The organism is Azospirillum brasilense, from assembly GCF_022023855.1.
Lineage (GTDB): Bacteria > Pseudomonadota > Alphaproteobacteria > Azospirillales > Azospirillaceae > Azospirillum > Azospirillum brasilense_F.
The window spans coordinates 2,450,503-2,810,413 of record NZ_CP059449.1 but is presented as its reverse complement, the minus strand read 5'-3'; the positions used below and the strand labels follow the sequence as shown (position 1 = coordinate 2,810,413).

The window sequence follows — 359,911 nt, the reverse complement described above, 5'->3', positions numbered from 1 at the left end:
GCTTCGTGACGACTTTCCGGTTGGGGCGACGGTCCGGCGCGGGCCGGGGGCGGCGGAAGGAACCACGGGAAGCGCGACTCTCCGGTGTCTGTTGCGTTGCGAAATTGTGAAAAGGCGCCGGGCCGCCGCTTGACAGCCGCGCGCCGGGCTCACACTGTGCACACGAACGGCTGGGGTGCCTGCCGCAAGGCGGGCTGAGACCACACCCATCGAACCTGATCTGGGTCATGCCAGCGAAGGGAGCCAAGCGTTCGAGGCTGTGCCGCCGCTACCCCCCTGGCCTCCTCGTCCTCGCGCGGTTCTTCGCCGGGCAGGAGGAGACACATCCATGCGGCGCTTCCTTTCCATCCTCTCGGCAACGGTCTTTTCTGCGTCCCTCCTGTCCGGTGCGGCGCGGGCGGGTGAGGCCTCGGTCCCCGTGTTGGTGCCGCTGACCGGCTTCCTGTCGCTGGAAGGCACGAGCCAGCGCAACGGCGCCGTCCTGGCGCTGAAGGACGCGCCCGCGGGTGTCGCGGTGCGGTCGGAGGTGATCGACACCGGCACCTCGCCGGAGGCCGCGGTCACGGCGCTGGAGCGCGCGGCGGGCGGCAAGGTCACGGCGGTGGCGGCCAGCATGCTGGGCACGCAGATGCTGGCGATGCTGCCGCTGGCCCAGGATTACGGCATTCCGCTGGTCACCGTGTCGGGCACGGCGAGCATCACCGACCAGGGCAACCCCTGGGTCTTCCGCTTCTTCCCCGGCGACGCCGTGACCAAGGAGGCCCACGCCCGCTATGTGACGGAGGAGTTGGGCAGGAAGCGCCCGGCGGTGATCTATCAGACGACCGCCTACGGACAGAGCGGCAAGGCCCATCTGGAGCAGGCTTTCAAGAAGCTCGGCGTCGAGCCGGTGTTCGAGGAGGGGGTGGACCCCGCCGCCAAGGATCTGCTGCCGGTCCTGACCAAGGCGCTGGCCGCCAAGCCCGACGTGCTGGTGCTGCACCTGCATTCCGGCCCGACCGCCCTGTTCATCCGGCAGGCGGCGGCCAACGGGGTGGCGGTGCCGATCGTCGCCGGCTCCGCCATGCACCAGCCGAGCACCGCAGCGCTTCTGGAACCGGCCGAGTTGAAAGGCGTTTGCGCCGAGACGGCGGCCTCGCCGATCTCCGGCGGCAGCCCGGAGGTGGAGGCCTTCACCGCCGCCTACCGCGCCGCCTTCAACGCGGAACCCGACGCCTTCGCGCTCGGCCAGTATGACGGGATCCGCATGGTGCTGGCGGCGGTGCAGGGCGGTGCGGACAGCCCGGAGGCGGTGCGCAAGGCCCTGTCCACCGGAACCCACCAGGGGCTCGCCATGACCTACAAGTCGGACGGCAAGGGCAACATGGCGCATTCCGCGGTGATCGTCTGCTACGACGGCGTCTCGCGTGTGCCGGCGATCGCCAAGCGGTACGACAACCTGACCGGCGTGGTGACCGGCATGGTGAAGTGAGCGGGCCTTGATCACCCTGCAGCTTCTTGTCAACGGCCTCGCCCTGGGTGCGGCCTACGCGCTGGTCGCGCTGGGCTTCGTGCTGGTGCTGAACGCCACCGCGGCGGTGAATTTCGCGCAGGGCGATCTCGTGATGGCCGGCGGGCTGCTCGGCGTGGCGCTGGCGCCGCATCTGCCGGGTTATCTGCCGCTGCCCGGACTGCTTCTGCTGCCGGTGGTGCTGGTCCTGATGGCCGGGCTGGGGCTGCTGCTGGCGGCTGCGGCCTACCTGCCGCTGCGCCGCCGCCCGCCGGTGGCGGTCTTCATCAGCACCATCGCGGCGGGCATCATCCTGCAGAACGGCGCCTCCGTTCTGTTCGGGCCGGAACCACGGGCGGCACCGCCGCTGCTGAGCGGGGGAACGCTCGACCTAGGCGGGCTGGTGGTGGCGGAGCAGTCGCTGGCGATCATCGCCGTCGCCGCTCTGCTGATCGCCGGGCAGCAGTGGCTGTTCGGGCGGACCCAACTTGGCCGCCGCCTGCGCGCCACGGCGCAGGACCCGGAGATGGCGCGGGCCTGCGGCGTGCCGGTGACGGCGATGATCCTGATCACCTTCGCGCTGGGCACCGCCTTCGCCGGGGCGGCGGGGTTGCTGCTCGCCAACCGCTACTTCGTCACCCCCACGGCGGGCGGCGACCTGATCCTGAAAGCCTACATCGCCGTGACCATCGGCGGCTGGGGCTCCGTTCCCGGCGCGGTGGCCGGCGCGCTGCTGATCGCGCTGTTCGAGGTGGGGGTGTCGTCGGTTCTGTCCTATCCGGTGGCGCTGGGGCTGCTCTACGCGACGCTGCTGGTCATCCTGGTCGCCCGTCCGCAGGGGCTGTTCGGTGAGGCGGCGCGGCGCCGTGCGTAGGATCGTGCATAAGGTGTGGGCGCTTGCCCCCACCCTGACCCTCCCCCGCTGGGCGGGGGAGGTGATTGGGGGCGCGGTGCTGGTGGCGTACGCGCTGCTGTACGCGTCGCCGTACGGGTTGCGCGTGCTGACGGTGGCGGGGGTGTACGCGCTGGCCGCCATCGGGTTCCAGATCGTCTTTGGACTTGGCGGGGCGCTGTCGCTGGCCCACGGCGCCTTTTTTGGGATCGGGGCCTACGCCACCGGCATTCTGGGCAGCCAGTGGGGGTGGGGCTTCGCCGCGACCTTCCCGGTGTCTCTTCTGGTGCCGCTGCTGCTGGCCCTGCTGGTCGGGCTGCCGGTGCTGCGGCTGGAATCCCATTACTTCGCGCTGGCGACGCTGGGCATCGCGCAGGTCGTCCATCTGCTGGCGGTCAACAGCCCCGCCCTGACCGGCGGCGCCAACGGGCTGCCGGGCGTGCCGGGCATCGTCCTGTTCGGCTGGGCGGTGCCGCGCGGGCTGCCGCTGGCGGCGGTGGTCTGGGGCTTCGTGGCGCTGGGCGGGCTGCTCGCCTGGAGGCTGGCGCGCGGGCGCTGGGGACGGGCGCTGACTCTGGTTCGCGACGACCCGCTGGCGGCGGGAACGCTGGGTCTGGACGTCGGCGGGCTGCGGTTGGCCGCCTTTGCGCTGAGCGCCGTCTATGCCGGGGCGGCAGGCGCCCTGGCGGTGCACACCCAGCGCGTCGTCTCGCCGGAGGTGCTCGAGTTCCCCGTCATGGTCTCCGTCCTCACCATCGCCGTGGTCGGCGGGCGCGGGCGGGTGGCCGGGGCGATCCTGGGGGCGGTGCTGCTGCTTCACCTGCCGGAGTGGTTCCGCTTCCTGGAGCGCAGCTATCTGATCGTCTACGGCGTGGCGCTGCTCGCCACCACCGTGCTGGCGCCGCATGGGCTGACCGGCCTGCTCGACCGGCTGCTGCCGGCCCACCCGGCACCCTTGCCGAAGCCCGTTGCGCCGCCGGAGGCGGCTGTCGCGCGGGGGCCGTTGCTGCGGGTGGAGGGGCTGACCAAGGGTTTCGGCGGGGTACGGGCGGTGGACGGCGTGTCGCTGACGCTGGAGGCCGGGACCATCACCGGGCTGATCGGCCCCAACGGCTCCGGCAAGACGACGCTGGTCAACCTGATCTCCGGCCTGGAGACGCCGGACGGCGGGCGGGTGATGATGGGCAATTCGGATATGGCGGGACAGCGGCCCGACCGCATCGCCCGCGCCGGGATCGCCCGGACCTTCCAGGCGGTCAGCCTGCCGGAGGGCGCCAGCGTCCTGGCCGCCGTGGCCGCGGCGCGGCTGGAGCGCGACGGCTCGATCGCCTTGGCCGAGGCGCACGCCCTGTGGGCGCTGGAGCGGCTGGGCGCTGCGGACCTCGCCGCCAAACCCTGCGCCGGCCTGCCCGCGGCGCTGCGCCGCCGGGTGGAACTGGCCCGTGCGCTGGCCCGCCAGCCCGCCGTTCTGCTGCTTGACGAGCCGGCGGCGGGGCTGACCGACGGGGAGAAGGCGGAACTGGCCGGTCACCTGCGCGCCATCGCCGCCACCGGCACCGCGCTGCTGGTTGTGGAGCACGACATGGGCTTCCTGCTGCCGCTCGCCGGCCATGTGCTGTGCCTCGACCAGGGCCGCCCGCTCTACGCCGGCCCGCCGGAGGGGGTGCGCAGCGATCCGGCCGTGGTCGCCGCCTATCTGGGAGAGGGTGCATGATGAGCGAGCCCCTGTTGCAGGTCGAGGGGCTGACCGCCGGCTATGGCGGGGCGGTCACCGTGGACCGCCTGTCGCTGTCCGTCGCGACGGGGGAGGCGGTGGCCCTGCTGGGCGCCAACGGAGCGGGTAAGTCGACACTGCTCAAGGCCATCCTCGGCCTCGTCCCGGCGATGGGTGGGCGGGTCCGGATGGCGGGGGAAGATATCGGCGCCCTCGCCCCGGAACGGCGGGTGCGCCGCGGCCTGGGTTATGTGCCGGAGGGACGGCGCGTCTTCCCCGGCATGACCGTGCGCGACAATCTGGAGGTGGCGAGCCGGCTGGGCCGGGCCGAGCGCGCCCGCGACCTGGAGCGCGCCTTCGCCCTGTTCCCAGCGCTGGAGGGCAAGGCGGAGGAACGGGCGTGGCGTCTGTCCGGCGGGCAGCAGCAGATGCTGGCGGTGGGCCGCGCGCTGATGGGCCGCCCGCGGGTCCTGCTGCTCGACGAGCCGTCGCTCGGCCTGTCGCCCAAGCTGGCGGGGGAGGTCTTCGCCGCCGTCCGCGCCATTGCCGCGACCGGAACGGCGGTTCTGGTCGCCGAGCAGAGCGCCGCCCGCGCCCTGTCCGCCGCCGGGCGCGTTGTCCTGCTACGGCTCGGCCGGGCGGTGCACGACGGGCCGGTGGAAGCCCTTCCGGCCGACGCGCTGCGGGACGCCTTTCTGGGCGGCTGATTTCAGTGCGGAGGGTGGCGCCGGACGCAATTCGGCATTGCGGCAACAGGGCGGGATCTTTGTCGTGACTTTCTCGTCTTGCGCTTGCCGATCCCAAACGGCGGGGCTAGCTTCCGGCGTCGCCCTGCCCGTAAGGATTACCTCTGCCATGCTGGACAAAGCCGTCGCTGCTGCACTCTCCTCCCTTCTTCTGCTGGGCGCCGCCGCCGCCCACGCCGATGGGGCGCAGGTGGCGGAGCTGGTCCCCGTGAACCCGCCGACCATGTATTACCCGGCACCGTCCTCCGGACCCGCGCCGGCGCCCCGCACCGTCGCTCCTTCGGCGCCGTCGGCTCCGGCCGCTGCCGACCCGAATGAAAAGACCGGGCCGGCCGAGCTTGAGGACGGCTGGGAAGGTGGCCCGTCGCGCGACCGGGATGGCAAGTTCGCCTATTGCGCCATCGAGGGCCGCTTCGACACCGGCCATGTCCTGATGATCGCGCGCAACGTCAAGGGCGAGGTCAACCTGGGCATGGGCATCCCGGGCGCCGAGTTGCCGAACGGCGAGCAGTGGAAGGTCAAGGTCGTGGTGGACGGCAAGCTGACGCGCGAACGGCGCGCGCTGGCGCCCAAGCCGGACATGCTGGTCATCCCCAACGGCAAGGACGAGGAGCTTTACACCGCCCTGATGAACGGCAAGGAGGTGGTCTTCGCCTCCGACGCCGACCGCATGGCCTTCGCGCTGAAGGGCACCAAGAAGGTGCTCACCGACCTGAAGACCTGCGTGGACAAGGCCGGCGCCGTTCCGCCCATCGACACCCGCACCAAGAAGGTTGCGACCCGCCCCGACGAGCTGCCGGAAGGGCTGGCCGACCTGCTGAAGGCGGCCGGCGTGCGCGACGTCAAGCGCGTGTCGCTGGAAAACGTGCCGAAGGGCGAGCGTCCCGCCGACATGGCTTGGCGCATCGGCCCGATCGTCGGCGGCATCCGCGAGCGGATGGTGGAAGAAGGGTCCAAGCTGGAGGATCTGTCCGCCGGCTACGTCGACGCGATGAAGAAGCGCTGCGAGGGCGGCACGCCGACCGCGTCGCTGAGCGCCGTCGAGGACCTGCCTGGCCTGACGCTGCGCACCGGCTCGGTCGATTGCGCGCTGAAGGAGGGCAAGATGCACGTCTCGCTGACCTTCTTCCTGTCGCCCGGCCGCCTGTTCACCATCCTGTTCCACGAGGCGCAGGAGGCCGACATCGGGCTGGCCGACAAGGTGCGCGACAATCTGGCGGAGGTGCTGCGGCGCCTCGCCGTGAACCCACCCTCCGCCCAGCCGTCCGGTGCCTCTCCGGCGCCGGCCCAGACGGGCAAGCCCTAAGGGGGTAGGTCCGCGCCGCGCGGTTGACGGCGCGGATGCAGGGCACACATTGACCGGCATGCCGGACGACATGACGGGAATCCGGGGCGCCGCGGGGGATGCGGCCGGCGCCCTGACCAGAGCACAAAACCCCGGCCGGCGGTTCCTCAGGGTGCTGACACGGCGGAGCCTGCGCGACAGCGTGCTGGGTGTGCTGATGCTCGCCGGGGCCATCGGCGCCGGGGTCGGGCTGGCCGTGGCCCTGCTGCACGAGACCGTGGTCTGGACGCAATCCTTCGTCTTTTCGGTCGCCCACGGGCAGGGCTTGGGCGCGGCCGCGCTGGCCGACCCCTGGCGGACCCTGCTGGTCCCCGCCGTCGGCGGCCTGCTGCTCGGCGTGATGGTGAAGCTGGTGCGGCGCTGGCGCTCCAACGACATCGTCGACCCCGTCGAGGCGAACGCGCTCTACGGCGGCAAGATGTCCCTGATCGACAGCCTGCGCCTGACGCTCGCGACCCTGCTGTCCAACGGCTCCGGCGCGTCGGTGGGGATGGAGGCGGCCTACACCCAGGCGGGGGCGGGCATCGCCTCGACGCTCGGGCAGAAGCTCCATCTGCGGCGGGCGGACCTGCGCACGCTGGTCGGCTGCGGGGCGGCGGCGGCCATCTCCGCCGCCTACGGCGCGCCGTTGGCCGGCGCCTTCTACGCCTTCGAGCTGGTCATGGGCGGCTACACCATCGCCACGCTGGCCCCGATCGGGGCAGCCTCGGTCGCCGCGGTGGCAGTGGCCCATTGGCTGGCCGACCCGTCCCCGGCCCTGTTCTTCGGCCGCCCGGTGGCGGTGGAGGGCTGGGACTATGTCGCCTGCGGGGTCCTCGGCTTCCTGGCGGGCTGGCTCAGCATCCTCGCCATGCAGGCGGTGACGGTGGCGGAGCGCGGCTTCCGCGCCTTGCCCATCCCCGTCTGGGGGCGCCCGGCGCTTGGCGGCCTCGCCCTGGGCGCGCTGGCTCTGGCGGTGCCGCAGGTGCTGGGCGCCGGACCCGGCGCCGACCCGTCGCAATTGGCCCGCGGGCTGGAGGCCATGGCGGTCCTGCTGGTTGCCAAGATCGTCGCGTCGGCCCTGTCACTCGGTTCCGGGTTCCGCGGCGGTCTGTTCAGCGCCTCGCTGCTTCTTGGCGGGTTGTTCGGCGGGCTGGCCTATGGTGTGGTCGAGCTGCTGGTGCCGGGGCTGGGGCTCGACCGGATGCTGCTGGTGCTGGCCGGCATGGGTGCGGTGGCGGCGGGCATCATCGGCGCGCCGGTCACCATGGTGCTTCTGGTGCTGGAGGCGACGCAGGACTTCTGGGCGGCGTCCGGCGTGCTGATCGGCGTGGTGGTGTCGACCACCGTGGTCCGCCAGGCCTTCGGCTACTCCTTCGCGACGTGGCGCTTCCACCTGCGCGGCGTGCCGATCCGCGGCGCCTACGACGTCGGCTGGGTGTCGGAGCTGACGGCGATGCGGCTGATGCGCGGCGACGTGAAGACGATCCTGACCACGCAGACCCTGGACACGCTGCGCCGCCTGCACCCATTGGGCGCCGCCAAGACCGTCTTCGCGGTGGAGCCGGACGGCTCCTACGCCGGCATCATCGACATGGGCGCCGTGCACGACCCGTCGCTCGGCGACGAGGACGCGAAGACGCCGGTGGGCGAGCTGGCCAAGCACGCCGACGACTTCCTGCGGCCGGGCGACGACGTGCGCAGCGTGCTCCAGCGCTTCTGCAGCGCCGAGGTGGAGGCCCTGCCGGTCGTGACGTCGCCCACCGACCGCCGGATCGTCGGCTACGTCACCGAGGCCTACGCCCTGCGTCGCTACAGCCAGGAGCTGGAGCGGCAGCGCGGCGAGGAGCTGGGCGAACGCAGCCTCTACGGGCGGGACTGACCGCTGTGCCTTGGGGTGGCGGTCAGTACATCTCCGGCACCCAGTTCTGCTTCGACTTCTTCGGCCGCTTGTAGCCGTCGTCGCTCTGCCGCGGCGGCAGATCCAGCTCCACCGGGGCGATATCCTGGTAGGGGATCCGCTGCAACAGGTGGTGGATGCAGTTCAGCCGCGCCTTCTTCTTGTCGTCGGCGTCGACGATGTACCAGGGCGTCAGCTTCTTGTCGGTGTGCTCCAGCATGGCGTCCTTGGCCTTGGAGTACTCGACCCAGTGCTTGCGCGATTCGAGGTCCATCGGGCTGAGCTTCCAGCGCTTGATCGGGTTGCGCATCCGTTCGGTGAAGCGCTTCTCCTGCTCCTCGTCGCTGACCGAGAACCAGTATTTGATCAGGATGATGCCGGACTGGACCAGCATCTCCTCGAACAGCGGGCAAGCGCGCAGGAACTCCTGGTACTCCGCGTCGGTGCAGAAGCCCATGACATGCTCGACGCCGGCGCGGTTGTACCAGCTCCGGTCGAACAGGACGATCTCACCCTTGGCGGGAAGCTGCGCCACGTAGCGCTGGAAATACCATTGCCCGCGCTCCTTCTCCGTCGGCGTGCCGAGCGCCACGATCCGGCAGACGCGGGGGTTGAGGCTTTCGGTAATGCGCTTGATGACGCCGCCCTTGCCGGCGGCGTCGCGCCCCTCGAACAGCACGCAGACCTTCAGGCCGTTGACCCGCACCCATTCCTGCAGCTTGATCAACTCGAACTGCAGCCGGGCCAGCTCGTCGATGTATTTGACCTTCTTGCCGCCCTTCGACGGCTTGCCGCCGCCCAACTCGCGCCAGTGGGCTTCGATGGCCGCGGCCTCCTTGGCGTCGCGCAGCACCTCGCCGCCGGTGGCCGGCACACCGAGCCCGAGGTCCTTCAGCTTTAGCGCCTTGCGCTTCTTCCGCGGCTTCTCCTCCACCCCGGCACCCGTCTTGACCTCGTCCATCGAACGCACCCTGCTTATTGTTTTACCCGCCAACCAACGCTAGGAGATGCCGGCGCGTCAGGCAACCGCCCGTGCGGGCACCGCGACGAAGTGACCAAGGCCAAGGGCGCCAGGGGGGACGGTCAGTCCTTCTCTTTGGTGTCGAATGTCAGGTGGACGCCCAGAACCTCTGCGGCGATCCGGGCGACGGTCAGGTCGATGGGCGGCGGCGCGACGTTGACGCCGCGGCTCAGCGCCTCCGTCACGATCTCCATCACCTTCAGGCGGGCGTGCCATTTGGAATTGGCGGGGACTGCCTGCCAGGGCGCCGTCTCGGTCGAGGTCTTGTCGAACATCGCCTCGATGGCCTTGCTGTAGTCGTCCCAGCGGGCGCGGTTGCGCAGATCCTCCTCGGTCAGCTTCCAGCGCTTGTAGGGGTTGCTCAGCCGCTCGCGAAAGCGGTTGAGCTGCTCGTCGGGCGTGATGTGCATGAAGATCTTGATGATGCGGACCCCGTCGTCGGTCAGCATCTTCTCGAACTGGTTGATCTCGTCGTAGGCGCGCTTCCACTGCTCCTTGTCGGCGAAGCCCTCCACCCGCTCCACCAGCACGCGGCCGTACCAGGAGCGGTCGAAGATGGCGAAGGTGCCGGGGGCGGGCAGCTTGGTCCAGAAGCGGTAGAGGTAGTGCTTGCCCTGCTCGTCCGCCGCCGGGGCGCCGATCGGCCAGACGTGGAAGCCGCGGGGGTCGAGCGGTTCGGTCAGGCGGCGGATGCAGCCGCCCTTGCCGGCGGCGTCCCAGCCCTCGAACACCAGGATGGCGCGGCGCTTCTCGTGCCAGTAGGTCTGCTGGATGTGCAGCAGGTCCTTCTGGAGTTTGGCGAGGCGGCGTTCGTAGTCGTCCTTGCTGCCGATGCCCTCCGCCGTCATATCGAGCTTGTCGAGACGGATCTTGCCGTTTCCGTTGCCCATGCACGCACCTTTCGAAATGTCTGGCCCAAGTTTCAGATTTCGGAACCTTCGCGCTTCGCAGGGGTTGAGCGCGTGCGCCCCGCAGGGCGCGCGTTGCAACCTCGCGATGGTCCTTCCGGTGATGGTCCTTCGGCCGGTGACGGTCTTCTGGACGATCCACGGGTGGCGCCACGCTTGTCAACCAGCGGCGACCGGCTGGCGTGCCGCTGCCGACCAGGAGGATTTCCCCGATGGCCACCGCCGGACCGCGCATCTACAACCTGTTTCCCACGCTCGTCGGCCCGATGCGCGACTGGGCCGGGCATCTGCCCCGCATCCAGGGCATGGGCTTCGACTGGCTGTTCCTGAACCCGATCCATTATCCCGGCTTCTCGGGCAGCCTCTACGCCGTGAAGGACTATTACCGGCTGCACGACCGCATCCAGGGCGGCGCGCCGGAGCATCCGGACGAGCTGCTGCGCGGCTTCATCGCCGAGGCCGGGCGGCATGGCCAGTCGGTGATGCTCGACCTCGTCATCAACCACACCGCCAAGGACGCGATCCTGGTCGGCGAGCATCCGGACTGGTACCGGCGCGATTCCAGCGGCGACCTCTACAGTCCGCGCGCCGTCGATCCGGTGGACCCATCGCGGGTGACCATCTGGGGCGACCTCGCCATGCTCGACTACGAGCGGGCGGATGTCCGGGCGGGCCTGACCGACTATTGGACCCGCTATTTGCGCCATTACATCGGCCTCGGGGTAAAGGGCTTCCGCTGCGACGCCGCCTACCAGATCCCGGCGGAGGTGTGGAAGACGCTGATCGACCGCTCCCGCGAGGCCGATCCGGAGGTGAAGTTCTTCGCCGAGACGCTGGGTTGCACGGTGGAGCAGGTGCGCGACCTGTGCGGGGCGGGTTTCGACTTCCTGTTCAACAGCGCCAAATGGTGGGACTTCAAGTCCGACTGGCTGCTCGACCAGTATGACGAGTTCCGCTGGATCGCCCCCTCCATCGCCTTCCCGGAAAGCCACGACACCGACCGTCTGGCGGCCGAGGTCGGCAGCCAGGACACCGAGCGGCTGGCCGCCCAGCTGAAGATGCACTACCTGTTCGCCGCCTCCTTCTCGACCGGCGTGATGATGCCGGTGGGGTACGAGTACGGCTTCACCCGCAAGCTGGACGTGGTGAGCACCACGCCGGACGATTGGGAGGACCCGAAGCTCGACCTGACCGGCTTCATCGGGGCGGTCAACGCGATGAAGGCGGACAGCCCGGCGCTGAATGTCGAAGGGCCGCAGCGGCGTGTCACCTCTCCCCACAATCCGGTGATCGGGCTGATCCGCGGCACCGGCGGCTGGGCCAACGGAAGCGGGGAGAGTTGCTCCGTCCTGCTCATCAACCCGGACGAGAACCAGCCCCATGCCATCGATCCCGGCCCGCTGCTGGCCAGCACCGGTGGCGGTTTCGCCGATTTCGAGGACGTGACCCCGGAGGCCGAACCGCTGCCCTTCGAGCCGGGCCGCGACCTGCGCCTGCGCCCGCTGGAGATGCGCGTCTTCCGCGCCCGCCCGGCGCAGAGCCGCCCCATCGAACTGAACCATCTGGGCGAACGCGGGGCGGAGCACGACGCCGGCACCCGCGCCTGGATGGACGAACTGGCCTCCCGCCGCGTCACCATCGAGAACGTCTATCCGGAGTTGGACGGCGGTCGTTTCCCGGTGAAGCGGGTGGTCGGCGACGTGATGGAGGTGTGGGCGGACATCTACACCGACGGCACCTTCGTCCTGGGCGCCGCCGTCACCTACCGCCCGGTCGACGAGGAGGAATGGCGCGAGGTGCCCATGACCTTCGTCGACAACGACCGCTGGGTGGGCAAGCTTCCGCTGACCCGCAACACGCGCTACCAATACAGCATCCTGGCGTGGCGCGACGTCTGGGAGAGCTGGCGCGCCGACTTCAAGAAGAAGCACGACGTCGGGATGGACGTGAGCCTGGAACTGATCGAAGGCCGCCGCTTCGTCGAGCACGCGGTCGGGCAGAATGAAGGCGAGGGCCGTGCCGCGCTGGAGCGGGTGGTGGAGCGGATGACCAGCCTCCATGGGCCGGAGCTGATCGCCTACGCCCTGTCGGACGAACCGCGCCACGCCATGGCGAAGTATGGCGAGCGGCAATATCTGTCCCGCTACGGCTGCGACCTGGAGGTCTATGTGGACCGCACCGCGGCCCGCTACTCCGCGTGGTTCGAGATCTTCCCGCGCTCGGCCTCGCCGGACCCGTCGCGGCCCGGCACCTTTGACGACGTGTCGACCATGCTGCCCTTCATCCGGGGCATGGGCTTCGACGTGCTGTACTTCCCGCCGATCCACCCGATCGGGCGCAGCTTCCGCAAGGGACGCAACAACACGCTGAACCCCGGCCCGAACGATCCCGGTGTACCCTACGCCATCGGCGCGACGGAGGGCGGGCACGCCGACATCGACCCGATGATCGGCGACTTCGACGGCTTCCGCCGGCTGGTCAAGGAGGCGCGGCGGCACGGCATCGAGATCGCGCTGGACTTCGCCGTCCAGTGCTCCCCCGACCATCCCTGGATCAAGTCGCACCCGCAATGGTTCTACTGGCGCCCCGACGGCACGATCCGTTACGCCGAGAACCCGCCGAAGAAGTACCAGGACATCGTCAACGTCAGCTTCTACCGCGAGGCCTATCCGGACCTGTGGTACGCGCTGCGCGACGTCGTGCTGTTCTGGTGCGACGAGGGGGTGCGCATCTTCCGCGTCGACAACCCGCACACCAAGCCCTTCCCCTTCTGGGAATGGATGATCCGCGAGGTGCAGGACCGCTTCCCCGACGCGCTGTTCCTGGCCGAGGCCTTCACCCGGCCCAAGCTGATGCGGCGGCTTGCGAAGATCGGCTTCACCCAGTCCTACAGCTACTTCACGTGGCGCAACACCAAGGCGGAACTGACCGAGTATCTGACGGAGCTGACCCAGGGCGAGTCCAAGGACTACATGCAGCCCAACTTCTTCGCCAACACGCCGGACATCCTGCCGCCGATCCTGGTCCATGGCGGCCGGCCGGCGCATATGATGCGCGCCGTGCTGGCCGGCACCTTGTCGGGCGTCTACGGTCTCTACGCCCCGTATTTCGTCTGCGAGGCCGACCCCTATCCAGGCAAGGAGGAGTACAACCACTCCGAAAAATACGAGATCCGGCACTGGGACTGGAACAAGCCCGGCAACATCGTCGACTACGTGACGCGGCTGAACAAGATCCGCGCGGAGAACCCGGCGCTCCACAAATTCACGAACCTGAAGTTCTACAACGCCTATGACGACAACATCCTGCTCTACGGCAAGATGACGGAGAGCAAGGACAACGTCATACTGATCGCGGTGAACCTCGACCCGCACAACGGCCATGGCGGCACCATCGAAGTTCCGCTGTGGGAGTTGGGGTTGGACGACGGCGCCCATGTCCAGGTGGAGGATCTGTTCACCGGCCAGCGCTTCACCTGGATCGGCAAGTTCCAGCATGTCTGGCTGGACCCGCAGCAGAACCCGGCGGCGATCTGGCGCATCCGTCCGCCGGGGCGGTAAGGGAAAGGGGGCGCGTAGGGCCCCCACCCAAACCCTCCCCCGCTTTGCAGGGGAGGGCTTAACTCCTCCCCCTGCGCAGCGGGGGGAGGTCGGGAGGGGGGCTCGTAGCAACCACTCCCCCATCACCACCTCACCGAAACGCTGGCATTCCCGCCCAGCCCAAGCTAGAACCGCGCCGGTCCGTGACGGTTCTTCCTGGCAGGGGACGGGTGCAGTACCGACTCGACGACGAGGCGTCCCTGTGTTCGATCGACATCCTGGCTCAGGCGGTCGAGCGCATCTGCGTCAAAGGCGTGCTGGAGTTGCGCATGCTGCGCAACGCGCTCCACGAGGCGGCCACAAGCCCGACCCCCGACGCGGTGAAGTTCGCCTTTGCCATGTTCTCGCGGGTGGACCGCGACTATCGCCGCCTGATCGCGCACGAGGCGCTGACCCTCGCGACCGAGCAACGGGGGCGTTACGCCGCCCCCCGGCCGCGGGCGGTGCGCCGCCCGCGGATGCTGTGATAGGCCACTGTTCTCAGGCCACCGCCGGTTCGAAATCCATGGCGGGCGACACCAGCCGTTCCACCGCCGGGCGGGCGAACAGATAGCCCTGCATCAGCGTGATCCCCAGATCGCGCAGCGCCTTTGCCTCGCCGGGCGTTTCGATGCCCTCGGCCACCGGGGTGATGCCGAGATCGCGGCACACGGTGAGGATCGCGCCGACGATGCTGCGGCGGGTGCGGTCGGTGTCGATCGAGCGTGTCAGTTCCATGTCCAGCTTGATGATGTCCGGCTGGAATTCGGCGAGCAGGTTCAGGCCGGAATAGCCCGAGCCGAAATCATCGATGGCGGTGTGGAAGCCCTGGCGCTTGTATTCGGTGAAGATGGCCTTCAGATGGGCGCCGTCGACGACCCGCTCGTTCTCCGTCACCTCGAAGATGATGCGCTCCGGCGGGAAACCGGTGCGCTTGGCGGCGGCCAGCGTGGCGCGGATACAGGCTTCGGGCTGGTAGACGGCGTTGGGAAGGAAATTGATCGACAGCCGGGTGTCGGGCTGCTGGCCCATGCCGAGGCTGGCGGCCAGCTCGATGGCCTTGACCCGACAGGCCTGATCGAAGGCGTAGCGGTTCGCCTCGGTCACCTGACCCAGCACCCAGCCCGCCCCCTGGCCGTCGAGGCCGCGCACGAGCGCCTCGTGCGCCCACGGCCGCCCCCCGCCGAGCCCATCACCGACATCGACGATCGGCTGGAAGGCCATGGTGAAGTCGAACCCCAATCCCTCGGCGCACTGCCCGCCGCACTTTCCGCCCCTGATCTGCTCCGCCGTCATGCCCGTTTCTTTCGTGGGGTTATGCTAAATCTAACTCTTTATAGTACGTATATTGTCTCAAATTTATTCAAAGCAAGGTGTGACATCGGGTTTGGAAATAGGGCCTATGACGTCATTACTCCGTTCTTCATTGTTCGGGTTTTGGTTATTCAGCGGCGGCTTTGCTTCGGGCCTGGATCGCCGTCCACACGGAGAGCGGGGTCGCCGGCATGTCGATGTGGTGGATGCCGTAGTCCGACAGCGCGTCCACCAGGGCGTTGATGACCGCAGGCGGCGCGCCGATGGCCCCGGCCTCGCCGGCGCCCTTCATGCCCAGCGCGTTGGTGGTGCTGGGCACGCAGTTCAGCTTGATGCGGATGTCCGGCACGTCCACCGCGCGCGGCATCTGGTAGTCCATGAAGGAGCCACTGAGCAGCTGGCCGCTGTCCGGGTCGAAGACCACCCGCTCCTGAAGCGCCTGCCCGATGCCCTGGGCGACGCCCCCATGGACCTGACCCATGACCAGCAGCGGGTTCACCACCGTCCCGAAATCGTCCACGACGGTGTAGCCGACGACCTCGACCTCCCCGGTGTCGGGATCGACCTCGACCTCCGCCACGTGGCAACCGTTGGGGAAGGTGTTGGCCGGCGGAGTCCAGCGGGCCACCTCGGTGAAGGCGATGGGGCCTTGGGCGGCGGCTTTGGCGGCCACCTCCTTGAAGGAGACGCTGCGGTCGGTGCCGACGACGCTGAAGCGGCCCTCGACGAACTCAACGTCCACCGCGGCGGTCTCCAGCAGGTCGGCAGCGACCTCGGTCGCCTTGGTCACAACCCGCGCCGCGCCCTCGGCCAGCGCCGCCCCGCCCACCGGGACGGAGCGGGAGCCGCCGGTGCCGGCCCCCCAGGACACGCGGTCGGTGTCGCCCTGGATCACCTCCACATCCTCCGGCGGGACGCCCAGCCGGTCGGCGATGATCTGTTTATAGGCGGTCTCGTGGCCTTGGCCGTTGGTCTGGGTGCCGATCATCAGGACGATGCGCCCGTCGCCGTTGACCTGCACCGTCGCCTGCTCCGCTCCACCGCCCGCGCAGGCCTCGATGTAGGTGGCGATCCCGGCCCCGCGCAGCCTCCCGCGGGCTTTCGCCGCCGCCTTGCGGGCGGGCAGGCCGGCGTGATCGGACAGCTCCAGCCCGTCGCGCAGATTCTGCTCGAATTCGCCGGTGTCGTAGGTCTGGCCCATCGGGGTGGCGTAGGGCATGGCGGTGGGCGGGATGAAGTTGCGCCGCCGGATCTCCGCCGGGCCGAGGCCGGTGACGCGCCCGGCATGGTCGATCAGCCGCTCCAGCAGATAGGCCGCCTCCGGACGACCGGCGCCGCGGTAGGCATCCACCGGCTGGGTGTTGGTGAAGACGCCCTTCACCCGCACATAGACCGCCGGCGTGGTGTAGGAGCCGACGAGCATCGCCGACCCCGCGTCGGTCGGGATGAAGGGGCCATAGTTCGACAGGTAGGCCCCCAGGTTGGCGACGGTGTCCACCCGCAGCCCGAGGAAGCGCCCGTCGCCGTCCAGCGCCAGCCGGGCGCGGCTGACATGGTCGCGCCCGTGATCGTCGCTGAGGAAGCCCTCGGTCCGCTCCGCCGCCCATTTCACCGGCCGGTTCAGGCGGCGCGCGGCGAACAGGCAGACCATGTATTCCGGGTAGTTGAACAGCTTCATGCCGAAGCCGCCGCCGACGTCGGTGGTGACGACGCGGAATTTCGCTTCCGGCAGGCCGAAGAGCTGGGCGAACTGCTTGCGCAGCCCGTGCACGCCCTGGCTGGTGACGTAGATGACCAGCCGCCCGGTCTCCGCCTCCACCGCGGCGAGGCAGGCGCGGCCCTCCATCGGGTTGGCGACGACGCGGTTGTTGACGATCTCCAGCTCCACCACACGGGCGGCCTTGGCAATCGCCGACTCCACCGCCTCCTCCTCGCCCTGCTCCCAGTCGAAGCAGAGGTTGCCCGGCGCCTCGTCCCACACCTGCGGGCGGCCCGCCTCCAGCGCCTCCGCCGTCCCGGTGATGGCGGGCCGGTCGTCGTAATCGACCATCACCAGCTCCGCCGCGTCGCGGGCGGCGTCCAGTGTTTCGGCCACCACCACGGCGACCGGATCGCCGACATGGCGCACCCGTCCCTTGGCCAGCGCCGGGCGGGGCGGGGCGACGTAGGGGGAGCCGTCGCGCTGGGTCAGCGCCGCGGCGCAGGGAATCGGCTGGATGCCGTCCGCCTCCAGGTCCGCGACGGTGAAGACGCCGAGCACCCCCGGCTGCGCCGCCGCCTCCGCCGCGTCGATCCCGCGGATGTCGGCGTGGGCGTGGGGGGAGCGCACGAAGACCGCGTAGGTCTGGCCGGGAAGCGACACGTCGTCGGTGTAGCGCCCGCCGCCGGTCAGCAGGCGCGCGTCTTCGGTGCGGGGGACCGGCTGGCCGATACCGAACTTCATCATGGGGCGGGGTCTTTCCTGTTGCGCGGGCCTGTCGCGTGGAGAAACACCCGGAGAAGATAGGCGGAGCCTTGGCCGGCGAAAACCCTCGGTTGGGCATAAGCCGGCGGTGGCGTGGGGGCGTGGAGCCACCTATTCTTAGGCCATGTGCGGACGCATGATACTCGCCACGCCGGCCGCGGAGGTTCAGCGGCTGTTCGGCTTCCCCGAACTGCCGAACCTCCAGCCCCGCTGGAACGTGGCTCCCACCCAGCCGGTGCCCGCCGTGCGGCGGGAGGAGGATGGGCGCCATCTGGTCACCTTGCGCTGGGGCCTCGTCCCCTTCTGGGCGGACGACCCGTCTATCGGCGCGCGGCTGATCAACGCGCGCGGGGAGACGCTGGCCGAGAAGCCGTCCTTTCGGGAGGCCTTCCGCAAGCGGCGCTGCCTGGTTCCCGTGGACGGTTTCTATGAGTGGAAGGCCGAGGGCAAGCGCAAGCAGGGCTACGCCATCCGCCGCCGCGACCGCGCGCCCTTCGCCTTCGCCGGCTTGTGGGAGCGCTGGAACGGCCCGAAGGGCGGCCCGGCCCCTGCGGAGCCCCTGGAGACTCTGACCATCGTCACCACCACGGCGAACGCGGTGCTGAAGCCGCTGCACGAGCGCATGCCGGTGATCCTGGACGAGACGGACTGGGACCTGTGGCTGGACCCCTCCGCCCCGCTGCCGGTGCTGGAGGGGCTTCTGAAGCCGGTGCCCGACGCGCTGCTGGAGGCCCATCCGGTGGGACCGCGCGTCAACAACGTGCGCAACGACGACGAGGCGTGCGCGGCTCCCTTGGACGATGCACCGCCCGATGATGCGCCGACCTTGCTCTGACTGGCGCAGCCTTTTAGTGGCGATTCTCCTCGTCGGCTCAACCGGAACGGTGTATGCCCAGGGAGGGACGACCAAAGGCAAGGTCGCCAACACCCCCAATGAAACGCTAAAAGGACAGGGTGTCGCCATGGAGGGCGATACACTTTCCATCAAGGGTGCACCGGTTCGCCTTATGGGGATCGACGCCCCCGACGTCGGGCAGAAATGCCGGAACCGTTACGGGCACGAACTCGATTGCTTCCGCATCGCCACCGCGGTGCTGGCCAGCCTGATCAAGGACCAGGAGGTGACCTGCACCATCGCCGAACGCGACCGCAACGGCCAGCAATTGGGTGAATGCCGGGTTCTCGGCGTCGATCTGGGGGCGGCCATGGTGGCGCGCGGCTGGGCCTTCGCCTACCGCAGCCTGTCGCCGGCGTATGCGTCCAGCGAGGCCTTCGCGCAGAGCCGCCGGTTGGGTCTGTGGGCGGGTCAGGTGGAGAAGCCCTGGCAGTGGCGGTCGCGCCAGCAGCGGGAGCAGGCGCGGTAGATCCTGCGGTCCGGTTCGGCCATCTGGCCTCTGCCAACGGGGGAAGGGGGACTCGGCCTTTTTTTCGGTTCGCCCTCCTTGGGGGGCGTGATAGTGTTTCAGAGTGTTAACAAGTTATTAATCAAGCCGACCGGCCAGCGCCCCTCGGTGCCGAAGGCCGGAAGGACCCACCCACCGGCGCGGAAGAACGGGTCATGCGAGTCTACGCACGCCAGCTTTACGATCATCTCCCCTACCTGCGCCGCTATGCGCGCGCGCTGACCGGAGCGACCGAACGCGGTGACGATCTCGTGACGCGCTGCGTCGAGGTCGCCGTGATGGCCCCGTCCCGCTTCGGACTGGAAGCCGGGGCGCGGGTGCCGCTCTATGCCCTGCTGAATCTGCTGTTCGACGAGGACGGGGACGGGCTACCGACCCCGTCGCCGCACCCCATCGAACGGGCGCTGGCGTCCCTGCCGGAAGGCGAGCGGCGCATGTATCTGCTGATCACGCTGGAAGGGCTGACGGTTCCCGAAGCCGCCCAGGTGCTCCAGATCCCCGCGCCGGAGGGCCAGGACCGGCTGACCGTCGCCCGCGACAAGGTGCGCAACGCCCTGACCCAGCGGGTGCTGGTGGTCGAGGACAACCCGATCCTGGCGATGGAGATCGGCTCGCTGGTCACCGACATGGGCCACGTCGTCTGCGGCACCGCCAACAACGAGCAGGAGGCCCTGGAACTGCTGGAGGCCGAGAAGCCGACGCTGGCCCTGCTCGACGTCCGGCTGGCCGATGGCGGCAGCGGGGTCGAGGTCGCCCGCCGGCTGCGCCAGAAGCGCGCCATGCGGACCATTTTTGTCACGGCCTTCGACGGCGACCTGGAGGAGGCGGACGCCCGCCATCTCGGCCAGATCGTCCGCAAGCCCTTCACCAACGAGGCGATCCAGGCGGCGATCTCGCGCGCGGTCTTCATGCCGAGCCCGGTGGCCCTGGCGTAACAACTGCGGTCCGGTGATCTGCGGTCCGGATGGAAAAGCGAAAGGGCGGCCCCGTCGGGCCGCCCTTTGCGTGTGCGGTGTGGTGTGCCGCAGTCTCAGACGGTGGTCCGGCGTCCGGCGATCATGCGGTAGATGGCCAGGATGATGATGGCGCCGACGATGGCGCCGATGAAGCCGGCCCCTTCGCCCGCCCGGTACCAGCCCACGGCCTCGCCCAGATAGGTGGCGACGAAGGCACCCGCGATGCCGAGCAGCGTGGTGATGATGAAGCCGCCCGGATCACGGCCCGGCATCAGGAACTTGGCGACGATGCCGGCCAGGAAGCCGATGATGATCGTCCACAGAATACCCATAACCTCTCTCCCTCCAGTATCGATGTCCTCGATCCCACGCAGCCATAACGCCCAGAACGGCGTTTGGTTCTGCCCGAAGGAGGACCCTCTTGCGGATAAACCCACCTGGAGCATGGCCGGGAGGGAGAGGGCAGGGCCGGAGATCAGCTCCGCAGGGCGCGGATGTTGGCGGCGTAGCGGTCCGGCCCGCCGGTAAAGGTGGCGGTTCCGGCGACCAGAACGTCGGCGCCCGCCTCGATGGCGATGCGGGCGGTCTCGCCGTTGATCCCGCCGTCGACCTGGAGGTCGATGGGCTTGCCCAGCGCGTCGATGCGGCGGCGCAGCTCATGGATCTTGGGAAGCTGGTTGGCGATGAAGCTCTGCCCGCCGAAGCCCGGGTTGACCGTCATGACCAGAACGAGATCGAGGTCTTCCAGCAGATAGTCGACGGCCTCCAGCGGGGTGGCCGGGTTCAGCGACAGGCCGGCCTTCTTGCCCAGCGACTTGATGAGCTGGATGGTGCGGTGGACGTGCGCGCCGGCCTCCGGATGGACGGTGATGATGTCGGCGCCGGCGTCCGCGAAGGCGGCGATGTAGGGGTCCACCGGGGAGATCATCAGATGCACGTCGAAGGGCTTCGCCGTGTGCGGGCGCAGCGCCTTCACCACCGCCGGGCCGATGGTGATGTTGGGGACGAAATGACCGTCCATCACGTCGATATGGATGTAGTCGGCGCCCGCCGCATCGATGGCGCGCACTTCCTCGCCCAGCCGGGCGAAATCGGCGGAGAGGATGGACGGGGCGATCTTGACCGGGCGCATGGCGGACATCCTTGGCGTGAACGGTGCAGGGAAGGGTGGTGGAAAATCCGCCTTCCCATACCACGGCTCCCCCGTCGCCCCAACCCCTCTCGCCGTTTGTAAGAACCGTCAGGCCGGCTTGCAGCCGGGCTTCAGCCCCGGATCGCCGGAAAAGCTGCCGTCGTCCGCCGGGTCGCTTCCCGCACCGTACCCGGCGTTGAGCATCCCCTCCAACGCCTCCAGCCGGGGGGTGGCGGCGGCGAAGGCATCGCGCTCGACCGCGCGGTAATGCTCGATCACCCGTTCGCCGAAAGCGGTCAGCGCGGTCCCGCCGCCATGCTTGCCGCCTACCGCCGCGGAGACCACCGGCTCGGCGAAGATGCGGTTCAGGTCGTCGACCAGCAGCCAGGCGCGGCGGTAGGACATGTCCAGCGTCCGCGCCGCGGCGGAGATGGAGCCGGTTTCCCGGATCCGCTCCAGCAGCATGATCTTGCCCGGCCCGACCGAGCCGCCGGTGTCGAAGTCGATGCGGATGCGCAGGCGGGTCATGGCGCCGCCCAAGACCCACCGGTCTCGCCGACCCGCTTCCGGCATCCGAGCCACTTGACCCCGGCCATTCCCGCTTCTCCGCTCCGCTCCCTTGGGACGGGAGACTGACCGTCCCCCGCCCAAAAGGCAAGGAGCGGATCAGAAGCCGGCCAGCACGATCTTGCCCTTGGCCCGCCCGCTTTCGAGCAGGGCGTGGGCGCGCGTCAGGTTGGCGGCGTTGATGGTGCCGAACGTCTCGGCCAGCGTCGTGCGGACGGTGCCGGCGTCGACGAGGCGCGACACCTCGCTGAGCAGCGTGTGCTGGGCATCAATGTCGGCGGTGCCGAACACCGGCCGGGTGAACATGAACTCCCAGTGCAGCGACACGCTCTTGCGCTTCAGCACCATGACGTCCAGCCCCGCCGGATCGTCGATCAGGGCGACGCGGCCCTGCGGGGCGATCAGGGCGGCGATCTCGGGCAGATGGGCGCCGGTGTCGTTGGTCGAGAAGACGAAAGCCGGGGCGCCGATGCCCAGAGCCTCCACCTGCGCGGCCAGCGGCTTGCGGTGGTCGACGACGTGATGGGCGCCGAGGTCCCGGCACCAGGCCTGCGTCTCCTCGCGGGAGGCGGTGGCGATGACCGTCAGGTCGGTCAGTTGCCGGGCGAGCTGGATGGCGATGGAGCCGACGCCGCCGGCCCCGCCGACGATCAGGATGGCGTTGGCCGCCCCCGGCACCGGGCGCCGCACGTCCAGCCGGTCGAACATGGCTTCCCACGCGGTGATGCTGGTCAGCGGCAGGGCGGCGGCCTGGGCGAAGTCGAGGCTGGCCGGCTTCGGCCCGACGATGCGCTCGTCCACCAGATGGAACTCGGCGTTGGTGCCGTCGCGGTCGATGGCCCCGGCGTAGAAGACGGCGTCGCCCGGCTTGAACAGCGAGGCCTGCGGCCCGGCGGCGACCACGACACCGGCGGCGTCCCAGCCCAGCACCTTCATGGCGCCCGGCGCGGGCGGCATGTTGCGGCGGACCTTGGTGTCCACGGGGTTGACCGAGACGGCCTCGATCGCGACCAGCAGGTCGCGGCCCTGGGGCTCGGGGCGGGGGCGCTCGACGTCGATCAGGGCATCGGGGGCGTCGATGGGCAGGGATTGGGTGAAGGCGACGGCGCGCATGGCCTGAAGTCCTTGTGCATGTTGCGGCGTGTTGTGCTCTGCCGACAGACTTGCGCCTTGCAGCACCGGGGCGCAAGAATGCACATGAAACGCACATAGTATCGAAAAGGATACCGTCATGGCCCGCGTTCCCCACGCCAACCTGGACTGCTCGCCGGGCTGCCCGGTGGAGGGCGTCCTCGCCATCATCGGCGGGAAGTGGAAGGGGCTTATCCTCTACCATCTGCTGGACGGCACGCTGCGCTTCAACGAGATCCGCCGCCGCGTGCCGAACGTCACCCAGCGCATGCTGACCACCCAGCTCCGCGAGCTGGAAGCGGACGGGCTGCTGGTCCGCACCGTCTATGCGGAAGTGCCGCCGCGCGTCGAATACAGCCTGTCGCCGCGCGGGCGGAGCCTGGAGCCGATCATCCTGGCGTTGAAGGCCTGGGGCGAGGAGCATCTGCGGCCCGCCGCCGCGGTTTCTGACGCCGCTTCTGCTGTCATCGCCGCATGAGCGCCTTCGTTCCGCCGCCCCCGCAGCGTCCGTGGGGGCACCGCCTGTTCTTCCCCGCTGCTGCACTCTATGGGGCGCTCAGCGTGCCGCTGTGGGTGGCCGGCTATTTCGGCTGGCTCGGTATCGGCTGGACCCCGGCGTTGCACGCGCACGAGATGCTGATGGGCTACGCGCTGGCGGTGGTCGGCGGCTTCCTGCTGACGCGGCCGTCCGGGATGGCGCTGACCGTCGCCTTCGCCGCGTGGCTGGCCGGGCGGCTGGCGGTGCTGGGCGGCTTGCCGCCGGAGGTCGCGGCGCCGGTGGCGCTGGCCTATCCGGTGGCGCTGTTCGTGGTGGCCGGCGTGCCCTTCCTGCGCGCCGCCAAGAGCGGCCACAACAGGCTGTTCGGCCCGGTGATCGGCGCCTTCGCGCTGGCCGAGGCGCTGGTCTGGTGGGGCGGCGACGGCGGGCGGACGGGCGCCCTGTTCGCGCTTCATCTCGTCGGCATCCTGATGCTGGTGATGGGCGGGCGCATCATCCCGTCGGCCACGGCGGGGGAGGTGCGCAAGCAGGGCGGGACGCTGGTGGAGCGGGTGCAGCCGCGCCTGGAATGGGCCGGTGTCGCCGGGGCGGTGCTGGCCGCCCTGACCGTGGCCGCCGGAGTGACGACCGGCCCGCTGGCCTGGATCGGGGCGGCGGGCGCCGCGCTGGCCGGGGTGACGGCCTGGGCGCGTCTGGCGCGTTGGCGGACGGGCGCCGTGCTGAAGCGTCCGGACCTGTGGAGCCTGCATCTGGGGTACGGCTGGCTCGGGCTCGGCTGGCTGTTCCTGGGGGTGGAGCGGCTGGCTCCGCTGACCGGAGGGGCGGGCTGGCACGTGATCGGGGCGGGCGCGCTGGGCACGCTGGCCGCCTCCATGATGGTGCGCGCGACCCTGCAGCGGGAGGCGCTGCCGCCGGACTTCTCCCGGCCCGCCACCGCCGCCATCGCTCTGGTCGGCCTGTCCGCCGCGCTGCGCGTCGCCGCGGCGAGCACGGCGCCGGACCTGCTGATGCCTGCGGCGGCGCTGGCCTGGATGGGCGCGCATCTTCTGGTGTTGTGGGTGCTGTTGCGCGTACCGAAGCGGATCAGGGCGTGAATTCGGTGTCCTGATTTTTGGCGTTCCGGTTCTGGTCTTCGCGCAGCGCCATCGCTATGGTGCGCCGGGTGCAACTGACGTCGGCGCGTTCCATGGAAACCTTGCCGTTCGAGGCCGAAACCGCTGTCGTGGTCTGCGCCGATCATGGCGTGTTCGAGCTTCTGGTCGGGCTTCTGCTGTCGCTGCGCCCGCTGGACCGCCGGCGCTACCGGGTCTGCCTGATCGATGTCGGGCTGACCGCCGCGCAGCGCGATCATGTGGCGCCACTCTGCGACCGCATCGCGCCGGTGCGGGACGATCTGGTGGTCTGGCCGCACCCGCAGCTCGTGGCGCAGCTGGACCGGCAGATTCCCTTCTGGAAGGCGATGCTCTGCCGCCCGTTTTTGCGCGACTATTTCCCCGGTTTCCAGTGCTACCTGCATTTGGACGCCGACGTCTGGGTTCAGAATTCCGCCGCGCTGGACGCCGCCGTCGAGGGCGTGCGCGGCGGGCGCGCCGTGATCGTCCCCGAGGCCGACGCGGCTTATCCTTTCCTGGCGTCGCACACCGCCAACGCCCATGCCGTGGCGGAGCGCACCAAGCTCATCACCCGCTTCTTCGGGGAGGAGGTCGCCGCGCTGGCCGGTTCGCTGCCCTATTACAATCTGGGCTTCTACGGGCTTCACCATGACGCGCCCCATTGGGACCTGTTCCGCGACAGCCTGCGCGACGCGACGCGGACCACCTTCCACTTCCTGTGCGAGCAGATCGTCCTGAACATCGTGATGTTCCAGGTGCGGACCACGCTGCTGCTGCCGGCGACGGCCAACTGGATGTGCAGCATGGCCGCGCCTGTGCGTGGAGGGGATGGGCTGTGGCGCTCGCCCGTCTACCCCCACACGCCGATCGATCTGCTGCACCTGACCGGCACGGACAAGCTGGAGCGCTACCAGCCGCTGGGGCTGCTCTACGACGGGGGGCGCTATCTGGAGGGCATCGCGCACCTGGCAGCTCCGCATGCCCAGGTCGGCTGATCGCCGGACCTTGCGCAACGGCTTGACGGTCCCCGTCCCAACCCCCGACACTCATTGGCAACGGCCTCCACCGAGGGCCATGAGAGGCGGGCAAACCCGCAAGGGGGGATCATGAGCGACGCGTTGGAACCGGTCCGCAGCGCGGGCGTCGTCGGGCTCGGCTCCATGGGCATGGGGGTGGCGCTGTCGCTGCTCCGCGCCGGCTTCCGGGTCGTCGGCTGCGACCTCGACGCCGCCAAATGCATGAGCCTCGTCACCCATGGCGGGGAGGCCGCGGGATCGCCCGCCGACGTCGGGCGCCGGGTGGACCGCGTCATCGTCCTGGTCGCCACGGCGGAGCAGGCGGAGGAGGTGCTGTTTCGGCGCCGAGGGCGTGGCCGGCACCCTGCCGAAGGGCGGCGTGGTCGTCCTGTCCACCAGCGTCCCGCCGGACATGGCCGCCGCCGTCGGGCGCCGCCTTGCCGAGCGGGACCTTCTGATGCTCGACGCGCCGGTCGGCGGCGGCCCGGTGCGAGCGGCGGAGGGCCGCATGGTGGTGATGGCCTCCGGCCCCGAGGACGCCTTCGCGCGGGCCGAAGACCTGATCGCCGCCGCGTCGGGCACGCTGCACCGCGTCGGCACCGAGCACGGGCAGGGCTCCGCCGTGAAGGCCGTGGAGCAGATGCTGACCGGCATCCACGCCGCCGCGGTGGCGGAAGCCACGGCCTTCGGCGTCCGCGCCGGGGTCGATCCGCAGCGGCTGGCCGAGATCCTCGCCGCCGGTCCCTTCCACATCCCGTCGCAACGGCCGCTGGGCATCGTCGGGGCGGACCTGGGCCATGTGATGGACGCCGCGCGGAGGCTGGCCGTGCCGACGCCGTTGGCCGCCTCTGCTTTGCAACTCTTCACCATGGCCGCCGCGGTCGGGCTGGGGCGCGAGGGCGACGGCGCGCTCGCCCGGATTTTCGACCGGCTGGCCGGCAACCCGCAGGAGGGCTGAGAAACCATGTCCACCACGCTCACGTCGCTGGTCGTCACCGGGGGCAGCCGGGGCATCGGGGCGGCGATCGCCCGCATGGCCGCACAGCGCGGCTACGCCGTCACCTTCTCCTACATCGGCAACGCCGCGGCGGCGGAGGCCACGCTGGCGGCGATCCGCGAGGCCGGCGGGCACGCCCAGGCGGTGCGGGGCGATGCCGCCCGCGAAGACGATATCCGCGCCCTGTTCGACGCCGCGGAGGACCGCTTCGGCCCCACCGCCGGGCTGGTCAACAACGCCGGCATCATCGGCCCCTACGGGAGGCTCGACGAGGCCGCCCCGGACGACCTGCGCCGCATGCTGGACATCAACGTGACCGGCGCGGTCCTCTGCGCGCGGGAGGCGGTGCGCCGCATGTCCACCCGCCACGGCGGGAAGGGGGGAAGCATTGTCAACGTCGGCTCCATCGCCGCCGTGCTGGGCTCGCCCAGCGAGTATGTGGGCTACGCGGCCAGCAAGGGCGCGGTGGACAGCCTCACCGTCGGCCTCGCCCGCGAGGTGGCGAAGGAGGGCATCCGCGTGAATTGCGTGCGGCCGGGCCTGATCGACACTGACATCCAGATCATCCCCGGCATCGGCAACCGGCTTGACAACCCCGCTTTGATCCCGCCCGCCGGGCGCGCCGGGACGGTGGACGAGGTCGCCGAAACCGTGCTGTGGCTGCTGTCCGACGCCGCGTCCTACGTGACCGGCGCTCTTCTCAACGTCTCCGGAGGCCGCTGAGCCATGCCTGCGTCGAATTCCTTTGTCATCGGCCACCAGGACATCGTGGAGGCCGCGGCGCGGCTGGACGGCTTCGCCGTGCGCACGCCGCTGCTGGAGAACGCCCTGCTGAACGAGCGGGTCGGCGGGCGCGTCCTGCTGAAGCCGGAGGTTCTTCAGCGCAGCGGCTCCTTCAAGTTCCGCGGCGCCTTCAACCGCCTGTCCCAACTGACGCCGGAGGAGCGCCGGGGCGGGGTGGTCGCCTGGTCGTCGGGCAACCACGCCCAGGGCGTCGCGGCGGCGGCGGCGTTGCTCGGCATGCCGGCGGTCATCGTCATGCCCAGCGACGCCCCGGCCCTGAAGATCGCCAACACGCGCGGCTACGGCGCCGAGGTGGTTCTCTACGACCGCTGGACCGAAAGCCGCGAAGCCATCGCCACAGCCATCGCGGAGGAGCGGGGTGCGGCCACCGTGCCGCCCTACGACCACCCGCAGATCATGGCCGGGCAGGGCACGGTGGGACTGGAGATCGCCGCCCAGGCGCAGGCCATCGGCGCGGTTCCCGATGACGTGATCGCGCCGTGCAGCGGCGGCGGGCTGATGTCCGGGGTCGCCACGGCGGTCCGCCACAGCTTTCCCGACGCCCGCCTGTGGGCGGCGGAGCCGGCGGGCTTCGACGACGTGGCGCGCTCGCTGGCCGCCGGGGAGCGGGTGGAGAACGCCGCCGGGCAACGTTCCATCTGCGACGCGCTGCTGACCCCGACGCCCGGCGCCCTGACCTTCCCGGTGATGAAGACCCTGCTGTCCGGCAGTCTCGCCGTCACCGACGCCGAGGTGAAGGCCGCCATGGCCTACGCCTTCACCGTGCTGAAGCTGGTGGTCGAACCGGGCGGCGCGGTCGGGCTGGCCGCCGTGCTGACGGGCAAGCTGCCGGCGGCGGGGCGCACCGTCGCGGTGGTGCTGAGCGGCGGCAACGTCGATGCGGCGACCTTCACGGACGCGCTGGCGTCGTCTTAGCGCGCTCTAGCACGTAATAGACGGCGCCGGGGGCGAACTTCTTGCGGATCGAGTCGCGGTGGTAGGCGATGTTCCACCGCGTCAGCGCGCAGGCCGCCTCGTCTAGCCGCACCAGCAGCGGGTTGCCGTAGGGCAGAGAGACGCCCAACAGCGGCCCCAGCCGCTCGGTCAGCGGGAAGGAGCAGAAGCGGCGCTGCCGCACCGTGAAGCCCAGCCGGGCGAAGCGCTCTTCCAGCCATTGGACGGGGAAGCCGCGCTCGTTCGCGGTCAGGCCGCGGCGGGGCCGCCGCCAGTCGCCCATGGTGCTGATCGGCTCGCGCAGGATGAACAGACCGCCGGGGGCGGTGACGCGGGCGAACTCGGCCAGCAGGGCGCCGGCGTTCGGGATGTGGTGCAGCGTGTGCAGGCAGACGGTCAGGTCGTTCGCCCCGTCCGCGCAGTCGATGCGCCCGCCCAGCGTGGGGCGGCGGTACTCGGCGGGGGTACCGGCGATGTCGGTCCGCCAGAAGCGCTCGATGGGTTCCACGGCCAGGAAGCGCTCCACCTGTTTGGCGATCGGCGCCACATCGTCCCCCGCGGCGCAGCCGAAGGCCAGCGCCTGCCGGAAGCGCCGCCCGGCCAGGAAGCGGAAGGCGTGGCGGTGATTCAGCGCGTGGTATTCGTAGCGGTAGCCGGGCCGGTCGGGCGCCGTGTGCGCAAACTCCTCCGCCGGGTCCCGCGTCTCGACACCGTACCAGCCGGCGATCCGGGCTGCGTCGAAGTCGTCGCCGTAGAGGGCAGCGCCGGAGAAATACTGTTCCTCGAAACTGGCGGACTCGAAACTTGCGGTCATGGGGGCTGAGGCTCCGCTGGATGGACCGCGCGACGATAGCGCGACGGCTCTGGCGGAAACATTCAGCTTGCCCGCCTAGGACGGAGGGGCAGTCCTATGGCGGAGCGGGACCGCGGGGCGCGAAGGGAGCGCCTCCGGTTGGTGGGGCCTATCCTTAAGAGGGGGCTACAGCCGGATGTCGCTCTGGAACAGGCCGAGGTCGAGATGCTCCATCGGCACGCGGCGGGCGCGGCGGCGGCTGAAACGCTTTACGGCGTAGCGGGCGCGACCGAAGAGGGCGGCGTAGCTCTTCAACGTCTTGGGCATGTCCGTTCTTCCCAATCTGTGTAGGGGGTGAACGGATCACAGCTATGACGGGTCCATGTGACAAATTCTATCGCACCGCACACCAGCCTGAGGAACGCCGGGCGCCGCCGCCTGTTCGAGAAGGAATACCCCCAAAAACACGTGGACAGCATGGTGAGGAGGCGGCGATGAGCGGCGTTCTGAAAGCCGTCATTTTCGACGTGGACGGCACCCTGGTCGACTCGGTGGACCTGCACGCCCATGCCTGGGTGGAGGCGATCCGGCATTTCGGCTACCATGCGGAGTTCGACGCGGTGCGCTCCCAGATCGGCAAGGGCGGCGACCAGCTTATGCCTGTCTTCGTGCCGGAGAAGGATCTGGACCGCATCGAGGACGAGCTGGACCATTTCCGGCACGAGCTGTTCGCCCGCAAATACATGCCGAAGGTTCGCGGCTTCCGCCGGGTGCGCGGCCTGTTCCAGCATCTCCACGCCGAGGGTCTGCGCATCGCGCTCGCCTCCTCCGCCAAGGGGGACGAGCTGGAGCGCTACAAGCGCGCGGCGGAGATCGAGGACTTGGTGGACGTGGAAACCTCGTCCGACGACGCGGAGCGGTCGAAGCCGCATCCGGACATCTTCGAAGCGGCTTTGGAAAGGCTGGGCCTACCGGCGGCGGAGGCCGTGGTGGTCGGCGACAGCCCCTGGGACGCCAAGGCCGCGGGCCGGGCCGGGCTGACCGTGGTGGGCGTTCTGTGCGGCGGCTTCGCGGAGCAGGATCTGCGCAAGGCCGGCTGCGCGGAGATCTTCCGTGATCCGGAAGACCTCCAGCGCCGCTTCGCCACCAGCCTCATCGGGAAACGCAGCCCACGCGCCATGGGCCTTCTTCAGCCCGGCGGACCTCAGCCGGGGCGGCCGTCGGCCCGCGGGGCGAGCAGGATGGGGGCGTAGACGTAAAGGTAGCAGGCGAAGGCCGCGATCCAGGCCGCACCGGCGCCCTCCAGGGCGGTCCAGTAGAGGCCGCCCGGCAGCTCGGGTGCCAGCACCCGCAGCAGCGCTGCGGCGGTCAGCAGGATGTAGCCGGCCACGGTCGGGCGGGTCACCACCAGCATCCGCCCGGTGTGGCCGAGCGTGGCCCGCGTCATCACCGCCAGGATCATCGTGGCGAAGGCCCCCGCGGTCAGGGCATGGACCCAGGCGGAGCTTTCGACGCCCGCCCCCAGCAGATGCGCGGCCTTCAGCGCCAGCGCCGCCGGTACCCAGGCGTAGCCGAGATGCAGCACCCACAGGATCGGCTGATCGAGCGTCTTCGCCGGCTGCCAACCGGCCAGCCGCAGGGCGTGGGCGAGCGCCGCGACGAGCGCCAGCAGACCGGCGACGGCGGTGCCCGGCAGAGCGAGGTCGGCGGGTATCATCAGCAGGGTCGAGACGAGCGTCACCTTCTCCACCCAGGGGCGGGAGACGACGGTACCGTCCAGCCCGCGCAGCCGCAGGGCGTTGCGGGTGAAGGCCGGGACGATGCGCCCGCCGATCACCGCGATCATCATCAGCACAATGCCGATGGCCAGCGTCTCACCCAGCGCGGTGCCGCCGGACAGCACGCCCAGCCAGTCCAGATGGAACAGCAGGTTGGCAACGGTCAGCAGGCCCAGCAGCGCGAGGAAGGCGGTGTTGCGGATCTTGCCCGCCGCCACCAGCGGCCCGGCCAGCGCGATGCCAAGCGCCGGCAGGAAGGCGAGGTCGAGGATGGCCGCAACCGGCAGCGGCACGCCGATGAAGGGCAGCAGCGCCACCCGCCCGGCCAGCCACAGCGCCGTCAGGCCGGCGAGCGGCAGGCCGGACAGCGCCTTGGTCCCCGTCCAACTCGGCACCGCGGTCAGCAGGAAGCCGGCCACCGCGGCGACCACGAAGGCGAACAGCATCTCGTGCGCGTGCCAGGAGGCCGCCGGGACGGCGCCGTCCGGCCAGGATCCGGTCGCCAGCACGGCGATCCAGGCGGCCAGCAGGACGGGTGCGGCAAGGCCGGAGAGCAGAAAGAAGGGCCGGAACCCATAAGCGAAGATCAGGGGGACCGGAGGGCGGTCCGGCTGGTCGGCAACGGAACTGGTCATGGCGTTCCCCGCGCGTTGGAGGCATCGGTCATGCCGTCACACTGCGCCGGGGGCGGTCACCCTTCTTTGACCGCCGTCAAATAGAAACCCTCCAAACAAGAATCCGGCACGTTGGAGAAAAGCCGGGGTCAGACCGCGATGCCGTTTTCGGCCATCAGGCGTTTCAGCGCGTCGCGGGCGGGCGCGTCCAGCACGGGAAGGCCGTCGCGGGCGGTCAGTACGAAAGCGCCGGGATCGGCCAGGGTGCGCAGGGCGAAACCGCCCACGCGCGGCGGGCCGCTGCTCAGCGGCGCGTCCTCGTAGATCGGCGAGAAGGTGCAGCCCAGAAGCATGGCGCGGGCGATCAGCGCCTCGTCCGACGATCCGCCCGACGCCGGGCTGTTGATGCCGAAGAGAAGCCGCTCGGCCTCCCCGCTGGTGACGAGCCCGCGTTCCTGAAGGATGTCCACCATGGCCGAGGTGGTCATCACCGGGGCGGCGCGGCCCTTCCAGCAGAAGCGCCCGTCATCCCATCCGATGTCCAGGCAGCGGTAGATCATGTGCGGATCGGCGCCGCCGGGCGACCCGGCAACGATGTAGTTGACCCGAAGCAACCCGTTCCACGCCCCGGCCGGAGCGACGATGCAGGAAACACCGCGCCGGGTCAGACGCAGATAGGTGTCGTTGATGCCCGAAGGCTCGAAATCAAACAGCATGGCTGGCTCACCTTGATCGGGGACCCCGCTCCCCTCGAACGAAAAAGGTGAGCACGGGTTCCCGCAAGGCAACATGGCCATGCGTATGGTATCCCCCTCCGCACGCGCAAAAAGGGTATAGGCAAAAGCTCAGGACTTCGGGCGGAATGCCTTGCAGACCAATGGATCAGTGTCGATGCGCGCCGCACCGATCAGATCGAGGCAGTACGGAATTGCCGGGAAGACCGCCATCAAGCAATCGTGAATGGCCGAAGGCTTGCCCGGAAGGTTCACGATCAGGCTGCTGCCGCGGATTCCCGCGGTTTGGCGCGACAGGATGGCGGTCGGCACCACGGTCAGGCTGACCGACCGCATCAGCTCCCCGAAGCCGGGCATCATCTTTTCGCAGACCTGCTCCGTCGCCTCCGGCGTCACGTCGCGCGGGGCAGGGCCGGTGCCGCCGGTGGTGACGATCAGGTCGCAACGCTCCCGGTCGGCCAGTTCGATCAGGGTGGCGGCGATGCCCTCGCGGTCGTCGGGGATGACGCGGGCCACCGGCTCCCAGGGGGAGGCGACGATGCGCGTCAGCTCCTCCCGGATGGCCGGGCCGCCCTTGTCCTCGTAGATGCCCTGGCTGGCCCGGTCGGACACGGTGACGATGCCGATGCGGGCGGGCTTTGCGGAGGTCATGGGCGGCGGTCCTTATGGAATGTCCGGCAGGCTTACTTGCTGCCCGGCGCCAGGAACACGCTGTTGTAGCTGTCCCGGTCGCCGTTGTTGGTGTCGGTCAGCTGGAAGGTGACCGGGGTGGAGGCGTCCGGCACGGACTCGCGCGGCACCGTGACGTAGACGCGGTAGGTCGCCACGCTGTCCGGGGAGGCGGAGATGTGGCTGATCGCGCTGCCGCTGTCCTCGTCGCGCTCGCCCACCACCTTCACCTCGGCACCGGCGATGCCGGCGGCTGCCAGCGTGTAGGAGCGGTCCTGGCGGGTCTTGTTCGAGACCTTGAAGGTGTAGGCGTTGCGGATGGTGCCGTCCTGGAGCGTGACGAACAGCGGCGCGCGGTCGCGCTGCACGGCGATGTCCAGCCGGGGGCGCAGCGCGTAGCTCCAGGCCATGGCGCCGGTGATCACCAGCATCAGCAGGCCATAGACGATAGTGCGCGGGCGGATCAGCCGCCACTGGTAGGTCTTGCCCTGGGCGCGGGTGTCCTGGGCGGCCAGGCTGTCGAAGCGGATCAGGCCCTTCGGCAGCTCTTGCGACACCATGATGTTGTCGCAGGCGTCGGCGCACAGGCCGCAATTGATGCAGTCAGCCTGCTCGCCGGTGCGGATGTCGACGCCGACCGGGCAGACCTGCACGCACTGGCCGCAATCGATGCAGTCGCCGAAACCCTTGGTCCGGCGCTCGTCCCAGCTCTGCGATTTGCGCTTCGGGCCGCGGGTGTCGCCGCGCAGCGTGTCGTAGGTGACGACGAGGCTGTGCTCGTCCAGCATCGCGGTCTGGATGCGCGGCCACGGGCACATGTAGTAGCACATCTGCTCGCGCGTCCAGCCGGCCATGACGTAGGTCATGCCCGCGAACAGAGCGAAGAAGCCCGCGGCCTCGTAGGTCGCGTTGAAGGTCAGAAGATCGACGGCAAGGCGCGGGGCGTCGGTGAAGAAGGCGACGAAGCCGAAGCCGGTGATGACGGACAGCGCCAGCCAGCCGGCGTGCTTCCCGGCCTTGCGCAGGACCTTCTTCGCGGTCCAGGGCGCCTTGTCCAGGCGGATGCGCTCCGCCCGGTCGCCTTCGAAGGCGCGCTCGATCCAGACGAACAGGTCGGTCCAGACCGTCTGCGGGCAGGTGAAGCCGCACCACACGCGCCCGGCCAGCGCCGTCGCCAGGAACAGCCCCAGCGCGGCCACGATCAGCACGCCGGTGAGGTAGTAGATCTCCTGCGGCCAGATCTCGATCCAGAAGATGAAGAAGCGCGGCGTCGTCAGGTCGAACAGCACCGCCTGGGCCGGCGCGTCGGGGCCGCGTTCCCAGCGAATCCAGGGGGCGATGAAGAAGACCGCCAGAAGCACCCAGGTCAGGATGGTCTTCCAGCGCCGGTAGCGTCCGGAGACGGCCTTCGGGTGGATCTTCTTCTGGCTTTCGAAGAACTGGATTTTCGCCGGCGTGACAGCGCTTCCGTCTGGCATATCGTCTGCCTTGGCTCCGGATAGGGACGCAAGACCGGACAATAGCGGACAGGACCCGAGCGCCTCTTGATCGGGATCAAGACGAGAACGGATTTGAAAAATCCCTATGGATAATAAGAATTTTTCAGCGGCGCTGGTGACCGGCCGGGATTGCCGGCTGTAATACGTCCATCGGCCGATTGGCTCAAGCTTCGTTTCGCAATGCGGAAACGTTTCCGCCATCCTCCGCCACCGCACCGTCGAGTGCCGCATCCTCCGCTGCCGGAGTGGATGGGGAGGGGCGGGTGACGATGTAGATGGCCACCGCCGCCATGCAGGTGCCGGCCAGGATGGGAACCAGCGGGCGGCTGGCGGTCAGCACCACGATCGCCCAGCTCACGCTCATGCCGATCAGCGCCGCCGCCTTCGCCTTGCGGGGGATCGCCCCCTCTGACTGCCAGTCGCGCAGCAGCGGGCCGAAGCGCGGGTCGCGGTACAGCCGGTCGCGCAGGGCGGGGCTGCTCTTGGCGAAGGCCCCCGCGGCCAGCAGAAGGAACGGGGTGGTCGGCAGGAGCGGCAGCACGGTGCCCGCGATGCCCAGCCCGACCGCGGCGTAGCCCAGCGCCAGCCACAGCCGGCGCCGCAGGGGGGAGGCGCAGACGGGTGCGTCCTCCACAAGGGCGGTCTGGTCGTCCATGGGGTGAATGTAGGACGCTCACACGGCCAGGACCAGCACCGCGTAGCGGGCCGCCTTGCCCGCGGTGACCAGCAGCAGGAAAACCCGGATGTCCACCCGCAGGATGCCGGCCACCAGAGTCAGCGGATCGCCGATGAAGGGCATCCAGGCCAGCAGCAGCGACCAGACCCCGAAGCGTTGGTACCAGCGGGTGGCCCGCGCCACCATGGAGGCGGGAACCGGGAACCAGCGGCGGTCCTGGAAATGCATCAGGTGGCGCCCGAGCGCCCAGTTGACCACGGACCCCAGCACGTTTCCCGTCGTGGCGAACAGCAGAAGTGCCAGATGGTCGTAGTTGCCGGTGGCGTGCATGCCGACCAGCAGGATTTCCGACTGGGCCGGAAAGATCGTCGCGGCCAGGAACGCGGTCAGGAACAGCCCGCCGTAGGCGGCAAACTCGGACATGCGGCGGTCGGTCCTTCCGGGCCGGGGGGTGGCGGAGGCTAGAACATGGGTGCGCATACAGGAATGCGGGAGGAGCCATGGTGCAGCCGCGATAAACTGGTGTAGATTCATTTTGTATGAATTCGCAGCGGATGGACTCGGAGCGCCCGACCGGTCTCATCCGGCGGGTGTCATCTTTGGGAATGAAGGGGAGTGTTCGCGGATGGCCGCTGCCGGCCTTGCCCGCTTCGATGCCGACGGGCGCCTGATCTGGGCCAACGCCGTGTTCCGGGCGTCGCTGGGCGGTTGTCCGGGGGACAGGCTCGAATCCCTTCTGGCTGCGGTTTCATTGCGTGAGGATGCGGCCGGTGCGGCTGACCGGCTGCGCGCCGGGCGGCCGGTGGCGCTTGCCGTTCCGCAGGGCCGCCGGGGGCTGTTGATCCCTGCGGAAGGCGAGGACGGCGAACTGGTGCTGACTCTTGCCGACGGTGGCGGCGCCCCGGCAGGACCGCCGGACGAGACCGGTTTCATCGGCCTGGAGGATCTGCTGGGCGACCGGGCCGGCGAGGCGGAGCGGGCGATCATGCAGGCCATCGCCGTTCCCCTGGTGGTGACCCGGCTCTCCGACGGTCTGGTGATGGCGGTCAACCAGCCCGCCGGCCTGCTGTTCGAGGTTCCGCTCGACGACGTGGTCGGGCGCAGCTTCGCCAAGGCCTACTACACCGACCCGGCGGAGCGGGACCGGCTCCTCGCCGCCCTGCGCGACGGTGCGGGCGGAGTGGACGGCTTCGAGACCCGGCTGTGCCGGCCCGACGGCAGCGACCTCTGGGCGATGGTCTCCGCCCGGCGGTTCCGTTTCCGGGGCGAGGAGGCCATGCTCGCCTGCATCAGCGACATCTCCGCCCGCAAGCGCACCGAACAGGCGCTTGAGGCTCAATGGGACCAGGCCAGGGCGGTCCTGAACGGGTTGGGCCAAGGGGTGATGGCCTTCGATCGGGGGCTCCGCCTCGTCGCCTGGAACGGCCGGGCCGGGGAGCTTCTGGGGCTGGAGCCGGAATTCCTGACCTATCACACGTCCTACGCCGCTATCGCCGGGCGGGTCGGGCAGGGGCTGGCCTTCGGGCCGGGGGGCGTGCGCCCCGATACCGTGCCGGACAGTGGCCCGCCCGCGGCCCTGGGTGCGCCGCTTCCCATCCGGCCTGCTCCGGACGAGCGGTCGTGGGAATGCATCCGCTCCGACGGGCAGGTGTTGGAGTGCCTGATCCGGCCCCTGCCGGACGGCGGTTTCGTCGTCACCTACACCGACGTGACCGGGCGGCGGAACGCCGAGCGGGAGATCATCGCCAGCCGGGAGCTGTTCGAATTGGCCATCCGCGCCGCGCGGGAGGGGATCTGGCAATGGGACCTGCGCACGGGAGAGTTGTGGCTGTCGCCCTACTGGTGGGGGATGCTCGGCTACGGCGAGGACGAGATGGTCAACACCGCCGCCCGCTGGACCGAGCTGATCCTGCCCGAGGATCGCGAGCTGTCGGCCCGGATGGCCCGCGACCTGATCAACGGCGCGATGGGCGAATGCCAATTCATCCTGCGCTTCCGCCATAAGCGCGGCACCGTGGTCCATATGCTGAGCCGCGCCATCCGCGTTCTTGGTCCGGACGGCGAGCTGTTCCGCATCGTCGGTTCGCACACCGACGTGTCGGACCGCGTCCATGCGGAGGAGCGCGCCCACGCCGCGCGGGAGGAGGCCGAACGCGCGCTCCGCGACCTGAAGGAGGCGCAGGCCCACCTGATCCAGTCCGAGAAGATGGCGGCGCTCGGCTCCCTGGTGGCGGGGGTAGCGCATGAGATCAACACCCCCATCGGCATCGCCCTGACCGGCGCCTCGCTGATGGCGGAACGGACCCGGGTCATCCGGCGCGATTTCGAGGCGGGAACGCTGCGCCGATCCGACTTCGCCGACTTCCTCGACATGGCGGGGGAGGCGGCGCACCTGATGCTGCTGAACATCGATCGCGCCGCCCAGCTCATCCAGAGCTTCAAACAGATCGCCGTCGATCAGGCGAGCGAGGAGCGCCGCGTCTTCGACCTGCGCGACTACATCGACGAGGTTCTGCGCAGCCTGGGCGTCCGCATCAAGCGGGCCGCCCACGGCGTGGAGGTGGATTGCCCGACGGATCTGCTGATCGACGGCTATCCGGGTGCGCTCAGCCAAGTGCTGACCAACCTCGTCATGAACTCGATCATTCACGGCTACGCGCCGGGGCAGCACGGGACGCTGCGCGTCGCCGTGCGCTCGGTGGGTGCCGACGAGGTTGAGCTGGTCTACGCCGACGACGGGCGCGGCATTCCGCCCGCACTCCACGGGAAGGTGTTCGAGCCCTTCTTCACCACCAGCCGTGGAACGGGCGGCAGCGGGTTGGGGCTGAACATCGTCTACAACATCGCCACCCGCAAGCTGAAGGGCCGCATCGCGCTCGACAGCGCGCCGGGCCGCGGCACGGCCTTCACCTTGCGCTTTCCCCGTGTCGCGCCGGCGGAGCGTGCGCCGGCCTGAGGTCCGCTCGATTCCTCACTGCGCGTCCACCCAGGCGATGCGCAGGATGTTGGTGTTGCCGGGGGTGCCGAAGGGAACGCCGGCGGTGATCACCAACCGCTGCCCCTCCACCGCCAGCCCGTCCTCGTAGGCGCAGCGGGCGGCCTTCTGGACCATCTCGTTGAAGTCGGCGACGTCGGCGGAGTGCACGCTGTGCACCCCGTAGGCGAGCTGGAGCCGCCGCGCCGTTTCCAGGCTGGAGGTCAGGCACATGATCGGCACCTCCGGCCGCTCGCGGGCGGCGCGCAGCGTGGTCGAGCCGCTGGTGGTGTAGGTGACGATGGCGGCGGCCTGGATGGTGTGGGCGACCTGCCGCGCCGCCGCGGTGACGGCGTCGGTCGAGGTCTGCTGCGGGTCGGGATGCTGGGCGTCGGTGATGGTGCGGTAGAGCGGGTCCTGCTCGACCCGGCGGGCGATGCGGTCCATCATCGATACCGCCTCGATGGGGTAGGTGCCGGCCGCGGTTTCCGCCGACAGCATCACCGCGTCCGCCCCATCATAGACCGCGGTCGCCACGTCCGACGCCTCGGCGCGCGTGGGGGCGGGGGCGCCGATCATCGACTCGAGCATCTGGGTGGCGACGATCACCGGTTTGCCGGCCTTGCGCGACTCGCGGATGATCCGCTTCTGGATGCTCGGCACATCCTCCGCCGGCATTTCCACGCCGAGGTCGCCACGGGCGACCATGACGCCGTCCGACAGCTCGACGATGCGCTCCAGATGCTGGATGGCCTGCGGCTTCTCCATCTTCGACAGCAGGGCGGCCCGCCCGGCGACCAGTTTGCGCGCCTCCGCCACGTCCTCCGGCCGCTGCACAAAGGACAAGGCCACCCAGTCCACACCCTGGTCGAGCGCGAAGGCCAGATCCTCGTGATCCTTCGCGGTCAGCGGCGAGAGCGGCAGGACGACGCCTGGAACGTTCACGCCCTTGCGGTCGGACAGGCGGCTGCCGGACAGCACGACGCAGTCGGCGTGGTCGGGGCTGCAACCGAGAACGCGCAGGCGGACCTTGCCGTCATCCACCAGCAGCTCCGCCTCCGGCTCAAGAGCGGCGAAGATTTCCGGGTGGGGCAGGCCGACGCGGGTCGCGTCCCCCGGCTCGGTGGAGAGGTCGAGGCGGATGCGGTGCCCCGGCTCGACGGTGACCGGGCCGTCGGCGAAGGTGCCCAGCCGCAGCTTCGGCCCCTGGAGGTCGGCCATCACCGCGATGGGATGGTCGAGTTCCGCCTCGAGCGCCCGCAACGTGGCGAGGCGCTGGCCATGGTCCTCGTGCGTACCGTGGCTGAAGTTCAGGCGGAAGACGTCCACGCCCGCCTCGAACAGCGCGCGGATCATCTCCGGCGTCGCGGTGGCCGGCCCCAGCGTGGCGACGATCTTGGTCAGGCGGAAGCGCCGGAAGGGGATGCCTTTGCGGGTCATGGGTCTGCCTTCTGATATGTGCCGTTCGGGGTGTTCCGTTCGGGGCGGGCCGTTCATCTCAAGTTCTGCCATCCGGCTTGTCAACCGCGGTCCGCCTCCCCACAATGGTCGGGCACCGGGAAAAGCACGGTAATGCCGCAGAACGGCCTTGACAGATTTCCGGCTTTTTCTATAGTCGCACCCTCCCGCGGCCCAACCGGCCCGGCGGGAGACATTGTGCGTCCCGTATCCGTGTTTTGCCTTCCGGCCTTCGGGCCTCGGCGTCCGGATCGGGGATCAATCGGTGTGTAGGCGGCCCATGAGGGCTGCCGTTGAGATATCGAGGAGAGCAGGCGTGGCGCGTATCGCTGGCGTCAACATCCCCGCGCAGAAGCGCGTGGAGATTGCGTTGACCTACATTCATGGCATCGGCCCCTTCAAGGCCAAGGAAATCTGCACGAAGCTGGAGATCCCGGCGGAGCGCCGTGTGAACCAGCTCACGGACGACGAGATCCTCAAGATCCGCGAGACCATCGACGCCGACTACCGCGTCGAGGGCGACCTGCGCCGTTCGGTCGCCATGAACATCAAGCGTCTGATGGACATGGCCTGCTACCGTGGCCTGCGTCACCGCAAGGGCCTGCCGGTCCGCGGGCAGCGCACCCACACGAACGCCCGCACCCGCAAGGGTCCGGCCAAGCCGATCGCCGGCAAGAAGAAGTAAGAGGACGCACGGACCATGGCCAAGCCCTCAGCCGCTTCGCAGCGTCTTCGTCGTCGCGAGCGCAAGAACATCACCGCCGGCGTCGCTCACGTGAACGCCTCCTTCAACAACACGATGATCACCATCACCGACGCGCAGGGCAACACCATTGCCTGGTCGTCGTCGGGCACGATGGGCTTCAAGGGCTCGCGCAAGTCGACCCCCTACGCCGCTCAGGTCGCCGCCGAGGACGCGGGCCGCAAGGCCCAGGAGCACGGCATGAAGACCCTCGAGGTCGAGGTGAAGGGTCCGGGTTCGGGCCGTGAGTCGGCGCTGCGCGCTCTGCAGTCGATCGGCTTCCAGATCACCTCGATCCGCGACGTCACGCCGATTCCGCACAACGGCGTCCGTCCGCCGAAGAAGCGTCGCGTCTAAAAAGCATCGCTACTCCGCACCCGCGGGGATCCGCCGTTCCGGGACAGGCGCCGCAGCCATCGCGGCGCCATCGGATGGGAACGGCCGGTCCCCGCGGACGTGTGTCCATCCCGATGGCATGAGGTAATACCGTGGCTCTTCAGAAGAACTGGCAGGAACTGATCAAGCCGAACAAGCTGGACATCCAGCCCGGTGACGACGCCGACCGCGTGGCGACCGTCGTGGCCGAGCCGCTGGAGCGTGGCTTCGGTCTGACGCTCGGCAACGCGCTGCGCCGCGTGCTGCTCTCCTCGCTGCAGGGTGCGGCCGTCACGGCGATCCACATCGACGGCGTGCTGCACGAGTTCTCGTCGATCCCCGGCGTGCGCGAGGACGTGACCGACATCGTCCTCAACATCAAGTCGATGGGTCTGCGCATGGGCGGTGACGGCCCGAAGCGCATGCGCCTGCGCGCCGAAGGCCCCGGCGAGGTGAAGGCCGGCATGATCGAGACCGGCGCGGACATCCAGGTGATGGACCCGGACCTCGTGATCTGCACGCTGGACAATGGCGCCCGCCTGAACATGGAACTGACGGTCGAGACCGGCAAGGGCTACGTCCCGGCCAGCCAGAACCGTCCGGAAGACGCCCCGATCGGTCTGATCCCGGTCGACGCGCTGTTCTCGCCGGTCCGCAAGATCTCCTACAAGGTCGACAACGCCCGCGTCGGGCAGGTCACCGATTATGACCGCCTGTCGATGGTCGTCGAGACCAACGGTGCCGTGAAGCCGGACGACGCGGTGGCGCTCGCCGCCCGCATCCTCCAGGACCAGCTGCAGCTGTTCATCAACTTCGAGGAGCCGACCCACGCGGTCGCCGAGGAGAAGCACGAGGAGGTTCCGTTCAACAAGAACCTGCTCCGCAAGGTGGACGAGCTGGAACTGTCGGTCCGTTCGGCCAACTGCCTCAAGAACGACAACATCGTCTACATCGGCGATTTGGTGCAGAAGACCGAGGCGGAGATGCTCCGCACGCCGAACTTCGGGCGCAAGTCGCTGAACGAGATCAAGGAAGTGCTGGCCCAGATGGGTCTGCACCTCGGTATGGAAATCCCGAACTGGCCGCCCGAGAACATCGAAGAGCTGGCCAAGCGTCTGGAAGAGCCGTACTAAGTCTCGCACGTTTTACCCCCCAACCTTTCCCCGCCCAGCGCGGGAGGGCAAGGGTGGGGGAGTTCCCAGGGCCACCAACCGGCCCGCCCCGCGCCGTACCAGCCGAAAACTGGGCGGTCGGGTTCACCACCGGCTCCCCGAGGGGGGCCACGCCATGAAGGAGGACCGTCATGCGTCACGGCGTTTCCGGACGTAAGTTCAGCAAGACCACCAGCCACCGCAAGGCCATGTTCTCGAACATGGCGAACGCCCTGATCAAGCACGAGCAGATCAAGACGACCCTGCCGAAGGCCAAGGATCTGCGCCCGATCGTCGAGCGTCTGATCACGCTCGGCAAGAAGGGTGGCCTCGCCAACCGCCGTCTCGCCTTCGCGCAGCTGCGCGACGACGCGATGGTGACCAAGCTGTTCACCGTCCTGGCCGACCGTTACAAGGACCGCCAGGGTGGCTACAGCCGCGTCCTGAAGGCCGGCTTCCGCTACGGCGATGCCGCCGCCATGGGCGTGATCGAGCTGGTCGACCGCGATGTCGCCGCCAAGGGCCAGGACTCGGGCCCGGTGGAGATCAAGGAAGAGGTCGAGGCCGAGGGCTGAGCCCCCCGGTTGAGCGTTCGTGAAATCTTGTCGCCGCCGTTGCCCGCTGGGTTTCGAACGACGATATAGGTGACCGACCGGCCCTCCCTTCGGGTTCATCCCCGGAGGGAGGGTTTCCGGTTTCCGGGTTCCGTCACTTCGGGAGGGCGCCGCGCGCGCGGTATGCTGAAACCTCTCTACAACCGGATTCTCAAGCTCTCCGCCCGCAAGGACGCCGTCTGGTGGATGTCCGCCGTCTCCTTCGCGGAAAGCTCCTTCTTCCCCCTTCCGCCCGACGTCATGCTGGTGCCGATGTGTCTGGCGGAGCCCAAGAAGCTCTGGCGCTACACCAACATCTGCGCACTGGCCTCGCTGATCGGCGGGCTGTTCGGCTACGCGGTCGGGTTCTACCTGTTCGAGAGCGTCGGACGGTTGATCATCGACTTCTACAACGCGCAGGACTCGTTCCAGCGCTTCCAGGACATGTTCGCCGAATTCGGCCCCTGGTTCCTGATCCTCAAGGGCATCACGCCCATACCTTACAAATTGCTGACGATCACCGCGGGATTCGCGCACCTCGACCTGACGGTGTTCATCCTGTGCTCGATCGTCGCACGATTCTCGCGATTCTACATGATCGCGATCCTGCTGCATTTCTATGGGCCGCAGGTGCGCGACATCATCGAAAAGCGGCTGATGCTGGTGACGACCGTTCTGCTGGTCATCATCATCGGCGGATTGCTCAGCTTCAAATTCGTGTGAGCGGCGCGGGGCTCGGCCCCGCGCGTCACCCTCTATTCTCCGGCGAACATCAATCCGGCCAAAATCAATCGGGCATCCCGCGATCCTGGCGGTTGCGCTCCGACGGGGGCAGGGCGTTGCGCTCGCGGCGGTCGCGCATGACCATCACGCCGATGGCCAGCGCCATGCCGATGCCGGCCAGCAGGGGCAGCACGACCTCGCCGGTGCTGACGGTGGGCATGGCGAGCATGCGCACGACGAGCAGCAGCAGGCCGCCGATCAGCAGCGCCACGAAGATGGTGGTCGATGTCCGGCGGCGCGGCGACGGGCCGGGATTGTTGGGACTCATTTGAGGCATTCCCTTATCGCTTGCGTTCCCGGCATAGTGGGCGCCGAGCCCGCGGCATGGTCCATGCGGGGGACCATCCGCCAACGTCCGGGGTCACGCAAGAACAATGGGAGTCAAAGCCGAGATGTTCCGTCCGAAACTCATTCTGGGGCCGGTGCTGGCCCTCGCCCTGGTTGCGCTCGCCGCCTGCGCGGACGCGCCGGGGCGTTCGTCCGGCGCCGCCGTGGGCGGTGCTCCGGCGGCCTCCACCACGGCCCCGACAACGGCCCCCGCCGGGTCGCCGGCAGCCTCGCGCCCGGCCCGCGGGGTCGAAGACCCGTCGCTCCGCCTGGACGGCGGTGTCGGCAGCGACGATTCCTGCCGCGCCCAGTGCGAGCGCAGCAACAACTCCTGCATGGACTCGGTGGCCGCGCGCACGCAGAGCGGGCTCGACCGTCCGGACCGTGGCGGCATCTTCTCGCCGACCGACAACTGCCAGCATTCGCTGCGCATGTGCTACCAGCGCTGCGGCGCGCCCACCAACCAGTGACCGGTCCAGTGCGATCGGTGGATCGGCGATGAGCAAACGCGGCGACTCCGGAGCCACCGGCGGCCTGTTCGAGGCGGGCGCCCCCCGCCCGCTGGCCGACCGGCTGCGTCCGCGCAGCCTGGGCGAGGTGGTCGGGCAGGAGCATCTGCTGAAGCCTGACGGCCCGCTGGGCCGCATGGTCGCCGCGCGCCGGCTGGCCTCCATGATCCTGTGGGGGCCGCCCGGCTGCGGCAAGACGACCATCGCGCGGCTGCTGGCCCTGTCCACCGACCTGCATTTCGAGCCGCTGTCGGCGGTGTTCTCCGGCGTGGCCGACCTGCGCAAGGTCTTCGACGCCGCCCGGGCGCGGCGCGCGGCCGGGCAGGGCACGCTGCTGTTCATCGACGAGATCCACCGCTTCAACCGCTCCCAGCAGGACGGCTTCCTGCCCTATGTGGAGGACGGCACCGTCACGCTGGTCGGCGCCACCACCGAAAATCCGTCCTTCGAGCTGAACGCGGCGCTTCTGTCGCGCGCCCAGGTCTTCGTGCTGAACCGGCTGGACGACGCGGCGCTGGAGAAGCTGCTGTCGCGGGCCGAGGCGGAGATGGGCCGCCCACTGCCGCTGACGCCGGACGCCCGATCCGCGCTGAAGGCGATGGCCGATGGCGACGGGCGCTTTTGCCTGAACCTCTGCGAGGAGCTGTTCGCCTTGCCGGTGCCGGAGGACGGGGCGCTTCTCGACAACAACGCGCTCGCCACCGCCATCCAGCGCCGCGCCCCGCTCTACGACAAGGCGCAGGAGGGGCATTACAACCTCATCAGCGCGCTCCACAAGTCGCTGCGCGGGTCGGACACCGACGCGGCGCTCTACTGGTACGCCCGCATGCTGGAAGGTGGCGAGGACCCGCGCTACATCGCCCGCCGGCTGACGCGCTTCGCGGTGGAGGACATCGGCATGGCCGATCCCAACGCGCTGGCGCAGGCCACCGCCGCCTGGGAGGCCTACGAGCGGCTGGGCAGCCCGGAGGGCGAACTCGCCATCGCCCAGCTGGTGATCTATCTGGGGACGGCGCCCAAGTCGAATGCCGGCTACACCGCCTACAAGAGCGCGGTGCGCGCCGCCAAGGAAACCGGCAGCCTGATGCCGCCCAAGCACATCCTGAACGCTCCGACCAAGCTGATGAAGCAGATCGGCTACGGCAAGGGCTACGAATACGACCACGACACGGCGGACGGCTTCTCCGGTCAGAATTATTTCCCGGAGGGCATGGCGCGGCGTGCCTTCTACCAGCCGGTCGAAAGGGGCTTCGAGCGCGAGATCAAGAAGCGCCAGGACTATTGGGCGCGGCTGCGCGAGCGCAAAGCCGCGGAAGGGGACGAGTAGGCGCGTTTCACGGTTTCGGATAGGCGGTTCCCAAAATCCAGGCCGGCGCCTCCGGCGGACCGGAGACCTCGAACACATAGGTCACGGTTTCGCTGGTGAAGGGCCACGCGCGAACGCAGCGCCCCGCGCCGTCGGTTTCTTCGCACCGCATCGAGGGGACCTGAACGCTCAGGGTCTTGCCATATTGGGCGCTGCCGAGTTCGTTGTCGCACAGCAGTTGTCCCGGATGGCTGGTCAAGGCCTGCCATGCGGCGTCCCAGGCCCGGCGGTCGGCAAACATCGGCGTGCCGACGCTCTGCCCGGCCTTGGGCGGTGGCACCGCGCCCAGAATGTGTCGCGCGAGACGTCCGCCCTCCGCCATGTTGCGGTCGGGATCGGCCGAAAGCCGGACGCTTGGGATTTCCAGGCAGGGAGCGCTCCGTGCCGGTGCGGCGAACAAGAGCAAACCGGCGATGAGCAGTCCGGCGATCTTGAGGATGGGCATGGGGACACTCCAGTGCAATGATCCTGCGCTGACAGTCGGACGTTCCGTTTTCAGCATCGTGAAATTGGATTGGGGCGATCAGGAATGACGACGGACGCCGCGGTGCCGGACTTGGGGCGCTTCATCGCCATCGACTGGTCGGGCGCCGCGGGTAAGCGCTACGCCGGCGTCGCCGTCGCCGAATGCAGCGCCGAAGGGCCACCCCGGATCGTCGCGCCCGCCGACCGGCTGTGGTCGCGCTCCGCCGTGTTTGACTGGCTGCTCGACGGGCTGGAGCGCGGACCGGCGTTGGTCGGCATCGACTGCGCCTTCTCACTGCCTTTCGACGTGGCCCGGCGCTATTTCCCCAACCCCGAGGCGGCGACGGCCTTCGACCTGTGGGACCGGGTGGAGGCGGTGGCCGGGGCAGAGCCGGACTTCGCCGGGGGCAGCTTCGCGGCGCACCCGGACTACGGCGCCGATTTCTGGCGCACCGGGACGCAGCCGGACTGGTACCGCGACCCGCACCGCCTGACCGAGCGGGTGTGCCGCGCCGACGGCTATGGCAGCCCGCAGAGCCCCTACAAGCTGATCGGCGCCAAGCAGGTGGGGAAGGGCGGTCTGGCCGGGATACGGATGCTGCGCGCCCTGAAGCGGGCGGCGCCGGACCGGGTGGCGGTCTGGCCCTTCGATCCGCCGGGTCCGGGGCGCACCGTCTTCTGCGAGATCTACCCGCGCCTGTTCCTCATCCGCGCCGGTTTCGGCCTCCGCAAGATCCGCGACGGGGCGGCGGTCGACGCCGCGCTGGCCGTCCTCGGTGCGCCGCCCGCCGGCTTGTCCGGAGCGGTGACCGACCATGACGCGGACGCGCTGGTCTCCGCGGCGGGGCTGCGCTGGCTGGCCGGACGGGAGGAGGTGTGGACCCCGCCGGCCATGGACGCGCGGGCGCGGCGGCAGGAGGGCTGGATCTTCGGCGTGGGCGACCGGAATACGGGGATCCCTGCGCCCGGCGCGTGACAAGCCGCCGCAATTCTGGCTCTAATCCGCGCGGGATGCCCGTCGTCCCGCCCGTTCCGGAGGTCCCGTGATCGCATCACCGTCCACGCTCGCCGCGGTCGCCGTCGGTGGCGCCGTCGGTTCCATGGCGCGCTATCTTCTGATGACGGCGGTCGGCCATTGGTTGGGCACGCAGTTTCCCTATGGGACGCTGATCGTGAACGCCATCGGCTGTTTCACCATGGGAGCCCTGGCGGAGCTGGCCGCGCTGGTGTGGTCACCCTCGCCGGAGTTGCGTGCGCTGCTGATGGTCGGGGTGTTGGGGGGATTCACGACCTTCTCCTCCTTCACGCTCGACGTCGGGCTGCTGGTGGAGCGGAATGCCCTGCCGGCGGCGGCGGGTTACATCCTGGCCTCGATGGTGCTGACCATCGCGGGTTTCTTTGCCGGCCTTGCGGTCGTGCGTTCTCTTGTTTCGGTGCCCGTTTGATGAGTGAGAACAAAACCCCCAGCGTGGAAACCCGGACCGTGACGTCCGACGAGGCCGACGTTCGCCTCGACCGCTGGTTCAAGCGCCATTTCCCCGACGTGGGGCACGGCTATCTGCAGAAGCTGCTGCGCACCGGACAGATCCGCGTGGACGGCAAGCGGGCGGAGACCTCGACCCGGCTCGCCGCCGGCCAGTCCATCCGCATCCCGCCGCTGGCCGACTGGGCCAAGCCGGAGGGCGCCGCCGCGGCCCCCGCGCCGAAGAAGCCGGCCATGTCGGACAAGGACATCGCGGCGCTCCAGGCGCTGGTCCTCTTCAAGGACGGCGACGTCATCGCCCTGAACAAGCCGGCCGGGCTCGCCGTTCAGGGCGGCACCAACACCACCAAGCATCTCGACGCCATGCTGGACGCCCTGCGCTTCGACGCGAAGGAGCGGCCGAAGCTGGTGCACCGGCTGGACAAGGACACCTCGGGCGTCCTGCTGCTGGCGCGCAACACCTTCGCGGCGTCCAAGCTGACGGAGCAGTTCCGCGGCCGCGACGTGCGCAAGATCTACTGGGCCGCCACGGTCGGCGTGCCGAAGCCCTACCAGGGCAAGATCGACCTCGCGCTGGCCAAGGAGGGCGGGCCGCAGGGTGAGCGGGTGGCCGGCGACGAGGACGACGGCAAGCGCGCCGTCACCTACTACTCGGTGCTGGAGAATCTGGGCAAGCAGGCGGCCTTTGTCGCCATGTGGCCGCGCACCGGCCGCACCCACCAGCTCCGCGTCCACATGAACGCCATCGGCACGCCGATCCTGGGCGACGGCAAGTACGCCGGGCAGGGGGCCTATCTGCCGGGCGCCGAGGTCCAGAAGAAGCTGCACCTGCACGCCCGCCGCCTGATCCTGCCGCACCCGCGTGGCGGCAACCGGATGATCGACGTGACGGCCCCGCTGCCGGATCACATGCTGACCACCTGGAAGTATCTGGGCTTCAGCGCCAGCCTGAAGGGCGACCCGTTCGAGGGGGTCGAGTAGGGGCGGGGGTTTACCCCGCTTCGCGCCCCTCCAGAAACGCCGTAAGCTGCTCCGCCGCCTGCCCGACATGCTCGGTGACCAGCCGGCAGGCCGCATCCGCGTCCCCCGCCCGGCACGCCGCCAGCAGCGCGCGGTGCTCATCCTGCGACCGTGGCCGATAGCCCAGCGCCGCGAACTGGAAGCGCAGGTAGCGGTCGGCGGCCAGCAGATGCTGCTCCGTCAGCGCCAGCAGCCGGGGCCGTCCGGCCCGCGCGTAAAGCGTCATGTGGAAGCGCCGGTTCAGCTCGCCCATGCGGCCCGGATCGGCCTCCCCGTCCATCTCCGCAATCAGCTCTTCCGCCTGATCGAGGTCCGCCGCCGTCAGGCCGGGCAGCGACAGGCGCAGCGCCATCGGCTCCAGAGCCATGCGGATCGCTCCGATGTCGGCGCCGTCCGCCGCCGAGATTTCCGCGACGACCGCCCCGCGGTGCGGGTGGAACTCGGCCAGCGCCCGTGCCTCCAATTGACGCAGCGCCTCGCGCACCGGCATGCGGCTGACCCCGAAGGTTTCCGCCAGCTCCTCCTGTCGCAGGGGCGTGCCCGGCGCGATGACCCCGGTCAGGATCGCCTCGCGCAGCGTCGCCTCCACGAACTCCGTGGTGGTGCGGTGGCGCGGCTGCGCCCGCGCCACGAGGCGCGACAGCCCGTCGTTGACCGCCATGCGTGATCTCCCCTTGTCAGGATATTGGATCCAATCTATCACTTTCTCCCTCGTTCCGCACCCCTGACGGAGGGTTTCGCGTCATGTCCTCTTCCGACACCGTCCCGGCGACGGGCCTTTCAACGGGGCTTTCCCTGCGCGCGCTCGGCGCCGGCCTGCTGGCAGCCCTGGTCGGCTACGCCAGTTCGGTGGCGGTGGTCATCCATGGCCTGACCGCCGTGGGTGCCAGCACGGAGCAGGTAGTGTCGGGCCTCGTCCTGGTCGGATTCGCCATGGGGCTGACGGCGATGGGTCTCAGCCTGCACCGGCGCAAGCCGATCAGCATCGCCTGGACGACGCCGGGCATGGCGCTGCTGGCCGCCACCGGCGCGGTGGAGGGTGGGTTCCCCGCCGCGGTGGGGGCCTTCGTGGTGACCGGCGTGCTGATCGTCCTGGCCGGGCTGTGGTCGCCGCTGGGCCGCTGGATCGCGGCGATTCCGAAGCCACTGGCCAACGGCATGCTGGCGGGCATCCTGCTGAAGCTGTGCCTCGCCCCCTTCCTGGCGGTGTCGCAAGCGCCCGGCGTGGCGCTGCTGGTGCTGGCGACCTGGGCGGTGGTGGGGCGGGTGGCGCGGCTCTACGCCGTGCCCGCCGCGGTGGCGGTGGCACTGGGGGCGATGGCGCTGGACTCTTCCGGCGGTTTGGCCGGCGGTTTGGCCGGCGGGGCGGCGCTGCCCGGCGCGCTGTGGCCGAGCGTGACCTTCGTCCAGCCGGTCTTCACCTGGGAGGCGATGGTCGGCATCGCCCTGCCGCTGTTCGTCGTCACCATGGCGTCGCAGAACATCCCCGGCCTCGCCGTGCTGGCGACCTACAACTACGCGCCGCCGACCCGTCCGATCTTCCTCGCGACGGGGGCGGCCTCCGCCCTGACGGCGCTGGGCGGCGCTCCGACCGTCAACCTTGCGGCGATCACCGCGGCGCTCTGCGCCAGCCCGGACGCCGACCCGAACCCGGCGCGGCGCTGGCAGGCCGCCTTCGTCGGCGGCATCGGCTACATCCTGTTCGCCGGGCTGGCCGGGGTAACGGCGGTGATGGTCACCCGCTCCCCGCCGATCCTGATCGAGGGGGTGGCCGGGCTGGCCCTGGTCGGCGCCTTCGGCTCCGCCCTGATGGGCGCCGTGCAGGTGGAGGCGAACCGCACCGCCGCCCTGGTCACCATGCTGGTCACCGCCTCCGGCCTGTCCTTCGCCGGGGTGGGCTCGGCCTTCTGGGGCCTGCTGCTGGGCGCGGCGGTCCACCTGCTCCATTGGCGCTCCCCGGTGTCGCAGCCGGCAAAGTGAGTTGCGCTTTCCCGACGCGGCCCGCATAAGTCCGGTACGACCCGCGTCCCGGAGGCGATGCCCGTGAGCAGCTCAGAGAATGCCCGTCCCCTGCGGCTGGCCCTGTTCGATTGCGACGGCACGCTGGTGGACAGCCAGTTCGCCATCATCGACGCCATGACCACCGCCTGGGCGGCCCACGGGTTGGGCGAGCCGGACCCGCTGGAGGTGCGCCGCATGGTCGGGCTGCCGCTGGTGCAGGCGGTGTCGCAACTGCTGCCGAACCTCGATACCGACCGCCATGTGGCCGTCGCGGAAAGCTACAAGGACGCCTTCGCGGCGCTGCGCCATCGCGGCGACCTGCACGAGCCGCTGTTCCCCGGCCTGCGCGACACGCTGGACGCGCTGGAGGCCGAGGGCGTGCTGCTGGGTGTGGCGACCGGCAAGTCGCGGCGCGGGCTGGACGCCGTGCTGGCCCATCACGGGTTGACCGAGCGTTTCGTCACGCTCCAGACCAGCGACATCGGCCCCGGCAAGCCGCACCCCGACATGGTCTACCGCGCGCTGGCCGAAACCGGGGTGGAGGCGGCGCGGACGGTTGTGATCGGCGACACCACCTACGACATTCAGATGGCCCGCAACGCGCGGGCCGCGTCGGTCGGCGTCTCCTGGGGCTATCACGCGGTGGCCGAGCTGGAGGGCGCCGGGGCCGACCGCATCGTCCATCGCGGGCGTGAGGTGGCCGGCGCCGTGCTGGACCTGTTGCACCGTTAAGAGAGCATTCGAAGGACCCTGATGAAGCGCTTCTACAAGACCGCCTCCGTCGACGAGGCCGCCGGTGGCGGCTTCGAGGTGCGCCTGGACAACCGCCCGATCCGCAGCCCGGCCAAGGCGCCGCTGGTCTTCGTGAGCTGGCCGCTGGCCCAGGCCGTCGCCGCCGAATGGGACGCGCAGCCCGAGGACATCGCCCCGGACAGCATGCCGCTGATGCAGCTCGCCAGCACGGCGGTCGACCTGATCGGCAAGGGCCGCGCGGCCATCGTTGACGGCGTGGCCGCCTATGCGGAGACGGACCTTCTCTGCTACCGCGCGGAGCATCCCCGGAACCTGGTGGAGCGGCAGGCGCAGCGCTGGCAGCCGCTGCTTGACTGGGCGACGCTGCGCTACGACGCGCCGCTGCACGTCAACGCGGGGCTGATGCCCAAGCCGCAGCCGCCCGAGGCGCTGCGCGCCCTGCGCAACGCGGTGGAGGTCTACGACGACTGGATGCTGTCGGCGCTCCAGACCGCCACCGGCTCCTGCGGCTCGCTGATCGTCGCGCTGGCGCTGGTCGAGGGGCGCATCGACGCCGAGGAGGCGTTCGAGGTGTCGCAGCTCGACGAGACCTTCCAGATCGAAGCCTGGGGCGAGGACCCGGAAGCGACCAAGCGCCGTGCCGCCCTGCGCGTGGACATCGCGGCCTGCCGCCGTTTCGTCGATCTGCTGCGGGCCTGATCATCCTTCGGGTGGGGACGGAATAAAGCGCCGCGACGGGCGTCCTGTCAGTGAGGGCCGGGTCCAATCACCCGCCCCGTCACGACAGGGAGGTTCCGTCCATGCACCGCTTCACCCGTTTCACCGCCGCCGCGACGATCACGCTGGCGCTCGGCCTCGCGGCACCGTCCGTTTTCGCGCCGTCCGCCTTCGCGCAGGGCGCCATGCCCGCCAAGACCGGCCAGTCGTCCGGCGGCCCCGTGTTGACCGACAGCAAGGGCATGACGCTGTACGTCTTCGACCGCGATTCGGGGGGTAAGTCTGCCTGCAATGGGCAGTGCGCCACCAACTGGCCGCCGCTGATGGCTCCGGCGGGCGCCAAGCCGATGGGCGACTATTCCGTCGTCACCCGCGACGATGGCTCCATGCAGTGGGCCTACAAGGGCAAGCCGCTCTACGGCTGGGCGAAGGACGGCAAGCCGGGCGACACCACCGGCGATGGCGTCAACAACGTCTGGCACGTCGCGCGTCCGTAAGCACGACTCCGAACAGGGAAAAGCCCCCGCGGCGCTTGGCCGCGGGGGCTTTTCATGACGGTAACGTCGGCGATTGGCCGGCGATTACTGGCCGGTGCCCGACGGGGCGGCCGGCGGCGTGCCGGTGGCTCCGCTCGGGGCGGTCATGGTGCCGGAGGTGCCAGTGGAGGAGCGGCTCGCCGCGCCGTTCACCGTGTCGCCGGCCTTGTCCTTGTTGCGGTTCAGCGAGGTGGTGGTGTCGGAGTACTCGAACTCCGGCATCTCCTTCACCTGGTCGCGGGTCATGCCCGAGAGCTGGACGCGCTCCTGCTGGGCATCCCAGTTGGCCTTGCCGATGTCCACGGCGATCTGCTTCTCCCCGATGCCGAGGAAGCCGCCCGAGGAGATCACGAGCTGTTGGGCTTGGCCGTTGCTGTCGAGGATGATGTCCTCGACCTCGCCGACCTTCTCGTTGTCGGTGCCGTAGACGTTCTTGCCCATCATGTTCTCGGCGCTGGCGAGCGTGCCGCCGGTCAGGCCGGAAGCGCTGCCGGTCGCGGCGCTGCCGGTCGTGGCGTTACCCGGGGCGCTGCCGCTTTTGTTCATCTCGGTCGCGGTCGGGGCGCCGGTGGTGGGGCTGCCGGTGGTCGGTGACGTGGTCTGCGCCATCGCCGTGCCGGTCATCAGCGCCAGGACGGACGCAGCCGCGATGATTTCCCTACGCATAACTCACTCCTCTCCGTGTTTCGGCGTTTCTGTCGAGTGCCTTGGTTTGTCTCGGTAAGGCAATTCGACAACAGGGTCTCGGCGGGAATGGTCACGCGGAAAATCGAAAAAATCTTTCGGCTAGTCCGTGCAAGGTTCGGGAATAAAAATGACGAAGAACTCAAAAGCTTGCCCAGACTGGCTTTGCCGGCGTGACTGTGGCCTCTCCGGCTGTCAAGACCAATCCGTCTTGCTCCGCACGGGTGAGGTCTTCCAGCCGCAACAAGGCAAGCGCCGTGGAGCCATGGCCGCTGCGGATCTCACCGATCTCCTTGCCCTCCAGGGTCACCGGCGTGCCGGGGGCGGGCAGGGGGCCCTCCAGCGTCACCGGGAACAGCTTCTTCTTGATCAGGGCGCGGTACTTGGTGCGGGCGGTCAATTCCTGCCCCATGTAGCAGCCCTTGTCCCAGGAGATGGCGTTGAGGTCGTCCAGATCGTTCTCCAGCGGCAGCGCCTTGTCGGGCGTGAGGTCACGGCTGCCCTCCGGAACGCCGAGCGACAGGCGCAGCCGGTCGTAGTCCTCCGCGCTGCGCGGAACGAAGCCCGCCGCCTCCAGCGCCGCCGCGGCGCCCTCGCGCGGCAGGAAGGCGCGGGCGCCCAGCGCCGGCAGGCGCGGGTCGGTGAAAGCGACGCCCCCCGCGAAGGGCACGGCCGCACCGGCCTCATCCGGCAGGCCCAGACGGGCGAGGGTATCGCCGCCGAACAGGACGACGGCCAGCAGGGAACCGGCGCGGTCCTCCAGCGTGATCTTGGAGCGCAGCTTGTACATCTTCAGGCGGCGCAGGAATTCCTCGCGCCGGTCTGTCTCGGGATCGAGCAGCAGGGCGCCGTCCGATTCGGCGATGCGGAAATCGTGCAGGAACTTGCCCTGCGGGGTGAGGAACAGCGCGTAGACGGCGCGGTCCGGTGCGACACGGCGCACGTCGTTGGACACCAGCCCTTGCAGGAAGGCCGCCCGGTCCTCGCCAGTGACCGCGATGACGCCCCGATCCTCCAGGATCGTGTAGCCCGCCTGTTCCGCCGTCATGCCCTTGCTCCGATTGTCCCGTTCAAGTCCCCGATAGTTGGGCGAAGGGGGCAGGGGAGGCAAGGGTGGCGAGGGGTGTTCCCTTGCATGGCGCGTCCGCCTTTTCCGCGGACGCGCCACGGTGCAAGCCGTGGTCGATGGACCGTCAGGCGGGCTGTCAGGCCGCCGGAGGTTCGATCCGCAGGACCTGCACCGACTTGGTGCGGCCGTCGAGCGTGCCGTAGGCGATGGATTGCCCCTCGGACAGGCCGAGCAGGGCGGCGCCCACCGGGGTCAGGATCGAGATGCCGTCCTGGCGCCGGGCCGCTTCATCCGGTGTGATGAGTGTGGCGGTGTGCCGCGTGCCCCGGTCGTCCGCGAAGGTGACCCGGCTGCCGAGCCGGACGAAGGGCGTGCCGCCGCCGTCGCCGTCGGGAGGGTCCGCGACATCGGCGCGGTCGACCTCACGCTGGAGGAAGTCGATGACGCCGGCGGGCTGGCTGAGATGGGCGAGAAGGACGTCGAGACGCCCAAGGTCATGGGGGGTGATTCGGATCGGCGGCGGATCGCCGAGCATCGACTTGCGGTTCATTCCAAAAGCTCCATAAGCAAAGGCCGCCGGAAATGGCGGCCCTTTCCATAGCTGATGACGACGGCGGCCTCTTGTCAACCGTGCGGCGGCATGGCATCTGTCCGTGTGCGAAGCAACTGCTGATTTGTTGGATCATCTGCCGCTTTGTTGGGCTGCCCGGGCGCCTGGAGCGGGGCACCTGAAACGGGGCGAATGACCGCAGGCTGGGCAACCGCTTCCCCTGTTGACGGCGAACAGCCTTGACGGGCAAGACTCTCCGAAAGTGGCATGGCTTTGGCAATGCCCTGCCGACTTCACCCCTACCCGGTCCGCCTCCTTGGATTCCCCATCCGTGTCATCCCCTCCGCACCGGCTCGAACTGCGCGGCATCACCAAGCGCTTTCCGGGCTGTCTGGCGAACGATCAGGTCGATCTCGTCCTCCGGCCGGGGGAGATCCACGCGCTGCTGGGCGAGAACGGCGCCGGCAAGTCGACGCTGGTGAAGATCATCTACGGCGTGCTCCACGCCGACGCCGGCCAGATCCTGTGGAACGGGCATGACACCCACATCCCCGATCCGGCGGGCGCGCGCCGGCTGGGCATCGGGATGGTGTTCCAGCATTTCTCCCTGTTCGACACGCTGACGGTCGCCGAGAACATCTCGCTCGGCCTCGACCAGCCCGGCCCGATGGACGCGCTGTCGGCGCGCATCGCCGAGGTGTCGGAACGCTACGGCCTGTCGTTGGACCCGCGCCGCCACGTCCACAACCTGTCGGTCGGCGAGCGGCAGCGGGTGGAGATCGTGCGCTGCCTGCTCCAGGACCCCAAGCTGCTGATCATGGACGAGCCGACCTCGGTCCTGACGCCGCAGGAGGCGACCCGCCTGTTCGAGACGCTGCGCCGTCTGGCGGCGGAGGGCTGCACGATCCTCTACATCAGCCACAAGCTGGAGGAAATCCGCGCACTCTGCGACACCGCCACGGTGCTGCGCGGCGGGCGCGTCGTGGGGAGCTGCGACCCGCGCAGGGAGACGGCGCGCAGCCTTGCCGAGATGATGATCGGCACCGAGCTGTCGACCCCGGAGCGGTTGCCGCAGGGCGAGGCCGGGGCGCCGAAGCTGCAGGTCCGACATCTTTCCACCACCTCCGACAACCCCTTCGCCACCAACCTGAAGGACGTGTCGTTCGAGGTGCGGGCCGGCGAGATCCTGGGCATCGCCGGTGTCGCCGGCAACGGGCAGGCGGAGCTGATGGCCGCGCTGAGCGGCGAGGCGCTGGTGCCGGACCCGGCGTCGGTCGCCATCGAGGGGCGGCCCTCCGGCCATCTCGGCCCGCGGGAGCGGCGCCTGCTCGGTCTTGCCTTCGTGCCGGAGGAACGGCTGGGCCGCGGCGCCGTGCCGGAGCTGAGCCTGTCGGAAAACGCGCTGCTCTCCGGCTACGCCCGCGAGCCGCTGGTGCGCAGCGGGCTGGTGCATTTCGGGCGCGCCCGCTCCTACGCCGAGCGGATCATCGGCGCCTTCAACGTGGTCACCCACGGCCACCGGGCGGAAGCGCGGTCGCTGTCGGGCGGCAACCTCCAGAAATTCATCATCGGCCGCGAGATCCTGCAGAAGCCGCGCTTGCTGGTGGTCGGCCAGCCGACCTGGGGCGTGGACGCGGGTGCTGCGGCGGCGATCCACCGGGCGCTGATCGACCTCGCGCGGGCGGGTGCGGCTGTCCTGGTGATCAGCCAGGACCTGGACGAGCTGTTCGTGCTGAGCGACCGCATCGCCGTGCTGTTCCACGGCCATTTGTCGGAAAGCCGCCCGACCCACCACACCAGCGTGGAGGAGATCGGCCTGCTGATGGGCGGCCTGTTCAACCACCCGCCCGACGAGGATGAGGAGTGATGGGACCGACGCTTTATCCCTTCTCCCCTCTGGGGAGAGGGAAGGGTGAGGGGGATGCCCTTTTGCCGAACGCCGCGCCCTGCGCAACCCCCTCACCCCAACCCTCTCCCCAGAGGGGAGAAGGGGATGTTTTCGGCGGAGCCTTTGCATGACCCTCCTCCGTCTCGAACCCCGCGGCGAGGCGTCGCGCGCGATGGTCTACGCCACGCCGCTGCTGGCGGTCGCGCTCACGCTCGTCAGCGGCTTCCTGCTGTTCTGGGCCATGGGCTTCGACCCGGTGAAGGCGCTGCACGCCTTCTTCATCGCGCCGCTGCTGTCGCTGCGCGGTCTGGGTGAACTGGCGGTCAAGGCGACCCCGCTGGTGCTCTGCGCGATCGGCCTCGCCATCGGTTTCCGCGCCAACGTGTGGAACATCGGGGCCGAGGGGCAGCTGACGCTCGGCGCCATCACCGGCGGCGGGCTGGCGCTGGCCTTCTACGCTGAGGGCGGCTGGTGGCTGCTGCCGCTGATGATCGTCGCGGGCATGGCCGGCGGCGCCCTGTGGGCGGCGATCCCCGCCTTCCTGCGGGTGCGCTTCAACGCCAGCGAGATCCTGACCAGCCTGATGCTGAACTACGTGGCGCTGCATCTGCTGAACTATCTGATGCACGGCCCCTACCGCGACCCGGACGGCTTCGCCTTCCCAGAATCCCGCCTGTTCGAGGCCGACGCGGTGCTGCCGCTGCTGGTCGCCGGGACGCGCGTGCATCTGGGATCTCTGTTCGCCCTGCTGGCGGTGGCGGCGGGCTGGTTCCTGATGGCGCGGACCTTCATCGGCTTCCAGATCAAGGTCATCGGTCTGACCCCGACGGCGGCGGGCTACGCCGGCTTCAACCAGAAGAAAATCATCTGGCTGACGCTGCTGCTGTCCGGCGCGCTGGCCGGTCTGGCCGGTCTGGGCGAGGTCGCCGGGCCGATCGGCCAGATGAACCCGACCATTTCCCCCGGCTACGGCTACACCGCCATCATCGTCGCCTTCCTGGGGCGCCTGCACCCGGTGGGCATCCTGCTGGCCGGCTTCCTGATGGCCCTGTCCTTCATCGGCGGCGAGGCGGCGCAGATCGCGCTCGGCCTTCCCAAGGCCATCACCGGCGTGTTCCAGGGCATGCTGCTGTTCTTCCTGCTGGCGACCGACGTGCTGATCCGCTACCGCGTGCGCTTCGGCGCGAAACGGGCCGCAGGGACTGTGGTGGGGAGGGCCGCGGCATGAGCGCCGAACTGGCCCTTCTCGGCCCGATCCTTGCGGCCATGCTGGCCGCCGCCACGCCGCTGCTGTTCGCCGCACTCGGCGAGCTGGTGGTGGAGAAGTCCGGCGTCCTGAACCTCGGTGTCGAAGGCATGATGCTGGTCGGCGCGGTCTGCGGCTTCGCCGTTGCGGTCCAGACCGGCAGCTCCACCGCTGGATTCGTCGCGGGGGCCGCGGCGGGGGCGGGCATGGCGGCGCTGTTCGGCGTGCTGACCCTGCTCCTGCTCGCCAACCAGGTGGCGACCGGTCTCGCGCTGACGCTGTTCGGCGTCGGTCTGTCGGCGCTGATCGGGCAGGGCTTTGTCGGCATCCCCATCGCCGACGTGCCGGAACTCTACATCCCCGGCCTGACCGACCTGCCGGTGATCGGCAAGGCGCTGTTCGGGCAGGACGCTCTGGTCTATCTGGCGCTGGCGGCAGTGCCGGCGGTGCACTGGTTCCTCTACGCCACGCGCAAGGGGCTGATCCTGCGCGCGGTCGGCGAGAACCACGCGGCAGCCCACGCGCTCGGCTACAAGGTCATCCGCATCCGCTTCCTCGCCGTGCTGTTCGGCGGTGCGATGAGCGGCATGGGCGGGGCCTTTCTGTCGCTCGACTACACGCCGATGTGGGCGGAGGGAATCTCCTCCGGGCGCGGCTGGATCGCGCTGGCGCTGGTGGTCTTCGCCACCTGGAAGCCGGGCCGCGTGCTGCTCGGTGCCTGGCTGTTCGGCGGGGTGACCATCGCGCAGCTCCACGTCCAGGGGCTGGGAATCGACATTCCGTCACAACTCTTGTCGATGCTGCCTTATCTGGCTACCGTCATCGTACTGGTGGTGATTTCACGCGATGTCGCCCGAATCCGGCTGAACGCGCCGGCCAGCCTCGGGAAGGTTTTCCATCCCGATGCCTGATGGGGCGACGCCTGACGGGCTCCGGGATGTTTGCAAGTCTTACGTTCGTGCTCAATCAATTGGATCAGGGAGCAAACACGTGAACAGAAGGACCATGGGCAAGGCCCTGATGGGTCTGGCCACCGGCGCCGCCATGCTGGCGCTGGGCGTCGGCGCGGCCGACGCGCAGGAGAAGATGAAGGTCGGCTTCGTCTATGTCGGTCCGATCAGCGACCACGGCTACAGCTACCAGCACGATCAGGGCCGTCTGGCCGTGGAGAAGGAGCTGGGCGACAAGGTCACCACCACCTTCGTCGAGAACGTGCCCGAGGGCGCCGACGCCGAGCGCGTGATCGAGCAGCTCGCCTCCTCCGGCCACAAGCTGATCTTCACGACCTCCTTCGGCTTCATGAACCCGACGCTGAAGGTCGCGCAGCGCCATCCCGATGTGAAGTTCGAGCACGCCACCGGCTACAAGCGCTCGGCCAACGTCGCCACCTATTCCGCGCGCTTCTACGAGGCCCGCACGGTCATCGGCCAGATCGCCGGCAAGATGACCAAGTCGAACATCATCGGCTACATCGGCTCCTTCCCGATCCCCGAGGTGGTCAGCGGCATCAACGCCTTCACCATCGCCATGCGCGAGGTGAACCCGAAGGCCGAGGTGCGCGTCGTCTGGGTGAACAGCTGGTACGACCCCGGCAAGGAAGCCGAGGCCGCCAAGGCGCTGATCGACCAGGGCGCCGACGTGATTTCCCTGCACACCGACAGCCCGGCGGCCATCCAGGTCGCGCAGGAGCGTGGCCTGTGGGTGTTCGGCCAGTCGTCGGACATGACCCGTTTCGGCCCGAAGGCGCACCTGACCGCCATCGTCGACGACTGGCGCGAGTATTATGTGAACCGCGTCAAGGCGGCTCTGGACGGTTCCTGGAAGTCGCAGGACACCTGGGGCGGATTCAAGGACCACATGCTGTTCCTGGCCCCCTACAACCCGGCGCTCCCGGCGGATGTCGTCGCGGCGGCCGAGAAGACCCGCACCGACATCATGGAAGGCAAGCGCCACTCCTTCCAGGGCCCGGTGAAGGACCAGTCCGGCAAGGTCGTGATCGCCGAGGGCAAGCAGGCCACCGACGAGCAGATCCTGAAGATGGACTGGTACGTCGAGGGTGTGCAGGGCAAGGTTCCGAAGTAAGCGGAACCGGTCGCCAAGAAAGAAAAAGGGAGGCTTCGGCCTCCCTTTTTTGTTGCCCGCTTTCTATGGGCCGCCGCTCAGCCCGGCTGGCGGCCCAGCGCCGCCCAACCGGCGGGGGCGAGGCGCATCACCTCCGGCCCGCTGCCGGCGGGGTTGGGCTCCATCGTCACCAGCTCCCGGTTCTCGAACCAGACCCAGCGGGGAACCTCCGCCGCGGTGGGGACCCAGCCCCCAGCCATCCGCTCCAGCACCGCCAGATCGGCGGCGGCGATCGGGAATTTCGGCTTCGCCGGGGCACGGTTGGGCGCGGAAGGAGCGGGCTGGGGCGCCGTCGGGGCGTCCTGCCCGGCGCGGGCGTGTATCCAGGCCGTCTGGAAGGCGGTCAAAGCCTCGTTCACTTCGCCGCGCAGCGGCTCGGACGGGCAGCGCAGGTAGCGGTCCAGCAGGGCGTGCAGGGCTTCGGCGGAGGGGGGTGGGGTCTCGGGCATGGGGCGGTTCCGTGGTCGGCGTGGTCCGGCACCGCAGCCATAAACGCAAGGGGCAGGAGAAGACAAGGGGCAGGAAAAGAAAGGCTCCGCCGCTTCAGGGAGCGCGGCGGAGCCTGTCGAGGAGGCACAATCCCCTGTGCTGCCTAACTCCAAACACGCTCGCCGGGCCGCCGGTTCCATCTTCCCTTCCGGGGTGACCCGCAAGGAAGCGGTCCGAAAGCCGGGACGATGTGTTGACAGCCGCAGGACGGGCTCTCGCGTCGGAAAGGGAAACGCATCGTGGGGAACGGATTCCGGAAGGCGTCGCAGGTCATTTATTTCCTGGCGACCGGCGTGTTGATGCTGTTCGCCATGGTGTTCATCGGCGTGGCCGCCTATGCGGTGTTTCACAGCCTTCTGCTGCTCGACATCGAGGCGACGACTCACGGGCTGCTGGACGGCGTGGGTATGATCGTGCTGGCCATCGCCGTCTTCGAGATCGCCAAGTATCTCTATGAAGAGGAGTTGGAGCACGACCGTGAGTTGCGGCACGCCGACGAGGCCCGCCGCACTCTGACCAAGTTCCTGACCACCATCATCATCGCCGCCAGCCTGGAAGGGCTGGTGCTGGTGTTCGAGGCGCGGACCTCGGACATGAGCGACATGGTGTATCCGGCCATCCTCCTGATGGTCATCGTCTTCATGGTGCTCGGGCTTGGGCTCTACCAGCTGATCAGCCGACGGGCGGAGACCATCGACCCGAAGGAGGGGGATTCCTGACTGCCCCTCGCGTTCCAACATTGCTGGGAGGAGTTGTTGATCCCTCCCAGCCAGAGCGGAGCGCCCCCATGTTCGACCCCGCCCAGATCGGCCGCATCTCTCCCGTGGAGCAGGCCGACGCCCTGCGCACCCTGATCGCCGTCTTCGCCACCGCGGTGGTGCGGCCCGGCGAGAAGGCGCCGCGCAACGCCGTCAGCGCCGAGATCGTCGACATCCTCGACGAGGTGCCGGCGGAAAGGGTGGAGGCGGTGGCCCAGCTCTTCACCATGATGGCGCTGCGGCTGCGGCGGAAGGGGCGGCCGCGCCGCACCGCCTTCCGCCTGACGCTGGAGACGGCGTTGCTCGCCCGCTCCTACGTCGGGGAGCCGGCGCCGCAGAACGAGACCAGCTACCTGTCGTCCGACCGGCCCGGCCTGGGGACGATCGACCATGCCTGCAACGAGATGCTGGAGCGCATGGCCGGCGTGCCGGATGAGGAGCAGCGGGCGTGGCTGACCGCGCAGGTGATCGCCACCGGCCTGATCGACGCCGATCGCCGCCACCGGCTGGGCGGCCCGGACCGCGACCTGGGCGACATGGCGGTGGCGGAGTTCCTGCTGCGCACGGCGGCCCAGTATCTCGCGGCCACCGCCGTCCGCACCCCGCCGGGCGATAGCAAGGGCTGAGGCCAGCAGGGCGGGCTCATTGCAGGGCGATGATCGCGGCCATGGTTGCGTAGCGCTCGATCGACTGGGAGGAGGGCGAGCGCATCGCTTGCCGGGTGATGGCGAGCTGGTTCTCGTGCGAGACTGGCTGGCGCACCCCCAGATGGGCGACAACCTTGGCGAGCGGCACGACGTGGGCCGAGGACAATTCCCAGTTCACGATGGCGCCGCCTGCCGGGCGCCCGGGCGTGACGGCGGACTGCGCGACCCGCAGGGTGATGGAGGACGCCAGCGACTCCAGCCCGGTCACCGGAACGAAATACAGCGTGAAGCTCCGCGAGGTGGGGCGCCAGGGCTCCGCCGCCCGGCAATCGGGGAAGGAGAGGCCGGTCTGTTCGTGGAACAGGCGCTGGAGCGCCGCGAGCGGGCTGGTGACGCTCTCGTAGCCGCCGCCGGGAACCGCCCATTGGCCTGCGGCGTCGACGATCCGCGGTTCCGCCGGGCCACGGCCCCACCAAGTGCTGACCTCGCGCCGCCGGACGATCAGGACCTTCGTCCCCTCCAGAAACGCCACATGGACATGGCGCATCGCCTGTTCCCCCGCATCCCGTTGGCTTCGCTGCCGGAGACGGGCGGGAAGGGCGGGGCGTGAACGGCTTAAGGAGAGGGAACCACGCGGTTCCGCCCTTCGGCCTTCGCCCGATAGAGCGCGGCGTCGGCCACCCGGAGCGCGTCGTCGATGCCGCCGGGAGCGCCCGGCGTCACAGGGGCGACGCCGAAGCTGGCGGTCATGCGGAACGAATCGCCGTCCGCTCCCATCTCCTGCGCGGCGATGCGCTGGCGCAAGCGCTCCGCCACCACCGACGCATCCGGCAGCGCGGTGTTGGGAAGCAGAACCACGAACTCCTCCCCGCCGTAGCGGCCGATCAGGTCGCCGGGGCGCAGAGCGCCGTCCAGCGTCTGGACGAATCGCTGCAAGGCCGCGTCGCCGGCGGCGTGGCCGCGGCTGTCGTTGATGCGCTTGAAATGGTCGATGTCGGCGATCAGCAGGGACAGGGGCTGCCGGGACCGCAGCGCGCGCCGGATCTCCTCATCCGCACGCTCCAGAAGGGCGCGTCGGTTGGCGACGCCGGTCAACGGGTCGGTCTGCGCCTGGGCAACCAGCAGCCGATGCATTTCGGTGATGCGGCCGCCCGCCTTCAGCCGCGCCTTCAGGTGGGCGCGGTTGACCGGCTTGTGTATGAAGTCGTCCGCCCCGGCATCCAATGCCTTCATCTCGTAGAAGGGTTCGTCATGGGACGTCATCAGGATCAGGTAGCTGTAGGCGGTGCGTGGATCGGCCTTCAGAAGCCAGCACACCTCCAGCCCCGACAGCCGCGGCATCTCCCAATCGATGATGGCGATGTCGAAGGATTCGGCCTGGGCAAGGTTCAGCGCTTCCCGGCCGTCCCTGGCGAGGATCACGTCATGGCCATAGGACGCCACCTGCTCCGAGAGCATGGTGCGCATCAGGACCGTATCGTCGGCGATGAGCACGCGCATGGCGGGAAACTGCCTCATACCTTCGTCTGCGGTCAATGAGTGGAAGACCGCCGCGGCGTCATTTTCAGGCGTCCGTCCCTGCCGTCCTATCGCCTTCACGGTAACGTTGCGCCTAAGGTCGTGGTCGCTCCGCTGCGGCCCTTGCGGCATAGTACGGGCCGAACGGGGCGCCCATGTCCGGGCGCGCAACGCAAGAGGGGACAGCATGGCCCGCTATACGGGCGTCTACGGATTTCCGGAATCGGCCGACGGCGCGCGGCGTCTGGCCGAGGCTCTGAACGTTCCCTGCCACATCGCCGAGCTGCACCGCTTTCCAGATGGGGAAAGTCTTGTCCGCCTGCCTGAATCGGTGGAGCGGGCGGTGGTCTACCGCTCGCTCGACCGTCCGAACGACAAGCTGGTGGAACTGACGCTGGCCGCCTCCGTCCTGCGCCGCCATGGCGCCACGGAGCTGTGCCTCGTCGCCCCCTACATGGCCTACATGCGCCAGGACGCGGTGTTCCGCCCCGGCGAGCCGGTGAGCCAGACGGTGGTGGGGGACTGGCTGGGCCGGCTGTTCGACCGCTTCGTCTGCGTGGAGCCGCACCTCCACCGCACCCACACGCTGGACGAGGTGTTCGTCGGGCGCCCTTCTGTCTGCCTCAGCGGTGCCGGGGCCATCGCCGAGCGGCTGCGCCGTGACGGGACCGCGCCCGACGCCGTGATCGTCGGCCCGGACGAGGAGGCCGCCCCGCTGGTCGAGGCGGTGGCCGGACCGCTCGGCCTCACCGCCCTGGTCGGACGGAAGGAGCGGCGCGGCGACCGCGACGTGACGGTGACTCTGCCCGCCGACGCGCCGCTGGCCGGACGGCCCGTGGTGATCGTCGACGACGTCATCAGCTCCGGCGAGACGATCTTCTCCTGCGCGCGGGCCGCGCGGGCCGCCGGGGCGGCTTCGGTCCGGGTGTTCGGAGTCCACGCCCTGTTCGACGCCGCGGTGGCTGCCCGCTTCGAGGCGGAAGGGCTCGGCACGCCGCTGTCCTGCGACGGGGTTCCGCACCCCAGCAACGACCTGCCGCTCGCCCGGCTGATCGCCGACGCGCTAGTGGCACCCTGTTGATGGCACCTTGTTGACGGCCCGGTAACCCTTCTTCAGGCAGGATGGAGGGATAGGGCACAAGAAGGCGGAGTTTCGCCATGGCACTGTCCCTCACCTTCCACGGCGCCGTCGGCACGGTCACCGGCTCCTGCTTCCGCATCCAGACCGGCGACGGCGACCTGCTGATCGACTGCGGCCTGTTCCAGGGCACCAAGACGGTCAAGGAGCTGAACTACCGGCCCTTCCCCTTCAAGCCGTCCGCCGTGAAAGCGGTCCTGCTGACCCACGCGCACATCGACCATTCCGGCCTGCTGCCGAAGCTGGTCCGCCAGGGCTTCAAGGGGCGGGTGCACACCACCGCCGGTACCGCCGACCTGCTGGCCTACATGCTGCCCGACAGCGGCTACATCCAGGAGACGGAGGTCGACCGTCTGAACCGCCGCAACCGCCAGCGCGGGCGCCCGACGGTCGAGCCGATCTACACCCAGGCCGACGCCCAGGCGGCCATCCGCCACCTGCACGCGGTCGATTACGGGGAGTGGGTGAAGGTGCTGCCCGGCATCCGCGCCCGCTTCTGGCAGGCCGGGCACATCCTCGGCTCGGCGTCGGTGGAGCTGGAGGTGACGCGCGGCGGAACGGCGGAGACGATTCTGTTCTCCGGCGACCTCGGGCCGGGCGGCAAGTCCTTCCACGCCGACGCGGAGGGGCCGCCGCGGCCCGACTGGATGGTCCTGGAGACCACCTACGGCAACCGCGAGCGGGTCGAGGTGGGCGAGGCCGAGCGGCAGGCCCTGCTGCGCGACGAGGTGCGGGCGGCGCTCGCCGCGGGCGGCACCCTGCTCATCCCGGCCTTCGCGGTCGAGCGCACGCAGGAGCTTCTCTACGACCTCCACCGGCTGTTCGATCGCGGCGAGATCCCCTTGGTCGACGTGTTCCTCGACTCGCCGTTGGCCGACGCGGTCACCGGGGTGTTCCGCCGCCATCTGGCCGATCTCGGCACCGACGGCGATCCCTTCGCCCGGCCCAACCTGCACCGCGTGCGCTCCGTCGCGGAAAGCCAGAAACTCAACGCGATCAAGGGTGGCGCCATCATCATGGCGGCCAGCGGCATGTGCGACGCCGGGCGCATCCGCCATCACCTGAAGAACCATCTGTGGCGCCCGGAGGCCACCGTCCTGCTGGTCGGCTACCAAGCGCCGGGCACGCTGGGCCACCTGTTGCAGCAGGGGGCGGCGAACGTCCGCATCCATGGCGAGGAGATCGCCGTGCGTGCCCGCATCCGGTCGCTGGACGTCTATTCCGGCCACGCCGACCGCAGCAGCCTGCTGGCCTGGGTGGCGGCGCGGCAGGGGGTGGGCCGCGGCTTGTTCCTGGTGCATGGCGAGGAGGAGGCGCGCGCCGGCCTGCGCGACGCCCTGGTCCGCCGCGGCTGGGACCCGGCGCTGATCCGCCTGCCCGAGCTGGACGAGGTGGCCGATCTGACCGCCGCCGTCCCGGTACTGGCGCCTGCCATGGCCCAGGGCGGTCCGCCGCGGCTGGAGCCGGAGGCTGTGGCCGCCGGGCGGGATTGGCACAACCGCTACGCCGCCTTCCTGCTGGACCTGCACCGGGCGCTGGACGCGGCGCCCGACGACGCGGCGCGGGAGGCGCTGCTCCGCGGGGTGGGCGACCGCCTGCCGCAGGCGGCGGGGGCACCGGCAGGCTGATCGGCCTGCCCACGGTCGGGCGGCGCATGCTATAGATCGGTGATGGCAGATCGGTGACGGCAGACTGGTGACGGCCGCGAAATAAAGGGATGGCGGGGCGATGGGGAAGGTGGCGAACATCGTGGTCCAGATGGCGCGGAAGCTGACCGACGACAACGCCCGGCTGGGCCGTGTTCGCAACGCCGGCAAGCCCAAGACCTTTCCCCATTTCCGGGAGATCCGGAACGCGTACCTGGACATCCAGGGGTTGGTCTTCTCCATCCAGGAGCGGTTGCAGGAGGCGGGGGACGAACTGCCATCCAACTTTCCGCAATGGGTGATCCGGCAGAAGCTGACCGCCATCGCCCATTTCACCGACATCAGTTACGCCTTCGTCAGCGACCCGCCCTTGGCGCTGACCAGCTCGCTCGGCGCCTTCGACGTGCTTCAGGCGGAGCAGAAGGCCTTTTCGGAAACGCTGAACGCCTTCGACATGATGCTGATGGAAGCGGGCATCGACGACAAGACCGCCGACGAGCTGGACGCCACCCGCACGAAGATTGAGCAGATCCTGGGCATGATCGCGACGCTTCTGGAGAACAGTCCCAAGGTGCTGCAGGAGTTTTGAGCGTACCCGCACGCGAAGGGCGATTGCGGAAATATTTATACGCTTTTCGCACGGCCGCATTCTAGTTAAGGTCTACCGGCGCGCGTCGTTTCCTCCGGCGGGTTCCGGGTGGGCGGCGGGCAGCATGGGCGCCCCCGAAGGGCGCCGCAGCGGCGTGACAGGCAGCTTCGGTACGGCCATGCAGAGGTCTTCAAGCCCCGATCCGATCGACCTGGCGCCCAGCGGGTCCGCCACGGATTCGGTGGCTGTTCCGAAGCGTCTTCCCCTGCTGGCCCTGCTGGCCGCGCTTCTCCTGACCGCCCTCGCTTGGCACGACACCCGCCAGCGCGTCGCCGCGGACGCTGAAAGCCGCTTCGCCCTGCGGGTGGAGGAACTGCACCGCCGGTTCGAGAACCAGATCCAGGTCTATGTTCAGGTGACGCGCTCCGCCGCCGCCCTGTTCACCGCCTATCCGGAGGTGAAGCGCGCGGAATGGAACCGCTTCGTGGACGGGCTGCACCTCGCGGAGCGCTTCCCCGGCATCACCGCCGTCGCCTTCGCACGGGTTGCCGACCAATGGACGAGCCCGGAACTGGTGACGGAAGCCCGGATGGACGGGCTGCGAAACTTCCGCATCTGGCCGGAAGCGACCGGTCCGGTCCGGCTCGTCACCCTCTACGCCGCTCCGGTCAACGAAAGCACCCTGCGCACGCTCGGCTACGACCTGCTGTCGGAACCGGTCCGTCGCGCCGCCACGGAGCAGGCGCGGGACAGCGGCGAGCCGGCGGTCACCCGCGCCGTCGCCCTGCGGCTCGACGAGGGGGAAGCCTCGCCGCCCGCCTTCATCGTGTTCCAGGCCGTTTACCGCGACGGGCTGAGCCCCGCCACGCAGGAGCAGCGGCGGGCCACCCTCGCCGGGCTGGTGATGACCCCGATCCACGTCGCTCCGCTGGCCGAGTCCGTGTTCGGACGGATGAACGACGTCGCCGCGACGGTGTTCGAAGGACGGCGGGAGTTTCCGCTCTACCGCAGCCGCCCGGAGCCGTCGGAGCAGCCGTTGCTGACGGCGAGCCGGGACGTCACACTGGGCAGCCGCGTCTGGTCGGTCCAGTACGAGAGCCGTTCAAGCTTCGAGGACGCTGTGGACAGCTGGAAGCCGACGCTGGTCCTGGCGACGGGGCTGTCGCTCAGCGTTCTCCTGTCCACCCTGCTGTGGGCGCTGGCCGCGACGCGCGACCGGGCGCTGGTGATCGCCCGGCGCATCACCGCCTCGCTGCGCCGTCGCGAGACGGAACTGGATCTGCTGTTCAATCAGGCGCCGCTGGGCATCGCCCTCATCGGTCCGGACGCCAAGATCACTGACTGCAACCCGGCCTTCGCCCGCGCGGTCGGGGTGGGGCGTGACGGGCTGATCGGAATCGACACGAAGCTGCGCGCCCAGGACCCGGCGGTGATCGCCGCCATCGACTCCGCCATCGCCGGGGAGAGCGTGCGGCTGGAGGTCGACCGGCTGCTTCTGGCCGGTGGTCGGCACAGCCATTTCTCCCTTCACCTCCAGCCGGTGTCCACCCCCGGCGACCCGCCCTTCGTCATGGCCTTCGTGGAGGACATCGGCGACAAGCGGCGGGCCGAGCAGCACATTCACTATCTGGCCCATTACGATCCGCTGACCGGCCTGCCCAACCGGGTCCTGCTGTTCGACCGCATCGCCCAGGCAGCCCGGCAGGCGCGACGCGACGGTGGCAAGGTCGCCGTCCTGTTCATCGATCTGGACCATTTCAAGGTGATCAACGACAGCCTGGGCCACTCCTTCGGCGACGAGGTGCTGCGGTCGGTGGCGCGGCGGCTGCACGGTGGGATGCAGCCGACCGATACGGTGGGTCGGCTGGGCGGCGACGAGTTCCTGATCGTCGTGCCGACCATCCAGAAGGCCGCTGAGGCCGCTGCGGTGGCGGAAAAGGTGCTGGCTCAGCTCGCCGCGCCCTTCGCCATCGGCGGGCGGAACTTCGTGGTGTCGCCCAGCATCGGCATCAGCCTGTTCCCCGACGACGCGGAGGACGCCGAGGGACTGATCCGCTGCGCCGACATCGCGATGTACAACGCCAAGGACGCCGGGCGGAACGCCTACCGTTTCGTCACGCGCGAGATGGGCGCGCGGTCCCGCGAGCGTCTGGATCTGGAGGCGGCGCTGCGCCGTGCCCTGCAGAATCGGGAGCTGTTCCTCGTTTACCAGCCGCAGCTGCGCATTTCCGACGACCTCGTGGTCGGGGTGGAGGCTCTGTTGCGCTGGCGCCACCCGGAAGCCGGCCTCATCATGCCCAACCGTTTCCTGCCGGTGGCCGAGGAGACCGGCCTGATCCAGGCCATCGGCGATTGGGTGCTGGACGAGGTGTGCGCCCAGATCGGCCGCTGGCGCGACCAGATCGGTCTGGCGGTGCCGGTCGCCGTGAACGTCTCTGCACAGCAGTTCCGCGACGGCCAGCTTCCCGCCAAGGTGGCCGCCGCGCTCGACCGCAACGGCCTCCAAGGGTGGGAACTGGAGATAGAGGTCACCGAGGGCACCCTGATCGACGACATTCCGTCGGCTATCGCGACGCTGCGCGCGCTGAAGCAGCGTGGGTGCCTGATCGCGCTGGACGATTTCGGCACTGGCTACTCCTCGCTCAACTACCTGCACCGCTTTCCGATCGACAAGCTGAAGATCGACCGCTCCTTCATCCACGATCTCGAGCAGGACGGGGCCGGCGATTCCATTCCGCGGGCCATCGTTGGGCTGGGCCGCAGCCTGGGCCTGTCGGTGGTCGCCGAGGGTGTGGAGACGGAGGCGCAGCTCCAGCTTCTGCGCAGTCTCAAATGCGAGAGTTTCCAGGGCTATCTGTTCAGCCGCCCGGTCCTGGCGGAGGAACTGGAACCGATCCTGGCGCGGCGTGCTGCCCGCGGCCATCCCGCGTCGAAGGTGGAGCCGATGGCCAGGGTGCCGGTGTAGCGGCGGTCAGCGGGGAAAGGTCACCACACCTTCCTCCGCGGCTTGCCAAGCGGGCTTCGCGTTGTGGCCGATGGTGCTCCGCTCCTCGTCCATCCGGTCGCGATGGCGCTGCATCGATCGGCGGTGGCGGTTCAGCCCGGCCGCATCGCCGTCGCCCGACCCGTCATTGTCCCGCACCCAACCGCGCGCCACCGCCGTTCCGGCCAGGATCCCGAAGCCGGCGACCACCGCGGCGGTGATCCAGGGGTGCATCCTGGCCTCGGTGTAGAGGCTGGTTTCGCGCACGAGGCGATGCCGGCCGGCGCGCTCCCGCCCATCGTCGCCGTGGCTGTGCAGGGCGTCGTTGCGCGGGCGGAGCGGCCCGCCGGAGCGGATGACGCGCGGCAGGGTCCGCTCCATGATCCGGTCGGTGAGCCGCGGCGCGAAGGTCTCCGCCAGCGCGAACAGCTTGGCACCGCCGCCGACATAAAGGTCACGCATCGGCCGGCGGGCGCAATGCAGGATGGCCTTCGCCACGACCTCCGGCGCGTAGACCGGGGGCGGGTTGTTCGGCTCCACCTCCATCAGGTTCAGGGCATGGTCCTCGTACAGGCTGTCGACGGCCGCCGGCTTGATCAGGCTGACCGAGATGGGCAAGCCTTCCGCCTCCAGCTCCATGCGCAACGCGTCGGTGAAGCCCTTCACGGCGTGCTTTGTGGCGACATAGGCGCCCTGAAGCGGGATGGCGCGGTCGGACAGCACGCTGCCGATGTTGATCAGCGCCCCGCCGTTCCGCCGCAGGTGAGGGATGGCGGCCAGCGAGCCGTTGACCACGCCCCAGTAGTTCGTCTCGAACAGGCGGCGGTGGTCGTCCGGGGCGGTGTCCAGGAGCTTGCCGATGATCGCCACGCCGGCGTTGTTCACCCAGGTGTCGATCCGGCCATAGCTGCGGACCGCCGCGTCGGCCACCCGCCGCAGGGCATCGGGGTCGGCCACGTCGGCGACGCAGTGGATCGCGTCCCCGCCCGCGGCGCGAATCTCCTCGGCCGCCTGGGCGAGCGCGTCGCGGTCGCGGGCGACCAGGACGACCTTCGCGCCCTGCCGGGCGGCCATGCGGGCGGTGACCAGACCGATGCCGCTCGACGCGCCGGTGATGACGATCACCTGTTCGTCTATGGGTTTGAGCCGCGGTTGCATGGGTCTCCTTCCTCCATCGTTCGATTATCGGAATCGAGGCGTCATCCGCTGTGAACAGGCGGTGCGGCGGAGCGTTGCCGCCGGACGGTGCGTCCGGGCCACTCCGAAAGGAGGGTTGGCGGGTCAGCGAAGCGGCACAGCTTTACCGGAACCTGTCAGGCGGGGGAGGACACAGCGCCCATGCTCAAAACAGCCGCCAAAGCCGGCGGACTCGCCGACCGATTCCGCCGGGTGCGCGCCACCTCGGCGGAACTGGCCGTCGGGCTGTCGCCGGAGGATCAGGTGGTGCAGTCCATGCCGGACGCCAGCCCGGTCAAATGGCATCTGGCCCACACGACGTGGTTCTTCGAAACCTTTCTGCTGATCCCGAATCTGCCGGGCTACCGACCTTTCGATCCGGCCTTCGGCTATCTCTTCAACTCCTATTACGAAACCGTGGGGGCCCGCCATCCGCGGCCCCGGCGCGGTCTGGTGACGCGGCCCGGCGTGGCCGAGGTGGCGGCCTACCGCGACCATGTCGACGCCGCCATGCTGACCCTGCTGGAGCGTGGCGACGCCGAGCGGCTGGCCCCGCTGGTGACGCTCGGTCTTGCGCACGAGGAGCAGCATCAGGAACTGATCCTGATGGACCTGCTGCACCTCTTCTCCTGCAACCCGGTCGCGCCGGCCTATCGGCCCTTCCGCCCGGCCTTGCGCGGCCCCGCCCATGAGGGGCGCTGGATCGCGGTGGACGGCGGGATCGTCGCGGTCGGCCACGGCGGCGAGGGCTTCGCCTTCGACAACGAGGGGCCGCGGCACGAGGTGCTGCTGCGCCCCTTCCGCCTGTTCTCCCGCGCGGTGACCAACGGGGAGTGGCTGGCCTTCGTCGAGGACGGCGGCTATCGCAATCCGGCGCTCTGGCTGTCCGACGGCTGGGCCACGGTCAACACCGAGGGGTGGGAGGCGCCGGCCTACTGGCGGCGCGGTGAGGACGGCGGCTGGCGGGAGTTCACCCTGCTGGGCGAGCATCCGCTGGACGAGGGCGCGCCGGTCTGCCACGTCGGCTTCTACGAGGCCGACGCCTTCGCCCGCTGGGCCGGCAAGCGCCTGCCGACGGAGGCCGAGTGGGAAACCGCCGCCGCCGGCATTCCCGCCACCGGCAACACGCTGGGCAGCGGGCTGCTGCGCCCGGTGGCCGCCGCAGCGGACGAAGGGTTTGCCCAAATGTTCGGCGACGTCTGGGAATGGACGTCCGGCGCCTACAGCGGCTACCCGGGCTTCCGTCCCGCCGCCGGGGCGGTCGGCGAATACAACGGCAAGTTCATGGCCAACCAGTATGTGCTGCGCGGCGGATGCTGCGCCACGCCGGACGGCCATGCCCGCGCCACCTACCGGAATTTCTTCTATCCGCACCAACGCTGGATGTTCAGCGGCGTGCGCCTCGCGGAGGACGCCTGATGACCGCAATTTCCGCCGCCCGCGCCCATCCGGCGCCGGACGACGTGTTCCTGTCCGATGTGCTGGAGGGCCTGTCCCGCCCGGACAAGAGCCTGCCCTGCAAGTACTTCTACGACGCCGAGGGCTCGGCCCTGTTCGACGTGATCTGCACGCTTGACGAATACTACCCGACGCGGACCGAGACCGCGCTGCTGCACGACCGCGCGGATGAGATCGCCGCTCTTGCCGGGCGGGGCGCCACCTTGGTGGAACTGGGCAGCGGGTCGAGCGTCAAGGTGCGCATCCTGCTCGATGCGCTGGACGCGCCGGCCATGTATGTGCCGGTGGACATCAGCCGCGACCATCTGATCGCCGCCGCCGCCCGGCTGGCCGGCGACTACCCAGCGTTGACGGTGGTGCCGGTGGCCGCCGATTATGTGCGGGGCTTCGCCCTGCCGCGGGGCGTCGTGCCGGAACGGACGATGGCTTTCTTCCCCGGCAGCACCATCGGCAATTTCCGGCCTGCGGAGGCGATGACCTTCCTGAACACTCTCGGGCGGCGTCTCGGTTACGGGGCGCGGCTGCTGATCGGGGTTGACCTGCGCAAGGACCCGGCGGTGCTGGAGGCCGCCTACGACGACGCGCGCGGTGTGACCGCCGCCTTCAACATGAACCTGCTCGCCCGCATCAACCGCGAGCTGGACGGCACCTTCGATCTGGAGCGCTTCGCCCATGTCGCCCGCTACGACACGGCGCGTGGGCGGATCGAGATGCATCTGTGCAGCCTGGACGACCAGACCGTCCGCATCGCCGGCCATCCCATCCGCTTTGCCCGCGGCGAGACGATCCACACCGAGAACTCCTACAAATACTCCGTCCCCGGCTTCCGCCGCCTCGCCGCCCGCGCCGGCTGGCACACGGAGCGGAGCTGGACCGACGAGCAGAGCCTGTTCAGCCTGCACTGGATGGTTCGGCATGGCTGACCCCGTTTGGCACCGGGAACACCATATCCGGACCAGGGTTGAGTCCCGTCGAGACACCGCAACAACGGGACAGGCCCCATGACCAGCATCTTCGACCGGATCAAGCAGGACCACGACACCATCCGCCGCCTGCTCGACGCGGCCGAGAAAGCGGACGGCGACGGGCGCGCCGCCTACGAGGACTTGCAGCGCGAGCTGTGGGCCCATGGCAAGATCGAGGAGGCCGTCTTCTACCAGTCGCTGTCCAAGGCGAAGAACACCAAGCAGGAAACCACCGAAGGACTGAACGAGCACCACATCATCAACGGCTTCCTCGACGAGCTGAACGCCATGCCCGCCGACAGCACGGCCTGGAAGGCGAAGCTCCAGGTGCTCGGCGAAGTCACCCGTCACCACCTCGACGAGGAGGAGGAGGAGCTGTTCGAGGAGGCCAAGAAGGCGCTCGACGACAAGCGCGCCGAGGAACTCGGCAGCATCTACGGGGAGCGCAAGAAGCAGATGCTGGCCGCCCTGGCCCCGTTGCCCAAGAGCGCATAACCAGCGCGTAACGCCAAGCGCGACGGCGTTCGAGTGAAAGAGTGGACCGCAGTCTCTTGCGTCGGGGCTTCCCGCCGTGACAGGCTGCGGTCATCCGTTCCGCTGCACGAACCGTCGCCATGCCCCCGATCGCCAAGCCCGCCCCGAAATCCGCCGCCGGCTCGCTCGCCTCCTTCGCGCCCTGGGCGGGGGAAAGCGGGGTCCGCGTCTATCTGAGGCCGGTCGGGCTGCTGCCCATCGCCGCCTGGAGCGCCGGGGCGGCGGTGCCGTTGGCCGGCGGGCGCTTTTCCTTCACCACCGCCCAGTTGATCGTCCGACAGGGGGCGCGGATCGAGCGGGCCTTCGCGCCGCTGACCGAAATCATGGCCTGGGGGTGGGAGCGCGGCACCACCGTGGCGCAGAGCCTCGACAAGCGGCTGGGCGCGCTGACCCGCGGAAGGGCGCCGTTCGGCGGGCTGGACCTCGGGCGCCCGCGCATCATGGCGATTGTCAACGTGACGCCGGACAGCTTTTCCGACGGTGGCGACTTCTTCGACGCCGGGACCGCCATCGCCCACGGCGAAGCGATGCTGGAGGCCGGCGCCGACCTGCTGGACGTCGGCGGCGAATCCACCCGTCCCGGCTCCGCCCCCGTGTCGCCCGAGGAGGAGGAGGCCCGAGTCCTGCCGGTGGTCCGCCACTTCGCGGCCAAGGGCGCCGTGGTGTCGGTGGACACGCGGCATACGCGGGTTATGCGCGCGGCGCTCGACGCCGGTGCGGTGCTGATCAACGACGTGGCCGGTCTGCGCGATCCCGGCGCGCTGCCACTGGTGGTGGAGAAGGCGGCACCGGTGGTCGTCATGCACATGCGGGGCGAACCCGGCACCATGCAGCAGAATCCGGTCTATGACGACGCGGCGCTTGACGTGTTCGACTGGCTGGAGGAGCGGGTGGAGGCCTGCCTCGCCGCCGGGGTGGCGCTGGAGCGCATCGCCATCGATCCCGGGATCGGCTTCGGCAAGACGGTGGAGCACAATCTCGACATCCTGCGCCACACCGCCCTTTATCACGGGCTGGGCTGCGCCCTGCTGATCGGGCTGTCGCGCAAGACCCTGATCGGCAAGCTGTCGCGCAGCGAGCCGCCGAAGGAACGTCTGGCCGGCTCGCTGGCCGGGGGGCTGGAAACGCTGAACCAGGGCGCGCAGATCCTGCGTGTGCATGACGTTCCCCAAACGATCCAGGCGCGCGCCGTCTGGGAGGGGCTGCATCCTGCAAGGGTGCCGTGATCGAAGCGCGCACGTAATCCTTTGGCGTCTGCGCGGAAGGGTTCTTGACCCTGCCCCCGCGGCAAGCGATGACCTTCTCACCACATCCGCGATTGCGGTACAGTGACTGGCCTATTCCTGAGGGATTTCATGACGCGACACCTGTTCGGCACCGACGGCATCCGTGGCACCGCCAACATCGACCCGATGACGGCGGAAACCGCCCTGCGCGTCGCGATGGCGTCCGCTTTGCAGTTCCGCCGGGGTGACCACCGGCACCGTGTGGTGATCGGCAAGGACACCCGTCTGTCGGGTTATCTTCTGGAGCCGGCGCTGACCGCGGGCTTCATCTCCATGGGCATGGACGTGGTGCTGCTCGGCCCGCTGCCGACGCCCGCCGTCGCCATGCTGACGCGCTCGCTTCGCGCCGACCTCGGCGTGATGATCTCCGCCTCGCACAACCCGTATCAGGACAACGGCATCAAGCTGTTCGGGCCGGACGGCTACAAGCTGTCGGACGCGGTGGAGATCGCCATCGAGACGCGCATGGGTCAGCCCTTCGCGCCGGACCTCGCCGGCTCCGCCGATCTCGGCCGCGCCTCGCGCCTTGAGGATTCGACGGGCCGCTACATCGAGTATGTGAAGAACACCTTCCCGCGCGGCCTGCGGCTGGACGGGCTGAAGATCGTCGTGGACTGCGCCAATGGCGCCGCCTACCGCGTCGCCCCGAAGGTTCTGTACGAGCTGGGGGCCGACGTCATCCCTGTCGGGGTCAACCCGGACGGCCTGAACATCAACAAGGACTGCGGCGCCACCGCCACCCGGACCCTGCAGGAGCAGGTGGTGGCCCATGGCGCCCATCTGGGCATTGCGCTAGACGGCGACGCCGACCGCCTGATCATGGTCGACGAGGCCGGGCGCGTCGTCGACGGCGATCAGGTGATGGCGCTGATCGCCTCCTCCTGGGCGCAGGCGCAGACGCTGAAGGGCGGCGGCGTGGTCGCCACGGTGATGTCCAACCTGGGCATGGAACGGCACCTTCAGGGGCTGGGCATCGCGCTGGTCCGTACCCCGGTCGGCGACCGCTATGTGGTGGAACATATGCGCGAGCACGGCTACAACGTCGGTGGGGAGCAGTCGGGGCACGTCGTGCTGTCCGACTACTCCACGACCGGCGACGGGCTGATCGCCGCACTCCAGGTCCTGGCGGTGCTGATCCAGTCCGGCGGGCGGGCGGCCAGCGAGGTCTGCCAGGTCTTCGCCCCGGTGCCGCAGAAGCTGACCAACGTCCGCTTCGCCGCCGGTTCGAAGCCGCTGGAGATCGCCTCCGTCCAGGCGGCGATCCGCGACGGCGAGGCGCGGCTGAACGGATCGGGACGCATCCTGATCCGCAAGTCGGGGACCGAGCCGGTGATCCGCGTCATGGCGGAAGGCGACGACGAAGGGCTGGTGCACGCGGTGGTGGCCGACATTGCCGGCGCCATCACGGACGCTGCCCGGCTGGAGACCGCCTCCTAAGGCCAACCCTCCAACCAGACGACCAGACGGAAGCAATCCCGATGCAGGCCCACCCGATCAACGGCCGTGTTCTCATCGTCGCCGGGTCCGATTCCGGCGGCGGTGCCGGCATCCAGGCGGACATCAAGGCGGTCAGCGCGCTGAACGCCTTCGCCATGACCGCCATCGCGGCGCTGACCGCGCAGAACACGACGGGGGTCTATGGCGTGCTGCCCGTTGACCCGGCCTTCGTCGCCCTGCAGATGAAGGTGGTGCTGGAGGATCTCGGGGCCGACAGCATCAAGATCGGCATGCTCGCCAACGCCGCCGTCATCGAGGCGGTGGCCGGCGAGTATGAGGCGCGGGCGATCAATGTCCCCCTGGTCGTCGATCCGGTGATGGTGTCGAAGAGCGGCCATTTCCTTCTGGAGCCGGACGCCGTGCAGACCCTGCGCAAGCGCCTGCTGCCCCATGCGGAGCTGGTCACCCCGAACCTGCCGGAGGCCGAGGCGCTGACCAACATCCCGGTGCGCAACCTGGACGATATGCGCCGCGCCGCCGAGATGATCCGCACCTTCGGGCCGAAGGCCGTCCTGCTGAAGGGCGGTCATCTGGAGGACGAGCGGCTGTGCGACCTGCTGCTCACCGAGGATGGCGAGGAGGTGTTCGAGGGGCGGCGCATCCACACCCCGCACACCCACGGCACCGGCTGCACCCTGGCCTCGGCCATCGCCGCCGGCATTGCCCAGGGGTTGGGCGTGCGCGATTCGGTGGCCCGCGCCCGCGCCTATGTGGACGAGGCCATCCGCTCCGCCCCCGGTTTCGGGCACGGCCACGGCCCGTTGAACCACCTGCACACGGTCCGGCCGTTCCCGTAAGGGCGCGGCCGTTCCGTCTCCTCACACGATCGACAGCATCGCTGTCTGCGGATTCTCGAGCAGGTCGGCCAGCGTGCGCAGGCCGCGCGCCAGCTCGTCCCGGCTGTGCGGGTGGCAGAGGCCCAGCCGCACGGCGTGGGGCGCGCTGGCCCGGCCCACGGCGAACACGTCGCCGCCGGTCACCTTAACGCCGCGGCGCATCGCCTCGGCGATGAAGTCGTCGCGCCGCCAGGGTTCGGGCAGGACCAGCCAGAGATGCTGCGCCGACGCGTGTCCGCAGACGGCGCTGGCAGGCAGGATGGAGCGGGCGATCTGCTGGCGCGCGATGGCTTCCCCGCGCTGGGCTTCGGCGATGCGGTCGGCGCTGCCGTCGGTGATCCAGCGTGTCGCGACCTCCGGCGGCAGGGGCGGGGAGGAGTATTGCAGGGCGCGGATGACCGCCTCGACCCGCGGCACCAGGGCCGGCGGAGCGACGACGTAGCCGACGCGCAGGCCGGCGGACACGCTCTTGGACAGGCTGTTCACGTAGACGGTGACGTCCGGGGCGATGGCCTGGATGGGCTTCACGTCATGCACCAGGAAGCCGAACACGTCGTCCTCCACCAGCATCACCCCGTAGCGGCGGGCGATGGTCGCGATCTCCATGCGTCGGGCCTGCGGCATGACGGAGGCGGTGGGGTTGTGCAGGGTCGGCACCAGATACAGCGCCCTGGGCGCCAGACGGCGGCAGGCGCTGTCGAAACTGTCCGGGACCACACCATGGTCGTCGATGGCGATGCCCTCCAGATGGTAGCCCTCGACCGCGCTCAGCGTCTTCATGCCGTAATTGGTCAGCCGCTCCGTCAGCACGACGTCGCCGGGACGAGCCACCGCGGCCAGCGCCACCGCCATGGCGTTCTGCGCGCCGGTGGTCAGCAGGACGGTGTCGGGTGAAGCCGCCGCCCGGTGCTGACGGCTGAGCCATTGCGCCCCGGCTGCGCGGTGGGCGGGCAGGCCGGCGTGCGGCGCGTATTCCAGCAGCGCCCCAAGATTCGGCGACGCGCCGATGGCGGCCAGGGTGGCGCCCATCATCGGCACCGACATCGGGTGCTCCGGAGTCACGACCGTCATGTTGATAACCGAGGGTTCGGGTCGCGGCGTCCAGCTGAAGGGGTCTGAGGGGGGCATGTGCCGCTGCCCCTGCACGAAGGTACCGCGCCCGACCTCGCCGCCGATCAACCCGCGCTTTTCCGCCTCCGTGTAGGCGCGGGTGATGGTGCCGACGGTGACGCCGAGGCGGTAGGCGAGGTCGCGGTGGGTGGGGAGCCGTGTGCCCGGAGCGAGCCGGCCGCCGGCGATGTCATCGGACAGGGCATCGGCGATGGCGCGGTAACGGGGGCCTTGCCGGCCCTCCAGATCAGGAACCCAATTTGTCATAGGGACAATGATGACATTGTACCAATCCTTCGGCAAGTGTCACCGCATTGTCGCCATTGTGCGTGTCCGGTTGCGTTGCGCGTCCGGGAACCCGGATGGCTGGGCGGGCGTTGCAGTCAGGACCGCCCGGCGCCGCTTCGGCATCCCTTTCGCGCCGGGCACAGCCGGGAGACTTCAGGCATGAGCGCCGAAAACGCCATCCGACACACCTACGACCGCTTCTTTGGAGGCGCGCGGAACCTCGGGCCGCTGGAACGCGCCGTGTCCACCGGCCTCGGCCTCGTCATGGCGGCGGGCGGCGTGCGCCGCGGCGCCGACGTGCGGGGCGCCATCATGGGGCTGGCCGGCGCCGCCCTGGTGGCCCGCGGCATGAGCGGCCATTGCCCGCTGAAGGCGATGGTGGCGGACGAGGACCACGACCGTCTGTCCGGTCCGCGCTCGGAGCGCTACAGCCCCGGCGAAGGGCCCCTGGAGCGCACGCCGGCCCGCACCGGGTCCTATTCCTGACGCAGCGGGACGGTCGGGAGGACGATGGTCACGAGGACGAGGAAGCGGCGCGGCGCCGCCGCTTCCACTCCTTCCAGCGCCGCTCGCCGCGCACCAGCGCGCGGTTGATCGGCGGGCGAAGGAACGGAACGTCGTAGGCGAGCAGAACGAGGCCGAGGGGCAGCATCCAGATGCCCAGAACGGGCAGGAAGCTGAACAGCCCGCCGAGAATCAGCAGCAGCCCGGCGGGGACGCGCACCCAGGTCGCCCGCGGCTCGCGGAGCCAAGCCAGCACCCGCGCCATGGAGTCGGGAAGCTTCTCCTGGATGCGATCCACCCGCCGTTCGAGGCGTCTGTGGTGCTGGTCGCTCAACGCGGCACTCTCCATCTTGTTGATCCGGCTCTGAAGGTTGTTGACGGAAAACGCGGCGCCCCGGCCTGTCGGAACTGTGCGCTCCAGCCGCCATATGGGAACAGGCGCGCGTGTTCCAAGCTCCCGTTCGTGTGGAACCTGTGACCGGGCGGGCATCTTGAAAGGCGCCGGCCACACGGCCAACTATTAGGGCAATCAGGGTCCGGGCCCCTCTGGCAGCTGAGTCGTCGGCCGCGATGTCGGACCTCTTCATCTGCTTTTGCGCCGACGGGCGTGACCGCATCTGGAGGGTTTCTTCGATGGACAGCGCAGCCACACCGTCCCGCCGCCGCTTTGCCGCGGCCGATCCGCTGCCATGTGCCCGCCGCCGGTCCGAGGCTTGCCGGTCAAAGGCCCGCCGGTCAAAGGCTTGAACGAGGGAGTTTTCGCAATGTTCGACCAGTATCCCAACCAGAGTCGTTGGGGCGCCGGCGCCGCGGGCGTGGACCGTGCGGCGTTCGACGAGGGCCTGCGCAAGCACATGCTGCGGGTTTACAACTTCATGATGCTCGGCCTTGGCGTGACCGGTCTGGTGGCGCTGTTCGTGGCGAGCACGCCGGCGCTGTATGTGCCGATCTTCACGACCCCGCTGAAGTGGGTGGTGATGCTGGCGCCGCTGGCCTTCATCATGGTGCTGTCCTTCCGTTTCCACGCGATGTCGGCGAGCGCGCTGCAGGGGCTGTTCTGGGCCTTCTGCGCGGTGATGGGCGTGTCGATGGCGTCGATCTTCCTGGTCTTCACCGGGGCCAGCGTGGCGCGGGTGTTCTTCATCACCGCGGCGATGTTCGCGGCGATGAGCCTGTGGGGCTACACCACCAAGGCCGACCTGTCGAAGATGGGCTCGTTCCTGATGATGGGCCTGATCGGCATCGTCATCGCCAGCCTGGTCAACATCTTCATCGGCTCCAGCGCCCTGCAGTTCGCCGTCTCGGTGCTCGGCGTGGTCATCTTCACCGGCCTGACCGCCTACGACACCCAGCGCATCAAGGAGGAGTACGCCGAGGGCTACGGCCATGAGGCCAACACCAAGCTCGCCGTCATGGGCGCCCTCTCGCTCTACCTGAACTTCATCAACCTCTTCCAGATGCTCCTCCAGCTCATGGGCAACCGCGAGTAACGGGACCGCATCCGGCGCCATACACGGTGCTTTGCCGGGCCGGCCGCTTTCCGCGGTCGGCCTTTTTCATGTCTGGCCAACCTCCGGGATTCGTCCGTCCGGACTGCCGCGCTCGGGCCGGGTGGCCATATGGCTGCGCCGCACGTTGTTAAAGCCGTTTCGAACAGCACGTCTCTGGGAGCGGCCATGAGGGACCGGATTCGCCATTACTGGGCATTTCTCCGCGCCAGCCTGTGGTGCGTTCCCTTCGTGATGGGCGGGGTGGCGGCGGCGCTGGCGATCGCGCTGCTGACCTGGGGGCGTGGCGCCGTGGAGAACGCCACGGATTACTGGCTCCTCTACGCCGGGGACGCCGACAACGCGCGCCAGCTTCTGTCGTCGCTGCTGACCGGCATGATCACCATGACGTCGCTGGTCGTGTCGATCACCATGGTCGTCCTGACCCTGGCGGCCGGCCAGATCGGCCCGCGCCTGATCCGCAACTTCATCCAGGATTGGACGACCCAGGCGGTGCTGGGCCTCTTCCTGGCCGACATCGTCTATCTGCTGGTCGTCTTCCGGACCATCGACGGCAACCAGGCCGATCGGGTGCCCCATCTGGCGGTCAGCGTCGGAACCGGGCTGACGGCCCTGTGCCTGTTCGTTCTGCTGGTCTACGTCCACAAGCTCGCCCGCTCGATCATCTACGACAATGTGGTGCAGCGGGTGGCGGCGGATCTGCGCGAGGTGACCGCGGCCCTGCTTCCCGAGCGCGGCGACAGCCCCCCGGAGACGCCCCCCGACCTGCGCGGCGATTTCGCCTGGGTCGACCTCGGCCAGGATGGGTACGTCCAGGCGATCGACCTGGACGGCCTGGTCGCCACCGCCCAAAACGCCGATTCGGTGATTCGCCTTGATATCCGACCCGGCCATTACGTCATCGGCGGCGGCGAGCATGTGGCCGTGTTTCCGGCCGGCGCCTGCACGGCGGACCTGTCGAAGGCGATCCGCGGCGCCTTCATCGTCGGTTCCGAGCGCACCCCGACCCAGGATGTGGAGTTCGGCATCCGCCAGCTGGTGGAGATGGCCACCCGCGCCCTGTCGCCAGGCATCAACGACGTGTTCACCGCCCTGGCGGTGATCGACAACCTATCGGCCTCGATGGCCCGTATCTTCGACCGCGCGATCGAGCCGGCGGTTCTGCGCGACTCCGCCGGAACGGTCCGGGTCTTGCGGGACGTGACCGGATACGACGGCTTCGTCGGTGCCGGCTTCGATCAGATCCGGCAGGCGGGAAGCGGAAACGCCGCGGTGCTCATCCGGCTCGTCGACGCCATTCTGCGGCTGGCCCCGCGCGTCCACTCGGACGCCCAGCGGGACCCGCTGCGGGAGCAGCTGGACATGATCCTTGAAGCGGGCGAGCGGAACATCGCGATTCCCCGCGACCTGGCCATTCTCCGGGACCGCTGGAGGCAGGCGACCGAGCGGCTGGCGCGCTGACGCCCGCCGGACCGCGCGTCGCATCCGGCGCGAGGCGGCGGGTGTGGCCGCTGGGATACATCCGATATCGGAAATGTAATGGTGACAATAACGACATTGACCGGCGCGATTGTGTCGACATAATCGCCATTGTCTCGATTGTTCGGGGCTGAATGTTTTGACGAAGGAGGTTCATCATGCGCACCATGGAAGCGGCCCGCCCGTCCGGATCGTCCTCGTTCACGACCGTCCTCAAGGTCATCGCGCGCGCCCTCACCGTCGGCATCCGCCCCGTCTGGTTCGTGATGGAGGCCGGCCTGAACGGCTACGAGCGGTGGCGGCAGCGGCAGGCGCTGATGCGGCTGGACGACCATCTGCTGAAGGACATCGGCGTGTCCCGCGCCGACGTGGACAGCGAGGTCAGCAAGCCCTTCTGGCGGGGTTGAGCCGATGAGCGCCGATGCGATCCTCTACGCCGTCGAGCCCGACCTGACCGCCGACGCCTTCATCGACGTGCTCCACCGCTCCGGGCTGGCCGAACGCCGGCCCGTGGCGGACCGCCCGCGGGTGGAGGCGATGCTGCGCAACACCGGCCTGATCGTCACCGCCCGCGACGCGGACGGAGCGTTGGTTGGCGTCGCCCGGTCGGTAACCGATTTCGCCTTCTGCTGCTACCTGTCCGACCTCGCCGTCGACCGCGCCTTCCAGGGGCGCGGCATCGGTAAGGAGCTGATGCGCCGCACCCGCGCCGCGGTGGGAGAGGGCGTGACCTGCCTTCTCCTGTCGGCGCCCAAGGCGGTCACCTTCTACGAGGCGGCGGGGATGGAGCGGCACGCCCAGGCGTTCCTGTTCACCGAGAAACCCTAAGGAGGCACCGTGCGCCTTCCCCTGTACCAGGTCGATGCCTTCGCGGACGCGGTGTTCGCGGGCAACCCGGCGGCGGTCGTGCCGCTGGAGGACTGGCTTCCCGACGCGACGCTCCAGGCCATCGCCGCGGAAAACAACCTGTCGGAAACCGCCTTCCTCGTCCGCCGCGGCGACGGCTACGAGATCCGTTGGTTCACCCCGGCGGTCGAGGTGGATTTGTGCGGCCACGCCACGCTGGCCTCGGCCTTCGTCATCGCGACGATGCTGGAGTGGGGCTGCCCGCGCATCGACTTCACCACCCGCAAGGCCGGCACCCTCGGCGTCACCCGCAACGGCGACCTCTACACGCTGGATTTCCCCAGCCGCCCGCCGGAAGCGCTCGCCGAACCTCCGGCCGGCCTGCTCGACGCGCTGGGCGGGCCACCGCCGACGGCGCTGCTGAAGGCGCGCGACCTCGTGGTCGTGTATGACGACGAGGCGACGGTGCGCGGCCTGACCCCCGACATGAGCGCCCTGGCCCGGCTGGAGGATTTCTACGCGGTCATCGTGACGGCGCCGGGCAGCGGCGGCGTGGACTTCGTCTCCCGCTTCTTCGCGCCGGCCCAGGGGATTCCCGAAGACCCGGTGACCGGCTCCGCCCATTGCACGCTGATCCCCTATTGGGCGCAGCGGCTGGGCAAGGAGCGGCTGAAGGCCTGGCAGGTTTCGGCCCGCGGCGGTTCCCTGTCCTGTGAACTGGTGGGCGACCGTGTGAAGATCGCCGGGAAAGCGGTTCTCTATATGGATGGCGCCATCTACATTTAGCGCCGTCCATACGAGGACCAATGGAACGGGAGGGCAGCGGGCATGGCGGGGCGTTACTTCGAGGATTTCCGCGTCGGTGACGTGATCGACACCGAAGGGGCGACGGTCACCGACAGCCAGATCATGGATTTCGCCCAGCGCTTCGACCCGCAACCCTTCCACATGGACGCGGTGGCCGCCGCGGAGGGGCCGTTCGGCGGGCTGATCGCCAGCGGCTTCCACACCCTGTCCCTGACCTTCCGGCTGTTCCGCGACACCGGGGCCATCACCGGCACCAGCCTGGGCGGCTCGGGCGGCGACGAACTGCGCTGGCTGCGCCCGGTGCGGCCCGGCGACACGCTGCGGGTCCGGGTCGAGGTGGTGGAGGCCATCCCGTCCCGCCGCGGTGACCGTGGCACCGTCCGGCTGGCCTACACCACGCTGAACCAGCATGGCGAGGCGGTGATGACCATCACCTTGAACCACATCGTGGCCACCCGCAGCGTTCCGGCCGAATAAGAAGGACAAGCGCGGCCTGTTCCGTCGCGCGTCTTGATCCGCAGGCCCGGCCCCTGTATAGCCTCGCCCCTTCCATCACGGCGGGGGTTCCCATGACGGCTTGCGGCCTCGATTTCGGCACGTCCAACACCACGCTCGGCGTGCGGACGGCGTCCGCGGCTGCCGGCACGGGAGGGGGCGGCTACGGCCTGCTTGCCCTCGACGGCGCGCGGACGACCCTGCCCAGCGCTGTCTTCTTCGATTTCGAAGCCGACGCGGTGACGGTCGGGCAGGCGGCCATCGACGCCTATGCATCGGGCGTCGAGGGGCGTTTGATGCGCTCCATCAAGTCGATGTTGGGCACCGACCTGATCGACGCCGACACCGCGCTACGCAAGGGCCGGATCACTTTCCGCGCGGTCATCGCCACCTTCCTGGCGGCGGTCAAGGACCGGGCGGAGACGACGCTCGGCGGCGAACTGACCGACGTGGTGCTCGGGCGCCCGGTGCATTTCGTGGACGGCGACCCAGCGGGTGACGCCGCAGCGGAGGAGGCGCTGGGCGAGATCGCCCGCTCCGTCGGTTTCCGCGGCATCTCCTTTCAATACGAGCCCATTGCCGCCGCGCTCGACTACGAGCAGCAGGTCGAGCGGGAGGAACTGGCCCTGATCGCCGACATCGGCGGCGGCACATCGGACTTCTCCATCGTCCGCATCGGGCCGGAGCGGCGCGGGCGGGCCGACCGCAGTGCCGACATCCTGGCCAACGACGGCATCCGCGTCGGCGGCACCGACTTCGACCGCGACCTGTCGCTGGCGACGGCCATGCCGCTGCTGGGCCACGGCAGCGCCATGAAGCGCCCCGGTCTGCTGGCCCCCAAGCATCTGTTCTTCGATCTGGCGACCTGGTCGAAGATCAACTTCCTCTACACCGCCAAGGCGATGGCCGACCTGGAGCGCCTGCAGCGCGATTCCGCCACCCCTGACCGCATCGAGCGGCTGATTGGCGTGGTCGAGCATCGGCTGGGCCACGCCCTGGCCATGGCGGTGGAGCGCACCAAGATCGCCCTGTCGGACGGGCCGGAGGCCGGCCTGCTGCTGGATTGGGGCGGCGGCGGCATGACGCGCCCGGTGTCGGTGGACGAGTTGAACGAGGCGACGGCGATCCTGGCCGGCCGCATCGGCGGGCGGGTGCGCGCCTGTCTGGCAGAGGCCGGCACGCTGCCGGCGGACATCGACGCTGTGTTCCTGACCGGCGGCTCCACGCTGCTGCCGCAGGTGCGGGCGGCCATCCTGGCCGAACTGCCAGGCGCCCGTGTGGTGGAGGGCAACATCTTCGGCTCGGTCGGGACCGGCCTGACCATCGAGGCGGCGCGGCGTTTCGGCGCCGCCGCCTGAGGACGTCCCTCAAGTCCCGGACATGAAAAAGCCCACCGACGGTGTCGTCGGTGGGCTTTTTCGTGCTCTGCTCCGTGGCTCAGCCCTCCGGTGGTGCCCGCCGCGCCGCGAGGGCAGGGCGGACACCGGAAACCGGCGGACCGAAGTCCGATGGATCAGACCGAGTAGTACATCTTGTACTCGATCGGGTGCGGCATGGTCTCGAAGGCCAGCAGCTCCTCGGTGCGCAGGTCGATGTAGGACTCGATCATGTCCTTGGTGAACACGTCGCCCTTCTGCAGGAAGGCGCTGTCGGCCTTCAGGCTGTCCAGGGCCTCGCGCAGCGAGCCGCAAACCGTCGGAACCTTGGCCAGCTCTTCGGCCGGCAGGTCGTACAGGTTCTTGTCCATCGCCTCGCCCGGATGGATCTTGTTCTGGATGCCGTCCAGACCGGCCATCAGCAGGGCGGCGAAGGCCAGGTACGGGTTGGCCGACGGATCCGGGAAGCGGACCTCGACGCGCTTGCCCTTCGGCGAGGCGACGTACGGGATGCGGCAGGAGGCCGAACGGTTGCGGGCCGAGTAGGCCAGCAGAACCGGAGCCTCGTAGCCCGGGACCAGACGCTTGTAGGAGTTGGTCGTCGGGTTGGTGAAGGCATTCAGCGCCTTGGCGTGCTTGATGATGCCGCCGATGTAGTACAGCGCCAGTTCCGACAGGTCGGCGTACTGGTTGCCGGCGAACAGCGGCTGGCCTTCCTTCCAGATCGACTGGTGCATGTGCATGCCCGAGCCGTTGTCGCCGAAGACGGGCTTCGGCATGAAGGTCGCGGTCTTGCCGTAGGCGTGGGCGACGTTGTGCACGACGTACTTGTAGTACTGCATGTTGTCGCCGGTGCGGACCAGCGTGTCGAACTTGATGCCCAGCTCATGCTGCGAAGCGGCCACCTCGTGGTGGTGCTTCTCGACCGGCACGCCCATTTCGGCGAGCACGCTCAGCATCTCGGCGCGCAGGTCCGAGCCGCTGTCGACCGGAGCGACCGGGAAGTAGCCGCCCTTGACGCCCGGGCGGTGGCCCAGGTTGCCGTCCTCATAGTCCTTGTCGGAGGTGTACGGGCCTTCCTCCGAGTCGAACTCGTAGGACACCTTGTTCATCTCGACCTTGAACTTCACGTCGTCGAAGACGAAGAACTCGGCTTCCGGGCCGAAGTAGGCGGTGTCGCCGATGCCGGCCGACGCCATGTACTTCTCGGCGGCCTTCGCGATGCCGCGCGGGCAACGGGCGTAGGGCTGGCCGGTCGACGGCTCGTACACGTCGCAGAGGATGTTCAGCGTCGGCTGGGCCGAGAACGGGTCCATGACGGCGGTGGTCGGGTCGAGCTGGAGGATCATGTCCGACTCGTTGATCGCCTTCCAGCCGGCGATCGAGGAGCCGTCGAACATGATGCCGTCCTCGAACACGTCCTCGTCGATGGTCGAGACGTGCTGAGCGGTGTGGTGCAGCTTGCCGCGCGGGTCGGTGAAGCGGAGGTCCACGTACTTGACGTCGTGTTCCTTGATCAGGTCGAAGACCTTGCTGATGTCGGACATATCTCTTTTTCCACGCTTAAGAGGTTTGGGTCCCGCTGCGTCAAACCGACCGAGGGGCGGGTGACGGCGCTCGCGGCGGACGTTATGTCATGCCTTTCCCAAGCACACAACGTGACAGCACAAAAAGTCGCGCCCGGATGGGCATCCGCGCACGGATCGTTCCGCTCGCGGTTGCGACGGTCTGCGTCGGCCAGATCTGCGTCGGCCGGCTTTGCGTCGGTTGTGGGCGGGGCTGGTTCATGGTGGCCGGTGGTCGGGTTCTCGGGACGCGATCAGATCGCGTCGCCTCCCTTCTCGCCGGTCCGGATGCGGACAACTTCTTCCACGGGGGTGACGAAGATCTTGCCGTCGCCGATGCGGCCGGTGTGGGCGGCCTGCTGGATCGCCTCGATCGCCCGCTCCACCAGGGAGTCCTCCATCACCACCTCGATCTTCACCTTCGGCAGGAAGTCGACCACATACTCCGCGCCGCGGTACAGCTCGGTGTGCCCCTTCTGACGGCCGAAGCCCTTGGCCTCGGTGACGGTGATGCCCTTGATGCCGACTTCGTGAAGGGCTTCCTTCACTTCGTCGAGTTTGAACGGCTTAATGATGGCTTCGATCTTCTTCATGGGTCTCTCGTGTACGAGGTGCCAACGTCGGCAGGCACCGTCCACGGCTCTGCCGACAGTCCGATGTAAAGCACGTTGCGTGCCAATCGGAGCGGTTGCGATCCGGCTGCGTGGGATGCCGGGCCGCAGCGGGCCGATGCCACCGTGGGCGGCACGCGACTGCCAACGGATAGGGCGAAGTGAACAATATTTGTGCACAAGCTGCAAGCAATCCGCGCAGCCACACCCTTTCGGAGGGGCTAGTGCCGGCTTTTCAGATTGATCAATGCGGTGGAAAATAGAGCTTGACCCGACCCGTCCCTTGGGGCAAATAGGCGGCCCCGGTGGCGGTGGTAGCTCAGTTGGTAGAGCTCTCGGTTGTGGTCCGAGCGGTCGTGGGTTCGAGTCCCATCCATCGCCCCAGTCCCCCTTGACGGTGGATGCGCTTGCCTCGTGAGGAGTTCACGTCGGCGTTGCATCGATCGGAGCGGCGGGTGGGGTGTTTGCGGACGGTTCATTCCGTCCCCCGGTGGCGGTGGTAGCTCAGTTGGTAGAGCTCTCGGTTGTGGTCCGAGCGGTCGTGGGTTCGAGTCCCATCCATCGCCCCAGTTCTTCCTTCCAATTTTCGTGCCAGGCAGGCCACTCCTTTCATTCCTCCTGTGCCCGGCTATGCTGCGGCCGTCGCGGTGCTTATTGTGCCGGGTGACGGTGATGCGGGATTGCGGCGGGTGGAGGCTATGGACGAACTGCTTTCCGTGGCGGAGATGTACCGCGCCGACGCGCTGACCATGGCGGGCGGCGTGCCGGGGCCTGTTCTGATGGAAGCGGCGGGAGCCGCTGTGGTGCGCGCGGTCTGCGAGCGCTGGGCGCCGCACCCGACCGTTGTCCTGTGCGGGCCGGGCAACAACGGTGGCGACGGGTTCGTCATCGCGCGTCTTCTTCTCGAAGCGGGCTGGCCGGTGCGGCTGGCCCTGCTGGGGTCGCGCTCCGCCCTGCGCGGCGACGCTGCGGTGGCGGCCGGGCGCTGGACCGGGCCGGTGGAAGCCGCCGACCCCTGGCTGCTGGAGGGCAATCCTCTGGTGATCGATGCGCTGTTCGGGGCCGGGCTCGCCCGCCCGCTCGACGGCATGGCCAAGGAGGTCGTCGAGGCGATGGCGGGGCGCACCGTCGTCGCCGTGGACGTGCCGAGCGGCCTGCACGGCGACAGCGGCCAGGTGATGGGGGCGGCCCCGCAGGCGGCGCTGACCGTCACCTTCTTCCGCCGCAAGCCCGGCCATCTGCTCCTGCCGGGCCGGGTCCTCTGCGGGGAGGTGGTGGTCGCCGACATGGGCATTCCCGACACCGTGCTGGACGCCATCGCGCCGCAAACCCTGCTGAACGGCCCTGACCTGTGGCGGCAGCGCTACCCCTGGCCGCGGCTCGACGCGCACAAATACGCGCGGGGGCACGTCGTGGTGCTGGGCGGGGCGCGGATGACCGGCGCGGCGCGCCTGTCGGCACGGGGCGCCCTGCGCGCCGGGGCGGGGCTGGTCACGGTGGCCTGTCCGCCCGACTCGATGCCGATCTACGCCGCCGGCTCGCCCAGCCTGATCGTGACCGACGTGGCGGACCGCGCCGCCTTCGAGGCCCTGCTGGCGGACCCGCGCAAGAACGCGGTGCTGCTGGGGCCGGGGGCCGGAGTCGGAGCGGACACGCGGGGCTATGCGCTCGCCGCGCTGGGCGCTGGCAAGGCCTGCGTGCTGGACGCCGACGCGCTGACCAGCTTCGCCGAGTCGCCCGCCGACCTGCTCGACCGGCTGAACAAGCGCTGCCTGCTGACCCCGCACGAAGGGGAATTCGCACGGGTCTTCCCGGATCTCGCGGCGTCCGAAGGTGGCAAACTGACGCGCGCCCGCGCCGCTGCGGCGCGCTGCGGCGCGGTCGTCCTTTTGAAGGGTGCCGACACGGTGGTCGCGGCGCCGGATGGACGGGCCGTCATCAACGCCAACGCTCCGGCCGATCTGGCGACCGCCGGGTCGGGGGACGTGCTGGCGGGCATCGCGCTCGGGCTGATCGCCCAAGGGATGGACACGTTCGACGCCGCCTGTGCCGCGGTCTGGCTGCACGGCGAGGCGGCCAACGCCTTCGGACCGGGTCTGATCGCCGAGGATCTGCCGGACGCGCTGCCGGGGGTGTTGAGGCGGCTCAAGGCGGGGGTGCGCTGACCCGGCTTCCTCAGGGCATACATACGCCTGGACAGGGGGCTTACCCTTAAGGCCGGGCTCAAGCTATGGCTTGCCGAGAGCGCGCCCGCACGCCAGACTCTGGGTATGAGCGAGACGCCCGAGATCAAATCCGCTGAGACCCGGTCCAGCCCGTCCGTCCCGGCCCAGCCCCCCGCCATCGGGGTGGGAACACCGCCGGGCCTGCTCGACCGCACCCTGGACACGCTGCGCGCGGGCTGGCGCGAGATCGCCGCCTCCGCCCGCGGGGTGGTCGGCGCCGCGCCGCGCGCCAATCTGCCCAAGGAGGACGCGGAGCGGCTGAAGGAACAGATCGAAGCCTGCCTGGAGGGCCGAGGCGGCGAGGTGTCGGCGCGGGCGCGGGCGGCGCAGCTCGGCCGCACCTATCTGGCGCTGGACGGGCAGGGGCGGCGCAATTTCCTGATGATGCTGGCGCGCGATTTCGACGTGGACCGCGCCGCCGTCGACCGGGCGATGGCGACCTTCCAGACGGCGGGCGATCCGGTGTCGCGCGGCCATGCCGAGCGCGCCCTGCGCCGCGCGCTGGAGCCGCCCCGGCTGCGGCTGCTCACCCAGTTCAACGGTCTGCCGGAAGGGGTGAAGTTCCTGGTGGACCTGCGCGCCGAGCTGATGGAGATGGCGCGCGGCGAGCCGCTGCTCCAGGCGCTGGAGGACGATCTCAAGAGTCTGCTGCGCAACTGGTTCGACGTCGGCTTCCTGGAAATGCGTCGGATCACCTGGGACAGCCCGGCCTCGCTCCTGGAAAAGCTCATCAAGTACGAGGCGGTGCACGAGATCAGCGGTTGGCGGGACCTGAAGGACCGCCTCGACTCCGACCGCCGCTGCTTCGCCTTCTTCCACCCGCGCATGCCGAACGAGCCGCTGATCTTCGTCGAGGTGGCGCTGGTCCAGGGCATGTCGGACAACGTCCAGGCGCTGCTCGACCCCTCCGCCCCGGTTTGCGACCCGAAGAGCGCCGACAGCGCCATCTTCTATTCCATCTCCAACGCCCAGGTGGGGCTGGCGGGAATCAGCTTCGGCAACTTCCTCATCAAGCGGGTGGTGGACGGGCTGACCGGCGAGTTCCCCAACATCAAATGCTTCGCCACCCTGTCGCCGATTCCCGGCTTCCGCCGCTGGCTGGACCGGGAACTGGCCGAGCGCGGCGATTCGCTGCTCAGCCCGCCCGAGGCGGAACGCATCGCCGAGGCCATGACCAGTCATCCGGGAAACGGCGAATCGGAGACGGACAGCGACGCGGACGAGCGCCCGGTGCTGGCCGGAGCCCTGGCTCTGCCCTCCTGGCACGCCGACGAGGAGCTTCAAAAACAGCTTCGCGGCCCGTTGATGCGGCTGTGCGCGCACTACTTGACGACGGCGCGCGCGTCGGACCGCCGCAGCGAAAGGCCGGGCGCGGCGCCGGCGCGGGCGCTCGATCCGGTCGCGCACTTCCACCTCAGCAACGGGGCCCGCATGGAGCGGCTGAACTGGCTGGGCGACCGTTCGGCCAAGGGGCTGCGGCAGTCCTGCGGGATGATGATCAACTACCGTTACAAGCTGGGCGAGATCGACGCCAACCACGAGGCGTACCGGGGGGAGGGCAAGGTCAACGCTTCCTCCTCCATCCGGTCGTTGGGGAAGGGGGGCGGATGAGGCGGCTTGCCGTTCGCCGGGGCGCTTCCCTCGGGGCTTTCCGGGCCACCCACCAATGGCGTGCGGAACGGCGCCCATTTTGCCTGTTTGCGGCGCGAACCCTGTGCTATAGAGCGGACTTCGCCGGCAGTCCGTCGGGTGTTCCGCACCCGTCGCGGGCTGTCTATGCCATTGCGGGCGTGGCGGAACTGGTAGACGCGCCGGATTTAGGTTCCGGTGACTTCGGTCGTGGGGGTTCGAGTCCCTTCGCCCGCACCATGGCAACAGCTTGGACCGCATGGGAACACACGGTTTCGGGCCGCCCGGACGGGCGCCGCCGGGCCGGACAACGAGATAGGCTTTCGTTCCGATGAACATCACCGAGACCAGCGCCGACGGCCTGAAGCGCGAGTACAAGGTCGTCATTTCCGCCCAGGATATCGAACAGAAGGTGCAGGGCCGGCTCGAAGAGCTGCGCCGGACGGTGCAGCTCCCCGGCTTCCGTCCGGGCAAGGTGCCGGTTGCCGTGATCAAGCAGCGCTACGGCGGCAGCGTGCTGGCCGAGGCTCTGGAGGATGCGATCGCCGACAGCTCGCGCCAGGCGCTGAACGAGCGCGGCCTGCGCATCGCCATGCAGCCGAAGATCAACGTCGAGAAGTACGAGGACGGCGGCGACCTATCCTACACCATGGGCGTCGAGCTTCTGCCGGACATCGAGCCGGGCGATCTCAGCGGCCTGGAGCTTGAGAAGCCGGTCGCCACGGTCGAGGATTCGGCCGTCGACGAGGCGCTGACCCGTCTGGCCTCCGCCCATTCGGTGCAGGCCCCGGTCACCGAGGACCGCGCGGCCGAGACGGGCGACATCGCCGTGATCGACTTCGCCGGTTCGGTCGATGGCGAGGCACTGCCGGGCATGGACGGCAAGGACTACCCGCTGGAACTGGGCGCCAACCAGTTCGTTCCGGGCTTCGAGGAGCAGCTGGTCGGCGCCAAGGCCGGCGAGCACCGCACGGTGAAGGTCACCTTCCCGGCCGACTACCCGCACGACCGCCTGAAGGGTGCGGACACCGTGTTCGAGGTGGACGTCAAGGAGCTCCGCAAGAACGTCCCGGCCGAGGTCAACGACGACCTCGCCAAGGAGTTCGGCATGGAGAGCCTGGAGAAGCTGCGCGAGGCCGTCGGCGACCGCATCAAGGGCGAGTACGCCAACGTGTCGCGCCTGCGCGTCAAGCGCCAGCTCCTCGACAAGCTGGCCGAGGCGCACTCCTTCGAAGTCCCGCCGGGCATGGTGGACGTCGAGTTCGAGGGCATCTGGCAGCGCCTTCAGCAGGAGCTGAAGAACGGCACCGCCGGTGAGGACGCCGGCAAGCCGGAAGAAGAGCTGAAGACCGAGTACCGCGGCATCGCCGAGCGCCGCGTGCGCCTGGGCCTGCTGCTGTCGGAAATCGGCCGCCGCAACGACATCCAGGTGACCCAGGACGAGATCAACCGCGCCCTGATCGCGGAAGCCCGCCGCTTCCCCGGCCAGGAGCGTCAGGTGTTCGAGTTCTTCAAGCAGAACCGGGAAGCGCTGGAAAACCTCCGCGCCCCGATCTTCGAGGACAAGGTCGTTGACTACATCCTGGACCAGGCCAAGGTGAGCGAGAAGCCGGTGTCCGCCGAAGAGCTGATGAAGGACCCCGACGAGGAGGCCGAGGCGGCCTGATCGTCAGAAAGGTTGAGGGGCGGCCTACCGGTCGCCCCTTTCCATTCCTATATGTAGACTGCTCAGACGACTAACCGAGCTGCGGGAGCAGGGAAGACCACCATGTACGACTTCGAACCGAAGATGAATGCTCTGGTCCCGATGGTCATCGAGCAGACCAACCGGGGCGAACGAGCGTACGATATTTACTCGCGCCTGCTGAAGGAACGGATCATCTTCTTGATCGGTGGCGTGAACGACGCCGTCGCCAGCCTGATCTGCTCGCAGCTGCTGTTCCTGGAATCGGAGAACCCGAGCAAGGACATCGCGCTCTACATCAATTCGCCGGGCGGCTACGTCTCGGCCGGTCTCGCCATCTACGACACCATGCAGTACATCCGTCCGCAGGTGTCGACGGTGTGCATGGGGCAGGCGGCCTCGATGGGTTCGCTTCTGCTCGCCGCCGGCGCGCCGGGCAAGCGCTTCTCGCTGCCGAACAGCCGGATCATGATCCACCAGCCGTCGGGCGGCGCCCAGGGCCAGGCCTCGGACATCGAGATCCAGGCCCAGGAGATCCTGAAGCTGCGCTCGCGCCTCAACGACATCTACGTCAAGCACACCGGCCAGTCGCTCGACACCATCGAGGCGGCCATGGAGCGCGACAAGTTCATGTCTCCTGAGGAAGCCAAGGCGTTCGGCCTGATCGACGAGGTCGTGGAAAAGCGTCCCGGCTCGGTCGGCGACGGCAGCGCCGCCTGAGGGCACGCACGAACTAATGATTGATTGCGCCGGTTCCCTGTTGTTGAATGATGGGGAACCGGTCCGATGGATCGGGTTCGAAGGATGAGTGAGCGGATGCGTTAACCTTGTCGCGGGCCTTCCCCGTGACAACCTTTGAAAGGACCGGCGTCGGGGGACGCCGCAGGCGGTTGACAGGTTATACGGATCAGTCCCCCGCGAGATGACGGAGTACCGATGAGCAAGTCCAGCAGCGGCGATTCGAAGAACACGCTCTACTGCTCCTTTTGCGGCAAGAGCCAGCACGAGGTCCGCAAGCTGATTGCCGGTCCGACGGTGTTCATCTGCGATGAATGCGTCGAGCTGTGCATGGACATCATTCGCGAGGAGAACAAGACGACCCTCGTGAAGTCCCGCGACGGCGTGCCGACCCCGCGCGACATCCATGCGGTACTGGACGATTACGTGATCGGCCAGCATCACGCGAAACGGGTCCTTTCTGTTGCGGTGCACAACCACTACAAGCGGTTGGCGCACGGCACGAAGCACAACGACGTCGAACTGGCGAAGTCCAACATCCTGCTGGTCGGCCCCACGGGCTGCGGCAAGACGCTGCTCGCCCAGACGCTTGCCCGGATCATCGACGTTCCCTTCACGATGGCCGACGCCACGACCCTGACCGAGGCGGGCTATGTCGGTGAGGACGTCGAGAACATCATCCTCAAGCTGCTCCAGGCCGCCGACTACAACGTCGAGCGGGCGCAGCGCGGCATCGTCTACATCGACGAGGTCGACAAGATCAGCCGCAAGTCCGACAACCCCTCGATCACGCGCGACGTGTCGGGCGAGGGCGTGCAGCAGGCCCTGCTGAAGATCATGGAAGGCACCGTCGCCTCCGTGCCTCCGCAGGGCGGCCGCAAGCACCCGCAGCAGGAATTCCTGCAGGTCGACACCAGCAACATCCTGTTCATCTGCGGCGGTGCCTTCGCCGGGCTGGACAAGATCATCGCGCAGCGCGGCAAGGGCACCTCGATCGGCTTCGGCGCCGACGTCCGTGGTCCGGACGAGCGTTCGACCGGCGATATCCTGCGTGAGGTCGAGCCCGAGGATTTGCTGAAATTCGGCCTGATCCCCGAGTTCATTGGCCGTCTGCCGGTGGTCGCAACCCTGTCCGACCTGGACGAGGCGGCTCTGGTCGAGATCCTCACCAAGCCGAAGAACGCCCTGGTCAAGCAGTACCAGCGCCTGTTCGAGATGGAGGATGTCCGTCTGGAATTCTCCGACGACGCCCTGCGCACCATCTCCCATAAGGCGATCCAGCGGAAGACCGGCGCCCGTGGCCTGCGTTCGATCATGGAGTCGATCCTGCTCGACCCAATGTTCGATCTGCCGGGTCTGTCGGGGGTGGAAAGCATCCTGGTCAACAAGGAAGTGGTCGAAGGGCGCGCCAAGCCGCTTTACGTCCACGCCGAGCGCCGCGGGGAGCAGCAGGCACCGGGTGCCTGAGTTCGTCACGGCCGATCAGTATCGGATACGGGGAAGGGCGCCTTTGGGCGCCCTTTGTCGTTTCCGGCTTATGCAGACATCGAGGGAGCCACTCGGGCCGCGGAGCGGTCGGACCGGCATGTCGCACCGCCATACGGAATTGGGGTTCTGGCCCTTGAAGGGGGGCTATGGCTGTGCCACGTTAGAAAAAGTGCCGGTTTTCGATCCCTGTGCTCATCCCTCGAGGCGGGGCTCTTCCCAGGCCCATCCCGGGCTGACGGCGTCCCAATGAAAGAGGCCCAATCAATGTTCGAAATCCCTCGTGGTGCCCTCTATCCGGTCCTGCCGCTCCGCGACATCGTGGTTTTCCCCCACATGATCGTGCCTCTTTTCGTCGGCCGTGAGAAATCCGTGCGCGCCCTGGAAGACGTGATGAAGGACGACAAACAGATCCTTCTCGTCACCCAGAAGAATGCCGCGCAGGACGATCCGACGCCGGCCGATATCTACAGCGTCGGCACCGTTGGGACCGTGTTGCAGCTGCTGAAGCTGCCCGACGGAACGGTGAAGGTGCTCGTGGAGGGCGGCCAGCGCGCGTCCATCACCAAGTTCGCCGAGAACGAGGATTTCTTCCAGGCCCACGCCGACCTCGTCGAGGAGAAGGTCGGGGAAAGTCAGGAGCTTGAGGCGCTGGGACGCGCGGTCGTCTCGCAATTCGAGCAGTACATCAAGCTGAACAAGAAGATCCCGCCGGAGGTTCTGGTTTCGATCAACCAGATCGAGGAGCCGGGGAAGCTGGCGGACACCGTCGCCTCCCATCTCGCGCTGAAGATTCCGGAGAAGCAGCAGCTTTTGGAATGCGCCACGGTGTCTGAGCGGCTGGAGCGGGTCTACGCCTTCATGGAAGGTGAGATTGGCGTCCTGCAGGTCGAAAAGCGCATCCGCAACCGCGTCAAGCGGCAGATGGAGAAGACTCAGCGCGAGTACTATCTCAACGAACAGCTCAAGGCGATCCAGAAGGAACTCGGCGAGACCGAGGACGGCCGCGACGAGTCGGCCGAGCTCGAAGAGAAGATCAACAAGACCCGCTTCTCCAAGGAAGCCCGCGACAAGGCCCTGGCCGAGCTGAAGAAGCTGCGCTCCATGAGCCCGATGTCGGCCGAGGCGACGGTGGTGCGCAACTACCTGGACTGGATGCTCTCCATTCCCTGGAAGAAGCGCACCAAGGTGAAGAAGGACCTGAAGCTCGCGCAGAAGATCCTCGACGCCGACCATTACGGCCTGGAGAAGGTCAAGGAACGCATTCTCGAATATCTCGCGGTCCAGAACCGCATGAACAAGGTGAAGGGGCCGATCCTTTGCCTCGTCGGCCCCCCCGGCGTCGGCAAGACCTCGCTCGGCAAGTCGATCGCCAAGTCCACGGGGCGCAACTTCGTGCGTATGTCGCTCGGCGGCGTGCGGGACGAGGCCGAGGTCCGCGGTCACAGGCGCACCTACATCGGCTCGATGCCCGGCAAGGTCATCCAGGGCATGAAGAAGGCAAAGTCGTCAAACCCGCTGTTCCTGCTGGACGAGATCGACAAGCTCGGTGCCGATTGGCGCGGCGATCCGTCGTCGGCCCTGCTGGAGGTCCTCGATCCCGAGCAGAACGGCACCTTCAACGACCATTACCTTGAGGTCGACTACGACCTCTCGGACGTGATGTTCGTCTGCACGGCCAACACGATGCGCATGCCGCAGCCGCTGCTGGACCGTATGGAGATCATCCGCGTTGCCGGCTACACTGAGGACGAAAAGGTCGAGATTTCTAAGCGCCACCTGATCGAGAAGCAGGTGGAGGCCAACGGTCTGAAGAAGGGCGAGTTTGCCATCTCCGACGACGCGCTGCGCGACCTGATCCGCTATTACACGCGGGAGGCCGGTGTCCGCAGCCTGGAGCGCGAGATCGCCAACCTCTGCCGCAAGGCCGTGAAGGAGATCCTGATGAAGGGCTCCGCCGGCGCCAAGGTCTCGGTCACCCGCCGGAACCTGGACAAGTACGCCGGCGTTCGCCGCTTCCACTTCGGTGAGGCGGAGCTTGAGGATCTGGTGGGCGTCACCACCGGCCTGGCCTGGACGGAAGTCGGCGGCGAGCTGCTGTCGATCGAGGCGGTCAGCCTTCCCGGCAAGGGGCGGGTGACCACCACCGGTAAGCTCGGCGACGTCATGAAGGAGTCGGTCCAAGCGGCGGAGAGCTACGTCAAGTCGCGGGCCACCGCCTTCGGCATCAAGCCGACGCTCTTCGAGAAGCGGGACATCCATGTCCACGTGCCCGAAGGCGCCACCCCGAAGGACGGTCCGTCGGCGGGTGTGGCGATGATCACCTCAATCGTCTCGGTCCTGACCGGCATCGCGGTCCGCAAGGACGTGGCGATGACCGGCGAGATCACCCTGCGCGGCCGGGTGCTGCCCATCGGCGGCCTGAAGGAAAAGCTGCTGGCCGCTCTGCGCGGCGGCCTCAAGCATGTGCTGATCCCGAAGGACAACGAGAAGGATCTCGCCGAAATTCCGGACAACGTGAAGCGCGGCCTGGAAATCATCCCGGTCAGCACGGTCGACGATGTCCTGAAGAACGCCCTGGTTCGGGAACTCGAGCCCATCGAGTGGAAGGAACCGGAGGCGGTCGAACCGGCGGTCGCCAAGCCGCAGCCCGACGGCGGCGGCGAGGTGCTGCGTCATTGATCATGCCCCGCGTTTAAAGCGCCTTTAAAGGCCTACCAAGCTTCGCATCGCCCGCCCGTCTGCAATTGACGGGCGGGCGATGTCGCGTTTATCGTTTGAATGCGTGAAGTCATTGGGTGGCTTTGCTTCCACTTTCTTTGCCGGACTGAAATGGGGGGAAGTAAGTGAACAAGAATGATCTGGTGGCGCACGTCGCCGATGCCGTGGGTTTGTCCAAAACCGACGCGACCAAGGCGGTCGACGCTGTTTTCGACGGCATCGCCGACTCGCTCAAGAATGGGGAGGAGGTTCGACTGGTCGGTTTCGGCACCTTCGCGGTTTCCGAACGCGCGGCCGGCGAGGGCCGCAATCCGCGCACAGGCGAGAAGATTGCCATTCCCGCGTCGAAACAGCCGAAGTTCAAGCCTGGTAAGACCTTGAAGGACGGGTTGAAGTGATGACGTCTTGAACGGATAGGGCATTCCGGGCATAGTGCGCGCCGGTCAGCACAGGCTGGCCGGCTTTGCGTTGTCTGGAACGCCAATCCGGTCAACGACGCGGCGCGGGCGATTAGCTCAGCGGTAGAGCATCTCGTTTACACCGAGAGGGTCGGGGGTTCGAAACCCTCATCGCCCACCATCGCGCCCGATCCTTCCGGCACGTCCTTTTCAAATTCGTGATTGACAGGTCATGCGTCAGGCGGCTAGAAACCGCCCATCGGCGACGGGGCGTGGCCCCGGAAACTGCGCTGCGATCCTATGACATGGACGCCTGTTTTTGCGCATTTCACATCGCCGCGTTGCGCGGGTGTAGCTCAGTTGGTTAGAGCGCCGGCCTGTCACGCCGGAGGCCGCGGGTTCAAGTCCCGTCACTCGCGCCATTCCCTCCCTTTCCATTCTCTTTTTTGCAAAGAAAACGAAGCCTTCACGGCTTTACCGGCAGGCTCGCGGTCCCCATATCCGATTAGCTCGACCCGCATATCCGATAAGCCGGATAGAGAGAAGGGTCATTTAAAAAGTTTGGTAATACCAAGGACATCCGCTCATTTCCGCAGAGTGGATTCGTTGGCCGAAAGCGATTCAAAGCGCTTTCCTTGATCACGCTCTCGTCATATATTCCGCCCCGTCTGATGGGCTAATCCAAGGCATTCCAGCCACGACACCGCGCGTCGGCCGATTACCGGCCGTACCGGCGATCGTGGCGTGGGCTTATGGGAGGACCGCGGTGACCAACCCGCTGATCATTGAGTACCTTCCGATCCTGGTGTTCCTGCTGATCGGTATCGCGCTGGCCGTGGTGATGGTTGGCGCGTCTTACGTCATCAGCCCGAAGAATCCGGATTCGGAGAAGCTCTCCCCCTACGAGTGCGGCTTCGAGCCGTTCGAGGATGCCCGCACGAAGTTCGACGTGCGGTTTTACCTGGTCTCCATCCTGTTCATCATCTTCGACCTCGAGGTCGCCTTCCTGTTCCCGTGGGCCGTCGCTCTCGGGGACATCGGGCTCTTCGGTTTCTGGTCGATGATCGTGTTCCTTGGGATTCTGACCATCGGCTTCATCTATGAGTGGAAGAAAGGAGCTCTGGAATGGGAGTAGAGGCTGCCAAGCTGGCGCCGATTCCGCCCGGACCGGAACAGGACGCCTATCTCCGCGCGGTCACCGAGGAGATCCAGGAAAAGGGCTTCATCACGGCGAAGTACGAGGACGTGCTCGCCTGGGCCCGCACCGGTTCCCTGTGGCCGATGACCTTCGGTCTGGCCTGCTGCGCGGTGGAGATGATCCACGCCTACATGAGCCGGTACGACCTGGACCGTTTCGGCGTCATTCCGCGCCCCAGCCCGCGCCAGTCCGACTGCATGATTGTGGCCGGCACGCTGACCAACAAGATGGCCCCCGCGCTGCGCAAGGTCTATGACCAGATGCCGGAACCGCGCTGGGTGATCTCGATGGGCTCCTGCGCCAACGGCGGCGGCTACTATCACTACTCCTACTCGGTGGTGCGCGGCTGCGACCGGATCGTTCCGGTCGATATTTACGTGCCGGGCTGTCCTCCGACCGCGGAAGCGCTGGTCTACGGCATTCTGCAACTCCAGAAGAAGATCCGGCGCGGCAACCGCATCGCTCGCTGAATAAGAAAAAGGCAGGTCCTGGCCATGTCCGAACAGGCGTTGAAGGAACTTGGGGACCATATCGCCGCGACGCTCGGCGATGACGTCCTGAAGGTCGAGCTGAAGCTTGGCGAGCTGATGGTGACCGTCCGCCGGCCCTCGCTCATCAAGTCGCTCACCTTCCTGCGTGACGATCCGACCTGCTCGTTCGAGCAGCTGCTCGACGTCACCGCTGTGGATTGGCCGGAGCGGGAGGAACGCTTCGAAGTCGTCTACATCCTTTTGAGCTACAAGCACAATCGGCGCCTCCGCGTGAAGGTCACCACCGACGAGGACACCCCGGTGGCCTCCGCCGTGCCGGTGTACAACGCGGCCGGCTGGTTCGAGCGTGAAACCTGGGACATGTTCGGGATCTTCTTCGCCGACCATCCGGACCTGCGCCGCATCCTGACCGATTACGGTTTCGAAGGTCACCCGTTGCGCAAAGACTTCCCGATGACGGGCTATGTCGAGTGCCGCTACGACGAGGACCAGAAACGCGTCGTCTACGAACCCGTCCGCCTGACGCAGGATTTCCGCAGCTTCGACTTCCTGTCGCCCTGGGAAGGCATGACGAACGTGATGCTGCCCGGCGACGAGAAGGCCCAGGCCCCTGACACCGGGAGCAAGCCGTGACCATCGCCACGTCCGCACACCCCTCCGCCGGCCAGTCCGGCGGCAAGACCCAGATCAAGCCCTACACCATGAACTTCGGGCCGCAGCACCCTGCGGCCCACGGCGTGTTGCGTCTGGTGATGGAGCTGAACGGCGAGGTCGTCGAACGTTGCGACCCGCACATCGGCCTGCTGCACCGCGGCACCGAGAAGCTGATCGAGTACAAGACCTACCTGCAGGCCGTTCCGTATTTCGATCGCCTCGATTACGTCAGCCCGATGTGCATGGAGCACGCCTATGTGCTCGGCATCGAGAACCTTCTGCAGATCAAGGCGCCGCTGCGCGCCCAGTACATCCGCGTTCTCTTCTCCGAGATCACGCGCATCCTGAACCACATCCTGTCGATCACCACCGGCGCGCTCGACGTCGGCGCGATCACTCCGGCGCTGTGGGGCTTCGAGGAACGCGAGATCCTCATGGAGTTCTACGAGCGTGTGTGCGGTGCGCGCCTGCATGCCAACTACTTCCGCCCCGGCGGCGTCGCCTGGGATCTGCCGGCCGGCCTGACCGACGACATCTGGGAGTTCACGGAGCGGTTCCCGAAGTTTGTTGACGACATTGACAATCTGCTGACGAACAATCGCATTTTCAAGCAGCGGACCGTCGACATCGGCGTCGTCACCAAGGAAGAAGCGTTCAACTGGGGCTTCACCGGCCCGATGCTGCGCGGTTCGGGCGTGGCCTGGGACCTGCGCAAGTCGCAGCCCTACGAAGTCTACGACCGCATGGACTTCGACGTGCCGGTCGGCCTGACCGGCGACTGCTGGGCGCGTTACCTCGTCCGCATGGAGGAGATGCGCCAATCCAACCGCATGATCCGCCAGTGCCTGAAGGAGCTTCCCGAAGGCCCGGTGCGCGCGGAGGAGCGCAAGGTCTCCCCGCCGCCGCGCGGCGAGATGAAGCGGTCGATGGAAGCGCTGATCCATCACTTCAAGCTCTTCACCGAGGGCTTCCACGTCCCGGCGGGCGAAACCTACACCGCCATCGAGGCGCCGAAGGGCGAGTTCGGCGTGTATCTGGTCTCGGACGGCACGAACAAGCCGTACCGCTGCAAGATCCGCGCGCCGGGCTTCGCCCACCTGCAGGGCCTCGACTTCATGTCGAAGGGCCACATGCTGGCCGACGCGGTGGCCAACATCGCGTCCATGGACATCGTGTTCGGAGAAATTGACCGATGAGCGCCCCGGCTCACGACCCGGCCAAGGAGCCGGCCTCCTTCGCCTTCACTCCGGAAAATCTGGAACGGGCGAAGGCCATCATCGCGAAGTACCCGGCAGGCAAGCAGGCCAGCGCCTGCATGCCGCTGCTCGATCTGGCCCAGCGCCAGAGCGACGGCTGGCTGCCGCGCGTCGCCATGGATGCCGTCGCCGACCTGCTCGGCATGCCGCGCATCCGCGTGTACGAGGTCGCGACCTTCTACACGATGTACAACAAGACCCCGGTCGGTAAGCACGTCATCCAGGTCTGCACGACCACGCCGTGCTGGCTGCGCGGGTCGGACGACATCGTGCACACCTGCGAGCGCAAGCTGGGTATCGGTGTCGGCGAGACCACGGCGGACGGCCAGTTCACGCTGCGCGAGGTCGAGTGCTCGGGCGCCTGCGTCAACGCGCCGGTGGTCCAGATCGGCGACGACTACTATGAAGACGTCAGCCCGGAACACATGGAAAAGATCATCGACGCTCTCAAGGGCGGCGAGATCCCCAAGCACGGCTCGCAGATCGGCCGGCAGTCCTCCGAACCGGTGGGCGGCCCGACGACTCTGAAGGCCTTCACCACCACGGCCGATTGAGGGGGATGCGATGCTTCGCGACGAGGACCGCATTTTCACCAACCTGTACGGCTACCAGAGCTTCGGCCTGGACGCCGCCCGGAAGCGTGGTGATTGGGACAACACCAAGGCCCTGATCGCCCAGGGCAAGGAATGGATCATCGAGCAGGTCAAGGAGTCCGGCCTGCGCGGGCGGGGCGGCGCCGGTTTCTCGACGGGCATGAAGTGGTCCTTCATGCCGAAGAACGTCACGGACAAGCCGGTCTACCTCGTCATCAACGCCGACGAAGGCGAGCCGGGAACCTGCAAGGACCGCGACATCCTGCGCCACGATCCGCACAAGCTGATCGAGGGCTGCCTGATCGCCGGTTTCGCCATCGGCGCGTCGGCCTGCTACATCTACATCCGCGGCGAGTTCTACAACGAGGGCTCCAACGTCCAGCGCGCCATCGACGAGGCGTACGAGGCGGGGCTCATCGGCAAGAACGCCTGCGGCACCGGCTACGATTACGACATCTACATCCACCGCGGTGCGGGCGCGTACATCTGCGGCGAGGAAACCGCGCTCATCGAGTCCATCGAGGGCAAGAAAGGCCAGCCGCGCAACAAGCCGCCGTTCCCCGCCCAGGCCGGTCTCTATTCCTGCCCGACCACGGTGAACAACGTCGAATCCATCGCGGTGGTTCCGACCATCCTGCGCCGCGGCGCCGCGTGGTTCGCCGGTCTCGGCCGTCCGAAGAACACCGGCACCAAGCTCTTCTGCATCTCCGGGCACGTCAACAAGCCGTGCAACGTGGAAGAGGAGATGGGCATCCCGCTGAAGGAGCTGATCGAGAAGCACGCCGGCGGCGTGCGCGGCGGGTGGGACAACCTGCTGGCGATCATCCCCGGCGGGTCGTCGGTGCCGCTGCTGCCGAAGTCGATCTGCGACACGGTCCTGATGGACTTCGACAGCTTGCGCGACGTGCGGTCCGGCCTGGGCACCGCGGCGGTGATCGTGATGGACAAGTCCACCGACGTGGTGAAGGCCATCGCCCGCCTGTCCCAGTTCTACGCCCATGAGAGCTGCGGCCAGTGCACGCCGTGCCGCGAGGGCACCGGCTGGATGAACCGCATCATGCAGCGCATGGTGACCGGCAACGCGCGCGTCGAGGAAATCGACATGCTGCTGGAGGTCACCAAGCAGATCGAGGGGCACACCATCTGCGCGCTCGGCGATGCCGCGGCCTGGCCGATCCAGGGCCTGTTCCGGCATTTCCGGCCGGAGGTCGAGCGCCGCATCCTCGACTACCGCAACGCCGCCAAGTCCTTGGCGGCCGAGTAAGGAGCCCGGTTTCCAATGCCGAAACTCACCATCGACGGGATCGAGATCGAAGTCGAGCCGGGCACCTCGATCCTGCAGGCCTGCGAACAGCTGGGCATCGAGATCCCGCGCTTCTGCTACCACGAGCGTCTGAGCGTGCCGGCGAACTGCCGCATGTGCCTCGTGGAGATGGAGCGTGCGCCGAAGCCGGTGGCCGCCTGCGCCATGCCCTGCGGCGACGGGATGGTCGTCAAGACCAATACCGACCTCGTGCACAAGGCCCGCAAGGGCGTCATGGAATTCCTGCTGATCAACCACCCGCTGGACTGTCCGATCTGCGACCAGGGCGGCGAGTGCGATCTCCAGGACCAGGCGATGGCCTATGGCTTCGACCGTGGCCGCTACGGCGAGAACAAGCGCGCCGTCCAGGACAAGTACATGGGGCCGCTGATCCGGACCGAGATGACGCGCTGCATCCACTGCACGCGCTGCATCCGGTTCGTGAACGAGATCGCCGGCGTGCCGGACCTCGGCGCGGTGAACCGCGGCGAGCACATGGAGATCACCACCTTCGTCGAGAAGGCCATCGGGTCGGAGTTGTCGGGCAACCTCGCCGACGTCTGTCCGGTGGGCGCCCTGCTGTCCAAGCCCTACGCCTTCACGGCCCGTCCGTGGGAGCTGCGCAAGACCGAGACGGTCGATGTGCTGGACGCGGTCGGCTCGAACATCCGCGTCGACACCCGCGGCCCCGAGGTGATGCGCGTCCTGCCGCGCGTCAACGAGGACGTCAACGAGGAGTGGATCGCCGACAAGACCCGCTTCGCCTATGACGGGCTGAAGCGCCAGCGTCTCGACCGCCCCTACGTCCGCAAGGACGGCAAGCTCCAGCCGGCGACCTGGGCGGAGGCTTTCCAGGCCATCGCCGCCAAGGTCAAGGGTGTTCCGGGCAACCGCATCGCCGCCATCGCGGGCGATCTGGCCGACACGGAGTCCATGCTGGCGCTCAAGGAGCTGATGGCCGGCCTCGGCTCTGCCAACATCGATTGCCGCCAGGACGGCGCCCTGTTCGACACGTCGGCCCGCGCGGGCTACCTGTTCAACAGCGGCATCGCCGGGATCGAGCGGGCGGATGTCATCCTGCTCGTCGGCACCAATCCGCGTTGGGAAGCCACCATCGTCAACGCCCGCATCCGCAAGCGCTACCTGATGGGTGGCCTGAAGGTCGCGGTGATCGGCGAGGCCCGCGAGCTGACCTACCCGTACAGCCATCTCGGCACGGGCACCGATGCCCTGCAGCAGCTCGTCGACGGTACGCACGCCTTCGCCGACGTGCTGCGCGGCGCCAAGAACCCGATGGTCATCCTCGGCGCCGGCGCCTTCCGCCGCAAGGACGGCGCCGCCGTCCAGGCCGCGGTGCGCAAGCTGGCCGAGACCTTCAACGTGGTTCAGGACGGCTGGAACGGCTTCAACGTGCTGCACACGGCGGCGTCGCGCGTCGGCGGCCTCGACATCGGCTTCCTGCCGGGCGAGGGCGGTCGCGGCACCGCCGGCATCGTCGAGGGGGCAGGGAAGGGCGAGATCGACGTGGTGTACCTGCTGGGCGCCGACGAGATCGACACCGCCGCTCTCGGCAAGGCCTTCGTGGTCTACCAGGGTCACCACGGCGACAAGGGCGCCCACCGCGCCGACGTCATCCTGCCGGGTGCCGCCTACACCGAGAAGAACGCCATCTACGTCAACACCGAAGGCCGTCCGCAGCAGGCGCGTCTCGCCACCTTCCCGCCCGGCGAGGCGCGGGAGGACTGGAAGATCCTGCGTGCCCTGTCGGAACAGCTCGGCCACAAGCTGCCCTACGACAGCCTGACGCAGATCCGTCGCCGTCTGGCAGAGGTCAACCCGGTCTTCGCGGCGGTCGGCACCGTCACGCCAGCCGCCTGGGCGCCGTTCGGCGCGGAGGGCGCGCTCGACGCGGCCCCGCTCCAGTCGCCGGTCGCGAACTACTACATGACCGACCCGATCAGCCGCGCCTCGGTGACCATGGCTCGTTGCGCCGAGACGTTCGTGAAGCCCGCCGAGAGCGCTCAGGAGAGGACCGGTACCCATGGCTGAGTTCTGGAGCGGCTTCCTTCTGCCGCTGATCATCATCGTCCTCAAGATCCTGGCGATCGTCGTGCCGCTCCTGGTGGCCGTGGCCTTCATGACCTACGCCGAACGTAAGATCATGGGCGCCATGCAGCTCCGCCAGGGTCCGAACATCGTCGGCCCGTTCGGGCTTCTGCAGCCTTTCGCGGACGGCCTGAAGCTGTTCGCGAAGGAGCAGATCCTGCCGGTCGGCGCGAACCGCTTCGTGTTCTACCTGGCGCCGATGCTGACCTTCTTCCTGGCGCTGGTCGCCTGGGCGGTCATTCCCTTCGACTACGGCATGGTGCTGGCCGACATCAACGTCGGCATCCTGTACCTGTTCGCGATCTCGTCGCTGGGCGTGTACGGCATCGTGATGGCCGGATGGGCGTCGAACTCGCGCTACGCCTTCCTCGGCGCGCTGCGCTCGGCGGCGCAGATGGTGTCCTACGAGGTCTCGATGGGCCTCGTCATCATCTCCGTCCTGCTCTGCGTCGGGTCGCTGAACCTGACGAAGATCGTGGAGGCGCAGGAGACGATCTGGTTCGCCATCCCGCTGCTGCCGATGTTCGTCATCTTCTTCATCTCGGCGCTGGCGGAAACCAACCGGTCCCCCTTCGACCTGCCGGAAGGCGAGTCGGAGCTGGTCGCCGGCTTCATGGTGGAATACAGCTCAGCTCCCTTCGCGCTCTTCTTCCTTGGCGAATACGCCAACATGATCCTGATGAGCGCGATGACCAGCATCCTGTTCCTGGGAGGCTGGCTGCCGCCGCTGCCGTTCGCGCCCTTCACCTGGATCCCCGGCCCGATCTGGTTCGCCCTGAAGATCGCCTTCTGCCTGTTCGTCTATGTGTGGGTCCGCGCGACCATGCCGCGCTACCGCTACGACCAGCTGATGCGTCTGGGGTGGAAGGTGTTCCTGCCGTTCTCGCTGCTGTGGGTCGTGCTGACGGCCGGCGTGCTGGTGACGTTCGGCTGGCTGCCGAAGTGACCGGCGCCTGAACGGACCATCGGATCGAGTTTCAAAGAGAAAGCGCGGGCGTCACCCGGAACGGGGCGCCCGCTAGGAAGGAGACGAAGAGGCCATGGCGTTCCTCGATCGTGCGGCGCGCAGCCTGTTCCTGACCGAACTGTTGGGCGGCCTCGGGCTCACCCTGCGCTACATGTTCAAGCCCAAGGTGACCCTGAACTACCCGTTCGAAAAGGGCCCCATCAGCCCCCGCTTCCGCGGCGAGCACGTCCTGCGCCGGTATCCCGGCGGCGAGGAGCGCTGCATCGCCTGCAAGCTGTGCGAGGCGGTGTGTCCGGCCCTGGCCATCACCATCGAGGCCGAACCGCGTGAGGACGGCAGCCGCCGTACCACGCGCTATGACATCGACATGACGAAGTGTATCTACTGCGGCTATTGCCAGGAGGCTTGCCCGGTGGACGCCATCGTGATGGGCCCGAACTTCGAGTTCTCCACCGAGAACCGTGAAGAGCTTTTCTACAACAAGCAGAAGCTGCTGGCGAACGGCGACCGCTGGGAAGCGGAAATCGCCCAAAACCTCGCGGCCGAGGCGCCGTACCGGTAAGTCGTTGCAGTGCGGTAAGCGGAAACGGGGATAACGATGATTGTTCAAGGCATCGCCTTCTACGTCTTTGCCGCGCTGCTGGTGGCCTCCGGTGTGATGGTCATCTCGGCGCGGAATCCGGTTCATTCGGTCCTTTATCTGGTCCTGGCCTTTTTCCAGGCCGCCGGCCTGTGCGTGCTGCTCGGGGCCGAGTTCATCGCGATGATCCTGGTGATCGTCTATGTGGGCGCGGTCGCGGTGCTGTTCCTGTTCGTGGTGATGATGCTCGACATCAACTTCCGCGAGCTGCGGGCGGGCGCGCTCCAATACCTGCCGATCGGCGGGCTGATCGGTCTCATCCTGTTGGCCGAACTGGCCGCCGTGCTCGGCGGCTGGATCATCGCGCCGGCGGCGGAGAAGGCCGCATCGGCTCCGGTCGCGGCAATGGCTGGAGCGACCAACACCGAGCAGCTCGGCCAGCTGATCTACACCCACTACGTCTATCTGTTCCAGGCGTCGGGCATCGTGCTGCTGATCGCCATGATCGGCGCCATCGTCCTGACCCTGCGTCAGCGCGAGGGTGTCCGGAAGCAGAACATCGGCTCCCAGCTCGCCCGTCGGCGCGAGGACGTGGTCGCCATCCGCAAGGTGCCGACCGGGGAGGGCGTGTGATCATGGAAATCGGTCTCGGGCATTATCTGACGGTCTCGGCCATCATCTTCACGCTCGGCGTCCTCGGCATCTTCCTCAACCGGAAGAACGTCATCATCATCCTGATGTCGATCGAGATGATGCTGCTCGCCGTGAACCTGAATCTGGTGTCGTTCTCGGTCTTCCTGAACGATCTCGTCGGGCAGGTCTTCTCCATGATCATCCTGACCGTCGCCGCCGCCGAGGCGGCCATCGGTCTCGCCATCCTGGTGGTGTATTTCCGCAACCGCGGCTCCATCCGGGTCGAAGACATCAATCTGATGAGGGGCTAAGGCAGCGCCATGGAAGTCCTTGTCGTATTCCTCCCGCTCCTGGCGTTCCTCGTCGCGGGTTCCATCGCCCTGTTCGGCGGGCCGAAGGCGGAGCCGGCGCACGCCGGCGGCCACGATCATCACGGGCATGACCACGGTCATGGCCACGATGCCCATGCGCACGACACGCACGCTCACGACGAGCATCACGATGACGGCCACGACGACCATCATGTCGTCGCCGGGCCGCCCACCGTGGGCGACCGCGCCGCGCAGTTCGTCACCACCGGTGCCGTCCTGCTCTCCGCGATCCTGTCCTGGGTGCTGTTCTTCGACGTCGCCGTCGGCGGGCATCCCCGCACGATCGAGCTGATGAGCTGGATGCGCAGCGGTGGCCTGGACGTGTCGTGGGCGCTGCGCGTCGACCAGCTCACCGCGGTCATGCTGGTGGTGGTCAACACCGTGTCGTCGATGGTCCACCTCTACTCCATCGGCTACATGGCCGAGGACCCGCAGAAGCCGCGCTTCATGGGCTATCTGTCGCTGTTCACCTTCGCCATGCTGATGCTGGTGACGGCCGACAACCTCGTGCAGCTCTTCTTCGGCTGGGAAGGCGTGGGTCTCGCCTCCTACCTGCTCATCAATTTCTGGTACGAGAAGCCCTCGGCCAACAACGCGGCGATCAAGGCCTTCCTGGTCAACCGTGTCGGCGACTTCGGCTTCGTGCTCGGCATCTTCGCGATCTTCGTGCTGACGGGTTCCGTCCAGTTCGACGCGATCTTCGCCAAGGCGCCGGAGCTGGCCGGCCAGACGCTGCATTTCCTCAGCTGGAACTTCGACGCGCTGACCGTCACCTGCCTGCTGCTCTTCATCGGCGCCATGGGCAAGTCGGCCCAGCTCGGCCTGCACACCTGGCTGCCGGATGCCATGGAAGGCCCGACCCCGGTGTCGGCGCTCATCCACGCGGCCACCATGGTGACCGCCGGTGTCTTCATGGTCTGCCGCCTGTCCCCGGTCTTCGAATACGCCCCGACGGCGCTCGAGATCGTGGCCGTGGTCGGCGCCCTGACGGCCTTTGTCGCGGCGACCATCGGTTTCACCCAGTTCGACATCAAGCGCGTCATCGCCTATTCGACCATGAGCCAGCTCGGCTACATGTTCTTCGCCGCAGGCGTCTCCGCCTACGGTGCGGCGATGTTCCACCTGTTCACGCACGCCTTCTTCAAGGCGCTGCTGTTCCTCGGCGCCGGTTCGGTGATCCACGCCCTGCACCACGAGCAGGACATGCGCAACATGGGCGGCGTCTGGCGGAAGATCCCCTTCACCTATGCGGTGATGTGGATCGGCAACCTCGCTCTGGCCGGTCTGCCCTTCTTCGCCGGCTACTACTCCAAGGACATGATCCTGGAGGCGGCCTTCGCCTCGGCCAGCCCGGTCGGCAAGTTCGCCTTCGCGCTCGGCATCGCCGCGGCCCTGTTGACCGCCTTCTACTCCTGGCGCCTGCTGTTCATGACCTTCCACGGCAAGCCGCGGATGGAGAAGTCGGTCTTCGACCACGCTCATGAGTCGCCGATCGTCATGCTGATCCCGCTGGCCGTCCTGGCGCTGGGCGCCCTGTTCGCCGGCTTCGGCTTCCACGAGCTGTTCATCGGCCACAGCATGGAGCATTTCTGGGGCAAGACCATCCTGGTGCTGGCAGACAACAACAGCATCGAGGCGGCCCATCATCATACCCCGGGCTGGGTCAAGCTGGCTCCGCTGGTCGTCGGCCTGATCGGCATCGCGCTCGCATACATCATGTACATGGCGATGCCGGGCCTCCCGGAGAAGGTCGCCGGTACGTTCCGTGGCGTGCACCAGTTCCTGTACAACAAGTGGTACTTCGATGAGCTGTACGACCGTCTGTTCGTGCGCTCGGCCAAGTATCTGGGCTACGGCCTGTGGAAATCCGGCGACGGCGCTGTGATCGACGGTGTCGGTCCGGACGGTATCGCCGCCGCCACCCGCGACGTCGCGGCGCGCGCCAGCCGCCTCCAGTCAGGCTACGTCTATCACTACGCCTTCGCGATGGTGATCGGTGTGGTGCTGCTGGTCGCCTGGCTCTCGGTGTTCGGTTGAGCGGTTTGAAGGGGAACAAGAACAATGGCTAGCTGGCCGCTCCTGTCGTTCACGACCTTCCTGCCGCTGGCCGGTGTGGCGCTGATCCTGCTCTTCTGCAGGGGCAACACACCGGATGTGGTTCGGAACGTCCGTTACGTCGCGCTCTGGACGACGGTCATCACCTTCGTCCTGTCGCTGTTCATCTGGTTCAACTTCGACCCGCGCAACCCGGGCTATCAGCTCGTGGAGAAGGCGGCGTGGATTCCCGAGTTCGGGATCTCCTACCACATGGGCGTGGACGGCATTTCAATGCTGTTCGTCATCCTCTCCACCTTCCTGATGCCGCTCTGCATCCTCTCCTCCTGGGAGGCGGTGCAGACCCGGGTGAAGGAATACATGATCGCCTTCCTCGTGCTGGAAACCCTCATGGTGGGGATGTTCTGCGCGCTGGATTTCGTCCTCTTCTACATGTTCTTCGAGGGCGTGCTGATCCCGATGTTCCTGATCATCGGTGTCTGGGGCGGTGCGCGGCGCGTCTACGCGGCGTTCAAGTTCTTCCTCTACACGCTGCTCGGCTCGGTCCTGATGCTGCTGGCCATCCTGGCCATGTACTTCGCGGCCGGCACGACGGACATCCCGACGATCACGGCGACCCATTTCCCGCGCAACATGCAGCTCTGGCTGTGGCTGGCCTTCTTCGCGTCCTTCGCGGTGAAGGTGCCGATGTGGCCGGTGCACACCTGGCTCCCCGACGCCCACGTCGAGGCGCCGACCGCCGGGTCGGTCATCCTGGCCGGTGTTCTGCTGAAGATGGGCGGCTACGGCTTCCTGCGCTTCAACATCCCGATGCTGCCCGAGGCGACCGAGTATTTCGCCCCGATGGTCTACGCCCTGTCGATCGTCGCGGTGATCTACACCTCCCTCGTCGCCCTGGCGCAGGAGGACATGAAGAAGCTGATCGCCTACTCGTCCGTCGCCCACATGGGCTTCGTCACCATCGGCATGTTCGCGCTGAACCAGCAGGGCATCGAGGGCTCGATCTTCACGATGCTGTCGCACGGCATCGTCTCGGGCGCGCTCTTCCTCTGCGTCGGGGTGGTCTATGATCGGCTGCACACCCGCGAGATCGCCCGCTACGGCGGTCTGGTGAAGAACATGCCGAAGTACGCGGTGGTCTTCCTGTTCATGACCATGGCCTCGGTCGGCCTGCCGGGCACCTCCGGTTTCGTCGGCGAGTTCCTGGTCCTGCTCGGCGCCTTCCGCGACAACACCTGGGTCGCCTTCCTGGCCGCCACCGGCCTGATCCTGGGCCCGGCCTACGCGCTGTGGCTGTTCCGCCGCGTCGTGTACGGCAAGCTGGTCAAGGCGGACGTCCGCGCGATGTTCGACCTGAACACCCGCGAGGTTGCCATCTTCCTGCCGCTGATCGTCGTGGTGCTGTGGATGGGCGTCTACCCGAACAGCTTCCTGAACGTCACTTCGGCGTCGGTCGGGCAGCTGATCCAGACCTACCAGACCAAGCTGGCCGCCGCTCAGGGCGGGGCCGACGTCTCCGTCGCCGCGCGCTAGAGGTTCCGACATGACCGCTGTGTTTCCCGACATCTGGCCGGCCCTGCCGGAAATCTTCCTCGCCTGCGCCGGCATGGCCCTGCTGCTGATCGGCGTGTTCCGCGGCGACGGCTTCACGCGCCCCATCGGCTACATGACGATGGTGGCGCTGCTGCTGGCCGCCATATTGACTATGGGCTACGGCACCGGCCGGGTCGTCACCTTCAACGGCCTCTTCGTGATGGACGCCTTCGGCGTCTTCATGAAGGTGTTGATCCTCGTCGCCGCCTCGCTGTCCGTTCTCCTCGCGCTCGGCTTCAACGAGCGCGAGAAGATGGCCCGGTTCGAGTTTCCGGTGCTGATGCTCTTCGCCACGCTCGGCATGTTGATGATGGTGTCGGCCAACGACCTCATCTCGCTCTATGTCGGGCTGGAGACGCAGAGCCTTGCGCTCTACGTCATCGCCGCCTTCCGCCGCGACAGCGCCAAGTCCTCCGAAGCGGGTCTGAAGTACTTCGTGCTCGGCTCGCTCTCCTCGGGCATGCTGCTGTACGGCGCCTCGATGGTCTACGGCTTCGCCGGCACGACCTCCTTCGACAAGATCGCCGCCCTGTTCGCCGGTGGCGCGCATCCGTCGGTGGGCGTCATCATCGGTCTGGTCTTCGTCGCCGCCGGCCTGGCCTTCAAGATTTCCGCCGTTCCGTTCCACATGTGGACGCCGGACGTCTACGAGGGCGCGCCGACTCCGGTCACGGCCTTCTTCGCCGCCGCCCCGAAGGTCGCCGCCATCGCGCTGTTCACCCGCCTGCTGATCGAGCCGTTCGGTCATCTGGCCCACCAGTGGCAGCAGATCATCATCGTCAGCTCGATCCTCTCGATGTCGCTCGGCGCCTTCGCGGCCATCACCCAGAGCAACATCAAGCGGCTCATGGCCTACAGCTCCATCGGCCACGTCGGCTACGCCCTGGTCGGACTCGCGTCCGGCACCCAGGAGGGCGTGCGCGGCGTTCTGATCTACATGGCGGTCTACGTCGTCATGAACATCGGCACCTTCGCTGTCATCCTGTGCATGAAGCAGCAGGGCCGCATGGTCGAGGAGATCAAGGACCTCGCCGGCCTGTCGCGCACCAACCCGCTGCTGGCGGGTGCGATGGCGGTGTTCATGTTCTCCATGGCGGGCATCCCGCCGATGGCCGGCTTCTTCAGCAAGCTCTACGTCTTCCTCGCCGCCATCGAGGCGCAGCTCTACACGCTGGCGGTGATCGGCGTTCTGACCAGCGTCGTGGGCGCCTACTACTACCTGCGCATCATCAAGATCATGTACTTCGATGAGCCGGTGGAGGCGTTCGACAAGATCGGCGACGACGGGATGACCGGCATCCTGATCGCCACGGGCTTGTTCACGCTGCTGTTCTTCGTGGTTCCGGCCCCGATCCTGAACTACGCGGCGGCGGCGGCGGCCTCGCTGTTCGCCGGATGACGGCAGGAAACGAAGCGGAGGCGGCGCGCTTGCGCTTGCCTCCGGGCTTCCGGGTGATGGCCTTCGACTCCGTCGGCAGCACGAACGACGAGGCGAAGGCCTTCGCGCGTTCGGGGGCTGCCGAAGGCACCATCGTCTGGGCGAAGCGGCAGGACTCCGGTCGCGGCCGTCGCGGCCGGGCCTGGACGTCGCCGGAAGGCAATCTGTACAGTTCGACCATTCTGCGTCCCTCGCGCCCGCCGGCCGAGGCGGCGCAGATTTCGTTCGTGGCGGCGCTCGCCATCGCCGACACAGCCGCCGCCGTCCTCCCCGATCCCGACGGCGTGCGCTGCAAATGGCCGAACGACGTGCTGGTGCATGGCCGCAAGCTGTCCGGCATCCTGCTCGAGTCGGAGGCTGCTGCCGGGGGAGGGGTGTCCTGGCTGGTGCTCGGCGTCGGCATCAACCTGCGGCATTTTCCCGACGGAACGGACTACGCGGCCACTTCGCTGGCGGCGGAGGGCGCTCCGGCGCTGCAGCCCGCGGCGCTGCTGGAAATCTACGCGGAGCAATTGGCGCGCTGGTACGGCGTCTGGGCGGAGCATGGCTTCGGCCCGGTGCGCGCCGCTTGGCTGAAGCGGGCGCGGGGTCTGGGCGAGCCCATCGTCGTCCGTCTGCCGGACCGCACGCTGACCGGTACCTTCGCCGATCTGGACAGCGACGGCGTTCTGTTGCTTGATCGGGATGACGGGGCGGGGCGCCAGCGCATCGCCGCCGGAGACGTGTTTTTCCCACCCGCGGTGGAGACCTGAGAGATGCTGCTCGCCATCGACGCCGGAAACACCAACGTGGTGTTCGCGATTTATGAGGGCGACCAACAGCGCGGCCTGTGGCGCACGGCGACCGACAAGAAGCGCACCGCCGACGAATACATGGTGTGGGTGACCCACCTGATGGCGCTGAAGGGGCTGCGCCCGGCGGACATCGACAGCGCCATCATCGCCAGCGTGGTGCCCGGCGCCACCTTCAACCTCAAGCGCCTGTGCAAGGATCATTTCGGCTGCGAGCCCCTGGTGGTCGGCCAGCCGGGGGTCGATCTCGGCACCCGCGCGCTGGTGGACCGGCCGGACGAAGTCGGCGCCGACCGGCTGGTCAACACGGTGGCGGCGGCGGCCACCTACCAGACGCCGCTGATCGTCATCGACTTCGGAACCGCAACGACCTTCGACGTGGTCGACCGCGACGGCAATTACCGCGGCGGCGTCATCGCTCCCGGTCTGAACCTGTCGCTGGAGGCGCTCCAGATGGCGGCGAGCAAGCTGCCCCGCGTCGAGATCCAGCAGCCGGGTCACGTCATCGGAACCAACACAGTCGAGTGCATGCAGTCCGGCATCTTCTGGGGTTACGTCGGCCTGATCGAAGGGCTGGTCAACCGCATCCGGGCGGAGTACGGCGAGCCGATGACGGTCGTCGCGACCGGAGGGCTGGGTGTGCTTTTCGCCAAGGCAACCCATGTAATCGAACACACCGACGGCGAACTCACGCTGCGCGGTCTCCTCCTGATCCACAAGCGCAACACGGCCCAATGACCCAACCCGACTCCGCTCCCTCCGTCCACCCGGTCGAGGGAGACGGCGACCTGTTCGCTCCCGAGGACGACGCGCTCTACTTCCTGCCGCTGGGCGGTTCGGGCGAGATCGGCATGAACCTCAACCTCTACGGCCATCGCGGCAAGTGGTTGATGGTGGATCTCGGCATCTCCTTTGCGGACGACACGATGCCGGGGCTGGACGTCATCATGCCGGACCCCGCCTTCATCGCGGAGCGCCGGCACGACCTCGTGGGCATTGTGGTGACGCACGCGCACGAGGATCATCTGGGGGCCATCCAGTATCTGTGGCCGCAGCTCCGCGTGCCCGTCTACTGCACGCCCTTCACCGCCGCCGTGCTGCGCGCCAAGCTGCACGAGCGCGGGCTGGCCGGGGTGGTGCCGGTTCACGAGGTGGCGCTGGGCAGCACCATTGAGGTCGGTCCCTTCTCCGTCGAGTATGTGACGCTCACCCATTCCATTCCCGAGCCGAACGCCCTGGCGATCCGCACCGCCGCCGGCACCGTGCTGCACACCGGCGATTGGAAGCTCGACCCCGAGCCGCTGGTGGGAGAGGCGGCCGACGAGGAGCGGCTGCGCGCCATCGGCGACGAGGGCGTGCTGGCGCTGGTCGGCGACAGCACCAACGCTCTGGTGCCCGGCAGTTCCGGGTCGGAAGGAAGCGTGCGCAAGACGCTGACCGCGCTGATCGGGCAGTTTCCCGATGTGCGCGTCGCGGTGAGCTGCTTCGCCACCAACGTCGCGCGGCTCGAGAGCATCGCCCACGCGGCGGCGGCGCACGGGCGCCACGTCGCGCTGGTCGGGCGGTCCATGTGGCGGATCAACGAGGCCGCGCGCTCCAACGGCTACCTTGCCGACGTGCCGGCCTTTCTGACCGAGCATGACGCCAACTACGTGCCGCGCGACAAGCTGGTGCTGGTCTGCACCGGCAGCCAGGGGGAGCCGCGCTCCGCGCTCGCGCGCATCGCATCGGACGACCATCCGCAGGTGTCACTCCAGCGCGGCGACGTGGTGATCTTCTCCTCCCGCGAGATTCCGGGCAACGAGCGGGCTATCGGCCGCATGCAGAATTTGCTGGTCGGGCAGGGCATCCGCATCGTCACCGCCGACGAGGCGCCGGTCCATGTGTCCGGCCACCCGGCGCAGGATGAGCTGGTCCGCATGTACCAGTGGGTGCGCCCGCGCATCGCCATGCCGGTCCACGGCGAGCAGCGCCACCAGCTGGAGCATGCCAAGTTGGCCCGCGCCTGTCAGGTGCCGGAGGCGCTGGTCCCCGGCAACGGCGACCTGATCCGGCTGACGCCCGACGCGCCGCCGCGGGTGGTGGCGCAGGTCCGCTCCGGCCGCATGGCGCTGGACGGCAAGCGGCTGATTCCGCTCGACACCGGTCTGATGCGGGCGCGCCACCGGATGGTCCACAACGGCGCCGCCGTGGTCACGCTGGTGATGAACGGCAAGGGCGAGCTGGTGACCGCGCCACAGATCGCGGTGATGGGGTTGCTGGACGACTCGGCGGACCGCGACATGCTGCTTGACGTGGTGGACGCGGTGCGCGAGGCCGTCGCCGAGATGCCGAAATCGGCCCGTTCGGACGACGAGCAGGTGCGCGCCGCCGCCCGGATCGCCGTTCGCCGCTGCTTCAACGCGACGCACGGCAAGAAGCCGGTGACGGACGTGCATCTCGTCCGTGTATAAGCGTTTCCGACTTTACGCCTTTCGGGAGGACCCATGATTGGGAAGCTGAACCACGTCGCCATCGTCGTGCCGGATCTGACGGCGGCGACCGCGCTCTACCGCGACACGCTGGGCGCCGCGGTGTCCCAACCGGTGGACCTGCCGCCGCACGGCGTCACCGTCGTCTTCGTCACTCTGCCCAACACGAAGATCGAGCTGCTCCATCCCTTCGGTGAGAAATCGCCGATCGCCGGCTTCCTGGAAAAGAACCCGTCCGGCGGCATCCACCACATCTGCTACGAGGTGGACGACATCCTGGCCGCCCGCGACCGGATGAAGGCGCAGGGTGCCCGCGTTCTGGGCGACGGTGAGCCGAAGATCGGCGCCCACGACAAGCCGGTGCTGTTCCTGCACCCCAAGGACTTCTGCGGGACCTTGGTCGAGCTTGAGCAGGCCTGAGACGAAGGGAGGCTGCGGTGGGCTGGGTGACGGGCATCAGCGTCTATGTGGTCGTCTGGTGGGTGGTGCTGTTCGCGGTGCTGCCCTGGGGCGTGCGCACCCCGGCGCAGCCCGAGCCGGGCATGGCGAGCAGCGCGCCGGAGCGCCCGCGCATCCTCCTGAAATTCGCCGCCACGACGCTGGTCGCGGCGGTGGTGTGGCTGGTCATCTTCGGCATCGTGCAGTCGGACCTGATTTCCTTCCGCGAGATGGCCAAGCCGCACTGATCCCACTCCCGGATGGAGCCTTCGCGTGAGCCTGACCTATTGCGACGCGGCGCCCGGCCACGCGCATCACGGCCCCTACCACGACACTGAGTACGGGTTTCCCAGCGCCGACGACCAGGTGCTGTTCGAGCGGCTGATTCTGGAAATCAATCAGGCGGGCCTGTCCTGGCTGACCATCCTGAAGAAGCGCGAGGCCTTTCGCGCCGCCTTCGACGGCTTCGACATCGACCGCGTCGCCGCCTATGGCGAGGCGGAGCGGGAACGGCTTCTCGCCGATCCCGGGATCATCCGCAACAGATTGAAGATCGACGCCGCCGTCGAGAACGCGCGGCGGATCGTGGCCCTGCGCGGGACGCACGGGTCGTTCGACGGCTGGCTGCGCGCCCATCACCCCTTGAGCAAGGCGGACTGGGTCCGGCTGTTCAAGCGTACGTTCCGCTTCACCGGTGGCGAGATCACCGGCGAATTCCTGATGAGCCTGGGCTATCTGCCGGGCGCGCATCAGCCCCGCTGCCCGGTCTGGTCGGAGGTCGCCACGCTCGACCCTCCCTGGATGGCCGCCGTTCGGCAGGGGTTCGCAGGATACGACGCCCATAAAGCGGGCATAGCAGCGCCTATGACGTAATCAACCGCCTATGTCTTGGGCGAAATCTGCGAATTCTTTGCTGACGACTTGGTTTAGTCCAAATTCCGTCTTGTCATCGGGTGGGGTCGGGTTCAATGTACTTTGTGTGACGAGAGGGGTTCTTCCCTCTTTTCCGACGCCTGGTGGCGATTCCTCCCTAAACCTCGGGCCGCGCCGCGATCGCCGCGCGGTCCTTTTTTCGTCCCGGTCGGCTCACGATGTCCGCGCCGACGTTCGTTCGTAGGTGGACGGAGCGTTGTGCTTCGGTACAGAATGAATTAACCCTTTATCGGCTATAGCTGATCCACTGTGCAGGAAGCGGGCAAGCGTCCGTTCCGACTTTCGATTCAAGCGCGTCGGCATTCGCAGCCGGGCTTGCGACCGTCAGCGGGGAGAACGATGTCGAGGCGCCGATGACCGCGGGTGACAATGAGAAGTTCGAGCAGTTCGCGGCCATTCTGACCACCGAGCTGCTCGACCGCACCCGCAAAAGTCTTGAACTGCTGACCCCCGAAGAGCAGCCGGCGGCCAAGCTCCCCTTTGCGCTGACCCCATCCTTTCAGGAAATCTACGCCGAACTGGTGCGCGTCGGGATATTCCCGGTGCTGCTCAGCCGCCGTCCGGTGCGGGCCATCGTCGGCGATGTGGATTGGCCGCGGGACGGGCGCGACTATCTGCTGACCGTGCTCGACGACCGCTCCAACGCCGTCTTCACCGCCTGGGATTACGCCTGGGACGCGCTGTGGGACGAGCGGAAAGTGGGGGCGGACAGCGGCTCCTCGGCGCCGGCCAAGAAGAAGGGCTTCTTCGCCTCGCTGTTCGGGCGCAAGGCGGACAAGCCGGAAAGGAAGACCAGCGAGCAGGGCGCGGAAGGCGATGTCATGGCCGGCCTCTACACCATGCTGAACGAGCAGGCGGAGCGTCGCGGCTACCTGCCGCTGTTCCATGACGACATCAAGGTGTTGAAGGGGCTGATCCGCGTCAAGCCGGCGCGCATCTTCCAGGCCTGGAAGGAAATCAACCAGTACCACCACCAGGAGTTCTACCTGTCGGGCCAGGATCAGGCCAAGCCGGGGGTGACTTCCGACTGCCTGCAGAAATGGCACTACAACCTGCCGGACCGGATCGGCGAGTTCCTGGTGCTGAAGGCGGCCGTCGACATGGAGTTCGTGAACAAGCCCTTCCTCGGCAAGTACATCCGGCAGTCGGCCCGCACCCAGGAGGAGGCCGAGAAGGGCATGCCCTATCTCGCTACCTACTGGAAGTCCATGAAGCAATCCGCCGCCGCTCAAGGCTGAGGTCCGCCATGATCCGCCGCTCCGTTCCCCTTCTCGTCGCGTTTCTGACGCTTTCCACTGGGGCGGCGGCGCAGCCGGTCGACCTGTCCGCGTGTCAATTCCTGACGGCTCACCGCCCGGCGCCGGGGGTGGAATACACGCCGGGCGTGGATGTAAACGGCAAGGCGGTGGCTCCCGCCGACCTGCCGGGCTCGGCGGGGGCTGCGCCGCCGCTGGAACGGTTCGACATCCCGGTGACCATCGACTTTGCCCGCCGCATGGGCTTCACGGTGCCGCAGGGCACGGCCGCGCCGGGCGTCGAGGTCGGCTATCTGACTTGGTACGCCAACCGGCTCTTCTTCAACGGCCAGCCCATCGGCGCACCGAGCGAGGCGGAGGTCTACGCCTATTGCCGCACCGTCCGATAGGCCGGTCCGCCCCCGGATGCGCGCCGTGACGATGGACAAGCGCGCGGCGGCTTCCTAAAGTCCCTGTCCCTGTTGCGGCCCGGCGCACCGCCGGACGAATCCCCTCGAAACCGAGAGCAGAGCCATGCGGCTGTCCACCTTCTTCCTGCCGACCCTCAAGGAGACCCCGACCGAGGCGCAGATCGTCTCGCACCGCCTGATGCTGCGGGCCGGGATGATCCGCCAGACCAGCGCCGGCATCTACGCCTGGCTGCCGCTGGGCCACCGGGTCCTGAAGAAGATCGAGCAGATCGTCCGCGAGGAGCAGGACGCCGCCGGCGCCCAGGAACTGCTGATGCCGACCATCCAGTCGGCGGAGCTGTGGAAGGAAAGCGGCCGCTACGACGATTACGGCAAGGAGATGCTGCGCATCACCGACCGTCACGACCGCGAGATGCTGTTCGGTCCCACGAACGAGGAGATGATCACCGACATCTTCCGCGCCTTCGTGAAGAGCTACCGCCAGCTACCGCTGAACCTCTACCACATCCAGTGGAAGTTCCGGGACGAGATCCGTCCCCGTTTCGGCGTGATGCGCGGGCGCGAGTTCCTGATGAAGGACGCCTACAGCTTCGACATCGACGCGGCCAGCGCCCGGCGCTCGTACCAGAAGATGTTCCTGGCCTATCTGCGCACCTTCGCCCGCATGGGGCTGAAGGCCATCCCGATGCGCGCCGACACCGGCCCCATCGGCGGCGACCTCAGCCACGAGTTCATCATCCTAGCCGAGACCGGCGAGAGTGGCGTCTTCTGCCACAAGGATTGGCTGACCCTGGACGTGCTGCAGAACGCGCCGGGCTTCGACGAGGACCTGCAGCCCTTCTTCGACACCTACACCTCGATCTACGCGGCGACCGACGAGAAGCACGAGCCGGGCAACTGCCCGGTAGCGGAGTCGGATCTGGTGTCGGCGCGCGGCATCGAGGTCGGCCACATCTTCAACTTCGGCACAAAGTACTCGAAGCCGATGAACGCCGTCGTCGCCGGTCCGGGCGGCGAGCCGGTTCCGGTGGAGATGGGCTCCTATGGCATCGGCGTGTCGCGCCTGATGGGCGCCATCATCGAGGCCAGCCACGACGACAACGGCATCATCTGGCCGGACGCCGTGGCGCCTTTCAACGTCGGGCTCGTCAACCTGAAGGTCGGCGACGCCGAGACCGACCGCGTCTGCCAGGAGCTGTACTACAAGCTTCGCGCCAACGGGATGGACGTGCTCTACGACGACCGCGATGAGCGTCCGGGCGTGAAGTTCGCCGACATGGACCTGATCGGCCTGCCGTGGCAGCTCGTCGTCGGGCCGCGCGGCCTGAAGAACGGCGTGGTCGAGCTGAAGCGCCGCGCCACCGGCGAGAAGCAGGAGCTGTCGGTGGAGAGCGCGCTGGAGAAGCTCTCGGCGTAACACCGTGGGGCCAGGGGAGCGGGCGTCTGGAAGGTCGCCCTTTTCCTGCCACGGTTAAGCACTTATGTTGCGGGGCGGCGGACTGGTTGCGGTCCGCCGCCTTTGCTTTTGCCGGGCCTCCGTCGCCCGTCCTTCGCTCATCGGGAGCCGCATGATCTTCTCCGCCTTCGAACGCATGGTCGCGATGCGCTATCTGCGGGCGCGCCGCCAGGAAGGGTTCATCTCGGTCATCGCGGGATTCTCGCTGCTGGGCATCGCGCTCGGCGTGGCGACGCTGATCATCGTGATGTCGGTGATGAACGGCTTCCGGGCGGAGCTTCTGGGCCGCGTCCTCGGCCTGAACGGCCACCTGAACGTCTACAGCGTCCGCGGCGGCCCACTGCCCGATTACGACCCGCTGGTGCAGCGCCTCCAGGGCGTGCCCGGCGTGGTCGGGGTGACGCCGACGGTGGAGGGCCAGGCGCTGGTCTCGGTGCGCGGGGTCGCCTCCGGCGCCGTGGTGCGCGGCGTGCGGCCGGAGGATTTCCGGGTGCGTCCGACGCTGTCCCGCAACATCGTGCGCGGAACGGCGGAAGCCTTCGGCGAAGACAACATCGCCATCGGCATCCGCATGGCGCAGCGGTTGGGGTTGGTGGTCGGCGACCAGCTCACCCTGATCGCGCCGCAGGGCAACGTGACGGCCTTCGGCACGGTGCCGCGGATGCGCAGCTTCACCATCGGCGCCGTGTTCGACGTGGGCATGTTCGAATACGACAACAGCTTCATCTTCCTGCCTCTGCCGGAGGCCCAGGCCTTCTTCCGCACGGGCGAGGCGGTGACCTCGCTGGAGGTCTTCGTCAGCGATCCGACCCAGATCCGCGCGGCGCGCGACGCCATCCAGTCGGCGGTGGCCGGGGTGGGGCGGGTGGTCGACTGGCAGCAGTCAAACGCCAGCTTCTTCACGGCGCTCCAGGTCGAGCGCAACGTGATGTTCCTGATCCTGTCGCTGATCATCACGGTGGCCGCCTTCAACATCATCTCCAGCCTGATCATGCTGGTGAAGGACAAGGGACGCGACATCGCCATCCTGCGCACCATGGGCGCCACCCGCGGGATGATCATGCGCATCTTCTTCCTGTCCGGCGCCTCGGTGGGGGTGGCGGGGACGCTGGTGGGGGTGGCCCTGGGCGTGTCCTTCGCGCTGAACATCGAGACGATCCGCCAGGGCATCCAGGCCCTGACCGGCACCAACCTGTTCAACGCCGAGATCTATTTCCTGTCGCAATTGCCGGCGAAGATCGACTGGTCGGAGGTGATCCAGGTCACCTTAATGGCGCTGGGCCTGTCCTTCGCCGCCACCGTCTACCCGTCCTGGCGGGCGGCACGCCTCGATCCGGTGGAGGCCCTGCGCTATGAGTGAGCCGATGCTGGAACTGTCGGGGATCGTCCGCACCTTTGAGCAGGCGGGGACGGAGCTTCATGTGCTGCGCGGGGCGGAGCTGACCGTCCATGCGGGCGAGCTGGTCGCGCTGGTTGGCCCGTCGGGCGCCGGCAAATCGACCCTGCTGCACATCGCCGGCCTGCTGGAGCGGCCTACGGCGGGCACCGTGCGGATCGCCGGGACCGACGTGTCCGCCCTGGACGACGGGAAGCGGACGGAGGTGCGCCGCCGCTCGGTCGGCTTCGTCTACCAGTTCCATCACCTGCTCCCGGAATTCTCCGCGCTGGAGAACATCGTGCTGCCGCAGATGATCAACGGCGTCGCCAAGCGCACCGCCCGCGAGCGCGCCCTGGAGCTGCTGCGGATGGTCGGGCTGGAGCCGCGCGCCGGCCATCGTCCAGCTCGCCTGTCGGGTGGCGAGCAGCAGCGGGTCGCCATCGCCCGCGCGCTGGCCAACGGGCCGGGCCTGCTGATCGCCGACGAACCCACTGGCAACCTCGACCCGCACACGGCGGAGGGGGTGTTCGCCATGCTGACCGCCATCGTGCGGCAGGCGCGGGTCGGCGCGCTGATCGCCACCCACAACCTGGAGCTTGCGAACCGCATGGACCGGGTGCTGGAAATGAGCGACGGGCTTTTGGTTGAGCATCGGTCCAACCCGGCCTGATCACTAAAAACTGATCCACGGGGAGTTGTCAGTCCCGGTTCCGCACCCCACACTCCGGCACAGGCTTGGCCAGCTCAGGCTTAAGGTCAAAACCGATCGGAAGGGTGAGGGATGGACCAGAAAATCATCGACCTGTACGACGAGTACACCCACAGGCCGCTGCCGCGCCGCGTCTTCCTGGAGCGGCTGGCGGTGCTGGCGGGCAGCGCGGCGGCCATTCCGGCGATCCTCTCTCAGATCGAGCCGAACTACGCCCTGGCCGCCGAGGTTCCGGAGGACGACAGCCGAATCGCCACGGACCGCGTCACCTTCCAGGGGGCGACCGGCGACGTTCAGGCCTACCGGGCCCGCCCGAAGCTGGCCGAGCAGGCGCCGTCGGTGGTGGTGATCCACGAGAACCGTGGCCTGAACCCTTACATCGAGGATGTGACGCGGCGGCTGGCGGTGGCCGGCTTCGTCGCCATGGCCCCGGATCTGCTGTCCCCGCTGGGCGGCACCCCGCAGGATCCCGACCGTGCCCGCGAGATGATCGGCCAGCTTGACCCCGACAAGACGGTGAACAACCTGATCGCGTCGATGAGCGACCTGATGGCCTACCGCTACTCCAACGCCAAGGTGGGGGCCATCGGCTTCTGCTGGGGCGGCGGCATGACAAACCGGCTGGCCATCAAGGCGCCGGACCTCAAGGCGGGCGTCGTCTTCTACGGCCCGGCGCCCGACCCGGCGCTGGTCACCACGATCAAGGCGCCGCTCCAGCTCCACTACGCTGGGCTGGACAACAATGTGAACGCCAAGGTGCCGGCTTATGAGGAGGCCCTGAAAAAGGGCGGCAAGTCCTACGAACTCTTCATGTACGACAACGTGAATCACGCCTTCCACAACGACACGTCGGCGGAGCGCTACAACAAGGAGGCGGCGGACCTCGCCTGGGGCCGGTCCGTGGAGTTCCTCAAGAAGAACCTGACCTGAGCGATCAGGCCCTTGTCAGGGCCGATGGGTGGCGGGCCGTGCGGAGGGCAGCTTCAGCACGGCCACCGCCAGCCCGGCAAGCACCAGAAGCGCGCCGGCCATCTTCAGCGGGGTGAAGCTCTCCCCCAGGACCAGCGCGCTGGAACTCATGCCGAAGACCGGCACCAGCAGCGAGAAGGGCGCCACCAGGCTCGCCGGGTAATGGCGCAGCAGGAAGCCCCAGGCGGCGAAGCCGAACAGCGTCGCTCCGAAGGCGATGTAGGCCACCGCTCCGACGCCCAGCGGAGTCAGATGCGTCAGGGCCTGCCACGCCCGGTCCGGCCCCTCCAACCCCAGCGACAGCAGCAGCAGCGGGATCGGCGGCACCACGCTGACCCACAGCATCATGCGGAACAGGTCCGGCGCCCTGGCCTGCTTCATCAGCAGGTTCGCCACGCCCCAGGTGGCCGCGGCGGCCATCACCAGCCCGAGCCCGAGCAGGGAATCGCCCGCCGGCATCTCCAGCGCGATCAGCCCGATCCCGGCGAAGGCCACCGCCATTCCCAGCACCTGCTTCGGTCCGGGCCGCTCCCCTAGAACCAGGGCGGCGAACAGGGCGGTGAAGAAGGCCTGCGACTGCAGCACCAGCGACGACAGCCCCGCCGGCATGCCGATGTCCATCCCGATGAACAGCAGCGAGAACTTCACCACCCCCAGCACCATCCCGATGCCCAGAATGAAGCGCCAGGGCACCGGCGGACCGCCGCCAACGCCCAGCACGAGAAGCGGCAGCGCCGCCAGAGCGAAGCGTAGGGCGCAGAACAGGATCGGCGGGAAATCCGCCAGCCCGACCTTGATCGCGACGAAGTTGAAGCCCCAGATCGCCGCGACGGCGACGGCAAGGCCGATGTGAGCGGTGCGCATGGGAGTGGAGGCTAGAGACGCACTGACTGTCGGTCAATGGGGGGCGGATGCACCCATTGCGGGTCAGACCTCCGAATCTGTTCACTTGTCGGTATGCAGGATGCGGCACTCGTCCAGGGCGGCCAGCGCCCAGGAGGAGCCGCCCAGATTGACGTCGCCGATCTCCGTGCCGCCGCCGTCCCGCTGCAGCGTCACCGCGCGCGACCGCATGAAGGGTTCGAACAGGTCCTCGTACTTTGGCAGTTCGACCGGAACCACCACGCCGCCGTCGGGCAGGGGGCTAGCCTCCAGCGCCATGGTCTCGCCATCGGGGAAGATGGCGGTCAGGCGGCTTTCCGTGTCCTTGTCGGCCTGGGCGTGCTGGTCGGCGTTGACCAGCATGGCCGCCCCCTTCGCCGTCGCCCGGAAGGAAAGGGGGGAGGAGTCGTCCGCCCGCGTGGCGTAGCAATAGGCCGATCCGGTCTTGGTCGCCGGATGCGCCCGCACGACCCAGCCCTTGTTCTGCGCGACGACGCGCCCCGGTGCGTCGGACAGGGGGGAGGCGGGCGCAACGGTCGGCGGCGGCCGGTGGGTCTGCTCCGCGGACGGTGCGGGGGCGCCGGTGGTCTGGCAAGCCGTGAGGAGCGTGGCCGCCAGCACCGCCAGGACGGCGCTGGAGCGGATGCGACGCATGGAACGGGTCATTCTCGGATCGTGGCTCTGCCTCTTTCGATAGCACGAACACGCATGATCGGGGAATCTTCCCTTACTTTCGACGGGGTTGGCGCATCGCCGCATGGCCGGGCCCGCGCTTGGTCCCTTGCAGTGCGGGACGGGATGCGCGACGACTAAGGGAGACGTCCCCCTTCGCTGGAACCGGTGCCCATCTCCGCCATGCCCCACACCGACTTCATCCACCTGCGCGTCCACTCCGCCTATTCCCTGTCCGAGGGCGCCATCAAGGTGAAGGAGCTGGTCAAGCTCTGCCAGAAGAAGGGGATGCCGGCGGTCGCCGTGACCGACACCGGCAACCTGTTCGGCGCGCTGGAGTTCGCGCTGGCCGCCGCAGATTCGGGCGTGCAGCCGATCATCGGCACGGTCCTGGGCATCACCCGAGTCGGTCCCGCCAACGGCAAGCCGGGCCTGCCGGGCAAGGCGGCGTCGGTCCCCGACCAGCTCGTCCTGCTCTGCCAGACCGACGAGGGCTACCGCAACCTGATGAAGCTGGTGTCCAAGGCCTTCCTGGAATCGGACCCGATGGCCGGGCCGCAGATCCCGCTGGACGCGCTGGAGGGCCATTCCGCCGGGCTGATCGCGCTGACCGGCGGTCCCGCCGGCTCGGTCGGGCGGCTGCTGGGCGAGGGGCAGAAGGATCTGGCGCTCGACGTGCTGGAGCGGCTGAAGCGGCTGTTCCCAGGCCGGCTCTATGTCGAGCTTCAGCGCCACCGCGACCATTTCGCGGTGATCGAGGACGCCATCGAGCCGGCGCTGATCGACCTCGCCTACGCTCATGACCTGCCGCTGGTCGCCACCAACGACTGCTATTTTGCGACCGAGGACATGTACGAGGCGCACGACGCGCTGCTCTGCATCGCCGAGGGCGCCTACATCAGCCAGACCGAGCGCCGCCGCCTGACCCCCGACCACCGCTTCAAGTCGGCCGAGGAGATGCGGGACCTGTTCAAGGACCTGCCGGAGGCGGTGGACAACACGGTCGCCATCGCCAAGCGCTGCTCCTTCCTGCTGAAGCCGATCAAGCCCATCCTGCCGCCCTTCCCCTGCGAGGGCGGCCGCGACGAGGGGGAGGAACTGCGCGCCCAGTCCCGCGAGGGCCTGGAGATGCGGCTGAACAGCGTCGTCTACACCCCGGACATGACGCCGGAGCAGCGGGCGGAGACCCGCAAGACCTATTTCGAACGGCTGGAGTTCGAGCTGGACGTCATCGTGTCGATGAAGTTCCCCGGCTACTTCCTGATCGTGTCGGACTTCATCAAATGGGCCAAGGCGCACGACATCCCGGTGGGGCCGGGCCGTGGTTCGGGCGCCGGCTCGGTCGTCGCCTGGGCGCTGACCATCACCGATCTGGACCCGCTGCGCTTCGGCCTGCTGTTCGAGCGATTCCTGAATCCCGAACGCGTGTCGATGCCCGACTTCGACGTGGACTTCTGCCAGGACCGCCGCGAAGAGGTGATCCGCTACGTCCAGGACAAGTACGGCTACGACCGCGTCGCCCAGATCATCACCTTCGGTAAGCTGCAGGCCCGCGCCGTGCTGCGCGACGTCGGGCGCGTGCTGCAGATGCCCTACGGGCAGGTGGACAAGATCTGCAAGCTGGTGCCGAACAACCCGGCCAACCCGGTGACGCTCCAGCAGGCGCTGGACAGCGAGGAGATGCTGCGCCAAGCCCGCGACGGCGACGAGACGGTGGCGCGCCTCGTCAACATCGCGCTGAAGCTGGAAGGGCTGTACCGCCACGCCTCGACCCACGCGGCGGGCGTGGTGATCGCCGACCGCCCGCTGCACGATCTGGTGCCGCTGTACCGGGACCCGCGATCCGACATGCCGGTCACCCAGTTCAACATGAAGTTCGTCGAGCAGGCCGGTCTGGTGAAGTTCGACTTCCTCGGCCTGAAGACGCTGACCGTGCTGAAGACGGCGGTGGACCTGATCGAGGACAAGCCGGACCTGACCACGGTCACGCTCGACGACCCCAGAAGCTACGAGATCCTCGGCCGCGCCGAATCGACCGGCGTGTTCCAGTTGGAAAGCTCGGGCATGCGCGACGTGCTGCGCCGGCTGAAGCCGAACCGGCTGGAGGACATCATCGCGCTGGTGTCGCTCTACCGCCCCGGCCCGATGGACAACATCCCCAAATACATCAAGGTGAAGAACGGGGAGGAGCTGCCCGACTACATGAACCCGGCCTTGGAGCCGATCCTGAAGGAGACCTTCGGGATCATGATCTACCAGGAGCAGGTCATGCAGATCGCCCAGGTGCTGTCCGGCTATTCGCTGGGCGGCGCCGATCTTCTGCGCCGCGCCATGGGCAAGAAGATCAAGGAGGAGATGGATAAGGAGCGCGACAAGTTCGTCGTCGGCGCCAAGGACAAGGGCGTGGACCCCGATCAGGCCAGCATGATCTTCGATCAGGTGGCCAAGTTCGCCGGCTACGGCTTCAACAAGAGCCACGCCGCCGCCTACGCCCTGGTCGCCTACCACACCGCCTATCTGAAGGCGAACCACCCGGTGGAGTTCATGGCGGCGTCGATGACGCTCGACCTCGGCAACACCGACAAGCTGAACGTCTTCCGGCAGGAGCTGGTGCGGCTGAAGATCAAGCTGCTGACTCCGGACATCAACAAGTCCGACAGCATCTTCGGGGTCGAGGCGCTGGCCGACGGCGCAAAGGCGGTGCGCTACGCGCTGGCCGCGGTGAAGGGCGTCGGCCTGCCCGCCATGAAGGCGGTGGTTGAGGAGCGGCGCAAGAACGGCCCCTACAGGAGCCTGTTCGATTTCGCCCGCCGCCTCGACCTGAAGACCATCAACAAGCGCCAGCTGGAGAACCTGACCTGCGCCGGCGCTTTCGACGGGATCAACCCCAACCGCGCCCAGGTGCATGCGGCGCTGGAGACGCTGATCCGTTACGCCCAGGCCGAGGCGGCCGAGCGCGACAGCGGCATCGGCAACCTGTTCGGCGGCGCTGGCGGAGGCCTGAAGGAGCCGGACCTGCCCAAGGTCAAGGAGTGGGAGCCGCTGGAGAAGCTGAAGCACGAGTTCGGCGCCATCGGCTTCTACCTGTCCGCTCACCCGCTGGACGCCTTCGCCGGTCCGCTGGCCCGCATGCGTGTGGTGCGCTCGGCGGACCTCGCCACGGCGGTGACCGGCGGCGGCTCGACCCGGCGCAGCGTCGCCGGCATCGTGGTCAGCCGCAAGGAGAAGACGGCGAAGTCGGGCAACCGTTTCGCCTTCGTGGAACTGTCCGACGGCAGCGGCGGCTATGAGGTGACGGTCTTCTCCGAGGTGCTGGCGACCAACCGCGACCTGTTGGAGGCCGGACGCCCGGTCCTGATGACCGTGGACGTCCAGACGAACGGCGAGGACATCCGTCTGACCTGCCAGGAGGTGAAGCCGCTGGAGGACGCCGTCGCCCAGGTTTCCGACGGTTTGAAGGTGGTGGTGCGCGACGGCGGTCCGGTGGAGAGCATCCGCGGCATGCTGGAGCGGCTGGCGCGCGGCAAGGGAAAGATCCACCTGCTGGTCGAGATCGACCCGTTGAAGGAGGTGGAGATCCAGCTTCCCGGTTCCTTCAACATCACCAACCAGAGCCGCGCCGCGCTGAAGGCGGTGCCGGGCGTGGTGGAGGTGGTGGAGCTGTAAGGAACGGCTCCTCCGTTGCGAAGCGGTACGCGCCGCAGCGCATTCCGGCCGAACCAATTGCCAAACCGGTGTTGCCAAAGCGGTTGCGGCGGGCTATGTAAGCGCCGTCGTCAAAACCTCACGCGGGCTGGCGGTCCCTCGGCTTTACCCCGATGGCCCGATCCGGTGTCCTGTCAAACGGACAGTGCCCGCGGCGGAGCAACCGGAAAAGGACTTTTCCAAATGGCTATTCCGTCTTTCACCATGCGCCAGCTGCTCGAAGCCGGCGTCCACTTCGGCCACCACACCCGCCGCTGGAACCCGAAGATGGGCACGTACATCTTCGGCGTGCGCAATGGTGTGCACATCATCGACCTGGAGCAGACCGTCCCGGCGCTGCACCGCGCCCTGCAGGCCGTCCGTGACGTCGTCGCCGGCGGCGGCCGCGTCCTGTTCGTCGGCACCAAGCGCCAGGCCCAGGAGAAGGTGGCCGAGGCCGCGTCGAAGTGCGGCCAGTACTACGTCAACCACCGCTGGCTCGGCGGCATGCTGACCAACTGGAAGACCATCTCCCAGTCGATCAAGCGCCTGCGCGAGATGGAAGAGCGCCTGGGCGGCGACACCTCGGGCCTGACCAAGCGCGAAATCCTCGAGCTGACCCGTGAGCGCGACAAGCTGGAGCGCGCGCTGGGCGGCATCAAGGAAATGGGCGGCCTGCCGGACGTCCTCTTCATCATCGACACCAACAAGGAGTCGATCGCCGTCAAGGAAGCCAACAAGCTCGGCATTCCGGTCATCGCGGTGATCGACAGCAACTCCGATCCGGACGGCGTGGCCTTCCCGATCCCGGGCAACGACGACGCCCTGCGCGCGATCGACCTGTACTGCGAGCTGGTGAACGGCGCCGTGCTCGACGGTCTGCAGGCCGAGATGAGCGCCGCCGGCATCGACGTCGGCTCCAGCGAGGAGGCTCCGGCCGAGCAGCTGCCGGAAGCCGAAGCGGAAGAGGCCGCGCCGGCTGAGCAAGCCCAGGCCTGATCCCGGTGATACGGGGCAGCCGGGCCTTATGACCTATGGCCCGGCTGCCTTTTTTATGAGTTGTTTGGATCAACCCGATCCGCTTGGATCTGTTCGGAAGGAAGAGGGCGAAACCATGGCCGAGATTACCGCCGCGCTCGTCAAGGAACTGCGCGAGAAGACCGGCGCGGGCATGATGGACTGCAAGAAGGCGCTGGCCGAGACCCAGGGCGACCTCGAGGGCGCCGTTGACTGGCTGCGCAAGAAGGGCCTCGCCGCCGCCGCCAAGAAGTCCGGCCGCGTCGCCGCCGAGGGTCTGGTCGCCGTCGCCACCGCCGGCACCGCGGGTGCCGTCGTCGAGGTGAACGCCGAGACCGACTTCGTCGCGCGCAACGACAAGTTCCAGGCCTTCTCCCTGAAGGCCGCCGAGCTGGTCCTGTCCGGTTCGGGCGACGTCGAGGGTCTGAAGGGCACCGCCTATCCGGACGCCGGCCGCACGGTCCAGGAAGAGCTGACCAACCTGATCGCCACCATCGGCGAGAACATGAACATCCGCCGCTCGGCCAAGCTGTCGGTTCCGGCGGGCGTCGTCGTGTCCTACGTCCACTCGGCCATCGCGCCGGGCCTCGGCAAGATCGGCGTTCTGGTCGCCCTGGAGTCGACCGGCGACACCGCCAAGCTGAACGAGCTGGGCAAGCAGGTCGCGATGCACATCGCCGCCGCCCGTCCGGACGCCCTGGACATCGCCGACGTCGACACTTCCGCGCTGGAGCGTGAGCGCAACGTGCTCGCCGAGCAGGCCCGCGCCTCCGGCAAGCCAGAGAATATCGTCGAGAAGATGCTCGAAGGCCGCATCCGCAAGTACTACGAGGAAGTGGTGCTGCTGGAGCAGACCTACGTGATCGACGGCGAGACCAAGGTCCGCAAGGTCGTGGAGAACGCCGCCAAGGACGTCGGCGCCCCGGTCAAGGTGACGGGCTTCGTCCGCTTCGCGCTGGGCGAGGGCATCGAGAAGGCGGAGAGCGATTTCGCCGCCGAAGTCGCCGCCGCCGCCGGCCAGAAGTAAGGACCCGGCGACCCGCCGCACGCACTCTTCACACCAACCGGGAGAAAGCCCCCCATGGCCCAGACCACCGGGACCACCGAGCCGGCTGACGGCGTCCGCTTCAAACGAGTCCTGCTGAAGGTGTCGGGCGAGGCGTTGATGGGTCAGCGCGACTACGGCCTCGACCCGGAGGTGGTCAACCGCGTCGCCAACGAGGTGAAGGCGGTGATCCAGCTGGGCGTCCAGGTCAGCCTGGTCATCGGCGGGGGCAACATCTTCCGCGGCGTGAAGGGTGCGGCGAGCGGCATGGAGCGCGCCTCAGCCGACTATATCGGGATGCTCGCCACCGTCATGAACGCCCTGTCGATGCAGAGCGCTCTGGAGCGGATGGGTGTCGCGACCCGCGTGCAGTCGGCCATTCCCATGTCGTCGGTGTGCGAGCCGTACATCCGGCGCCGCGCCATCCGGCACATGGAGAAGGGGCGCGTGGTGATCTTCGCCGCCGGAACCGGCAACCCCTTCTTCACAACCGACACCGCCGCCGCTCTGCGTGCGTCGGAGATGGGCTGCGATGCCCTGCTGAAGGGCACGCAGGTGGACGGCGTCTACACCGCCGACCCGAAGAAGGTGAAGGACGCCGAGCGTTACGAGCGCCTGAACTATCTCGAAGTCCTGGCGAACGATCTGCAGGTGATGGACGCTTCCGCGATCTCCCTGGCGCGTGAAAGCCACATCCCCATACTCGTGTTCTCGATCCACACACCCGGTGCTTTCGCCGAAGTGATGCAGGGCCGGGGCAAGTTTACGATCATCAACGAAGAAACGGAGTGAGCCCGTGGCTGCGCCCGATGCATCGGATCTCAAGCGCCGCATGGAAGGAGCGCTTGAGGCGTTTCGCAAGGAGTTGAGCGGTCTGCGCACCGGCCGCGCCTCCGCCAGCCTGCTTGAGCCCGTCACCATTGAGGCTTACGGCGCCAGGATGCACCTCAAGGAGGTCGGCACCGTCAGCGTGCCGGAGCCGCGCCTGATCGTCGTGCAGGTGTGGGACCGCGGCATGGTCAAGGCCGTGGAGAAGGGCATCCGAGATTCGGGTCTCGGCCTGAACCCGCAGACGGAAGGCCAGTCGATCCGCGTGCCGTTGCCCGACCTGACGCAGGAGCGCCGCAAGGAGCTGGCCAAGGTCGCCCACAAATACGCCGAGCAGGCTCGCGTCGCCGTGCGCAACGTGCGCCGCGACGGCATGGACAGCCTGAAGAAGGCGGAGAAGGCCGGCGACATCTCGCAGGACGAGCACAAGGGGCTCGGCGAGAAGGTCCAGGCGCTGACCGACCAGTACATCAAGCTGGTCGACGATGCGCTTGCGGCGAAAGAAAAGGACATTATGCAGGTCTGACGGCATGCGCGACGCGGAAGACAGCCGCCCCCTGCGCCCGCCCGCGCACGTGGCCGTGATCATGGACGGCAACGGGCGTTGGGCGAAGTCCAGAGGGCTGCCCCGCACCGCCGGCCATAAAAAGGGCGTGGACGCCGTCCGCCGGACGGTCGAAGCCGCGGGCGACCTGGGGATCGGCTATCTGACGATCTTCAGCTTCTCGTCCGAGAACTGGCGTCGGCCGGAGGAGGAGGTGTCCGACCTCATGCAGCTCCTGCGCTTCTACCTGCGCAGCGAGATTGCCGACCTCCACCGGAACGGCGTGCGCCTGCGCGTCATCGGCGACCGGGCCCGCTTGTCCAAGGACATCGTCGGCCTGATCGAGAACGCCGAGAATCTGACCCGCGACAACCGCAAGCTGACCCTCGTGGTGGCGTTGAGCTATGGCTCCCGCCAGGAGATCACGCTGGCGGCTCGGCGCTTGGCCGAAGAGGTGAAGGCGGGGACGCTCGATCCCGCGGACATCACCGAGGACCGGCTGTCCGAACGCCTGTTCACCGCCGACATCCCGGACCCCGACCTGATCGTCCGCACCAGCGGCGAGAAGCGCATCAGCAACTTCCTGCTCTGGCAGGCGGCGTATGCCGAGCTGGTCTTTGTGGACACGCTCTGGCCTGACTTTTCCAAGCGTGACCTGGAGGCGGCGATTGAAGAGTTCCACCGACGGGAACGTCGCTTCGGCGCAACCACCGGCACCCGCTAAATCCGGCGACCTGAAGACGCGCGCCATCTCGGCGCTCGTCCTGGCTCCGCTTGTCCTGGCCGCGGTCTGGGCCGGCGGCTGGATTTTCCACGCCCTGATCGCGCTCGGCGCCGTGGCCTCCGCCGTGGAGTGGGGCAACCTCGTTCCCTGCCGCCGCAAGGCTGCCGCCATCGCGTTATCGGTGGCCGGCGTCCTGCTGGCCCTTACCGCGCAGATCGCCGCCGGGCCGTGGGCGGCCGTGGTCGTCGCCATCCTGGCCACGGCCGGTGTCGCGCTGGCCTCGGGCGGGCCTGACCGCGGTCTGTCCGGAGGCGGCGTCCTCTACGTCGTGGCCGGTCTGGCCGGTCTGATGTGGCTGCGCGACGATCCGGAGTCCGGCCTCGCGCTGTTCCTCTTCACCATGCTCGGCGTCTGGGCGACCGACATCGGCGCCTACGCCGCCGGACGCACCATCGGCGGGCCGAAGCTGGCCCCGCGCATCAGTCCGAAGAAGACATGGGCCGGTCTGATCGGCGGCATGGCCTCCTCCGCCCTGGTGGGGTGGGGGGTGGCTCTGGCGGCCGGCGCGCAACGGCCGTTGCTGGCTCTTGCGGTGGGTGCCGTTCTGGCTGTGGTGGCGCAAGCGGGCGACCTCTTCGAATCCGCGGTCAAGCGCCGTTACAACGTGAAGGACAGCGGCCATCTCATTCCTGGTCACGGGGGAATCCTGGACCGCATCGACGGGCTGCTCGCCGCGGCCCCGGTGCTGGCCCTGTTCCACGCGACCATCGGCATGGCAATCGCATGGTGGTGACGGGGTCATGGTTGTGAAGGCTGAAGAGGCGGGGAATGCGCCGCGCCGCGTGACGATCTTCGGTTCGACCGGATCGGTCGGCACGCAGACGGTGGACCTCGTCGCCCGCGATCCGGAGCGCTTCCCGGTGGAGGCGCTGACCGCCAACCGCAACGTTGCCCTCCTCGCCGAGCAGGCGCGGCAACTCCGCCCGAAGCTGGCCGTGGTCGCCGACCCCGCCGCCTACGCCGACCTCAAGGAGGCGCTGGCCGGTACCGGCGTGGAGGCCGCCGCCGGCCCCCAGGCGGTGGCCGAGGCCGCGGAGCGTCCCGCCGAATGGGTGATGGCCGCCATCGTCGGCGCCGCCGGGCTGGAGCCCACGCTGGCCGCCGTGCGCCGCGGCGCCTGCGTCGCCTTCGCCAACAAGGAGGTGCTGGTCTGCGCCGGCGCCCTGATGATGGAGGAGGTGCGCCGCCACGGCGCCAACCTGCTGCCGGTCGACAGCGAGCATTCGGCGATCTACCAAGTCTTCGACTTCGACCGGCTGGACAGCGTCCAGCGCCTGATCCTGACGGCTTCCGGCGGCCCCTTCCGGACGAAGGACCGCGCCTTCATGGCCACGGCGACGCGCGAGCAGGCGGTCGCCCACCCGACCTGGGAGATGGGCGCCAAGATCTCCATCGACAGCGCCACCATGATGAACAAGGGGCTGGAGATCATTGAGGCGCATTTCCTCTTCGGTGTTCCCGAGGAGAAGATCGACGTGCTGGTCCACCCCCAATCGGTCGTGCATTCGCTCGTCGAGTATGTGGACGGCTCGGTCCTGGCGCAGCTCGGCACGCCGGACATGCGCACGCCGATCGCCTACGCGCTCGGCTGGCCGGCGCGCATCCCGACGCCCGCCGAACGGTTGGACCTCGTCAAGGCCGCAACCTTGACCTTCGAGGCGCCGGACCCCGACCGATTCCCGGCCCTGAGGCTCGCCCGGGCCGCCTTGCAAAGCGGTGGGGGCGCTCCTACTATTCTCAGTGCCGCCAACGAGGTGGCCGTGCAGGCGTTTCTCGACCGCCGGATCGGCTTTCTCGACATCGAACGGATCGTCGAGGGGGTGTTGGGCACGCTGCCGCACCGGCCGCTCCGCGACCTTGGCGCGGTGCGCGACACCGACGCCGAGGCGCGCCGCGTGGCGGCCGACCGGGTCGCGGCCCTGGCACGCTGAGTCTTTTTCCGGGCGCGGACCGCGAAGGAACCGCTCCGGGATGCAAAAGGATGTGATGGACGTCATGGGCGGCTTCGGGACCACGCTTCTGTCTTTTCTGCTGGTCCTCACCGTGCTCGTGTTTGTGCACGAACTCGGTCACTACCTCGTGGCGCGCCGCAACGGCGTGCGGATCGAGGTCTTCTCCATCGGTTTCGGGCCTGAGCTGTTCGGCTGGACCGACCGCTCGGGAACGCGCTGGAAGTTCAGCGCGATCCCTCTCGGCGGCTATGTGAAGATGTTCGGCGACGCCGACCCGGCGAGCACGCCCGGCGCCCACACGCAGAGCATGAGCGCCGAGGAGCAGGCGGTCTCCTTCCACCACAAGCGGCTCGGACAGCGAGCGGCCATCGTGGCGGCGGGACCCATCGCGAATTTCCTGTTCGCCATCGTCGCCCTGACCATCCTCTTCGCCACCGCCGGCCAGTCCTTCACCCCGCCGGACGTCGGCGGCGTGCAGCCGGGCAGCGCCGCGGAGCGCGCCGGGCTGCAGCCCGGCGACCTGATCGTCTCGATCAACGGCAGCGGCATTCAGCGATTCGAGGAAATCCGGCAGATCGTCTCCATGCAGCCGGGGGCGCCGCTGGAGATGGTGGTGCAGCGCGACGGGCGCTCGGTCAACCTGACGGCGACTCCGGACGTGCGCGAGGTCACCGACCGACTCGGCAACACCCACCGCATCGGCCAGCTCGGCATCATGCGCGGCGGGGCGGAGACGAAGCGCCACGACCCGCTGACCGCGCTGTGGCAGGCGGGACGGGAGGTCGTCGGCATGGTCTCCGGCACCTTCGTGGCGCTGGGACAGATGATCGAGGGTTCGCGCGGCACCGAGGAGCTGGGCGGACCGCTGCGCATCGCCCAGATGTCCGGCGAGGTCGCGCAATCCGGCTGGTATCCGCTGATCTGGTTCATGACCTTCCTGTCCGTGAACCTCGGCATGATCAATTTGTTTCCGGTTCCGCTGCTTGACGGCGGCCATCTGATGTTTTACGCCCTTGAAGGACTCCGTGGGCGTCCTCTCGGACCTAAAGCGCAAGAATACGGTTTCCGCATCGGGCTTGCTTTGGTATTAACGCTCATGGTTTTCGCCACGTGGAACGATCTTGTTCAGCTTCGCGTGGTGGATTTCTTTAGGGGGCTCATTTCCTGAGGGATGCCCCCAAAGCCAGGGAGCGAGCTTTGCGGGTGTCGAGCAGGGTTCTGGCGTTCGGCCTGATGGCCGGTTGCGCCATGACGACGGTTTCTCTTGCCCTTTCCCACGCAGCCTGGGCCCAGGCGGGCGCGCCCAAACCGGGCGCGGCGAAATCCGCCGCGTTCGGCGATGGGACGCTGGTGGCGCAGATGTTCTCGGGCGGCACCATCCGGGACATCCGGGTGGAAGGCGTTCAGCGCATCGAGCCGACGACGGTCCGCTCCTACCTCGCGGTGGCGCCCGGCGATCCCTTCGATCCCGACCGCATCGACCAGTCGCTGAAGGCCCTGTTCAACACGGGCCTGTTCGCCGACGTCGTGCTGAAGCGCGACGGCGACGCGCTGGTGGTGCAGGTGGCGGAAAACCCCATCATCAACCGCATCGCCTTCGAGGGGAACCGGCGCATCGAGAAGGAGAACCTGGAGAAGGAAATCCAGCTCCGTCCCCGCGTCGTCTACACCCGCACGCGTGTCCAGAGCGACGTGCAGCGCATCCTGGACATCTACCGCCGCCAGGGCCGCTTCGCCGCGACGGTCGAGCCGAAGATCATCCAGCTCGACCAGAACCGCGTCGATCTGGTGTTCGAGATCAACGAGGGTGTGCGCACCGGCGTGCGCAGCATCACCTTCATCGGCAACGAGAAATTCTCCGACGGGACGCTGCGCGAGGCGATCCAGACGCGGGAAAGCGCCTGGTGGCGCTTCATGACGTCGGACGACAACTACGATCCGGACCGCCTGAACTACGACCGCGACCTGCTGCGCCGCTACTACCTCAAGGAAGGCTACGCCGACTTCCGCGTCGTCTCCGCCGTGGCGGAGCTGACGCCGGACCGCGAGGACTTCGTCATCACCTTCACGGTGGACGAGGGCGAGCGCTACAAGTTCGGCAAGATGGACATCAGCACCTCCCTGAAGGCGTTGGACCCGGAGCAGCTGCGCAGCGTGCTGAGCACGCGCGAGGGCGACTGGTACAACGCTCAGGAGGTGGAGAACACCATCACCAAGCTGTCCAACGCCGTCGGTGACCTGCAATACGCCTTCGTGGACGTCCGCCCGCGCATCTCGCGCAACCGCGACAACCAGACCATCGACATCGTCTACGACATCGTCGAAGGCCCGCGCGTCTTCGTGGAGCGCATCGACGTGACCGGCAACGTCCGCACGCTGGACAAGGTGGTCCGGCGCGAGATGCTGCTGTCCGAAGGCGACCCGTTCAGCACGACCAAGCTGCGCCGTTCCGAGCAGCGCATCAAGGACCTGGGCTATTTCGAGCGCGTCAACATCACCACCGCGGAAGGCTCGGCGCCCGACCGCACCGTGATGAACGTCGAGGTGACCGAGCAGTCCACCGGTGAAATCTCCATCGGCGCCGGCTACTCGACCTCGGACGGTCCGCTGGCCGACTTCTCGATCCGCGAGCGCAACCTGCTGGGCCGCGGCCAGGATCTGCGCTTCGGCGCCACCGTGTCGGGCAGCCGCCAGGAATACGACGTCTCCTTCACGGAGCCTTATTTCCTGGACCGCGACCTGTCCGCCGGTTTCGACCTGTTCCGCATCACCCGCGACTATCAGGACGAAAGCTCCTTCGACGAGAAGAGCACCGGCATGGCCCTGCGCATGGGCTATCCGCTGACGGAGAACCTGCGCCAGCGCGTCTACTACCAGCTCCAGAACACCGACATCACCAGCGTTCCCAGCTCGGCCTCCCGGTACATTCAGGACCAGAAGGGCTCGCGCCTGACCTCGCTGATCGGGCAGGAGTTGACGTACGACCGCCGCAACAGCCGCCTGAACCCGACCGAAGGTTATTACATCCGGTTGACGAACGATCTCGCAGGTCTGGGTGGCGACGCCCGCTTCCTGCGCAATCGTCTCGGCGCCGGCTATTACCTGCCGCTGTTCGACGAGAGCTGGGTCGTCAGCGCCACCGGCGAGGTCGGCTACATCGTCGGCATCGGTGACGACGGCATCGCCCTGTCCGATCGCTTCTTTATCGGCGGTGACACGCTGCGTGGTTTCAACACCGCCGGCATCGGCCCGCGCGACCTGCGCACCGGCGACGCCCTGGGCGGCACCCGCTATTACCGCGGGTCGGTCGAGATGACCTTCCCGGTCGGCCTGCCCGAGGAATTCGGGCTGAAGGGCCATGCCTTCACCGACGTCGGCACGCTGGGCAAGGTCGACATCAACGATCCGCTCGTCCCCGACGACGAATCGGTCCGCCTGTCGGTCGGCACCGGCTTGTCCTGGCGCTCGCCCTTCGGGCCGATCCGCCTTGACTTTGCGGTCCCGATTCTCAAGGAAGATTACGACAAGAAAGAGATCTTCCGCTTCAGCTTTGGAACCAGGTTCTAACATGCAGTTCAGCAAGCTCAGGGCGCTGGTCGCCGCCGGTGCGGTGTTGGCGGGCGTCGCGATGGCGACGCCGTCCTTCGCCCAGGACAAGCCGACCGACAACCTCAAGGCGCCGGTCATCGCCGTGGTCGACGTGCAGAAGATCATGCAGGAGTCGAACGCCTCCAAGGGCGTCTCGAAGTCCTTCGAAACGCTGCGCGAGACCTACCAGAAGGAAATCGCCTCGCTGGAGGACAAGCTGCGCAAGTCCGAGGAGGAACTGCGCAAGCAGCAGACCGTGCTGGCTCCGGACGCGCTGGCCAACAAGCGCCGCGACTTCGAGAAGCAGGTCGGCGAGGTCCAAAAGACGGTGCAGAGCCGCAAGCGCGCCCTGGAAAACGCGCTGAACGAGGCGATGGCCGTCGTCCACAAGAACATGGTGGAGATCGTGGCAGACGTCGCGCGCGAGCGCGGCGCCAATCTGGTTCTCGCCCGCCAGCAGTTCGTCCTGGTCGACACCCAGCTCGACGTCACCGACGTCGTGCTGGAGCGGGTGAACAAGAAGCTGCCCCAGGTCGCGCTGACCGTTCCCAAGCAATAAGGCGCGTCGGAACAAGCCGCCACGCTTCCGCAGGGAGGCGTGGCGGCTTTTTGTTTGCGCAAAGGGGGGACCGGAATGCCGTCGGCGTCGGGATTGCCAAATCCCCGGAAATGGGGCACAAGGGGCTTCGTCCCGGGCCGCCGCAGGCGCGGCGCGGGACGTTCTCGTGGATTTTGAAAGGCGGGCGGCCGGACCATGGATGTGACGGCGGACAACAAGAAGATAGCCGACCTCGACATCATGCGGATCATGGAAATGATCCCGCATCGCTATCCGATTCTGATGATCGACCGGGTGATCGACATCACCCTGGGTGAAAGCGCCACCGGCGTGAAGAACGTCACCATCAACGAGCCGTTCTTCCAGGGGCACTTCCCGTCGCGGCCGGTGATGCCGGGCGTGATGATCATCGAGGCGATGGCGCAGACCTCCGCCGTGCTGGTGGTCGCCACGCTGGGCAAGGAATCCGAGGGCAAGCTCGTCTATTTCATGACCGTGGACGAGGCACGTTTCCGCCGCCCGGTCACGCCCGGCGACACCATCCACATCCACGTGACCAAGCAGCGCCAGCGCGCCAACGTGTGGAAGTTCAAGGGCGAGGCCAAGGTCAACGGTGTCCTGGTCGCCGAAGCCGTCTATTCTGCCATGATCCTGGACGAGAAATGAGCGTTTCCATTCACCCGACGGCGGTCGTCGATCCGGCCGCCACGCTGGGCGAAGACGTTTCCATCGGTCCCCTCTGCGTGGTCGGGCCGGATGTCCAACTGGGCGACCGCGTGCGCCTGACCTCCCACGTGGTGGTCGAGGGACGCACGCGCATCGGCGACGACTCGGTGATTTATCCGTTCGCGTCCATCGGCCACCGCCCGCAGGACCTGAAATTCAAGGGTGAACCGTCCGAGCTGATCGTCGGGCGCAACAACCAGATCCGTGAGCATGTCACCATGAGCCCCGGCACCGAGGGCGGCGGCATGGTCACGCGGGTCGGCGACAACGGCCTGTTCATGGTCGGCGTCCACGTCGCCCATGACTGCGTCGTCGGCAACAACGCAGTCCTGGCGAACAACGCCACGCTGGCCGGCCATGTCCATCTGGGCGACTTCGTGACCATCGGCGGTCTGTCGGCGGTCCGCCAGTTTGTCCGCATCGGCTCGCACGCCATGATCGGCGGCATGTCCGGCGTGGAGAAGGACGTGATCCCCTACGGCCTCGTCATGGGCGACCGCGCCCGTCTGGCCGGCCTGAACCTCGTCGGGCTGGAGCGTCGCGGCTTCCAGAAGGATGAGATCCACGCCCTGCGCGCCGCCTACCGTCTGCTGTTCGGCAACGAGGGCACCTTCGCCGAGCGCATGGAGGAGGTCGGGCGCGACATGGGGCAGCAGACGCTGGTCGCCGATGTGCTGACCTTCGCGCGGGCCTCGCGGTCGCTCTGCCAGCCGCGCGAGGGCTGAGGAGCCGTCCGGGCTCCGTTTCCTTGTTCTGTTCCGTGGGAGAGTCCCGGCCATGTCGCAGCCTCTTCCCAAGCTCGGCATCCTGGCGGGCGGCGGCACGTTGCCGGCCCGCATCGCCGCCGCGGTGCGCGGCCAGGGGCGCGAGGTCTTCGTCGTCGCCTTCGACGGCCACACCGACCCCGCCACCGTCGTGGGCCTTCCTCATCTGTGGAGCCGTTTCGGCGCCGCCGGCAGCATCATCGACCGGTTGAAGAAGGAGAAGGTTGGGGAGCTGGTCTTCGCCGGACCGGTGCGCCGGCCGTCATTCACCGAGCTTCTTCCCGACTGGTACACCACCAAGTTCCTCGCCAAGGTCGGCACCCGCGCGCTCGGCGACGATGGACTGCTGCGCTCCGTCGCGCGCGAACTCGAAGGGGAGGGGTTCCGCGTGGTCGGTCTGCACGAACTCCTGGGCGAGCTTCTGACCCCGGCTGGGCCGGTGGGCCGGCTGCGTCCGGACGGCGAGGCGGAGCGCGACATCGCCCGCGCGGTCGAGGTCGCCCGCACACTCGGCGCTCTGGACGTCGGGCAGGGCGCCGTGGTGCAGCAGGGGATCGTGCTCGCCGTCGAGGCCATCGAGGGCACCGACGCCATGCTGGCCCGCTGCGCCGGGCTGGCGCGTCCCGGTTCGGGCGGCGTGCTGGTCAAGGTGAAGAAGCCGCAGCAGGACCGCCGCCTGGACCTGCCCACCATGGGGGTGACGACCGTAGAGAACGCCGCCCGCGCCGGCCTGCGCGGCATCGCGGTGGAGGCGGGCGGCAGCCTGCTGGTCGACCGCGCCGCGGTGGCCGAGGCCGCCGACCGCCTGGGTCTGTTCGTCGTCGGCATCACCGTTGCGTCGGAGACCCGGTCGTGAGCGATCCGTTGATTTTCCTGATCGCCGGAGAACCCTCCGGCGACGCGCTGGGCGCGCGGCTGATGGCCGCCTGCAAGCGGCTGACCGGCGGACGGGTGCGCTTCGCCGGCATCGGCGGCGAGAAGATGGTTGCCGAGGGGCTGGACAGCCTGTTCCCGATGGGCGAGCTGACCCTGTTCGGCGTGTTCGAACTGCTGCCCCATCTGCCGAACCTGCTGCGCCGCATCGACCAGACGGTTGCGGAAATCCTGCGGCTGCGGCCCGACGCGGTGGTGGGCATCGATTCACCGGGCTTCACGGTGCGGGTGTCCAAGCGGGTCAAGGCACAGGCGCCGGAGATTCCGCTCATCCACTATGTGGCGCCCACCGTCTGGGCGTGGAAGCCGAAGCGCGCCGCCAAATACGCGGCGATCTACGATCATCTGCTGGCCATCCTGCCCTTCGAGCCGCCCTATTTCGAGAAGGAAGGGCTTCCCTGCACCTTCGTCGGCCATTCGGTGGTGGAGAGCGGCGCCGGGCATGGCGACGCGCGGCGCTTCCGGGAGGCCCATGGGCTGGCACCGGAGGCGCGTGTCGTCGCCGTCCTGCCGGGCAGCCGGAAGGGCGAGGTGTCCCGCCTCCTTTCCGACTTCCGCGCCACGCTCGAACGTCTGCTGCCGTCTCATCCGGAATTGGTCGCCGTCGTGCCGACCGTGGCGACGGTGCGTGACCGCGTGGCGGCGGAAGTGGCGGGCTGGCCGATGCCCACCATCCTCGTCGAGGGCGACGGCCCGAAATACGATGCCTTCGCGGCGGCGGAGGCCGCGCTGGCGGCGTCCGGGACGGTGGCGCTGGAACTGGCGCTGGCGCGCCTGCCGACGGTGATCGCCTACCGCCTCAACCCGGTGACGGTGGCCTTGTACCGGCGGCTGATCCGGGTCAAATACGTCAATCTGGTCAATCTGATGCTCGACCGCATGCTGGTGCCGGAACTGCTTCAGGAGGACTGCCGTCCCGACCGGCTGGCGTCCGAACTCGGCCGGCTGCTCGACGATCCCGCCGCCCGTGCGGCGCAGATCGACGGGGTGGTCGAGGTGGCGCACTGGCTGGGGCAGGGCGGAACGCCGCCCAGCGAACGCGCCGCCCAGGTCGTGCTGGAGGTTGCCGCCGGCCAGCTGGATAAGACGAGAGCGCAAGAACCCGCTTGGGAGAAGAGACCATGAGCCAATTCCGCCTGCTGCACACGATGCTCCGGGTCTATGATCTGGAGAAGTCGCTGGACTTCTACACCCGCCTGCTCGGCATGAAGCTGCTGCGCCGCAACGACTATGAGGGCGGACGCTTCACGCTGGCCTTCGTCGGCTACGGCGATGAGAAGGACACCGCCGTCCTGGAGCTGACCCACAACTGGGACCAGGCCGAGCCCTACGCCATCGGCACCGCCTACGGCCACATCGCGCTGGGCGTTCCCGACATCTACGCCACCTGCGAGCAACTCGCCAAGGAAGGCGTCAAAATTCCGCGTCCGCCCGGCCCGATGAAGCACGGCACCACCGTGATCGCCTTCATCGAGGACCCGGACGGCTACAAGGTCGAGCTGATCGAGACGAAGTAAGCAGTCTCACAGCGTTTTGTAGAAGAGGACGGTGTCGTGGAAGGCGCCGTCCGCTTCCACCGTGTAGCCGGGAATCAGCCCGGCCCGCTGCCAGCCCGTCGCCTCGTAGAAGGGCTCGCCGCGGTCGCCCTTCAGCGTATCGAGCACCAGGAGCGACCGGCCCAGACCACGGGCGGTGTCCTCCACCGCCGTCATCAGCCGTCGCGCGACTCCGTTCCGGCGGTGGCGGGTGAAGACGAGCAGCTTCTGCACCTCGGCGCGGTGCGCGCCGTTCGGCTTGCTGCAGAGTGCCAACTGCACGCTTCCCAGCAACTCTCCCTCCGGCCCACGGCCGATCAGCAGACGGTGCGCGCCGCCCGACAGCAGCTTGGCCACGCCGTCCCAGAAGGCCCGCTTCCAATGAGGGGCCAGCGGGGCGTGGTAGCCCACCGAAGCGCCGCTGTTCACGGCGTCCTCCAGAAGGGCTTCCAGTTCCGCGCGCAGGCGGCCGTCATCGAGAGTGGAGGCGTCGGTGATGGACAAGGTCATCGTCATGGGAAGGGCCGGAATGGTTCAGATTCTGCGCCTAAGCCTGCCCGCCGCTCCGCCGGTCCACAATTGACTTCGCAGGGCATGGGTGTGAGGAATCCTCACACGACCTACAGAGACGCCGCCGATGCCGCGCCTTCCCTTTACCGCCTTGGCCGCCTTCGAAGCGGCGTCCCGCCACGGCAGCATGACGCGCGCCGCCGACGAGCTTGGCCTGACACATGGCGCGGTCAGCCGACAGGTGGGTGATCTGGAGAAGCGGCTGAATGTCCGTCTGTTCGATCGCACCCCGCAGGGGCTTCACCTGACCGACGCCGGGCGCGATCTCGCGCAGGCCTGCACCGCCGGGCTGGGGCGGGTTCAGGAGAGTTGGGACCGCATCGCTGGACAAGGGCCGGAACGGCTGCGCATTGCCGCGCCGCGCACTTGGGCGGCCTTGTGGCTGGTGCCGCGTCTGGGGCGCTTCCTGGATGGCCGGCCGGGCCTGCGGCTGGACATCGAGGGGGGCAACACGGATCGCGCGTCGGAGGCCGAGGCGGGCTGGGCGGTCATCCGCTACGTGCGCGGCGGCGATCCGGGTCCCGACGGGACGCTGCTGTCGGAAGAGCCGCTGTTTCCGGTCTGTGCGCCGTCGCTGGCCGAGCGGCTGTCCGGTCCAGCCGACCTGTCCCGCCAGACGCTGCTGCATTATCAGGCGTCGCCGGACTGGAGTCTGTGGCGCGCCGGCAGCGGGGTAAGTCTGTATGGAGCGGGCAGCCTGAGCTTCTCGGAATCGGTGATGGTGATCCAGGCGGCCATGGCTGGGCAGGGGATCGCGCTGGGGCGCCCATCGCTGGTGCTGGAGGCGCTGGAAGCGGGACGGCTCGTCTGCCCCTTCGGACCGGCGGTGCCTTGCGGCGACCGCTACGTGCTGACCGCCCCGGCCGAAGGGCGGGGGCGCGGCGTGCTCCGCGCCTTCCGGTACTGGTTGCTGGCGGAGGCCGCGGCGGATCGGTCGCGGCTGGAGCGGCTCGGCATACCGTGTCCGCAGGGCACCGCTGGCGCCTGAGTCCGTTTCGTGGTTATATCCGCCATCGGATGGATTTGGAGCGGAGACACGCCCTCATGCTGCGCCTTTACGACAACCTGTCTTCCGGAAACGGCTACAAGTGCCGCCTGCTGCTGCACAAGCTCGGCATTCCCTATGAGCGGATCGAACTGGACATCGACCGGGCGGAAACGCGCACCCCGGAATTCCTGGCCCGGAATCCGAACGGCCGCATCCCGACCCTGCAATTGGAGGACGGCAGCCATCTGCCGGAATCCAACGCGATCCTGTGGTATCTGGCGGAAGGCACGCCCTATCTGCCCGACGACCGCGAAGGCCGCGCGCGGGTTCTGCAATGGATGTTCTTCGAGCAGTACAGCCACGAGCCGAACATCGCGACCGTGCGCTTCTGGATCACGCACCATGTGGAGATGACGGAGGAGCGCAAGCTGGGGCTGGTGACCAAGCGCCGGCTCGGCTACGACGCCTTGGGCGTCATGGAGGGGCATCTGGCGGAGCGGCGGTTCTTCGTGGGCGACCGTTTCAGCATCGCCGACATCGCGCTCTACGCCTACACGCACGTGGCGGAGGAGGGTGGGTTCGACCTGTCCGGCTATCCGGCGGTGCGCGCATGGATGGAGCGTGTGGCGGCGGAAGGGCCGCACATCCCGATCACCCAGAGCTAAGAGGTCAGATCAGCACCACCGCGGCGATCATCGCCACAATCACCGCATAAAAGACGATGCGGCGAAGCCGCCGCGACAGCGGCGGCTTGTTGTCGTTCGCGACCGGCTGGCCCTGACGGACCCGCCGCGCCGGAACAATGAACGCAGCCGGGCTGCGGGCGGCTCCGTCGGAGCCACCCGTCCCGATGTGTGCTGTCGGCCGGTTAGCCACGCTCGGCCAGCGGGATGAAGTCCCGCTTGGTCGCGCCGGTGTAGAGCTGACGCGGACGGCCGATCTTCTGGACCGGGTCCTCGATCATCTCCTTCCACTGGGAGATCCAGCCGACGGTGCGCGCCACGGCGAACAGCACGGTGAACATGCTGGTCGGGAAGCCCATCGCCTTCAGGATGATGCCCGAGTAAAAGTCGACGTTCGGGTACAGCTTCTTCTCGACGAAGTACGGGTCTTCGAGGGCGATCTTCTCCAGCTCCATCGCGATGTCGAGGAGCGGCTCGTCCTTGATGCCCAGCTCGGCCAGAACCTCATGGCAGGTCTTGCGCATGACCTGGGCGCGCGGGTCGTAGTTCTTGTAGACCCGGTGACCGAAGCCCATCAGGCGGAAGTTGTCGTTCTTGTCCTTGGCGCGGCGGACGATCTCCGGGATGCGATCGACGGAGCCGATCTCCTCCAGCATCTTCAGCACGGCCTCGTTGGCGCCGCCGTGGGCCGGACCCCACAGCGAGGCGATGCCGGCGGCGATGCAGGCGAACGGGTTGGCGCCCGACGAGCCGGCCAGACGGACGGTCGAGGTCGAGGCGTTCTGCTCGTGGTCGGCGTGCAGGATGAAGATCTTGTCCATGGCCTTGGACAGGACCGGGTTGACCTTGTACGGCTCGCACGGCGTGCCGAAGGTCATGTAGAGGAAGTTCTCGGCGTAGGACAGGTCGTTGCGCGGGTACATGAACGGCTGGCCGACCGAGTACTTGTAGGCCATCGCGGCGATCGCCGGGATCTTGGCGATCAGGCGGTGCGCGGCGATCTTGCGCTGCACCGGGTCCTCGATGTCCGTCGAGTCGTGGTAGAAGGCCGACAGCGCGCCGACGACGCCGCAGAGAACCGCCATCGGGTGGGCGTCGCGGCGGAAGCCGCTGTAGAAGCGGGTCAGCTGCTCGTGCACCATCGAGTGGCCGCGCAGGATGCCCTCGAACTCTTCCTTCTCGGCGGCGTTCGGCAGGTGGTTGTTGAGGAGGAGGAAGCAGACCTCCGGGAAGGTCGCGTGCTCGGCAAGGTCGTCGATGGCATAACCGCGGTGCAGCAGAACACCCTCATCACCGTCGATGTAGGTGATCTTGGACTCGCAGCTGCCCGTCGAAGTGAAACCCGGATCGTAGGTGAAACAACCGGTCTCGGCGTAGAGCTTGCGGATGTCGATCACGTCCGGACCCGTGCTTCCCTTCATCACGGGCAGGCTGACCTGCTTGCCAGTCCGGTTGTCGATCAGGGTGAAGGTATCGGCCTTGTCCGCGGTTTGGGTCATCTCGGCACGTCCTTATCTTTAGGGTTGGGGCTTAACGCCCTTTTCGAATGCGCGCAGCATAGTTCTATGCCGGGCGGATATCAACGCACGGAAGTTATCCCCGTGCTGCAGTTGCGGCATCCTTCATCCGGGCCAGCGTTTCCGCCCGGCCGAGGAGTTCCGCCACCTCGAAGATGGGCGGCGACACGGTGGAACCGGTGAGCGCGGCGCGCAGCGGCTGGGCGATCTTGCCCAGCTTTTCACCCCGCTCCTCGGCGAAGGCACGCACCAGCCCTTCCAGGGCGGCGGCAGTGAAGTCCGTCTCAGCCTCGAAGCGGGCGGCGAGGTCCATCAGGACGCCGCGGCCCTTCTCGTCCAGCAGCGCGGCGGCCTTCTCGTCCATCGCCAGCGGACGGGCGGCGAGGTAGAAGCGGGCGCTCTGCGCCAGATCGACCACGGTGCGGGCGCGCTGCTTCAGCCCGTTCATGGCGCGGGTCAGCAGATCGCGTTCCGACTCGGTCAGCGCGCGGCCAAGCTCGGCCTCCAGCCGCGGGGCGGCCAGACCCACGAGGCGGGTGTCGTCGGCCTGCCGCATGTAGTGGGCGTTCAGATTCTCCAGCTTGGCGAAGTCGAAGCGCGAGGGGGAGCGCCCGATGCCCTCCAAATTGAACCACTCCACGGCCTGTTCGGTCGAAATGATCTCGTCGTCGCCGTGCGCCCAGCCGAGCCGCAGCAGGTAGTTGCGGATCGCCTCCGGCAGGTAGCCCATGTTGCGGTAGGCGTCGACGCCCAGCGCGCCGTGGCGCTTCGACAGCTTGGCGCCGTCCGGACCGTGGATCAGCGGGATGTGGCCGAACTCCGGCAGCTCCCAGCCCATGGCGTTGTAGATCTGGATCTGGCGGAAGGTGTTGGTCAGGTGGTCGTCGCCGCGGATGACGTGGGTCACGCCCATGTCATGGTCGTCCACCACCACCGCCAGCAGATAGGTCGGGGTGCCGTCGGCGCGCAGCAGGATCAGGTCGTCGAGCTGGGCGTTCTGAACCGTCACCTCGCCCTGGACGCGGTCCTTCAGGACCGTCTCGCCTTCCTGCGGCGCTTTCAGGCGGATCACCGGCTTCACGCCGGCCGGAGCCTCGGACGGGTCGCGGTCGCGCCAGCGCCCATCGTAGCGCACCGGCTGGCCCGCGGCCTTCTGGGCAGCGCGCATCTCCTCCAGCTCCTCGGGGCTCGCGTAGCAGTAATAGGCGCGGCCGGCGGCCAGCATCTGCTGCGCCACCTCGGCGTGGCGGTCCTTGCGGGCGAACTGGCTGACCGCGTCGCCGTCCCAGTCGAGGCCGAGCCAGGACAGGCCGTCGAGGATGGCGTCCACCGCGGCGTCCGTCGAGCGCTGGCGGTCGGTGTCCTCGATGCGCAACAGGTACGTGCCGCCGTTGCGGCGGGCGTACAGCCAGTTGAACAGCGCGGTGCGGGCACCGCCGATATGGAGAAAGCCGGTAGGCGACGGGGCGAAGCGGGTGACGACGGTCATGGGAGGCTCAATTCCGGGTTCGGCGCTGCTACAGTGCTGCGGCGGCCGAGATGCGGCGGCTGCGGTGCGACTGCGGTGGTGCGGTGGTGTAACACATTAACGGCGCCGGAGGCATTTGCCTTGCGCGCATAGGCGACAGTATGGCCCACGGGGTTGAAGAGGGCACAGACGAAGGTTTGGTGGCGGAGGAGGGCGATGCCGGTCCTGTCCGTCACGGCGTCGGCGCGCGCTTTTACGCTGCAGCGCTGGAATGTCTCGCCGCGGAGCGGGAGCGCTGGGCGCTGTGGCTGCCGGTGGGGACCGGGGCGGGCGTGGCGCTGTATTTCGGCCTGCCCGCCGAGCCGCCGTTCTGGCTGGGGCCGGGCGCTGCGGTCGGTTGTCTGCCTTTGCTGTGGCTGGCTCGGCGGCGTCTGGCGCCGGTCGTTCTGCTGCTGGGGCTGTTGAGCGTCGCTCTGGGCTTCGCCGCGGCGCAACTTCACAGCGTGGTGGCGGCGGCGCCGATGCTGACGCGCGAGCTTGGACCCGTGCAGGTCACCGGGCGGGTGCTGACGATCGAACGGCAGCCTACCGGCACGCGGCTGATGATCGGCGAACCGATGGTGGAGCGGCTGGCCCCGGAGGCGACGCCGGAGCGGGTCCGCCTGCATCTGCCGGCCAAGGTGACGCCGCCGGAGGCCGGGACGGTGGTGCGGCTGCGCGCCATGCTCCACCCGCCGGCCGCCCCGGCGGAGCCGGGGGCGTTCGACCTGCAGCGGCGCGCCTATTTCGAAGGCTTCGGTGCGGTCGGCTTCGTCATGGGCGCCCCCGTCGCGCAGGAGGCGCCGCCGCCCGGAGGCTGGCGACGGGTGACCGTGGCCTTCGAGCGGGCGCGCGCCGCCATCGCCGAGCGGGTGCGCGCCGTCGTGACCGACTCCACGGAGGCCAGCGTCACCGCCGCCCTGCTGAACGGCGATGCCGCGGCGATTCCCGAGCCGATGATGGACGCCTTCCGCGACAGCGGCCTGGCGCATCTCCTGTCCATTTCCGGCCTGCATGTGGGCATTGCCGCGGGGATCGTCTTCTGGGTGGTGCGGGCGCTGCTGGCGCTGGTTCCCTGGGTGGCGCTGCGCTGGCCGATCAAGAAGATCGCGGCGCTGGCCGGCATCCTGTCGGCGATCCTCTACACGCTGCTGGTGGGGACGCCCTTGCCGACGCTGCGGTCGGTGCTGATGACCGGCCTCATCATGGGCGCGGTCATTGCCGACCGATCACCGATCAGCATGCGGCTGGTCGCTTTCGCTGGCATCGTCACCGTCCTCTACGACCCGGAGGGGATGCTGGGGCCGAGCTTCCAGATGTCCTTTGCGGCGGTCGTCGCCCTGATTGCCGCCTTCGAACTCTTCACGCCCTGGGCGGTGCGACGGCGGCGCGAGATGGGCTGGCTCGGCCGGGGAGCCATGACGCTGGGCGGCATCGCTTTTTCCAGCGTGGTGGCGACCGTCGCGACGACGCCCTACGGGCTCTATCATTTCCAGCAGGTCGCCTTCTACGGCGTGCTGTCCAACATGGTGGCGATCCCCATCACGACGGTGTGGATCATGCCCTTCAGCCTGCTGTCCTACCTGCTGCTGCCCTTCGGGTTGGAGGGGCCGGCGGTGACGGCGATGAACTGGGGCGTCCGGCTGGTCATCGAGACGGCAGAGCGGACCGCGGCGCTGCCCGGAGCGACGGCGTTCCTTCCGGCCATGCCGGACGCCGCCATCGCGGCGGTCACGCTGGGCGGGCTGTGGCTGGCCATCTGGACGGGACGCTGGCGCTGGCTGGGGCTGGTGGCCTTGGCCGGCGGGCTGGTCGCCCCGGCCGTAGCGCCGCGGCCCGACATTCTGGTGTCGGAGGACGGAAAACTGATGGCCGTGCGCGGCGCGGAGGGGATCCTCAGCCTGTCGACCGCCAGCGACGGGCGGGTCGCCAACACGTGGAAGCGGCGCGACGGCATGGAGAAGCCGGAGGAGAAAGCCGGCCAGGATGTCTGGCCGCTTGCCGGGGTCAGCCTGGACGGGCGGCTGCGCTGCGACGCCTTGGGGTGCCTCTACCGTGCGCAGGGGAAGACGGTGGCGCTGCTGCGACAACCGGATGCCTTACCGGAGGATTGCGCAATGGCCGATGCGGTGGTGACCGCAACCCCGTCGCGCGGGTGTCGGGCGCCACTGGTCATCGACCGTTGGGGACTGCGGCGGGAGGGTGCGCACACGCTCACCCTGTCGGACAAGGGCATCCGGGTGGAAACCGTCCGGGGGCAGCGCGGCGACCGCCCTTGGACGATGGGGGGAAAGCTGCCCGACGGAAAGACCGGGGGGCGCTGAACCGCCGCCCCGGAGCATCCTGCCGTCAGTACTTCCGCACCAGCCCGACGAGGCGGCCCTGTACCCGAACCCGGTCGGCACCGAAGATGCGGGTCTCGTAGGCGGCGTTGGCCGGTTCGAGCGCCACGGTGTTGCCCTTGCGGCGCAAGCGCTTCAGCGTGACCTCGGCGTCGTCCACCAGGGCGACGACGATGGAGCCGTTGTCCGCGCTGTCGCAGCGCTGGATGACCACCGTGTCATGGTCGAGGATACCGGCCTCCACCATGGAGTCGCCAGCGACTTCCAGCGCGTAGTGGTCGCCCATGCCGAGCATGGCGGCGGGAACGTCCACGAAGGCGGAACCGTCGCGCAACGCTTCGATGGGCGTGCCCGCGGCGATCCGGCCGTAGAGCGGAAGCTGCACGGATTCGGACGCCGGGTTCGCCTCGCGTCCCGCGAAGCTGAAATCGCCCTTGATGACGTTGGGCTGGAACTTGGCGCGCGGCGGCCGGTTGCGGGCGGTCTCAAGCCCTTCCGGCAGGCGCAGCACTTCCAGCGCGCGGGCGCGGTGGGGCAGGCGGCGGATGAAGCCGCGCTCCTCCAGCCCGGTGATGAGGCGGTGGATGCCCGACTTGGACTTCAGGTTGAGAGCGTCCTTCATTTCGTCGAAGGAAGGGGACACACCGCCCTGTCCGAGCCGCTCGTTGATGAAAAGCAGCAATTCATGCTGCTTGCGCGTGAGCATTTGTGCCTCCCGGCCGGTTCCGCACTAGATATGGAACAAAAGCAAAACGTTCCATCTTGTTCTAGTTTGGTTCTTAACCCCCGTCAAGCCCTACGGATGAAATCAATCGTAAATTGATGGACAGGACTCCCAAATGGATTTCCCGTGCGGAACGGATTAAAGCGACAGGACACCGCCGCTCAGCGGGATCACCGTCACGCGGTCGCCCACGGCGGCGGCGGTTGCCTGCGGCTCGCGGACGATCAGGGCGTCGGCCCGGGCCAGCCGGGACATCATCGCGCTGTCCTGGCGCGGGAAGGGGGTGGCGACGGGCTCGCCGTCCGCCCCGGTGGACAGAGCGGCACGCAGGAAATCCGTGCGGTCGTCGTTGGCCTTCAGCGGCGCGCCGAGCCGCGCCGCGAGCGTGGCGCTCTCGGCGGGCAACCCTTGGAGACGGCGAAGGACTGGCACCAGGAACAGCAGGGCGGCCACCCCGGTGGACACCGGATTGCCCGGCAGGCCGAGCAGCGGAACGCCGTTCGCCGTCCCGAAAATCAACGGTTTACCGGGTTTCATGGCGACCCGGTAGAAGTCCAGCGACAGCCCGCCCAGCACGTCGCGCACATGGTCGTGCTCGCCTTGCGAGGCGCCGCCCGTGGTCACCAGCAGGTCGCAGCCGGCCGCTCCGGCGGCCATCGCGGCGAGATGCTTCGGATCGTCCTTGGCCACGCCGAGATTGTGGGCGAGCCCGCCCTGGCTGGTGACCAGCGCGCACAGGCCGAGTGCGTTGGAACTGACGATCTGGCTCGGTCCCAGCGGATCGCCGGGCAGGGCGATCTCGTCCCCGGTGGCGAGCACGGCGACCCGCGGACGGCGGTGGACGCGCAGCCAGGGCAGGTTGGCCGCGGCAGCCAGGGCGACGTCGCGGGCGGTGAGCAGGCGTCCCTTGGGAAGCAACTCCTCTCCCGCGGTGAAGTCCAGCCCGGCGGGACGGATGAAGCGCCCCTCGGGCACGGCGCGCCCGATGCGCACGCGGTCCCCGGCGTCCTCGCAATCCTCCTGCATCACCACGGCGTCAGCCCCGGCGGGCAGGGGCGCGCCGGTGAAGATGCGCACGGCCTCGCCGGCTCCGACCGCTCCGGCGAAGGCGTGGCCGGCGGCGGACTCGCCGATGCGGCGCAGGGTGACCGGCGCATCCGCCGAAGCCGGGACGATGTCGGCGGCGCGGACGGCCCAGCCGTCCATGGCGGCGGCGGCGAAGGGCGGCTGGGTCAGCCGGGCGGCGGCGGGCTCCGCCAGGACGCGCCCCAGCGCGTCGGGCAGCGGCACCGTCTCCGCTGGCATGGCGGTGAAGGCGGCGAGGATGCGGGCGCGGGCTTCACCGACCTGCAGCATCAGACCGCGCTCCCCCATTCGCCGCTCTTGCCGCCGGCCTTGTGCAGCAGCTTGACCTCGGTGATGGTCATGCCGCGGTCCACCGCCTTGCACATGTCGTAGACGGTGAGTGCGGCGACCGACACGGCGGTCAGCGCCTCCATCTCCACGCCGGTCTGGCCCTTGAGCTTGCAGGTGGCGGTGATGTCCACGGCGTTGCGCTCGGGGGCGCAGGTCAGGTCCACCTTCACCGAGGTCAGCATCAGCGGGTGGCACAGCGGGATCAGGTCCGGCGTGCGCTTGGCCCCCATGATGCCGGCCAGCCGGGCCACCGACAGGACGTCGCCCTTCTTGACGCCGCCCTGGAGGATGAGCGCCAGCGTTTCCGGCTGCATCAGGACGGAGCCGCGGGCGGTCGCCGTGCGTTCCGTATCCGCCTTGTCGGACACGTCCACCATGACCGCGCGGCCTTCGGCGTCGAAATGGGTGAAGCCGCTTGCGGGCTGGTCGGTCATAGGGCTTTCTCCATGAACAGGCTCAGCGGGTCCGGACCGTAGGAGCCGAACGGGCCGCGGTCGGTGAAGCCCTGCTTGCGGTAGAGGGCGATGGCCTCGTCCTGATAGACGCCGGTTTCCAGCAACAACGCCGACAGGCCGGCGGCGCGCGCCTCGTCCTCGATGCGCTCCAGAAGGCGGCGCCCGATCTGGCCGCCGCGCGCGGTTGGCTGGACGAACATCCGCTTGACCTCGCCATAGCCGCCTTCGGTGTCGATGCGCACGGCACCGCAACCAACCACGGTTCCCGACCTCCGGGCGACCAGGAAACGGATGTCCGGCTTGGCCAGCGATTGCAGGTCGAGCAGATGGTTGCTCTCGGCCGGGTAGAGGTCGCCCAGATAGCGGTCCAACTCCTCGATGAGCTGGACCACCTCGTCCTGGAGCGGGCTTTCACGGGCAATAGTCACGTTCGGCACGGCGTCGCTCCTCCCCATTGCTTTATTGTTTTGTGTCAGGCGAGCAAGGCGCGGGTGGCCGTGGTCACATCCTCCTGCCGCATCAGCGATTCACCGACCAGGAAACAACGCGCGCCCACAGCCGCCATGCGCGACAGGTCCGCCGGGCTGTAGAGACCGCTTTCGGCCACCAGCATCCGGTCGGCGGGCACGTGGGCCGCCAGTTCCTCGGTCGTGGCGATGTCCACAGCCAGAGTCTTCAGGTTCCGGTTGTTCACGCCGAGAAGCGGGGTCTTCAGCGCCAGGGCGCGGTCCAACTCCTCGCGGTTGTGCACCTCGACCAGCACGTCCAGGCCCCAGGCGATGGCGGCGTCCTCGATCTCCGCGGCCTGCGCGTCGCTCAGCGCGGCCATGATGATCAGGATGCAGTCGGCGCCGAGCGCGCGGGATTCGGTGATCTGGTAGGGATCGACCATGAAGTCCTTGCGCAGCACCGGCAGGTCCACCGCGGCGCGGGCGGCCAGCAGATAGTCGTCGCAGCCCTGGAAATAGGGTTCGTCCGTCAGCACCGACAGGCAGGTGGCGCCGCCCTCGCGGTAGGCGCGGGCCAGCGACGGCGGGTCGAAGTCCGGGCGGATCAGGCCCTTCGACGGGCTGGCCTTCTTGATCTCGGCGATCAGGCCGTAGCGGCCCCCGTCCAACGTGCGGCGCAGGGCGCGGATGAAGCCACGCGCCGGATCGGCGGTGCGGGCGGCGTCCTCCACCGCGGACAGTGGACGGGCGGATTTGCGGGCTTGGACCAGCGCGCGCTTGTCGTCGCAGATGCGGGTCAGGACGTCGCTCATGGCGCGGCAACCGGTTCGTTGGTGATGGACACGAGATGTTGGAGCACGGCGCGGGCGGCGCCGCTGTCGATGGCGTGCCGGGCCTGCTCGACGCCCTCCTTCAGGTCGCCGGCCTTGCCCGCGACGTGCAGCGCGGCGGCGGCGTTCAGCAGGACGATGTCGCGGTAGGCGCCCTGTGCCCCGTCGAACAGCGCGCGGATGGCCTCGGCGTTCACATGGGCGTCGCCGCCCTTCAGAAGCTCCGGCCGGGCGCGGAAGATGCCGGCCTGCTCCGGCTCGATCTCGAACACCGTGACCTCGCCGTCCTTCAACTGGGCGACGGTGGTCGGGCCGGTCGTGGTGATCTCGTCCAGCCCGTCGGAGCCATGGACGATCCAGGCGGCCTCCGACCCAAGACGCTTCAGCACATGGGCCAGCGGCTCCACCCACTGTTTGGCGTAGACGCCGAGAAGCTGGCGCTTGGCGCTGGCCGGGTTGGACAGCGGCCCCAGCAGGTTGAAGATGGTGCGGGTGCCCAGCTCCACGCGGGTCGGGCCGACGTTGCGCATGGCGAGGTGGTGGCGCGGCGCCATCAGGAAGCCGATGCGCGCGTCCCACAAGGCCTTGCGCACCAGACCCATGTCGCAGTCCAGGTTGACGCCCAGCGCGCCCAGCACGTCGGCGGCGCCCGACTTGGACGACATGGCGCGGTTGCCGTGCTTGGCCACCGGCACGCCGCAGGCGGCGATGACGACAGCGGCGGCGGTGGAGATGTTGTAGGTGCCGGAGCCGTCGCCGCCGGTGCCGCAGGTGTCGATGGTGCCGTCCGGGGCCTCCACCGGGATCGCCTTGGCGCGCATGACACGGGCGGCGCCGGTGATCTCGTCCACCGTCTCGCCGCGCACCCGCAGCGCCATCAGGAAGCCACCCATCTGCGACGGGGTGGCGTTGCCCGACATGATGATGTCGAAGGCCAGCGATGCCTCTTGCTCGTTCAGGGCGTTGCCGGCGGCGACCTTGGCGAGGATGGCCTTCATGTCGGTCAGGTCGCCGTGCGGCGCGGACGGCGTGCTCATGCGGCGGTCTCCAGCCGGCGGGTCGTGTTCAGGAAGTTTTCCAGGATCTTGTGCCCGTGCTCGCTCTCGATGCTTTCCGGGTGGAACTGCACGCCGTGGATCGGCAGCTCGCGGTGGGACAGCGCCATGATCAGCCCGTCCTCCGTCTCGCCGGTCACCTCCAGGCAGGCGGGCAGGGTGGCGCGCTCGACGATCAGCGAATGGTAGCGGGTGGCCCGGAAGGGCGAGGGCAGGTCCTTCAGGACGCCCCGCCCCTGGTGGAACATGCGGTCGACCTTGCCGTGCATCGGCACCGGCGCGCGCAGCACCGTGCCGCCGAAAGCCTGCCCGATGGCCTGATGGCCCAGGCACACGCCCATCAGCGGAACGCCGGCCTTGGCGGCTGCGTCGATCAGCGGCAGGCAGATGCCCGCCTTGTCCGGGTCGCAGGGGCCGGGCGACAGCACGATGCCCTCGGGGCGGAGCGCCATGGCCTCCTCCACCGTCAGGCTGTCGTTGCGGCGGACGTCCAGTTCGGCGCCCAGTTCGCCCAGGTAATGGACGAGGTTGTAGGTGAAGCTGTCGTAATTATCGATGAGCAGCAGCATGGGGCGCCCCGGCATCCTTCCGGCCTGTCGTTTCCGGTCCGTCGTTCACGGCCTGATCGTCCCGGAATAGCGTTCCGGCCTTGTTCCAAGGCGGGTACCCTAGCGGCTGAAGCAATGGATTTCCAGCCCGTCCGAACCCGCGAACGGCAGAGAATCAGCGGCAGAGGAACTGCGGCGGCGTCGCGGGCTTGTCGAGGACCGTGCCGCGCGCGTCGGTCTCCTCGGTGATCTGGCAGCGTCTCACGGTGCGCGGCAGGTCGATGGCCAGCGTGGCCTGCGTCCCGCCGTAGCGGCAGATCAGGAAGACGTTGCTGCGCCGGGCGGCGGGGAAATCCCATTGCCGGACCTCCGAGCGGCTCCGCCGGAGGCTGCGGTCCGGCTCCAGCGCCGCCGGGGTGGGGGTGGCCATCTGCGCCGAGCGGTCGCCCTCCACCAGCGCGACGCCGGTGAAGGCGTGCTGGTCCTTCGCCGGGTAGGGCGACCAGCCGCCGGGGGCCTCCGGCTGGGCCTGCACGGTCAGGCTGGGCGGGCAGCGGACCTCCTCGGCAAGGGCCGGGAGCGCGGCGGCGGTGGCGAAGGCCGCCAGGAGGGTGGGGGTGCGGAACATGGCGGGTCACAGCATAGTCCCAGCCGGCGGGCACCTCCACCCCGCTCCGCTGTTGCAGGGACGGTGCGGGGGTGCCACCTTGCGCGCAAACCGGAAACCAGGGTTCGAGATACCTTCCCATGGCCAGCAAATCGCCGCGGAAGCCCCAAAAGGCGGCGGCACGAAAGCCATCACCGAAAATGCCGGCCGCCGCATCCGGACGGGCGGCGTCGGCGCGCGCCGTCTCCCCGATCCTGCTGGCGCTGGCCGGGGTGATCGCCGTCTTCGCGGTGGCGCTCGGCGCGCGATTCATCATCGGGCGCGACGCGCCTGAGACGGAGACCGTCGTGGAGCGGGAAGCGCCGGTCATCGCCCCGGCCGCGCCGATCAAGACACCGCAGCCCAAGGTCGCAGATGCGCCGCCCCCGCCTCCGCCTCCGCCGGTTCGCGAGGCCGAACCGGCTCCGGCGCCCGTTCCCGTGCCTCCTCCCCAGGTGACCGAGGCCCCGGCCCCCGTTCCGGTTCCCGCGCCGCCGCCGCCGCCGGCCATGACCCCGAAGCCGGTGGTGGCGATGCTGCCGCCTCCCGTCGCTCCTCTGGAACCGCCCAAGGTGGCCCCCGGCTCGCCGCTGTGGAAGAAGAACGCGCTGCCCTTCCGCGCCCCGCCGGGCAAGCCGGCCATCGCCATCGTCATCGACGACATGGGCGTGGACCGCAAGCGCTCGAACCGTACGGTGTCGCTGCCGGCGCCGCTGACGCTGGCCTGGCTGCCCTACGCCCACGAGCTGCCGGCCCAGGCCCGCGCCGCCCGCGCCGCCGGGCACGAGCTGATGCTGCATCTTCCCATGGAACCCAGCGGCGCTGCCGATCCGGGGCCGCAGGCGCTGCGCGTGTCGCTCGACAAGGGGGAGATCCTGCGCCGGACCAAGGCGGCGCTGGACAGCTTCGATGGCTATGTCGGGGTGAACAACCACATGGGCAGCCGTTTCACCGCCGATGCCGCGGCCATGGCGCCCGTGCTGGGGGAGATCTCGCGGCGCGGCCTGTTGTGGCTGGACAGCCGGACCACCGCGAAGAGCGCCGGTCTGACCCTTGCGCGGGAGCTTCAGATGCCATTCGCCGGGCGCGACATCTTCCTGGACAACGAGATGACCGTGCCGGCGGTGCGCGGCCAGCTCGCCAAGACGGAGCAGGTGGCGCGCCGGCAGGGCTACGCCATCGCCATCGGCCACCCGCACGATGCGACAATCGACGCACTGGCCTCCTGGATGCCGGAGGTGCAGAAACGCGGCTTCGTCCTGGTTCCGGTCAGCGCCGTCGTGCGCGCCCATCACACCGGCGGGTGACCGCCGGTCCCGTTTGAGGAGAGTTCCATGGCTGACACCTACAGGGTCGGCGGCATGACCTGCGGCGGCTGCGCCCGCTCCGTCACCAACGCCATCGGCAAGCTGGCGCCGGGCGCCGCCGTGACGGTGGACCTAGACGCCGGCACCGTGGCCGTGGAGGGCGGAGTCGCCCCGGAGACGGTGAGGAGGGCCGTGGAGGGCGCCGGCTTCGATTTCGGCGGCCAAGCCTGAGGAGGCGTCAGGCGCATTCAGCCGGGCCGGTCAAAGAACCTATTTCAGGACGATCCAGATCCCGGTGAAGGTGTAGCCCCCGCCGGTCATCGCTCCATCGGCGGCGATGGTCCAGGCGTTGATGGTCGCGTCGCCGGGATCGTAGAAGCCGTTCGTTCCACGCGTCAGCCAATGCATGCTTTTGCCCTGAATCACGCAGAGCAGGTGCACTTCATCGGAACTCGGGGCGGCGTAGTCCACACCGTTAAGTACGCCGTTGCCCCCTTCGCCGTTGACCGTGGCGCTCAGCATGCAGCGGCGCACCTCGTCATCGAAATCCTGGAGAAGAAGACTGGCCATCGTCTGGCAGGTGGATGCCCTTGTGTTGGTATCCTTGATGATGTTGACGGTGACGGTCAGCCCGAACTGCTTGGCGACGTAGGCAAGAGCGGACGGCGAATTCTGCAGATTGGGGCCGTCCTCATAGGTGACGCTCATCGACCCCAAAGAGCCGGCGATGTCGAGATCGCCTGTGATCTTGTAGATCTTGCCCGCAAGAGCATGACCGACCTCGTTTCCATTGATGGTGACCGGGGGCGTCAGCATTCGCGTTCTAGGCGTGCTGTGGCACAGCGTAATGGGATAATTGACGCTTGCCACGGACGGAAGGGCGATCAGCGCGGCCGTCAGTGCATAGGCGCCGCAAGCATTGCTTTCGCCGGGTTGCGCGAAATTGAAGGCGATGTTGGGCATCGGACTGGTCCTTTGTCGACTCGAACTCTGCCTCCAGGACGGCCCGGCGCGGATCGTCGTGAAATGCTATCCGCCGATGGCTTGAGCGTCATCGGCGGCCAAGTTCCGCGGATCAAAGGTGCTGGGGGGAAATGGTGCGCGCCATCACAAGGGGCGGCGCGGTCACCGAGGTGGACCCGCCTTGGCAGCGGTGAGGAAGGCCGTGGAGGGAACCGGACTCGATTTCCGCGATCAGGCCGTCTGTGGACGGCGCAGCCGCCAGACCAGAAGGACGCCGGCCCAGGACAGCGATACCACCAGGGCGACGCTCAGCGCCACGGTGCGCCCGGCCGGTTGGGCCAGCAGATGGGCGGTGGTCAGCGCCAAGGCGAGGCCGGGGTTGGTCAGCAGCGCGCTGCGCATCGCCGCGGCGACCACGCCGCCACCCATGCGGCCGTGCAGGATCACCGTCAGGCTGGTCAGGGCGATGGGGAACACGGCGGCGATTCCGGTGGCCGCCGGGCCGATGCTGTGGCTGAGCGTGGTCACCGTCGCAACCAGAAGGCCGACGAGACCGGCGCGGGCCGGGATGTCGTACCAGCGTGATCGCGCCGTCCGGACCACCTTGTCCGCCGGAATCGGGGCGGAGACCACCCAGGCGGCGATCCCGTAGCAGGCCAGCGTCAGCAGCAGCGCCAGCGGCAGCGTCCACGCGACGGCGGAGCGCAGAGTGGACGCCATGGCGATCCAGAAGACGGAACTGGCGATGACCGTCGCTGGCATGCTCCAGAGCGGGGCGATCCGCACCAGAAGCGCCAGATAGAGGACGATCGTTGCGTTCCCGACCATCCCCGACAGGGCGGCGTCGGCGACGAAGCCGTCGCCATGCTCCATCGCGAGCATCACGAAGGCCGGTCCGGTCGAGACGGGCAGGGCGGTGATCATGCCGCCATAGAAGGGGCCGGCCTTCTCCGCCGCCAGCGAGGCGGCGACGACGACCAGGGCCGCCGCCACGATCTTGACGATCAGCGGCAGCAGCAGCGCATCGAAGGGCATTCGGTCCTTACCGGGCGGAGGTCTCGCGGACGGTTTCCTCCGCGGCGCGGATCAGGGCCATCGACTTGTTGACGGTCTCCTGATACTCGGCCTCGGGATCGCTGTCGGCGACCACGCCGCCGCCAGCCTGCACATACATCATGCCGTCCTTCAGGACGGCGGTGCGCAGCGCGATGCAGGTGTCCATGGCGCCCGACGCGCCGAAATAGCCGACGCAGCCGGCGTAGACGCCGCGGCGGGCCTTTTCCAACTCGTCGATGATCTGCATGGCGCGGACCTTCGGTGCGCCCGACACGGTGCCGGCCGGGAAGCCGGCGATCAGGGCGTCCAGCGCGTCGTGCTTCGGGTCGAGGTCACCCTCGACGTTGGAGACGATGTGCATGACGTGGCTGTACAGCTCCACGATCATCTTCTGCGTCACCTTGACGGTACCGGTGCGCGCCACCCGGCCCACGTCGTTGCGGCCGAGATCGAGCAGCATCAGATGCTCGGCCAGCTCTTTCGGATCGCTCAGCAGGTCCTCGGCAAGCGCCTGGTCCTCCGCCGCCGTGGCGCCACGCTTGCGGGTGCCGGCGATGGGGCGGACGGTCACCTTGCCGTCGCGCACGCGCACCAGGATCTCCGGGCTGGAGCCGACGACCGACAGCTCGCCGAAGTCGCAGTGGAACAGGAAGGGCGACGGGTTCAGGCGGCGCAGCGTGCGGTACAGCGCCAGCGGCGACGGCTTGAAGGGGAAGCGGATGCGCTGGGACGGCACGACCTGGAAGATGTCGCCGGCCCGGATGTACTCCTTCGCCCGCTCCACGATCGCGTGATACTCCTCGCGCGTCGTGTTGGAGGTCCAGGCGAGCGGCAGCCCGTCCTTGGTCCGCGGCTCCCGCCGGTAGGGCAGGGGGCGCTCCAGATCGGCCACCGCGTCCATCAGCCGCTCGCGGGCGTCGCCGTAGGCGGCGTTGCCGTCGATCCCCGGCTTCGGCCAGACGGGGGTGACCAGCGTCACCGAATCGGTGTGGCTGTCGAAGATGGCGACGATGCTGGGACGGGACAGGATGGCGTCGGGGATGCCCAACTCGTCCGGGTTGTCGTCCGGCAGACGTTCCATCAGCCGGACCATGTCGTAGGTCAGGTAGCCGAACAGGCCGGCGGCCATCGGCGGCAGGGCGTCCGGCAGGTCGATGCGGCTCTCGTTGATGAGGGCGCGCAGCGACTCCAGCGGGGCGGCGTCGATGGGCTCATAGGCGTCCCGGTCGTGCAGGGCGTTGCGGTTCACCTCCGCCCGGTCGCGGCGGCAGCGCCACACCAGATCAGGCTTGAAGCCGATCACCGAATAGCGGTCGCGCCGCGATCCCGCCCCGCGCTCCGCCGATTCGAAAAGGAAGCCGAAGGGCCGCCCGTCGGCCAGCTTCATGTAGGCGGAGACCGGGGTCTCCAGATCGCTGACCAGCGTGGTCCACACCACCTGCGGCTTGCCGGCCTCATAAGCGGTGTGGAAGGCGGCGGATTCCGGCTGAACCTTCACGGGACGGGCCTCGATTGAGTGGGATTAGTTGCCGCTGGCGAAGAACTGGTCGATGCGGTTGCGGTGAACCTCGACCGGGTAGCTGTTGCGCAGCGCGTTGCCGAATTGGGCCATGATGTCGCTTTCCAGCCCCTGGGCGACGGTGCTCTCCACGGTCGCCAGCGTGGCGTCGGCCGCCGCCGGGTCCGCCGGGATGATCTCCTTCAGGCGGGCGACGACCTGGCTGTCGGCGGTGGCGCCGGTCACCGTCTCGCCGGGCTTCACCTCGAACAGCTTGCGCACCAGCTCGCCCGGCAGCCCCTCGACCGAACGGGCGTCGCGGGTGAAGGGCGTGGTCATGGCGAAGCTGGCGCCGGACTGGCTGGCGACGTCCTGCGCCGCGGCCTCCGAGCCCTGCTTCAGCTTGGCGGCGATGTCCTGGGCCTTCTCGGCGGCCAGCTTGGCGCGCTTGTCGTCCTGCCAGCCGGCGACGGCCTGATCGCGCACCTCGGCCAGCGGCTTGGGCGCGGCCGGCGTCACGCCGTCGACGCGCACGGCGTAGAAGACGTTGTTGGGCGCTTCGGTCAGGTTCGAGGTGGCGCCGGAGGCGAGCTGGAAGGCGGTCTGCACCATGGCGGCGAAGTTCGGGCGGCCCGGGGCGGCGTCCTTGCCGTCCGGCGCCTTGCCGCTGCTGTCCACCGCGGCGATCTTGGCGATGGGCAGCGACTGGGCCTGAGCGACCTCCTCCAGCGGGGCGCCGCTGGCGAGCTGGTCCTCGACCCGGTTGGCGATGGAGTAGAGCGAATCCATCGCCTTCTCCTTGCGCAGCTCGGCCAGGAGCTGGTCGCGGGCCTCCTCGAAGCTCTTGGTGGCGCCCGGCTGGATGGCGGTGACCGTCAGGACGTGCCAGCCCAACCCGCTGCGCACCGCGTCGCTGACCGCACCCTGGGCCAGCGCGAAGGCGGCGTCGCCGATCTCCGGCAGCTCGTTGCGGGTGACGTTGTCGAGCGTGATGACGTCGGTCCCGGCGTCCTTGGCGGCGACGGTCAGGCCCTTGGTCTTGGCGGCCTCGGCGATCTGCTTCGCCTTCGCTTCGTCGTCGGCCAGAACCATCCCCACCGTGCGCCGCTCCGGCGTGCCGAGTTCGTCGGCGCGCTCGTCATAGGCAGCGCGCAGTTCGGCGTCGGGGATCTGGATGTCCTTGGCGATCTCGTCGGCGGAGAGCTGGGCGATGCTCAGCGCGCGGTATTCCGGCGCGGTGAAGCGGACCTGATGATCCTCGTAATAACGGGTCAGTTCAGCGTCGTCGGGCACGCCGACGTCGCCGATGGCGGCGTTGGGCAGGGTGACCACCTCGGCCACGCGGCGCTCCCCGCGGAAGCGGTAGAGATCCTGGACCAGCGGCTTCGGCGGGGTCACCCCGGCGCCGACCGCACCGGCGACCAGCTCGCGCGCGGTCTCGCGGCGCAGCAGGGCGACGTAGCCGTCCTCGGTCAGTTGGTTGTTGCGCAGCACGCTGCGGAACTGGGCCGCGTCGAACTGGTTCTGCGCGTTGCGGAAGGCCGGCTCCTCGGCGATGCGCTGGCGCACCACGTCCGGGCCGACCGAGATCCCGGCGTCGCGCGCCGCCTGATCGTAGAGCGCGCGCTGCACCAGCGCCGACAGCGACTGGTCGAGAAGGCCGAACTGGCGCGCCTGCTCCGTCGTCAGGTTGCCGCCCATCATCGGGCGCAGCCGCTCCATCTGGCGGCGGAACTCCTGGTCCAGCTCCGCCCGGTCGATCTCCACCTTCCCGACGGAGGCGACGGTGCTGGAGATCCCGCCTGTGCGGATCATGTCGCCGATGCCCCAGGCCGCGAAGCTGACGATGAGGAGCACGAACAGGATCTTGACGACCCACGAACCGGCGTAAGTGCGGATGAACTGAAGCATGGGACCCGAAGTGAGTGCGCAAAGGGCGGCCCTGCGGCCGGGGCGGCATCATAGGCACCCCGCGAAAGCCCGGCAACACCCCATTTCCCCCGCGATTCCCCATCGGAAAGAACCCGTTGGACGGGTGGAAATGCCAGCCGCTCCTTGCTAGACAGAGGGCGCACTTTGAAAACGAACACCCGCGACAACGCCCACATCAACAAACGAGAGCCGGAGGACGAAAACGCCATGGCCGCACGCCGCAAACTGATTGCCGGGAACTGGAAGATGAACGGGCTGAAGGCCGACGGGCTGGATCTGGCCTCGGACCTCGCCGGGCGCCTGACGGGAGCCGGGACGGTCGCCTTCGACATGCTGGTGTGCCCGCCCTTCCCGCTGCTGTTCCCGGTGGGAGACGCGATTTCCGGCAGCCCGCTGGCGCTGGGCGCGCAGGACTGCCACGCCAAGACCTCCGGCGCGCACACCGGCGACGTCAGCCCGGCCATGCTGACCGACGCCGGCTGCCGCTACGTCATCCTCGGCCATTCGGAGCGCCGCGCCGACCACGCAGAATCCGACGCCCAGGTCTCCGCCAAGGCCGCCGCCGCCCACAAGGCGGGCCTGATCGCCATCATCTGCGTCGGCGAGACGGAGGCCCAGCGCGACGCCGGGCAGGCGAACAGCGTCGTCGCCAGCCAGCTCAAGGGCTCCATCCCGGAAGGCGCCACCGCGGCGAACACCGTCATCGCCTACGAGCCGGTCTGGGCCATCGGCACCGGTAAGACCGCGACCCCCGACGACGTCAAGGCGATGCACGCCCACATCCGGGCGGAGCTGGCCGGCAAGACCGCCGATCCCGGCGCAGTGCGCGTCCTCTACGGCGGCTCGGTCAAGCCGGGCAACGCCGCGGAACTGATGGCGGTGGAGAATGTGGACGGCGCGCTGGTCGGCGGCGCCGCGCTGAAGGCGGACGATTTCTGGGCGATCGCCACCAGTTGCCGCTAGCATATCGCGCAGGACCGCGTTAAAAACAGTGGGCGCGCGCCACGGGCCCTTGCCAAGGTCCGTGGCGCGCTGTTGGTTTGGGCGGTCCCTGCGGATCGCTCCGGGAAGGGATCAAGGGAACGGGTTGCATGGAATCGGTGCTTCTGGTCATTCACCTGCTGATCGCCCTGGCGCTCGTCGGGGTCATCCTGATCCAGCGTTCGGAAGGCGGCGGTCTCGGCATCGGCGGCGGCAATATGGGGGGCATGATGTCCACCCGCGGCACCGCCAATCTGCTGACGCGGACCACCGGCATCCTGGCGGGCTGCTTCATGGCGACCAGCCTGGTCCTGGCGGTCCTGGCGGGTGCGCACAGGGCGCCGACCTCGATCATCGACACGATGCCGGCCCAGCCGGTCGCCCCGGCGGCCCCAGCCCAGCCGGCCGCGCCGGCGCAGCCCGCTCCGCCGGTCGCCCAGTAACAGCGGCCCGGCAAAACGCGACGCGGCTCCGGCCGGGTCCGACGTGAGGCGGCCTCCCCCGAAGCCGCCTCTTTCTTTTGAGGATTGTCGATCTGGGCAGCGCCCGGGGGACGATCCGAATTCGGGGAACGGATCAGGCTCTGAAGGTCTTCGGACGGACATGACTCGCTACATCTTCATCACCGGTGGCGTCGTTTCCTCGCTGGGCAAAGGTCTGGCGTCGGCGGCGCTTGGGGCGCTTCTCCAGGCGCGCGGCTACAAGGTGCGGCTGCGCAAGCTGGACCCGTACCTGAACGTGGACCCCGGCACGATGAGCCCGTACCAGCACGGCGAGGTCTATGTGACCGACGACGGCGCTGAGACCGACCTCGACCTCGGCCATTACGAGCGCTTCACCGGCGTGGCCGCGCGCCGTGGCGACAACATCACCACGGGCCGTATCTATTCGAACGTGATCGCCAAGGAGCGCCGCGGCGACTATCTGGGCGCGACCGTGCAGGTGATTCCGCACGTCACGGACCAGATCAAGGACTTCATTGGCGCCGACACGACCGACGAGGACTTCATCCTCTGCGAGATCGGCGGCACGGTGGGCGACATCGAGTCGACCCCCTTCCTGGAAGCCATTCGCCAGTTCGGCAACGAGGTCGGTCCGGAGAACGCCCTGTTCATCCACCTGACCCTGCTGCCCTACATCCCGACGGCGGGCGAACTGAAGACCAAGCCGACCCAGCATTCCGTGAAGGAACTGCTGGGCATGGGCATCCAGGCCAACATCCTGCTCTGCCGCGCCGATCGCCCGATTCCGGACAACGAGCGCCGCAAGATCGCGCTGTTCTGCAACATCCGGCCGGAGCGCGTCATCGCCGCCCTGGACGTCGATTCGATCTATCAGGTACCGGTCAGCTACCACGAGGAAGGCTTCGACACCCAGGTTCTGGCCTATTTCGGCCTGCCGACCGAGGGCAAGCCGGACCTGTCGCGCTGGACCAGCATCGTCGAGCGCGTGCGCAAGCCGCAGGGCGAGGTGACCATCGCCGTCGTCGGCAAGTACACCAGCCTGCTCGACAGCTACAAGTCGCTGGCCGAGGCGCTGACCCACGGCGGCATCGCCAACAACGTGAAGGTCAAGCTCGACTGGATCGACTCGGAGATCTTCGAGGACGACAGCGCCGTGCAGCGGCTGGAGAACGTCCACGGCATCCTGGTGCCGGGCGGCTTCGGCTCGCGCGGCACGGAGGGCAAGATCCGCGCCGCCCAGTTCGCCCGCGAGCGCAAGGTGCCGTATTTCGGCATCTGCTTCGGCATGCAGATGGCGGTGATCGAGTCGGCCCGCAACATGGCCGGGATCGTCGACGCCGGCTCGACCGAGCTGGGCAAGCCCGGCAACCCGGTGGTCGGCCTGATGACCGAGTGGATGCGCGGCAACAGCCTGGAGAAGCGCACGGAAGGCACCGATCTCGGCGGCACCATGCGTCTCGGCACCTACCCGGCGAAGCTGGTCCCCGGCAGCAAGGTCGCGGAGGTCTATGGCACCACCGACATCACCGAGCGGCACCGCCACCGCTACGAGGTGAACGTCTATTACAAGGACCGGCTGGAGAAGGTCGGCCTGCTGTTCTCCGGCCTGTCGCCGGACGGCGAGCTGCCCGAGATCGTCGAGATCCCGGACCATCCCTGGTTCATCGGCGTCCAGTTCCACCCGGAGCTGAAGTCCAAGCCCTTCGACCCGCATCCGCTCTTCACCTCCTTCATCAAGGCGGCGATTGAGCAGAGCCGGCTGGTGTGACGTGACCATACGGGGGAGGGCATTCCTCCCCCGCGTGTTCCGGTTCCGGGTTTCCGGTGGGTATAGTGAGAGCGGCGGCCGAGCCAACGGTCGCCGCTTTTGCGTTATGGGCCAGGGAAAAACCAAGGGAAGGGACACCACCATGACCGACATCAGCATTCCCGCCGGCGACGGCGGCAGCTTTTCCGCCTATGTGGCCAAGCCGGCGGGCGGCGGGCCGGCGCCGGGACTCGTCGTCATCCAGGAAATCTTCGGGGTCAATCAGGTCATGCGCGACCTGTGCGACGGCTTCGCCGCCCAGGGCTGGCTGGCTGTCTGCCCGGACCTGTTCTGGCGTCAGGAGCCGGGCGTCCAGATCACCGACAAGACCCAGGAGGAGTGGAACCGCGCCTTCGCCCTGATGAACGGCATTGACCAGGACAAGGCGGTGGACGACCTCAAGGCCACCCTGGCGTGGCTGCGCCAGAATCCCGGCTGCACGGGCAAGGCCGGGTCGGTGGGCTACTGCCTGGGCGGCCGGCTCGCCTTCATGATGGCGGCGCGTTCAGATTCCGATGCAAACGTCAGCTATTACGGCGTCGGTCTGGACGCTCTGATCGGCGAGGCGGCGAGCATCACCAAGCCTCTGCTGATGCACATCGCCGAAAAGGACCAGTTCGTCCCGGCGGAGGCGCGGGACAAGGTGCTGGCCGCGGTGAAGGGCAACCCGAACGTCACCGCCCACGTCTATCCGGGTGTGGACCACGCCTTCGCCCGCGCGGGCGGCGCCCATTTCGATGCGCAGGCGGCGGAGCTGGCCAACGGACGCACGGCAGCCTTCTTCAAGCAGCATCTGGGTTGACTCCATTCCGGTTGACCGGGATCGCCGATATCTGGGAAGGAATGGGCAGCGCGAGGGGGGCATCAGCATGCGTCCCCTCGCATTGCTTTTTGGAGAGCACGGGATGACCACCGCCAAGACCGTCCAAATCGGCAACCTGACCATCGCCAACGACCGGCCCTTCACCCTGATCGCCGGCCCGTGTCAGATGGAAAGCCGCGACCACGCGCTGGAGACGGCGGCGGCGCTGGTGGAGATGACCGGCGCGCTGGGCATCGGGCTGATCTACAAATCCTCCTTCGACAAGGCCAACCGCACCTCCATCAGCACGGCGCGCGGCCTCGGCATGGACAAGGCGCTGCCGATCTTCGCGGAAATCAAGGAGCGGTTCGGTTGCCCGGTGATCACCGACGTGCACGAGGCCGACCAGTGCGCCGCGGTGGCCGAGGTGATGGACGTCCTCCAGATCCCCGCCTTCCTGTGCCGCCAGACCGATCTGCTGATCGCAGCGGCCAAGACGGGCCGGGCGGTCAACGTGAAGAAGGGCCAGTTCCTCGCCCCCTGGGACATGAAGAACGTCGCGGCGAAGCTGGTGGCGTCGGGCAACGAGAAGGTGCTGCTGTGCGAGCGCGGCGCCAGCTTCGGCTACAACACGCTGGTGTCGGACATGCGGTCCCTGCCGATCATGGCGGAGACCGGTTTCCCGGTGGTTTTCGACGCCACCCACTCCGTGCAGCAGCCGGGCGGGCAGGGCACCACCTCCGGCGGCCAGCGCGAGTTCGTTCCGGTGCTGGCGCGCGCCGCCATCGCGGTGGGCGTCGCCGCCGTCTTCATGGAGACCCACGAGAATCCGGACTGCGCCCCCAGCGACGGCCCGAACATGGTCCCGCTGAAGGAGATGCCGGCCCTGCTGGCGCGGCTCCAGGCCTTCGATCGGCTCGCAAAAGGCTGACGAAAGGACAGGTTTGGGAACGGCGTGGCGGTCCCGGCGTTGCCTTGGCACCGCGGGCGCCGCGCTTATGGTGGAGCGCCCGCGGAATGAGCCATGGAGCAACGCCATGAAGCCGATCCGCCTGTGCGCCATCGCCGCCATCGCCAGTGTTGGCGCGATGATCGCCGTTCCCGCTTTTGCGCAATCGACCGCGCCGTCCGCAACGCCTTCCACCACGCCGATGCCGCAGGCCAAGCCGGCCATGCCGCCGGGCCACAGCGGCACCACCACCGCGCCGCCGATGGGCAGCGGATCGTCGTCGACGACGGCGAAGGCCAAGGTCATCGACCTCAACACCGCCGGCAAGGACGAGCTTCAGACCCTGCCGGGAATCGGCGAGGCGCGGTCCGAGGCTATCGTGAAGAACCGCCCCTACCGGTCCAAGGACGAGCTGGTCAGCAAGAAGATCGTCCCGCAGAACGTCTACGACGACATCAAGGGCCGGATCGCCGCGGTCGGCGGCTCCAAGACCAGCGCCTCGGCGGCGACCGCCCCGAAGAAGTGAGATGGAAGCGGCCCTCTTTCCTAAACTGTGGAATGGGGGCCGCCCTTACAGGCTGAAGCTCCGGTAGGTGATCGGCGCCTCGGCCGTGCCGCCGTCCTCCGCGGCGATCTCGGCGAGCAGACTATGATGCTCCGAGAGGTCGCACACCGGGTCGGTGTTGTCGGCGCTTCCGGTCAGCGCCAGCGCCTGGCAGCGGCAGCCGCCCCAGTCGATTTCCTTCTGGTCGCAGCTCCGGCAGGGCTGGGGCATCCAGTCGGTGCCGCGGTAGCGCTGGAAGGCCGCGGAGTTGGTCCAGATGTCGGCCAGCGGACGCTCCGTCACCCGGTCGAAACTCATGCCGGGGATCGTCTCGGCGGCGTGGCAGGGCAGGACCGAGCCGCTGGGCGTTACGTTCAGGAACTTGCGCCCCCAGCCGCCCATGCAGGCCTTGGGGCGCTTGGCGTAATAGTCCGGCACCACGTAGTCGACGACCAGCCGGCCCTTCAGCTCCGGCAGGCGGGCGCGCACCCGCTCGTCCATGCGGACCAGCTGCTCGCGGGTCGGCATCAGGGCGGCGCGGTTCTTCAGCGCCCAGCCGTAATACTGGACGTTGGCGATCTCGATGCGGCCGGCCTTCAGCTCCAGCGCCATGTCGATGAAATCATCGACCCGGTCGATGTTGTGGCGCTGCACGATGGCGTTGACGGTCAGCGCCATGCCGACGTCGGTGACCGCGCGTGCCACCTCCAGCTTCTTCGGCTGGCCGCCGGGAAAGCCGCTGATCAGTTCGGCCTTGGCCGGCACTGTGTCCTGGAAGCCGATCTGCACATGCTGCAGCCCGGCGTCGCGCAGCCGCTCCAGCCGCGCCCGGTCGAGCAGCACCGCCGAGGTGATGAGGTTGGCGTAGAGCCCGGCCGCGGTGGCGTGGGCGATCAGCACCTCCAGATCCTTGCGCGCCGTCGGCTCGCCGCCGGAGAAATGCACTTGGATGATGCCGAGGTCCGCCGCCTCGTCGAGCACGCGGCACCACGCGGCGGTGTCCAGCTCCCGGCTGGCCGGGTCGAGGGCCAGCGGGTTGGAGCAGTAGGCGCAGCGCAGCGGGCAGCGGTGCGTCAGTTCCGCCAGCAGGGCCAGCGGCGGTTCGAGTCCGGTCGTGGCGCCACAGAAGGTCATCGGGTCAGGAACCCCTTCGTGATCATGTCGCCCAACACTTCCAACACATCCGCGGCGATCTCCTCCCGCGGCGCGTCGAATTGTGCGGCCAGCGTCGCGATGGCCGCGCCCACCGTCACCGGAGGCTGCCCTTCCGGAGACTGTGCAGTGACGGCCCGCACCACCTCCAGCGCCACCTCGTCCAGGATCAGCACGCGCTCCGGCCCCAGAAGCTGCCAGTGGCCGCGCACCCGGTCCTGGCGGAGCATGACGCCCGGAGCCAGCCGAACCCGGTCCTCCTCGCTCACGCCGTCTGTCATCGCGCGTAGACCGGCGGTTCCATGTCGTCCGGCACGAAGGCGCCGGGCGGGATCAGGCCGGGCGACACATAGGCGTGGTGCAGCGCGTCCAGCTGCGCCCAGAGAAGCTCCGCCTTGTGGCGCAGCGCGGCGATCACCTGCTGCTGCTGCTCCGGTGTCCGGGCGTTGTCGAGCACGTATTCGAGCCCGAACTCGACGTCACGCGGCGCCTCGTCGAGCCGCTTGCGGAAATAGGACAGGGTGGCGTCGTTGGCAAAGGCGTAGTAGGCCTCGAACCCGGCGATGCGCTCGCGGTGGATGGCCGGGGCGAACAGCTCGGTCAGGGACGAGGCGACGGCTTCCAGCGTCGATTTGCTCGACACGAAGTTGACGTAGGAATCGACGGCGTAGCGGGTCGCCGGCAGGATGCCCCTCAGCGAGGTGACATAGTCGCGGTCCAGCCCCAGCCCGTCGGTCAGGCGCAGCCAGCGCTCGATTCCGCCGACCTTGCCCTCCTCGCGCTCCCGGCTCTCGCCGAAGCCGTCATGGTCGAGCACGCGCTGAATCCAGATGCGGCGCAGCGCCGGATCGTCCATCCGCGCCATCAGGGCCAGATCCTTCTTGGGGATGCAGACCTGATAGTAGAAGCGGTTCAGCGCCCAGGCCTGGACCTGACCGCGCTTCAGCTTCCCGCCATGCAGCAGTTTGTGGAAGGGGTGGAGGTCGTGGTACTGGCGCTCGCCGATGGCGCGCAGCTCACGTTCCAGACCTTCGCGCGACAGCAGTGACGTCATAGGGTGAACTCCATCCCGTCGTGGGCGATTTCCCAACCTTCGGCGGCGGCGGCGGCCCGTTCGGGCGAGTCGTCCAGCAGGGCCGGATTGGTGTTGTTGATGTGGACGAAGACCTTGCGCCGCACGCCCAGGTCCGCGAAGGCGGCGATCGAGCCGTCCGGGCCGGACATCGCCATGTGGCCCATGCGCTGGCCCGTCTTGCTGCCGGTGCCGGCGCGGATCATCTCATCGTCGGTCCAGGTGGTGCCGTCGAACAGCACCAGCGGCGCCCCGCGCAGCCGGTCGGCCAGCCAGCCCGGCATGGCCGAGCAGCCGGGGATGTAGAAGAATTCCCCGTCGCCGTTGCGGTCGCGGATGCGCAAAGCCACCGTGTCCTCCGCCACCGAGCCGAAGCCGGCGGCGGACGGGTCCTCCAGATAGAGCGCGACCTTGCCGGGCACGGCGAAGGCTTCGATCTCGAAGGGGAAGGGGGTTCCGGTGGCGTCGGCGGGAACCCAGGGCCGGTCCAGCGCCATGGGGCGGCGCGGCGCCAGCTCCGGGTTGACCACGCGGAAGACGGCGTTCGCCTCCAGCACGCGGTGCACCCGGTCGGTGGCGTAGACGGCCAGCGGCTGGGATTCGCGCAGCGTCAGCAGGCCCGCCACATGGTCGATGTCGGCGTTGGTCAGCACCGCCGCGGCGATGGGGCTGTGGCGCACGGCGGTCTGCGGATGCAGCGCTGGGTTGGCGAGGATCTGCCGGCCGATGTCCGGCGAGGCGTTCAGCAGCAGCCAGCGCCCGTCGCCGCCGCTGACGGCGAGCGACGATTGGGTGCGCGGCCGGGCTGCCGGGTCGCCGGAGCGGGCGCGGCGGCAGCCCGCGCAGTTGCAGTTCCACTGGGGAAAACCGCCGCCCGCGGCGGAGCCAAGGACGAGGATCGTCAGCATGGGGTGCCTTTCCTAGTCAGGCGGCCCGAATCAGGCGGCGGTCGTCACGCATGGGAACCGGCCGGCGCTCAGAGACGAGCGCAGGCGTAGGCGTTGATTTCGGTGCCAACGGCGATTTCGACGATCTGGGGCTTGCGCCAGGTCTTCATGGATGGGTCCTCCGCGCTTGGATTGGTTTTGGGGTGTGTTCCGCCCGCCGCGGGCGGTCCCCACTAGCGAACGTTAGAACGCTACGGGTGTGGGACAAGATGGTCTATGCGACTTTGGAAGCAGGTGCGCTGCACAACCGGATAGGGGTGCTCCACCGTCCGGGCGTCCTTCCGCGAGCCTTTGCGCCCCAGCGGCCTTGCATCCCCCCGCACGCAGGGCTATCAAGCCCGCGCGCTTCTTTTTCGCCTGGAAAGATCATCCACCTGGAAAGATCATCCAGTGGACGCGCGCAACGCGGAGGAAGGACAAACATGAGCGCCATTACCGAAATCCACGCCCGCGAGATCCTCGACAGCCGTGGGAACCCGACCGTCGAGGTGGACGTCCTGCTCGAATCCGGCGCCTTCGGCCGCGCCGCCGTTCCGTCGGGCGCCTCGACCGGCGCGCACGAGGCGGTGGAGCTGCGCGACGGCGACAAGTCCCGCTACGGCGGCAAGGGCGTGCTGAAGGCCGTGGAGTCGGTCAACGGCGAGATCTTCGACGCCATCGCCGGCCTCGACGGCTCCAACCAGCGCGCCCTCGACCTCGCCATGATCGAGCTGGACGGCACCCCCAACAAGGGCCGGCTCGGCGCCAACGCCATCCTCGGCGTCTCGCTCGCCGTCGCCAAGGCCTCGGCGGAAGAGGCCGCCCTGCCGCTGTTCCGCTACGTCGGCGGCGCCTTCGCCAACCTGCTGCCGGTGCCGATGATGAACATCATCAACGGCGGCGCCCACGCCGACAACCCGATCGACATCCAGGAGTTCATGGTCATGCCGGTCGGCGCCGAGAACGGCGCCGAGGCCATCCGCATGGGCTCGGAGATCTTCCAGGCGCTCAAGAAGAAGCTCAAGGACGCCGGCCACAACACCAACGTCGGTGACGAGGGCGGCTTCGCCCCCAACCTCGCCTCGACCGAGGACGCGCTGGGCTTCGTGATGAAGGCCATCGAGGCCGCCGGCTACAAGCCGGGCGACGACGTCATGCTCGCCATCGACGCCGCCTCGACCGAGTTCTTCAAGAACGGCAAGTACGAGCTGGCCGGCGAGGGCAAGTCGCTGGCGCCGGAGCAGATGGTCTCCTACTGGGCCGATCTGGTCGGGCGCTACCCGATCATCTCGATCGAGGACGGCATGGCCGAGGACGACTGGGAGGGCTGGAAGGCTCTGACCGACGCCATCGGCGGCAAGGTGCAGCTGGTCGGCGACGACCTGTTCGTGACCAATCCGGCGCGTCTGGCGGACGGCATCCGCAAGGGCGTGGGCAACTCGATCCTGGTCAAGGTCAACCAGATCGGCACGCTGTCGGAGACGCTGGAAGCCGTGGACATGGCGCACAAGGCCGGCTACACGGCCGTTCTGTCGCACCGCTCGGGCGAGACCGAGGACAGCACCATCGCCGATCTGGCGGTCGCCACCAACTGTGGCCAGATCAAGACCGGCTCGCTGTCGCGCTCCGACCGTCTGGCCAAGTACAACCAGCTCATCCGCATCGAGGAGATGCTTGGCACCGCCGCCCGCTTCGCCGGCCGCGGCATCCTCAAGGCGTAAGACGCTTTCAGGAGTCTCCTTTGAGAAAGGCCCCTTTCCGGACTGCCGGGAAGGGGCTTTTTTCTGTGTTCTCTTCCGGGTGCGTGCCCGGTGCGCGGGTGATTTCCAAATCACCACCGTGCAAGGCGTACCCGCTTCTGGTAAACAGCCGCCATAGTTTCGCCCGCTTGGAACGGCACCCTCTCAACGACGGCTTTCCCCGCCCGGACAGGACCCTCGACGCATGACCAAGACCACTTCTTTCGCCGCCCTGCTGCTTGGCGGCCTGCTGTGCAGCGGTTCCGTCCTCGCGCAGACGGCTTCGCTGCAGGACCGTCTGGACCGGCTGGAGTCGGGGGTGGAGGCGCTGGGCGGGCGCGTCGAGGTGGCGCAGGCCTATCCGGGCAACTCCTACACGCGGGGGCAGACCGCCGAGATCCAGCCGTCTCTGGCCGCCGATTTCGAAGTGCGGCTGCAGAAGCTGGAGCGCGCCCTGTCGGAGCTGACCGGGCGCTATGAAGAGGCGACCTATCAGATATCGCAGATGAAGGACCGGCTGGAGCGGGTCAACAGCGACATCGATTTCCGCCTGAAGGAGCTGGAGAGCAAGGGCGGCGGGGCGGCCAGCGACCCGTTCGGCAGCCCGGCCAAGCCCAGCGCGGCGACTCCGGCCGCAGCCTCCAGCGCCGCCAAGGCGCCTGAGAAGACGGCTGACAAGCCGGCGGAGAAGCAGACCGCCGCCCTGGCGCCGCTGCCCGCCAATTCGACCCCGGAAAAGCAGTACGAGCACGCTTTCGAGCTGCTGCGCCAGTCCGACTACGACAAGGCGGAGAAGGCGTTCAGCGATTTCCTGGCGAAGAACAAGGGCCATCAACTCGCCGGCAACGCCCAGTATTGGCTGGGTGAGACCTATTACGTCCGCAACAAGTTCCAGGACGCCGCGGTGGCCTTCGCCGAGGGTGTGCAGAAATATCCGAAGAACAACAAGGCGGCTGACAATCTGCTGAAGCTCGGCATGTCGCTGCAGCAGCTCAACCAGAAGAAGGACGCCTGCACGGCCTTCAACCAGTTGATCACCAAGTTCCCGGAGGCATCTGCCAGCGTTAAGCGCCGCGCCGACACCGAGCGCCGCCGTCTGAACTGCGCCTGACGGGTGCGGTGAGCGCGTCCGACCCGGCGGGGCCGATTTCCGCGGGTGAGTTCGCCGCCCGCATGGACCGGCTGGGCGGCTTCGAGACGCGGCCGCGCGTGGCCGTGGGCGTGTCCGGCGGGGCGGACAGCCTCGGGTTGGTTCTGCTCGCTCAGCGTTGGGCGGCGGAGCGGGGCGGGGATGTCCTCGCGCTGATCGTCGATCATGGCCTGCGCACGGAATCCGCGGCGGAGGCCGTTTGGGTGGGCGGCTGGCTCCAGGCCCGCGGCGTTTCCCACGCCATTCTGCGCTGGGACGGCGAGAAGCCGGCGACCGGCATCCAGGAGGCGGCCCGCGCCGCGCGCCACCGCCTGCTGGCCGAACACTGCCGCAGGGAGGGCATCCTTCATCTGGCGCTCGCCCACCACCGCGACGACCAAGCCGAGACGGTGCTGCTGCGCTTCGCCCGCGGCTCCGGCATTGACGGACTGGCCGGCATGGCGCCGGTGCGCGCGGCAGGAGCGGTCCGGGTGATCCGGCCGCTGCTGGACCTGTCTCACGAGCGGCTGGTGGCGACCTGCCGCGCTTTCGGCCAGGAGTGGTTCGAGGACCCGTCGAACCGCAACCCGCGGTTCGCCCGTGCCCGCCTGCGCGCGGCGGGAGAGGCGCTGGCCGCCGAGGGGCTGGACCCGCCGCGTCTGGCCGACCTCGCCCGCCGTGCCGCCCGCGCGCGCAACGCGCTGGAGGTTGGAACCGCCGCCCTGCTGGCCGAAGCCGCCGCGGTTTATCCGGAGGGCTGGCTGCGACTGGACCCGAAGCCTTTGCTGGACGCGCCGGAGGAGCTTGGCCTGCGCGCGTTGGTCCGCTGCATCGCCGTGACGGGGGGCGCAGCCTACCCGCCGAAGGATGAGGCGGCGGAGCGCCTGTTCACCGACATCGCGGCGGGACACTTCCGTGGGCGCACGCTTGGCGGCTGCAGCATTGTGCCGCGGCGGGAGCATTTGGTGATCGCGCGGGAACCGGTCGGGGTCACCGAACGGCTGGGCCTTGCTCCGGGCGGAGAGGTCTGGTGGGATCGCCGATTCGCCGTTCGGTTGGCGGCGGGGGCGGGCGGGGCGGTCACCGTGGCAAAATTGGGGCGGGAGGGGTGGCAAATGGTGCGGTCCGCAAGCCCGGATTCGGGCCGCATCGGCCTGCCCGAACCGGTCCGCGAGACCCTGCCGGCGCTTTGGGACGGAAACGGGCTGGCGGCGGTGCCGCATCTGGGCTTTTCGCGGCCCGGATTCCCCCTTTCGGCGGTCGCCCAGCACGCGCCCGGGGTGGCGTTGGCCGGCCCAGCTTTTCCGGTTGTTTCGGACCGTGTCGGCATTATTTAATCTGGGAACGTGCCCGTAAGCCCGGGAGGGGTGGCTCCGCATCAGCCTACCTTTCCGCGCAGGGTTCGCAGAAAGGCTTTCGACGTGAACAATTTCGGCAAGAATCTCGCGCTCTGGATCATCATCGGGCTGCTGCTGGTGGCCCTGTTCAACCTGTTCCAGAGCTCTTCCACGCGCAGCCCGCAGACGACGGTTCCGTTCAGCGAGCTTCTCGCCGAAGTGGACCGCGGCCAAGTGGCCGACGTCACCATCAAAGGAAACCAGGTCTCCGGCCACTTCACCGACGGCCGGTCCTTCAGCACCTACGTCCCGCCCGAAGCCGGGCTGGTCGAGCGGCTGACGCAGAAGAACGTGCGCATCAGCGCCGTTCCGGACGACAGCAACGTGCCGTCGCTGTTCTCCGTCCTGCTGTCCTGGTTCCCGATGCTGCTGCTGATCGGCGTCTGGATCTTCTTCATGCGTCAGATGCAGTCGGGCGGCGGCAAGGCCATGGGCTTTGGCAAGTCCCGCGCGCGCCTGCTGACGGAGAAGGTCGGCCGGGTCACCTTCGACGATGTCGCCGGCATCGACGAGGCCAAGCAGGAGCTGGCCGAAATCGTCGAGTTCCTGAAGGACCCGCAGAAGTTCCAGCGTCTGGGCGGCAAGATTCCGAAGGGCGTGCTGCTCGTCGGCCCGCCGGGCACCGGTAAGACCCTGACCGCGCGCGCCGTGGCGGGTGAAGCCAACGTGCCCTTCTTCACCATCTCCGGCTCCGACTTCGTCGAGATGTTCGTGGGTGTCGGCGCCAGCCGCGTCCGCGACATGTTCGAGCAGGGCAAGAAGAATGCCCCTTGCATCATCTTCATCGACGAAATCGACGCCGTGGGTCGTCATCGTGGCGCCGGCCTGGGTGGCGGCAACGACGAGCGCGAACAGACCCTGAACCAGCTGCTGGTCGAGATGGACGGCTTCGAGGCGAACGAGGGCGTCATCCTCATCGCCGCGACGAACCGTCCCGACGTGCTCGACCCCGCGCTGCTGCGTCCGGGCCGCTTCGACCGTCAGGTCGTCGTTCCGAACCCCGACGTGCTGGGCCGCGAGAAGATCCTCAAGGTCCACATGCGCAAGGTGCCGCTGTCCCCGGACGTCGATGCCAAGGTCATCGCGCGCGGCACCCCGGGCTTCTCGGGCGCCGACCTCGCCAATCTCGTCAACGAGGCCGCGCTGCTCGCTGCCCGCATCGGCAAGCGCGTCGTCGGCATGGCCGAGTTCGAGGCCGCCAAGGACAAGGTCATGATGGGTGCGGAACGCCGCTCCATGGTCATGACCGAGGACGAGAAGAAGCTGACCGCCTATCACGAGGCCGGTCACGCCATCGTCGCCATCCACCAGCCGGACAGCGATCCGGTGCACAAGGCCACCATCATCCCGCGCGGTCGCGCCCTGGGCATGGTGATGCGCCTGCCGGAAGGCGACCGCATCTCGCTGTCCCAGGCCAAGCTGCACGCCGACCTGCGCGTCGCCATGGGCGGCCGCATCGCGGAAGAGCTGATCTTCGGCAAGGACCGCGTGACCACCGGTGCGTCGGGCGACATCAAGATGGCGACCGACATGTCGCGCCGCATGGTCACCGAATGGGGCATGAGCGACAAGCTGGGCCCGCTGCTCTACGGCGAGCCGACGCAGGAGGTCTTCCTCGGCCACTCCGTCACCCAGCACAAGAACATGTCCGACGCCACGGCCCGCACGGTGGATGAGGAAATCCGCCGGATCGTCGACGAGGCGTACGGCGAGGCTCGCCGCATCCTGACGGAGAACATCGACCAGCTCCACACCATCGCCAAGGGCCTGCTGGAATATGAGACCCTGAGCGGTGAGGACATCGCCCGCCTGCTGCGCGGCGAGCCGCTGATCCGCAACGACGAGCGGGAAGGCTTCTCCCCGGCCCCGCCGAAGCAGCCAACCCCGACCTCGGGCCGCCGCCCCTCGGTGCCGACTACCAAGGAAAGCGGCGGGATGGACCCGGAGCCCCAGGGCACCTGATGCCCGGCACCTGATCCGCACCGCAGCTTTAGTCAGCGAAACCGGCGCTCCGCAAGGGGCGCCGGTTTTTCTTTGCCGACCATTTTCTTGAGGCCCTCCGGCTGTACGCGTCTCCCGTACGTCTTGGCGGAACCGAGGGACGGGACCATCGTACTGAACAGGGTTGTCTCAACCGAAAGCGCCGCCGATGCTGTTCCTGCCCATCTACGACGACAACCCGACGCGGCGGACGCCGGTCGTCACCATGGCGCTGATCGCGCTGTGCGTGATGGTGTTCCTGTGGCAGCTTTCGCTGGGCGCGCGGGGCGGAGACCTCGCGGTCTATTCCTTCGGCCTCGTTCCGGCGGTGCTGTTCGGCCACGCCGAACTGCCGGAGCCGTTGCGGGTCGTTCCGCCCTGGATGTCCGTCATCACCTCCATGTTCATGCATGGCGGCTTCCTGCACATCGCCGGCAACATGCTGTACCTCTGGATCTTCGGCAACAACGTCGAGGACAGCATGGGGCGGGGCCGCTTCGTGGTCTTCTACCTGCTGTGCGGAACGGCGGCGGCACTGGCCCAGAGCTTCGCCGCCCCAATGTCCGAAGTCCCGATGGTGGGGGCGAGCGGGGCCATCGGCGGGGTGCTCGGCGCTTATCTGGTGCTGCACCCGCGGGCCAATGTCGGCGTTTTCTTCTGGTTCATCATCATCGTGCGCGTCATCAGCGTCCCGGCGGTGCTGGTGTTGGGCTTCTGGTTCGTCGGGCAGATCCTGAGCGGGGTCACCACCCCGACCTCCGACGACAGCGGCGGGGTGGCCTTCTGGGCGCATGTCGGCGGGTTCGTCATGGGGGCCGCACTGATCCCCTTCTTCAAGCGGCCCGAGGTGCGGCTGCTGGAGCCCCAGCACAGCCGCCCCTTCGCGGTCGTTCCGCCTGGCACCCGGCTGCGTCGCGGCAGCGTGCCGGAAGCGGGCGACCGCCGCCGTCCCTTTCGATGAATGATAGGAATGATCTATCGGTTTTGTTGGATCATTCGATTGGACCTGTCGCCGCCCGACCCGCATGCTGAGGCTGAACAAAAACGGCGATGTTCGGGAGATCGGCGATGACCAAGACCTTCAGCTTTGCCTGCATCCACTTCACGGTGGCCTTTACGGTCGGCTATCTGATGACCGGCAGCATCGCGATGGGCGGCGCGCTGGCTCTGGTGGAACCGCTGTGCAACACGGTGGCCTATCACCTGCACGAGAAGGCCTGGGCAGCCCATGAACGCCGCAAGGCACAGGCGGCCGAGGCGGAGCCGGCGGAGGGGACCGCTGTTCCGGCCTGAAAAGATCGGAGGTTATCCCCTCTCCACTCCGGGGAGAGGGTTAGCTTGAGGGGGTTCGCTTGACCATCCGTCCGGCAAAAGCGCAACCCCCTCACCGGCCCTCTGGGCCACCCTCTCCCCAGAGGGGAGAGGGCTAAAAGAAGCGGCCAACAAGCAGATTGGGAAATGGAAACCAGTTTAGCGCGACCGCAGGTAGGCCAGCACCGTTTCCGGAGCGGACTCGCCATAGGGGTCGCCGCCCTCGTCGGCGTCGTTGATGCCCGGCTCCTCGAACAGCTTCTCGATCACCCCGTCGGTCACCACCATGGCGTAGCGCCAGCTCCGCATGCCGAAGCCGACATGATCCTTGTTGATCAGCATGCCCATGCGGCGGGTGAAATGGCCCGCGCCGTCGGGGATCAGCTTGACGTTCTTCACGCCGAGATGCTTGCCCCACTGGAACATCACGAAGGCGTCGTTGACGCTGAGGCAATAGACCTCGTCGACGCCCAGGTCGCGGAACTCCGGATAGAGCGCGTCATAGGTCGGCACCTGCTGGTTGGAGCAGGTCGGGGTGAAGGCGCCGGGCAGGGAAAAGACGACGACGCGCTTGCCGGTGAACAGTTCGTCGCTGTTGACGTCCTGCCAGCGGAACGGGTTGGGGCCGCCGACGCTTTCGTCGCGCACGCGGGTCTTGAACACGACCGAGGGGACTTTGCGTCCTTCCATGATGGTCTCCGGATCGAAGTGAAGCGGTTGGTGTGGGATGGCCTGAAGCTTAGCCGTTCAACGGATTGACGAAAACCGGCCGGAACAGCCTGCGCGGTCTTGTCTCAGCATCAGGGCAGGAGCGCCTCTGCGAAGGGGCGGAAGACCCCCTCCGTCACCAACCGTTTCACCGCCGCGATGTCCGGGGCCATCGCGCGATCCTCCGTCCACACCGCCACGCGGGCGCGCAGCAGCCCCCGCGCGCGCTCCAGCGCGGGGGAGGAGGCCAGCGGCGCCCGCAGATCAATCCCCTGGGCCGCGGCCAGCAGTTCCACCGCGACGATCCCCGCCAGATTGTCGGCCATGTCCGTCAGGCGGCGGGCGGCGTGGGTCGCCATGCTGACATGGTCCTCCTGGTTGGCGGAGGTGGGCAGGCTGTCCACGCTGGCCGGGTGGGCCATCTGCTTGTTCTCGCTGGCCAGCGCCGCTGCGGTGACCTGGGCGATCATGAAGCCGCTGTTCAGCCCGCCGTCGGCCACCAGGAAGGGCGGCAGGCCCGACAGATGGGTGTCCATCAGCAGCGCGATCCGCCGCTCTGACAGCGCCCCCGTCTCGGCGATGGACAGGGCCAGCACGTCGGCGGCCATCGCCACCGGCTCGGCGTGGAAGTTGCCGCCCGACAGGATGTCGCCGCTGTCCGGGAAGACCAGCGGGTTGTCGGAGACGGCGTTGGCCTCGCGCTCCAGCACGCCCGCGGCGAAGCGCAGATGGTCGAGCACCGCGCCCATCACCTGCGGCTGGCAGCGCAGGCTGTAGGGGTCCTGAACCGTCTCGTGCCCTTCGCGGTGGGAGTCGCGGATGCCGCTGCCCTGGAGGAGGGAGCGGTAGGCGGCGGCCACGTCGCGCTGGCCCGGCTGTCCGCGCAGGTCATGGATGCGTGCGTCGAACGGGCCGTCGCTGCCGAGAGCCGCATCGACGCTGAGCGCGCCGGCGACCAAGGCGGCGGCGAAGCCGTCCTCTGCCGCGACCAAGCCGGCCAGACCCAGCGCGGTGGACACCTGCGTGCCGTTCAGCAGGGCCAACCCCTCCTTGGCCTCCAGGGACAGCGGCGCCAGCCCGGCGCGGGCCAGCGCCTCGGCGGCGGGCAGCCGCTCGCCGTCCACGTCCGCCTCGCCCTCGCCGATCAGGACGCCGGTCAGGTGGGCCAGCGGCGCCAGATCGCCGGACGCCCCCACCGACCCCTTGGCCGGTACCACCGGCAGGATGCCGCGGTTGTAGAGCGCCAGCAGCGCCTCGATCACCGCCATGCGCACGCCGGAATGGCCGCGCGCCAGCGCGTTGACCTTCAGCGCCAGGATCAGCCGCACCACGCCCGGCGGCAGGTCCGGCCCGGTGCCGGCGCTGTGCGACAGGACCAGCCGCCGCTGCAACTCACGCACCTGATCCGGTGGAATGCGCTTCTTCGCCAGCAGGCCGAAGCCGGTGTTCACGCCATAGACCGCGCGCTCCCCGCCCGCCGCCTCCGCCACCGTGCGGGCCGAGGCGTCGATGGCGGCGCGGCAACCGGGCGCCAGGGCCAACACGGGCGGGTCGCGCAGGATGCGCCGCAGGTCGGGCAGGGCGAGATGGCCGGGGGCGAAGGTCAGCGTGTCGGTCATGCGGCGTTCCTTGAAACGGGGCAAACAGGGCAGTCCTTCACATGAGGCGCCGTTGTCGTTTGCGCAAAGGGGGTGGTTTTCAGTGGCATTCCTGTGATGTCCCTCAATCTTCAGATTTCATTTACCAAAAACGCGCCAACTGGCCTCGCCTGCATCCAGTGGGCACTGCCGCAAACGGTGACAATTGGAGGGCTGTAAATGCCTCGCTTGTTTTCTCGCGGGTCTGAAAAGACCAATAAAGATATGGCTCACGGGGGACGTTACTTCACCCGGGTACTCGTTGGTGCATTTGTCTTCAGCGCTACCATCAATCTCCTGATGTTGGCGATGCCACTTTATTCCCTTCAGGTCTTTAGCCGGGCCATTCCGTCCGGCAACATCGATACGCTGGTCATGCTGACGGTCATCGTCGTCCTGGCCCTGACGTTGAGCGCCGCCATGGAAACGGTGCGGGCACGCATCCTGGCCCGCGCGGGCAACGCGCTGGAGGTCACCTGGCGCCGCCGGCTGACCGCTGACGTGCTGGACGCTTCGGGCCGCGGCCGTCCGGACACCGCCCCGGTCAGCGACCTCATGGAGGTCAAGGGCGCGATGAGCCGTCCGTCGCTGCCGGCCCTGATGGACCTGCCCTGGGTGCCGCTGTATGTCATCGGCATCTACCTGATCCACCCGCTGCTCGCCGTGATCCTGGTCGCCGCGATGGTCATCATGACGGCGCTCGGCTATCTGAGCAACTGGGCGGTCCGCCACTTCGCCGAAGACAGCAAGGCCCCGGCCAGCCGCTCGCAGCGCCTGTTCGACTCCCTGCTGTCGCGGTCGGAGACGGTGCGCGGCCTGCGCATGGGGCCGAGCGCGCTGGACGCCGTGGCCCGCGATGCCATGACCACCTCCGCCCTGCAGGGCCGCTCGACCGAGCGCGCCGCCGCCATCGGTGCCTTCACCAAGTGGGTCCGCATGGTCATCCAGATCGCGGTGACCGGCGTCGGCGCCCTGCTGGTGATCGAGCAGCACCTGTCCTTCGGCGGCATGATCGCCACCTCCATGCTGGTCGGCCGCGCCCTCGCCCCGGTCGAGCAGACCGCCGGCGCCTGGGGCCAGATCCAGAAGTCCTACCAGGCCTTCCGCCGCCTGTTCCCGCTGCTGAAGCGCCTGTCGCTGGAGCCGGAGCGCCCGATGATCCCGGTGGAACGCGAGCGCCTGACCGTCGAGAACCTGCTGTTCGTCTCCCCCCGCGACCAGAAGCCGATCCTGCGCAGCGTCACGCTGGCGGTCGAGCCGGGCCAAACGGTGTGCATCGCCGGTCCCAACCGCTCCGGCAAGTCGGTCCTGGCCCGTCTGCTGGCCGGTGTGGCAATGCCGTCGGCGGGCACCGTGCGGCTGGGCGGTCTGGCCGTCGCCTCGCTGAACCCGGAAACCCCGGAGCAGGGCATCGGCTACATGGCGCAGGGCGCCGATCTGCTGCCCGGCACCATCGCCGAGAACATCGCCCGCTTCACCGAGACGACGCGGGAGAAGGTCGAGGACGCCGCCAAGCGCGCCGGCATCCATTCCTGGGTCGAGAGCCTGCCCGGCGGCTATGAGACCGAGGTGACCGACCCGCTGTTTCCGATCACCGGCGCCTCGGCCCGCCTGATCGCCCTGGCCCGCGCCGGCTACGGCCGCCCGTCGCTGATGGTTCTCGACGAGCCGTCGGCTGGCATGGACGAGATCGGCCACAAGGCGGTGCGCGAGTTCATCGTCGAGGCCAAGAACAGCGGCGTCACCACCATCGTGCTGACCCATTCCCCGGCTTTCGTCGACATCTCCGACAAGACCTTCGTACTGAAGAACGGCATGGCGGTGGAACTGCCGCAACGTCAGCAGGAGCAGCAGGGTCCGAACTGGAGCCGCCTGCGCAACATCGGCCCGGCGCCGGTGCAGAGCGCCGCCGGCTGACGCCGGAACCTCCAGACCAGCACCCAGCCCTTCCGGCGATCAAGGACCGATTGTTATGACCGACACCACCATGAACACCTACAAGACGAAGACCATGACGTCGATCGGCGCGCTGCGCGCGCTGGTTCCCGACACCCGGGTCAGCGGGCTTCTAGCCGGCGGCTTCATGGTGCTGGCGGTGGGCTTCGGCGGGATGACCGCCTGGGCCGCGCTCGCCCCGCTTCACAGCGCCGTCATGGCCTCAGGCGCTCTGGCCCCGGAGACCGGCCGCAAGATCGTGAAGCACACCGAGACCGCCCAGATCGAGGAGATCCTCGTCAAGGAAGGCGATACGGTGAAGGCCGGTCAGGTCCTGATGCGGCTGGACAGCACGGAAGCGGCGACCCGGCTCCAGGTGCTCAGCACCTCCTGGCTGGAAACCCAGGCGCTGGAAGCGCGGCTGACCGCCGAGCTGTTCGAGCAGCCGGCCATCGAGTGGCCGGAGGAGCTGCTGCGTCGCCGCGGCACCGACCGCACGGTCGAGAAGCTGATGGGCAACCAGGAAACCCTGTTCCAGGTCCGCCGCAACCAGCTCGACACCGAGGCCAAGCTGACCAAGGAGCGCGTCGCCACGCTGCGCGAGGAGGGCAAGAGCCTTCAGGAGCAGCGCAGGTTCCTGGCCCGCGAGATCCAGCTCATCGAGGACGATCTGCGCATCACCCAGGGCCTGCTGTCCCGCGGCAACGCCACCCGCACCAAGCTGGTCGAGCAGCAGAAGGAAGAGGCTCAGCTCAAGGGCCGCGACCGGGAGCTGGAGGCCCGCATCGCCCAGGCCAACCAGGCCGCCGTGGACGCCGAGGGCGACCTTCTGCGCCGCCGCAACGACTTCCGCGAAAAGGTGCTGGTCGATCTGGAGAAGTCCCGCGGCGACGTCATCCGCCTTGCCGAGCAGATCCGAGACGCCGCCAACCGGCTGGAAACCCGAGCGATCAAGGCTCCGGACGCCGGCACCGTCGTGATGCACAGCCATTGGGCCGCCGGCGGCACGATCACCGCGAACGAGCCGATCCTGGACATCATCCCGGATGGCCGCGCCCTGCTGGCCGAGGTGAAGGTCCAGCCGAAGGACATCAAGTCGCTGACCGTCGATCTGCCGGTGAAGGTGCAGTTGACCGCCTATGACAGCCGCGTCGTCGGCTCGCTGGATGGCACGGTGACCTACGTCTCGGCCGACCGCGTGATGGACCCGATCACCCGGCAGGAGTCCTACATCGCGCGGATCAAGCTGAAGGACAGCGACTCCCATCAGGTCCACAACCTGACGATCAAGCCGGGCATGCCGGTGGAGGCGCGCATCCTGCTGTCCGCCCGCACCCCGCTCGACTATCTGGTGCAGCCCCCTGTCGCACTCCTACGTGAAAGCGTTCATTCAGGAGTAAGGGGCCAAGAGTAAGGAGCCGCAAGCTCCGCGATGGTTCTGAAAAGGAAAGGGCGGCTTCCCATGGGGGAGGCCGCCCTTCCTTGTTTGGCGAAGCGGGATGGTATCAGCCGCGCGGGCCGTGCAGGCGCCGCGCCGCGAGGTCCAGAGCCAATTTCAGCTGGGCGAGCGAATAGGGTTTGTTGACCACGCCCAGCGGGTAGGTCTCGGTGATGCGGGCCATGATCGCATGGTTGGCGTAGCCGGACAGGAAGATCGAGCGGACGCCGTAGTTGGCGCGCAGACGCCGCGCCGCTTCGATCCCGTCGCCGCCGGCCAGCCGCACGTCCATCAGCGCCACGTCGGGACGCTCGCGCCCGGCGATGGCCACCGCCTCCTCTTCCGTGCGTGCGGTGCCGCAGACGATGTGGCCGAGATCCATGGCGGCCATGCCCACCGCCTCGGCGGCCAGGGATTCGTCCTCCACGATCAGCAGCCGCAGGGGGCGACCGCCGCTTGGGTCGCGCGTCGGGGTGATTCTGTTCGGTTGGATTCCGTCCGGTCGGCCTGGGCGGCCGGGCCGCAGCGGTGCCGCCATTCCAGGCTGGACGCCGGTCGTGCCAGCGTGTCCACATCGTCCCGTGTCATGACCACCACCCCTATGCGTCGCCGCAGGTGTTGTTGGTAAAGATTCATTTACCAAATAAAGTGGTAGCCGCACCCATTTCGGAGTTCAAGGAAAATCGGTGTGACGTGGGTGCGTTCGAACGAGGTGCGACCTTCCCGCAACAATGCGGCGAAGGAGGAGTCAGCGTTTGGGTCGGCTCAGCCAGTCCACGTTTCCACTGCGGGGAGCGGTGCCGTTGGCTCCGGAGCTCCCCTTGCGACCGGACAGGGGCGAGAGCCAGGAGGGAGCCAGCGGCGCGTCGGGAACGGGGTCCGGCGCCGCCGGGCGCTGCGGCGCCGGGGCCGGCGCGCGCGGCACGAAGGGCGACAAGACGGGCGCCGGAGCCACCGGTGGTGGCGGCGAGACCTCGCGCGCCGGTTCGGAGGCGAAGGACGGGGCCGGCTCGTCGGACGGCGGCGGCGCGTAGGTTTGGGGCGCGGTCTGGGGGGAGGAAGTCTGCGGCGAGGATGGCGGTGCTGCCGGAGACCCGGTGGCAGACGGGGGACGCGGTTCGGCGACGGCCCGCGTCGGGCGGTCGTCATCGTCCACCGGGCCGGTCTGGGTGTTGATGCGCCGCGCCTCGTCGCGGATGGACAGCAGAGTGGACACCGCGAACTGGAGCAGCGGCGCCATCGTCTCGGAGTTCGCCAACTCCTCCGCCGTCAGGGCGGCGAAGCGCTGGCGAACCTGCTCCACTGCGTCCTCGATGCTGTCGCGCAGGGCGCCGGTGTCCTGGAGGACGCGCTCAAGATCCTCCCGAAGGGCCGAAATCTCGCAGGCTTGGCGCAACTCGTGGAAGCCGATGGGAGTCCCCGGCGTCCGCCCGGAGTCGGCGGTCCGCTGATCCTGCGATCGGAAATCATAGGGCATCTTCGCCAAACGCCGGGCCCTATCCTGCAATCCTGATGGAGACCAAGGAAGGTTGCCGTGTCACAGGTTTAATGCGGTTGAACATGGTTGGAAACCGTTTGCGCACCCCAATCGCTTGTACTATTTTTTCCGCACCGGGGGGAACGGAATCCTGCGGTATCACAAATCCTACCCACCCCTCCCCAGAACCACGCATGCCGGGTACTCACGGTGTCGATTGATCGCGCGGAACTGGAACGGCTCCTTGCCGATCGTCCGACTGGAAACCGCTCGGCCATGCAGGCCGTCCGCGAAAGCTACGCCGACATCGGCCTGATGCGCGAGCGCGGCCTGTCATGGGCGGACATCTCCGACGTTCTGGCGAAGCTGGGCGTTACCGCCCGCGACAACCAGCCGATCTCGCCCGTCACCCTGCGCTCCGCCTTCTTCCTCGTGGGGAATGAGGGACGCGACGGAGCTGCGGACGGGGAGAATGCGGGTGGGACGACCCCGCGCGAGACTCTGGACGCGGTGCACCGCGCTGCCCTGGCCGCTGGACAGTCGGCGGACGGCGAGGATGCGGCGCTTGAGCCGGAACCGGAACCGGAACCGGAACCGGCCGAACCGGAACCGGCCGAACCGGAACCGGCCGAACCGGACATGGCGGATCGCGCGACCGATGGTTTGTCGGAAGCCGCCGTGCCGGACCCGGAACTCCCTCCCGATCCTGAACCGGAGCCGATCCCCGCTCCGGAACCGGAGTCCGCCGGTGCGCCGGAGGACGCGACTCCAACACCGGTTCCGGGCGTCTCCGCCATACAGGCTCCGCTTCCCAAAGCTCCGGACCTTAACGTTTCAACACCTCAAAATTCGACAACGAACAGACCCTGGAAAGGCGATCGCATGCTGGGCACCATCTTCGTTCTCAACGACCGCGGTGGCGTCGGCAAGACGCTGCTGTCTCACCACCTGATGGCCACCGCCATGCTCGAAGGCCTTCAGCTCAAGGTCGTCGAATATGAGGTGAACGAGCGCCTGAACCGCCTGTTCGGCCCGGAAGTGGTGGAGCACCGTCGCATCACCCAGGACTTCATGAACATGATGGGCTCGGGCGACGGCTTCTACGAGTTCTGGGACCAGATTGGTCCGGAGTTGCAGCGCGGCGGGCGCCTCTTCGATTTCGGCGGCAACATCTCCCAGTGGTTCTTCAACTGGGCTGAGGTATCGGGCTTCGACTACTATGTCGGCGAGGGCGAGCGGCTGACCTTCATGGTGCCGGTCACCGTCGATCTGGCTTCGCTGTCCACCGGCATGAACACGCTGGAGCGCATCGCCACCATCGCCCCGAAGGCCAAGCGCGTTCTGGTCGAGAACGGTTTCTCCGGTCCCTTCTCGCAGCTCGACGACAGCCAGTACGCCCGCCGCAAGGCGGAGATGGTCGAGCGCGAGGGCGTGGAGGTCATCTCCATGGCGCCCTGCACGGCCCCCGGCCTGGGCCCGCCTGACCGGCCACCGCATCGACGAGGTGGCGCAGATGACCCGCGAGGATCTGGTGAAGCTGGGTATGACCCCGCCGGTCGCCTCCCGCTCGCTGATCATCATCCACGAGTGGCTGCGCACGATGCGGCAGGCGCTGTCGCCCTATCTGCGCGACGCCTTCAACCAGTCCTCCGGTCCGGCCGCCAAGACCGGCGCCCGTCAGGGCGCGCTCTGACAGGAATGAGCATCGCCAGCATGTGAGAACGGGGGCCTTCGCGGCCCCCGTTTCTTTTTGCCGGCTGAAGACGTTACGCGAAGGCTTCGACCAGCGCCGCGAACTCCTGGGGGCGTTCGGCGTGCAGCCAGTGGCCGGCGCCCTCGATCATCTCGATGGCGGCCTTCGGGAAGTGGCGGCGGATGGCCGCGTGGTTGTCCGGCACGATGTAGTCGGACCGGGTGCCCCCGATGAACAGGGTGGGGCCGTCGTAGCGGGCGTCGCCCAGATCCGGGAAGCCGATCAGGTCGCTCATGCGGGCGCCGATGGCGTCGAGGTTGATCCGCCAGTGAAACGACCCCTGCTCCAGAACGAGATTCTGCAACAGGAAGGAGCGCAGGGGGGCTTCCGGCACCGCATCGACCAACTGCGCCTCGACCTCCGACCGGCGGGTGCAGCCTTCCAGCTTGGCCTGCTTCATCGCCGCCACGAAGGGGGCGTGGGTGTGGGTGTAGGCGACCGGCGCGATGTCGGCCACCGCCAGACGCTCCACCCGGTCGGGATGGTTCAGCGCCAGGGTCATCGCCACCTTGCCGCCCATGGAGTGACCGACCACCGACGCCCGCGCAAAGCCGCGGTCGTCGAGGAAGCGCAGCACGTCCGCGGCCATTGCCGGGTAGGTCATCTCGTCCGACCAGGGGGCGCCGCCGTGGTTGCGCAGGTCCAGGGCGTAGACCCGGTGCCGCTCCGCGAAGCGCTTCGCCAGGGTCTGCCAGTTGCGCGCCGACCCGAACAGGCCGTGCAGGACCAGCAGGGGGGTGCCGCCGTTCGCTTCGCCGGCTTCCAGATAGGTGAGGGGAAGACCCTGGGCCATGGACGTTCCGCTTGTCTGAAGGTGGGGGATGGGGCAATGGGTGGGCGGCGATCCTAGCAGACCGTTTCCGTCCACCGCCTTCAAATTCCACACGGGCCGGCATGCCGAAAGGCGTGACGCGGGCGGGGAAACCGCTAGGATGGCGCCGCCCATCAGAGGACCCGTACGCACCGTGCTCCGCAACATCCTGTCCGTCGGCGGGCTGACGCTGGTCAGCCGCGTCCTTGGCTTTCTGCGCGACGTCCTGACCGCAGCGCTGCTCGGCGCCGGGCCGGTGGCCGACGCCTTCTTCGTGGCGTTCCGGCTGCCCAACCATTTCCGCGCCCTGTTCGCGGAGGGGGCCTTCAACTCGGCCTTCGTGCCGCTGTTCTCCGCCAAGCTGGTGCAGGACGGGCAGGCCGCCGCCAAGCGCTTCGCCGAGGAGGTGATGAGCCTGCTGCTGGCGGTGCAGTTGCTGTTCCTGGCCGGCATCCTGGCGATCATGCCGCAGTTCATGACCGTCTTCGCGCCGGGCTTCTCCGACGAGCCGGAGAAGTTCCGGCTGGCCGTCCTCTTCACAAGCATCACCTTCCCGTACCTGCTGTTCATCTCGCTGGAATCGCTGCTGGCCGGCGTGCTCAACAGCATGGGGCGGTTCGGGGCGGCGGCGGCGGCGCCGATCCTGCTGAATCTGTGCCTGATCGCGGCGATGGTGCTGGCCGCGCCGCTGCTGCCCACGGTCGGCCACGCCCTGTCCTGGGGCGTCTTCGCCGCTGGGCTGGCGCAGTTCCTCTATCTCTACTGGGAGGCCAGCCGCGCCGGGATGGGGCTGCGTCTGCCCTGGCCGCGCCTGACGCCGGACGTGAAGCGGTTCCTGACCGTGTTGGGGCCGGCGGCGCTGGGGTCCGGCCTGACGCAGATCAACCTGTTCGTTGACACGCTGATCGCCTCGCTGCTGCCCACCGGGGCGGTGTCCTACCTCTATTACGCGGACCGGCTGAACCAGTTGCCGCTGGGCGTCATCGGGATCGCGGTGGGAACCGTTCTGCTTCCGGAAATGGCCCGGCGCATCAAGGGCGGCGACGAGCCCGGCGCGGTGGAGAGCCAGAACCGGGCGGTGGAGTTGTCGCTGGTTCTGACCCTGCCGGCCGCCGCCGCCTTCCTGGTCGCCGGCCTGCCCATCGTGTCGGTGCTGTTCCAGCACGGCGCCTTCGGTCCGACCGACGCCGCGCAGTCCGCCGCCACCCTGCAGGCCTACGCTCTGGGCCTGCCGGCCTTCGTGGTGATCCGCAGCCTCGTGAACGGCTTCTACGCCCGGCACGACACGGCGACCCCGGTGCGGGTGGCGCTGGCCGCGACGGCGGTCAACGTGGCGCTGAAGCTGGCTCTGATGGGGCCGCTGGCCCAGGTCGGGCTGGCGGTGGCGACCTCCGTCGCCGCCTGGGTCAACGCCGGGCTGCTGGCGTGGCTGCTGACCCGGCGCGGGCTGTTCAAGGCCGATGCCCGGCTGCTGCGCAACCTGCCGCGCATGGCCATCGCGGCGCTCGCCATGGGCGGCACGCTGTGGCTGGTGCAGACCCAGCTGTCGTCCTGGCTGACCGCCCATGGGCTGTTCGAGCGGCTGGGCGGGCTGGTGTTGCTCGGCCTTGCCGGCCTGCTGGTCTACGCGGTGCTGGCGGTCGCGCTGGGCCTGCTGCGCCGGTCGGATCTCGGGCGGTTCCGCCGGCGTCGCAAGAGCGTCTGATGCCTACGCCGACGGCCCGTTCTTGACAGGGCGGGCCGGGTCGGCGGTCCATTCCGACATCGACCCGTCATAGAGGCGGACCCCGTCGATCCCCGCCACCTCGCTCAGCGCGAACCAGGACACCGAGGCGAGGTGGCCGGTGTTGCAGAAGGTGATCGTCGCGTCGCCGGTCCCGGCCCGCTCCGCCAGCGCCTTCACCGCGTCGGTGGGGAGGAAGCGCTTCTCGGCGGCGGAATAGAAGGAACTGCTGTCGAACGGCAGCGCCCCCGGGAGCGTGCCCGGAACACGGGCCTGCGGGCTCTTGGCCTTGCCCTCGAACTGCTCGGCGGAGCGGGCGTCCAGCAGCGGGACGGCTCCGCCGGCCACCGCCGCCGCGACCACGGGCAGGGGCGCGCGCAAGTCCTCGCGGGGGGCCGCGGTGAAGGTGGCGGCAGGACGGGCGGCGGCGGTCGTGGCGACGGGATTGCCGGCGTCGGTCCAGGCGGCGAAGCCGCCGTCCAGCACCGACACGCGGTCATGGCCCAGCGTCTTGAAGGTCCAATAGACGCGCGTCGCGTTCCCCATGTCGGCGGCGCTCAGGCCGCTGGCGACCAGCACGACGTGGTCGCCGTTGCCGATTCCCAACCCGCCGATCAGCCCTTCCAGAACGGCGGCGTCGGGCAGCAGGCCCGGAACGCCGTCCACCGTCGCCCGCCAGCCGGCCTTGGCGTAGTCGGAATGGATCGAACCGGGGATGAAGCCGCCCAACGGCGGCGTGCGCATGTCCAGAACCACGAGGTCGGGGCGGTCGAGGGCACCCTTCAGCCAGGCGCTGTCGACCAGCGGGCGATGGGAATCGGTCGTCATGGCTCTGCCTTCGCGGCTGGTTTCACGTCGGGAGGGCAGGGTATCAACACAAGGCGGCGCAGGAAAACCAAATCTGCACTGTTGTATCCTATCCTTGTCGCAGGGTGTCGCGACGGTCGCCGTTGCCCCGGCGCGCCCGGTGCGGTAACTCTTGTCGGTTGAAGGGTCTTGTGATCCAGGCGAAGGAGTGCGGCATGGCCAACATCGACGATCTGCTGGGCGCCGGCTCGTCCGACGACATGAGCAGCGATGCCTTCGCCATCGGGGACGCGCCGGTCGAGATCAAGGTGGTCATCGGCACCGCCATGCTGCGCGTCCGCGACCTGCTGAAGCTGGGCCGCGGCGCCGTCGTGGAACTGGACCGGCACCTGAAGGACCCGACCGACGTGTATGTGGAGGGCGTCCTCGTCGCCCGCGGCGAGGTGGTCATCGTGGACGACAAGATCGGTGTCACCCTGACCGACTTCGTGAAATCCAGCCGCGAGTGGAAGCGCTAAGGTTTTAGTGCTTTGATACGTTTTCGTAATGACATGTTCCGGGAGCGAAACGTTATGTTGCGCTCCCGGAACAATCATGATGCGGCTTCGCAACGATCCTTACGGCGTCATTCGGTCGGCTCGGGAACCACGATGTCCAGCGGCGTGCCGGTGGCGTGGGCGTAGAGCATCAGGTCGTTCAGCAACTCGGCCTCCTGCTCGCCGGCGTCCTTGCGGCGGATGGCGACCAACTTGTCGAGCGCCTTGATGTTGAAGCCCGCGGATTTGACCTCGCTGCGCAGGTCCTTCAGGTCGGCCTTCAGGCCGTCGATCTCGTCCATCAACCGCTCCATGCGGTCGGCGAACTGCTTCAATTGGTCGGCGGCGGTGGTGTTGAAACCGGTCGTCACGACGGAACCATCTCCTTCAGGAACGGGAACCCCGCCGCCTTCGGCTTCCTGACCGGACCGCGGGGGGAGGCGCTGTTAGCACAGCTCGCGGCGCTTTGTCCGGGGACAACGCGCGTGGCTTGACGCGGCGTGGCCGGCAATGCTTTCGTGGCTGCGGCCGTCCTTGCGGCGCTGGAGAGCGAACACGATGTCCGACCTGCCGCCGCTTGGCACCCCGCGTCTTTTTTCGAATCCGCGTGCCGACACGGACCAACCCTACGAGTCCGCCGAACGGGCGATCCTGAGCCGCGCCGCCTTCCAGGACGCGATGAGCGAGATCGGCGCCTGGCCGGGCTACGCCCCGACCCCGCTGCGCTCGCTGAGCGGGCTGGCCCGCGCCGCCGGCATCGACCGCATCTGGTACAAGGACGAGAGCAGCCGCTTCAACCTGCACAGCTTCAAGGCGCTGGGCGGCGCCTACGCCGTGCTGCGCCTTCTGGTGCGCGAGGTGCAGGCCCGCGTGCCCGGCGTGCCGGTGACCGCGCTGGATCTGGTGGTTGGGCGCTACGCCAAGGTGACCCGCGGCATCACGGTGACCACGGCGACCGATGGCAACCACGGCCGCTCCGTCGCCTGGGGCGCGCAGGTGTTCGGCTGCGGCTGCGTCATCTACATTCCCGGCAACTGCTCGCAGGGGCGGCAGCAGGCCATCGAGTCCTTCGACGCCCGCGTCGTCCGCGTTGCCGGCAACTACGACGATGCGGTGCGGCAGGCGGCGGCGGACGCGCGGGAGCATGGCCGGCACGTCGTCTCAGACACCTCCTACACCGGTTACATGGACATCCCGCGCGACGTCATGCAGGGCTACACCGTGATGGTGGAGGAAGCGATCGGCCAGCTTCCGGCCAGCGAGCGCCCGACCCACGTCTTCGTGCAGGGCGGGGTTGGGGCCTTGCCCGCCGCCGTCTGCGGCCATCTGTGGGAAAGCTTGGGCCGCCAGCGCCCGCGCTTCGTGGTGGTGGAGCCGCACGCCGCCGACTGCCTGTATCAGAGCGCCGTCAACGGCCGTCCGACGCCGTCCAAGGGCGATCTGGAAACGCTGATGGCCGGGCTGGCCTGCGGCGAGGTGTCCCTGCTGGCCTGGGCGATCCTGGAGCGTGGCGCCGACGATTTCCTGACCATCCCCGACGACGCGGCGGTGGCGACCATGCGCCTGCTGGCCGAGGGGCGGCACGGCGGGCGGCCCATCGTGGGCGGGGAGTCCGGCGTGGCCGGTCTGGCCGGCCTGCTCTGCGCCGCGGCGGACCCGGCGACCCGCGCCAGCCTGGGCCTCGCCCCGGACGCCCGCGTGCTGGTCTTCGGATCGGAAGGGGCGACCGACCCCGAGGTCTATGAATCCCTGGTGGGCCGCAAGCCGGACGCGGTGCTGGGCGGCGCCTGACCCCTGCTTTGCCTCCGCTTGGCCTGCCATGCGTGGACTTCCCGCGCTGGTCCCTTGCGTGAGCCCGGCGGGGCGGTTCACCATGGCGCCCCATGAAAATCGGACCCCGCAGACTGGACATCAGGGAATGGACCGCAGAGACGTCAACCCGCTCGTCGCCGCCACGGAAGCCCCGCCCATCGCCGAGGCGTGGCGCTGGGTCGAGGGCCGCAGCTTTCCGGCGGACAAGCCGCTGATCGACCTCTGTCAGGCGGTGCCCGGCTATCCGCCCGCCGACGCGCTGACCGCCCATCTGGCCGAGCAGGTGCGGGCGCCGGACACGGCGCGCTACACCGCCATCGACGGCATCCCGCCGCTGACCGACGCGCTGGCCCGGCGCACCGGCTCGCTCTACGGTGGCGAGGTGGTGGCGAACGAGGTGCTGATCACCGCCGGCTGCAACCAGGCCTTCGCGGTGGCGGTGATGGGGCTGGCGCGGGCCGGCGACAACGTGATCCTGCCCGCCCCTTGGTACTTCAATCACAAGATGACGCTGGACATGCTGGGCATCGAGGCCCGGCCGCTGGCGCTGCGCGAGGAGAACGGGCTGATTCCGGACCCGGCGGAGGCCGAGCGGCTGATCGACGCCGGCACCCGCGCGCTGGTGTTGATCTCCCCCAACAACCCGACCGGCGCCATCGCCTCGCCCGACGCCATCGCGGCGCTGTACGAACTGTGCGAGCGGCGCGGCGTCAAACTGCTGCTCGACGAGACCTACCGCGACTTCCCGGATTGGGAGGGGCGGGCGCCGCATGGGCTGTTCCAGCGGCCCGGCTGGCAGCGCACCCTGGTCCAGCTCTACAGCTTCTCCAAGGTCTACAGCCTCGCCGGCTACCGGGTCGGCGCGGTGATCGCCGACGCCGGCCTGCTGTCCCAGGCGCGCAAGGTGATGGATTGCCTCGCCATCTGCGCCCCACATGTCGGGCAGAAGGCGGCACTGTACGGCCTGGAGAACCTGGACGGCTGGGTGGCGGAGAAGCGCGGCGACATCCTGGCCCGCGTCCACGCCTTCCAGTCGGCGATGGAGGCCAGCGGCACCGGGTACCGCATCGCCAGCATCGGTGCCTATTTCGCCTATGTCCGGCATCCCTTCGCCGGCAAGCGCGCCCACGAGGTCGCCGAGGGGCTGGCCCGCGATCACAACATCCTGTGCCTGCCCGGCTCCATGTTCGGTCCCGGCCAGGACGATTACCTGCGCTTCGCCTTCGCCAACGTCGACGCGGCGGTCATGCCGGAGATCGCCCGGCGCCTCAAGGAAAGCGAAGCGTAAAGAAGCTCAGCGGATCAGGTGGGTGACGATGTTGGCGCCCACCGCCGCCAGATGGTCGGCGTTGTCGCGGTAGTCGAGGCTGCCGGAGAAACCGCCGGCGGCCCGCACCCGCTCGATCCAGGCGGGGGCGGCGCCCAGCGCGACCAGACGCTTCACCATCTGGTCGGTGGAGCGCAGCGTCATGCGGCCGTTCTCGGCCAGACGCGGGGCGTGCACCATGAATTCCGCGGTCGGCGCCGCGTAGCGCGGGTAGCCGGCCAGATAGAGGCCGACGCACATGCTCTCGCAGGACTGCCCGCCGGCCACGCGGGTGGCGACGGCACGCCCGGCCTGCCGTTCCGCCAGCATCAGGTCGATCATGCGGTAGCCCGCCGTCGTGAAGCCGCCGGGGCTGGACAGTTCGACCACCACCGGCTGGCCGGCCGGCACGCTGCGCAGCGCGTCGGAGAAGCGTTGCTCCACGGCCGGCGTGATGATGCCGTCCAGCCGCAGTGTCGTGGAGTCCACCTGATCGACGCGGACCAGCGTGGCGTCGGGGAAGTCGGAGGCGACGGGGGGCGGCACTGGGTTCGGACGGTTCACCGACAGGCTGTCGGCGGTCGCGGCCCCAGACGAGCCGACGGCCAGCAGCAGCCCTAGAACCATCATGCGTGCAGTCGCGCGAACCGGCATCGAAACCTCCTTGCTCTGGGAAGGAGGGTGCCGGGAAATGCTTGCGTGATGGTTAACGCGAAGCCTGTCCGAAAGTGCAACGTCCTTCGCAGCAGGCTGTTTATGGAGAAAGGCGATCGTTCGGGCTGTGAATGGTGAAACAATTTTGCGCATTTTGCGCCGCGGCCATGCTGATTCTGTGGTCCTTTCAGGGCTTATCGGCGGAATTGGTTAATAATGTGGCGCCGCAGCAATTATCGCGCGGCTGCGGTGTGCCACCCCCGGCAACGGTGCCCGACCATGTGACCCTGAACGGGATGGCGCGTGGGCTGATCGTGGCCGTGCCGGAGGGCTATCGCCCCGACCATCCGCACAGCCTCGTCGTCGCCTTCCACGGGCGGACCAACAGCAACGCCGAGGTGCGGCGCTACTTCGGCCTGGAAGGGCAGGCGGAGGAGCCGGCGATCGTCGTCTATCCGGCCAGCTTGAAGGACGCCCGCAGCTTGAACATCTGGTCCGATCCCGGTGATCCGCCGGACCGGCTGCGCGATTTCCGTCTGTTCGACGCCGTTCTGGAGAGCATGGCGGCGAGCTATTGCATCGACATGGGCCGGGTGTTCGTCGTTGGCCATTCGCTGGGCGGGTCTTTCGCCAACAGCCTCGCCTGCGCGCGGGGCGGGGTGATCCGCGGCTTGGCCAGCGTCGGGGGCGGGTCCGCGCGGCCCAAGGACTGCAGCGGGCCGGTCGCCGCCATGCTCCTGCACAACCCGCGCGACGAGCAGGTGCCGGTTTCCGAAGCTCTGCGCCTGCGCCGGGCGCTGCTGGCCCAGGACGGCCTGCCGACGGGCAGCGAGCCGGACGAGCCGCACCGTTTCAACTGCCGGCGCTATGGCGCCGAGGGCGAGGAGAACCCGGTTCTGTGGTGTCCGCTGGCCGACGACCAGACACGCAACGGGCGTTTCTACCCGCATCAATGGCCGCAAGGGGCAGGGGCGGCGATCATGGCCTTTTTCGCGCGGCTGGATTGAATCACATCGTCCGCGGAAACGATTGTTTGCGGCACCCATTGCCGCAATCGCTTCATTCCGCCAAGATGCCGTGAAAACAAACTCAGGGATGGAACGCATTGATGTCAGACAGCGCCGCCGTGGCGGCCGCCCTGCGGACGGAGGGGGCGGACAAGGCCGCGCTCCGCCTGGACGGCGTGACCTGCACCTTTCCATCGCCCGACGGACGCGGGCAGACCTACACGGCGGTCCAGGGCGTTACCCTGTCGGTCGCCGCGGGGGAGTTCGTGTCCATCGTCGGGCCGACCGGCAGCGGCAAATCCACCATCCTGAACGTCGCGGCGGGTCTGCTCGCCCCCAGCGCCGGGCGCGCCCTGGCTTTCGGCCAGCTGGTCGGCGGCATCAATCCACACGCCGGCTACATGTTCCAGGCGGACGCGCTGATGCCCTGGAAGTCGGCGCTGGAGAATGTCGCCGCCGGGCTGGAGTTCCGTGGCGTGCCGCGGCGCGAGGCGGAGGAGCGGGCGCGCCCCTGGCTGGCCCGTGTCGGGCTGGACCGCTTCGGCGACCGCTACCCCCACCAGCTCTCCGGCGGCATGCGCAAGCGGGTGGCGCTGGCCCAGACGCTGATCGTCGATCCGAAGATCGTGCTGATGGATGAGCCCTTCTCGGCGCTCGACATCCAGACGCGCCAGTTGATGGAGAACGAGCTGCTGGAGCTGTGGTCGGCGGACCGCAAGTCCGTGGTCTTCATCACCCACGACCTGGAGGAGGCCATCTCCATGTCCGACCGGGTGCTGGTGCTGTCCGCCGGCCCCGGCGCCCGGCTGATCGGCGAGTATCGGGTGGACCTGGAGCGTCCGCGCGACGTGGCGGAAATCCGCATGACGCCACGCTTCCTTGACCTGCACCGGGAGATCTGGGGGCAGCTGCGCGAGGAAGTGCTGAAGGGCTACGCCCAAACCAAACTGAAATGACGTCCAAGTCGACGTGAGGACCCCATGGCTGTGGCCCGTGTGAAACGCCTGCCGAGCCGCCCGGTGATCCTGCTGCTGCAGGTCGCCGTGCTGATCGGTTTTTTCCTGATCTGGCACGTCCTGACCGCGACGAAGATCCTGAGCCCCTTCTTCTTCGGCACGCCGCTGGCGGTTCTGGAGCGCACCTGGAGCGACTTCGCCTCCGGCGTGATCTGGTACCATCTGGGAATCACGCTTCTGGAGACCGCCCTGGCCTTCGTCATCGGCACGGCGGCGGGAATCGCCTTCGGATTCTGGTTCGCCCGCGCGCCCTTGGTCTCCATCGTCTTCGACCCCTACATCAAGGCGGTCAACGCGCTGCCCCGCGTGGTGCTGGCGCCGATCTTCGCGCTGTGGCTCGGCCTCGGCATCTGGTCGAAGGTGGCGCTGGGGGTGACGCTGGTCTTCTTCATCGTCTTCTTCAACGTCTACCAGGGCGTCAAGGAGGTCAGCCCGGTCGTGCTGGCCAACGCGAAGATGCTGGGGGCGAGCAACCGGCACCTGTTCCGGCACGTCTATCTGCCGTCCGCCCTGTCCTGGGTCTTCTCCAGCCTGCACACCGCGGTCGGCTTCGCCATGGTCGGCGCGGTGGTGGGTGAGTATCTCGGCTCCGCCGCTGGCCTCGGCTATCGCATCCATCAGGCGGAGGGGGTGTTCGACACGGTCGGCGTCTTCTCCGGCATGCTGGTGCTGACGATCTTCGTCGTGGTGATCGACGCCGTGGTGACCGTCATCGAGAAACGCCTTCTGCACTGGCGCCCGCAGGAGGCGCAGACGACCAACGCGCAGGGATGACTGCGCCAAGCTCATAAAATCGGGAGGGAAGCCATGCGTATGAAAAGCGTGATCGCGGCCGCGGCGGTGGTCCTGGCCTTCGGCATCGGCGGGGCGAACGCCCAGCAGCTCGAGAAGAAGGACCTGAAGCTGGCGGTCGGTGGCAAACCGCTGCTCTATTACCTGCCGCTGACGGTGGCGGAGCGGCTCGGCTACTTCAAGGAGGCCGGGCTGAACGTCGAGATCAACGACTTCGGCGGCGGCGCTAAGAGCCTCCAGGCGCTGGTCGGCGGTTCGGCGGACATCGTGACGGGCGCCTTCGACCACACAGTGCAGATGCAGGCCAAGGGCCAGCCGATCACCGCGGTCGCCCTGCTGGGTCGCTATCCGGGCATCGTTCTGGCCGCGGTCAACAAGGCCGGCACGATCAAGTCGATCAAGGAGCTGAAGGGCAAGAAGATCGGCGTGACCGCCCCCGGCTCCTCGACCAACTTCATGGTCAACTACCTGCTGACCCAGCATGGCATGACGCCGGAGGATGTGTCCTTCATCGGTGTCGGCGGCGGCCCCAGCGCGGTGGCCGCGGTGAAGCGTGGCGAGATCGACGCCATCGCCAACCTCGACCCGGTGATCAGCCAGTTGGAGGCCGACGGCGACGTCACCACCATCGCCGACACCCGGACGGAGAAGGGTACGCTGGACACCTACGGCGGGCCGTACCCGGCGGCGGTGCTCTACACCACGCCGGATTTCATCAAGGACAACCCGAAGACCACCCAGGCACTGGTCGACGTCTTCGTGCGGACGCTGAAGTGGCTGGATCAGGCCAAGACCGAGGACGTCCTGAAGGTCCTGCCGCCGGAATACTTCCTCGGCAACCAGACGCTCTACGCCCAGGCCTTCGAGCATTCCAAGCCGACCTATTCGCCCGACGGCCGCTTCTCCCAGGAGGGGGCGGAGGCCGCCTACAAGGTGCTGAAGGCTTTCGACAAGGCCGTGGCCACGACGGACATCGACCTGTCCAAGACCTACACGAATGCCTACGTCGAGGACTCGCTGAAGCGCATAAAGTGATCGGCGAACAGCCGAGCCGCTTGACAATCCGGGGGTGCGACATTCCGTCACCGGCACCCCCGGTCCCCGCGCCGGTAGACTGGACCTAATTCGTCCTGTTTCGATGCGGAGCACCAACCCCATGACGGAAGTGATCTTTTACGGTCTGTCCGGCTGCACGGCGAATGCCAAGCAGAAGCTTCAACTCCAGGCCGCCGGCCACACGCTGGTGGAGCGCGATCTGGCCGCCGAGCCCCTCACCGCCGAAACCCTGCGCCCCTTCTTCGAGGACCGTCCGGTCGAGGACTGGTTCAACCGCCGCGCCGCCGCCGTGAAGACCGGTTCCGTGAAGCCCGACGAGCTGGACGAGGAGTCGGCGTTGGCCGCCCTGCTGGCCGACCGCGACCTGATCCGCCGCCCGCTGCTCCAGGTCGGGGCAGACCGCAAGGCCGGTTTCGATCCCAACACGCTGCACGCCTGGATCGGCCTGACCGCGTCCGGCGAAAGCTGCGACGACAAGCATTCGCGCGGCGTCTGCGACCATGGCCATCACCATTTCCCGAAGCAGGGCTGAGCGCGGAATCAACTGGCGGGGGGACCGGGCGTAATGGTTGAATGCCGGGTTATGGACCGGCCCGACCAAGAGCTTGCGGAACTCCTCGACACCCTGGGCGCGCGGCTGTCCGCCGCGCCGCCCGGCGCGCTGGCCCATTTGCGGGCGCTGCGGGACCGGCTGTCGGCCGCCCTGGACGACCCGACGCCGAGCCATCTCCTGGAGGCAGGCGAGGCGCATTTCCGCGCTCTGCTGTCCGACGCCATCGGCTGCGTGTCCGAAGGTTTCGTGCTGTTCGGCGCCGATGGGCGGCTGGTGCTGTGCAACGACCGCTACCGCGCCGCCTATCCCCTGCTGTCCGACCATCTGGTTCCCGGCGTCCGCTTCGCCGACCTGCTGCGGGTCGCGGTGGAGCGGGGTGCCGCTGGCGACGATCTCGGCGACCCGTCCGACTGGATCGCCGAGCGGCTGAACCGCCACACCCGCAGCGGGCCGCCGACCGACCACCAACTCGGCGACGGGCGCTGGTACCGCATCAGCGAGCACGCTACGCGCTTCGGCGGCGTGGTCAAGATCCTCACCGACATCACCGAACTGAAACGCCACGAGGAGGCGCTGGCCGACAGCGAGGCGCGCTACCGCCGGCTGGTCGAGATGGCGCCCTACGGCATCCTGATCTGGGACGGGCTGCGGCTGCGCTTCGCCAACCGCTCCGCCGCGCTGATTCTGGGCAACGGCGATCCCGAAGCGATGCTGCGCATCCCGCTGGTTGAGGCGACGGAGTTCGACGGGGTGCAGCGCCTGTTCGACTGGCTGCCGCCGCCCGGCAGCGGCCTGGAGGCACCGCCGCCGGTCGAGGCCCGCTTCGTCACGGCGCAGGGCGCCCTGCGCGAGCTTGAGGTCGGCATCCACCCCTTCGCGGTCGAGGGAGAGGCGGCGTGGTTCCTCGTCCTCACCGACATCACCGGGCGCAAGCAGGCGGAGCGCGCCATCCAGCAGGCGCAGAAGATGCAGGCCATCGGCCAACTGGCTGGCGGCATCGCGCACGAGTTCAACAACATGCTGACGGCCATCGGCGGCTTCGCCCAGATGGCGCGCCGCGCTCCGCAAGACCGGCCGCGGGTCGAGCAGTGCCTGACCGAGATCGTCAAGGCGACCGACCGCGCCTCCGGCCTGACCGCCCAACTTCTCAGCTTCGGGCGGCCCGGCCAGACCGACGCGGCGCGTCCCGTGCGCGTCGGCGCGGTGATCGACGATTTGCGCCGCTTCCTCGGCCCCACGCTGGGCGAACGCCACCCGCTGCGGATTGAGGGCACCGGGGGCGGGGTGGTGGTGACCATCGATCCCGCCCTGCTGCACCAATCGCTGCTCAACCTCGTGCTCAACGCCCGCGACGCCATGCCGGAGGGCGGGCCGATCACCATTGCGGTGGAGCGGACGGACGATCTCGGAGTCACCATCACCGTCGCCGACACCGGTTGTGGCATCGACCCGGCGGTGATTGACCGCATCTTCGAACCTTTCTTCACCACCAAGGAGCCGGGTGCGGGGACCGGGCTGGGGCTGGCGCTGGTCTATTCCACGGTCGCGCGGGCGGGCGGCGCGGTGGAGGTGGACACGGAACTGGGGCGTGGCACCGTCTTCACGCTCCGCTTCCCGGTGGAGGACATCGCGGAGCCGCAGGACGCGGATGCTCCCGGTCTGGACGCCTTCGGTCTTGACGACGCCTTTTCCCTCGACGCGGAGGACGACGAGATGGAGGGGCTGTCGATGGCCGCCACCGTCCTGCTGGTGGAGGACGAGGCGCAGGTGCGCGACTTCATCCGCCTGACGCTGGAGGACATGGGCATGCGGGTGGTCTGCGCCGCCGACGGCAACGAGGCTCTGCGCGCCTACGCCGACCATGGCGGGGCCTTCGACCTGCTGGTGACCGACCTCGTGATGCCGCAGGTCGGCGGGGCGTCGGTGGCCCGCGCGCTGCGCCGGGAGAATCCGGACCTGCCGACCGTCCTGATGTCCGGCTACCCGCCGGAAACGGAAAGCCTGGACGACCTGCTGGCCGACCCGAAATCAGGCGGGCGCCGCATCGTCTTCCTGCGCAAGCCGATCAACCCGGACGAGCTGGCCGACACGATCCACGCGCTGCTGATCTGATGGCGGGGCATTGATGAGCGCCGTGCCGCCGCCTTCCTCCCTTCCGACCGACGGCATTCCCATCGGCGCCTACGACGTCGACGCGCTCCTCGGCGAGCTGAGCGGCGACGCGCCGGAGGAGTCGCCGGAGTCCGCCGTCTGCGTCCGGGTCGAGGAGATCTTCGCCCCCGCCGCGCGTTTCCTTATCGCGGAGGAGCTGGCGGAGTTCCTGGAGACGCGCGGCATCACCCCCACCGAATTCCTGCACAAGGTGGAGCCGCAGCGCTCCTTCCTCGACTGGCCGCGCCGCGCCCAGGTGCTGGAGCGGGTGGCCCAGCGGCAGGCCCGCCCCGGCCGCCGCTCCCCCGCCATGCGGCTGGAGGAGCTGCGGCGGCTGGAGCAGGAGGTGCTGGCCGTCACCGCCCGGCGCGCCCACAGCGGCACCTCCCTGTCCATCGACGCCAAGCAGTTCGCCGCCACCGTGGCCCAGACCATGACGCGGACGCCGGGCTTCGCCGGACGCCACACCATCGATTGCTGGCTGTCCGCCTGGCTGGGGGAGGGGCGCAACCACGAGCTTCGGCTGGTGCGAATCCTCTCGCTCGACGGGGACGGGCTGTCCGGAGAGGGCATCGCCATCCTCGACCAGATCGTCGGGGAGATGCTGGCCAACGGGCTGGTGGTCGAGGCGCTGTTCGGTTGGGCGGACGGGCTGCGCGGCGTGCTCGACGCCATGGCGATGGTCTGGCGGGGCGAGGCGCCGTCGCACCCCGACGCCCCGGCGGTCCTGCACCGGCTGTCCGCCTTCGTCGCCCGCCATCAGGCGCGCGCCGCCCGGCTGGGGCTGGAGGCGGGGGTTCACCACGCCCTGCTGGGGGACGCGCCGCTGTCCGGCACCAAGGCGGAGCCGAACAGCGTGGCGGCGGTTCTGGACGAGCTGTCGGCGATCAGTCTCCTCGCCGCCCGCCTGACGGTGAAGGGCGGGGTGATCGGCGGGGAGCGCACGACCCGGCTGATCGACCGGCGGGTGGCGCTGCTGCTGTCCGGCGCGCGGCTGGAGGCGGTGCTGCACGCCAAGAGCCACTACGCCCGCATCGTCGATCTGCTGGCCTTCGAAGGGGCGGTGTCGGGGGAGCGCAGCCGGCGCATGATCGTCGCCCATCTGCGCCGCCATCTGGAGGCCCGCGACTTCACACAGCGCCTGTTCGAGACGGCCCGCACGCCGCGCGCCCGCATCAAGGCACTGGCCGACCTGCAACGGCGCGTGGCGCGCTCCACCCTGCCGGACGGCCTGCGCGAGCGCTACGTCCGCATGCTCGACGAGATACAAAACACCTTCCTGCGCACCAACAAGGTCTTCGCCCGCATCGCCAAGGACCGCCCGCCCCACGTCGACGAGGTCATGGAGTTCGCCAGCCTGCTCGCCGAGGGCGCCTTCACCGAGGGGAAATGCGTGGCGGCGGCGCGCGAGCTGGTCGGGCACCATGTCCGCTCCACCGCCTTCCTGCGCGGCTACCTCGCCCGCTGCAAGGGCGCGACGGAGCAGCGGGCCGATCGCTTCGCGCAGTTCTTCGCCACGCTGGCCGGCGCCGGCCTGCCGATGCGCGCCATGAACACGCTGCGCGTCCTGCTGGCCGACGACGAGCCGGCCGCCCGCGGCTATGTCGAGATGATCCTGCGCGACCTCGGCATCACCGACCTGACCATCGCCCAGGACGGGCGTGAGGCGCTGACCCGGTTCGAGGAGCGGCAGGGCGCCTTCGACCTCATCGTCTGCGACTGGAAGATGCCGCGCCTGTCGGGGCTGGAGTTCCTGAAGCTCGTCCGCGCGGTGCGTCCCGACATGCCCTTCCTGATGGTCACCGCGCTCGCCACCATCATTGCGGTCGAGGAGGCGATGGCTCACGACGTCACCGCCTACATCGCCAAACCCTTTTCTCCCGAACAGCTCGAGGAGAAGATCCTGGTTCTGGTCAACCGGCGCTGAGCGGTGGAAATCGTATGCTCACGGTAGAATCCGATCGTACGAAGGCGAACAGCGAAACGGGCTGTTAACGGCTCCCCTCCTATTACGGGTCTATGCAGATCGCGCCTTGCGCGGCGGTACACCCATGACGATGGAGCGGGGCTCCGTGGATCTTTCCGGCCGGGGCGGGCTGCCCCCCACCGACACCGACCTCGACGTCCGTGCCGTCCGGCCGGCCGGAGAAGCGGCGCCGCGCCGCGGGCCGGGCGGGCTGACCGACCTGCTGTTCCTCATGCTCGGCGCCGCCGGCCTGCTGGCCGTGATGATGCCGGAGGAAGGGCGCGACCGGCTGATGCTGCCGCTCGGCGTGATGACGCTGGCGATGGCGGCGCTGGCCGTGCTGTCGGTGCGCCGCGCCCGCGCCGCGGCGGCGGCGCTGGACCGCTCCGCCCGCCTGCTGCGCGCCGCCAACGAGGAACTGGCCGCCAGCCGCCAGCGCTTCCGCGATTTCGCCGAAGCCGCATCGGACTGGTTCTGGGAAAGCGCCCCCGACCACCGCTACACCTACGTGTCCGAACGGCTGCCGGAGATCCTCGGCGCCGACCCGGCGCCGGTGTTCGGCGATTCGCTGCTCGACCTCGGTGCGCTGGTCGAGGACACCGAAACCTGGCTGGACCATCTGGCCGACATCGAGGCCGGTCGGGCCTTCCGCGACTTGGAGGTCACGCTGCGCGACGGGGCGGGCGACACCCGCGTCTTCCGCATCAGCGCCCAGCCCTTCACCGACGCGGACGGGCGGTTCGCCGGCTACCGCGGCACCGGCATCGAGACGACCGCGGAGACGCTGGCCCTGGTCGAGGCGCGCTTCATGCAGTCGGTGGTGCACGACGCGCTGTCCAGCATCTCCGAGGGCTTCGTCCTGTTCAGCCCGGACGACCGTCTGATCTTCTGCAACGAGCGTTACCGCAGCGCCTATCCGAATCTGGCCGACGTGCTGGTGCCCGGCACCGCCTTCAAGGACATTCTGCGCGCCGCCGCCGAGCGCGGCGGGTACGAGGGCGACGACCGCGAGATGGCCGACTGGATCGCCGAGCGGATGAAGCGCCATCTGCTGCACACTGATCCGGTGGACGGCCGCCTGTCCGATGGGCGCTGGTACCGCATCAGCGAGCACGCCACCGGCTCCGGCGGCATCGTCAAGATCCTGATGGACATCACCGAGCTGAAGCGGCGCGAGGAGCAGCTCGCCGGCCAGACGGAGCGGCTGGAGGCCACTGTCAGCGCGCTCAGCGAGAGCGAGAAGCGCTACCGCCAGCTGGTCGAGCTGGCGCCCTACGGCATCGTCATCTGGGACCGCCGGGCCATCCGCTTCGGCAACGCCGCCGCGGCGTCCATCCTGGGGGTGGGCGGCAGCGGCGGGCTGGAGGGGGTGGATCTCAACCGCTTCATCGTCGAGGCGGAGACGGTGACGACGCGGCTCGGGCTGGGGGCGGAGGGCGAACACCAGCGGGTGGAATGCGCGATCGCCCGCCCGTCGGGCGAGCAGCGCCATGTGGAGATCGGGGCCTTCCCCGCGGTCTATCAGCGGGAGGCGGCGGTTCTCCTGGTGCTGAACGACGTGACCGAGCGCCGCCGCGCCGAGGCGGAGCTTCAGAAATCACAGAAGATGGAAGCGGTGGGCCGCATGGCCGGCGGCATCGCCCATGAGTTCAACAATATGCTGACCGCCATCGGCGGTTTCGCCCGGCTGGCCGAGCGGGCGCCGGACGATCCGGCGCGCGTCACCACCTGCGTGCGGGAGATCGCCAAGGCGTCCGACCGGGCCGCCGCGCTGACCGCCCAGCTTCTCGACTTCTCGCGCCGCCGTCCGTCCGACGAGATGGAGGTGGTGGCGCTGGCGGCGCTGGTGCGCGACCTGAAGATCTTTCTGAAGCCGCTGCTGAGCGCCGGCATCGATCTGGACATCCGCATCGGCGACGCGGACACTCACGCCGTCGCCAACCCGGTGATGCTGAACCAAGCCATCCTGAACCTCGCCCTCAACGCGCGCGACGCCATGCCCGACGGCGGGCGGCTGACCATCGCGCTGGACAGCGCCTTGCCGGATGCCGGCTTCTTCGGGCGGCATGGCGCGCTGGCGCACGGCCGCTACGCCGTGATCCGCGTCATCGACGAGGGCTGCGGCGTGCCGGAGGCGGTGCGCGACCGCATCTGGGAACCGTTCTTCACCACCAAGGAGCCCGGCAAGGGCACCGGCCTCGGCCTGTGGATGGTCTACGGCACCGCCCAGCAGGCCGGCGGGGCGGTCGAAATGGAGGCCGGGCCGGAGGGGCGCGGCAGCGTCTTCTCCATCCATCTGCCCGCCGTTCCCGCCCCCGTGAGGTCCGGTTCGCTGGTGGAAGGGCTGGGGCTGGGCGAGGACGAGGGTGCCGCCATCCTGCTGGTGGACGACGAGGACTCCGTGCGCACCTACGTCCGGCTGGCACTGGAGGAGGCCGGCTGCACGGTGACGGAGGCGGTGGACGGGCTGGACGCGCTGGAGCGCTGGGACGAATGCGGCGGGCTGTTCGACGCCGTGGTGTCCGACATGTCGATGCCCCGCATGAACGGGCTGGAGCTGAGCCGCGCCCTGGCGGAGCGCAACCCCGACCTGCGCATCCTCTTCCTGACCGGCTACGCGTCCCATGAAACGGCGGCGGACATGACGGCACAGCCGGGCCGACGGATCGTCATGAAGCCAGTGGCCCCGGACCGCCTGATCGAGGCGGTGCGCGGGCTGCTGGCCGAATGAGGCGGGGGTAGGGCATGGCATCGGACCAGAACATCGCGGAGGGCCGGGAGAATGGCCGGGATCTCGACGCGGATGGCGGAAGCGACGCCGTCGTCTGCCGGACCCCGGAGGACTTCTACGCCCCGCAGGGCCGCGACAGCATCGGCCGGCATTGCCAGCGCTATTTCGACGAGAACGCGCTGACCCCGACCGAGCTTCTGCACTCTCCCCGCCACCAGCAGAGCCTGTCCAACATCCCGACCTTCGTCGCCATCCTGCAGCAGGCGGAACGGGCAATGGACCGCAAGGGCGCGCTGACCGCCCTGGTCAACGAGGTCGCCCGGCTGACCCGCGAGCGGCTGAAGGACGCCCAGCCGCCGGATCTGACGGCGGCCACCTACGCCGCCACGGCGGAACGGCTGATCGCCTCCCGCGACGCCTTCACCGGGCGCTTCATGGTCGATGCGGCGCTGACCACCCACCTCTACCAGGGCCGCAGCTTCGCCGAGAAGGCGCGGCTCCTGCTGGAGTTGGCGGAGGGTCTGGAGGACGCCGACGCGCTGGCGCCGCTCGACCGGCTGTTCGGCGAGATCCTGCGCAGCGACACCGGTACCGCCTCCTGTTCCCTGGACGCGCCCTTCGTGGACCGGGTGGACATGATCGTGACGCTGATCGCCGGGGACAAGCCGCTGCCCGACGAGGCGCCGCCGGTCTTCCGGGGGCTCGAGGCGCTGGTGCGCCGCACGGCCATGCCGGTGCTGAGCGACAGCCTGATCGTCGCGCTGCGCCGCGAATTGTCGAAGCCCGACCGCTTCACCATCACCAGCGCCGGCGACCTGTTTGGGGTGGAGGCGGTGCAGCGGGAGATCATGGCGCTGAGCCAGGTGTCGCAGCGGCTGCGCACCGGGGAGGGCTATTTCGGCGGCGCCCGGACGGAAGCGGCGCTCCAGCGGCGCAGCGCCCTGCTCGTCAACGAGGACACGCTGCCCGAGATCACCAAGGGGCGGACGCTGATGCAGAAGCTCCGCATCCTGTTCGTCCTGCAGAGGATGCCGCTGTCGCCCAGCGCCGAGCGGGCGGTGAACGGCTACCTGACCCAGTTCTTCGACGGGCGGGATTTCGCCGGGCGCCTGCTCGACTGCTGGAAGGAGAAGACCGAGAAGCTGAAGGGGCTGGCGGAGGTGCAGAAGCTCGTGCTGGACAGCGCCTTCGCGGAGGACGCCCGTGAGCATATGGCCGGGCAGATCGACGAGATCCAGAACGCCTTCATCCGTACCCAGCGCCTGTTGAGCTCTCTTCAGGGCAAGGACGAGCCGAACCCCGACACGGTGCTGGAGATGGTGCGGCTGGCCGGCGACGGCGCCTTCTGCCGCGGCAAGAGCCGGGCGGCGGTCGCCAAGGCGCTGTACCGGCAGGTGCACCGGCCGCGCTTCGTGCGCTCCTTCCTGCTGGGGGCCACGGGCGGCAAGGAGCGCTCGGCCCGCGCCTCCTGGATGCGCGGGGCGCTGGGGGTGATCGGTGTGCCCTTCATCGACCTCGGCGCCATCCGCGTGCTGGTCGTCGACGACGAGGACGGGCCGCGGCACTTCGTCGAATCGGTGCTGCGCGACCTCGGCATTGGCCACATCGACACGGCGGCGGACGGGCAGGAGGCGCTGCTCCGGCTGGCCGGGGACGGGACCTACGACCTGATCGTCTGCGACTGGATGATGCCGAAGGCCAGCGGCCTGGACGTGCTGCGCCGGGTGCGCGAGGTGCGGCGCGATCTGCCCTTCCTGATGGTGACGGCGCTCGCCACGCTGAAGGCGGTGGAGCGGGCGCTGGCCCATAATGTCAGCGCCTACATCGCCAAGCCCTTCACTCCGGAGCAGCTTGAGGAAAAGGTCTTTCTCGTCCTGACCCAGAAATCAGCCCCCGGCGCCTGACCGCGACAGAACACGTCCAGGCGTGACAACTTTCAAACCTCGCAAGGGACATCAATTTTCTGACAGAACAAACAAAACGTCCGCAACGAAAGGTCTATGATCAACGCTCAGTCTTTTGATTCGATCAAGTAAAACTATTAATGAATGAGTCACGATTTCTCTTATAGCATTCCGATGGCCGAACGGCCGGCGCGCAATCGGTCATCGGCGCGCATTTGTCGGAAGGGTTGTCATGTTCGATAATTTGTCCATCCGCTCGAAGCTCTGGGGGTTGGTGGCTCTGGCAAGCATCGCGTCGGCGGCCGTCGTCGGCGCCGGCCTCTGGCTGAATTACCAGCGCATGCACGAGGACCGCGTCCAGTCCCTGCGCTTCATGGTGGAGGCCGCCCACAGCATGGCCGCTGCCTACGAGGCGGAGGCCGCCGCCGGCCAGATCACGCGGGAAGAGGCCCAGGCCCGTTTCAAGCGGTCGCTTCTCGGCATGCGCTACGACGGGCAGGAATATCTGTTCGCGATCACCCTGGACGGCTTCGGCTTCGCCCATCCCAGCCCGAAGCTGATGGGGCAGGAAGTGTCCGGCGTGAAGGACGCCAAGGGCGCGCCGATCCTGATGGACATGGCGCGAATCGCCAGGACAACGGGGGAGGGGACCTACGGATACTTCTGGAACGTCGCCCCGAACAGCGAGGAGACGGCGGCGAAGCTGTCCTACATCAAGATCTTCCAGCCCTGGGGCATCTACATCGGGACGGGCGTCTTCATCGACGACATCCGCGGCGCTTTCCTGAGCACGCTGTGGACCGTTCTGGCGGTGGCCGGTCTTCTGGCGGTGCCGGCGGTCTGCCTGATTGCGCTGGTCGGGGTGCGGCTCAGCGCCACGATCCGCAGCCTCAGCTCCCGCATGCACGCCCTGGCGGACGGTGATCTTTCCGTCGCCTTTCCCGAGGCGACCCGTCGCGACGAGATCGGCGCCATGGCCAGCGCCGCCCGCGTGTTCCTGAGCAACGCCGAGGAGAAGAAGCGTCTGGAGGCTGATCAGGCCGCCACGCTGCGCCGCTCGGAGGAGGACAAGCGCCGCACCCTCGCCGGTCTCGCCGAGCGGTTCGAGCGGAGCGTTGGCGAGGTGATGAAGTCGGTGTCGCTCGAAACCGAGGAGATGGAGCGCGAGGCCCAGGAGATGACCCGCGCCGCCGGGCAGACCGACCGGTTGGCCGGCGCCGTGGCGACGGCGACGGAACAGACCTCGGTCAACGTGCAGACGGTCGCGGTGGCGACGGAGCAGCTGTCGGGTTCGGTGGGGGAGATCAGCCGCCGCGTCGCCGACGCCTCGCGCATCGCGCGGGACGCCGCCATCGCGTCGGAGCGGGCGACCGGCAAGGTGACCGGGCTGGCCGAGGCGGTCGGACGGATCGGCACCGTGGTCAGCCTGATCAACGACATCGCGGCGCAGACCAACCTCCTGGCGCTCAATGCCACCATCGAGGCGGCCCGCGCGGGCGAGGCCGGCAAGGGCTTCGCGGTGGTCGCCGGCGAAGTGAAGAGCCTCGCCAGCCAGACCGCCCGCGCCACCGAGGAGATCGCCGCCCAGGTCGCCGGCGTCCAGTCCGCGACCGGCGAGGCGGTGGCGGAGATCGGCGGCGTGGCGCAGGTGATCGAGCAGGTGAACGGCATCGCCACGATCATCGCGTCGGCGGTGGAGGAGCAGGGGGCAGCGACCCAAGCAATCAGCCGCAACGTGCAGCAGGCCGCCGACGTCACCCGCGAGGTGGCACGCGACATCTCCGGCGTCACCGCCGCCGCCGACCAGTGCGGGAAGATGGCCTACGCGGTGCTGGAGGCGTCCCGGCAACTGGCCCAGCAGTCGGAAACCCTGAACGGCGAGATCGGCGGCTTCCTGCGGACCCTGCGCACGCAGTGAACGGCGGCGCGCCGGGACGTCAGTCGGCGGCGGCGCGCGTGCCCGCGTCCGGGACCGCCGTTGGAGCCGTCTTCTTCGGCACCGCCTTATCCAACGCCTGTTTCTCCAGAACGGCCGTTTCCACCCAGTCCGCAACGTGGCGGGCGACCGATTCCCAGCTGGGTTCGAGCATCATGCTGTGCCCCATCTCCGGGAAGAACACCGGCTCCGTCCGGAAGGCGCGGGCGGTGGCCCCGACCTGATCCTTGGGGATCAGCCGGTCCTCCTCCGCGCCCAGCACGGCCACGCGGGCGCCGCGGGCCGGCAGGAGCGGGAAGGGAATCCAACCGCCGATGTCCAGAAGCACGCGCTGCGACTCCTCCTGCATCAGCGGCTCGTAGCGCTTGGCCAACTCCAACGGCACCCGGTCGGAGAACATGGCGCGGCGCACCGCCTCCGCTTCGATGCCGTTGGAGAAGGTCATCAGCATGCCCATCTGCTGGAACACGTAGGGATCGCTCCAGGCCAGCCGCATTGAGGACTCCAGCAGGCCGTGCGGCGGGGCGGAGGCCATCAGGACCGCCCCCGGGAAGCGGCGGCGGATCAAGGCCCGCTGGACCACCATGCCGCCCATGGAATGGCCGACCAGCACCGGCGGCGCCGAACAGGCCTCCACCGCGCTCAGAACGTCATCCACATAGTCGGCGATACCGAAACTGTTCAGGCGCTCCCGCCCCTCGCTGGCGCCGTGGCCGCGCAGGGACACGGCGTGCGCCTCCCAGCCCTGCTCGGCGAACCAGGGCAGGAAATGCTCGTCCCAGATCCAGCCGCCGCAGAAGGCGCCATGGACGAACAGCAGGGGCACGGGCTTCACCGGTCCGGCAGGGCGGCGGCTGAGGATTTCGAGCTGGGGCATGGGCGGTCCGATCCGGATGCTGCGATGCGGCAGGGAAACCAGAGGTAGCCCGCATCGCTTCCGCTGTCGACCCGCGCTCAGCCGTTGGCTGCCTTGAGCAGATGGGTGGTGAACCAGGAACGCGCGGAATCCGCCACCTGATCCAGCTTCCCCGTTTCCTCGAACAGCCTGCCGGCCCCCGGCACGACCTCCAGCGCCTTGGTGCAGTGCAGCCGGGTAAAGGCGTCGTTGTTGAGGTCCAGCGCCGGGGCGTCCTTGCCGCCGACCACCAGCAGGGTGGGAGCGGCGACGGCGTTCAGCCATTCCTCCGCCAGATCGGGCCGTCCGCCGCGGCAGACCACGGCACCAACGCCATCATGCTCCGCGGCGCGCCCGGCCGCGATCAGCGCCGACGCCGCTCCGGACCCGGCGCCGAAGAAGCCGATGGGCTTGCGCTCCACCGCAGTAGTCGCGCGCAGGTGGCGGACGGCCAGCAGCAGGCGCTCGGACTGGCGGTGGACGTCGAACTGGTTGGCCGGGTCGGCCTTCTCCCCCTCGGTCAGCAGGTCAATCAGCAGCGTGGCGAATCCGGCCTCGCGCAATCGTGCGGCGACGCGGACGTTGCGCGGGCTCATCCGTCCGCTGGAGGTGCCATGGGCAAAGATTACCGCCGCCGCGAAATCTGCGGGCGCGTCGAACCGGCCCGCAAGGCCGAGCGGTGGAATGTAGAGCGTCGTCTCCATGCGCCTTTCCCCCTTTCGTTGGGCCTTGCCCCGATGAGGTGCCCGGCCGGTGGCTTAACAGGCCGGATGGTCGGTCCGTGCCCGATGGCCTACAGTGACGATCTCCGACCGAATCCAGAGATCGGTATCGTTCCCCGGTGAAGGGAGACCCACCTTTGTCAGACGAAGCCCCGCCCAACGCGCCGCCCACTGCCCCAGTGCTCGATCCCGCCGCAGTCGGGGCAAAGCTCGGCGCCACCGACTATCCGGAGCCGTTCCGCGCGGCGGTTGCCGGGCGCCTGCGCAAGCGGCTGGGCAACCCGCTGGGGATCACCAACTTCGGCGTGAACCTGACCCGGCTGGAGCCGGGCGCCGCCTCCGCCCTGCGGCACTGGCACACCCGCCAGGACGAGTTCGTCTATGTGCTGGACGGCGAACTGACCCTGGTCACCGACGCCGGAGAGACGGTCCTGCGTCCCGGCATGTGCGCCGGCTTCCCGGCCGGAAAGCCCAACGGGCACCAACTCGTCAACCGCTCCGACGGGCCGGCGACCTACTTGGAGGTCGGCGACCGCAGCGCGGGGGACGAAGCGCATTACCCGGACGAGGATCTGCGCTACGACAGCGTGACGGATCTCTTCACGCATCGCGATGGCACCCCCTGGTGAGCGGGGGCTCCCATCCGGTCAGGGCACCGCCCGCGCGCCGAGAAACGCCGGCTCCGCCAGTGGATAGGCGGATCGCCGCAACTGGGTGATGTGCTGGGCGGCCCGGGCGCATTGGCTGCGCAGTTCGGGCACCGCGGTCATCTCCCAGAAGGGCGGCCGGCTGACCGGGCCGAGCGCGAACAGCCGGTCCGACGCCTGCCCATCCTCGCCGATCAGGGCGCCGTCCATGGTGACGTCCAGCCCCAGCCGCAGCGGATCGGGCCGCGCCAGACCGCGCGTCAGCAGCGCCTTGACCAGCGGATGGGCGATCCGGCTGAAGTCGCATTCGGTGCCGGTGGCGTTGACGATGGCCCCCACCGTCCGGGTCCAGACGGTTCCTTCCGCCCCGCGGGCGCGGACGGTCGCCTCCACCCCGTTCGGAACGAGGCTCAGCGTCTGAAGGCGGCCGGCGCGGATGGTCAACCGCCCGTTCGCGCACAGGGCGGCGATGCGGGCCGCCACCTCCGGCGCGATGCGGTGGCGATGGACCTCCCAATAGGGGCGGACGTGGCGTAGGAAGCGCCGTCGCTCCTCGGTCGGCAGGTGGCTCCAGATCAGGTGATGGTAGGGCCGCAGCGCGTCGAAGGCCGATCGCCAGTCGAACCCCGTCTCCCGCGCGCGGCGGACGTCGGCCTTCAGGGCGATCAGCACGTCCAGCACGGTGCGCGGCATCACCTGCGGGTGGATGAAGCTCTTGAAGGGCCGCGTCTCCTCGTGCGTCTGGGGCAGCAGGCCGCGGCGCGACAGGGCGACGATCGGGCCGCGGTGCCCCTGGTCCTCCAGCGACAGCACGGTGTCCACCATGGTCAGTCCGGTCCCCAGGATCAGAACGGGTGCGTCGGAAGCGATCGTGCCCAGCGCCGGCCAGTCCCAGGGCGAGGCCACGTAGCGGCTGGAGGCGTAGACCTCCGGTGCCGGGACCGGCGGCGGCGAGGGGGCGAAATTGCCGACGCACAGAACCGCCGTGTCCACCGACAGGCTGGTCCCGTTGCCCAGCCGCAGCCGGGTGCCCCGCGCGTCCGACGCGATGTCCACCGCCTCCGCCTGCGACACGGTGAGCGAGACGTGGGGCGGGGCCATAGCCACGGCCTCCCGCAGGACGTCCTGGATGTAGGCGCCATAGCGGGCGCGTGAGACGAAGGCGTGGCCGCTGGGCGGCGGCGCCCCGGCCCCGTCGTCCTGCGCCCACAGCCAGCGGAGGAAGTGCCGCGGGTCATCCGGATAGGCGCTCATGTTGTAGGCGCGCACGTTCAGAAGATGCGCGGCGTTGGGCGTGGAGTAGGCGAGCCCGGCGCCGACGCTGGGCGTGCGTTCGATCAGGTGCAGGCTGGTCGGCTCATCGGCGCGACGCATCAGGTGCGCGGCGAGGACGCTGCCGGTGAAGCCGGCCCCGATGATGGCGATGCGGCGTTTCGAAGGGCGTGCTGACAACGTCGGCGCTCCTCTGCTCTGGCCGTACGAAAGGGGCGGTGATCCGGCGCTGCGGCGCCGGGAGGCCCAGCCGGCCACTGTTCGGTGCAGGATTGTACAGGTCAACCGCTATTCCGGTGTATCATCTCCCTCCGGACAGCGTTGGCGGAATCATAGTTAACAAGAAATTAACTATAAGCAGAGAGGGTTTCGTACGTTCGAACCATGTACGGCAGGACCGATGCGCAACCACCCTTTCCGACCCGCCCATGCCATTTCGCCCAATGCCATTTCGTCCAATGCCATGCCGGACGAGGCCGACCAGGCTCCGTCCGCGGCGCGTGAACCCGACGTGCAGCTGGCCGCCATGGTGCCGCAGAGCGTCAAGCGCGCCGTCCGCCGCCGCGCGGAGGAGGAGGGAACGACCGTCCGCAGCGTCCTTCTGCGCGCCCTGAAGCACGCCGGGATCGCTGAGGTGGAGGAGTCGGAGATCGCCGACCGCCGCATCGCCGCCGGGGCCGAACGCTCCGGCGTGTGGAAGGCCACCCGTACCCCCACCAGCGCCCGTTGACGAGAGCATCCCGCATCCCGCACGGTCTTACGGCATCATTTACCGAAAGCCGTCCTTCATGAGCCTTCTTCACCGTCTGTTGCTGCTCGTCTTCGTGGCGATGATCCCGGCGGCCGTCATCGAGGTGAAGAACGAGTTGGCCCTGCGCGCCGCGCGGGAGGCCGAGGTGGGGCGGGACGCCCTGCACCTCGCCGCGCTGTTCGAGGCAGAACAGCACCGCATGATCGACGGGCTGCGGCAGGTGCTGAGCACGCTGGTGAAGGCCGACCCGGCGCGCGCGCCCGGTTCTCCGGCCTGTCAGGCGCTGATGGACGATCTGCGCGCGTCGTATCCCGGTCATCTCGGCATCGTGATCGCCGGGCTGGACGGGGTGGTGCGCTGCTCGACCGACCGCACCTCGCTGGGGATTTCCATCGCCGACCGCGACTATTTCCGCGACGCGCTGGACAGCGGCCGGATGACGCTGGGCGAGCATGTCTTCCGCCGGACGGACGGGCGCTCCGCCATGCCCGTCGCGCTGGCCTTCAAAGACGCGGAGGGCCGGGCCGCCGGCGTCGTGACGGCGATGACCGACATCTCCTGGATCGCCGATTTCCTGTCCAAGCGGCCGCTGTCCGACAGCGCGCGGATCACGCTGGTGGATCGCCGCGACCGGGTGGTCGCCCAGGTGCCGCCCCTGCCCAGCCAGACGGGGCCGAACCAGACGGATGCGAATGGCACGCTGTCCCCATCCGTTATCGCGCTGCTCTCCCGCGATGCCCCCGGCGTCGCCGAGGTGACTGGGCCGGATGGACGGCCGCGTATCGTCGCCTATCAGCCGACCGGCCGGAGCCTGGACGGCGTCGGCGTCGTGGTCTGCCTCGACAAGGGCGAGGCGCTGGGACCGATCCGCGGCGCGATGGTTCAGGCGATGACGGGCATCGCCACCGTGCTGCTGCTGACGCTGCTCGCCGTCTGGTGGGGCGCCAGCCGGTTCCTGCGGCGGCCGGTGGCAGCCCTGGTCGCGACGGCGGAGCGCTGGAAGGCCGGCGACCTGACGGCGCGCAGCGGTGTGGCGAGGCAGTCGTCCGAACTCGGCACGCTGGCCCGCGCCTTCGACGGCATGGCCGAGGAACTTGCGCGCCAGCAGCAAATCCGGGAGCAGGCCAACGCGCGGGTCCACAAGATGGCCGCCGTTCTGGGCAGCACCACCGACGGCGTGTTCGAGGTGGATCGCAACTGGCGCATCACCTTCATCAACGAGCGCGCCCGGACGTTGATCTCGGGGGGACGCGACCTGATCGGCCAGGATTTGTGGGACATCTTCCCGGAGGTCGCCGCCAGCGCGTTCGGCGAGAACTACCGCCGCGCCATGCGGGATCAGACGCCCGTCGAGTTCGAGGAGTATTGCACGGCCTTCGAATCCTGGTTCGCCGTGCGCGCCTTCCCGTCACCCGACGGGCTGGCTGTCTTCTTCCAGGACACCACTGCCCGCAAGTGGGGGGAGGCGGCGCTGACCTCCGCCAACCGGGAGAAAAGCGCGCTGCTCGCCCAGCTGAACGGCCTGCTGCAGAACGCGCCGGTCGGCTTCGCCTTCTTCGACCGCGAGCGCCGCTACATCCGCATCAACGAGCAGTTGGCCGTTAGCAACGGCATCCTGGCGGAGGCCCATATGGGCCGCACGCTGGCGGACCTTCTTCCCGTCATCGGGGCCAGCGTCGAGCCGCTGATCGACCGGGTCTTCGACACCGGCGAGCCGATCCCCTACCGGGAAATCATGGGGGAGACGCCCAAGGAACCGGGCGTGACGCGCCATTGGCTGATCGCCCTGTTCCCCGTTCATGAGGGGATCAAGGTCGCGGCGGTCGGTGCCGTCGTGATGGAGGTCACCGACCTGCGCCGGGCCGAGACGGCGCGCCGGCAGAGCGACGAACGCTTCCGGTCGGTCTTCGAACTGGCCGCGGTGGGCATCGAGCGGGTGGGGTTGGATGGCCGCATCCTCGACGTCAACGCCAAGATCTGCGACATCGTCGGCTACCCGCGCGAGGAGTTGCTACGGCGGACCTACCGCGACATCACCGACCCGGCGGACCTGCCGACGGAGGACCGGCTGATCGAGCGGCTGCTGTCCGGCGAGCTGGTCAGCTACGCCCTGGAGAAGCGCTACCGCCGCAAGGACGGCGGGGCGGTGTGGGTGCGGGTGACCTCGTCGCTTGCCCGGATCACCGGCACGGAGCCGGCCTACCGCATCACCGTCGCCGAGGACATCACCGAGCGCAAGGCGATGGAGGCCGAGCTGCGTTCCGCCCGCGACGAGGCGGAGCGCGCCAACCTCGCCAAGTCGAAGTTCCTGGCCGCGGCCAGCCACGATCTGCGCCAACCGCTCCAATCGCTGTTCTTCTTCGCCGCCGCCCTGTCGGCCCATGTCGGGTCCCCCGCGGGCAGCAAGATCCTGACCCATCTGGAGCAAGGGCTGGACGCGTTGAAGGGGCTTCTGGACAGCCTGCTCGACGTGTCGCGCCTCGACGCCGGGGTGGTGACGCCGGTGTTCGAGGATTTCGACGTGGCGGAGGTGCTAGACCCGATCCGCGCCGCCTACGCGCCGGTCGCCGCAGGCAAGGGCATCGGCTGGCAGGTGGAGGTCGCCGCCGGGCGGGTGCGCAGCGACCGCACGCTGCTGGGCCGGCTGCTGCGCAATCTGGTCGAGAACGCCATCCGCTACACCGACAGCGGGCTCGTGCGGGTGCAGTGCCGGCCGGACGGGCGGTTCCTGTCGATCGTCGTCCAGGACACCGGAATGGGCATTCCCGACGATCATCTGGAGCGGATTTTCGAGGAGTTCCATCAGGTCGGCAACCCGGAGCGGGACCGCAACCAGGGCCTCGGCCTCGGCCTCGCCATCGTGCGGCGCCTGTCGCGGCTGCTCGACCACCCGGTGGAGGTGCGCTCCGCGGAGGGCAAGGGCTCGGCCTTCCGGGTTCTGGTGCCGCTGGGCGAATCGGTGGTCGCCGCCGCCGCGGGGGCGGGGAGTGCGGCGCCGGGGATGGGGCAGGGCCGCCTTGCCGTTCTGGTGGACGACGACGCCATCGTGCTGATGGGCCTTCAGCTGATCCTGACGGAGTGGGGGTATGCGGTGCTGGCGGCGGGCAGCGCCGATCAGGCCATGGAGCGTCTGTCGGCACAGACTCGCGTTCCCGACATCGTGATCGCCGATTACCGGCTGCGCGAGGGGCGGATCGGAACCGAGGTGATCCTGCGCGTGCGCGAGCGCTACGGCAGCGGAGTTCCCGGGGTGATCCTGACCGGGGAGACGGCGCCGGACTGTCTGCTGGACGCCACCGCCCACGGGCTGACGGTGATCCACAAGCCGGTGACCCCCCGTGAACTGGCGGCGGCGGTGGACCAGCAATTGAAGGCCGTGCCGGCGTGAGGCGTGCGCTGGGACCTTATCGCGTAAGGCCCCAGCGCCGATACCACGCGTTCAGGTCCCGCGCGGAGTCGATCCGGATCTTCGGCAGGTCGGCCTGATCGAAGGTCCGCAGGTTTCTCGCCCGGTTTCTCGGGGTGGTGACGGCGATGTGGCGGATCATCTCCCACTTGATGCTGTCCCGGCGGCCCTCCAGCGCGCCGCGCCGTTCCCGCTCGAACAGGGTTCGGCGGAAGTAGCGCAGCAGGCTGAGCGGCATGGGCACGTCCAGTTGGATCAGGCCCGTCGCCCGCCGGAAGCGCTGCGGAATGCAGCGTGAGTAGTTGCCCTCCATGACCCAACGCTCGCCGGCGATGGCCGCGTCGTGCAGGGCGATGAACTCGTCGGTCGGGCGTGGCCGCCAATCGGTGTCGGGGGCATGGTACAGCCGGTCGAGATGGACGACGGGAAAGCCGTTCCGCCGCGCGATCGCTTCGGCAAGCGTGGATTTTCCGCTGTTGGACGGCCCGAGAATGCAAATGCGGGGGCCGAGGTCGGAGAGCTGCATGGAGTGATACCGTCACGAAACGAAGCCGGTCGGGCCGCGATCGTTCGCGGACCGCAACATGGTGCGCATGGGGTGGATCGTCACCCGTCCGGCGGTCACTCCGCCTGGACGAGTTCCTTCGTGGCGGGGCGGGGGGCGACGGCGGAGCGGCCGGCGTCGGTCAGGCGGCAGACCAGCCAGTCGGGCTTCAGCGGATTGTGGAACCAGCGCTCGGCCCAGCCGGACTTCAGACAGCTTTCGATGGTCAGGCGCTTGACGCGTTGGCCGTCGCCGTCGAACAGGGGCAGCTTGCCGCCGGGCTGGTCCAGACCGTTGCGCAGCCACGCCGCCTGCGCCTCGGTGGGGCGGCGTCGGGACGTGCTGCGTCGGGGTGCGGCCATGGTTTGTCGCCTCGGAAGATGTTGCGGCCCTGCGGCCTGTGGCAAGATTCGGGCACTCTACATCGAAAGGGTTCGGCCATGGAATTCGTCTTCGCCTATATCACCGCAGGATCGCGGGACGAGGCCCGGCGCATCGGCCGCGCGCTGGTCGAGGAGCGGCTGGCCGCCTGCGCCAACATTTTTGACGGCATGACCTCCATCTACCGCTGGCAGGGTTCCATCGAGGAAGCCACGGAAACGGTGCTGATCGCCAAGACGCGGGCGGAGCTGTTCGACCGGCTGGCCGCGCGGGTGCGGGAGCTGCACAGCTATGACGTGCCCTGCGTGGTCGAGCTGAGGGTGGGGCGCGGCAACCCGGCCTATCTGGACTGGCTGCACGACGAGACCGCCTGACCGCCGAAGTGACTCACCGCATGCCCGCCATGACGGCGGCGCATTGGACCGCCTCCGACCCGCGTGCCAGTTTCGCAAGGGTTGCTTTCAAGCGCAAATCATCCGGATGCGGAGAATTTCCATGACCGACACATCGGCGCGGCTGTCGATCGGCTTTTCCTGGATCGGCCACGCGCTGATGCACATCGTAACGGCCCTGTTCCTGACGGTCGTCCTGGTGCTGGAACGGGAATGGAAGCTGCCCTACGACGAGCTGATCCGGCTGTGGACGCTGGGCGCGCTGATGATCGGCGTCGGCGCGCCGCTGGCCGGCTGGCTGGGCGACCGCTGGAGCGAATGCCGGATGATGGCGGTCTTCTTCCTGTTGACCGGGGCGGGGACCATCGCCTGCGGCCTGACCGACGGTCCGGAGGCGCTGCTGTGGGCGCTGGCGGTGCTTGGCCTCGGCGCCTCCATCTACCACCCGGTGGGCATGGCCTGGATGGTCAAGAACGCCACCAACCGCGGCAAGGCGCTGGGCTACCAGGGCATCTTCGGCACCGTCGGCATCGCTTCGGCGGCGGTGGTGGCCGGAGGCCTGACGGAATGGCTGGGCTGGCGCTCGGCCTTCCTGATTCCGGGGGCGATCTGTCTGGGGCTGGGCGTGGCGCTGGCCCTGCTGATCGCGCTGGGCAAGGTCGAGGATCGCCAGGGCGACGTGAAGCCAATCCCCAAGGCCTCGCGTGGCGACGTGATCCGCGCCTTCTTCGTTCTGTCGGTGACGATGGTCTGCGCCGGGCTGATGTTCAATGCCATGCAGGTGGTGCTGCCCAAGCTGTTCGAGGCACGGCTGAGCGATCTGCTCGGCGGCAGCACGCTGGGCGTCGGCGGCGTGGTGACGGCGGTCTATCTGTTCGCCGCCCTGCCGCAGCTCGTCGGCGGGCATCTGGCGGACAAGTACCCGCTGAAGCGCATCTACACCCTGTGCCTGCTGGTCCAGGTGCCGATGATGGCGGCCGTGGCGGTCCTGGCCGACCTGCCGCTGGTCGGTGCGGCGGCGCTGGTCGTCGTAGCCTCCCAGGTGCAGATCCCGGCAGAAAACCTCCTGCTCGCCCGCTACACCCCGGAGAAGCACCGAGGGCTGGCCTACGGAGCCAAGTTTATCCTGTCCTTCGGCGCCGGCCCCCTGGCCGTTCAGCTCGTCGCCCTGGTCTATGAGCGGACGGGCGAATTCGTCATGCTCTACATCACGCTGTCGGTTCTGGCGCTGATCGCCTTCGCGGCGGCGCTGCTCCTGCCGCGCGACCGTGACGCTCCGGCCAAGCCCGCCGCGGTCCCGATGGCGGCAGCGGAGTAACGGGTCACATTTTGTCCGGCAGGCTGGGGTAGGGCGCGTCGCCGGGCAGATCGGCGACCACCGTCCGCCCCTTCCAGGTCAGGAGCCATGCGTCACCAACCCCGGCGGCGCGGATCTCGGCCAGCCGGCGCAGGGCGGTCGGGCGGTCCTCCGGCGGCAGGACGAGGCGGTGGATGCGCCGGCCCTGCACGTCGGCCGCCACGATGTCGGCCTCCGGATGGCCCAGCCGCGCGCGCTGGGCTTCGGCCTGCCCACGCTTCGAAAAGCTGCCCGCCACCACGAGAAAGCGCCGTTCGGCGGGGCGCGGCATCGGCGGCAGCACGGCGATCTCCACCTCCGCCGTCACCGGAAGCGGTGCGGGCGGTGGCGTTGCGGGGGCGGGCGACGGTTCCGTTTCCGGAAGGGGAACCGGCACGCTCTCGGCACTGCGGACAACCGGCACGATCACAGGCTTGCAGACATAACCCTGGCTCAGGACGCGGAAGGTCGCGCAATCCTGCTGCAGCATGGCCGACAGCATGTGGTCGGTGCTGCTCTTGCTGGTTCCGACATACAGCAGCCCGTCGACCGCGAAGGACGCGGCGGTCATAGCCACCGGCGCCCCCGCGCAGCCGCCCAGCCCCACCAGCGCGACCGCCGCCACTCCCCGCCTGAGCCGTCCGCTCATGCCCCGCTTCCCCACCCTGTTCGCATCAGGGTCGGTGCTATGACCTGCGGAGGTCAATGGAACGGCCAGCGCTCAGCCCTTCGCGTCACGTCTACCTCTTGCGGGGTATCCTCCGTCCGCCGGGGCGAAACCCGCGTCGGACGGAGGGACGCCGGCATCAGGCGGCGGACAGCGCGCGGTCGAGGTCGGCGATGATGTCCTCGACGCTCTCCAGTCCGATGGACAGGCGCAGCACGTCCGGACCGGCGCCCGCCTGGGCCTGACCTTCCGGCGACAGCTGGCGGTGCGTGGTCGAAGAGGGGTGGATGATCAGCGACCGGCTGTCGCCGATGTTGGCGAGATGGCTGAGGAGCTGGACGTTCTCCACCACCTTCACGCCCGCATCGAAGCCGCCCTTGACGCCGAAGGTCAGCACGGCGCCGGCCCCCTTCGGCAGGTACTTCTTGGCGAGCGCGTTGTACTTGGAGGATTCCAGCCCGGCGTAGCTGACCCAACCCACCGCCGGATGGCTTTCCAGGAACTGCGCGACCTTCAGGGCGCTGTCGCTGTGGCGCTGCATGCGCAGCGGCAGCGTTTCGATGCCGTTCAGCGTCAGGAAGGCGTTCAGCGGCGCTTGGCTCGGCCCGAGGTCGCGCAGGCCGACGGCGTGACCGTGGATGGTGAAGGCCAGATGACCGAAGGTCTCCTGGAACTTCAGCCCGTGATAGCCGGCGTCCGGCTCCGACAGGGCGGGGAACTTGCCGGACTTGCTCCAGTCGAAGGTGCCGCTGTCGATGACCACGCCGCCGACCGAGGTGCCGTTGCCGGACAGGAACTTCGTGGTCGAATGCACGACCAGCGTGGCGCCCCACTGGATCGGGTTGATCAGGTACGGGGTCGCCAGCGTGTTGTCGACGATCAGCGGAATGCCGGCCTCGTCGGCGATCATGGCGATGGCCTCCAGGTCGGTGACCACGCCGCCGGGGTTGGCGAGGCTTTCCACGAAGATGGCCTTGGTCTTCGCGGTGATGGCGGCGCGGACGTTCTCCGGCTGGTCGGTGTCCACGAAGACGGACTTCCAGCCGAAGGCGCGCGGGAAGCTGGTGCCGAGCTGGTTGAGCGTGCCGCCGTAGAGCTTGCGCGAGGCGACGATCTCGTCGCCCGGCTCCATCAGCGGGAACAGGGCGAGCAGCTGCGCGGCGTGGCCGGAGGAGGTGGCCGTGGCCCCGGCGCCGCCTTCCAGGTTGGCGAGCCGCTCCTCCAGCACCGACACCGTCGGGTTGGTCAGGCGGGAGTAGATGAAGCCGACCTTCTGGAGGTTGAACAGCGAGGCCGCGTCGTCCACGTCGTCGAAGACGAAGCTGGTGGTCTGGTAGATCGGCGTCTGGCGCGCTCCGGTGGCGGGGTCGGGAGCGGCGCCGGCGTGGATGGCGCGGGTCTCGAAACCGAAGGACTTCTGCTCGCTCATGATGGCTTCCTCTGCTTTTTACATCAGTTTTTTGAAGGATTTGGCCGGTGCGGCCTTCTTGGATGTCAGGATGTTGGAGTTGACGCCGATGCGCCCGATCTCGTGGAACAGGCGCTGAAGCTCGATCTTGGGACAGCGGTTCATGACCACGGTCAGCCCAGCCGCCTCGGCCCGCGCCGCCGCCTCGTCGTTGCGGACGCCGAGTTGCATCCACACCACCTTGGCGCCGATGGCGATGGCCTCGTCCGTCACGCCCGCGGCGGCGGCGGCGTTGCGGAAGACATCGACCATGTCCGGCGGCTCCGGCAGCTCCGACAGGCTGGCATAGACCCGCTCGCCGAGGATGGTCTGGCCGGCCAGCTTCGGGTTGACGGGGATGACCCGGTAGCCCTTGTCGCGCAGGTACTTCAGCACGATGAAGCTGGCCTTCACCGGGTCGTTCGACGCGCCGACCAGGGCGATGGTCTTCACCCGATCCAGGACTTGGCGGATGAACTCGTCGCTGTAGCCGTCGTGCGAGGGGACGGGGCCGCTCATTGGCCGCACCACACCGGAGGGCGCTTCTGCAGGAAGGCGTCGATGCCCTCCTCGGCATCGCGGGCCAGCATGTTCTCGGTCATCACGCGGGCGGCGTAGGCGTAGGCCTCCTCCACGTCCAGCTCGATCTGGCGGTAAAAGGCCTCCTTTCCGATGGCGAGCGTCAGCGGCGACTTCGCGGCGATCTTGCCGGCGGCCTCCGCCACCACGGCGTCGAGCCGGTCGGCCGGCACCGCACGGTTGACGAGGCCGATGCGCGCCGCCTCGTCGGCGCCGATCAAGTCGCCGAGCAGAAGCATCTCCATGGCCGCCTTGCGCCCCACGGCGCGACTCAGTGCCACCATGGGAGTGGAGCAGAACAGGCCGATGTTCACGCCCGGCGTGGCGAATCGCGCCGTGTCTGCGCAATAGGCGAGGTCGCAGGTGGCGACGAGCTGGCACCCCGCCGCCGTGGCGATGCCGTGGACCTTGGCGATCACCGGCTGGCGGAGCCGGCTGACCGTCAGCATCAGTTTGGAGCACTGGACGAACAGCGACTCATAGGCCGCGCGGTCCGGGTTGGCGCGCATCTCCTTCAGGTCGTGCCCGGCGCAGAAGGCCGGCCCGGCCCCGGCCAGCACCACGGCGCGGACCGCGGGGTCCTGGTGAATGGCGTCCAGCTCCGCCTGCAGCGCGCCCATCAGCCCGACGGACAGGGCGTTGCGCGCCTGCGGGCGGTTCAGCGTCAGGGTGGCGACCCCGTCGCGGTCCTCGCGGAGAACCAACGGCGCGGAGTCGCCGATGAGGGGCGGGGTGTCGTTCATCGCTGTCCAATCCTCCCGGATGTTTTGATCGTTGGCGGGAACAGTACCCCGACCGCCCCCGCCACGGAACCGGGCGTGTGGTCCGATCATCTAATGGTGCCAAGGCGGACAACTCAACCTATTTGTTGATTAATTTTATAGATTTAATACCATTTATCGCTGGATAGTTGTGTGAAATGGGCGACGCCGCGATGCGCTTGGCGGGCCGGGCAATGTCCGCCATGATCGGGTCTTCATAAGAAAAGCCATGGGTGAGGGAATGAGCGCGCCGGTCGTGTCCGCCGAGGAGTTGGAAGCCCTGATTCGCGAGGGCGTGCCGCTGGTCGGCAATTACGGGATCACCATCGAGCAGCTCGGCGCCGGGACCGTGCGCATGAAGCTGCCCTACAACGACAGCTTCGTCCGTCCCGGCGGCACGGTGACCGGGCCGGCGATGTTCGGGCTGGCCGACGTGGCGCTCTACGCCGCCGTGCTCAGCCTGATCGGGCGGGTGGAACTGGCGGTGACCACCAGCATGACCATTAACTTTCTGCGCCGCCCGGCGCCGGTCGCCATCACCGCGGATTGCCGGATCCTGAAGATGGGCAAGCGGCTGGCCTACGGCGAAGTCCTGCTGTTCTCCGAGGGCGATCTGGAGCCGGTCGCCCACGCCACCGGCACCTACTCGATTCCGCCGCACGACCCGGTGACGCTCGCGGTATCAAGATACCATGATCCGGAGAACGCCTGAAAAATCCAATGATATCAATGACTTTGCTTTCGCGGTAAAATGATACCGCGACCGTAGGCCGTTGATATAAAAGAGATATTTTTCCGTTGACAGAGTCCCCGTGCGCTGCGTACAACACCGGCCGCTTCGGCGCCCCGGGGATTGAACGTCCAGTTTCGGTGGCCCGCCGATCCACGTTTAGTCAACGAGTGTGGCGATGAAGACCTTCAATCTGAAGCCGACCGACATCGAGAAGAAGTGGTACGTCGTCGATGCCGACGGCCTCGTTCTCGGCCGGCTTGCCAGCATCCTGGCGAACATCCTGCGCGGCAAGAACAAGCCGACCTTCACCCCGCACATGGATTGCGGCGACCATGTCGTCGTGATCAACGCGGAGAAGGTCAAGCTGACCGGCAACAAGCGCCAGGACGACATCTTCTACTGGCACACCGGTTATCCGGGCGGCATCAAGGGCCGTTCCAAGGGCCAGATCCTGGACGGCAAGTACCCGGAACGCGTGATCGAGAAGGCCGTGGAGCGCATGGTTCCGCGCGGTCCGCTCGGCCGCAAGGTGATGACCCACCTGAAGGTCTACAAGGGCGCCGCCCACCCGCACGAGGCGCAGCAGCCGGTCGCTCTCGACGTTGCGGCCATGAACCCGAAGAATAAGCGGAGCGCGTAATCCAATGGCTCAGGTTACCACCACCCTTTCCGGCCTGAAGGACATCGCTGCCGCTCCGGCCGCCGCCTCCGCCGAAGTGGTCGCCCCGAAGCTGGACGCCCAGGGCCGCGCCTACGCCACCGGCAAGCGCAAGGACGCCGTCGCCCGCGTGTGGATCAAGCCGGGCTCCGGCAAGATCGTCATCAACGGCCGCGATCAGGAAGTCTACTTCGCCCGCCCCGTGCTGCGCATGATGATCGCCCAGCCGTTCGGCATCACCGACCGCGCCGACCAGTTCGACGTGATGGTCACGGTGGCCGGCGGTGGTCTGTCCGGTCAGGCCGGCGCGGTTCGCCACGGCATCTCCAAGGCGCTGACCTACTTCGAGCCGGCGCTCCGTCCGCCGCTGAAGGCTGCCGGCTTCCTGACCCGCGATGCCCGCGTCGTCGAGCGTAAGAAGTACGGCAAGGCCAAGGCCCGCCGCAGCTTCCAGTTCTCGAAGCGCTAAAGCCTACCGCGGACCCGCGTTACTGCTGTACAAGCGAGGGGCGTCCCGACGGGACGCCCCTTTCTTGTTTCAGGTCTGTTTCACTTCTCTTCACCGTTCCGTGCCCATCCCCGTGCGTCAAAAGGAACAGCGTCCATGGCCAACAGCACTTCCCCCATCCGTGTCGGCATTCTTGGCGCGTCCGGTTACACCGGCGCCGAGTTGGTGCGCATGCTTCTCCGCCATCCCGGTGTGGAGATCTGCGCGCTGACGGCCGAGCGACAGGCGGGGAAGCCCATGGCGGAGGTGTTCCCGCATCTGGGCCAATTCACCCTGCCCGGCCTCGTGAAGATCGAGGAGGTCGCCTGGGACAAGCTGGACGCCGTCTTCTGCGCTCTGCCGCACGGCACCACGCAGGAGGTCATCGCCGGCCTGCCGCGCCACATCAAGGTGGTGGACCTGTCCGCCGATTTCCGCCTGTCCGACCCTGCCGAATACGCCACTTGGTACGGGCATGAGCACCGCGCCGTCGAGCTTCAGAAGGAGGTCGCCTACGGCCTGACCGAGTTCAACCGGCAGGGCGTGCGCAAGGCGCGCGTGGTCGCGAACCCCGGCTGCTACCCCACCTGCTCGCTGCTGGCCCTGCTGCCGCTGCTGATGGACGAGATGATCGAGCCGGGCGGGATCGTGATCGACGCCAAGTCGGGCGTCTCCGGCGCCGGGCGCGACGCCAAGCAGCAGAACCTCTTCACCGAGGTGTCGGAGGGCTTCAACGCCTACGGCGTCGGCCACCACCGCCACATGCCGGAGATCGAGCAGGAGCTACGGCTGGCCGCCGGGCGTCCGGTGACGGTCAGCTTCACGCCGCACCTCGTCCCGATGAACCGCGGCATGATGGCGACGATCTACGTCCGCATGACCGACGGGGTCACCGCCGACGACCTGCGCGCCACGCTGACCGCGCGCTACGAATCGGAGCCCTTCGTAAACGTCACGGCGGCGGGCATCGCCCCGGCGACCCGCCACGTCCGCGCCTCCAACCAAGCGCTGATCGGCGTCTTCCCCGACCGCACCCCGCGCGGCGCCATCATCGTCTCGGTCATCGACAATCTGGTGAAGGGCGCTTCCGGCCAAGCCATCCAGAACATGAACGTCATGTTCGGCCTGGGCGAGACGACCGGCCTGGAGCAGGCCCCGCTGTTCCCGTGACCGAAGAGAAACAGCCTGAGGAAAAGTTGCCTGCGATGTCCGGCCTGATATTGCCCTTCCAGGGCACGCATCCGAAGATCGACCCCAGCGTCTATGTGGCGCCGACGGCCTCGGTCATCGGCGACGTGGAGATCGGGCCGGGCAGCAGCGTCTGGTTCGGCTGCACGATCCGCGGCGACGTGAACGAGATCCGAATCGGTGCGCGCACCAACATCCAGGACGGTACCGTGATTCACGTCGCGTCGGCGGGGCAGGGGACTTACATCGGCGATGACGTGTCGATCGGCCACATGGCCCTGTTGCACGCCTGCACGCTGGAGAGCGGCTGCTTCATCGGCATGCAGGCCTGCGTCATGGACGGTGCCTACGTCGAGTCGGGGGCCATGGTGGCCGCCGGGGCTCTGGTGACCCCCGGGAAGCGTGTGGCAACGGGGCAACTTTGGGCCGGAAGTCCCGCAAGACCCGTGCGTGCACTTACGGAAAAGGACACATCTTTCTTCCCGGTAAACATCCGGAACTACGTGCGGCTTGCTCAAATCTACAGAGAGGGCTAATACCTCTTTAGTGCGTCGCAGCACTGTGGCATACTAGCAACAGTGACGCCGGCACGAAACGTGTAGGACTTCCGGAGGGTATGTTTGTACGTGGACAAACCCCACATGTTTCGCGTTTTGTCACGTTACATGCACGCGATATGTCCTATCGTTTGTGCGATTCGTCCTCCGCGAACCAAGCGGTAGGGAGTGTGTCTCTAAGGGAGTGGAGAAATGAACAGCTTCTTCCGCGCTACCATGGCCGTCGTGCCGGCCGCCGTCGTCGCTTTCGGCCTGACCGCCGGGGCTCAGGCCCAGAGCGCTGACACCGCCGAGTGGTGCAACCCGGTCATCGGCTGGAACGACACCCCGGTCCGCACGGCGGATGGCGGCTACGCCACCCACCAGGGCAGCTTCAAGTGCCCGCCGGCCGCCGCTCCGGCGGTTGCCCCGGCCCCGGCCGCCCGCGCCCAGACCGAATACCTCGTGTTCTTCGACTGGGATAAGGCCAACGTCACCCCGGCCGCCGATCGCGTGATCGGCGATGCGGCCGCCGCCATCGGCAAGGGCGCCAACGCCCGCGTCCATGTCGTCGGCCACACCGACACCTCGGGTTCGCCGGCCTACAACCAGCGTCTGTCGGTGCGTCGCGCCGAGGCGGTGAAGCAGGCCCTCGTCTCCAAGGGCATCGCCGCCGGCGCCATCACCACCGAGGGCAAGGGCGAGAGCCAGCTCCTGGTGCAGACCGGCCCGAACGTCCGCGAGCCGTCCAACCGTCGTGCGCAGATCCTGCCGCGCGGTGCGAACGCCCCGTCGTCGTAAGGCGCAGGTTCCCTTTCGGGACACGGAGCCCCGGACCTCGGTCCGGGGCTTTCGCCGACAAAGAAATGGCCCCGGACCATGGTCCGGGGCCTTTTCTTATGGGCCATCTCTTGTGGTCCGCCGCGCCGACGGTTCCGGGCATCCTGAGGGCGGGGGACCGCCCTCAGGATTCGGAACATCAGACGATGCGCACCTTGGCGTAGGAGCCGGGGGCGTCTTCCAGAACGGGCAGGCCGCCCTTTTCCGGATTGCGCGCCGGGACCTTGCCTTCGGAGAAGGTGGAGACCCAGTTGTTCCACTCCGGCCACCAGGAGCCGGGGGTCTGCTCCGACGACGCCAGCCAGTCGTCCGAGGCCTTCGGCAGCTTGGCGTTGGTCCAGTAGCAGTACTTGCCGGCGGCCGGCGGGTTCACCACGCCGGCGATGTGGCCGGAGGCGGCCAGCACGAACTTCACCGGGCCGGAGAACAGGTGGGCGCCCATGTAGGTGGACTTCCACGGCGCGATGTGGTCCTCGCGGGCCGACAGGAAGAAGGACGGGGTCTTCACGTTGCGCAGGTCGATCGGCACGCCGCCCAGCGTCACCGCTCCCGGCTGCGCCAGAAGATTCTTCTGGTACATGTTGCGCAGGTAGAAGCTGTGCATCGCCGCCGGCATGCGGGTCGAATCGCTGTTCCAGTAGAGCAGGTCGAACGGGAACGGGTCCTTGCCGAGCAGGTAGTTGTTCACGACGAACGACCAGATCAGGTCGTTGGCGCGCAGCATGTTGAAGGTGGTCGCCATCTTCGAGCCGTCCAGGTAGCCCTGTTGGGCCATCTGGCTCTCGATCATGGTGAGCTGCTCCTCGTCGATGAAGACCGACAGCTCGCCGGCTTCGGTGAAGTCCAGCATGGTGGTGAAGAAGGTGGCCGACTTGATGCGGTCGTCCTTCTTGGCCGCCATGTAGGACAGGGTGGAGGCCAGCAGCGTGCCGCCCAGGCAATAGCCGATGGCGTTCACGTCCTTCTCGCCGGTCACCTTCTCGATGGCGTCCAGCGCGGCCAGCACGCCTTCGAACATGTAGTCTTCGAAGCCCTTCTGGGCCAGCTTCTCATCCGGGTTCACCCAGGACAGGACGAAGACGCTGTGGCCCTGGTCCACCGCCCATTTGATGAAGCTGTTCTTCTCGCGCAGATCCAGGATGTAGTACTTGTTGATCCAGGGCGGCACGATCATCAGCGGCCGCTTGTTCACCTCCGGCGTGGTCGGGGTGTACTGGATGAGCTGCATCAGATCGGTCTGGAAGACGACCTTGCCCGGGGTGACGGCGATGTTCTTGCCGACCTGGAAGGCGTCGTAGTCGGTCATGGAGATGCGCAGCTCGCCCTTGCCGCGCTCCAGGTCCTTCAGCAGATGCTCAAGCCCCTTGACGAGGTTCTCGCCGCCCGTCTCGATGGTCGTGCGCAGCACCTCCGGGTTCGTCATGACGAAGTTGGAGGGCGCCATCGCGTCGACGAACTGGCGGGTGTAGAAGTCGACCTTCTTGGCCGTGTGGTCGTCCAGCCCATCCACCTCGTTGACCGTGGACTGCATCCACCGGGCCGACAGCAGGTAGGACTGCTTGATGAAGTCGAACAGGGTGTTCTCGTCCCAGGCCGAATCCTTGAAGCGGCGGTCGTCCTTCGCCGGGGCGATGACCGGCTGGGCCTCCTGGCCGAAGAAGCGCTGGGTGGTGCGCTGCCACAGGGTCAGGTAGTCCTGCCACAGCGTCATCTGCGCCTTCATCAGCTTGGCCGGGTCGGCCATCATGCGCGTGGTCATTTCCAGGAACGCATGGCCGACGCCCATCGGGTCGGGGTTCTTCGCGCCAACGCCGTCCGAGGCCTGACGGGACAGGAAGTCGGTGACCAGCCGCTGGCTCTGCTCGGCGATGCGGGTCATCGCCCGCGACATCTCCACCGGGTCGGGAAGCTTGACGTCAGGGGCCTGGTTTTCGGCCATTGGTGCGGTCCTTCTTCTTTAGGCGAGTTTTAGGCTTCAGGAGGGACGTTGTGCGGTTTATACAGTGCCTGCCGGAAGTCTGTTCGGTCGGAGTGCGTTCCGGTCCTGGCATCCCGGACAGCTTATGCCATGTCCGTTCGAGCCGGGGTCCGTCATACACCTCTCGTATGAAGATTTCATTTCGCCCACCACCGTTCAAGCGGCCGGATGGGTTCGGATGTGGGGTTCGCAGAATGGAAACGGGTATCCGACGCGGCGTGGTGGCGAAGGCGGGCCGGTTGGCCCCCGCCCTGTCCGTTCTGGTTGTCTTGGGGCTCTCCGCCTGCAGCGACCGCGTGCTCGACACCGGGCTGTTCGGCGCGGTGACCGGCCGCGACGTGCCCAGCCAGGAGTCGCCGGTGCGCGGCATGTCCGGTGAGAACCGGGAATACCCCAATCTCGGCACCGTTCCGTCGCGCCCGACCGACCTGCGGACGGAAGAGCAGCGCCAGCAGGATCTGGACCGTCTGGCCCAGGACCGCGAGGCCGCCAAGAACATGCTGCCGACCCCCATGGACGTTCCCCCGCCGCCGGACATCACGCCTGGACAGCCAAGCGCCGGGAAGCCCGCCTCCGGGAAACCCAATTGAGGGCAGGGGTGTAGCAAAAGGCTGACGCTGCCAGTAATCCGTAAGTATACCTATGCGGAGCGTCCTTCGGCCTTTGATGGCGTTCCTATGACCGAAAGGGACGCACCGGTCTTCGTCCGGTCGATGCGCAGTTACGATGGCGGTGGCGCGGACCACGGATCACCCATTGCTGCTGCCAAGGTGAAAAAACCTACGTCCTGCGGTGGTGGGTCCGCAACAGATTTTCAAACTGCGACTATTTGGCGCGTCGGCTTTCCTTCACATCGAGTGAATGGCGCGTTGCGCGGCCATGGCGCCGCGGCATGACCGCCCTGCGCCGCCCGCGGTTGCTGGAAATTATAAGGCGCCCTTACAATAAGGGATGCTTGATGAATCCCCCTTCGGAATGATCCTGATCGACTGCGCGCGGCTTCTGCGCGCGCGGTTCGACCGTGCCCTGGACGACGCCCGGCTCGGCCTCACGGCGGGGGAGGCGCGAGCGCTGGTTTATGTCTGCCGCCACCCCGGCTCGCGCCAGTCGGTGCTGGCAACCCACATGTGGGTGGAGCCGATGACCCTGGTCGGCTTCCTCGACCGGCTGGAGGCGCGCGGGCTGGTGGTCCGCGAGCCGGACCCGGCGGACCGCCGCGCAAAGATCGTCCAGCCGACCCCGCAGGCCGAGCCGCTGGCGCTCCAGGTTCTGGAAGCCTTCCGCACCGAGCGCGAGTCGGCCATGGCCGACCTCTCGGCGGAGGAGATCGTCCTGCTCAAGGACATGCTGGGCCGCCTGCGCAACCGCATGATCGCCGACGACCGCGGCGGGGGCGGCCGATGAGCCACACCCCCGTGCAGACCGACGCGCCCGCCATGACGGAGACGCGGACGGCCGTCATCGGAACGCTGATCGTCACGCTGGGGCCGCTCAGCCTCGCGCTCTACACGCCGGCCTTGCCGATGCTGGTGGAGGCCTTTCAGAGCACCCCGGCGGCGCTGAAGCTGACGCTCTCCGTCTATTTCTTCGGCTTTGCCTTTTCCCAGCTCGCCTGCGGGCCGCTGTCCGACGCCTACGGGCGGCGGCCGGTCGCTCTGGCCTTCTTCGTCACCTACGTCCTGGGCAGCGTGGTTGCGGCGCTGTCGGGCAGCATCGAATGGCTGCTGGTCGGGCGGGCCCTGCAGGGCATCGGTGCGGCGGCGGGCATCGCCATTTCCCGCGCCATCGTGCGCGACCAGTTCACCGGCCAGCGGTCGGCGCGCATCCTGAACCTGATCGGGCTGATGCTGGCCATCGTGCCGGCGGTGGCGCCGACGCTGGGCGGGGTGATCCTGGGCACGGTGGGCTGGCACGCCATCTTCGTGGTGATGACGCTCTACGGCCTCGCCGTGCTGACGGTCTTCGCGCTGGGCACGGCGGAGACCAACCGGACGCGGGACCGTTCGGCGGCGCGGCCCGGCCCGGTGATCCGCAACTACCGGACCCTGCTGACCGACCGGCGCTTCATGCGGGCGGGGCTGGTGCTCGGCACGACGCTGGGCGGCCTCTACACCATGGCGGCGCTGCTGCCCTTCGTGATGATCGAGCGGGTGGGGCTGAGCCCGACCGTCTTCGGCTTCGCCATGCTGCTGCAGACCGGCTCCTACACGCTGGGGGCGACCCTGGCCGGGCGGCTGCTGCGCCGGGTGGACGCGATGCGGCTGATCCCCTACGGGCTGGCCTGCGTGGCGGTGGGCGGGCTCGGCTTCGCCATGACGCCCCTGACCGGCGAGCCGACCGTGGCGAGCGTGATGGGGCCGACCGCCGTCTGGGCCTTCGGCATCGCCCTGGTCATGCCCGGGGCCACCAGCGACGCTCTGGCCGGCTTCCCCCGCATGGCCGGGGCGGCCTCGGCGCTGATCGGCTTCATGCAGATCGGCGGCGGGCTGGCCGGCACGGCGGTGGCCGCGCTGTTCGCCGATCCCTACACCGCGACGACGGCCATCATGCCGGGCCTCGCTTTGCTGTCGCTGCTGTCCTACGTGCTGCTGCGCGTGCCGGCGTCCCGGCGCGGCCGCCCGGCCGAGCCCGCCCGACCGGAGGATCTGGAGGTCGCCGTGGACCCGGTCGCCCTGGTCGGCGCCGGCGGCGAGGAGATCGAGGAAGCGCTGCACCAGCGTCGGGCGTCCAACCGCAAGGGAGGCTGAAGACGGGCTTCGGCGTCCGGTATGCCTCAGGCAGCGCAGGAATGCGGCCGGACGCGAATTTTACCTCGCTTCTGAAGATGCGGGGCGGTAGATAAGTGGTCCCGGTCCGCAAATATGGGTTCGTGGCGTGGCCGGACAAGGCTTCGGAGCGTCCATGAGCGATTCAGAATTCCACCGGATCAAGCGGCTTCCGCCCTACGTCTTCGCCGAAGTGAACGCCATGAAGGCGCGAGCCCGAGCTGCCGGCGAGGACATCATCGACCTCGGCATGGGCAACCCGGACCAGCCGACGCCCCAGCACATCGTCGATAAGCTGATCGAGGCCGTGCGCGATCCCAAGACGCACCGCTACTCGAACTCCCGCGGCATCCCCGGCCTGCGCAAGGCGCACGCGGCCTATTACAAGCGCCGCTTCAACGTGGACGTCGATCCGGAGTCGGAGTGCATCGTCACCATCGGCTCGAAGGAAGGCTTGGCCAACCTTGCCCAGGCGATCACCAGCCCCGGCGACATCATCCTGGTGCCGAACCCCAGCTACCCGATCCATCCCTTCGGCTTCATCCTGGCCGGCGCCTCGGTGCGCCATCTGCCGGTGGGGCAGGCCAACGGCACCTCCACTGACATCGACAGCTTCATGAACATGCTGGAGCGCGCTGTGCGCCACAGCGTGCCGAAGCCGCTGGCGCTGGTGCTGAACTACCCGTCCAACCCGACGGCGGAGGTGGTGGGGCTCGACTTCTACCGCCCGATTGTCGAGTTCTGCCGCAAGCACGGCATCTACATCCTGTCGGATCTGGCCTACGCCGAGGTCTTCTTCGACGGTGAGCCGCCGCCCTCGATCCTTGAGATCCCGGAGGCGCGCGAGGTGGCCGTCGAGTTCACCTCGATGTCGAAGACCTATTCGATGGCCGGTTGGCGCATCGGCTTCGCCACCGGCAACAAGAAGCTCATCACCGCGCTGGCCCGCATCAAGTCGTACCTGGACTACGGCGCCTTCACGCCGATCCAGGTCGCCGCGACCGCCGCGCTGAACGGCCCGCAGGAGTGCGTGGAGCAGGTGCGCACCATGTACCGCCAGCGCCGCGACGTGATGATCGAGGGTCTGGCCTCGGCCGGTTGGACGGTGCCGAGCCCATCGGCCTCGATGTTCGCCTGGGCGCCCATCCCGGAGCCCTTCGCCCATCTCGGCTCGCTGGAATTCTCCAAGCTGCTGCTGCAGGAGGCCAAGGTGGCCGTGGCGCCGGGCATCGGCTTCGGCGAGTACGGCGACGGCCATGTCCGTCTGGCGCTGGTGGAGAACGTCCACCGCATCCGTCAGGCGACCCGCAACATCAAGGAGTTCTTCCGCTCCAACGCCGCCGGTGCGGCGGCGAGCAAGGATCCGGCGGCGCGCGCCGCCCTCCTCGACCCGGAGAAAGCGAAAGTCTGATGTCCGACTCCCACAAAACAGGCCCCCTGAAAATCGCCGTCGCGGGCCTGGGCACGGTCGGCGCGGGCGTTCTGAAGCTACTGGAGCGGCAGGCCGACCTGATCGAGCAGCGCTGTGGCCGCCGCATCGAGGTGGTGGCGGTCAGCGCCCGCTCGCGCGGCAAGGACCGCGGCGTCGACCTGTCGACGGCCGAATGGTACGACGACCCGGTGGCGCTCGCCGCCCATCCCGGCGTGGATGTGGTGGTCGAACTGATCGGCGGGTCCGAGGGGCCGGCGAAGGAGACCGTCGAGCTGGCGCTGGAGCGGGGACGCCACGTCGTCACCGCCAACAAGGCGCTGCTCGCCCATCATGGCACCGAGCTCGCGGCCAAGGCGGAGGCCGCCGGCCTCGCCATCGGCTTCGAGGCGGCGGTGGCTGGCGGCATCCCGATCATCAAGGGGCTGCGCGAAGGGCTGGCGGGCAACCGGGTGTCGGAGGTGCACGGCATCCTCAACGGCACCTGCAACTACATCCTGACGGAGATGCGCACCACCGGCCGCGATTTCGCGGACGTGCTGGCCGACGCGCAGAAGCTGGGCTACGCGGAAGCCGACCCGAGCTTCGACATCGACGGCGTGGACGCGGCGCACAAGCTGGCGATCCTGACCTCGGTGGCCTTCGGCACGCCGGTGGACTTCAAGAGCGTCCATGTCGAGGGCATCCGCCACGTCTCGGCGGTGGACTTCGACTACGCCGACGCGCTCGGCTACCGGATCAAGCTGCTGGGCATCGCCCGGCGCACCGACCGCGGGATCGAGCAGCGCGTGCACCCCTGCATGGTGCCGAAGGCGGCGCCCATCGCGGCGGTGGACGGTGTGTTCAACGCCGTGATCGCCCAGGGCGACTTCGTGGACCGTGTGCTGTTCGTCGGCCGCGGCGCCGGTGAGGGGCCGACGGCGTCGGCCGTGGTCGCCGACCTGATCGACATCGCCCGCGGGCGCTCCACCCCAACCTTCGGGGTGCCGGCGGCCCAGCTTTCCGAGGCCCAGCCGTCTCCGATGGAGGCCCGCCGGGGGTCGTACTACGTACGCCTGATGGTCGTGGACCGTCCCGGCGTGATAGCGGATGTTGCGGCGGCCATGCGCGACCAGAACGTCTCCATGGAGCAGTTCCTGCAGCGCGGGCGCGCCCCCGGCGAAGCGGTGCCGGTGGTCCTAACCACCCACGACACCGACGAGGCGGCCATGCAGCGCGCGCTTGCCACCATCTCCGCCAAGGAGTCGGTGGTCGAGCCGCCACGCATGATCCGCATCGAACAGTTTTGACCGAACCATAGAAGAACCGAGCATCGATTCGGGGGAGAACACCATGTCCGTTCATGTCGACCTGTCCGGTATGGACCGGAACCTGGCTCTGGAAGCCGTCCGCGTCACCGAGGCCGCCGCGCTGTCCGCGTCGCTGCTGATGGGCCGCGGTGACGAGAAGCTTGCCGACCAGGCCGCGGTCGACGCCATGCGCCAAGCGCTCAACACCCTCTACATCGACGGCACCGTCGTGATCGGCGAGGGCGAGCGCGACGAGGCGCCCATGCTTTACATCGGCGAGAAGGTCGGCGCCGGCATTGGCCGTGGGCCGAAGGTCGACATCGCGCTCGACCCGCTGGAAGGCACCACCATCTGCGCCACCGGCGGCCCGAACTCGCTGGCCGTCATCGCCATGGCGGACGAGGGCGGCTTCCTGAACGCGCCCGACGTCTACATGGACAAGATCGCCGTCGGCTCCGGCCTGCCGGAAGGCGTGGTCGATCTCGATGAGACGCCGGCCAACAACCTCAAGGCGCTGGCCAAGGCCAAGGGCACCGAGGTGCAGGAACTGCTGGTCTGCATCCTGAACCGTCCGCGGCACGCCGAGCTGATCGCCCGCGTCCGCGAGGCCGGCGCGCGCATCATGCTGATCAACGACGGCGACGTCTCGGGCGTGATCGCCACCAGCCAGGCCGGCACCGGCGTCGACATGTATGTCGGCTCCGGCGGCGCCCCGGAAGGCGTTCTGGCCGCGGCGGCGCTGCGCTGCATCGGCGGCCAGTTCCAGGGCCGTCTGCTGTTCCGCAACGACGACGAGAAGGCCCGCGCCGCCCGCTGGGGCGTCAAGGACCTGAACAAGAAGTACAGCCTGACCGAGCTGGCCAGCGGCAACGTCATGTTCGCGGCGACCGGCGTGACCGACGGCGCCATGCTGCGCGGCGTCCGCCGCTTCCCCGGCGGTGCCACCACCCACTCGGTGATCATGCGCTCCAAGTCGGGCACCGTGCGCTACGTCGAGGCGCACCACAACCTGCAGCGCAAGCCGGCCATGGCGTAAGGCTGCTTTAAGAAAGAAGGGGCGCACGGTAATTCACCGCGCGCCCCTTTCTTTTTGAAGATTACAGGCCCTTCCTCCGCCGTCCCTCGGCGTCGGCGGCCTTCATGGCGGCCAGCACGCGCTGCGGGGTGATTTCGTGCGGTTCGTTGTGGATGGTCTCGCCATCCGCGCAGGCCCGCTCCGCCGCCAGCAGGAGCCGCTCGTCCGACACGTCGCCAAGACCGATTTCGGCCAGCGTCGTCGGCAGCCCCACCGCCTTGCAGAAGCCGTAGACCTCGTCCAGCACCGCCGGCGGCCGGTCGGTCAGGATCAGCAGCGTCAGCGTGCCGAAGGCGACCTTCTCGCCATGCCAGTAATGGTGCGTCTCCTCCAGGGCAGTCAGGCCGTTGTGAACGGCATGCGCCGCCGCCAGCCCGCCGCTCTCGAAGCCCAGCCCGCTCAGCAGCGTGTTGGCCTCGACGATGCGCTCCAGCGCCGGAGTGACCACGCCCTGTTCGCAGGCCGATTTGGCCAGCACGCCATACTCCAGCAGCGTGTCGTAGCACAGCCGGGCCAGCGCGAAGGCGGTCATCGGGCCGACGCGCCCGGTCATGTTGCCGCCGCGCTTGATGCGGCAGTCCTCCGCCTCGAACCAAGTGGACAGGGCGTCGCCCATGCCGGAGACGAGGAATCGCACCGGGGCGCTCGCTACCACGCCGGTGTCGACCAGCACGAGGTCCGGGTTGCGCGGCAGCACGAGGTAGCGCTTGAAGGCCCCCTCCGGCGTGTAGATCACCGATAGCGCGCTGCACGGCGCGTCGGTGGAGGCGAGCGTCGGGACGATGGCGGTGCGCGCGTCCAGCGCGTGGGCGACCGCCTTGGCGGTGTCGAGCGCCTTGCCGCCGCCGATGCCGACCACGGTGTCAGCGCCCATGGCGCGGGCGTGGGCGGTCAGCCGCTCGATCTCCTCGTCGGAGCACTCGCCGCGGAATTCCTGGATGTCCAGTTCGACGCGCCCGGTGGCGGCGTCGATCAGCCGACCCTTCAGCGTCTTCAGAACGAAGCTGTCGGTGACGGCCAGAACCGTCTTGCCCAGCCGGGCCAGATCCTCGCCCAGGCTGTCGAGGGCGCCGTTGCCCTGGACGTAGCGGGCCGGAAAGATCGCCGTGGTGATCATGGTTCCCTCCTCCGCGTGGTGTTGACCGCAGTGGAGCAGGACGCCTCTCCACCCGCAATGACCTGCCTCAAGTTGCGGTGCGGCAAGGCGGCCTGCCACCTTTGCGTACAGACGCGACGACCCCAACGCCACCGATGGGGCCCATCCGCTGGCCCGCATGTCCCCCATCTGCTATGGCTTCGGCCTTTCCGATCCGTGGCATCCTGGGCAGCATGACCGACACTGTTCCCCCCTTCCTGAACGTCGCCCATTCCCTGTCCGGCAAGCGCTGGCAGGCGCGGCCCTACGACGAGCGGCTGGCCTGGGGGCTGGCGCAGGGGAGGGGGCTGCCGGAGATCGTCGGGCGGGTGCTCGCCGCCCGCGGGGTGACCGAGGAGGCGTGCGACGGCTTCCTGAACCCGACGCTGAAGGCGCTGCTTCCCGACCCCTCCCGCTTCAAGGACATGGACACGGCGGCGGAGCGCATCGCCCGAGCGATCATGGACAGGGAGCCGGTGGCCGTCTTCGGCGACTACGACGTGGACGGCGCCACCTCCTCCGCGCTGCTGCGGCGCTTCTTCCGGGCGGTGGGGGCCGACCTGCGGATCTATGTGCCCGACCGCATGAAGGAGGGCTACGGCCCCAACGGCCCGGCGCTGCTGCGGCTCAAGGCCGAGGGCGTGCGGCTGGTCGTGACGGTGGACTGCGGGATCTCCGCCTTCGCGGCGCTGGAGGCGGCGGCGGAGGCCGGGCTGGAGGTGGTGGTCCTCGACCATCACGCGGCGGAACCGTGCCTGCCGCCGGCCGTCGCCCTGGTCAACCCGAACCGGCTGGACGAGGACGGCGCCTACCGCACGCTGTGCGCGGCGGGGGTGACCTTCCTGGCCGTGGTGGCGGTGAACCGGGCGCTGCGCAGCGCCGGATTCTACGCGGGCCGCAACGAGCCGAACCTGATGGAATGGCTCGACCTCGTGGCGCTGGGCACGGTGTGCGACGTGGTGCCCCTGACCGGGCTGAACCGGGCGCTGGTGGCGCAGGGGCTGAAGGTGATGGCGCGGCGCGCCAACCCAGGCCTGTCCGCCCTGTCCGACGTCGCCGGGGTCAAGGAGAAGCCGGACGCCTACCACGCCGGCTTCGTGCTCGGCCCGCGGGTCAACGCGGGTGGACGGGTCGGCGCTTCGGACCTCGGGGCGCGGCTGCTCTCCACCGACGACCCCATGGAAGCGATGGAGCTGGCCCAGAAGCTGGAGGCCCACAACGCCGAACGCCGTGCAGTGGAGCAGGGCGTGCTCGCCGACGCCATGGCCCGGCTGGAGGAGCACGCCGACGAGCTGGCCGAGCTGGTCTTCGTGGCGGGGGAGGGCTGGCACCCCGGCGTGATCGGCATCGTCGCCAGCCGCCTGAAGGAGCGCTACAGCCGTCCCGCCTGCGTTATCGCCCTGGAGGAGGGGGCGGACGGCACGGTGATCGGCAAGGCTTCGGGCCGTTCGGTGCGCGGGGTCGATCTCGGGGCGGCGGTGATCGCGGCGCGGCAGGAAGGGTTGCTGATGGCCGGCGGCGGGCACCGCATGGCGGCCGGCTTCACCGTGGCCGGGAACAAGCTGGCCGACCTGCAGGCCTTCCTGACCGGCCGCGTCGCCGAGCAGGTCGCCGCGGCCCCGCTGGTGCCGACGCTGGAACTGGACGGCGCGCTGTCGGTGGGGGCGGCGAACACATCCCTGGTGGACCGCCTGAACCAGCTCGGCCCGTTCGGCACCGGCAACGCGGAGCCGCGCTTCGCCGTCACAGACGCCCGCGTGGTGCGGGCCGACGTGGTCGGGGCGAATCACGTCCGCTGCATTCTCCAGGGCGGCGACGGCGCCCGGCTGAAGGCCATCGCCTTCCGCGCGCTGGAGAGCGAGATGGGAAAAGCCCTGCTGATGGGCCGCGGATCGCCCTTCCACATCGCCGGTGTCCTGCGCATCGACCGCTGGAACGGGGCGGAGGGAGTCCAGCTCCTGATCGACGACGCGGCACCCTCCCAAACCATGTGAATGCAAACAAATTCGGCGTGGAGATGCTGCATGGGGGGCATACGCGAACGGGGTAGAAAGGAGTTGGAAAAAACGCTTGCGCTCGGCCCGTCATCCCATTAGTAATCCCGCCACGCCAACGACGTCCCCATCGTCTAGAGGCCTAGGACACCGCCCTTTCACGGCGGCGACAGGGGTTCGAATCCCCTTGGGGACGCCACCTTCTCACAGGTTGGCACCAGTTTCGAAAGCTCAGCCCTTGGCTGAGCTTTTGTCGTTTCAGGCGTCATTTGTCCGGCGCCTTTGCCGGTCTGGCAAGCGACCCGTTTGCCGCGCCGTGGTCGCCGGCTTCTCCCACCCGCCGAAATAGCGCCAAGGGGCGGTTTCCAGGGGTGGTTCCGTGGACTAACGTTCCTCACGCCCTTCGACGGGGCCAAGGGAACGGGAGACATCCATGACCATTCCGACGACACGCCTTCCTTCGGGAACCGCCGTTCCGGTGCTCGGTCAGGGCACTTGGTACATGGGCGAGGACAGCCGCGACCGCGCGCGGGAGGCGGCGGCGCTGCGGCTCGGCCTCGACCTCGGCATGACGCTGATCGACACGGCGGAGATGTACGCCGACGGCGGGGCGGAGGAGGTGGTCGGCGAGGCCATCGCCGGGCGCCGCGACGAGGTATTCCTGGTCAGCAAGGTGCTGCCGATGAACGCCAGCCGCCGCGGCACCATCGCTGCCTGCGAACGCAGCCTGAAGCGTCTGCGCACCGACCGCATCGACCTCTACCTGCTGCACTGGCGTGGCAGCCACGATTTTTCCGAAACCATCGAGGCCTTCGACACGCTGATGCGCGACGGCAAGATCGGCCAATGGGGCGTCAGCAATCTGGATCTCCAGGACATGGAGGAACTGGTCGGCACGCCGGGCGGGGAGGGGGTGCAGACCAACCAGCTTCTCTACAACCTGACGCGCCGCGGCATCGAATACGACCTGCAGCCCTGGTGCCGCGGCCGGGGCATCCCGATCATGGCCTATTCGCCGATCGAGCAGGGGCGGATGCTGCGCCGTCCGGAGCTTCGCCGCGTCGCCGAGCGGCACGGCGCGACCCCGGCCCAGGTCGGGCTGGCCTGGCTGCTGCGCCAGGACGGGGTGATCGCTATCCCCAAGGCGTCGGACCCTGCCCATGTCCGCGACAACCGGGCCGCCGCCGACCTGCGGCTCGACGAGCAGGATCTCGCGGACCTCGACCGGGCCTTCCCGCCGCCGCGCGGGCCGCGCCCGCTGGAGATGCTGTAGCGCGGCGAAGCGCCGCGCTTTGGGTGGCGGACTCGATTTCCCTGGTCAAACGGCCTAGGTATGCTGCATTGCGGAATCAGGCGCGCCTGAGTCCGCGTGCGGCTCATCCGGGAATCGAAGCATGCTCGCCATCGTTCTTCTGTCCATGCTGCTGTCGGGCTTCGCTGTCGTCGTGGCGCGGATTCTGACCGCCGAGGTCGCCACCGCCGGCATGCCGGTCCGCGATCCCTGGTCGCCCCGGCATCTCCGCCGGGTGAAGAAGGTGCGCAAGGCGCAGGAGGAGATCGAGGGCGGCCCGTCCTGGGCGTCCTTCCCGCGCGGGCTCTGACCTTTTCCGCACCGTTTCTTTCCCAAAAGCAGATCGGGCCGGGAAATCTCCCGGCCCGATTGCGTTCGGGTGCTGATGGTGCGTCTGGTGCCTTACTGGGCCGGCTCCGCCGCCAGCTTCGCGGCCGGCAGGCTCTCGGTGATCTGGCGGGCGCGCATCGGCTTCAGGACGAAGATGGCCAGCAGGGCGGCGATGCCGTTGACCGCAGCGGCGAAGAAGAACACTGCCTGCCAGCTGCCGGTCGAGGCGACCGCCACGTTGGCGAAGGGAACGACCAGCGACGCGGTGCCCTTGGCGGTGTACAGCAGGCCGGCGTTGGTGGTGGCGAACTTCGAGCCGAAGGAGTCGCCACACAGAGCCGGGAACAGGCTATAGATCTCACCCCAGGCGAAGAACACCAGACCCGTCAGGATCACGAAGGCGACGGGGTTGTGGCCCCACTGGTTCAGCGCCAGGATGCCGACGCACTCCAGGGCAAAGGCGATGAACATGGTGTTCTCGCGGCCGATGTGGTCGGACACCCAGCCGAAGAATGGGCGGGTGACGCCGTTCAGCACTCGGTCGATCGACAGGGCGAAGGTCAGCGCCGGCAGGGTCAGGCCCATGATGCTGACGGGGACGCCGTCCAAGTGGAAGTCCTTGGCGATCGGACCAAGCTGCGCGGTCGCCATCAGGCCGCCCGCCGCCACCATCACGAACATGGCGTACATAACCCAGAAGACCGGGGTCTTCAGCATCTGGACCGGGGTGTAGCTCTCACGGGTCTGCGACACCGCCGAGCGGGTGACCTCCGGAACCTGCCCCTTCTTCGGCGACGCCAGGAACCACGCCAGCGCGAGGATCACCGCGCCCTGGCCGATGCCGAAGGTCATGAAGGTGGCTTCATAGCCCGAGGAGTGGATCATGTTGGCGATGGGAACGACCGTGAGGGCCGAGCCGGCGCCGAACCCGGCGGCGGTCAGACCGGCGGCGAGACCGCGACGGTCCGGGAACCACTTCAGCGCGTTGCCGACGCAGGTGCCGTAGACGCCGCCGGCACCGATGCCGCCCAGCGCCGCGCCGAGATAGAGCATGGCGAGCGAGTCGGCCACCGAGTTGACCGCCCAGGCCACGGCGCAGAGTACGCCGCCGATCAGGACGACGATGCGCGGGCCGAACTTGTCGACGAACCAGCCTTCGACGGGAACCAGCCAGGTTTCCATGACGACGAAGATGGTGAAGGCCACCTGGATGGCCGCACGGCCCCAGCCATGCTTCTGGTCGATGGGCTCGACGAACAGCGTCCAGCCATACTGCAGGTTCGCGATCATCGACATGCAGATGACGCCGATGACGAGCTGGAACCAGCGGCCACCGAGGGGCCCCTTCGGGGCCTCCGTGAGGGCTTGGTGCATTTCTCTCCTCCTAGAAGCGATCTCTTTGCGAAGCGGTCTTTTGCTTTTTTGAGTCGGGTTGTTTTTGTTTTTTTGACCGGAGGTTTCCCCGTGGTGTGCCGGGTCGTCTCCATCGCCTTGGCCTGACCGTGGAACCGGCCGCTTGGTGTGGGCGGCTTAAGCTCGCGGGGTGAGCGTTTTTGGCATTAGAGATATGGTATGCCAGATACAGTTTCCGGCGCAAGCTGTTTGTCAGCGTAACAAACAGACTCGGCGTGCGAGGGCTGCTCTACCACCTTCGGAAGCGTTGATGGCCCTTGTTCGGATAAGGGGTCTTGCGCTTGGACGGTGGAGGTGCTGACGGTTTGACAGCAAAGCGATTTGGCCCATTCTGGTATCTGGTATACATATAAGACAAGGGCGCGCGTCGACTCGGGATGGCATGCGCTTCCGCACCGTCGTGCGATCGACCAGCCTCAAATCATCGGTACAGGGGAGGAGAAGACTCGATGACCACCGCCATTTTCACCCATCCGGACTTCCTGGCGCACGACACCGGCCCGGGGCACCCGGAGCGTCCCGAGCGAATCGCCGTGGTATGGGAGGTTCTGGACCGCGACGAGTTCCGCGATCTGCCCCGCTTCGAGGCTCCGGAGGCGGAGGTCGAGCAGCTGCGCTGGGTGCATGACCCGGCCTATGTGGACGCCGTGCTGAGCGCGGTTCCCGAAAGCGGCCATGTCCGGTTGGACGCCGACACCGTGCTGTCCCCGACTTCGCGTTCGGCGATCCTGCGGGCCGCCGGAGCGGTCTGCGCGGCGGTGGATGCGGTACTGGATGGGACGGCGAAGAACGCCTTCTGCGCTGTCCGTCCCTGCGGCCACCACGCGGAACCGGCCCGCGCCATGGGATTCTGCGTCTTCAACAATGTGGCGGTCGGTGCCGAGCACGCCCGCAAGCGGCGCGGTCTGACCCGCGTGGCCGTGGTCGATTACGACGTGCACCACGGCAACGGCACCCAGGCGATGTTCTGGGACGATGCCGACCTGTTCTTCGCCTCGACCCACCAGTCGCCGCTCTATCCCGGCACCGGCTCGATGAGCGAAACCGGGGTCGCCGACAACATCGTCAACGCGCCGCTGCCGCCCCATTCCGGGACGGTGGAGTTCCGCCAAGCCATGGAGCGCCGTATCCTCCCCGCGCTGGAGGAGTTCCAGCCGGAGCTGATCCTGATCTCCGCCGGATTCGACGCCCACGCCCGCGACCCCCTGGCGTCGCTGAACTTCACAGGGCCGGATTTCGAATGGGCGACGCGCAAGCTGGTGGAGGCGGCGGACCGGCTGTGCGACGGCCGCGTCGTGACGGTGCTGGAGGGCGGCTACGACATGGTGGGGCTCGCCGAAGGCTGCGCGGCCCATCTCCAGGCCCTGATGCGTGGCTGACCGTGCCGCCATGGCGTGACTCCCTCATCATTTGGGAGGTCTTTTCGAAGGTCTTCGTGCGGGTGCATCATGGGAGCAGTTGCTTCCCGCACGGATTATCTGGTATACCAAATACCAGATGGACGAACAGAGTCCCTCGAACACACAAAAAAACGGGAGTTACGCACGATGGACCAGCGGATCGCCGAACAGAACGCTGCCGACCAACCCACCATCGAGATCACCATTGCAAAGAGTGATGCCGACATCGCCGACAGCTACGCGGTGGTGAAGGAACTGCGCACCCACATGACGGACGCCGACGCCTACGTGGCGCAGATCCACCGTCAGATGGAGGACGGCTACAACATGGCGCTCCTGCGCATCGACGGCGAGGTGGCCGGCTGCGGCGGCTTTCGCGTTCACGAGACCCTATCGCGCGGCCGCTATATGTATGTTGAGGACCTCGTCACCTCGCCGAAGCACCGTTCCTTCGGTCTGGGCGACAAGCTGTTCGATTGGCTGGCTGGTCAGGCCCGCGAAAAGGGCTGCGCCCAGATGGAAATCATCTCCGGCGTCCAGCGCGGCGACGCGCACCGCTTCTATCACCGCAAGCGGATGACGGTTAAGGCATTCCAACTCGTCCTGCCGCTCACCTGATCCAGCACACCGGATGGACCCGCGAACCGGGCGTCCGGACGGGCCGGGCGTCCGGTTTTCCATGCTCGAACTTTCGTTGGAAAACCCAGGATTCTCGCCCGATTCCGGATCATGTCCCTCCCTCGACAGGGTCTATTTTGCCAGTTGACATCTGGTATCTGGTATACCAAACTCTGTATTTGTTTGGTGTGCTGATTGATTGGGGTTACTGCAAAGGCTGCGCGGCGCGTGGCCGATAATTGGGGGAGAGGAAACGGGTTATGAAGATCTGCATCTTTGGGTCCGGGGCCATCGGCGGGTATCTGGGTGTGCGTCTCCACCAGGCCGGCGCGGATGTCAGCCTCGTGGCGCGCGGCGCCCATCTCACGGCCATGCGTGAGAACGGCGTCAAGCTGATCGTCGGAGAGGAAGAAACGGTCGTCCACCCCCGCTGCACCGACAACGCGGCGGAACTCGGCCCGCAGGACTACGTCATCATCGGTCTGAAGGCCCACTCCGTTCCCAGCGTCGTCAACGCCATCCAGCCGCTGCTCGGCAAGGACACCGCCGTGGTCACCGCGGTCAACGGCATCCCCTACTGGTACTTCTACAAGAACGGCGGCGAGTTCGAAGGCCGCGTGCTCGACACCGTCGATCCGGGCGGCATCCAGTGGAACGGTCTGAGCCCGGAGCGCGCCATCGGCTGTGTCGTCTACCCCGCGACCGAAGTCGTCGAACCCGGCGTCATTCAGCATATCTACGGCGACAAGTTCTCGTTGGGCGAGCCGGACGGCAGCCAGTCCGACCGCGTGAAGAAGCTCAGCGCGGCCATGGAGGCCGGTGGCCTGCGCGCCCCGGTGCTCGACCGCATCCGCGACGAGATCTGGCTGAAGCTGTGGGGCAACCTCTGCTTCAACCCGATCAGCGCGCTCACCCACGCCACGCTGGACGTCATCTGCTCCGATCCGGAAACCCGCGCCGTCGCCAAGGCGATGATGCTTGAGGCCAAGGAGATCGGCGACCGTCTGGGCGTGCATTTCCGGGTGGATGTCGAACGCCGCATCAACGGCGCCGGCGCGGTCGGCGCGCACAAGACCTCCATGCTCCAGGATTTGGAGCGCGGCCGTCCGATGGAGATCGATGCCCTGCTGTCGGTGGTCCAGGAGATGGGCCGCATGGTCGGCGTGGCGACCCCGACCATCGACGTGGTCCTGGCCCTCGTCCGCCAGCGCGGCGAGATCGCCGACTGCTACACCCGCCCGCAGCGGGCGTCGTCCGAGGCCGCACCCGCGGTCGCCGCCCAGTAGGGCGGACACCGTCCGGCCCCGCACACAGAAACCAACGCCCCCAACGACGAAGCGAAGCAACGCCGAGGGGCCGGACAATCGCTTCACAGGAGGAGCGTCATGAGGGTTGAAGACATTCTCCGCCGGAAGGGGACGCGCATCGGCACGGTGCGCATCAACGAAACCGTGGAAACGGCGTTGCGTCTTCTGAAGGCCGAAAACACCGGCGCGCTGGTGGTCAAGGACGTCTGCCGGACCGAGGGCAACACGGTCGTCGGGGTGATTTCCGAACGCGACATCGTGCGCAGCCTGACCGACCGCGGGCCGGGCATCCTGTCCCTGCCGGTCACGGCGGTGATGAGCCATCATCCCGTCTGCTGCGCGCCGGGCGATTCCGTCCGTCATGTGCTCCAGTTGATGGACGATCACACCATTCGCCACATCCCCGTTCTGGACGGCGCCTCGCTGGTCGGCGTGGTCAGCGTGCGCGATCTCATCAAGGCGCAGCTCGACGCCGCCCCGCCGGACGCCGAGACGGCCGAGGTCGTCAGCTATCCCGTCGCCGCGGCCCAGTGACAGACGACGGCGCCTTGGACAGCGTTCAAGGTTAGCCTTCCCATGACGGCGGCGGTGGTCCGGAGGCGGTCACCCGCATCCATCCCGGGTGACCGCTCCGCCGCCCTGCAGGCCTGACGCCGGACCACGCCTCGTCGCTGACCGGCACCGACATCATTCGAGAATTTGACCGGCGGGCCGCCCGCCGAGGCCGCCCGCCGTCGAGGCCGGAGCGCTGACGCCTCGTCCTGCCGATTGCTTTGGGAGGCAATCAACAACCATGAGAATCGCCATACCCAGGGAGCGGCGCGCGGGCGAGAATCGCGTCGCGGCGTCTCCGGAGACCGTCAAGAAGATCAAGGGTCTCGGTCTCGACGTCGTGGTCGAGACCGGGGCCGGTCTGGGCTCGAACCTGCCGGACCGGGTCTATCAGGACGCCGGCGCGGAGATCGCGCCGGACGCCGCCTCGGCGCTGGCCGACGCCGACATCGTGCTGAAGGTGCAGCGCCCGCTGCTGGCCGGGGAGGGGGACCTCGACGAGCTGGCGCTGATCAAGCGCGGCGCGCTGCTGTTTGCCATCCTCAACCCCTACAACAGCCGCGACCACGTGGCGGCCTACGCGGCGGCCGGGGTGAACGCCTTCGCCATGGAGTTCATGCCGCGCATCACCCGCGCCCAGGTTATGGATGTCCTGTCCTCGCAGGCCAACCTCGCCGGCTACAAGGCGGTGGTGGATGCGGCCAGCGAGTACGGCCGGGCCTACCCGATGATGATGACCGCGGCGGGCACGGTGCCGCCGGCGCGCGCCTTCATCATGGGCGTCGGCGTGGCCGGTCTGCAGGCCATCGCCACGGCCAAGCGGCTGGGCGCCATCGTCTCGGCGACCGACGTGCGCCCGGCGGTCAAGGAGCAGGTGCAGTCGCTGGGCGGCAGCTTCGTCGCGGTGGAGAACGACGAGTTCAAGCAGGCCGAGACCGCGGGCGGCTACGCCAAGGAGATGTCCGACGACTACAAGCGCCAGCAGGCGGCGCTGGTGGCCGAGCACATCAAGAAGCAGGACATCGTCATCACCACGGCGCTGATCCCCGGGCGCAAGGCGCCGATCCTGGTGACGCGCGAGCATGTGGCGTCGATGAAGCCGGGCTCGGTGCTGATCGATCTGGCGGTGGAGCAGGGCGGCAACGTCGAGGGCTCGGAGCTGGGCAAGGTCGTCACCACGGAGAACGGGGTGAAGATCGTTGGCCATGCCAACTACCCCAGCCGCATCGCCGAGAGCGCCTCGCTCCTCTACGCCAAGAACCTGCTCGCGCTGCTGCAGTCGCTGCACGACAAGGAGAAGGGCGTCACGCTCAACTGGGACGACGAGATCGTGAAGGCCATCGCGCTCACCCGCGATGGGCAGGTCGTCCATCCCGCCTTCGCGGACACGGTCCGCGAAGTCCAGACCGTCTGAGGAGGCGGCTTCCATGGAACATCCCGATCCCGCGAGCCAGATTGAGGCCTTCCGCCACTCGCTCCTCACCCTGACCAACCAGACGGCGGAGCTTCAGGTCCAGGTTGCCCAGATGACCCACGCGATGCCGATCCCGGCGCCCGTCCTGGACGCGGCGAGCCACGGCAACTTCTTCATCACCGGCCTGACGGTGTTCGTGCTGGCCTGCTTCGTCGGCTACTACGTGGTGTGGCGGGTGACGCCGGCGCTGCACTCGCCGCTGATGGCGGTGACCAACGCGGTGTCCTCGGTGATCATCGTCGGCGCCCTGATCGCCGCCGGCCCGGCCGGTTTCGGCTTCTCCAAGATCATGGGTTTCCTCGCGGTCATCCTGGCCAGCGTCAACATCTTCGGCGGCTTCCTGGTCACCCAGCGCATGCTGTCGATGTTCAAGAAGAAGGGCAAGTAACCATGGAAACCCTGTCCGCCCTTCTCTACCTGGTCGCCTCGGTCTGCTTCATCATGGCGCTGCGCGGCCTGTCCAGCCCGGAGACCTCCCGCCAGGGCAACTTCTTCGGCATGGCCGGCATGACCATCGCCGTGCTGACCACGCTGGCCCTGCCCATTGTCCAGTCCTACTGGATGATCGTGCTCGGCATCGCGATCGGCGGCGGCATCGGCTACGTCATCGCCAAGAAGATCGAGATGACCGCCCTGCCGCAGCTCGTCGCCGCCTTCCACTCGCTGGTCGGTCTGGCCGCGGTGTTCGTGGCGCTGTCGGCCTTCTACTCGCCCGAGGCCTACGGTATCGGCGTCCCCGGCGCCATCGCCAAGGGCTCGCTGGTCGAGATGGCGCTGGGCACCGCCATCGGCGCCATCACCTTCACCGGCTCGATCGTCGCGTTTGCCAAGCTGCAGGGGCTGGTCACCGGCAAGCCGCTGGTCTTCCCCTTCCAGCACCACCTCAACGCCGGCCTCGGCATCCTCACCATCCTCCTCATTGTCTGGCTGGTGCAGAGCAACGCCGATGCCCCGATGTGGCTGATCGTCGCCGTGTCGCTGGCGCTCGGCCTGCTTTTGATCCTGCCGATCGGCGGCGCCGACATGCCGGTGGTGATCTCGATGCTGAACAGCTACTCGGGCTGGGCGGCGGCGGGCATCGGCTTCACGCTGCAGAACAACCTGCTGATCGTCACGGGCGCGCTGGTCGGCTCGTCGGGCGCCATCCTGTCCTACATCATGTGCAAGGGCATGAACCGCTCGATCTTCAACGTCATCCTGGGCGGCTTCGGCGGCGACAGCGGGGCGGCTTCGGCGGCGGCCGGCGGCGGCGAGCGCGGCACGGTCAAGGCCGGCTCGCCGGAGGACGCGGCCTACATCATGAAGAACGCCCAGTCGGTGATCATCGTCCCCGGCTACGGCATGGCGGTGGCCCAGGCGCAGCACGCGCTGCGCGAGATGGCCGACCTGCTGAAGAAGGAGGGCGTCGAGGTCAAGTACGCCATCCATCCGGTGGCGGGGCGCATGCCCGGGCACATGAACGTGCTGCTGGCCGAGGCCAACGTGCCCTACGACGAGGTGTTCGAGCTGGAGGACATCAACCGCGACTTCGGCACGGCGGACGTGGCCTTCGTGATCGGCGCCAACGACGTGACCAACCCGGCGGCCAAGACCGATCCGCAATCGCCGATCTACGGCATGCCGATCCTCGACGTCGAGAAGGCCAAGACGGTGTTCTTCATCAAGCGCGGCATGGCCGCCGGCTACGCCGGCGTCGAGAACGAGCTGTTCTTCCGCCCCAACACCATGATGCTGTTCGGCGACGCCAAGAAGGTCACCGAAGAGGTCGTGAAGGCCACCGAGTAAAGGTCTGCTGAAAAAGGAAAAGCCCCTTCCCGGACGAACCGGGAAGGGGCTTTTTTGTTGCCGCATCGGCGATTGGCTCAGAAGCCGACGGCGCCCTCGGCGACATGATCCACGATGATCAGGTGATTTTCCACGCGGGTGACGCCGGGGGTGTTCTCGGCGGCGACGCGAATCGCGTCACGCTGCGCCTCGGTGCGGACGCTGCCCCAGAGATGCACGACGCCGTTGCGCACCACGATGTTTTCGCTGATCTCCGGCGCCCAGGGCTGCGCCCGCAGGGTTTCCAGAAGCCGGTCGCGCACGACGCGGTCGTCCGCGGCGGCCGGGGAGACGTCCGGCGCGATGCTGGCGAGTACATGCAGCAGGTTGGCGCGGCTGACGATCCCGACCAGCTTGCCGTTGCTCAGCACCGGAACGCGCTTGATGCGGTTGCCTTCCATCAGGCGGACCACCTCGTCGAGCGGGGTTTCCTCCGTGACGGAGATCAGCGATTCCGTCATCGCGTCGCGCACATGGCGACCGTGGGACTTGGTGTAGTCGGCGGCTTGGTTCGGCGCGCCCGCAAACATGGCGAGCCACCAGGAGGCCCGGCGCACGGTGCCGGTCTCCGTCCGGCGCAGCAGGTCGCCTTCGCTGATGACGCCGAGCAGGCGCCCGTTCGAATCGCAGACGGGCAGGCCGCTGATCCGGTTCTCCAGCATGCGCTTCGCGGCTTCGGTCACCGTGGCGTCGGGACCGATGGTGATGACCTGACGGGTCATGATGTCCGCTGCTTTCATGGCTTTCCTCCGTTCACCTGATTCGTTGACCCAGCCAACATACACACACAGGAAGTGCGGTGAAACTGTCTGGTGTACGGTATACCAATTTGCCGCAGGCCGATTTGGCCGGCGGAAAAAAGAAGGCTCCGCTGGCAGGAAGCCGCGGAGCCGTCAGGTGGGGGAATCTACAGGGAGGAATGCGTGTAGTTCCAAGGACGTTTGTACCCCCAGCGGTCCGTTCGGGCTATAATGGATTCGGTATACCAGTTATGCAGAGTTTGGATACCGTATACGATATGCCAGTTAATGACAAAGGGTGCAGAATTGCCCCGCCGCCGCAGACAAAGTGCCGTGGCGTCGTTCATCGAAGAAACAGTCCGCGATCCGAACATATCCGCTTGTCATGAGCTGGCATCTGGTATACCGTATCACCAATCCAAGCCGCTTCCCTCTCCGGGGCAATGAAAGCGCGGCCCAAACCCCGTCAACCGGGGGGACTCCGGGGCAACCGGGGGCGGAGAGAGAGGGACGGGAACAGCCATGCAGACGATGAGTTTCTCGGTCGCACCCCTGGATCAGGGGATGAGCTTCAAGGCCAAGGCCTACCAAGCGCTGCGCCAAGCCATCACCCAGATGGACATCTACGGCGGGCCGAGCGAGATCCGCCTCGACGAGCGCCAGCTCTGCGAGGCGCTGGGCGTCAGCCGCACCCCGGTGCGCGAGGCCATGGCGCTGCTGGAGCAGGAGGGCTTCATCCGCTCCATGCCCCGGCGCGGCATCTTCGTGGTGCGCAAGACCAAGGCGGAGATCATCGAGATGATCACCGTCTGCGCGGCGCTGGAGGGCATGGCCGCCCGGCTCTTCGTCGAGCGCGCCGACGAGCGCGGCATGGCCGACCTGCACGAGACCTTCGACCGCTTCGCCGAAGGCGAGCTGGCCGACCACGTGCTGGAGTATTCCGACGCCAACGTCGCCTTCCACCAGTCGATCATCCAGGCCTCGGGCTGCACGCTCATCGCCGACCTGACCGACCGCTTCTTCATCCACATGCGGGCCATCCGCCGCGTCACCATGCGCCGCGGCGGCCGGGCCGAGACGTCCATCGTCGAGCACCGCGACATCATCGACGCCCTGACCCGGCGCGACGCCGACCTGGCCGAGCGGCGGGTGCGCGAGCACACGCTGGGGCTGGCCCGCCATGTCGAACAGCACTGCGATTTTCTCGATTGACCGATCGTGAACCGAATAAGAGTCGGGGAGGAGTAACCCTTATGTCAGCCGTCACAGTCCTCAACAACCAAGCCACGGCCGCCACCGATGCGGAACCGGCGCTGACGGATGGTTTCCAGCTCGTCATCGATGCCCTCAAGCTCAACGGCATCGAGAACCTCTACGTCGTGCCGGGCATCCCGATTTCCGACCTGCTGCGCATGGCCCAGGGCGAGGGGCTGCGGGTCATCTCCTTCCGCCACGAGCAGAACGCCGGCAACGCCGCCGCCATCGCCGGCTTCCTGACCAAGAAGCCGGGCGTGTGCATGACCGTCTCGGCGCCGGGCTTCCTCAACGGCCTGACCGCTCTGGCCAACGCCACCACCAACTGCTTCCCGATGATCCTGATCTCCGGCTCGTCGGAGCGCGAGATCGTCGACCTCCAGCAGGGCGACTACGAGGAGATGGACCAGCTGGCCATCGCCAAGCCTTTGTGCAAGGCGGCCTTCCGCGTGCTGCACGCCCAGGACATCGGCATCGCGGTGGCCCGCGCGATCCGCGCCGCGGTGTCGGGCCGTCCGGGCGGCGTCTACCTCGACCTGCCGGCCAAGCTGTTCTCGCAGGTGATGGACGCCGCCGAGGGCGCGCGCTCGCTGGTCAAGGTGGTCGACGCCGCCCCGGCGCAGCTGCCCTCGCCGGACTCGGTGGCGCGCGCCCTGGAGGTGCTGAAGGGCGCCAAGCGGCCGTTGATCATCCTCGGCAAGGGCGCCGCCTACGCGCAGGCCGACGAGGCGGTGCGCGAGCTGGTCGAGAAGAGCGGCATCCCGTTCCTGCCGATGAGCATGGCCAAGGGCCTGCTGCCGGACACCCACCCGCAGTCGGCGGGCGCGGCGCGCTCGATGGTGCTGAAGGACGCCGACGTGGTGGTGCTGGTCGGCGCCCGTCTGAACTGGCTGCTGTCGCACGGCAAGGGCAAGACCTGGGGCGAGCCGGGGTCGAAGACCTTCATCCAGATCGACATCGAGCCGCGCGAGATGGACAGCAACGTGGCGATCGTGGCGCCGCTGGTCGGCGACATCGGGTCGTGCGTGTCGGCGCTGACGGCGGGCATGGCCAAGGGCTGGACGCCGCCGCCGGCGGAGTGGACGGGGGCGGTGTCGGCGCGCAAGGAGGCGAACATCGCCAAGATGGCGCCCAAGCTGATGAGCAACGCCTCGCCGATGAACTTCCACGGCGCGCTCGGCGCGCTGCGCCGGGTGGTGCAGGAGCGGCCGGACGCGCTGCTGGTGAACGAGGGGGCGAACACGCTGGACCTGGCGCGCGGGATCATCGACATGCACCAGCCGCGCAAGCGCCTGGACGTCGGGACCTGGGGCGTGATGGGCATCGGGATGGGCTTCGCGGTGGCGGCTGCGGTGGAGTCGGGCAAGCCGGTGCTGGCGGTGGAAGGCGACAGCGCCTTCGGCTTCTCGGGCATGGAGGTGGAGACGATCTGCCGGTACAACCTGCCGGTGTGCATCGTGGTGTTCAACAACAACGGCATCTACAAGGGGACGGACGTGAACCCGACGGGCGGGTCGGACCCGTCTCCGATGGTCTTCGTTCCGGACTCCCGTTACGACAAGATGATGGAGGCCTTCGGCGGCGAGGGCGTCAACGTGACGACGCCGGACGAGCTGTACCGGGCGGTCAGCGCGGCCATGGACAGCGGTCGGCCGACGCTGATCAACGCGGTGATCGACCCCAACGCCGGGTCGGAGAGCGGCAACATCGGCAGCCTCAACCCCACCAGCGCCGTCCGCAAGGGTCCAAAGACCTGACGATCGAGCGGTAGCCAAGGACGCCGGTTCTCCGGTTCCAGGCCGGGCGGCCCTGCCAGCGAGGGGTGGCGCCGCCCTTTTCAGACACAGAGCACCACCGGGAGGAACGACGATGGGAAAAGCTCTTGAAGGCGTGCGGGTTCTGGACTTTACCCACGTTCAGTCGGGTCCGACCTGCACGCAGCTTCTGGCGTGGTTCGGCGCCGACGTCATCAAGGTCGAGCGTCCGGGCGAGGGCGACATCACGCGCGGCCAGCTGCGCGACGTGCCCGAGGCCGACAGCCTCTACTTCACCATGCTGAACCACAACAAGCGGTCCATCACGCTGGACACCAAGAACCCGGACGGCAAGCGCGTCCTGGAGGATCTGGTGCGCATCTGCGACGTGATGGTCGAGAATTTCGCCCCCGGCGTGCTCGACCGCATGGGCCTGACCTGGGAGCGCATCCAGGAGCTGAACCCCCGCATCATCGTCGCCTCGGTCAAGGGCTTCGGCCCCGGTCCCTACGAGGACTGCAAGGTCTACGAGAACGTCGCGCAGTGCGCCGGCGGCTCGGCCTCGACGACCGGCTTCGACGACGGCCCGCCGATGGTCACCGGCGCCCAGATCGGCGACAGCGGCACCGGCCTGCATCTGGCGCTGGGCATCGTGACGGCGCTCTACCAGCGCACCCAGACCGGGCGCGGCCAGAAGGTGCTGGCGGCCATGCAGGACGCCGTGCTGAACCTCTGCCGCGTCAAGCTGCGCGACCAGCAGCGGCTGGAGCGTGGCCCGCTGAAAGAGTACCCGCAGTACCCCAACGGCGCGTTCGGCGACACCGTGCCGCGCGCCGGCAACGCCTCGGGCGGTGGCCAGCCGGGCTGGATCCTGAAGTGCAAGGGCTGGGAGACCGACCCCAACGCCTACATCTACTTCATCACCCAGGCGCCGGTCTGGGCGAAGATCTGCGACGTCATCGGCAAGCCGGAGTGGGTCACCGATCCGGACTACGCGACGCCCGCCGCGCGCCTGCCGCGCCTGAAGGACATCTTCGCGACCGTCGAAGAGTGGACCATGACCAAGACGAAGTTCGAGGTCATGGAGATCCTGAACAAGTACGACATCCCCTGCGGCCCCATCCTGTCGATGAAGGAGCTGGCGGAGGATCAGTCGCTGCGCGAGACCGGCACCATCGTCGAGGTGGACCACCCGACGCGCGGCAAGTACCTGACGGTCGGCAACCCGATCAAGCTGTCGGACAGCCCGACCGAGGTCACGCGGTCGCCGCTGCTAGGCGAACACACCGACGAGATCCTGCGCGAGGTGCTCGGCTTCGACGAACGCCGCATCGGCGAGGTCCGCGACAGCGGCGCTCTGGGGCTGGTCGTTCCCCGCATGGCCGCCGAGTAAAGACAGCCGTGGCGAGGGCGTTCCGTCAGGGCGCCCGCTCCATGCAGCACGGATAACAGGCGCACGCAGTCCCGAAGAGCGGGGGCGTTGACGCACACATCCGGTGAGCCGCGGGCTCACACCGTTATTCTTCCACGGATTCAGCACAGGACGCAGGGTGCCGGCGCGGGACGCGTCAGCGCCGATGCCGGCCTGCGCCCCGCACCCTTCCATTTTAAACACCCGAAGACAGCCATGAACATCCATGAGTATCAGGCCAAGGGCCTGCTGAAGACGTACGGCGTCGCGGTGCCCCGCGGCGGCGTCGCCTACACCCCGCAGGAAGCCGAGACCGTCGCCCGCGAGCTGGGCGGCCCGGTGTGGGTCGTGAAGTCGCAGATCCATGCGGGCGGCCGCGGCGCCGGCCGCTTCAAGGACAACCCCGAGGGCAAGGGCGGCGTCCGCGTCGTCAAATCCATCGAGGAGGTCGGCAAGAACGCCGCCGAGATGCTGAACCACGTGCTGGTCACCAAGCAGACCGGTCCGGACGGCCGCGAGGTCAAGCGCCTCTACGTCGAGGAAGGCGCCGACATCAAGCGCGAGCTGTATCTCGGCATGCTCGTCGACCGCGCCACCGGCCGCGTCACCATCATGGCGTCCACCGAAGGCGGCATGGAGATCGAGGAGGTCGCCCACAACACGCCGGAGAAGATCGTCAAGGTCGCCATCGACCCGGCCACCGGCATCCAGGGCTACCACACCCGCAAGGTCGCCTTCGCGCTCGGCCTCGAAGGCAAGCAGGTCGGGGCGGCGGCGAAGTTCCTGACCGCCATGTACCGCGCCTTCACCGAGCTGGACTGCGCGATCGTCGAGATCAACCCGCTGATCGTCACCGGCTCGGGCGAGATCCTGGCGCTCGACGCCAAGATGGCCTTCGACGACAACGCCCTGTTCCGCCACAAGAACGTGGCCGAGCTGCGCGACGTCGCCGAGGAGGACCCGGCCGAGGTCGAGGCCGCCAAGCACGACCTGAACTACGTCAAGCTCGACGGCAACATCGGCTGCATGGTCAACGGCGCCGGTCTGGCGATGGGCACCATGGACATCATCAAGCTGTACGGCGGCGAGCCGGCCAACTTCCTCGATGTCGGCGGCGGCGCCACCAAGGAGCGCGTCACCGCGGCCTTCAAGCTGATCCTTTCCGATCCCAATGTGAGCGGAATCCTGGTCAACATCTTCGGCGGCATCATGCGCTGCGACGTCATCGCCGAAGGCGTCGTCACGGCGGCCCGCGACGTGAAGCTGCATGTGCCTCTGGTCGTCCGTCTGGAAGGCACGAACGTCGAGCTGGGCAAGAAGATCCTTGCTGAGTCCGGTCTGCCGATCCTGTCGGCCGACAACCTCGCCGACGCCGCCGAGAAGGTGGTCAAGGCCGTGAAGGAGGCCGCGTAAGATGGCTGTTCTCGTCGATAAGAACACGAAGGTGATCTGCCAGGGCTTCACCGGAGCCCAGGGCACCTTCCATTCCGAGCAGGCGATCGCCTACGGCACCAAGATGGTCGGCGGCGTCACGCCGGGCAAGGGCGGCACCAAGCACCTCGACCTGCCGGTCTTCGACACGGTGGCCGACGCGGTCGAGAAGACCGGCGCCAACGCCAGCGTCATCTACGTGCCGCCGCCGTTCGCCGCCGATGCCATCCTGGAGGCGATCGACGCCGAGATCCCGCTGGTGGTGTGCATCACCGAGGGCATCCCGGTGCTCGACATGGTGCGCGTCAAGCGGGCGCTGGGCAACTCCAAGACCCGTCTGATCGGGCCGAACTGCCCGGGCATCATCACGCCCGACGAGTGCAAGATCGGCATCATGCCGGGCCACATCCACAAGCGCGGCAAGATCGGCATCGTCTCGCGCTCGGGCACGCTGACCTACGAGGCGGTGGCGCAGACCACCGCGGCGGGGCTGGGCCAGACGACCTGCATCGGCATCGGTGGCGATCCGGTCAACGGGACGAACTTCGTGGACAGCCTGGAGCTGTTCCTGAAGGACCCGGAGACCGAGGGCATCATCATGATCGGCGAGATCGGCGGCGACGCCGAAGTCAAGGGCGCGGAGTTCATCCGCGACTCCGGGACCAAGAAGCCGGTCGTCGGCTTCATCGCCGGGCGCACCGCGCCTCCGGGCCGCCGCATGGGCCATGCCGGCGCGGTGATCTCCGGCGGCAACGACACCGCCGACTTCAAGATCGACTTCATGAAGTCCGTCGGCATCGCCGTCGCCGACAGCCCCGCCAGCCTGGGTTCCACCATGCTGAAGGTCTTCAAGGGCTGATCCGTTTTCGTCGCTGTGGTGTTTTCCCCGAAGTGACTGGCCGCGCCGGCAACGGCGCGGTCTTCTTGTTTGTGTATTCGGCAGGGAAGGGGACTGTTTTCGCGATGTGGAAAGCCATCAGAGAAGCGTTGCGGCGAGTAGTCCGACCAGTCATCTTGGTCTTGCACAGGGTGCTTCACCCTTTGTATCGGGCGGGTTGTTGCTCTGCATTTATGCGAGCCTCTCGAAATCACTGGCCGTGCTGGCAACAGCACGGCCATTTTTTTTGCTCACTTGCTTATTGATCCGCTGACAGCGCGAGCGCCAAGAAGCCGGCGATGTAATCCACGCCCTCCTCGCCGCGGCGAACGCCGAGATGAATGCTCTTGCCGATCCCCTCGCTTCCCAACCGTACGCTGCGGATGGGAAGTCCGGCACCGTCCTCCCGCACCAGCCAGTCCGGCAGGACGGTGACCCCACGCCGGGCGGCAACGAGCTGGAGCATCAGGTCGGTCGACTCCACGGTCTTGTGGCGACGCGGACGGCAATGGGCGGGGACGAGAAAGCGGGTGTAGACGTCCAACCGTTCCAGGCTGACCGGGACCGTGATCAATTCCTCCGCACAAAGGTCTTCCGGCTGCGCCCCATCCCGCGCGGCGAGAGGGTGCGCGTCATGCACCACGAGGACGAGTTCGTAATCGAAGACCGGTGTGAACAGGACGTCGGCGGTCTCGATGGGGTCGGGCGTGATCAACAAATCGATCTCATTGTCGAGCAGCGCAGCCAAGCCGTCGAAGCGGAAGGCGGTGCGGACCTCGAAATCCACGTCCTGCCATTGGGTGAGATAGCGGGCGGTCATCCGCATCAGCCAAGCTTGGCAGGGATGGCATTCCATGCCCACTCGGAACGCCCCGCGGCGGCCCGACGCGAAATCGGCGAGAACCCGTTCGGCGTGCTCGAACTGCGGCAGCAGGCGCTGCGCCAGCGCCAAAAGATGCCGGCCAGCCTGGGTGAAGCGGAGGCTCCGCCCCTTCTTCATCCAGATTTCTACGCCGCAGCGTTCCTCGAATTTGCGCATCGTGTGGCTCAGCGCCGACTGGCTGAGATTCAGGCGTTCGGCGGCGGCGGTGACGCTGCCCGCCCGATCCACCTCCCGCAGAATCGCGAGGATCTGGCGGTCAATCATTCATGACTCCGGCTCATCCACTCATGAGAACATACCACTTCTATTCATGATGGCGGGTCGGTAAGCCTAGGGCAACCGCGACAGAGCCAGTCCCGAGGACCGTCATGAGCCAAGCCGACACCACCCTTTATGCACAGGGCCTTTACGCTCACGGGACGGCGAACGTTCTGCGGCTGGCGGCGGCGCAAGCGCTGGCCGGCGCCAACGCGGTGGTCGTCTACGCGACGGGGGCCATCGTCGGGAACACGCTGGCGCCCAGCCCGGCACTAGCCACGCTGCCGCTCTCCGTCTTCGTCGTGGGCATGGCGGTCTGCACCATTCCCGCCGGGGCCATTGCCCGGCGCCGTGGGCGGCGTGCTGCCTTCCTGGCGGGGACGGGGTGCGGCGTGCTCGTCGGGCTGCTCTCCGCCCTGGCGGTGATTCTGGGGAGCTTCTGGCTGTTCTGCGCGGCAATGATCCCCGGCGGCGCCTACGCCGCCGTGGTCCTCTCCTTCCGCTTCGCCGCGACCGATTGCGTCGAACCGGAGCGGCGGCCGCGGGCCATGTCGGCCGTGATGGCGGGCGGGGTGTTCGCCGGGGTGATCGGACCGCAGCTCGTCACCGTCACCATGGATGTCTGGCCGCCGCACCTGTTCCTGGCGACCTTCCTCGCACAGGCCACCGTGGCGGCGGTGTCCGCGCTGGTGCTGGTCGGCGTGCGGCTGCCGATGCCGACTGCGGCGGAAGCTGCCGGGGGACGGCCGCTCGGCGTCATCGCGCGCCAGCCGCGATTCGTCACCGCCGTGCTGTGCGGGGTCGTCTCCTATCTGCTGATGAATTTCATCATGACGGCGGCCCCGCTGGCGATGCGGCTGTGCGGCCTGTCGCAGGAGGTGTCCAACCTCGGCCTGCAATGGCACGTCATCGCCATGTACGCCCCGAGTTTCATCACTGGGCGGCTGGTCGAGCGCTTCGGCGCGTCCCGCATTGTGTTTGCCGGCCTGGGCCTGATCGCCTCCTCCGCCGTGGTCGGGCTGGGGGGTGTCGACGTGGCGCATTTCTGGGTCAGCCTGATCCTGCTGGGGGTCGGCTGGAACTTCGGCTTCCTCGGGGCCTCGGCACTCGTTCTGGAGTGCCACCGCCCGGAGGAGAAGACGCAGGTGCAGTCGCTCAACGACTTCATCGTGTTCGGCACGATGGCCCTGGGGTCCTTCGCGTCCGGCGGGCTGCTGGCGGCGTTCGGCTGGGATTCGGTGCTCTGGGTGTCCTTCGTGCCGCTTGCGGCGGCCATCGCGGCGCTTGTGGTCACGGTCTCGTCCCGCGCCGCGTCCGCGACCGTCTGAAGACGACGGTCGGCGCCTCGCTCATCCAATCGCGAGAACACCACGGAGTCCCGCCCTCAGGGCGGGGCTGACCCTTCCGGCTGTCCGGTTTTCGGAAGCCGGAAAAATTTTCGGATGAAAAGCGCAATACGGCAAAAGTTCGTGTTGCCAACAATCGTGTCTCTGGCATACCATATGCCGTATCTGGAGCGCCACGAACGCAGGGACAGCGTGACCGGCTCTCCAGAACACCATTGAACCATGACTCACATCGGCACGGAACAAGGCTGCCCATGACGCGGCGATGCGGACGCTCGCTCGGACTCCGCCTCGCCCGCCCAAGGGGACCCTCATGCCCGGTATCAAAGCGTCGCAATCCCACGGGAGGGAATGATGGTTGGATCGACAGAATCCCAGAGGCCAGCTTTTAACAGTTCCGGCGGCTCGCAGGCGCCCATCTCCGACGGCGCGCGTTGGATGCAGATCGTCGTCGGCATCGTCTGTATGGTGGCGGCGGCCAACATCCAGTACGCCTGGACGCTGTTTGTGCCGGAAATCCAGGCCACCCATGGCTGGACCCGCGCCTCGATCCAGACCGCCTTCACCGTCTTCGTCGTCGTCCAGACCTGGCTGACCCCCATCGAAGGCTATTTCATCGACCGTTACGGCCCCCGCGCCATCGTCGCCTTCGGCGGCGTGATGACCGGCCTCTCCTGGATCGTCGACAGCTACGCCGGCTCGCTCGGCATGCTCTATGTCGGTTCGGCCATCGGCGGCATCGGCGTCGGCTGCGTCTACGCCACCTGCGTCAACAGCGCCCTCAAGTGGTTCCCGGACAAGCGCGGCCTCGCCGTCGGCCTGACCGCGGGCGGCTACGGTGCCGGCTCGGCCGTGACCATCCTGCCGATCGCCAACATGATCCACTCCTCGGGCTATCAGGCGACCTTCTTCTGGTTCGGCCTGCTGCAGGGCACGATCATCCTCATCGCCGCCTACTTCCTGCGCGCTCCGCAGAAGGATCAGGTGAAGGCCTCGACCAAGGTCCTGCAGTCCCGCCGCGACTATACGCTCAAGGAAGCGCTGCAGACGCCGGTCTTCTGGGTCATGATGGTCATGTTCATCTGCACCGTCTCGGGCGGTCTGATGGCGGTGGCCCAGCTCGGCGTGATCGCCCACGATCTGGGCGTGAAGGAAGCCCCGATCAGCCTGTTCGGCATCACCATGGCGGCTCTGCCCTTCGCGCTGATGCTCGACCGCGTGATGAACGGCATCTCCCGTCCGCTGTTCGGCTTCATCTCCGACCACATCGGCCGTGAAGCGACGATGTTCATCGCCTTCACCTTCGAAGGCCTCGGCATCCTGATGCTCAGCCGCTTCGGCCACGACCCGATCATGTTCCTGATCCTGTCGGGTCTGGTGTTCCTGGCCTGGGGCGAAGTGTACAGCCTGTTCAGCGCCACCTCGGCGGACACCTTCGGCACCAAGCACGCGGCGAAGATCTACGGTGTGCTGTACTGCGCCAAGGGCGTCGCGGCGTTGCTGGTCCCGCTGGGCAACCTGCTGATGGAAGCCACCGGCACCTGGGCGACCGTGCTCTACATCTGCGCCACCATGGACCTCATCGCGGCTTTCTGCGCCATCGCGGTCCTGCGGCCAATGCTGCGCAAGCACCATGCCCGCAACGCCGAACTTGCCGCCCAGCAGGGTGCGGGTGGGCTGGCGGTGCAGCCCGGCCACTGATCGGCCCGCACACTTCCGCTTACAGTCCTCGGATGACGGCCGCCGCGCGCACCCCGCGCGGCGGCCTTTTTTCATTCCAGGAAGAAAGGACGGTTGTGGCCCTCACCAGACTGGTTGAAGCGCTCCGACGACCAGAGGCCGTCCGGCTGCTCGTCCTGCGGATCGGAAGTCCATTCGTCGTCCTCCCGCATCAGCAGGGTCATGCCGTGGCCCATCAGGCCGGCCAGGGCGACGAAGGCGATCAATTGGGATTCGAGCATGGGACGGGCTCCGGGCACTCGGGAGGGGGCGTTGCTTTTTGTTGTTGTGATGCAGCATAGCGGCCCGGCTCAGGCTGCGCAATAGGATTTTGTATACCAGATAATGGATACCAGAATCGCGCCAATTGCATTGATCGGGTGGGATGCGCCGTGAATCGCATTGACGTGGGTGGGGCGGATCGTTCAGCATGGCGACGTTCCAAGGGGAGCCCCATAGCACGGGGCTGAGATGATGCCGTAAGGCGCCGAACCCTTTGAACCTGATCCGGGTCGTACCGGCGTAGGGACAGGAACAAACGGGCCACGGTCACGCGCACCCCATCGCGCACCCCTTTATGGGGACCGCTCCGGTCGTCCGTTCTGCCGCTCCGTCACACCCGGGTCTCCAACGATCCTATGTGCGATGGAGATCCACAGCAGATGCCCGACACTCTTCCCCCCGCTTCGAAAGACGCCGCGCCGTCGGACCATTTCTCGGTGACGACCGGCCCGCTGCCGTCGTCCAGCAAGGTCCATGTGGCCGGGGAGCGCTTCCCCGACCTGCGCGTGGCGATGCGCGACATCCATGTCGGCGGTGGCGAGCCGCCGGTGCGCGTCTACGACACCTCAGGCCCTTACAGCGATCCCGCCGTGCAGACCGACATCCGCCGCGGCTTGGCGGAGCTGCGCCGCTCCTGGATCGAGGCCCGCGGCGACGTCGAGGCCTATGAGGGCCGCGAGGTCCGTCCGGAGGACGATGGGCTGCGCGTCGGCGAGACGCGCGCCGTGCCCGTCTTCGACCGCGCCGGGCGCCGTCCGCTGCGCGGCAAGCCGGGCCGGGCGGTCACGCAGATGGCCTACGCCCGCGCCGGAATCGTCACGCCGGAGATGGAGTACATTGCCGTCCGCGAGAATCTGGGCCGCCAGCGGCTGGCCGAGGCGGCGGCGCGGGATGGTGACGACTTCGGAGCCTCCATCCCCGACCATGTGACCGCGGATTTCGTCCGCGACGAGGTGGCGCGCGGGCGGGCGATCATCCCGTCCAACATCAACCACCCCGAATCGGAGCCGATGATCATCGGCCGCAACTTCCTCACCAAGATCAACGCGAACATCGGCAACTCCGCCGTCGCGTCATCGGTGGGCGAGGAGGTCGACAAGATGGTCTGGTCGATCCGCTGGGGCGCCGACACCGTGATGGACCTGTCCACCGGCCGCAACATCCACACCACCCGTGAATGGATTCTGCGCAACAGCCCGGTCCCCATCGGCACCGTGCCGATCTATCAGGCGCTGGAGAAGGTCGGCGGCAAGGCCGAGGACCTGACCTGGGAGATCTTCCGCGACACGCTGATCGAGCAGGCGGAGCAGGGGGTGGACTACTTCACCATCCACGCCGGCATCCGTCTGGCGCACATCCCGCTGACCGCGAAGCGCACCACCGGCATCGTGTCGCGCGGCGGCTCGATCATGGCGAAATGGTGCCTGTCCCACCACCGCGAGAGCTTCCTCTACGAGCGGTTCGAGGAGATCTGCGAGATCATGAAGGCGTACGACGTCGCCTTCTCGCTGGGTGACGGCTTGCGCCCCGGCTCCATCGCCGACGCCAACGACGCCGCCCAGTTCGCCGAGCTGGAGACATTGGGCGAGTTGACCAAGATCGCCTGGAAGCACGACGTGCAGGTGATGATCGAGGGGCCAGGCCATGTGCCCATGCACAAGATCAAGGCCAACGTCGACAAGCAGCTGGCGCTGTGCGGCGAGGCGCCCTTCTACACGCTCGGGCCGCTGACCACGGACATCGCGCCGGGCTACGACCACATCACCAGCGCCATCGGTGCCGCCATGATCGGCTGGTTCGGCACGGCGATGCTCTGCTACGTCACGCCGAAGGAGCATCTGGGGCTGCCGGACCGCGACGACGTGAAGGTGGGCGTGGTCACCTACAAGATCGCCGCCCACGCCGCCGACCTCGCCAAGGGCCACCCCGGCGCGCAGGAGCGCGACGACGCCCTGTCGCGCGCCCGCTTCGAGTTCCGCTGGCGCGACCAGTTCCACCTGTCGCTCGACCCGGAGACGGCGGAGCGCTTCCACGACCAGACCCTGCCGGCGGAGGGGGCGAAGGTCGCGCATTTCTGTTCGATGTGCGGGCCGAAGTTCTGCTCGATGAAGATCACGCAGGAGGTGCGGGAGTACGCCAACTCCGGCATGGCCGAGATGTCGGAGAGCTTCCGCGCCAAGGGCGGGGAGATCTATCTTGAGGAGGGGCAGGCTGCGGAATAGCAACTGAATCGAAAAGGGGACGCCCTCACGGGCGCCCCCTCGCTTCGGCTCCTTCCCCAGGCGGGGGGAGGGGAAGAGAGCGTCAGGACATGGCCTTTACGCGTCGGCCGTCACGCTCCGGCCGCTGTGCGTGCCCAGCGACTCCGCCGCCATGCGCTTCCGCATCGGGCGCAGGACGAACAGCGCCAGCACGGCGGCCAGCGCGTTGACCGCGGCGGCCAGCAGGAAGACCGCGTGCCAGCTTCCCGTCGCGTCGGCGATGATGTTGGCGAAGGGGATCAGCAGCGCCGCCGTGCCCTTGGCGGTGTAGAGCAGCCCGGCGTTGCTCGCCGCGAACTTCGATCCGAAGGTGTCGGCGCAGCAGGCCGGGAACAGGCTGTAGATCTCGCCCCAGGCGAAGAAGACCAGACCGGTCAGCAGCACGAAGGCCACCGGGTCGCGGCCGTAGAGGCTGAGCGCGACGATGCCCACCGCTTCGATCGCGAAGGCGATGAACATGGTGTTCTCGCGCCCGATGTGGTCGGACACCCAGCCGAAGAAGGGGCGGGTCAGCCCGTTCAGCACCCGGTCGATGGACAGGGCGAAGGTCAGGGCGGGCAGGGTCAGGCCGAGGATGCTGACCGGAGCGTGGGCCAGCCCGAAATCCTGGGCAATGGGGCCGAGCTGGGCCGTCGCCATCAGCCCGCCGCCGGCCACCATCACGAACATGGCGTACATGACCCAGAACACCGGGGTGCGGACCATCTGGCTCGGCGTGTACTGCCGCTGCGCGGGCGGGGCGGCGTATCCGCCGCGGGTGAGGGGAGCGGAGGGCGGCGCCACCAGCAGCCAGGCGAGCGCGAAGACCACCAGTCCCTGGCCCAGGCCGAAGGCCATAAAGGTCGCCTCGTAGCCCGAGGTCTCGATCATCGTGGCGATGGGCACCACCGTCAGGGCGGAGCCGGCTCCAAAGCCCGCCGCGGTTATGCCGGCGGCCAGACCGCGCCGGTCGGGGAACCATTTCAGCGCGTTGCCCACGCAGGTGCCGTAGACGGCGCCCGCCCCGATGCCACCGATGGCCGCCGCGACGTAGAGCACGAGCAGCGAATCCGCCACCGCGTTCAGCGCCCAGGAGGCGGCGCAGAGCACCGAGCCGAACAGCACGACGATCCGCGGGCCGAAGCGGTCGACGAACCAGCCCTCGACGGGCACCAGCCATGTTTCGGTGACAATGAAGATGGTGAAGGCCACCTGGATGGCCGCACGGCCCCAGCCGTGCTTGTCGTCGATGGGTTCGACGAAGAGGGTCCACCCGTACTGGAGATTGGCGATCATCGACATGCAGATGACGCCGGCAAGCAGCTGCATCCAACGCCCGCCGACAGGCAGGGCGCTTTGCGCACCGGTTTGGCGCATATGGTTCCTCCCGGATGGGTCCGCGATCTCGTTCTTGTCCTGGCGCGCGCGGGGTGCGTTCGGTGCCCGACCGCTTCGCTTTATCCTTCGAACGGGGCAGCCCGGTTGCACGCCATTGGCATGCCAGACGCCGTATTCGTGATGCCTTGACGGTGAGTGTGGCGGATAATCCGTGGAGTCATCAACAAATTTTCGTGAGCAGGCGCCGCCCTGGCCGTAAGTGATATATCAAATCGGCCGACGGCGCCTCGCCGCCTACAGAACCAGAACGGCGCGGAAGTCGTTGACGTTGGTCAGGGTCGGCCCGGTCACCAGCAGGTCGCCGAGCGCGCTGAAGAAGCTGTAGCCGTCGTTGTCGGCCAGCCTCTCCTTGGCGTTGACGCCGGCCTCGGCGGCGCGGGCCAGCGTATCGGGGCCGAGCAGGGCGCCCGCGTTGTCCTCCGTCCCGTCGATGCCGTCGGTGTCGGCGGCCAGCGCGTGGACGCCCTTCATCCCGTCCAGCGCCACGGTCAGCGCCAGCAGGAACTCGGCGTTGCGCCCGCCGCGGCCCTTGCCGCGGACGGTCACCGTGGTCTCGCCGCCGGACAGCAGGACGCAGGGCTTTGCCGCCGGCTGGTCGTGCTCGACGATCTGGCGGACGATCCCGGCATGGACGAGCGCCACCTCGCGCGACTCGCCCTCCAGCGCGTTGCCGAGGATGACCGGGGTGACGCCGGCTTGGCGGGCGACCTCCGCCGCGCGCTCCAGGGCCATCTGCGGGGTGGCGACCAGGATCGTGCTGACGCGCTCCAGCCGCGGATCGCCGGGCTTCGGGCTCTCGTCGCGCCCGGCCAGCAGATGGTCCATGACCGGCTGCGGCGGGGTGATGCCGTACTTCTCCAGAACGGCCAGCGCGTCGGCGTAGCTGGTCGGGTCGGGCACGGTGGGGCCGGAGGCGATCACCGACAGGTCGTCGCCCGGCACGTCGGAGATGACCAGCGAGACCACCCGCGCCTTGGTGGCGGCGGCAAGCCGCCCGCCCTTGATCGCGGACAGGTGCTTGCGCACGCAGTTCATCTCGGTGATGTTCGCCCCGGAGCGGAGCAGCGCCTTGGACACCGCCTGTTTGTCGGCCATCGAGATGCCCGGCGCGGGCAGGGCGAGCAGGGCGGAGCCGCCGCCCGAGATCAGGCAGAGCATCAGGTCGTCGGGGCCGAGCGAGGCGGCGATGTCGAGGATGCGCTTCGCCGCCTGCTGGCCGGCCTCATCGGGGACGGGGTGCGACGCCTCGACCACCTCGATCCGCTCGCACGGCACATTATGGCCGTAGCGGGTGACGACCAGACCGGACAGCGGACCCTTCCAGTGATCCTCCACCGCCTTCGCCATGGAGGCCGCGGCCTTGCCGGCGCCGACGACGACCGTGCGGCCCTTCGGCGGTTCCGGAAGATGCGGCGGCACGCACAGCGCCGGCTGCGCCGAGGCGACGGCGGCGCTGAACATGTCGGTCAGGAGCGCGCGGGGATCGGTGGTCGTCATGGTTCGGTTCTGTCCCTTCCCTGAGCCGCGCCGTTCACCGGCGCCGGTCCTCATGTGCTGGGAATGCTAACGGATTTGGCGTGGGGGGCAATGTTAACCCTCTCCCTCTGGGGGGAGGGGAGGGTGGGGGATGTGCTTTTGCCGTACGATCCGCCACGTGCAACCCCCTCACCCCAACCCTCTCCCCAGGGGGGAGAGGGAGATAAAGCGCAGCCTCACTCCGCGGGTTCGGTCACGCGGTGGTTCTGGCCGATCTCGTGGTTGGCGAGCAGCTCCAGCGCGCGGACCATGCCGGAGTGGTCCCAGGCCTTGCCGCCCTGGGCGGCGCAGGCGTTGAACAGCTCCTGGCAGGTCGCCGTGTTGGGCAGCGACACGCCGAGCGCGCGGGCACCGGACAGGGCGAGGTTCAGGTCCTTCTGGTGCAGCTCGATGCGGAAGCCCGGATCGAAAGTGCGCTTGACCATGCGCTCGCCATGCACCTCCAGGATGCGCGAGGAGGCAAAGCCGCCCATCAGGGCCTGACGGACCTTTGCCGGGTCGGCGCCGGCCTTGGACGCGAACAGCAGCGCCTCGCCCACCGCCTCGATGGTCAGGGCGACGACGATCTGGTTGGCGACCTTCGTCGTCTGGCCGTCGCCGTTGCCGCCGACCAGCGTGATGTTCTTGCCCATCTTCTCGAACAGCGGCTTTACCGTCTCGAAGGCCTTGTCCGGGCCCCCGACCATGATGGTCAGCGAGGCGGCCTTGGCGCCGACCTCACCGCCGGACACCGGGGCGTCGAGGTAGTCGCAGCCCAGCTCGTTGATGCGCTGTGCGAAGGCCTTCGTCTCGATCGGGGAGATCGAGGACATATCCACGACGATCTTGCCGGCGGACAGCCCCTCGGCGACGCCGTTCGGGCCGAACAGGGCGGCCTGCACATGGGGGGTGTCGGGGACCATCGTGAAGATGATGTCAGCCTTCTGCGCCACCTCGCGGCTGGAGCCGCAGGCCGTGGCGCCCTTGGCCAGCAGGTCTTCCGGGGCCGGGTTGATGTCGTAGACGAACAGGGTGTGGCCGGCGTCGGCCAGATGACCGGCCATGGGGCGGCCCATGATGCCGAGACCGATGAATCCAACGTTCATGGCTGTGTCCTCAATTCTTCTGTGTTCGGGCGTTTGCAGATCAGGCGGCAATCAAGCGGCGACGGTCTCACCGGGGGTAGCGGCGCGCATCCAGCCGAGCCCTTCGCTGGTCCCCTTGGCCGGCTTGTACTCGCAGCCGACCCAGCCGTCGTAGCCGATCCGGTCGAGCGCCGCGAAGACGAAGGGATAGTTGATCTCGCCGGTGCCCGGCTCGTTGCGGCCCGGATTGTCGGCGATCTGGACATGCGCGATCTTCGGCAGCAGGCGCTGGATGGTCGGGACGAGATCGCCCTCCATGATCTGCATGTGATAGACGTCGTACTGGATGAAGAGATTGTCGGAGCCGACGGCCTCCAGAATCCGTTCCGCCTGCGCGGTGTTGGTCAAATAGAAGCCCGGAATGTCACGGGTGTTGATCGGCTCGATCAGGAAACGGATGCCGGCCTGCTTCAGCGCCTTGGCGGCGAAGGACAGGTTCTCGACGAAGGTGCGCTCCAGCGCGTCCGCCGCCACGTCCGCCGGGGCCTTTCCGGCGAGGCAGTTGATCTGCTTGCAGCCCAGCGCCGTGGCGTACTCGATGGCGCGGCCCACCCCGTCCTGGAACTCGCCGACGCGGTCCGGCAGGACGGCGATGCCGCGCTCGCCCGCGTCCCAGTCGCCCGCCGGCAGGTTGTGCAGGACCTGGGTCAGCCGGTTGGCGGCCAGCCGCTCGACCAGCGCATCCTTCTCGAAGGCGTAGGGGAACAGATACTCGACCCCGGTGAAGCCGTCCTTCGCCGCCGCGGCGAAGCGGTCGAGGAAGGGCAGCTCGTTGTAGAGCATCGTCAGGTTGGCGGCGAACTTGGGCATGTCTCTCTCCCGGATGTTCGTTTCGGGCCGGATGTTCGTTACGGACTTGGCCGGTTGGCGGTCAGGATCGAAGGGCGATGGCGGAGGCGTCAACGCGACGTCCGCCTTTTTTCACCCTGCGGAACTGTGGATCTGGCGGAGCCGCTTGCCCCCACCCTGACCCTCCCCAGCTTCGCAGGGGAGGGGATTTGGGCTCGCGGCGTGTCGATCAGACCCGCACCAGCTCCGGCTCGTCCGCGGGCACGTCCAGCACCTCCTCGAACTCGGTGATGTTGTTGATCTCCGTGCCCATGGCGATGTTGGTGACGCGCTCCAGGATGACCTCGACGACCACCGGTACCTGGAACTCGTCCATCCACTGCTGCGCTTGCGCGAAGGCGGATTGCAGGTTGTCCGGGTCGGTGACGCGGATGGCCTTGCAGCCCAGACCCTCGGCCACCGCGACGTGGTCCACGCCGTAGACGCCGATCTCCGGGGCGTTGATGTTCTCGAAGGAGAGCTGGACCTGGAAGTCCATCTGGAAGGCGCGCTGCGCCTGCCGGATCAGCCCGAGGTAGCTGTTGTTCACCAGAACGTGGATGTAGGGCAGCTTGAACTGGGCGCCCACCGCCAGCTCCTCGATCAGGAACTGGAAGTCGTAGTCGCCGGACAGCGCGACGATCTTGCGCTTCGGATCGGCCACCCGCACGCCGAGCGCCGCCGGCAGGGTCCAGCCGAGCGGGCCGGCCTGACCGCAGTTGATCCAATGGCGCGGCTTGTAGACGTGCAGGAACTGCGCGCCGGCGATCTGCGACAGGCCGATGGTCGAGACGTAGCAGACGCCCTCGCCGAAGGCGCTGTTCATCTCCTGATAGACGCGCTGCGGCTTGATCGGCACGTTGGCGAAATCGGACCGGCGCAGCATGGAGCGCTTGCGGACCTGGCAGGTCTTCACCCACTCCGACCAGTCGCGCAGCTTGCCGGCGGCCTTCCACTCCTTCGCCACCTCGATGAAGAGGTCGAGCGCGGCCCCGGCGTCGGACACGATGCCCAGGTCCGGCGCGAAGACGCGGCCGATCTGGGTCGGCTCGATGTCCACATGCACGAACTTGCGGCCCTTGGTGTAGACGTCGACTGAGCCGGTGTGGCGGTTGGCCCAGCGGTTGCCGATGCCCAGCACGAAGTCCGACGCCAGCATGGCGGCGTTGCCGTAGCGGTGGGCGGTCTGCAGGCCGACCATGCCGGCCATCAGCGGGTGGTCGTCCGGAATGGCGCCCCAGGCCATCAGAGTCGGGATGACCGGCAGGCCGACGACCTCGGCGAACGCGACCAGACGGTCGCTGGCGTCGGCGTTGATGATGCCGCCGCCGGCCACCAGCAGCGGACGCTCCGCCGCGTTCAGCATGGCCAGCGCCTTCTCCACCTGGGCGCGGGTCGCCGCCGGCTTGTAGGTGGGCAGCGGCTCGTAGGCGTCGGGATCGAACTCGATCTCGGCCATCTGCACGTCGATCGGCAGGTCGAGCAGCACCGGGCCGGGCCGGCCGGAGCGCATCAGGTGGAAGGCCTGCTGGAAGGCGTAGGGGACCTGCCCCGGCTCCAGCACGGTGACCGCCCACTTGGCGACCGGCTTGGCGATGGACGGGATGTCCACAGCCTGGAAATCCTCCTTGTGCAGGCGGGCGCGCGGCGCCTGGCCGGTGATGCACAGGATCGGAATGGAGTCGGCGGAGGCCGAATAGAGGCCCGTGATCATGTCGGTGCCGGCGGGGCCGGAGGTGCCGATGCAGACGCCGATGTTGCCGGCCTTGGCGCGCGTGTAGCCTTCGGCCATATGCGACGCGCCTTCGACATGGCGCGCAAGAACGTGGCCGATGCGGCCGTTGCGTTGCAGCGCCGCGTAGAACGGATTGATGGCCGCTCCGGGGACGCCAAAGCAAACGGACACGCCTTCTTTTTCCAGGACATGCACCGCCGCTTCAATCGCCATCATCCTAGCCATGGCTTGGTCTCCTCCCTCGCGTAACGGGTCGCTGTTGCGTTGGGTTGAGCTTTCATCAGCGGGGCGGCTATTGGCAAAGTATTGGCGAATCCTTTCCGCGTGATGGAAATCGCGCCGAACGGGGCAGTCCTTCACGGCGCAGTGGACAATTATGCTGCACTTGCACAGTCCCGATGGCGCTGTCATCGTGGTTGGATGATGGCGATCCCGAGTCCCCGCCTCCTGGCGATCACGGACCGGCGGCAGGCGGCGCAGCCCCTGCCGGATCTGGCGGCGCGACTGTTCGCTGGGGGCTTGCGCTGGCTGTCGCTGCGCGAGAAGGATCTCGACGAATCCCGGCAGATCGCCCTGGCGCACGCGCTGGTGGGGCGGGCGCGGCCCTGGGGGGCGGTGGTCACGCTGCATGGCGACCCGGATCTGGCGCTGGCCGCCGGGACGGACGGCGTGCATCTGCCGGAGGGGGCCGATGTCGCGGCGGCGCGGCGGCGGCTCGGCCCCGGCGCGGTGGTCGGGCTCTCTGCCCACGACGCGGAAGGGATTCGGCGGGCCGCGTTGGGCGGGGCCGACTACGTCACGTTGTCGCCCATCTTTCCGTCGCCGAGCAAGCCGGGGTATGGCCCGCCGCTTGGGACGGAGGGGCTGAGACGCTTGGCCGCGGAGGCTCCCCTGCCGATCATCGCGCTCGGCGGCGTGGAGTCGGGCAATATCGGAGACTGTCTAGCCGCGGGAGCCGCCGGAGTGGCGGTCATGGGCACGGTGATGCGGACACCGGACCGCCTGCCCGATCTTCTCAAGGCCTTGAAAGGCGGACAACAGTAAGGACGGGGGCGCGCGGAGCCACCCTATCTTTATCGTAATCCTGGACTTTTCAGCCCAAAATGTGCATCTGGTATCTCATATACGAAAACGATGCGATGCCTTTCGCACGACCGGGCCGGCGCACAGTGGGGTGCTTCCGGACGGCCAGCATTGAGGAACGGTGCCGACCATGAACCCTCCGCCGATCAACGTCCAGCCGCTCGACACCGGATCGACCTTCCGCGCTCAAGCGTATCATGCGTTGAAGCAAGCCATCTCGCAAATGGACATCTACGACCATAACGAGGAGATCCGGCTTGAGGAGCGGCAGCTCAGCGAGTTGCTGGGCGTCAGCCGGACGCCGATCCGCGAGGCGCTGACCCTGTTGGAGCAGGAGGGGTTCATCCGCCTCCAGCCGCGCCGGGGCATCTTCGTCATCCGCAAGACCAAGGCTGAGATCGTCGAGATGATCCAGGTCTGGGCGGCGCTGGAGAGCATGGCCGGGCGTATGGTCGCGACGCAGGCCACCGACGAGGACATCCGCACCCTGTGGGACCTGTTCCGCAACTTCGAGATGCGGAACCCCAAGGAGCATGTCAACGAATACTCCGACGCCAACATCGCCTTCCACAAGAGCATCATCCGGCTCAGCGGGTCCAAGCTGATCCAGGAGATGACCGACAACCTGTTCATCCACATCCGCGCGATCCGCAAGCTGACCATCGGCCAGGACAACAGGGCGGAGCGGTCGATCCACGACCACAAGGAAATCATCAAGGCCCTGGAACGCCGCGACGTCGATCAGGCCGAACAGCTGATCCGCGACCACACGCTGGGTCTGGCGGCGCACGTCGAGAAGCATTGCGATTTCCTGGAGTGAGGCCCCGCCCCCGGTGAGGGGGGAAGGGCACGCACGGGTAGTCAGGCCGGCACGTGGGTCTTGACCGCGGCGGCGGTTTCGGCCGCGCTGTTCAGGCCGTTCGCGGTGATCGTGACCACGCGCAGGCTGTTGGTGGTGCCGGGCGTTCCGAAGGGGACGCCCGCCGTCACGATCAGCGACTGGCCGGGCGTGCCGATGCCTTCCTGGGCGGCGACGAGGCTCGCTCGCTCGACCATCTCCGCGAAATTCGCCACGTCGGCGGTCCAGACCGGGTGCACGCCCCAGGCCAGCGACAGCAGCCGGGCGGTCCCGCGTTCGGCGCTGAGGCCGAGGATCGGCACGGTCGGCCGCTCGCGCGAGGCGCGCCGCGCGGTGGAGCCGGTGCTGGTGAAGGTGGCGATGCCGGCGGCCGATATGGTCTCGGCGATCTGGCGCGCTGCGGCGGACAGGGCGTCCGGGGTGGTCGCCTCCGGGCTCGGATGCTCGGAGTCCATGATGCGGCGGTAGAGGGGGTCGCGCTCGACCCGGCGGATGATGCGGTCCATCATCGCCACGGCCTCCACCGGATGCTTGCCCGACGCGGATTCCGCCGACAGCATCACGGCGTCCGACCCGTCATAGACGGCGGTCGCCACGTCCGACGCCTCGGCGCGCGTCGGCGTCGGCTCGGTGATCATGGATTCCAGCATCTGCGTGGCGACGATCACCGGCTTGCCGGCGGCGCGGCTCAGGCGGATCATCCGCTTCTGCAGGCCGGGCACGTCCTCCGGCGGCAATTCCACGCCGAGGTCGCCGCGGGCCACCATCACCGCGTCCGACAGGGCGATGATCTCCTCCAGCCGGGGCAGGGCGGCGGGCTTCTCCACCTTGGTCATGATGTGGGCGCGGTCGCCGATCAGGGCGCGCGCCTCCAGGATGTCCTCGGGCCGCTGCACGAAGCTGAGGCCGATCCAGTCCACGCCCAGCGTCAGGCCGAACTGCAGGTCGCTGCGGTCCTTCTCCGACAGAGCGCTGAGGGCCAGCGTGGTGCCGGGGACGTTCATGCCCTTGCGGTCGGACAGCGTGCCGCCGACCATGACCTCGGTCTCGGCGTGGTCGGGGCCGCAGCTCAGCACGCGCAGGCGCATGCGCCCGTCGTTCAGCAGAAGCTCGTGGCCCGGCTCCAGGCTGGCGAAGATCTCCGGATGCGGGACGCAGACGCGGGTGCGGTCGCCCGGCGTGGGGTCGAGGTCGAGGCGGAAGCGGTCGCCGCCGGCCAGGATCACCGCCACCTCTTTGAAGGTGCCGACGCGCAGCTTCGGACCCTGAAGATCGAGAAGCACGCCGATGGGGCGCCCGACCGTCTCCTCGACCGCGCGGATCTGGCGGTAGCGTTCGGCGTGGTCGCGCTGCGTGCCGTGGCTGGCGTTCAGGCGGAAGACATCCACGCCGGCCTCGGCGAGGGCGAAAATCTGGCTGTAGGTCGAGCTGGCCGGCCCCAGAGTGGCGACGATCTTGGTGCTGCGGTTGCGCTGCATGGCGCGGGCCTCCTGAGAGGGCGATGGCTTGACAATGACTGGGTGGTGCTTGGGGTGATGCTGCGACCGGGGCGGGGCGGGGGTCAAACCGGCGCTATGGCTTTTCCACATAGCGGGAAGTCACACGGTTGGTTTGACCGGGAGTGAGCCGTCGGCGGACACTGAACGCCCGCGATCAGCCAGGACGATGCCATGAACACGCCTGTCGAGCCGCTTTCCGCCGCCAGCCTGATCCTTTTGCGCGACAGCGTGGATGGGCTGGAGGTCTTCATGATCCAGCGCCACCGCGACCTTCGCTTCGCGCCCGGCGCCACGGTGTTTCCCGGCGGGCGGCTGGACGCGGAGGACAGCGAGCTTCCCTGGCGGGAGCTGTCGCTGCCGCTGACCGACGACATGCCGCAGCGGATGGCCGCGATCCGCGAGGCGTTCGAGGAATGCGGGCTGCTGATGACCGGCGGCCCGGTGGACGCTGCCCTTCTTGACGGGCTGCGCAGCGCGTCGGGAGGGACCTTCCTGGGCCGGCTGCTGGCGGCGGGGCTGGAACCGGACGTGGCGGCGCTGGTGCCCTTTGCCCGCTGGGTCACGCCGGAGAGCGTGTGGCGGCGCTACGACACGCTCTTCTTCCTCGCCAAGGCGCCGCCGCGCCAGACCGCCGTGGTTGACGGGGTGGAGGCGGTCGCCGGATTCTGGGGCACCCCGCGGGCCATCCTGGCCGAGGCGGAGGCGGAACGGCTGTCGTTGGTCTTCGCCACCCGCATGACCCTGCTGCGTCTGGCCGGCTGCCGCACGGTCCGCCACGCGATGGAGGAAGCTGCGCGCTTCCACCCACTGACCCCCATCCTGCCCCGCCCCGCCGACACTCCGGACGGTCCGGTGCTGAGCATCCCGGACGGGCTGGGCTACCCCCTGACGCGTATCCCTCTGGAGCAGGCCCGGCTGGGATGATCGCCCGAGGCCGCCGCGCATTTCCTGCCCGAATTTCTAGGCAACAATTCGCCTAAAATTCCGCTATGCGGAATTTCCCGTGCCTTTTTTCGCCGCCGAAGCGTTATCGTCGCAAATGCGACTATTTGTGCATTGCACTCAGTTCATGAAATGGCATTATGAGGAAATAAGATATCTGTTTGATCGGAAAAATTTTCCGTTCATGTCCATAGGGTGCCTGAACACCACGCCGACGCGAGGATAGGTCCATGCTCCACCAGTCCATCATCCAAGGCTCCACCGACACCAGCGGCGCCATCGCCGTCGGTGCCGCCGTGGTTGCCGGGCACCCGGCGCTGCCGGCGGCCAATGGACAGGTGGTCAGTGGGCAGCGGTGGGTCTACGCCTTCGGCTGCGGCGGTGCGGAAGGGCACGGCGGCATGCTGGCGGAACTGGGCGGCAAGGGCGCCGGGCTGGCCGAGATGGCGCGGCTGGGCGTGCCGGTGCCGCCGGGGTTCACCATCGTGGCGGAGGCCAGCCGCCGGCACCGCGCCGGGCAGGGCGGCTTTCCCGCCGGGCTGACCGCCCAGGTGGAGGAGGCGTTGACCCGGCTGGAAGCCGTGGCGGGCGCCCGCTTCGGCGGGTCGGAGAATCCGTTGCTGGTGTCCGTACGGTCGGGTGCACAGGCGTCGATGCCCGGCATGATGGACACGATCCTGAATCTCGGCCTGACCGACGCGACGGTGAAGGGGCTGGCCGCGCGCAGCGGCGACGCTTGCTTCGCCTACGACTGCTACCGCCGGCTTATCCAGACCTACGGCGCGGTGGTGCAAGGAGTGGGTGCTCACAGCTTCGACGCGGCGCTGGAGGCCTACAAGGAGGGGCGCGGGCTGACCCGCGACGCCGACCTGGGCGCCGCCGACTGGCGCGCCGTGGCCGCCGCCTACCGCGAGCTGATCGAGCGTGAGGCGGGGGAGCCCTTCCCGCAGGACGCGCGGACCCAGCTCTACGCCGCCATTGCGGCCATCTTCCGCTCCTGGAGCAACGCCCGCGCCGTGGCCTTCCGGGCGGTGCACGGCATTCCCGACGATTGGGGCACCGCGGCGACCGTGCAGGCGATGGTGTTCGGCAACCGCGGCATCGCCTCCGGCACCGGCGTCGCCCACAGCCGCGATCCCTCCACCGGTGAGGCCGCACTGTGCGGCGAGTTCCTGCCCGACGCCCAGGGCGAGGACATCGTGTCCGGCCTGCGCACGCCGGGGCCATTGGCTGGGACGGACGCCTCGCTGGAAGCCGTCGCCCCCGAGGCCTTCGCCGAGCTGGGCCGCATCGCCGACCGGCTGGAACGCCATTTCGGAGACATGCAGGAGATCGAGTTCACTGTCCAGCAGGGCCGCCTGTTCATCCTCCAGTCGCGCTCCGGCAAGCGGACGCCGGAAGCGGGAGTGCGCATCGCCACAGAGATGGCGCAGGCCGGTATCATCTCGCGGGCCGAGGCGGTGCGGCGCGCCGACCTGCCGGCGCTTGCGGACAGCCTGCGGCCCATTGCCGATCCGGACGCCCCCCGCGAGGTGATCGCCCGCGGTCTGCCGGCCTCTTCCGGCGCTGCCACGGGTGCGGCGGTCTTCACGTCGGACGAGGCCGTCCGGTGGGCGGCGGAGGGCGTGGCGGTGGTGCTCTGCCGTCCGGAAACCTCTCCCCACGACGTGCACGGCATGCAGGTAGCCTGCGCGGTGGTGACCGCCCGCGGCGGAGCGACCAGCCACGCCGCCACCGTCGCCCGCGCCATGGGGCTGCCCTGCGTCACCGGAGCGCGCATGCTGCGCGTCGATCCGGCGGCCGGCGTGATGACGGTGGGCGACCTGACCATCCGGGCGGGTGAGATCATCACTGTGGACGGCGGGGCGGGCCATGTGATCCTGGGCAGCGTGCCGATGATCCGCCCCGAGCCGCCGGAGGCCGTGGCGCTGCTGCTGCGCTGGGCCGAGGGCGTCGGCGAGTGATGGCTTGAAGCCATGAGAAAGGCCCGTCGTCCGAGGGGACGACGGGCCTTTTGGCTGGGGCCTTTTCGCTTCCGCCGGGCCGCGGTCAGTGAGCGTAGACCGGGGATTCCTGAGCCGGGGGTTGGGTGTGGGCGACCATCTCGGTGAGCTGGAGCTTGGTGAAGTCGCGGGCGCTGACGACGCCGACCAGCGTGGAGCCGTCGAGCACCGGGAGATGGCGGATGTGGTGGCGGTCCATCAGTTCCAGCGCGTGGACGAGGCTGTCGTCGGGCGAGCAGGTCTGCGGCGCGCGCGACATCAGCATGAAGACCGGCGTCTTCAGGACCGACGCGCCGCGCTCCAGCAGGGCGTAGACGACGTCGCGTTCCGACAGCATGCCGGCCACGGCGTTGCCCTCGGTCCGGCAGACGTCCTTGACCACCAGAGCGCTGATGTTCTCCGACCGCATCAGCCGGATCGCCTCCTCAATGGTTTCGCCGGAACGGACGGTGACGACGCGGGATTCCTTGGTCCGAAGAATGTCGGCGACTTTCATGGCGAGCCCTCCACCAGACAGCGGGTTGCGTAAGCGCGCCCTGCACGGAGACCCCCGCGGGGGACCGGAGCTTGACCGGTGGAACCGCGTCGGGCCGGTCGAAGGCCGTCGGCGGCACCTGGGCATCGGGCAGTGGCAGGCGATGGATATTTGGTATACCAGATGCCACGACGCGTCAATGGCTAATATGGCAAACAATCAGTGGAATCGCATTTTGTGTGACGAAGTCGCCGAACGGTACGGCCACACCCTTGGCGCTTGCCCGCCTCCTATGGCGTTTGTCAGGGTGCCCACAACGATAGCTGGCATGCCAAATACTTAGAAAAGCTGACGGTGGGGGTGCGATGCTTGCCATGGTGCTGCTGATGGTCGCGGCGTTCACGTCGGGCGTTCTCAACGCGGTTGCCGGGGGCGGGGCCTTCATCACTTTCCCGGCGCTGCTGTTCGCCGGGGTGCCGCCGGTCAGCGCCAACGTGTCGAGCACCGTCGCCCTGTTCCCCGGCCAGATGGCCAGCGCCTGGGCCTACCGCAACGAGATCCGCGGCGTGACGGAGGTCAGCGTCACCGCCTTTTCCGTGGTCAGCCTCGTCGGCGGGGTGGTCGGGGCGATCCTTCTGCTGACCACGCCGGACCGCGCCTTCGCCGGGCTGGTGCCGTGGCTGCTGCTGTTCGCGACGGCGGTCTTTGCGGTCGGCAGCTTCATGCCGGCGCTGGCCGCCCGGCTGCGGCTGGGGGGCCGTTCCGTGCTGGTCGTCCAGTTTGTCATCGCCATCTATGGCGGCTATTTCGGCGGCGGGATCGGCTTCCTGATGCTGGCCGCGCTGACCCTGTTCGGCCTGCGCGACATCCACGCCATGAACGGGCTGCGCATCCTGCTGGCCGCGCTGATGAACGGCGCGGCGGTCGCGGCCTTCTGCCTGTCCGACGCGGTGTCCTGGCCGGAAACCGCCGTCATGGCGGTGTCGGCCATCGCCGGCGGCTATGCCGGCGCCCACGCGGCGAAGCGGGTCAGCCGCGACGTGATGAAGTGGGTGGTGGTGTCGATCGGCGTGGGGCTGACCCTGTACTTCTTCATCAGGGGCGCCGGAGCCTGAGGGCGCCCCACGCCGGGTCTTGTCAGGGCTGACCGGGGATGGTGCCGGGGACGGTGATCGGGCGCAGCCCCCTGGCGTAGCTCTTCCACCGCTCCTGGTAGACGGCGGCGGGCGCGCGCATCCGCTCCACATCCTCGTCCGACAGCGTGCGCACCACCTTGCCCGGCGCGCCGAGCACAAGCGAGCGGTCGGGGATCTCCTTGCCCTCGGCGATGAAGGCGTGGGCGCCGATCAGGCAATCACGGCCGATGCGGGCGCCGTTGAGGACGGTGGCGCCGATGCCGATCAGGCTGCCGTCGCCGACGGTGCAGCCGTGCACCATCGCCAGATGGCCGATGGTCACGTTCTTCCCGATGAGCAGCGGGAATCCCGGATCGACGTGGAGGACGGCGTTGTCCTGGACGTTGCTGCCGGTGCCGATGTGGATGCGCTCCTCCTCGGCGCGCATGACCGCGCCCCACCAGACGGACACGTCCTCCTCCAGCAGGATGTCGCCGACGACGGTGGCGCCGGGGGCCACCCAACAGTTGGGCGACAGGTGCGGGACCTTGTCGTTGAAGGCGTAGATCACCCGTTCCTCCTTCATTCTTCGTATCGGCATCCTACCGCGGAACGGATCGGCGGCGTGAGAATGCTGCACTGCGCTATACCCATAAGAAAATTGCGTGATATGATGGGTGCGCCTGGTTCCCGACCTGTGTGAGGACTCCCATGCCGCTCTACTCCTACCGCTGCACCGCCTGCGACCACGACTTCGAAGCGTTGGTGCGCTCGTCGGACACGCCCGTCTGCTCCTCCTGCGGATCGGCGGCGCTGGAGCGGAAGGTGGCGCGCATCGCGCCGGACACCAAGGCCGACAAGTTCCTCAAGACCGCCCGCGGTGCCGCCGCTGCGGAGGGCCATTTCAGCAACTACAGCAAGGCGGAACGCTCGCGCATTTAGCGCGGCGCTCACGTCCCGTCCGGAATCCCGTACTTGCGCAGCTTGTTCGCGATCATCGTGTGCGAGGTGTGGAGCCGGGCGGCCAGCTTGCGGCTGGACGGGTAGCGCGGGTAGAGGCGGCGGAGCAGGCTGCGCTCGAACGCCGCCGCCGCCTCGTCCCAGCTGGACGGCTCGGCGGGATCGCCACCGGTTTCTGCGTCCATCCGCGCCCCGGCCAGTTCCAGGTCGGCGGCGTCGAGATAGGCGCCGTCGCTCATCGTCACGGCGCGGAAGATGACGTTCTCCAACTGGCGGACGTTGCCCGGCCAGGGGTTGGCGAGCAGCGCGGCGCTGGCCGCAACGGTCAGCCGGCAGGGCGGCCGGCGCGCCTGGGCGCAGGCACGGGCGATGAAGTGTCGGGCGAGCAGAAGGATGTCGTCGCCGCGCTCGCGCAGCGCCGGGACCTGGAGCGACAGCACGTTCAGCCGGTAGAACAGGTCCTCGCGGAAGCTGTGCTCGGCGACCATGGCGTCGAGGTCGCGGTGGGTGGCGCTGACCACGCGCACGTCCACCGTCTGCTCGCGGTCGCCGCCGACGCGGCGGAAGCGCCCGTCGTTCAGGAAGCGCAGCAGCTTGGCCTGGAGGTAGGGCGACATCTCCCCGATCTCGTCGAGGAAGACGGTGCCGCCGTGGGCGAGTTCCAGCAGGCCGGGCTTGCCGCCGCGCTGTGCTCCGGTGAAGGAGCCGGGGGCGTAGCCGAACAACTCGCTCTCTGCCAGACTCTCCGGAACGGCGGCGCAGTTCAGCGCCAGGAAGGGCTTGTCGCGGCGCGGGCTGGCGCGGTGGCAGGCGTGGGCGATCAGCTCCTTGCCGGTGCCCGTCTCGCCCAGGATCAGCAGAGGGGCGTCCACCGCCGCGACCCGCGCCGCCCGTGCCTTCAGCGAGCGGATCGGGGCGGATTCGCCGAGGATGCGGTCGAAGCCGCCCTCGTCGAAGTTTTGTAAGGCGTTCAGCCGTTCGCCCAGCCGGCTCGGCGCGAACAGGGTGACCACCCCGCCGGCGGCGCGCCCGTCCTCCACGATGGGCGTGGCGTCCAGCAGGAAGGGCTGGCCGTTCAGCGTGACCTCCTGCCCGGCGGCGAGGCGGAAGCCGTGGTCCACCAGCAGGTCGGACAGCTCCGCATCGCCGAACAGCCGCCCGAAATCGGCGCCGGTCAGGGCGGCCTCGCTGCGCCCGGCGACCGTCGCGGCGGCGGCGTTGGCCACCACGATGCGGCAGGCGCGGTCCACCGCCAGAACCGGGTCGGGCAGGGCGGCCAAAAGGGCGTCCAGATGCAGCCGCCGCCGCGTGCCGGGCAGGATGTCGATCGGAGTGACGGACTCCACCCCCAGCACGGCGCGCAGCGCGGCGTCGAGCGCGCCGAAGCCCGGCACGTCCAGTTCCGGCGCGTCGATGTGGATGTGCGGCGGGTCCACTTCCACCGCCACGACGTTCAGGCGCCGCTTGGCGAGCACGGCCAGGATCTCATGGGCGATGCCGACCCGGTCGGCGAACAGGACGTCGATGCGCATGGCTCTCCCCGGTGGAGGGGGGAGTGTACCACGATGGGCGCGTCCGTAAATATATGTATACACCGTAACGATTTTTGTACGGTGATGGCAAATCTCTGTTCTGGCTCTGTTTATCAGAGGAGAGGGAAGCGCTTTCCAGCCGCCGTGTAACGATTCATGTACAGCCTCGTCGGGCGCCCAATCGTCCGCTCCAGCGTTTCCGCGGGTTCCGGCACTTGGCATCGCGTTTGCGAATGGGATGCGAACAAATCCGTGATCTCGGGAGCCTTCACATGCGCGTCATCGTCCTCGGCAGCGGCGTCATCGGCGTTTCCACCGCCTATTTCCTGGCGAAGGCCGGACACGAGGTCACGGTGGTGGACCGGCAGCCCGGCCCGGCGCTGGAGACCAGCTACGCCAACGCGGGCGAGGTGTCGCCGGGCTACTCCGCCCCCTGGGCGGCGCCGGGCCTGATGGCGAAGGCGGTGAAGTGGATGCTGATGAAGCATTCCCCGCTGGTGATCCGGCCGAAGCTGGACCCGGCCATGTGGTCCTGGTGCCTGAAGCTGCTGGCCAATGCCAACGAGCGTTCCTACGAGATCAACAAGGGCCGCATGGTCCGGCTGGCCGAATACAGCCGCGACTGCCTGCGGGCCCTGCGCGACGAGACCGGCATCCGCTACGACGAGCGCGCCAAGGGCACGCTCCAGGTCTTCCGCACCCAAAAGCAGGTGGACGCCGCCGCCACCGACATGGCCGTGCTGGACCGCTTCAATGTGCCCTACAGCCTGCTGGACGTCGAGGGCTGCGCGGCGGTCGAGCCGGCGCTGCGGCTGGTCAAGGAGAAGATCGTCGGCGGCCTGCTGCTGCCCGGCGACGAGACGGGCGACTGCTTCCGCTTCACCAACGCGTTGGCCGCGATGGCGACGGAGCTGGGGGTGGAGTTCCGCTACAACACCGGCATCCGCAAGCTGGAGAACGACGGGCGCCGCGTCACCGGCGTGGTCACCGACGCCGGCACGCTGACCGCCGATTCTTACGTCGTCGCGATGGGCAGCTACTCCCCGATGCTGGTGAAGCCGTTCGGGCTGGACCTGCCGGTCTATCCGGTGAAGGGCTATTCGCTGACGCTGCCCATCGTCGACCCGGCGGGTGCTCCGGAGTCCACGGTGATGGACGAGACGCACAAGATCGCGGTGACCCGCCTGGGCGACCGCATCCGCGTTGGTGGCACGGCGGAGCTGACCGGCTTCGACCTGACGCTGCGTCCGGGCCGCCGCGGCCCGCTCGACCATGTGGTGAGTGATCTCTTCCCGACGGGCGGCGACCTGTCGAAGGCGGAGTTCTGGACCGGCCTGCGGCCCAACACGCCGGACGGCACCCCGATCGTCGGACCGACCCCGGTGCGCAACCTGTTCCTCAACACCGGCCACGGCACGCTGGGCTGGACGATGGCCGCCGGCTCGGGCCGGGTGGTCGCCGACGTGGTCGGCGGGCGTCGGACGGAGATCGACATGGACGGGCTGACCGTCGCCCGCTACGGCCGTTCCGCTGCTGCGGCCAACCGCCCGACGGTTGGCGGCGTGGCCCGCCCGACGGCCTGACGGGCCTATTCCCGACGCGCCTGGGCCCCTTGGTTCAGGCGCGCGGTGTTGAATTCTTTCATGCGCGCTGCATCGAACGAGCCGAGCGCCTTCACCTGATCCGGCGTCGCCTGCAATGTGACGGAGGTCAGGCCCGGCTCCAGCGCTGCCGCTTTCCAGGCGACGGCGTAGGGGCCTTCGCCCTCCGGTTCGGGCGTCACCACGACGGCTTTGAGAGCGCCGTTGCGGTCGAACACCAGATCCTCGACCGTGCCGAAGAAGCCAGCCTCCGTCGCTCCGCCTTCTGTGTTGGCCGGCTGGCCGAGCAGGGCGGAGACGCGCCAGTCACCGGGACGGCTGGCCGCCTGCTGCTGGCGGCGGATCAGATCCAGCGTGTCGGGGCCGGTGACAGCGTGTCGGGGCCGGTGACCGGATAGGCCAGGACACCGTCCACCGATCCGGGCATGAGCTGGTGCCAGGGCACGGTGAAGCGCGCCTCGCCGACGTCGAGCATGCCGCTGGCCTCGATCACCGCGCTTTCCAGCCGTCCGTCCGGGCCGACGACGAGATCCACCACCTGCCCAAGCTCCTCGCCGAGCAGCCCCTCGACGTCCGTCCCGACGATCACGCCGGCCCGCCAGCCCTGGTAGAGCCGGGGATAGGATGCTTCCGCGGTCCGCACCGTTTCGGCGGACTGGGAAGGTTGTCCCTGGGCAGGTTGAGGAACGCCCAGAGTCAGGGACGTGGCGATGGCGAACGCGGCGAGGATGCCCGCCGAAGTGCCGCTGTAACGCATGGGTCTGTGCTCCCGATTGTGACGCGCGGTCCGTCAAAGGGAACATGGGGGGGGCGCGGCGGTTCCGGAGGGAACTCCCCAGAGGTACGCCGGTTGCTGACCGGACAGGCCAACCGAGGAGGTGATCCCATGGCAGGAAAACTGGAGAAGAAAACTGTCGCCGTTCTGGCGACCGACGGCTTCGAACAGGTCGAACTGACCGAGCCGGTGAAGGCGCTGCGCAACGAAGGCGCCGAGGTACGGATCGTGGCGCCCCAGGGCGGCCAGATCCAGGGCTGGAACCACCACGACAAGGCCGACCGGGTGGATGTGGACGTCACGCTCGATCAGGCGGACCCCGGCACCTTCGACGCTCTGGTTCTGCCGGGCGGCGTCATCAACCCCGACGCGCTGCGCCTGGAGCCCAAAGCCATCGATTTCGTGCGCAGCTTCGTCCAATCGGGTAAGCCCATCGCCGCGATTTGTCACGGTCCCTGGACGCTGATCGACGCGGGCGGCGCCAAGGGCAAGCGCATGACCTCCTGGCCATCGTTGAAAGCCGATCTCGGCAACGCCGGGGCGAACTGGGAAGACAGCGAGGTCGTCACCGACCAGGGTCTGGTGACCTCGCGCAAGCCGGACGATCTGCCGGCCTTCTGCCGCAAGATGGTGGAGGAGTTCGCCGAAGGCCGCCACGGCTCCCACCGCAGCGCGGCGGAGTGAAAATGCACCGTCCCCTCCCCCTGTGCTGGGAGAGGGGACAAACTCTCTAAACGGACGCCAGCGGCGACAGGCCGTTCTGGATCGCCCACACCGCGGCTTGCGTGCGGTTCTGGGCGTTGATCTTCCGCATCACGTTCTTGAAATGCATCTTCACGGTCGATTCCGTGATGTGCAGGTTGCGCGCGATGGCTTTGTTCGACTGCCCGGCGAGAAGGCAGCGCAGGATCTGAACCTCGCGCTTCGACAGTTCGTTGCTGGCGGGCTGGGCGCGCTCCGGCTGCGGGCGCTCGCTGTTGGCGTTGGCGATCAGCAGACTGGCAACGTGGGTCGGATAGACCACCTCGCCCAGCATGACCAGTTGCAGGGCGCGCAGCAGGGACTCGCTCGACATCGACTTGTTCAGATAGGCGTCGGCGCCCGCCTTCAGCGACAGCGACAGCGTGCGGTCGGCGATGGCGTCGGCCAGCACGGCGATGCGGGCGCTGGTGGCGGCGCGCAGGCGCTTCACCCCGCCGGCTTCGTCGTTCGTCGCCTCGCCCAGGGCCACCACGATCAGGTCGGGCTGCACACCCTGCGCGATGGCCGCCTCGGCATCCTCCACCGTCGCGGCGTGGTGGCAGACGCGGAACGGGCCGCCGCTGATGAGCGTTCCCAGCGCCGCCGAAAACAGCCGATCATGGTCCACGAGCATGACGTTCCAGGTTCTCATCGAAACTCCTCCGTGACGCCACCCGTGACGAGCAGCGCACAACGCCAATCGTTGTCCGTTTTCGCCTGGGAAAAGGGAAAAAAGCCGTCTTTATTGTATCGAAAAAGCGTGCTTTACGCTGGTTGTCCCGATGATTTATACGGATGGTCAGGGAGCGGCGCAAGATGCTTGGAAGAAGCTCGATACGAATGAATCATAAATGGCTTCAAAACGATAGAAATTCGCATAGCGCTGCTTCCGCAAAGTCCAAAAGAGGTACCTTTATACTTTTCCGCTGGACAGAAAGCCGAGCTGGATTGGGGCGCTTTTGTTTTCCAAGTCGGCTTTCGGCGGCTTGATGGGGTAGCAAAGCAATGGAAGTTCAGCTGCAGACGCGCGGCAAGGAGCGGTCGGTGGCCGGCAGGGCGCAAACGTTTTTGGTGGTGGACGATCACCCCCTGGTGCGGCACGGCTTCGCCCTCTCGGTGGGGGAGATCCACCCGGACGCGCAGGTGCTGGAGGCTGGTTCGCTGGACGAGGCGATGGCCATCGCCGACCGCACGCCGGATCTGACGCTGGTCCTGTTCGACCTCAACCTGGGCGACCGCAGCGGGCGCGACGGTGTGCGCCGCATGGTCGAGGTGCTGGGACGCCGCCCGCTTCTGGTCATCTCCGGGTCAGACGAGGTGGCGGACATCGTCGACAGCGTGCGGCTGGGGGCCAGGGGTTACATCCTGAAGACCAGTTCCACCGCGGTGCTGGAACACGCGATCTCCCTGGCTCTGACCGGGGAGACCTTCCTGCCGTTGCCGCGCGCCGTCCTGTCCGGCAACGTCGCGGCGGAGGTCGCGCGTCCTTCGGGCCAAATCCTCGATCGGCTGACCGACCGGCAGCGCGACGTGTTCCAGCTTCTGCTGGCCGGCCATTCGAACAAGGAGATCGCGCGGGAGCTGGGCGTGCTGGAAGGCACCGTGAAGGTCCATGTGCGGGCCATCATGCAGAAGCTGGGCGTGCGCAACCGCACCCAGGTCGCCGTCGTGGCCGCCCGCAGCGGATGCTTCCCCGAAGACGTCTGACGCCTTCCGAAGAAGCCGTTTATCCATCCGAACCATGCCTTTATGGCTAGACGGCCGGCCCGCCATTGCGGCCTGCGGAGACTTTCCGGCACTATGACGGAAACGCCCGACAGGAGGGACAATGACGGGCTCTGTGCGTTTCGTGCTCGGCGGACGGGTGGTGGAGGTGCGGGACGCCGATCCCACCACCACGGTGCTGAACTGGCTGCGCGCCAACGGGCGCCCCGGTTCCAAGGAGGGCTGCGCCGAGGGGGATTGCGGCGCCTGCACGGTGGTGCTGGGCGATCTCGCCGTGGATGGGCAGGTTCGTTACCGCGCCGTCAACGCCTGCATCCTCTTCCTGCCGATGATCGACGGCAAGCTGCTGCTGACCGTCGAGGATCTGGCCGGCGAGGACGGGCAACTGCACCCCGTCCAGGCGGCGATGGTGGACAAGCACGCCTCGCAATGCGGTTTCTGCACCCCCGGTTTCGTGATGGCGCTGTTCGCGCTCCACCACGACCGGCGGGTCGCGTCCGGCGGCCTGACCGATGGGGCGATCCACGACGCGTTGGCCGGCAACCTGTGCCGCTGCACCGGCTACCGCCCGATCCTCGACGCCGCCCGGGCCATGGCGGCGCAGCGGACCGACGACCGCTTCGATCGGGCGGAGGAGGGCATCGCCACCCTGCTGCGCTCCATCCAGCACGATGGGTCCCTGACCGTGACCCACGGCGCCGCCAGCTTCCACGCGCCGCGGAGCGTCGATGAACTGGCGGCCCTGTTCGCCGCGCATCCGAACGCCACGCTGGTGGCCGGGGCGACCGACGTTGGGCTGTGGGTGACCAAGCAGGGGCGCAGCCTGCCCACGCTGATCCATCTCGCCCAGGTGCGGCAGCTTCACCGGATCGGCGAGGGGGCCGATGCGCTGGAGATCGGGGCGGCGGTGACCTACACCGACCTGCTGCCGGTTCTGGAGCGCCGCCTGCCCGAATTGGCCGCTCTGGTCACCCGCATCGGCGCGGCGCAAGTGCGCAATTCCGGCACGCTGGGCGGCAACGTCGCCAACGGCTCGCCCATCGGGGACAGCATGCCGGCGCTGCTGGCCCTGGGCGCCTCGCTGGTGCTGAACCGGGGCGGGGTGCGGCGTGAGCTGCCGCTCGACCGCTTCTACCACGGCTACCGCAAGAGCGACCTGAAGCCGGGTGAGTTCGTCGAGCGCATCCGCATCCCCCTGCCGCGCGACGGCCAGCGCTTCGCCACCTGGAAGGTGTCCAAGCGGCGGGACCAGGACATCTCCGCCGTCTGCGCCGCCTTCCTGCTGACGCCGGACGGGGAGGGGCGGGTGGCCGAGCTGCGCGCCGGCTACGGCGGCATGGCGGCGACCCCGGCCCGCGCCCCGGCGCTGGAGGCGGCGGTGGCCGGGCAGCCCTGGACGGCGGACGCCGTGGCGGCGGCCCTGCCGGCGCTCGACCGCGACTTCCGCCCGATGACCGACATGCGGGCCAGCGACCGCTACCGGGCGCTGGTGGCGAAGAACCTGCTGATGCGCTTCCTTCTTCACACGACCGGGGCCGAACGGCCCTCCCTGGAGGCCGTGCATGGCTGACGGCGGCACCATCCAACCGATCCGCGGCGGCGTCCACCGGGGCATCGAGCATGAAAGCGCCCGCAAGCATGTGATGGGCGCCGCGGCCTACACCGACGACATTCCGGAGCTGCCCGGCACGCTGCACGTCGCGGTGCGGCTGTCGGAGCGGGCGCACGCGCGCATCCTGGGCATGGACCTGTCGCGGGCGAAGCAGGCGCCGGGGGTGCACGCGGTCCTCACCTACGCCGACGTTCCGGGAGACGGCGATATTGGCACCATCCAGCGCGGCGACCCCATCCTGGCCGACGAGCTGGTGACCTATGCCGGGCAGGCGGTGGTCGCCGTGGCGGCGGAGACGCTGTTGCAGGCCCGCGCGGCGGCGCGGTTGATCGAGGTCTATTACGAGGACCTGCCGGCGGTGCTGACCGCCGAGGCGGCGCTGGAGAAGGGCAGCTTCGTCTCGCCGCCGCTGACCTTCCGGCGCGGCGACGCGGCGGCGGAGGTCGCCGGGGCGCCACACCGGCTGACCGACACGCTGGAGGTCGGTGGGCAGGACCATTTCTATCTTGAAGGCCACATTGCCTACGCCATCCCCAAGGAGGATGGCGACCTGCTGGTCCATTCCTCGACCCAGCACCCGTCGGAGGTCCAGCACGCCGTCGCCCAGGTGCTGGGGCGGCCGATGCACGGCATCGCCGTGGAATGCCGGCGCATGGGCGGTGGCTTCGGCGGCAAGGAAAGCCAGCCGGCGCAGATCGCCGCCATCGCCGGCCTGCTGGCGAACGCGACGAAGCGTCCCGTAAAGTTCCGTCTGGATCGCGACGACGACATGCTGATGACCGGCAAGCGCCACGACTTCTTCGTGCGCTATGACGTCGGCTTCGATGGAGACGGGCGCATCCTGGGTCTGGAGATGGACCTCGCCGGGCGCTGCGGCGTGTCGCTGGACCTGTCCAACGGTGTGGTCGATCGCGCCATGTTCCACGCCGACAACGCCTATTACCTGCCGGCGGCGCGGGTGACCGGCCATCGCTGCAAGACCAACACGGTGTCCAACACCGCCTTCCGTGGCTTCGGCGGGCCGCAGGGCGTCATCGCCATCGAGCATGTGGTGGACGAGATCGCCCGCGCTCTCGGCAAGGACCCGCTCGACGTGCGCCGTGCGAACCTCTATGGCGGGCCGGGCCGCGACACCACCCATTACGGGATGCCGGTGGAGGAGCCGGAGATCCTGGCCGAGTTGATGGACCGGATCGAGCGGGACGGCGACTACCGCCGCCGGCGGGAGGAGATCGACGCCTTCAACGCCCGCAGCCCGGTGCTGAAGAAGGGGCTGGCGGTGACCCCGGTGAAGTTCGGCATCTCCTTCACCGTCAAGCACCTGAACCAGGCGGCGGCGCTGGTCCATGTCTACACCGACGGCTCCATCCAGGTGAACCACGGCGGGACCGAGATGGGGCAGGGCATCCACACCAAGATGGCCCAGATCGCCGCTCAGGAGTTCCAGATCGACGTGGAGCGGGTGCGGGTCACCGCCAGCGCCACCGATAAGGTGCCGAACGCGCCGCCCACCGCGGCGTCGGCCGGCACCGACCTGAACGGCATGGCGGTGCGCATCGCCGTGGGGACCATCCGCGACCGGCTGGTGGCGTTTCTCGCCCAGCACTGCCACACCACGCCGGACAAGGTCGAGTTCCGCGACAACGCCGTCTTCGCCGGCAACCACGCCATGACCTTCGCGGAGGTGGCGAAGCTCGCCTATCTGAACCGGGTATCGCTGTCCTCCACCGGCCATTACGCCACGCCGAAGATCTGGTGGGACCGCGAGAAGTGCGAGGGACGGCCCTTCTTCTACTTCTCCTGCGGCGTCGCGGTGACGGAGGCGCTGATCGACACGCTGACCGGGGAGTACAGCTTTCCCCGCGCCGATGTCCTGCACGACTGTTCCGGCAGCATCAACCCGGCCATCGACCTGGGGCAGGTGGAGGGCGCCTTCGTCCAGGGGCTGGGCTGGGTCACGTCGGAGGAGCTGTGGTGGGACGGCGAGGGACGCTTGCGCACCCACGCGCCCAGCACCTACAAGATCCCGACCTCGCGCTCGCTGCCGGAGGATTTCCGGGTGGCGCTCTACACCGACCGCCCCAACCGGGAGGACACGGTGTTCCGCTCCAAGGCGATCGGGGAGCCGCCGTTGATGCTCGGCATCTCGGCGTGGCTGGCGCTGAAGGACGCCGTCGCGGCGGTGGGCGGCCACCGGCTGCCGGTGCGCCTCGATGCGCCCGCGACGCCGGAGCGCGTGCTGCTGGCGGTCGAGGATGTGAAGGCCCAGGATTTGAAGGCAAGGATGGGTTCCGCTGGTGGCTGACGCGTTGATGAAGAAGGTCGCCGTCCACGGCGCGGCGACGGTGCGGTTCGAGCATCGCCATGGAGCCACGCGCCTCGCTACGCTCTACCACCACGACCCGCTGCGGGTGCTGCTGCCCGACCCGCGGGCGGGGGACCTGCCCATCGCGGTGCTGGTCACCACCTCGGGCGGGCTGGTCGGTGGCGACCGGCTGGACGTTGCCCTGTCGGCGGGGCCGGGGGCGGCGGCGCTGGTGACGACGCAGGCGGCCGAAAAGGTCTACCGCTCCGCCGGGCCGGACTGTCGCATCGACACCCGCGTGACCGTGGAGGCCGGCGGCTGGCTGGAATGGATGCCGCAGGAGGCCATCGTCTTCGAGGGCTCCCGCCTGCGCCGCCTGACCCGGCTGGAGCTGGAGGGCGACGCCCGCCTGATCGCCGGGGAGATGCTGGTCTTCGGGCGCGCCGCCTTCGGCGAGACGGTCACCCGCGGCCTCGTCCGCGACGCCTGGGAGGTGGTGCGCGACGGCCGCCTCGCCTGGGCCGACGCCCTGCACATGGACGGCGACCTCGCCGAGACGCTGGCCCACCCGGCGGGCTTCGGCGGAGCCGGGGCCTGCGCCACGCTGCTCCACGCCGCACCCGACGCCGCGACCCGGCTGGAGGCGCTGCGCGCGGCGGCGGAGGGGCTGGAGGGCGTGCGGGTCGGCGCCACCGCTTTCGACGGGCTGCTGGTCGTCCGCATCCTGGGCGGCGAGGCGCGGTCGGTGCGTGGCGCCTACGCGGCGCTGTGGTCGCATCTGCGCTCCGCGGCGGCGGGCCTGCCGGTCAGATTGCCGCGGTTGTGGGAGGTCTGAGCCCTCTTGTCAAAGGGGGATTGCCGGCGTAGCTCCGGTCCCATGCGCTTCACCATTGTCACCTACGGGTCCCAGGGCGACATCCGTCCTTACGTCGCTCTTGGGAAGGGCTTGCGGGCCGCCGGACACTCCGTCGCCTTTCCCGCCGACCGCGAGTTCCGCGACCTGATCGAGCGGCATGGCCTGGACTACAGCCCGCTGTCCGGCGACCTGCGCGCGGTGACGGGCAGCCGGGAGGCGGACGGGCTGTTCCGCGATGGCATCAACCCCGTCAAGATGATGCGGGCGCTGCTGCGCCTCGGCCAGGACCATGCCCTGGACTGGACGCGGGAATATTGGGAGGCGGCGCGGGGAAGCGACGCGATCATCGCCTCCGGCCTCGCCTTCTACGCGGGCGTGGCGGTGGCGGAGAAGCTGGGCGTTCCGGTCGTCGGGACGGCGTTGCAGCCGATGGCGCCGACGCGCGCCTTCCCGCCGCCGATGATGCCGCCCCGGCGCTTTCCCGGCGTCGTGAACTACGCCCTGCATCTGGCGATGATGCAGCTCGTCTGGCAGACCTTTCGGGCGCCGACCAACCGGGCGCGGCGCGCGGTGTTGAGGCTGAAGCCCTCATTCATCGGGCCGGGGCCGTTGCTGATGACGGCGAAATGGCCGATGCCCTACGCCTTCTCGACCCATGCGCTGCCGCGGCCGGACGACTGGCCGGACTTCATCCGGGCGACCGGGTTCTGGTTCCTGGACGAGGCCGACGCCTACACGCCGCCGCCCGACCTCGTGGCCTTTCTCGAAGGCGGACCGCCGCCGGTCTATGTCGGGTTCGGCAGCATGGCCGGGTTCGATCCCGCCGAGACGACGCGGCTGGTCGTCGCGGCTCTGAACGGGCGGCGCGCCGTGCTCTCCGCCGGGTGGGGCGGGATCGACCGGTCGGCCCTGCCGGAGACGGTCCATGGCCTGGAGTCGGCGCCGCACGACTGGTTGTTTCCGCGCGTGTCCGCCGTCGTCCATCACGGTGGCGCCGGCACCACGGCGGCAGGCCTGCGCGCCGGCGTGCCGGCGGTGGTGGTCCCCTTCATGGGCGATCAGCCGTTCTGGGGTGCCCGGCTCCACGATCTCGGCGTCGCGCCACCGCCGCTTCCCCGCCGGACGCTGACCGCTGAGGGGCTTGCCCGTGCCATCGAGGCGACCGGCGATCCGGGCCTGCGCGGCCAGGCCGCGGCGCTCGGCGCCCGCATCCGGGCCGAGGACGGCGTTGGAAACGCGGTGCGATTCATCGAAGAGGGATTGGCGCACCGCAGCAACGTGGCATAATCCCGCCAACCCAATGGGAAGGCGGAGAGACAGCCCCATGAACCTGACACCGCGCGAGAAGGACAAGCTTCTCGTGGCCATGGCCGCCATGGTGGCGCGCCGCCGGCTGGAGCGTGGCGTGAAGCTGAACCATCCCGAGGCGGTGGCCCTCATCACCGATTATGTGGTGGAGGGCGCACGCGACGGACGCACCGTGGCCGAGCTGATGCGCGACGGCGCGACGGTGATCACCCGCGATCAGGTGATGGACGGCATCCCGGAGATGATCCACGAGATCCAGGTCGAGGCCACCTTCCCCGACGGCACCAAGCTCGTCACCGTCCATCAGCCGATTCGCTAAGGGAAGTCCCGATGAAACCCGGTGAAATCATCCCCGCCGCGGGCGAGATCGAACTCAACGCCGGCCGCGACACGGTTGAGCTGGACGTCGCCAACGCCGGCGACCGCCCGATCCAGGTCGGCTCGCACTATCACTTCGCCGAGACCAACGAGGCGCTGACCTTCGACCGCGAAAAAGCGCGCGGCTTCCGGCTGGACATCCCCGCCGGGACGGCGGTGCGCTTCGAGCCGGGGCAGACCCGCCGCGTGCGGCTGGTCGCCTACGCCGGCAACCGCGTGGTCATCGGCTTCAACGGCAAGGTCAACGGCAGCCTGTAAAGGGCGCCAGCGGAGGGCATCAGACAATGGCGCATCGCATCGACCGGGCCGAATACGCGGCTCTCTACGGCCCCACCGTGGGCGACCGTGTCCGGCTGGCCGACACCGACCTGATCGTGGAGGTCGAGAAGGACCACACCGTCTATGGCGAGGAGGTCAAGTTCGGCGGCGGCAAGGTGATCCGCGACGGCATGGGGCAGGCCCAGACCTCGCGCCAGGGCGGCGCGGTGGACACCGTCATCACCAACGCGCTGATCATCGACCACTGGGGCATCGTCAAGGCCGACATCGGCATCATCGGCGGGCGCATCGCCGGCATCGGCAAGGCCGGCAACCCGGACGTCCAGCCGGGCGTGACCATCGTCGTCGGGCCGGGGACCGAGGTCATCGCGGGCGAGGGCAAGATCGTCACCGCCGGGGGCATCGACGCCCACATCCACTTCATCTGCCCGCAACAGGTGGACGAGGCGCTGAACAGCGGCGTCACCACCATGCTGGGCGGCGGCACCGGCCCGGCGGCGGGCACGTCGGCCACCACCTGCACGCCGGGGCCGTGGCACATGGCCCGCATGCTCCAGGCGGCGGAAGGGTTGCCGATCAACCTGGGCTTCTTCGGCAAGGGCAACGCCAGCCGTCCCGACGCGCTCTTGGAGCAGATCGCCGCCGGCGCCTGCGGCATGAAGCTGCACGAGGACTGGGGCACCACCCCGGCGGCCATCGACACCTGCCTGACGGTGGCGGAGGAGACGGACATCCAGGTGGCCATCCACACCGACACGCTGAACGAGTCGGGCTTCGTGGAGAACACCATCGCCGCCTTCAAGGGCCGCAACATCCACGCCTTCCACACCGAAGGGGCGGGCGGCGGCCACGCGCCGGACATCATCAAGGTGGCGGGCCTGCCCAACGTGCTGCCCAGCTCCACCAACCCGACGCGGCCCTTCACGGTGAACACGGTGGACGAGCATCTCGACATGCTCATGGTCTGCCATCACCTGTCGCCCCGCATCCCCGAGGACGTGGCCTTCGCCGAAAGCCGCATCCGGCGCGAGACCATCGCGGCGGAGGACATCCTGCACGACCTCGGCGTCTTCTCGATGCTGAGTTCGGATAGCCAAGCCATGGGCCGGGTCGGCGAGGTGATCATCCGCACCTGGCAGACCGCGCATAAGATGAAGGTTCAGCGCGGGCGTCTGGCCGAGGAGACGGGCGAGAACGACAACTTCCGCGTCAAGCGCTACGTCGCCAAATACACGATCAACCCGGCCCTGTCGCACGGCATCGCCCATGTCGTGGGATCGGTCGAGGTGGGCAAGCTGGCCGATCTGGTCGTCTGGTCGCCGGCCTTCTTCGGCGTGAAGCCGGACATGGTGCTGAAGGCCGGGACCATCGCGGCGGCGCTGATGGGCGACCCCAACGCCTCCATCCCGACGCCGCAGCCGGTGCATTACCGCCCGATGTTCGGCGCCTACGGCCGCGCGATGCAGGCCAGTTCCCTGACCTTCGTCAGCAAGCTGTCGCTGGAGAACGAGGCGCTGCGCTCGCTCGGCCTGCGGCGCGAACTGGTCGCGGTGACGGGGGTGCGGGCCATCGGCAAGAAGCAGATGATCCACAACGATTCCACACCCCACATCGAGGTCGATCCGGAAACCTACGAGGTGCGCGCCGACGGCCAGCTCCTGACCTGCGAGCCGGCGGACGTGCTGCCCATGGCGCAGCGGTACTTCCTGTTCTGAGTGTGGGGTGACGGGTTCGTGATTGGTGTCTTCGATTCCGGGCATGGCGGTCTGACGGTGCTGCGCGCGCTGGTGGCCGCCGCTCCCGGGCGTCCCTTCGTCTATCTCGGCGACCATGCCGCCGCTCCCTATGGTCCGCGCAGCGAGGAGGACATCTACCGCCTGACGGTCCAGGGGGTGGAGCGGCTGTTCGCCGAGGGCTGCGGGCTGGTCGTGCTGGCCTGCAACACGGCGGCGGCGGTGGCGCTGCGGCGGATGCAGCGGACGTGGCTGCCCGTGGCCCATCCGGGCCGCAACGTGCTGGGCGTCCTGGTGCCGATGGTCGAGGCGATCACCCGTGTGCCCTGGATGCAGGACGGCCCCGCCGCCGACTGGCGTCCGGAGCCGCGGACGGTCGGCGTCTTCGCCACCCCGGCCACGGTCGCGTCGGGCTCCTTCCCGCGTGAGATCGGCAAGCGGGCGCCCGACGTGCGGGTGGTGCAGCAGGCCTGCCCGGACCTCGTCCCGCTGATTGAGCGGGGGGCGGGGGATGCGGAGCTGGCTCCGGCGGTGCGCGGCTATGTGCGGGCGCTGCTGGAGCAACTCGGCGGCCAGCCGCTGGACGCGGCGGTGCTCGGCTGCACCCACTACCCGCTGGTGGCGCATCTGTTCGCGGAGGCGCTGCCGCCGGGGGTGGAGGTGCTGTGTCAGCCCAGTCTGGTCGCCCGCTCGCTGGACAATTACCTGGAGCGCCATCCCGAATACGCCCCGGCCCCGACCGCTGGCGAGGTGGCGGGCGCCCTTCGTTTCTTCACCACGGGAGCGGCGGAACCGGTCGGCGCCCTCGCTGGACGTTTCTTCGGCCGGCCCACACCCTTCGAACGGCTTTCTCCATGACCGACACGCTCCGCCGCGCCACCCGAGTCCACGCCCGCGGCCATTGGCCCGCCGAGCGCGAGGCCGGCACGGTGACCCTCGCCTTCGACGACCGCCATCGGCGGCGCATGGTGATGACGGACGATGCGGGGGCCGACTTCCTGCTGGACCTGCCGCGCGCGGTCGCGCTCGACCATGGCGACGGGCTGGAACTGGGCGAAGGCGCCTTCCTGCGCGTGGTCGCCGCCGACGAGGATTTGATGGAGGTGCGCTGCGGCGGCGGGACGGAGGGCTTCGCCCGCATCGCCTGGCACCTCGGCAACCGCCACCTGCCGGTGCAGATCGTCGGTGAGACCATCCGCCTGCGCCGCGACCATGTGATCGAGGACATGCTGAAAGGGCTGGGGGCGAGCGTCGCGGCCATCCACGCGCCCTTCGCGCCGGAGGGCGGAGCGTACTCGGGGCAGGGGCATGGCCATTCGCACGGGCACGGCCATGACCATGGGCATGATCACGACCACGATCATGGTCATTCGCATTCCAACGGCCACGCGCATGGGCATTCCCACGGGCATTCGCATGACTGAGGGCGCTTGCCCCCACCCTAACCCTCCCCCGCTGGGCGGGGGAGGGAATCTGGCCCTCCCCTGCGCAGCGGGGGGATGGGGGTCAGTCTCGGCCGCCCACCTCACCAAGCTCCTGGCTTGGCTGTCGCCGTCCTTCCCGGTCGGCGGCTTTTCCTACAGCCACGGCATCGAGGCGGCGGTGGAGCAGGGACTCGTCCGCGACCGGGACACGCTGGCGTGCTGGATGGACGGCATCCTGCGCCACGGCGCCGGGCGGACCGACGGCATGCTTTTCATTGCCGCCCACCGCGCTGTGCTGGCGGGCGACGAGGCGGGCTTCGCCTGGGCGGTCGAGCGCGCCGACGCCATGCGCGCCTCCTCGGAAACCGCGCTGGAGAGCCGCGCGCAGGGGCAGGCCTTCCTGATCGCCGTGCGCGCTGCTTGGCCGCTGGAGGGGATGGAGCGCTGGGACCGGGTGATCGCCGATACCGGCCGTCCGGTCGCCTACGCCGTCGCGGTGGCGCTGGCTGCCGCGTCGATCGGCGTGCCGGAAGGCCCCGCCCTGTCGGCCTATCTGCATGCCTTCGCCGCCAACCTCGTCTCCGCCGGGGTGCGGCTGGTGCCGCTGGGGCAGACGGACGGGCAGAAGGCCCTGGCGGCGCTCGATTCCGTGGTGCACTCTGCGGCGGAGGCCGCGCTGGCCGCCCCGCTCGACGATCTGGGCAGCCGCGCCATGGCCGTCGATTGGACCTCCATGATCCACGAAACCCAATACACGAGGTTGTTCCGCTCATGACCGCCCCGATTTCCAAGAGCCATGGTGGCCCCCTGCGCGTGGGCATCGGCGGGCCGGTCGGCTCCGGCAAGACGGCGCTGACCGACGCGCTGTGCAAGCGCATGCGCGACGATTGGGAGGTCGCGGCAATCACCAACGACATCTACACCAAGGAGGACGCCGAATTCCTCACCCGCTCCGGCGCGCTGAAGCCGGACCGGATCATGGGGGTGGAGACCGGCGGCTGCCCGCACACGGCGATCCGTGAGGACGCCTCGATCAACCTCGCCGCCGTCGACGAGATGAACCGCAAGTTCCCGAACCTCGACCTGATCTTCGTGGAATCGGGCGGGGACAATCTGGCGGCCACCTTCTCGCCGGAACTGGCCGACCTGACCATCTACGTCATCGACGTGTCGGCGGGCGACAAGATCCCGCGCAAGGGCGGGCCGGGCATCACCCGGTCGGACCTTCTGGTCATCAACAAGATCGACCTCGCCCCGCTGGTCGGCGCCAGCCTGGAGGTGATGGACCGCGACGCCAAGAAGATGCGCGGCGACCGGCCTTTCGTCTTCACCAACATCAAGACGGGGCAGGGGGTGGACGCGGTCCAGTCCTTCATCGTTCAGCGGGGCGGGTTGCCGCTTCCGGGCTGATCACTTCGCAGAAGAAGCATTCTCGGAACCTCCGTCTTGGCCGTGCTGTTTTCCCCGCGTGAGACGCACACGCACGGAAACCAAGCCGGAGGCACCCACGATGAAACGCCTGCTCCTCAGCGCCGCCATGATCGCGGGGGCGCTCGGGCCTTGGCCGGCACTCGCCGAGACCTGCCCGGAGGGGGTGAACCGGCTGGGCCAGCGCATCGGCGCGCTGGAGGCCGCCGGCAACCAGACTCCCGCCTCCATCAGCCCGCAGGAGATCGGTCAGCTCCGCGCCCTGCGCCAGACCGCCGAGCGCGCCGGGCAGCGGGGCGGCGAGCCGGCCTGCCAGACCATCCTGGGCGAGGCCGACGCCTTGCTGCGCTCGGTCGAGCATCCGCGCGTGGTCGCCGCCGACGACCTGTCGAAGGCCAAGCTGCACAACGCCAGCGGCGAGGAGATGGGCTCCATTTCCGAACTGGTGGTCGATCCGAACACCGGGCGCGTCGCCTACGCCGTGGTCGAAGCCGGTGGGTTCCTCGGTCTGGGCGAGCGCAACTTCCCGGTTCCCTGGGCATTGGTCCAGCCGGCGCAGGCCGGTGACGGCTATGTCCTGAACGTCACCAAAGACCGGCTGACCGCGGCGCCGCAGTTCACCCGCTCCAACCGCCCGGACATGTCGGACCGGCAATGGGCGGTGGCGCTGCACACCTATTACGGGGTCCAGCCCTATTGGATGCGCGACGGTGCGGCCCTCGCCGCGGTTGGTATGCCGGAGGGCGGTGCCGCGGGATCGCCGCAGCTTCAGTCGGAGGTGCAGCGCCTCTCCCAGGAGGTGGACCGGCTGAACCGCGAGCTGTCGCAGGCCCGCACGCTGGCCGATACGGCCCGCAAGCCCGATGGGACGGCGCAGCCGGGCTCGTCCGGTTCGACCGGCGCCGCGCCGGCGCCGGGGCAGGGCGGGTCCACGCCGCCCGCCCCGCAGCAGTGACCATAGAAAAAGATCGAGGAGAGCAGCGATGGCGATGACGAGCCAGAAGGGCATGGGCAGCCGCGACGCGGCCCTGCCGGACGATCTCGAACGCATGATCAACGTCGGGCACACCGAACGCTTGGTGTCGCTGGTCGGCGGCGGGCTTCTCGCCGTGCTCGGGCTGCGCCGCCCGACCGTTGGTGGGGCGGCGCTGGCTCTGGCCGGAGGCGCCCTGGTCGCCCGCGGTCTGACCGGCTATTGCCCGGCCAAGGCGATGATGGAGGATTGGGGCGGCCATCACGACGGGGCGGGCACCCCTGCCGAGGATGTGGATCAGGGTGTCCACCGGTACTCGCGCCATCCCGGCGACATCTACGACGACGCCGACGAGAAGGAGAAGGTGGACGAGGCGTCGATGGAATCCTTCCCGGCCAGCGATCCGCCGTCTTTCACGCCCGGCGCCGTTTGATCGTCTCCGGTTCCATAGAAGCCGGTCCTGCGAAAAGGCCCCTCCGAAAGGTGGGGCCTTTGTTTTTGTTGCGGTCCTCGGTATGAATACGCAAGAAAGAGGTATGGACTACCGCTGCGGACTTCGCGTCTTCGCTGTGTGAAGGCTGTGTTACGGATAAACAAAGCGATAATGTCGGATATATTGCGACTTTAACAAGTTGCCTATGACCTTCGATTGCATTATGGTGCGTTGCACAATTCGAGTGATCCGATCTGGCGCACTCTGAATCCGGCCACCTTGCAATCCGGGAAAGCCAGCCTATGACCACGATCATCCCCGCCGCCGCCACTCTTGAAGGCAAGAAGGGCCTCGTGCTCGGCATCGCCAACGATCAGTCGATCGCGTGGGGCTGCGCCCGCGCCTTCCGCGCTCTGGGCGCGGATCTCGCGGTCAGCTACCTCAACGACAAGGCGAAGCGCTTCGTCGAGCCGCTGGCCCAGCAGCTCGAAGCGGAGATCTTCGAACCGGTGGACGTCACCGGCGAGGGTGAGCTGAAGGCCATCTTCGAGAAGATCGAGCAGAAGTGGGGCAAGCTGGACTTCGCGCTGCATTCCATCGCCTTCGCTCCGAAGGACGACCTGCACGGCCGTGTCGTCGATTGCTCGCGCGAAGGTTTCCAGATGGCGATGGACGTGTCCTGCCACTCCTTCATCCGCATGGCCCGCTACGCGGAGCCGCTGATGAAGGACGGCGGTTCGCTGTTCACCATGTCCTATTTCGGCGCGAACCGCGTGATCGACAATTACGGCGTCATGGGTCCGGTGAAGGCCGCCCTGGAAGCCAGCGTGCGCTATCTGGCGGCGGAACTGGGCCCAAAAGGCATCCGCGTCCACGCCATTTCCCCGGGTCCGATCAAGACCCGCGCCGCCTCCGGCATCGCCCATTTCGACGAGCTGATGGAGAAGGCCGCGGAACGCGCGCCGGAGCAGCGCCTCGTCACCATCGAAGAGGTCGGCTACACCACCGCCTTCCTGGCGACGGACGGGGCCAAGGGCATCACTGGCAGCACCACCTATGTGGATTGCGGCTATTCGATCGTCGGCTGATCGGACGGTGATTGGCAGGTAAGTTGGGGCGGCTGATCGTCGCCTCATCTTCATAGAGTCGATGTGAAGGCAGGCGGAAACATGACGTTTCCCCTGCCTTTTCACGTCTTTGTTTTGGTGCGGCAAAATGCCATGTGACGATCGTATGCGTTCGTTTTGTAGAAAATGCGCCCATAATGCAGGCAAAGGCCGCTGGTCGCGGAGTCGGCGGTAACAAGGGGCGCGGCGTCTGGTATTTACGGTTCCTTGACGGTTTGCGCACCTTGATCTTCAGTTGCGCAGATACGGCGCGCTTCCCTTCAATGCGGTGGCTTTCGGCGGAATTGCCCGGTGGCCGCGGAAGACAGGGTGCGGAGGGTTCATGAGTGTCATTACGTGGAGGCGGCAGCTCAGCGTCGGCCAGCCGTCCATCGACGAAGATCACAAGCACCTGATCGAGTATCTGAACGAACTGGACGCCGCGTTGAATTCGCGCAGCTTCATGCCGGTGCGCGTTGCCAAGATCCTCATGAAACTGCTGGAATACACCCAGCAGCATTTCGCCCGCGAAGAAAAGATCATGCAGGCCGTGCATTACCCGAAGTTCGAGGAGCATGTCCGCCAGCATCACGAGGCGGTGCGGACGCTGAGCGAACTATCCGCGGTCTTCACACGGGACCCGACGCATCAGAACGCCGAGCGGATCTACACCTTCACCGCGAACTGGTTGGTCCACCACATCATCATGCAGGACACGCAGCTGACGCCCTATGTGCGGGGCGTCTGGGTCTGAGGGCAGCGCCGGAGCGTTACAGGAAAGCGCTGCGCCGCCGGCCGGCGGCGTTCTCCCACGCCCACTCGACGACAAGGCTCAGCAACCGCTCCAGCGTCGGGCGCAGCTGACGCGCCGACTCCTCGCGGAAGCCGAAGGGAGCCTCTTCGTCCATGTAGGTGAGCTGCGACAGTTCGAGCTGGATCGAATGGATGTTGTCGGCGGGATTGCCGTAGCGGCGGGTGATGAAGCCGCCATTGAACCGCCCGTTCTGCACCGAGGAGAAACGCCCGGTCGCGGTGAGCACGTTCATCACACGGCCGACCAGTGCCGGCGAGGCGCTGGTCCCCTCCGCCGTGCCCAGGCTGAAGTCCTGGATCTGCCCGTCGAAGAAGCGCGGCACGCGTGATCGGATGGAATGGGCGTCGAACAGCACCGCCACGCCGAAGCGTTCCTTCAGCGCCTGAAGCTCGCCGTTGAGCTGCTCGTGATAGGGGCGCCAATAGGCGCCGATCCGCCGCCGCACCTCCGCCGCGTCCGGCTCCTGTCCCGGGTGGTAGACCGGCTGGTGATCGAAGGTGGTGAGGGGACAGAGTTCGGTGCTGCTGGCGCCGGGGGCGGGAAGGGCGCTGTCGGGATCGCGGTTGAGGTCGATCACATAGCGCGAGAGGATGGGCTTCAGGAAGCCGATGCCCAGCGCCGGGGCGAAGTGATAGAGCCGGTCGAGATGCCAGTCGGTGTCGGGCATCGCCAGGGCGGAGTCGGTCATGGTGGCCGCGATGTCCGGCGGCACGACGGTGCCGACATGCGGGATGCTGAGCAGGACGGGGGTTTCCCCCGGCTGGAAGCGGAACGTCTCCATGCCAACACCCTTTGTTTCCTGGCCCGATTCATCAAGCCATTCGTGCAACAACGGTTTGATGCGCCGCAGCATGATCGGAACTATGCGGCGCAACCGGCATGGCGGTCAAATCCTATTGCGTATTTGTTATAAAGGCTTCAACGGGTTGTGGCGGCCCGGGCCGCCGCAACCGCCTTACGCTTCCAGATCCCCCTCGCTTTCCTCCGCCACATGGTCGACCATGTCCGACAGGACGCGCCGGATATGCTCGTCGGTGATCAAGTAGAAGACGCGGTTGCCGCGCCGTTCCGCCTGGATCAGCCGTCCCGCCCGCAGCAGGCGGAGGTGATGGCTGACCAGGGATGGCGACAGGCCCAGCGCCGCCGCCATGTCGCCGACCGAGGTCGACGTGTCCAGGCAGGCCAGGATGATGCGCAGCCGGCTGGGGTCGCTCATCAGGCGGAACATGTCGGCCAGTTCGGTGGTCTGGTCTTCGGACAGGCGGAGATGCGCCGGCTTGTCCTTCGGTGCTGACCCTTTTTGCATGCCGCGTTGATTCCCGCTCGTAAGGTTTTTATCGGTGGTTGCCGCTCTTACAAAGTATAGGTCGGCGGCCGCGTCAATCCCATAGGTCGGCGAAGCGGTGCCCGAAGTCGCCGGGCGGCGGCATCTTACGTATGGCCTATCGCTCGCCTGTTGACCTTGGGCGAGGGCTCGGGAACAATTCGGCCACAAGCACGACGGTCTGGGGCAAGGCCGCACAGAATGCCTTCAACGATCCAATGAACGGGATCGAAGAACGGTCGAACGAACGACCGAAACGGGCAGGATCGAGGGGGAGGAAGCCATGACGTCGCGCCGACAGGTTCTGCTGCCGCTTGCGCTGGCCCCGGTGGCCGGCTGGGCGATCTGGGCCACCAACGCCAGCGAACCCATGCATCCCGCCGGACCGTTCCATCTGCCGCTGGACGACACCACGGCTTTGTGGCGGGATCTGGTGCAGGTCCGCATGGAGGGGCCAGCCGCCAATCCGGTCTTTCCGACCCGCGTCAAGGCGCTGGAGGGAAAGCTGGTGACGGTCCGCGGCTTCATGGTGCCGCTGAGCGACGCGTCGTCCCACAACCGCTTCATCCTCGCTGCCAATCCCATCTCCTGTCCGGCCTGCCACCGGCCCACCCCTTCCACCATGCTGCACGTCCACAGCCAGATCCCGGTCCGCGAATCGCAGGCGCCGGTGCTGATGACCGGCACGTTGCGGCTGAACCCTCTGGAGGGGTTGTTCTATCGCCTCGATCGGGCTGAGTTGCGCTACGCCTGATCGTTGCGGTTCCGATCGGTTGTTCCTTTTTTCGACGAGTCGTGAAATCCTGACACCTGTTCGAGCAGGGTGGGTGACGGGAAACGCGTGGCCGGAAGGGATGTGGCTTTGTGGCGTACCGCCGGGTTGTTCCTGGCGCTCGTCCTCTACGGCCTGCTGAGCGCGCCGGCACCGGCAGAGATCCGCCCGGCGGAGGCGGCAATTGGCGCGCTGCTGGTGCTGGGTGTCGGGGTGCTGCGCCCCCTGTACGTGGCGACGGGCCAGACGTTGCTGGAGCGTGGTTCGCCTCCGTGGGAGATGCCTGCGGTCCTGGCGCTGGCGGTGCTTTTGTGGTGTCCGCTGATGCGCGGCGTGTGGCTGGACTGGGCGCCGGGCGACATGGTGCGCGACGTGGTCCCACTTCTTTATCTGTTCCTCCCGGTGTTGCTGGTGCCGATGCTGCGCGCCGCTCCCGACCGTGCGGTCGGCCTTCTGGCCGGCGGTCTTGCGGTGGCCGGTGTGGGGTTCGCGTTGCGTTGGTGGAAGCAGGCGGACTGGGGTTTCGGCGCCGTCGGCTTGCGGGCGATGGCGGATGGCGGCGTCTATCTGCTGAACGCGCCATCGGTCCTGTTCGCCGCGATTGCGCTGCCGGCCTTCGGAATCGGAATGCTGACGCAGGGCGGGTGGCTGTGGCGTGCCGCCGGTGTGGCTTCGATTCTGGGCGGCCTGTTGTGTCTGGTGGCGCTGGCCGGAGCGGTGCACCGCATGGCGTTGGGGCTTGCCGCCGTGGCCTTCGCAGCTCTGGGGCTGTGGTGGTTGCGTCGGGCACCCTTGGCTGGGTTGGGCGTGGCGGTGGCGGCGCTGCTGTCGGTGGCGCTGTTTCCCGAGACTTTGTTCGGCGCTCTGGGGCAGGCGGCTGAGAAAACCCGGCTGGCCGGGGCCAACACCCGGTGGGAAGAGGCGGAGGCCGCCCTCGGGCAGGCCCTGTCATCTCCGGCCGCCTTCCTGTTCGGGCAGGGGTGGGGGGCGCTCCTCGCCAATCCTGCGGTCGGTGGATGGCGCGTGTCCTACACCCACACGCTCGTGACCTATGCCCTGGCCAAGACCGGGGTGATCGGCCTGTGCGCCCTGATTGCCTATCTCGGCGGACTTGCTCCGCGTGTGCTGGCGCTCCTCCGTTCCGATCCTGCGCTCGGCTGTGCGGTGTCGGCGCCGCTGCTGATGGCGCTTGGGGCGCACACCAGTTTCAAATACCTCGACACCGGCCTTTTGCTCACCTTGGCCGTTCTGGCGGCGGAGCGCGGGAAGCGGTTGCCGCCGCGCTGAAGGAAATGCATACTTATGCGTGTTGAGAAATTGCAGAAATCCCTTTTTCGTGGACTCTCCATCCATCCTGTTCGTCAATCGTGTGTTTCCTCCGGACAAGGGGGCGACCGGGCGTTGCATGTCCGACTTGGCGGGGCGGATGGCGGCAATGGGCTGGCGGGTCACCGTCGTCGCGGACGGGTGCGGACCCAGCGATGCGCCGCCGGGTGTCGCCGTTCGCCGCACCGGTGGGGATGCGCCCCGTGCTGAACGGGCGGTGCCCAGAGACCCGCGACTGACCGCCCGCGGTTATCTCGCCGCCGCGGTTCGGCTGATTCAGCGGGCGTTGCGCCTGCCGCGGCACGACGTCGTGGTGACCATGACCGATCCGCCCCTGTTGGGCTGCGCCGGTCCGCTGATTGCCGCCCGACATGGCGCGGCGTCCCTTCATTGGAGCCAGGATGTGTTTCCGGCACTGTTGCCGGTGCTCGGCATCCACTTGCCGGAACCGCTGATGCGGATGACGGAGCGGGCGAGTGCTCGGGCGCTTCGCAGCCACGACGCGGTGGTCGCCATCGGGCGCTGCATGGCGGGACGGCTGGCGGCGGCGGGGGTGCCGGCGGAGCGGATCACCGTCCTGCCGAACTGGTCCGATCCGCGCATCCGGCCGGTGCCGCGCGCGGACAACCCGTTCCGGCGGGAGCATGGGCTGGGCGGCTGTTTCACCGTGGCCTATTCCGGAAACATGGGGCTGGCCCATCCGATGGATCCTCTGCTGGATGCGGCGACTCTGCTGGCGCGCAGCGATCCCGGCATTGCGATTCTGTTGATCGGGGAGGGGCGGCGGCGGGCCGCCGTGGCGGAGGCGGTGGAACGGCGCGGGCTGACGAACGTCCGGTTGCTTCCGCTCCAGCCGCCGGACCGTCTGGCCGAAAGCCTGTCCGCGGCCGATCTGCATCTGGCGACCATGGATCCGCTGGCCGAAGGGCTGCTGGTGCCCAGCAAGGTGGCCGGCGCGCTGGCGGCCGGCCGGCCTTGCCTGTTTCTGGGGCCGGCGGGCAGCGATGCGGCGGCCATGCTGGAGGGCTGCGGGCAAAGGTTGGCGCCGGACGACGTGACGGGGCTGGCCGCCGCGATCCGCCGTTATGCCGGCGACCCGCTGTTGTGTGCGGCGCACGGGGCACGCGCGCTGACCGTCGCATCGGCTTGGGACGCCACGGCGGCGGCCCGGCGATTCGCGTCGCTGGCCGAGATGCTGCGCCAGACGAGGCTGCGCGGCGCGTCCGTTCTGCCCGGGCGGGGCCTCCCCCATGCCTGATGGAATGCCGCTGCGCCGCTCCCCGTTGGAGGCCGAAAGGGTGGAATCGGGACTGCGGCTGCGGCGGTTCCTGCGGACGTTGCGGGAGGGCTGGCCGATTCTGCTCGTTGGGACGGTTTTGGGTGTGGTGGCGTCCGTGACTGCCTTGCGGCTGGTGGTTCCGCAATACACCGCTGTGATGGTGATCGGGCCGACCGCGCGCGTCGGTGCGGCGGCCATGGGGGCGCGGTTGCCCGTTCTGATCGGCCGGGAAACCGCGGCCGCCGCGTCGGAACCCGGTCCGGGGGACGAAATCCTCTCGGATTTCGCGCGTTACCTCCAACTGTTCACCTCCATTCCGGTGGCGGAGCGGATGATGGCGGATCCGCTGCTGCTGCGTGGTCTGTTTCCCGACCGTTGGGATGGGGAGGCGGAGGCCTGGCGCCCCGCGCCCGGTCCCATGGCGTCCGCCAAGCGGATGTTCCTGGCGCTGGTCGGCCGGTCGGACTGGGTGGAACCCGACGCGGAGCGGGTGGCGAGCGCCCTTCAGGACCGGCTCACCGTTGACATGGTGGGCAGCGGGCCGATGCGGCGGCTGCGCCTTCGCGACGCCGACCGCGCCATGGCGCTGCGGATTCTGTCCGCCGCCGCCCAGGCGACCGACGCCCATCTGCGGGCGGAGGCGTCCCGGCGCAGCGCCGCCCAGATCGCCCACGCGCGTGCCCGTCTGGCCGGGATCACCGTGGCGGAACACCGGCAGGCCCTTGCCAACTTGCTGTCGGAGCAGGAACGGATCGCCATGATGATCGAGGTCGATCTGCCGCTGGCAGCGGACGCCATCGAACCGCCCGCCGCGGCGCAGCGCCCGGATTGGCCGAATCCCCTGCGCGTGGTTCCCATGGCGGCGTTGGTGGGGCTACTGGCCGGGGCGATCACCGTCAGCCTGCGGCGCCTGTGGCGGGCCGGGGGAGAGGCGGTTCCATGATCCCCGTGTCGGTCGTGGTGATGACCCGCAACGAGGCGGTCAACCTTCCCCTCTGCCTGTCCGCACTGGGGAGTTTCGCCGAGCGCTTCGTGGTGGACAGCGGCAGCACCGACGGAACGCCGGCCATCGCCGAGGCGGCGGGCGCACGGGTCGTGCCCTTCCGGTGGGACGGGCGATATCCGAAGAAGAAGCAATGGTGCCTGGACCAACTGCCGTTCCGTCAGGACTGGGTCCTGTTTGTTGATGCGGACGAGCGACTCGGCGGCGCGCTGGTGGAGGAGATCGCGGCGCTCATGAGCGCGGGGCCGCGGCATGCCGGCTACTTCATCGATGGCCATCCGGTGTTTCTTGGCCGGCGCCTGCGCTTCGGCGCGCGCAACCGGAAACTCGTCCTGTTTGACCGCCGGAAGGCGCACTTTCCGACTGTGCCCGACCTCGACGTTGCCACCATGTGGGAGGTCGAGGGCCATTATCAGCCGGTGATCGCCGGCACCGTCGGACGGCTGGGCCACAGCCTGACCCATTCCGACGACAAACCGATTGCGGCGTGGTTCGACCGGCACGCCCGTTACGCCGATTGGGAGGCGGCGCTGCGGACGGATGGACGGATGGCGGACCTGATTCGGCGGGAATCCGGCGCGCGCCGTTGGCTGAAGGCTTGGTTCGGCGTGGTGCCGGCGCGCCCGCTCCTGGTCTTTCTGTATGGGTATGTTTGGCGTTTGGGGTTCCTGGACGGCGGTCCGGGATTCCAACACGCGCTGGCGCGGGCCTTCTACTATTGGCAGATCGGCCTGAAGATCGCGGACGCGAGGCGGCGTGCCGGGCCTCCCGCGTCCACCGATGACTGAGGGTCGAACGACGGTGCCGTGCCTTACACCGCTTCGTCCAGGGCGCGCTCGCCGCCGAGGGCCTTGAGAAGGTCGAAGGTGCGCTTGCGCACGGAGGAGTCCTCGATGCGGTAATAGGCCCGGACCAGTTCCAGGGTTTCACGACGGGCCATCGACTCGAACTCTTCTGTTTCGGACGGCGGAACGTCGGGCGACGGGGTGGCGATGTGCTCCGGCGACGGCATGTCCTCGAAGAAGTAGCTGACCGGGACGCCCAGAACCTGCGACAGGTTGAACAGGCGGCTGGCGCTGATGCGGTTGGACCCGCGCTCGTACTTCTGGAGCTGCTGGAAGGTGATCCCGACCGCCTCGCCCAGCTTCTCCTGGCTCAGACCGAGCAGAGTGCGGCGCAGCCGAAGCCGGGCGCCGACATGAATGTCGATGGGGTTGGGACCCTCGCCACGGCGTGACAGTGTGTGGGCGGGCGATAGCTTGGATTTCGTGGCACTCATAATAGACCCTCAGTATGGAGGTGGTCGTCGCCACCAGGGAAATTGGTTAGTTAGGAAAGTAAATTCTATGCAACTTTTCGTGCGCATCAACAGCTAGATGCGTGAAACAGTCGTCAAAGCTTATGAAAGAAACGATCGTTCATTTGATGAGAAACGATATTTCGCGTAAAGCCATGGAATTGTCTGGCGCAAGGTAATGGCAAGCCATTGTAATCCCCATATTGTTGCGTTGGCCGTTCGGCCCAGCCCAAGCAGCTCGCGGCGGATGATTGCTTGCTCCCGCCGGCCACGCGCCGGTTCCTGCCGGGACCGTCCGCCGGGGGCAAAAATGCATACCGAAAGTGGCAAGCGGTGGGCCGGGTCCCCTCGCTTGAGGACCGTCAAGGTGAACGCATAGTCGGCGGCCAGCGCGTGCCGCAGATCGAATCGGACACCGGGCATGGCAGCCATTCGGTAGACCATGGCTTGGTGATGCGTGAACATGCCCAGCAAGGCGCGGCGGTGCGAGCGCGCCGGCTTCACGACCAGCCTCCCGCCGGGAAGCTCCTCCAGCGCGTCCCCATAGAACAGGGCAGCATCCGGACGCGCGGCCAGGATGGGGATAAGCCGCTCCAGAACCCGACCGTCGGCCAGCCGGTCGCCGGCGTTGAGGAACAGGATGTGGCTGCACGGAGAGGCGCAGGAGGGGGGCCGCTCGGCAATGGCATCCAGCGCGACGTTCATGGCGTCATACAGACCGTGGTCGGGCGACGAGCGCCACCAAGCCGCCTCGTCCCCATGGCGGGCCAACCATGCGGCCGTCCCGTCCGTGGAAGCGCCATCCGCCACGAACCAGTCGTAGGCCGCCACGGTCTGGGCGCGCAGGCTGGCGTGGGTGGCGAGCAGGCCGGGCAGGTCGTCGCGGACCACGGTGACCACGGCCAACCGGACCGTTCCCGCTTCACCCGTCACTCGGAGATCACCGCGATCGCCGCCGCCGAGATGGCGAGCTGGCCGAGGATGGTGCCCATGTTCTTGGAGAACTCCATCAGATCGAACGGCTTCGGGTCGCGCGGCACCACGATGGACGAGCCGGGCGGGATCGCCGTAACGGTGTGGTTCCAGGAGGAGAGGGACAGCGGCTGCGCCCGCCCGTCCGGCAGAACCAGGAAGATGCGGGCGTCGTCGGCGTTGCGGCTCGCACCGCCCGCCTCCTGGAGATAGGCTTCGGCGGTCTTGCCGCTGACGAACTGCGCGGCGGTTGGATGAAGCACCTCGCCGGTGACGGTCACGGTGAGGGGGCGTTTCGGAATCAGGATGCGGTCGTCCGGCTCCAGCAGCACGTCCAGTTCGGGCCGCTGGCGCAGCACCAGTGGGTCGGCCTCGACGACGATGCGGCCCAGCGGCTCCACCCCGCGCAGCTGGGTCGCGAGCTGCCGGGCCAGCCCGACCACGTCCGAGCGCGCAGCCTCGCCCTTCTCGACCTCCTGCACCATCCAGCGTTCCAGGTCGCGGGCCTGCTGGTCGAACCAGGCGCGCTCGCGCTTGCGCTCGCTGTCGCGCAGGAAACTGGTCCCGGCAGGATAGGCTTCCTCCGTCAGGCCGCCGGCCCGGTCGATCAGCGACGACAGCGTCTCGCCGCGCGCGACGTCGTAAGCGCCGGGGCGGCGCACTGCGCCGGAAATGGTGACCGCTCGCGCCTCCAGTGCCTGGGGTTTGGGATTGACGCGCAGGCTGTCGCCCGGATACAGCGCCGTCCGGGCCGTCGCACCGTCGCGGAGGTCCAGGCGGCGGCGCTGGCCGGTGGTGGTGGTGATTTCCAGGCTGGCGAGATCGGCGGTCGCGGCGGGGCCGCCGGCGGTTGCCAGAAGGGCCTCGACGGTCGCCGTCTCCGCCACGGGATAAGTGCCGGGTGTTCGCACGGCACCCCGCACCTGCACCCCGCGTTCCCTTACCAGCCCCGCGATGTCGCCGGGAAGCGGCGGTTTGGCGTTGGGCGGTTCGGCGCCCGGTGGTTCGGTGTCGGGTGGTTCGGCATCAGGTGGTCCGGTGTTGGCCGGGGGCGTCTCGGGCTTGCGTTCCTTGTCCGGGGAACTGGTCAGCGCACGGGCCTCGGCGGTGGAGAGCAGGCGTACCCGATCACCGTCGGAGAGGGCGCGGTTGGCCTGTCCGGAAGTCACCTCCTGTGGCGAGAAGGGAATCAGTCGATGGGCGAGGGTGCGGCGGTCGAAGCGCTCGATCACGCCCAGCAGGGGATAGACGTCCCGCTTCAGCGCATCGCCGCCGGTCAAGGCGTCACGCAGCGTGGCGCCCCCGGCCAGAGGGCGGACGCCGGGGCGGCGGGCATGGCCGGTCAACTCGTAGACAGGCTCGTCGGGTTCCACAATGCTCCCCGCCGCCACCGGGCGGTGTTGCGATGCTCCGCCGAAGGGGGGCGCGTAGGCGCCGGACTCCGGCCCGCCCGCGGCGAGCGCCAGCTCCGCGGCGCTGCCCCGTCCGTTGGAGGGGTAGAAGCCGGGGCGGGGGACGCCGCCCATCAGCAGGGTGGAATGCTCCAGCGCGAAGACGAGCAGGTCGGGAACGGCTTCGAACAAGGGCGGGCAGGGGCCGCGTCCGCCGGTCAGCCGCGCCGCCGCCCGCGCCTGCGGACCGCTGGCAAGCGGCCCGTCCGGCTGCGCCGTCAGTGCGCGGGCCAGCACCACAAGGCTGCGGCACGCGTCCGAGGCCGGCTCGCGCGCGCCGCGCAGCAGCTCCAGCACCGGTTCGGAGGTCAGGAAGTCCACATCGTCCGCGCCCAGCACGTAAAGGACGTCGCCCTCGGCAAGGGGGCGGCGGTCACGGCCGCCGAGCACGGCTCCCAAATCGACCGGTCGCAGGACGCGCGTGCGGTTGCCCGGATGAACGGAGGCGAGCACGGCAAAGGGAAGATAGGGCGCCGGTCCGAGATCGGCCGCGGAAACCAGAGCCCCGATGCTTGGGGTCCGCTCCAACGCCCGGGCTCCGGGGCGCAGGACATGGCCGTCCAGCCGCAGGTCGCCCCGCCGATCCTCCCGGCGGGGTGCCAGAAGCAGCAGGTCGCCGTCGCCCAGCTGGGTGGCGTCCGCGTCGGACAGCTCCTCCGCCCGTTCCTCTCCGTCCGGACCGATGGCGTAGCGAAGCGCCCGATGCGCGCCGGGCCGCAGAAGGCCTCCCGCCATCTCCCGCGCCACGGCGATCGGCAGGCGGTTCTCGCCGGGGGGAAGCTCATAGACGCCGGGACGTTTCAGCGGCCCGGCCAGCGCCACCGTGGGACCGAGCGGCGGCACGAAGACGCGGTCGCCGTCGCGCAACCGAATGCCCGCGTTCGCGCCGTCCCCGGTCATGAACAGGTCGTACAGGTCGATGGGCAACCCGGTCGAAGGGGCGTTTGCCGCGGCGTGCGCATGAAACAGGTGGATGCGGCGGAGCGAGCCGCCACGTGTGACACCGCCGGCGCCGGTCAACGCGTCGATCAGCGTGGCGAAGGCACTAATCTCCTGACGGCCCGGACGAGCCACGGCGCCGGTCACCAGGACGCCGATCCGCCGGATTTCCGTCACCGAGACGTACACCTCGGTGTTCGGAAAGGAGGCCGTCACCGCGTCGGCCAGCTGGGCGCGCAATTCCGCAAGGGTCAGTCCCTGGGCCACGACGGGCCGTACGTCGTCGACGGTCAGCAGCCCCGCCCCGTCGATGAGGTGGCGCTTGCTGGAGGATTTCTGGCCACGCAGGGACACCAGAAGTTCGTCGCCCGGACCCAGCGTGTAGTCCGCTTGCACGCCGCCCGATCCGCCGCGCGGCGGGGCCTCGCCGAACTGGTCGTAGCCGAACTGGAGAAGGAGGGAGCCCGCCCGCTCGCTGTAGGCGGCCTCGATCGGTGACAGGGAATCCGGGCCGGGAGCGGGACGGCTGGCGCCGGCGCGCGGCGGCGGGATCGCCTGGGAGGAGGGTGCCGTATTGCGGGCGTGGAGCACGGGGGATGCCGGCTCCGCGGCCGACACGGCGAGCGCCCAGACCGTCAGCGCCGACAACGACACCAAAAGGGCGAGGATTCTGCGCGCGGAGTCACACATTGATGGTGCTGGCACCGTGGTCCGATTCCGTTTTGGCCGTCAAAGTCGGATACAATGAACACTAATGCGTGCATATCTTAGAAAAGGCAACGGCCAAGCTGCGTTGCCGCGCCGCCATGCTGCGTGTAGACTGGTGAGCATCGCGTGGAGCGCGCAGGAGCCGCGGCCCATGGTTGCCGGTGTATCGACCAGTGGCGTTTTTGGCGTGCCGCTCCTGCGGCCCGGCCAAGTGGCGCGTGACCGGACCCCGGACGGTGCCCAGGCCGCAGATCACGACACCGTCCGGACAAGCGCGGTCCAGCCCGGCACACTGACCGACGATCAGCAGCGGCAGGTCCAGGAACTCAAGCGCATCGATGCCAGCGTCCGCCAGCACGAGGCGGCGCATCAGGCGGCGGGCGGCCCTCACGCGGGCGGTGCCTCCTTCACCTTCACTCGCGGGCCGGACGGCAAGAACTACGCGACCGCCGGCGAAGTGCAGGTGGACGTCGGCGCGGAGAGTGATCCCGAAGCCACCGTGCGCAAGATGGACACGGTCAAGGCGGCGGCTTTGGCGCCATCAGACCCCTCGGCACAGGACCTTCGCGTCGCCCAGCAGGCCGATGCCGCGAAAATGCAGGCGCAGCAGGAATTGCGGCGGAAGGGTTCGGAGCCAGGCGCGCGGAGCGACGGTTCACTCGACGGGCAGGACAGCGGAGATGACGGTGCGAGGCCAAGCGACACCGCCGCGCCGGCCTTGGCGGCGCGTGGCGCGGCGGCATATGCGTCGGCCTTCGGCATTGGCCAGAGGAGCGGCACCGCCGGCATCACGGTGTGATGCCGGGCGGCCCGGTTCCGGGTTTCAGCGGCGGACGGGGGACTCGCCGTCAAGGGTCAGCAGCGGGCCGTAAAGCTCCGGCCGGCGGTCGCGGAAGATGCCCCAGGACGCGCGCTGCGCGGCAATGCGGTCGAGATCGAAGCTGGCGGTCAGGACCGTCTCGCTATCGCGGTCGGCCTGCGTAACCAACTCCCCGGTCGGTCCGGCGATGAAGGAGGAGCCGTAGAAGGTTATCCCGCAGGTTTCACCCTCTTCCCGCCCGATGCGATTGGAGGCGACCAGGGGCATCAGGTTGGCTCCGGCATGGCCCTGCATGACCCGCGTCCAGTGGGCTTGGCTGTCCAACGCGCCGTCCTGCGGCTCGGACCCGATGGCGGTGGGGTAGAACAGGATCTCTGCCCCCTTCAGCGCCATGGCGCGGGCCGATTCCGGGAACCACTGGTCCCAGCAGATCGCGCAGCCGATGGCGGCGTAGCGGGTCTTGTAGACCTGAAAGCCGGTGTCGCCGGGGTTGAAATAGTATTTTTCCTGATAGCCCGGACCATCCGGGATGTGGGATTTGCGGTAGACGCCCAGGACCGTGCCGTCCGCATCGATCATCGCCAGGGAATTGTAATAGGCGTTCCGCGCCCGCTCGAAGAAGCTGGTGGGGATGACCACGGAGAGTTCACGGGCGAGCGCGCTCATCCGCGCGATCACGGGGTGATCCTCGACCGGGTGGGCGAGGGCGAACAAATCCTGCTTCTGGTCCTTGCAGAAATAAGGCGTTTCGAACAATTCCTGCGGCAGGATGATTTGGGCGCCGCGCGCCGCCGCGTCGCGCACGAGGCGCTCGACGCCATTCACATTGGCGTCGCGGTCCCAGCCGCAGGCCATCTGGGTCGCCGCGACGGTGACGGTGCGTCCGGTGGTGGGGCGCATAAGCTGGTGCTCCTGTGCTCTTGCGTGTGCTGTGCCGTGTTAGTGGGCGGATGGCCAAGCGTGCAACCCAAACTCCGCCCTGTCACAAACGTTTCAGAGTCATTCGCGTTTTAAGGCCGGCAGGTTTCCAGGCCGGGCACCGCCGCCCTTGCCGCGTGTGGGGCGTAGAACTCGGCAGTCATACGCATAAATATGAAAACGTCGAAGAAAGATCGCGCTGCGGTTATAAGACATATTGTTGCATGCATGAGAAATTTAAATCCGCAATTGTTTTGCGATTTTTCCGAGAGCAGATATGATCGGGCAAGTTGATTTCGTCCGCTGCGCCGCACCACGGCCTGACGGACGTCTGCCGAGAGATCGTCGTCATGGTTGGGCGTTTCAAGAGACAGGAACCCATCGTCGCTGAGCCGCAAGGGGAGGATGCCGACGCGCTCCCCCCCTCCGTCATGACCTTGCCGCGCGCCGTGCGGGAGGTGCATCGCGCCATCGCGCGTGCGCTGCAGATCCGCATCGCCGACCACGGCGTCAGCATGGGGCAGTGGTATTTTCTTCGCGCCCTGTGGGAGGAGGACGGGCTGACCCAGCGCGAATTGAGCCAGCGGGTCGGCATGATGGAACCCACCACGGTGACGGCGCTGAACAACCTGGAGCGCTGCGATCTCGTCCAGCGGGTGCGCAACCCCCACGACCGCCGCAAGGTGAACATCTACCTGACGCCGAAGGGAAAGGCGTTGCGCGCCGACATCCTTCCGGGTGCGGAGGAGATCGAGGAAGCCGCCATCCAGGGCATCTCGCCGCGCGAACTGGAACTGACCGTCAGCGTGCTGCGCCGGGTGTCTGCCAATCTCGGCGGATTGCCCCCCGTCGGCGGAGACGACGATCTGGGGTAGGCGCGGCGGCAACCGAACAGGGCGCGACCCAACGAGTCCGGAGCCGATCGTTCCGGTCAGTCGTCCGGATCGGGGGGCGGCGGCAGGCTGGCTCCGGTCAGGTTGGCGCCGGTGAAGCGTGCGTCGCGGATGTTCGCGTCGCTGAGAATCGCCCCGGTCAGGTCGGCGCTGGAGAAGTCGCAGCCGGCCAGATTAGCTCCGCGCATGTTGGTGCGGATGCAGGAGGCTCCCGTGAAGTTGCTGCCGGTCAGGTTGGCCGCCCATAGCCGCCCGGTCGGCCGTCCGTCCGGACCTTTGATATCGACCCAGCCGATGCCCGCCCCGTCGAACCGGGCACCGGACAGGTTGGTGCCGCGAAGGGTTGCCCCGTCGAGGATGGCGCCGCTGAAGTCGCTGTCGGTCAAGTCGGCGGTGGAGATGTCGCACATGATGAGCAGCGAATCGCGCATCTTGGCGCCGACCAGCCGCACGCCGCGCAGATTGGCGCCGGACAAGTTCACGCCGTGGAGGTCGATGTGCGACAGGTCCGCCCCGCTGAGGTCGGCGCGCGATCCCATGGCGCCGTTGGTGTTGATCCAGGTGTAATGATTGTGAAGCGCTTCCTGGATCTGGATCGAGAAATTCTCGGCGGAGCGCGCCATGTTGGCACCGGTGGTGTCCGCCCCGGCAAGGTCGGCCCCTTCCATTTTCGCGCCCTGGAGGTCGGCGTTGCGCAGGTTGGCGCCGGCCAGAACCGCACCGTTCAGGTTGGCATCGCGCAGGATGGCGCCCTGGAGGTTGACGCCGGACAGATTGCAGCCGCGCAGGTCAGCGCGGGCAAGATTGCAGTTCTTCATGGTGGAGCGCATCAGCGTCGCCCCGGCCATCAGCGCACCTTCGCAGTCCGCCCCATTCATCGACACGTCGGTCAGGTCGGCGCCGGACAGGTTGGCGTTCGACATCATCGCGTCGTCCATGTCGCTGCCGGACAGGTCGGACCGTACGAAGTCCAGGCCCTTGCTGCCGTTGGCCCCATTCCCGCCGTAGAGCAGAGCGCCGCCACGCAGGTCGGCTTCCTTCAGAATCGCCCGCTTCAGCTTGGCGCCGCGCATATGGGCGCCGCGCAGATCCGCCCGGTAGAGGTTGCAGCCGGTCAGGTCGGCCTTGGTCAGATGGGCGGCGAACAGGTCGGCGTGGCTGAGATTCGCGTTGGACAGGTCGCAATGGGCCATGTTGGCCCCGGAGAGCTTGCCCTGCGTCAGTTCCACCCCGGCGAGGTTCGATCCCTCAAGGTTGGTCATGGTCAGGTTGGCGCGATTGCCGCCCGACCGGTTCTTCAGCCAACGCTCGTGCTTTTCCAGCACGGCGACCAACTCATGTGGCGTCATGACCCCGTCCGACAATCGGCCCGTTCCCGGCGCAGCGCAGGGGGATGGGCGCGGTTACTCCAGCGCGTTAGCAGTGTCATAAGATAATCTCGTTTAATTGTTAACATGCTGTTCCGTTGCCGGACGCGATGCGACGCCGGACCGGTGCGGTGTGGCGAAGAAACAAGGGAAAGAGGCTCGGAATGACTGGCGGACATACGGTGGCGGCCTTCGACGCCGAACTGGCGCGCCTGCACCAGATCGTCGTGACCATGGGGCGGCTCGTGGAGGAGCAGTTCGCCGCCGCGCTGGAGGCCATTGCGGAGCGTGACGCCGGCAAGGCCGCGCAGGTGATCGAGGCCGACGCCGAGATCGACCGGCTGGAACTTGAGCTGGAAGCGCTGAGCGTGCGGTTGCTGGCGCTGCGTCAGCCGATGGCGAAGGATTTGCGCGACATCGTATCGGCGCTCAAGATCGCCTCGAACCTGGAACGCATGGGCGATTTCGCGAGTTCCGTCGCCAAGCGCGCGGTCACGTTGGCGGGCCTGCCGGTGGAACCGCCCGTTGCCTCGCTGTCCTGGATGGGTGAGACGGTGCTCGGCATGATCCGCGACGTGGTGGCCGCCTATGACGGTCAGGATGCCGAGCGCGCGATGGCCGTCCGCAATCGGGATGGGCAGGTGGATGCGGCCTACACCAGCCTGTTCCGCGAATTTCTGACCTACATGATGGAGTCGCCGGCACAGATCACCGGCTGCACCCATCTGCTGTTCGTGGCGAAGTCCATCGAGCGGGCCGGAGACCACGCCACGAACGTGGCCGAAAACATCTGCTACATCGTTCAGGGACGCTTGCCGTCCGAGGAACGGGCCAAGGGCGACCTCAGCAGCTACACGGTGGTGGAGAAGGAATAACGCGCGCCTGGGGGAAGAGAACCCTTGGGCCCTGGAGCCTCAATGCTTGGGGCGCCAGCCGCTGCCGTCCGGTTCGTAACGCCGCCGGACCGCAGCCCAGGCGACCTTATGGGCCAGCAGCTCGCGCTGCATGGCGTGGCGAGCCTCCGGCGACCGGCAGCCCTGCCAAGTGTGATTGAAGGCCGACCGATAAATGTCCTGAGCGGGCAACGGCAGGCATCGCTTCACCGATTCGGGCAGCTCGGCGTTTCTGCGGAAGGTCATGGGGCGTTCCTCCGGCTTATGATTGCTTTGTTGCACTCATTATAGCCGCTATTCCACTGGAGTCCGTAGGGCTTTTTCCTGCGGCGTTGGAGGTAGGCGGTGCTTCGGACGGCCTAGACCGAAGGTCCGGGGGGCATGAAAAAAGCCCTTCCCCAATCGGTGGGGAAGGGCTTTTCAACAACTCAAGCAGCGTTGCGAAGACCCGTTCTGATGGCCCTGACTTACGGCGTGCGGCGTGCTGTGCGATGCGCCGGGATCGGAATGGGCCGGATCGCCTGCTCTTCGCGACGGCTGGCCGACATGTCGATCTCGATGCGGGCCAAGGCCTTGCGCAACTCGTGCACCGCTTCCGACAACGTCTGGATCGACGCTTCGCCCGGCTGTTGGCGCCAGCCGCGGTAGGCGTTCAGGCAGCCGCGCGCGGTGTCGCGCAGCCGCGCTTCGACGGCATCGACCGGCGGAGGGTTGGTCCCGGCGGGGGGGCTTCCATCCGCCGCAGCGGGCTGGGAGGCGGGCTGGGGAGCGGAGGGTGCCGCCGTCGGCTGGACCGGAGCGGGCTGGCGAGCCGGCTGCGGCTCCGGACGGTTGAGACGCAGCGTCTCGGTCTGAGCCGGAGCGGACGGCTGGGCCGGGGTGGGCTGGGGAGCCGCTGCCGCCGGAGGAGACGCCGGAGCCGGGGTCTGAGGGGCCTCGACCGGGGCGGGGGCTGCGGCGCGGCGCGGTGGCTTGACCGGTGCCGGAGCTTCCGAAGCGACAACCGGAGCGGGTGACGGCTCTTCCGCCATCGCGTCGCCGGCCGGCGCTTCCGCCGCGTCGTCGGCGGCCGCGCCTTCCTCAACGACCGGCGCGTCCTTCTCGCCGGCCGCCTCGGCCTTGCGGATGATGTAGGAAATGGCGCTCGGCGTGCATTCGAATTCACGCGCGATTGCCGACAGGGTTGCGCCGGAACGGTAACGCTCAAGAATCTGCGGCCACGCCGACTGGGGGATTCGTCCGCGCTTCTTCGGAGCCTCCGGTTCGGACCCGGTTTCTGCGTTCATTATGTCGCTCGGTTGCCAAAGTGAATTTTGAGTCATGCGTACGCTGCTTGGGCCGTATCGCGCGCCTTCTGACGCCGCGGCACGCGGGCGCGTGCACGAGCATCACGTCAGGAGCCGTTTTTGCGTGCGATGTTGTCGGTACGGATGAATATCGGGAACTTGATGGGAAAATGCCAGAAGAACTTTGCGCCGCATGGAAAAATTGCGCTTAGGCTGGTTGCCGGAGCCTTAGTCCGAAGGCTGGATTGCCTTGTGGTTGCTGTTTGCGCGAAGCGCATAGGAACATCCGCTGACGAGAATTTTAAAAACTGTATTTCATGAATCGGTCGTGCAGGGACCGGTTGCAAAGGGGTTTGAAAAACCACGGCGGTCCGGAATGCGTTGCGGAGCGTTCTGTTGACATGAAGCGCCCATCGCAAGGCGCGCGCTGTCCGACTGGCGGAGTTTCTTTCATGCCGCATTCCATCGATCGATTCCGGCCCTTGTCCGGCTCCGTCCCGCGCCAAGCCGGATTGATGTCCGGATTGACGTCTGGATCCGCATCACGATTGGCGGCGTCCGCGCCCGCGGGTCTTGTCGCCGTCCTTCTCGTCCTGGCGACTCCGGCGTTTGCGCAGGATGCGGGGGGAGCACCTCCGGCCCCGGCGACGCCGCCGCTGGCGTCCGCCCTGCCGCCCAACGCACCCCCGACCTTCGCCAATCTGGCGGAGAAGCAGTTGGACGCGGTGGTTTTCATATCCACGACGCAGACGCCGCCACAAGGTGGTCCGCAGGCGGGACCGCGCGGACCGGAAGTTCCCGGCTTTCCGCCCGGTTCACCTTTCGAAGAGTTCTTTCGCGAGTTTCGCGACCGCCAGCGCGGCCAGCCGCAACAGCAGCAGGCGCCGCGCCCGACGGCAGCGTTGGGTTCCGGCTTCATCATCGACCCGGCGGGCTTCGTCGTCACCAACAGCCATGTGGTGTCCGAAGCGACGGAGATTTCCGTCACCATGCACGACGGCACGAAATTGCCGGCGAAGCTCGTCGGCGTGGACGGGCCGACCGACCTTGCCGTTTTGAAAGTGGAGAGCAAGAAGCCGCTGGTCTTCGCCCCCTGGGGCGACAGCGAGGCGTTGCGGGTCGGTGACTGGGTGGTCGCCATCGGCAACCCCTTCGGCCTCGGCGGGTCGGTGACCGCGGGAATCCTCTCCGCACGGCAGCGGGACATCCAGCAGGGACCGTACGACGACTATCTGCAGACCGACGCTTCGATCAACCGGGGCAATTCCGGTGGGCCGCTCTACAACCTCAACGGTGAGGTGATCGGCATCAACACGGCCATCTATTCGCCGACCGGCGGCTCGGTGGGCATCGGTTTCGCCATTCCGTCCTCCGTCGCGCGGCCGGTCGTCGAGCAGTTGCGCGACCATGGGCAGGTGCGCCGCGGCTGGCTGGGCGTCCAGGTGCAGAGCGTGACACCCGACATCGCCGAAAGCCTGGGCATGCAGGAGCCGGCGGGTGCTCTGGTGACCAGCGTGTCGCCGGAAGGCCCGGCGGGGAAGGGCGGCGTCCGGCAGGGCGACGTCATCACCCGCTTCAACGGTGAGTCCATCGAGCAGATGCGCGAACTGCCGCGCGTCGTCGCCGCCACCAAGATCGGGTCGGCCGTGCCGCTGGAACTGGTGCGCGAGGGCAAGGCCGAAACCCTGACCGTGACGGTGGGCGAACTGGAGCCGCAGGAGCAGGTTGCCATGTCCGGGTCGAGCGGAGCGCCGCGCCCGGAAACGACGGTCGACAGCAAGCAGGTCCTCGGGCTGACCCTGTCGCAACTGACCCCCGGCCTGCGCGACAGCTTCTCCATCAATCCCGACGTCGAGGGCGTGGTGGTGACCGAGGTCGGCGATGCCAGCGCCGCCAGCGAGCGCGGCATCGAGGCCGGCGACGTCATCGTGGAAGCCGGGCAGGAGCCGGTGAAGACGCCGGAGGACCTGAACCGTCTGGTCGACGACGCGCGCAGCCAGGGCCGCAAGACCGTGCTGATGCTGCTCAGCCGCGACGGCGACCTGCGCTACGTGCCGATGCCCATCGAAGACCGCAAGGGCTGAGGGCGGCCAGGGGCTGTCCCAACCTTTTCCTCTACCGTTTGCCGGGCGGCGGGAGTAATTTGCCCGCCACTTGGCGAATGGGATTAATCCAGTGAGCGTAGATTCCGAGGGCCGTCCGCCCGTGCGGCTGTCGGTCGTGGTTCCGGTCTTCAACGAGGCCGAAAACGTCCTTCCCCTTCTCGAAGAGATCGAGCGCGCGCTGTCGCCCTCCGGCGTGCTGGGCGGCGCCTTCGAGGTGATCTATGTGGACGACGGCTCCAGCGACGACACGCTGACGCGCCTCGCACCCGTGGTCGCCGCGGGCCGCCTGCGGCTGGTTCGCCATGTCCGCCGGTCCGGGCAGAGCGCGGCCGTGCGCACCGGGGTCAAGGCGGCGCGCGGGGAGTGGATCGCCACCCTCGACGGTGACGGCCAGAACGACCCCGCCGATATTCCCGCCCTGTTCGCCCTGGCTGCCAAGGGCGGTCCGGACGCGCCGGTTCTGGTCGGCGGCCTGCGCAAGAAGCGGCAGGACACGCTGTCCAAGCGGCTGGCCTCGCGCTTCGCGAACGCCGTGCGGCAGTCCTTTCTCCAGGACGGCTGCACCGACAGCGGCTGTGGGCTGAAGCTGTTCCGTCGCGACGCCTTCCTCGATCTGCCTTTCTTCGGGGCGATGCATCGCTTCCTGCCCGCTCTGTTCCGGTCGCACGGCCATACGGTGGCCTATGTGCCGGTCAACCACCGCCCGCGGGAACGCGGCGTGTCCAAGTACACCAACTGGCGCCGCGGGCTGATCGGCGTGGTCGATCTGCTGGGCGTCTATTGGCTGAAGCGGCGCACCGCGCTGTCGCCCGCGGTCGAAGACCGCTAACCCTTCCTCCGTCCGGACCGGTCGCCGCCCGATGCTCGAACGCGCCATCGCCTGGTACCAGAGCCAAAGCACCGCCGACCTGATCTGGGTCGGCGTCGGCTTTTTTGCGCAAGCGCTCTTCATGATGCGCTTCGTCGTGCAATGGATCGCCAGCGAGCGCGCCCGGCGCAGCATCGTGCCGGACCTCTTCTGGTATTTCTCGATCGGCGGCGGGGTTCTTCTCTTGGCCTATTCGATCCAGCGGGGTGATCCGGTGTTCATGTTCGGGCAAGGGCTGGGCCTCATCATCTATTTCCGGAACCTCTATTTCGTCTTGAACAACCGCCGGAACGGCGGGGCGGACGGCAACGCGGCGGGCACGCCGTGAGCGCGCTGCCGAACGCCGCGGCCGGCCGCCTGCCGGTCCTGGCCTATCTGGCCCTGGCGGTGATCAGCGTCCTGCTGTTCCTGCCCGGCTTCTTCGATCTGCCGCCCTTCGACCGCGACGAGGCGCGCTTCGCCCAAGCGTCCCACCAGATGCTGGAAAGCGGCGACTATGTCGACATCCGCTTCCAGGACGAGGCGCGCCACAAGAAGCCGGTGGGCATCTACTGGCTGCAGACCGCGGCGACGCGGCTGGTCGATGGACCAAAGGAAATCTGGACCTTCCGCATCCCGTCGCTGATCGGGGCGGTTCTGGCGGTGCTGGCGACGGCCTGGACCGGGGCGCGGATGTTCGGCGGGACGGTCGGGTTCCTCGCCGGGCTGATGATGGCCTCCTGCGTCGTACTGGGTGTCGAGGCCCGCATGGCGAAGACCGACGCGGTGCTTCTCTCGACTATCGTGATCGGGCAGGCGGCGCTGGCCAGCCTCTATCTGAACCGCCATGCGGAGCGGTCCGGCTGGGCGCCGCCGCTCGCCTTCTGGATCGCCGCGGGGATCGGCATCCTCATCAAGGGACCGATCGTCCTCCTGGTGTCCGGCACCACGGCGCTGGTGCTGGCGGTGCTCGACCGCCGGGCCGGCTGGCTGAAGCGGCTGCGCCCGCTGGTCGGCATCGCCATCGTGGTCGCCATCGCGGCGCCCTGGCTGATCGCCATCACGGTGAAGACCAAGGGCGCCTTCTTCGCCGAATCGGTCGGCCACGACATGATGGGCAAGGTGGTCAGCGGGCAGGAGGCGAAGGGCCTGCCACCCGGCTACTACCTGGGCACCTTCTGGGTGACCTTCGCGCCCTGGTCCTTCCTGGCGCTGCTGGCCGTTCCCTGGGCATGGCGCCACCGCAAGGGCACCGGGCCGGTGGCGGACGCCGTGCGCTTCTGCGTCGCCTGGATCATCCCGAGCTGGCTGGTCTTCGAGGCGGTGCCGACCAAACTTCTGCACTACACGCTGCCGGTCTTCCCGGCCATCGCCATCCTGACCGCCGCCGCGGCGCGCGAGCATTTCCTGCGCCGCCCCGAGACGCCGCGGTGGGGGCTGTTCTCGGTCGCCACCGTTTTCGGGGCCGTCGGCTTCGGTGCCCTGACGGTCGCGGTCGCGGTGATCCCCTATCTGGTCGATGGGCGCGTCGACCCGGTGGCCGTCGCCATGTTGCCGGTGGTGCTGGTGCTGTACGCGTTGGCCGTACGCCTGTTCGCCCAGCGCCGGGAGACGCCGGCCTTCGCGGCGGGTCTGGCGGCGGCGGCGGTGCTGTACGCGGGCACCTACGGCGCGGTCCTGCCGGGCATCGACGGCGTGTGGATCAGCCGGCAGGCGGCGCGGACGGTCGCGGCGGTGCGCCCCTGCGCCGACAGCGTGGTCGCCTCCGCCGGCTATTCGGAGCCGAGCCTCGTCTTCCTGCTCGGCACTGACACGCGCCTGACCCATGGGGCGGGTGCCGCCGCGCATCTGGCGGAAAACCCGTCCTGCGGGCTGGCCCTGGTGACCAACCGGGAGGAGGCGGAGTTCCGCACGGCTCTGAAGGGGGCGGAGCCGGTGCAACTCGGCCGCTTCACCGGCTTCAACTACAACACCGGCAAGCGGCTGACCCTGACGCTTTACGGCGCGGCACGGCCCTGAACGTACCGGAATGGGGTGTCCTCCGGATAGAGGTTGCCGGATGGAGGCTGCGGGCTGAGTAACCCGCCTCCTCCCTGGACATGCGCGGCCGCATCCGGCGGAATCCGTCTTCCACACGCAAACGGATGGAAGGCCGCCGTGTCATGCTTCGAACGATGACTGTAGCGACCCTCGCGGTGCTGGCCTTTGCTGCACCCGCCGAAGCGCAAAGGCAGGAATACCCCTCCTGGGTGTATGAGGAGATGGTCCCGACCGGCCCGCACATGCGCCGCATGGAAGAGGCTCAACCGATTCCCGGGGCGCGGCCGTCCCATTGGGGCGCCATGGGCAACGGCGAGCAGTTCCGCGCCGGTTCGCGCGGCTACGGCACCGATCCGGCCCGCGCCACCCCCTCCTACTCCCGGACCAATTCGCTGACGCCCCCGGTCCGCGACGGTCGTGGCGCGGCAACGGCGGCTCGGCGTGGCGGTGGCGGCGACAATGTGCCGGGCACCCCGCGCGAAGTGACGCTCAATCCGGAGTACAATTTCGAGCGTTGATCGCGGCCTCCTCGGGCCGCCACAGCCAGGCGGCCCCGCGGACCCCGCTCGAATCGCCATGGATGGCTCGGCGGACCGGCGTGTCCAGACTGTCCGTAAAGGCCCAGCGCGCGATGACCGGGGGAAGGGCGGCGTAGAGGAAGTCTAGGTTGGATAGCCCGCCGCCCAGCACAATCACATCCGGATCCAAGACATTGACGATGCTCGCCAGCCCACGCCCCAGCCGGTCGACCAGCCGGTCGAGGGTGGCGCGGGCCGCGGCGTCCCCGCGTTCCGCCAGCGCCGCGATGGCCTCCGCGGTCAGGTCCGCCCCGGTGACCCATTGGTGGTTGGCGGCAACGGCAGGGCCGGACACGAAGGTTTCCAGGCAGCCGGACTTGCCGCAATAGCAGGCCGGTCCGGGCCGCTCCTCGTCGGTTGGCCAGGGCAGGGGATTGTGGCCCCATTCGCCGCCGATGGCGTTGCGGCCGCGCAGCGGACGGCCGTCCACGACGATTCCCGCCCCGCAGCCGGTGCCGAGGATCGCCGCGAAGACCACGCTGCAGCCGGCGCCGGACCCATCCGCCGCCTCCGATACGGCCAGACAGTTGGCGTCGTTCTCGACCCGCACCGGCCGTTTGAGCGCTTCGGCCAGATCCTGGTCGAACGGCTTGCCGATCAGCCAGGTCGAGTTGGCGTTCTTCACAAGCCCTGTCGCCGGAGAGACGGCACCGGGAATGCCGATCCCGACGGTGGCTCCCGCCGACCCCGTCGCGCTCTCCAGCCGCGCCACCAGATCGGCGATGGTCCGCACCGTCGCCTCGTAGTCGCCGCGGGGGGTGGGGACGCGCAAGCGGGCACGCTCCTCGCCGGCCGCGCCGAGCGCGATCCCTTCCGTCTTCGTGCCGCCGAGGTCGATGCCGATGCGGATGAGCGAAGAAGGGATGTCGGTGCACTTCATGGGGAACTGTCCTGATGTGTGGCCTGTGTCACAGATGGACGCCGAGGCTGTTGCAATACTGGGAAAGACCGGCAACCCGCAAGCCAAGCAACCATCCAACCTCTCCGGCGACTCCCGGGCCACAGGCTGGGACAAATGGTCTTTGCTCGGGCGATATGGGTTGACCGTCTGTCGGGATCTTGTAGAACCACCGAAGGAGAGGGCGTGATCCGTCGGATTCCGCCCGTCAATCAGGGCCACCGGAGCCGGACCAACGATGAATCGCCAGCGCGCCGCCCATCGCATTCCTTCCTTCACCTTGCGCAGCGCCGCCGCCGTCGGCCTTGCCGTGCTGTTCGCCGGCACCGCGCTGCCGGCCGTCGCCAAGGAGGCGGCGAAGCCGGCTGCTGAAAAAACGGCTGCGAAGGCCACCGCGAAGCCGGCTGCCGCGAAAAGCACTGCTGCAAAGAGCACCGCGAGCAAGCCCGGCGCCTGCTACAGCCGCGCCGAGCACGCCGCGGAGCAGACCATCCGCATGCACACCGAGATGATGGTGGTCGGGCTGACCTGCCAGCAGGTGAATCCGGACAAGAAGCCGTTCAACCTGTACCAGGACTTCACCATCAAGAACCGTTCGCTGATCTCCAACTCGGAAGCGTCGATGATCGACCACTTCCGCAAGAAGGGCGGTGGCAACGCGACGCGGCAGTTCGACATGTTCCGCACCGAACTGGCGAACGAGGTCAGCCGCCGCGCCGCGGTGATCGGCACCGGCCTCTATTGCGCCAACTTCGTTGACCGCTCCAAGGCGGCGATGGACCTGACGGCGGACGACATCCGCGTCCTGACCGGCGATGAAAAAAGCGCCGGCCTGATGCATTTGTCGTCAAAGCCGTTGTGCGATGTCCAGGTCGTCAGCAACCCGGACGTGAACTACGACGTTGCCCAAGCCCCCGCCTCGCGCAGCGGCGGCGCGGCGACCGCGTCCAAGTCCACCGGCAAGGCGACGGCCAAGGCGCCGGGGAAGCCCAAGGAGCCGGCGAAGGCACAGGTGGTCTCCGCCAAGCGCTGACCGGCCAGTATCGATGGTGATGCCGGACGTCATGGATTGTCCGGCATCATGCATCGCAGCAGTGGCACAGTTGTTGCGAAGCCCTCTTCACCACAGTGAAGAGGGCTTTTTTCATGCGATGCATTCGCTATGGTAGAAGGCAAGCGCAAAGTTCACGGAACTGACATGAATCGATATTGCAAATTCTCGGAAAATTGGTATTACCGCAGATAGAGTGCGGGTTTGCCCTCTTGCTCTGTTGAGAGCCGCTGGGCTAACGTTCCGCTCACACAACAATCTTGGCCCCGCGCTCAAGAGCCCGGGTAAGCCAATTCGGGGAGTGGCACTTCACGTGACTGGTGTACGAGCGCGCTTGTCTCGCTCGCCGAAGCCTGCGCATCGCGCCGAGGCGAGGTAAGACAATGGAATATTTTCTTCAGCAGTTGATCAATGGCCTGTCGCTGGGCGCCATCTATGGCCTCATCGCGATCGGATACACGATGGTGTACGGCATCATCGGCATGATCAATTTCGCCCACGGCGAGATCTACATGATCGGCGCCTTCGTGGCCCTCATCACCTTTCTGGCCATCGGGAGCCTGGGGATCACCTGGGTTCCGCTGGCCCTTCTCGTCATGCTGGTCGCATCGATGCTGTTCACCGCCGTCTACGGATGGACGGTGGAGCGCATCGCCTACCGCCCGCTGCGCAGCTCGCCGCGTCTGGCGCCGCTGATCTCGGCGATCGGCATGTCGATCTTCCTGCAGAACTACGTGCAGATCCTGCAGGGCGCCCGCAGCAAGCCGCTGCAGCCGATCCTGCCGGGCAACCTGACCCTGATGGACGGGGCGGTGTCGGTCAGCTACGTGCGTCTGGCGACGATCGTCATCACGATTGCCCTGATGTACGGCTTCACCCAGCTCATCACCCGCACCTCGCTCGGCCGCGCCCAGCGCGCGTGCGAGCAGGACAAGAAGATGGCCGGCCTGCTGGGCGTCAACGTCGACCGCGTCATCTCCCTGACCTTCGTCATGGGCGCCGCCCTGGCCGCGGTGGCGGGCATGATGGTTCTGCTGATCTACGGCGTGATCGACTTCTACATCGGTTTCCTGGCCGGCGTTAAGGCCTTCACCGCCGCGGTGCTCGGCGGCATCGGCTCGCTGCCGGGCGCGATGCTGGGCGGCGTGGTCATCGGCCTGATCGAAGCCTTCTGGTCGGGCTACATGGGCAGCGAATGGAAAGACGTAGCGACCTTCACGATTCTCGTGCTCGTCCTGATCTTCCGTCCGACCGGCCTGCTGGGCCGTCCGGAAATCGAGAAGGTGTGAGGCCATGACCGCGATTTCCATGTCTTCGCCGCGGGCCATCGCCTGGCCCGCGATCCTGAAGGAGGCGGCGATGACCGCCTTCGTCGCCCTTCTCCTGACGATTCCGCTGGTCGGCCTGCGCACGGTGGACCGTCCCACCGGCCTCGGGCTGGAGACCCGCTGGAACGAGGTGGCCGCCGCCGTCGGTCTGGTCTTCCTCGGCCGTCTCGGCCTCTGCCTGATCCGCGAGGGCCATGCGGTCACCGTCCTGGTACTGGCCGCTGCCGCCACCGCGGCGGGCTTCTTCATCGCCATGCCGACGGAGGCCCTGCGGGTCATCCTGATCGCCGGTGGTGCCGTTATCGCGATCCGCGCCATCCTGGCGATCCGCACCGGCCGCTCCAAGCTGTCGCAGGCGGAGCGCGACAAGCGGATGGACCACATCGCCGCCCAGGTGCAGCACGCCTCGCGCTGGCTCGGTCCGATCGCCGTGGTCGTGGCGCTCGCCTTCCCGTTCACGCCGCTCGCCGACCGCCAGCTGCTGGACATCGGCATCCTGCTGCTGACCTACATCATGCTGGGTTGGGGGCTGAACATCGTGGTCGGCCTCGCCGGGCTGCTCGACCTCGGCTATGTGGCCTTCTACGCGGTGGGCGCCTACTCCTACGCGCTGCTGGCCCATTACTTCGGCTTCAGCTTCTGGGTCTGCCTGCCGCTGGCCGGCTTCCTCGCGGCGATGTCGGGCGTTCTGCTGGGCTTTCCGGTCCTGCGTCTGCGCGGCGACTATTTCGCCATCGTGACGCTGGGGCTTCGGCGAGATCATCCGCATCATCCTGATCAACTGGTACCAGTTCACCGGGGGCCCGAACGGCATCTCCGGCATTCCGCGCCCGAGCTTCTTCGGCCTCGCCGACTTCACGCGGACTCCGGCGGAGGGCACCGCGGCCTTCCACGAGATGTTCGGCCTGGAGTTCAGCCCGCTGCACCGCATCGTCTTCCTTTATTACTTGATCCTGGTGCTGGCCCTGGTGGTGAACCTGTTCACCATGCGCGTCCGCAAGCTGCCGCTGGGCCGCGCCTGGGAGGCGCTGCGCGAGGACGACATCGCCTGCGCCTCGCTGGGCATCAACCGCACGAACATGAAGCTGGCGGCCTTCGCCATCGCGGCGATGTTCGGCGGTTTCGCCGGGTCCTTCTTCGCCACCCGGCAGGGCTTCATCAGCCCGGAGAGCTTTACCTTCATCGAATCGGCGATCATCCTCGCCATCGTGGTGCTGGGCGGCATGGGCAGCCAGATCGGCGTCGTCGTGGCGTCCCTGCTGGTCATCGGCCTGCCGGAAGCCTTCCGTGAACTGGCCGACTACCGCATGCTGGCGTTCGGCATGGGCATGGTGCTGATCATGCTGTGGCGTCCGCGCGGCCTGCTGGCCCACCGCGATCCGACCATCCTCCTGCACGGCCGTCCCAAGGGTGGAGCCGGCGGCCCCGCCGCGGGCACCGCCGCCGCCGGCGGCCAGGGCATCGCCGGGGGGAGCGCGAAGTGATGACGACACAATCCATGACCACCACGCCCCTGCTGACGGTCGAACACCTCACCATGCGCTTCGGCGGGCTGGTGGCGGTCAACGACGTCTCCTTCTCGGCCAACAACGGCGAGATCACCGCGATCATCGGCCCGAACGGCGCCGGCAAGACCACGCTGTTCAACTGCATCACCGGCTTCTACACCCCGACGGTGGGCCGGCTGACGCTGCGCCACGCCAACGGGAAGGAGTTCCTGCTGGAGCGGATGCCGGGCTACCGCATCTCGCAGAAGGCCAGCGTCGCCCGCACCTTCCAGAACATCCGCCTGTTCGGCGGCATGAGCGTCCTGGAGAACCTGATCGTCGCCCAGCACAACAAGCTGATCCGCGCCTCGGGCTTCTCCATCGCCGGCCTGCTCGGCCTGCCGTCCTACACCAGGACGGAGCGGGAGGCGGTCGATCTGGCCAAATATTGGCTGGACCGCGTCCGCCTTCTGGAATTCGCGGATTGGGAGGCCGGCAATCTCCCCTACGGCGCCCAGCGCCGACTGGAGATTGCCCGCGCCATGTGCACGGAGCCGGTGATGCTCTGCCTGGACGAGCCGGCGGCGGGTCTTAACCCGCGCGAGTCGGGCGAACTGGCCGATCTGCTCACCTACATCCGCGACGAGCACAAGATCGGCGTCCTGCTGATCGAGCATGACATGAGCGTGGTGATGAGCATTTCCGACCATGTCGTGGTGCTGGATTACGGGCGGAAGATCTCCGACGGCGATCCGGCCTTCGTGAAGAACGACCCGGCGGTGATCCGCGCCTATCTGGGCGAGGAAGAGGACGAGGAACTGCCGCCGGAGGTCAGGGCCGACCTGCCGGAGGTCGCCAAGCGAGCCGAGGAGGGGGCCTGAGCCATGCTGAAGGTATCGGGCGTCCACACCTTCTACGGCGCCATCGAGGCGCTGAAGGGAGTCGACATCGAGATCGGGGCCGGCGAGATCGTCTCGCTGATCGGCGCCAACGGCGCCGGCAAGTCCACGCTTCTCATGACCATCTGCGGCAGTCCGCGCGCCCGCATGGGCCGGATCACGTTCGAGGGCCAGGACATCACGCAGATGCCCACCTACGAGCTGGTCCGCCTGGGCATCGCCCAGTCGCCGGAAGGCCGCCGGATCTTCCCGCGCATGAGCGTGCTGGAGAACCTGCAGATGGGCTCCATCACCGCCAAGCCTGGCAGCTTCGCCAACGAGCTGGAGCGGGTGCTGACACTGTTCCCGCGCCTGAAGGAACGCATCAGCCAGCGCGCCGGCACCATGTCGGGCGGCGAGCAGCAGATGCTGGCCATCGGCCGCGCGCTGATGAGCCAGCCGCGGCTGCTGCTTCTCGACGAACCGTCGTTGGGCCTCGCCCCGCTGGTGGTGAAGCAGATCTTCCAGGCGGTGAAGGACATCAACCGCGAACAGAAGATGACCGTGTTCATGGTCGAGCAGAACGCCTTCCACGCGCTGAAGCTCGCCCACCGCGGCTATGTGATGGTCAACGGCAAGGTCACCATGTCGGGGACCGGTGCCGAACTGCTGGCGAACGAGGAAGTTCGCTCGGCCTATCTGGAGGGAGGTCACTGATGGACGGCGTTCTCGGGTCCTCTCTGCCGGTCTTCCTGGGCCTGACGGTCCTGGTGTTCGGCGGCTGCGGCGTTCTGACCGGCCAGACCCTGGCCGAAGGCTGGAAGCCGCTGTCGAGCGCCATCGCCTACTCCATCCTGCTGGGGCTGGGCGACCGGTTCCTGGTCTGGGGCCTGTTCGGCGGCCAGCTCCTGTCGGTGTATGGATTCGTGGTGCACACCCTGGTGATCGGCGCGATCACCCTGACCACGTACCGCATTTCGATGGCGCGCCGGATGGTGTCCCAGTATCCTTGGCTGTATGAGCGTTCGGGACCATTCGGCTGGCGCGAGCGCGTCGGCGGAACGCTCGCCCAGTGATTGCGAATTCCATGGGTCCGATCGCGACCAGGACGCGGGTGAAACTGTCGCACTTGGCGATGATCGGACTATAGTGGAACCTTGTCGGCACCGGCGCCCCCAGCCCTTGGGGGACCGGTGAAAAGGCCCCGGCGGGGCCGGCGTACGACTCATAACAGGGAGCCAACGAAACTATGAACTACAAGCTTTCCCTCCTCGTTGCGGTTGCGGCGACCGCTATGACCGCCTCGGTGGCGAAGGCCGACATCGCGGTGGCGACCGCCGGCCCGATCACCGGCCAGTACGCCACCTTCGGCGAGCAGATGAAGAAGGGCATGGAGCAGGCGGTTGCCGACCTCAACGCCGCCGGCGGTGTCCTGGGCCAGAAGCTGAAGCTGGAAGTGGGCGACGACGCCTGCGACCCGAAGCAGGCCGTCGCCGTGGCGAACCAGCTCGCCAAGGCGGGCGTCAAGTTCGTCGCCGGCCACTTCTGCTCGGGCTCCTCGATCCCGGCCTCGCAGGTCTATGCCGAAGAAGGCGTCCTGCAGATCTCCCCGGCCTCGACCAACCCGAAGCTGACCGAGCAGGGCCTGAAGAACGTTCTGCGCGTCTGCGGCCGTGACGACCAGCAGGGCCAGATCGCCGGCAAGTATCTGCTCGACAACTACAAGGGCAAGAACGTCGCGATCCTGCACGACAAGTCGGCCTACGGTAAGGGACTCGCCGACGAGACGCAGAAGGCGCTGAACGCCGGCGGCCAGAAGGAGAAGGTCTACGAAGCCTACACGGCGGGTGAGAAGGACTACTCGGCGCTGGTGTCCAAGCTGAAGCAGGAGGCCGTCGACGTCGTCTATGTCGGTGGCTACCACACCGAGGCCGGCCTGCTGGCCCGCCAGATGAAGGATCAGGGCCTGAACGCTCCGATCGTGTCGGGCGACGCGCTGGTGACCAACGAGTACTGGGCGATCACCGGTCCGGCCGGCGAGAACACCATGATGACCTTCGGTCCGGATCCGCGCGAGATGCCGGAAGCCAAGGAAGCCGTGGAGAAGTTCCGCAAGGCTGGCTATGAGCCGGAGGGCTACACCCTCTACACCTACGCCGCCCTGCAGATCTGGGCGGAGGCGGCTAAGCAGGCCAACTCGACCGACTCGGCCAAGATCGCCGACGTTCTGCGCAAGAACAGCTACAACACGGTGATTGGCAAGATCGGCTTCGACGCCAAGGGCGACGTGACCTCGCCGGCCTATGTCTGGTACCGCTGGAACAACGGCCAGTACGCCCAGGTCAAGTAAGCCGGGGCCAACGTCCCGGACGTACGATCTGGTTTCCGCAGGGAAACGAAGTCGTGCAAAGGCCCGGCGGGAAACCGCCGGGCCTTTTGCGTGGCGTGGTGCCTGCGGTGTAGTTCAGAGGGTGGCCGGCTGCGCCGTCATCGAAGGAGCCATTGGAGGGGACGTCGGAGGAGGGGCCAAAGCCGGGGAGCGCTCCGCCAGAAGCCTCTCCGAGGTGTTCATCACGTCGCGCCAGAAGGCGGCGGCGCGCAGGTTGTTCGCAGCCGTGAGTTCGACGAGGCGGACACGGCTGATGCGGATGGCGGACTCGCCCAGTTCTTCCACGAGGCGGGTCGCGAACAGGAGCACGTCGTGATCGATTTTCATGACGGTATCAACACGCTGGATCGGAGGTTTGTTCCGCAGGTGCGAAGGGGGTTGTTGCAGCACCGCTACATCACGGCTTCGGTATGCGTGGCGCGCACAACGGACACTCGCCAACCGGGGGCGGTTTGGTGTTTGAATGGTCCGCCGTATCCGCAAGGTTGGCGGGTTTGACGTTTTTGGGTTTTGGAGATCGGATATGCGCAGAAAGCGCGAAGTCGTCGAAGGCCAGATTTTCCGCAAACTGGGTCCCGGCGGTGGCATCTGGCAGGTGATCGCCATCCGCAAGGACGGGTTGGGCACCCAGCACGCCCAGCTTCAGCGGTCCGACGACCACAAGACTCTGAAAACCCTGGCCGTTTCTGCCCTTCTTGACCCCACCCAGTTCGAAACGGTCGCCGAACCGCAGGACTGAACGGGACGCCGGCGCCGGTTGCGCCGGCCTCTTACCGATGACGTTGTGGGTGTGTGCCCCTGCCGAAGGCGGGGTGCTTTTGTGTGTCTGGGTTTGTTTGTGCTAACCGCAAACATACCCCAAAGGTCATGCCTCCCATCCAATGGGATTAGGAAGAATTCGGCGTGCGATTGCTTTGTTCTCGAAGGAATATGAAGAGTGCGACGAACGTTCGGGTAATGCAGAAATGCAACATCTCTGTGCATCTTGTCGCAGAGGACTTGTGACGGTGGGTGGTAGCTGATATCTCGAAGTCATGACGTTTCAACCGCCGACGGAATGCGGCGGGCTCGCCCGATCGAAGGCTGGAGGCACCAGACACCCGCCCTTCGAACGGTTCGCGTCGACAGCCCCGGCAACGCCGTGCACAAAGGAAAGAAGAAAATGACTCTGCGTGGGATTCTGCTCGGAACGGCGCTCGCGGCGATGCTGCCGACCGCCGCCATGGCCGCGACCGAGGGCTTTTACGTCGGCGCCGGCGCCGGCGTGAACTGGACGCGCGATGCCGATCTGCGCTTCGAGAACACTCCGACGGACGCCAGCACCAGCTTCAAGCTGGGCGGCATCGGCGACATCTCCGCCGGCTACGCGACCGCCGCCGGCCCACGCGCCGAGCTGGAGTTCGCTTGGCGCTGGCGCAACGCGATCGACAGCACCGACAGCTCCAACGCGGCGGTGAACGGTCTGGGCGGCAAGGCCAGCTCGCTCGCCTTCATGGGCAACGTCCTGTACGACATCAACACCGGAACCGCCTTCACGCCCTACATCGGCGTCGGCGCCGGTATCGCCCAGGTCCGTCTGGATCTCGGCGGTTTCGATGACCGCGACTGGGTGTTCGCCTACCAGGGCATCGCCGGCGTGTCCTACGCCCTGAGCCAGAACCTGGCCCTGACGCTGGATTACCGCTACTTCGCGACGCTCGATCCGAAGTTCGATCTGGGCGGCCCGGCCGGCCTCGCCAGCTCCACTGTGAAGGGCGAGTACCAGAACCACACCATCATGGCCGGCCTGCGCTACACCTTCGGCGCCCCGGCGGCGGCCCCCGCGGCGGCCCCCATCGCTCCGGCGGCTCCGGTGCAGGCGCAGCCGCAGTCGGAGTATCTGGTGTTCTTCGACTGGGACAAGGCCAACATCACCGCGGCGTCCGACAAGATCATCGGCGATGCCGCCGCCTCGGCCGGTCAGGTGCGGGCGGTCAGCATCCATGTGGTCGGCCACACCGACACCTCGGGCTCGCCGGCCTACAACCAGCGGCTCTCGCTGCGCCGCGCCGACGCGGTGAAGAACGCGCTGGTCGGCAAGGGCGTCGCCGCCAACCAGATCACCGTTGAGGGCAAGGGCGAAACCCAGCTCCTGGTGAACACCGGTGCGAACGTCCGCGAACCGTCGAACCGCCGCGCGCAGATCCTCATCCGCGTGCAGTGATCCGGTAGGCCGCCGGTCCCGTTCGGGGCCGGTCGGCACGGTCAGGATCGGGAGAAGGGCGCCGCCTCCGCGGCGCCTTTTTCGCATCTGCGGCAGAAGCACGCGCGGCATTGCGGAATCATGCATCAATTGTGGCATGAAACCTCCTGTCGGCGTATGAGGTTCATACCGGAAGCCGCACTTTGGTTTGAGACGACCGAGTCCGGTCCGGTCCCAGCGGACCCTGTCCTATTGGGTCGTCTCCACCAGCCGCCTCCGCCGAAGCAGGGTTGTCATGCAGGTATTGATCGCCGACGATCACTCCATCGTTCGCAGTGGCCTGACCCATCTGGTCGGTGAGTTGGACGAACAGGCCAACGTGGCGGCGGCGACCAGCTTCGGCCAACTGACGCAACTGCTGGACCAAGGACCTTACGACCTCGTCATCATGGACCTGCGCATGCCGGGCCTCGGTGGGCTGGACGATGTGGAGGCGGTGGTGAAGCGCGTGGCGCCGGTGCCGGTCGTCGTCTTCTCGATGATCGATTCGCCGGACGAGATGCGCGCCGTGCTGTCGCGCGGTGTGCGGGCCTTCATCCCGAAGTCCACCGACGACGTTCTGGTCGTGAACATCCTGCGGCTGGTCATGGCCGGCGGGTCCTACGTTCCGCCGGTGCTCGGCATGCCGGGGATCGCCCAGACGCCGGCTGCGGCGAAGCCGCATGAGCCGAGCGTCTTCGACGGCATGACCCGCCGCCAGCTGGAGGTTCTCGACCTGCTGGCCCAGGGGCTGTCGAACCAGGAGATCGGGGAGCGGCTGGGCCTGAACCTGTCCACCGTCAAGACCCACGTCACCGGCGTGCTGAAGGCGCTCGGTGTGGGCAGCCGGACCCAGGCTGTGCTGCTGGTCAAGGAATCAGGCCGCGACCGTCTCGTGTAGGCTGCGGACCAGGGGTACCCCCACGGCGAACACCGTTCCGCGCCCTTCGACGGAGCGAAGCTCCAGCGGGTGGCCGAGCAGCCGGGCCAGCCGGTCGACGATGGCCAAGCCCAACCCGATCCCCTCACTGCGGTCGCGGTCGGGCCGGTCGAGCTGGACGAATTCCTCGAAAATGCGCCGGCGGTCGGCCTCGGCGATGCCCCGGCCCGTGTCGTAGACCTCGATCCACGCCGTGCCGCCGCGGTGCCGGCACCCCATCAGCACGCCGCCCTGCTCGGTGTAGCGCACCGCGTTGGTGAGCAGGTTGCGCAGGATGCGTTCCAGAAGGAACGGGTCGGTCCGCACGGAGAGGTCCGTCGGCACGACGCGCAACCGCAGCCCCTTGTCCTCGGCGATCCCGGTGAACTCCGCTTCCAACTGGTCGAACAGGACGGACAGCGCAATGTCGGAGGGCTTCGGCTCGACCACGCCCGATTCCAGCTTCGAGATGTCCAGGATGGCATTCAACAGGTCGTGCATGGACCGCTGGGCCAGTCGCAAGTCCTTCACCAGCGCCAGTGCGCGGGGCTTGTCGAGCTGCCGCTCCAGCATGCCGGTGAACATGTTGATCGCCTGAAGGGGCTGTTTCAGGTCGTGCCCGGCGTGGGCGAGGAAACGCGACTTCGCCAGATGGGCCTGCTCCGCCGCAACCTTTGCGGTGTGCAGTTCGGCGGTGCGGGCGCGCACCTGCGCCTCCAGCGTGACGTTGGTCTGCTCCAGCGCCTGGGTCATGCGGGAGATGTCCGCGAACTGGCGTTCCACCTGTCGGACCATCGGACGGAAGATCACCAGAACCTCGGCGCACAGGGTCAGCAGCGTCAGAATCAGGGCGGCGAAGCCCAGATTGTGCAGGGTGGTGAAGCCGCGCTCGCCCGCCTCCTGGTAGCGCGCCACCATGTCCTCCAACCCCGCCAACAGCGGGCCGAGCGCTTGGTGAGTGACGAGGTCGGCCTCGGGCATGTCGGGGGGCAGGCCGGCGGGACCGGCGGCGATCACGGCGCGGAGCGCGGCGATGTGGCGGAGGACCAGATCGTTCAACGGCTCCGGTCCGTCGAAATAGAGGCGGCGCACATCCTTGCCCATGGCCGGCCCCTCATCGGTGCCGGTCAGGCGGCGGTGTGCGCTCTCGAACATGTCGGTCGCCTCGGCCAGGCGGCCGGTCAAAGCGCTCCGCTCGGCATCGGTCGGGGCGTTGCGGAGTTGCTCCACCAGCAGTGCGGTGCGCTGGGACAGCATGCGCTGGCGGCCCGAGATGTTCACCACCTCCAGCATGTCGGCGTGCTGGTCGATGACCCGCTCGGTCATGACGAAGCCGGCCAGCGTGCACAGCGCGATCACCCCGAGCGCCAGCCCGTAGCGTAGCGTCATCCAGCGCGCCGTGGTGTTGCCGATGGGGACCATGCCGTCCGTCCTTCCGGTGCGGTGCGGACCTTGACGATGGTCAAGGTCGTGAGGTGAACGAAAGGTCAGTGTACCGCCATCACCGATGCCCGGCATTCGCGAATGCGGCAATGACCGTGCAATGGAATAGGATTGGGGGAGGGCGACCGTCATGGCGATCAGTCGCGCGGATCTGTTCCGGGGGCGTTTCCGCTCCGAACCGGGGCCGTCCCAGCCGCCAGCAGCGCCTTCCCAGGCATTGGAAGCGCGCATCGGCGCGGGCTGCCTGTCCTACACCGGAACCGACTGCCGAATGTGCGGCGACCATTGCGACCACGGTGCGATCCGCTTCCGGCCGCTGGGCCGCGGACGCTGGCTGCCGATCATCGAGGAGGGAGGCTGCACCGGTTGCGGCGACTGTGCGGGCGTGTGCCCGGTCAAGGCCGTGACCATGGAGGCGGCGGCCGCCTGAGATTGCGACCGGATCAAGGGAACGCTGCTTCTAAACCCTCTGTTGGTAAGGCGGATTCATCCCCTGTCTGCCAACGGAGAGACACATGTGGTGGCGCAACGTAACGCTGGTCTATGCCGCGGCCTTTACGGCCATCGGCATACTGGGCTTCATTCCGACCTTCCTGTCCCCACCCCCGGAAGGCATGACCCTCGCCGTCGAATCCTTCCACGGCTATCTGCTCGGGCTGTTCCCGGTGAACCTGCTGCACAACATCGTGCATCTCCTGTTCGGCCTGTGGGGTTTCTTCGCCTACTTCTCCAGCCGTCTGGCTTCGCGCAGCTATCTGCGCAGCGTGGCTGTGGCCTATGCCGTCCTGACCGTCCTCGGCTTCATTCCGGGTCTGAACACGCTGTTCGGGCTGGTGCCGCTGCACGGCAACGACATCTGGCTGCACGCCGTCCTCGCCATCGTGGCCGGCTATGTCGGCTTCATGGTGCACGAGACGGAGGCCGGCACGGAGAAGCGCGCCGAGTGGCGGGCGTAACGGCCCGGCGGCCCGGCTGTCAGGCCGGGTCGTCTCCTTCAAAGCCGCAGGCGGCGAGCGCCGCGCCCATGTGAGGCGGAACCGGCGCCACCGCGCCGACCGCTTCGCGCGAGGGGTACAGGGGGAGCGAAATGGCCCGCGATTGCAAATGCAGCGGATGCCCCTCCGGACCGCCATACTGCGGATCGCCCAGCAGCGGGCAGCCCAGCGCCGTGGCGCAATGCACGCGAATTTGGTGCGTGCGCCCGGTGTGCGGCTTCAACTCCAGCCATGTGGTGCCGTCGCCGCGTCCGAGGACCCGGTAATCGGTAATGGCGCTCTGCCCGTCGTCGGCCACGACGATGCGCCAGCCGCCGCTCTTGTTGGTCACCTTCTTCAACGGCAGTTCGATCCGCCCCTGCTCCTCCGGCGGGGTGCCGGCAACGACCGCCCAATAGGTCTTGTCGACCTTGCCGTCCTGAAACAGCTTGCCCAGCTTGCGCAGGGCCTTCGGGTGCCGCCCCAGGATCAGGCAGCCGGAGGTGTCGCGGTCCAGCCGGTGGGCGAGCCCCGGCGGCTTCGGAAAGCCGAAGCGCAGGGCGTCGAAGTGGCGTTCCAGGTTCGGACCGCCGCCTGGCCCGGCGTGGACGGGCAGGCCGGCGGGCTTGTCGATGATGAGCATAAGCCCATCGCGGTAGAGCACGCGGGCCTGGATTTGTTCGGGTGTCATGCCGGGGTCAGCCTCAGGCGCGTGAAAGGAGAAATGCGCAAGTCACCCCTGTGCCGACACCACCTCGCCGTGGCGGGTGCAGGATGCCTCCGCCAGCGCCACGAAGGCCTCGGTCACGTCGTCCGGCTGGGCCAGCTTGGTCTGGTCCTCGCCGGGGAAGGCCTGCATGCGCAGCTTGGTCGCCACGATGCCGGGATCGATCAGATTGACGCGCAGGTTCGACGAGGCGATTTCCATCGCGTAGGTCTTCACCATCATCTCCAGCGCCGCCTTGCTGGCCCCGTACGGGCTCCAGTAGGGGTAGGGCGCGTTCGCGGCGCCCGAGGTCACGAAGATGGCGCGCCCTGCGTCGGACGCGCGCAGCAGGCGGTCGAAGGAGCGGATCAGGCGGAAGTTGGCCATGACGTTCACGTCCATCACGCGCTGCCACAGCTTCGGATCGTAATGGGCGACCGGCCCCAGCGCTTCCAGGACGCCGGCGTTGCTGACCAGGATGTCGAGCTTCCCGAACCGCTCGAAGATCGAGTAGCCGAGCTGGTCGATCTTGTCGAATTGCCGCAGGTCCAGCGGGACCAGCGTGGCGTTGCGGCCGGTGGCCTGGAAGATCGCGTCGTCGGTCTCCTCCAGACCGCCGACGGTGCGGGCGGCGAGGATGACGTGGGCGCCTTCAACGGCGAAGCGCTTGGCGACGGCGGCGCCGATGCCCGCGCGAGGCGCCGGTGATGAGGGCGGTGCGGCCGGAAAGACGGGACATGGCGGCGACTCGACGATGTTCGGTAGCGGGATTGGCAAACGGGCCGGTCCGCTGGGTTGCGGCCGGCCCGTCGCGGCGATGGTCAGGCGGTCAGGCGCGGATGCGGACGTTCGCCTCGACCGGCGGATGGTCCAGCGCGTCGGTCAGCGCGATTGGATAGTCGCCGGTGAAACAGGCGTCGCAGAAGGTCAGATTCTGCGGGTCGCGGCGCTCCGCACCCATGGCGCGGTAGAGACCGTCCAGGGAGATGAAGGCGAGGCTGTCGGCTTGGATGAAGTCGCGCATCTCCTCCACCGACATGCGATGGGCGAGCAGCTTGCTCTGTTCCGGCGTATCGATGCCGTAGAAGCAGGGGTGCGAGGTCGGCGGGCTGGAAATGCGCATGTGCACCTCTTTCGCCCCGGCGGCGCGCACCATCTCGACGATCTTCTTGGAGGTCGTGCCACGCACGATGCTGTCGTCCACCAGCACCACCCGCTTGCCCTCGATCATGGCGCGGTTGGCGTTGTGCTTCAGCTTCACGCCCAGATGACGGATCTGGTCGGTCGGCTCGATGAAGGTGCGGCCGACATAGTGGTTGCGGATGATGCCCAGCTCGAAGGGCACGCCGCTCTGCATGGCATAGCCGAGGGCCGCAGGCACGCCGCTGTCGGGCACCGGGACCACCACGTCGGCCTCGATCCCCGATTCGCGGGCCAGCTCGGCGCCGATCCGCTGGCGGGCGTTGTAGACGGAGGACCCCTCCATCACGCTGTCGGGGCGCGCGAAGTAGATGTATTCGAAGATGCAGAAGCGGCGGCCCTGCGGCTGGAAGGGGCGCAGGCTCTGCACGCCCTGCTCGTTCAGAACGACCATCTCGCCCGGCTCGACGTCGCGCACATAATCGGCGCCGACGATGTCCAGGGCACAGGTCTCGCTGGTCACAATGTAGGTATCGCCCAACTTGCCCAGGACCAGCGGGCGGACGCCCAGCGGGTCACGCACGCCGATCACCTCGTTCGGGGTCAGCGCCACCAGGGAGAAGGCGCCCTCGACCTGCCGCACCGCCTCGATCAGCCGGTCGACCGGCGAGCCGCCGCGGGCGATGGCCATCAGATGGACGATGGTCTCGGTGTCGGTGGTGGACTGGAACAGGCAGCCGCGGCGGACGAGCTGGCGGCGCAGCGTGTGCGCGTTGGTCAGGTTGCCGTTGTGGGCCAGCGCGAAGCCGCCGAACTCGAAGTCGGCGTAGAGCGGCTGGACGTTGCGGATCGTCGTATCGCCCGTGGTGGCGTAGCGGACGTGGCCGATGGCCTGCGGGCCCTTCAGCTTGCCGATGATCGCTTCCGACGAGAAATGATCGCCGACGAGGCCCAGCGTATGTTCCAGATGGAAGCGGTCGCCGTCGTGGCTGACGATGCCGCAGGCTTCCTGGCCGCGATGCTGCAGCGCATGCAGACCGAGCGCGGTGATGGCCCCCGCCTGCGGATGGCTGTGGATGCCGAACACGCCGCACTCCTCGCGCAGCTTGTCGTCGTCGAACGGATGCGTCGTCAGCATCGAAAGATCCTCGTCATACACAGCATCACCAAAGGGCATTGCCCCGGCGGCCTCTTTGCCAGCGGGGCGTTACTCACAGGCACTCTGCACCATGCGGCGTTCAGCGTGCGTTCTGGATCAGTCGCTCAAGGTCGCCGCGGTCCCGGTCCTTATAACCGGTATCGGATTGCGACGCACCACTGGTCTTTGGCGCTCCGGGAACCGGCGTGGACAGGCGGTCCAGCGCTTCCTTGGCCTCCACCGCCTGCCGCGCGCGTTCCCGCGCCATGTCCATCTGGCCCAGCCCGTCCTTGCGCAGCGACTCCGGCATCACCTCGTAGATCATGGCGGCGCCCGACAGCAGCATCGGCCGGGTCTTGGCGCTCTGCAGCCAAGCCGGATGCTCCGCCGGGTTCGGCACCAGCCAAGCGAAGAAGAGATAGGCGACGGAGGCGAGGATTGCACCCTTCAGCAGGCCGAAGACGAAGCCCAGCGAGCGGTCGAGCGCCGAAAGGCCGGAATTCTGCACCCCGCGCGACACGACGCGGCCCAGGATTGTCAAAACCACAAGGCTGACGACGAACAGCGCCACCGCCGACGCGGCGTAGGCGGCCATCTCGACGTGGATGTAGGTCTGCGCGATGGGCAGAACGTGGGGCAGGGCGTTCAGCGTGATCAGTGCCGCGCCCACCCAAGCCGCGACCGACAGCACCTCGGCCACCATGCCGCGGGTGAAGGCCAGCAGGGCCGACAGCAGAAGCACCACGATGACGGCCAGATCCGCCGGGTTGATCGGGAAGGTGTCCATAACGCCGCTACGCCTCGTGCGCTTTCGCTTCAGATGCTCGTGTCAAATCAGACGCTTCAATCCCGACCGCGCGGCGGACGGGGTCCCGATCCGGCCTGGAACAGCGGCAGCAGTTCGCTGAGCTGTTGCAGCTCGACCGATTTCAGGCCGGTGTCGCCGCGCCCCGGCTTCTTGCCGTTCCGTCTAGCCGGAAAGATCGCCGTTGAAAACCCCAGCTTCGCGGCTTCCTTCAGCCGGGCGTCGCTTTGGCCCACGGCGCGGACCTCGCCCGACAGGCCGACCTCGCCGAAGACCACGGCGTCGGCGGGCACCGGCTCCCCGGTCAGCGAGGAGACGAGCGCCGCGGCGACCGCGAGGTCCGCCGCCGGTTCGGTGATACGCAGGCCGCCGGCGACGTTCAGATAGACGTCGTTGGCGCCGATCTGCACGCCGCAGCGCGCCTCCAGCACCGCCAGCACCATGGCGAGCCGCGCCGAATCCCAGCCGACCACCGCGCGCCGCGGCGTGCCGAGCGGGGAGGGGGCGACCAGCGCCTGGACCTCCACCAGCACGGGGCGGGTGCCCTCCATGCCGGCGAAGACCGCGGCCCCCGAGACGTCGCCGCGCCGTTCCGCCAGGAACAGGGCGGAGGGGTTGGCGACCTCACCCAGCCCGGCGTCGGTCATCTCGAACACGCCGATCTCGTCCGTCGCGCCGAAGCGGTTCTTCACCGCGCGCAGGATGCGGAACTGGTGGCCGCGCTCGCCTTCGAAATAGAGCACCGTGTCCACCATGTGCTCCAGCACGCGGGGACCGGCGATGGTGCCTTCCTTGGTGACGTGGCCGACCAGCAGCAGGACGCAGCCGCGCCGCTTGGCCACGCGGATCAGCTCCTGCGCGCTCGCCCGGACCTGGGCGACGGTGCCGGGGGCGCTGTCCAGATTGTCCACATACATGGTCTGGATCGAGTCGATCACGACCACCTCCGGCCCGTCCGTGCCGTCGAGCGAGGCGACGATGTCGCGCACGCTGGTCGCCGAGGCGAGTTGAACCGGCGCCGCGGCGCAGCCCAGCCGGACGGCGCGCAGCCGCACTTGGTCCACCGCCTCTTCGCCGGAGACGTAGGCGCAACGGTGTTCCTGCGACAGCCGGGCCATGGCCTGGAGGAGAAGGGTCGACTTGCCGATGCCGGGATCGCCACCGATCAGGATTGCCGATCCGGGGACGAGGCCGCCGCCGCAGACGCGGTCGAACTCCTCGATGCGGGTCATGCGGCGCGGCGGCGCCTCGCTGGACCCGGCCAAGCCGACGAAGTCCAGCCGGCGTCCGCGCGCCATGCCCAATCCCTTGGGGGCGGCGTCCGGAGCGGCTTCCTCGACGAGGGTGTTCCATTCGCCGCAGGCGTCGCAGCGGCCCGCCCATTTCGGGAAGGACGCGCCGCAAGCCTGACAGACGTAGCGGGTGGTTGGCTTTGCCAAAGGTCTAGCGATTGGTTGGAGCGGCAGCGCCCCACATATAGCAAGCGGACGTTCTAAATCCTATGGCAGAGGTGATAAAAAGCTGGGGCTTTTCTCGGCTGTTCCGGTGGTAGGTTCTGTCCCGGAATTCTCGATGAACAACGGATGTGAGGTGACACGGTGGCGGACAAGGACGCGCGGAAGATCCCGCTGCATGGCCCGGAGGAGTTCGAGGCAATTCGCAAGGCCGGGCGGCTGGCCGCGGCGACGCTCGACCACATCACGCCCCAGGTGGTGCCGGGGGTCAGCACGGGCCATCTGAACCGGCTGATCGAAACCTTCATGAGGGACAACGGCGCGATTCCCGCGACCCTCGGCTATCACGGCTATCCGGCGGCGAGCTGCATCTCGCCAAACCATGTGGTGAATCACGGCATTCCATCCGACGACAAGAAACTGGTCGACGGCGACATCGTGAATGTCGACGTGACGGTGATCCTGGACGGCTGGTACGGCGACACCAGCCGCATGTTCTTCGTCGGCGACAAGATCGGGGTGAAGGCGCGCAAGCTGGTCGACATCACGTATCAGGCGATGATGGCGGGCATCGCGCAGGCCAAGCCGGGCAATCATCTGGGCGACATCGGCCACGCCATCCAGACCCTCGCCGAATCCCACCGCTACGGCGTGGTGCGCGACTTCGGCGGGCACGGCATCGGCCGGGTGTTCCACGACGCGCCTCACGTCGACCATTTCGGCAAGCGCGGCACCGGGGTTCTGCTGGTTCCGGGCATGGTCTTCACCATCGAGCCGATGCTCAACGCCGGAAAGGCGGACGTGAAGATCCTGTCGGACGGCTGGACCACCGTCACCCGCGACCGCTCCCTGTCCGCCCAATTCGAGCATCAGGTCGGCATCACCGAGGCGGGCTGCGAGATCTTCACCCTGTCCCCGGCGGGCTTCACCCAGCCGCCCTACAGGACCGTTGCCGGGGCCGTCGCGGCATGAGCGGGGACTTGAAGCCCTGGACGGTCCTGGAGCGCCGGGCCCTGCTCGACGCCGGGCCTTTCCTGAAGGTGCATGCCGAGACCGTCGAGACGCCGGCCGGACGGCGGGTGGAGAATTTCTATCAGGTCGAGCAGATGGACTTCGTCCAGATGTTCGTCGAGGACGAGGGCGGGCGCGTCCTGATGCTGCGCACCTACAAGCATGGCCCGCGCCGCGTCAGCCAAACCTTTCCCGCCGGCGCGCTGAATCCCGGTGAGGAGCCGCTGGGCGCGGCGAAGCGGGAGTTGCTCGAGGAAACCGGCTACGCCGCGGAGGATTGGACCGCGCTCGGCTCCTACGTGGTGCAGGGCAACCAGCGCGGCTGCGTCTGTCATATGTTCCACGCCCGCAACGCCTGGAAGGTGGCCGAGGCGGACTCCGGAGATCTGGAGGAGATGCGGTTGGAGTTGCTGACCCGCGCGGCACTGATCGCCGCGGCGGCAGAGGGCGATTACGCCCTTCTGCCGGTCATCGCCATGCTGGGCGCCGTTCTGCTGCCGGAACTGCGCAATAACCTTGCGCGGTCGGCGGCGCGTCCGGCGCCGTAGCGATCACTTCCCGTCGGTTGGGCCTGCGAAGAAATGGGCGAGCGCATCGGCCCCTTCGAGCGACAGCTGGTTGTCGTTCTTGAGGAGCTGCTCGTGGGCGTTCTTGATGGTCTGCACCGTCTCTTCGTTGGTCAGCAGACCTTTGGCCTGGAGCGTCTCCAGAATCTTGGCGCTCAGCATGAAGCTCGCGAAGGCCAGTCCGTTCGTGGTGATGTCCGCCATGCTCGTCTCTCCGATGGGATGCCGGCCTGTCGTGGCCCGCGTTCTTTCTGGCCGACCCTATCGGGCGGCAGGTTAATTTTGCACAAACCGGTGGCGAAGCGCGTCAGAGCGCCCGCACCTGCATCTTGATCGGCCCTTCGCCCCGGCCATGGACGAACTGGTCCACATAGGGGTTTCCGGAGTGGTCGATGTCGTTGGCGTGACCGGTCCAGATGATCCGGCCCTGGTGGATCATCGCCACACGGTCGGCGATCTTGCGGGCCGAGGCCATGTCGTGGGTGATGGTCACAGCGGTGGCGCCCAGATCCTTCACGCATTTCACGATCAGCTCGTTGATCACGTCGGCCATGATCGGGTCGAGGCCGGTCGTCGGCTCGTCGAAGAAGATGATCTCCGGCTCGTCGGCGATGGCGCGGGCGAGGCCGACGCGCTTCTGCATGCCGCCCGACAGTTCTGACGGAAACAGCTCGCCCACCTCCGGGCCGAGACCGACCGCGCCCATCTTGGCGATGGCGATGTCCTTGGCCTTGGCGCGCGGCATGTGCTCGCCCTGGATCAGGCCGAAGGCGACGTTCTCCCAGACCTTCAGGCTGTCGAACAGGGCGGCGCCCTGGAACAGCATGCCGAACTTGTGCAGCAGCTTCTCGCGCTCGCGCGGGCGCAGCCTGGTCGTCTCCTCGCCGTCGACGCGGATGGAGCCGCTGTCCGGGGACAGGAGGCCGAGGATGCATTTCAGCATCACCGACTTGCCGGTGCCGGACCCGCCGATGACGACCAGCGACTCGCCGCGCCCGACATCCAGGTCGATGCCGTTGAGCACGACCTTCGGACCGAACGCCTTGTGCACGTTCTTCAGCAAAATCTTCGGCGGATGAGCGGGGGGAACCTGGGACATGGAGTCGCTCACTTCGTCGAGAAGAAGATGCCGGTGATGAGGTAGTTCCACACCAGGATCAGGATGGAGGCCGACACCACCGCGTTGGTCGTCGCCGCCCCCACGCCCTGGGCGCCGCCGCGCGAATGGTAGCCGTGGTAGCAGCCCATCAGCGACACCATGAAACCGAACACCGCAGCCTTGACGAGTCCGGAGATGACGTCGACCGGCTCCAGGAATTCCCAGGTCCGTCCGATGTAGGAGGCAGGGTTGAAGTCCAGCCGGTAGACGCCGACCAGGAAGCCGCCGAACACGCCGATGATGTCAGCCACCAGCACCAGCAGTGGCAGCATGGCCAGTCCGGCGATCAGGCGCGGCGCCACCAGATACTTGAAGGGGTTGGTCGACAGGGTCGACAGCGCGTCGATCTGCTCGGTGACGCGCATGGTGCCGATCTCGGCGGCCATCGCGGCGCCGATGCGCCCGGCGACCATCAGGCCGCCCAGCACCGGCCCCAGTTCGCGCGTCACCGACAGGGCGACCACCGTGGCGATGGCGCCCTCCGCCTGGAAGCGGGAAAAACCGGAATAGCTCTGCAGCGCCAGCACCATGCCGGTGAACAGCGCGGTCAGCCCGACCACCGGCAGCGAATAGTAGCCGATGTCGATCATCTGGCGCAGGATCTGCCGCGGGTAGAACGGCGGACGCACGCAATGCGACAAGGCGGCGCCGGTGAACATGGCGAGCTTTCCGGTGGCTTCCAGAAAGATCAGGAAGGCCCGTCCGGTGGCGGCAAGGAAACCCATCAAGCGACCTCAGGCGGCGGCGGGTCGCGGTAGACCCTGTGGTAACGCGCGCCCAGCGAGGTCAGGATTTCGTAGCCGATGGTTCCGCCTTCGCTCGCCACGGTATCCACCGGGCGGTTCGGGCCGATCAGCTCCACCAGCCCGCCGGGCGTCACCGCCTCGTCGGGAAGGTGGCTGACATCCACCGTCACCAGATCCATCGAAACACGCCCAACCACCGGAGCGGCCACGCCGTTGACGAAGACATGGCCGCGCCCGCTGAGCGAGCGCAGATATCCGTCGGCATAACCCACTGCGATGGTTGCGATTTTTCCTCTCGCCGCAACGCGGTGCGTGGCACCGTAGCCAACGGTCATAGGGCTGTCAACGTTGCGCACCTGTAGCAGCCGGGCGTCGAGCCGGATCGTGCCCCGCATCGGGTTGGCCGCGGCGGGCGTCGGATTGACGCCGTAGAGCGCGCAGCCGGGCCGCACGAGGTCGAAATGGAAGGACGTTCCGTGGAAGATCCCCGAGGAATTGGCGAAACTCGCCTCGGCCGCCGGCAGCCGCCCGACCGCCGAACGGAAACGCCCGAGCTGCTGGCTGTTCATCACCGAATCTTCGTCGGCGCAGGCGAGGTGGGTCATCCACACCCGGACGTCCACCCCCTCCAGCCGGGAGAGGTCGCCGACCAGCGTGTCCAGCTCGTCTGGACCAAGCCCGAGTCGATTCATGCCGGTGTCGATGTGGACGACGGCGGGCAGGGCCGTTCCCCGCGCCCTGGCGTGGGCCTGCCACGCCGCGATGTCGCCCAGATGATTCAGAACCGGCAGGATGCGGTGGGCCGTGAAGTCGGGAGCGGTGCCGGCGGGAAGGCCGCCCAGCGACAGGACGCGGGCCTCTGCCGGCGCCACGGCGCGGACGGCCAGCGCCTCCTCGAACTGCGCGACCACGAAGGTCCGGCAGCCGGCGGCGGCGAGCGCCGGAACGACCCTTTCCACCCCCAGCCCATAGGCGTTCGCCTTGACCACGGCGGCGCACTCGGCGGGCGCCACCCGGTCGCGGAGCTGCGCCCAGTTGGCGACCACCGCACCGAGGTCGATGGTCAGAACGGCGCCGGCGCGTGCCAGCGGATCACTCAGTGGGGCCGAAGTCATGGGTCGTGTCGAGGTCGCCGAATCTGGTGAATTGGCCATCGAAGAACATGCGGACGCTGCCGATCGGGCCGTGGCGCTGCTTGGCGATGATCGCCTCCGCGGTGTTGTGCACCTCGGCGTAGCGCTTCTGCCAGTTGGCGTAGCGGTCGTTGTACTTGTCCTCCGTCTCCTCCGGCCGGCGGGCCGGCTCGGCGCGCTCAAGATAGTACTGTTCGCGGTAAACGAACATCACCACGTCGGCGTCCTGCTCGATGGAGCCCGATTCGCGCAGGTCGGCGAGCTGCGGCCGTTTGTCCTCACGCATTTCCACCGCGCGGCTGAGCTGGGACAGCGCCAGCACCGGCACCTCCAGCTCCTTGGCAATGGCCTTCAGGCCGCGGGTGATCTCCGAGATTTCCTGCACGCGGTTCTCGTTGCCCTTGGTCGAGCCGCCGCGCAGCAGCTGGAGATAGTCCACCACGACCATGCCCAGCCCGTGCGTGCGCTTCAGCCGGCGGCAGCGGGTGCGCACCGCGGCGATGGTCAGGGCTGGCGTGTCGTCCACGAAGAAGGGAACACGGCTGAGCTCCTGGCTGGCCGCCACGAACTTGGGGAAGTCGCTGTCCTTGATCTCGCCGCGGCGGATCTTGTCGCCCGACACCTCGGCCTCGCCGGCAAGGATACGGGTGGCGAGCTGCTCCGCCGACATTTCCAGCGAGAAGAAGCCGACCGGCGCGCCTTCGCCGCCGTTGGTGCGCATGTGCGCCTTGGCGGCGTTGAAGGCGATGTTGGTGGCCAGCGCCGTCTTGCCCATGGAGGGGCGCCCAGCGAGGATGATGAGGTCCGACGGGTGCAGGCCACCCAACTTGCGGTCCATGTCGCGCAGGCCGGTGGTCACGCCGGTGACGTGGCTGGACCGCCGGAAGGCCGTCTCCGCTGTGGCGATGGCCGCCTTCAGCGACTCGGAGAAGGCGACGAAGCCGCCGCGCACGTCGCCGGTCGAGGCGAGGTCGAAGAGCTGCTTCTCCGCCGTCTCGATCTGGTCCATGGCGTCAATGTCGAGGTCGTGCTGATACGCCTCGTTCACCATGTCCGTGCCGACCTCGATCAACTGCCGGCGCAGGAAGAGGTCGTGGATCGTCTTGCCGTAATCGCCCGCGTTGACCACCGTCACGACGTTGGCGGCGAGCTGCGCCAGATAGCCGGCGCCACCATCCGGTGCCAATTCGACGTCGTTGTCGAAATAGGCCTTCAGCGTCACCGGATTGGCAATCTGGCCGCGCTCCACCATCTTGGCGATGGCCGAAAAGATGCGCTGGTGCGCCGGGTCGTAGAAATGCTCGGCGCGCAGGAACTCGCCGACCTTCTCATACGCCTTGTTGTTCACCAGGATGGCGCCGAGCAGCGCCTGTTCCGCCTCCTCGTTGTGCGGCGGCGTGCGGTATTCCGCCGTCGGCTTCACGGCAGCGGCGCGGGACAGCCCGCCGTCGAGGGGGCGCGGCTCGAAAAGCTGGGTGGTCTTGTCATCCATGGCGGCACTTTAGCAAAGGGCGGGGCGCAAAGCTGTGCGATCGGGTTAAGGATACCCACATTCCTGTGAGTAACTTTTGCCCACAGCCGGTGAAAGCTGGGGGTAAGGCGAATTTCAAACGTTCTATCAAAAGCTTGGGCCAGAGCAAAACCTGTGGGCCGATGTGGCGCGGACACCTCTGGTCAAGCGTTGCTGGCACCGACGTTCCGGCCGGTGCGCAGGGGCCGGGGCACGGCGTCGGCCAAGGCCGTTTCGGCGCGCTGGATATATTCGCGGACGAGCGGAACGGCGCCCAGCGAGCGGGCGAGCTGCATCTGGAAAACCATGTGCCCCTGGTAGCGGAAGCTGATCTCGGCCCCCGCCAGATAGAACTCCCACATCCGGCAGAAGCGTTCGTCGTACATCGCGCGCGCGTCCTCCCGCCGGGCCGCGAACCGCTCCCGCCAGTGGCGCAGCGTCTCGGCGTAGTGAAGGCGCAGAATCTCGACGTCGGTGTTCCACAGCCCGGCCTTCTCCACCGCCGGGATCACCTCCGACAGGGCGGGCGAGTAGCCGCCGGGAAAGATGTATTTGCGGAACCACGGGTTGGTTGAGCCCGGCCCATCCGACCGGCCGATGGCATGAAGCAACGCCACCCCGTCCTCGGCCAGCAGGTCGCGCAGCCTGGCGAAGAAGGCCGGATAATGGGGCACCCCGACATGCTCGAACATGCCGACCGAGACGATGCGGTCGAAACGTCCTTCCATTTGCCGGTAGTCGCGCAGCTCGAAGCGGACCTGACCGGCCAGCCCGGCATGAGCCGCCCGCTCCCGCGCCACGGCGACCTGTTCGCGGGACAGGGTGATTCCGGTGACCTGGGCGCCGGTCATGCGGGCGAGGTAGAGCGCCATGCCGCCCCAGCCGCAGCCGATGTCCAGGACCCGCATGCCCGGCTGAAGCAGCAGCTTCGCCGCGATGTGCCGTTTCTTGGCCTCCTGCGCCTCGTCCAGCCCGGTATCGGGTGTGGGGAAGTAGGCGCAGGAATATTGCAGGTCGCGGTCGAGGAACAGGTCGAAGAAGGACCGCGACAGGTCATAATGATGGGCCACGTTGCGCCGCGACCGCCCTAGGGGATTGCTCTGCTGGATGAGCCGTAGCGCGGGGGACAGGGTTTCCCGCAGATTGCCCAGAACGCCCTGGACATTGTCCGTCCCGGCGCTCAGCAGCGCCAGGAAATCATAGACGGAGCCGCCTTCGATGGTCAGGCGGCCGTCCATGTAGGCTTCCCCGAATCGCAGCCGCGGGTTCACCACGAGGTCGCGGTGCAGCGCCTTGTCGTGCAAATGCAGCGTGAGGGACGGCGTGCCGACCCCCACCCGGTGCCTCCGCCCGTCGGCGCCGACGATATCCAGAGCGCCGGCGGTCAGGGCCGGGCTGAGCAGGCGGGCTAGCAGCATCGCGCATCTCCGCATCCGTCGCACACGACTCGGTCCGGTACCTTCGCCGTGAGCGAATCACCAGGAACGAGAGTCGGAGTTCGGAGCGGGAGGAGGCAACCCGCCGGACGGGGCAGGGGGCGGGGCGTCCGGCACATCCGGATGGGGGAGGGGTCGGATGATGCGGGGCGCCAAAAGCGGAAAAGCCGCCTCGCCCCTTTCGGGGGCGGGCGGCTTCCGGACGAGCGGACTGGTCTCGTTGAGCGGGCGGTCAGCCCTCCTCGGAAACCTCGGCCTCGGCGGCCTCGGGGGCCTCCTCGATTTCGTCCTCGTCGTCGCGCAGGTCGGCCGCGGTGACCATGCCGCCGCGGGAACGCTGGAGTTCAGCCTCTTCCTGCGAGCGGGCGACGTTCACCGTGACGGAGATGCTCACCTCGGGGTGCAGGACGACGCGCAGCTTGAACAGGCCCAGCGTCTTGATCGGGGTCTCGATCGACACCTGCTTGCGGTCGACCTTGTAGCCGGCGGCGTCAAGGGCGTCCGCAACGTCGCGCGGGGTCACCGAACCGTACAGCACGCCGGTTTCGCCGGCCTGACGGATCACGACGACCGACACGTCGTTCATCTTGGTGGCCACCTGCTCGGCGTCCTTGCGGCGCTCCAGGTTGACGGCCTCCAGGTGGGCCTTCTGCTTCTCGAAGAACGCCATGTTCGCCTTGGTGGCGCGCATGGCCTTCTTCTGCGGCAGCAGATAGTTGCGGGCGAAGCCGGGACGCACCTTCACGACCTGGCCCATCTGGCCGAGCTTCTCGACCCGCTCCAGCAGAATAACTTCCATCACTCGTCCTCCTGATCGGGGCCGGCGGGCCGGAGACGGCGACGCAGCCCAATCCATTGCTCAATCATGCCAAGACCGACCATCAGCACGATCGGCCAACCGAAAAGAAACAGGAACATGTAGAACCCGACGAGGATCGGCAGCTTGGCCGATCGGCTTCGGGCGAACACATGCACCACCGAAAGCCCGGCAAAGGCGAATGGCAAGGCCAGGATCAACGCGGCGTTGACCGCGAGGAACCCGACCGGGTCCGGCGCCAGCGAGGCCGCCACCATGGCCAGCAGGAACGCGGTGGCGAGCCACCGTGGCAGTTCCAAGTCGTCCAGCCGCATGGCGGGGCGCCGGTTGCGGCCGAACCGCATCAGGACGCCCTGCGCCAGGGCTCCGTTGATGATCGTCATGACGAGCCATGAGATCACCGCGAAGCCCGGCAACACCTCGGCCATCCAAATGTCCTGCGGGTCCGGGGCCTGCTGGCCCTGCGCAGAGAACATCTGTTCCGCCATGCGGCTCAGCGTTTCCCGCACCGCGCCCTCCAGCCCGCCGGGCTGATCGAGCGTCAGAACCGCGGCGCCCAGAAGGCCCGCCAGTCCCATCCCGGTCAGCGCCATCAGGAGCCGGCCCGGAGGATACCATTCAAGACTCCCGTCGGGAGCCGCCCGCGCCAGCAGCGCCTGCCGCACCACCAGGATGACCGGGACAGCCGCGGTCACCAGATAGGCGAGAGACACCAGGACGCTGGACGACACCGCCAGGACCGCCACCGTTCCCACCGCACCGGCGAGAAGGGAGGCGGTGGAGCCGAGCCACAGTCCCGCGAGGAACAGCGGCAGCGGCGCCAGATAGCCCAGGATCAGCGCCCCGAACCCGCCGAACAGGACGGCGAGATAGAAGAAAGCGCTGACCACGCCGACACCGATGGCAGCCGCCAGAGGGGCGGCCAGGGGCGAGGCCATGGGATTGCCTTTGCCTGTTGTCCGCTTCGGTCCTTACTTCACCACGTAGGGAAGCAGGGCCAGGAAACGGGCGCGCTTGATGGCGCGGGCGAGTTCGCGCTGCTTCTTCGCGGAAACCGCGGTGATGCGGCTCGGCACGATCTTGCCACGCTCGGAGATGAAGCGGGACAGGAGCTTGACGTCCTTGTAGTCGATCGCCGGGGCGTTCGCGCCCGAGAACGGGCAGGTCTTGCGGCGGCGGAAGAACGGACGGCGGGGACCGCCACCGGTGCGGGCCGGAGCGCCCGAGGTCTGCTTGTCGGACATTTAGGCGTTCTCCCCTTCGGCAACGGTGGGCTCCTGGCGACGCGGCGGGCGCGGGCCACGATCCTCGAAGCGGCGCGGGCCGCGGTCGCCGCGATCGCCGCGGTCACCACGCTCGCCGCGGCTCTGCATCATCACCGACGGGTTGGCGTCCAGCGCATCGACGCGGACGGTCATGAAGCGCAGCACGTCCTCGTTGATGCCCATGTTCCGCTCCATCTCCAGAACGGCGGCGGCGGGGGCATCAAGGTTGAACAGGGTGTAGTGACCCTTGCGGTTCTTCTTGATCTTGTAGGTGAGCGTCTTCAGACCCCAGTATTCGGTCTTGGCGACCTGGCCGCCGTTGTCGCGAATGATCTGGGCGAACTGCTCGCCGAGCTGCTCGGCCTGGGCGGCCGAGATGTCCTGGCGCGCGATCAGCACGCACTCGTAAAGAGCCATTATACTCCCCATGGCTGTTCATGGTCCGGCGCTGCACCCCATCCCCTATGGACAGGATCAGCCGCCCGGGCCTAGCCGACGGCACGCGGGCCACCGGCAAGGAGTTATGAAGCGGCGCAGTATGCATAAAAGCACTATCCCGACAAGCGGAAACACGAGCCAGCCGACGATTCCGGCGCCTCTGCCTTTGATGTGCCTTGGAATGGCCCTTTTCTCCGTTCGCCTTTGCATCGCAGCAATGAAAAAACGCCGAAAAAGCAACAGAAAGGCGCCAATTCGACCTCGTCAACGTTGAGCATCGCTTGACTTGCCCGAAAGGCCGGGTATGACTGTCGCCGAATTCAACGGCGGCGCCGCGGGTGGCGCGCCTTTTTACTAGGGTTCCCAGACAGCATGACCAGGGCGTTCGTCTTTCCGGGCCAGGGCAGCCAAGCCGTCGGCATGGGCCGTGAGCTGGCCGAGGCGTTCGAGGTCGCGCGGCTCACCTTTGAAGAGGTGGACGACGCGCTGAACCAGCGCCTGTCCCGCCTGATGTTCGAAGGTCCCGAGGCCGACCTGACGCTCACCGAGAACGCCCAGCCGGCCCTGATGGCCGTCAGCGTCGCCGTTCTGCGGGTGCTGAAGGACCAGGGCGGGCTCGACCTGACCAGGCACGCGGCCTTCGTTGCCGGCCATTCGCTCGGCGAGTATTCGGCCCTGTGCGCCGCCGGCGCCTTCACGCTGGCCGACACCGCGCGCCTGCTGAAGCTGCGCGGCCAAGCCATGCAGAAGGCCGTGCCGGTCGGGCAGGGCGCCATGGCCGCCCTGCTGGGCGCCGAGCTGGAGCAGGCCCAGGCCATCGCCGCTGACGCCGCCAAGACCCCCACGGGGCAGAATGAGGTCTGCACCGTCGCCAACGACAACTCGTCGGGTCAGGTGGTGATCTCCGGTCATGCCGAGGCCATCGAGCGCGCCATCGTGATCGCGGCGGAGCGCGGACTGAAGCGCACCGTGCGCCTGCCGGTCAGCGCGCCCTTCCATTGCCCGCTGATGCAGCCCGCCGCCGACGCCATGGCCGAGGCCCTGGCCAACGTGACGATCGGCGCGCCGGCGGTTCCGGTGGTCGCCAACGTGACTGCGTCGGCCGTGTCGGACCCCAACGAGATCCGCCGCCTTCTGGTCGAGCAGGTGACCGGCATGGTTCGCTGGCGCGAGAGCGTGCTCTATATGAAGGAGCAGGGCGTCGACACGCTGGTCGAACTCGGCTCCGGCAAGGTGCTGTCGGGTCTCGCCAAGCGCATCGACAAGGAATTGGCCGGAACCTCCGTTCAGGGCCCGGCCGACGTCGAATCGTTCCTGAAGACCCTGTGAGGCATTCCATGTTCGACCTGACCGGAAAGAAGGCCCTGGTCACCGGCGCCTCGGGTGGCATCGGGGCGCAGATCGCCCGCGCGCTGCACGCGCAGGGCGCCACCGTCGCCCTGTCCGGCACCCGCGTCGCCCCGCTGGAGGCGCTCGCCGCCGAGTTGGGCGAGCGCGCCCTGGTGGTGCCCGGCAACCTTGCCGACGCCGCCGGGACCGAGCAGCTCGCCAAGGACGCGGAGGCCGCCCTCGGCCAAATCGACATCCTGGTGAACAACGCCGGCCTGACCCGCGACCAGCTGGCCATGCGCATGAAGGACGACGACTGGCAATCGGTGCTGGACGTCAACCTGACCGCCGCCTTCCGCCTGTCGCGCGCCGTGCTGCGCGGCATGATGAAGCGCCGCTGGGGCCGCATCATCGGCATCACCTCGATCGTCGGCGTCACCGGCAACCCCGGCCAAGCCAACTACGCCGCCTCCAAAGCCGGCATGATCGGCATGTCGAAGTCGCTGGCCGCCGAGGTCGCGTCGCGCGGCATCACCGTGAACTGCGTCGCGCCGGGTTTCATCACCACGGCGATGACCGACGCCCTGAATTCCGAGCAGAAGGACAAGCTGCTCACCGCCATTCCTTCCGGCCGCATGGGCGAGCCGGGGGAAATCGCCGCCGGAGTCGTGTACCTGGCGAGCGATGAGGCCGCCTATGTCACCGGCCAGACGCTGCACATCAACGGCGGCATGGCCATGATCTGAGGCGGATTCGCTGCCTGAACCACAGGTTCGGACCGGCGCCCGCGGGCGCTGGTCAAGGCTGTAAAAATGTGTTATCGGACGGGGCTTTTTGTGGCAGGAAGGCACGCAGCCGCGTGTTGAGCCGGCCGAATTCGCCCGAGCGGTCTCAAGGATTGGAAGGTCTAAAAAAATGAGCGATGTCGCCGAGCGCGTTAAGAAGATCGTTGTGGACCACCTCGGGGTCGAGGAGTCGAAGGTGACGGAGAACGCCTCCTTCATCGACGATCTCGGCGCCGACAGCCTCGACACCGTCGAGCTGGTTATGGCTTTCGAGGAAGAGTTCGGCTGCGAGATTCCGGACGACGCCGCCGAGAAGATTCTGACGGTGAAGGACGCCATCGACTTCATCAAGGCGAACGCCGCCGCCTGATCAGGCGCTGGTGCGAGAGGGCCAGGCAGCTTTTAAAAGTGGCCTGGCCGTCGCTGAGTTTTCCGAGGAAAGGTCAAGGAATACCCCATGAGACGTGTCGTCGTTACCGGCCTTGGTCTGGTCACGCCGCTCGGTGTCGGCCACAAGCTCAACTGGGAGCGTTTGACCGCCAGCCAATCGGGCATCCGCGCCATCACGGGTTTCGACGCCTCCGATCTGGCCTCGAAAGTTGCCGGGCAGGTCCCGCGCGGGGATGGCGACGGGTTGTTCAACCCCGATGCCTTCGTTCCGCCGAAGGACCAGCGGAAGATGGATGATTTCATCATCTTCGCCATCGCCGCCGCCCACGAAGCGATCAAGGATTCCGGCTGGGTTCCCCAGACCGAGGAGGAGCGCGAACTCACCGGCGTCATGGTGGGCTCGGGCATCGGCGGTCTGCCGGGCATCGCCGAGGGTGCTGTCACCCTGGCCGAGAAGGGCCCGCGCCGCATCTCCCCCTTCTTCATTCCGGCCTGCCTCATCAATCTGGCGTCCGGTCACATCTCCATCCAGCACGGCTTCAAGGGTCCGAACCACGCGGTGGTCACGGCCTGCTCGACCGGCGCGCACGCCATCGGCGATGCTTCGCGCCTGATCATGCTGGGTGATGCGGACGTGATGGTCGCCGGCGGCACGGAAGCGGCGGTCAGCCGCCTGGGCGTCGGCGGTTTTGCCGCCATGCGTGCCCTGTCCACGAATTTCAACGACACGCCGGAAAAGGCGTCGCGTCCCTACGACAAGGACCGTGACGGCTTCGTGATCGGCGAGGGCGCCGGTGTGGTTGTCCTCGAAGAGCTGGAGCACGCCAAGAAGCGCGGCGCTCACATCTACGCCGAAGTGGTCGGCTATGGCATGTCCGGCGACGCCTACCACATCTCCGCCCCGGCGGAGGACGGCAACGGCGGCTTCCGCGCCATGCGCAACGCGCTGAAGCGGGCCGGGATGGAACCGTCGGAGATCGATTACGTCAACGCGCACGGCACCTCGACGCCGCTGGGCGACGAGATCGAGCTGGGCGCGGTGAAGCGTCTGTTCGGCGCTGCGATGGACAACGTCGCCATGTCCTCCACCAAGTCGGCCATCGGCCACCTGCTGGGGGCCGCCGGCGCGGTCGAGGCGATCTACTCGATCAAGGCGATCAACCACAGCTTGGTTCCGCCGACGCTGAACCTTGAGAACCCCTCGGAGAGCTGCCTCGGCGTCAACCTCGTTCCGAAGGTTGCGCAGGAGCGCCGCGTGCGGGCCGCGCTGTCAAACTCCTTCGGCTTCGGCGGCACCAACGCCTCCCTCGTCTTCAAGGAATTCGTCTGAGCGGCGAAGCATCGCGGAGACCGCCGATGGGTTGGGGCCTCCGAATCGCGGCGGGGGCGTTGACCGTCCTCACCGCGGGCAGCGGGTTGGTGTTCTGGGGTGCCCTCCGTGTGATGGCCCCCGGACCGCTTGAGCACGCCGAGACGGTCGTCATTCCGCGTGGGAGTGGGCTGGAGGCCATTGCGCTGACTCTCGAAGATGCGGGGGTCGTCGAGTCTCCGATTCTCTTTCTGTTCGCTGCCAAGCTCCAGGGGCCGCTGAAGGCCGGCGAGTACGCGTTCCCGGCGGGCATCAGCGTCGATGGCGTGCTGGAGATGCTGCGCCAGGGCAAGACCGTGGTCCGCCGCTTTACGGTGCCGGAAGGGCTGACCTCCGCCCAGGTGGTGGCGCTGCTCGATGCCGAGCCGGCGCTGACCGGCGAGGTGAAGACGGTTCCGAAGAATGGGACCGTACTGCCTGAAACCTATCACTATTCCTACGGCGATTCGCGTTCGGCCCTGGTCGAGCGGATGCAGCACGCGATGACCCAGGCCCTGAACGACGCCTGGAAGAACCGTGGTCCGGACCTGCCTTACGAGACTCCGCAGCAGGCGCTGACCATGGCGTCCATCGTGGAGAAGGAAACCGGCGTGGCGGCTGAGCGCGCCAAGGTCGCAGGCGTCTTCGTAAACCGCCTGGAGACCGGCATGAAGCTCCAGTCGGATCCGACGGTGATCTACGCGCTGACCGATGGCAGCGGGGAGTTGGGGCGGGCCTTGACCCGTAATGACTGGAAATTCGAGTCGCCCTACAACACCTACGTCGCGGCAGGGCTCCCGCCGGGGCCGATCGCCAACCCGGGGCGGGCCTCCATCCAGGCGGCTTTGCACCCGGAAAAACACGACTTCCTGTATTTCGTCGCCGATGGCACCGGCGGGCATGTCTTTGCGAAGACTTTGCCGGATCACAATCGCAACGTGGCCAAATGGCGCGAGGTACAGCGC

At 68.2% G+C, this 359,911-nt stretch carries 345 protein-coding genes, 6 tRNA genes, 3 pseudogenes and 2 riboswitches (1 of these 356 cut by a window edge); of the genes and pseudogenes, 238 read left to right on the top strand and 116 right to left on the bottom strand.

Going from position 1 to position 359,911, the window contains the following annotated elements; translation table 11 throughout:
* Positions 1 to 161: 161 nt before the first annotated feature.
* Positions 162 to 259, top strand: a riboswitch (TPP riboswitch).
* Positions 260 to 328: 69 nt separating this feature from the next.
* The 6 genes from H1Q64_RS13410 (at position 329) to H1Q64_RS13385 (ending at position 8,047) form a co-directional block, all read left to right on the top strand.
* Positions 329 to 1,471 carry an ABC transporter substrate-binding protein gene (locus tag H1Q64_RS13410; protein ID WP_237903877.1) on the top strand — a complete coding sequence of 381 codons (1,143 nt, stop codon included), beginning with the start codon at positions 329 to 331 and terminating at the stop codon, positions 1,469 to 1,471.
* A gap of 7 nt (positions 1,472 to 1,478) precedes the next feature.
* Positions 1,479 to 2,363 carry a branched-chain amino acid ABC transporter permease gene (locus H1Q64_RS13405; protein ID WP_014240019.1) on the top strand — a complete coding sequence of 295 codons (885 nt, stop codon included), beginning with the start codon at positions 1,479 to 1,481 and terminating at the stop codon, positions 2,361 to 2,363.
* Positions 2,356 to 4,095, top strand: a complete 1,740-nt coding sequence (locus tag H1Q64_RS13400) for an ABC transporter permease subunit (RefSeq protein WP_237903876.1) — start codon at positions 2,356 to 2,358, stop codon at positions 4,093 to 4,095. Before H1Q64_RS13405 ends, H1Q64_RS13400 begins: the two co-directional genes overlap by 8 nt.
* Positions 4,092 to 4,802 carry an ABC transporter ATP-binding protein gene (locus H1Q64_RS13395; RefSeq protein ID WP_237903875.1) on the top strand — a complete coding sequence of 237 codons (711 nt, stop codon included), beginning with the start codon at positions 4,092 to 4,094 and terminating at the stop codon, positions 4,800 to 4,802. The genes H1Q64_RS13400 and H1Q64_RS13395 overlap by 4 nt, the downstream gene beginning before the upstream one ends.
* Positions 4,803 to 4,950: 148 nt before the next feature.
* The gene (locus tag H1Q64_RS13390) at positions 4,951 to 6,147 is read left to right on the top strand and encodes a hypothetical protein (RefSeq protein WP_237903874.1); all 1,197 of its coding nucleotides are present in this window, start codon (positions 4,951 to 4,953) and stop codon (positions 6,145 to 6,147) included.
* A gap of 151 nt (positions 6,148 to 6,298) precedes the next feature.
* Positions 6,299 to 8,047, top strand: coding sequence for a chloride channel protein (locus H1Q64_RS13385; protein WP_237903873.1), 1,749 nt, complete (start codon positions 6,299 to 6,301; stop codon positions 8,045 to 8,047).
* A gap of 22 nt (positions 8,048 to 8,069) precedes the next feature.
* Here H1Q64_RS13385 and ppk2 read toward each other — a convergent pair whose 3' ends face one another.
* Both ppk2 and H1Q64_RS13375 read right to left on the bottom strand, forming a co-directional pair.
* A complete protein-coding gene (gene ppk2, locus H1Q64_RS13380) occupies positions 8,070 to 9,026 on the bottom strand; it encodes a polyphosphate kinase 2 (protein WP_237903872.1) in 957 nt (318 codons plus the stop codon).
* Positions 9,027 to 9,148: 122 nt separating this feature from the next.
* Positions 9,149 to 9,976 carry a polyphosphate kinase 2 family protein gene (locus H1Q64_RS13375; protein WP_237903871.1) on the bottom strand — a complete coding sequence of 276 codons (828 nt, stop codon included), beginning with the start codon at positions 9,974 to 9,976 and terminating at the stop codon, positions 9,149 to 9,151.
* Between the two features lie 230 nt (positions 9,977 to 10,206).
* Between H1Q64_RS13375 and H1Q64_RS13370 the strand changes: the two genes are divergently transcribed.
* Together H1Q64_RS13370 and H1Q64_RS13365 are read left to right on the top strand one after the other, a co-directional pair.
* On the top strand, positions 10,207 to 13,554 hold the full coding sequence (locus tag H1Q64_RS13370) for a maltotransferase domain-containing protein (RefSeq protein WP_237903870.1): 3,348 nt from the start codon (positions 10,207 to 10,209) through the stop codon (positions 13,552 to 13,554).
* A gap of 182 nt (positions 13,555 to 13,736) precedes the next feature.
* Entirely contained in the window at positions 13,737 to 14,060 is a 324-nt protein-coding gene (locus H1Q64_RS13365; protein WP_237903869.1) for a hypothetical protein, read from the top strand.
* A gap of 13 nt (positions 14,061 to 14,073) precedes the next feature.
* On the opposite strand, the gene H1Q64_RS13360 is transcribed toward H1Q64_RS13365, so the two are convergent.
* Together H1Q64_RS13360 and H1Q64_RS13355 are read right to left on the bottom strand one after the other, a co-directional pair.
* A complete protein-coding gene (locus tag H1Q64_RS13360) occupies positions 14,074 to 14,868 on the bottom strand; it encodes an EAL domain-containing protein (RefSeq protein WP_237903868.1) in 795 nt (264 codons plus the stop codon).
* Between the two features lie 145 nt (positions 14,869 to 15,013).
* Complete coding sequence (locus H1Q64_RS13355) at positions 15,014 to 17,332, bottom strand: xanthine dehydrogenase family protein molybdopterin-binding subunit (RefSeq protein WP_237903867.1); 2,319 nt, start codon at positions 17,330 to 17,332, stop codon at positions 15,014 to 15,016.
* Between the two features lie 154 nt (positions 17,333 to 17,486).
* Between H1Q64_RS13355 and H1Q64_RS13350 the strand changes: the two genes are divergently transcribed.
* The 3 genes from H1Q64_RS13350 to H1Q64_RS13340 all read left to right on the top strand — a co-directional run bounded on the left by H1Q64_RS13350 (position 17,487) and on the right by H1Q64_RS13340 (position 19,688).
* Positions 17,487 to 18,185 carry an SOS response-associated peptidase gene (locus H1Q64_RS13350; protein ID WP_237903866.1) on the top strand — a complete coding sequence of 233 codons (699 nt, stop codon included), beginning with the start codon at positions 17,487 to 17,489 and terminating at the stop codon, positions 18,183 to 18,185.
* A gap of 172 nt (positions 18,186 to 18,357) precedes the next feature.
* Complete coding sequence (locus H1Q64_RS13345) at positions 18,358 to 18,714, top strand: thermonuclease family protein (protein WP_211108750.1); 357 nt, start codon at positions 18,358 to 18,360, stop codon at positions 18,712 to 18,714.
* Between the two features lie 194 nt (positions 18,715 to 18,908).
* Positions 18,909 to 19,688: a PhyR family response regulator anti-anti-sigma factor gene (locus tag H1Q64_RS13340; protein WP_035672802.1), complete on the top strand. Its 780-nt coding sequence runs from the start codon at positions 18,909 to 18,911 to the stop codon at positions 19,686 to 19,688.
* A 95-nt stretch (positions 19,689 to 19,783) separates the two neighbouring features.
* Here the strand turns inward: H1Q64_RS13340 and H1Q64_RS13335 are convergent, their stop codons facing one another.
* The 4 genes from H1Q64_RS13335 to H1Q64_RS13320 form a co-directional block, all read right to left on the bottom strand.
* Positions 19,784 to 20,041 carry a GlsB/YeaQ/YmgE family stress response membrane protein gene (locus tag H1Q64_RS13335; protein ID WP_014240033.1) on the bottom strand — a complete coding sequence of 86 codons (258 nt, stop codon included), beginning with the start codon at positions 20,039 to 20,041 and terminating at the stop codon, positions 19,784 to 19,786.
* Positions 20,042 to 20,184: 143 nt separating this feature from the next.
* On the bottom strand, positions 20,185 to 20,841 hold the full coding sequence (gene rpe / locus H1Q64_RS13330; RefSeq protein ID WP_035672805.1) for a ribulose-phosphate 3-epimerase: 657 nt from the start codon (positions 20,839 to 20,841) through the stop codon (positions 20,185 to 20,187).
* Positions 20,842 to 20,949: 108 nt separating this feature from the next.
* Positions 20,950 to 21,369: a winged helix-turn-helix domain-containing protein gene (locus H1Q64_RS13325; protein WP_188261362.1), complete on the bottom strand. Its 420-nt coding sequence runs from the start codon at positions 21,367 to 21,369 to the stop codon at positions 20,950 to 20,952.
* Positions 21,370 to 21,507: 138 nt separating this feature from the next.
* Complete coding sequence (locus tag H1Q64_RS13320; RefSeq protein WP_237903865.1) at positions 21,508 to 22,521, bottom strand: zinc-binding alcohol dehydrogenase family protein; 1,014 nt, start codon at positions 22,519 to 22,521, stop codon at positions 21,508 to 21,510.
* A gap of 118 nt (positions 22,522 to 22,639) precedes the next feature.
* On the opposite strand from H1Q64_RS13320, the gene H1Q64_RS13315 reads away from it, so the two are divergent.
* The 7 genes and pseudogenes from H1Q64_RS13315 (at position 22,640) to H1Q64_RS13290 (ending at position 27,882) form a co-directional block, all read left to right on the top strand.
* The gene (locus H1Q64_RS13315) at positions 22,640 to 23,017 is read left to right on the top strand and encodes a winged helix-turn-helix transcriptional regulator (protein ID WP_237903864.1); all 378 of its coding nucleotides are present in this window, start codon (positions 22,640 to 22,642) and stop codon (positions 23,015 to 23,017) included.
* Positions 23,014 to 24,132 carry an NnrS family protein gene (locus tag H1Q64_RS13310; protein WP_237903863.1) on the top strand — a complete coding sequence of 373 codons (1,119 nt, stop codon included), beginning with the start codon at positions 23,014 to 23,016 and terminating at the stop codon, positions 24,130 to 24,132. The genes H1Q64_RS13315 and H1Q64_RS13310 overlap by 4 nt, the downstream gene beginning before the upstream one ends.
* Before the next feature lie 92 nt (positions 24,133 to 24,224).
* Entirely contained in the window at positions 24,225 to 25,145 is a 921-nt protein-coding gene (locus H1Q64_RS13305) for a hypothetical protein (protein WP_237903862.1), read from the top strand.
* A gap of 111 nt (positions 25,146 to 25,256) precedes the next feature.
* Positions 25,257 to 25,505 (top strand): annotated as a pseudogene (locus tag H1Q64_RS34110) (NAD(P)-binding domain-containing protein); the annotation flags it as partial.
* Between the two features lie 13 nt (positions 25,506 to 25,518).
* A complete protein-coding gene (locus H1Q64_RS13300; protein WP_237903861.1) occupies positions 25,519 to 26,124 on the top strand; it encodes an NAD-binding protein in 606 nt (201 codons plus the stop codon).
* A 6-nt stretch (positions 26,125 to 26,130) separates the two neighbouring features.
* A complete protein-coding gene (locus H1Q64_RS13295) occupies positions 26,131 to 26,886 on the top strand; it encodes an SDR family oxidoreductase (RefSeq protein ID WP_237903860.1) in 756 nt (251 codons plus the stop codon).
* Positions 26,887 to 26,889: 3 nt separating this feature from the next.
* Positions 26,890 to 27,882, top strand: a complete 993-nt coding sequence (locus H1Q64_RS13290; protein WP_237903859.1) for a threonine ammonia-lyase — start codon at positions 26,890 to 26,892, stop codon at positions 27,880 to 27,882.
* Here the strand turns inward: H1Q64_RS13290 and H1Q64_RS13285 are convergent.
* Positions 27,857 to 28,714 (bottom strand): class I SAM-dependent methyltransferase, encoded by an 858-nt coding sequence (locus tag H1Q64_RS13285; protein WP_237903858.1) that lies wholly within the window; start codon positions 28,712 to 28,714, stop codon positions 27,857 to 27,859. The genes H1Q64_RS13290 and H1Q64_RS13285 overlap by 26 nt on opposite strands.
* Positions 28,715 to 28,879: 165 nt before the next feature.
* The gene (locus H1Q64_RS13280; protein ID WP_237903857.1) at positions 28,880 to 29,020 is read right to left on the bottom strand and encodes a hypothetical protein; all 141 of its coding nucleotides are present in this window, start codon (positions 29,018 to 29,020) and stop codon (positions 28,880 to 28,882) included.
* Between the two features lie 167 nt (positions 29,021 to 29,187).
* Here H1Q64_RS13280 and H1Q64_RS13275 point away from each other — a divergent pair, with 167 nt between their 5' ends.
* Complete coding sequence (locus H1Q64_RS13275; RefSeq protein WP_237903856.1) at positions 29,188 to 29,946, top strand: HAD family hydrolase; 759 nt, start codon at positions 29,188 to 29,190, stop codon at positions 29,944 to 29,946.
* Here the strand turns inward: H1Q64_RS13275 and H1Q64_RS13270 are convergent.
* The 6 genes from H1Q64_RS13270 to H1Q64_RS13245 form a co-directional block, all read right to left on the bottom strand.
* Complete coding sequence (locus H1Q64_RS13270) at positions 29,898 to 31,106, bottom strand: NnrS family protein (RefSeq protein ID WP_237903855.1); 1,209 nt, start codon at positions 31,104 to 31,106, stop codon at positions 29,898 to 29,900. The genes H1Q64_RS13275 and H1Q64_RS13270 overlap by 49 nt on opposite strands.
* Before the next feature lie 128 nt (positions 31,107 to 31,234).
* The gene (locus H1Q64_RS13265; protein ID WP_237903854.1) at positions 31,235 to 31,801 is read right to left on the bottom strand and encodes a hypothetical protein; all 567 of its coding nucleotides are present in this window, start codon (positions 31,799 to 31,801) and stop codon (positions 31,235 to 31,237) included.
* Positions 31,802 to 31,930: 129 nt separating this feature from the next.
* Complete coding sequence (gene mog / locus H1Q64_RS13260; protein ID WP_014240048.1) at positions 31,931 to 32,470, bottom strand: molybdopterin adenylyltransferase; 540 nt, start codon at positions 32,468 to 32,470, stop codon at positions 31,931 to 31,933.
* A gap of 32 nt (positions 32,471 to 32,502) precedes the next feature.
* A complete protein-coding gene (gene ccoG, locus H1Q64_RS13255) occupies positions 32,503 to 33,966 on the bottom strand; it encodes a cytochrome c oxidase accessory protein CcoG (RefSeq protein ID WP_237903853.1) in 1,464 nt (487 codons plus the stop codon).
* Positions 33,967 to 34,150: 184 nt separating this feature from the next.
* Positions 34,151 to 34,642, bottom strand: coding sequence for a YbaN family protein (locus H1Q64_RS13250; protein ID WP_237903852.1), 492 nt, complete (start codon positions 34,640 to 34,642; stop codon positions 34,151 to 34,153).
* Positions 34,643 to 34,660: 18 nt separating this feature from the next.
* Positions 34,661 to 35,086 carry a YqaA family protein gene (locus tag H1Q64_RS13245; protein ID WP_237903851.1) on the bottom strand — a complete coding sequence of 142 codons (426 nt, stop codon included), beginning with the start codon at positions 35,084 to 35,086 and terminating at the stop codon, positions 34,661 to 34,663.
* A gap of 202 nt (positions 35,087 to 35,288) precedes the next feature.
* Here H1Q64_RS13245 and H1Q64_RS13240 point away from each other — a divergent pair, with 202 nt between their 5' ends.
* Positions 35,289 to 37,619: an ATP-binding protein gene (locus tag H1Q64_RS13240; RefSeq protein WP_237903850.1), complete on the top strand. Its 2,331-nt coding sequence runs from the start codon at positions 35,289 to 35,291 to the stop codon at positions 37,617 to 37,619.
* Positions 37,620 to 37,634: 15 nt separating this feature from the next.
* Here H1Q64_RS13240 and pyk (H1Q64_RS13235) read toward each other — a convergent pair whose 3' ends face one another.
* Entirely contained in the window at positions 37,635 to 39,077 is a 1,443-nt protein-coding gene (pyk, locus tag H1Q64_RS13235; RefSeq protein ID WP_237903849.1) for a pyruvate kinase, read from the bottom strand.
* A gap of 334 nt (positions 39,078 to 39,411) precedes the next feature.
* Between pyk (H1Q64_RS13235) and rpsM the strand changes: the two genes are divergently transcribed.
* The 5 genes from rpsM (at position 39,412) to H1Q64_RS13210 (ending at position 42,679) form a co-directional block, all read left to right on the top strand.
* Positions 39,412 to 39,780, top strand: coding sequence for a 30S ribosomal protein S13 (gene rpsM / locus H1Q64_RS13230; protein ID WP_014240054.1), 369 nt, complete (start codon positions 39,412 to 39,414; stop codon positions 39,778 to 39,780).
* 15 nt (positions 39,781 to 39,795) lie between these two features.
* Complete coding sequence (gene rpsK / locus H1Q64_RS13225) at positions 39,796 to 40,194, top strand: 30S ribosomal protein S11 (protein WP_012974490.1); 399 nt, start codon at positions 39,796 to 39,798, stop codon at positions 40,192 to 40,194.
* Between the two features lie 131 nt (positions 40,195 to 40,325).
* Complete coding sequence (locus tag H1Q64_RS13220) at positions 40,326 to 41,345, top strand: DNA-directed RNA polymerase subunit alpha (RefSeq protein ID WP_094304322.1); 1,020 nt, start codon at positions 40,326 to 40,328, stop codon at positions 41,343 to 41,345.
* Between the two features lie 170 nt (positions 41,346 to 41,515).
* Positions 41,516 to 41,938: a 50S ribosomal protein L17 gene (gene rplQ, locus H1Q64_RS13215; RefSeq protein ID WP_014240056.1), complete on the top strand. Its 423-nt coding sequence runs from the start codon at positions 41,516 to 41,518 to the stop codon at positions 41,936 to 41,938.
* 162 nt (positions 41,939 to 42,100) lie between these two features.
* Positions 42,101 to 42,679, top strand: a complete 579-nt coding sequence (locus tag H1Q64_RS13210; protein ID WP_237903848.1) for a YqaA family protein — start codon at positions 42,101 to 42,103, stop codon at positions 42,677 to 42,679.
* 64 nt (positions 42,680 to 42,743) lie between these two features.
* On the opposite strand, the gene H1Q64_RS13205 is transcribed toward H1Q64_RS13210, so the two are convergent.
* A complete protein-coding gene (locus H1Q64_RS13205) occupies positions 42,744 to 43,007 on the bottom strand; it encodes a hypothetical protein (protein WP_237903847.1) in 264 nt (87 codons plus the stop codon).
* Positions 43,008 to 43,131: 124 nt separating this feature from the next.
* Here H1Q64_RS13205 and H1Q64_RS13200 point away from each other — a divergent pair, with 124 nt between their 5' ends.
* Both H1Q64_RS13200 and H1Q64_RS13195 read left to right on the top strand, forming a co-directional pair.
* On the top strand, positions 43,132 to 43,536 hold the full coding sequence (locus H1Q64_RS13200; protein ID WP_237903846.1) for a hypothetical protein: 405 nt from the start codon (positions 43,132 to 43,134) through the stop codon (positions 43,534 to 43,536).
* Between the two features lie 28 nt (positions 43,537 to 43,564).
* Positions 43,565 to 44,902, top strand: a complete 1,338-nt coding sequence (locus tag H1Q64_RS13195; RefSeq protein ID WP_237903845.1) for a replication-associated recombination protein A — start codon at positions 43,565 to 43,567, stop codon at positions 44,900 to 44,902.
* 7 nt (positions 44,903 to 44,909) lie between these two features.
* Here the strand turns inward: H1Q64_RS13195 and H1Q64_RS13190 are convergent, their stop codons facing one another.
* Positions 44,910 to 45,386, bottom strand: coding sequence for a hypothetical protein (locus H1Q64_RS13190; RefSeq protein WP_237903844.1), 477 nt, complete (start codon positions 45,384 to 45,386; stop codon positions 44,910 to 44,912).
* A gap of 84 nt (positions 45,387 to 45,470) precedes the next feature.
* Here H1Q64_RS13190 and H1Q64_RS13185 point away from each other — a divergent pair, with 84 nt between their 5' ends.
* From H1Q64_RS13185 to H1Q64_RS13175, 3 genes are all read left to right on the top strand, one after another.
* A complete protein-coding gene (locus H1Q64_RS13185) occupies positions 45,471 to 46,382 on the top strand; it encodes a hypothetical protein (protein WP_237903843.1) in 912 nt (303 codons plus the stop codon).
* Between the two features lie 67 nt (positions 46,383 to 46,449).
* A complete protein-coding gene (gene crcB, locus H1Q64_RS13180) occupies positions 46,450 to 46,851 on the top strand; it encodes a fluoride efflux transporter CrcB (protein ID WP_237903842.1) in 402 nt (133 codons plus the stop codon).
* Positions 46,851 to 47,870, top strand: a complete 1,020-nt coding sequence (locus H1Q64_RS13175) for an RluA family pseudouridine synthase (RefSeq protein WP_035672869.1) — start codon at positions 46,851 to 46,853, stop codon at positions 47,868 to 47,870. Before crcB ends, H1Q64_RS13175 begins: the two co-directional genes overlap by 1 nt.
* 10 nt (positions 47,871 to 47,880) lie before the next feature.
* Here H1Q64_RS13175 and H1Q64_RS13170 read toward each other — a convergent pair whose 3' ends face one another.
* Positions 47,881 to 48,570 carry a GntR family transcriptional regulator gene (locus H1Q64_RS13170; protein ID WP_237903841.1) on the bottom strand — a complete coding sequence of 230 codons (690 nt, stop codon included), beginning with the start codon at positions 48,568 to 48,570 and terminating at the stop codon, positions 47,881 to 47,883.
* A gap of 83 nt (positions 48,571 to 48,653) precedes the next feature.
* Between H1Q64_RS13170 and H1Q64_RS13165 the strand changes: the two genes are divergently transcribed.
* The 4 genes from H1Q64_RS13165 (at position 48,654) to H1Q64_RS13150 (ending at position 51,877) form a co-directional block, all read left to right on the top strand.
* Positions 48,654 to 49,889 (top strand): benzoate/H(+) symporter BenE family transporter, encoded by a 1,236-nt coding sequence (locus H1Q64_RS13165; protein ID WP_237903840.1) that lies wholly within the window; start codon positions 48,654 to 48,656, stop codon positions 49,887 to 49,889.
* A 63-nt stretch (positions 49,890 to 49,952) separates the two neighbouring features.
* On the top strand, positions 49,953 to 50,642 hold the full coding sequence (locus H1Q64_RS13160) for an HAD-IA family hydrolase (RefSeq protein WP_237903839.1): 690 nt from the start codon (positions 49,953 to 49,955) through the stop codon (positions 50,640 to 50,642).
* Positions 50,643 to 50,663: 21 nt separating this feature from the next.
* Complete coding sequence (locus H1Q64_RS13155) at positions 50,664 to 51,362, top strand: ATP12 family chaperone protein (RefSeq protein WP_237903838.1); 699 nt, start codon at positions 50,664 to 50,666, stop codon at positions 51,360 to 51,362.
* A 101-nt stretch (positions 51,363 to 51,463) separates the two neighbouring features.
* Positions 51,464 to 51,877, top strand: coding sequence for a hypothetical protein (locus H1Q64_RS13150; protein ID WP_237903837.1), 414 nt, complete (start codon positions 51,464 to 51,466; stop codon positions 51,875 to 51,877).
* An 84-nt stretch (positions 51,878 to 51,961) separates the two neighbouring features.
* Here H1Q64_RS13150 and H1Q64_RS13145 read toward each other — a convergent pair whose 3' ends face one another.
* From H1Q64_RS13145 to H1Q64_RS13135, 3 genes are all read right to left on the bottom strand, one after another.
* The gene (locus H1Q64_RS13145; RefSeq protein WP_237903836.1) at positions 51,962 to 52,582 is read right to left on the bottom strand and encodes a PRC-barrel domain-containing protein; all 621 of its coding nucleotides are present in this window, start codon (positions 52,580 to 52,582) and stop codon (positions 51,962 to 51,964) included.
* A gap of 160 nt (positions 52,583 to 52,742) precedes the next feature.
* The gene (locus H1Q64_RS13140) at positions 52,743 to 53,648 is read right to left on the bottom strand and encodes a YgfZ/GcvT domain-containing protein (RefSeq protein ID WP_237903835.1); all 906 of its coding nucleotides are present in this window, start codon (positions 53,646 to 53,648) and stop codon (positions 52,743 to 52,745) included.
* Positions 53,649 to 53,805: 157 nt separating this feature from the next.
* On the bottom strand, positions 53,806 to 54,219 hold the full coding sequence (locus H1Q64_RS13135) for a GreA/GreB family elongation factor (protein ID WP_237903834.1): 414 nt from the start codon (positions 54,217 to 54,219) through the stop codon (positions 53,806 to 53,808).
* A gap of 331 nt (positions 54,220 to 54,550) precedes the next feature.
* On the opposite strand from H1Q64_RS13135, the gene H1Q64_RS13130 reads away from it, so the two are divergent.
* The 4 genes from H1Q64_RS13130 to H1Q64_RS13115 all read left to right on the top strand — a co-directional run bounded on the left by H1Q64_RS13130 (position 54,551) and on the right by H1Q64_RS13115 (position 59,435).
* Positions 54,551 to 56,086, top strand: a complete 1,536-nt coding sequence (locus tag H1Q64_RS13130) for an ABC transporter ATP-binding protein (RefSeq protein ID WP_237903833.1) — start codon at positions 54,551 to 54,553, stop codon at positions 56,084 to 56,086.
* 148 nt (positions 56,087 to 56,234) lie between these two features.
* Positions 56,235 to 57,335: an ABC transporter permease gene (locus H1Q64_RS13125; RefSeq protein ID WP_237903832.1), complete on the top strand. Its 1,101-nt coding sequence runs from the start codon at positions 56,235 to 56,237 to the stop codon at positions 57,333 to 57,335.
* Complete coding sequence (locus H1Q64_RS13120; protein WP_145625706.1) at positions 57,332 to 58,264, top strand: ABC transporter permease; 933 nt, start codon at positions 57,332 to 57,334, stop codon at positions 58,262 to 58,264. Before H1Q64_RS13125 ends, H1Q64_RS13120 begins: the two co-directional genes overlap by 4 nt.
* 94 nt (positions 58,265 to 58,358) lie before the next feature.
* Positions 58,359 to 59,435 carry a BMP family ABC transporter substrate-binding protein gene (locus H1Q64_RS13115; protein ID WP_014240078.1) on the top strand — a complete coding sequence of 359 codons (1,077 nt, stop codon included), beginning with the start codon at positions 58,359 to 58,361 and terminating at the stop codon, positions 59,433 to 59,435.
* A 77-nt stretch (positions 59,436 to 59,512) separates the two neighbouring features.
* On the opposite strand, the gene H1Q64_RS13110 is transcribed toward H1Q64_RS13115, so the two are convergent.
* Complete coding sequence (locus H1Q64_RS13110; protein WP_237903831.1) at positions 59,513 to 59,923, bottom strand: hypothetical protein; 411 nt, start codon at positions 59,921 to 59,923, stop codon at positions 59,513 to 59,515.
* Positions 59,924 to 60,202: 279 nt separating this feature from the next.
* Between H1Q64_RS13110 and H1Q64_RS13105 the strand changes: the two genes are divergently transcribed.
* Positions 60,203 to 60,682: a hypothetical protein gene (locus H1Q64_RS13105; protein ID WP_237903830.1), complete on the top strand. Its 480-nt coding sequence runs from the start codon at positions 60,203 to 60,205 to the stop codon at positions 60,680 to 60,682.
* A 68-nt stretch (positions 60,683 to 60,750) separates the two neighbouring features.
* Positions 60,751 to 61,347: a hypothetical protein gene (locus tag H1Q64_RS13100; RefSeq protein ID WP_237903829.1), complete on the top strand. Its 597-nt coding sequence runs from the start codon at positions 60,751 to 60,753 to the stop codon at positions 61,345 to 61,347.
* 16 nt (positions 61,348 to 61,363) lie between these two features.
* Here H1Q64_RS13100 and H1Q64_RS13095 read toward each other — a convergent pair whose 3' ends face one another.
* Positions 61,364 to 61,915 (bottom strand): NUDIX domain-containing protein, encoded by a 552-nt coding sequence (locus H1Q64_RS13095; protein WP_237903828.1) that lies wholly within the window; start codon positions 61,913 to 61,915, stop codon positions 61,364 to 61,366.
* Between the two features lie 68 nt (positions 61,916 to 61,983).
* Positions 61,984 to 62,868 (bottom strand): GGDEF domain-containing protein, encoded by an 885-nt coding sequence (locus H1Q64_RS13090; protein ID WP_237903827.1) that lies wholly within the window; start codon positions 62,866 to 62,868, stop codon positions 61,984 to 61,986.
* A gap of 205 nt (positions 62,869 to 63,073) precedes the next feature.
* On the opposite strand from H1Q64_RS13090, the gene prs reads away from it, so the two are divergent.
* The 4 genes from prs (at position 63,074) to H1Q64_RS13070 (ending at position 69,224) form a co-directional block, all read left to right on the top strand.
* On the top strand, positions 63,074 to 63,967 hold the full coding sequence (gene prs, locus H1Q64_RS13085; RefSeq protein WP_237903826.1) for a ribose-phosphate diphosphokinase: 894 nt from the start codon (positions 63,074 to 63,076) through the stop codon (positions 63,965 to 63,967).
* Between the two features lie 77 nt (positions 63,968 to 64,044).
* On the top strand, positions 64,045 to 65,652 hold the full coding sequence (locus H1Q64_RS13080; RefSeq protein WP_237903825.1) for an MBL fold metallo-hydrolase: 1,608 nt from the start codon (positions 64,045 to 64,047) through the stop codon (positions 65,650 to 65,652).
* A 100-nt stretch (positions 65,653 to 65,752) separates the two neighbouring features.
* Positions 65,753 to 66,259, top strand: a complete 507-nt coding sequence (locus H1Q64_RS13075) for a hypothetical protein (protein WP_237903824.1) — start codon at positions 65,753 to 65,755, stop codon at positions 66,257 to 66,259.
* A gap of 124 nt (positions 66,260 to 66,383) precedes the next feature.
* A complete protein-coding gene (locus tag H1Q64_RS13070; protein ID WP_237903823.1) occupies positions 66,384 to 69,224 on the top strand; it encodes an EAL domain-containing protein in 2,841 nt (946 codons plus the stop codon).
* Positions 69,225 to 69,230: 6 nt separating this feature from the next.
* Here H1Q64_RS13070 and H1Q64_RS13065 read toward each other — a convergent pair whose 3' ends face one another.
* The gene (locus tag H1Q64_RS13065; protein ID WP_237903822.1) at positions 69,231 to 70,400 is read right to left on the bottom strand and encodes an SDR family oxidoreductase; all 1,170 of its coding nucleotides are present in this window, start codon (positions 70,398 to 70,400) and stop codon (positions 69,231 to 69,233) included.
* A gap of 180 nt (positions 70,401 to 70,580) precedes the next feature.
* Here H1Q64_RS13065 and egtB point away from each other — a divergent pair, with 180 nt between their 5' ends.
* The 6 genes from egtB (at position 70,581) to thiD (ending at position 76,955) form a co-directional block, all read left to right on the top strand.
* Entirely contained in the window at positions 70,581 to 71,837 is a 1,257-nt protein-coding gene (egtB, locus tag H1Q64_RS13060; protein WP_237903821.1) for an ergothioneine biosynthesis protein EgtB, read from the top strand.
* Positions 71,837 to 72,799 (top strand): L-histidine N(alpha)-methyltransferase, encoded by a 963-nt coding sequence (egtD, locus tag H1Q64_RS13055; protein WP_237903820.1) that lies wholly within the window; start codon positions 71,837 to 71,839, stop codon positions 72,797 to 72,799. The genes egtB and egtD overlap by 1 nt, the downstream gene beginning before the upstream one ends.
* A gap of 78 nt (positions 72,800 to 72,877) precedes the next feature.
* On the top strand, positions 72,878 to 73,336 hold the full coding sequence (locus H1Q64_RS13050; protein ID WP_014240091.1) for a hemerythrin domain-containing protein: 459 nt from the start codon (positions 72,878 to 72,880) through the stop codon (positions 73,334 to 73,336).
* 119 nt (positions 73,337 to 73,455) lie between these two features.
* Positions 73,456 to 74,601: a dihydropteroate synthase gene (folP, locus tag H1Q64_RS13045; protein ID WP_237903819.1), complete on the top strand. Its 1,146-nt coding sequence runs from the start codon at positions 73,456 to 73,458 to the stop codon at positions 74,599 to 74,601.
* 129 nt (positions 74,602 to 74,730) lie between these two features.
* On the top strand, positions 74,731 to 76,098 hold the full coding sequence (glmM, locus tag H1Q64_RS13040) for a phosphoglucosamine mutase (protein ID WP_103040645.1): 1,368 nt from the start codon (positions 74,731 to 74,733) through the stop codon (positions 76,096 to 76,098).
* Positions 76,099 to 76,139: 41 nt separating this feature from the next.
* Entirely contained in the window at positions 76,140 to 76,955 is an 816-nt protein-coding gene (gene thiD / locus H1Q64_RS13035) for a bifunctional hydroxymethylpyrimidine kinase/phosphomethylpyrimidine kinase (protein ID WP_175426461.1), read from the top strand.
* A gap of 21 nt (positions 76,956 to 76,976) precedes the next feature.
* Here the strand turns inward: thiD and H1Q64_RS13030 are convergent, their stop codons facing one another.
* Positions 76,977 to 78,371, bottom strand: a complete 1,395-nt coding sequence (locus H1Q64_RS13030) for a PLP-dependent aminotransferase family protein (protein WP_237903818.1) — start codon at positions 78,369 to 78,371, stop codon at positions 76,977 to 76,979.
* Between the two features lie 180 nt (positions 78,372 to 78,551).
* Here H1Q64_RS13030 and H1Q64_RS13025 point away from each other — a divergent pair, with 180 nt between their 5' ends.
* Positions 78,552 to 78,878 (top strand): YgaP family membrane protein, encoded by a 327-nt coding sequence (locus tag H1Q64_RS13025; protein WP_137140361.1) that lies wholly within the window; start codon positions 78,552 to 78,554, stop codon positions 78,876 to 78,878.
* Positions 78,879 to 78,906: 28 nt separating this feature from the next.
* Here the strand turns inward: H1Q64_RS13025 and H1Q64_RS13020 are convergent, their stop codons facing one another.
* Positions 78,907 to 79,230: a hypothetical protein gene (locus H1Q64_RS13020; protein WP_035673054.1), complete on the bottom strand. Its 324-nt coding sequence runs from the start codon at positions 79,228 to 79,230 to the stop codon at positions 78,907 to 78,909.
* A gap of 430 nt (positions 79,231 to 79,660) precedes the next feature.
* Here H1Q64_RS13020 and H1Q64_RS13015 point away from each other — a divergent pair, with 430 nt between their 5' ends.
* The 7 genes from H1Q64_RS13015 (at position 79,661) to H1Q64_RS12985 (ending at position 85,389) form a co-directional block, all read left to right on the top strand.
* A complete protein-coding gene (locus H1Q64_RS13015) occupies positions 79,661 to 80,386 on the top strand; it encodes a Bax inhibitor-1/YccA family protein (RefSeq protein ID WP_059398723.1) in 726 nt (241 codons plus the stop codon).
* A 186-nt stretch (positions 80,387 to 80,572) separates the two neighbouring features.
* The gene (locus H1Q64_RS13010) at positions 80,573 to 81,865 is read left to right on the top strand and encodes a DUF2254 domain-containing protein (RefSeq protein WP_237903817.1); all 1,293 of its coding nucleotides are present in this window, start codon (positions 80,573 to 80,575) and stop codon (positions 81,863 to 81,865) included.
* A 176-nt stretch (positions 81,866 to 82,041) separates the two neighbouring features.
* Positions 82,042 to 82,290: a DUF1127 domain-containing protein gene (locus H1Q64_RS13005; protein ID WP_237903816.1), complete on the top strand. Its 249-nt coding sequence runs from the start codon at positions 82,042 to 82,044 to the stop codon at positions 82,288 to 82,290.
* A 4-nt stretch (positions 82,291 to 82,294) separates the two neighbouring features.
* Positions 82,295 to 82,711: a GNAT family N-acetyltransferase gene (locus tag H1Q64_RS13000; protein ID WP_237903815.1), complete on the top strand. Its 417-nt coding sequence runs from the start codon at positions 82,295 to 82,297 to the stop codon at positions 82,709 to 82,711.
* A gap of 9 nt (positions 82,712 to 82,720) precedes the next feature.
* Positions 82,721 to 83,515: a PhzF family phenazine biosynthesis protein gene (locus H1Q64_RS12995; protein ID WP_237903814.1), complete on the top strand. Its 795-nt coding sequence runs from the start codon at positions 82,721 to 82,723 to the stop codon at positions 83,513 to 83,515.
* A gap of 42 nt (positions 83,516 to 83,557) precedes the next feature.
* On the top strand, positions 83,558 to 84,013 hold the full coding sequence (locus tag H1Q64_RS12990; protein ID WP_014240103.1) for a MaoC family dehydratase: 456 nt from the start codon (positions 83,558 to 83,560) through the stop codon (positions 84,011 to 84,013).
* A gap of 92 nt (positions 84,014 to 84,105) precedes the next feature.
* Complete coding sequence (locus H1Q64_RS12985; RefSeq protein ID WP_237903813.1) at positions 84,106 to 85,389, top strand: Hsp70 family protein; 1,284 nt, start codon at positions 84,106 to 84,108, stop codon at positions 85,387 to 85,389.
* A 155-nt stretch (positions 85,390 to 85,544) separates the two neighbouring features.
* Here the strand turns inward: H1Q64_RS12985 and glnA are convergent, their stop codons facing one another.
* Both glnA and H1Q64_RS12975 read right to left on the bottom strand, forming a co-directional pair.
* Positions 85,545 to 86,954, bottom strand: a complete 1,410-nt coding sequence (gene glnA, locus H1Q64_RS12980; protein ID WP_014240105.1) for a type I glutamate--ammonia ligase — start codon at positions 86,952 to 86,954, stop codon at positions 85,545 to 85,547.
* 272 nt (positions 86,955 to 87,226) lie between these two features.
* Complete coding sequence (locus tag H1Q64_RS12975) at positions 87,227 to 87,565, bottom strand: P-II family nitrogen regulator (protein ID WP_014240107.1); 339 nt, start codon at positions 87,563 to 87,565, stop codon at positions 87,227 to 87,229.
* Between the two features lie 326 nt (positions 87,566 to 87,891).
* Here H1Q64_RS12975 and H1Q64_RS12970 point away from each other — a divergent pair.
* From H1Q64_RS12970 to H1Q64_RS12785, 38 genes are all read left to right on the top strand, one after another.
* Positions 87,892 to 87,967 (top strand) — tRNA-His (locus H1Q64_RS12970).
* Between the two features lie 109 nt (positions 87,968 to 88,076).
* A tRNA-His gene (locus H1Q64_RS12965) sits at positions 88,077 to 88,152 on the top strand.
* Between the two features lie 129 nt (positions 88,153 to 88,281).
* On the top strand, positions 88,282 to 89,748 hold the full coding sequence (locus H1Q64_RS12960) for an NAD(P)H-hydrate dehydratase (RefSeq protein WP_237903812.1): 1,467 nt from the start codon (positions 88,282 to 88,284) through the stop codon (positions 89,746 to 89,748).
* Between the two features lie 105 nt (positions 89,749 to 89,853).
* Complete coding sequence (locus tag H1Q64_RS12955) at positions 89,854 to 91,419, top strand: malonyl-CoA decarboxylase (RefSeq protein WP_237903811.1); 1,566 nt, start codon at positions 89,854 to 89,856, stop codon at positions 91,417 to 91,419.
* Positions 91,420 to 91,592: 173 nt separating this feature from the next.
* Positions 91,593 to 91,677 (top strand) — tRNA-Leu (locus H1Q64_RS12950).
* A gap of 91 nt (positions 91,678 to 91,768) precedes the next feature.
* The gene (gene tig, locus H1Q64_RS12945; RefSeq protein WP_237903810.1) at positions 91,769 to 93,103 is read left to right on the top strand and encodes a trigger factor; all 1,335 of its coding nucleotides are present in this window, start codon (positions 91,769 to 91,771) and stop codon (positions 93,101 to 93,103) included.
* A 102-nt stretch (positions 93,104 to 93,205) separates the two neighbouring features.
* Positions 93,206 to 93,841, top strand: coding sequence for an ATP-dependent Clp endopeptidase proteolytic subunit ClpP (gene clpP, locus H1Q64_RS12940; RefSeq protein WP_145684838.1), 636 nt, complete (start codon positions 93,206 to 93,208; stop codon positions 93,839 to 93,841).
* A 216-nt stretch (positions 93,842 to 94,057) separates the two neighbouring features.
* A complete protein-coding gene (clpX, locus tag H1Q64_RS12935; protein WP_145625755.1) occupies positions 94,058 to 95,326 on the top strand; it encodes an ATP-dependent Clp protease ATP-binding subunit ClpX in 1,269 nt (422 codons plus the stop codon).
* Positions 95,327 to 95,611: 285 nt separating this feature from the next.
* Positions 95,612 to 98,026, top strand: a complete 2,415-nt coding sequence (gene lon / locus H1Q64_RS12930) for an endopeptidase La (protein WP_237903809.1) — start codon at positions 95,612 to 95,614, stop codon at positions 98,024 to 98,026.
* Between the two features lie 164 nt (positions 98,027 to 98,190).
* Positions 98,191 to 98,463 carry an HU family DNA-binding protein gene (locus H1Q64_RS12925; RefSeq protein WP_237903808.1) on the top strand — a complete coding sequence of 91 codons (273 nt, stop codon included), beginning with the start codon at positions 98,191 to 98,193 and terminating at the stop codon, positions 98,461 to 98,463.
* 106 nt (positions 98,464 to 98,569) lie between these two features.
* Positions 98,570 to 98,644, top strand: a tRNA-Val gene (locus tag H1Q64_RS12920).
* A gap of 164 nt (positions 98,645 to 98,808) precedes the next feature.
* A tRNA-Asp gene (locus H1Q64_RS12915) sits at positions 98,809 to 98,885 on the top strand.
* Between the two features lie 344 nt (positions 98,886 to 99,229).
* Positions 99,230 to 99,598 carry an NADH-quinone oxidoreductase subunit A gene (locus tag H1Q64_RS12910; RefSeq protein WP_014240120.1) on the top strand — a complete coding sequence of 123 codons (369 nt, stop codon included), beginning with the start codon at positions 99,230 to 99,232 and terminating at the stop codon, positions 99,596 to 99,598.
* Positions 99,589 to 100,131 carry a NuoB/complex I 20 kDa subunit family protein gene (locus H1Q64_RS12905; RefSeq protein WP_014240121.1) on the top strand — a complete coding sequence of 181 codons (543 nt, stop codon included), beginning with the start codon at positions 99,589 to 99,591 and terminating at the stop codon, positions 100,129 to 100,131. The genes H1Q64_RS12910 and H1Q64_RS12905 overlap by 10 nt, the downstream gene beginning before the upstream one ends.
* A gap of 24 nt (positions 100,132 to 100,155) precedes the next feature.
* Positions 100,156 to 100,785 carry an NADH-quinone oxidoreductase subunit C gene (locus H1Q64_RS12900; protein ID WP_237903807.1) on the top strand — a complete coding sequence of 210 codons (630 nt, stop codon included), beginning with the start codon at positions 100,156 to 100,158 and terminating at the stop codon, positions 100,783 to 100,785.
* A gap of 68 nt (positions 100,786 to 100,853) precedes the next feature.
* Positions 100,854 to 102,002 carry an NADH-quinone oxidoreductase subunit D gene (locus tag H1Q64_RS12895; protein WP_035673062.1) on the top strand — a complete coding sequence of 383 codons (1,149 nt, stop codon included), beginning with the start codon at positions 100,854 to 100,856 and terminating at the stop codon, positions 102,000 to 102,002.
* Positions 101,999 to 102,616: an NADH-quinone oxidoreductase subunit NuoE gene (gene nuoE / locus H1Q64_RS12890; protein WP_094306023.1), complete on the top strand. Its 618-nt coding sequence runs from the start codon at positions 101,999 to 102,001 to the stop codon at positions 102,614 to 102,616. Before H1Q64_RS12895 ends, nuoE begins: the two co-directional genes overlap by 4 nt.
* Before the next feature lie 10 nt (positions 102,617 to 102,626).
* Positions 102,627 to 103,919, top strand: a complete 1,293-nt coding sequence (nuoF, locus tag H1Q64_RS12885) for an NADH-quinone oxidoreductase subunit NuoF (protein WP_014240125.1) — start codon at positions 102,627 to 102,629, stop codon at positions 103,917 to 103,919.
* A 15-nt stretch (positions 103,920 to 103,934) separates the two neighbouring features.
* Positions 103,935 to 106,007, top strand: coding sequence for an NADH-quinone oxidoreductase subunit NuoG (gene nuoG, locus H1Q64_RS12880; RefSeq protein WP_237903806.1), 2,073 nt, complete (start codon positions 103,935 to 103,937; stop codon positions 106,005 to 106,007).
* A complete protein-coding gene (gene nuoH / locus H1Q64_RS12875) occupies positions 106,000 to 107,010 on the top strand; it encodes an NADH-quinone oxidoreductase subunit NuoH (RefSeq protein WP_014240127.1) in 1,011 nt (336 codons plus the stop codon). The genes nuoG and nuoH overlap by 8 nt, the downstream gene beginning before the upstream one ends.
* A gap of 94 nt (positions 107,011 to 107,104) precedes the next feature.
* Positions 107,105 to 107,593: an NADH-quinone oxidoreductase subunit NuoI gene (gene nuoI / locus H1Q64_RS12870; RefSeq protein ID WP_014240128.1), complete on the top strand. Its 489-nt coding sequence runs from the start codon at positions 107,105 to 107,107 to the stop codon at positions 107,591 to 107,593.
* A 36-nt stretch (positions 107,594 to 107,629) separates the two neighbouring features.
* Positions 107,630 to 108,244: an NADH-quinone oxidoreductase subunit J gene (locus H1Q64_RS12865; RefSeq protein ID WP_035673018.1), complete on the top strand. Its 615-nt coding sequence runs from the start codon at positions 107,630 to 107,632 to the stop codon at positions 108,242 to 108,244.
* Between the two features lie 2 nt (positions 108,245 to 108,246).
* Entirely contained in the window at positions 108,247 to 108,555 is a 309-nt protein-coding gene (gene nuoK, locus H1Q64_RS12860) for an NADH-quinone oxidoreductase subunit NuoK (RefSeq protein ID WP_014240130.1), read from the top strand.
* A gap of 9 nt (positions 108,556 to 108,564) precedes the next feature.
* Entirely contained in the window at positions 108,565 to 110,652 is a 2,088-nt protein-coding gene (nuoL, locus tag H1Q64_RS12855; RefSeq protein WP_237903805.1) for an NADH-quinone oxidoreductase subunit L, read from the top strand.
* A 24-nt stretch (positions 110,653 to 110,676) separates the two neighbouring features.
* Positions 110,677 to 112,203, top strand: coding sequence for an NADH-quinone oxidoreductase subunit M (locus tag H1Q64_RS12850; RefSeq protein ID WP_014240132.1), 1,527 nt, complete (start codon positions 110,677 to 110,679; stop codon positions 112,201 to 112,203).
* A gap of 10 nt (positions 112,204 to 112,213) precedes the next feature.
* Positions 112,214 to 113,662 (top strand): NADH-quinone oxidoreductase subunit NuoN, encoded by a 1,449-nt coding sequence (gene nuoN, locus H1Q64_RS12845; protein WP_237903804.1) that lies wholly within the window; start codon positions 112,214 to 112,216, stop codon positions 113,660 to 113,662.
* A complete protein-coding gene (locus H1Q64_RS12840) occupies positions 113,659 to 114,453 on the top strand; it encodes a biotin--[acetyl-CoA-carboxylase] ligase (RefSeq protein WP_237903803.1) in 795 nt (264 codons plus the stop codon). Before nuoN ends, H1Q64_RS12840 begins: the two co-directional genes overlap by 4 nt.
* Before the next feature lie 3 nt (positions 114,454 to 114,456).
* On the top strand, positions 114,457 to 115,230 hold the full coding sequence (locus tag H1Q64_RS12835; protein ID WP_237903802.1) for a type III pantothenate kinase: 774 nt from the start codon (positions 114,457 to 114,459) through the stop codon (positions 115,228 to 115,230).
* Positions 115,227 to 116,945 (top strand): ribonuclease J, encoded by a 1,719-nt coding sequence (locus tag H1Q64_RS12830; RefSeq protein WP_237903801.1) that lies wholly within the window; start codon positions 115,227 to 115,229, stop codon positions 116,943 to 116,945. The genes H1Q64_RS12835 and H1Q64_RS12830 overlap by 4 nt, the downstream gene beginning before the upstream one ends.
* 33 nt (positions 116,946 to 116,978) lie before the next feature.
* Positions 116,979 to 117,383, top strand: a complete 405-nt coding sequence (mce, locus tag H1Q64_RS12825) for a methylmalonyl-CoA epimerase (protein WP_094306013.1) — start codon at positions 116,979 to 116,981, stop codon at positions 117,381 to 117,383.
* Between the two features lie 17 nt (positions 117,384 to 117,400).
* Complete coding sequence (locus H1Q64_RS12820) at positions 117,401 to 117,649, top strand: DUF1467 family protein (protein WP_014240138.1); 249 nt, start codon at positions 117,401 to 117,403, stop codon at positions 117,647 to 117,649.
* Positions 117,650 to 117,674: 25 nt separating this feature from the next.
* Positions 117,675 to 118,274, top strand: coding sequence for a DNA-3-methyladenine glycosylase I (locus tag H1Q64_RS12815; protein WP_237903800.1), 600 nt, complete (start codon positions 117,675 to 117,677; stop codon positions 118,272 to 118,274).
* 413 nt (positions 118,275 to 118,687) lie between these two features.
* On the top strand, positions 118,688 to 119,572 hold the full coding sequence (locus tag H1Q64_RS12810) for a hypothetical protein (RefSeq protein ID WP_188262210.1): 885 nt from the start codon (positions 118,688 to 118,690) through the stop codon (positions 119,570 to 119,572).
* Positions 119,573 to 119,580: 8 nt separating this feature from the next.
* Positions 119,581 to 119,979, top strand: coding sequence for a hypothetical protein (locus tag H1Q64_RS12805; protein WP_237903799.1), 399 nt, complete (start codon positions 119,581 to 119,583; stop codon positions 119,977 to 119,979).
* A 124-nt stretch (positions 119,980 to 120,103) separates the two neighbouring features.
* The gene (proS, locus tag H1Q64_RS12800) at positions 120,104 to 121,417 is read left to right on the top strand and encodes a proline--tRNA ligase (RefSeq protein ID WP_237903798.1); all 1,314 of its coding nucleotides are present in this window, start codon (positions 120,104 to 120,106) and stop codon (positions 121,415 to 121,417) included.
* 151 nt (positions 121,418 to 121,568) lie between these two features.
* On the top strand, positions 121,569 to 122,816 hold the full coding sequence (locus tag H1Q64_RS12795; RefSeq protein ID WP_237903797.1) for a lipoprotein-releasing ABC transporter permease subunit: 1,248 nt from the start codon (positions 121,569 to 121,571) through the stop codon (positions 122,814 to 122,816).
* Entirely contained in the window at positions 122,809 to 123,504 is a 696-nt protein-coding gene (locus H1Q64_RS12790; RefSeq protein WP_237903796.1) for an ABC transporter ATP-binding protein, read from the top strand. Before H1Q64_RS12795 ends, H1Q64_RS12790 begins: the two co-directional genes overlap by 8 nt.
* Positions 123,505 to 123,615: 111 nt before the next feature.
* Positions 123,616 to 124,473 (top strand): dienelactone hydrolase family protein, encoded by an 858-nt coding sequence (locus H1Q64_RS12785; protein WP_145684920.1) that lies wholly within the window; start codon positions 123,616 to 123,618, stop codon positions 124,471 to 124,473.
* Positions 124,474 to 124,488: 15 nt separating this feature from the next.
* On the opposite strand, the gene H1Q64_RS12780 is transcribed toward H1Q64_RS12785, so the two are convergent.
* Together H1Q64_RS12780 and H1Q64_RS12775 are read right to left on the bottom strand one after the other, a co-directional pair.
* Entirely contained in the window at positions 124,489 to 125,376 is an 888-nt protein-coding gene (locus tag H1Q64_RS12780) for an EamA family transporter (protein WP_237903795.1), read from the bottom strand.
* 81 nt (positions 125,377 to 125,457) lie between these two features.
* Positions 125,458 to 126,060: a hypothetical protein gene (locus H1Q64_RS12775; RefSeq protein WP_237903794.1), complete on the bottom strand. Its 603-nt coding sequence runs from the start codon at positions 126,058 to 126,060 to the stop codon at positions 125,458 to 125,460.
* Positions 126,061 to 126,249: 189 nt separating this feature from the next.
* On the opposite strand from H1Q64_RS12775, the gene dnaE reads away from it, so the two are divergent.
* The 16 genes from dnaE (at position 126,250) to gloA (ending at position 144,007) form a co-directional block, all read left to right on the top strand.
* Positions 126,250 to 129,732 carry a DNA polymerase III subunit alpha gene (gene dnaE / locus H1Q64_RS12770; protein WP_237903793.1) on the top strand — a complete coding sequence of 1,161 codons (3,483 nt, stop codon included), beginning with the start codon at positions 126,250 to 126,252 and terminating at the stop codon, positions 129,730 to 129,732.
* A 222-nt stretch (positions 129,733 to 129,954) separates the two neighbouring features.
* Positions 129,955 to 130,749, top strand: coding sequence for a 30S ribosomal protein S2 (gene rpsB, locus H1Q64_RS12765; RefSeq protein ID WP_145678218.1), 795 nt, complete (start codon positions 129,955 to 129,957; stop codon positions 130,747 to 130,749).
* 115 nt (positions 130,750 to 130,864) lie between these two features.
* Positions 130,865 to 131,794 carry a translation elongation factor Ts gene (tsf, locus tag H1Q64_RS12760; protein WP_237903792.1) on the top strand — a complete coding sequence of 310 codons (930 nt, stop codon included), beginning with the start codon at positions 130,865 to 130,867 and terminating at the stop codon, positions 131,792 to 131,794.
* A 54-nt stretch (positions 131,795 to 131,848) separates the two neighbouring features.
* A complete protein-coding gene (pyrH, locus tag H1Q64_RS12755) occupies positions 131,849 to 132,604 on the top strand; it encodes a UMP kinase (protein WP_237903791.1) in 756 nt (251 codons plus the stop codon).
* Between the two features lie 4 nt (positions 132,605 to 132,608).
* Positions 132,609 to 133,166, top strand: a complete 558-nt coding sequence (gene frr, locus H1Q64_RS12750) for a ribosome recycling factor (RefSeq protein ID WP_237903790.1) — start codon at positions 132,609 to 132,611, stop codon at positions 133,164 to 133,166.
* Positions 133,167 to 133,170: 4 nt separating this feature from the next.
* Complete coding sequence (locus H1Q64_RS12745; protein ID WP_237903789.1) at positions 133,171 to 133,908, top strand: isoprenyl transferase; 738 nt, start codon at positions 133,171 to 133,173, stop codon at positions 133,906 to 133,908.
* A complete protein-coding gene (locus H1Q64_RS12740) occupies positions 133,853 to 134,701 on the top strand; it encodes a phosphatidate cytidylyltransferase (RefSeq protein ID WP_237903788.1) in 849 nt (282 codons plus the stop codon). The genes H1Q64_RS12745 and H1Q64_RS12740 overlap by 56 nt, the downstream gene beginning before the upstream one ends.
* Positions 134,702 to 134,708: 7 nt before the next feature.
* Entirely contained in the window at positions 134,709 to 135,899 is a 1,191-nt protein-coding gene (locus H1Q64_RS12735) for a 1-deoxy-D-xylulose-5-phosphate reductoisomerase (RefSeq protein WP_237903787.1), read from the top strand.
* A 55-nt stretch (positions 135,900 to 135,954) separates the two neighbouring features.
* Positions 135,955 to 137,088: an RIP metalloprotease RseP gene (gene rseP, locus H1Q64_RS12730; RefSeq protein ID WP_014240157.1), complete on the top strand. Its 1,134-nt coding sequence runs from the start codon at positions 135,955 to 135,957 to the stop codon at positions 137,086 to 137,088.
* 29 nt (positions 137,089 to 137,117) lie between these two features.
* Positions 137,118 to 139,487, top strand: a complete 2,370-nt coding sequence (gene bamA / locus H1Q64_RS12725) for an outer membrane protein assembly factor BamA (RefSeq protein ID WP_237903785.1) — start codon at positions 137,118 to 137,120, stop codon at positions 139,485 to 139,487.
* Position 139,488: 1 nt separating this feature from the next.
* Positions 139,489 to 140,067 (top strand): OmpH family outer membrane protein, encoded by a 579-nt coding sequence (locus H1Q64_RS12720; protein ID WP_237903784.1) that lies wholly within the window; start codon positions 139,489 to 139,491, stop codon positions 140,065 to 140,067.
* A 195-nt stretch (positions 140,068 to 140,262) separates the two neighbouring features.
* Positions 140,263 to 140,733: a 3-hydroxyacyl-ACP dehydratase FabZ gene (gene fabZ, locus H1Q64_RS12715; protein WP_035673111.1), complete on the top strand. Its 471-nt coding sequence runs from the start codon at positions 140,263 to 140,265 to the stop codon at positions 140,731 to 140,733.
* Positions 140,730 to 141,518 carry an acyl-ACP--UDP-N-acetylglucosamine O-acyltransferase gene (lpxA, locus tag H1Q64_RS12710; protein ID WP_237903783.1) on the top strand — a complete coding sequence of 263 codons (789 nt, stop codon included), beginning with the start codon at positions 140,730 to 140,732 and terminating at the stop codon, positions 141,516 to 141,518. Before fabZ ends, lpxA begins: the two co-directional genes overlap by 4 nt.
* 52 nt (positions 141,519 to 141,570) lie before the next feature.
* Positions 141,571 to 142,413, top strand: a complete 843-nt coding sequence (locus tag H1Q64_RS12705; RefSeq protein WP_237903782.1) for an LpxI family protein — start codon at positions 141,571 to 141,573, stop codon at positions 142,411 to 142,413.
* Positions 142,410 to 143,615, top strand: a complete 1,206-nt coding sequence (lpxB, locus tag H1Q64_RS12700) for a lipid-A-disaccharide synthase (protein ID WP_237903781.1) — start codon at positions 142,410 to 142,412, stop codon at positions 143,613 to 143,615. The genes H1Q64_RS12705 and lpxB overlap by 4 nt, the downstream gene beginning before the upstream one ends.
* On the top strand, positions 143,612 to 144,007 hold the full coding sequence (gloA, locus tag H1Q64_RS12695) for a lactoylglutathione lyase (RefSeq protein ID WP_014240164.1): 396 nt from the start codon (positions 143,612 to 143,614) through the stop codon (positions 144,005 to 144,007). Before lpxB ends, gloA begins: the two co-directional genes overlap by 4 nt.
* Before the next feature lie 6 nt (positions 144,008 to 144,013).
* On the opposite strand, the gene H1Q64_RS12690 is transcribed toward gloA, so the two are convergent.
* Positions 144,014 to 144,541 carry a GNAT family N-acetyltransferase gene (locus H1Q64_RS12690; RefSeq protein WP_237903780.1) on the bottom strand — a complete coding sequence of 176 codons (528 nt, stop codon included), beginning with the start codon at positions 144,539 to 144,541 and terminating at the stop codon, positions 144,014 to 144,016.
* Between the two features lie 121 nt (positions 144,542 to 144,662).
* Here H1Q64_RS12690 and H1Q64_RS12685 point away from each other — a divergent pair, with 121 nt between their 5' ends.
* Both H1Q64_RS12685 and H1Q64_RS12680 read left to right on the top strand, forming a co-directional pair.
* Positions 144,663 to 145,583, top strand: a complete 921-nt coding sequence (locus H1Q64_RS12685; protein WP_237903779.1) for a LysR substrate-binding domain-containing protein — start codon at positions 144,663 to 144,665, stop codon at positions 145,581 to 145,583.
* A gap of 56 nt (positions 145,584 to 145,639) precedes the next feature.
* Entirely contained in the window at positions 145,640 to 146,248 is a 609-nt protein-coding gene (locus H1Q64_RS12680; RefSeq protein ID WP_237903778.1) for a glutathione S-transferase family protein, read from the top strand.
* A 4-nt stretch (positions 146,249 to 146,252) separates the two neighbouring features.
* Here H1Q64_RS12680 and H1Q64_RS12675 read toward each other — a convergent pair whose 3' ends face one another.
* From H1Q64_RS12675 to gltX, 3 genes are all read right to left on the bottom strand, one after another.
* Positions 146,253 to 146,459: a hypothetical protein gene (locus tag H1Q64_RS12675; RefSeq protein ID WP_149166386.1), complete on the bottom strand. Its 207-nt coding sequence runs from the start codon at positions 146,457 to 146,459 to the stop codon at positions 146,253 to 146,255.
* Entirely contained in the window at positions 146,452 to 147,765 is a 1,314-nt protein-coding gene (gene gltA / locus H1Q64_RS12670; protein ID WP_038528311.1) for a citrate synthase, read from the bottom strand. The genes H1Q64_RS12675 and gltA overlap by 8 nt, the downstream gene beginning before the upstream one ends.
* 94 nt (positions 147,766 to 147,859) lie before the next feature.
* A complete protein-coding gene (gene gltX, locus H1Q64_RS12665; RefSeq protein ID WP_237903777.1) occupies positions 147,860 to 149,272 on the bottom strand; it encodes a glutamate--tRNA ligase in 1,413 nt (470 codons plus the stop codon).
* Positions 149,273 to 149,451: 179 nt separating this feature from the next.
* Here gltX and H1Q64_RS12660 point away from each other — a divergent pair, with 179 nt between their 5' ends.
* Positions 149,452 to 151,614 carry a ComEC/Rec2 family competence protein gene (locus H1Q64_RS12660; RefSeq protein ID WP_237903776.1) on the top strand — a complete coding sequence of 721 codons (2,163 nt, stop codon included), beginning with the start codon at positions 149,452 to 149,454 and terminating at the stop codon, positions 151,612 to 151,614.
* 25 nt (positions 151,615 to 151,639) lie between these two features.
* Here H1Q64_RS12660 and lexA read toward each other — a convergent pair whose 3' ends face one another.
* The 8 genes from lexA to H1Q64_RS12620 all read right to left on the bottom strand — a co-directional run bounded on the left by lexA (position 151,640) and on the right by H1Q64_RS12620 (position 157,737).
* A complete protein-coding gene (gene lexA / locus H1Q64_RS12655; protein ID WP_237903775.1) occupies positions 151,640 to 152,338 on the bottom strand; it encodes a transcriptional repressor LexA in 699 nt (232 codons plus the stop codon).
* A gap of 156 nt (positions 152,339 to 152,494) precedes the next feature.
* Positions 152,495 to 153,712, bottom strand: a complete 1,218-nt coding sequence (gene glp, locus H1Q64_RS12650; RefSeq protein ID WP_237903774.1) for a gephyrin-like molybdotransferase Glp — start codon at positions 153,710 to 153,712, stop codon at positions 152,495 to 152,497.
* A complete protein-coding gene (gene moaC / locus H1Q64_RS12645; protein ID WP_237903773.1) occupies positions 153,712 to 154,206 on the bottom strand; it encodes a cyclic pyranopterin monophosphate synthase MoaC in 495 nt (164 codons plus the stop codon). The genes glp and moaC overlap by 1 nt, the downstream gene beginning before the upstream one ends.
* Positions 154,203 to 154,664, bottom strand: a complete 462-nt coding sequence (locus H1Q64_RS12640; protein ID WP_237903772.1) for a GNAT family N-acetyltransferase — start codon at positions 154,662 to 154,664, stop codon at positions 154,203 to 154,205. The genes moaC and H1Q64_RS12640 overlap by 4 nt, the downstream gene beginning before the upstream one ends.
* Before the next feature lie 35 nt (positions 154,665 to 154,699).
* Positions 154,700 to 155,488, bottom strand: coding sequence for an indole-3-glycerol phosphate synthase TrpC (gene trpC, locus H1Q64_RS12635; protein WP_237903771.1), 789 nt, complete (start codon positions 155,486 to 155,488; stop codon positions 154,700 to 154,702).
* Positions 155,485 to 156,543 carry an anthranilate phosphoribosyltransferase gene (trpD, locus tag H1Q64_RS12630; RefSeq protein ID WP_237903770.1) on the bottom strand — a complete coding sequence of 353 codons (1,059 nt, stop codon included), beginning with the start codon at positions 156,541 to 156,543 and terminating at the stop codon, positions 155,485 to 155,487. The genes trpC and trpD overlap by 4 nt, the downstream gene beginning before the upstream one ends.
* Positions 156,540 to 157,130, bottom strand: a complete 591-nt coding sequence (locus H1Q64_RS12625; protein WP_035673146.1) for an anthranilate synthase component II — start codon at positions 157,128 to 157,130, stop codon at positions 156,540 to 156,542. Before H1Q64_RS12625 ends, trpD begins: the two co-directional genes overlap by 4 nt.
* Positions 157,131 to 157,284: 154 nt before the next feature.
* Entirely contained in the window at positions 157,285 to 157,737 is a 453-nt protein-coding gene (locus H1Q64_RS12620) for an STY0301 family protein (RefSeq protein ID WP_237903769.1), read from the bottom strand.
* 179 nt (positions 157,738 to 157,916) lie between these two features.
* On the opposite strand from H1Q64_RS12620, the gene H1Q64_RS12615 reads away from it, so the two are divergent.
* Positions 157,917 to 159,062 carry a divergent polysaccharide deacetylase family protein gene (locus tag H1Q64_RS12615; protein WP_237903768.1) on the top strand — a complete coding sequence of 382 codons (1,146 nt, stop codon included), beginning with the start codon at positions 157,917 to 157,919 and terminating at the stop codon, positions 159,060 to 159,062.
* Positions 159,063 to 159,089: 27 nt separating this feature from the next.
* Positions 159,090 to 159,293, top strand: a complete 204-nt coding sequence (locus H1Q64_RS12610) for a heavy-metal-associated domain-containing protein (protein WP_237903767.1) — start codon at positions 159,090 to 159,092, stop codon at positions 159,291 to 159,293.
* A gap of 39 nt (positions 159,294 to 159,332) precedes the next feature.
* Here H1Q64_RS12610 and H1Q64_RS12605 read toward each other — a convergent pair whose 3' ends face one another.
* The 4 genes from H1Q64_RS12605 to H1Q64_RS12590 all read right to left on the bottom strand — a co-directional run bounded on the left by H1Q64_RS12605 (position 159,333) and on the right by H1Q64_RS12590 (position 164,490).
* Positions 159,333 to 160,025 (bottom strand): hypothetical protein, encoded by a 693-nt coding sequence (locus H1Q64_RS12605; RefSeq protein ID WP_237903766.1) that lies wholly within the window; start codon positions 160,023 to 160,025, stop codon positions 159,333 to 159,335.
* A gap of 231 nt (positions 160,026 to 160,256) precedes the next feature.
* Positions 160,257 to 161,060: a hypothetical protein gene (locus tag H1Q64_RS12600; RefSeq protein WP_237903765.1), complete on the bottom strand. Its 804-nt coding sequence runs from the start codon at positions 161,058 to 161,060 to the stop codon at positions 160,257 to 160,259.
* A gap of 7 nt (positions 161,061 to 161,067) precedes the next feature.
* Entirely contained in the window at positions 161,068 to 162,579 is a 1,512-nt protein-coding gene (trpE, locus tag H1Q64_RS12595) for an anthranilate synthase component I (RefSeq protein ID WP_237903764.1), read from the bottom strand.
* Between the two features lie 24 nt (positions 162,580 to 162,603).
* Positions 162,604 to 164,490 (bottom strand): SurA N-terminal domain-containing protein, encoded by a 1,887-nt coding sequence (locus H1Q64_RS12590; protein ID WP_237903763.1) that lies wholly within the window; start codon positions 164,488 to 164,490, stop codon positions 162,604 to 162,606.
* A 228-nt stretch (positions 164,491 to 164,718) separates the two neighbouring features.
* Between H1Q64_RS12590 and tpiA the strand changes: the two genes are divergently transcribed.
* From tpiA to H1Q64_RS12560, 6 genes are all read left to right on the top strand, one after another.
* Positions 164,719 to 165,474 carry a triose-phosphate isomerase gene (tpiA, locus tag H1Q64_RS12585; protein WP_237904942.1) on the top strand — a complete coding sequence of 252 codons (756 nt, stop codon included), beginning with the start codon at positions 164,719 to 164,721 and terminating at the stop codon, positions 165,472 to 165,474.
* 128 nt (positions 165,475 to 165,602) lie between these two features.
* Positions 165,603 to 165,935, top strand: coding sequence for a preprotein translocase subunit SecG (gene secG / locus H1Q64_RS12580; RefSeq protein WP_038528272.1), 333 nt, complete (start codon positions 165,603 to 165,605; stop codon positions 165,933 to 165,935).
* Between the two features lie 160 nt (positions 165,936 to 166,095).
* Positions 166,096 to 167,724, top strand: a complete 1,629-nt coding sequence (locus tag H1Q64_RS12575) for a CTP synthase (RefSeq protein WP_237903762.1) — start codon at positions 166,096 to 166,098, stop codon at positions 167,722 to 167,724.
* A gap of 142 nt (positions 167,725 to 167,866) precedes the next feature.
* Positions 167,867 to 168,565: a dienelactone hydrolase family protein gene (locus H1Q64_RS12570; RefSeq protein ID WP_237903761.1), complete on the top strand. Its 699-nt coding sequence runs from the start codon at positions 167,867 to 167,869 to the stop codon at positions 168,563 to 168,565.
* A gap of 103 nt (positions 168,566 to 168,668) precedes the next feature.
* Entirely contained in the window at positions 168,669 to 169,496 is an 828-nt protein-coding gene (gene kdsA / locus H1Q64_RS12565; RefSeq protein WP_237903760.1) for a 3-deoxy-8-phosphooctulonate synthase, read from the top strand.
* 106 nt (positions 169,497 to 169,602) lie between these two features.
* A complete protein-coding gene (locus H1Q64_RS12560) occupies positions 169,603 to 170,040 on the top strand; it encodes a ComEA family DNA-binding protein (protein WP_137140421.1) in 438 nt (145 codons plus the stop codon).
* Between the two features lie 45 nt (positions 170,041 to 170,085).
* Here the strand turns inward: H1Q64_RS12560 and pqqE are convergent, their stop codons facing one another.
* The 5 genes from pqqE to pqqA form a co-directional block, all read right to left on the bottom strand.
* Positions 170,086 to 171,192, bottom strand: coding sequence for a pyrroloquinoline quinone biosynthesis protein PqqE (gene pqqE, locus H1Q64_RS12555; protein ID WP_237903759.1), 1,107 nt, complete (start codon positions 171,190 to 171,192; stop codon positions 170,086 to 170,088).
* Positions 171,189 to 171,491, bottom strand: coding sequence for a PqqD family peptide modification chaperone (locus tag H1Q64_RS12550; protein WP_237903758.1), 303 nt, complete (start codon positions 171,489 to 171,491; stop codon positions 171,189 to 171,191). Before H1Q64_RS12550 ends, pqqE begins: the two co-directional genes overlap by 4 nt.
* On the bottom strand, positions 171,488 to 172,264 hold the full coding sequence (gene pqqC, locus H1Q64_RS12545; protein WP_201044627.1) for a pyrroloquinoline-quinone synthase PqqC: 777 nt from the start codon (positions 172,262 to 172,264) through the stop codon (positions 171,488 to 171,490). Before pqqC ends, H1Q64_RS12550 begins: the two co-directional genes overlap by 4 nt.
* Positions 172,261 to 173,190: a pyrroloquinoline quinone biosynthesis protein PqqB gene (pqqB, locus tag H1Q64_RS12540; RefSeq protein WP_237903757.1), complete on the bottom strand. Its 930-nt coding sequence runs from the start codon at positions 173,188 to 173,190 to the stop codon at positions 172,261 to 172,263. Before pqqB ends, pqqC begins: the two co-directional genes overlap by 4 nt.
* A gap of 68 nt (positions 173,191 to 173,258) precedes the next feature.
* Positions 173,259 to 173,339: a pyrroloquinoline quinone precursor peptide PqqA gene (gene pqqA, locus H1Q64_RS12535; RefSeq protein ID WP_014240199.1), complete on the bottom strand. Its 81-nt coding sequence runs from the start codon at positions 173,337 to 173,339 to the stop codon at positions 173,259 to 173,261.
* Between the two features lie 312 nt (positions 173,340 to 173,651).
* On the opposite strand from pqqA, the gene eno reads away from it, so the two are divergent.
* The 6 genes from eno (at position 173,652) to H1Q64_RS12505 (ending at position 180,746) form a co-directional block, all read left to right on the top strand.
* Entirely contained in the window at positions 173,652 to 174,929 is a 1,278-nt protein-coding gene (gene eno / locus H1Q64_RS12530; protein WP_149649377.1) for a phosphopyruvate hydratase, read from the top strand.
* A gap of 223 nt (positions 174,930 to 175,152) precedes the next feature.
* A complete protein-coding gene (gene ybgF, locus H1Q64_RS12525; protein ID WP_237903756.1) occupies positions 175,153 to 176,058 on the top strand; it encodes a tol-pal system protein YbgF in 906 nt (301 codons plus the stop codon).
* A gap of 8 nt (positions 176,059 to 176,066) precedes the next feature.
* Positions 176,067 to 177,413 carry a tRNA lysidine(34) synthetase TilS gene (gene tilS, locus H1Q64_RS12520; RefSeq protein ID WP_237903755.1) on the top strand — a complete coding sequence of 449 codons (1,347 nt, stop codon included), beginning with the start codon at positions 176,067 to 176,069 and terminating at the stop codon, positions 177,411 to 177,413.
* A gap of 84 nt (positions 177,414 to 177,497) precedes the next feature.
* Positions 177,498 to 179,435 carry an ATP-dependent zinc metalloprotease FtsH gene (gene ftsH, locus H1Q64_RS12515; protein ID WP_014240204.1) on the top strand — a complete coding sequence of 646 codons (1,938 nt, stop codon included), beginning with the start codon at positions 177,498 to 177,500 and terminating at the stop codon, positions 179,433 to 179,435.
* A 187-nt stretch (positions 179,436 to 179,622) separates the two neighbouring features.
* A complete protein-coding gene (locus H1Q64_RS12510; protein WP_237903754.1) occupies positions 179,623 to 180,414 on the top strand; it encodes a rhomboid family intramembrane serine protease in 792 nt (263 codons plus the stop codon).
* A 107-nt stretch (positions 180,415 to 180,521) separates the two neighbouring features.
* Positions 180,522 to 180,746, top strand: a complete 225-nt coding sequence (locus H1Q64_RS12505) for a DUF2061 domain-containing protein (protein WP_237903753.1) — start codon at positions 180,522 to 180,524, stop codon at positions 180,744 to 180,746.
* A gap of 177 nt (positions 180,747 to 180,923) precedes the next feature.
* On the opposite strand, the gene H1Q64_RS12500 is transcribed toward H1Q64_RS12505, so the two are convergent.
* Together H1Q64_RS12500 and hutH are read right to left on the bottom strand one after the other, a co-directional pair.
* Positions 180,924 to 181,454 carry a peroxiredoxin gene (locus H1Q64_RS12500; RefSeq protein WP_237903752.1) on the bottom strand — a complete coding sequence of 177 codons (531 nt, stop codon included), beginning with the start codon at positions 181,452 to 181,454 and terminating at the stop codon, positions 180,924 to 180,926.
* Positions 181,455 to 181,564: 110 nt separating this feature from the next.
* Complete coding sequence (gene hutH, locus H1Q64_RS12495) at positions 181,565 to 183,091, bottom strand: histidine ammonia-lyase (protein WP_237903751.1); 1,527 nt, start codon at positions 183,089 to 183,091, stop codon at positions 181,565 to 181,567.
* 198 nt (positions 183,092 to 183,289) lie between these two features.
* Here hutH and H1Q64_RS12490 point away from each other — a divergent pair, with 198 nt between their 5' ends.
* Both H1Q64_RS12490 and H1Q64_RS12485 read left to right on the top strand, forming a co-directional pair.
* On the top strand, positions 183,290 to 185,026 hold the full coding sequence (locus H1Q64_RS12490; RefSeq protein WP_330874498.1) for a type I secretion system permease/ATPase: 1,737 nt from the start codon (positions 183,290 to 183,292) through the stop codon (positions 185,024 to 185,026).
* 55 nt (positions 185,027 to 185,081) lie between these two features.
* Positions 185,082 to 186,458, top strand: coding sequence for an HlyD family type I secretion periplasmic adaptor subunit (locus H1Q64_RS12485; RefSeq protein ID WP_237903749.1), 1,377 nt, complete (start codon positions 185,082 to 185,084; stop codon positions 186,456 to 186,458).
* Between the two features lie 91 nt (positions 186,459 to 186,549).
* On the opposite strand, the gene H1Q64_RS12480 is transcribed toward H1Q64_RS12485, so the two are convergent.
* On the bottom strand, positions 186,550 to 186,909 hold the full coding sequence (locus H1Q64_RS12480) for a response regulator (RefSeq protein ID WP_237903748.1): 360 nt from the start codon (positions 186,907 to 186,909) through the stop codon (positions 186,550 to 186,552).
* A gap of 321 nt (positions 186,910 to 187,230) precedes the next feature.
* On the bottom strand, positions 187,231 to 187,959 hold the full coding sequence (locus tag H1Q64_RS12475) for a hypothetical protein (RefSeq protein ID WP_237903747.1): 729 nt from the start codon (positions 187,957 to 187,959) through the stop codon (positions 187,231 to 187,233).
* A gap of 87 nt (positions 187,960 to 188,046) precedes the next feature.
* On the opposite strand from H1Q64_RS12475, the gene H1Q64_RS12470 reads away from it, so the two are divergent.
* On the top strand, positions 188,047 to 189,678 hold the full coding sequence (locus H1Q64_RS12470; protein WP_237903746.1) for a hypothetical protein: 1,632 nt from the start codon (positions 188,047 to 188,049) through the stop codon (positions 189,676 to 189,678).
* 47 nt (positions 189,679 to 189,725) lie between these two features.
* On the opposite strand, the gene H1Q64_RS12465 is transcribed toward H1Q64_RS12470, so the two are convergent.
* Entirely contained in the window at positions 189,726 to 190,505 is a 780-nt protein-coding gene (locus H1Q64_RS12465; RefSeq protein WP_237903745.1) for an alpha/beta fold hydrolase, read from the bottom strand.
* 172 nt (positions 190,506 to 190,677) lie between these two features.
* Here H1Q64_RS12465 and murJ point away from each other — a divergent pair, with 172 nt between their 5' ends.
* Positions 190,678 to 192,228: a murein biosynthesis integral membrane protein MurJ gene (murJ, locus tag H1Q64_RS12460; protein ID WP_237903744.1), complete on the top strand. Its 1,551-nt coding sequence runs from the start codon at positions 190,678 to 190,680 to the stop codon at positions 192,226 to 192,228.
* 3 nt (positions 192,229 to 192,231) lie between these two features.
* Here murJ and H1Q64_RS12455 read toward each other — a convergent pair whose 3' ends face one another.
* A complete protein-coding gene (locus tag H1Q64_RS12455) occupies positions 192,232 to 193,074 on the bottom strand; it encodes a sulfurtransferase (protein ID WP_237903743.1) in 843 nt (280 codons plus the stop codon).
* Between the two features lie 194 nt (positions 193,075 to 193,268).
* Between H1Q64_RS12455 and fliN the strand changes: the two genes are divergently transcribed.
* Positions 193,269 to 193,571: a flagellar motor switch protein FliN gene (fliN, locus tag H1Q64_RS12450; RefSeq protein WP_014240218.1), complete on the top strand. Its 303-nt coding sequence runs from the start codon at positions 193,269 to 193,271 to the stop codon at positions 193,569 to 193,571.
* Between the two features lie 107 nt (positions 193,572 to 193,678).
* On the opposite strand, the gene H1Q64_RS12445 is transcribed toward fliN, so the two are convergent.
* On the bottom strand, positions 193,679 to 193,960 hold the full coding sequence (locus H1Q64_RS12445; protein WP_237903742.1) for a DUF2312 domain-containing protein: 282 nt from the start codon (positions 193,958 to 193,960) through the stop codon (positions 193,679 to 193,681).
* Positions 193,961 to 194,147: 187 nt separating this feature from the next.
* Here H1Q64_RS12445 and H1Q64_RS12440 point away from each other — a divergent pair, with 187 nt between their 5' ends.
* Together H1Q64_RS12440 and H1Q64_RS12435 are read left to right on the top strand one after the other, a co-directional pair.
* Positions 194,148 to 195,380: a diaminopropionate ammonia-lyase gene (locus H1Q64_RS12440; protein ID WP_237903741.1), complete on the top strand. Its 1,233-nt coding sequence runs from the start codon at positions 194,148 to 194,150 to the stop codon at positions 195,378 to 195,380.
* Between the two features lie 127 nt (positions 195,381 to 195,507).
* A complete protein-coding gene (locus tag H1Q64_RS12435; protein WP_237903740.1) occupies positions 195,508 to 196,689 on the top strand; it encodes an aminotransferase in 1,182 nt (393 codons plus the stop codon).
* A gap of 6 nt (positions 196,690 to 196,695) precedes the next feature.
* Here H1Q64_RS12435 and H1Q64_RS12430 read toward each other — a convergent pair whose 3' ends face one another.
* Positions 196,696 to 197,361 (bottom strand): ATP-dependent Clp protease proteolytic subunit, encoded by a 666-nt coding sequence (locus tag H1Q64_RS12430; RefSeq protein ID WP_014240222.1) that lies wholly within the window; start codon positions 197,359 to 197,361, stop codon positions 196,696 to 196,698.
* A gap of 281 nt (positions 197,362 to 197,642) precedes the next feature.
* Here H1Q64_RS12430 and H1Q64_RS12425 point away from each other — a divergent pair, with 281 nt between their 5' ends.
* The 10 genes from H1Q64_RS12425 to H1Q64_RS12380 all read left to right on the top strand — a co-directional run bounded on the left by H1Q64_RS12425 (position 197,643) and on the right by H1Q64_RS12380 (position 212,455).
* Positions 197,643 to 198,368: an alpha/beta hydrolase family esterase gene (locus tag H1Q64_RS12425; protein ID WP_237903739.1), complete on the top strand. Its 726-nt coding sequence runs from the start codon at positions 197,643 to 197,645 to the stop codon at positions 198,366 to 198,368.
* 101 nt (positions 198,369 to 198,469) lie between these two features.
* Complete coding sequence (locus H1Q64_RS12420; RefSeq protein ID WP_237903738.1) at positions 198,470 to 199,324, top strand: ABC transporter ATP-binding protein; 855 nt, start codon at positions 198,470 to 198,472, stop codon at positions 199,322 to 199,324.
* Positions 199,325 to 199,348: 24 nt separating this feature from the next.
* Positions 199,349 to 200,158 carry an ABC transporter permease gene (locus H1Q64_RS12415; protein ID WP_237903737.1) on the top strand — a complete coding sequence of 270 codons (810 nt, stop codon included), beginning with the start codon at positions 199,349 to 199,351 and terminating at the stop codon, positions 200,156 to 200,158.
* Between the two features lie 33 nt (positions 200,159 to 200,191).
* Positions 200,192 to 201,211, top strand: a complete 1,020-nt coding sequence (locus H1Q64_RS12410; protein ID WP_237903736.1) for an ABC transporter substrate-binding protein — start codon at positions 200,192 to 200,194, stop codon at positions 201,209 to 201,211.
* 121 nt (positions 201,212 to 201,332) lie between these two features.
* Positions 201,333 to 201,764, top strand: coding sequence for an ArsC/Spx/MgsR family protein (locus H1Q64_RS12405; RefSeq protein WP_237903735.1), 432 nt, complete (start codon positions 201,333 to 201,335; stop codon positions 201,762 to 201,764).
* A 51-nt stretch (positions 201,765 to 201,815) separates the two neighbouring features.
* Entirely contained in the window at positions 201,816 to 203,897 is a 2,082-nt protein-coding gene (locus H1Q64_RS12400; protein WP_237903734.1) for an ATP-binding protein, read from the top strand.
* Positions 203,898 to 203,910: 13 nt separating this feature from the next.
* Positions 203,911 to 205,863, top strand: coding sequence for a response regulator (locus H1Q64_RS12395; RefSeq protein WP_237903733.1), 1,953 nt, complete (start codon positions 203,911 to 203,913; stop codon positions 205,861 to 205,863).
* A gap of 145 nt (positions 205,864 to 206,008) precedes the next feature.
* A complete protein-coding gene (locus H1Q64_RS12390; protein WP_237903732.1) occupies positions 206,009 to 208,633 on the top strand; it encodes a response regulator in 2,625 nt (874 codons plus the stop codon).
* A gap of 14 nt (positions 208,634 to 208,647) precedes the next feature.
* Positions 208,648 to 210,537, top strand: a complete 1,890-nt coding sequence (locus tag H1Q64_RS12385) for a response regulator (protein WP_237903731.1) — start codon at positions 208,648 to 208,650, stop codon at positions 210,535 to 210,537.
* A gap of 232 nt (positions 210,538 to 210,769) precedes the next feature.
* A complete protein-coding gene (locus H1Q64_RS12380; protein WP_237903730.1) occupies positions 210,770 to 212,455 on the top strand; it encodes a methyl-accepting chemotaxis protein in 1,686 nt (561 codons plus the stop codon).
* Between the two features lie 19 nt (positions 212,456 to 212,474).
* On the opposite strand, the gene H1Q64_RS12375 is transcribed toward H1Q64_RS12380, so the two are convergent.
* The gene (locus H1Q64_RS12375; protein WP_237903729.1) at positions 212,475 to 213,350 is read right to left on the bottom strand and encodes an alpha/beta hydrolase; all 876 of its coding nucleotides are present in this window, start codon (positions 213,348 to 213,350) and stop codon (positions 212,475 to 212,477) included.
* A 77-nt stretch (positions 213,351 to 213,427) separates the two neighbouring features.
* The gene (locus H1Q64_RS12370) at positions 213,428 to 214,072 is read right to left on the bottom strand and encodes a dienelactone hydrolase family protein (protein ID WP_237903728.1); all 645 of its coding nucleotides are present in this window, start codon (positions 214,070 to 214,072) and stop codon (positions 213,428 to 213,430) included.
* A 155-nt stretch (positions 214,073 to 214,227) separates the two neighbouring features.
* Here H1Q64_RS12370 and H1Q64_RS12365 point away from each other — a divergent pair, with 155 nt between their 5' ends.
* Complete coding sequence (locus H1Q64_RS12365) at positions 214,228 to 214,719, top strand: cupin domain-containing protein (protein ID WP_237903727.1); 492 nt, start codon at positions 214,228 to 214,230, stop codon at positions 214,717 to 214,719.
* 18 nt (positions 214,720 to 214,737) lie between these two features.
* Here H1Q64_RS12365 and H1Q64_RS12360 read toward each other — a convergent pair whose 3' ends face one another.
* Positions 214,738 to 216,189 (bottom strand): FAD/NAD(P)-binding protein, encoded by a 1,452-nt coding sequence (locus tag H1Q64_RS12360; RefSeq protein ID WP_237903726.1) that lies wholly within the window; start codon positions 216,187 to 216,189, stop codon positions 214,738 to 214,740.
* Between the two features lie 283 nt (positions 216,190 to 216,472).
* On the opposite strand from H1Q64_RS12360, the gene H1Q64_RS12355 reads away from it, so the two are divergent.
* Both H1Q64_RS12355 and H1Q64_RS12350 read left to right on the top strand, forming a co-directional pair.
* Complete coding sequence (locus tag H1Q64_RS12355) at positions 216,473 to 216,739, top strand: hypothetical protein (protein WP_237903725.1); 267 nt, start codon at positions 216,473 to 216,475, stop codon at positions 216,737 to 216,739.
* Between the two features lie 58 nt (positions 216,740 to 216,797).
* Positions 216,798 to 220,148: a PAS domain-containing protein gene (locus H1Q64_RS12350; protein WP_237903724.1), complete on the top strand. Its 3,351-nt coding sequence runs from the start codon at positions 216,798 to 216,800 to the stop codon at positions 220,146 to 220,148.
* Positions 220,149 to 220,164: 16 nt separating this feature from the next.
* Here the strand turns inward: H1Q64_RS12350 and H1Q64_RS12345 are convergent, their stop codons facing one another.
* Positions 220,165 to 220,692, bottom strand: a complete 528-nt coding sequence (locus H1Q64_RS12345) for an isopentenyl transferase family protein (RefSeq protein WP_237903723.1) — start codon at positions 220,690 to 220,692, stop codon at positions 220,165 to 220,167.
* Between the two features lie 95 nt (positions 220,693 to 220,787).
* On the bottom strand, positions 220,788 to 221,072 hold the full coding sequence (locus H1Q64_RS12340; protein ID WP_237903722.1) for a hypothetical protein: 285 nt from the start codon (positions 221,070 to 221,072) through the stop codon (positions 220,788 to 220,790).
* A gap of 78 nt (positions 221,073 to 221,150) precedes the next feature.
* Between H1Q64_RS12340 and cutA the strand changes: the two genes are divergently transcribed.
* Both cutA and H1Q64_RS12330 read left to right on the top strand, forming a co-directional pair.
* Entirely contained in the window at positions 221,151 to 221,465 is a 315-nt protein-coding gene (gene cutA / locus H1Q64_RS12335) for a divalent-cation tolerance protein CutA (protein ID WP_237903721.1), read from the top strand.
* Positions 221,466 to 221,586: 121 nt separating this feature from the next.
* The gene (locus H1Q64_RS12330; RefSeq protein WP_237903720.1) at positions 221,587 to 222,801 is read left to right on the top strand and encodes an MFS transporter; all 1,215 of its coding nucleotides are present in this window, start codon (positions 221,587 to 221,589) and stop codon (positions 222,799 to 222,801) included.
* 4 nt (positions 222,802 to 222,805) lie between these two features.
* On the opposite strand, the gene H1Q64_RS12325 is transcribed toward H1Q64_RS12330, so the two are convergent.
* The 4 genes from H1Q64_RS12325 to H1Q64_RS12310 form a co-directional block, all read right to left on the bottom strand.
* Positions 222,806 to 223,468, bottom strand: a complete 663-nt coding sequence (locus tag H1Q64_RS12325; RefSeq protein ID WP_237903719.1) for an SPOR domain-containing protein — start codon at positions 223,466 to 223,468, stop codon at positions 222,806 to 222,808.
* A gap of 157 nt (positions 223,469 to 223,625) precedes the next feature.
* Positions 223,626 to 224,915, bottom strand: coding sequence for an O-acetylhomoserine aminocarboxypropyltransferase (locus H1Q64_RS12320; protein WP_237903718.1), 1,290 nt, complete (start codon positions 224,913 to 224,915; stop codon positions 223,626 to 223,628).
* An 18-nt stretch (positions 224,916 to 224,933) separates the two neighbouring features.
* Entirely contained in the window at positions 224,934 to 225,452 is a 519-nt protein-coding gene (locus H1Q64_RS12315) for a CoA-binding protein (RefSeq protein WP_237903717.1), read from the bottom strand.
* Positions 225,449 to 226,255: an enoyl-CoA hydratase gene (locus H1Q64_RS12310; protein ID WP_137140458.1), complete on the bottom strand. Its 807-nt coding sequence runs from the start codon at positions 226,253 to 226,255 to the stop codon at positions 225,449 to 225,451. Before H1Q64_RS12310 ends, H1Q64_RS12315 begins: the two co-directional genes overlap by 4 nt.
* A 259-nt stretch (positions 226,256 to 226,514) precedes the next feature.
* Between H1Q64_RS12310 and H1Q64_RS12305 the strand changes: the two genes are divergently transcribed.
* From H1Q64_RS12305 to H1Q64_RS12280, 6 genes are all read left to right on the top strand, one after another.
* Positions 226,515 to 226,985 carry a PaaI family thioesterase gene (locus H1Q64_RS12305; protein WP_237903716.1) on the top strand — a complete coding sequence of 157 codons (471 nt, stop codon included), beginning with the start codon at positions 226,515 to 226,517 and terminating at the stop codon, positions 226,983 to 226,985.
* A gap of 196 nt (positions 226,986 to 227,181) precedes the next feature.
* Positions 227,182 to 227,646 carry a 50S ribosomal protein L13 gene (gene rplM / locus H1Q64_RS12300; RefSeq protein ID WP_014240247.1) on the top strand — a complete coding sequence of 155 codons (465 nt, stop codon included), beginning with the start codon at positions 227,182 to 227,184 and terminating at the stop codon, positions 227,644 to 227,646.
* Positions 227,647 to 227,650: 4 nt separating this feature from the next.
* The gene (gene rpsI, locus H1Q64_RS12295; protein ID WP_014240248.1) at positions 227,651 to 228,133 is read left to right on the top strand and encodes a 30S ribosomal protein S9; all 483 of its coding nucleotides are present in this window, start codon (positions 227,651 to 227,653) and stop codon (positions 228,131 to 228,133) included.
* Between the two features lie 135 nt (positions 228,134 to 228,268).
* Positions 228,269 to 229,321: an N-acetyl-gamma-glutamyl-phosphate reductase gene (argC, locus tag H1Q64_RS12290; RefSeq protein ID WP_237903715.1), complete on the top strand. Its 1,053-nt coding sequence runs from the start codon at positions 228,269 to 228,271 to the stop codon at positions 229,319 to 229,321.
* Between the two features lie 35 nt (positions 229,322 to 229,356).
* Complete coding sequence (locus H1Q64_RS12285; protein WP_145702136.1) at positions 229,357 to 229,875, top strand: gamma carbonic anhydrase family protein; 519 nt, start codon at positions 229,357 to 229,359, stop codon at positions 229,873 to 229,875.
* Between the two features lie 213 nt (positions 229,876 to 230,088).
* The gene (locus H1Q64_RS12280; RefSeq protein WP_014240251.1) at positions 230,089 to 230,676 is read left to right on the top strand and encodes an OmpA family protein; all 588 of its coding nucleotides are present in this window, start codon (positions 230,089 to 230,091) and stop codon (positions 230,674 to 230,676) included.
* A gap of 178 nt (positions 230,677 to 230,854) precedes the next feature.
* Here the strand turns inward: H1Q64_RS12280 and H1Q64_RS12275 are convergent, their stop codons facing one another.
* On the bottom strand, positions 230,855 to 232,654 hold the full coding sequence (locus H1Q64_RS12275) for a PHA/PHB synthase family protein (RefSeq protein WP_237903714.1): 1,800 nt from the start codon (positions 232,652 to 232,654) through the stop codon (positions 230,855 to 230,857).
* A gap of 233 nt (positions 232,655 to 232,887) precedes the next feature.
* Here H1Q64_RS12275 and H1Q64_RS12270 point away from each other — a divergent pair, with 233 nt between their 5' ends.
* The 6 genes from H1Q64_RS12270 to glpX all read left to right on the top strand — a co-directional run bounded on the left by H1Q64_RS12270 (position 232,888) and on the right by glpX (position 239,212).
* Positions 232,888 to 233,283 carry a hypothetical protein gene (locus H1Q64_RS12270; protein WP_237903713.1) on the top strand — a complete coding sequence of 132 codons (396 nt, stop codon included), beginning with the start codon at positions 232,888 to 232,890 and terminating at the stop codon, positions 233,281 to 233,283.
* Positions 233,284 to 233,668: 385 nt separating this feature from the next.
* Positions 233,669 to 234,097: a MarR family winged helix-turn-helix transcriptional regulator gene (locus H1Q64_RS12265; protein WP_237903712.1), complete on the top strand. Its 429-nt coding sequence runs from the start codon at positions 233,669 to 233,671 to the stop codon at positions 234,095 to 234,097.
* Complete coding sequence (locus H1Q64_RS12260) at positions 234,094 to 235,440, top strand: multidrug effflux MFS transporter (RefSeq protein WP_237903711.1); 1,347 nt, start codon at positions 234,094 to 234,096, stop codon at positions 235,438 to 235,440. The genes H1Q64_RS12265 and H1Q64_RS12260 overlap by 4 nt, the downstream gene beginning before the upstream one ends.
* A gap of 154 nt (positions 235,441 to 235,594) precedes the next feature.
* A complete protein-coding gene (locus tag H1Q64_RS12255; protein ID WP_237903710.1) occupies positions 235,595 to 236,869 on the top strand; it encodes an LL-diaminopimelate aminotransferase in 1,275 nt (424 codons plus the stop codon).
* Positions 236,869 to 238,176: a homoserine dehydrogenase gene (locus H1Q64_RS12250; RefSeq protein ID WP_237903709.1), complete on the top strand. Its 1,308-nt coding sequence runs from the start codon at positions 236,869 to 236,871 to the stop codon at positions 238,174 to 238,176. The genes H1Q64_RS12255 and H1Q64_RS12250 overlap by 1 nt, the downstream gene beginning before the upstream one ends.
* 43 nt (positions 238,177 to 238,219) lie before the next feature.
* Complete coding sequence (gene glpX, locus H1Q64_RS12245) at positions 238,220 to 239,212, top strand: class II fructose-bisphosphatase (protein ID WP_174437339.1); 993 nt, start codon at positions 238,220 to 238,222, stop codon at positions 239,210 to 239,212.
* Positions 239,213 to 239,273: 61 nt separating this feature from the next.
* Here the strand turns inward: glpX and H1Q64_RS12240 are convergent, their stop codons facing one another.
* A complete protein-coding gene (locus tag H1Q64_RS12240; protein WP_237903708.1) occupies positions 239,274 to 240,368 on the bottom strand; it encodes a glycerol dehydrogenase in 1,095 nt (364 codons plus the stop codon).
* 212 nt (positions 240,369 to 240,580) lie between these two features.
* Here H1Q64_RS12240 and recJ point away from each other — a divergent pair, with 212 nt between their 5' ends.
* From recJ to H1Q64_RS12220, 4 genes are all read left to right on the top strand, one after another.
* Positions 240,581 to 242,380 carry a single-stranded-DNA-specific exonuclease RecJ gene (recJ, locus tag H1Q64_RS12235; protein ID WP_237903707.1) on the top strand — a complete coding sequence of 600 codons (1,800 nt, stop codon included), beginning with the start codon at positions 240,581 to 240,583 and terminating at the stop codon, positions 242,378 to 242,380.
* Between the two features lie 123 nt (positions 242,381 to 242,503).
* Positions 242,504 to 242,579: transfer RNA gene (locus H1Q64_RS12230), tRNA-Glu, on the top strand.
* 234 nt (positions 242,580 to 242,813) lie between these two features.
* Positions 242,814 to 243,653: an aldo/keto reductase gene (locus H1Q64_RS12225; RefSeq protein ID WP_237903706.1), complete on the top strand. Its 840-nt coding sequence runs from the start codon at positions 242,814 to 242,816 to the stop codon at positions 243,651 to 243,653.
* A gap of 121 nt (positions 243,654 to 243,774) precedes the next feature.
* On the top strand, positions 243,775 to 243,981 hold the full coding sequence (locus tag H1Q64_RS12220) for a hypothetical protein (protein ID WP_237903705.1): 207 nt from the start codon (positions 243,775 to 243,777) through the stop codon (positions 243,979 to 243,981).
* A 92-nt stretch (positions 243,982 to 244,073) separates the two neighbouring features.
* On the opposite strand, the gene oxlT (H1Q64_RS12215) is transcribed toward H1Q64_RS12220, so the two are convergent.
* Positions 244,074 to 245,375: an oxalate/formate MFS antiporter gene (gene oxlT / locus H1Q64_RS12215; RefSeq protein ID WP_237903704.1), complete on the bottom strand. Its 1,302-nt coding sequence runs from the start codon at positions 245,373 to 245,375 to the stop codon at positions 244,074 to 244,076.
* A gap of 488 nt (positions 245,376 to 245,863) precedes the next feature.
* Between oxlT (H1Q64_RS12215) and H1Q64_RS12210 the strand changes: the two genes are divergently transcribed.
* From H1Q64_RS12210 to H1Q64_RS12180, 7 genes are all read left to right on the top strand, one after another.
* Positions 245,864 to 246,793 (top strand): histone deacetylase family protein, encoded by a 930-nt coding sequence (locus tag H1Q64_RS12210; protein ID WP_237903703.1) that lies wholly within the window; start codon positions 245,864 to 245,866, stop codon positions 246,791 to 246,793.
* A gap of 168 nt (positions 246,794 to 246,961) precedes the next feature.
* A complete protein-coding gene (locus H1Q64_RS12205) occupies positions 246,962 to 247,432 on the top strand; it encodes a GNAT family N-acetyltransferase (protein ID WP_237903702.1) in 471 nt (156 codons plus the stop codon).
* Positions 247,433 to 247,692: 260 nt separating this feature from the next.
* Positions 247,693 to 248,718, top strand: a complete 1,026-nt coding sequence (locus tag H1Q64_RS12200; RefSeq protein WP_137114415.1) for a 2-dehydropantoate 2-reductase — start codon at positions 247,693 to 247,695, stop codon at positions 248,716 to 248,718.
* Positions 248,719 to 248,817: 99 nt separating this feature from the next.
* Positions 248,818 to 249,273 carry a CBS domain-containing protein gene (locus H1Q64_RS12195; RefSeq protein WP_237903701.1) on the top strand — a complete coding sequence of 152 codons (456 nt, stop codon included), beginning with the start codon at positions 248,818 to 248,820 and terminating at the stop codon, positions 249,271 to 249,273.
* A gap of 259 nt (positions 249,274 to 249,532) precedes the next feature.
* Positions 249,533 to 250,705: a Re/Si-specific NAD(P)(+) transhydrogenase subunit alpha gene (locus H1Q64_RS12190; protein WP_237903700.1), complete on the top strand. Its 1,173-nt coding sequence runs from the start codon at positions 249,533 to 249,535 to the stop codon at positions 250,703 to 250,705.
* 13 nt (positions 250,706 to 250,718) lie between these two features.
* Entirely contained in the window at positions 250,719 to 251,153 is a 435-nt protein-coding gene (locus tag H1Q64_RS12185; RefSeq protein WP_014240278.1) for an NAD(P) transhydrogenase subunit alpha, read from the top strand.
* A 2-nt stretch (positions 251,154 to 251,155) separates the two neighbouring features.
* Complete coding sequence (locus H1Q64_RS12180) at positions 251,156 to 252,550, top strand: NAD(P)(+) transhydrogenase (Re/Si-specific) subunit beta (RefSeq protein ID WP_237903699.1); 1,395 nt, start codon at positions 251,156 to 251,158, stop codon at positions 252,548 to 252,550.
* 77 nt (positions 252,551 to 252,627) lie between these two features.
* Here the strand turns inward: H1Q64_RS12180 and H1Q64_RS12175 are convergent, their stop codons facing one another.
* On the bottom strand, positions 252,628 to 253,329 hold the full coding sequence (locus tag H1Q64_RS12175; RefSeq protein ID WP_237903698.1) for a CBS domain-containing protein: 702 nt from the start codon (positions 253,327 to 253,329) through the stop codon (positions 252,628 to 252,630).
* Positions 253,330 to 253,851: 522 nt separating this feature from the next.
* Between H1Q64_RS12175 and H1Q64_RS12170 the strand changes: the two genes are divergently transcribed.
* From H1Q64_RS12170 to sucD, 5 genes are all read left to right on the top strand, one after another.
* On the top strand, positions 253,852 to 254,541 hold the full coding sequence (locus H1Q64_RS12170) for a GntR family transcriptional regulator (protein WP_014200112.1): 690 nt from the start codon (positions 253,852 to 253,854) through the stop codon (positions 254,539 to 254,541).
* A gap of 41 nt (positions 254,542 to 254,582) precedes the next feature.
* The gene (gene oxc / locus H1Q64_RS12165; RefSeq protein WP_237903697.1) at positions 254,583 to 256,340 is read left to right on the top strand and encodes an oxalyl-CoA decarboxylase; all 1,758 of its coding nucleotides are present in this window, start codon (positions 254,583 to 254,585) and stop codon (positions 256,338 to 256,340) included.
* Positions 256,341 to 256,452: 112 nt separating this feature from the next.
* Positions 256,453 to 257,730: a formyl-CoA transferase gene (gene frc, locus H1Q64_RS12160; protein ID WP_237903696.1), complete on the top strand. Its 1,278-nt coding sequence runs from the start codon at positions 256,453 to 256,455 to the stop codon at positions 257,728 to 257,730.
* A 234-nt stretch (positions 257,731 to 257,964) separates the two neighbouring features.
* Entirely contained in the window at positions 257,965 to 259,161 is a 1,197-nt protein-coding gene (sucC, locus tag H1Q64_RS12155) for an ADP-forming succinate--CoA ligase subunit beta (RefSeq protein WP_237903695.1), read from the top strand.
* 1 nt (position 259,162) lies between these two features.
* Complete coding sequence (gene sucD, locus H1Q64_RS12150) at positions 259,163 to 260,038, top strand: succinate--CoA ligase subunit alpha (RefSeq protein WP_109469207.1); 876 nt, start codon at positions 259,163 to 259,165, stop codon at positions 260,036 to 260,038.
* A gap of 277 nt (positions 260,039 to 260,315) precedes the next feature.
* On the opposite strand, the gene H1Q64_RS12145 is transcribed toward sucD, so the two are convergent.
* Positions 260,316 to 261,203 carry a LysR family transcriptional regulator gene (locus H1Q64_RS12145; RefSeq protein WP_237903694.1) on the bottom strand — a complete coding sequence of 296 codons (888 nt, stop codon included), beginning with the start codon at positions 261,201 to 261,203 and terminating at the stop codon, positions 260,316 to 260,318.
* A gap of 104 nt (positions 261,204 to 261,307) precedes the next feature.
* Here H1Q64_RS12145 and H1Q64_RS12140 point away from each other — a divergent pair, with 104 nt between their 5' ends.
* Together H1Q64_RS12140 and oxlT (H1Q64_RS12135) are read left to right on the top strand one after the other, a co-directional pair.
* Positions 261,308 to 262,525 (top strand): MFS transporter, encoded by a 1,218-nt coding sequence (locus H1Q64_RS12140; RefSeq protein ID WP_237903693.1) that lies wholly within the window; start codon positions 261,308 to 261,310, stop codon positions 262,523 to 262,525.
* 456 nt (positions 262,526 to 262,981) lie between these two features.
* Positions 262,982 to 264,244: an oxalate/formate MFS antiporter gene (oxlT, locus tag H1Q64_RS12135; protein ID WP_237903692.1), complete on the top strand. Its 1,263-nt coding sequence runs from the start codon at positions 262,982 to 262,984 to the stop codon at positions 264,242 to 264,244.
* A gap of 71 nt (positions 264,245 to 264,315) precedes the next feature.
* On the opposite strand, the gene H1Q64_RS12130 is transcribed toward oxlT (H1Q64_RS12135), so the two are convergent.
* Positions 264,316 to 264,504 carry a hypothetical protein gene (locus H1Q64_RS12130; protein ID WP_237903691.1) on the bottom strand — a complete coding sequence of 63 codons (189 nt, stop codon included), beginning with the start codon at positions 264,502 to 264,504 and terminating at the stop codon, positions 264,316 to 264,318.
* 192 nt (positions 264,505 to 264,696) lie between these two features.
* Positions 264,697 to 264,809, top strand: a riboswitch (TPP riboswitch).
* A gap of 115 nt (positions 264,810 to 264,924) precedes the next feature.
* Between H1Q64_RS12130 and thiC the strand changes: the two genes are divergently transcribed.
* Positions 264,925 to 266,766: a phosphomethylpyrimidine synthase ThiC gene (gene thiC, locus H1Q64_RS12125; protein WP_237903690.1), complete on the top strand. Its 1,842-nt coding sequence runs from the start codon at positions 264,925 to 264,927 to the stop codon at positions 266,764 to 266,766.
* Between the two features lie 96 nt (positions 266,767 to 266,862).
* Here the strand turns inward: thiC and oxlT (H1Q64_RS12120) are convergent, their stop codons facing one another.
* The 5 genes from oxlT (H1Q64_RS12120) to gcl form a co-directional block, all read right to left on the bottom strand.
* Positions 266,863 to 268,161 (bottom strand): oxalate/formate MFS antiporter, encoded by a 1,299-nt coding sequence (gene oxlT / locus H1Q64_RS12120; protein ID WP_237903689.1) that lies wholly within the window; start codon positions 268,159 to 268,161, stop codon positions 266,863 to 266,865.
* Positions 268,162 to 268,416: 255 nt separating this feature from the next.
* The gene (locus H1Q64_RS12115) at positions 268,417 to 269,679 is read right to left on the bottom strand and encodes a glycerate kinase type-2 family protein (protein WP_237903688.1); all 1,263 of its coding nucleotides are present in this window, start codon (positions 269,677 to 269,679) and stop codon (positions 268,417 to 268,419) included.
* A 215-nt stretch (positions 269,680 to 269,894) separates the two neighbouring features.
* Complete coding sequence (gene glxR, locus H1Q64_RS12110) at positions 269,895 to 270,803, bottom strand: 2-hydroxy-3-oxopropionate reductase (protein ID WP_237903687.1); 909 nt, start codon at positions 270,801 to 270,803, stop codon at positions 269,895 to 269,897.
* Positions 270,804 to 270,854: 51 nt separating this feature from the next.
* A complete protein-coding gene (hyi, locus tag H1Q64_RS12105; protein WP_237903686.1) occupies positions 270,855 to 271,652 on the bottom strand; it encodes a hydroxypyruvate isomerase in 798 nt (265 codons plus the stop codon).
* A 208-nt stretch (positions 271,653 to 271,860) separates the two neighbouring features.
* Positions 271,861 to 273,630: a glyoxylate carboligase gene (gene gcl / locus H1Q64_RS12100; RefSeq protein WP_237903685.1), complete on the bottom strand. Its 1,770-nt coding sequence runs from the start codon at positions 273,628 to 273,630 to the stop codon at positions 271,861 to 271,863.
* Between the two features lie 195 nt (positions 273,631 to 273,825).
* Here gcl and H1Q64_RS12095 point away from each other — a divergent pair, with 195 nt between their 5' ends.
* Together H1Q64_RS12095 and H1Q64_RS12090 are read left to right on the top strand one after the other, a co-directional pair.
* Positions 273,826 to 274,449 (top strand): thiamine phosphate synthase, encoded by a 624-nt coding sequence (locus H1Q64_RS12095; RefSeq protein WP_237903684.1) that lies wholly within the window; start codon positions 273,826 to 273,828, stop codon positions 274,447 to 274,449.
* A gap of 169 nt (positions 274,450 to 274,618) precedes the next feature.
* The gene (locus H1Q64_RS12090) at positions 274,619 to 275,308 is read left to right on the top strand and encodes a GntR family transcriptional regulator (RefSeq protein ID WP_237903683.1); all 690 of its coding nucleotides are present in this window, start codon (positions 274,619 to 274,621) and stop codon (positions 275,306 to 275,308) included.
* A 41-nt stretch (positions 275,309 to 275,349) separates the two neighbouring features.
* Here H1Q64_RS12090 and pyk (H1Q64_RS12085) read toward each other — a convergent pair whose 3' ends face one another.
* Complete coding sequence (gene pyk, locus H1Q64_RS12085) at positions 275,350 to 276,825, bottom strand: pyruvate kinase (protein WP_237903682.1); 1,476 nt, start codon at positions 276,823 to 276,825, stop codon at positions 275,350 to 275,352.
* 192 nt (positions 276,826 to 277,017) lie between these two features.
* Between pyk (H1Q64_RS12085) and H1Q64_RS12080 the strand changes: the two genes are divergently transcribed.
* Positions 277,018 to 277,770, top strand: coding sequence for an NUDIX hydrolase (locus H1Q64_RS12080; RefSeq protein ID WP_237903681.1), 753 nt, complete (start codon positions 277,018 to 277,020; stop codon positions 277,768 to 277,770).
* A 248-nt stretch (positions 277,771 to 278,018) separates the two neighbouring features.
* A complete protein-coding gene (locus tag H1Q64_RS12075) occupies positions 278,019 to 279,752 on the top strand; it encodes a pyruvate, phosphate dikinase (protein WP_237903680.1) in 1,734 nt (577 codons plus the stop codon).
* Positions 279,753 to 279,837: 85 nt separating this feature from the next.
* Here the strand turns inward: H1Q64_RS12075 and H1Q64_RS12070 are convergent, their stop codons facing one another.
* On the bottom strand, positions 279,838 to 280,287 hold the full coding sequence (locus H1Q64_RS12070) for a CBS domain-containing protein (RefSeq protein ID WP_237903679.1): 450 nt from the start codon (positions 280,285 to 280,287) through the stop codon (positions 279,838 to 279,840).
* A gap of 344 nt (positions 280,288 to 280,631) precedes the next feature.
* Here H1Q64_RS12070 and H1Q64_RS12065 point away from each other — a divergent pair, with 344 nt between their 5' ends.
* Complete coding sequence (locus H1Q64_RS12065) at positions 280,632 to 281,381, top strand: sulfite exporter TauE/SafE family protein (RefSeq protein ID WP_237903678.1); 750 nt, start codon at positions 280,632 to 280,634, stop codon at positions 281,379 to 281,381.
* 22 nt (positions 281,382 to 281,403) lie between these two features.
* On the opposite strand, the gene H1Q64_RS12060 is transcribed toward H1Q64_RS12065, so the two are convergent.
* Positions 281,404 to 281,967, bottom strand: a complete 564-nt coding sequence (locus H1Q64_RS12060; RefSeq protein WP_237903677.1) for a gamma carbonic anhydrase family protein — start codon at positions 281,965 to 281,967, stop codon at positions 281,404 to 281,406.
* A 125-nt stretch (positions 281,968 to 282,092) separates the two neighbouring features.
* Between H1Q64_RS12060 and H1Q64_RS12055 the strand changes: the two genes are divergently transcribed.
* On the top strand, positions 282,093 to 282,323 hold the full coding sequence (locus H1Q64_RS12055) for an FmdB family zinc ribbon protein (RefSeq protein ID WP_237903676.1): 231 nt from the start codon (positions 282,093 to 282,095) through the stop codon (positions 282,321 to 282,323).
* An 8-nt stretch (positions 282,324 to 282,331) separates the two neighbouring features.
* Here H1Q64_RS12055 and H1Q64_RS12050 read toward each other — a convergent pair whose 3' ends face one another.
* Positions 282,332 to 283,873: a sigma 54-interacting transcriptional regulator gene (locus H1Q64_RS12050; RefSeq protein ID WP_237903675.1), complete on the bottom strand. Its 1,542-nt coding sequence runs from the start codon at positions 283,871 to 283,873 to the stop codon at positions 282,332 to 282,334.
* Between the two features lie 233 nt (positions 283,874 to 284,106).
* Here H1Q64_RS12050 and H1Q64_RS12045 point away from each other — a divergent pair, with 233 nt between their 5' ends.
* Positions 284,107 to 285,456, top strand: a complete 1,350-nt coding sequence (locus H1Q64_RS12045) for a D-amino acid dehydrogenase (RefSeq protein ID WP_330874495.1) — start codon at positions 284,107 to 284,109, stop codon at positions 285,454 to 285,456.
* A 5-nt stretch (positions 285,457 to 285,461) separates the two neighbouring features.
* Here H1Q64_RS12045 and H1Q64_RS12040 read toward each other — a convergent pair whose 3' ends face one another.
* Positions 285,462 to 285,692 (bottom strand): hypothetical protein, encoded by a 231-nt coding sequence (locus H1Q64_RS12040; RefSeq protein ID WP_237903673.1) that lies wholly within the window; start codon positions 285,690 to 285,692, stop codon positions 285,462 to 285,464.
* 125 nt (positions 285,693 to 285,817) lie between these two features.
* Complete coding sequence (locus H1Q64_RS12035; protein ID WP_237903672.1) at positions 285,818 to 286,231, bottom strand: PRC-barrel domain-containing protein; 414 nt, start codon at positions 286,229 to 286,231, stop codon at positions 285,818 to 285,820.
* Between the two features lie 129 nt (positions 286,232 to 286,360).
* Between H1Q64_RS12035 and H1Q64_RS12030 the strand changes: the two genes are divergently transcribed.
* Positions 286,361 to 286,933: a type 1 glutamine amidotransferase domain-containing protein gene (locus H1Q64_RS12030; RefSeq protein ID WP_149165758.1), complete on the top strand. Its 573-nt coding sequence runs from the start codon at positions 286,361 to 286,363 to the stop codon at positions 286,931 to 286,933.
* Positions 286,934 to 286,979: 46 nt separating this feature from the next.
* Here the strand turns inward: H1Q64_RS12030 and H1Q64_RS12025 are convergent, their stop codons facing one another.
* Positions 286,980 to 287,642 (bottom strand): LuxR C-terminal-related transcriptional regulator, encoded by a 663-nt coding sequence (locus H1Q64_RS12025; protein ID WP_237903671.1) that lies wholly within the window; start codon positions 287,640 to 287,642, stop codon positions 286,980 to 286,982.
* A 353-nt stretch (positions 287,643 to 287,995) separates the two neighbouring features.
* Here H1Q64_RS12025 and H1Q64_RS12020 point away from each other — a divergent pair, with 353 nt between their 5' ends.
* From H1Q64_RS12020 to H1Q64_RS11945, 16 genes are all read left to right on the top strand, one after another.
* Complete coding sequence (locus tag H1Q64_RS12020; RefSeq protein ID WP_237903670.1) at positions 287,996 to 288,697, top strand: LuxR C-terminal-related transcriptional regulator; 702 nt, start codon at positions 287,996 to 287,998, stop codon at positions 288,695 to 288,697.
* A 121-nt stretch (positions 288,698 to 288,818) separates the two neighbouring features.
* Positions 288,819 to 290,285, top strand: a complete 1,467-nt coding sequence (xdhA, locus tag H1Q64_RS12015; RefSeq protein ID WP_237903669.1) for a xanthine dehydrogenase small subunit — start codon at positions 288,819 to 288,821, stop codon at positions 290,283 to 290,285.
* Positions 290,278 to 292,632: a xanthine dehydrogenase molybdopterin binding subunit gene (gene xdhB / locus H1Q64_RS12010; protein WP_237903668.1), complete on the top strand. Its 2,355-nt coding sequence runs from the start codon at positions 290,278 to 290,280 to the stop codon at positions 292,630 to 292,632. Before xdhA ends, xdhB begins: the two co-directional genes overlap by 8 nt.
* Positions 292,625 to 293,467 (top strand): urease accessory protein UreD, encoded by an 843-nt coding sequence (locus H1Q64_RS12005; protein ID WP_237903667.1) that lies wholly within the window; start codon positions 292,625 to 292,627, stop codon positions 293,465 to 293,467. Before xdhB ends, H1Q64_RS12005 begins: the two co-directional genes overlap by 8 nt.
* Positions 293,468 to 293,509: 42 nt before the next feature.
* Positions 293,510 to 294,775, top strand: a complete 1,266-nt coding sequence (locus H1Q64_RS12000; RefSeq protein WP_237903666.1) for a glycosyltransferase — start codon at positions 293,510 to 293,512, stop codon at positions 294,773 to 294,775.
* 37 nt (positions 294,776 to 294,812) lie between these two features.
* Entirely contained in the window at positions 294,813 to 295,115 is a 303-nt protein-coding gene (locus H1Q64_RS11995; protein ID WP_014240308.1) for an urease subunit gamma, read from the top strand.
* 11 nt (positions 295,116 to 295,126) lie between these two features.
* Positions 295,127 to 295,432 carry an urease subunit beta gene (locus H1Q64_RS11990; protein ID WP_237903665.1) on the top strand — a complete coding sequence of 102 codons (306 nt, stop codon included), beginning with the start codon at positions 295,127 to 295,129 and terminating at the stop codon, positions 295,430 to 295,432.
* 26 nt (positions 295,433 to 295,458) lie between these two features.
* The gene (ureC, locus tag H1Q64_RS11985) at positions 295,459 to 297,168 is read left to right on the top strand and encodes an urease subunit alpha (RefSeq protein ID WP_094306278.1); all 1,710 of its coding nucleotides are present in this window, start codon (positions 295,459 to 295,461) and stop codon (positions 297,166 to 297,168) included.
* An 18-nt stretch (positions 297,169 to 297,186) separates the two neighbouring features.
* Positions 297,187 to 298,044 carry a glutamate racemase gene (murI, locus tag H1Q64_RS11980; RefSeq protein WP_237903664.1) on the top strand — a complete coding sequence of 286 codons (858 nt, stop codon included), beginning with the start codon at positions 297,187 to 297,189 and terminating at the stop codon, positions 298,042 to 298,044.
* Positions 298,041 to 298,610 (top strand): urease accessory protein UreE, encoded by a 570-nt coding sequence (locus H1Q64_RS11975; RefSeq protein ID WP_237903663.1) that lies wholly within the window; start codon positions 298,041 to 298,043, stop codon positions 298,608 to 298,610. The genes murI and H1Q64_RS11975 overlap by 4 nt, the downstream gene beginning before the upstream one ends.
* A complete protein-coding gene (locus tag H1Q64_RS11970; RefSeq protein WP_237904941.1) occupies positions 298,519 to 299,385 on the top strand; it encodes an urease accessory protein UreF in 867 nt (288 codons plus the stop codon). The genes H1Q64_RS11975 and H1Q64_RS11970 overlap by 92 nt, the downstream gene beginning before the upstream one ends.
* A complete protein-coding gene (gene ureG, locus H1Q64_RS11965; RefSeq protein ID WP_014240314.1) occupies positions 299,382 to 300,020 on the top strand; it encodes an urease accessory protein UreG in 639 nt (212 codons plus the stop codon). Before H1Q64_RS11970 ends, ureG begins: the two co-directional genes overlap by 4 nt.
* A gap of 100 nt (positions 300,021 to 300,120) precedes the next feature.
* Positions 300,121 to 300,993, top strand: a complete 873-nt coding sequence (locus H1Q64_RS11960) for a PRC-barrel domain-containing protein (RefSeq protein WP_237903662.1) — start codon at positions 300,121 to 300,123, stop codon at positions 300,991 to 300,993.
* A gap of 28 nt (positions 300,994 to 301,021) precedes the next feature.
* Positions 301,022 to 301,444, top strand: a complete 423-nt coding sequence (locus tag H1Q64_RS11955) for a YgaP-like transmembrane domain (protein WP_237903661.1) — start codon at positions 301,022 to 301,024, stop codon at positions 301,442 to 301,444.
* 302 nt (positions 301,445 to 301,746) lie between these two features.
* The gene (fabI, locus tag H1Q64_RS11950; RefSeq protein WP_014240318.1) at positions 301,747 to 302,532 is read left to right on the top strand and encodes an enoyl-ACP reductase FabI; all 786 of its coding nucleotides are present in this window, start codon (positions 301,747 to 301,749) and stop codon (positions 302,530 to 302,532) included.
* A gap of 361 nt (positions 302,533 to 302,893) precedes the next feature.
* Positions 302,894 to 303,304 carry a bacteriohemerythrin gene (locus H1Q64_RS11945; protein ID WP_237903660.1) on the top strand — a complete coding sequence of 137 codons (411 nt, stop codon included), beginning with the start codon at positions 302,894 to 302,896 and terminating at the stop codon, positions 303,302 to 303,304.
* A gap of 16 nt (positions 303,305 to 303,320) precedes the next feature.
* Here H1Q64_RS11945 and hutG read toward each other — a convergent pair whose 3' ends face one another.
* Positions 303,321 to 304,145 (bottom strand): N-formylglutamate deformylase, encoded by an 825-nt coding sequence (hutG, locus tag H1Q64_RS11940; RefSeq protein ID WP_237903659.1) that lies wholly within the window; start codon positions 304,143 to 304,145, stop codon positions 303,321 to 303,323.
* Between the two features lie 174 nt (positions 304,146 to 304,319).
* Positions 304,320 to 304,670 carry an ArsR/SmtB family transcription factor gene (locus H1Q64_RS11935; RefSeq protein WP_014240322.1) on the bottom strand — a complete coding sequence of 117 codons (351 nt, stop codon included), beginning with the start codon at positions 304,668 to 304,670 and terminating at the stop codon, positions 304,320 to 304,322.
* Positions 304,671 to 304,971: 301 nt separating this feature from the next.
* Between H1Q64_RS11935 and H1Q64_RS11930 the strand changes: the two genes are divergently transcribed.
* The 5 genes from H1Q64_RS11930 to H1Q64_RS11910 all read left to right on the top strand — a co-directional run bounded on the left by H1Q64_RS11930 (position 304,972) and on the right by H1Q64_RS11910 (position 309,856).
* Complete coding sequence (locus tag H1Q64_RS11930) at positions 304,972 to 305,442, top strand: DUF3299 domain-containing protein (protein WP_237903658.1); 471 nt, start codon at positions 304,972 to 304,974, stop codon at positions 305,440 to 305,442.
* Positions 305,443 to 305,544: 102 nt separating this feature from the next.
* Positions 305,545 to 306,747 carry a hypothetical protein gene (locus H1Q64_RS11925; RefSeq protein ID WP_237903657.1) on the top strand — a complete coding sequence of 401 codons (1,203 nt, stop codon included), beginning with the start codon at positions 305,545 to 305,547 and terminating at the stop codon, positions 306,745 to 306,747.
* 49 nt (positions 306,748 to 306,796) lie between these two features.
* Positions 306,797 to 308,044: a glycosyltransferase family 4 protein gene (locus H1Q64_RS11920; protein ID WP_237903656.1), complete on the top strand. Its 1,248-nt coding sequence runs from the start codon at positions 306,797 to 306,799 to the stop codon at positions 308,042 to 308,044.
* Positions 308,037 to 309,008 (top strand): hypothetical protein, encoded by a 972-nt coding sequence (locus H1Q64_RS11915; protein ID WP_237903655.1) that lies wholly within the window; start codon positions 308,037 to 308,039, stop codon positions 309,006 to 309,008. The genes H1Q64_RS11920 and H1Q64_RS11915 overlap by 8 nt, the downstream gene beginning before the upstream one ends.
* Complete coding sequence (locus H1Q64_RS11910; RefSeq protein WP_237903654.1) at positions 309,005 to 309,856, top strand: glycosyltransferase family 2 protein; 852 nt, start codon at positions 309,005 to 309,007, stop codon at positions 309,854 to 309,856. Before H1Q64_RS11915 ends, H1Q64_RS11910 begins: the two co-directional genes overlap by 4 nt.
* A 23-nt stretch (positions 309,857 to 309,879) precedes the next feature.
* On the opposite strand, the gene H1Q64_RS11905 is transcribed toward H1Q64_RS11910, so the two are convergent.
* From H1Q64_RS11905 to H1Q64_RS11895, 3 genes are all read right to left on the bottom strand, one after another.
* Positions 309,880 to 310,347, bottom strand: a complete 468-nt coding sequence (locus H1Q64_RS11905; RefSeq protein WP_014240329.1) for a helix-turn-helix domain-containing protein — start codon at positions 310,345 to 310,347, stop codon at positions 309,880 to 309,882.
* Between the two features lie 120 nt (positions 310,348 to 310,467).
* Entirely contained in the window at positions 310,468 to 311,265 is a 798-nt protein-coding gene (locus H1Q64_RS11900; RefSeq protein ID WP_237904940.1) for a colanic acid biosynthesis glycosyl transferase, read from the bottom strand.
* 29 nt (positions 311,266 to 311,294) lie between these two features.
* Positions 311,295 to 314,381: an SLBB domain-containing protein gene (locus H1Q64_RS11895; protein ID WP_237904939.1), complete on the bottom strand. Its 3,087-nt coding sequence runs from the start codon at positions 314,379 to 314,381 to the stop codon at positions 311,295 to 311,297.
* 205 nt (positions 314,382 to 314,586) lie between these two features.
* Between H1Q64_RS11895 and H1Q64_RS11890 the strand changes: the two genes are divergently transcribed.
* A complete protein-coding gene (locus tag H1Q64_RS11890) occupies positions 314,587 to 315,234 on the top strand; it encodes a putative metalloprotease CJM1_0395 family protein (protein ID WP_237903653.1) in 648 nt (215 codons plus the stop codon).
* A gap of 24 nt (positions 315,235 to 315,258) precedes the next feature.
* On the opposite strand, the gene aguB is transcribed toward H1Q64_RS11890, so the two are convergent.
* The gene (aguB, locus tag H1Q64_RS11885) at positions 315,259 to 316,155 is read right to left on the bottom strand and encodes an N-carbamoylputrescine amidase (protein WP_237903652.1); all 897 of its coding nucleotides are present in this window, start codon (positions 316,153 to 316,155) and stop codon (positions 315,259 to 315,261) included.
* 368 nt (positions 316,156 to 316,523) lie between these two features.
* Between aguB and H1Q64_RS11880 the strand changes: the two genes are divergently transcribed.
* Positions 316,524 to 317,048, top strand: coding sequence for a MarR family winged helix-turn-helix transcriptional regulator (locus tag H1Q64_RS11880; RefSeq protein ID WP_237903651.1), 525 nt, complete (start codon positions 316,524 to 316,526; stop codon positions 317,046 to 317,048).
* A gap of 56 nt (positions 317,049 to 317,104) precedes the next feature.
* Here the strand turns inward: H1Q64_RS11880 and H1Q64_RS11875 are convergent, their stop codons facing one another.
* Positions 317,105 to 318,415 (bottom strand): pentapeptide repeat-containing protein, encoded by a 1,311-nt coding sequence (locus H1Q64_RS11875; protein ID WP_237903650.1) that lies wholly within the window; start codon positions 318,413 to 318,415, stop codon positions 317,105 to 317,107.
* Between the two features lie 182 nt (positions 318,416 to 318,597).
* Here H1Q64_RS11875 and phoU point away from each other — a divergent pair, with 182 nt between their 5' ends.
* Positions 318,598 to 319,308, top strand: coding sequence for a phosphate signaling complex protein PhoU (gene phoU, locus H1Q64_RS11870; protein ID WP_014240338.1), 711 nt, complete (start codon positions 318,598 to 318,600; stop codon positions 319,306 to 319,308).
* Between the two features lie 39 nt (positions 319,309 to 319,347).
* Here the strand turns inward: phoU and H1Q64_RS11865 are convergent, their stop codons facing one another.
* Complete coding sequence (locus H1Q64_RS11865) at positions 319,348 to 319,572, bottom strand: ChaB family protein (RefSeq protein WP_237903649.1); 225 nt, start codon at positions 319,570 to 319,572, stop codon at positions 319,348 to 319,350.
* A gap of 221 nt (positions 319,573 to 319,793) precedes the next feature.
* Positions 319,794 to 320,612, bottom strand: coding sequence for a helix-turn-helix domain-containing protein (locus tag H1Q64_RS11860; RefSeq protein ID WP_237903648.1), 819 nt, complete (start codon positions 320,610 to 320,612; stop codon positions 319,794 to 319,796).
* Positions 320,613 to 321,160: 548 nt separating this feature from the next.
* On the opposite strand from H1Q64_RS11860, the gene H1Q64_RS11855 reads away from it, so the two are divergent.
* From H1Q64_RS11855 to H1Q64_RS11835, 5 genes are all read left to right on the top strand, one after another.
* Positions 321,161 to 322,696, top strand: coding sequence for a Do family serine endopeptidase (locus tag H1Q64_RS11855; RefSeq protein WP_237903647.1), 1,536 nt, complete (start codon positions 321,161 to 321,163; stop codon positions 322,694 to 322,696).
* A gap of 91 nt (positions 322,697 to 322,787) precedes the next feature.
* On the top strand, positions 322,788 to 323,546 hold the full coding sequence (locus H1Q64_RS11850) for a glycosyltransferase family 2 protein (RefSeq protein ID WP_237903646.1): 759 nt from the start codon (positions 322,788 to 322,790) through the stop codon (positions 323,544 to 323,546).
* 31 nt (positions 323,547 to 323,577) lie between these two features.
* On the top strand, positions 323,578 to 323,913 hold the full coding sequence (locus tag H1Q64_RS11845) for a lipid-A-disaccharide synthase N-terminal domain-containing protein (protein ID WP_014240342.1): 336 nt from the start codon (positions 323,578 to 323,580) through the stop codon (positions 323,911 to 323,913).
* Entirely contained in the window at positions 323,910 to 325,583 is a 1,674-nt protein-coding gene (locus H1Q64_RS11840) for an ArnT family glycosyltransferase (protein WP_237903645.1), read from the top strand. Before H1Q64_RS11845 ends, H1Q64_RS11840 begins: the two co-directional genes overlap by 4 nt.
* Positions 325,584 to 325,738: 155 nt before the next feature.
* The gene (locus tag H1Q64_RS11835) at positions 325,739 to 326,122 is read left to right on the top strand and encodes a hypothetical protein (RefSeq protein WP_175426363.1); all 384 of its coding nucleotides are present in this window, start codon (positions 325,739 to 325,741) and stop codon (positions 326,120 to 326,122) included.
* Here H1Q64_RS11835 and H1Q64_RS11830 read toward each other — a convergent pair.
* The gene (locus H1Q64_RS11830) at positions 326,094 to 327,062 is read right to left on the bottom strand and encodes an ROK family protein (protein WP_237903644.1); all 969 of its coding nucleotides are present in this window, start codon (positions 327,060 to 327,062) and stop codon (positions 326,094 to 326,096) included. The genes H1Q64_RS11835 and H1Q64_RS11830 overlap by 29 nt on opposite strands.
* A 256-nt stretch (positions 327,063 to 327,318) precedes the next feature.
* On the opposite strand from H1Q64_RS11830, the gene H1Q64_RS11825 reads away from it, so the two are divergent.
* From H1Q64_RS11825 to H1Q64_RS11795, 7 genes and pseudogenes are all read left to right on the top strand, one after another.
* On the top strand, positions 327,319 to 328,113 hold the full coding sequence (locus H1Q64_RS11825) for a hypothetical protein (RefSeq protein ID WP_237903643.1): 795 nt from the start codon (positions 327,319 to 327,321) through the stop codon (positions 328,111 to 328,113).
* A gap of 401 nt (positions 328,114 to 328,514) precedes the next feature.
* Positions 328,515 to 329,420 (top strand): branched-chain amino acid ABC transporter permease, encoded by a 906-nt coding sequence (locus H1Q64_RS11820; protein WP_014240349.1) that lies wholly within the window; start codon positions 328,515 to 328,517, stop codon positions 329,418 to 329,420.
* A 4-nt stretch (positions 329,421 to 329,424) separates the two neighbouring features.
* A pseudogene (livM, locus tag H1Q64_RS11815) lies at positions 329,425 to 330,943 on the top strand (high-affinity branched-chain amino acid ABC transporter permease LivM).
* Positions 330,943 to 331,827: an ABC transporter ATP-binding protein gene (locus H1Q64_RS11810; RefSeq protein ID WP_237903642.1), complete on the top strand. Its 885-nt coding sequence runs from the start codon at positions 330,943 to 330,945 to the stop codon at positions 331,825 to 331,827. The pseudogene livM and the gene H1Q64_RS11810 overlap by 1 nt, the downstream one beginning before the upstream one ends.
* 3 nt (positions 331,828 to 331,830) lie before the next feature.
* On the top strand, positions 331,831 to 332,541 hold the full coding sequence (locus tag H1Q64_RS11805; RefSeq protein WP_014240352.1) for an ABC transporter ATP-binding protein: 711 nt from the start codon (positions 331,831 to 331,833) through the stop codon (positions 332,539 to 332,541).
* Positions 332,541 to 332,900 (top strand): DUF6867 family protein, encoded by a 360-nt coding sequence (locus H1Q64_RS11800; protein ID WP_035673562.1) that lies wholly within the window; start codon positions 332,541 to 332,543, stop codon positions 332,898 to 332,900. The genes H1Q64_RS11805 and H1Q64_RS11800 overlap by 1 nt, the downstream gene beginning before the upstream one ends.
* Before the next feature lie 173 nt (positions 332,901 to 333,073).
* On the top strand, positions 333,074 to 334,174 hold the full coding sequence (locus H1Q64_RS11795) for a branched-chain amino acid ABC transporter substrate-binding protein (protein WP_237903641.1): 1,101 nt from the start codon (positions 333,074 to 333,076) through the stop codon (positions 334,172 to 334,174).
* A 114-nt stretch (positions 334,175 to 334,288) separates the two neighbouring features.
* On the opposite strand, the gene H1Q64_RS11790 is transcribed toward H1Q64_RS11795, so the two are convergent.
* Positions 334,289 to 334,540: a hypothetical protein gene (locus tag H1Q64_RS11790; RefSeq protein WP_035673567.1), complete on the bottom strand. Its 252-nt coding sequence runs from the start codon at positions 334,538 to 334,540 to the stop codon at positions 334,289 to 334,291.
* Positions 334,541 to 334,736: 196 nt separating this feature from the next.
* Between H1Q64_RS11790 and H1Q64_RS11785 the strand changes: the two genes are divergently transcribed.
* The 3 genes from H1Q64_RS11785 to H1Q64_RS11775 all read left to right on the top strand — a co-directional run bounded on the left by H1Q64_RS11785 (position 334,737) and on the right by H1Q64_RS11775 (position 337,335).
* Positions 334,737 to 334,952: a hypothetical protein gene (locus H1Q64_RS11785; protein WP_237903640.1), complete on the top strand. Its 216-nt coding sequence runs from the start codon at positions 334,737 to 334,739 to the stop codon at positions 334,950 to 334,952.
* A 423-nt stretch (positions 334,953 to 335,375) separates the two neighbouring features.
* On the top strand, positions 335,376 to 336,416 hold the full coding sequence (locus H1Q64_RS11780) for an OmpA family protein (RefSeq protein ID WP_109068296.1): 1,041 nt from the start codon (positions 335,376 to 335,378) through the stop codon (positions 336,414 to 336,416).
* A 274-nt stretch (positions 336,417 to 336,690) separates the two neighbouring features.
* Positions 336,691 to 337,335: a response regulator gene (locus H1Q64_RS11775; protein ID WP_237903639.1), complete on the top strand. Its 645-nt coding sequence runs from the start codon at positions 336,691 to 336,693 to the stop codon at positions 337,333 to 337,335.
* On the opposite strand, the gene H1Q64_RS11770 is transcribed toward H1Q64_RS11775, so the two are convergent.
* On the bottom strand, positions 337,312 to 338,775 hold the full coding sequence (locus H1Q64_RS11770; RefSeq protein WP_237903638.1) for an ATP-binding protein: 1,464 nt from the start codon (positions 338,773 to 338,775) through the stop codon (positions 337,312 to 337,314). The two genes, H1Q64_RS11775 and H1Q64_RS11770, sit on opposite strands and share 24 nt — an antisense overlap.
* Positions 338,776 to 338,926: 151 nt before the next feature.
* Here H1Q64_RS11770 and H1Q64_RS11765 point away from each other — a divergent pair, with 151 nt between their 5' ends.
* A complete protein-coding gene (locus H1Q64_RS11765; RefSeq protein ID WP_237903637.1) occupies positions 338,927 to 339,226 on the top strand; it encodes a 4Fe-4S dicluster domain-containing protein in 300 nt (99 codons plus the stop codon).
* A gap of 85 nt (positions 339,227 to 339,311) precedes the next feature.
* Complete coding sequence (locus tag H1Q64_RS11760; protein WP_237903636.1) at positions 339,312 to 339,752, top strand: DUF4383 domain-containing protein; 441 nt, start codon at positions 339,312 to 339,314, stop codon at positions 339,750 to 339,752.
* A gap of 19 nt (positions 339,753 to 339,771) precedes the next feature.
* Here the strand turns inward: H1Q64_RS11760 and H1Q64_RS11755 are convergent, their stop codons facing one another.
* The 5 genes and pseudogenes from H1Q64_RS11755 to radA form a co-directional block, all read right to left on the bottom strand.
* Positions 339,772 to 340,461, bottom strand: coding sequence for an RluA family pseudouridine synthase (locus tag H1Q64_RS11755; protein WP_237903635.1), 690 nt, complete (start codon positions 340,459 to 340,461; stop codon positions 339,772 to 339,774).
* Between the two features lie 42 nt (positions 340,462 to 340,503).
* Positions 340,504 to 341,215 (bottom strand): annotated as a pseudogene (locus tag H1Q64_RS11750) (SDR family NAD(P)-dependent oxidoreductase).
* Between the two features lie 90 nt (positions 341,216 to 341,305).
* Positions 341,306 to 342,754 carry an amidophosphoribosyltransferase gene (gene purF / locus H1Q64_RS11745; protein WP_237903634.1) on the bottom strand — a complete coding sequence of 483 codons (1,449 nt, stop codon included), beginning with the start codon at positions 342,752 to 342,754 and terminating at the stop codon, positions 341,306 to 341,308.
* 100 nt (positions 342,755 to 342,854) lie between these two features.
* On the bottom strand, positions 342,855 to 343,541 hold the full coding sequence (locus H1Q64_RS11740) for a CvpA family protein (RefSeq protein ID WP_237903633.1): 687 nt from the start codon (positions 343,539 to 343,541) through the stop codon (positions 342,855 to 342,857).
* A 56-nt stretch (positions 343,542 to 343,597) separates the two neighbouring features.
* Complete coding sequence (radA, locus tag H1Q64_RS11735; protein WP_237903632.1) at positions 343,598 to 344,998, bottom strand: DNA repair protein RadA; 1,401 nt, start codon at positions 344,996 to 344,998, stop codon at positions 343,598 to 343,600.
* Positions 344,999 to 345,157: 159 nt separating this feature from the next.
* Between radA and map the strand changes: the two genes are divergently transcribed.
* Together map and H1Q64_RS11725 are read left to right on the top strand one after the other, a co-directional pair.
* Positions 345,158 to 345,985 carry a type I methionyl aminopeptidase gene (gene map, locus H1Q64_RS11730; protein WP_237903631.1) on the top strand — a complete coding sequence of 276 codons (828 nt, stop codon included), beginning with the start codon at positions 345,158 to 345,160 and terminating at the stop codon, positions 345,983 to 345,985.
* Positions 345,982 to 346,572 carry an NUDIX hydrolase gene (locus H1Q64_RS11725; protein WP_237903630.1) on the top strand — a complete coding sequence of 197 codons (591 nt, stop codon included), beginning with the start codon at positions 345,982 to 345,984 and terminating at the stop codon, positions 346,570 to 346,572. Before map ends, H1Q64_RS11725 begins: the two co-directional genes overlap by 4 nt.
* A gap of 3 nt (positions 346,573 to 346,575) precedes the next feature.
* On the opposite strand, the gene H1Q64_RS11720 is transcribed toward H1Q64_RS11725, so the two are convergent.
* From H1Q64_RS11720 to rpsF, 10 genes are all read right to left on the bottom strand, one after another.
* On the bottom strand, positions 346,576 to 346,794 hold the full coding sequence (locus H1Q64_RS11720) for a hypothetical protein (protein WP_145626600.1): 219 nt from the start codon (positions 346,792 to 346,794) through the stop codon (positions 346,576 to 346,578).
* A 103-nt stretch (positions 346,795 to 346,897) separates the two neighbouring features.
* On the bottom strand, positions 346,898 to 347,689 hold the full coding sequence (locus tag H1Q64_RS11715) for an ABC transporter ATP-binding protein (RefSeq protein ID WP_237903629.1): 792 nt from the start codon (positions 347,687 to 347,689) through the stop codon (positions 346,898 to 346,900).
* An 8-nt stretch (positions 347,690 to 347,697) separates the two neighbouring features.
* Positions 347,698 to 348,474 carry an MlaE family ABC transporter permease gene (locus H1Q64_RS11710; protein ID WP_014240372.1) on the bottom strand — a complete coding sequence of 259 codons (777 nt, stop codon included), beginning with the start codon at positions 348,472 to 348,474 and terminating at the stop codon, positions 347,698 to 347,700.
* Positions 348,474 to 349,610: an alanine racemase gene (gene alr, locus H1Q64_RS11705; RefSeq protein WP_237903628.1), complete on the bottom strand. Its 1,137-nt coding sequence runs from the start codon at positions 349,608 to 349,610 to the stop codon at positions 348,474 to 348,476. The genes H1Q64_RS11710 and alr overlap by 1 nt, the downstream gene beginning before the upstream one ends.
* On the bottom strand, positions 349,588 to 351,120 hold the full coding sequence (locus H1Q64_RS11700; protein ID WP_035673601.1) for a replicative DNA helicase: 1,533 nt from the start codon (positions 351,118 to 351,120) through the stop codon (positions 349,588 to 349,590). Before H1Q64_RS11700 ends, alr begins: the two co-directional genes overlap by 23 nt.
* 182 nt (positions 351,121 to 351,302) lie before the next feature.
* Positions 351,303 to 352,556 (bottom strand): SAM-dependent methyltransferase, encoded by a 1,254-nt coding sequence (locus H1Q64_RS11695; RefSeq protein ID WP_237903627.1) that lies wholly within the window; start codon positions 352,554 to 352,556, stop codon positions 351,303 to 351,305.
* 250 nt (positions 352,557 to 352,806) lie between these two features.
* A complete protein-coding gene (rplI, locus tag H1Q64_RS11690) occupies positions 352,807 to 353,373 on the bottom strand; it encodes a 50S ribosomal protein L9 (RefSeq protein WP_119508430.1) in 567 nt (188 codons plus the stop codon).
* A complete protein-coding gene (locus H1Q64_RS11685) occupies positions 353,373 to 354,329 on the bottom strand; it encodes a DUF2232 domain-containing protein (protein ID WP_237903626.1) in 957 nt (318 codons plus the stop codon). The genes rplI and H1Q64_RS11685 overlap by 1 nt, the downstream gene beginning before the upstream one ends.
* A gap of 33 nt (positions 354,330 to 354,362) precedes the next feature.
* The gene (gene rpsR, locus H1Q64_RS11680; RefSeq protein WP_014240379.1) at positions 354,363 to 354,635 is read right to left on the bottom strand and encodes a 30S ribosomal protein S18; all 273 of its coding nucleotides are present in this window, start codon (positions 354,633 to 354,635) and stop codon (positions 354,363 to 354,365) included.
* A complete protein-coding gene (rpsF, locus tag H1Q64_RS11675) occupies positions 354,636 to 355,073 on the bottom strand; it encodes a 30S ribosomal protein S6 (protein ID WP_014240380.1) in 438 nt (145 codons plus the stop codon).
* Between the two features lie 393 nt (positions 355,074 to 355,466).
* Here rpsF and fabD point away from each other — a divergent pair, with 393 nt between their 5' ends.
* The 5 genes from fabD to mltG form a co-directional block, all read left to right on the top strand.
* Complete coding sequence (gene fabD, locus H1Q64_RS11670; RefSeq protein ID WP_237903625.1) at positions 355,467 to 356,423, top strand: ACP S-malonyltransferase; 957 nt, start codon at positions 355,467 to 355,469, stop codon at positions 356,421 to 356,423.
* 8 nt (positions 356,424 to 356,431) lie between these two features.
* Positions 356,432 to 357,169, top strand: a complete 738-nt coding sequence (gene fabG, locus H1Q64_RS11665) for a 3-oxoacyl-[acyl-carrier-protein] reductase (protein WP_014240382.1) — start codon at positions 356,432 to 356,434, stop codon at positions 357,167 to 357,169.
* 169 nt (positions 357,170 to 357,338) lie between these two features.
* On the top strand, positions 357,339 to 357,578 hold the full coding sequence (locus tag H1Q64_RS11660) for an acyl carrier protein (protein WP_014240383.1): 240 nt from the start codon (positions 357,339 to 357,341) through the stop codon (positions 357,576 to 357,578).
* Positions 357,579 to 357,665: 87 nt separating this feature from the next.
* Positions 357,666 to 358,928, top strand: coding sequence for a beta-ketoacyl-ACP synthase II (fabF, locus tag H1Q64_RS11655; RefSeq protein ID WP_237903624.1), 1,263 nt, complete (start codon positions 357,666 to 357,668; stop codon positions 358,926 to 358,928).
* Positions 358,929 to 358,954: 26 nt separating this feature from the next.
* Positions 358,955 to 359,911, top strand: the 5' portion of a protein-coding gene (mltG, locus tag H1Q64_RS11650; protein ID WP_174450399.1) for an endolytic transglycosylase MltG. Its footprint extends 45 nt past the window's final position; only the first 957 of its 1,002 coding nucleotides appear in the window; its start codon is at positions 358,955 to 358,957; the stop codon falls past the right edge of the window.

Excerpts from the sequence above, each read along its gene's own strand:
- H1Q64_RS13410 (WP_237903877.1), top strand. The coding sequence starts at position 329 with ATGCGGCGCTTCCTTTCCATCCTCTCGGCAACGGTCTTTTCTGCGTCC.
- H1Q64_RS13395 (WP_237903875.1), top strand. The coding sequence starts at position 4,092 with ATGATGAGCGAGCCCCTGTTGCAGGTCGAGGGGCTGACCGCCGGCTAT.
- H1Q64_RS13390 (WP_237903874.1), top strand. The coding sequence starts at position 4,951 with ATGCTGGACAAAGCCGTCGCTGCTGCACTCTCCTCCCTTCTTCTGCTG.
- ppk2 (WP_237903872.1), bottom strand. The coding sequence starts at position 9,026 with ATGGACGAGGTCAAGACGGGTGCCGGGGTGGAGGAGAAGCCGCGGAAG.
- H1Q64_RS13375 (WP_237903871.1), bottom strand. The coding sequence starts at position 9,976 with ATGGGCAACGGAAACGGCAAGATCCGTCTCGACAAGCTCGATATGACG.
- H1Q64_RS13370 (WP_237903870.1), top strand. The coding sequence starts at position 10,207 with ATGGCCACCGCCGGACCGCGCATCTACAACCTGTTTCCCACGCTCGTC.
- H1Q64_RS13360 (WP_237903868.1), bottom strand. The coding sequence starts at position 14,868 with ATGACGGCGGAGCAGATCAGGGGCGGAAAGTGCGGCGGGCAGTGCGCC.
- H1Q64_RS13355 (WP_237903867.1), bottom strand. The coding sequence starts at position 17,332 with ATGATGAAGTTCGGTATCGGCCAGCCGGTCCCCCGCACCGAAGACGCG.
- H1Q64_RS13350 (WP_237903866.1), top strand. The coding sequence starts at position 17,487 with ATGATACTCGCCACGCCGGCCGCGGAGGTTCAGCGGCTGTTCGGCTTC.
- H1Q64_RS13345 (WP_211108750.1), top strand. The coding sequence starts at position 18,358 with ATGGGGATCGACGCCCCCGACGTCGGGCAGAAATGCCGGAACCGTTAC.
- H1Q64_RS13340 (WP_035672802.1), top strand. The coding sequence starts at position 18,909 with ATGCGAGTCTACGCACGCCAGCTTTACGATCATCTCCCCTACCTGCGC.
- H1Q64_RS13335 (WP_014240033.1), bottom strand. The coding sequence starts at position 20,041 with ATGGGTATTCTGTGGACGATCATCATCGGCTTCCTGGCCGGCATCGTC.
- rpe (WP_035672805.1), bottom strand. The coding sequence starts at position 20,841 with ATGCGCCCGGTCAAGATCGCCCCGTCCATCCTCTCCGCCGATTTCGCC.
- H1Q64_RS13325 (WP_188261362.1), bottom strand. The coding sequence starts at position 21,369 with ATGACCCGCCTGCGCATCCGCATCGACTTCGACACCGGCGGCTCGGTC.
- H1Q64_RS13320 (WP_237903865.1), bottom strand. The coding sequence starts at position 22,521 with ATGCGCGCCGTCGCCTTCACCCAATCCCTGCCCATCGACGCCCCCGAT.
- H1Q64_RS13315 (WP_237903864.1), top strand. The coding sequence starts at position 22,640 with ATGGCCCGCGTTCCCCACGCCAACCTGGACTGCTCGCCGGGCTGCCCG.
- H1Q64_RS13310 (WP_237903863.1), top strand. The coding sequence starts at position 23,014 with ATGAGCGCCTTCGTTCCGCCGCCCCCGCAGCGTCCGTGGGGGCACCGC.
- H1Q64_RS13305 (WP_237903862.1), top strand. The coding sequence starts at position 24,225 with ATGGAAACCTTGCCGTTCGAGGCCGAAACCGCTGTCGTGGTCTGCGCC.
- H1Q64_RS13295 (WP_237903860.1), top strand. The coding sequence starts at position 26,131 with ATGTCCACCACGCTCACGTCGCTGGTCGTCACCGGGGGCAGCCGGGGC.
- H1Q64_RS13290 (WP_237903859.1), top strand. The coding sequence starts at position 26,890 with ATGCCTGCGTCGAATTCCTTTGTCATCGGCCACCAGGACATCGTGGAG.
- H1Q64_RS13285 (WP_237903858.1), bottom strand. The coding sequence starts at position 28,714 with ATGACCGCAAGTTTCGAGTCCGCCAGTTTCGAGGAACAGTATTTCTCC.
- H1Q64_RS13280 (WP_237903857.1), bottom strand. The coding sequence starts at position 29,020 with ATGCCCAAGACGTTGAAGAGCTACGCCGCCCTCTTCGGTCGCGCCCGC.
- H1Q64_RS13275 (WP_237903856.1), top strand. The coding sequence starts at position 29,188 with ATGAGCGGCGTTCTGAAAGCCGTCATTTTCGACGTGGACGGCACCCTG.
- H1Q64_RS13270 (WP_237903855.1), bottom strand. The coding sequence starts at position 31,106 with ATGACCAGTTCCGTTGCCGACCAGCCGGACCGCCCTCCGGTCCCCCTG.
- H1Q64_RS13265 (WP_237903854.1), bottom strand. The coding sequence starts at position 31,801 with ATGCTGTTTGATTTCGAGCCTTCGGGCATCAACGACACCTATCTGCGT.
- mog (WP_014240048.1), bottom strand. The coding sequence starts at position 32,470 with ATGACCTCCGCAAAGCCCGCCCGCATCGGCATCGTCACCGTGTCCGAC.
- ccoG (WP_237903853.1), bottom strand. The coding sequence starts at position 33,966 with ATGCCAGACGGAAGCGCTGTCACGCCGGCGAAAATCCAGTTCTTCGAA.
- H1Q64_RS13250 (WP_237903852.1), bottom strand. The coding sequence starts at position 34,642 with ATGGACGACCAGACCGCCCTTGTGGAGGACGCACCCGTCTGCGCCTCC.
- H1Q64_RS13245 (WP_237903851.1), bottom strand. The coding sequence starts at position 35,086 with ATGTCCGAGTTTGCCGCCTACGGCGGGCTGTTCCTGACCGCGTTCCTG.
- H1Q64_RS13240 (WP_237903850.1), top strand. The coding sequence starts at position 35,289 with ATGGCCGCTGCCGGCCTTGCCCGCTTCGATGCCGACGGGCGCCTGATC.
- pyk (WP_237903849.1), bottom strand. The coding sequence starts at position 39,077 with ATGACCCGCAAAGGCATCCCCTTCCGGCGCTTCCGCCTGACCAAGATC.
- rpsK (WP_012974490.1), top strand. The coding sequence starts at position 39,796 with ATGGCCAAGCCCTCAGCCGCTTCGCAGCGTCTTCGTCGTCGCGAGCGC.
- rplQ (WP_014240056.1), top strand. The coding sequence starts at position 41,516 with ATGCGTCACGGCGTTTCCGGACGTAAGTTCAGCAAGACCACCAGCCAC.
- H1Q64_RS13210 (WP_237903848.1), top strand. The coding sequence starts at position 42,101 with ATGCTGAAACCTCTCTACAACCGGATTCTCAAGCTCTCCGCCCGCAAG.
- H1Q64_RS13205 (WP_237903847.1), bottom strand. The coding sequence starts at position 43,007 with ATGAGTCCCAACAATCCCGGCCCGTCGCCGCGCCGCCGGACATCGACC.
- H1Q64_RS13200 (WP_237903846.1), top strand. The coding sequence starts at position 43,132 with ATGTTCCGTCCGAAACTCATTCTGGGGCCGGTGCTGGCCCTCGCCCTG.
- H1Q64_RS13195 (WP_237903845.1), top strand. The coding sequence starts at position 43,565 with ATGAGCAAACGCGGCGACTCCGGAGCCACCGGCGGCCTGTTCGAGGCG.
- H1Q64_RS13190 (WP_237903844.1), bottom strand. The coding sequence starts at position 45,386 with ATGCCCATCCTCAAGATCGCCGGACTGCTCATCGCCGGTTTGCTCTTG.
- H1Q64_RS13185 (WP_237903843.1), top strand. The coding sequence starts at position 45,471 with ATGACGACGGACGCCGCGGTGCCGGACTTGGGGCGCTTCATCGCCATC.
- H1Q64_RS13175 (WP_035672869.1), top strand. The coding sequence starts at position 46,851 with ATGAGTGAGAACAAAACCCCCAGCGTGGAAACCCGGACCGTGACGTCC.
- H1Q64_RS13170 (WP_237903841.1), bottom strand. The coding sequence starts at position 48,570 with ATGGCGGTCAACGACGGGCTGTCGCGCCTCGTGGCGCGGGCGCAGCCG.
- H1Q64_RS13165 (WP_237903840.1), top strand. The coding sequence starts at position 48,654 with ATGTCCTCTTCCGACACCGTCCCGGCGACGGGCCTTTCAACGGGGCTT.
- H1Q64_RS13155 (WP_237903838.1), top strand. The coding sequence starts at position 50,664 with ATGAAGCGCTTCTACAAGACCGCCTCCGTCGACGAGGCCGCCGGTGGC.
- H1Q64_RS13150 (WP_237903837.1), top strand. The coding sequence starts at position 51,464 with ATGCACCGCTTCACCCGTTTCACCGCCGCCGCGACGATCACGCTGGCG.
- H1Q64_RS13145 (WP_237903836.1), bottom strand. The coding sequence starts at position 52,582 with ATGCGTAGGGAAATCATCGCGGCTGCGTCCGTCCTGGCGCTGATGACC.
- H1Q64_RS13140 (WP_237903835.1), bottom strand. The coding sequence starts at position 53,648 with ATGACGGCGGAACAGGCGGGCTACACGATCCTGGAGGATCGGGGCGTC.
- H1Q64_RS13135 (WP_237903834.1), bottom strand. The coding sequence starts at position 54,219 with ATGAACCGCAAGTCGATGCTCGGCGATCCGCCGCCGATCCGAATCACC.
- H1Q64_RS13125 (WP_237903832.1), top strand. The coding sequence starts at position 56,235 with ATGACCCTCCTCCGTCTCGAACCCCGCGGCGAGGCGTCGCGCGCGATG.
- H1Q64_RS13120 (WP_145625706.1), top strand. The coding sequence starts at position 57,332 with ATGAGCGCCGAACTGGCCCTTCTCGGCCCGATCCTTGCGGCCATGCTG.
- H1Q64_RS13115 (WP_014240078.1), top strand. The coding sequence starts at position 58,359 with ATGGGCAAGGCCCTGATGGGTCTGGCCACCGGCGCCGCCATGCTGGCG.
- H1Q64_RS13110 (WP_237903831.1), bottom strand. The coding sequence starts at position 59,923 with ATGCCCGAGACCCCACCCCCCTCCGCCGAAGCCCTGCACGCCCTGCTG.
- H1Q64_RS13100 (WP_237903829.1), top strand. The coding sequence starts at position 60,751 with ATGTTCGACCCCGCCCAGATCGGCCGCATCTCTCCCGTGGAGCAGGCC.
- H1Q64_RS13095 (WP_237903828.1), bottom strand. The coding sequence starts at position 61,915 with ATGCGCCATGTCCATGTGGCGTTTCTGGAGGGGACGAAGGTCCTGATC.
- H1Q64_RS13090 (WP_237903827.1), bottom strand. The coding sequence starts at position 62,868 with ATGCGCGTGCTCATCGCCGACGATACGGTCCTGATGCGCACCATGCTC.
- prs (WP_237903826.1), top strand. The coding sequence starts at position 63,074 with ATGGCCCGCTATACGGGCGTCTACGGATTTCCGGAATCGGCCGACGGC.
- H1Q64_RS13080 (WP_237903825.1), top strand. The coding sequence starts at position 64,045 with ATGGCACTGTCCCTCACCTTCCACGGCGCCGTCGGCACGGTCACCGGC.
- H1Q64_RS13075 (WP_237903824.1), top strand. The coding sequence starts at position 65,753 with ATGGGGAAGGTGGCGAACATCGTGGTCCAGATGGCGCGGAAGCTGACC.
- H1Q64_RS13070 (WP_237903823.1), top strand. The coding sequence starts at position 66,384 with ATGGGCGCCCCCGAAGGGCGCCGCAGCGGCGTGACAGGCAGCTTCGGT.
- H1Q64_RS13065 (WP_237903822.1), bottom strand. The coding sequence starts at position 70,400 with ATGCAACCGCGGCTCAAACCCATAGACGAACAGGTGATCGTCATCACC.
- egtB (WP_237903821.1), top strand. The coding sequence starts at position 70,581 with ATGCTCAAAACAGCCGCCAAAGCCGGCGGACTCGCCGACCGATTCCGC.
- egtD (WP_237903820.1), top strand. The coding sequence starts at position 71,837 with ATGACCGCAATTTCCGCCGCCCGCGCCCATCCGGCGCCGGACGACGTG.
- H1Q64_RS13050 (WP_014240091.1), top strand. The coding sequence starts at position 72,878 with ATGACCAGCATCTTCGACCGGATCAAGCAGGACCACGACACCATCCGC.
- folP (WP_237903819.1), top strand. The coding sequence starts at position 73,456 with ATGCCCCCGATCGCCAAGCCCGCCCCGAAATCCGCCGCCGGCTCGCTC.
- glmM (WP_103040645.1), top strand. The coding sequence starts at position 74,731 with ATGACGCGACACCTGTTCGGCACCGACGGCATCCGTGGCACCGCCAAC.
- thiD (WP_175426461.1), top strand. The coding sequence starts at position 76,140 with ATGCAGGCCCACCCGATCAACGGCCGTGTTCTCATCGTCGCCGGGTCC.
- H1Q64_RS13030 (WP_237903818.1), bottom strand. The coding sequence starts at position 78,371 with ATGACAAATTGGGTTCCTGATCTGGAGGGCCGGCAAGGCCCCCGTTAC.
- H1Q64_RS13025 (WP_137140361.1), top strand. The coding sequence starts at position 78,552 with ATGAGCGCCGAAAACGCCATCCGACACACCTACGACCGCTTCTTTGGA.
- H1Q64_RS13015 (WP_059398723.1), top strand. The coding sequence starts at position 79,661 with ATGTTCGACCAGTATCCCAACCAGAGTCGTTGGGGCGCCGGCGCCGCG.
- H1Q64_RS13010 (WP_237903817.1), top strand. The coding sequence starts at position 80,573 with ATGAGGGACCGGATTCGCCATTACTGGGCATTTCTCCGCGCCAGCCTG.
- H1Q64_RS13005 (WP_237903816.1), top strand. The coding sequence starts at position 82,042 with ATGCGCACCATGGAAGCGGCCCGCCCGTCCGGATCGTCCTCGTTCACG.
- H1Q64_RS13000 (WP_237903815.1), top strand. The coding sequence starts at position 82,295 with ATGAGCGCCGATGCGATCCTCTACGCCGTCGAGCCCGACCTGACCGCC.
- H1Q64_RS12990 (WP_014240103.1), top strand. The coding sequence starts at position 83,558 with ATGGCGGGGCGTTACTTCGAGGATTTCCGCGTCGGTGACGTGATCGAC.
- H1Q64_RS12985 (WP_237903813.1), top strand. The coding sequence starts at position 84,106 with ATGACGGCTTGCGGCCTCGATTTCGGCACGTCCAACACCACGCTCGGC.
- glnA (WP_014240105.1), bottom strand. The coding sequence starts at position 86,954 with ATGTCCGACATCAGCAAGGTCTTCGACCTGATCAAGGAACACGACGTC.
- H1Q64_RS12975 (WP_014240107.1), bottom strand. The coding sequence starts at position 87,565 with ATGAAGAAGATCGAAGCCATCATTAAGCCGTTCAAACTCGACGAAGTG.
- H1Q64_RS12960 (WP_237903812.1), top strand. The coding sequence starts at position 88,282 with ATGGACGAACTGCTTTCCGTGGCGGAGATGTACCGCGCCGACGCGCTG.
- H1Q64_RS12955 (WP_237903811.1), top strand. The coding sequence starts at position 89,854 with ATGAGCGAGACGCCCGAGATCAAATCCGCTGAGACCCGGTCCAGCCCG.
- tig (WP_237903810.1), top strand. The coding sequence starts at position 91,769 with ATGAACATCACCGAGACCAGCGCCGACGGCCTGAAGCGCGAGTACAAG.
- clpP (WP_145684838.1), top strand. The coding sequence starts at position 93,206 with ATGTACGACTTCGAACCGAAGATGAATGCTCTGGTCCCGATGGTCATC.
- clpX (WP_145625755.1), top strand. The coding sequence starts at position 94,058 with ATGAGCAAGTCCAGCAGCGGCGATTCGAAGAACACGCTCTACTGCTCC.
- lon (WP_237903809.1), top strand. The coding sequence starts at position 95,612 with ATGTTCGAAATCCCTCGTGGTGCCCTCTATCCGGTCCTGCCGCTCCGC.
- H1Q64_RS12905 (WP_014240121.1), top strand. The coding sequence starts at position 99,589 with ATGGGAGTAGAGGCTGCCAAGCTGGCGCCGATTCCGCCCGGACCGGAA.
- H1Q64_RS12900 (WP_237903807.1), top strand. The coding sequence starts at position 100,156 with ATGTCCGAACAGGCGTTGAAGGAACTTGGGGACCATATCGCCGCGACG.
- H1Q64_RS12895 (WP_035673062.1), top strand. The coding sequence starts at position 100,854 with ATGAACTTCGGGCCGCAGCACCCTGCGGCCCACGGCGTGTTGCGTCTG.
- nuoE (WP_094306023.1), top strand. The coding sequence starts at position 101,999 with ATGAGCGCCCCGGCTCACGACCCGGCCAAGGAGCCGGCCTCCTTCGCC.
- nuoF (WP_014240125.1), top strand. The coding sequence starts at position 102,627 with ATGCTTCGCGACGAGGACCGCATTTTCACCAACCTGTACGGCTACCAG.
- nuoG (WP_237903806.1), top strand. The coding sequence starts at position 103,935 with ATGCCGAAACTCACCATCGACGGGATCGAGATCGAAGTCGAGCCGGGC.
- nuoH (WP_014240127.1), top strand. The coding sequence starts at position 106,000 with ATGGCTGAGTTCTGGAGCGGCTTCCTTCTGCCGCTGATCATCATCGTC.
- nuoI (WP_014240128.1), top strand. The coding sequence starts at position 107,105 with ATGGCGTTCCTCGATCGTGCGGCGCGCAGCCTGTTCCTGACCGAACTG.
- H1Q64_RS12865 (WP_035673018.1), top strand. The coding sequence starts at position 107,630 with ATGATTGTTCAAGGCATCGCCTTCTACGTCTTTGCCGCGCTGCTGGTG.
- nuoK (WP_014240130.1), top strand. The coding sequence starts at position 108,247 with ATGGAAATCGGTCTCGGGCATTATCTGACGGTCTCGGCCATCATCTTC.
- nuoL (WP_237903805.1), top strand. The coding sequence starts at position 108,565 with ATGGAAGTCCTTGTCGTATTCCTCCCGCTCCTGGCGTTCCTCGTCGCG.
- H1Q64_RS12850 (WP_014240132.1), top strand. The coding sequence starts at position 110,677 with ATGGCTAGCTGGCCGCTCCTGTCGTTCACGACCTTCCTGCCGCTGGCC.
- nuoN (WP_237903804.1), top strand. The coding sequence starts at position 112,214 with ATGACCGCTGTGTTTCCCGACATCTGGCCGGCCCTGCCGGAAATCTTC.
- H1Q64_RS12840 (WP_237903803.1), top strand. The coding sequence starts at position 113,659 with ATGACGGCAGGAAACGAAGCGGAGGCGGCGCGCTTGCGCTTGCCTCCG.
- H1Q64_RS12835 (WP_237903802.1), top strand. The coding sequence starts at position 114,457 with ATGCTGCTCGCCATCGACGCCGGAAACACCAACGTGGTGTTCGCGATT.
- H1Q64_RS12830 (WP_237903801.1), top strand. The coding sequence starts at position 115,227 with ATGACCCAACCCGACTCCGCTCCCTCCGTCCACCCGGTCGAGGGAGAC.
- mce (WP_094306013.1), top strand. The coding sequence starts at position 116,979 with ATGATTGGGAAGCTGAACCACGTCGCCATCGTCGTGCCGGATCTGACG.
- H1Q64_RS12810 (WP_188262210.1), top strand. The coding sequence starts at position 118,688 with ATGACCGCGGGTGACAATGAGAAGTTCGAGCAGTTCGCGGCCATTCTG.
- H1Q64_RS12805 (WP_237903799.1), top strand. The coding sequence starts at position 119,581 with ATGATCCGCCGCTCCGTTCCCCTTCTCGTCGCGTTTCTGACGCTTTCC.
- proS (WP_237903798.1), top strand. The coding sequence starts at position 120,104 with ATGCGGCTGTCCACCTTCTTCCTGCCGACCCTCAAGGAGACCCCGACC.
- H1Q64_RS12795 (WP_237903797.1), top strand. The coding sequence starts at position 121,569 with ATGATCTTCTCCGCCTTCGAACGCATGGTCGCGATGCGCTATCTGCGG.
- H1Q64_RS12790 (WP_237903796.1), top strand. The coding sequence starts at position 122,809 with ATGAGTGAGCCGATGCTGGAACTGTCGGGGATCGTCCGCACCTTTGAG.
- H1Q64_RS12785 (WP_145684920.1), top strand. The coding sequence starts at position 123,616 with ATGGACCAGAAAATCATCGACCTGTACGACGAGTACACCCACAGGCCG.
- H1Q64_RS12780 (WP_237903795.1), bottom strand. The coding sequence starts at position 125,376 with ATGCGCACCGCTCACATCGGCCTTGCCGTCGCCGTCGCGGCGATCTGG.
- H1Q64_RS12775 (WP_237903794.1), bottom strand. The coding sequence starts at position 126,060 with ATGACCCGTTCCATGCGTCGCATCCGCTCCAGCGCCGTCCTGGCGGTG.
- dnaE (WP_237903793.1), top strand. The coding sequence starts at position 126,250 with ATGCCCCACACCGACTTCATCCACCTGCGCGTCCACTCCGCCTATTCC.
- rpsB (WP_145678218.1), top strand. The coding sequence starts at position 129,955 with ATGGCTATTCCGTCTTTCACCATGCGCCAGCTGCTCGAAGCCGGCGTC.
- tsf (WP_237903792.1), top strand. The coding sequence starts at position 130,865 with ATGGCCGAGATTACCGCCGCGCTCGTCAAGGAACTGCGCGAGAAGACC.
- pyrH (WP_237903791.1), top strand. The coding sequence starts at position 131,849 with ATGGCCCAGACCACCGGGACCACCGAGCCGGCTGACGGCGTCCGCTTC.
- H1Q64_RS12745 (WP_237903789.1), top strand. The coding sequence starts at position 133,171 with ATGCGCGACGCGGAAGACAGCCGCCCCCTGCGCCCGCCCGCGCACGTG.
- H1Q64_RS12735 (WP_237903787.1), top strand. The coding sequence starts at position 134,709 with ATGGTTGTGAAGGCTGAAGAGGCGGGGAATGCGCCGCGCCGCGTGACG.
- rseP (WP_014240157.1), top strand. The coding sequence starts at position 135,955 with ATGGACGTCATGGGCGGCTTCGGGACCACGCTTCTGTCTTTTCTGCTG.
- H1Q64_RS12720 (WP_237903784.1), top strand. The coding sequence starts at position 139,489 with ATGCAGTTCAGCAAGCTCAGGGCGCTGGTCGCCGCCGGTGCGGTGTTG.
- fabZ (WP_035673111.1), top strand. The coding sequence starts at position 140,263 with ATGGATGTGACGGCGGACAACAAGAAGATAGCCGACCTCGACATCATG.
- lpxA (WP_237903783.1), top strand. The coding sequence starts at position 140,730 with ATGAGCGTTTCCATTCACCCGACGGCGGTCGTCGATCCGGCCGCCACG.
- H1Q64_RS12705 (WP_237903782.1), top strand. The coding sequence starts at position 141,571 with ATGTCGCAGCCTCTTCCCAAGCTCGGCATCCTGGCGGGCGGCGGCACG.
- gloA (WP_014240164.1), top strand. The coding sequence starts at position 143,612 with ATGAGCCAATTCCGCCTGCTGCACACGATGCTCCGGGTCTATGATCTG.
- H1Q64_RS12690 (WP_237903780.1), bottom strand. The coding sequence starts at position 144,541 with ATGACGATGACCTTGTCCATCACCGACGCCTCCACTCTCGATGACGGC.
- H1Q64_RS12685 (WP_237903779.1), top strand. The coding sequence starts at position 144,663 with ATGCCGCGCCTTCCCTTTACCGCCTTGGCCGCCTTCGAAGCGGCGTCC.
- H1Q64_RS12680 (WP_237903778.1), top strand. The coding sequence starts at position 145,640 with ATGCTGCGCCTTTACGACAACCTGTCTTCCGGAAACGGCTACAAGTGC.
- gltA (WP_038528311.1), bottom strand. The coding sequence starts at position 147,765 with ATGACCCAAACCGCGGACAAGGCCGATACCTTCACCCTGATCGACAAC.
- gltX (WP_237903777.1), bottom strand. The coding sequence starts at position 149,272 with ATGACCGTCGTCACCCGCTTCGCCCCGTCGCCTACCGGCTTTCTCCAT.
- lexA (WP_237903775.1), bottom strand. The coding sequence starts at position 152,338 with ATGCTCACGCGCAAGCAGCATGAATTGCTGCTTTTCATCAACGAGCGG.
- glp (WP_237903774.1), bottom strand. The coding sequence starts at position 153,712 with ATGCTGCAGGTCGGTGAAGCCCGCGCCCGCATCCTCGCCGCCTTCACC.
- moaC (WP_237903773.1), bottom strand. The coding sequence starts at position 154,206 with ATGACCGACCAGCCCGCAAGCGGCTTCACCCATTTCGACGCCGAAGGC.
- trpC (WP_237903771.1), bottom strand. The coding sequence starts at position 155,488 with ATGAGCGACGTCCTGACCCGCATCTGCGACGACAAGCGCGCGCTGGTC.
- trpD (WP_237903770.1), bottom strand. The coding sequence starts at position 156,543 with ATGAGCACGCCGTCCGCGCCGCACGGCGACCTGACCGACATGAAGGCC.
- H1Q64_RS12625 (WP_035673146.1), bottom strand. The coding sequence starts at position 157,130 with ATGCTGCTGCTCATCGATAATTACGACAGCTTCACCTACAACCTCGTC.
- H1Q64_RS12620 (WP_237903769.1), bottom strand. The coding sequence starts at position 157,737 with ATGTTCCGCACCCCCACCCTCCTGGCGGCCTTCGCCACCGCCGCCGCG.
- H1Q64_RS12615 (WP_237903768.1), top strand. The coding sequence starts at position 157,917 with ATGCCGGCCGCCGCATCCGGACGGGCGGCGTCGGCGCGCGCCGTCTCC.
- H1Q64_RS12610 (WP_237903767.1), top strand. The coding sequence starts at position 159,090 with ATGGCTGACACCTACAGGGTCGGCGGCATGACCTGCGGCGGCTGCGCC.
- H1Q64_RS12605 (WP_237903766.1), bottom strand. The coding sequence starts at position 160,025 with ATGCCCAACATCGCCTTCAATTTCGCGCAACCCGGCGAAAGCAATGCT.
- H1Q64_RS12600 (WP_237903765.1), bottom strand. The coding sequence starts at position 161,060 with ATGCCCTTCGATGCGCTGCTGCTGCCGCTGATCGTCAAGATCGTGGCG.
- H1Q64_RS12590 (WP_237903763.1), bottom strand. The coding sequence starts at position 164,490 with ATGCTTCAGTTCATCCGCACTTACGCCGGTTCGTGGGTCGTCAAGATC.
- tpiA (WP_237904942.1), top strand. The coding sequence starts at position 164,719 with ATGGCCGCACGCCGCAAACTGATTGCCGGGAACTGGAAGATGAACGGG.
- secG (WP_038528272.1), top strand. The coding sequence starts at position 165,603 with ATGGAATCGGTGCTTCTGGTCATTCACCTGCTGATCGCCCTGGCGCTC.
- H1Q64_RS12575 (WP_237903762.1), top strand. The coding sequence starts at position 166,096 with ATGACTCGCTACATCTTCATCACCGGTGGCGTCGTTTCCTCGCTGGGC.
- H1Q64_RS12570 (WP_237903761.1), top strand. The coding sequence starts at position 167,867 with ATGACCGACATCAGCATTCCCGCCGGCGACGGCGGCAGCTTTTCCGCC.
- kdsA (WP_237903760.1), top strand. The coding sequence starts at position 168,669 with ATGACCACCGCCAAGACCGTCCAAATCGGCAACCTGACCATCGCCAAC.
- H1Q64_RS12560 (WP_137140421.1), top strand. The coding sequence starts at position 169,603 with ATGAAGCCGATCCGCCTGTGCGCCATCGCCGCCATCGCCAGTGTTGGC.
- pqqE (WP_237903759.1), bottom strand. The coding sequence starts at position 171,192 with ATGACCTTCTGTGGCGCCACGACCGGACTCGAACCGCCGCTGGCCCTG.
- H1Q64_RS12550 (WP_237903758.1), bottom strand. The coding sequence starts at position 171,491 with ATGACAGACGGCGTGAGCGAGGAGGACCGGGTTCGGCTGGCTCCGGGC.
- pqqC (WP_201044627.1), bottom strand. The coding sequence starts at position 172,264 with ATGACGTCACTGCTGTCGCGCGAAGGTCTGGAACGTGAGCTGCGCGCC.
- pqqB (WP_237903757.1), bottom strand. The coding sequence starts at position 173,190 with ATGCTGACGATCCTCGTCCTTGGCTCCGCCGCGGGCGGCGGTTTTCCC.
- pqqA (WP_014240199.1), bottom strand. The coding sequence starts at position 173,339 with ATGAAGACCTGGCGCAAGCCCCAGATCGTCGAAATCGCCGTTGGCACC.
- eno (WP_149649377.1), top strand. The coding sequence starts at position 173,652 with ATGAGCGCCATTACCGAAATCCACGCCCGCGAGATCCTCGACAGCCGT.
- ybgF (WP_237903756.1), top strand. The coding sequence starts at position 175,153 with ATGACCAAGACCACTTCTTTCGCCGCCCTGCTGCTTGGCGGCCTGCTG.
- H1Q64_RS12510 (WP_237903754.1), top strand. The coding sequence starts at position 179,623 with ATGCTGTTCCTGCCCATCTACGACGACAACCCGACGCGGCGGACGCCG.
- H1Q64_RS12505 (WP_237903753.1), top strand. The coding sequence starts at position 180,522 with ATGACCAAGACCTTCAGCTTTGCCTGCATCCACTTCACGGTGGCCTTT.
- H1Q64_RS12500 (WP_237903752.1), bottom strand. The coding sequence starts at position 181,454 with ATGGAAGGACGCAAAGTCCCCTCGGTCGTGTTCAAGACCCGCGTGCGC.
- hutH (WP_237903751.1), bottom strand. The coding sequence starts at position 183,091 with ATGACCGACACGCTGACCTTCGCCCCCGGCCATCTCGCCCTGCCCGAC.
- H1Q64_RS12490 (WP_330874498.1), top strand. The coding sequence starts at position 183,290 with ATGCCTCGCTTGTTTTCTCGCGGGTCTGAAAAGACCAATAAAGATATG.
- H1Q64_RS12485 (WP_237903749.1), top strand. The coding sequence starts at position 185,082 with ATGACCGACACCACCATGAACACCTACAAGACGAAGACCATGACGTCG.
- H1Q64_RS12475 (WP_237903747.1), bottom strand. The coding sequence starts at position 187,959 with ATGCCCTATGATTTCCGATCGCAGGATCAGCGGACCGCCGACTCCGGG.
- H1Q64_RS12465 (WP_237903745.1), bottom strand. The coding sequence starts at position 190,505 with ATGGCCCAGGGTCTTCCCCTCACCTATCTGGAAGCCGGCGAAGCGAAC.
- H1Q64_RS12455 (WP_237903743.1), bottom strand. The coding sequence starts at position 193,074 with ATGACGACCGATTCCCATCGCCCGCTGGTCGACAGCGCCTGGCTGAAG.
- fliN (WP_014240218.1), top strand. The coding sequence starts at position 193,269 with ATGGCCAACATCGACGATCTGCTGGGCGCCGGCTCGTCCGACGACATG.
- H1Q64_RS12440 (WP_237903741.1), top strand. The coding sequence starts at position 194,148 with ATGTCCGACCTGCCGCCGCTTGGCACCCCGCGTCTTTTTTCGAATCCG.
- H1Q64_RS12435 (WP_237903740.1), top strand. The coding sequence starts at position 195,508 with ATGGACCGCAGAGACGTCAACCCGCTCGTCGCCGCCACGGAAGCCCCG.
- H1Q64_RS12430 (WP_014240222.1), bottom strand. The coding sequence starts at position 197,361 with ATGCCGGTTCGCGCGACTGCACGCATGATGGTTCTAGGGCTGCTGCTG.
- H1Q64_RS12420 (WP_237903738.1), top strand. The coding sequence starts at position 198,470 with ATGTCAGACAGCGCCGCCGTGGCGGCCGCCCTGCGGACGGAGGGGGCG.
- H1Q64_RS12415 (WP_237903737.1), top strand. The coding sequence starts at position 199,349 with ATGGCTGTGGCCCGTGTGAAACGCCTGCCGAGCCGCCCGGTGATCCTG.
- H1Q64_RS12410 (WP_237903736.1), top strand. The coding sequence starts at position 200,192 with ATGCGTATGAAAAGCGTGATCGCGGCCGCGGCGGTGGTCCTGGCCTTC.
- H1Q64_RS12405 (WP_237903735.1), top strand. The coding sequence starts at position 201,333 with ATGACGGAAGTGATCTTTTACGGTCTGTCCGGCTGCACGGCGAATGCC.
- H1Q64_RS12400 (WP_237903734.1), top strand. The coding sequence starts at position 201,816 with ATGGACCGGCCCGACCAAGAGCTTGCGGAACTCCTCGACACCCTGGGC.
- H1Q64_RS12395 (WP_237903733.1), top strand. The coding sequence starts at position 203,911 with ATGAGCGCCGTGCCGCCGCCTTCCTCCCTTCCGACCGACGGCATTCCC.
- H1Q64_RS12385 (WP_237903731.1), top strand. The coding sequence starts at position 208,648 with ATGGCATCGGACCAGAACATCGCGGAGGGCCGGGAGAATGGCCGGGAT.
- H1Q64_RS12380 (WP_237903730.1), top strand. The coding sequence starts at position 210,770 with ATGTTCGATAATTTGTCCATCCGCTCGAAGCTCTGGGGGTTGGTGGCT.
- H1Q64_RS12375 (WP_237903729.1), bottom strand. The coding sequence starts at position 213,350 with ATGCCCCAGCTCGAAATCCTCAGCCGCCGCCCTGCCGGACCGGTGAAG.
- H1Q64_RS12370 (WP_237903728.1), bottom strand. The coding sequence starts at position 214,072 with ATGGAGACGACGCTCTACATTCCACCGCTCGGCCTTGCGGGCCGGTTC.
- H1Q64_RS12355 (WP_237903725.1), top strand. The coding sequence starts at position 216,473 with ATGCCGGACGAGGCCGACCAGGCTCCGTCCGCGGCGCGTGAACCCGAC.
- H1Q64_RS12350 (WP_237903724.1), top strand. The coding sequence starts at position 216,798 with ATGAGCCTTCTTCACCGTCTGTTGCTGCTCGTCTTCGTGGCGATGATC.
- H1Q64_RS12345 (WP_237903723.1), bottom strand. The coding sequence starts at position 220,692 with ATGCAGCTCTCCGACCTCGGCCCCCGCATTTGCATTCTCGGGCCGTCC.
- H1Q64_RS12340 (WP_237903722.1), bottom strand. The coding sequence starts at position 221,072 with ATGGCCGCACCCCGACGCAGCACGTCCCGACGCCGCCCCACCGAGGCG.
- cutA (WP_237903721.1), top strand. The coding sequence starts at position 221,151 with ATGGAATTCGTCTTCGCCTATATCACCGCAGGATCGCGGGACGAGGCC.
- H1Q64_RS12330 (WP_237903720.1), top strand. The coding sequence starts at position 221,587 with ATGACCGACACATCGGCGCGGCTGTCGATCGGCTTTTCCTGGATCGGC.
- H1Q64_RS12325 (WP_237903719.1), bottom strand. The coding sequence starts at position 223,468 with ATGAGCGGACGGCTCAGGCGGGGAGTGGCGGCGGTCGCGCTGGTGGGG.
- H1Q64_RS12320 (WP_237903718.1), bottom strand. The coding sequence starts at position 224,915 with ATGAGCGAGCAGAAGTCCTTCGGTTTCGAGACCCGCGCCATCCACGCC.
- H1Q64_RS12315 (WP_237903717.1), bottom strand. The coding sequence starts at position 225,452 with ATGAGCGGCCCCGTCCCCTCGCACGACGGCTACAGCGACGAGTTCATC.
- H1Q64_RS12310 (WP_137140458.1), bottom strand. The coding sequence starts at position 226,255 with ATGAACGACACCCCGCCCCTCATCGGCGACTCCGCGCCGTTGGTTCTC.
- H1Q64_RS12305 (WP_237903716.1), top strand. The coding sequence starts at position 226,515 with ATGAGCGCGCCGGTCGTGTCCGCCGAGGAGTTGGAAGCCCTGATTCGC.
- rplM (WP_014240247.1), top strand. The coding sequence starts at position 227,182 with ATGAAGACCTTCAATCTGAAGCCGACCGACATCGAGAAGAAGTGGTAC.
- rpsI (WP_014240248.1), top strand. The coding sequence starts at position 227,651 with ATGGCTCAGGTTACCACCACCCTTTCCGGCCTGAAGGACATCGCTGCC.
- argC (WP_237903715.1), top strand. The coding sequence starts at position 228,269 with ATGGCCAACAGCACTTCCCCCATCCGTGTCGGCATTCTTGGCGCGTCC.
- H1Q64_RS12285 (WP_145702136.1), top strand. The coding sequence starts at position 229,357 with ATGTCCGGCCTGATATTGCCCTTCCAGGGCACGCATCCGAAGATCGAC.
- H1Q64_RS12280 (WP_014240251.1), top strand. The coding sequence starts at position 230,089 with ATGAACAGCTTCTTCCGCGCTACCATGGCCGTCGTGCCGGCCGCCGTC.
- H1Q64_RS12275 (WP_237903714.1), bottom strand. The coding sequence starts at position 232,654 with ATGGCCGAAAACCAGGCCCCTGACGTCAAGCTTCCCGACCCGGTGGAG.
- H1Q64_RS12270 (WP_237903713.1), top strand. The coding sequence starts at position 232,888 with ATGGAAACGGGTATCCGACGCGGCGTGGTGGCGAAGGCGGGCCGGTTG.
- H1Q64_RS12265 (WP_237903712.1), top strand. The coding sequence starts at position 233,669 with ATGATCCTGATCGACTGCGCGCGGCTTCTGCGCGCGCGGTTCGACCGT.
- H1Q64_RS12260 (WP_237903711.1), top strand. The coding sequence starts at position 234,094 with ATGAGCCACACCCCCGTGCAGACCGACGCGCCCGCCATGACGGAGACG.
- H1Q64_RS12255 (WP_237903710.1), top strand. The coding sequence starts at position 235,595 with ATGAGCGATTCAGAATTCCACCGGATCAAGCGGCTTCCGCCCTACGTC.
- H1Q64_RS12250 (WP_237903709.1), top strand. The coding sequence starts at position 236,869 with ATGTCCGACTCCCACAAAACAGGCCCCCTGAAAATCGCCGTCGCGGGC.
- glpX (WP_174437339.1), top strand. The coding sequence starts at position 238,220 with ATGTCCGTTCATGTCGACCTGTCCGGTATGGACCGGAACCTGGCTCTG.
- H1Q64_RS12240 (WP_237903708.1), bottom strand. The coding sequence starts at position 240,368 with ATGATCACCACGGCGATCTTTCCGGCCCGCTACGTCCAGGGCAACGGC.
- recJ (WP_237903707.1), top strand. The coding sequence starts at position 240,581 with ATGACCGACACTGTTCCCCCCTTCCTGAACGTCGCCCATTCCCTGTCC.
- H1Q64_RS12225 (WP_237903706.1), top strand. The coding sequence starts at position 242,814 with ATGACCATTCCGACGACACGCCTTCCTTCGGGAACCGCCGTTCCGGTG.
- H1Q64_RS12220 (WP_237903705.1), top strand. The coding sequence starts at position 243,775 with ATGCTCGCCATCGTTCTTCTGTCCATGCTGCTGTCGGGCTTCGCTGTC.
- oxlT (WP_237903704.1), bottom strand. The coding sequence starts at position 245,375 with ATGCACCAAGCCCTCACGGAGGCCCCGAAGGGGCCCCTCGGTGGCCGC.
- H1Q64_RS12210 (WP_237903703.1), top strand. The coding sequence starts at position 245,864 with ATGACCACCGCCATTTTCACCCATCCGGACTTCCTGGCGCACGACACC.
- H1Q64_RS12205 (WP_237903702.1), top strand. The coding sequence starts at position 246,962 with ATGGACCAGCGGATCGCCGAACAGAACGCTGCCGACCAACCCACCATC.
- H1Q64_RS12200 (WP_137114415.1), top strand. The coding sequence starts at position 247,693 with ATGAAGATCTGCATCTTTGGGTCCGGGGCCATCGGCGGGTATCTGGGT.
- H1Q64_RS12195 (WP_237903701.1), top strand. The coding sequence starts at position 248,818 with ATGAGGGTTGAAGACATTCTCCGCCGGAAGGGGACGCGCATCGGCACG.
- H1Q64_RS12190 (WP_237903700.1), top strand. The coding sequence starts at position 249,533 with ATGAGAATCGCCATACCCAGGGAGCGGCGCGCGGGCGAGAATCGCGTC.
- H1Q64_RS12185 (WP_014240278.1), top strand. The coding sequence starts at position 250,719 with ATGGAACATCCCGATCCCGCGAGCCAGATTGAGGCCTTCCGCCACTCG.
- H1Q64_RS12180 (WP_237903699.1), top strand. The coding sequence starts at position 251,156 with ATGGAAACCCTGTCCGCCCTTCTCTACCTGGTCGCCTCGGTCTGCTTC.
- H1Q64_RS12175 (WP_237903698.1), bottom strand. The coding sequence starts at position 253,329 with ATGAAAGCAGCGGACATCATGACCCGTCAGGTCATCACCATCGGTCCC.
- H1Q64_RS12170 (WP_014200112.1), top strand. The coding sequence starts at position 253,852 with ATGCAGACGATGAGTTTCTCGGTCGCACCCCTGGATCAGGGGATGAGC.
- oxc (WP_237903697.1), top strand. The coding sequence starts at position 254,583 with ATGTCAGCCGTCACAGTCCTCAACAACCAAGCCACGGCCGCCACCGAT.
- frc (WP_237903696.1), top strand. The coding sequence starts at position 256,453 with ATGGGAAAAGCTCTTGAAGGCGTGCGGGTTCTGGACTTTACCCACGTT.
- sucC (WP_237903695.1), top strand. The coding sequence starts at position 257,965 with ATGAACATCCATGAGTATCAGGCCAAGGGCCTGCTGAAGACGTACGGC.
- sucD (WP_109469207.1), top strand. The coding sequence starts at position 259,163 with ATGGCTGTTCTCGTCGATAAGAACACGAAGGTGATCTGCCAGGGCTTC.
- H1Q64_RS12145 (WP_237903694.1), bottom strand. The coding sequence starts at position 261,203 with ATGATTGACCGCCAGATCCTCGCGATTCTGCGGGAGGTGGATCGGGCG.
- H1Q64_RS12140 (WP_237903693.1), top strand. The coding sequence starts at position 261,308 with ATGAGCCAAGCCGACACCACCCTTTATGCACAGGGCCTTTACGCTCAC.
- oxlT (WP_237903692.1), top strand. The coding sequence starts at position 262,982 with ATGCAGATCGTCGTCGGCATCGTCTGTATGGTGGCGGCGGCCAACATC.
- H1Q64_RS12130 (WP_237903691.1), bottom strand. The coding sequence starts at position 264,504 with ATGCTCGAATCCCAATTGATCGCCTTCGTCGCCCTGGCCGGCCTGATG.
- thiC (WP_237903690.1), top strand. The coding sequence starts at position 264,925 with ATGCCCGACACTCTTCCCCCCGCTTCGAAAGACGCCGCGCCGTCGGAC.
- oxlT (WP_237903689.1), bottom strand. The coding sequence starts at position 268,161 with ATGCGCCAAACCGGTGCGCAAAGCGCCCTGCCTGTCGGCGGGCGTTGG.
- H1Q64_RS12115 (WP_237903688.1), bottom strand. The coding sequence starts at position 269,679 with ATGACGACCACCGATCCCCGCGCGCTCCTGACCGACATGTTCAGCGCC.
- glxR (WP_237903687.1), bottom strand. The coding sequence starts at position 270,803 with ATGAACGTTGGATTCATCGGTCTCGGCATCATGGGCCGCCCCATGGCC.
- hyi (WP_237903686.1), bottom strand. The coding sequence starts at position 271,652 with ATGCCCAAGTTCGCCGCCAACCTGACGATGCTCTACAACGAGCTGCCC.
- gcl (WP_237903685.1), bottom strand. The coding sequence starts at position 273,630 with ATGGCTAGGATGATGGCGATTGAAGCGGCGGTGCATGTCCTGGAAAAA.
- H1Q64_RS12095 (WP_237903684.1), top strand. The coding sequence starts at position 273,826 with ATGATGGCGATCCCGAGTCCCCGCCTCCTGGCGATCACGGACCGGCGG.
- H1Q64_RS12090 (WP_237903683.1), top strand. The coding sequence starts at position 274,619 with ATGAACCCTCCGCCGATCAACGTCCAGCCGCTCGACACCGGATCGACC.
- pyk (WP_237903682.1), bottom strand. The coding sequence starts at position 276,825 with ATGCAGCGCAACCGCAGCACCAAGATCGTCGCCACTCTGGGGCCGGCC.
- H1Q64_RS12080 (WP_237903681.1), top strand. The coding sequence starts at position 277,018 with ATGAACACGCCTGTCGAGCCGCTTTCCGCCGCCAGCCTGATCCTTTTG.
- H1Q64_RS12075 (WP_237903680.1), top strand. The coding sequence starts at position 278,019 with ATGCTCCACCAGTCCATCATCCAAGGCTCCACCGACACCAGCGGCGCC.
- H1Q64_RS12070 (WP_237903679.1), bottom strand. The coding sequence starts at position 280,287 with ATGAAAGTCGCCGACATTCTTCGGACCAAGGAATCCCGCGTCGTCACC.
- H1Q64_RS12065 (WP_237903678.1), top strand. The coding sequence starts at position 280,632 with ATGCTTGCCATGGTGCTGCTGATGGTCGCGGCGTTCACGTCGGGCGTT.
- H1Q64_RS12060 (WP_237903677.1), bottom strand. The coding sequence starts at position 281,967 with ATGAAGGAGGAACGGGTGATCTACGCCTTCAACGACAAGGTCCCGCAC.
- H1Q64_RS12055 (WP_237903676.1), top strand. The coding sequence starts at position 282,093 with ATGCCGCTCTACTCCTACCGCTGCACCGCCTGCGACCACGACTTCGAA.
- H1Q64_RS12050 (WP_237903675.1), bottom strand. The coding sequence starts at position 283,873 with ATGCGCATCGACGTCCTGTTCGCCGACCGGGTCGGCATCGCCCATGAG.
- H1Q64_RS12045 (WP_330874495.1), top strand. The coding sequence starts at position 284,107 with ATGGGATGCGAACAAATCCGTGATCTCGGGAGCCTTCACATGCGCGTC.
- H1Q64_RS12035 (WP_237903672.1), bottom strand. The coding sequence starts at position 286,231 with ATGCGTTACAGCGGCACTTCGGCGGGCATCCTCGCCGCGTTCGCCATC.
- H1Q64_RS12030 (WP_149165758.1), top strand. The coding sequence starts at position 286,361 with ATGGCAGGAAAACTGGAGAAGAAAACTGTCGCCGTTCTGGCGACCGAC.
- H1Q64_RS12025 (WP_237903671.1), bottom strand. The coding sequence starts at position 287,642 with ATGAGAACCTGGAACGTCATGCTCGTGGACCATGATCGGCTGTTTTCG.
- H1Q64_RS12020 (WP_237903670.1), top strand. The coding sequence starts at position 287,996 with ATGGAAGTTCAGCTGCAGACGCGCGGCAAGGAGCGGTCGGTGGCCGGC.
- xdhA (WP_237903669.1), top strand. The coding sequence starts at position 288,819 with ATGACGGGCTCTGTGCGTTTCGTGCTCGGCGGACGGGTGGTGGAGGTG.
- xdhB (WP_237903668.1), top strand. The coding sequence starts at position 290,278 with ATGGCTGACGGCGGCACCATCCAACCGATCCGCGGCGGCGTCCACCGG.
- H1Q64_RS12000 (WP_237903666.1), top strand. The coding sequence starts at position 293,510 with ATGCGCTTCACCATTGTCACCTACGGGTCCCAGGGCGACATCCGTCCT.
- H1Q64_RS11995 (WP_014240308.1), top strand. The coding sequence starts at position 294,813 with ATGAACCTGACACCGCGCGAGAAGGACAAGCTTCTCGTGGCCATGGCC.
- H1Q64_RS11990 (WP_237903665.1), top strand. The coding sequence starts at position 295,127 with ATGAAACCCGGTGAAATCATCCCCGCCGCGGGCGAGATCGAACTCAAC.
- ureC (WP_094306278.1), top strand. The coding sequence starts at position 295,459 with ATGGCGCATCGCATCGACCGGGCCGAATACGCGGCTCTCTACGGCCCC.
- H1Q64_RS11975 (WP_237903663.1), top strand. The coding sequence starts at position 298,041 with ATGACCGACACGCTCCGCCGCGCCACCCGAGTCCACGCCCGCGGCCAT.
- H1Q64_RS11970 (WP_237904941.1), top strand. The coding sequence starts at position 298,519 with ATGACCATGGGCATGATCACGACCACGATCATGGTCATTCGCATTCCA.
- ureG (WP_014240314.1), top strand. The coding sequence starts at position 299,382 with ATGACCGCCCCGATTTCCAAGAGCCATGGTGGCCCCCTGCGCGTGGGC.
- H1Q64_RS11960 (WP_237903662.1), top strand. The coding sequence starts at position 300,121 with ATGAAACGCCTGCTCCTCAGCGCCGCCATGATCGCGGGGGCGCTCGGG.
- H1Q64_RS11955 (WP_237903661.1), top strand. The coding sequence starts at position 301,022 with ATGGCGATGACGAGCCAGAAGGGCATGGGCAGCCGCGACGCGGCCCTG.
- fabI (WP_014240318.1), top strand. The coding sequence starts at position 301,747 with ATGACCACGATCATCCCCGCCGCCGCCACTCTTGAAGGCAAGAAGGGC.
- H1Q64_RS11945 (WP_237903660.1), top strand. The coding sequence starts at position 302,894 with ATGAGTGTCATTACGTGGAGGCGGCAGCTCAGCGTCGGCCAGCCGTCC.
- hutG (WP_237903659.1), bottom strand. The coding sequence starts at position 304,145 with ATGGAGACGTTCCGCTTCCAGCCGGGGGAAACCCCCGTCCTGCTCAGC.
- H1Q64_RS11935 (WP_014240322.1), bottom strand. The coding sequence starts at position 304,670 with ATGCAAAAAGGGTCAGCACCGAAGGACAAGCCGGCGCATCTCCGCCTG.
- H1Q64_RS11930 (WP_237903658.1), top strand. The coding sequence starts at position 304,972 with ATGACGTCGCGCCGACAGGTTCTGCTGCCGCTTGCGCTGGCCCCGGTG.
- H1Q64_RS11915 (WP_237903655.1), top strand. The coding sequence starts at position 308,037 with ATGCCTGATGGAATGCCGCTGCGCCGCTCCCCGTTGGAGGCCGAAAGG.
- H1Q64_RS11910 (WP_237903654.1), top strand. The coding sequence starts at position 309,005 with ATGATCCCCGTGTCGGTCGTGGTGATGACCCGCAACGAGGCGGTCAAC.
- H1Q64_RS11905 (WP_014240329.1), bottom strand. The coding sequence starts at position 310,347 with ATGAGTGCCACGAAATCCAAGCTATCGCCCGCCCACACACTGTCACGC.
- H1Q64_RS11890 (WP_237903653.1), top strand. The coding sequence starts at position 314,587 with ATGGTTGCCGGTGTATCGACCAGTGGCGTTTTTGGCGTGCCGCTCCTG.
- aguB (WP_237903652.1), bottom strand. The coding sequence starts at position 316,155 with ATGCGCCCCACCACCGGACGCACCGTCACCGTCGCGGCGACCCAGATG.
- H1Q64_RS11880 (WP_237903651.1), top strand. The coding sequence starts at position 316,524 with ATGGTTGGGCGTTTCAAGAGACAGGAACCCATCGTCGCTGAGCCGCAA.
- H1Q64_RS11875 (WP_237903650.1), bottom strand. The coding sequence starts at position 318,415 with ATGACGCCACATGAGTTGGTCGCCGTGCTGGAAAAGCACGAGCGTTGG.
- phoU (WP_014240338.1), top strand. The coding sequence starts at position 318,598 with ATGACTGGCGGACATACGGTGGCGGCCTTCGACGCCGAACTGGCGCGC.
- H1Q64_RS11865 (WP_237903649.1), bottom strand. The coding sequence starts at position 319,572 with ATGACCTTCCGCAGAAACGCCGAGCTGCCCGAATCGGTGAAGCGATGC.
- H1Q64_RS11860 (WP_237903648.1), bottom strand. The coding sequence starts at position 320,612 with ATGAACGCAGAAACCGGGTCCGAACCGGAGGCTCCGAAGAAGCGCGGA.
- H1Q64_RS11845 (WP_014240342.1), top strand. The coding sequence starts at position 323,578 with ATGCTCGAACGCGCCATCGCCTGGTACCAGAGCCAAAGCACCGCCGAC.
- H1Q64_RS11835 (WP_175426363.1), top strand. The coding sequence starts at position 325,739 with ATGACTGTAGCGACCCTCGCGGTGCTGGCCTTTGCTGCACCCGCCGAA.
- H1Q64_RS11830 (WP_237903644.1), bottom strand. The coding sequence starts at position 327,062 with ATGAAGTGCACCGACATCCCTTCTTCGCTCATCCGCATCGGCATCGAC.
- H1Q64_RS11825 (WP_237903643.1), top strand. The coding sequence starts at position 327,319 with ATGAATCGCCAGCGCGCCGCCCATCGCATTCCTTCCTTCACCTTGCGC.
- H1Q64_RS11820 (WP_014240349.1), top strand. The coding sequence starts at position 328,515 with ATGGAATATTTTCTTCAGCAGTTGATCAATGGCCTGTCGCTGGGCGCC.
- H1Q64_RS11810 (WP_237903642.1), top strand. The coding sequence starts at position 330,943 with ATGACGACACAATCCATGACCACCACGCCCCTGCTGACGGTCGAACAC.
- H1Q64_RS11805 (WP_014240352.1), top strand. The coding sequence starts at position 331,831 with ATGCTGAAGGTATCGGGCGTCCACACCTTCTACGGCGCCATCGAGGCG.
- H1Q64_RS11800 (WP_035673562.1), top strand. The coding sequence starts at position 332,541 with ATGGACGGCGTTCTCGGGTCCTCTCTGCCGGTCTTCCTGGGCCTGACG.
- H1Q64_RS11795 (WP_237903641.1), top strand. The coding sequence starts at position 333,074 with ATGAACTACAAGCTTTCCCTCCTCGTTGCGGTTGCGGCGACCGCTATG.
- H1Q64_RS11790 (WP_035673567.1), bottom strand. The coding sequence starts at position 334,540 with ATGAAAATCGATCACGACGTGCTCCTGTTCGCGACCCGCCTCGTGGAA.
- H1Q64_RS11785 (WP_237903640.1), top strand. The coding sequence starts at position 334,737 with ATGCGCAGAAAGCGCGAAGTCGTCGAAGGCCAGATTTTCCGCAAACTG.
- H1Q64_RS11780 (WP_109068296.1), top strand. The coding sequence starts at position 335,376 with ATGACTCTGCGTGGGATTCTGCTCGGAACGGCGCTCGCGGCGATGCTG.
- H1Q64_RS11775 (WP_237903639.1), top strand. The coding sequence starts at position 336,691 with ATGCAGGTATTGATCGCCGACGATCACTCCATCGTTCGCAGTGGCCTG.
- H1Q64_RS11770 (WP_237903638.1), bottom strand. The coding sequence starts at position 338,775 with ATGGTCCCCATCGGCAACACCACGGCGCGCTGGATGACGCTACGCTAC.
- H1Q64_RS11765 (WP_237903637.1), top strand. The coding sequence starts at position 338,927 with ATGGCGATCAGTCGCGCGGATCTGTTCCGGGGGCGTTTCCGCTCCGAA.
- H1Q64_RS11760 (WP_237903636.1), top strand. The coding sequence starts at position 339,312 with ATGTGGTGGCGCAACGTAACGCTGGTCTATGCCGCGGCCTTTACGGCC.
- H1Q64_RS11755 (WP_237903635.1), bottom strand. The coding sequence starts at position 340,461 with ATGACACCCGAACAAATCCAGGCCCGCGTGCTCTACCGCGATGGGCTT.
- purF (WP_237903634.1), bottom strand. The coding sequence starts at position 342,754 with ATGCTGACGACGCATCCGTTCGACGACGACAAGCTGCGCGAGGAGTGC.
- H1Q64_RS11740 (WP_237903633.1), bottom strand. The coding sequence starts at position 343,541 with ATGGACACCTTCCCGATCAACCCGGCGGATCTGGCCGTCATCGTGGTG.
- H1Q64_RS11725 (WP_237903630.1), top strand. The coding sequence starts at position 345,982 with ATGAGCGGGGACTTGAAGCCCTGGACGGTCCTGGAGCGCCGGGCCCTG.
- H1Q64_RS11720 (WP_145626600.1), bottom strand. The coding sequence starts at position 346,794 with ATGGCGGACATCACCACGAACGGACTGGCCTTCGCGAGCTTCATGCTG.
- H1Q64_RS11715 (WP_237903629.1), bottom strand. The coding sequence starts at position 347,689 with ATGTCCCAGGTTCCCCCCGCTCATCCGCCGAAGATTTTGCTGAAGAAC.
- H1Q64_RS11710 (WP_014240372.1), bottom strand. The coding sequence starts at position 348,474 with ATGGGTTTCCTTGCCGCCACCGGACGGGCCTTCCTGATCTTTCTGGAA.
- alr (WP_237903628.1), bottom strand. The coding sequence starts at position 349,610 with ATGACTTCGGCCCCACTGAGTGATCCGCTGGCACGCGCCGGCGCCGTT.
- H1Q64_RS11700 (WP_035673601.1), bottom strand. The coding sequence starts at position 351,120 with ATGGATGACAAGACCACCCAGCTTTTCGAGCCGCGCCCCCTCGACGGC.
- H1Q64_RS11695 (WP_237903627.1), bottom strand. The coding sequence starts at position 352,556 with ATGCTGCTAGCCCGCCTGCTCAGCCCGGCCCTGACCGCCGGCGCTCTG.
- rplI (WP_119508430.1), bottom strand. The coding sequence starts at position 353,373 with ATGGAAGTTATTCTGCTGGAGCGGGTCGAGAAGCTCGGCCAGATGGGC.
- H1Q64_RS11685 (WP_237903626.1), bottom strand. The coding sequence starts at position 354,329 with ATGGCCTCGCCCCTGGCCGCCCCTCTGGCGGCTGCCATCGGTGTCGGC.
- rpsR (WP_014240379.1), bottom strand. The coding sequence starts at position 354,635 with ATGTCCGACAAGCAGACCTCGGGCGCTCCGGCCCGCACCGGTGGCGGT.
- rpsF (WP_014240380.1), bottom strand. The coding sequence starts at position 355,073 with ATGGCTCTTTACGAGTGCGTGCTGATCGCGCGCCAGGACATCTCGGCC.
- fabD (WP_237903625.1), top strand. The coding sequence starts at position 355,467 with ATGACCAGGGCGTTCGTCTTTCCGGGCCAGGGCAGCCAAGCCGTCGGC.
- fabG (WP_014240382.1), top strand. The coding sequence starts at position 356,432 with ATGTTCGACCTGACCGGAAAGAAGGCCCTGGTCACCGGCGCCTCGGGT.
- H1Q64_RS11660 (WP_014240383.1), top strand. The coding sequence starts at position 357,339 with ATGAGCGATGTCGCCGAGCGCGTTAAGAAGATCGTTGTGGACCACCTC.
- fabF (WP_237903624.1), top strand. The coding sequence starts at position 357,666 with ATGAGACGTGTCGTCGTTACCGGCCTTGGTCTGGTCACGCCGCTCGGT.